The 461,373-nt window shown below is 62.0% G+C and carries 427 protein-coding genes, 5 tRNA genes, 5 pseudogenes and 1 riboswitch (1 of these 438 only partly in view); of the genes and pseudogenes, 210 read left to right on the top strand and 227 right to left on the bottom strand.

Annotation, left to right across the window (positions count from 1 at the left end):
* Positions 1–208 carry the 3' portion of a ribonuclease G gene (gene rng / locus V6657_RS04665; protein WP_048931931.1) on the top strand. It extends 1,262 nt beyond the left edge of the window, so only the last 208 of its 1,470 coding nucleotides appear in the window; its start codon lies beyond the left edge, outside the window; the stop codon is at positions 206–208.
* Positions 209–232: 24 nt separating this feature from the next.
* On the opposite strand, the gene V6657_RS04660 is transcribed toward rng, so the two are convergent.
* From V6657_RS04660 to mdlC, 4 genes are all read right to left on the bottom strand, one after another.
* Positions 233–1,624, bottom strand: a complete 1,392-nt coding sequence (locus V6657_RS04660; RefSeq protein WP_048931930.1) for an MFS transporter — start codon at positions 1,622–1,624, stop codon at positions 233–235.
* Positions 1,625–1,806: 182 nt separating this feature from the next.
* Complete coding sequence (locus tag V6657_RS04655; protein WP_048931998.1) at positions 1,807–2,742, bottom strand: 2-dehydropantoate 2-reductase; 936 nt, start codon at positions 2,740–2,742, stop codon at positions 1,807–1,809.
* Positions 2,743–2,749: 7 nt separating this feature from the next.
* A complete protein-coding gene (locus V6657_RS04650; RefSeq protein WP_048931929.1) occupies positions 2,750–4,234 on the bottom strand; it encodes an aldehyde dehydrogenase in 1,485 nt (494 codons plus the stop codon).
* Positions 4,234–5,823 (bottom strand): benzoylformate decarboxylase, encoded by a 1,590-nt coding sequence (mdlC, locus tag V6657_RS04645; protein ID WP_048931928.1) that lies wholly within the window; start codon positions 5,821–5,823, stop codon positions 4,234–4,236. Before mdlC ends, V6657_RS04650 begins: the two co-directional genes overlap by 1 nt.
* Before the next feature lie 102 nt (positions 5,824–5,925).
* Here mdlC and V6657_RS04640 point away from each other — a divergent pair, with 102 nt between their 5' ends.
* Positions 5,926–6,825, top strand: a complete 900-nt coding sequence (locus tag V6657_RS04640) for a LysR family transcriptional regulator (RefSeq protein WP_048931927.1) — start codon at positions 5,926–5,928, stop codon at positions 6,823–6,825.
* A 13-nt stretch (positions 6,826–6,838) separates the two neighbouring features.
* Here the strand turns inward: V6657_RS04640 and V6657_RS04635 are convergent, their stop codons facing one another.
* Positions 6,839–7,435, bottom strand: a complete 597-nt coding sequence (locus V6657_RS04635) for a peroxidase-related enzyme (protein WP_048931926.1) — start codon at positions 7,433–7,435, stop codon at positions 6,839–6,841.
* 52 nt (positions 7,436–7,487) lie between these two features.
* Positions 7,488–9,257 carry a lipid A export permease/ATP-binding protein MsbA gene (gene msbA / locus V6657_RS04630; RefSeq protein ID WP_048931925.1) on the bottom strand — a complete coding sequence of 590 codons (1,770 nt, stop codon included), beginning with the start codon at positions 9,255–9,257 and terminating at the stop codon, positions 7,488–7,490.
* A gap of 187 nt (positions 9,258–9,444) precedes the next feature.
* On the opposite strand from msbA, the gene V6657_RS04625 reads away from it, so the two are divergent.
* Positions 9,445–10,227: a glycosyltransferase family 25 protein gene (locus tag V6657_RS04625; RefSeq protein WP_048931924.1), complete on the top strand. Its 783-nt coding sequence runs from the start codon at positions 9,445–9,447 to the stop codon at positions 10,225–10,227.
* 16 nt (positions 10,228–10,243) lie between these two features.
* On the opposite strand, the gene V6657_RS04620 is transcribed toward V6657_RS04625, so the two are convergent.
* The 5 genes from V6657_RS04620 to dnaE all read right to left on the bottom strand — a co-directional run bounded on the left by V6657_RS04620 (position 10,244) and on the right by dnaE (position 17,827).
* Positions 10,244–11,086, bottom strand: coding sequence for a glycosyltransferase family 2 protein (locus V6657_RS04620; RefSeq protein WP_048931923.1), 843 nt, complete (start codon positions 11,084–11,086; stop codon positions 10,244–10,246).
* Complete coding sequence (locus V6657_RS04615) at positions 11,073–11,846, bottom strand: glycosyltransferase family 2 protein (RefSeq protein ID WP_048931922.1); 774 nt, start codon at positions 11,844–11,846, stop codon at positions 11,073–11,075. Before V6657_RS04615 ends, V6657_RS04620 begins: the two co-directional genes overlap by 14 nt.
* 12 nt (positions 11,847–11,858) lie before the next feature.
* Positions 11,859–13,139 (bottom strand): O-antigen ligase family protein, encoded by a 1,281-nt coding sequence (locus V6657_RS04610; protein WP_048931921.1) that lies wholly within the window; start codon positions 13,137–13,139, stop codon positions 11,859–11,861.
* The gene (locus V6657_RS04605; RefSeq protein ID WP_048931920.1) at positions 13,139–14,203 is read right to left on the bottom strand and encodes a glycosyltransferase; all 1,065 of its coding nucleotides are present in this window, start codon (positions 14,201–14,203) and stop codon (positions 13,139–13,141) included. Before V6657_RS04605 ends, V6657_RS04610 begins: the two co-directional genes overlap by 1 nt.
* Positions 14,204–14,287: 84 nt before the next feature.
* On the bottom strand, positions 14,288–17,827 hold the full coding sequence (dnaE, locus tag V6657_RS04600; RefSeq protein ID WP_048931919.1) for a DNA polymerase III subunit alpha: 3,540 nt from the start codon (positions 17,825–17,827) through the stop codon (positions 14,288–14,290).
* A gap of 149 nt (positions 17,828–17,976) precedes the next feature.
* On the opposite strand from dnaE, the gene V6657_RS04595 reads away from it, so the two are divergent.
* Positions 17,977–18,828 (top strand): sulfurtransferase, encoded by an 852-nt coding sequence (locus V6657_RS04595; protein WP_048931918.1) that lies wholly within the window; start codon positions 17,977–17,979, stop codon positions 18,826–18,828.
* A 192-nt stretch (positions 18,829–19,020) separates the two neighbouring features.
* Here V6657_RS04595 and V6657_RS04590 read toward each other — a convergent pair whose 3' ends face one another.
* Both V6657_RS04590 and V6657_RS04585 read right to left on the bottom strand, forming a co-directional pair.
* Positions 19,021–19,593: a flavodoxin family protein gene (locus V6657_RS04590; protein WP_048931917.1), complete on the bottom strand. Its 573-nt coding sequence runs from the start codon at positions 19,591–19,593 to the stop codon at positions 19,021–19,023.
* An 80-nt stretch (positions 19,594–19,673) separates the two neighbouring features.
* Positions 19,674–20,372 (bottom strand): pirin family protein, encoded by a 699-nt coding sequence (locus V6657_RS04585; protein ID WP_048931916.1) that lies wholly within the window; start codon positions 20,370–20,372, stop codon positions 19,674–19,676.
* Positions 20,373–20,478: 106 nt separating this feature from the next.
* Between V6657_RS04585 and V6657_RS04580 the strand changes: the two genes are divergently transcribed.
* Complete coding sequence (locus tag V6657_RS04580; protein WP_048931915.1) at positions 20,479–21,381, top strand: LysR family transcriptional regulator; 903 nt, start codon at positions 20,479–20,481, stop codon at positions 21,379–21,381.
* Between the two features lie 66 nt (positions 21,382–21,447).
* Positions 21,448–22,392: a tRNA glutamyl-Q(34) synthetase GluQRS gene (gene gluQRS / locus V6657_RS04575; protein WP_048931914.1), complete on the top strand. Its 945-nt coding sequence runs from the start codon at positions 21,448–21,450 to the stop codon at positions 22,390–22,392.
* Between the two features lie 39 nt (positions 22,393–22,431).
* On the opposite strand, the gene V6657_RS04570 is transcribed toward gluQRS, so the two are convergent.
* A complete protein-coding gene (locus V6657_RS04570) occupies positions 22,432–23,928 on the bottom strand; it encodes a DEAD/DEAH box helicase (RefSeq protein ID WP_048931913.1) in 1,497 nt (498 codons plus the stop codon).
* Between the two features lie 236 nt (positions 23,929–24,164).
* On the opposite strand from V6657_RS04570, the gene V6657_RS04565 reads away from it, so the two are divergent.
* Positions 24,165–24,980 carry an MBL fold metallo-hydrolase gene (locus V6657_RS04565; protein WP_048931912.1) on the top strand — a complete coding sequence of 272 codons (816 nt, stop codon included), beginning with the start codon at positions 24,165–24,167 and terminating at the stop codon, positions 24,978–24,980.
* Here V6657_RS04565 and V6657_RS04560 read toward each other — a convergent pair.
* Positions 24,964–25,683 carry a TetR/AcrR family transcriptional regulator gene (locus tag V6657_RS04560; RefSeq protein ID WP_048931997.1) on the bottom strand — a complete coding sequence of 240 codons (720 nt, stop codon included), beginning with the start codon at positions 25,681–25,683 and terminating at the stop codon, positions 24,964–24,966. The two genes, V6657_RS04565 and V6657_RS04560, sit on opposite strands and share 17 nt — an antisense overlap.
* 201 nt (positions 25,684–25,884) lie before the next feature.
* Here V6657_RS04560 and V6657_RS04555 point away from each other — a divergent pair, with 201 nt between their 5' ends.
* The 3 genes from V6657_RS04555 to V6657_RS04545 are packed head-to-tail and all read left to right on the top strand — an operon-like array spanning position 25,885 to position 32,236.
* A complete protein-coding gene (locus tag V6657_RS04555; RefSeq protein ID WP_048931911.1) occupies positions 25,885–27,588 on the top strand; it encodes an AMP-binding protein in 1,704 nt (567 codons plus the stop codon).
* 14 nt (positions 27,589–27,602) lie between these two features.
* Positions 27,603–30,920, top strand: coding sequence for a carboxyl transferase domain-containing protein (locus V6657_RS04550; protein WP_048931910.1), 3,318 nt, complete (start codon positions 27,603–27,605; stop codon positions 30,918–30,920).
* Positions 30,921–30,958: 38 nt separating this feature from the next.
* Positions 30,959–32,236, top strand: coding sequence for a branched-chain amino acid ABC transporter substrate-binding protein (locus tag V6657_RS04545; RefSeq protein WP_048931909.1), 1,278 nt, complete (start codon positions 30,959–30,961; stop codon positions 32,234–32,236).
* Between the two features lie 4 nt (positions 32,237–32,240).
* On the opposite strand, the gene V6657_RS04540 is transcribed toward V6657_RS04545, so the two are convergent.
* From V6657_RS04540 to rpoD, 7 genes are all read right to left on the bottom strand, one after another.
* A complete protein-coding gene (locus tag V6657_RS04540) occupies positions 32,241–33,233 on the bottom strand; it encodes an MBL fold metallo-hydrolase (protein ID WP_048931908.1) in 993 nt (330 codons plus the stop codon).
* Positions 33,234–33,589: 356 nt separating this feature from the next.
* Complete coding sequence (locus V6657_RS04535) at positions 33,590–34,084, bottom strand: hypothetical protein (protein ID WP_048931906.1); 495 nt, start codon at positions 34,082–34,084, stop codon at positions 33,590–33,592.
* Positions 34,085–34,196: 112 nt separating this feature from the next.
* Complete coding sequence (locus V6657_RS04530) at positions 34,197–35,021, bottom strand: OmpW family outer membrane protein (RefSeq protein WP_048931905.1); 825 nt, start codon at positions 35,019–35,021, stop codon at positions 34,197–34,199.
* Positions 35,022–35,120: 99 nt separating this feature from the next.
* Positions 35,121–36,380 carry a DUF2957 domain-containing protein gene (locus V6657_RS04525; RefSeq protein WP_048931996.1) on the bottom strand — a complete coding sequence of 420 codons (1,260 nt, stop codon included), beginning with the start codon at positions 36,378–36,380 and terminating at the stop codon, positions 35,121–35,123.
* 83 nt (positions 36,381–36,463) lie between these two features.
* Complete coding sequence (locus tag V6657_RS04520; protein WP_048931904.1) at positions 36,464–38,062, bottom strand: DUF2957 domain-containing protein; 1,599 nt, start codon at positions 38,060–38,062, stop codon at positions 36,464–36,466.
* A gap of 695 nt (positions 38,063–38,757) precedes the next feature.
* Positions 38,758–38,836: transfer RNA gene (locus tag V6657_RS04515), tRNA-Ile, on the bottom strand.
* A 133-nt stretch (positions 38,837–38,969) separates the two neighbouring features.
* Positions 38,970–41,456, bottom strand: coding sequence for an RNA polymerase sigma factor RpoD (rpoD, locus tag V6657_RS04510; RefSeq protein WP_048931903.1), 2,487 nt, complete (start codon positions 41,454–41,456; stop codon positions 38,970–38,972).
* A gap of 79 nt (positions 41,457–41,535) precedes the next feature.
* On the opposite strand from rpoD, the gene V6657_RS04505 reads away from it, so the two are divergent.
* Positions 41,536–41,682 (top strand): hypothetical protein, encoded by a 147-nt coding sequence (locus tag V6657_RS04505; RefSeq protein WP_160315272.1) that lies wholly within the window; start codon positions 41,536–41,538, stop codon positions 41,680–41,682.
* Between the two features lie 92 nt (positions 41,683–41,774).
* Here the strand turns inward: V6657_RS04505 and dnaG are convergent, their stop codons facing one another.
* The 3 genes from dnaG to V6657_RS04490 form a co-directional block, all read right to left on the bottom strand.
* Positions 41,775–43,574: a DNA primase gene (gene dnaG, locus V6657_RS04500; RefSeq protein WP_048931902.1), complete on the bottom strand. Its 1,800-nt coding sequence runs from the start codon at positions 43,572–43,574 to the stop codon at positions 41,775–41,777.
* Positions 43,575–43,614: 40 nt separating this feature from the next.
* The gene (locus V6657_RS04495) at positions 43,615–44,064 is read right to left on the bottom strand and encodes a GatB/YqeY domain-containing protein (RefSeq protein ID WP_048931901.1); all 450 of its coding nucleotides are present in this window, start codon (positions 44,062–44,064) and stop codon (positions 43,615–43,617) included.
* A 123-nt stretch (positions 44,065–44,187) separates the two neighbouring features.
* Positions 44,188–45,411 (bottom strand): NAD(P)/FAD-dependent oxidoreductase, encoded by a 1,224-nt coding sequence (locus tag V6657_RS04490; RefSeq protein WP_048931900.1) that lies wholly within the window; start codon positions 45,409–45,411, stop codon positions 44,188–44,190.
* A 94-nt stretch (positions 45,412–45,505) separates the two neighbouring features.
* On the opposite strand from V6657_RS04490, the gene tsaD reads away from it, so the two are divergent.
* On the top strand, positions 45,506–46,549 hold the full coding sequence (gene tsaD / locus V6657_RS04485; RefSeq protein ID WP_048931899.1) for a tRNA (adenosine(37)-N6)-threonylcarbamoyltransferase complex transferase subunit TsaD: 1,044 nt from the start codon (positions 45,506–45,508) through the stop codon (positions 46,547–46,549).
* 45 nt (positions 46,550–46,594) lie between these two features.
* On the opposite strand, the gene folE2 is transcribed toward tsaD, so the two are convergent.
* From folE2 to V6657_RS04465, 4 genes are all read right to left on the bottom strand, one after another.
* The gene (gene folE2 / locus V6657_RS04480) at positions 46,595–47,401 is read right to left on the bottom strand and encodes a GTP cyclohydrolase FolE2 (RefSeq protein WP_048931898.1); all 807 of its coding nucleotides are present in this window, start codon (positions 47,399–47,401) and stop codon (positions 46,595–46,597) included.
* 242 nt (positions 47,402–47,643) lie between these two features.
* Positions 47,644–49,554, bottom strand: a complete 1,911-nt coding sequence (dxs, locus tag V6657_RS04475) for a 1-deoxy-D-xylulose-5-phosphate synthase (RefSeq protein WP_048931897.1) — start codon at positions 49,552–49,554, stop codon at positions 47,644–47,646.
* Between the two features lie 66 nt (positions 49,555–49,620).
* Positions 49,621–50,520, bottom strand: coding sequence for a polyprenyl synthetase family protein (locus tag V6657_RS04470; protein ID WP_048931896.1), 900 nt, complete (start codon positions 50,518–50,520; stop codon positions 49,621–49,623).
* Positions 50,517–50,807, bottom strand: a complete 291-nt coding sequence (locus tag V6657_RS04465) for an exodeoxyribonuclease VII small subunit (protein ID WP_048931895.1) — start codon at positions 50,805–50,807, stop codon at positions 50,517–50,519. The genes V6657_RS04470 and V6657_RS04465 overlap by 4 nt, the downstream gene beginning before the upstream one ends.
* Positions 50,808–51,230: 423 nt before the next feature.
* Between V6657_RS04465 and V6657_RS04460 the strand changes: the two genes are divergently transcribed.
* From V6657_RS04460 to V6657_RS04450, 3 genes are all read left to right on the top strand, one after another.
* Positions 51,231–52,328, top strand: coding sequence for an aromatic ring-hydroxylating dioxygenase subunit alpha (locus V6657_RS04460; protein ID WP_048931894.1), 1,098 nt, complete (start codon positions 51,231–51,233; stop codon positions 52,326–52,328).
* 189 nt (positions 52,329–52,517) lie between these two features.
* Entirely contained in the window at positions 52,518–53,432 is a 915-nt protein-coding gene (locus V6657_RS04455) for a DMT family transporter (RefSeq protein WP_171017968.1), read from the top strand.
* A gap of 29 nt (positions 53,433–53,461) precedes the next feature.
* Positions 53,462–54,349: a sulfurtransferase gene (locus V6657_RS04450; protein ID WP_048931892.1), complete on the top strand. Its 888-nt coding sequence runs from the start codon at positions 53,462–53,464 to the stop codon at positions 54,347–54,349.
* A gap of 69 nt (positions 54,350–54,418) precedes the next feature.
* Here V6657_RS04450 and V6657_RS04445 read toward each other — a convergent pair whose 3' ends face one another.
* The 4 genes from V6657_RS04445 to polA all read right to left on the bottom strand — a co-directional run bounded on the left by V6657_RS04445 (position 54,419) and on the right by polA (position 60,702).
* Positions 54,419–55,225, bottom strand: a complete 807-nt coding sequence (locus V6657_RS04445; protein WP_048931891.1) for a ZIP family metal transporter — start codon at positions 55,223–55,225, stop codon at positions 54,419–54,421.
* Positions 55,226–55,380: 155 nt separating this feature from the next.
* Positions 55,381–56,259: a dienelactone hydrolase family protein gene (locus tag V6657_RS04440; RefSeq protein ID WP_048931890.1), complete on the bottom strand. Its 879-nt coding sequence runs from the start codon at positions 56,257–56,259 to the stop codon at positions 55,381–55,383.
* A 105-nt stretch (positions 56,260–56,364) separates the two neighbouring features.
* A complete protein-coding gene (locus V6657_RS04435; RefSeq protein ID WP_048931889.1) occupies positions 56,365–57,690 on the bottom strand; it encodes an NAD(P)/FAD-dependent oxidoreductase in 1,326 nt (441 codons plus the stop codon).
* A gap of 195 nt (positions 57,691–57,885) precedes the next feature.
* Complete coding sequence (gene polA / locus V6657_RS04430) at positions 57,886–60,702, bottom strand: DNA polymerase I (RefSeq protein WP_048931995.1); 2,817 nt, start codon at positions 60,700–60,702, stop codon at positions 57,886–57,888.
* Between the two features lie 4 nt (positions 60,703–60,706).
* Here polA and V6657_RS04425 point away from each other — a divergent pair, with 4 nt between their 5' ends.
* The 6 genes from V6657_RS04425 (at position 60,707) to cpaB (V6657_RS04400) (ending at position 66,842) form a co-directional block, all read left to right on the top strand.
* Positions 60,707–61,618 carry a TIGR00730 family Rossman fold protein gene (locus tag V6657_RS04425; RefSeq protein ID WP_048931888.1) on the top strand — a complete coding sequence of 304 codons (912 nt, stop codon included), beginning with the start codon at positions 60,707–60,709 and terminating at the stop codon, positions 61,616–61,618.
* An 83-nt stretch (positions 61,619–61,701) separates the two neighbouring features.
* On the top strand, positions 61,702–62,136 hold the full coding sequence (locus tag V6657_RS04420; protein WP_048931887.1) for a hypothetical protein: 435 nt from the start codon (positions 61,702–61,704) through the stop codon (positions 62,134–62,136).
* Between the two features lie 82 nt (positions 62,137–62,218).
* The gene (locus V6657_RS04415) at positions 62,219–63,223 is read left to right on the top strand and encodes a homoserine kinase (RefSeq protein WP_048931886.1); all 1,005 of its coding nucleotides are present in this window, start codon (positions 62,219–62,221) and stop codon (positions 63,221–63,223) included.
* Positions 63,214–64,011 carry a BPSS1780 family membrane protein gene (locus V6657_RS04410; RefSeq protein ID WP_048931885.1) on the top strand — a complete coding sequence of 266 codons (798 nt, stop codon included), beginning with the start codon at positions 63,214–63,216 and terminating at the stop codon, positions 64,009–64,011. The genes V6657_RS04415 and V6657_RS04410 overlap by 10 nt, the downstream gene beginning before the upstream one ends.
* 354 nt (positions 64,012–64,365) lie before the next feature.
* Entirely contained in the window at positions 64,366–66,156 is a 1,791-nt protein-coding gene (gene cpaA / locus V6657_RS04405; protein WP_048931884.1) for a metalloendopeptidase CpaA, read from the top strand.
* A 17-nt stretch (positions 66,157–66,173) separates the two neighbouring features.
* Positions 66,174–66,842, top strand: a complete 669-nt coding sequence (gene cpaB, locus V6657_RS04400; protein ID WP_048931883.1) for a metalloprotease secretion chaperone CpaB — start codon at positions 66,174–66,176, stop codon at positions 66,840–66,842.
* Between the two features lie 35 nt (positions 66,843–66,877).
* Here cpaB (V6657_RS04400) and V6657_RS04395 read toward each other — a convergent pair whose 3' ends face one another.
* Complete coding sequence (locus tag V6657_RS04395) at positions 66,878–69,244, bottom strand: UvrD-helicase domain-containing protein (RefSeq protein WP_048931882.1); 2,367 nt, start codon at positions 69,242–69,244, stop codon at positions 66,878–66,880.
* A gap of 154 nt (positions 69,245–69,398) precedes the next feature.
* On the opposite strand from V6657_RS04395, the gene V6657_RS04390 reads away from it, so the two are divergent.
* Together V6657_RS04390 and galU are read left to right on the top strand one after the other, a co-directional pair.
* Positions 69,399–72,275, top strand: coding sequence for a valine--tRNA ligase (locus tag V6657_RS04390; RefSeq protein ID WP_048931881.1), 2,877 nt, complete (start codon positions 69,399–69,401; stop codon positions 72,273–72,275).
* A 39-nt stretch (positions 72,276–72,314) separates the two neighbouring features.
* On the top strand, positions 72,315–73,187 hold the full coding sequence (gene galU / locus V6657_RS04385; RefSeq protein ID WP_048931880.1) for a UTP--glucose-1-phosphate uridylyltransferase GalU: 873 nt from the start codon (positions 72,315–72,317) through the stop codon (positions 73,185–73,187).
* A 125-nt stretch (positions 73,188–73,312) separates the two neighbouring features.
* Here the strand turns inward: galU and V6657_RS04380 are convergent, their stop codons facing one another.
* The 3 genes from V6657_RS04380 to V6657_RS04370 form a co-directional block, all read right to left on the bottom strand.
* Positions 73,313–74,308, bottom strand: a complete 996-nt coding sequence (locus tag V6657_RS04380; RefSeq protein WP_048931879.1) for a hypothetical protein — start codon at positions 74,306–74,308, stop codon at positions 73,313–73,315.
* 470 nt (positions 74,309–74,778) lie between these two features.
* Positions 74,779–74,997, bottom strand: a complete 219-nt coding sequence (gene infA / locus V6657_RS04375; RefSeq protein WP_004631109.1) for a translation initiation factor IF-1 — start codon at positions 74,995–74,997, stop codon at positions 74,779–74,781.
* A gap of 362 nt (positions 74,998–75,359) precedes the next feature.
* On the bottom strand, positions 75,360–75,653 hold the full coding sequence (locus tag V6657_RS04370) for a hypothetical protein (RefSeq protein WP_048931878.1): 294 nt from the start codon (positions 75,651–75,653) through the stop codon (positions 75,360–75,362).
* Positions 75,654–75,959: 306 nt separating this feature from the next.
* Between V6657_RS04370 and V6657_RS04365 the strand changes: the two genes are divergently transcribed.
* On the top strand, positions 75,960–77,069 hold the full coding sequence (locus tag V6657_RS04365) for an endo alpha-1,4 polygalactosaminidase (protein ID WP_048931877.1): 1,110 nt from the start codon (positions 75,960–75,962) through the stop codon (positions 77,067–77,069).
* Here V6657_RS04365 and pobA read toward each other — a convergent pair.
* Positions 77,047–78,288: a 4-hydroxybenzoate 3-monooxygenase gene (gene pobA, locus V6657_RS04360; RefSeq protein WP_048931876.1), complete on the bottom strand. Its 1,242-nt coding sequence runs from the start codon at positions 78,286–78,288 to the stop codon at positions 77,047–77,049. The two genes, V6657_RS04365 and pobA, sit on opposite strands and share 23 nt — an antisense overlap.
* A 119-nt stretch (positions 78,289–78,407) precedes the next feature.
* Here pobA and V6657_RS04355 point away from each other — a divergent pair, with 119 nt between their 5' ends.
* Positions 78,408–79,385 carry a LysR family transcriptional regulator gene (locus tag V6657_RS04355; RefSeq protein WP_048931875.1) on the top strand — a complete coding sequence of 326 codons (978 nt, stop codon included), beginning with the start codon at positions 78,408–78,410 and terminating at the stop codon, positions 79,383–79,385.
* Between the two features lie 140 nt (positions 79,386–79,525).
* On the top strand, positions 79,526–80,695 hold the full coding sequence (locus V6657_RS04350) for an ABC transporter substrate-binding protein (protein ID WP_048931874.1): 1,170 nt from the start codon (positions 79,526–79,528) through the stop codon (positions 80,693–80,695).
* Between the two features lie 13 nt (positions 80,696–80,708).
* On the opposite strand, the gene V6657_RS04345 is transcribed toward V6657_RS04350, so the two are convergent.
* The 10 genes from V6657_RS04345 to V6657_RS04300 all read right to left on the bottom strand — a co-directional run bounded on the left by V6657_RS04345 (position 80,709) and on the right by V6657_RS04300 (position 89,325).
* Positions 80,709–81,410, bottom strand: coding sequence for an ABC transporter ATP-binding protein (locus V6657_RS04345; protein ID WP_048931873.1), 702 nt, complete (start codon positions 81,408–81,410; stop codon positions 80,709–80,711).
* The gene (locus V6657_RS04340) at positions 81,403–82,176 is read right to left on the bottom strand and encodes an ABC transporter ATP-binding protein (protein ID WP_048931872.1); all 774 of its coding nucleotides are present in this window, start codon (positions 82,174–82,176) and stop codon (positions 81,403–81,405) included. Before V6657_RS04340 ends, V6657_RS04345 begins: the two co-directional genes overlap by 8 nt.
* The gene (locus V6657_RS04335) at positions 82,173–83,207 is read right to left on the bottom strand and encodes a branched-chain amino acid ABC transporter permease (protein WP_048931871.1); all 1,035 of its coding nucleotides are present in this window, start codon (positions 83,205–83,207) and stop codon (positions 82,173–82,175) included. Before V6657_RS04335 ends, V6657_RS04340 begins: the two co-directional genes overlap by 4 nt.
* The gene (locus V6657_RS04330; protein ID WP_048931870.1) at positions 83,204–84,073 is read right to left on the bottom strand and encodes a branched-chain amino acid ABC transporter permease; all 870 of its coding nucleotides are present in this window, start codon (positions 84,071–84,073) and stop codon (positions 83,204–83,206) included. The genes V6657_RS04335 and V6657_RS04330 overlap by 4 nt, the downstream gene beginning before the upstream one ends.
* An 84-nt stretch (positions 84,074–84,157) precedes the next feature.
* Positions 84,158–84,553, bottom strand: coding sequence for a 4-carboxymuconolactone decarboxylase (gene pcaC, locus V6657_RS04325; RefSeq protein WP_048931869.1), 396 nt, complete (start codon positions 84,551–84,553; stop codon positions 84,158–84,160).
* Positions 84,546–85,355 (bottom strand): 3-oxoadipate enol-lactonase, encoded by an 810-nt coding sequence (pcaD, locus tag V6657_RS04320; RefSeq protein WP_048931868.1) that lies wholly within the window; start codon positions 85,353–85,355, stop codon positions 84,546–84,548. Before pcaD ends, pcaC begins: the two co-directional genes overlap by 8 nt.
* A 22-nt stretch (positions 85,356–85,377) precedes the next feature.
* Entirely contained in the window at positions 85,378–86,739 is a 1,362-nt protein-coding gene (locus tag V6657_RS04315; RefSeq protein WP_048931867.1) for a 3-carboxy-cis,cis-muconate cycloisomerase, read from the bottom strand.
* A gap of 7 nt (positions 86,740–86,746) precedes the next feature.
* Positions 86,747–87,949 (bottom strand): 3-oxoadipyl-CoA thiolase, encoded by a 1,203-nt coding sequence (gene pcaF / locus V6657_RS04310; RefSeq protein WP_048931866.1) that lies wholly within the window; start codon positions 87,947–87,949, stop codon positions 86,747–86,749.
* A gap of 27 nt (positions 87,950–87,976) precedes the next feature.
* Positions 87,977–88,639, bottom strand: a complete 663-nt coding sequence (locus V6657_RS04305; protein WP_048931865.1) for a CoA transferase subunit B — start codon at positions 88,637–88,639, stop codon at positions 87,977–87,979.
* Positions 88,636–89,325 (bottom strand): 3-oxoacid CoA-transferase subunit A, encoded by a 690-nt coding sequence (locus V6657_RS04300; RefSeq protein ID WP_048931994.1) that lies wholly within the window; start codon positions 89,323–89,325, stop codon positions 88,636–88,638. Before V6657_RS04300 ends, V6657_RS04305 begins: the two co-directional genes overlap by 4 nt.
* A 314-nt stretch (positions 89,326–89,639) precedes the next feature.
* Between V6657_RS04300 and V6657_RS04295 the strand changes: the two genes are divergently transcribed.
* The 6 genes from V6657_RS04295 (at position 89,640) to V6657_RS04270 (ending at position 94,522) form a co-directional block, all read left to right on the top strand.
* On the top strand, positions 89,640–90,431 hold the full coding sequence (locus V6657_RS04295; protein WP_048931864.1) for an IclR family transcriptional regulator: 792 nt from the start codon (positions 89,640–89,642) through the stop codon (positions 90,429–90,431).
* Positions 90,432–90,521: 90 nt separating this feature from the next.
* The gene (locus tag V6657_RS04290; RefSeq protein ID WP_048931863.1) at positions 90,522–91,124 is read left to right on the top strand and encodes a hypothetical protein; all 603 of its coding nucleotides are present in this window, start codon (positions 90,522–90,524) and stop codon (positions 91,122–91,124) included.
* 357 nt (positions 91,125–91,481) lie between these two features.
* Positions 91,482–92,327 (top strand): ABC transporter substrate-binding protein, encoded by an 846-nt coding sequence (locus V6657_RS04285; RefSeq protein WP_048931862.1) that lies wholly within the window; start codon positions 91,482–91,484, stop codon positions 92,325–92,327.
* 58 nt (positions 92,328–92,385) lie between these two features.
* Positions 92,386–93,081, top strand: a complete 696-nt coding sequence (locus V6657_RS04280; RefSeq protein ID WP_048931861.1) for an amino acid ABC transporter permease — start codon at positions 92,386–92,388, stop codon at positions 93,079–93,081.
* Between the two features lie 2 nt (positions 93,082–93,083).
* Complete coding sequence (locus V6657_RS04275) at positions 93,084–93,776, top strand: amino acid ABC transporter permease (RefSeq protein ID WP_048931860.1); 693 nt, start codon at positions 93,084–93,086, stop codon at positions 93,774–93,776.
* Positions 93,773–94,522 (top strand): amino acid ABC transporter ATP-binding protein, encoded by a 750-nt coding sequence (locus V6657_RS04270; RefSeq protein ID WP_082170093.1) that lies wholly within the window; start codon positions 93,773–93,775, stop codon positions 94,520–94,522. Before V6657_RS04275 ends, V6657_RS04270 begins: the two co-directional genes overlap by 4 nt.
* Positions 94,523–94,593: 71 nt before the next feature.
* On the opposite strand, the gene V6657_RS04265 is transcribed toward V6657_RS04270, so the two are convergent.
* The 6 genes from V6657_RS04265 to V6657_RS04240 form a co-directional block, all read right to left on the bottom strand.
* Positions 94,594–95,529: a glutamate/aspartate ABC transporter substrate-binding protein gene (locus tag V6657_RS04265; protein WP_048931859.1), complete on the bottom strand. Its 936-nt coding sequence runs from the start codon at positions 95,527–95,529 to the stop codon at positions 94,594–94,596.
* A gap of 102 nt (positions 95,530–95,631) precedes the next feature.
* Positions 95,632–96,900 (bottom strand): D-amino acid dehydrogenase, encoded by a 1,269-nt coding sequence (locus V6657_RS04260; RefSeq protein WP_048931858.1) that lies wholly within the window; start codon positions 96,898–96,900, stop codon positions 95,632–95,634.
* Between the two features lie 368 nt (positions 96,901–97,268).
* Entirely contained in the window at positions 97,269–97,976 is a 708-nt protein-coding gene (locus tag V6657_RS04255) for a hypothetical protein (protein ID WP_048931857.1), read from the bottom strand.
* A 23-nt stretch (positions 97,977–97,999) separates the two neighbouring features.
* The gene (locus V6657_RS04250; protein ID WP_048931856.1) at positions 98,000–100,120 is read right to left on the bottom strand and encodes a TonB-dependent siderophore receptor; all 2,121 of its coding nucleotides are present in this window, start codon (positions 100,118–100,120) and stop codon (positions 98,000–98,002) included.
* A 247-nt stretch (positions 100,121–100,367) separates the two neighbouring features.
* Entirely contained in the window at positions 100,368–101,405 is a 1,038-nt protein-coding gene (locus V6657_RS04245; protein ID WP_048931855.1) for a purine nucleoside permease, read from the bottom strand.
* Complete coding sequence (locus V6657_RS04240) at positions 101,402–102,508, bottom strand: purine nucleoside permease (RefSeq protein ID WP_048931854.1); 1,107 nt, start codon at positions 102,506–102,508, stop codon at positions 101,402–101,404. Before V6657_RS04240 ends, V6657_RS04245 begins: the two co-directional genes overlap by 4 nt.
* Positions 102,509–102,915: 407 nt before the next feature.
* Here V6657_RS04240 and V6657_RS04235 point away from each other — a divergent pair, with 407 nt between their 5' ends.
* A complete protein-coding gene (locus V6657_RS04235; protein WP_048931853.1) occupies positions 102,916–104,778 on the top strand; it encodes a glycosyl transferase in 1,863 nt (620 codons plus the stop codon).
* Between the two features lie 76 nt (positions 104,779–104,854).
* Here V6657_RS04235 and alaS read toward each other — a convergent pair whose 3' ends face one another.
* The gene (gene alaS, locus V6657_RS04230; protein WP_048931852.1) at positions 104,855–107,497 is read right to left on the bottom strand and encodes an alanine--tRNA ligase; all 2,643 of its coding nucleotides are present in this window, start codon (positions 107,495–107,497) and stop codon (positions 104,855–104,857) included.
* Positions 107,498–107,681: 184 nt separating this feature from the next.
* Here alaS and V6657_RS04225 point away from each other — a divergent pair, with 184 nt between their 5' ends.
* The 10 genes from V6657_RS04225 to V6657_RS04180 all read left to right on the top strand — a co-directional run bounded on the left by V6657_RS04225 (position 107,682) and on the right by V6657_RS04180 (position 117,066).
* Positions 107,682–108,902, top strand: a complete 1,221-nt coding sequence (locus V6657_RS04225; protein WP_048931851.1) for a CaiB/BaiF CoA-transferase family protein — start codon at positions 107,682–107,684, stop codon at positions 108,900–108,902.
* Positions 108,903–108,954: 52 nt separating this feature from the next.
* Complete coding sequence (locus V6657_RS04220; protein WP_048931850.1) at positions 108,955–109,407, top strand: DUF2214 family protein; 453 nt, start codon at positions 108,955–108,957, stop codon at positions 109,405–109,407.
* Between the two features lie 248 nt (positions 109,408–109,655).
* The gene (locus V6657_RS04215; RefSeq protein ID WP_048931849.1) at positions 109,656–110,141 is read left to right on the top strand and encodes a tripartite tricarboxylate transporter TctB family protein; all 486 of its coding nucleotides are present in this window, start codon (positions 109,656–109,658) and stop codon (positions 110,139–110,141) included.
* A gap of 10 nt (positions 110,142–110,151) precedes the next feature.
* The gene (locus tag V6657_RS04210; protein WP_048931848.1) at positions 110,152–111,654 is read left to right on the top strand and encodes a tripartite tricarboxylate transporter permease; all 1,503 of its coding nucleotides are present in this window, start codon (positions 110,152–110,154) and stop codon (positions 111,652–111,654) included.
* A gap of 185 nt (positions 111,655–111,839) precedes the next feature.
* A complete protein-coding gene (locus tag V6657_RS04205) occupies positions 111,840–112,850 on the top strand; it encodes a triacylglycerol lipase (protein ID WP_048931847.1) in 1,011 nt (336 codons plus the stop codon).
* Between the two features lie 57 nt (positions 112,851–112,907).
* Complete coding sequence (locus tag V6657_RS04200; protein ID WP_048931992.1) at positions 112,908–113,972, top strand: lipase secretion chaperone; 1,065 nt, start codon at positions 112,908–112,910, stop codon at positions 113,970–113,972.
* A 64-nt stretch (positions 113,973–114,036) separates the two neighbouring features.
* Positions 114,037–115,779 (top strand): glutamine--tRNA ligase/YqeY domain fusion protein, encoded by a 1,743-nt coding sequence (locus V6657_RS04195; protein WP_048931846.1) that lies wholly within the window; start codon positions 114,037–114,039, stop codon positions 115,777–115,779.
* Between the two features lie 43 nt (positions 115,780–115,822).
* Positions 115,823–116,386 carry a YceI family protein gene (locus V6657_RS04190; protein ID WP_048931845.1) on the top strand — a complete coding sequence of 188 codons (564 nt, stop codon included), beginning with the start codon at positions 115,823–115,825 and terminating at the stop codon, positions 116,384–116,386.
* Positions 116,387–116,390: 4 nt separating this feature from the next.
* Positions 116,391–116,612: an RNA-binding S4 domain-containing protein gene (locus V6657_RS04185; RefSeq protein WP_048931844.1), complete on the top strand. Its 222-nt coding sequence runs from the start codon at positions 116,391–116,393 to the stop codon at positions 116,610–116,612.
* A gap of 70 nt (positions 116,613–116,682) precedes the next feature.
* Positions 116,683–117,066, top strand: coding sequence for an MAPEG family protein (locus V6657_RS04180; RefSeq protein ID WP_048931843.1), 384 nt, complete (start codon positions 116,683–116,685; stop codon positions 117,064–117,066).
* A 52-nt stretch (positions 117,067–117,118) separates the two neighbouring features.
* On the opposite strand, the gene V6657_RS04175 is transcribed toward V6657_RS04180, so the two are convergent.
* Together V6657_RS04175 and V6657_RS04170 are read right to left on the bottom strand one after the other, a co-directional pair.
* Positions 117,119–118,444, bottom strand: coding sequence for a DUF3999 domain-containing protein (locus tag V6657_RS04175; RefSeq protein WP_048931842.1), 1,326 nt, complete (start codon positions 118,442–118,444; stop codon positions 117,119–117,121).
* The gene (locus V6657_RS04170; RefSeq protein WP_048931841.1) at positions 118,441–121,299 is read right to left on the bottom strand and encodes a DUF2339 domain-containing protein; all 2,859 of its coding nucleotides are present in this window, start codon (positions 121,297–121,299) and stop codon (positions 118,441–118,443) included. Before V6657_RS04170 ends, V6657_RS04175 begins: the two co-directional genes overlap by 4 nt.
* Positions 121,300–121,503: 204 nt before the next feature.
* Between V6657_RS04170 and V6657_RS04165 the strand changes: the two genes are divergently transcribed.
* The 5 genes from V6657_RS04165 to V6657_RS04145 all read left to right on the top strand — a co-directional run bounded on the left by V6657_RS04165 (position 121,504) and on the right by V6657_RS04145 (position 124,249).
* Complete coding sequence (locus V6657_RS04165; RefSeq protein ID WP_048931840.1) at positions 121,504–122,052, top strand: YaeQ family protein; 549 nt, start codon at positions 121,504–121,506, stop codon at positions 122,050–122,052.
* Between the two features lie 38 nt (positions 122,053–122,090).
* Positions 122,091–122,444, top strand: coding sequence for an FKBP-type peptidyl-prolyl cis-trans isomerase (locus tag V6657_RS04160; RefSeq protein WP_048931839.1), 354 nt, complete (start codon positions 122,091–122,093; stop codon positions 122,442–122,444).
* A 64-nt stretch (positions 122,445–122,508) separates the two neighbouring features.
* Positions 122,509–122,584 (top strand) — tRNA-Cys (locus tag V6657_RS04155).
* Between the two features lie 136 nt (positions 122,585–122,720).
* Positions 122,721–123,449, top strand: coding sequence for a gamma-glutamylcyclotransferase (locus V6657_RS04150; RefSeq protein ID WP_048931838.1), 729 nt, complete (start codon positions 122,721–122,723; stop codon positions 123,447–123,449).
* A gap of 11 nt (positions 123,450–123,460) precedes the next feature.
* On the top strand, positions 123,461–124,249 hold the full coding sequence (locus tag V6657_RS04145; RefSeq protein ID WP_053166280.1) for an ankyrin repeat domain-containing protein: 789 nt from the start codon (positions 123,461–123,463) through the stop codon (positions 124,247–124,249).
* Between the two features lie 39 nt (positions 124,250–124,288).
* On the opposite strand, the gene V6657_RS04140 is transcribed toward V6657_RS04145, so the two are convergent.
* A complete protein-coding gene (locus V6657_RS04140; RefSeq protein ID WP_048931837.1) occupies positions 124,289–125,995 on the bottom strand; it encodes a long-chain fatty acid--CoA ligase in 1,707 nt (568 codons plus the stop codon).
* Between the two features lie 198 nt (positions 125,996–126,193).
* On the opposite strand from V6657_RS04140, the gene trxA reads away from it, so the two are divergent.
* The 5 genes from trxA (at position 126,194) to V6657_RS04115 (ending at position 129,120) form a co-directional block, all read left to right on the top strand.
* Positions 126,194–127,039 (top strand): thioredoxin, encoded by an 846-nt coding sequence (trxA, locus tag V6657_RS04135; RefSeq protein ID WP_048931836.1) that lies wholly within the window; start codon positions 126,194–126,196, stop codon positions 127,037–127,039.
* Positions 127,040–127,041: 2 nt separating this feature from the next.
* Positions 127,042–127,707: a DsbA family protein gene (locus tag V6657_RS04130; protein WP_048931835.1), complete on the top strand. Its 666-nt coding sequence runs from the start codon at positions 127,042–127,044 to the stop codon at positions 127,705–127,707.
* Positions 127,708–127,788: 81 nt separating this feature from the next.
* Entirely contained in the window at positions 127,789–128,193 is a 405-nt protein-coding gene (locus V6657_RS04125) for a bacteriohemerythrin (protein ID WP_048931834.1), read from the top strand.
* Positions 128,194–128,276: 83 nt separating this feature from the next.
* Positions 128,277–128,609 (top strand): thioredoxin family protein, encoded by a 333-nt coding sequence (locus tag V6657_RS04120; RefSeq protein WP_048931833.1) that lies wholly within the window; start codon positions 128,277–128,279, stop codon positions 128,607–128,609.
* Positions 128,610–128,796: 187 nt separating this feature from the next.
* Positions 128,797–129,120: a thioredoxin domain-containing protein gene (locus V6657_RS04115; RefSeq protein ID WP_048931832.1), complete on the top strand. Its 324-nt coding sequence runs from the start codon at positions 128,797–128,799 to the stop codon at positions 129,118–129,120.
* A 6-nt stretch (positions 129,121–129,126) separates the two neighbouring features.
* On the opposite strand, the gene tcdA is transcribed toward V6657_RS04115, so the two are convergent.
* Positions 129,127–130,029, bottom strand: a complete 903-nt coding sequence (gene tcdA / locus V6657_RS04110; RefSeq protein WP_048931831.1) for a tRNA cyclic N6-threonylcarbamoyladenosine(37) synthase TcdA — start codon at positions 130,027–130,029, stop codon at positions 129,127–129,129.
* Positions 130,030–130,112: 83 nt separating this feature from the next.
* Here tcdA and V6657_RS04105 point away from each other — a divergent pair, with 83 nt between their 5' ends.
* Positions 130,113–132,368, top strand: a complete 2,256-nt coding sequence (locus V6657_RS04105; protein WP_048931830.1) for an AsmA family protein — start codon at positions 130,113–130,115, stop codon at positions 132,366–132,368.
* Positions 132,369–132,378: 10 nt separating this feature from the next.
* Here the strand turns inward: V6657_RS04105 and V6657_RS04100 are convergent, their stop codons facing one another.
* The 3 genes from V6657_RS04100 to V6657_RS04090 are packed head-to-tail and all read right to left on the bottom strand — an operon-like array spanning position 132,379 to position 135,753.
* Positions 132,379–133,647: a cytochrome c gene (locus V6657_RS04100; protein ID WP_048931829.1), complete on the bottom strand. Its 1,269-nt coding sequence runs from the start codon at positions 133,645–133,647 to the stop codon at positions 132,379–132,381.
* 1 nt (position 133,648) lies between these two features.
* The gene (locus V6657_RS04095) at positions 133,649–135,259 is read right to left on the bottom strand and encodes a GMC family oxidoreductase (RefSeq protein WP_048931828.1); all 1,611 of its coding nucleotides are present in this window, start codon (positions 135,257–135,259) and stop codon (positions 133,649–133,651) included.
* Entirely contained in the window at positions 135,259–135,753 is a 495-nt protein-coding gene (locus V6657_RS04090; protein ID WP_048931990.1) for a sugar dehydrogenase complex small subunit, read from the bottom strand. The genes V6657_RS04095 and V6657_RS04090 overlap by 1 nt, the downstream gene beginning before the upstream one ends.
* 205 nt (positions 135,754–135,958) lie before the next feature.
* Here V6657_RS04090 and pdxH point away from each other — a divergent pair, with 205 nt between their 5' ends.
* From pdxH to V6657_RS04075, 3 genes are all read left to right on the top strand, one after another.
* On the top strand, positions 135,959–136,597 hold the full coding sequence (pdxH, locus tag V6657_RS04085) for a pyridoxamine 5'-phosphate oxidase (protein ID WP_048931827.1): 639 nt from the start codon (positions 135,959–135,961) through the stop codon (positions 136,595–136,597).
* A 221-nt stretch (positions 136,598–136,818) separates the two neighbouring features.
* The gene (locus tag V6657_RS04080; protein ID WP_048931826.1) at positions 136,819–138,039 is read left to right on the top strand and encodes a cyclopropane-fatty-acyl-phospholipid synthase family protein; all 1,221 of its coding nucleotides are present in this window, start codon (positions 136,819–136,821) and stop codon (positions 138,037–138,039) included.
* 4 nt (positions 138,040–138,043) lie between these two features.
* Positions 138,044–139,132 (top strand): DUF72 domain-containing protein, encoded by a 1,089-nt coding sequence (locus V6657_RS04075; RefSeq protein ID WP_048931825.1) that lies wholly within the window; start codon positions 138,044–138,046, stop codon positions 139,130–139,132.
* A gap of 22 nt (positions 139,133–139,154) precedes the next feature.
* Here the strand turns inward: V6657_RS04075 and msrA are convergent, their stop codons facing one another.
* Positions 139,155–139,742, bottom strand: coding sequence for a peptide-methionine (S)-S-oxide reductase MsrA (gene msrA, locus V6657_RS04070; protein ID WP_338754980.1), 588 nt, complete (start codon positions 139,740–139,742; stop codon positions 139,155–139,157).
* A gap of 92 nt (positions 139,743–139,834) precedes the next feature.
* Here msrA and V6657_RS04065 point away from each other — a divergent pair, with 92 nt between their 5' ends.
* The gene (locus V6657_RS04065; RefSeq protein ID WP_077178845.1) at positions 139,835–141,247 is read left to right on the top strand and encodes a site-specific integrase; all 1,413 of its coding nucleotides are present in this window, start codon (positions 139,835–139,837) and stop codon (positions 141,245–141,247) included.
* On the opposite strand, the gene V6657_RS04060 is transcribed toward V6657_RS04065, so the two are convergent.
* The 6 genes from V6657_RS04060 to V6657_RS04035 all read right to left on the bottom strand — a co-directional run bounded on the left by V6657_RS04060 (position 141,193) and on the right by V6657_RS04035 (position 146,485).
* Positions 141,193–141,360: a hypothetical protein gene (locus V6657_RS04060; protein WP_171984385.1), complete on the bottom strand. Its 168-nt coding sequence runs from the start codon at positions 141,358–141,360 to the stop codon at positions 141,193–141,195. The two genes, V6657_RS04065 and V6657_RS04060, sit on opposite strands and share 55 nt — an antisense overlap.
* A 283-nt stretch (positions 141,361–141,643) precedes the next feature.
* On the bottom strand, positions 141,644–141,946 hold the full coding sequence (locus V6657_RS04055) for a hypothetical protein (RefSeq protein WP_338754979.1): 303 nt from the start codon (positions 141,944–141,946) through the stop codon (positions 141,644–141,646).
* Between the two features lies 1 nt (position 141,947).
* Positions 141,948–142,379, bottom strand: coding sequence for a hypothetical protein (locus tag V6657_RS04050; protein WP_143263676.1), 432 nt, complete (start codon positions 142,377–142,379; stop codon positions 141,948–141,950).
* A gap of 123 nt (positions 142,380–142,502) precedes the next feature.
* Positions 142,503–144,002, bottom strand: a complete 1,500-nt coding sequence (gene mobF, locus V6657_RS04045) for a MobF family relaxase (RefSeq protein WP_175843134.1) — start codon at positions 144,000–144,002, stop codon at positions 142,503–142,505.
* Positions 143,999–146,233 carry a type IV secretion system DNA-binding domain-containing protein gene (locus V6657_RS04040; protein WP_338754978.1) on the bottom strand — a complete coding sequence of 745 codons (2,235 nt, stop codon included), beginning with the start codon at positions 146,231–146,233 and terminating at the stop codon, positions 143,999–144,001. Before V6657_RS04040 ends, mobF begins: the two co-directional genes overlap by 4 nt.
* Positions 146,234–146,245: 12 nt before the next feature.
* On the bottom strand, positions 146,246–146,485 hold the full coding sequence (locus V6657_RS04035) for a hypothetical protein (protein WP_143263677.1): 240 nt from the start codon (positions 146,483–146,485) through the stop codon (positions 146,246–146,248).
* Positions 146,486–147,016: 531 nt separating this feature from the next.
* Between V6657_RS04035 and V6657_RS04030 the strand changes: the two genes are divergently transcribed.
* Positions 147,017–147,655: a hypothetical protein gene (locus V6657_RS04030; RefSeq protein ID WP_338754977.1), complete on the top strand. Its 639-nt coding sequence runs from the start codon at positions 147,017–147,019 to the stop codon at positions 147,653–147,655.
* 231 nt (positions 147,656–147,886) lie between these two features.
* Here the strand turns inward: V6657_RS04030 and V6657_RS04025 are convergent, their stop codons facing one another.
* The 4 genes from V6657_RS04025 to V6657_RS04010 all read right to left on the bottom strand — a co-directional run bounded on the left by V6657_RS04025 (position 147,887) and on the right by V6657_RS04010 (position 149,471).
* Positions 147,887–148,261 carry a hypothetical protein gene (locus tag V6657_RS04025; protein ID WP_198107761.1) on the bottom strand — a complete coding sequence of 125 codons (375 nt, stop codon included), beginning with the start codon at positions 148,259–148,261 and terminating at the stop codon, positions 147,887–147,889.
* A 199-nt stretch (positions 148,262–148,460) separates the two neighbouring features.
* Complete coding sequence (locus V6657_RS04020) at positions 148,461–148,778, bottom strand: hypothetical protein (RefSeq protein WP_338754976.1); 318 nt, start codon at positions 148,776–148,778, stop codon at positions 148,461–148,463.
* Between the two features lie 4 nt (positions 148,779–148,782).
* A complete protein-coding gene (locus tag V6657_RS04015; protein WP_338754975.1) occupies positions 148,783–149,289 on the bottom strand; it encodes a hypothetical protein in 507 nt (168 codons plus the stop codon).
* On the bottom strand, positions 149,286–149,471 hold the full coding sequence (locus V6657_RS04010) for a hypothetical protein (RefSeq protein WP_338754974.1): 186 nt from the start codon (positions 149,469–149,471) through the stop codon (positions 149,286–149,288). The genes V6657_RS04015 and V6657_RS04010 overlap by 4 nt, the downstream gene beginning before the upstream one ends.
* A gap of 155 nt (positions 149,472–149,626) precedes the next feature.
* Here V6657_RS04010 and V6657_RS04005 point away from each other — a divergent pair, with 155 nt between their 5' ends.
* Positions 149,627–149,884, top strand: coding sequence for a hypothetical protein (locus V6657_RS04005; RefSeq protein WP_198107758.1), 258 nt, complete (start codon positions 149,627–149,629; stop codon positions 149,882–149,884).
* A 294-nt stretch (positions 149,885–150,178) separates the two neighbouring features.
* Here the strand turns inward: V6657_RS04005 and V6657_RS04000 are convergent, their stop codons facing one another.
* Complete coding sequence (locus V6657_RS04000; protein ID WP_338754973.1) at positions 150,179–150,625, bottom strand: hypothetical protein; 447 nt, start codon at positions 150,623–150,625, stop codon at positions 150,179–150,181.
* A gap of 929 nt (positions 150,626–151,554) precedes the next feature.
* On the opposite strand from V6657_RS04000, the gene V6657_RS03995 reads away from it, so the two are divergent.
* From V6657_RS03995 to V6657_RS03970, 6 genes are all read left to right on the top strand, one after another.
* Positions 151,555–151,719 (top strand): hypothetical protein, encoded by a 165-nt coding sequence (locus V6657_RS03995; protein WP_171984388.1) that lies wholly within the window; start codon positions 151,555–151,557, stop codon positions 151,717–151,719.
* Positions 151,720–151,776: 57 nt separating this feature from the next.
* Positions 151,777–153,453: a primase-helicase family protein gene (locus V6657_RS03990; RefSeq protein ID WP_338754972.1), complete on the top strand. Its 1,677-nt coding sequence runs from the start codon at positions 151,777–151,779 to the stop codon at positions 153,451–153,453.
* Complete coding sequence (locus V6657_RS03985; protein ID WP_338754971.1) at positions 153,450–153,869, top strand: hypothetical protein; 420 nt, start codon at positions 153,450–153,452, stop codon at positions 153,867–153,869. Before V6657_RS03990 ends, V6657_RS03985 begins: the two co-directional genes overlap by 4 nt.
* Positions 153,866–154,108: a hypothetical protein gene (locus tag V6657_RS03980; protein WP_143263687.1), complete on the top strand. Its 243-nt coding sequence runs from the start codon at positions 153,866–153,868 to the stop codon at positions 154,106–154,108. The genes V6657_RS03985 and V6657_RS03980 overlap by 4 nt, the downstream gene beginning before the upstream one ends.
* Positions 154,109–154,303: 195 nt before the next feature.
* The gene (locus V6657_RS03975; RefSeq protein ID WP_171984389.1) at positions 154,304–154,465 is read left to right on the top strand and encodes a hypothetical protein; all 162 of its coding nucleotides are present in this window, start codon (positions 154,304–154,306) and stop codon (positions 154,463–154,465) included.
* A gap of 9 nt (positions 154,466–154,474) precedes the next feature.
* Positions 154,475–157,192 carry a DotA/TraY family protein gene (locus V6657_RS03970; protein ID WP_338754968.1) on the top strand — a complete coding sequence of 906 codons (2,718 nt, stop codon included), beginning with the start codon at positions 154,475–154,477 and terminating at the stop codon, positions 157,190–157,192.
* Between the two features lie 182 nt (positions 157,193–157,374).
* Here V6657_RS03970 and V6657_RS03965 read toward each other — a convergent pair whose 3' ends face one another.
* Together V6657_RS03965 and bla are read right to left on the bottom strand one after the other, a co-directional pair.
* Positions 157,375–157,959, bottom strand: a complete 585-nt coding sequence (locus V6657_RS03965) for a hypothetical protein (protein ID WP_198107753.1) — start codon at positions 157,957–157,959, stop codon at positions 157,375–157,377.
* 585 nt (positions 157,960–158,544) lie between these two features.
* On the bottom strand, positions 158,545–159,516 hold the full coding sequence (bla, locus tag V6657_RS03960) for a class A beta-lactamase (protein ID WP_200900872.1): 972 nt from the start codon (positions 159,514–159,516) through the stop codon (positions 158,545–158,547).
* Positions 159,517–159,694: 178 nt separating this feature from the next.
* On the opposite strand from bla, the gene V6657_RS03955 reads away from it, so the two are divergent.
* Positions 159,695–160,261: a flavin reductase family protein gene (locus V6657_RS03955; protein ID WP_048931822.1), complete on the top strand. Its 567-nt coding sequence runs from the start codon at positions 159,695–159,697 to the stop codon at positions 160,259–160,261.
* Here the strand turns inward: V6657_RS03955 and V6657_RS03950 are convergent.
* A complete protein-coding gene (locus V6657_RS03950) occupies positions 160,258–160,788 on the bottom strand; it encodes an Lrp/AsnC family transcriptional regulator (protein WP_048931821.1) in 531 nt (176 codons plus the stop codon). The genes V6657_RS03955 and V6657_RS03950 overlap by 4 nt on opposite strands.
* 148 nt (positions 160,789–160,936) lie before the next feature.
* On the opposite strand from V6657_RS03950, the gene kynB reads away from it, so the two are divergent.
* Genes kynB through kynA form a run of 3 tightly spaced genes read left to right on the top strand, consistent with a single transcriptional unit; the run spans position 160,937 to position 163,746 of the window.
* A complete protein-coding gene (gene kynB, locus V6657_RS03945) occupies positions 160,937–161,566 on the top strand; it encodes an arylformamidase (protein ID WP_048931820.1) in 630 nt (209 codons plus the stop codon).
* A 40-nt stretch (positions 161,567–161,606) separates the two neighbouring features.
* Positions 161,607–162,860: a kynureninase gene (kynU, locus tag V6657_RS03940; RefSeq protein WP_048931819.1), complete on the top strand. Its 1,254-nt coding sequence runs from the start codon at positions 161,607–161,609 to the stop codon at positions 162,858–162,860.
* 1 nt (position 162,861) lies between these two features.
* Entirely contained in the window at positions 162,862–163,746 is an 885-nt protein-coding gene (gene kynA / locus V6657_RS03935; protein ID WP_048931818.1) for a tryptophan 2,3-dioxygenase, read from the top strand.
* A gap of 284 nt (positions 163,747–164,030) precedes the next feature.
* Here the strand turns inward: kynA and V6657_RS03930 are convergent, their stop codons facing one another.
* Positions 164,031–164,870: an IclR family transcriptional regulator gene (locus V6657_RS03930; protein ID WP_048931817.1), complete on the bottom strand. Its 840-nt coding sequence runs from the start codon at positions 164,868–164,870 to the stop codon at positions 164,031–164,033.
* A 103-nt stretch (positions 164,871–164,973) separates the two neighbouring features.
* On the opposite strand from V6657_RS03930, the gene V6657_RS03925 reads away from it, so the two are divergent.
* Both V6657_RS03925 and V6657_RS03920 read left to right on the top strand, forming a co-directional pair.
* A complete protein-coding gene (locus tag V6657_RS03925) occupies positions 164,974–166,167 on the top strand; it encodes an acyl-CoA dehydrogenase (protein WP_048931816.1) in 1,194 nt (397 codons plus the stop codon).
* 506 nt (positions 166,168–166,673) lie between these two features.
* A pseudogene (locus V6657_RS03920) lies at positions 166,674–167,990 on the top strand (NCS2 family permease); the annotation flags it as partial.
* Between the two features lie 151 nt (positions 167,991–168,141).
* On the opposite strand, the gene V6657_RS03915 reads toward V6657_RS03920, so the two are convergent.
* On the bottom strand, positions 168,142–168,780 hold the full coding sequence (locus tag V6657_RS03915) for a peroxiredoxin (RefSeq protein WP_031329446.1): 639 nt from the start codon (positions 168,778–168,780) through the stop codon (positions 168,142–168,144).
* Positions 168,781–169,060: 280 nt separating this feature from the next.
* On the opposite strand from V6657_RS03915, the gene V6657_RS03910 reads away from it, so the two are divergent.
* The 3 genes from V6657_RS03910 (at position 169,061) to V6657_RS03900 (ending at position 170,439) form a co-directional block, all read left to right on the top strand.
* Entirely contained in the window at positions 169,061–169,387 is a 327-nt protein-coding gene (locus tag V6657_RS03910; protein ID WP_021195215.1) for a DUF883 family protein, read from the top strand.
* A 141-nt stretch (positions 169,388–169,528) separates the two neighbouring features.
* The gene (locus tag V6657_RS03905; protein ID WP_048931814.1) at positions 169,529–169,906 is read left to right on the top strand and encodes a phage holin family protein; all 378 of its coding nucleotides are present in this window, start codon (positions 169,529–169,531) and stop codon (positions 169,904–169,906) included.
* Positions 169,903–170,439 (top strand): DUF3318 domain-containing protein, encoded by a 537-nt coding sequence (locus V6657_RS03900; protein ID WP_048931813.1) that lies wholly within the window; start codon positions 169,903–169,905, stop codon positions 170,437–170,439. The genes V6657_RS03905 and V6657_RS03900 overlap by 4 nt, the downstream gene beginning before the upstream one ends.
* A gap of 65 nt (positions 170,440–170,504) precedes the next feature.
* Here V6657_RS03900 and V6657_RS03895 read toward each other — a convergent pair whose 3' ends face one another.
* Positions 170,505–170,879, bottom strand: a complete 375-nt coding sequence (locus V6657_RS03895; protein WP_048931812.1) for a hypothetical protein — start codon at positions 170,877–170,879, stop codon at positions 170,505–170,507.
* Positions 170,880–171,189: 310 nt separating this feature from the next.
* On the opposite strand from V6657_RS03895, the gene V6657_RS03890 reads away from it, so the two are divergent.
* From V6657_RS03890 to V6657_RS03880, 3 genes are read left to right on the top strand one after another with little or no spacing between them, the layout of a single operon-like run.
* On the top strand, positions 171,190–171,864 hold the full coding sequence (locus tag V6657_RS03890) for an ATP-binding cassette domain-containing protein (protein ID WP_048931811.1): 675 nt from the start codon (positions 171,190–171,192) through the stop codon (positions 171,862–171,864).
* Complete coding sequence (gene fetB / locus V6657_RS03885; RefSeq protein WP_048931810.1) at positions 171,861–172,670, top strand: iron export ABC transporter permease subunit FetB; 810 nt, start codon at positions 171,861–171,863, stop codon at positions 172,668–172,670. The genes V6657_RS03890 and fetB overlap by 4 nt, the downstream gene beginning before the upstream one ends.
* 2 nt (positions 172,671–172,672) lie before the next feature.
* Positions 172,673–173,134, top strand: coding sequence for an NUDIX hydrolase (locus V6657_RS03880; protein ID WP_048931809.1), 462 nt, complete (start codon positions 172,673–172,675; stop codon positions 173,132–173,134).
* Here V6657_RS03880 and V6657_RS03875 read toward each other — a convergent pair.
* The 3 genes from V6657_RS03875 to V6657_RS03865 form a co-directional block, all read right to left on the bottom strand.
* Complete coding sequence (locus tag V6657_RS03875) at positions 173,131–174,045, bottom strand: TauD/TfdA family dioxygenase (RefSeq protein WP_048931808.1); 915 nt, start codon at positions 174,043–174,045, stop codon at positions 173,131–173,133. The two genes, V6657_RS03880 and V6657_RS03875, sit on opposite strands and share 4 nt — an antisense overlap.
* Before the next feature lie 96 nt (positions 174,046–174,141).
* A complete protein-coding gene (locus V6657_RS03870; RefSeq protein ID WP_048931807.1) occupies positions 174,142–175,314 on the bottom strand; it encodes an acyl-CoA dehydrogenase family protein in 1,173 nt (390 codons plus the stop codon).
* A gap of 108 nt (positions 175,315–175,422) precedes the next feature.
* On the bottom strand, positions 175,423–175,914 hold the full coding sequence (locus tag V6657_RS03865) for a nucleoside 2-deoxyribosyltransferase (protein ID WP_048931989.1): 492 nt from the start codon (positions 175,912–175,914) through the stop codon (positions 175,423–175,425).
* A 127-nt stretch (positions 175,915–176,041) separates the two neighbouring features.
* Between V6657_RS03865 and V6657_RS03860 the strand changes: the two genes are divergently transcribed.
* The 7 genes and pseudogenes from V6657_RS03860 to V6657_RS03830 all read left to right on the top strand — a co-directional run bounded on the left by V6657_RS03860 (position 176,042) and on the right by V6657_RS03830 (position 182,241).
* Positions 176,042–177,073 carry a glycosyltransferase gene (locus V6657_RS03860; RefSeq protein ID WP_048931806.1) on the top strand — a complete coding sequence of 344 codons (1,032 nt, stop codon included), beginning with the start codon at positions 176,042–176,044 and terminating at the stop codon, positions 177,071–177,073.
* On the top strand, positions 177,066–178,172 hold the full coding sequence (locus tag V6657_RS03855) for an FAD-dependent oxidoreductase (RefSeq protein ID WP_048931805.1): 1,107 nt from the start codon (positions 177,066–177,068) through the stop codon (positions 178,170–178,172). Before V6657_RS03860 ends, V6657_RS03855 begins: the two co-directional genes overlap by 8 nt.
* Before the next feature lie 19 nt (positions 178,173–178,191).
* On the top strand, positions 178,192–178,986 hold the full coding sequence (locus V6657_RS03850; protein ID WP_048931804.1) for an NAD-dependent epimerase/dehydratase family protein: 795 nt from the start codon (positions 178,192–178,194) through the stop codon (positions 178,984–178,986).
* Between the two features lie 2 nt (positions 178,987–178,988).
* Entirely contained in the window at positions 178,989–179,801 is an 813-nt protein-coding gene (locus V6657_RS03845) for a sugar phosphate isomerase/epimerase (protein WP_048931803.1), read from the top strand.
* Positions 179,798–180,160 (top strand): EamA family transporter, encoded by a 363-nt coding sequence (locus tag V6657_RS03840; RefSeq protein ID WP_048931802.1) that lies wholly within the window; start codon positions 179,798–179,800, stop codon positions 180,158–180,160. Before V6657_RS03845 ends, V6657_RS03840 begins: the two co-directional genes overlap by 4 nt.
* A gap of 8 nt (positions 180,161–180,168) precedes the next feature.
* Positions 180,169–180,975 carry a glycosyltransferase family 2 protein gene (locus V6657_RS03835; protein WP_048931801.1) on the top strand — a complete coding sequence of 269 codons (807 nt, stop codon included), beginning with the start codon at positions 180,169–180,171 and terminating at the stop codon, positions 180,973–180,975.
* Positions 180,976–181,101: 126 nt separating this feature from the next.
* A pseudogene (locus V6657_RS03830) lies at positions 181,102–182,241 on the top strand (IS3 family transposase).
* Positions 182,242–182,492: 251 nt separating this feature from the next.
* On the opposite strand, the gene V6657_RS03825 reads toward V6657_RS03830, so the two are convergent.
* The 11 genes from V6657_RS03825 to ydfG form a co-directional block, all read right to left on the bottom strand.
* Positions 182,493–182,568 (bottom strand) — tRNA-Lys (locus tag V6657_RS03825).
* Positions 182,569–182,620: 52 nt separating this feature from the next.
* Positions 182,621–183,736, bottom strand: a complete 1,116-nt coding sequence (locus V6657_RS03820) for a YeeE/YedE family protein (RefSeq protein ID WP_048935069.1) — start codon at positions 183,734–183,736, stop codon at positions 182,621–182,623.
* Between the two features lie 4 nt (positions 183,737–183,740).
* A complete protein-coding gene (queC, locus tag V6657_RS03815; protein WP_048935070.1) occupies positions 183,741–184,415 on the bottom strand; it encodes a 7-cyano-7-deazaguanine synthase QueC in 675 nt (224 codons plus the stop codon).
* A 166-nt stretch (positions 184,416–184,581) separates the two neighbouring features.
* Positions 184,582–185,367: a tol-pal system protein YbgF gene (gene ybgF, locus V6657_RS03810; RefSeq protein WP_048935071.1), complete on the bottom strand. Its 786-nt coding sequence runs from the start codon at positions 185,365–185,367 to the stop codon at positions 184,582–184,584.
* 338 nt (positions 185,368–185,705) lie between these two features.
* Complete coding sequence (gene pal, locus V6657_RS03805) at positions 185,706–186,224, bottom strand: peptidoglycan-associated lipoprotein Pal (protein WP_021195228.1); 519 nt, start codon at positions 186,222–186,224, stop codon at positions 185,706–185,708.
* Positions 186,225–186,253: 29 nt separating this feature from the next.
* The gene (gene tolB, locus V6657_RS03800; RefSeq protein WP_048935072.1) at positions 186,254–187,561 is read right to left on the bottom strand and encodes a Tol-Pal system beta propeller repeat protein TolB; all 1,308 of its coding nucleotides are present in this window, start codon (positions 187,559–187,561) and stop codon (positions 186,254–186,256) included.
* A 33-nt stretch (positions 187,562–187,594) separates the two neighbouring features.
* Positions 187,595–188,635: a cell envelope integrity protein TolA gene (gene tolA, locus V6657_RS03795; RefSeq protein ID WP_048935073.1), complete on the bottom strand. Its 1,041-nt coding sequence runs from the start codon at positions 188,633–188,635 to the stop codon at positions 187,595–187,597.
* Between the two features lie 41 nt (positions 188,636–188,676).
* Positions 188,677–189,111, bottom strand: coding sequence for a protein TolR (gene tolR / locus V6657_RS03790; protein WP_048935074.1), 435 nt, complete (start codon positions 189,109–189,111; stop codon positions 188,677–188,679).
* A gap of 18 nt (positions 189,112–189,129) precedes the next feature.
* Positions 189,130–189,822 carry a protein TolQ gene (gene tolQ / locus V6657_RS03785; protein ID WP_021195232.1) on the bottom strand — a complete coding sequence of 231 codons (693 nt, stop codon included), beginning with the start codon at positions 189,820–189,822 and terminating at the stop codon, positions 189,130–189,132.
* Positions 189,819–190,223 (bottom strand): tol-pal system-associated acyl-CoA thioesterase, encoded by a 405-nt coding sequence (gene ybgC / locus V6657_RS03780; RefSeq protein ID WP_021195233.1) that lies wholly within the window; start codon positions 190,221–190,223, stop codon positions 189,819–189,821. Before ybgC ends, tolQ begins: the two co-directional genes overlap by 4 nt.
* A gap of 90 nt (positions 190,224–190,313) precedes the next feature.
* Entirely contained in the window at positions 190,314–191,066 is a 753-nt protein-coding gene (gene ydfG / locus V6657_RS03775) for a bifunctional NADP-dependent 3-hydroxy acid dehydrogenase/3-hydroxypropionate dehydrogenase YdfG (protein ID WP_048935075.1), read from the bottom strand.
* A 139-nt stretch (positions 191,067–191,205) separates the two neighbouring features.
* A riboswitch (ZMP/ZTP riboswitch) is annotated at positions 191,206–191,341 on the top strand.
* A 131-nt stretch (positions 191,342–191,472) separates the two neighbouring features.
* Here ydfG and glyA point away from each other — a divergent pair.
* Together glyA and nrdR are read left to right on the top strand one after the other, a co-directional pair.
* On the top strand, positions 191,473–192,720 hold the full coding sequence (glyA, locus tag V6657_RS03770; protein ID WP_048935076.1) for a serine hydroxymethyltransferase: 1,248 nt from the start codon (positions 191,473–191,475) through the stop codon (positions 192,718–192,720).
* Between the two features lie 116 nt (positions 192,721–192,836).
* Complete coding sequence (nrdR, locus tag V6657_RS03765) at positions 192,837–193,301, top strand: transcriptional regulator NrdR (RefSeq protein WP_048935077.1); 465 nt, start codon at positions 192,837–192,839, stop codon at positions 193,299–193,301.
* Between the two features lie 43 nt (positions 193,302–193,344).
* On the opposite strand, the gene V6657_RS03760 is transcribed toward nrdR, so the two are convergent.
* The 7 genes from V6657_RS03760 to V6657_RS03730 are packed head-to-tail and all read right to left on the bottom strand — an operon-like array spanning position 193,345 to position 200,437.
* Entirely contained in the window at positions 193,345–193,779 is a 435-nt protein-coding gene (locus tag V6657_RS03760; RefSeq protein ID WP_048935078.1) for a type IV pilin protein, read from the bottom strand.
* The gene (locus V6657_RS03755; RefSeq protein ID WP_048935079.1) at positions 193,776–194,135 is read right to left on the bottom strand and encodes a hypothetical protein; all 360 of its coding nucleotides are present in this window, start codon (positions 194,133–194,135) and stop codon (positions 193,776–193,778) included. Before V6657_RS03755 ends, V6657_RS03760 begins: the two co-directional genes overlap by 4 nt.
* A gap of 10 nt (positions 194,136–194,145) precedes the next feature.
* On the bottom strand, positions 194,146–197,514 hold the full coding sequence (locus V6657_RS03750) for a PilC/PilY family type IV pilus protein (protein ID WP_048935080.1): 3,369 nt from the start codon (positions 197,512–197,514) through the stop codon (positions 194,146–194,148).
* Between the two features lie 4 nt (positions 197,515–197,518).
* Complete coding sequence (locus tag V6657_RS03745) at positions 197,519–198,037, bottom strand: pilus assembly protein (RefSeq protein ID WP_248694807.1); 519 nt, start codon at positions 198,035–198,037, stop codon at positions 197,519–197,521.
* A 47-nt stretch (positions 198,038–198,084) separates the two neighbouring features.
* Entirely contained in the window at positions 198,085–199,119 is a 1,035-nt protein-coding gene (locus V6657_RS03740; protein ID WP_048935082.1) for a PilW family protein, read from the bottom strand.
* Complete coding sequence (gene pilV, locus V6657_RS03735; RefSeq protein WP_021195242.1) at positions 199,116–199,619, bottom strand: type IV pilus modification protein PilV; 504 nt, start codon at positions 199,617–199,619, stop codon at positions 199,116–199,118. Before pilV ends, V6657_RS03740 begins: the two co-directional genes overlap by 4 nt.
* On the bottom strand, positions 199,616–200,437 hold the full coding sequence (locus V6657_RS03730; protein ID WP_338754966.1) for a GspH/FimT family pseudopilin: 822 nt from the start codon (positions 200,435–200,437) through the stop codon (positions 199,616–199,618). The genes pilV and V6657_RS03730 overlap by 4 nt, the downstream gene beginning before the upstream one ends.
* Before the next feature lie 273 nt (positions 200,438–200,710).
* Here V6657_RS03730 and V6657_RS03725 point away from each other — a divergent pair, with 273 nt between their 5' ends.
* The 11 genes from V6657_RS03725 (at position 200,711) to V6657_RS03675 (ending at position 210,568) form a co-directional block, all read left to right on the top strand.
* The gene (locus tag V6657_RS03725) at positions 200,711–200,905 is read left to right on the top strand and encodes a prepilin-type N-terminal cleavage/methylation domain-containing protein (protein ID WP_048935083.1); all 195 of its coding nucleotides are present in this window, start codon (positions 200,711–200,713) and stop codon (positions 200,903–200,905) included.
* A 1-nt stretch (position 200,906) separates the two neighbouring features.
* The gene (locus V6657_RS03720; RefSeq protein WP_048935084.1) at positions 200,907–201,836 is read left to right on the top strand and encodes a PilW family protein; all 930 of its coding nucleotides are present in this window, start codon (positions 200,907–200,909) and stop codon (positions 201,834–201,836) included.
* Positions 201,830–202,435, top strand: a complete 606-nt coding sequence (locus V6657_RS03715; protein WP_048935085.1) for a hypothetical protein — start codon at positions 201,830–201,832, stop codon at positions 202,433–202,435. Before V6657_RS03720 ends, V6657_RS03715 begins: the two co-directional genes overlap by 7 nt.
* Positions 202,432–204,264, top strand: coding sequence for a PilC/PilY family type IV pilus protein (locus V6657_RS03710; protein WP_053166411.1), 1,833 nt, complete (start codon positions 202,432–202,434; stop codon positions 204,262–204,264). Before V6657_RS03715 ends, V6657_RS03710 begins: the two co-directional genes overlap by 4 nt.
* Before the next feature lie 388 nt (positions 204,265–204,652).
* The gene (locus V6657_RS03705; RefSeq protein WP_048935087.1) at positions 204,653–205,204 is read left to right on the top strand and encodes a GspH/FimT family pseudopilin; all 552 of its coding nucleotides are present in this window, start codon (positions 204,653–204,655) and stop codon (positions 205,202–205,204) included.
* A gap of 23 nt (positions 205,205–205,227) precedes the next feature.
* A complete protein-coding gene (gene ribD, locus V6657_RS03700; RefSeq protein WP_048935088.1) occupies positions 205,228–206,340 on the top strand; it encodes a bifunctional diaminohydroxyphosphoribosylaminopyrimidine deaminase/5-amino-6-(5-phosphoribosylamino)uracil reductase RibD in 1,113 nt (370 codons plus the stop codon).
* Between the two features lie 5 nt (positions 206,341–206,345).
* Entirely contained in the window at positions 206,346–206,981 is a 636-nt protein-coding gene (locus tag V6657_RS03695; RefSeq protein WP_048935089.1) for a riboflavin synthase, read from the top strand.
* Between the two features lie 117 nt (positions 206,982–207,098).
* Entirely contained in the window at positions 207,099–208,241 is a 1,143-nt protein-coding gene (ribBA, locus tag V6657_RS03690; protein WP_048935090.1) for a bifunctional 3,4-dihydroxy-2-butanone-4-phosphate synthase/GTP cyclohydrolase II, read from the top strand.
* 102 nt (positions 208,242–208,343) lie between these two features.
* The gene (gene ribH / locus V6657_RS03685) at positions 208,344–208,838 is read left to right on the top strand and encodes a 6,7-dimethyl-8-ribityllumazine synthase (RefSeq protein ID WP_021195252.1); all 495 of its coding nucleotides are present in this window, start codon (positions 208,344–208,346) and stop codon (positions 208,836–208,838) included.
* A 29-nt stretch (positions 208,839–208,867) separates the two neighbouring features.
* Positions 208,868–209,335 carry a transcription antitermination factor NusB gene (gene nusB / locus V6657_RS03680; RefSeq protein WP_039597640.1) on the top strand — a complete coding sequence of 156 codons (468 nt, stop codon included), beginning with the start codon at positions 208,868–208,870 and terminating at the stop codon, positions 209,333–209,335.
* Positions 209,336–209,383: 48 nt separating this feature from the next.
* Entirely contained in the window at positions 209,384–210,568 is a 1,185-nt protein-coding gene (locus V6657_RS03675) for a pyridoxal phosphate-dependent aminotransferase (RefSeq protein WP_048935091.1), read from the top strand.
* A 95-nt stretch (positions 210,569–210,663) separates the two neighbouring features.
* Here V6657_RS03675 and V6657_RS03670 read toward each other — a convergent pair whose 3' ends face one another.
* Entirely contained in the window at positions 210,664–211,854 is a 1,191-nt protein-coding gene (locus V6657_RS03670; RefSeq protein WP_048935092.1) for a lytic transglycosylase domain-containing protein, read from the bottom strand.
* Between the two features lie 538 nt (positions 211,855–212,392).
* Here V6657_RS03670 and ubiD point away from each other — a divergent pair.
* The 6 genes from ubiD to V6657_RS03640 all read left to right on the top strand — a co-directional run bounded on the left by ubiD (position 212,393) and on the right by V6657_RS03640 (position 220,206).
* Complete coding sequence (ubiD, locus tag V6657_RS03665) at positions 212,393–213,904, top strand: 4-hydroxy-3-polyprenylbenzoate decarboxylase (protein WP_048935093.1); 1,512 nt, start codon at positions 212,393–212,395, stop codon at positions 213,902–213,904.
* 119 nt (positions 213,905–214,023) lie between these two features.
* Positions 214,024–215,529 carry an NAD-dependent succinate-semialdehyde dehydrogenase gene (locus V6657_RS03660; protein WP_048935094.1) on the top strand — a complete coding sequence of 502 codons (1,506 nt, stop codon included), beginning with the start codon at positions 214,024–214,026 and terminating at the stop codon, positions 215,527–215,529.
* Positions 215,530–215,608: 79 nt separating this feature from the next.
* Complete coding sequence (locus V6657_RS03655) at positions 215,609–217,663, top strand: acetoacetate--CoA ligase (protein ID WP_048935095.1); 2,055 nt, start codon at positions 215,609–215,611, stop codon at positions 217,661–217,663.
* A gap of 128 nt (positions 217,664–217,791) precedes the next feature.
* Positions 217,792–218,538 carry a hypothetical protein gene (locus V6657_RS03650; RefSeq protein ID WP_048935096.1) on the top strand — a complete coding sequence of 249 codons (747 nt, stop codon included), beginning with the start codon at positions 217,792–217,794 and terminating at the stop codon, positions 218,536–218,538.
* Positions 218,539–218,618: 80 nt separating this feature from the next.
* Positions 218,619–219,518: a hypothetical protein gene (locus V6657_RS03645; protein ID WP_048935097.1), complete on the top strand. Its 900-nt coding sequence runs from the start codon at positions 218,619–218,621 to the stop codon at positions 219,516–219,518.
* 91 nt (positions 219,519–219,609) lie between these two features.
* Entirely contained in the window at positions 219,610–220,206 is a 597-nt protein-coding gene (locus V6657_RS03640; RefSeq protein WP_048935098.1) for a ParB-like protein, read from the top strand.
* A gap of 59 nt (positions 220,207–220,265) precedes the next feature.
* On the opposite strand, the gene V6657_RS03635 is transcribed toward V6657_RS03640, so the two are convergent.
* The gene (locus tag V6657_RS03635; protein ID WP_048935099.1) at positions 220,266–221,471 is read right to left on the bottom strand and encodes an aromatic amino acid transaminase; all 1,206 of its coding nucleotides are present in this window, start codon (positions 221,469–221,471) and stop codon (positions 220,266–220,268) included.
* Between the two features lie 33 nt (positions 221,472–221,504).
* A complete protein-coding gene (locus V6657_RS03630; RefSeq protein ID WP_082170271.1) occupies positions 221,505–222,431 on the bottom strand; it encodes a DMT family transporter in 927 nt (308 codons plus the stop codon).
* A 125-nt stretch (positions 222,432–222,556) separates the two neighbouring features.
* On the opposite strand from V6657_RS03630, the gene V6657_RS03625 reads away from it, so the two are divergent.
* From V6657_RS03625 to trmB, 4 genes are all read left to right on the top strand, one after another.
* Positions 222,557–223,063 (top strand): Lrp/AsnC family transcriptional regulator, encoded by a 507-nt coding sequence (locus V6657_RS03625; RefSeq protein ID WP_048935100.1) that lies wholly within the window; start codon positions 222,557–222,559, stop codon positions 223,061–223,063.
* Positions 223,064–223,211: 148 nt separating this feature from the next.
* Positions 223,212–223,901, top strand: a complete 690-nt coding sequence (locus V6657_RS03620) for a hypothetical protein (protein ID WP_137884818.1) — start codon at positions 223,212–223,214, stop codon at positions 223,899–223,901.
* 242 nt (positions 223,902–224,143) lie between these two features.
* Positions 224,144–224,217 (top strand) — tRNA-Gly (locus V6657_RS03615).
* A gap of 77 nt (positions 224,218–224,294) precedes the next feature.
* Positions 224,295–225,065, top strand: coding sequence for a tRNA (guanosine(46)-N7)-methyltransferase TrmB (trmB, locus tag V6657_RS03610; RefSeq protein WP_048935102.1), 771 nt, complete (start codon positions 224,295–224,297; stop codon positions 225,063–225,065).
* Positions 225,066–225,083: 18 nt separating this feature from the next.
* Here the strand turns inward: trmB and V6657_RS03605 are convergent, their stop codons facing one another.
* From V6657_RS03605 to V6657_RS03590, 4 genes are all read right to left on the bottom strand, one after another.
* Positions 225,084–226,196, bottom strand: coding sequence for an NADH:flavin oxidoreductase/NADH oxidase (locus V6657_RS03605; protein ID WP_048935103.1), 1,113 nt, complete (start codon positions 226,194–226,196; stop codon positions 225,084–225,086).
* Positions 226,197–226,312: 116 nt separating this feature from the next.
* Complete coding sequence (locus V6657_RS03600; RefSeq protein WP_048935104.1) at positions 226,313–227,194, bottom strand: undecaprenyl-diphosphate phosphatase; 882 nt, start codon at positions 227,192–227,194, stop codon at positions 226,313–226,315.
* A 64-nt stretch (positions 227,195–227,258) separates the two neighbouring features.
* Positions 227,259–227,852, bottom strand: a complete 594-nt coding sequence (locus V6657_RS03595; protein ID WP_048935105.1) for a DUF1439 domain-containing protein — start codon at positions 227,850–227,852, stop codon at positions 227,259–227,261.
* Positions 227,853–227,858: 6 nt separating this feature from the next.
* On the bottom strand, positions 227,859–228,116 hold the full coding sequence (locus tag V6657_RS03590) for a YkgJ family cysteine cluster protein (protein ID WP_048935106.1): 258 nt from the start codon (positions 228,114–228,116) through the stop codon (positions 227,859–227,861).
* Positions 228,117–228,309: 193 nt separating this feature from the next.
* On the opposite strand from V6657_RS03590, the gene V6657_RS03585 reads away from it, so the two are divergent.
* The 4 genes from V6657_RS03585 to V6657_RS03570 all read left to right on the top strand — a co-directional run bounded on the left by V6657_RS03585 (position 228,310) and on the right by V6657_RS03570 (position 231,753).
* Positions 228,310–229,053, top strand: a complete 744-nt coding sequence (locus V6657_RS03585) for a TetR/AcrR family transcriptional regulator (protein ID WP_048935107.1) — start codon at positions 228,310–228,312, stop codon at positions 229,051–229,053.
* 95 nt (positions 229,054–229,148) lie between these two features.
* A complete protein-coding gene (locus V6657_RS03580) occupies positions 229,149–229,799 on the top strand; it encodes a protein-L-isoaspartate O-methyltransferase (RefSeq protein ID WP_048935189.1) in 651 nt (216 codons plus the stop codon).
* A 25-nt stretch (positions 229,800–229,824) separates the two neighbouring features.
* Positions 229,825–230,157, top strand: coding sequence for a rhodanese-like domain-containing protein (locus V6657_RS03575; protein ID WP_048935108.1), 333 nt, complete (start codon positions 229,825–229,827; stop codon positions 230,155–230,157).
* A 117-nt stretch (positions 230,158–230,274) separates the two neighbouring features.
* The gene (locus tag V6657_RS03570) at positions 230,275–231,753 is read left to right on the top strand and encodes a TolC family outer membrane protein (protein WP_048935109.1); all 1,479 of its coding nucleotides are present in this window, start codon (positions 230,275–230,277) and stop codon (positions 231,751–231,753) included.
* Here the strand turns inward: V6657_RS03570 and V6657_RS03565 are convergent, their stop codons facing one another.
* From V6657_RS03565 to V6657_RS03540, 6 genes are all read right to left on the bottom strand, one after another.
* Entirely contained in the window at positions 231,754–232,482 is a 729-nt protein-coding gene (locus V6657_RS03565) for an META domain-containing protein (protein ID WP_048935110.1), read from the bottom strand.
* A gap of 112 nt (positions 232,483–232,594) precedes the next feature.
* Positions 232,595–233,920, bottom strand: coding sequence for a lipid IV(A) 3-deoxy-D-manno-octulosonic acid transferase (gene waaA, locus V6657_RS03560; protein ID WP_048935111.1), 1,326 nt, complete (start codon positions 233,918–233,920; stop codon positions 232,595–232,597).
* Complete coding sequence (gene waaC, locus V6657_RS03555; protein WP_048935112.1) at positions 233,920–234,918, bottom strand: lipopolysaccharide heptosyltransferase I; 999 nt, start codon at positions 234,916–234,918, stop codon at positions 233,920–233,922. The genes waaA and waaC overlap by 1 nt, the downstream gene beginning before the upstream one ends.
* Positions 234,919–234,961: 43 nt before the next feature.
* On the bottom strand, positions 234,962–236,350 hold the full coding sequence (locus V6657_RS03550) for a phosphomannomutase/phosphoglucomutase (protein ID WP_048935113.1): 1,389 nt from the start codon (positions 236,348–236,350) through the stop codon (positions 234,962–234,964).
* 682 nt (positions 236,351–237,032) lie between these two features.
* A complete protein-coding gene (locus tag V6657_RS03545) occupies positions 237,033–237,896 on the bottom strand; it encodes a hypothetical protein (RefSeq protein WP_048935114.1) in 864 nt (287 codons plus the stop codon).
* Positions 237,897–238,180: 284 nt separating this feature from the next.
* The gene (locus tag V6657_RS03540; protein ID WP_137884817.1) at positions 238,181–238,360 is read right to left on the bottom strand and encodes a hypothetical protein; all 180 of its coding nucleotides are present in this window, start codon (positions 238,358–238,360) and stop codon (positions 238,181–238,183) included.
* A gap of 236 nt (positions 238,361–238,596) precedes the next feature.
* On the opposite strand from V6657_RS03540, the gene V6657_RS03535 reads away from it, so the two are divergent.
* The 16 genes from V6657_RS03535 to V6657_RS03460 all read left to right on the top strand — a co-directional run bounded on the left by V6657_RS03535 (position 238,597) and on the right by V6657_RS03460 (position 256,476).
* A complete protein-coding gene (locus tag V6657_RS03535) occupies positions 238,597–239,769 on the top strand; it encodes a glycosyltransferase family 4 protein (protein ID WP_048935115.1) in 1,173 nt (390 codons plus the stop codon).
* Position 239,770: 1 nt separating this feature from the next.
* Entirely contained in the window at positions 239,771–241,102 is a 1,332-nt protein-coding gene (locus V6657_RS03530) for a sugar transferase (RefSeq protein ID WP_048935116.1), read from the top strand.
* Positions 241,103–241,131: 29 nt separating this feature from the next.
* Positions 241,132–242,250, top strand: a complete 1,119-nt coding sequence (locus V6657_RS03525) for a glycosyltransferase (RefSeq protein ID WP_048935117.1) — start codon at positions 241,132–241,134, stop codon at positions 242,248–242,250.
* Positions 242,251–242,276: 26 nt separating this feature from the next.
* Complete coding sequence (locus V6657_RS03520) at positions 242,277–243,494, top strand: oligosaccharide flippase family protein (protein ID WP_248694809.1); 1,218 nt, start codon at positions 242,277–242,279, stop codon at positions 243,492–243,494.
* Positions 243,491–244,576, top strand: coding sequence for a glycosyltransferase family 4 protein (locus tag V6657_RS03515; RefSeq protein ID WP_248694813.1), 1,086 nt, complete (start codon positions 243,491–243,493; stop codon positions 244,574–244,576). Before V6657_RS03520 ends, V6657_RS03515 begins: the two co-directional genes overlap by 4 nt.
* A 234-nt stretch (positions 244,577–244,810) precedes the next feature.
* A complete protein-coding gene (locus tag V6657_RS03510; RefSeq protein ID WP_048935120.1) occupies positions 244,811–245,182 on the top strand; it encodes a MarR family EPS-associated transcriptional regulator in 372 nt (123 codons plus the stop codon).
* Positions 245,183–245,266: 84 nt separating this feature from the next.
* Positions 245,267–246,094, top strand: coding sequence for a GNAT family N-acetyltransferase (locus tag V6657_RS03505; RefSeq protein ID WP_137884816.1), 828 nt, complete (start codon positions 245,267–245,269; stop codon positions 246,092–246,094).
* Positions 246,095–246,105: 11 nt separating this feature from the next.
* Positions 246,106–247,191, top strand: a complete 1,086-nt coding sequence (locus tag V6657_RS03500) for a DegT/DnrJ/EryC1/StrS family aminotransferase (RefSeq protein WP_048935122.1) — start codon at positions 246,106–246,108, stop codon at positions 247,189–247,191.
* Positions 247,192–247,202: 11 nt separating this feature from the next.
* The gene (locus tag V6657_RS03495; protein ID WP_082170273.1) at positions 247,203–248,342 is read left to right on the top strand and encodes a DegT/DnrJ/EryC1/StrS family aminotransferase; all 1,140 of its coding nucleotides are present in this window, start codon (positions 247,203–247,205) and stop codon (positions 248,340–248,342) included.
* Positions 248,343–248,350: 8 nt separating this feature from the next.
* Positions 248,351–249,712 carry a hypothetical protein gene (locus V6657_RS03490; RefSeq protein WP_048935123.1) on the top strand — a complete coding sequence of 454 codons (1,362 nt, stop codon included), beginning with the start codon at positions 248,351–248,353 and terminating at the stop codon, positions 249,710–249,712.
* Between the two features lie 12 nt (positions 249,713–249,724).
* Positions 249,725–250,735, top strand: a complete 1,011-nt coding sequence (locus tag V6657_RS03485; RefSeq protein ID WP_048935124.1) for a polysaccharide biosynthesis protein — start codon at positions 249,725–249,727, stop codon at positions 250,733–250,735.
* Positions 250,735–251,913, top strand: a complete 1,179-nt coding sequence (locus V6657_RS03480; protein WP_048935125.1) for a glycosyltransferase — start codon at positions 250,735–250,737, stop codon at positions 251,911–251,913. The genes V6657_RS03485 and V6657_RS03480 overlap by 1 nt, the downstream gene beginning before the upstream one ends.
* 64 nt (positions 251,914–251,977) lie before the next feature.
* The gene (locus V6657_RS03475; RefSeq protein ID WP_048935126.1) at positions 251,978–253,042 is read left to right on the top strand and encodes an EpsG family protein; all 1,065 of its coding nucleotides are present in this window, start codon (positions 251,978–251,980) and stop codon (positions 253,040–253,042) included.
* A gap of 2 nt (positions 253,043–253,044) precedes the next feature.
* The gene (locus V6657_RS03470; protein WP_048935127.1) at positions 253,045–253,854 is read left to right on the top strand and encodes a glycosyltransferase family 2 protein; all 810 of its coding nucleotides are present in this window, start codon (positions 253,045–253,047) and stop codon (positions 253,852–253,854) included.
* Positions 253,855–253,863: 9 nt separating this feature from the next.
* Entirely contained in the window at positions 253,864–254,985 is a 1,122-nt protein-coding gene (locus tag V6657_RS03465) for a DUF1972 domain-containing protein (protein ID WP_048935128.1), read from the top strand.
* 162 nt (positions 254,986–255,147) lie between these two features.
* A complete protein-coding gene (locus V6657_RS03460) occupies positions 255,148–256,476 on the top strand; it encodes a hypothetical protein (RefSeq protein WP_048935129.1) in 1,329 nt (442 codons plus the stop codon).
* Between the two features lie 98 nt (positions 256,477–256,574).
* On the opposite strand, the gene V6657_RS03455 is transcribed toward V6657_RS03460, so the two are convergent.
* The 6 genes from V6657_RS03455 to rfbB form a co-directional block, all read right to left on the bottom strand.
* Entirely contained in the window at positions 256,575–257,459 is an 885-nt protein-coding gene (locus V6657_RS03455; protein ID WP_048935130.1) for a hypothetical protein, read from the bottom strand.
* A gap of 3 nt (positions 257,460–257,462) precedes the next feature.
* Positions 257,463–258,557 (bottom strand): glycosyltransferase, encoded by a 1,095-nt coding sequence (locus V6657_RS03450; RefSeq protein ID WP_048935191.1) that lies wholly within the window; start codon positions 258,555–258,557, stop codon positions 257,463–257,465.
* A gap of 114 nt (positions 258,558–258,671) precedes the next feature.
* Positions 258,672–259,223: a dTDP-4-dehydrorhamnose 3,5-epimerase gene (gene rfbC / locus V6657_RS03445; protein WP_048935131.1), complete on the bottom strand. Its 552-nt coding sequence runs from the start codon at positions 259,221–259,223 to the stop codon at positions 258,672–258,674.
* Entirely contained in the window at positions 259,220–260,098 is an 879-nt protein-coding gene (gene rfbA, locus V6657_RS03440; RefSeq protein ID WP_048935132.1) for a glucose-1-phosphate thymidylyltransferase RfbA, read from the bottom strand. The genes rfbC and rfbA overlap by 4 nt, the downstream gene beginning before the upstream one ends.
* A 12-nt stretch (positions 260,099–260,110) precedes the next feature.
* On the bottom strand, positions 260,111–261,025 hold the full coding sequence (gene rfbD / locus V6657_RS03435) for a dTDP-4-dehydrorhamnose reductase (protein WP_048935133.1): 915 nt from the start codon (positions 261,023–261,025) through the stop codon (positions 260,111–260,113).
* On the bottom strand, positions 261,015–262,079 hold the full coding sequence (rfbB, locus tag V6657_RS03430) for a dTDP-glucose 4,6-dehydratase (RefSeq protein WP_048935134.1): 1,065 nt from the start codon (positions 262,077–262,079) through the stop codon (positions 261,015–261,017). The genes rfbD and rfbB overlap by 11 nt, the downstream gene beginning before the upstream one ends.
* 219 nt (positions 262,080–262,298) lie before the next feature.
* Between rfbB and V6657_RS03425 the strand changes: the two genes are divergently transcribed.
* Entirely contained in the window at positions 262,299–263,150 is an 852-nt protein-coding gene (locus V6657_RS03425) for a symmetrical bis(5'-nucleosyl)-tetraphosphatase (protein WP_048935135.1), read from the top strand.
* A gap of 9 nt (positions 263,151–263,159) precedes the next feature.
* Here the strand turns inward: V6657_RS03425 and V6657_RS03420 are convergent, their stop codons facing one another.
* The 7 genes from V6657_RS03420 to V6657_RS03390 all read right to left on the bottom strand — a co-directional run bounded on the left by V6657_RS03420 (position 263,160) and on the right by V6657_RS03390 (position 268,617).
* Complete coding sequence (locus V6657_RS03420; RefSeq protein WP_048935136.1) at positions 263,160–263,957, bottom strand: lysophospholipid acyltransferase family protein; 798 nt, start codon at positions 263,955–263,957, stop codon at positions 263,160–263,162.
* The gene (locus tag V6657_RS03415; protein ID WP_048935137.1) at positions 263,944–265,221 is read right to left on the bottom strand and encodes a dihydroorotase; all 1,278 of its coding nucleotides are present in this window, start codon (positions 265,219–265,221) and stop codon (positions 263,944–263,946) included. Before V6657_RS03415 ends, V6657_RS03420 begins: the two co-directional genes overlap by 14 nt.
* A gap of 8 nt (positions 265,222–265,229) precedes the next feature.
* Positions 265,230–266,201 (bottom strand): aspartate carbamoyltransferase catalytic subunit, encoded by a 972-nt coding sequence (locus V6657_RS03410; RefSeq protein WP_027678022.1) that lies wholly within the window; start codon positions 266,199–266,201, stop codon positions 265,230–265,232.
* Positions 266,202–266,266: 65 nt separating this feature from the next.
* A complete protein-coding gene (gene pyrR / locus V6657_RS03405) occupies positions 266,267–266,785 on the bottom strand; it encodes a bifunctional pyr operon transcriptional regulator/uracil phosphoribosyltransferase PyrR (RefSeq protein WP_048935138.1) in 519 nt (172 codons plus the stop codon).
* On the bottom strand, positions 266,782–267,219 hold the full coding sequence (gene ruvX / locus V6657_RS03400) for a Holliday junction resolvase RuvX (RefSeq protein ID WP_048935139.1): 438 nt from the start codon (positions 267,217–267,219) through the stop codon (positions 266,782–266,784). Before ruvX ends, pyrR begins: the two co-directional genes overlap by 4 nt.
* Positions 267,212–267,784, bottom strand: coding sequence for a YqgE/AlgH family protein (locus tag V6657_RS03395; RefSeq protein WP_048935140.1), 573 nt, complete (start codon positions 267,782–267,784; stop codon positions 267,212–267,214). Before V6657_RS03395 ends, ruvX begins: the two co-directional genes overlap by 8 nt.
* Before the next feature lie 83 nt (positions 267,785–267,867).
* Positions 267,868–268,617 (bottom strand): pseudouridine synthase, encoded by a 750-nt coding sequence (locus V6657_RS03390; RefSeq protein ID WP_048935141.1) that lies wholly within the window; start codon positions 268,615–268,617, stop codon positions 267,868–267,870.
* A 109-nt stretch (positions 268,618–268,726) separates the two neighbouring features.
* Here V6657_RS03390 and V6657_RS03385 point away from each other — a divergent pair, with 109 nt between their 5' ends.
* Positions 268,727–270,277 (top strand): deoxyribodipyrimidine photo-lyase, encoded by a 1,551-nt coding sequence (locus tag V6657_RS03385; RefSeq protein ID WP_048935142.1) that lies wholly within the window; start codon positions 268,727–268,729, stop codon positions 270,275–270,277.
* 63 nt (positions 270,278–270,340) lie between these two features.
* On the opposite strand, the gene V6657_RS03380 is transcribed toward V6657_RS03385, so the two are convergent.
* The 6 genes from V6657_RS03380 to V6657_RS03355 all read right to left on the bottom strand — a co-directional run bounded on the left by V6657_RS03380 (position 270,341) and on the right by V6657_RS03355 (position 281,031).
* Positions 270,341–276,415, bottom strand: a complete 6,075-nt coding sequence (locus V6657_RS03380) for an Hpt domain-containing protein (protein ID WP_048935143.1) — start codon at positions 276,413–276,415, stop codon at positions 270,341–270,343.
* A gap of 98 nt (positions 276,416–276,513) precedes the next feature.
* Positions 276,514–278,742, bottom strand: coding sequence for a methyl-accepting chemotaxis protein (locus V6657_RS03375; RefSeq protein ID WP_048935144.1), 2,229 nt, complete (start codon positions 278,740–278,742; stop codon positions 276,514–276,516).
* 269 nt (positions 278,743–279,011) lie between these two features.
* The gene (locus tag V6657_RS03370; protein WP_048935145.1) at positions 279,012–279,557 is read right to left on the bottom strand and encodes a chemotaxis protein CheW; all 546 of its coding nucleotides are present in this window, start codon (positions 279,555–279,557) and stop codon (positions 279,012–279,014) included.
* Between the two features lie 45 nt (positions 279,558–279,602).
* Positions 279,603–279,971 (bottom strand): response regulator, encoded by a 369-nt coding sequence (locus V6657_RS03365; RefSeq protein ID WP_048935146.1) that lies wholly within the window; start codon positions 279,969–279,971, stop codon positions 279,603–279,605.
* Positions 279,972–280,002: 31 nt separating this feature from the next.
* Positions 280,003–280,527 (bottom strand): response regulator, encoded by a 525-nt coding sequence (locus tag V6657_RS03360; protein ID WP_048935147.1) that lies wholly within the window; start codon positions 280,525–280,527, stop codon positions 280,003–280,005.
* Positions 280,528–280,845: 318 nt separating this feature from the next.
* A complete protein-coding gene (locus V6657_RS03355; protein WP_021196743.1) occupies positions 280,846–281,031 on the bottom strand; it encodes a rubredoxin in 186 nt (61 codons plus the stop codon).
* A gap of 214 nt (positions 281,032–281,245) precedes the next feature.
* On the opposite strand from V6657_RS03355, the gene hemL reads away from it, so the two are divergent.
* On the top strand, positions 281,246–282,559 hold the full coding sequence (gene hemL / locus V6657_RS03350) for a glutamate-1-semialdehyde 2,1-aminomutase (RefSeq protein ID WP_048935148.1): 1,314 nt from the start codon (positions 281,246–281,248) through the stop codon (positions 282,557–282,559).
* Positions 282,560–282,574: 15 nt separating this feature from the next.
* On the opposite strand, the gene V6657_RS03345 is transcribed toward hemL, so the two are convergent.
* Together V6657_RS03345 and dapA are read right to left on the bottom strand one after the other, a co-directional pair.
* Positions 282,575–283,120: a hypothetical protein gene (locus tag V6657_RS03345; protein WP_248694810.1), complete on the bottom strand. Its 546-nt coding sequence runs from the start codon at positions 283,118–283,120 to the stop codon at positions 282,575–282,577.
* Positions 283,117–284,025, bottom strand: a complete 909-nt coding sequence (gene dapA / locus V6657_RS03340; RefSeq protein ID WP_048935149.1) for a 4-hydroxy-tetrahydrodipicolinate synthase — start codon at positions 284,023–284,025, stop codon at positions 283,117–283,119. The genes V6657_RS03345 and dapA overlap by 4 nt, the downstream gene beginning before the upstream one ends.
* Before the next feature lie 93 nt (positions 284,026–284,118).
* Between dapA and V6657_RS03335 the strand changes: the two genes are divergently transcribed.
* The 19 genes from V6657_RS03335 (at position 284,119) to V6657_RS03245 (ending at position 302,017) form a co-directional block, all read left to right on the top strand.
* Entirely contained in the window at positions 284,119–284,322 is a 204-nt protein-coding gene (locus V6657_RS03335; RefSeq protein WP_048935192.1) for a hypothetical protein, read from the top strand.
* A gap of 108 nt (positions 284,323–284,430) precedes the next feature.
* Positions 284,431–285,057: a LemA family protein gene (locus tag V6657_RS03330; RefSeq protein WP_048935150.1), complete on the top strand. Its 627-nt coding sequence runs from the start codon at positions 284,431–284,433 to the stop codon at positions 285,055–285,057.
* A 13-nt stretch (positions 285,058–285,070) separates the two neighbouring features.
* Positions 285,071–285,946, top strand: coding sequence for a YgcG family protein (locus V6657_RS03325; RefSeq protein ID WP_048935151.1), 876 nt, complete (start codon positions 285,071–285,073; stop codon positions 285,944–285,946).
* A 14-nt stretch (positions 285,947–285,960) separates the two neighbouring features.
* The gene (locus V6657_RS03320) at positions 285,961–286,485 is read left to right on the top strand and encodes a TPM domain-containing protein (RefSeq protein WP_048935193.1); all 525 of its coding nucleotides are present in this window, start codon (positions 285,961–285,963) and stop codon (positions 286,483–286,485) included.
* 646 nt (positions 286,486–287,131) lie between these two features.
* Complete coding sequence (locus V6657_RS03315; RefSeq protein ID WP_048935194.1) at positions 287,132–287,401, top strand: pilus assembly protein; 270 nt, start codon at positions 287,132–287,134, stop codon at positions 287,399–287,401.
* Positions 287,402–287,912: 511 nt separating this feature from the next.
* The gene (locus V6657_RS03310) at positions 287,913–288,095 is read left to right on the top strand and encodes a Flp family type IVb pilin (protein ID WP_048935152.1); all 183 of its coding nucleotides are present in this window, start codon (positions 287,913–287,915) and stop codon (positions 288,093–288,095) included.
* A 141-nt stretch (positions 288,096–288,236) separates the two neighbouring features.
* The gene (locus V6657_RS03305) at positions 288,237–288,764 is read left to right on the top strand and encodes a prepilin peptidase (RefSeq protein ID WP_048935153.1); all 528 of its coding nucleotides are present in this window, start codon (positions 288,237–288,239) and stop codon (positions 288,762–288,764) included.
* A gap of 364 nt (positions 288,765–289,128) precedes the next feature.
* Entirely contained in the window at positions 289,129–289,983 is an 855-nt protein-coding gene (cpaB, locus tag V6657_RS03300; RefSeq protein ID WP_048935154.1) for a Flp pilus assembly protein CpaB, read from the top strand.
* A 101-nt stretch (positions 289,984–290,084) separates the two neighbouring features.
* Positions 290,085–291,911, top strand: a complete 1,827-nt coding sequence (locus tag V6657_RS03295) for a type II and III secretion system protein family protein (protein WP_048935155.1) — start codon at positions 290,085–290,087, stop codon at positions 291,909–291,911.
* Between the two features lie 27 nt (positions 291,912–291,938).
* On the top strand, positions 291,939–292,247 hold the full coding sequence (locus V6657_RS03290) for a hypothetical protein (RefSeq protein WP_048935156.1): 309 nt from the start codon (positions 291,939–291,941) through the stop codon (positions 292,245–292,247).
* Between the two features lie 54 nt (positions 292,248–292,301).
* Entirely contained in the window at positions 292,302–293,495 is a 1,194-nt protein-coding gene (locus V6657_RS03285; protein WP_048935157.1) for a CpaE family protein, read from the top strand.
* A 36-nt stretch (positions 293,496–293,531) separates the two neighbouring features.
* Entirely contained in the window at positions 293,532–294,896 is a 1,365-nt protein-coding gene (locus V6657_RS03280) for a CpaF family protein (protein ID WP_048935158.1), read from the top strand.
* A 15-nt stretch (positions 294,897–294,911) separates the two neighbouring features.
* Positions 294,912–295,889 carry a type II secretion system F family protein gene (locus V6657_RS03275; RefSeq protein ID WP_048935159.1) on the top strand — a complete coding sequence of 326 codons (978 nt, stop codon included), beginning with the start codon at positions 294,912–294,914 and terminating at the stop codon, positions 295,887–295,889.
* 28 nt (positions 295,890–295,917) lie between these two features.
* On the top strand, positions 295,918–296,859 hold the full coding sequence (locus V6657_RS03270; RefSeq protein ID WP_048935160.1) for a type II secretion system F family protein: 942 nt from the start codon (positions 295,918–295,920) through the stop codon (positions 296,857–296,859).
* Between the two features lie 34 nt (positions 296,860–296,893).
* Positions 296,894–297,361 carry a TadE/TadG family type IV pilus assembly protein gene (locus V6657_RS03265; protein ID WP_048935161.1) on the top strand — a complete coding sequence of 156 codons (468 nt, stop codon included), beginning with the start codon at positions 296,894–296,896 and terminating at the stop codon, positions 297,359–297,361.
* 42 nt (positions 297,362–297,403) lie between these two features.
* Positions 297,404–298,456: a pilus assembly protein TadG-related protein gene (locus V6657_RS03260; protein WP_048935162.1), complete on the top strand. Its 1,053-nt coding sequence runs from the start codon at positions 297,404–297,406 to the stop codon at positions 298,454–298,456.
* Between the two features lie 53 nt (positions 298,457–298,509).
* The gene (locus tag V6657_RS03255; RefSeq protein WP_082170274.1) at positions 298,510–299,898 is read left to right on the top strand and encodes a glycosyltransferase family 87 protein; all 1,389 of its coding nucleotides are present in this window, start codon (positions 298,510–298,512) and stop codon (positions 299,896–299,898) included.
* The gene (locus V6657_RS03250) at positions 299,895–300,959 is read left to right on the top strand and encodes a glycosyltransferase family 2 protein (RefSeq protein WP_048935163.1); all 1,065 of its coding nucleotides are present in this window, start codon (positions 299,895–299,897) and stop codon (positions 300,957–300,959) included. The genes V6657_RS03255 and V6657_RS03250 overlap by 4 nt, the downstream gene beginning before the upstream one ends.
* Positions 300,960–300,985: 26 nt before the next feature.
* Complete coding sequence (locus V6657_RS03245) at positions 300,986–302,017, top strand: phosphatase PAP2 family protein (protein WP_048935164.1); 1,032 nt, start codon at positions 300,986–300,988, stop codon at positions 302,015–302,017.
* A 50-nt stretch (positions 302,018–302,067) separates the two neighbouring features.
* Here the strand turns inward: V6657_RS03245 and V6657_RS03240 are convergent, their stop codons facing one another.
* From V6657_RS03240 to V6657_RS03190, 11 genes are all read right to left on the bottom strand, one after another.
* A complete protein-coding gene (locus V6657_RS03240; RefSeq protein ID WP_048935165.1) occupies positions 302,068–302,763 on the bottom strand; it encodes a class I SAM-dependent methyltransferase in 696 nt (231 codons plus the stop codon).
* 67 nt (positions 302,764–302,830) lie between these two features.
* Complete coding sequence (locus tag V6657_RS03235; RefSeq protein WP_048935166.1) at positions 302,831–304,393, bottom strand: hypothetical protein; 1,563 nt, start codon at positions 304,391–304,393, stop codon at positions 302,831–302,833.
* A 48-nt stretch (positions 304,394–304,441) separates the two neighbouring features.
* Positions 304,442–305,377 carry a glycosyltransferase family 2 protein gene (locus V6657_RS03230; RefSeq protein ID WP_048935167.1) on the bottom strand — a complete coding sequence of 312 codons (936 nt, stop codon included), beginning with the start codon at positions 305,375–305,377 and terminating at the stop codon, positions 304,442–304,444.
* Positions 305,378–305,415: 38 nt separating this feature from the next.
* Entirely contained in the window at positions 305,416–305,862 is a 447-nt protein-coding gene (locus V6657_RS03225; protein ID WP_048935168.1) for a GtrA family protein, read from the bottom strand.
* Between the two features lie 324 nt (positions 305,863–306,186).
* Entirely contained in the window at positions 306,187–307,263 is a 1,077-nt protein-coding gene (locus V6657_RS03220) for a M48 family metallopeptidase (protein ID WP_048935169.1), read from the bottom strand.
* 21 nt (positions 307,264–307,284) lie between these two features.
* The gene (locus V6657_RS03215; protein WP_048935170.1) at positions 307,285–308,361 is read right to left on the bottom strand and encodes a YjgN family protein; all 1,077 of its coding nucleotides are present in this window, start codon (positions 308,359–308,361) and stop codon (positions 307,285–307,287) included.
* 230 nt (positions 308,362–308,591) lie between these two features.
* Entirely contained in the window at positions 308,592–310,235 is a 1,644-nt protein-coding gene (gene groL, locus V6657_RS03210; RefSeq protein WP_021196717.1) for a chaperonin GroEL, read from the bottom strand.
* 109 nt (positions 310,236–310,344) lie between these two features.
* Positions 310,345–310,635, bottom strand: a complete 291-nt coding sequence (gene groES / locus V6657_RS03205) for a co-chaperone GroES (protein ID WP_009238929.1) — start codon at positions 310,633–310,635, stop codon at positions 310,345–310,347.
* 603 nt (positions 310,636–311,238) lie between these two features.
* The gene (locus V6657_RS03200; protein WP_082170275.1) at positions 311,239–312,177 is read right to left on the bottom strand and encodes a VOC family protein; all 939 of its coding nucleotides are present in this window, start codon (positions 312,175–312,177) and stop codon (positions 311,239–311,241) included.
* 33 nt (positions 312,178–312,210) lie between these two features.
* Positions 312,211–313,107 carry a haloalkane dehalogenase gene (locus tag V6657_RS03195; protein ID WP_048935171.1) on the bottom strand — a complete coding sequence of 299 codons (897 nt, stop codon included), beginning with the start codon at positions 313,105–313,107 and terminating at the stop codon, positions 312,211–312,213.
* 203 nt (positions 313,108–313,310) lie between these two features.
* Positions 313,311–313,937, bottom strand: a complete 627-nt coding sequence (locus V6657_RS03190; protein ID WP_048935172.1) for an NAD(P)H-dependent oxidoreductase — start codon at positions 313,935–313,937, stop codon at positions 313,311–313,313.
* Positions 313,938–314,061: 124 nt separating this feature from the next.
* On the opposite strand from V6657_RS03190, the gene V6657_RS03185 reads away from it, so the two are divergent.
* Positions 314,062–314,994 (top strand): LysR family transcriptional regulator, encoded by a 933-nt coding sequence (locus V6657_RS03185; protein ID WP_048935173.1) that lies wholly within the window; start codon positions 314,062–314,064, stop codon positions 314,992–314,994.
* 145 nt (positions 314,995–315,139) lie between these two features.
* Here V6657_RS03185 and V6657_RS03180 read toward each other — a convergent pair whose 3' ends face one another.
* From V6657_RS03180 to V6657_RS03135, 10 genes are all read right to left on the bottom strand, one after another.
* Complete coding sequence (locus V6657_RS03180; protein ID WP_048935174.1) at positions 315,140–316,384, bottom strand: MFS transporter; 1,245 nt, start codon at positions 316,382–316,384, stop codon at positions 315,140–315,142.
* A gap of 156 nt (positions 316,385–316,540) precedes the next feature.
* Positions 316,541–316,966 carry a DoxX family protein gene (locus V6657_RS03175; protein WP_048935175.1) on the bottom strand — a complete coding sequence of 142 codons (426 nt, stop codon included), beginning with the start codon at positions 316,964–316,966 and terminating at the stop codon, positions 316,541–316,543.
* Positions 316,967–317,033: 67 nt separating this feature from the next.
* Positions 317,034–317,885, bottom strand: a complete 852-nt coding sequence (locus tag V6657_RS03170) for a pirin-like C-terminal cupin domain-containing protein (RefSeq protein ID WP_182585155.1) — start codon at positions 317,883–317,885, stop codon at positions 317,034–317,036.
* A gap of 13 nt (positions 317,886–317,898) precedes the next feature.
* A complete protein-coding gene (locus tag V6657_RS03165; protein WP_048935177.1) occupies positions 317,899–318,276 on the bottom strand; it encodes a ferredoxin family protein in 378 nt (125 codons plus the stop codon).
* A 229-nt stretch (positions 318,277–318,505) separates the two neighbouring features.
* Positions 318,506–319,114, bottom strand: a complete 609-nt coding sequence (locus V6657_RS03160) for a TetR family transcriptional regulator (protein WP_338754964.1) — start codon at positions 319,112–319,114, stop codon at positions 318,506–318,508.
* Positions 319,115–319,226: 112 nt separating this feature from the next.
* Positions 319,227–322,292: an efflux RND transporter permease subunit gene (locus V6657_RS03155; RefSeq protein WP_048935179.1), complete on the bottom strand. Its 3,066-nt coding sequence runs from the start codon at positions 322,290–322,292 to the stop codon at positions 319,227–319,229.
* An 8-nt stretch (positions 322,293–322,300) separates the two neighbouring features.
* A complete protein-coding gene (locus tag V6657_RS03150) occupies positions 322,301–323,413 on the bottom strand; it encodes an efflux RND transporter periplasmic adaptor subunit (protein WP_171017995.1) in 1,113 nt (370 codons plus the stop codon).
* Positions 323,414–323,505: 92 nt separating this feature from the next.
* Complete coding sequence (locus V6657_RS03145) at positions 323,506–324,984, bottom strand: efflux transporter outer membrane subunit (RefSeq protein WP_048935197.1); 1,479 nt, start codon at positions 324,982–324,984, stop codon at positions 323,506–323,508.
* Between the two features lie 1,532 nt (positions 324,985–326,516).
* A complete protein-coding gene (locus tag V6657_RS03140; RefSeq protein ID WP_248694811.1) occupies positions 326,517–326,831 on the bottom strand; it encodes a helix-turn-helix domain-containing protein in 315 nt (104 codons plus the stop codon).
* A 263-nt stretch (positions 326,832–327,094) separates the two neighbouring features.
* On the bottom strand, positions 327,095–327,334 hold the full coding sequence (locus V6657_RS03135; protein ID WP_048935182.1) for a hypothetical protein: 240 nt from the start codon (positions 327,332–327,334) through the stop codon (positions 327,095–327,097).
* A 200-nt stretch (positions 327,335–327,534) separates the two neighbouring features.
* Between V6657_RS03135 and V6657_RS03130 the strand changes: the two genes are divergently transcribed.
* The 3 genes from V6657_RS03130 to V6657_RS03120 all read left to right on the top strand — a co-directional run bounded on the left by V6657_RS03130 (position 327,535) and on the right by V6657_RS03120 (position 329,129).
* Positions 327,535–327,951, top strand: a complete 417-nt coding sequence (locus V6657_RS03130) for a helix-turn-helix transcriptional regulator (RefSeq protein ID WP_082170279.1) — start codon at positions 327,535–327,537, stop codon at positions 327,949–327,951.
* A gap of 160 nt (positions 327,952–328,111) precedes the next feature.
* Entirely contained in the window at positions 328,112–328,747 is a 636-nt protein-coding gene (locus V6657_RS03125; protein ID WP_048935184.1) for a TnsA endonuclease N-terminal domain-containing protein, read from the top strand.
* Positions 328,728–329,129 (top strand): hypothetical protein, encoded by a 402-nt coding sequence (locus tag V6657_RS03120; protein ID WP_248694812.1) that lies wholly within the window; start codon positions 328,728–328,730, stop codon positions 329,127–329,129. Before V6657_RS03125 ends, V6657_RS03120 begins: the two co-directional genes overlap by 20 nt.
* Here the strand turns inward: V6657_RS03120 and istB are convergent.
* Together istB and istA are read right to left on the bottom strand one after the other, a co-directional pair.
* Positions 329,126–329,911, bottom strand: coding sequence for an IS21-like element helper ATPase IstB (istB, locus tag V6657_RS03115; RefSeq protein ID WP_004630242.1), 786 nt, complete (start codon positions 329,909–329,911; stop codon positions 329,126–329,128). The two genes, V6657_RS03120 and istB, sit on opposite strands and share 4 nt — an antisense overlap.
* Positions 329,901–331,427 (bottom strand): IS21 family transposase, encoded by a 1,527-nt coding sequence (gene istA, locus V6657_RS03110; RefSeq protein ID WP_012760797.1) that lies wholly within the window; start codon positions 331,425–331,427, stop codon positions 329,901–329,903. Before istA ends, istB begins: the two co-directional genes overlap by 11 nt.
* Before the next feature lie 286 nt (positions 331,428–331,713).
* Between istA and V6657_RS03105 the strand changes: the two genes are divergently transcribed.
* Positions 331,714–332,967, top strand: coding sequence for an Hsp70 family protein (locus V6657_RS03105; RefSeq protein ID WP_048934168.1), 1,254 nt, complete (start codon positions 331,714–331,716; stop codon positions 332,965–332,967).
* A 301-nt stretch (positions 332,968–333,268) separates the two neighbouring features.
* Here the strand turns inward: V6657_RS03105 and V6657_RS03100 are convergent, their stop codons facing one another.
* Genes V6657_RS03100 through V6657_RS03090 form a run of 3 tightly spaced genes read right to left on the bottom strand, consistent with a single transcriptional unit; the run spans position 333,269 to position 334,789 of the window.
* Positions 333,269–333,952 (bottom strand): MIP/aquaporin family protein, encoded by a 684-nt coding sequence (locus V6657_RS03100; protein WP_048934167.1) that lies wholly within the window; start codon positions 333,950–333,952, stop codon positions 333,269–333,271.
* A 5-nt stretch (positions 333,953–333,957) separates the two neighbouring features.
* Complete coding sequence (locus V6657_RS03095; protein WP_048934166.1) at positions 333,958–334,452, bottom strand: arsenate reductase ArsC; 495 nt, start codon at positions 334,450–334,452, stop codon at positions 333,958–333,960.
* 13 nt (positions 334,453–334,465) lie between these two features.
* Positions 334,466–334,789: a metalloregulator ArsR/SmtB family transcription factor gene (locus tag V6657_RS03090; protein ID WP_021196701.1), complete on the bottom strand. Its 324-nt coding sequence runs from the start codon at positions 334,787–334,789 to the stop codon at positions 334,466–334,468.
* A gap of 124 nt (positions 334,790–334,913) precedes the next feature.
* Between V6657_RS03090 and V6657_RS03085 the strand changes: the two genes are divergently transcribed.
* Positions 334,914–335,879, top strand: coding sequence for a chromate resistance protein ChrB domain-containing protein (locus V6657_RS03085; RefSeq protein ID WP_048934165.1), 966 nt, complete (start codon positions 334,914–334,916; stop codon positions 335,877–335,879).
* Positions 335,880–335,923: 44 nt separating this feature from the next.
* Positions 335,924–337,099, top strand: coding sequence for a chromate transporter (locus V6657_RS03080; protein ID WP_048934164.1), 1,176 nt, complete (start codon positions 335,924–335,926; stop codon positions 337,097–337,099).
* Between the two features lie 76 nt (positions 337,100–337,175).
* Here V6657_RS03080 and V6657_RS03075 read toward each other — a convergent pair whose 3' ends face one another.
* Positions 337,176–337,343 carry a helix-turn-helix domain-containing protein gene (locus V6657_RS03075; RefSeq protein WP_274923312.1) on the bottom strand — a complete coding sequence of 56 codons (168 nt, stop codon included), beginning with the start codon at positions 337,341–337,343 and terminating at the stop codon, positions 337,176–337,178.
* Positions 337,344–337,451: 108 nt separating this feature from the next.
* Between V6657_RS03075 and V6657_RS03070 the strand changes: the two genes are divergently transcribed.
* Positions 337,452–337,964 carry a chalcone isomerase family protein gene (locus V6657_RS03070; RefSeq protein WP_048934163.1) on the top strand — a complete coding sequence of 171 codons (513 nt, stop codon included), beginning with the start codon at positions 337,452–337,454 and terminating at the stop codon, positions 337,962–337,964.
* Between the two features lie 11 nt (positions 337,965–337,975).
* On the opposite strand, the gene V6657_RS03065 is transcribed toward V6657_RS03070, so the two are convergent.
* A complete protein-coding gene (locus tag V6657_RS03065; protein WP_171018010.1) occupies positions 337,976–338,608 on the bottom strand; it encodes a lipocalin family protein in 633 nt (210 codons plus the stop codon).
* On the opposite strand from V6657_RS03065, the gene V6657_RS03060 reads away from it, so the two are divergent.
* Positions 338,585–339,127: a DUF2878 domain-containing protein gene (locus V6657_RS03060; protein WP_048934162.1), complete on the top strand. Its 543-nt coding sequence runs from the start codon at positions 338,585–338,587 to the stop codon at positions 339,125–339,127. The two genes, V6657_RS03065 and V6657_RS03060, sit on opposite strands and share 24 nt — an antisense overlap.
* Before the next feature lie 6 nt (positions 339,128–339,133).
* Here V6657_RS03060 and V6657_RS03055 read toward each other — a convergent pair whose 3' ends face one another.
* The 7 genes and pseudogenes from V6657_RS03055 to V6657_RS03025 all read right to left on the bottom strand — a co-directional run.
* Positions 339,134–340,243: a cyclopropane-fatty-acyl-phospholipid synthase family protein gene (locus V6657_RS03055; RefSeq protein ID WP_048934161.1), complete on the bottom strand. Its 1,110-nt coding sequence runs from the start codon at positions 340,241–340,243 to the stop codon at positions 339,134–339,136.
* 24 nt (positions 340,244–340,267) lie between these two features.
* The gene (locus tag V6657_RS03050; RefSeq protein ID WP_048934160.1) at positions 340,268–341,044 is read right to left on the bottom strand and encodes a DUF1295 domain-containing protein; all 777 of its coding nucleotides are present in this window, start codon (positions 341,042–341,044) and stop codon (positions 340,268–340,270) included.
* 2 nt (positions 341,045–341,046) lie between these two features.
* Positions 341,047–342,246: a cyclopropane-fatty-acyl-phospholipid synthase family protein gene (locus tag V6657_RS03045; RefSeq protein WP_048934159.1), complete on the bottom strand. Its 1,200-nt coding sequence runs from the start codon at positions 342,244–342,246 to the stop codon at positions 341,047–341,049.
* Positions 342,243–343,010, bottom strand: coding sequence for a DUF1365 domain-containing protein (locus V6657_RS03040; protein WP_048934193.1), 768 nt, complete (start codon positions 343,008–343,010; stop codon positions 342,243–342,245). The genes V6657_RS03045 and V6657_RS03040 overlap by 4 nt, the downstream gene beginning before the upstream one ends.
* The gene (locus tag V6657_RS03035; protein WP_048934158.1) at positions 343,007–344,293 is read right to left on the bottom strand and encodes an FAD-dependent oxidoreductase; all 1,287 of its coding nucleotides are present in this window, start codon (positions 344,291–344,293) and stop codon (positions 343,007–343,009) included. The genes V6657_RS03040 and V6657_RS03035 overlap by 4 nt, the downstream gene beginning before the upstream one ends.
* A gap of 139 nt (positions 344,294–344,432) precedes the next feature.
* Positions 344,433–345,434: a MerR family transcriptional regulator gene (locus tag V6657_RS03030; RefSeq protein ID WP_048934157.1), complete on the bottom strand. Its 1,002-nt coding sequence runs from the start codon at positions 345,432–345,434 to the stop codon at positions 344,433–344,435.
* Positions 345,435–345,545: 111 nt separating this feature from the next.
* Positions 345,546–345,746: pseudogene (locus V6657_RS03025) on the bottom strand (hypothetical protein); the annotation flags it as partial.
* A 3-nt stretch (positions 345,747–345,749) separates the two neighbouring features.
* Between V6657_RS03025 and V6657_RS03020 the strand changes: the two are divergent.
* Together V6657_RS03020 and V6657_RS03015 are read left to right on the top strand one after the other, a co-directional pair.
* Positions 345,750–345,914: pseudogene (locus V6657_RS03020) on the top strand (acetoacetate decarboxylase); the annotation flags it as partial.
* Between the two features lie 28 nt (positions 345,915–345,942).
* A complete protein-coding gene (locus V6657_RS03015) occupies positions 345,943–347,187 on the top strand; it encodes a saccharopine dehydrogenase NADP-binding domain-containing protein (RefSeq protein WP_048934155.1) in 1,245 nt (414 codons plus the stop codon).
* 97 nt (positions 347,188–347,284) lie between these two features.
* Here the strand turns inward: V6657_RS03015 and V6657_RS03010 are convergent, their stop codons facing one another.
* On the bottom strand, positions 347,285–349,015 hold the full coding sequence (locus V6657_RS03010) for a cation acetate symporter (RefSeq protein ID WP_048934154.1): 1,731 nt from the start codon (positions 349,013–349,015) through the stop codon (positions 347,285–347,287).
* Positions 349,012–349,320: a DUF485 domain-containing protein gene (locus V6657_RS03005; RefSeq protein WP_048934153.1), complete on the bottom strand. Its 309-nt coding sequence runs from the start codon at positions 349,318–349,320 to the stop codon at positions 349,012–349,014. The genes V6657_RS03010 and V6657_RS03005 overlap by 4 nt, the downstream gene beginning before the upstream one ends.
* A 431-nt stretch (positions 349,321–349,751) precedes the next feature.
* Here V6657_RS03005 and V6657_RS03000 point away from each other — a divergent pair, with 431 nt between their 5' ends.
* Genes V6657_RS03000 through V6657_RS02985 form a run of 4 tightly spaced genes read left to right on the top strand, consistent with a single transcriptional unit; the run spans position 349,752 to position 354,724 of the window.
* A complete protein-coding gene (locus V6657_RS03000; protein WP_248694708.1) occupies positions 349,752–350,093 on the top strand; it encodes a hypothetical protein in 342 nt (113 codons plus the stop codon).
* A gap of 46 nt (positions 350,094–350,139) precedes the next feature.
* Complete coding sequence (locus tag V6657_RS02995) at positions 350,140–351,795, top strand: hypothetical protein (protein WP_048934151.1); 1,656 nt, start codon at positions 350,140–350,142, stop codon at positions 351,793–351,795.
* A 58-nt stretch (positions 351,796–351,853) separates the two neighbouring features.
* The gene (locus tag V6657_RS02990) at positions 351,854–353,206 is read left to right on the top strand and encodes a DUF6765 family protein (protein WP_048934150.1); all 1,353 of its coding nucleotides are present in this window, start codon (positions 351,854–351,856) and stop codon (positions 353,204–353,206) included.
* Between the two features lie 30 nt (positions 353,207–353,236).
* Positions 353,237–354,724: a hypothetical protein gene (locus V6657_RS02985; RefSeq protein ID WP_048934149.1), complete on the top strand. Its 1,488-nt coding sequence runs from the start codon at positions 353,237–353,239 to the stop codon at positions 354,722–354,724.
* Here V6657_RS02985 and V6657_RS02980 read toward each other — a convergent pair.
* The 6 genes and pseudogenes from V6657_RS02980 to V6657_RS02955 form a co-directional block, all read right to left on the bottom strand.
* A complete protein-coding gene (locus tag V6657_RS02980; protein WP_248694710.1) occupies positions 354,687–355,505 on the bottom strand; it encodes an AraC family transcriptional regulator in 819 nt (272 codons plus the stop codon). The two genes, V6657_RS02985 and V6657_RS02980, sit on opposite strands and share 38 nt — an antisense overlap.
* A gap of 307 nt (positions 355,506–355,812) precedes the next feature.
* On the bottom strand, positions 355,813–356,100 hold the full coding sequence (locus V6657_RS02975) for a hypothetical protein (protein ID WP_137884653.1): 288 nt from the start codon (positions 356,098–356,100) through the stop codon (positions 355,813–355,815).
* Between the two features lie 163 nt (positions 356,101–356,263).
* The gene (locus tag V6657_RS02970; protein ID WP_048934147.1) at positions 356,264–357,034 is read right to left on the bottom strand and encodes an alpha/beta hydrolase; all 771 of its coding nucleotides are present in this window, start codon (positions 357,032–357,034) and stop codon (positions 356,264–356,266) included.
* 568 nt (positions 357,035–357,602) lie between these two features.
* Positions 357,603–357,752, bottom strand: a pseudogene (locus V6657_RS02965) (voltage-gated chloride channel protein); the annotation flags it as partial.
* A 48-nt stretch (positions 357,753–357,800) separates the two neighbouring features.
* Positions 357,801–358,853, bottom strand: a complete 1,053-nt coding sequence (locus V6657_RS02960; RefSeq protein ID WP_048934145.1) for an AI-2E family transporter — start codon at positions 358,851–358,853, stop codon at positions 357,801–357,803.
* 139 nt (positions 358,854–358,992) lie between these two features.
* Positions 358,993–359,589: a TetR/AcrR family transcriptional regulator gene (locus tag V6657_RS02955; protein WP_048934144.1), complete on the bottom strand. Its 597-nt coding sequence runs from the start codon at positions 359,587–359,589 to the stop codon at positions 358,993–358,995.
* 173 nt (positions 359,590–359,762) lie between these two features.
* On the opposite strand from V6657_RS02955, the gene V6657_RS02950 reads away from it, so the two are divergent.
* The gene (locus V6657_RS02950; RefSeq protein ID WP_048934143.1) at positions 359,763–360,821 is read left to right on the top strand and encodes an MBL fold metallo-hydrolase; all 1,059 of its coding nucleotides are present in this window, start codon (positions 359,763–359,765) and stop codon (positions 360,819–360,821) included.
* A 459-nt stretch (positions 360,822–361,280) separates the two neighbouring features.
* A complete protein-coding gene (locus V6657_RS02945; RefSeq protein WP_048934141.1) occupies positions 361,281–363,038 on the top strand; it encodes a GGDEF domain-containing protein in 1,758 nt (585 codons plus the stop codon).
* A 13-nt stretch (positions 363,039–363,051) separates the two neighbouring features.
* Here V6657_RS02945 and V6657_RS02940 read toward each other — a convergent pair whose 3' ends face one another.
* On the bottom strand, positions 363,052–363,864 hold the full coding sequence (locus V6657_RS02940) for a helix-turn-helix domain-containing protein (RefSeq protein WP_048934192.1): 813 nt from the start codon (positions 363,862–363,864) through the stop codon (positions 363,052–363,054).
* Between the two features lie 128 nt (positions 363,865–363,992).
* Here V6657_RS02940 and V6657_RS02935 point away from each other — a divergent pair, with 128 nt between their 5' ends.
* Positions 363,993–364,661: a glutathione S-transferase family protein gene (locus tag V6657_RS02935; protein WP_048934140.1), complete on the top strand. Its 669-nt coding sequence runs from the start codon at positions 363,993–363,995 to the stop codon at positions 364,659–364,661.
* Between the two features lie 7 nt (positions 364,662–364,668).
* Here V6657_RS02935 and V6657_RS02930 read toward each other — a convergent pair whose 3' ends face one another.
* Positions 364,669–366,471: a methyl-accepting chemotaxis protein gene (locus V6657_RS02930; RefSeq protein WP_048934191.1), complete on the bottom strand. Its 1,803-nt coding sequence runs from the start codon at positions 366,469–366,471 to the stop codon at positions 364,669–364,671.
* A gap of 233 nt (positions 366,472–366,704) precedes the next feature.
* Here V6657_RS02930 and V6657_RS02925 point away from each other — a divergent pair, with 233 nt between their 5' ends.
* From V6657_RS02925 to V6657_RS02900, 6 genes are all read left to right on the top strand, one after another.
* Positions 366,705–367,811, top strand: coding sequence for an S-(hydroxymethyl)glutathione dehydrogenase/class III alcohol dehydrogenase (locus V6657_RS02925; RefSeq protein WP_048934139.1), 1,107 nt, complete (start codon positions 366,705–366,707; stop codon positions 367,809–367,811).
* 18 nt (positions 367,812–367,829) lie between these two features.
* Entirely contained in the window at positions 367,830–368,702 is an 873-nt protein-coding gene (gene fghA, locus V6657_RS02920) for an S-formylglutathione hydrolase (RefSeq protein WP_048934138.1), read from the top strand.
* Between the two features lie 194 nt (positions 368,703–368,896).
* A complete protein-coding gene (locus tag V6657_RS02915; protein ID WP_048934190.1) occupies positions 368,897–369,721 on the top strand; it encodes a paraquat-inducible protein A in 825 nt (274 codons plus the stop codon).
* Positions 369,718–370,425 (top strand): paraquat-inducible protein A, encoded by a 708-nt coding sequence (locus tag V6657_RS02910; protein WP_048934137.1) that lies wholly within the window; start codon positions 369,718–369,720, stop codon positions 370,423–370,425. The genes V6657_RS02915 and V6657_RS02910 overlap by 4 nt, the downstream gene beginning before the upstream one ends.
* A complete protein-coding gene (locus V6657_RS02905; protein ID WP_048934136.1) occupies positions 370,422–372,065 on the top strand; it encodes an MlaD family protein in 1,644 nt (547 codons plus the stop codon). The genes V6657_RS02910 and V6657_RS02905 overlap by 4 nt, the downstream gene beginning before the upstream one ends.
* Positions 372,062–372,703, top strand: a complete 642-nt coding sequence (locus V6657_RS02900; protein ID WP_048934135.1) for an ABC-type transport auxiliary lipoprotein family protein — start codon at positions 372,062–372,064, stop codon at positions 372,701–372,703. Before V6657_RS02905 ends, V6657_RS02900 begins: the two co-directional genes overlap by 4 nt.
* 11 nt (positions 372,704–372,714) lie before the next feature.
* Here V6657_RS02900 and V6657_RS02895 read toward each other — a convergent pair whose 3' ends face one another.
* Entirely contained in the window at positions 372,715–374,178 is a 1,464-nt protein-coding gene (locus V6657_RS02895) for a PLP-dependent aminotransferase family protein (RefSeq protein WP_048934134.1), read from the bottom strand.
* A gap of 194 nt (positions 374,179–374,372) precedes the next feature.
* On the opposite strand from V6657_RS02895, the gene V6657_RS02890 reads away from it, so the two are divergent.
* Positions 374,373–374,741, top strand: a complete 369-nt coding sequence (locus V6657_RS02890) for a hypothetical protein (RefSeq protein ID WP_053166387.1) — start codon at positions 374,373–374,375, stop codon at positions 374,739–374,741.
* On the opposite strand, the gene V6657_RS02885 is transcribed toward V6657_RS02890, so the two are convergent.
* Positions 374,738–374,947: a hypothetical protein gene (locus V6657_RS02885; RefSeq protein ID WP_048934133.1), complete on the bottom strand. Its 210-nt coding sequence runs from the start codon at positions 374,945–374,947 to the stop codon at positions 374,738–374,740. The two genes, V6657_RS02890 and V6657_RS02885, sit on opposite strands and share 4 nt — an antisense overlap.
* A 154-nt stretch (positions 374,948–375,101) precedes the next feature.
* Between V6657_RS02885 and V6657_RS02880 the strand changes: the two genes are divergently transcribed.
* Both V6657_RS02880 and V6657_RS02875 read left to right on the top strand, forming a co-directional pair.
* Entirely contained in the window at positions 375,102–375,296 is a 195-nt protein-coding gene (locus V6657_RS02880) for a hypothetical protein (RefSeq protein WP_048934132.1), read from the top strand.
* 117 nt (positions 375,297–375,413) lie between these two features.
* The gene (locus V6657_RS02875; RefSeq protein ID WP_048934131.1) at positions 375,414–376,049 is read left to right on the top strand and encodes a hypothetical protein; all 636 of its coding nucleotides are present in this window, start codon (positions 375,414–375,416) and stop codon (positions 376,047–376,049) included.
* A 38-nt stretch (positions 376,050–376,087) separates the two neighbouring features.
* Here the strand turns inward: V6657_RS02875 and V6657_RS02870 are convergent, their stop codons facing one another.
* The 4 genes from V6657_RS02870 to V6657_RS02855 form a co-directional block, all read right to left on the bottom strand.
* Positions 376,088–378,292, bottom strand: a complete 2,205-nt coding sequence (locus V6657_RS02870; protein WP_048934130.1) for a TonB-dependent receptor — start codon at positions 378,290–378,292, stop codon at positions 376,088–376,090.
* 90 nt (positions 378,293–378,382) lie between these two features.
* Positions 378,383–378,748 (bottom strand): hypothetical protein, encoded by a 366-nt coding sequence (locus tag V6657_RS02865; protein ID WP_171017959.1) that lies wholly within the window; start codon positions 378,746–378,748, stop codon positions 378,383–378,385.
* A gap of 154 nt (positions 378,749–378,902) precedes the next feature.
* Positions 378,903–379,889, bottom strand: coding sequence for a DUF6685 family protein (locus V6657_RS02860; protein WP_048934129.1), 987 nt, complete (start codon positions 379,887–379,889; stop codon positions 378,903–378,905).
* Positions 379,890–380,101: 212 nt separating this feature from the next.
* Positions 380,102–381,334: an HD-GYP domain-containing protein gene (locus V6657_RS02855; protein WP_048934128.1), complete on the bottom strand. Its 1,233-nt coding sequence runs from the start codon at positions 381,332–381,334 to the stop codon at positions 380,102–380,104.
* 341 nt (positions 381,335–381,675) lie between these two features.
* Between V6657_RS02855 and V6657_RS02850 the strand changes: the two genes are divergently transcribed.
* Positions 381,676–382,017, top strand: a complete 342-nt coding sequence (locus tag V6657_RS02850; protein ID WP_048934127.1) for a hypothetical protein — start codon at positions 381,676–381,678, stop codon at positions 382,015–382,017.
* Between the two features lie 68 nt (positions 382,018–382,085).
* Here V6657_RS02850 and V6657_RS02845 read toward each other — a convergent pair whose 3' ends face one another.
* From V6657_RS02845 to V6657_RS02835, 3 genes are all read right to left on the bottom strand, one after another.
* Entirely contained in the window at positions 382,086–382,598 is a 513-nt protein-coding gene (locus V6657_RS02845) for a MarR family winged helix-turn-helix transcriptional regulator (RefSeq protein WP_048934187.1), read from the bottom strand.
* A 73-nt stretch (positions 382,599–382,671) separates the two neighbouring features.
* Positions 382,672–383,829: an ABC transporter substrate-binding protein gene (locus V6657_RS02840; RefSeq protein WP_048934126.1), complete on the bottom strand. Its 1,158-nt coding sequence runs from the start codon at positions 383,827–383,829 to the stop codon at positions 382,672–382,674.
* 39 nt (positions 383,830–383,868) lie between these two features.
* On the bottom strand, positions 383,869–385,146 hold the full coding sequence (locus tag V6657_RS02835; RefSeq protein ID WP_048934125.1) for a flavin-dependent oxidoreductase: 1,278 nt from the start codon (positions 385,144–385,146) through the stop codon (positions 383,869–383,871).
* A gap of 165 nt (positions 385,147–385,311) precedes the next feature.
* Here V6657_RS02835 and V6657_RS02830 point away from each other — a divergent pair, with 165 nt between their 5' ends.
* The 4 genes from V6657_RS02830 (at position 385,312) to V6657_RS02815 (ending at position 389,594) form a co-directional block, all read left to right on the top strand.
* Positions 385,312–386,019, top strand: coding sequence for a GntR family transcriptional regulator (locus V6657_RS02830; RefSeq protein ID WP_048934124.1), 708 nt, complete (start codon positions 385,312–385,314; stop codon positions 386,017–386,019).
* A gap of 36 nt (positions 386,020–386,055) precedes the next feature.
* Positions 386,056–386,733, top strand: a complete 678-nt coding sequence (locus V6657_RS02825) for a DUF2848 domain-containing protein (protein ID WP_048934123.1) — start codon at positions 386,056–386,058, stop codon at positions 386,731–386,733.
* A gap of 37 nt (positions 386,734–386,770) precedes the next feature.
* The gene (locus V6657_RS02820; protein WP_048934122.1) at positions 386,771–388,117 is read left to right on the top strand and encodes an amidase; all 1,347 of its coding nucleotides are present in this window, start codon (positions 386,771–386,773) and stop codon (positions 388,115–388,117) included.
* A gap of 154 nt (positions 388,118–388,271) precedes the next feature.
* Complete coding sequence (locus V6657_RS02815; protein WP_048934121.1) at positions 388,272–389,594, top strand: MFS transporter; 1,323 nt, start codon at positions 388,272–388,274, stop codon at positions 389,592–389,594.
* 312 nt (positions 389,595–389,906) lie between these two features.
* Here the strand turns inward: V6657_RS02815 and V6657_RS02810 are convergent, their stop codons facing one another.
* Both V6657_RS02810 and V6657_RS02805 read right to left on the bottom strand, forming a co-directional pair.
* A complete protein-coding gene (locus tag V6657_RS02810; RefSeq protein WP_048934120.1) occupies positions 389,907–391,319 on the bottom strand; it encodes a methyl-accepting chemotaxis protein in 1,413 nt (470 codons plus the stop codon).
* A 140-nt stretch (positions 391,320–391,459) separates the two neighbouring features.
* A complete protein-coding gene (locus V6657_RS02805) occupies positions 391,460–394,165 on the bottom strand; it encodes an EAL domain-containing protein (protein WP_048934119.1) in 2,706 nt (901 codons plus the stop codon).
* 198 nt (positions 394,166–394,363) lie between these two features.
* Between V6657_RS02805 and V6657_RS02800 the strand changes: the two genes are divergently transcribed.
* Both V6657_RS02800 and V6657_RS02795 read left to right on the top strand, forming a co-directional pair.
* Positions 394,364–395,539: an alpha-D-ribose 1-methylphosphonate 5-triphosphate diphosphatase gene (locus V6657_RS02800; RefSeq protein WP_048934118.1), complete on the top strand. Its 1,176-nt coding sequence runs from the start codon at positions 394,364–394,366 to the stop codon at positions 395,537–395,539.
* A gap of 14 nt (positions 395,540–395,553) precedes the next feature.
* Positions 395,554–396,306, top strand: a complete 753-nt coding sequence (locus V6657_RS02795; RefSeq protein WP_048934117.1) for a DUF1045 domain-containing protein — start codon at positions 395,554–395,556, stop codon at positions 396,304–396,306.
* 21 nt (positions 396,307–396,327) lie between these two features.
* Here V6657_RS02795 and V6657_RS02790 read toward each other — a convergent pair whose 3' ends face one another.
* The 3 genes from V6657_RS02790 to V6657_RS02780 form a co-directional block, all read right to left on the bottom strand.
* Positions 396,328–397,149, bottom strand: a complete 822-nt coding sequence (locus V6657_RS02790) for a hypothetical protein (RefSeq protein WP_048934116.1) — start codon at positions 397,147–397,149, stop codon at positions 396,328–396,330.
* 4 nt (positions 397,150–397,153) lie between these two features.
* Positions 397,154–397,528: a hypothetical protein gene (locus V6657_RS02785; RefSeq protein WP_048934115.1), complete on the bottom strand. Its 375-nt coding sequence runs from the start codon at positions 397,526–397,528 to the stop codon at positions 397,154–397,156.
* Positions 397,529–397,736: 208 nt separating this feature from the next.
* Positions 397,737–398,945: an MFS transporter gene (locus V6657_RS02780; RefSeq protein WP_048934114.1), complete on the bottom strand. Its 1,209-nt coding sequence runs from the start codon at positions 398,943–398,945 to the stop codon at positions 397,737–397,739.
* A 184-nt stretch (positions 398,946–399,129) separates the two neighbouring features.
* On the opposite strand from V6657_RS02780, the gene V6657_RS02775 reads away from it, so the two are divergent.
* From V6657_RS02775 to mobB, 4 genes are all read left to right on the top strand, one after another.
* Entirely contained in the window at positions 399,130–400,047 is a 918-nt protein-coding gene (locus tag V6657_RS02775; RefSeq protein ID WP_048934113.1) for a Ku protein, read from the top strand.
* Positions 400,048–400,065: 18 nt separating this feature from the next.
* A complete protein-coding gene (gene ligD, locus V6657_RS02770; protein ID WP_048934112.1) occupies positions 400,066–402,666 on the top strand; it encodes a DNA ligase D in 2,601 nt (866 codons plus the stop codon).
* 139 nt (positions 402,667–402,805) lie between these two features.
* Positions 402,806–404,353, top strand: coding sequence for a D-alanyl-D-alanine carboxypeptidase/D-alanyl-D-alanine-endopeptidase (gene dacB / locus V6657_RS02765; protein ID WP_048934111.1), 1,548 nt, complete (start codon positions 402,806–402,808; stop codon positions 404,351–404,353).
* Positions 404,350–404,886 (top strand): molybdopterin-guanine dinucleotide biosynthesis protein B, encoded by a 537-nt coding sequence (gene mobB, locus V6657_RS02760; RefSeq protein ID WP_048934110.1) that lies wholly within the window; start codon positions 404,350–404,352, stop codon positions 404,884–404,886. Before dacB ends, mobB begins: the two co-directional genes overlap by 4 nt.
* Positions 404,887–405,350: 464 nt before the next feature.
* On the opposite strand, the gene V6657_RS02755 is transcribed toward mobB, so the two are convergent.
* The 8 genes from V6657_RS02755 to V6657_RS02720 all read right to left on the bottom strand — a co-directional run bounded on the left by V6657_RS02755 (position 405,351) and on the right by V6657_RS02720 (position 414,274).
* Complete coding sequence (locus V6657_RS02755) at positions 405,351–406,397, bottom strand: SGNH/GDSL hydrolase family protein (RefSeq protein ID WP_048934109.1); 1,047 nt, start codon at positions 406,395–406,397, stop codon at positions 405,351–405,353.
* Positions 406,398–406,556: 159 nt separating this feature from the next.
* Positions 406,557–407,561 carry an L-threonylcarbamoyladenylate synthase gene (locus V6657_RS02750; protein ID WP_048934108.1) on the bottom strand — a complete coding sequence of 335 codons (1,005 nt, stop codon included), beginning with the start codon at positions 407,559–407,561 and terminating at the stop codon, positions 406,557–406,559.
* A 16-nt stretch (positions 407,562–407,577) separates the two neighbouring features.
* Positions 407,578–408,813 (bottom strand): 5-(carboxyamino)imidazole ribonucleotide synthase, encoded by a 1,236-nt coding sequence (locus tag V6657_RS02745; protein WP_048934107.1) that lies wholly within the window; start codon positions 408,811–408,813, stop codon positions 407,578–407,580.
* Positions 408,814–408,833: 20 nt separating this feature from the next.
* Positions 408,834–409,343 (bottom strand): 5-(carboxyamino)imidazole ribonucleotide mutase, encoded by a 510-nt coding sequence (gene purE / locus V6657_RS02740; RefSeq protein WP_048934186.1) that lies wholly within the window; start codon positions 409,341–409,343, stop codon positions 408,834–408,836.
* Positions 409,344–409,358: 15 nt separating this feature from the next.
* Entirely contained in the window at positions 409,359–410,339 is a 981-nt protein-coding gene (locus V6657_RS02735; RefSeq protein ID WP_248694712.1) for a phosphoribosylaminoimidazolesuccinocarboxamide synthase, read from the bottom strand.
* Positions 410,340–410,408: 69 nt separating this feature from the next.
* Positions 410,409–411,473 (bottom strand): class II fructose-bisphosphate aldolase, encoded by a 1,065-nt coding sequence (gene fba, locus V6657_RS02730; protein WP_048934106.1) that lies wholly within the window; start codon positions 411,471–411,473, stop codon positions 410,409–410,411.
* Positions 411,474–411,562: 89 nt separating this feature from the next.
* Positions 411,563–413,002: a pyruvate kinase gene (gene pyk / locus V6657_RS02725; RefSeq protein ID WP_048934105.1), complete on the bottom strand. Its 1,440-nt coding sequence runs from the start codon at positions 413,000–413,002 to the stop codon at positions 411,563–411,565.
* 60 nt (positions 413,003–413,062) lie between these two features.
* Positions 413,063–414,274: a phosphoglycerate kinase gene (locus V6657_RS02720; RefSeq protein ID WP_048934104.1), complete on the bottom strand. Its 1,212-nt coding sequence runs from the start codon at positions 414,272–414,274 to the stop codon at positions 413,063–413,065.
* Positions 414,275–414,453: 179 nt separating this feature from the next.
* Between V6657_RS02720 and V6657_RS02715 the strand changes: the two genes are divergently transcribed.
* The gene (locus tag V6657_RS02715) at positions 414,454–416,349 is read left to right on the top strand and encodes a M66 family metalloprotease (RefSeq protein ID WP_082170213.1); all 1,896 of its coding nucleotides are present in this window, start codon (positions 414,454–414,456) and stop codon (positions 416,347–416,349) included.
* Here the strand turns inward: V6657_RS02715 and rarD are convergent.
* The 3 genes from rarD to V6657_RS02700 are packed head-to-tail and all read right to left on the bottom strand — an operon-like array spanning position 416,335 to position 418,360.
* Positions 416,335–417,249, bottom strand: a complete 915-nt coding sequence (rarD, locus tag V6657_RS02710) for an EamA family transporter RarD (protein WP_048934103.1) — start codon at positions 417,247–417,249, stop codon at positions 416,335–416,337. The two genes, V6657_RS02715 and rarD, sit on opposite strands and share 15 nt — an antisense overlap.
* A complete protein-coding gene (locus V6657_RS02705) occupies positions 417,246–417,569 on the bottom strand; it encodes an AzlD domain-containing protein (RefSeq protein ID WP_048934102.1) in 324 nt (107 codons plus the stop codon). The genes rarD and V6657_RS02705 overlap by 4 nt, the downstream gene beginning before the upstream one ends.
* Complete coding sequence (locus V6657_RS02700; RefSeq protein ID WP_048934101.1) at positions 417,566–418,360, bottom strand: AzlC family ABC transporter permease; 795 nt, start codon at positions 418,358–418,360, stop codon at positions 417,566–417,568. Before V6657_RS02700 ends, V6657_RS02705 begins: the two co-directional genes overlap by 4 nt.
* Before the next feature lie 338 nt (positions 418,361–418,698).
* Between V6657_RS02700 and V6657_RS02695 the strand changes: the two genes are divergently transcribed.
* Genes V6657_RS02695 through V6657_RS02675 form a run of 5 tightly spaced genes read left to right on the top strand, consistent with a single transcriptional unit; the run spans position 418,699 to position 422,168 of the window.
* Positions 418,699–418,896 (top strand): zinc-finger domain-containing protein, encoded by a 198-nt coding sequence (locus V6657_RS02695; protein ID WP_048934100.1) that lies wholly within the window; start codon positions 418,699–418,701, stop codon positions 418,894–418,896.
* A 52-nt stretch (positions 418,897–418,948) separates the two neighbouring features.
* A complete protein-coding gene (gene waaF, locus V6657_RS02690; RefSeq protein ID WP_048934099.1) occupies positions 418,949–419,974 on the top strand; it encodes a lipopolysaccharide heptosyltransferase II in 1,026 nt (341 codons plus the stop codon).
* A 45-nt stretch (positions 419,975–420,019) separates the two neighbouring features.
* On the top strand, positions 420,020–420,460 hold the full coding sequence (locus V6657_RS02685) for a nuclear transport factor 2 family protein (RefSeq protein WP_039600699.1): 441 nt from the start codon (positions 420,020–420,022) through the stop codon (positions 420,458–420,460).
* Between the two features lie 36 nt (positions 420,461–420,496).
* Positions 420,497–421,594: a YheT family hydrolase gene (locus V6657_RS02680; RefSeq protein ID WP_048934098.1), complete on the top strand. Its 1,098-nt coding sequence runs from the start codon at positions 420,497–420,499 to the stop codon at positions 421,592–421,594.
* Positions 421,587–422,168, top strand: a complete 582-nt coding sequence (locus tag V6657_RS02675; protein ID WP_048934097.1) for a DUF2946 family protein — start codon at positions 421,587–421,589, stop codon at positions 422,166–422,168. Before V6657_RS02680 ends, V6657_RS02675 begins: the two co-directional genes overlap by 8 nt.
* Before the next feature lie 27 nt (positions 422,169–422,195).
* Here V6657_RS02675 and V6657_RS02670 read toward each other — a convergent pair whose 3' ends face one another.
* On the bottom strand, positions 422,196–423,899 hold the full coding sequence (locus tag V6657_RS02670; protein WP_048934096.1) for a M48 family metalloprotease: 1,704 nt from the start codon (positions 423,897–423,899) through the stop codon (positions 422,196–422,198).
* Between the two features lie 104 nt (positions 423,900–424,003).
* Between V6657_RS02670 and moaC the strand changes: the two genes are divergently transcribed.
* Positions 424,004–424,480 carry a cyclic pyranopterin monophosphate synthase MoaC gene (moaC, locus tag V6657_RS02665; protein WP_048934183.1) on the top strand — a complete coding sequence of 159 codons (477 nt, stop codon included), beginning with the start codon at positions 424,004–424,006 and terminating at the stop codon, positions 424,478–424,480.
* A gap of 58 nt (positions 424,481–424,538) precedes the next feature.
* Here the strand turns inward: moaC and V6657_RS02660 are convergent, their stop codons facing one another.
* From V6657_RS02660 to recA, 11 genes are all read right to left on the bottom strand, one after another.
* The gene (locus V6657_RS02660) at positions 424,539–425,084 is read right to left on the bottom strand and encodes a pilin (protein ID WP_274923310.1); all 546 of its coding nucleotides are present in this window, start codon (positions 425,082–425,084) and stop codon (positions 424,539–424,541) included.
* Positions 425,085–425,224: 140 nt separating this feature from the next.
* Complete coding sequence (locus V6657_RS02655) at positions 425,225–426,994, bottom strand: O-antigen ligase family protein (protein ID WP_048934094.1); 1,770 nt, start codon at positions 426,992–426,994, stop codon at positions 425,225–425,227.
* Positions 426,995–427,133: 139 nt separating this feature from the next.
* On the bottom strand, positions 427,134–428,906 hold the full coding sequence (locus V6657_RS02650; protein WP_048934093.1) for a Wzy polymerase domain-containing protein: 1,773 nt from the start codon (positions 428,904–428,906) through the stop codon (positions 427,134–427,136).
* Between the two features lie 186 nt (positions 428,907–429,092).
* Complete coding sequence (locus V6657_RS02645) at positions 429,093–429,632, bottom strand: pilin (protein ID WP_048934092.1); 540 nt, start codon at positions 429,630–429,632, stop codon at positions 429,093–429,095.
* Between the two features lie 342 nt (positions 429,633–429,974).
* A complete protein-coding gene (locus V6657_RS02640) occupies positions 429,975–430,487 on the bottom strand; it encodes a pilin (protein ID WP_048934091.1) in 513 nt (170 codons plus the stop codon).
* A 184-nt stretch (positions 430,488–430,671) separates the two neighbouring features.
* The gene (locus V6657_RS02635; protein ID WP_048934090.1) at positions 430,672–431,370 is read right to left on the bottom strand and encodes a TerC family protein; all 699 of its coding nucleotides are present in this window, start codon (positions 431,368–431,370) and stop codon (positions 430,672–430,674) included.
* Between the two features lie 170 nt (positions 431,371–431,540).
* Positions 431,541–432,422: a succinate--CoA ligase subunit alpha gene (gene sucD, locus V6657_RS02630; RefSeq protein WP_021196607.1), complete on the bottom strand. Its 882-nt coding sequence runs from the start codon at positions 432,420–432,422 to the stop codon at positions 431,541–431,543.
* 85 nt (positions 432,423–432,507) lie between these two features.
* Positions 432,508–433,674, bottom strand: coding sequence for an ADP-forming succinate--CoA ligase subunit beta (gene sucC / locus V6657_RS02625; RefSeq protein ID WP_048934089.1), 1,167 nt, complete (start codon positions 433,672–433,674; stop codon positions 432,508–432,510).
* 78 nt (positions 433,675–433,752) lie between these two features.
* A complete protein-coding gene (locus tag V6657_RS02620) occupies positions 433,753–434,379 on the bottom strand; it encodes a DUF2889 domain-containing protein (protein WP_048934182.1) in 627 nt (208 codons plus the stop codon).
* A gap of 287 nt (positions 434,380–434,666) precedes the next feature.
* The gene (recX, locus tag V6657_RS02615; RefSeq protein ID WP_048934088.1) at positions 434,667–435,146 is read right to left on the bottom strand and encodes a recombination regulator RecX; all 480 of its coding nucleotides are present in this window, start codon (positions 435,144–435,146) and stop codon (positions 434,667–434,669) included.
* 96 nt (positions 435,147–435,242) lie between these two features.
* Positions 435,243–436,304, bottom strand: coding sequence for a recombinase RecA (gene recA / locus V6657_RS02610; RefSeq protein WP_048934087.1), 1,062 nt, complete (start codon positions 436,302–436,304; stop codon positions 435,243–435,245).
* Positions 436,305–436,587: 283 nt separating this feature from the next.
* On the opposite strand from recA, the gene V6657_RS02605 reads away from it, so the two are divergent.
* The 5 genes from V6657_RS02605 to V6657_RS02585 all read left to right on the top strand — a co-directional run bounded on the left by V6657_RS02605 (position 436,588) and on the right by V6657_RS02585 (position 441,189).
* Entirely contained in the window at positions 436,588–437,295 is a 708-nt protein-coding gene (locus V6657_RS02605; protein WP_048934086.1) for a response regulator transcription factor, read from the top strand.
* Positions 437,288–438,847: a sensor histidine kinase gene (locus V6657_RS02600; protein ID WP_048934085.1), complete on the top strand. Its 1,560-nt coding sequence runs from the start codon at positions 437,288–437,290 to the stop codon at positions 438,845–438,847. Before V6657_RS02605 ends, V6657_RS02600 begins: the two co-directional genes overlap by 8 nt.
* A complete protein-coding gene (locus V6657_RS02595) occupies positions 438,844–439,149 on the top strand; it encodes a DUF4212 domain-containing protein (RefSeq protein ID WP_048934084.1) in 306 nt (101 codons plus the stop codon). The genes V6657_RS02600 and V6657_RS02595 overlap by 4 nt, the downstream gene beginning before the upstream one ends.
* A gap of 199 nt (positions 439,150–439,348) precedes the next feature.
* Positions 439,349–441,052, top strand: a complete 1,704-nt coding sequence (locus V6657_RS02590) for an MFS transporter (RefSeq protein ID WP_048934083.1) — start codon at positions 439,349–439,351, stop codon at positions 441,050–441,052.
* 60 nt (positions 441,053–441,112) lie between these two features.
* A tRNA-Met gene (locus V6657_RS02585) sits at positions 441,113–441,189 on the top strand.
* 241 nt (positions 441,190–441,430) lie between these two features.
* On the opposite strand, the gene V6657_RS02580 is transcribed toward V6657_RS02585, so the two are convergent.
* From V6657_RS02580 to V6657_RS02565, 4 genes are all read right to left on the bottom strand, one after another.
* Positions 441,431–441,811 carry a cytochrome c gene (locus tag V6657_RS02580; RefSeq protein WP_048934082.1) on the bottom strand — a complete coding sequence of 127 codons (381 nt, stop codon included), beginning with the start codon at positions 441,809–441,811 and terminating at the stop codon, positions 441,431–441,433.
* Between the two features lie 305 nt (positions 441,812–442,116).
* A complete protein-coding gene (locus tag V6657_RS02575; RefSeq protein WP_048934081.1) occupies positions 442,117–443,037 on the bottom strand; it encodes a PilZ domain-containing protein in 921 nt (306 codons plus the stop codon).
* 246 nt (positions 443,038–443,283) lie between these two features.
* A complete protein-coding gene (locus V6657_RS02570; RefSeq protein ID WP_048934080.1) occupies positions 443,284–444,258 on the bottom strand; it encodes an alpha/beta hydrolase in 975 nt (324 codons plus the stop codon).
* 17 nt (positions 444,259–444,275) lie between these two features.
* Positions 444,276–445,826, bottom strand: a complete 1,551-nt coding sequence (locus tag V6657_RS02565) for an NAD(P)/FAD-dependent oxidoreductase (RefSeq protein WP_048934079.1) — start codon at positions 445,824–445,826, stop codon at positions 444,276–444,278.
* Between the two features lie 118 nt (positions 445,827–445,944).
* On the opposite strand from V6657_RS02565, the gene V6657_RS02560 reads away from it, so the two are divergent.
* Complete coding sequence (locus V6657_RS02560; RefSeq protein ID WP_048934078.1) at positions 445,945–446,592, top strand: TetR/AcrR family transcriptional regulator; 648 nt, start codon at positions 445,945–445,947, stop codon at positions 446,590–446,592.
* Positions 446,593–446,628: 36 nt separating this feature from the next.
* Here V6657_RS02560 and V6657_RS02555 read toward each other — a convergent pair whose 3' ends face one another.
* Positions 446,629–446,997, bottom strand: coding sequence for a helix-turn-helix domain-containing protein (locus V6657_RS02555; protein WP_048934077.1), 369 nt, complete (start codon positions 446,995–446,997; stop codon positions 446,629–446,631).
* A gap of 77 nt (positions 446,998–447,074) precedes the next feature.
* Here V6657_RS02555 and V6657_RS02550 point away from each other — a divergent pair, with 77 nt between their 5' ends.
* Positions 447,075–448,298 carry an MFS transporter gene (locus V6657_RS02550; RefSeq protein ID WP_200900880.1) on the top strand — a complete coding sequence of 408 codons (1,224 nt, stop codon included), beginning with the start codon at positions 447,075–447,077 and terminating at the stop codon, positions 448,296–448,298.
* A gap of 6 nt (positions 448,299–448,304) precedes the next feature.
* Here the strand turns inward: V6657_RS02550 and V6657_RS02545 are convergent, their stop codons facing one another.
* The 3 genes from V6657_RS02545 to V6657_RS02535 form a co-directional block, all read right to left on the bottom strand.
* Positions 448,305–449,291: a M14 family metallopeptidase gene (locus V6657_RS02545; protein WP_048934076.1), complete on the bottom strand. Its 987-nt coding sequence runs from the start codon at positions 449,289–449,291 to the stop codon at positions 448,305–448,307.
* A 38-nt stretch (positions 449,292–449,329) separates the two neighbouring features.
* Positions 449,330–450,661 (bottom strand): MFS transporter, encoded by a 1,332-nt coding sequence (locus V6657_RS02540; RefSeq protein ID WP_048934075.1) that lies wholly within the window; start codon positions 450,659–450,661, stop codon positions 449,330–449,332.
* A 146-nt stretch (positions 450,662–450,807) separates the two neighbouring features.
* Entirely contained in the window at positions 450,808–451,719 is a 912-nt protein-coding gene (locus V6657_RS02535) for a LysR family transcriptional regulator (RefSeq protein WP_048934074.1), read from the bottom strand.
* Positions 451,720–451,835: 116 nt separating this feature from the next.
* Here V6657_RS02535 and V6657_RS02530 point away from each other — a divergent pair, with 116 nt between their 5' ends.
* Entirely contained in the window at positions 451,836–453,032 is a 1,197-nt protein-coding gene (locus V6657_RS02530; protein WP_048934073.1) for an NAD(P)/FAD-dependent oxidoreductase, read from the top strand.
* Between the two features lie 20 nt (positions 453,033–453,052).
* Positions 453,053–453,631: a hypothetical protein gene (locus V6657_RS02525; RefSeq protein ID WP_048934180.1), complete on the top strand. Its 579-nt coding sequence runs from the start codon at positions 453,053–453,055 to the stop codon at positions 453,629–453,631.
* Here the strand turns inward: V6657_RS02525 and V6657_RS02520 are convergent.
* Positions 453,615–453,911, bottom strand: coding sequence for a cupin domain-containing protein (locus V6657_RS02520; RefSeq protein ID WP_048934072.1), 297 nt, complete (start codon positions 453,909–453,911; stop codon positions 453,615–453,617). The two genes, V6657_RS02525 and V6657_RS02520, sit on opposite strands and share 17 nt — an antisense overlap.
* Before the next feature lie 161 nt (positions 453,912–454,072).
* On the opposite strand from V6657_RS02520, the gene V6657_RS02515 reads away from it, so the two are divergent.
* Genes V6657_RS02515 through V6657_RS02490 form a run of 6 tightly spaced genes read left to right on the top strand, consistent with a single transcriptional unit; the run spans position 454,073 to position 460,174 of the window.
* Positions 454,073–455,254, top strand: a complete 1,182-nt coding sequence (locus tag V6657_RS02515) for an ABC transporter substrate-binding protein (RefSeq protein ID WP_048934071.1) — start codon at positions 454,073–454,075, stop codon at positions 455,252–455,254.
* Between the two features lie 19 nt (positions 455,255–455,273).
* The gene (locus tag V6657_RS02510; protein ID WP_048934070.1) at positions 455,274–457,112 is read left to right on the top strand and encodes an ABC transporter permease; all 1,839 of its coding nucleotides are present in this window, start codon (positions 455,274–455,276) and stop codon (positions 457,110–457,112) included.
* A gap of 32 nt (positions 457,113–457,144) precedes the next feature.
* Positions 457,145–457,711 (top strand): OsmC family protein, encoded by a 567-nt coding sequence (locus V6657_RS02505; protein WP_048934069.1) that lies wholly within the window; start codon positions 457,145–457,147, stop codon positions 457,709–457,711.
* A complete protein-coding gene (locus tag V6657_RS02500) occupies positions 457,695–458,531 on the top strand; it encodes an ABC transporter ATP-binding protein (protein ID WP_048934068.1) in 837 nt (278 codons plus the stop codon). The genes V6657_RS02505 and V6657_RS02500 overlap by 17 nt, the downstream gene beginning before the upstream one ends.
* Before the next feature lie 7 nt (positions 458,532–458,538).
* Positions 458,539–459,288: an ABC transporter ATP-binding protein gene (locus V6657_RS02495; protein ID WP_048934067.1), complete on the top strand. Its 750-nt coding sequence runs from the start codon at positions 458,539–458,541 to the stop codon at positions 459,286–459,288.
* Between the two features lie 34 nt (positions 459,289–459,322).
* Positions 459,323–460,174 (top strand): VOC family protein, encoded by an 852-nt coding sequence (locus V6657_RS02490; protein ID WP_048934066.1) that lies wholly within the window; start codon positions 459,323–459,325, stop codon positions 460,172–460,174.
* A 5-nt stretch (positions 460,175–460,179) separates the two neighbouring features.
* Here the strand turns inward: V6657_RS02490 and V6657_RS02485 are convergent, their stop codons facing one another.
* Positions 460,180–460,920 (bottom strand): response regulator transcription factor, encoded by a 741-nt coding sequence (locus tag V6657_RS02485; RefSeq protein ID WP_048934179.1) that lies wholly within the window; start codon positions 460,918–460,920, stop codon positions 460,180–460,182.
* Between the last annotated feature and the right edge of the window lie 453 nt (positions 460,921–461,373).

Genomic DNA, 461,373 nt, shown 5'->3' with positions numbered 1-461,373 from the left:
CGACATCCTGCGGGAGATCATGCGCGAGTCCCGGCAGTTCAATCCGCGCGAGTTCCGCATCTTGGCCTCGCAGTCGGTGATCGACTTGTTCCTGGAAGAAGAAAGCCAGCACCTGGCGATGCTGGGCGACTTTATCGGCAAGCCGATTTCGTTGCAGGTGGAGTCATCCGCGGCCAGCCAGGAGCAGTACGACATCATCTTGATGTAACACTGCTCCAAGCGTGCACGGCCGCTACGGTTTGACTGGGCTGCCGTGCGGCACCGGCGCGGCGGCCACCTCATTGGCGGCGCGCGCGGTCAACCGCGGAATCTGCTCCCGCATCACCAGCAACGCACCCAGCACCACCAGCATGGCGATCCCCAGCATCGCCAGGTAAGCACTCGAACCACCTGCCGTGATGACCATGGCGCCAGCAAACGCACTCAGGATCGCGCCCAGTCGCCCGAATGCGACGGCAGAGGCGGTGCCCGTGGCGCGCACCGCTGTCGGATAGACAAACGCACACAGCGCGTACATGGTCGACTGCACCGCGTTGACGAACAGCCCATGCAAGCCCAAACCGACGATCAACAATTGCGTGCTCTGCCGGGTATCCACACCCTGCATAGCGAATGCGCTCAGTGCTGCGCCGATGCAGCACAGTGCCATGGGCCAGCGTGAGCCCCAGCGCGCAATCGCCACGGCACACACCAGCGCGCCGATCACGCCGCCCAGGTTGTAGGCCGTCAAACCCTGCCCCGCCACCGCCACACTCAACCCCTCCGAGGCCAGCATGGTCGGCAGCCAGCTGAATGCTGCGTACACCGCCAGCAGGCACATGAAGAAAGCCGCCCACAACGCCACCGTGTCGCGCGCCTGCCCCGGCGCAAAGAGCGAGCGGAACCCAGCGTGCTGGATGACCTTCTGGCCAGCCAGATCGGTGAAGGTGGCATCAGCCGGCGTGGAGCGCTCCATGCGCGTCAGCAGCCTGGCCAGTTGTGGCCAATGCGACTGGCGACGCGCCAGGAATCGAGGTGACTCCGGCAGTGCCGCAACCAGTACGAACCCAAGCACCAGCGGCAGCGCGCCACCAATCCAGAACAGCCCGCGCCATCCGTAGATCGGCAGCACGTGGCCGGCGAACATCCCCGCCAGCATGCCTCCCAGCGGTACGCACACGATGGTGGCGGTCACCGCCAGCGTGCGGCGCCGGGCCGGCGTGAACTCGGCCGTCATCGTGGTTGAGCTCGGCAGTGCGCCACCAATGCCCAGGCCCGCGATAAAACGCAGCGCGGCAATCGTCGCCACATTGGGTGCAAAACCGATCATGCAGGTGGCCGCACCAAACACGAACACGCTGCCGATCAGCGCCCAGCGCCGCCCGAAGCGATCGGCAAACAAGCCGGCGAGCGCGCTTCCGATGCCCATGCCGATCAAGCCAGCAGCCACCGCCGGCGCAAATGCGTTGCGCGTGATGCCCCACTCCTTGATGAGCACGGGGATGGCGAAGCCGATCAACTGGCCATCAAACCCATCCATGACGATGGCGAATGCCGCGAGCAGCACGGCGGCCTTCTGGGCAAACGAAAACGGCCCATCATCCAAGACACTGCCGATGTCGATGGGGGCACGATCTTGGCTCATACCGGCCTCCGCTGAGAAGTGGAACGGCAAGGTAGTGAACCAGGCGCATACGCCTGTGCAAGCGCGCTAGACGCGCTCGCCAGTCTGAAGCTGCACAGCATGGGGTTGTCTCCATTGGGCTGGCGTCTGCGCGCCATTTATTTAACATGTTAACAATATAGGCGGACCCGCCTCCTGTTCAACTAGGGTGTTTGCGGATGCGCGGATTGCGCCTGCACCAGTCGCACCAACTGCATGAGCGTCTCGGTATGTGGCACACGCACGCCATGCCGATGCGCCGCGACGACCACGGCGCCATTGATCGACTCAATCTCGGTCGGGCGCCCGGCAAGCACGTCCTGCAGCATCGACGGCTTGTGCCCGCGATGCGCGACGATGGCGTGGCGCACGTTGTCGCTTACCTTGGTGGCGTCGACACTGATGCCGCTTGCTCGTGCCACCGCCAGCACTTCTTCGACAATGGTCAGCGCGAGCGCCGGCCCATCCTCCACCACGCCCAGCGCATCGACCGGGCGATTCAGCACCGTACACAGTGGATTGAGGGCGGCATTGAACGCGACCTTCTCCCACACGGCGCCCCATACGTTGGCATCGGCCTGGCAGCGCAGACCCGCGTCGGACAAGACACTGACGACACGCTCCAGCATCGGCCGATCAACACCATCGGCCGTCATCATGCGGATCACACCGGCACCATGCGAGCGCACGTGGCCGGCCCCCGCCAGATCCGCAGGCCACGTCGTCACACCAACGAGGATGCGTTCCTGCGGCACCACCGAAGCCAGCGCCTCTACATTGCCCAGACCGTTCTGCAACGTCAGCACATACGTGGACGGCCCGATCAGCTGACGCACACTCGCCAGTGCGGCACGCGTGTGCATCGACTTCGTGAAGACGATCAGCAGATCCGGCACCTGCGTTGCCTGGCTTGGACGCAGCGCCTGCAGGTTGCGCACGTGGCGGTCACCGGTATCGGTTTCCAGCCGCAAGCCGTGAGCGGCGATCGCACTGAGGTGTGCGTCGTTGATATCGAGCAACGTGACCTGCTCGCCCGTTTCCGCCAGCAACCCGCCGAACAGCGAGCCCATGGCGCCCGCACCCAGAATGGCGATCTTCATGCGCATCTCAGAATGGGTAGTGGCGCGGCGTGGTCTGCACCGTCATCCAGCGCAGCTCGGTAAATTCGGCCACACCCGCGCGGCCGCCAAAGCGCCCGAAGCCGCTCGCCTTGACGCCACCAAACGGCATCTGCGCTTCGTCGTGTACGGTCGGGCCGTTGATGTGGCAGATGCCCGATTCGATGCGGCGCGCGACGTTCATAGCGCGCGCCACGTCACGGCTGAACACGGCAGACGACAATCCATATGCGTTGTCGTTGGCGCACGCGATGGCAGCATCGTCGCCGCGCACACGCACGATGCCCTTGACTGGGCCGAACGACTCCTCCGAGTAGATCAACATGTCCGTCGTGACGTGATCGAGCAGCGTGGCGGGCATCAATGTGCTGGTCGCCTTGCCGCCGCACAGCAGCTTCGCGCCCTTGGCCAACGCGTCGTCGATCAAGTGATTGCAACGTTCGACTGTGCTCATGTCGACCACCGAGCCGAGCACCGCCGGCCCCTTGCGCGGGTCACCCAGCGGCAGCGAAGCGGCCTTGGCGGCCAGCTTCGCAACGAACGTATCGGCGATCGCTTCATCGACGATGATGCGTTCGGTGGACATGCAGATCTGGCCTGAGTTGGCGAACGCACCAAACGCCGCACCATCCACCGCAGCGTCGATGTCCGCATCAGCCAGCACCAGCAGCGGCGCCTTGCCGCCCAGCTCCAGCACAGCGGGTTTCAGATACGTGGCGCAGGTCTGCGCGATGATGCGCCCCACGCGCGTCGAGCCGGTGAAGTTGACGCGTCGCACCGCCGGGTGCGCAATCATCGCCTCCACGATGGCACCGGCATCGGCCGGCGCGTTCGTCACGAAGTTGACGACGCCCTTGGGCAGCCCCGCTTCCTGCAACGCTTCGATGATGAGTCCGTGCGTGGCAGGCGAGATCTCCGAGCCCTTGAGCACCACGGTATTGCCGCACGCCAGCGGTAACGCAATCGCGCGCGCAGCCAGGATGACCGGCGCATTCCACGGTGCGATGCCAAGCACCACGCCAGCAGGCTGACGCACCCCCATGGCGAGGCTGCCCGGCACGTCAGACGGAATGATCTCGCCGGCAATCTGCGTGACCATGGCGGCAGCCTCTTGCAAGCCGCTGGCGGCCAAGTGCACGTTGAAGCCTGCCCACAACGCGGAAGCGCCGGTCTCAGCAGCCATTGCAGCGGCAAAGGCTGCGCCCTTGGCCTCGAGCGCTTGGGCGGCGCGCATCAGCAACGCCCGACGCTCGGTCGGCCCTATGGCAGCCCAGCCTGGAAATGCAGCGGCAGCAGCGTCGACGGCATTGCGTGCGTCCTCCACCGTGGCCGCAGGCGCACGCGTCGCGACAGAACCATCCAGCGGGTTGTGACGCTCGAAGACCGCGCCATTGCTGGCTTGCACGCGCTCGCCATTGATCAGCATCGAGATGGTTTGCGCGCCCTCCAGCGGGGCGACATGCGTATTCGTCATCAGGCAATCTCCACTTCAATCAAAGTTGGTCCGGTGGATTGCAGCGCGGTGTGCAGTGCGGCCTCCAGCGCGTGCGGGTCCGTCACGCGCTCGCCGGTGCAGCCCATGGCACGAGCCAGTCCGACGCAGTCGATGCCGTGCAGGTCCGTGCCTTGCACCGGGTCGGTGGGTGCAAAGCCGAACACCGGCGCGAAATCCTGCAGGGCAGCATAACGGCGGTTGTTCAGGATCACGAACGTCATGGGCAACTTGAGCAGCGATGCGCTCCACAACGCCTGGATGGAATACATGCTCGATCCATCGCCAATCAGGCCGATCACGCGCGTGCCCGGCTTGGCGAGTGCCACGCCCACAGCGGCAGGCATGCCGTAGCCCAATCCCCCGCTATCCATGGTGTAGAACGCCCCAGAGCGACGCATTGGCAGATAGGTCTGCATCACGGAGCGCGCGCTGGGTGCTTCTTCGACGACGATATCTGCGGGGCCGCGCACGGCATCGAGCGTCTGCAAAACAAAGGCGGTGGACATTGGGGACGACGGCTCTGCTCGCGGCGATTTGACGCGGGACGCAGGCAGCGGTCGAGCGGGCGGCGCGGGCCTTGCTAGCAAGTCCTGCACGCCGAGGCGGATGTTGCCGACGGCCGAGATGCCCCCGGGCGTCCACGATGCAGTGGCCGGATCGTCGATCAGCTGTATGAGCTTGGCCCCCACAGGCACGTGCGGCCCATGACCTTCCACGTGATACGTGAACGCGGGTGCGCCAAGCGCAAACACCACGTCGTGACCCTGCAGCAGGGCGACGATCTTCTCGCGCATTGCCGGCAGGAAACCGGCGAACAGGCGGTGGTCTTCCGGAAACGCACCTCGTCCTGCCATGGGCGCGGTAAACACACGGGCGTTGTGCGCTTCGGCAAGCTGCACAACGGCGTCCCACGCACCGGCACGGTCTACCGCTGCCCCCACCACAAACGCTGGCCGTTGCGCCGCATCCAGCGCATCGCCGATGCGCGCGAGCGTCACAGGATCGGGCCGCACTTCATGCGCCACTTCATGTACGGCGACAGGCTCGGTCTGCTGATCCCAGTCATCCACGGGGATCGACACCAGCACGGGCCCGCGCGGCTCCTGCATGGCGATGTGATACGCACGGGCGAGTGCCTGCGGCACGTCCTGCGCGCGCGCCGGCTCGATGCTCCATTTGACGTACGGCTTGGGCAGTTCGGTGGCCTGGTTGGAGGCCAGGAACGGATCGAACGGCAGGATGGACCGCGCCTGCTGCCCGGCCGTGATCACCAGCGGCGTGCGGTTCTTGAACGCCGTGAAGATGTTGCCCATCGCGTTGCCGACACCGGCTGCCGAGTGCAAATTCACCAGCGCGGCGTTGCCGGTTGCTTGCGCATAGCCATCGGCCATGCCGACCACCACGGCCTCCTGCAGACCAAGGATGTAGCGGAAGTCTTCGGGAAAATCCCGGAACATCGGCAGTTCGGTCGAGCCCGGATTGCCGAACACATGGGTCATGCCGAGCCGGCGAAGCAACTCGATCGTGGCGTCGCGCACCGTGACAAGCGCGAGCGAAGTGCGGGTCATGCAGCGTCTCCTTGTATTGCTCTTTGCATTGGCCCGCCCAGTATGGGAGCCCCCCGCCTTGCGCGATATTGAATTTTCTGGCGAAAGTCATTACCTTTTGGCATGCCTTTCGATCTGCGCCAGTTGCGCGCTTTCACCACCATCGTCTCGGCCGGCAGCCTCGGGCGTGCCGCAGAGGTCCTGCACGTCACGCAACCGGCGCTGAGCCGCATCATCAAGCGGCTGGAAGACGAGGTAGGGGCGCCCCTGTTCGAGCGGCACTCCAAGGGGATGCAACTCACCGTCATTGGGCAGGCGCTGCTGCCGCACGCCACGCTGCTGCAGCGCGAAGCCGATTACGCACGTGAAGAGATCGACGCGATGCGCGGGCTTGCCAAGGGCACTATCCGCGTGGGTGCGGTCGGCAGCATCGCGAGCTGCGTCCTGCCGCTGGCGGTCGGCACGGTAGTGGCGCGCTGGCCGAACCTGCGTGTGGAAATACTGGAAGGCGTGTGGGACCGGCTGGCCGAGGGACTCGTCAAGCACGAGATCGACCTTGCGCTGTCGATGGCGATGCCGGATACGGACGAGATCATCGCGATTGCCGATTGCCGCTGGGAAGACGCGAGCTTCGTGGTCGCGTCGCCCGAGCACCCGTTGCGCAAGCGCCCCGCTCTGTCGCTCGCCGACACGATGCCTGCGCCTTGGGCCGTGCCACCGCACGGTACTGGCCCCTACGAGCACATGCGGCAGGTGTTCGAGGCCGCAGGCCTTGGGCTGCCCAATACCGTGGTGGAAACGCGCTCGGTCACGGCGCTCAAGAGCCTGGTGGCGCGCTCAGGCTTCCTGAGCTGGATGGCCGAGCCGATGATCGACGCCGAGCGCCGCGCCGGCGTAATCGAACCGCTGCCGATTCCCGGGCTGGTGGCGCGCCGCACGCTCACCGCGTTCCGGCGCCGCCACGGCATCCTGCCCAGCCCCGCCGTCAAGCTGCTCGAAGCATTGCGCGAGCTGACGGCCTAGACCGACCGGCCGCCTACTTCTTCTCGCGCGGCAGACGCCCCATCAGGAAGAACTCATCGTTCGGCCGCATCGAGATCACGTTCGCCATACGGTTCGACAGGCCGAAGAAGGCCGTGATGCCGGCGATGTCCCAGATGTCCTCGTCGTCGAAACCATGCACGCGCAATGCGTCGTAGTCGGCCTCGTCGACGGTGTGCGAGGCCGTGCAGACCTTCATCGCGAAGTCGAGCATGGCGCGCTGGCGCGAGGTGATGTCAGCCTTGCGATGGTTGACGGCAACCTGATCAGCCACGAGCGGATTCTTCTCGTAAATGCGCAGGATCGCACCGTGCGCCACCACGCAATACAGGCACTGGTTGGCGCCGGAGGTGGCCACCACGATCATCTCCCGCTCGCCCTTGGTCAGGCTGCTGCCTTCGCGCAGCATGAGTGCATCGTGGTAGGCAAAGAAGGCGCGGCACTCATCGGGCCGGTGCGACAGCGCGAGGAAGACGTTCGGCACAAAGCCGGTCTTCTCCTGCACTTCGAGGATGCGTGCGCGAATGTCTTCGGGAATGTCAGCCAGTTCAGGAACGGGGAACCGGCTGATGGGCGGCGTGGTGGTCGTCATGATGTCTCCTTTGGTGTGAGCATCACGAGCACGCCGCCCGGAAGTGAACTGCTTACTGAGTGGCGAACTGGATGCGATGCAGCCCAGCATACAACCCATCGCGGTCGATGAGTTCGCGGTGCGTGCCGGCCTCGGCAATCTTGCCGTGCTCGAGCACGATGATGCGGTCGGCGTTTTCGATGGTCGACAGGCGGTGTGCGATCACCAGCGTCGTGCGGCCTTCCATCAGCCGCTCAAGCGCGGCCTGCACCTGACGCTCGGATTCCGAGTCGAGCGCGGAGGTCGCTTCGTCCAGGATCAGAATCGGCGCATCCTTGTAGATGGCGCGGGCAATCGCCAGGCGCTGGCGCTGGCCGCCGGAGAGCTTCGAACCGTTGTCGCCAACGTTGGTGTCAACGCCTTCCGGCAGGTTGTCCACCATATCCGTCAGGTAAGCGGCTTCCAGTGCACGGCGCACCCGCGCCATGTCGATCTCGGAGGCGTCCCGCGCGCCATACGCCACGTTGGCAGCAATGGTGTCGTTGAACAGCACCACGTCCTGGCTCACGAAGGCGATCTGGCGGCGCAGATCCTGCAGCGACAGGTCAGCCAGCGCATCGCCGTCGAGCGAGATCGTGCCCGAGGTCGGATCAAAGAAGCGCGGCATCAGGTTCACCAGCGTGGTCTTGCCGCTGCCCGAAGGCCCGACCAGGGCGACGATCTCGCCCGGCTTCACATGCAGGTCGACATTGTCGAGCGCCGCCCTGCCATCCGCGCCGTAGCGGAAGGTCACGCGATCGAAGCGGATGTCACCGCGGGCGCGTTCGATATGCTTGCCGCCTTCCTGCGGTTCGATGGGCGTATCAATCAGACCGAAGATGAACTCGGCGGCCGTCAGGCCACGCTGCAGGGGCTGGTTCACATCCGTCAGATGCTTGAGCGGCGAGATCAGCAGCAGCATCGCCATCACAAAACCGGTAAAACCGCCGACCGTGGTCTGGTTGGCCTGTGCCTGCATCATGGCAATCGCCAGGATGACGGACAGCGCGAGCGCCGCCAGGAACTGTGTCACCGGTTGATTCAGGCCTCCGGCCACCGCCACGCGCATGGCATAGCTGCGCAGGCGGTTGGTCATGGCGTTGAAGCGCAGCGATTCGTAAGCCTCGCCGCCATGCAGCTTGACGACCTTGTAACCACCAACGGCCTCTTCCACCACGTAGGCGGCCTGGTTGGTCAGGTTCTGGCTCTCGCGGTTGAGCGAGCGCAGGCGGCGGTTGATACGCGACATCAGCAAACCGATGACCGGCAGAATCACCGCCACCACCAGCGTCAGGCGCCAGTTGGTATAGAAGAGGAAAACCAGCAGCGCCAACACCGTCATCGAGTCGCGCACCATCGTGATGAACACGCCGGTCAGCACCTGCAGCACCTGGTTCACCTCGAAGATCACGGCGTTGATGATCGACGCCGCCGTGTTCTGCTGGTAATACGACGCCGGCGCCTGCAGCAGCCGCTCGAACATCTTCACGCGCAGGTTCAACAGCACCTTGTTCGACACCAGGCTCAGCAGGTAGGTCGACGCAAACTGCGCCACGCCGCGCACCACGGCAATGCCGACCAGCATGGCCGGCACCTGCCACAGCTTGCCGGCGTATTCACCGCCAAAACCCTGGTCCAGCAGGTCCTTCACGACCTTGGGGATGATCCCTTCCGTGGCGGCCACCACGCCCATGGCAACCATGGAGAGAATGAACGCAGTGAGTTCAGGACGCAGGTACGTCCACAGGCGCTTGAGCAACGGCTTGGAGGGGTCTTGATGGTCAGACTTTGCTTGTATACTCACGGCGTTTTCAAATAAGGGTGGGCAGATTGCACCGCATTGCGACGGGCATTGCCGACAACATGTGCATGCTGCACCTGCCATCCGACAGACGGGCGACCCGGCATTTTACGGCAATCACCTGTTTCGGCCCATCCTGGTAGCAGAATCCACAGCCAAGACGCATTGCCGCGTCACCTGATCCTTCCGCATGAGTTCGCGCGTTCCCACGTTCTTCATCAATCTCGAGCACGACGTCGGGCGCCGCAAAGCCCTCGAAGATCAGCTTGATGCACTCGGCCTAGCGCACACGCGTTTTCCTGGCGTGTACGGTAAAGCACTCCCCGCCGATACACTGGCGAGCCACTATGACCACGCCCGTGCCGTTGCCGAAAGCCGCGAACTGACCGTCGGCGAAGTCGGCTGTGCGCTTAGCCACCTGGGCGTCTACCGCGCAATGCTGGAGCAGGATCTGCCCTACGCGCTCATCCTGGAGGATGATGCGAAGCTTGGGGCCGATGTGCCCGCCGTGCTCGATGCGCTGGCGCAGCAAGTCTCACCCGACGAACCCGTGGTAACGCTGCTCACGTATGTCAACCGTTACTACAAACGCAGCGCAAAACCGCTCGATGCCAGCCACAACGTGGTGAAGCTGGCGAACTATCAGTGGCTGGCGCACGGCTATTTCATCACACGCGCCGCGGCCAAACGCATGGTCGAACAGCTCTACCCGGTGTGGCTGGCGGCGGACTACTGGCACAAATTCGAGCGCGAAGGCATCGTACAGATGCGTGCGGTCGTGCCGTACGTGATCAGCGTGCAGGATTTCGATACCGGCTCCAACCTGGAGGCCGATCGCGCCATCAAGAGCCGCGAAGCCGACGAGGAGCGATGGCTCAGCCACCGCCTGCACCTGATCTTCGTGCACAAGTTCCTCTATCAGATCTTCGTGCGGCCGTTCCGCGGCATCGCCAAGCAGAAGAAGACGTGGTGAGCGCCAAGGCGCCAGTTCAGGCGCCTTGCCCGCGCAACTCCGTCAATCCCGCCTCAGCGCGGATGACATCGGTATTGCGGCGCGCCATCATTCGGCGGTAGTTGGGGCTTTCCTGCTCGCGAGATTGCTCGCGATGCCACAGGTGGAAGACCTCGGTCGCGCAGAAGCCGCGCTTGCGGCGCACACCAGCGTTGTACAGACGCACGGCCAGGTCAGCATCTTCATGGCCCCAACCGACAAAGCTCTGGTCAAAGCCATTCACGCGCTCGAAATCGCTGCGCCACACGCCCAAGTTGCAGCTCTTGATGCCACGCAGGCTCGTGTCCTTGAACGTGCGCGGAACAGGCAGGCCCGGTACCAGCAGCGGCAAGAACTTGTTGATGCGGCCAGCACGCCAGGAGCTGAACCAGTAGGCGAGGTCCTTCAAGTGGATGTCGGTCTGCTGCGCGATAACGTCACGCGTCATCTCTTCGCTCAGTAGGATGCGGCTGCCAGACAACAAGCGCCCCGGCTCAGCCAGTGCGCGGTGCCGGGCGACGAAGTCTGGGCGCGGCACGCAATCGCCATCGAGAAAGACCAGATAGTCGGCATCGGTTGCCAGCACGCCGCGATTGCGGATCTCGGCTGCGCGGAAACCGTCGTCGGGGTGCCAAACATGGCGCAATGGATACGATGCCGTCTTGGCGGCGGTTTCCACCGCCAAGCGCGTATCGTCGCGCGAACCATCGTCGGCAACGATCACATCAAACGCTTGATCAGTCTGCGCGCCACAACCGGCCAACACGCGGGCTAGCGCATCCGGGCGGTTGTAGGTCGTGACGATCAGCGCGATGCGACGCGGGCAATCAGCGCTTGCCATGACGATGCAGCATCATCAGCTTGATGTAGCGGTAGTACGTGCCCTCTGCGTTGGACACAGCCAGCATGAAGCCTTCCGCGCCATCCAGGAAACCGCGCTGGATGATGTAGGTGCGAATGAACGCCCACAGCCCGTGGCCGATCGCACTGCCCAACGATGCGCGCTTGCCCTTGGCATAGGCTGCAGCGGCGCCGGCCGTGGAGTAATCGTTGGCCTTGTCGAGTGCGGCCCGCAGGTCGGGAATCGAGTAGTGAATGATCGGCGCGCGAAAATCGCCGACGGTACCTTGGAACACTAGGTGCGAATGCACCGGCGCATCGAAGAAGGTCACCTGCTCGCGCTTGAAGAAGCGGCGGATGCGGTCTGGCCACCAGCCCGAATGCTTCATGAAGCGACCGCAGAAGCTGGAGCTGCGCGGCATGGAATACACCGTATGCGAGCTGCCCGATTCGAGCACCGCGATCATCTCGGCACGCAACTCGGGGCTGATCCGCTCATCGGCGTCCAGCGACAGAACCCAGTCGGTGCGTGCCTCACGCAATGCACGGTTGGACTGTTCGCCGTAGCCCGGCCAGTCCGTTTCGAACACGCGGGCGCCCAGTTCGCGGCAGATGTCTTGCGTACCGTCCGTGCTGCCGGAATCAAAGACGATGACGTCGTCCGCCCAATCGCGCACCGAGCGGATGCAATCGCCGATGTCGGCGGCTTCATTCTTGGCGACGATGATGACGGCGAGCGTGGCTCGGTTGGATGCGGACATGCGAAGACGATCTCAGAGAACAGGATTGGCGCCAAGCTCTTGCCGGCGCCGGTGAATATGCGCGGTGAACACGGCCACCATCACGCTGTAGAACACGACAGTCTGCGCGATGATGAGCATCACCTCGGTCAGCCCAAACAGCATGAAACCGACGCACAGTGTGAGGCCCATGGCCCCGGTGGTCCGGAGGATGCGGTCATCGCACAGCGTGGCGCGCAGGAAGTACGCAGCAGGCACCAGATACAACGCCAGCAATGCACCAATGCCCAGTACGCCAAGCGTGGCGCCATTGTATAGAAACTCGTTGTGGGCATGCTCGAAGGCGGTGGCTTCTTGGGTGATCACACCCTCGGCATGAATCGCCTGCAGGCTGTTATGGAACTCGCCCCGACCGACACCCGCCAGCGGGTGGCGCGTCAACATCAGTGCGGCCGCCTTCCAGAGTTGGAAACGAATGCCGACTGAGGTGTTGGCCTGGCCAGCCTCGTAGGCATGAATGTCGCTAAGTGCTTGATCGAAGCGAGTACGAACCATGCTCGACGAGACACAAACGGCTGCCAGCAGCGCGAAAAATACCAGCAATGCGGTCACCCGCTTCTTCCAGCTCACGTGGCGCAGCGTCGCCACAGCAATCAGCAGCAATACAGGAATCGCAATCCAGCCGCCTCGCGACTGCGACATATACGATGCGTAGAGCCCCGCTGCACCTCCCGTCATGCGCAACACGATGAGCGGCCAACCCTCATTGCGTGCCCAGCCGATGGAGATCAACGAGAACAGCCCCAGCAGCAGCGACACATTGCCGAACGGAATGGTGTTGGAAAAAGCACCCACCATATCCGGCCGATCACCGCGCAGCTCCAAGTACGCCCACACCGCTGAGGTGATGGCGCCGATTACGCAGCCCCACTGCACGTTCTGCAACTGTGCAGGCCGCAATTGCAGCAGGCCAAACAACACAAAGCCAAACAGCCACAGCCGTCCATAAGCAAACGGCACTCCACGCGGCGCAGCAGGGTTCAACAGCGCGCTCACCAGCATGGCCGTCGGCATCGCCACCATGGCCAGGATCAACCAGCGATGCTCACACCACATCGCACGCAGCCGATCATTCAACGCCGAATACCCCACCAGCATCGACAAAAGTGCTGACACCAGCAGCAGCGTGAACGCGAGGAATGCCGCGCCATGCATGGACAGCATGAGTGCCGGCAGGATGACAATCCCCAGCACCGACAGAACCGCCGGCAGGCCGGAAACGGCTGCCCGACCGCGTTGTGCCACACCGCTCATCACAGAGCCCCCGCGCCCGGCGCCAAGGCCAGCAAGGCGTCAATGTGTGCGCAAACGCCCGGGTCATAGCGCAAATGCTCGCGCGGAGTCGCCAGCCTTGCCTGCCCAGCCTGCGCACGCGCTACCGCCGCCTCAATGGTGCGGGCAAGCGTGGCCGGATCGTTCACGTTGAAGGTCGGCGCGCCCTCGTCGGAAATCACCTCGGTACAGGCGATGTTGCTCGCCAGCACGGCGGGCGTACCACACAGCACGGACTCCACCCCGATCAACCCGAACGGCTCGTAGTGCGAGGCGAGGATCGTGTAGTCCGCCGCACGGTAGACGTTCTCGATGTCCTTGCGATAACCGAGGTAGCGGATGTTGGGCGAGGTTGACGATACCGGCCGCCCGATCACGGCCAGCTGTACCGGCAGCGTCGTCTTCGAGAAGAACGCCTCCAGCAGCGGATAGCCCTTACGCTTGTGGCTCGACGACGGAAACACGAAGGTAACGCGGTCGCGGGAGAAGCCCAGCTCATCTCGCAGGCGCTGGCGTTCGGCCTCATCCACCAGCGAAAATTTTTCCTCGCTCACCGGCGGGTACACGGTCTTCACCTTGGCTTCGGGGATGTCGTAATAGTCGAGCACCTCCTGCGCCATCAGTTTCGAGTGCGCGACGATCACGTGCGAGCGCACGTAGTCACGCCGCTCCAGCGCGATCTGCTGGCGGTCCCAGAAGGCAGGGGCCTTGGGAAAGCTTTTCAGATAGCCGATGTGCGTACCACCGCAGATGGCGATGTCCGACGCCCCGGTGCGATTGCAGCCGATCATCAGGTCGATATGCTCGCGCTTGGCCAGATGGCGCACCAGCCAGCCGAAGACGTGGTCATTGAGTTTGCCCGTCAGCTTGCGCGTGGGCAGTGCGATGGCCTTGACCTGGGCGTATTCGGGCAGCGCCTTATCAACCGTTTTGGCAAAGAACACAGGACGGATGGCGCGCTCATGCAGGCCGCGGACCAAATCCATCGCGTAGCGCTCGCTACCGCCGCTGTAACCCAGCGCGTTGCACGAGATTCCGACGTTCATGGATGCTGAGGATGTAATCGTGTGAAGTCTGCTGTGGTGTCGGGCCGGCGCCCGACGAAGGCGCCCCCCGGCACCCTCTTCGAATTAGTCGTACATCGTGAGCACGTTCTCGGCGTCCAGCGCCTGGCGCAGCGCCGCGATCGCCTCCTCGCTAGGCACGATGCGCCAGGCATCGCCCAGCACGGCCTCGCAGCGAGCCTGCTCGCAGATATAGCTGATGCGCACGGACACGCCGTTGCCATCCGTTGCCACGTGTGGCGCCAATAGGTCGCGCAACTTGGCAGATGTCGAATTGCCGTTCATCGACAACCGGATGGCGCGGGCAAACTTGGCGCGCGCCTGCGTCAGGTCCATCACCGACTCGGCCGTCACGCGCACCCCACCGGTGAACATGTCGTGGCGGGCACTGCCCTGCACGATCAGCACTTCGTCTTCCTTGAACAACGCGCGGTTGGCTTCGAAGACTTCGTTGAAGACCGTCACTTCGGTCGCCTCGCTGGCAGAGCCGTCGTCGAGCATGACGATAAGCATCTTGCCGCGCTGGGTCATCTGCGTGCGCTGGCCAACGATGACGCCGGCGACGGTCTTGTTGCGCGCGTCGCGGTTGCCCCCCCAGCCACCACCCGCACCGCCACCGCCGCCGTTGCCCTTGCTCGTCACTTCCTGGGCGAGGTCGGCCAGCGTGGTGCGCGCAAAGCGGCGCACCTCGTCGCGGCATTCGTCGAACAGGTGGCCGGACAGGTAGAAGCCCAGCGCCTGCTTTTCTTCCTGCAGCTTGCGCTTGGTGGTCCAGGCCGGCTCGTCGACGAGTTCAGGGCGGTGCGCTTCGGCATCGTCGCCGCTCATCAGATCGAACAGCGAGACTTGGTTTGCCGCGGCAGCCTTCTGCTCGGCGGCTTCCATGGCCAGGCCGATCGAGGCGAGCAGCTGCGCGCGATTGTCATTGAGGCTGTCGAACGCGCCGGCACGCACCAATGCTTCGATCGTGCGGCGATTGACCTGGCGGCGGTCAACACGCTCGCAGAAATCGAACAGGTCTTTGAACGGACCGTCTTCGCGCGCGCGCAGGATATCTTCGATGGCACCCTGCCCGCTGCCCTTGATGCCACCCAGGCCGTAGCGGATGGTCTTGGCATCGGTCGGCGCAAAGCGGTACTGGCTCGCATTGATGTCGGGCGGCAGCACCTTCAGGCCGTTCTTGCCGACGCAATCGTCATAGAGGACCTTCACCTTATCGGTGTCGTCCATGGCGAGCGACATGTTGGCTGCCATGAATTCGGCCGGGTGATGCGCCTTGAGCCATGCGGTGTAGTACGCCAGCAGCGCATACGCCGCCGCGTGCGACTTGTTGAAGCCGTAGCCCGCGAACTTCTCCATCAAGTCGAAGATTTCGTCGGCCTTTTCGGTGGTCAGGCCATCCTTGGCGGCACCCGCACGGAACAGCGCGCGGTGCTCGGCCATTTCTTCAGCCTTCTTCTTACCCATCGCACGGCGCAGCAAGTCGGCGCCGCCGAGCGAGTAGCCGCCCACGATCTGCGCCATCTGCATCACCTGCTCCTGGTAGACCATGATGCCGTAGGTCTCCTTGAGCACCGGCTCGACGCGCGGGTCGGGGTACTCCACCTTCTCGCGGCCGTGCTTACGGGCGCAGAAGCTGGGGATCAGGTCCATCGGGCCTGGGCGATACAAAGCCACCAGGGCGATGATGTCCTCGAAGCGGTCAGGCTTGGCGTCCTTCAGCATGCCCTGCATGCCGCGGCTTTCCAGCTGGAATACGGCGACCGTGTTGGCCGATTTGAGGATGTCGAACGCCGCCTTGTCGGTCAGCGGAATCTGGCTGCAATTCCAGTCCGCCTTGGACGGGTCGAGCATGCGGATATAGCGCTCGGCCCAGTCTAGGATGGTCAGCGTAGTCAGGCCCAAGAAGTCGAACTTGACCAAGCCCACGGCTTCCACGTCGTCCTTGTCGTACTGGCTGACGACGCCGGCGTCTTCCCCGCCCTGCGTATAGAGCGGGCAGAAATCGGTCAGCTTGCCCGGGGCGATCAGCACACCGCCCGCGTGCATGCCGACGTTACGTGTCATGCCTTCCACGCGCTGGGCAAGTTCCAGCAGCTGTTTGACTTCTTCTTCGTTGGCTTCACGCTCGGCCAGCAGCGGCTCTTCCTTCTTCGCCTCTTCCAGCGTGACGAGCTTGCCCGGCTTGAACGGGATCAGCTTGGCCACGCCATCGACGAAGTTGTAGCCGAGATCAAGCACGCGGCCCACGTCGCGCACCGCGGCCTTGGCGGCCATGGTGCCGAAGGTGGCGATCTGCGAGACGGCGTCCTTGCCGTACTTTTCCTTCACGTACTGGATGACGCGGTCGCGCCCGTGCTGGCAGAAGTCGATGTCGAAGTCAGGCATCGACACACGTTCCGGGTTCAGGAAACGCTCGAACAGGAGGTTGTACTTGAGCGGGTCCAGATCGGTAATGCCCAGCGCATACGCCACCAGCGAGCCAGCACCCGAGCCCCGGCCCGGCCCCACCGGCACGCCGTTGTTCTTGGCCCAGTTGATGAAGTCCGCCACGATCAGGAAGTAGCCCGGGAAGCCCATCTTGATGATGGTGCCGGTCTCGAACTCCAGGCGGGCGTAGTACTCGGGCCGCTTCGATTCGCGTACCGCCTCGTCGGGGAACAGCACTTCCATGCGCTTTTCCAGACCTTCCTTGGCGAGGTGGACGAGGTAGTCGTCCAGCGACATGCCGTCGGGCGTCGGGAACAGCGGCAGCTTGGGCTTGCCCAGCTCCAGCGTGAGGTTGCAACGCTGCGCGATCTGCACCGCGTTGGCCAGCGCGGACGGGATGTCGGCAAACAGCGCGCACATCTCGTCCTGCGTCTTGAAATACTGGTCGGTCGTGAAGCGGCGGGCGCGGCGCGGGTTGGCGAGCAACTCGCCTTCCGAGATGCACGTACGCGCCTCGTGCGCCGTAAAGTCATCCGGCGTCATGAACTGCACCGGATGTGTGGCAACCACTGGCAGTTGCATCGCCGACGCCAGCTTCACCGCCTGCTGGATGTACGCCTCGGTGCCGGCGTGGCCGGCACGCTGCAGCTCGATGTAGAACGCGTTCGGGAAGATGCGCGACCAGTTTGTCGCCAGCTTGCGCGCCAGCGCATCGTTGCCGTTGGCCAACGCCATGCCGATATCACCGGCCATGCCGCCGGACAAGGCCAGCAAGCCGGTCGCAAGCGGCGCATCTTCTACGCCGGGCTCGTCAAACCATTCGGGGGCAATTTCTGCGCGACCGCGATGTTGATTGCTCAGCCAAGCACGTGCCAGCAATTGGCACAGATTGAGATAACCCTGCTTGTTACGCACCAGCAGCAGCAGGCGGCTGGGCTTGTCGCGCTCGTCGTGATTGGTGATCCACACGTCGGCACCGACGATGGGCTTGATGCCCTTGCCGCGCGCTTCCTTGTAGAAGCGCACCAGCCCGAAGGCGTTGGCGAGATCAGTCAGCGCCAGGGCGCCCATGCCATCTTTGGCGGCGGCCTTGACGGCGTCGTCAAGGCGGACGTTGCCATCGACGACGGAATACTCGGAGTGGAGACGGAGGTGGACAAAGCGCGGCGAATTCATCCGCGTATTGTAACGGCTGACACCTTCCGTCAAGCATTCGGCGCCTACCGAATTGACCTGTAGCAACCCGCGCCGCTGCGTGGGCCGTTATAATTTCGGCTTACGAATCAACGGGTTACCCAGGCGCCCCAAAACCGGCGCGGCAGCACATGCAGATCGTCAATATTTCCGCTTACAAATTCGTCACCCTCGAAGACCGCGAGACCCTGCGCCCCGCCCTGCTGGCCGAGTGCCAGGCGCGCGAGCTCAAGGGCACCGTGCTGCTGGCACCCGAGGGCATCAACATCTTCCTGGCGGGCTCGCGTGAGGCGATCGACGGCATCGTCGGCTGGCTGCGCGCCGATCCGCGCTTTGCCGATCTGGCACCGAAGGAAAGCCTGTCCGACCATCAGCCGTTCCGCCGCCTGCTGGTGCGCCTGAAGAAAGAAATCATCACCATGCGCCATCCGCTGATCCGCCCGGAAGATGGCCGTGCTCCATTTGTCACGCCGCCGAACCTGAAGCGCTGGCTCGATCAGGGCCACGACGACGAAGGCCGCCCCGTGGTGATGCTCGACACGCGCAATGACTATGAAGTGGCGGTCGGCACCTTCAAGAACGTCGTCGAATACAACCTCAAGAAGTTCACCGAATTCCCGCCCGCCATTGCCGCGCACAAGGACGACTTTGCCGGCAAGACCGTCGTGTCGTTCTGCACGGGCGGCATCCGCTGCGAAAAGGCGGCCATCCACATGCAGGAGATCGGCGTGGAGCGCGTGTACCAGCTCGAAGGCGGCATCCTCAAGTACTTCGAAGAAGTGGGCGGCGATCACTACGACGGCGACTGCTTTGTCTTCGACCACCGCACGGCGCTCAACCCCGAATTGCTGCCGGCCGGCCCCAAGCAATGCTTCGCCTGCCGCGCCGTGGTCACGCCGGAAGAGCAGCAATCCCCCGACTACATCCCCGGCCAGCGCTGCCCGCATTGCGCGGACAGCCAGAAGACCCGCGCCGCCGCATGAAGCGCCTCGCCGTCACCCTCCTCTGCGTGCTCTGCCTTGCGACATTGGGCGGTTGCTCGACGAGTTGCGCAGGTGGATCGAACCGTGGCGTCTTCTGCGGAGCGGGCACGCGGTTCTGAGCCTACATTCCACATCGCGCACCAATAAAAAACGCCGGACATGCCGGCGTTCTTCTTTGGGCGCTCAACCTTCTTACTGACGGCCGCGCACGAACTGGTTGGTGATGGCGACAACGCGTTCGCCGAACAGCTTGGCGGTTTCCAGATCACCGGGCAGCGGGCCTTCTTCGGGGCTGGCGTCCGACGGCGATTGCGACAACGCACCACCAAACCCACCCAGGTAGTTCACGTCGTTGCGCGTGGCCGCCTTGCTGTTGGCCGGCATCATGCCAGTGCCAACCCAGATCATTCCGTGCTGCTGCGACAGCGTCCATAGGTACTGGATCGACGAGAATTTGTCGCCGTTCATCGACGCCGAGTTCGTGAAGCCCGCGGCGATCTTGTCCTTCCATGCGCCGGTGAACCATGCCTTGGACGAGGCATCGGCAAATTTCTTGAAGTCGCCCGAGACACCGCCCATGTAGGTCGGCGCGCCAAAGATGATGGTGTCGACACCAGCGAGCAGCGTCCAGGTGTCGTCATTGACGTCGGCCACCGAGATCAGGTGAGCTTCGGCGCCGGCGGCTTGCACGCCGGCAAAAACAGCCTCGGCCTGCTTCTTGGTATGGCCATAACCACTGTGATAAACGATCGCAACGTGTGCCATGGGAATCCTCTTGTGGGTTGGGGTACGACAGGAAACAACAGAAAAACGAAAAACGGCGCACCTAGCGTGCGCCGCCAACATTACGGCAAATCGAACACCAGCACTTCGCTGTCTTCGCCGCCGGAGAGCGTCACCGCCGCTTCGCTGGTGAGCTTGGCAGCATCGCCACCGACCAGGGTGCGACCGTTGACGCTCAGCTTGCCACGCACCACGTGCACGTAGACGCGACGGCCCTCGGCGATGGGCAGCGTCGCCGTTTCGGCGCCATCGAATCGGCCAGCGTAGAGCGACATGTCCTGATGCACCGTCACCGAGTCATTGCGTCCGTCATTGCTGGCAATGAGGGCCAGCTTGCCGCGCTTGGCAGCGTCATCAAAGCGGCGCTCTTCGTAGCCGGGCGTGAGGTTCAACTGCGCGGGCAGCACCCAGATCTGCAGGAAATGCGTGGTCTGGTCCTGCGCGTGGTTGAACTCGGAGTGACGTACGCCTGTCCCAGCCGTCATGCGTTGCACGTCGCCGGGGCGCAGTACGCTGCCATTGCCCATGCTGTCCTTGTGCGCCAGCTCACCGTCCAGCACGTAGCTGATGATTTCCATGTCGCGGTGGCCGTGCGTGCCGAAGCCCATGCCGGCGGCAACGCGGTCTTCGTTGATGACGCGTAGCGGCCCGAACTGGACGTGCTCCGGGTCCATGTAATCGGCAAACGAGAAGCTGTGATACGACTTGAGCCAGCCGTGGTCTGCGTAACCGCGGTCTTGAGAGTGGCGGATTTCAATCATTTTGATGAATCTCCTATCCAAATTACTGCGTTGATGTGTGAATGGTACGCAGATTGGCTATAGTTGCGCCGTACGGCTTTGATTCATTCCATCAAAAATTCTGAATATGGCGCTCTCGCTGGAATCCCTGGAAGTCTTGGACGCGATTGAACGCAAGGGTAGCTTTGCCGCCGCCGCGCATGAACTGGGCAAGGTGCCCTCCGCGCTCACGTATGTGGTGCGCAAGCTGGAGGATGATCTGGATGTGTTGCTGTTTGACCGCCGCCGCCACCGCGCAGAACTCACGCCCGCCGGCCGCGCACTGCTCGACGAAGGCCGCCATCTGCTGCAGGCCGCCGACGACCTGGCCCGCCGCGTCAAGCGCCTGGCCACCGGCTGGGAGGCCACGCTGACCATCGTGCTGGACAACCTTGTGTACTTTCGCGCGCTGCTGCCTGTGATCCAGGATTTCTACGCTGAGAACACCGCCACCCGCTTGCGCTTCAGCCGTGAAGTCCTGGGCGGCACGTGGGACGCCCTGCTCTCCGGGCGCGCCGATCTGCTGCTCGGCCCCGCGCACACCGCGCCAGTGCAAGGTGTACAGACGCGCACGCTTGGCGCCATTCCATTCGTCTTTGCGGTGGCGACGCACCACCCGCTTGCGCAGGCACAGGAGCCTGTCCCCGCAGCGGCCATCGCGCGCCATCGCATCGTTGCCGTGGGCGATACGTCACGCAACCTGCCGGCACGCACCATCGGTGTCATGGCTGGCCAGGACACACTGGTGGTGCCGACCATGGATGACAAAATCCAGGCGCAGATCCGTGGCCTGGGCTGCGGTTGGCTGCCGGTACCGCTGGCGCAGCCGTATCTCGATTCCGGTGTGCTGATCGCCAAGGAAACCACCGAAGACCGCCGCCTCGGCACATTCCAGGTGGCGTGGCGCAACAACATGCGCGGCAAGGCATTGCAATGGTGGGTCGACAAGCTGGAAGACCCGCGCCTGGCGCAGGCACTGCTGATGCAGTAACGGCAATTGCAGGGGCACGCAGGCAAAATCGCGCAAAATAGTGGAATCCGTGCCTGGAGTTTTGCGTTGTCCCAAGCCAATCTCGATTTTCCCGATCCTTCTGCCACGCCGGTGCGCGACGCGTACCGTGGCCGCTTCGCGCCCTCGCCCACGGGGCCGCTGCACATCGGTTCACTGGTCACTGCGCTGGCAAGCTGGCTTGATGCCCGCGTGCACGGCGGCACGTGGCTGGTGCGCATTGAAGACATCGACTTCCAGCGCAATGTGCCCGGCGCCGATCGCGACATCCTTGCCGCACTCGAAGCACTTGGCCTGACGCCTGACGAAGCCCCGCAATGGCAGAGCGCGCATCTGCATCGTTTTGAAACGGCGCTGGCACAACTGCAGGCCGTCGACCGGCTCTATCCATGCGGCTGCACGCGCCGCGAGATTGCCGACTCCGTCACCACCATCGACGCGAATGGCCGCCTGCGCCACCAGACACTCATCTATCCCGGCACCTGTCGCAACGGCTTGAATGGGCGCTCGCCGCGCGCATGGCGTGTGCGCGTGCCGGAGGCCGACACCGCCACAATCTGCTTTGAGGACCGCTGGCAAGGCACGCAGTGTCAGAACCTCGCCGAAGCCGTGGGCGATTTCGTGCTCAAGCGCGCCGATGGCATGTGGGCGTATCAGATTGCCGTGGTGGCAGACGATGCCGCACAAGGCATTACCGATGTGGTGCGCGGGGCCGACCTGCTCGACTCGACGCCACGCCAGATCTATCTGCAACAACTGCTTGGGCTACCCCCCGTGCGCTACATGCACGTGCCAGTGGTGGTCAACGCCGACGGTGAAAAGCTGAGCAAGCAGACCGGCGCACGCGCCATCAACCGCAGCCAGCCGCTCGCCGCACTGACCGAAGCGGCGCGGCATCTGGGGCTGGAGATTCGAGCGGAAGATCTGGAGGGGTTCTACCGGGACGCCGTCCCGGCCTGGGCCAATCGCCTTGCACGATTGGCAACTGCGTGACCCCGGCGACATAGTTGTCGCCGTTTTCAACGCAATGACTTAGCGCTTGCGCGGCACGCCACCAAGGAGTGCTGCAATCGGACGCTTGGCGCTGCGCGGATGACCTGCCGGTTGTGCCGGCTTGGCTGTCTCTGCGGTTTCAGCCGGCGCCGTCGATTCGTACGGGCGGTTGAAGAACGGATCGTCGGACGGACGGAACGCCGGGCGCACGATGGTGTGATCCAGCACGCGGGCGCCATTGCGCTCATCACGCTCGCGGGCGCGCCGGACTTCACCGCGCGCACGCTTCTCATCGCGCTCGCGGCGCTCACGGTCGCGGGCCTGCTCGCCGGTCGGGTCGAAGTCGGTCAGTTGCTCGCGCGGCAGGTTGCGCTTGATCAGCTTTTCGATGTCGGCCAGGAAACGCTCGTCACCCGGCGCGAACAGCGACAGTGCATCACCCGAGGCGCCGGCACGACCCGTACGGCCGATGCGGTGCACGTAGTCTTCCGCATTGAACGGCAGGTCAAAGTTGATCACGCATGGCATCTGCGAGATATCGAGACCGCGCGCTGCCACGTCGGTGGCAACCAGCACGTCGACGGTGCCCTGCTTGAACGCTTCGAGCGTTTGCATGCGCTCGGTCTGCGTCTTGTCGCCGTGGATGGCGTTGGCGTTGATGCCTTCGCGCTCCAGCGCACGCGCCAAGCGTGAACAGCCGATCTTGCTGTTGGAGAACACGATGCACTGGCGCGGCAGGCCTTGGTCCGCACGCTGCTTCAACAGGTGCACGAGCGCGGCCTGCTTGTGGTTGTCCGGCACCGTATAGATGATCTGGCGGACGTTCTCTGCCGTGGCGTTGCTGCGTGCCACTTCGATCGTCTGCGGATGACGCAGGTAGCTGGCGGCCAGCTTCTTGATCTCGGGCGAGAACGTGGCCGAGAACAGCAGCGTCTGGCGATGCGCCGGCAGCAGGTTGATGATGCGCTGCAGGTCGGGCAGGAAGCCCATGTCGAGCATGCGGTCCGCTTCGTCCAGCACCAGCATGCGCACTTGCGACAGGTTCACGCTGCGCTGTTGCACATGGTCGAGCAGACGGCCCGGCGTAGCGACGAGGATTTCCACGCCGCGGCGCAGTTGCTCGGTCTGCGGGTTCATGTCGACACCGCCGAACACGACCGCGCTGCGCAGCGCCGTGTACTTCGCGTACTTGGCAACGTTGTCGTACACCTGATCGGCCAGCTCACGCGTGGGCGTGAGGATCAGCGCCCGTACCGGGTGGCGTGCCGGCGACGCGCTCGTGTTGGCGTCAGGCAGCAGGTTGTGGATGATCGGCAGCGAGAAGCCGGCGGTCTTGCCGGTGCCCGTTTGCGCGGCGCCCATGACGTCGCGGCCGGCAGTGACCACCGGAATGGCGGCAGCCTGGATGGGCGTGGGCTTGGTGTAACCGCTTTCGGTCAGCGCGCGGAGGACGTCCGGATGCAGGCCGAAGCTGTCGAATGTCACCGATTCGTTGGCCGGTGCTTCAGACGCTTCAGACATCGTTGCAGTATTCATAGGGGAGATGCAGCATGCCGGTTGGCATGGCGGCGCGACAGACCCAAGCGGAAAACCCGCAAGCGGCTCGCGCAAAGCGTTAAAAATCAAAAGTTTATCACGTGAGGGTCGGCACAGGCCGGATGAACAGCATGCCGGCGCCCGCGTGGGCACCACATCTGCCTTGACACGGATCAATAGGCCCAGGCCCACGCTGCGCGACCATCGGGCATCCCAACCTGCGCCCCTCTCCCTCCATGGTGACCACGCTTTATGAAACGCCCGAGCACGTCTGCCTGATGTTTTCCGACCTGGTGGACGATCACGACGACCTGCCGGTGCAGACCAACCAGTTCCTCATCGTCGATCACGGCCACGGCGCGCTGATCGACCCGGGCGGCCAGATGACATACAACGCGCTCTATCTGGCGATGAACAGCTACTTTCCGCCCAAGCAGCTCGATTACGTACTCGCTTCGCACGCAGACCCGGATATCGTCGCCTCGGCCGGGCGCTGGCTCACGAGTTCCAGTTGCGACATCTTGATCTCGCGCGTGTGGGAGCGCTTTCTGCCGCACTTCTGCAATGTGGGCAAGACCGAAGGCCGCATCGTGCCGATTCCGGATACGGGCATGGCGATTCCGCTGGGGCAATCGCATCTGCTGGCGGTGCCGGCGCATTTCCTGCACTCGGAGGGCAACTTCCAGTTCTACGATCCGGAATCGCGGATTCTCTTTTCGGGCGACCTGGGCGCATCGATGGTGCACGCCAACGTGGCGGCCAAGCCGGTGGAGGACTTTGACGCGCACCTGCCACTGATGGCGCCCTTCCACCGCCGCTACATGAGCGGCAACCGAGTCTGCCGGCTGTGGGCGCAGATGGTGCGCGGGCTGGACATCGAATGGATCGTGCCGCAGCACGGCCAAGCCTTCCGCGGGAAAGCCATGGTCAACCGCTTCATCGATTGGGTGGAAACGCTCGATTGCGGCATCGACCTGATGACGCCGGAGATCTTCCGCCTGCCCGCCATGCCGAAAACACCGGCGGGCGCAACGCTCAAGACGCGGGTTTAACTGCCGGGCTGGGGGCAGCCGGCAGGATGATCTTCATCATGGCGCTCGACAGCTCGTGCGCCAGCACATTGGCGTCGATACGCGATGGGTCGTGCCATGTGTACATGAAGCCCATCACGCCGCCCATCGAGTGCGCCGCGACGCGCGCATCGCCAAAGTCGAACACGCCGGCGCGCTTGCCTTCATCCAGCAGCGCATACAGATCGCGGTAGTAGCCACGCGACATGCCGTGCAGCCACTCCACGGTTTCAGGGCGCAGATATTGGCGGTCGCGGTACGTAAGCGCGGCGGCATAGTGGCAGTCGATGCAGCGGCGCGCCATCTCTAGCAGGCAGGCTTGCAGGCGCTCCCGCACGGGCAGCGTCGGGTCAGCCGTCTCGCGAATCGCCGACAGGCAGATCTGCGCGGCCTCGCGGCACAGGATGTCGAAGATCTCGTACTTGTCGGTGAAGTAGTAGTACACCGCGGGCTTGGTCACGCCCAAGGCGGTGCACAGGTCACTCATCGTCATGCCGGCGTAGCCCTTGGTGAAAAAGAGCTGGGCGGCGGTATCGAGAATCTGCCGGCGGCGCGCCTCCTGGCGCTCGGCGATATGCGGGCGCGTAACGGGCGCAGGGGGCGCAGGGGCCGGAGGCGCCTCAGGAGCCTCGGTTTCAGCAGACGGTTGCACGTCGGAACCAGCAGATTTGCGGACGATGGACATGGTGCGCATTCTCGCATGCCGCCTTTGGATGCGCCGCCGCGTCTGCGCATCTGGGCGGCATCACGCCGCTGAAATGCTTGACGCATCAAACGGCGCTTTCTATATTTCTACCCGTTGGTATAAAAAATTACCTTGAAGTATAGATAGCGCGGCGCCACTTTGCGCACGCACTGCACAATCCAACGGAGACAAGCTTTGGCGATGGACGAGTCCGAGTATCTCGGCCGCGTTCGCGCGCTCTGGGCGCGCGCATGGCCGGTCGATACCCCCCGTGAGCCCCACTACCCGATCGGGCGCGCGCCCCTCACCGACTACCTACGCCACTGGGCGCGCACCACGCCAGACAAGCCGGCCATCCACTTCTACGGGCATGACACGACGTTCGCCCAGCTCGACGATCTCTCTGACCGCTTTGCTGCCCTGCTCGCGCAGCATGGCATTGGCGCGGGCGACCGGGTAGCGGTGTTCCTGTCGAACTGTCCGCAGTTCAATGCGGTGTTCTTCGGCATCCTGAAGCTGGGTGCGGTGTATGTGCCGATCAGCCCGCTGTCGCAGCGCGTCGAGCTGATGCATGCGCTCACCGATGCGACGCCGCGCGCCATCGTTGCGCTGGATCGGCTCATGCCGCTGGTGAGCGACGTGCGGGCCGAAACCTCGCTCGAACACGTCTTCGTCACGCGTTATGCAGATGTGCTCCCCGCACAGCCGACGCTGCCGCTTCCGGCGATGCTCACCGAGCCACCGCTCGACTGCGCAGATGCCATCGACCTGATGCCTGCCCTGGCGAGGACGACGCCGATCTCTTTGCCGCCTGCCTCGCTTGATGCCGCAGCCGCACTCAACTACACGGGCGGCACAACCGGCCTGCCCAAGGGCTGCATCCACACGCAGGGCGACATGGTGGACATGGCCGCCGCATTCTCGGCCGTGTCGCTGCGCGCCGATGCCGACACGGTCATGCTCAGCTTCTATCCGCAGTTCTGGATTGCGGGCGAGAACACCGGGCTGATCTTCCCTGCGTTCCTCGGCGTACCGCTGGTACTGCTTGCGCGCTGGGATGCGGAGGCCTTCATGGCCGGCGTGCAGCGCTACCGAGTAACCAACGGCTCAATGCTGGTCGACAGTGCAGCCGAGGTCATGGCGCATCCGCGTGTGCACGAATACAACCTGCGTTCGCTGCGACACACCGGCGTGTCATCGTTCGTGAAGAAGCTGAACCCAGAATACCGCCGCGCATGGCGCGAACTGACCGGCTCGATGATGGCCGAGAGTGCCTGGGGCATGACCGAAACGCAGACCTGCAACAGCTTCACGGTCGGCATGCAGGACGATGATTTCGATCTGCGCTCGCAGCCGATCTTCGTTGGACTGCCGGTGCCAGGCACCGACTTCAAGATCTGCGATTTCGATACGCACGAACTGTTGCCCATCGGCGCGGAAGGCGAACTGTGCGTGCGCACGCCCACGCTGCTCAAGGGCTACTGGAACAAGCCGGAGGCCACCGCGCAGACCTTGCGCAACGGCTGGTTCCACACCGGCGACATCGGCTGCATTGATGAGTACGGTTACGTCCACTACCTCGGCCGCCGCAAGGAGATGCTCAAGGTCAACGGCATGAGCGTATTCCCGGCCGAGATCGAAGCCATGCTCGGCAAGCACCCCGCCATCCTCGGTTCTGCTGTGGTGGGCCGCGCAGATGAGCAACGCGGTCAGCTCCCCGTCGCCTTCGTGATGTTGCGCCCCGAGGCCGTAGGCACGCTAGACGACGCCACGCTTACCAATTGGTGCCGCGAGAACATGGCCGTCTACAAGGTGCCCATCGTGCGCATCGTCGATGCGCTGCCGCTCACCGCCACCGGCAAGGTGCGCAAGCAGGATCTCGCACCGCTCGCAGAACAGCTCTAACCCACGCTTGCTCCATGACGTTTCGCAAACTGCTGATCGCCAATCGCGGCGAGATCGCCATTCGCATTGCCCGCGCGGCCGCCACCGTGGGCTTGCCCTCGGTCGCCATCTATTCCGAAGACGACCGCGATGCGCTGCACCCGCTGCGCGCCGACGAAGCCGTGCCCTTGCCTGGTACGGGGCCGCGTGCGTATCTCGACGGGGAGGCCATCCTCGCCGCCGCTCGCGCGGTAGGTGCTGACGCCATCCACCCCGGCTACGGCTTCCTGAGCGAGAACGCTGCCTTCGCGCGCGCATGTGCACAGGCCGGCGTGCGGTTCATCGGGCCCTCGCCACAGGTGCTCGACCTCTTCGGCGACAAAGCGCGCGCGCGCGCGCTTGCTCACGAGGCCGGCATTCCGATCGTCAACGGCACGCGCGGCGCGACGTCGCTCGAAGATGCACAAGCGTTCTTCGCCGCGCTGCCGCCCTCGCACGGCATGATGATCAAGGCCGTGGCCGGTGGCGGCGGACGCGGCATGCGTGCCGTGCATGAGGCGCAGGCAATTGCCGAGGCGTATGCGCGCTGCGTGTCCGAAGCCACGGCCGCATTCGGTAGCGGCGATGTCTACGTCGAAGCGCTGGTGCCCACGCCGCGTCATATCGAGATCCAGATCGTCGCCGATGCACAAGGCAATGTCTCGCACCTGGGCGAGCGCGAATGCAGCCTGCAGCGTCGTCACCAGAAGCTGATCGAGATTGCGCCGAGCCCGGCATTGGACGATGGGCTACGCACACGTATTGCCGACGCAGCCGTCACGCTGGCCAAGGCTGCGGGCTACTGCGGCATCGGCACCTTCGAGTTCTTGCTGGAGGGCACCGGCACGCCGCACACCACGTTCTACTTCATGGAAGCCAACCCGCGCGTGCAGGTCGAACACACCGTCACGGAGATGGTGACGGGCATCGATCTGGTGGTGACGCAATTGGCGCTGGCACAAGGTGCGTCGCTCGCGGAGTTGGGGCTCGATCAGCCGATCGTGCCGCGTGGTCACGCCGTGCAGGTGCGCATCAATGCCGAGACGCTCGACGCGTCTGGCCAGCCGCATCCTTCGACCGGCACGCTCACCGCGTTCGAGCCGCCCAACGGCCCCGGCGTGCGCGTCGACACCTGCGGCTACGCCGGCTACCGCCCCAACCCGCGCTTCGATTCGCTGCTGGCCAAGCTGATCGTGCACGCGCCGCGCGGCACGTATGCGCAGACCCTGGCGCAAACCTACCGCGCGCTGTGCGAGTTCCGCATCGAAGGATTGGTGACCAACAAGCGCCTGCTGCAAGACTTGCTGAGCGATGCTCAGGTGCAAACCAACGCTGTGCACACGCAGTTTCTCGACGAGCGTCTGGCCGAGCTGGTGACCGCCAGCGACGGTGCGCATCCCGCACTCCATGCATCGGCGGACGTGGCGGCCGATCGCGAGACCGAGTCGGGCGAGTCGCCGCTTGACGCGTTGCCGGACGATGCCGAACTGCTCACCGCACCGATGGATGGCGCACTGATCCAGATCAACGCCCAACCTGGCGAGACCGTGGCGCGCGGGCAAGTGCTGGCCGTGATCGAAGCGATGAAGATGGAGCACGTGGTACTAGCGCCCGCATCCGGACAGGTGCTGCAGGTGTGCGCGCAATCCGGCGCCACGGTGCGCGAAGGCCAGCCGCTGGTAGCCCTGCTCCTGAGCGACGCAGAACACCACGCCGAGTCCGCCGACACCGAGATCAACCTCGACCACATCCGTCCCGACCTGCAAGCGGTCATCGACCGCCACGCATTCGGCCTCGACGCCAACCGCCCGGATGCCGTTGCGCGACGCCGCAAGACCGGCCAGCGCACCGCGCGTGAAAACATCGCCCACCTGTGCGACGCCGATTCGTTCATCGAATACGGCGCACTGGCCATCGCCGCGCAACGCCAGCGGCGCGCGCTGGATGACCTGATCCGCTCGACGCCGGCCGACGGCATCATCACCGGCATCGGCACCGTCAACGGCACGCACTTCCCCGATCAGGACGCGCGCTGCATGGTGCTCGCCTACGACTACACCGTGCTGGCCGGCACGCAAGGCACCTTCAACCACAAGAAGACCGACCGCGCGCTGGAACTCGCGCAGCAATGGAAGCTGCCCGTCGTGCTGTTTGCCGAGGGTGGCGGCGGCCGGCCGGGCGATACCGAAAAGCGCGGCGTCAGCGGCCTGGACTGCCCGACCTTCATCCACTTCGCGCGCCTGTCGGGGCTGGTGCCGACCGTCGGTATCGTGTCGGGCCGCTGCTTTGCGGGCAACGCCGCGCTGCTGGGTTGCGCCGACGTGATCATCGCCACGCGCGACGCGACCATCGGCATGGGGGGCCCGGCCATGATCGAAGGCGGCGGCCTAGGCGTGTACGCGCCCGAAGAGGTTGGCCCCGTCAGCATGCAGGCGCCCAATGGCGTGATCGACGTGCTGGTCGAAGACGAGGCCGAAGCCGTCGACGCCGCGCGCCGCTACCTGAGCTACTTCCAGGGGCCACTCACCCAATGGGAAGCCGGCGACGCGCGCCACCTTCGCCACGTGATCCCCGAAAACCGCATGCGCAGCTACGACATGCGCGCCGTGATCGAAGCGCTGGCTGACACCGGCTCGGTGCTGGAGCTGCGCCAAGCCTTCGGCGTCGGCATCATCACCGCGCTGATCCGCATCGAGGGCCGCGCGTTCGGCTGCATCGCCAACAATCCGCGCCATCTGGGCGGTGCCATCGATTCGGCGGCGGCCGACAAGGCGTCGCGCTTCATGCAGCTGTGCAATGCGTTTGATCTGCCCATCGTCTCGCTGTGCGACACGCCGGGCTTCATGGTTGGCCCGGAGGCGGAGAAGACGGCCACCGTGCGCCATGTCAGCCGCATGTTCGTGACAGCCGGCAATCTGCGCGTGCCGTTTTTTACCGTTGTGCTGCGCAAGGGCTACGGCCTTGGGGCTATGGCGATGGCGGCCGGCGGCTTCCATGCGCCATTCTTCACGGCGTCGTGGCCGAGCGGAGAATTCGGCGGCATGGGCATCGAAGGTGCTATCCGCCTCGGCTATCGCAAGGAGCTGGAAGCGGTGGAAGACCCCATGGAGCGCGAGGCGCTGTTCCGCAAGATGGTCGATGCAGCTTACGAGGAAGGCCGCGCGCTCAACATCGCCAGCTATCTGGAGATCGACGCCGTGATCGACCCGGCCGATACGCGCCGCTGGCTGCTCCGCGGGCTGCAATCGGCGCCGCCCGCACCGCCGCGCCACACGCGCGACCCCGCCACGCGCCGCTTCATCGATACCTGGTAGACGAGAAGACAGCACGCCCCACACAACAAGGAGAAGACATGCCCGCATCGACCCGCTTGGCCCGTCCGTTGTCCGCATTGGCCTGCGCGATCACCGTACTCTGCGCACCGCTGGCGCACGCTGCAGACCCTGCGCCGATCAAGGTGGCGTTCATCGACCAGTTGAGCGGGCCCCTGTCGAATGTAGGCGAACAGTTCCTCGCCAACCTGAAACTCGGCATCGATGATGCCAACGCGCAGCCGCAAGGCGTGTTGAATGGCGCGCGCTATGAGTTGACGACCTACGACAACAAGCTGTCGGCGCAAGACAGCCTGTCGGCACTGCAAAGCGCCATCGATGCGGGTGCGAAGATCATCTTCACTGGCGGGTCGGGCTCGTCTGTGGTGGCGGCCATGGTGGACGCGGCGACCAAGCACAACGAGCGCAACCCTGACAAGCGCGTGCTGATCATCAACTACGCCTCCATCGACCCCGACCTGACCGGCGCGCACTGCAGTTTCTGGCACTTCGCCACCGAGGCCAACACGGCCATGAAGATGCGGGCGCTGGCCAACTTTGTGAAGACGCAGCCCGACATCCGCAAGGTCTATTCACTGAACCAGGACTACGCGCACGGCCGGTTGTGGGCGTCACTGGGCAAGCAGATGATCTCTGCTGCGCGGCCCGACGTGCAATTCACGGGGGAGACGCTGCACCCGATCGGCAAGGTGAAGGACTTCGCGCCCTACGTCTCGAAGGCCAAGGCGACCGGCGCGGACACGCTGCTCACTGGCAACTGGGGGCAGGATCTGAACCTGCTCATCAAGGCTGACGGCGACATGGGCTATGACGTGCGCTATCTCAACCACAGCGGTGCGGGTGCGCCGGGCACCGTGCTGGCGGTGTCGCAAGCCAAGATCGGCAAGGTGACGTGGGTGTCCGAATGGACGCCCGGCAACGGCAATGCTCAGTTGATGCAGATGGATGCGCGCGTGCGCCAGACACCCGCTGGCGAGCACTTCGCCCCGCGCACCGTGCTCTCCGTTGAACTCGTGACGGATGCCATCCGCAAGGCCAACTCCACCGACCCGCTCAAGATTGCACTGGCCCTGGAAGGCATGCAGAAGCAGAGCTTCCTGGGCGAGGTGACGATGCGCAAGGTCGACCACCAGTTGCTGCTGCCGCAGGTGGTGTCGACCATCGCGCCGGTGGACGGCAAGGCCGTCAAGGTCGGCTACGACGGCACCCAGTGGGGCCACAAGACCGAAAGCACGACCGCCGCCAAAGACCTGGACCTGCCGACCACTTGCAAGATGAAGCGGCCGGCAGGCGCATGACGGCTTAGTCTGTGCGGTCGGTACGCAGCGGGCCGTACTCGATCGGCACCCAGGCAAACGCCTTGCCGTCGCGGCGCACATGGCCCAGGCCCAGGAACGGCAGATGCGCGCCGGCCACCCAGAGCTTGTCCTGCGCCGCTTCGGCAAACAGCTTGCGACGCGATGCCACAGCCTGCTTCTGGTCGACGTCGTATTCAAACGCAACCTCGGCGTGCAGGAACTGCACGGCGTGGCTGTGCACGATGTCGCCCCACACCAGCAAGCTCTTGCCCTTGGAGGCAAACAGGTAGCCGCTATGGCCTGGCGTATGGCCGTTGGCGACCACCGAGCGCACACCCTGCACCACCTCATCGCCCGGTTTGAACTGCTTCAGCTGGCCGGCTGCTGCATACGGCGCGACGGAATCGCGCGCCATCTTGAAGAACGGTTGCATGTCCTTCGGCTTGGAGGCGGCAATCGTTTCGCTTAGCCAGAAGTCGGCTTCCGGCGCAGCCACGTAAACCAGCGCATTGGGGAAAGCGGGTTGCCCTTGCGGCGTCAACAAGCCACAGGCGTGATCCGGGTGCAGGTGGGTCAGCAGCACGGCGTCGATCTGCTCGGGCTGATAGCCCGATGCGCGCACGTTGGCGGCCAAGCCACCCATGGTTGGGCCAAAGCATGTGCCCGAACCCGTATCGACCAGGATGCGCTGGCTGCCCGTATCAATCAGATAGCCGTTCACGGCCGTCTGCATGCCTGGCGTGCTCGACACAAACATCCGCGCCAGCAGGCTCTGCACGAATTGCGCGCTCATGCCCACCAGCGTCTTGGCCGGCAGATCGACATAGCCGTCATAGAGTGCGGTGACAACGTCGTCGCCCAGGGCCATGCGGTAGTAACCGGGCACTTGGGCGCGCTGCTGCGTAGCGGCAGGCGGGGGGGCGGCAGTCTGGGCGTGGGCGAATCCGATGGACGTGGCCAATGTGATGGCCACTGCAGCAGAGGTAAGCAAACGCATGTCTTGGCTCCGGAGGAGAAACCGCTGCCCCGTTGCAGCGGTGGGAGCCTGGATCATGCCACCTCTAGTACACATGCGTTGTCGCGATTGGCGACGGGGGTATTGCTCCACTTCGAAACGCAAAATGGTCGAGCCACGCCCGAACCACAGGCGTTACTGAACGATCAACCCCCAACGCCGGCGTGGCACCCACTATCGACAGCATCAGCGCGAGCGCTGTCGTTACAACCATGCGTATGTTGTTCATCGTGTTCAAAAAATTGGGGAAGATGAAGAAGAAAAGGCCCGACATGCCGGGCCTCTGTCTCATGCCGATCAACCGCGGCTGCGCATCCGCAGGTCGACCAGGAGCGTGTTTACTGCGTCACCTTGAACTTCGGTGACGAGTAGACGGTACCACCCACCGTACAGTCCGGCGCCATCGATGCGTTGGTGAACGTCAACGAAGAAGCGTTGTTGTCCCAGGCGGTCGCCACGCTGCTCGGCCCGCAGCTTCCCAACAGGAGCACATTGACGGCGGCATTGTTGATCGTCAGTTGTGTCGTGCTGTCGGCCTGCCCCGTCCACGGGGTCACGCCGCTGATGAAGCCGCATAGCGTACCGCCCGTAAAGGTGGTCGACGTGATGTTGACGATGCCACTGGGCGTGATGGTTCCATTGAATGTGGCCTGGCATTGCACGTTGGTCACCCCTTTTGAGAGATTGGTCACGCCGGTCACCGAGAACGGCTCGCCGCTCGCGTTCATCGGTTGACCATCAGCGCGCGATACGGTCACGGCAAATGCGGGTGTGGCTGCTACGGTGGCAAGTGCGAGTGCAACTGCAAGAGATACGACTTTACGTGTGCTCATTTATTGCCTCACTAGAACTGACGGTTGAAACCGCCTTAAGAATGCGGCGCAAACCGGTTCCCGCTCGGTTCCCGCCGCGCCAATTAGCCAGGCGCAGACAGCCGACACCCGGCTAAAACTTGTATGACACCCCAATGAACGTGATGATCGGATTGGCCTTGAGCGTGGTCTTGGTGGTGGCCAGCGTAGTGCCGTCCGCCGCCTTGATCACGGTGGCCGCTTCCGTCTTGAGCGGCAGGTACGACACCGTGGCCGTCAACGCCCAACGATCGGTGATGGCATAGCTCGCGCCCAGGTTGAAGATGGCCGACCACGATGCTGACGATTGCCCCTCCACATACGTCGGGCCCGGCTTGCCCGCCCCGGCTGCCAGCACGCTGCCCAGTTCACGGTTGACCGCCGCCGAGAAGTTGGGATTCAGCTCGATGTTGGTGAAGAAGCTGTAGACCACCCCCACGCCCACGAACGGACGGAACTTCGACTGCGCGTGCCCGAAGTACCACTGCAGGATGACCCCGGGGCTCCACTGGCGTGCCTTGCGCACCGCGGGTTGGTTGGACGGGTCATCCAGATCGACGTGGCCGAGTGCACCCGCCGGCCCAGGCGCGCGAATCACGCCATGCCCGGTCAGCTTGAACTCGGGCGGCACGCCGGCAATGGTGGTCAGCGCGATGTTGTCGGTAAAGAAATGCGTGAGCGTGAGGCCCAGCGTATTGGCGTTGCTCACGCGCAGCCCGCTGTTGGGCGACGTGAAGCTACCCGGCAAACGCAGCGGATCGTTGATCGGCGCGTTGATCACGCTGGTGGTCAGGTTGTTGCTCGAGTCCTGCGGCATGATGTGGAACCACCCCACCGTTGCCACGTTGTCACCCGCCTGCTGCGCCATGGCACCTGCGGATGCGCAAGCCGCCACCAATGCGACAGTCAGTTTCTTCATGATGCTTCCTCCTGTTGTTCTGAGCGGGGCGCGGCACGACTGTGGGTCTGACTTTGGGTCAAACAGGGCCACACCCCGTGGCGTGTTATTCCGGAAACGTCACTGCACGAAGGCGCCCACGGTGAAGTACGGGTTCTTCGTATCGCTCATATCCAGGAAGCCGAAGGTCTTGCCGGTAAAGATCAGCTTGCCAGTCGGTGCCGAGCCTGCCGGTGCGCTCGTCTGCGTGGTGCGGATCACGCCCGGTACGGTTTGCGTAAAGTCCAGATTCAGCGGACGCGTCAGCGCAACCTGCGACGCATTGAACGGATCGAGCATCGTGGCCTGTGCACCCACCAGCGCAGTGGCACGGTAGTTGAACGTGCTGTCTACGCCCGTGTACTCACCGTCTTGCGAACCCTGCGCGATGTTGGTGTTCGGCGCCAGGAACGAAATGCCGGACTCGTCGTCTGCCACCGGCGGGCCGGCAGTCAGATTCGAGTTGGCCGCCCCCACCCGGATAAAGATCGGCACGAGCTGGTTGTACAGCTTGCCCACGATCAGCACGCCCCTACCGGCCTTGTTCGGATCAAGCGACGACAGCGTGGCCGGCACCTGCGGCTGGTAGTTCAGCGTGGTGAACGCAGACGAGTCCGCACGCAGCGTCAGCTTCTGGTTGACCGTCGCGCTTGATGTCAGGCACGCGCCGCCGTTCTTCACGCCCAGGTTGTCGCACTCGGTGTAGGTGCCGTCCGCGTTGATGGTGAAACGCGCATCGACCGCCTGCTGCGAGAAGTTCTGCGACGGGACCTGGTGGTAGCCGAGCTGGTTGTAGTTGCCTGCGATCTTGGTCAGGTCCGTCTCGGTGCTCGAGAAGCTGATGAACGGGTAGTACGGGAACGTGGTCTTCGGGATCTTGCCCACGCCGACGATGCCGTCGAACTGGATCGTCGCCCCCGGAATCGTGCCACCCAGCACACCTTGCCCCAGGAAGAAACGCGCCGGCCGGCTTGCATCGAGGCTCGCGTTGTTCAGGCGGAACGCGCATTGATTAAGCTTCTCGGTCGGCAGTGCGGTTTCCTGCGTCAGCGTGCCGGTCTGCACGTTGTTGGGAGCGGTGTCACGTGTGGGCGCCACCGTGCCCGTCGTCACCGGAATCGGCGACGCCAGATACGTGATCTGGTACGTCATCTTGGTCGTGTCGAGCTGCACTTTCACCAACTCGCCTGAACCGGAACCGCCCGTGAAGACGGTGTTGTAGTCGATGGCCTGTGGACACAGGCGCTGGATCACCGGGGCCGGCGGATCGTCTCCGCCACCACCACACGCGGTCACCATCGGTGCGCACGCCAACACGACCAGCCATTTACGCCATTGCATTTGCGTCTCCTCCATGTTGTTGTTCAGCTGCGGCGGCGCGCACACTTCACGCGCCGCCGCATGTGATTTCGTTGCTGCGTGCCTCACTGGACGAACGCGCCGACCGTGAAGAACGGGTTGTACTTGTTGTTGTTCATGAGCATTGCGTACACGTTGCCCACCTTGACTGCGACGCCCGTGTCGCCCGCTTTGAACAACGCGACGTTGCCGCTGGCACCCTGCGCGTTGAAGTCGTTCTGCGCGGTGACCAGCAACTTGCCTGGCGAGGCTTGCGTGTAGTCGAGCGCGAACTGCGCCGTCACCCGCGAGTTGAACGGGTTGATGAAGGCTGCGGTGCCGTTCTGGAACAGTGTTGATGTGTAGTTGGCGGCCAGCGTGGAGACGGCGGTGCCGTCATTGCAACTGCCAGCCCACGCATGGAAGAAGCCGCCGGTAAAGGTGCCGGGGAGCTCTGGATGGGCCACCGTGGGGTTGATACCGTTGACGCCAGAGATGTTCGTGGTCGGACCGTTGGATGTCACCACACCGCACGCAGATGCGCTGGTAGCACCGATATAGCCGCCCATTAGCGCATTGGTCGGGATGGTCGTCATCGGCGTCAGGATCGAGATACCGATCTGATCATCGCCCACGGAGGCCAGCACGTTGGCCGGATCGCTGTGCGAATAGCCGACGCGGATCACCACTGGCACCACCTGCCCATTGAGCTTGCCGGCAATCATGATCCCTTTGGCCTGGCTCGGTGTGAACAGGATGATCGGCGAGACCTGACCGACAAAGGCATAGGGCGAATTGGCACTCACCGGGTTGCTGACAAACACGTTGTCTTGCGAGCCGTCGGCGTTCTTTCGCAGCGTCCACGGCGTGCCGGTCGTATGGCACGAGTAATCGGAGCTGTCGGACGTACACGTTCCGTCGGCATTCAACGTCTGCGTCCAATTGACGGCATCGGGCTCCCAGCCCTGGGGCGTTGTCGTCTGGTTACCCGAGCCCGTTGGCGTTACATGCACGCCCACTTGGTTGTACTTCCCTGCGACTTGCGAGAAATCCGTCACGGTCTGGGAAAAGCCCAGGAACGGATAGAAATCAAACGTGCGAGAAGGCACTACTGCGAGCGGAGGAATGCCCGGCGCCACCGTGATGCCATCGAACTGGATGGTCGCGCCCGGGATGCCGCCGCCCACGATGCCTTGACCAACAAACAGCGTCGGCGGGTCTTGCGGATTGACAGTGATCGCGTAGCTGTTGTCCGCCGTCTTGCCCGACTGCAGCACGAAGGCGCAACGGTTCTGCTCAGGCGTCGGCAAATTGGTCGGATGCACGAACGCGCCATTGATCGTCAGCCCCTTGCGCGTGTTGTTCACCTGCCCCGCCGAGGTCGGCACCGACGATTCGATGAACTGCATCTGGTACGTGTTCTTGCTCGTATCGAACTTGACCTTGATGTACTCACCGCTGCCGGAGCCGCCGGTGTAGGTGGTCGTGTAGTCCAGCGCGGCCGGGCACAGGCTCGTCGGCGTGGTTGGCGTGGTGTTTGGCCCGCTGGGCGGGCAAGAACTACCCGAGCACTGTGCGACGTTCGATGCGCCGGGATCGTCCGCACCGCCGCACCCGCCGATGAACGGCATCGCAACTATGCAACTGGTTGCCATGACAACAAAAAGATGACGTCGACTACCCATGGTTGTCTCCTCACGTTTTGAAACTTGTTGTGTTTTTGCCGGCAAATGTCGGCCAATAGCCCCGCCTGTCGGCGTACGACAGCCGACAGCGCACGACCTGCCTCGGCGGCAGATCAATCCTGCAAATCAACAGAAAAGACGGACGTGTTTTGTCGTGCGCGTTAACTCGCGTAACGCACTAATCGGTTGGGTGCCGATGCCAAAACCAGTCGGGGTGTTGCAGCTAACGCGGGAAACCCGGCGCGCTGCGATGATGACGATGGCGGTGACGCGCGTGGGCACGCGCAGATGCGGAATGTTGGAAAGGCCCGTTTTGAATGCGTAACATCCTGTGTCTCCGAAGGTACGCTACTGGCTATTTACTTGTCGTTATGCATGCCACTATGGTCTGCACAGACTATGAAGTAAATAGAGATTTCATTCAAAACATTGTCTGCAATGCCTCGCGCAAGCAGGCGCGGCGCCATTTGGCAGCATTTCAAACGAAGGAATGAATTCGGTTCGTTTGAAGTGTTTTAAACTCCTCCCCTCGATTGTGGGGGGAATATCGTGCGGTGCGACATATATCGAATTATGTTGAAACGGATATATTTCGCGAGATATATGCACCAGCAAAAATCAGTCCTGATACAGCTCCGCACGGAATAGCAGAAAGCCATTCGACAGAAAGATTTGCGCAAATCAGGGAGAAAGAATGGTGGGCCCCCCGGGAGTCGAACCCGGCACCAACGGATTATGAGTCCGCTGCTCTAACCAAGCATGAGCTAGAGGCCCAAAGAGCGGCGTCCCGAATGAACAACTGAGGACAACCGACAAAAAATTGACCCGGCGGGTTAGGCCGGGCCATGTGTGCGATTTTACTCGAAAGTGGGCAGAAACCCACCTCCGAGCATCAATCCGCTACTGATTAGCTACCTTCCAGGAAGCTCTTCAGCTTGTCCGAACGGCTCGGATGACGCAGCTTGCGCAGCGCCTTCGCTTCGATCTGACGGATACGCTCACGCGTCACGTCGAACTGCTTGCCGACTTCTTCCAGCGTGTGGTCGGTGCTCATCTCGATACCGAAACGCATGCGCAGCACCTTGGCTTCGCGCGGCGTCAGCGAGTCGAGCACGTCCTTCACCACGCCGCGCATGGAGCCATGCAGCGCCGCTTCGGCCGGGGCCAGCGTGTTCGTATCCTCGATGAAGTCGCCCAGATGGGAGTCGTCGTCGTCACCGATCGGCGTTTCCATGGAGATCGGCTCCTTGGCGATCTTCATGATCTTGCGGATCTTGTCTTCCGGCATCTCCATCTTCTCGGCCAGCGTTGCCGGATCCGGCTCATTGCCGGTTTCCTGCAGGATCTGACGCGAGATGCGGTTCATCTTGTTGATCGTCTCGATCATGTGCACCGGAATCCGGATGGTGCGTGCCTGGTCGGCGATCGAACGCGTGATGGCCTGACGGATCCACCACGTGGCGTACGTCGAGAACTTGTAGCCACGACGGTATTCGAACTTGTCCACCGCCTTCATCAGGCCGATGTTGCCTTCCTGGATCAGGTCGAGGAACTGCAGACCGCGGTTCGTGTACTTCTTGGCAATCGAGATCACCAGACGCAGGTTGGCCTCGGTCATCTCGCGCTTGGCTTCACGCGCACGGCGCTCGCCTTCCGACATCTTGCGGTTGACGTCCTTCAACTCCGACAACGGCAGCACCACGCGCGCCTGCAGGTCGATCAGCTTCTGCTGCAGTTCGTGCACGGCCGGCACGTTGCGCTCGACGATGGTGCTGTACGGCTTGCCGTCGGCCACCACGGTCTCGATCCACTTGAGGTTGGTCTCGTTGCCCGGGAAGCGCGATACGAAGTCGCCGCGCGGCATGCCGCACTTGTCGACCACGATGTTCAGGATGGCGCGTTCCAGCTTGCGCACTTCATCCACCTGGCCGCGCAGCGTGTCGCACAGACGCTCGACGTTGCGTGCGGTGAAACGGATGCACATCAGTTCGGCCTGGATGGCCTCCTGCGCCTTCACGTACGACTTGGACTTATAGCCTTCCTTCTCGAACGCGCGGCGCATCTTGTCGAACTGGTCGGCGATCACGCCAAACTTGACCAGCGCAGCCTGCTTGAGCTCTTCGAGTTGACGGGCCGAAGCGGCGGCAGCCCCAGCACCTTCATCGTCCTCGTCTTCCTCTTCGTCGGCTTCCTCTTCGGCCTCTTCTTCCTCGAAGTCCTCTTCTTCCTCGGCTGCAGCGGCAGCATCGGCTTCAGCGTTCGGGTCGATCAGACCGTCGATGTACTCGTCGATCTTGGCTTCGTCGTTGGCGACGCGCTCGCCCATGGCGAGAATTTCTGAAATGGTGACCGGGCAGGCCGAGATGGCCATGACCATGTCCTTCAGGCCCGCTTCGATGCGCTTGGCGATGACGATTTCGCCTTCGCGCGTCAGCAGTTCGACCGTGCCCATTTCGCGCATGTACATACGCACCGGGTCGGTCGTGCGGCCGAATTCGGAGTCAACCGTCGACAGCGCGGCTTCGGCTTCTTCTTCCGCCTCTTCTTCCGTGGTCACGGAAGGCGCGTTGTCGTTCAGGAGCAGCGTTTCGGCGTCCGGCGCCTGCTCGTACACGGCAACGCCGATGTCGTTGAGCGTGGCGACCAACGTTTCCAGCGACTCCACGTCGACCATGTCGTCGGGGAGGTGGTCGTTGATTTCGGCGTAGGTCAGGTAGCCGCGCGATTTGCCCAGCTTGATCAGCGCCTTGAGCTTCTGGCGGCGAGCCTCGAGCTCTTCTTCCGAACCGCCTTGCTGCGAGGCAGCAAATTCCTTGAGCAGGGCTTTTTCCTTGGCCTTGCGGTCGCGGGCCTTCAGCTTTTCGGTTTTCGGTGCCGGAGCGGCGGGGGTGTCAAATTCTTCAGTCACGTCCGTGCTGCTGTCATCGTCTGCCTGCGTTTCTGCCTTGGGCTTGCGGCCGCGCTTTTTGGGCTCGGCTGCTGCTTCGGCGCGGGGCGCAGGAGGAGTTGTGGGGGTGGCCTCTGCCTGGGCGGCGCGCTTGGTGTCTTCCGCGGTTGCCTTGACTGGCTTGGCTGCGGTGCTGGTACGAGCGGTACCCGTTTTGGTTGCGCTTGCGCTGGCAGGGGTCTGCTTGCTCTCGACTTCGGTAGCTTTCGATTTCGCCACGGTGGTTGTCTTGCCCTTGAGTGCGACTGAAGCGGCTGTTTTGCCGCCAGGTCTGGCGCTCGTGCTGATCGACGTCGAGACCTTGTCTGCAGTTGAAGACTGGATTGCACTTTTTGCGCGCGCTGCTGCCTTGACGGGCTTGGCGGCGACGGTAATCTCGGCGGTCTGGCGCGGCTGGGCTTTCCCCGTCTTTGCCGGCACAGTCGCCTTTGTTACCGCTTGCCCCATATGGCTCCGACCATTCGCGACTTTCGCCGTTCCCGTTGAAGTCTTTCCTCCTCCGGCGCCGTGCGCCGATGAGGATCGCGTGGCAGAAACAGAAGCAGGACTGGCCTTGGAACCGGTCTTCGCGGAGGTCTTCACCTTCACCATGGGCACGCTCACTCCCCCAAATTGGGAAAAAGATATTGCAATCCGAACCGGCTATTCTAGCACGCCAGACCAGCCGGTCTAAGTGAAAATCGGGTTTTCGCCTGAAAAATCAAGGGGCTACCCGCAATCGCCCGCCCCAGTTAGGTTTGTACTGGGACGTGCGCGCTACTCGAGCTAGCGGCGGCTGGTCTCACTTAACAGCCAACGCATACGCTCTCGATCGTCATCGCTGGCATGACCGCTTTCCACCTTGCGCAGCAACATCTCAAGCTCGCGCTTGTGCGACGCGAGGAGCATCTTTTGCACAGCGCTGTCGAACTCCATGGTGGCCGGCTCCAGCTCGATATCGTCTTCGAGGACAGTCACGCGCAGTCCAGCGAAGGCCTCGGCATACGGCGTCTGGCCGAGGCGCTCGACAAAGGCGCCAAAGTGCATCTCGGGGCTCGCGGCATCGCATTCGGCCAGCAGCCCTGCCAATACCTCACCTTGGGGCAATTCCGGCGCCGTCAACTGGGCGCGTGCATCTGTGTCGAGCCGGGCGGCCAACGCGGGATACCGCATCAACAGGCGCAGCAGCTTTTGCTCCAGCGCGGTTGGTGCGGTACGCGCCACACGCGGGCGCTTTTGCGTCATGCGGCCAGCTTGGGCGGGGTCGCTGCGCAGGCCGCACAGCGCTTCGATGTCGGCGGGCGTGGTGCCGGTCATGTCGGCCAGGCCACGCACGATCTGCAGGCGCAGGCCACCGGACGGCATGGCGGTCAATAGCGGCTTGGCCTCGTACTGGGCGCGGGCGCGTCCTTCGGGCTGGCGCAGGTCGAGATCTTCGGTCACGGCCTGCAGCAGGAAGCGCGACAGCGGCATGGCGTTGTGCACTTCGCGGGCGAAGGCCTCGGTGCCTTCTTCGCGCACGAAACTGTCCGGATCGTGCTCAGACGGCAGGAACAGGAACTTGATCGTTTTGTTGTCGGTGGCGTGCGGCAGGCAGGCTTCCAGCGCACGACGCGCGGCACGGCGCCCGGCGGAGTCGCCGTCGAACGAGAAGATGACGGTATCGACCTGCCGCAGCAGCTTCTGCACGTGGATGGGCGTGCAGGCCGTGCCCAATGTGGCCACGGCATTGGCAAACCCAAGCTGGGCGAGCGCGACGACGTCCATGTAGCCTTCCACGACCAACACGTAGTCCAATTCGCGGATGGCATTGCGCGCCTCGAACAGGCCGTACAGCTCAGTGCCCTTGCTGAACAGCGGCGTTTCGGGGGAGTTGAGGTATTTCGGCTCGCCCTGCCCCAGCACCCGGCCGCCAAAGCCGATCACCACGCCCTTCGTATTGCGGATGGGGAACATGATGCGATCGCGGAAGCGGTCGTAGCGGCGGTGCGAGCCGTCGGCGCTGGTCTTCTCGCTTTCGATGACGAGGCCGGCCTCGATGAGCGGACCTGCGGTGGCGTCGTCACGGTACGGGCCGAACACGCTTTCGAGCGACTGCCAGTCGTCGGGCGCATAGCCGAGGCCGAAATGCGCGGCGATCTCGCCGGTCAGGCCGCGGCCCTTGAGGTATTGGATGGCGTTGGGGGCACTGCGCAGTTGCTTGCGGTAGTGCTCGCAGGCGCGGGCCATGATGTCGCCGAGTGCAACCGTTTTGGCTTGCTGCTCGGCGCGGGCTGCTGGCGGCAGGCCACCGCGCTCTTCCGGCACCACCATGCCGACGGACTGCGCGAGGTCCTTGATGGCCTCCACATACGACAGCCCGGAAAACTCCATCAGGAAGCCGATCGCCGAGCCGTGCGCGCCGCAGCCAAAGCAGTGATAGAACTGCTTGGTGGGCGACACCGAGAACGACGGCGACTTCTCGTTATGGAACGGGCACAGCCCCATGAAATTGGCGCCGCCCTTCTTCAATTGCACGTAGCGGCCCACCACGTCGACGATATCGACGCGGTTGAGCAGGTCGTCAATGAACGGCTGCGGGATCACGCGGAGTGCGCCCCTTGGGTGTTGCGGGTGGGAAGGGGGATCAGGCGCCGGTCAGGGCAGCCTTCACGCGCGCCGAGACTTGCGTCATGTCAGCGCGGCCAGCCAGGGCCGGCTTGAGGATGCCCATGACCTTGCCCATGTCCTGCGGGCCGGCGGCACCGGCCTTGGCCACGGCGTCGCGCACAGCGGCGTCGACTTCGGCGTCCGACAGTTGCGCCGGCATGTAGACCTGCAGCACGGCAATCTCAGCCGCTTCCTTGGCAGCCAGATCTTCGCGGCTGGCTTGCTGGAACGCGGTGATGGAGTCCTTGCGCTGCTTGATCATCTTGTCGACCACGGCCAGCACGGCGGCATCATCCAGCTCGATGCGCTCATCCACCTCGCGCTGCTTGATGGCGGCCTGCAGCAGGCGGATCGTGCCCAGACGATCCATTTCCTTGGCACGCATGGCGGCCTTCATGTCTTCCGTGATCTGTGCCTTCAAGGACATTCAAAAACTCCGATAAACGGCAAAACCCGCTTGGGCAGCGGCCCAGCGGGTTGCAAACTGAGAAAAGTGGATCACTGATCGTAGCACAGAACCACAACAGTTCTAGGACCGATCGGTGGGGGATCAGCCGACGGACGCCGCCTCGCCAGCCGCGACGGCCGAAGCCCACGCCCACTGGAAGTTGTAGCCGCCGAGCCACCCCGTCACGTCGACCACCTCGCCGATGAAGTACAGGCCAGGTGCAGCTTGCGCCTCCATGGTCGCGGACGACAGCGCACGCGTATCGACGCCCCCGCGCGTGACTTCGGCTTTGCGGTAGCCCTCACTGCCGGAGGGCGTCAGCTCCCAGCGGTTGAGCGCGCCGCCCAGCGTGCGCAGCAGCTTGTCGGACAGCTCCGCAATTGGCGCGTGCGGGTTGGCGCCATGCGTGGCGCACCAGGCCTGCGCGACGCGCTCCGGCAGCCGCTGCGCCAGTACCGTCCCGAGTTGTTTGCGCGAGCCGGATTTCTCGTCGCATAGCCATTGCGCGGCGTCGGTGTCCGGCAGCAGGTCGATGGCGAGCGGCTGACCCGAATTCCAGAAGCTCGAAATCTGCAGAATGGCCGGGCCAGACAGCCCCCGATGCGTCAGCAGCAAATCTTCGCGGAACGTCGTCGCGCCGCCCTTCTTGCCGCCCTTGCTGGCAGGCTGCGCAACCGTCACATCGACCTCCATCGACACACCTGACAGCGCCGAGAACGGCGCCCAATGCTCAGCATTGAACGTGAGCGGCACCAGCGCCGGGTGCGTCTCGACAATCTTCAGCCCGAACTGCCGCGCAATCCGATAGCCAAAATCCGTCGCGCCAATCTTGGGAATGGACAATCCGCCCGTGGCAATCACCAGCTTGTTGGCGACGATCTCGCCGGCGCTGGTCGAGAGGCGATACGCATCGCCATCCTTGCCCACCTCAGCGATCGAGCAGCCGGTGCGCCAAATCACGTTGCCTTTCTCGCACTCCACTTCGAGCATGCGGATGATGTCTTCCGCGCTGTCGTCGCAAAAGAGCTGGCCCTTGTGCTTCTCGTGATACGGAATGCGGTAGCTGGAGACGAGGCCGATGAAATCCTGCGCCGTGTACCGCGCCAGCGCCGAGCGGCAGAAATGCGGGTTGTTCGACAAGTAGTTGGCCGGCGCCGCATTCACGTTGGTGAAGTTGCAGCGCCCGCCGCCCGAGATACGGATCTTCTCGGCCAGCTTCGTCGCGTGGTCGATCAACACCACGCGCGCGCCGCGCTGCCCGGCGACCGCCGCGCACATCATTCCGGCCGCGCCCGCGCCGATCACCGCTACATCGCACCGCATCATGATCGCCGCGCCGCCTCTGTCTATGCTGGAAAACCGTGCATTTTAGCTTGTGCTATCTTCGGCGCCTTCCTACGGATTTCTTCCTTCACACGCCATGCTGGTCCTCGGCATCGAATCCTCCTGTGACGAAACCGGCGTCGCCCTGTACGACACCGATGCCGGCCTGCGCGCGCATGCGCTCTATTCGCAGATCGCCATGCACCGCGAATACGGCGGCGTGGTGCCCGAACTGGCCTCGCGTGACCACATCCGCCGCGTGATTCCGCTGCTGGAAGAAGTGCTCGGCAAGGCTGGCGCTACACGCGCGGACATCGACGCAATCGCCTATACAAAAGGCCCAGGGTTGGCCGGTGCGCTGCTGGTCGGCGCTTCCGTGGCGAATGCGCTGGCGTTTGCACTGGGCAAACCGCTGGTGGGCGTGCATCACCTGGAGGGGCATTTGCTCTCGCCCCTGCTGGAAGCGGATCGGCCCGAGTTTCCGTTCCTGGCGCTGCTCGTCTCTGGCGGCCACACGCAGCTGATGCGCGTGGATGCCGTCGGCCAGTACACGCTGCTCGGCGAGACACTGGACGACGCTGCCGGCGAGGCCTTCGACAAGACGGCCAAGCTCCTCGGCCTCGGCTACCCCGGCGGCCCCGCCGTTTCGCGCCTCGCCGAATTCGGCAACCCGGGTGTGTTCGATCTGCCCCGACCGATGCTGCATTCAGGCAATTTCGATTTCTCGTTTGCGGGCCTGAAGACGGCGGTGCTCACGCAGGTACGCAAGCTCAACCTGACCGACAGCGAGACCTGCCATCAGCCGCGCGCCGACCTGGCCCGCGCGTTTGTCGACGCCATCGTCGAGGTACTCGTCAAGAAGACGCTGCGCGCCGCACGCGAGCATGGTCTCAAGCGCATCGTCGTGGCCGGTGGTGTGGGCGCCAACCGCCAACTGCGCGAGGGCCTGAACGCCGAGGGCAAGAAGCGCGGACTGCGCGTCTATTACCCCGACCTGCAGTTCTGCACCGACAACGGCGCGATGATCGCCTTTGCCGGCGCGATGCGGCTCCAAGCTGATCCCACGCAAGTGCAGGACGGCTACGGCTACGGCGTCACACCACGCTGGGATCTCGAAGACATCCGTATCCAGCAAGCATGAAAAAAGCCGCTCGGTTGAGCGGCTTTTTCGTTGCTGCGACGTCGATTACTTGTCGAGACGCTTGTCGCGCTCGATCAGCGCATAGGCGCTGTGGTTGTGGATCGACTCGAAGTTCTCGGCTTCCAGCGTGTAGGCGACGATGCGGTCATCCTGGTTCAGGCGCATGGCGATATCGCGCACCAGGTCTTCCACGAACTTCGGGTTCTCGTACGCACGCTCGGTCACGAACTTCTCGTCCGGACGCTTGAGCAAGCCCCACAGCTCGCACGACGCCTCTTCTTCCGCCATGCGGATCAGCGATTCGACCGGCGTATCGGCCGCCAGCTCGGCGTCGATCGTGATGTGCGAGCGCTGGTTGTGCGCGCCGTACTGCGAGATCTTCTTCGAGCACGGGCACAGGCTCGTCACCGGCACCAGCGCCTTGACGCGCACCTTGGTGTGGCCGTCGCGCACTTCGCCGATCATCGTCACTTCATAGTCCATCAGCGACTGCACGCCCGACACCGGGGCCGTCTTGCTGACGAAATACGGGAAGTGGACTTCGATGCGGCCGGCGTCGGCTTCGAGCTTTTCCAGCATCTTTTCCAGCAGCAGCTGGAATTGCGCCAGGTTCAGCGGCTCGCGCTCTTCTTCGAGCAGCGCGACGAAGCGCGACATGTGCGTGCCCTTCTGGTCGGCGGGCAGGTGCACATCCAGGTTGTACGTGCCGACGGTGTTCTGCACGCCCGACGGGGTCTGCAGCGACATCGGATAACGCACGCCACGCACGCCCACGCGTTGAATCGGGATCTGGCGGGTGTCGTGGCTGGACTGCACATCCGGCATCGCAAAAGCCGGGTTCATATCGTTCATGATCGGTTTCCTTTACGGTCGCCCGGCCATCGCAGTCGGCCGGAACGCAACGAGTGTGAAACCGCGGAATCTGGCTGACGGTGACCACTCCTCAAGTGGTCTATTCAACCCATCCCGCGACTGCGCACACAATTTACAAATTGGACTGGCGGAGTGTAAGGGAAATTTCCTACCTCTGCAGTCAACTACTCAAACCCGCAAGCGCTATGCGGGTGATTGAATCTGCCTATAACGCAAGAGACTCAAGCGACACGCGGCGCCGCTGCCCGCGGTTGCACGTCAAAGCGCTCGCGGATGGAAGCGAGGATGCCGTTGGCATCCAACCCACATTGCGCCAGCAGCGCGGCGTGGTCTCCGTGATCGACAAAGCGATCGGGCAGGCCCAGTTGCAGCACGGGCGTTGCGACACCGGCGGCAGCCAGAGCTTCCACGCAGGCGCTACCGGCGCCGCCCATCACGCAGCCCTCTTCCACGGTGACCACGTAATCGTGCGTGCGCGCCATTTCCAGCACGCAGGCCACATCGAGCGGTTTGACGAAGCGCATGTTGACGACACTCGCATCCAGACGCTCCGCAGCCGCCGAGGCCGGCGCGACCATCGAACCGAATGCCAGGATCGCGACGCGCTGCCCTGCGGGGGCCGTCGACACGCGGCGGACCTCGGCCTTGCCCAGCGGCAGCGGTTCAAGCGTCTGCTGCACCGCGACACCCGTGCCGGCGCCGCGCGGATAGCGCACTGCCGTCGGGCAATCCTGCGCAAACGCTGTGCTCAGCAATTGGCGGCATTCGTTCTCGTCCGCCGGCGTCATCACCATCATGTTGGGAATGCAACGCAGGAAGGCGATGTCGTAGGCACCGGCATGCGTGGCACCGTCCGCACCGACCAAGCCAGCGCGGTCCAGCGCAAACACCACGGGCAGGTTCTGCAACGCCACGTCGTGGATCAGTTGGTCATAGCCGCGCTGCAGGAACGTCGAATAGATGGCGACGACAGGCTTCAGGCCCTCGCACGCGAGGCCACCGGCAAAGGTGACGGCGTGCTGCTCGGCAATGCCAACGTCGTAGTAACGATCGGGAAAACGCCGCTCAAACTCCACCATGCCGGAACCCTCACGCATGGCAGGCGTGATACCGACGAGGCGCTTGTCAGCGGCGGCCATGTCGCACAGCCAGTTGCCGAACACCTGGGTGTACGTCACCTTGGCCGGGCGCGTGGCGGGCTTGATGCCCTCTTGCGGATTGAACTTGCCCGGGCCGTGATAGAGGATCGGATCGGCCTCAGCCAGCTTGTAGCCCTGACCCTTCTTGGTGACCACATGCAGGAACTGCGGCCCGCCGCCGTCCAGCGCGCGCTGGCGGATGTTCTGCAGCGTCGGCACGAGTGACTCGAGATCGTGCCCGTCGATCGGCCCGATGTAGTTGAAGCCAAACTCCTCGAACATCGTGGCCGGCACGAACATGCCCTTGGTGTGCTCCTCGAAACGCTTGGCGAATTCGAGCACTGGCGGCGCGACTGACAACAACTTCTCCACGCCCTTCTTGGTCGCGGCATAGAACTGACCGCTCATCAAGCGCGCGAGGTAGCGGTTGAACGCCCCCACCGGCGGCGAGATCGACATGTCGTTGTCGTTGAGCACCACCAACAGCGGTAGGTCCTTGTAGACACCGGCATTGTTCATCGCCTCGAAGGCCATACCGGCCGTCATCGCACCGTCGCCAATCACGGCAATGGCGACGCGGTTCTCACCGTTGGTCTTGGCGCCCAGGGCCATACCCAGCGCAGCGGAGATCGACGTGGACGAGTGCGCCGTGCCGAATGTGTCGTACGGGCTCTCGCTGCGACGCGGGAAGCCCGAGATACCGTCCAGCTGGCGCAGCGACCCCATCTGCTCACGGCGGCCGGTCAGGATCTTGTGCGTATAGCTCTGGTGGCCGACATCCCACACGATGCGGTCTTCCGGCGTGTTGAAGACGTAGTGCAGTGCGATGGTCAGCTCGACCGTGCCCAGGTTCGACGACAGGTGGCCGCCCGTCTGCGAAACGGAATCGAGCACGAAGGCGCGCAGCTCGTCGGCCAGGGGCCCAAGCTGGCGGCGGTCCAGGCGGCGCAGGTCGGCCGGATCGTCGATGGTTTTCAGAAGTTCGTACGTCATGTGGGACCGCCGCTCAGGCGCGTTTTTGGCATTGGGCGTTGTGCTCTACCCCCAACGCAATGTTGTTCAGTGGCCACGCCGCACGATCAGGTCGGCCATCTCGGCCAATCGAACAGTACGTGCCTCGCCCAGTTCTCGGGCCAGTTGCGCAACCGCCGCACCCGCTGCGGCGTGCAGCTCATTGGCCAACGCCCGAGCCTTGTCCAACCCGAGGATGGACACATAGGTCGGCTTGTCGTTGGCCTCGTCCTTGCCGGCAGTCTTGCCCAGCGTGGCGGTATCGGCCGTCACGTCGAGGATGTCGTCGACCACCTGGAACGCCAGGCCGACTGCACCCGCGTAGGCATCCACTTGTTCCAACGCAGCGGCATTCACGCCAGCACACAGCGCACCCATGCGCAGGCTTGCTCGCAGCAGTGCGCCGGTCTTCATGCGGTGCATCGCCTCCAGTGCTTCCTGGGACAGTGCAATGCCGACGCTCTGCAGATCGATTGCCTGACCACCCGCCATTCCCAGCGAACCGGACGCACGCGCCAACTCGCCCACCAGTACCGCGCGGGTCTCGGGGTTCACTGCACCCAGTTCGGCCAGCACGATAAAGGCCTGTGTCTGCAGCGCGTCCCCCACCAGCAACGCCGTCGCTTCATCATAGGCGCGATGCACGGTTGGGCGGCCACGGCGCAGGTCGTCGTCGTCCATGCAGGGCATGTCGTCGTGGACCAGCGAATAGGCGTGGATCATCTCCACCGCACAGCTCACGCCATCGAGTGCTTCGGGCGACGCCTCGCCCAGCGCACCGGCAGCATGGGCCAGCAGCGGGCGCACGCGCTTGCCGGCACCCAGCGTGGCGTAGCGCATGGCAGCGTGCAGGCGCTGCGGCGCCACGCTCTCGGCCGGCAAAGCGCGTTCCAGCGCGGTTTCCGTCCGTGCGACCACGGACGTCATCCATTGGGCAAAATCGCTCATGCGCCGCCCTGTTCGTTCGTGTTGCTGTCGTCGGCGAGCGGCTTCAGGGCATCGCCGTCGAGCACGCGAACCTGCTGCTCGACGCGCTCCAGCACCTGCTGGCAATACTTGACCAGTTCGGCCCCGCGGCGATACGCCGCAAGCGAGGCCTCCAGCGGCAGTTCGCCCGATTCCATGCTGGCAACAAGGGTTTCGAGTTCGGCCATGGCCGCTTCATAGGAAGCCGGCGTGGCGGATGATGGGGAGGCGGACGCGTCGCTCGAAGCAACGCTTGGGGCACGGGGCATGCCGGTTGCGAATCAGAAAAGGACAATCTGGCATTTTACGGCAATTCCGCGTGCGTTCTGCGCACATCGCGCAAGGCGCCGGACAGCGGTTGGTGGCCACGCATAGAGTGCTGGTCCGGCTGACAACCGTCTGACTGGCAGCCGAAAGATGTCGAAAATCAGGGACTTATCAAATCCCCTGGGGTACAATCGCCCCCTTCCTCCAAAGGCCGGGCCGGCACATGCCGCTCCGTATGGTGGTTTGGGTCTGTTGGCCCATCAAACGTATGGTCGTTGGCCCAAGCGGGGGCCGACAGCGCTCGTTTCCTATTTCAACAGACCCCGGCTACCTGCCGATGGCGTCCTTTCCCAAATCGAATTTTTCATCGAATTTTTCGATGGTTGGGTTGTTCACTACTTTCACCGTTATTGGGAGTGGGGATAATGTCCAATCTCAGCGCCGCACTGAACCTGGTGCCGTCTGAAACCCAGTTGCCCGTCTCTGCATACTTCGACGAGGCGCTGTATCAAACTGAAATCGAACGTCTGTTCAAGCATGGCCCGGGTTACGTCGGCCATGAGTTGATGGTCCCGGAAGTCGGCGACTATCACACGCTTGCCGCCGAGGCCGAAGGCCGCGTGCTGGTGCGCAATCCGAACGGCGTCGAACTGCTTTCCAACGTGTGCCGGCATCGGCAGGCCATCATGCTCAATGGGCGCGGCAATGCCCAGAACATCGTGTGCCCGCTGCACCGCTGGACGTATGACCTGAAAGGCGACCTGCTGGGCGCGCCGCACTTCGAGAAGCAGCCGTGCGCGCACCTGTCGCGCTCGCCGCTGCAGAACTGGAACGGGCTGCTGTTCGAGGGCAAGCGCGACGTGCGCGAAGACCTCGCCCGCCTGGGCGTGGCGCGCGATCTCGATTTCTCCGGCTACATGCTCGACCACGTTGAGGTGCACGAGTGCAACTACAACTGGAAGACCTTCATCGAGGTGTACCTCGAGGACTACCACGTCGTGCCCTTCCATCCGGGCCTCGGCCAGTTCGTCTCGTGTGACGATCTGGAATGGGAATTCGGTGAGTGGCACAGCGTGCAGACGGTCGGCCTCCATGCCGGTTTGCGCAAACCGGGCACGCCCACGTACCAGAAGTGGCATGACGCCGTGCTGCGCTTCAACAACGGCGAGATGCCCAAGTACGGCGCGGTGTGGCTGACGTACTACCCGAACGTGATGGTCGAGTGGTATCCGAACGTGCTGGTGATCTCAACGCTGCATCCGATGGGCCCGAACAAGACACGCAACGTGGTCGAGTTCTATTACCCGGAAGAGATCGTCCTGTTCGAGCGCGAGTTCGTCGAGGCCGAGCGTGCCGCCTACATGGAAACCTGCATCGAGGACGACGAGATTGCCGAGCGCATGGACGCCGGCCGCGCAGCGCTGATGAAGCGCGGCGTGAGCGAAGTCGGTCCGTATCAGTCACCCATGGAAGACGGCATGCAGCACTTCCATGAGTGGTACCGGCGCGTGATGCGCTACTAACGGCTGGCCGACCGTAGGCATCCGCCGCCTTCCGCGTCACAATACGAACGGTGCAGCCCGCGTGGTCTGCACCGTTTTTTTTCGCCCCGTTGTTTGCAGCACTCCCTCGCCATGTCTGCCGATACCACCACCGAAGTCCACCACACGGCTGCCCAGACGGCCGACAACTCCGCCCGCCAATCGCTGTGGATGATTCTTGCGGCATTTGCCTTCTCAGCGATGGGCGTGTGCGTGAAGCTTGCCTCGGCGCACTACAGCACGGGCGAGATCGTCTTCTACCGCAGCATCATCGGCGTCGTGCTGATGGGCGCGATCCTGCAGCGCTCAGGGCAAGGCGTGCGCACGCCGTATTTCCTGTCGCATATCAAGCGCAGCGTGTTCGGGGTGACTTCGCTGCTGCTGTGGTTCACCTCCATCAGCCTGCTGCCGCTGGCCACCGCCATGACGCTGAATTACATGTCGCCGGTGTGGATTGCGCTCATCATCGGCGCGGGTGCGGCGTTGGCGGGTAAACCAGGCGGGGCAGATCGGCGCATGGTAGTAGCCATCGTCATGTCATTCGTGGGGGTGGTCTGCCTGCTGCAACCGAGCATGGGCGGGTCGCAGCTTGCACTGGCCGGCGGCATGATCGGTCTCGTCTCTGGGGTGTTTACGGCGCTGGCGTATGTGGAGGTGCGCCAACTCGGTGACCTGGGTGAGAACGAAGCGCGCATCGTGTTCTATTTCTCGCTGTTGAGCGCAATTGCCGGTGGCGCATGGATGCTCATCGGAGGTGCGCAACCGCACACGTGGTCGGGTGCCGGTCTGCTGCTGGCGGTGGGCCTTCTGGCCACCCTCGGCCAGACGTCGATGACGCGCGCCTACAAGCGCGGCAACACACTACTGACTGCGAACCTGCAATACACCGGCATCGTCTTTGCGAGCGGTTGGGGTATGTTGCTGTGGAATGATCACCTGAACGCGTTGTCGTGGCTGGGCATGGCCCTCATCATCGGCAGCGGTATCGTTACCACCGTCATGCGCGCCCGCCAGTCGGGCGCCGAGCATCCGACCCCGCAGACCGCCGTGTCCGGGCCGGAAGCCGAGGTTCATCCGGAAGTTTGATTGCTAGTCGCCCCCTGGAGATTGCTGATATGAGCGAACGCGCTCGCTACGCCACACTGATGACCGCGCCGCAACTGGCCGCCCTGCAGCAAAGCGCGCCGGACAGCCTGGTCATCGTCGATTGCAGCTTTGACCTCGCCAACCCGGCGGCCGGGCGCGATGCGTACCACGCCAGCCATATTCCGGGCGCGTTCTACCTGCACCTGGACAATGAACTGTCCGGCCCGAAGACCGGCACCAACGGCCGCCACCCGCTGCCCGACGCCGATGCATTGGTCGCGCGCCTGCGTGCGCTGGGCGTGAACGACGACACACAGGTTGTCGCCTACGACCGGCAGGGCAGCATGTATGCCGCGCGCCTTTGGTGGCTGCTGCGCTGGGTCGGCCACGCCGATGTGGCCGTGCTTGATGGCGGCCTGCAAGCGTGGGAAGCCGCGCACTACCCCGTCGACAAGATCGTGCCGGAAGAGCCGCAACTGAACGCAACGCCGGGCAATCTGACGCGTAAGCCGTCGCTCGCGCCGCTGGTGACCGCCGACATCGTGCAGAAATACCTCGGCCATGCCGACAAGCCTGTCATCGATGCCCGCGCCCCCGACCGCTATCGCGGCGAGAACGAAACACTGGACCCGGTCGGTGGCCACATCCCCGGCGCGCGCAACCGCTTCTTCCGCGACAACCTGCAAGCCGACGGCACCTTCAAGCCGGCCGAACAACTGCGTGCTGACTTTGCTGCCGTGCTGGCCGGCGCCAAGCCCGCCGATACGATGCTGCAATGCGGCTCGGGCGTAACTGCCTGCCATAACGCGCTGGCCATGGAGATCGCCGGCCTGACCGGCGCCGCCCTCTATGCGGGCTCGTGGAGCGAATGGTGCAGCGATCCGGCACGCCCGGTGGCAACAGGGCCGAACCCATAATCGGCGCCTCACGCACGCAGCAAAAAGCCCGGCATCAACCGGGCTTTTTTGTTAGACGAAAGCGATGCCTCAGTGCGCATGGCCGTGCAGGCCATTGGTCAGCAGGAAAATCATCACGACACCTGCTGCGATCAGCGCAACCTGGATCGCCGATTCCTGCTTGCGCGGCCGGCGCTTCATCTGCGGCATCAAATCGCAGACGGCGATATAGATGAAGCTGCTGGAGGCCACCACCAGCACGTACGGAATCCACGAGGTCAGGCGATCCAGCAGGTAGTAGCCGAGCACCGCCCCCACCAGCGCGCAGACGCTGCAGATCAGGTTGTAGACAAAGGCGCGCGTCTTCGAGAAACCGGCGTTGAGCAGCACCATGAAGTCCCCGATCTCCTGCGGAATCTCGTGCGCGGCAATCGCCAGTGCGGTCACGATACCCACTCTGGTGTCGGCGAGGAACGCGGCGGCAATGACGATGCCATCGGAGAAATTGTGCAGGCCGTCGCCCACCAGGATCATCATGCCGCTGCGGCCGGCTTCCTGCCGATCATGCCCGTGGTGATGGCCATGCCCGTCACCCTCATGATGATGCGAGTGACGCAGCAGTGAGACTTTTTCCAGCAGGAAGAAGCCCAGCAGCCCGGCCAGCAGCGTGGCGAACAGTGCATGCGTGTTCGGCTCGATGCCGTTGTGTGCCTCAAAAGCCTCGGGCAACGAGTGCAATAGCGACGTCGCCAGCAGCACCCCGACGGAGAAACTCACCATGCGGTCGACCACCCGCGACAGCACGGTGAGCGACAGCACAGCAGCGCCCGCCATGCTGCCGATGCCGGACAGCGCAGTCGCCAGAAGAATGCCTAACAGAGTGGTATCGAGGGTCATGCCGGGGGTGGCGCAGCAGGTGACGCTATCCGCGCCAACAAACGCAACAGAGTTGCAAGAAGAGGCGCATTGTATGCCCCTTTGTGAAGCTTTGCCAGCACAGCCCAAAAAGAGAAGGCCCACGTGGGGCCTTTCTTGCTGGAAGGACGAAGCGCCTACTCGACGCCGTGGTCCTTGAACCAGGCAATGCACTTCTTCCAGCCGTCTTCCGCATCGGCCTTCACATAGCTGGGCCGGTAGTCAGCATGGAATGCGTGCCCCGAATTCGGGTAGACGATGATGCGCGACGCATGCGCCTTGGGGTTTTTGGATGCCTCCAACGCTGTCTTCAGGGCGCTGACGGAATCCTGCGTGATACCTGTGTCCTTGGCACCGTACATGCCCAGTACAGGCGCCTTGAGCTCGCCCACCTTGTCGATCGGGAACACCGGCTGCAGCGGTGTCGGATTGCCTCTCGGCTGGCCGTACCACACCACTGCGGCGCGGATGTCGGCGCTGTGTTCGGCAAACAGCCAGGTTTGGCGTCCACCCCAGCAGAACCCGGTGATGCCAATGCGCGCCGGATCGCCGCCGTTCTGTTTGACCCAAGCAACCGTTGCATCCAGATCACCACTGACCTGCGCGTCGGGCACCTTGGAGATGATCTTCTCCTGCAGCTCGCTGATCGTTGCAATCGACTGCGGATCGCCCTGCCGTATGAAGAGTTCAGGGGCGATGGCCAGATAGCCGAGCTTGGCAAAACGCCGGCAGATGTCGGCGATGTACTCATGCACGCCAAAGATCTCGCTGACGACGATCACCACCGGCAGCTTGGTCTTGCCCTCGGGCTGGGCTCGGTAGGCCGGCATCTTGAAGTCGCCGACGGGCACGGTCACCTCGCCCGCCGTCAGCCCGTTGAAGTCCGTCTTGATGGCCTGCGCCGACACGGGCAGCACCGCCGCCGCAAATGCCGAACCCAGCGCCGTCTTCATGAAGCCGCGGCGGTCAAAGTTGCGGCCCGGCACCAGACTTTCCACTTCTGCATCCAGCTGCATCGCACTCTCCTAGCGCCCGAAGGCGGTGACGGTGAACGAAGCGGCTAGTCTACCGAAGCAAGGCAATCGGCGCCGAGTGAAGTGCTGTGTAATGCTGCGCGGTGATCAGTGCAGCTTGACGCGCGGATTGGTCTTGCTGCGCAGCCAGTGGGTGACCGTATCGAGCACCATGCGCACCCAGCCGTGCAGTGCCAGCACGTGCATGCGATACAGCGACGTGTACATCAGCCGCGCCATCAGCCCTTCAATGAACATCGAGCCGCCGATCAGCCCGCCCATCAGGCTGCCGACCGCGCTGAAGTGGCCGAGCGACACCAGCGAACCCAGATCCTTGAACGCGAACTGCCCAACCGGCTTGCCGTCCAGGCGGCTGCGCAGCGCGTTGTACAGATACGTTGCCTGCTGGTGCGCAGCCTGCGCGCGCGGCGGCACGCTGGTCGACGCCTCGGGCCACGGGCAGCTTGCGCAATCACCAAAGGCGTAGATCGAATCCTCGCCTTCCACCTGCAGCGTGCGCGACACGACCACCTGCCCCAGCTTGTTGACCGGCAGCCCCAACTCGCCCAACACCGAAGGCGCGCGGATGCCTGCCGCCCACACCGTCAGATCTGCCGGGATGGACTTGCCGCTGGCGGTGTTGACGGCATTGGCCGTCACCTCGGTCACGCGCTCGCTGGTGATGACATCCACGTCGAGCTTGTGCAGCAGTTCGGTGGTCGCAGCGGAAATGCGCTCCTTGAGCACCGGCAGAATGCGTGGCCCGCCCTCGATCAGGTGGATGCGGATGTCGTGGCGTGGGTCCATCTTGTGCAGGCCATAGGCGGCCAGCACGTGCGCCGTGTTGCGCAGCTCGGCCGACAGCTCTACACCCGTGGCACCCGCACCGACGATGGCGATGTCCACCTGCGGCCGGGCATCGCCCACGCCGTTCTGCGCGCGCATGCACGCGGAAATGAGCTTGCGGCGAAAGCGTTCGGCCTGCCATGCGGTATCCAGCGCAATGGCGTGCTCAGCCGTGCCCGGCACACCAAAAAAATGCGTCACGCTGCCGATGGACAGCACGAGCACGTCATAGGTAATGGCGCGCTCAGGCAGCACCTCGGTGCCGTCGGCGTCCAGGCAACCGGAAACGGTGATGGTCTTGGCGGTACGGTCGAGCCCTTTCAGCTCACCCTGCTGGAACTCGAAGCCGTGCCAGCGCGCCTGTGCAGCGTATTCAAGCTGGTGGGTGTTCGGGTCCATGCTGCCGGCGGCGACTTCATGCAGCAGCGGCTTCCAGATATGGGTCGGGTTGCGGTCAACCAGCACAACTTGCGCACCACCGCGCTTGCCAAGCTTGTCGCCCAGGCGCGTTGCCAGCTCCAATCCGCCAGCGCCACCGCCAACCACTACGATGCGCGGTCCGCCCGCGCCATCCGTCTGCCCTGCCATATCGTTCTCCTGAAGCCTTTGAATCTTTGCGATCACATCCTCTTTCAGATGCAGTCTGCTGCATTGCAAAACTCGCCGCAACCCCAGGCAGGCAGATATGACAGATCATTAAATGCGCATGCTACGGCCATCCGCAGCCTGCCTTGGCAAGGAAAGCCGCGCCACGCCTGATGGCGCGGCCAGGCGGTCACGGCATCAGTGCGCTTCTTCCCAGTTGGCGCCCACCCCCACCTCGGCCACCAGCGGCACGCGCAGCGACGCAACGCCGCACATTAGTTCAGGCAGGCGCTCGCGCACCACGGCCAGTTCGGCCTGTGGCACCTCGAGCACCAGTTCATCGTGCACCTGCATAACCAGGCGTGAGCGCATCGCTTCGGCTTCCAGCCAGCCTTGTACAGCCAGCATGGAAAGCTTGATGAGGTCTGCTGCCGTGCCCTGCATGGGCGCGTTGATGGCGGCGCGCTCGGCGGCTTGGCGGCGCGGGCCGTTGCCACCGTTGATATCGGGCAACCACAGGCGGCGGCCGAAGACGGTTTCCACGTAGCCGCGTTCGCGCGCGGTCTGGCGCATCTCGTCCATGTAACGCGCGGCGCCCGGGTAGCGGGCGAAGTAGCGGTCGATGTAGAGCTTGGCGGCATCGCGGCCGATGCCCAGGTTGCTGGCCAGCCCGAACGCGCTCATGCCGTAGATCAGGCCGAAGTTGATGACCTTGGCCACGCGGCGCTGGTCAGCCGTGACCTCCAACGGCGTCACGCTGAACACTTCGGCGGCCGTGGCGCGGTGCACGTCCTGGCCTTCCTGGAAGGCACGCATCAGGCCTTCATCCTGCGACAGATGGGCCATGATGCGTAGCTCGATCTGCGAATAGTCGGCCGAGACGATCACGCTGCCTTCCGGCGCGATGAACGCTTCGCGAATGCGGCGGCCCTCTTCCGTGCGCACTGGAATGTTCTGCAGGTTCGGATCGGTTGACGCAAGGCGCCCGGTGACAGCCGTGGCCTGCCCGTAAGTCGTGTGAACCCGACCGGTGTTCGGGTTGACCATCTTCGGCAGCTTGTCGGTGTAGGTGGACTTGAGCTTGGCCAGGCCCCGGTAGTCGAGCAGCAGCTTGGGCAGCGGGTAATCCTCCGCCAGCTTCTGCAGCACCTCTTCGTCGGTCGATGGCGCGCCGCTGGCGGTCTTCTTGACGATCGGCAGCTTCATCTGATTGAAGAAGATCTCGCCGATCTGCTTGGGAGAGCTCAGGTTGAACGGTTGGCCCGCCAGCGCGTGCGCCTCCGTCTCAAGCGCCAGCAGACGCTGGCCGATTTCAGTGCTCTGCTTGGCGAGGCGCTCGCCGTCGATCAGCACACCGTTGCGCTCCATCTTCTGCAGCACGATGGAGGTCGGCATTTCGATCTGCTCGTAGACGTAGTCCAGCTTGTCGTCAGCCGCCACCTTCGGGAACAGCGCGCGGTGCAGGCGCAGCGTGATGTCGGCATCCTCGGCGGCGTATTCGGTCGCGCGGTCGAGCGGCACTTCGTCAAAGCCGATCTGCGAGGCCCCCTTGCCACACACCTCTTCGTAGGTGATGGTCTTCAGTTGCAGCACGCGATCTGCCAGTGCATCCATGCCGTGATTGCGGTGGGACTCAAGCACGTACGACTGCAGCATCGTGTCGTGCTGGATGCCACGCAGCGCAATGCCGTGGTTGGCAAACACGTGCGCGTCGTACTTCAAATGCTGGCCAACCTTCTTGGACGCGTCGTCCTCCAACCAGATTTTCATGCGGGCGAGCACGGTGTCGCGCGAGAGTTGCGCCGCTGCATCCAGCCCCACCACATCCGGCCCACGATGGGCGACCGGGATGTAGCACGCCTGCCCCGGAGTGACCGACAGCGAAATGCCGACCAGTTGCGCCAGCATCGGATCAATCGAGGTCGTCTCGGTGTCGATGCAGACGAGGTCGGCCTCATCGAGCAGTTGCATCCACGATTCAAGCTGCGCTTCGGTGGTGACGGTCTCGTACTTGACCGCTTCCGGCGGCGCTTCGACGTCGAACAGGCTAGCCTGGGCTTGTTGCTGGGCAAACGCCTCGCCAGCGTAGTTCTTGGTGGGTGTGGCCGCTTTGCGGGCAGCACCCACGCTGCGCGTATCAGGCAGTGCCTCGCCGGACGCCTCGCGCAACCAGGTCTTGAAGCCGTAGCGGGAGAAGAAGTCGACCAGCTCGCTCTTGTCTTCGCCGCCGTCAATCAGTGCATCGAAGTTCGGCACCTCTTTCGACAGATCGCAATCGAGCTTCACCGTCAGCAGTTCGCGGCCCTTGGGCAACCATTCGAGCGTGTTGCGCAGGTTCTCGCCGACCACGCCCTTGATCTCGCCCGCGCGGGCCATGACGTTGTCGAGCGTGCCGAATTCGGTCAACCACTTCACAGCAGTCTTCGGGCCCACCTTGGGCACGCCCGGCACGTTGTCGACCGTGTCGCCAATCAGTGAAAGATAGTCGACGATGCGCTCGGGCGGCACGCCAAATTTCGCTTGCACCCCCGGCGGATCGAGCGTTTCGTTGGTCATCGTGTTGACCAGCGTGACGTGATCGTTCACCAGTTGCGCAAGATCCTTGTCGCCGGTGGAGACGATGGTTCGAACGCCTTCCCGCGTCGCCCGTTCGGCCAGGGTGCCGATCACGTCATCGGCCTCTACGCCCTCCACCACCAGGATGGGCCAGCCCAGCGCGCGTACGGCTTCGTGGATCGGTTCGATCTGCGCGCGCAGGTCGTCCGGCATGGGCGCACGATGCTCTTTGTAAGCGGGATACAGGTCGTCGCGAAAGGTCTTGCCTTTAGCGTCGAAAATGCAGGCGCTATACTTGGCCGGGTAGTCGCTGCGCAGTTTGCGCAGCATGTTCACGATGCCGTAGATGGCCCCCGTAGGAAACCCTTCTCCGTTACGCAAGTCGGGCAGTGCGTGATAAGCACGGTACAGATAACTCGAGCCATCGACGAGCAACAGCGTTTCTTGACTTTCCGACATTCCCATGGACTCTAATGTGACTGGAACGCCCGAAGGCGTTTCCAACAATGGCGGCGCCACTTCCGGCGACGTGGCGAAGCAGGCTGCTGGTGCATCCACGGCTGACATGGACGTCAACGTGACGGTGGGTGCAGACCGTACCGTGGAGATTGCCTCCACCAAATCCGACGCTGCACAAGGCCGCACCGACCGCAAGATGATCCCCAGCCTGCGGGCACTTGCCGACGAAGAGCGCGCTACCGCAAAGAAAGCGCGCGCCTCCTGGCAGATGTTCACGATTATGGCAGAGTTCATCGAGGCGACGGAGTACCTCTCGGAGATCCGCCCGGCCGTCTCGATCTACGGCAGCGCGCGCCTGCGCGAGGATTCGCCGTACTACGAACGCACCATCGAAATCGCCCGGCTGTTCTCGGATGCGGGCTTCGCTGTGATCTCCGGCGGTGGCCCTGGCATCATGGAAGCGGCCAACAAGGGCGCGCACGCGGGCAAGTCGGCCAGCGTCGGCCTGAACATCGAGCTGCCGCACGAACAGCAGGGCAATCCGTATCAGGATATCTCGATGCGCTTCCGCCATTTCTTCACGCGCAAGGTCACCTTCGTGAAAAACTCGGACGCGTTCATCGTCATGCCCGGCGGCTTTGGCACGCTCGATGAACTGGCCGAAGTGCTCACGCTCGTGCAGACGGGCAAGTCGCGCAGCGTGCCAGTGGTCATGTTCGGCAGCCACTTCTGGAAGGGCCTGCTGGACTGGTTCCGCTTTACGTTGCTGCCGATGGGCCTGATTGCCGAGCACGACCTCGACATCATGCGCATCGTCGATGAACCGAAAGACGCGCTCGACGCCGTCTACGAATTCTACGAAAAGCGCGAAGGCACCTCGCCGATTCCGCCGAAGGAAGAGATGTTCTACCTGTGACATCCAGCACCATCCGGATGGACGATGGTGGGATGGCCGGACTGCTAGAATGTCAGGTCTCGGATCACTCGCTGGAGTCCATCATGGATTCGCTGTTTCACCCGCCTGCCGCCCGCCGTTTTGCCGCCGCTGCGCGCCTGATGCGCCGCTCGGTGCAACATGTGGGGCTGGCCGTAGGTGCCGCCCTCTGCCTGGCCCTGCCCGTGCACGCTGAAGTGACGCAGGACAGCGCCGGCCTGGACCTGCCGGACGTCAAGGCCATCAACAATCAGCCGCTGTCCAAGCCGACCCACGGCTCGATCCATCACGAAACGGTCAAACCGAGCTTCGAATATCGCGACAACGACGGTACGCAGGTCGAGGAATACCGTTTCCAGAAAGGCCAGGCACCGGACATCCATGTCAAATCGGGCATGGGCACGTCCTACAACCTAAGCAAACCTGAAGACAGTTCGCCGCGCATCCGCGAGCGCGGTGACATTGACCGCGTGCCCTCGGTCAACGTCCTGAAGTTCTGAATTCCAGCGCCACGACGCGCATCGGCGCGGCGGTACCCAGTTGCCGCGCCGACTCCTTTCACCCGTTTCCCATTTCTGAAGCATGGCTGTTTTCACCCCGGTCTCCGACGCCGAGCTCGCTCTCTGGCTGGATCAATACGATGTGGGCGCCGTGCGCGCATTTCGCGGCATCCCCTCCGGGATCGAAAACTCCAACTTCTTTCTGACCACCGAGAAAGACGGGCAAACGCACGAATTTGTGGTCACACTGTTCGAGCGCCTCACGTTCGAGCAACTGCCGTTCTACCTTTATCTGATGCAGCATCTCGCGCAGCACAGCATCAGCGTGCCGGCACCGATTCCCGGGCGCGACGGCGAGATCCTGCGCACGCTCAACGGCAAGCCGGCCACCATCGTGACGCGCCTGGCCGGTCGCTCCAACCTGGCGCCGACGGTGTCCGAGTGCGCCATCGTGGGCGACATGCTCGCGCGCATGCACCTAGCCGGGCGCGACTACCCACGCCATCAGCCGAACCTGCGCAGTCTGCCGTGGTGGAATGAAGTGGTGCCCGATGTCGTGCCATTCGTGCACAGCGATACGCGCGCACTGCTGGAGAGCGAGCTCGCTCACCAGCAACGCTTCTTCGCCAGTGCCGATTACGCCGCGCTGCCCGAAGGCCCGTGCCATTGCGACCTGTTCCGCGACAACGTGCTGTTCGAGCCGGCAGCCGACGGCCACCCGGAGCGCCTCGGCGGCTTCTTCGATTTCTACTTTGCCGGCGTCGACAAGTGGCTGTTCGACGTGGCGGTGACCGTCAACGACTGGTGTATCGATCTCGCCACCGGTGTGCTGGATACTGAGCGGGCGCGTGCCATGCTGCATGCCTATCACGCGGTGCGCCCTTTCACCGATGCCGAAACGCGGCACTGGCAAGACATGCTGCGCGCCGCCGCCTATCGTTTCTGGGTATCACGCTTGTGGGATTTCTATCTGCCGCGTGATGCCGAACTGCTCAAGCCGCACGACCCGACCCACTTCGAACGCGTGCTGCACGAGCGCGTGCACGCGGCTGGGCTGACTCTGGACATTCCCGAACAATGCAACTGATCGAAGTCTCCGGCAAGCAAGGCTACGTCTGGCTGCGCCAGGGTGCGTGGCTGTTCCGCAAGAACCCGATCGGGTTTTTGCTGCTGCTGTTCATCTATCTGTTTGCCGTCAACCTGCTGATGCTGGTGGCGGCACCCATTGGCGTGTTCGCCATCCTGCTGGTCAATCCGGCCATCTTCGTGGGCTTCATGTCCGCTTGCCGCGATACGGTGGCGGGCAAGCGCGTCGGCCCAGCATCGCTCATCGCCGGTTTCCGGTCGTACGGCAAGGATGCGATGCGCGGTCTGCTGAAACTCGGCGGCATCTATGGTGCGCTGGTGCTGGTCGTCAGCGGCATCCTGATGACGATGGTGGATACCGACACGCTCATGGCGGTGTTCAGTGACAAACCGCCCACCACCGAAGCCATCCGCGAGCTCTACCTGACGATGGTGATGGGCGCGGTGCTGTATATCCCGGTGGCGGTGCTGTTTTGGTTTGCGCCGCTGCTGGTAGCGTGGCACGGCATTCCGGTGGGCAAGGCGCTGTTCTTCAGCTGGATGGCCGTCTGGCGCAATCGCGCGGCGTTCATCCTGTATGGCGCACTGGTCGGGATCCTGCTGATCGCGATCCCGCTGTTTATCGATGCGGCGTTTGCCTCAAGCGACGCCAACAACATCGCCCCGATCATCGCTACGCCGTACCGGATCCTGGTGATGGCGGTGCTGTACTGCTCGTTCTACGCCACCTACCGCGGCTGCTTCAACGTGACGCAAGCCGCCGGCCAGACCACCGACACAACGGCCTGAGCCGCTCGCGCTCAACCCTCCGTCACCGTCTCCTCTTTTTTGATTGCCGACAAACCGGCCTTGCGCACCCACAGCGCAAGGCCGGTGGCCGCCTACGCAGGGCGCAGCCCTCCCGCGGAGTTCACATTCGAACTCACAGCACGCTGTTGTCACTTCATGCAACAGGGCCCGCAAAAAGCGCTCACATTCGTCCCAGTCTGATAGATGGCTCGATGCGGGTCGCACACAATTCACCGCTGCCGTCAGTCGAGTTGGCGTGCATGACCTGTTTCGGGCACCGACCTCTGTTCTCCGTTGTTCTTCCTCGCATCGGCTGCGAGCAGACACGTGCCACCACCCGAAAAACGCAGAAGAATGGCAAACACCTCACTCAAATTGATGATTATCGCAAGCCTTGCTTGCGCGTCAGCGGCGTCCTATGCCTTGGATCTTTCACCCAACCAGAATGGTGGTTCGGGTGCCATCCCAGGCAACCAGCAACAAATCAATTTTTACCTCGGAGATGGCAATTACGCGCCGCGGGTCACGCTGCCCGCTTCCGGCCTGAGTGGCGCAACCATCAAGATTGCCAGCAACGCGACCTACAGCACGGAAGTTGCGCTGAACAACACCAGTATCCCGATCCCATCGGTCACGCTCAATACGGGTGAATCGATGTCGTTTGCCTTCGATGCGAGCAAGAAGCGATGGATGTACCAACCTGTTCTCGGGGTGCAGAGCCCCAATCGGCAGGGTGCACAAGTCAAGATCATGGACAACGAGAAAGTGGCGCTCTATCGCATCGGAAACGGCGACTGGACGAGCGCGGTGCGACTGCCCGTCTCGGCCAAGGACGGATCGCTTGCTATGGTGGAATCTCTTGCCGCCTGGACATCCAGCATCGACCGCGCCAACGTGCTGTTCGGCAGCACGATGAACCTTCGTACCGCGGACAGTTACGTGTTCACGTATCGCGCCGACTTGCGTAAGTGGGTTCCAATCGGCACCCCCTCGACAACGCTGGTGGCAAATAACGATTTCGGAACGTGGCAACTGTCGGCACCCGTAACACCGAGAACCCGGGTTGAGTTCCATAACGGTGCACACCGCCCCGCGGTCTCCTTGCCTGCGACGGCAGGCGACCGGGATCGCGTCACGTTATATTCCGCCGCCAGCTGGGGCGTCACCATTGACCCCCGCTACACGCAATACAAGGGCTCGATGGTGATCAGCACGGGGCAGACCTACGAATTCATGTTCGTGAAAGAGCTGAATGCGTGGGTCACGCTGCGCGCGCCGACGCTCACGTACAGCGCCCCTGCCCCGTCCCCCACTTCGTTCTCGCTCCCGGCACAACTCACGCCCGTCATGCGCTATACGTCGCGTGATGGCGTTTGGGCCGGGCAGGTTGTATTGCCTGGATCGGCCAAAGTGGGCGACCAGGTCGTCGTGGAAAGTACGGCCACGTATGGGTTCAACGTTGTTGCAAACGACCGGGTCTTGAACACGGTCAACAAGGGGGATCTTGTCCGCTACGTCTACGGTGCAGGCGGCTGGACCCCTGCAACGCGGGCGATCACCATGCTGATGGTGTACAGCGATCAGGCAGCCCAGCTGCTGGGTGAGGCCGGCGCACAGTTGCGCCTCACGGAAGGGCTGCGCCTGACCAACGAAGCGCTCGAAAACTCCAATGCCAACTTCTATGTCAAGTCGGTGGGCTTCTTGAAGCGTAAGGTGCCGGGCTCGACTCTGGACGACGCTGTTAGCCTTGGCCGAACCGACACGGCAATTCAGACAGCGCGTCAGCAACGCGGCGCCAACGCTGTGTACTACGAGGGTACGGAAGACGGCTGTGGCCTTGCCTGGGTCAATGCGAGTGCATCCTACATGATCGCCACCGGCTCGCTCAATTGCGGCACGACCGTGATGCGTCATGAATTCGGCCACAACATGGGTCTGGGACACTGCCCCGGAGACTACGGTAGCGCAACCTACGCGCACGGGCAGGCCGAGACCCGCGATGCGATGTGCGGCAATGCGATCCCCTATTTCTCCACGCCCAAGCTGTACGACAGCGAGACCGGACTGGCCCTGGGCAAGGAGAACATCACCGACGGGGTGCGAGCCATGAATGAGCGCTCCGCTACGGTCAGCACGTTCCGCTAATCCGCCCCACCCAAGCCATGAAGACATCTCTCAAGAAGCTCAATGGTCCTGCCGGGTGGATGCTCGGCACCGCAGCCGTCGCCACGACGGCTGCGTGTGCCGTTCTTTTTCTGGAACGGCCAGCATCCATCGCAGACGACGAACCGCAAGGTGTCACGCAGCAAGCCCGCGTGACGCAACTGGCTGAGCCCTCGACAGAAGCGCCTCGCCCCCCCCAGGAAGACGAGCAGGACGGTGAGAGAGCGCTCCATGCGGTGCCGCTGCTCTCCTACGTCGGTGCGGAGGAGGCTGCCTCACATCTCAGCTTTCTCAAGCCGGAACAGCTCAACGATGGGCGGGTGCTGATCCGCTACGCGTCGAACACCGTGACTTCGCTCAGAGAAGGCGACGCAGTCGACATCCTGTTACCAGAAACCGGCATCGCCATGCGGGGACACATCGACACTGTGAATCAGCACGGCGAAGCCACGCGTTGGTATGGCTCCTGGTCGGATGCCGCTGGCCCCGGGCGCTTCGTCATTTCGCAAACGGCGGACGGGCAATATGCCCACGCCGTCTACGAGACGGCAATGGGCACCTATTCCATGGAAGCCATCCAGGGCTATGGCTGGATTCAGGACCAGGCTAGCAGTGCAAAGCTCCTCGCCAATGGCCAGGATTTCATGATGGAAACGTCAGCCCACTGACGGGGACTGCCGGTCATGATGCGCTCACGGGCGCATCAATTGATCGGGTCCAGCTTGGCGATGCCAAGCGCCAGCACCTTCACCCCGTGGCGATTGAACTTGATGCTGGCGCGCGCCTCGGCGCCCTCGCCTTCCAGCGTCGTGATGACGCCTTCCCCGAACTTGTTGTGGAACACCGATTGGCCAACACGGAAGCCGGTTGCCTCCGCACGCTTGGCATCGGCGTAGTTCTTGCCGGTGTCCATGCCGCCGGTGGGGCGCGTGCCGGTGTAGGCATCTTCGTCACCGCGCTCAGGGCGCTTGAACCAATCCTTGCCCCAGGCGCCGCTTTCGCCTTGCGCACGGCGCGTGGCTTGATAGCCCGAGTGCTGCGGCGTGAGCCACTTCAGCGTGTCTTCGGGCAGCTCATCAAAGAAGCGTGAGCGAATGTGGTAACGGATCTGGCCGTGCAGCACGCGGCTTTGCGCGAACGACAGATACAGCCGCTCGCGCGCCCGGGTGATGGCCACGTACATCAGGCGGCGCTCTTCCTCTAGGCCGTCCTTCTCCATCTGGCTGTTTTCGTGCGGGAACAGCCCTTCTTCCAGCCCGGTGATGAAGACCACGTGGAACTCCAGCCCCTTGGCGGCATGCACGGTCATCATCTGCACAGCGTCCTGGCCAGCTTGGGCCTGGTTGTCGCCCGCTTCCAGCGAGGCGTGCGTGAGGAAGGCGACCAGCGGCGTCATCTCCGCGGGCGTTTCGTCGGTGACGAGTTCGGAGACGGTATCCGTCTCGCCGCCCTCGATGCGGATCATCGCGTCATGGCGTACCGGTAGCGCGGTCGCAATCGCGTCCACGCCGTAGCCCTCTTCGGCCACGAACGCCTGCGCGGCGGTCACCAATTCCTGCAAGTTCTCGATGCGGTCCTGACCTTCCTTCTCGCCCTGGTAGTGCGTGATCAGGCCGCTGGCGTGAATGACGTGCTGAACAATCTCAGGCAGCGTCATCTGGCGCGTATCGGCGCGCATCTGCTCAATCAGACGCACAAAGGCAGAGAGCTTGGTGCCAGCTGCGCCCGTCAGATATGGCACCGAGGCCGCCAGCGAAATGCCATACAGCTTGGCGGCGTCCTGCAGCAACTCCAGCGAGCGCGCCCCGACGCCACGCGCCGGGAAGTTCACTACGCGGCCGAACGCTGCATCGTTGTCCGGGTTCTCCAGCAACTGGATGTACGCCAGCGCGTGCTTGATTTCCGCCCGCTCGAAGAAGCGCAGGCCGCCGTACACCTTGTACGGAATCCCCGCCGAGAACAGCGCGTGCTCAATCACCCGCGACTGCGCGTTGCTCCGGTACAGGATGGCGATTTCCGAACGTGACATGCCGCTGGCAATGCGATCACGGATCTCATCGACGATCCAGCCAGCCTCCTGACCATCCGTGGCGGCCTGGTAGACGCGCACCAGCTCGCCATGGCCGGCATCCGTGCGCAGGTTCTTGCCCAGGCGGCGCGAGTTGTGCGAGATGAGATGGTTGGCCGTATCCAGAATGTTGCCGTGCGAACGGTAGTTCTGCTCCAGCTTGATGCGGTGCTCGACGCGGAATTCGCGCTCGAAGTCGACCATGTTGCCGACGTTGGCACCACGAAACGCGTAGATGCTCTGGTCGTCATCACCCACGGCAAAGATGGCGTTGGGCTGGACACCCGGCTCACCGAGGCCGGCGAGCACTTTCAGCCAGGCGTATTGCAGCTTGTTCGTATCCTGGAACTCATCGACCAGGATGTGCTTGAAGCGACGCTGGTAGTGCGCGCGGATGGCATCGTTGTAGCGCAGCAGCTCATAGCAGCGCAGCAGCAGTTCGGCAAAGTCGACCACGCCTTCGCGCTGGCATTGCGCGTCGTAAGCGGCGTACAGGTCGGCCATGTGGCGGTCGTATTCATTGGCGATTTCCAGATCGCCCGCGCGCAAGCCCTGCTCCTTGGCACCGTTGATGAAGTACTGGACGTTCTTGGGCGGGAATTTCTCGTCGTCGATATTGAGCGACTTGAGCAGGCGCTTGACGGCGGACAGCTGGTCTTGCGTATCGAGAATCTGGAACGTCTGCGGCAGGCCGGCATCACGATAGTGCGCACGCAGCAGGCGATTGCACAGCCCGTGGAACGTGCCGATCCACATGGCGCGCGTGTTGATCGGCAGCATGGCCTGCAGACGGGCCGTCATTTCCTTGGCCGCCTTGTTCGTAAACGTGACGGCAAGCACACCCGAGGGCGACACCCGCGCACTCTGGATCAGCCAGGCGATACGCGTGGTCAGCACACGCGTCTTGCCGCTGCCCGCCCCCGCCAGGATCAGCGCCGATTCATCGGGAAGCGTGATGGCAGCGCGTTGTTCGGGGTTCAGATTGGCGAGCAGGTCGGACATGCGGGAGGAGCCTTGGCGGAATCCGCAAATTATACCGGCCCCCTCAGCCGCCTCGCCCGTGGCGGACACGCACAAGTCGTATAATTCCAAGCTTTCGCCCAGCATTTTTCTTGGGCCAAACGTCTTTTTGCGCGGATTTGCGCCCCCTGTCAGCATGACCGATCAAAACCAGTCCCTCGCCAAGAGTTTCGAACCCGCCACCATCGAGCAGAAGTGGAGCGCAGCGTGGGAAGCAATGGGCGTATCCCGCGCGACGCTTGAAGCCGGCAAGCCGGACTTCTGTATCCAGCTCCCGCCGCCGAACGTGACGGGCACGCTGCACATGGGCCACGCGTTCAACCAGACCATCATGGACGGCCTGACGCGCCACGCGCGCATGTCGGGCGCCAACACGCTGTGGGTGCCGGGCACCGACCACGCCGGCATCGCCACGCAGATCGTCGTGGAGCGCCAACTGGATGCACAAGGCGTGTCGCGCCACGACATGGGCCGCGAGAAGTTCGTCGAGAAGGTGTGGGAGTGGAAGGAGCAATCGGGCTCGACCATCACGCGCCAGGTGCGCCGCATGGGCGCCTCGATCGACTGGGAACGCGAATACTTCACGATGGACCCGAAGATGTCGCGCGCCGTCAGCGACGTGTTCGTGCGTCTGTACGAGCAGGGCCTGATCTACCGCGGCAAGCGCCTGGTCAACTGGGACCCGGTGCTCGGCACCGCCGTGTCCGACCTGGAAGTGGTCAGCGAAGAGGAAGAAGGCTCGCTGTGGCACATCCGCTATCCGCTGGCTGAGCCGGATGCCGTGCGCGGCCTGACGCATCTGACGGTGGCCACCACCCGCCCCGAGACGATGCTCGGCGACACGGCCGTGATGGTGCATCCGGAAGACGAGCGCTACGCCCACCTGATTGGCAAGTTCGTGCACCTGCCGCTGACCGATCGCCAGATCCCGGTGATTGCCGACGAATACGTCGACCGCGAATTCGGCACCGGCGTGGTCAAGGTGACCCCGGGCCACGACTTCAACGACTACGCGGTGGGCCAGCGCCACAAGCTGCCGCAGTTGTCGATCCTGACGCTCGACGCGAAGATCGTTGCCGATGCGCCGGCCGCCTATGCCGGCATGGACCGCTTCGATGCGCGCAAGAAGATCGTCGAGGACCTCGAAGCGCAAGGCCTGCTGGCCGAGGTGAAGAAGCACACGCTGATGGTGCCGCGCGGCGACCGTACCGGCGTCGTGATCGAGCCGATGCTGACCGACCAGTGGTTTGTCGCCATGAGCAAGCCGGCGCCGGAAGGCACGCGCTTCCCGGGCCGCTCCATCGCCGAAGTGGCGCTGGACGCGGTGGAGGGCGGCAAGATCAAGCTGGTGCCCGAGCAGTGGGTCAACACGTACAACCAGTGGCTGAACAACATCCAGGATTGGTGCATCTCGCGCCAGCTGTGGTGGGGCCACCAGATTCCGGCGTGGTACGACGAAGCCGGCAACGTCTACGTGGGTCGCAACGAAGAGGAAGCCAAGGCACAGGCTGCCGCCAAGGGCTATACCGGCGCACTCAAGCGTGACGACGACGTGCTCGACACGTGGTTCTCGTCGGCGCTGGTGCCGTTCTCGTCGCTGGGCTGGCCGGCCGATACGCCGGAACTGAAGCACTTCCTGCCCTCCACCGTGCTGGTGACGGGCTACGACATCATCTTCTTCTGGGTGGCGCGCATGGTCATGATGACCCTGCACTTCACCGGCGAAGTGCCCTTCCACACTGTCTACGTGCACGGCCTCGTGCGCGATTCGGAAGGCAAGAAGATGAGCAAGTCCGAGGGCAACACGCTCGACCCGGTGGACTTGATCGACGGCATCGCGTTGGAGCCGCTGCTAGCCAAGCGCACGACAGGCCTTCGCCGCCCGAAGGATGCGCCCAAGGTCGAAAAGCGCACGCGCAAGGAATTCCCGGAAGGCATTCCGGCCTTCGGCGCCGACGCGCTGCGCTTCACCTTCGCCTCGCTCGCCACACTGGGCCGCAGCATCAACTTCGACCCGGGCCGTTGCGAGGGCTACCGCAACTTCTGCAACAAGCTGTGGAACGCCACGCGCTTCGTGCTGATGAACACCGAAGGCCAGGACTGCGGCATGCAGGAATGCGTCGGTGATTGCGGCCCCGAAGGCTACTTGGACTTCTCGCAGGCCGACCGCTGGATCGTCTCGCTGCTGCAGCGCGTGGAAACCGAAGTGGAGAAAGGCTTTGCCGACTACCGCTTCGACAACATCGCCAACGCCATCTACAAGTTCGTGTGGGACGAGTACTGCGACTGGTACCTGGAACTGGCGAAGGTGCAGATCCAGACCGGCACGCCGGCCCAGCAACGCGCCACGCGCCGCACGCTGCTGCGTGTGCTGGAAACCGTGCTGCGCCTGGCGCACCCGATCATCCCGTTCATTACGGAAGAGCTCTGGCAAAAGGTCGCGCCGATGGCCGGCCGCGCCAAGGGCGACGGCACGGAAAGCCTCGCGCTGCAGGCATACCCGCGCGCCGTGCTCACCAAGATCGACGAGCAGGCCGAACAATGGGTCCAGCAGCTCAAGGCCCTGGTGGATTCCTGCCGCAACCTGCGCGGCGAGATGAACATCTCCCCCGCGCAACGCGTACCGCTGTACGCCAACGGCGAAGCAGAATTCCTGCAAGCCGCTGCACCGTATGTGCAAGCGCTGGGCAAGCTGTCGGAGGTGAAGGTCTACACCGATGCTGCCGCCATGGAGCAGGACGGTGCCGGCGCCCCGGTCGCCATCGTCGGCGAGAACAAGCTGCTGCTGAAGGTCGAGATTGACGTGGCTGCTGAACACGCACGCCTGAGCAAGGAAGTCGACCGTCTGCGCGGTGAGATCGCCAAGGCCGAAGGCAAGCTCGGCAACGAATCGTTCGTTGCCCGCGCACCGGCTGCGGTGGTGGAACAAGAACAGAAGCGCCTGGCAGATTTCAAAGCCACGCTCACCAAGCTGGAAGCCCAGATCGCCCGCCTGCCGGTGCAGACCGCCTGAGCGCCCCAGCGAATACCTATCGATACGAAGGAAACCACGATGCAACGCGTTACCAAAGCCGTCTTCCCGGTCGCGGGTCTGGGAACCCGCTTTCTGCCGGCCACCAAGGCCAGCCCGAAGGAAATGCTGCCGGTGGTGGACAAGCCGCTGATCCAGTACGCCGTGGAAGAAGCCATGGCTGCCGGCATTACCGAGATGATCTTCGTGACGGGCCGCAGCAAGCGCGCCATTGAAGACCACTTCGACAAGGCCTACGAACTGGAAGCTGAACTCGAAGCCAAGCAAAAGACTGCGTTGCTGGAAGTCGTACGCTCGATCAAGCCGTCGCATGTGGATTGTTTCTACGTGCGCCAGCCCGAAGCGCTGGGCCTGGGCCATGCCGTGGCATGCGCAGAAAAGCTGGTCGGCGATGCGCCCTTCGCTGTCATCCTGGCGGATGACTTGCTGGATGGCACCCCGCCCGTCATGAAGCAGATGGTCGACTTGTACGACCACTACAACTGCTCGGTAATCGGCGTGGAAGAAATCGACCGCGAGCAGAGCCGTTCGTACGGTGTGGTCGATGGCCGCCCGTGGGAAGAGGACGGCAGCGTGATCAAGATGTCGGGCATCATCGAGAAGCCGGCGCCGGAAAACGCGCCGTCCAACCTGGGCGTGGTGGGGCGCTACATTCTCACGCCGCGTATTTTTGACCACATCCGCAACCTGAAGCCGGGTGCGGGCGGTGAGCTGCAACTGACGGATGCGATCCAGTCGCTGCTGTCGGCCGAGCAGGTGCTGGCCTACCGCTACAAGGGTGTGCGCTACGACTGCGGCAGCAAGCTGGGCTATCTGAAAGCCACCGTGGAGCTGGCACTCAAGCACAAGGAAGTCGCAGACGAATTCCGCGCCTACCTCGCTGCGCGCGGCTAAGTTTCATCCGCCCATAGAAAAACCCGCGCAGCGCGAGCTGACGCGGGTTTTTTTTGTGGGTCGGGTGGCAAAAAGCCCGACCCCGACCCGGTACGCCCCCCTTTCAGGCGTCAATGCTGCAGCCCTTATTGCGGTGCCTTCAGCGGAGAGATGGTCTGCTTGAGCAGGTTCCAGTACGAGCTGGTGCTGTACGGCACCATCTGCTCGGCGTAATTCCACCAAAAGTAGCCGCCGATAAAGCGCGGGTCAGCCGCCATCTTCGTGTTGGCCATCGGGTAGTACGACTTGATCAGGTTCTGTTGCACAGAGGTCGGCGCCGACGTGCTCGACGTGCCGATCTCACCAAAACCGACCTTCGCCACCGGGAAGATGGACTCCAGCAGCTTGAAGTCGGCAGTCCAGTTCGGGCTCAGGCCCGGGCAATCCTGGTACGGGTAGTAGCTGAACAGCGCATAGTCAGCACCCTGACGCACGCGCGCCGGCAGATAGGTCTGTGCCCAGCTCTGCCATGCATCCATCGGCAGCTGCCAGCAGTTGTTGCCCTTGCGGTCATCGTTGTAGTACATCGTCACGGAGGTCAGACCACCGTTGGCCTTCACGATGTCGTACGCCGCCGCCACCATGTTGCCGATGTCCGTCTCTTCCTGCGCCGCCACAGCGTCCGGGCCGTTCGAATCGACGCGCAGCCATTCGCCGTTGATCTCGTTGGCGATCTCCCACACGTCCACCACGTTCTTCAGGGTGCCCACCAGCTCGTTGGTACGTGCCGTGTAGGTTTGCAGATCGCTCGGGAAGTAGTACGAGTCCATGATCCCGCCCATCACATAGGCAACAGCGTGGAGCTTGACGAGCGCCGGGTAGTACTGTGCAGCAGTCGTGCCCGGATCGAACACCACACGCACGGTCGGCTTGTACGGCAGGTGCGTGAGCGATGCCACGATCGCGTTGATGTTGCTGACGTCGTCCAGCGTGACGCCGTAGATGGGTGCCTTCGGGCGCGTGGCCTGCGCCGAGGCGGTTTGCATACCCAGACCCGTCAGCGCTGCTGCCGCCATCAGGCCCATCATGACGCGCCGGCTCGCGCGTGCCACGCTCTGTGCTGCTTTTGTGGTTTCCAACATTGTGATTTCTATTCCCTCGGACGCAAAAAGTTACGCCCAAATTTCGATGGACAAGCGCCGTCCTACCTGTGCGGTATCTCGATGTGGTGTGACTCGTTTGACACACTGAACACCGAACGGGTACGAGCGTCAGATGACGCCCCGGTCGGCAGATTGAATGCGCGATTGGAAGCCTCAGCCGAGGTTATCGGCGGGCCGTGCGCTTATTTGAGGACTGGTACAGCTGGCGCGCGCTCACCCAAAATTGCGAGGGAGAGGCGTGGCTTGACGAGAGGAAAAGCCCTGCACTTCAGTTGATCGCTGACTGTGTTTCCCCCCGTCAGCGATCAATGGGGATCATACCCCATCCAGGTGACACGCCAATGAATATTACCGATCGCTAACGATTGGCGAAAGAAAAAAACCGCGGGCCATGCGTGCTCGCGGTCTCTTATGTGTCTTGCTGGGCGCTTTAGTGCTGTGTTGCTGCGTTACTTGTGTCGATAGTTGATGCGACCCTTGGTGAGGTCGTACGGCGACATTTCCAGCTTCACGCGGTCACCCGCCAGGATGCGGATGCGGTGCTTCTGCATCTTGCCCGACGCATATGCCCAGATTTCCACGCCGTTTTCCAGTTGCACGCGAAAACGATTGTCGGGCAGTGCTTCGGAGACCACCCCTTCAAATTCAATCAGTTCTTCCTTAGCCAAACTCGTTCCTTTGTATGCAGCACACGGCTGCGTCAATGGTTGCAATAAGTGTGATGACCCACCCGAACCACGCCGCACGCCTTGTGTAGTGGGCATGCAGCGGCATCGCCGCGATCATCGGCCCGCACAGCGGGCTTGGGGGGTACCGAGTTGCACCCAACGCAGGTTGCGCCCGCCAATGGCGCGCGCCTCGTTTCGTACGTTTAGTGCAAGCGAGGAATGGGTGGCGGTCGCAGAGTGCGCGCCGCCCGGCTCGACGCGGGGGGAACCCCGGTTGCTGGACTCGGCTGCACGGGCCATAACGGGCCCGGCGGCAAGCCGGATTCGCCCGCTATTCTATCACGGACAGGAGCCGTGCCGCTTCAGACCTTGTCAACTGCCAGCGACAGGTCCGGCACGTCGCCGTCGATGATGCTCTCAGCAAAGCGCAAGGCTGCCACACGCGCATCCCCCACGTTGCCGAACTGTTGCTCCCCTGACAGGCGAAATACCTGGGTCTGCCCTGGCTCGGGCGACTCCCCTGCTCTGCAGATCATCACGGCGGCGTTGTAGCTGCGGTCCTCTCTGGCCTCGGGCCAGCGTGCCGTGCGCTCGTGCTGGAAAGCCAACGGATAGATGTCGAAGCCTTTGTATTGGCCCGCCGGCGAATTGTCCATCGCAAATGCCCCCTTCTTGAAGGTCGAGTGCTGTCCGACTATACACCCGTGCACTTTGCGTGGCGATGAAAGCGCCGCCAACCTTTGATTTACCTCCGCTGGGGGCTTGAGCGGTTGCCTGAGCAGATCGGGCAAGCAGATCGAAACCCGTTCTTAAGAACTTTCAGTAGGCCTCCCCCTCTTTCGCAGGGAGGCCTGTGCTAGCGTGCTCGCCGTGCGCTACTGCAGACGTTTCACGCCTACCACAGCGCGCACATGCAGGACCGCAGCATTTCACTAGGTCATCCCACTCTCTCAAGACCAATCATGCGCCTGTCCAACCCCGCTCTCGCACTCGCCTGCTCTGCCCTCATGCTCTCCGCCTGCGGAGGCAATGATGGTGACATCTCTATGCCCGTCCAATCCGTCATGGCTGCCACCACAACCACCTCAACCAACGCCAAGGCGCCAGCATCAGCCACGGCCGTTGCCCTGTGCGGTGCGAACAGCACATCGCCGCTCGCGGGCGTGCAGACGTGGATGTATCAATTGCAGAACCTGCAAACGGATGCGCAGATCAATGCGCTCGATGCCCAGCCGTACGACATGGTCGTTGTCGAGGCGGGCAACACGGTCAAAGGCCAAGAGGCATTCAACACGGCCGGCATGGTGACGCGACTGCAGACCAAGGCCGACGGCTCGCCGCGCAAGGTCATCGCCTACATCGACATCGGGCAGGCGGAAGACTTCCGCACGTACTGGACCACCGACTGGGAGCCACCGACCTCCACGGGGCCCGGTGTCCCCAACTTCATCCTGACCGTCGACCCGGACGGTTGGGCGGGCGACTATCCGGTGGCCTATTGGGACCAGCGTTGGCAAGACCTGTGGCTGGGCCCCAACGGTGCAGTGGCGCAACTCGCCCGCGAAGGCTTTGACGGCGTCTACCTGGATTGGGTGGAGGGCTACACCAACGCGACAGTGGTTGCCGCCGCAAAGAAAGCCGGTGTGGATCCGGCCAAGGCCATGGTCGATTTCATTGCGAAGATCCGTGCCACGGGCCGCGCCATCAACCCACAGTTTGCGGTGATCCAGCAGAACGCGCCGGAACTCATCGATGCCGTGGGCGCGGCACAGCTGCTACCCAACCTCGATGCCATCTCGCAGGAAGACACGTGGTTTGGCGGCGACGCGGGTGTCGCCTGGAGCGACCCGGCCGGCGGTGATCAAGCGCCACCTGCCGCAGACACCAAGTGGACCATTGATCAGTTGCAGAAGCACTGTGCGGGCGGCCTGCCGGTCTTCACGATCGACTACGCCCTGAAAACCGCCAACGCGCAGAAGGTCTACACCACCTCTCGCAGCCTGGGCTTCCGTCCGCTGGTGTCACGCATCGCACTGTCCAAGCCGACGACTACGCCGCCCTGGAACTACTGACGTTACCCCCTGCGTTCAACGCCCTCGCTGGCGCGTCGGCCAATGATGCAAATGGCAGGCCGACGTAGTTCTCGGCCAGCACGCGCGCCGCTGCCGGCGAGGTCGTCACGTATTCCAGCTCGGCGCGCTGCAGCCGCTGCATGAACGGCGTGTGGTCGTCAAAGCGATGCAGCATCGACGTCATCCACCACGAGAAATGCTCCGCACGCCAGACGCGCTGCAGGCAACGCTCTGAATAGCCGGCCAACTGCGTCGTATCGTTTTGCCGGTAACGCGCAGTGAGCGCCTGCGCCAGCACGCGCACGTCGGCCACGGCCAGGTTCATGCCCTTGGCGCCAGTGGGCGGCACGATATGCGCTGCGTCACCCGCCAGGAACAGACGGCCGTACTGCATCGTCTCGCACACAAAGCTGCGCATCGGGGTCACGCTCTTCTGCAGGATCGCGCCCTCCTTGAGGTGCCAGCCGTCGTTGTTTTCCAGGCGCGTGTGGAGTTCATCCCAGATGCGTGCGTCGGACCATTCGGCGAGGTTTTCGTCAGGCTTGCATTGCAGATAAAGCCGCGTGATCTTGGGCGAACGCATGCTGAACAGCGCGAAACCGCGGTCATGGCTTGCGTAGATCAGCTCTTCGGCTGCGGGCGCGGCCTCGGCCAGAATGCCCAGCCACGCAAACGGATAGACGCGCTCGAACACGGCCTGGCGCTGTGCTGGGATTGCTGGCCGGCAGATGCCGTGGAAGCCATCACAGCCGGCGATGTAATCGCATTGCAGCGTCTGCGGCATGCCGTCATGCACAAACTGCACCGAGGGCGTGGCCGATTCGATGTCGTGCACCGATACGTCGCTCACGTCGAAGAGCAGCGGCGCGCCCTGCTCCACGCGTGCGGCAATCAGATCCTTCACCACCTCGTGCTGCCCATACACGGTGATGGAGCGCCCGCCTGACATCGTCGTCAGGTCCACACGATGCCGCTTGCCGCCGAACAGCAGATCGATGCCGTGGTGCACCAGCCCTTCGCGGCGCATGCGTTCACCCACACCGGCTTCGTTGAGCACGTCGACCGTGCCCTGCTCCAGCACGCCGGCGCGGATGCGCTCTTCCACATACGTGCGGCTCTTGGTTTCGAGGATGACGGCATCGATGCCGTTGCGGTGCAGAAGCTGCCCGAGCAGCAGGCCCGCGGGGCCCGCGCCGATGATGGCGACCTGGGTGCGCATGGTGGTTGTCTCCAGACGGATGGGAATCGTTCTGGCAAGCATTGTTGGCCCGCACCTTGATATCGCACAATGCAATATCGGCGATAAACTTTATCGCCCATTCAGATAGTGCGATTGCCATGTCCACGCTGCCCGACTTTGACCTGAACCTGCTGCCCATCCTGCTGGCCTTGCACGACGCACGCAGCGTGAGCATGGCCGCACAGCAGCTCGGTATGAGCCAGCCTGGCGTGAGCACGGCGCTGGCCAAGCTGCGCACGGCGTTCGATGACCCGTTGTTCGTGCGCACCTCGCACGGCATGGAACCGACGCCGCGTGCGCTGGCCCTCATTCCCGCCGCGCGTGATGTGCTGGCGCGCGTACAGCAGGGGATTCTGGAGACGGGTGCCTTCGACCCGGCCACCACCACGCACCTGTTTTCGATTGCCCTGTCGGACGTGGGCGAGATGGTGTTCCTGCCCCGCATCATTGAGGCGATGGCGCGAGAGGCACCGGGGGCATCGGTGCAGTCCGTGTCGCTGCCGCCGGCGCAGATCGAGCGTGCGCTGGAGACCGGCGCGCTCGATCTGGCCGTCGGCTACTTTCCCGACCTGAAGAAGAACAACTTCTTCCAGCAGCGGCTCTTCACGCATTACTTCACGTGCATCGTGCGGGCGGACCACCCAGTCACGCGTGGCGGCAACACCAAGCTGTCGATGGCGCAGTTCCTGGAGTACGGCCATGCCGTGGTGCGTGCGGAAGGACGCAGCCAGGAGTTGTACGAACGCTTTCTGGAGCGCAAGCGCATTCGCCGTACACCCGCTCTGCTCACGCCGCACTTCATGAGCATTCCGTTCATCCTCGCGCGCACGGACTTGATTGCCACAGTGCCGCATGCGGTGGGTCTGTCGTTCATGCAATCGCACGCCAACATCCGCGTCATGGAGCCGCCGCTGGAACTGCCCAGCTTCGACCTCAAGCAGCACTGGCACCGCAAGTTCCATAACGATGCGCGCAGCCAGTGGTTCCGCGCACTGGTGGCATCGCTGTTTAACGACGAGGCCGACGAATGGCGCGAGCCCGGTCATGCACCGGCCAAGCGCAAACACACCAAGTAGCGACCTTACGACGCTCGTTCACTATACGAACACTCGGTTGCAATGCGAACACGAAGCCTTTAGGATCGTCGCCACGCGCAGGCGACGCCACTGCCCTGAGTTTCCGGCCCACGCTTGCCGATCAACCTTTGGAGACCTTCATGAAACGTCGTGTGCTGCTGCTGACTGCCGTTGCTGGTGCGTTGATGACCGCGTTGCCCGCCTTTGCGGATGAGCCAATCAAGATCGGCCTGATTGCGCCCTTCTCCGGTCCCTTCGCCGACTACGGCAAGCAGATGGAAGACGGCATCAAGGCGTATCAGAAGCTGCATGGCACAACCGCCGGTGGGCGTCAGGTGCAGATCATCATGAAGGACACGACGGGCCCGGTGCCGGATGTCGCCAAACGGCTCGCACAGGAATTGGTCGTACGTGACAAGGTCGACTTTCTGGCCGGCTTCGGCCTCACGCCGGAAGCGCTGGCTGTGACGCCCATCGCGCAGCAGGCCAAGAAGCCGATGGTGATCTTCAACGCTGCGTCGTCGTCCATCACCACCAAGTCGGATTACGTCACGCGCGTGTCGATGGCGTTGCCGCAAATCTCCGCGCCGATCGCCTCTTGGGCACTGAAGAACGGCATCAAGCAAATCGCCACCGTGGTGGCCGATTACGCGCCCGGCATCGACGCGGAAAACGCCTTCAAACAGACCTTCACCGCAGGCGGCGGCCAGGTGGTGGAAGCCGTGCGCGTACCGCTGCGCAACCCGGAATTCGCACCGTTCATCCAGCGCGTGAAAGACACCAAGCCGCAAGCCGTGTTCGTCTTCCTGCCGGCCGGCGAGCAAGGCGTGGCGTTCATGAAGGGCTTCCGTGAGCGCGGGCTGGCGCAGGCCGGCATCAAGGTCATCGCCACGGGTGACCTGACGGATGACCACGTGCTGCCGGCGATGGGGGACTCGACGCTGGGCGTGATCACGTCGTTCCACTACTCGGCGGCGCACGACTCGCCGCAGAACAAGACGTTCCTGAAAGCCTTTGCTGAGGCCAACCCTGGTGCAGGCCGCCCCAACTTCATGGCGGTGGCCGCGTATGACGGCATTGGCGCGATCTACGACGTGATCAACAAGCTCGGCGGCAAGATCGATGGAGAGAAGGCGATGGCCGCCTTCAAGGGTATGAAGATCGACAGCCCGCGTGGACCGATCACCATCGACCCCGCTACGCGCGATGTGGTGCAGACGGTCTATATCCGCAAGGTGGAAAAGGTCGGCAACGAGCTGTACAATGTCGAGTTCGACAAATTTGCCGACGTGAAGGACCCGGGCAAGTAAGCCGTCTTCCGCCTCAGGCGACTGCCACAAGCCGCTGCAGCAGCGGTTTGTCGGCAAGCAGATCGGCGCTGCTCGATGCGTGGACGATACGCCCGCGATCGAGCACCAGCGCACGCTGCGTCAACTCCAGCGCCAGGCGCGCGTGCTGCTCCACCACGATCACCGCCATGCCGCCCTCGTCCACCAGCGCACGGATGGCGCGGCCGAGCTCCTGCACGATGATCGGCGCGAGACCTTCCATCGGCTCATCCAGCAACAGCAGTGCAGGATTCGTCATCAACGCGCGGGCGATGGCCACCATCTGCTGCTCACCGCCCGACAGCTGATTGCCGAGATTGCGGCGCCGCTCCTGCAGGCGCGGGAACGTCTTGTAAACGCGCGCGACATCCCAGGCGCCGGGCCGTGCGACGGCGGTCAGATGTTCTTCCACCGTCAGCGACGGAAACATCCACCGCTCCTGCGGCACCCAGCCCAGCCCTGCCCGCGCACGCTTGTGCGGCGCCACCTTGGCGATGTCCGCGCCTTGCCAGCGGATGCGGCCGCCATGCAGCCGCGTGAAGCCCATCAGCGTGCTTAGCAGCGTCGTCTTTCCGACGCCATTGCGGCCCAACAGCGCAAGGCTGCCACCCGCTTCCAGCGTGAACGACACATCATCGAGCACGATGGCGTTGCCATAGCCGGCGGTCACGTTTTCAAACGCGAGCAACTCAGGCATGTTCAGCCTCCCCGAGGTAGACCTCACGCACGCGTGGGTCGGCAGCAATCTCCTGCGGCGAGCCTTCGGTCAGCACGCGGCCGGCCACCAGCACGCTGATCCGCTCGGCAAAGCGGAAGACGAGGTTCATGTCGTGCTCGATGAAGAGGATGGTGATGTCGCGCGGCAGGCTGGCGATCACCTCGAACAACTCGGCGCTCTCTCCGGCGGGAATGCCGGCGGCGGGCTCGTCAAGCAATAGGATGCGCGGCTGCGTGGCCAGCGCGAGCGCAATCTCCACCAGCCGCTGTTTGCCATACGGCAACGCATGCGTTTGTGCCAACGCATCGGCGCCGAGTTGCAGGCGGCACAGCAGCGCCATGGCTTCGTCACGCACCTCATTTTGCTTGGCGACCGTGCGATGCCATTGCCATGCAACGCCCATGCGCTCGAAGATGGCGAGCATCACGGACTCCAATACCGTCAGCCCCGGGAACAACGTGTTGATCTGGAACGTGCGCGTGATGCCGCGCTTGACGCGCCGATGCGCGGGCAGGCGCGTGATGTCTTCGTCGCCGAGCAATACCTGGCCAGAGGTGGGCGCAAACGCACCGGTCAGCAGATTGATGAAGGTCGTCTTGCCCGCACCGTTGGGGCCGATCAGCGCATGGCGCGCACCTGGCGCGAATGACAGCGAGATATCGGAGTTGGCATGAAAGCCGCCCCAGCGCTTGGACAAACCGCGTGTGCTGAGCGTCGGCGTGGGATGCATCGTCGGCGCGTTCATGCGGCACCGCCTTTGCGGGCACGCCAGGCCTTGATGGCGGAAACCGCCGCCTCCAGCCCACCCAGCAGGCCGCCACGCGCAAACAGCACGATCACCATCAACAGCAAGCCGATCCAGAACTGCCAGTAGACCGGGTTGATACCGGAGAGCACGTCCTGCGCCACCATGAACACCGCCGCGCCGATCAGCGCGCCGTACAACCGACCCGCACCGCCCAGCACCAACATGATCAGCAGCTCGGCCGAGCGCGAGAAGCCCAGCGAATCCAGTCCGACAAACTGCGTGGTCTGCGCGAGCAACCCGCCGGCAACTCCGGCAATTGCCGCGCTTACCGTAAACGCCGCCACCAGGCGCATGCGCACATTGGCACCAATCGCCGGCATCCGTTTCGGCCCCTGCTGAATGCCGCGCAGCGACAACCCGAATGGCGAGCGCACCAGCCGGCGCAGCAGCACAAACACCACAAACAGCACGACCAGGCTGTAGACGTAGGCCGTGCGACCGGCCAGATCGAATTCAAAGGTGCCGAGCAGGTTGCTCATGGTCACGCCCGAGAGGCCGTCGACGCCGCCCGTCAGGAACGCCATCTTGTTGGCCGCCTCATACAGCATCAGGCCGATACCGAGCGTGACCATCAATCGCGTCAGATCCTGCCCACGCACCACGAGAAAGCTCACGCAGAAGCCCCCCAGCGCAGCGACAATCGCGGCGGCGGCCAGCCCCGTCAACGGTTCACCCCAACCGTGCGCCGCCAGCAGCCCTGCCGTATAGGCGCCCAACCCGAAGAAGCCCGCATGCCCCAGCGACACAATGCCCGCGTAGCCGAGCACCAGGTCAAGCGACAGTGCAAACAGCCCCACGATCAGCACCTGGCTGCCGAAGACCAGGTAGTCCGGAAAGAGAAAGAACACCGCGATCGGCACGCACCAGAACGCCATCTCCAGCGCCGACCAGCGCGCATCGGGCAAGCCGTGCACCCGTGTGGACTCTGCGGGCTGTGACGCACGCATCAACTGCTGCAGCATGCTCATGCGCGCCTCCCCAGCAGGCCGCTCGGAAATAGCACGAGCAGCACCACCATCAATCCGTAGATGACAAACGCGCCGATCTCCGGCACGTAGTACTTACCGGCCACGTCGAACACGCCCAGCACCAGCGCTGCCAGCAGCGTCCCCTTGATGGAGCCCGCGCCACCCACCGCGACCACGAGCAGGAAGTACACCATGTACTTGATCGGGAACGACGGATCGAGCCCGAGCACGTCGATACCCAGCCCACCACCCAACCCCGCCAGCCCAGAGCCCAGTGCAAACGTGACGGAAAACACCAGGCTCACGTTGATGCCCAGCCCGGCCGATGCCTGCTGGTTGTCCACCGACGCCCGCACCTGCGCGCCAAAGCGCGTGCGGTCGATCAGCCACGCCAGCAGCGCTGTCAGTACGACCACCACGCCGATCAGGAAGAGCCGGTAGCGCCCAACCTCCAACGCACTGCCGAATACGCTCAGTTGCCCGCGCAGCACCTCTGGCAACTCAACCGGCTGCTGCGCCGGCCCCCACACGTAGGTCGCCCCTGCCATCGCCATGAAAACGAGTGCGATGGAGAACAGCACCTGATCCAGCGGACTCGCACGATAGAGCCGCCGGTACAGCGTGCGCTCCAGCACAAACCCGATGGCCGCGGTGACAAGGAAAGCAATGGGTAGCGTCGCCAGGAACGGCACGCCAAGACGGTTCATCAACACCACGCACACGTAGCCGCCCGCCATGGCGAACGCGCCGTGTGCAAGGTTGATGAAGTTCATCAGGCCCATCGTGACCGACAGGCCGATGCTGATCAGGAACAACAGGCTGCCGTAGGCCAGCCCGTCAAACAACACACCCAGCGCACTGAGCATGGGTCTCCTCCTTGGGTCTGTTCTGGCTCGGCGGCCAGTTTGCCCGGTCTGTGTTGCGTGGTGTCTCCCCCGAGACGAACTGTCCTACTTACCAGCGGCCTCCGCATCCATCTCAGCAAACACGGTCTGCGCGAGGTGGAAGGCATGGTTGGCGGCCGGCACGCCGCAGTAGATGGCGGTCTGCAACAGCGTCTCCTGAATCTCGTCGCGCGTCACGCCGTTGTTGGAGGCCGCGCGCAGGTGCAGACGCAGCTCGCCGTCGCGGCCCAGCGCCACCATCATCGCGATCGTCAACAGGCTGCGCGTGTGGCGCGGTAGGCCGGGGCGCGTCCAGATCTCGCCCCAGGCGTAGCGCGTGATGAGGTCCTGGAACGGCGCGGTGAGTTCGGTCTGTGCGGCGTTGGCACGATCAACATGCGCGTCGCCCAGCACGGCGCGCCGCACCTGCATGCCGGCGGCGTGGCGTTCGCGATCATCCATGAGCGACCTCGCGTGCGACACCAGTGGTCAGGAAGCTGACCAACGCTTCGGTATAGCCGTCACTGTCTTCCCAGTTGGAGAGGTGGCCGGCCGGGAGCTCCACGTACTGCGCGCCCGGCACGTCATCGGCGATGCCCTTGGTCTGCGCGGCAGGCGTGGAGATATCGTGCGTGCCGCCAATCACCAGCATCGGCACGCGGATGTTCGGCAGTTGCGCACGCAGGTCCGCATCGCGGATCGCGGCGCAGCAACCGTTGTAGCCCGCGGTGGGCGTGGAAAGAAACACCTTCATGAAGCCTTCGATCTGGGTCGGATTGGCCTCGGGATAACGCGGTGAAAACCAGCTCAGCAGCTTGTCGGTAATGGCCGTCATGCCGCCGCGCTCCACCAGCGCGATACGGTCGTTCCAGCCTTGCTGTGTACCGATGAGCGGGGCGGTGTTTGTCACCACCATGCGCGGGAAGCGTTCGCCGTGATACGCCGCCAGCCACAGGCCGGTCAGCCCCCCCATCGACAGGCCGCAGAACAGCGCGAGGTCAATGTCATAGTGATCGAGCAGCGCGAGCACGTCGCCGCCGAGCTGCGCCACGCCGAACGGCGCATCCGGCACGCTCGACTGGCCGTGGCCGCGCTGGTCATAGCGCAGCAGGCGGAAGTGCTGGCGCAGCGCATCCAGCTGCGGCGCCCACATACCGAGATCCGTGCCCAGCGAGTTGGACAGCACCAACACCGGCTTGCCCGCCTCGTGTGTGTCGTCGAATTCGTGATACAGGCGCACGTTGTCGTGTTCGAGCCAGGGCATGGTGTCTCCGGGGATGTCGTGTTCAGGCGTGGCGGCGGGCGTGTTCCGCAAGGACGCGGTCAACGGCGGCGCCCGCGTCGCCAAGGTAGTGGTTGGGGTCGAGCAGCGCATCGAGCCGTTGCGGCGTGGCGCTGCCCCAGATGCGCAGGACGTCGGCGTCTTGGGCCAGCACGTCGTGCAGTGTTCGGTTGTCTTGTACGGCCTTGCGGCTGGCGGCTTCCACCACGTGGTGTGCTTGCAGGCGGCCAAGATCTGCACCCAGTGCCAACATCACAGCCTCACCGAGGATCAGGCCATGTGTGAGATCGAGATTGGCCCGCATGCGTGCCGTATCGACATGCAAGCCTTCAGCGACCTCGCGCATGCGGTCCAGCGCGCCTGCAGCCAGGCACACCATCTCTCTTAGCGTTGCCCACTGCGCCTGCCAGCCACCGAGCGCACGTTCGTGTTCCTGCGGCAGCGCAGACAACAACGTGCTCGCCAGTCCGGGCATGCGTGTGGCCGCCGCCAATACTGTCGCGCACCCAACCGGATTGCGCTTGTGCGGCATGGTGGAAGAACCGCCCTTCCCCGCACCCGATGGCTCCGTAACTTCGCCCACCTCGGTCTGCATCATCAGCGAGAGATCGCGCGCGAAATGTCCCAGCGTGCCAGTCAGCAGCGCGAGCGTCGCGCCAATGTCGGCCACACGATCCTGCTCGCCATGCCACGACAGCGTGGGCAGTGGCAGATCGAGTTCATGCGCCAGCGCCTGCGCCACAGCACGGCCGTGCTCACCCAGGCTGGCAAGCGTGCCCGCTGCGCCACCGAACTGCAGCACCGGCACATGCGTACGCAGCGCGGCAAAGCGATCCTGCGCGCGGTGCACCGCTTCCAGCCAACCGGCGACCTTGCGCCCAAACGTCGTCGGCAAAGCCTGCTGCAACCATGTGCGCGCCACCATCGGCGTGTTGCGATGGCGCTGCGCCAACGCGGCCAGCGCATCGGCCAGATTCTGCAGATCCGCTTCGATCAGCGCGGCCGATTGCTTCCATTGCAGCATCAGGCCGGTGTCGATGATGTCCTGGCTGGTGGCGCCCCAATGCACGTAGCGTGCAGCATTTTCGTCGTGCTGCGCCACGGCAGCGGTCAGTTGCTTGACCAGCGGGATCGCCAGATTGCCCGCGCTCGCAGCGGCATTGCCGAGTGCCTCCAGATCAAGTGTCGCTTTAGCGCACACCGCGCGGATCGGCGCGACGGCTTCCGCCGGAATCACGCCGACTGCACCTTCGGCCTGCGCAAGCGCCGCCTCTACGTCGAGCATCGCGCGCACGGTGGCCCCGTCAGACCACACCGCCAGCATGGCCGGCGTGGAGAACGCGCGATCGAACAATCCGCTGGTCATGGCGATATCAAACGCGTTCGATCACCAGCGCAATGCCCTGGCCTACGCCGATGCACATCGTGCACAGCGCATAGCGGCCACCGGTGCGATGCAGCTGATACATCGCCGTCGTCACCAGGCGCGCACCGCTCATGCCGAGCGGGTGACCCAGCGCGATGGCGCCGCCGTTCGGGTTGACGCGCGGGTCGTCATCCCGCAAGCCGAGCTGGCGTGTGACCGCCAAGCCTTGCGCGGCAAATGCCTCGTTCAGCTCGATCACGTCCATTTGATCGATCGTCAAGCCCAGCTGCTTGAGCAGCTTCTGCGAGGCCGGCGCCGGGCCGATACCCATCACGCGCGGCGGCACACCAGCGGTCGCCATGCCGACAATGCGCGCACGCGGCGTCAGGCCAAAGCGTTTTGCCGATGCCTCGTTGGCGAGCAGCAGTGCGCAAGCGCCATCGTTCACCCCCGAGGCATTGCCGGCGGTGACCGTGCCGTCCGGGCGCACCACGCCCTTGAGCTTGGCCAGCGCTTCCATGGTGGTTGCACGCGGATGCTCGTCGCGGCTCACGACAATGGCGTCGCCCTTCTTCTGCGGAATCGTCACCGCGGTGATTTCCTGCGCGAGCGTGCCGTCTTCCTGCGCACGCGCCGCGTTGGCCTGGCTGCGCAGCGCAAAGCGGTCCTGGTCTTCGCGGTTGACGTTGTAATCGGTGGCGACGTTCTCAGCGGTTTCGGGCATCGAGTCGACGCCGTACTGCGCCTTCATCAGCGGGTTGATGAAGCGCCAGCCGATGGTCGTGTCATAAATGGCGGCATCGCGTGAGAAGGCGCTGGCGGCCTTGCCCATGACGAACGGCGCGCGGCTCATGCTCTCCACGCCGCCGGCGATCATCAGCGAGGTCTCTCCGGCGCGGATGGCGCGCGCGGCCGTGCCGGTGGCATCCATGCCCGAGCCGCACAGGCGGTTGATGGTCGAACCCGGCACGCCCTCGGGCAACCCGGCCAGCAGCGACGACATGCGCGCCACATTGCGGTTGTCTTCACCAGCCTGGTTGGCGCAGCCGAAAATCACGTCGTCGATGGCCGACCAGTCGACCTGCGGATTGCGCGCCATCAGCGCCTTGAGCGGCACCGCGCCCAGGTCATCCGCGCGCACGGCGGACAGGCTGCCGCCGTAGCGGCCGATGGGGGTGCGGATGGCGTCGCAGATAAAGGCTTCGGTCATGGTGGTTTGTCTCCAGCAATGTATGCGTTATGAGCGACGCAGCGGCGCGGCCGTCAGCGTCTGCAGCGACTCGAAATCGAGGCCCTCAGCCATCTCGCGCACCACCAGCCCCTCGGGGGTGATGTCGATCACGGCAAGGTCGGTGTAGATGGTATCGACACAGCCGACGCCCGTCAGCGGATACGTGCACGACTGCACGATCTTGCTGTCGCCCTGCTTGGTCTGGTGCTCCATCATCACAAAGACCCGCTTGGCCCCGATGGCCAGATCCATTGCCCCGCCCACGGCCGGAATCGCATCCGGTGCGCCGGTGTGCCAGTTGGCCAGATCACCCGTGGCCGACACCTGGAAGCCGCCGAGCACGCAGTAGTCGAGATGGCCGCCTCGCATCATGGCAAACGAGTCGGCGTGATGGAAGAACGACGCGCCAGGCTTGATGGTGACGGGCTGCTTGCCTGCATTGATGAGGTCTTCATCCTCGTCACCAGGTGCGGGTGCCGGGCCCATGCCGAGCAAGCCGTTTTCGGTGTGCAGGATGATTTCGCGGTCAGCAGGCAACTGGTTGGCCACCAGCGTCGGCAGGCCGATACCGAGGTTGACGATGGAGCCGTCAGGAATATCGCGCGCCACGCGGGTGGCGATCTGGTCGCGCGTCCAGCGCTTGAATTGGGTGGTTGCTTCGGCACTCATGCGGCCTCCTTGGCTTGTACAGCGCTGCCGAGTTGGACGACACGCTTGACGAAGATGCCGGGCGTGACGATGTGCTCCGGGTCCAACGCGCCCAGCTCCACCGTCTCGCTAACCTGCGCGATGGTGCATTTGGCCGCCATGGCCATCACCGGGCCGAAGTTGCGCGCGGTCTTGCGGTAGACGAGGTTGCCCCAGCGGTCCGCCTGCAGCGCCTTGATGAGCGCGTAGTCGGCGGTCAGCGGCAGCTCGAACACGTACGGTTTGCCGTCAATGATGCGCGTCTCCTTGCCCTCCGCCAGTTGCGTGCCGTATGCGGTCGGGCAGAAGAAGCCGCCGATGCCGGCGCCCGCAGCGCGGATGCGCTCGGCCAGATTGCCTTGCGGCACCAGTTCCAGCTCGATCTCGCCGGCGCGGTAGAGCGCGTCGAACACGTAGGAATCGGCCTGGCGCGGGAACGAGCAGATGATCTTGCGCACACGGCGTGCCTTGAGCAGCGCGGCAAGGCCTGTCTCGCCGTTGCCGGCGTTGTTGTTGATGATGGTGAGCCCACGTGCGCCGTGGGCGATGAGCCCGTCGATCAGCGCAGCAGGCATGCCAGCGGTACCGAACCCGCCGATCATGATGGTGGCACCGTCAGGGATATCGGCCAGCGCGGCCTCCACAGTCGGACAAATCTTGTTGATCACGTGCATTCTCCGGCAGGGGCGCCACGCATGTTGATCGCCTGGCGCCGCTCGGAGCATCGCGGGGCCGGAAATGGCCGGGCCGCGAACGCGCGGCCTGCGAGTCTCCTGATTAACGACTGGATCGACACAGGCCTTTGCTGTCCGGCCCACGCTCCCTTTTGTTCGACGTACGAACTCACGTTCGATCCAAGAACTAATCTACGCCCGGGCTCCCACCCATGTCAAGGCGTACGCATGGCGATCAGGCGTTCGAGTAGCGAAATCTGTGGAATGTCAGTAGTCTTGAGGTCAGTACTCCGCTTTCGCTTCCCTGCATGTCCACCGCCGAACTTCCCGCCGAAAAACCCAGCGATTCCTACGTGCAATCCTTCGCACGCGGGTTGTCCGTCATCCGCGCATTCAATGCGGAGCGGCCTGAGCAAACGCTCTCCGAAGTTGCCGAAGCAGCCGGCCTCACACGTGCGGGCGCCCGCCGCATCCTGCTCACGCTGGTGAGCCTGGGCTACGTCAGCTTCGAAGGGCGCCTGTTCCGGCTCACGCCCAAGATTCTCGACCTGGGTTTCGCCTATCTCACCTCGATGCCGTTCTGGAACCTCGCCGAGCCGGTGATGGAAGAACTGGTGCAGACGGTCCATGAGAGCTGCTCCGCCTCGGTGCTCGACGGCACGGAAATCGTCTACGTGCTGCGCGTACCCACGCAGAAGATCATCGCGCTGAATCTGGCGGTAGGCAGCCGCCTGCCGGCGTTCTGTACGTCAATGGGGCGCGTGCTGCTGTCCGGCCTGCCGGAAGATCGGCTTGACATCGTGCTGCGCGAATCCGACCGCCGCGCGCGCACGCAGCGCACCGTCACCGAAGTCGATGCATTGAAGGCGGTCATTGCCGGCGTGCGCCAGCAGGGCTGGGCGCTGGTTGACCAGGAGTTGGAGGAAGGGCTGATCTCGCTGTCAGCGCCGATCCGCAATCGGGCGGGCGATATCATCGCCGCCATGAACATCAGCGGGCAGGCCAACCGTACGTCAGCCAAGCAGATGACCAAGCAGTTTCTCGGGCCATTGCAGGAAGCGGCCGAGCGCATCTCGGCCATGGTGCGTGTGCGGACCTGATCGCAAGCAAGTTGCGTGCGATTGGGTGCATTAGGCGCCTCGCATCCCGGCGTTTTTTTCAATAAAATTGTGGCTTCGTGGGCAAAGAGGATGTCTGTGACTCAACACGCCGCCATTCGGATCGGTCTGGATGTGAAAGGCCGCCTGCGTTGCCGTCAGACGAGTGGTCGGGCAAGCGCTGCGCGCGCCCTGGCGATTGCCCTGCCGTTGCTGGCCTGCCCCCTGTGGGCACAATCGCAGTCCTTGGCTGGAGCTTCTGCCCTGCAGGAGCTGACTCCGCTGGCACGCATGCTGGTCGGTGCCGCCACCGGCCGCAGCACCGCCGCAGCCGGCGTGCCTGCCCTCACCGGCCCCGCCCGCAATACCGACCGCGCGCTCGCCCAGGCTTGCACGGAAATCAACCGTTTCACCCCCATCCCGCTCGACCGGGAGACCGCGCTTGTGCAATGCACGCTGGCGCAGAAGAAGAACCTCGTCTTCCTTATCACGCTGACCAACTACGCGGCGCACTCGGCGGCGTCGCAGGGTTTCCGGCTGAACTTCGTGCCGATCCTGCAGAAGAACATCTGCAACAACGGCGACGTACGCATCCTGACGCGTCTGGGCCTGAGTCTGGTCTACCGCTATCGCGGCAACGACCATGAGATGGTCGGCGACGTGCCCATCAACGAAACCATCTGCGGTGCCCTGTAAGACAAGCGCACGGCACCGGGAATCCCCCGATGGAGCCGGTTCGGTTGCCATGTCATTAATGGCAGCCCATGTCTTCTTTCCATAACAAGCACGCCGTGCCTCAATCCTGCCGCGCCTGCATTTGAGCCACCGCAGCCAGCGCTCCAGACAACCCGCAAAACCGCCCGTGCAATTCGCCCCAACCCATTTGCCAGCCTGCGTTTGTGCCAGTCGGCATGGTCTATAGTTGGGCGACTTGCGCTGCCGTCATATGGTTATCCGGATAGCGAGCAGCCAAGCCCATCGCACGCCTGTATGCTCGCGGTCGATCTTGATTCACGCACTGCCAACCACCCAAGTCGTCAAGGAGGAAACCCAATGAAAACAAGCCGACGTCTGACACAAGTTGCCGGCGCTGCCGTCCTGGCCGCTGCCACCCTGGTCGCCACCACCGCCCATGCCGACCAGCTCGCCGACATCAAGAAGAAAGGTGAACTCGTCTGCGGCGTGCTCGGCACCGACGAGCCGTTCAGCTTCCTGAAAGACCCAATGAGCCGCGAGATCGTCGGCTACGACGTCGATATGTGCGACGCCGTGGCCAAGAGCATCGGCGTGAAGCCCGTGCTCAAGCAACTTGCCGTGGCCGCACGCCTGCCCGAGCTGCAGCAAGGCCGCGTGGATCTGCTGGCCGCCTCGCTCACGCACAACAAGGAGCGCGAGGCGCAGATCGACTTCTCGGTGTCGACCTTCATCACCGGTCAGAAGGCCATGGTCAAGAAGGACAGCGGCATCACGTCGCTTGCCCAGCTCGACGGCAAGAAGCTCCTGACGGTCAAGGGCTCCACCATGGAAGCCAACATCGCCAAGACCATCAAGAACGCCGATGTCGTCTCGTTCGACAACAGCCCGCAGGCGCTGCTGGCCCTGCAACAAGGCAAGGGCGTCGCCTACGTGAACGACGAGACCACGCTGATCGGCAACATGGCCAAGATGGGCCCGCTGGCGAAGGACTACGCGCTCCTGCCGCAGAACCTGTCGACCGAGCACCTCGCGCTGGGCATCCGCAAGGGTGAGCCGGCCTTCAAGAAGCAGGTTGACGACGTGCTGCTGGGCATGGAAAAGAGCGGCGAGGCGCAGAAGCTGTTCGACAAGTGGTTCGGCCCGACCACGAAGATGGCCTTCCCGCAGCGCACCTTCAAGATTTCCACCGACAAGATCGACTAATTACACGTCGGGCCGCCCGGACCAGGGTTTCAACCTCGGCCGGGCGGTATGAATCTCCATGCCCCAATTCAATTTGTCGATGCTGCTCTCGGGGCAGTATCACCAGTGGCTTGTCAGCGGTTTCTTCCTGTCGATCAAGCTGTCGCTGCTGGCCTTCGTGCTGGCGTTGCCGCTTGCCATCGTGGTGGCGCTGCTGCGCCTGGCGCCGGCCGCGCCGTTGCGCGCCATCGGCCAGACCTACGTTGAAGCCATCCGCAATGTGCCGCTGCTTGCGCACATGCTGTTCTGGTATTTCGGCGCGCCGCAGATCCTGCCGCAGTTCATCAAGGACTGGCTCTATAGTCTGAACTACGAGGCCGCGAGCGCCGTCATCGCACTCGTGCTCTACACGGCCGCCTATATGGCAGAGGACATCCGCAGCGGCATCCGCTCAATCCCGAAGGAGCAGTTGGAAGCCAGCCGCGCACTCGGCCTTTCTTTCCTTCAGGCGATGCGGCTCGTGGTGCTGCCGCAATCGCTGCGCGTGACCGTGCCACCGTTGGTCAGCCAAACGTTGAGCCTGTGGAAGAATTCCAGCATCGCCATGGTGATCGGTGTGGCCGAGTTGATGTACCAGGCACAGCAGGTGGAGTCCGCCACCTTCCGCGGCTTTGAGGCGTTTGCGTTTGCCACTGCAGCCTATCTGACCATTTCGATTGCGATCACGGTGTTCTCCGCCTGGTATCAGCATCGCTATCCTGTGCGGACGCTGTAGCCATGCTTGACCTCATTCAAACCTACGGCGTTTACTACCTGATCGGCCAGTATCCGAACGGCCCGCTGGGCGGTCTGGCGCTGACGTTCCTGCTGGCATCGGCCGGCTTGATTCTGGCGTTGCCGGTGGGCATCGTGCTGGGCCTGTGCCGCGTGAGCCCGTTTGCCGTGCTGCGCTGGCCGGCGACGGCGCTCGTCTACGTGGTGCGCGGCACACCGCTGCTCATGGTGATCTTCTGGGCGTACTTCCTGCTGCCCACCATCACCGGCCAGCGTACGGACCAGTTCAGCACCATGCTGACCGCGCTGGTGATCTTTGACGGTGCTTATCTGGCGGAGATCGTGCGCGCCGGCATCCAGGCTCTGCCTCGTGGGCAAATGGAATCCGCCCGCTCGCTCGGTCTGTCCTATATGCAGGCAATGCAGCGCGTGATCCTGCCGCAGGCGCTGCGCAACATGCTGCCGTCGCTGGTCAACCAGCTCGTTTCCACCATTAAAGAAACCTCGCTCGGCTACATCATCAGCCTGCCCGAAGTGTCGTTCGTGGCGGGGCAGATCAGCACGGCCGTGATGGTCAAATCTGCCGAGGTCTACGGCCTACTGGCGATCAGCTATTTCGTGATGTGCTTCAGCCTGACCCGCGTGGCGTTCTTCCTGGAACGGCGCCTTGCCGCACACGCTCCATCCAAACCATGAACATGATTACGATCGAACACGTCGACAAATGGTATGGCGAGTACCACGCCCTCGTCGACGTCAATGAGACTGTCGCCCAGGGCGAAGTCGTGGTGGTGTGCGGGCCGTCAGGCTCGGGCAAGTCAACGCTGATCCGCACACTGAACCGGCTGGAGGCGATCCAGAAAGGCCGCATCATCGTCAACGGGCAGGACGTGCACGCCCACGGCGTCAACGTGAACGTTCTGCGCAGCGGCATCGGCTTCGTGTTCCAGCAGTTCAACCTGTTCCCGCACCTGACGGTCATGCAGAACTGCACGCTGGCACCGGTGCAGCTCAAACGCATGCTGCCGCAGGAAGCGCGCGACTTTGCGATGAGTCTGCTGGAACGCGTGGGTCTGCCGCACAAGGCCAATGCTTTCCCCGGCGAACTGTCAGGCGGGCAGCAACAACGCGTGGCGATTGCCCGTGCGCTGGCAATGAAACCGCCGGTGATGCTGTTCGACGAGCCGACCTCCGCGCTGGACCCGGAGATGGTGAACGAAGTGCTGCTGGTGATGAAGGACCTCGCCCGCGATGGCATGACCATGGTCTGCGTCACGCACGAAATGGGCTTCGCACGCGAAGTGGCCGACCGCGTGATCTTCATGGACCAGGGCCAGGTGCTGGAGCGCGCCAAACCCGAAGACTTCTTCCTGCGCCCACAGCATCCGCGTGCGCAGCGATTCCTTGCAGACATCCGCTCGCCGTGGGCCCAACCAGCCTGAACGCAGGCGTCGCACAATAAAAAACGGGGGACGATGATGTCCCCCGTTTTTCGTTTGTGCTGCTAGCGCTCTTATTGAATCGCCTTGTCGTTCGGGTGAGCGTACAACTCCTTCATCCCCGTCGTCATCGGGTAGTTCAGGTTCAGGCCCTTCGGCGGAATCGGCGATAGGAACCACTTCTTGTACAGGTCATTGGCCTTGCCCGACTTCATCAGGTCGGCAATCACGTCGTCGGCCACCTTCTTGAACGCCGGATCGTCCTTACGCATCATGCATGCGTAGGTTTCGGTCTGCAGCGGCGTGCCGACCACCACCCAGTCGTTTTGGTTCTTGGCCTTGGTGCGCTCGCCGTACAGCAGCGGCTCATCCATCACGAAGGCGACGGCACGGCCCGACTCCAGCGTCAGAAATGCCTGGCCGTGATCCTTGGCGAGGATCAGGTTCATCTTGTCGGCGTCCTTCGCTTCGCCGTTCATCTTCTGCAGGATGCGGTCTTCAGTGGTGCCAGCGGTGGTCACCACGGTCTTGCCCTTCAGGTCCGGGAAGTCCTTGATGCCCGAATCCTTCTTCACCAGCATCAGCATGCCGTAGATGAAGATGTTGTTCGAGAACGCGACCTGCTTCTGGCGATCAAGGTTGTTGGTGGTCGAGCCGCACTCGAAATCGATCGTGCCGTTCTGCAGCAGCGAGATGCGGTTCTGCGAAGTGATCGGCGTGAGCTTGACCTGCAGGTTGGCCAGGCCCAGCTTCTTCTTCACGCCATCGACGATCATGTTGGAGATTTCTTGCGAGTAACCGGTGATGGTGTTCGCATCGGCCTGGTACGAGAACGGAATCGACGACTCACGGTAGCCGACGGAAATCACGCCCGATTGCTTGATCTTCGCCAGCGTGTCGTTCGACTGTGCCTGCGCGCCGGTGGACAGCGCCGCCAGGGCACCGGCCGCAGCCAGCGTCAGTCCGCACAGGATGCGTTTGGTCGAGTTGATCGGATGCAGCGTCTTCATGCTTCCCCTCCTTTGGGTGTGTTCGCTCCAGACTTCTTTGGTTACCAATTGGCGCAGGCCATCAGCTTGCACGTTCGGTCTTTTGAATCTCTTGTACTTGGATCACGCAGCCAGCGCATACGGTACTGGAGAAATCGCGGGCTTGCGCCCCGCAATCATGTCGGCCAGCAGGCCGGCGCTGCCCAGCGCCAGCGTAAAGCCCAACGCTCCGTGGCCAACATTCAGCCACAGCCCGTCTACCGGTGATGCACCAACCACCGGCACGCCGGTCGGCGTTGCCGGGCGCATGCCCGCCCACGGCGCGGCATCGGCACCCGCGTCATTGGCACGCATGGCGCCGGGAAACAGCGCGCGGGTTTCGTCGTACAAGGTCTGCACGCGGCGGGTGTCGAGCGTGGTCGACCAGCCGACCAGATCAGCCATGCCGGCCACACGCAGCGTCTGTCCGATGCGGGCATAGACGATCTTGCGCGCGGCGTCTGTCACGCTGATGCGCGGTGCAACATCGCCTTCATCCAGCGGCAGGCTGATGCTGTAGCCCTTGAGCGGATACAGGCCGGGATCGATTCCGAGTGGGCCGAGCAGCTTGGCGCTGGTCACGCCTGCCGCCATTACCACGGCATCCGCCGCGAACTGCTCGCCATCGGCCAGCTTCACGCCGCGCACGCGACGCCCTTCCGTCCACAGCGCGTTGACCCCGGTGCTGAAGCGCAGCGTCACGTTGGGCATCTCGCGCAGCCGGTTGAACAGACCCACGCAGAGCTGGTGGCAATCGGCCACGTCTTCATCGGACGTATAGATCGCACCGACGATCTGGTCGCGCACACCGTCGAGCGCAGGTTCGTGGGCAATGGCCTCATCGGCGGACAGCGCATGCTGCTCGCACCCGAGCGTGGCCTGGTAGCCGACCTGGGCGCGGGCGGACTCGAAGGCTGTCGCATCGCGGTGCACCACCAGCTTGCCGCGGCGGGCAAAGCTGAAGGCCAGTTCGGGCGATGCCTCGCGCAGGGCTTCCATGCGGGTGCGGCTGTAGAACGACAGCGCAAGCAGTTCGCGCGTGGTGCGGTCGGCGCGCTCGCGGTTGCATGCCGCGATAAAACGCAGCCCCCAGCGCAGCAGCGCCGGGTCCAGCGAGGGTTTCAGGCGCAGAGGGGAGTCGCTGCGCAGCAGCCAGCCGGGTACGTGCGAGAGCACACCGGGGCCGGCCAGCGGCGCCACATAGCTGTAGCTGAGCTGGCCGCCGTTGGCGTAGCTGGTGCCTTCGCCCGGGCCCGGGTGGCGTTCGATCAGGGTGACCTGATGGCCTTCCTGGGCCAGCGCGATTGCTGTGCTGATGCCGATGATGCCGGCGCCGACTACTGCGATTTGCATGAGGAAGCTGCGACTTGGAGAAATGTTGTCGGCAGCTTAAGGAGGTGGGGGGTTGTTGCGCAAATGCGGAGTTGTTGGGGGGGATGTTGTGGGGCTATAGGCCTTTTTGGACCGGGGTGGTCCATCCCTTGTTTCATCCCCTGCCGGGGCTGACTCACTTTCTTTGTCTTGCCAAAGAAAGGCGCGCCCGATGCGGCGAAAGACTCCTTGAATTTATGTCGCAAGGAGGGAGGGGAGGCAAACTCGCTGCGCTCAGACAGCCTCCCCTCTTTTTCCTCCTTGCAACAGAAATTCAAGGCGCCGCATAGGGCAAGGTACGGCCAAACCGTCTGGGCTCATGTGTAAGCGCTGCGGCGTGTTGGCTTGGTCTACTTTCCTCCCGCGGCTGCCCAGTCGATGGCGGCATCGAACAGTTTGCGACCTGTCGGCGTGAGGTTCGGGAAGGTTTCGTTGTCTAGGAAAAAGAACACGCGGCGGGCGGGGGCGAGCGTTTCATAGTCCATCGTCGCGCCCTTCTCATAGCCGAAGATGGTGGCCTTGCTCGGGTCGCCCGCCACGCTGGCGATGATGCTTGCGCCCAGGCCCGGCTTGCCCCAGCCCATCGGGGCATCCTTGGCGTAGCCCACGGCCACGCCGGCCGGCACACCGCCCGAGAGGGGGTGCGGGGCGTTGACCATCCACAGGTAGTGCTCTTTTTCAGCCATACCGAAATCGGTGCCGAGGCGCTTGCCGGTCATCGCCAGGTCGTCGAGCAGGTCGTTCTCCCACGTCATCAGCGGGACGGGCACGTTACGGTAGGCACCCAGCAGGTCGCGCGAGCGCACGGTTGACGACAGCACGACGAGGTCGAAATCCTTCGCGCGCTCTGCCGGCTGATACTGGTCGTACAGCGTGACGGCGTAACCGCGCGCTTCGAGATGCGCGACGATCTGCTTGTCGATCGGCAGGCTCTTGCCTTGCATGCGGACGACCATCAGGACGGTCTTGCCGGTGCCCGGCTGGGTATCTGCGGTGGCGGGCTGGGTGAAGGCGAATGCCATCAACGCGATGGCAAGAAAACGAAGCAGCGATTGCATGGGTTGCACTCCTGAAAACATCATCACAGATCGATCTTCATGCCGAGCTTGAACAGGCGCGGTGCGCCCATCGACAGGCGGTTGTTGCCAGCACCGCCCCAGTAGCGCTTGTCGGTCAGGTTGTCGACGTTGAACTGCAGCGTGGTGCGCTTGCCCGAGATGCGCGTGACGTAGCGCACGCCGGCGCTGAACAGCGTGGTGCCGCCGAGCTCCGCCTGGTTGGCGTCGTTCACGGGGCGCGGGCCGAGGTAGTACGCACCGGCGTTGAACGACACCGAGCGCAGCATCGGCAGCGTGTACTCCGCAAACACGCTGGCGGTGCTGCGCGGCGTGTTCTCGGGCGTGTTGCCGTTCAGGCCGTTGCCGACGCCTCGGAACTTGGCATCGGTCCAGCCAGCGGAGGCCAGCAGCGACAGGTCTTTCGTAACGCGGCCCTGCGCGGTCAGTTCGATACCTCGAATGCGCTCGCGCCCGTCTTGCACAAAGACGTTCGCGTTATTGGTGTAGGCAGCGGCGCGGTCGATGTCGTACACGGCTGCGGCGAGCTGCGTGCCGGCCGGCGTTTCATAGCGCACGCCCACTTCCTTCTGCTCGCTCAACGCAGGCGGCATCGCCACGTTGGCATTGGCAGCGGTATTCGGCGCGCGCTGGCCGGCTTCCAACCCCTGCGCGTACGACGCATACGCCGACAGCGTGGGCGTGAACTTGTAGATGACGGCGCCCAGTGGCGTGGTCTTGCTGGCCTCGTAGCGGTTGGGGGCCTGCGTGCTGGTGTAGCTCGTATAGCGCAGGCCGGCGATCACCTGCCAGTGCTCCGACAGCGTCATGCGGTCCATCGCGTAGACACCCGTGTCCACGGCGCGCTGCGCAGGCGTGGTGCTGTTGCCCTGCGTCGGCAACCAGCCGAGGTCGATCGGGTTATACAGGTTCTGTGCACCGCTGAAGCGGTCGGAGTACACCGCTGCCTGGCGGAAGTCCGAACGCGCCACGCCAAAGGTCAGGTCATGCGTGATCCAGCCCGTCTTCTCCGTGCCGTTGATGTCTGCGCGCACGTGGCTCGTGTGCCACAGCCCGCTCTGGCGGTTACCGGAGATGGTGCCCGCGCCGGTGATCGGATTGGTCAGGCGGAATTCCGTAAAGGCGCGCGTGCGTGCCGTTTCCGACATGCCGCCCTCCACGGTCAACAGCCATGCATCACTGAGCGCATAGTCGGCACGCACCAGCGCATTGGTGGTGTTGCCGTTGAAGTCTGCCCAGCCCGGCGCCAGTCGCTTGGTCGGATCCGGCATGGCGGGCAGCATGATCACGCCGTTCTTGGCCGCCGGCAGCGTCACTACGGATTGCTCGGTGATGATCTTGCGTGAGTACTCCACGTCCGCCTTCAGGCTCAGGCGGCTGTTGACCTTCCAGTCGAACGCCACGGCCCCGAGCTGGCGCGTGCCATCGATCCCGCTGGTAGGCGATTGCAGCGAACCGCCCGCAGCGTTGAAGCGGATGCCGTACTGGTTGTCTTCACCAAAGCGGCGGGCCACGTCCAGCGTGCTGACGATCGAGCCATTGCTATCGAACTGCACACCCAGCGTGGTGACCGGCGTGTTGCCCGCGCGCTTGGTGACGAGGTTCACCACACCGCCCGGCGTGGTGTAGCCGTAGTACAGCGCCGACACGCCCTTGAGCACTTCCACGCGCTCCTTGTTTTCCAGCGGAATGGCCGCGAGCGCTGCAATCGGCAACGAACCGTTGAAGCGGAAGTTGGTGCGGTTCTCCATCGTCACGCCGCGGATGGCGAGGTTGTCGAAGGTCTCACCGGAGAGCTGCTGACGCGTCACGCTTGCCGTGTTGCGCAGCGCATCGAACAGCGACGTGTCCTGCTGCGCATCCAGCGCCTCGCGCGTGACCACGTTCACCGTGGCAGGAATATCGCGCAATGCCATCCCACGGAACGCGCCCACCTCTGCCGTGCTGGCTGCAAAGCCACGCTGGCTGCGCGCGGTGACGGTGGTTTCATCAAGGTCTACCTTGGCGTGATTGCCGGCGGCGGGTTGGGTGTCGTCAGCACGCGCGGGCGTGGCGGTGAGCAAAGCGGCAAGAGGAATGGCGGCAAGCGCGCACGGTAGTGTGCGGGCCGTAAGACGGCGGGTCATCGCAGGCAAAGGTTCGATCAGGATTGGTCAAACCGAGCGCGCCCCGACATGCATGTCATGCACTGGGGAAGAAGAAAAAACGCGCCGCAGAAACATCACGCGGCGCGTCGATCCGTTGGCTTGCAGGTGAAGACCCGCTGGCTCGCCCGGCAGAAGCGATGGCCAGCGATCAGGCAAGGTGCCCGCTGCCGCCCATCAAATGAGAATGATTCGCATTATATATTTTGAAATGTGATGTAAGCAACCATTAATTCGGCACCCCCTGCTGCCACTGCGGCCAGTGGTCAACGATGTCGTCCAGCAGCGGCTTGGCCGCATTGACGAGGTTGTGCGTGGCCGGCACGAAACCGCCCTGCTGCGCGTAGTTGATCAGGCCGTCCGTTGCCGTCTGGCCGTCGTACGGGCGGTCAAAGTCGGAGCCCGCACGCAGCAGCGCCACGCGGCTGAAATCGACCTTGCCGGCACGGGCACCGCGTGTGAGCACTTCCAGCGTGGCGTTGTCCTCCTGTGCAGTGGTGCAGTAGGTGCCCTTGTTGTCGGTCATCGTCTTCACCCAATCACGCGCGCGCTGGCCCAGGTTGCGGCCCGCCCACCACGTGTCGGCAGAGGCCACATCGCACTGGATGACCGATGGCGGCTGATTGGCCGGCGCAAACGCGTAATTCTTGCGGAAGGCGATGGCCTCTGGGCTGTCTTCCAGCGTGGCCGATTTCGACAGGGTGAACGCCTTCTGCAACAGCGTTTCGTTCAACTGGAACACCTCGGTGCGGTAGTCCAGCGGCGGCTTCTGCCCGGGGCCCTTGGTGCCGATGCCGAAGTAGCCGTAAGGCCAGCCGGCAGGCATTTCGCGCGCATCAATCTCGTGCGACAGGCCGTAGTCCACCGCATAGCGCGCCCACGCCGCCGAGCCCACCGTACCCTGCCCCGGATCAATACCCGCAATACCGGCGATCACGAAATAGGTGTGCGTCAGGTCCAGCTTGCTGCGATAGAGCAGTGCTGAGATGGTCGACGCCGCATTCGCGTAGCCCATGCCGGTGGTCACCTGGCAGACGCCGTCGTAGTTGCACAGCATGTTGGGCGCGTCGGGCGACAGGCCGGAGATATAGACCTTCTCCTTCAGGTCATAGCGGTCGATGAAGGGCTGGGCTTCGCCCTGGAACATGTTGATGACGATGACCTTGACGCCGTCATACGCACAGCTGTTCAAGGTCAGCGCGGCCGCGCCCACGGCGAGCAGCTTGGTGATCGTACGCATGGGGGTTGTGCTCTTGGATTCGATCATGGCGAGGGCACTCCGTGTTTCCACACGCTCCAGCGCGTGACGATCTCGTTGACCAGCGGACCGCCCGCCAGATAGAGGTTGTTGAGCGACGGCACGAACCCGCCCGAGTTGCTGTTGACCAGCGAGTCATACGGCGTCTGCCCCGGATACGGCCGGTCGAAGTTGGATGCGGTACGCAGCACGGCCACGCGTTGCAGATCGAGCAGACCCGCCTTCGACCCGCGCGTGAGCGCTTCGAACGTGGCGTTGTCTTCCTGCTGCGTGGTGCAGTAGGTGCCCTGCCCATCCGTCAGCAGCTTGACCCACGCGGCTTCGCGCTCGCCCATCTTGGCGCCGTGCCAGTAGGTGTTGCCGGCGGCGGTGTCGCACTGCACGACAGCAGGCGGCTGGTTGGCCGGTGCGCTGGGGTAATTGGCGCGATACGCGCGTGCAGTGGCATTGTCGTCAAGCGCCGCACCCTTGGAGAGCGCCAGCGCCTTCTGTAGCAATGCCTCGTTCACGCGAAACACTTCCGTCTTGTAGTCCAGCGGCGGCCTCTGCCCCGGGCCCTGCGTGTTGATACCGATGAAGCCACTGGGCCAGTTGGTGGGCACTTCGCGCGCGTCGATCTCCCACGCGATGTCGCTGTCGACCAGGAAACGCGCCCATGCAGCGCTGCCCAGCGTGCCTTGCGACGGATCAATCCCAGCAATGCCTGCCACCAGGAAGTACGTGCGCTGCAGGTCAAATTTGCCGCTGTAGATCAGCGCCGACACCGATGACGCGGCATTCGCCTTGCCCATGCCGGTGGTGAGCTGACACACATCGTTGGCGTTGCAGTGGACGTTCGGATAGTCGATCGACAGACCGGGCACGGGCACATCCTGCGTGAGGCCCAGCTTGTCGATCCACGGCTGCGCCTCGGGCGCAAACATGCTGATGATCAGCACCTTGACCTTGCGCGCGTGCGATTCCGGCGCGAGTTGCGCAACCGGCTGGGTCGATGCGCCGATGCCGGCCGCCACCAGCACGCCGGCTGCGACCGCCCGTAGCAATCGTTTGCTGCGCCGCGCAGCCAAAGGCTCTGGCGGCACAGCGTCGACCTTGTCAGATAGGACGCTCATGGTTCTCCTCGGATTTTGGGGTAAGGGGTACGACGGGCACTGCGGGGGACAACGGGCTCGGCCAATGCAAATTGCCTGCCAGGCAGCCTGCAACCCGCAGCGTCTGACCGGTATAGGCGATGGCGTGGCCTGTCTCCAGCATTGGAGGCATCGGCCAACTTGTTTGCGTTGCGTAGACAAGACGCCACCCCAGTGCCGGATGCCCCAAAAGGCGCATCCAGCCAGCCACGTGCACCGGCTGAAATCGATTGCTCAGATTCCGGCGCAGGCGCTCAGGGTCTCCGTAAGACGAGCGTGATGTACTCCAGGCCGCCTCGGCACACCTTGCCGGGCATCTTGTTTGTCACGCATAAGCCGATCGGCCGGGTTCTCCGGACCGCATCCGGCAAACTGGAAACCCTTTCGTCATGCTGGAACCGACACGCCCTGAACGGCGGAGCGTCAACGCGCCCGCCGCGACCGCTCACGCGCGTGACCTCGCTTCGAACACTGCTGCGCTGTCTTCACCCGGCGCGGTCATGGCATCTGCGGCACATGCGGCGCACGCTTGGCCGTGGCAGGCGTTGCGCAAATGGAGCACGTGGATCTTCGCGGTGCTCATCGCCTGCGCCTACCTGCTGCCAGGCACGCTCGGCCACGACCCCTGGAAGCAGGATGAGACCTACACGTTCGGCATCATCCAGCACATGCTGGAAACCGGCGACCTGATCGTACCGACCAGTGCAGGGCAACCCTTTGTAGAGAAGCCGCCGCTGTATGCGTGGGTCGCCAGCGGCCTGGCCTGGCTGCTATGGGATGAACTGCCAGCGCACGACGCCGCACGGCTCGCCAGCGCGTTGTTTGCTGGCCTGGCCTTCGCCTTCACCGCGCGCCTGGCACGCGCCGCCACCAACGCACCTTCGTGGGCGGACCCGCGTGTGCTCGGCACATTGGCGCTGTGCGCGGGCTCACTGATCGTGGTCAAACACACGCACGACATGATCACCGACGTGGCCCTGCTGGCCGGCACCGCCATCGGCTTCTGCGGGCTGTTCGAATGCGTGCAGGCAGCCGTGCAGCCCACGGCGCGCAGGCGCAGCTCCGCAGTTTGGCTTGGCGTGGGCATGGGGATCGCACTGTTGGCGAAAGGCATATTCATTCCGCTGGTGTTCTGCATCACGCTGGTCGGGGCCTGCGTGCCGTTTCCAGCCTGCCGCAGCCGCGCGTTCCTGCGCCAGTTGGGTACCGCCGCGCTGGTGTTCCTGCCCTTCGCCACGATCTGGCCAACGTTGTTCTACCTGCGTGCACCAGACCTGTTTCACGTCTGGTTCTGGGACAACAACATCGGCCGCTTCCTGGGCTTTTCCGTGCCGGTGCTGGGCGCAGAGAACGACGACCCGTTCTACGTCTGGCACTCGCTGCTGACCATCGGCTTTCCCGCGGGCCCGCTTGCATTGCTGGCACTGGCCTGCGGCGCGTGGCGCGAGTGGCGGACGCCGCGCGTCGCCCTACCGGCCCTCTTCGCGGGTGTGGGGCTGCTCGCGCTACAGGTCTCTGCAACAGCGCGCCCGCTCTATCTGCTGCCTTTCATGGTGCCGCTGGCGCTGCTCGGCCAGCAGGCAATCGCGCGACTGCCGATGCGTCTGCATGTCGGATGGGATTACCTCAGCCGGGTGCTGTTTGGCGGCATGGCGGTACTGGCGTGGCTGCTCTGGGCGGTCATGACAGAGAACACCTCGCGGGCGAGCGTGCGCTGGCTTGAACGCTGGTTGCCAGTCGATTGGACCATGCCGATCGAACCCTGGCTGGTAGGCGCCGCATTGGTGCTCACGGTGGGATGGTTGCGCCTGCTGCCACATCTGCGGCGGGCAGGGGTGTGGCGCGGCGCGCTGTCCTGGGCGGCCGGCGCCCTGGTGGGCTGGGGGTTGGTCGCCACCCTGCTGCTGCCCTGGCTGGACGAGGCCAAGAGCTATCGCTCGGTGTTCAACAACCTCAGCAGCAAGTTGGCCCCGGCATGGCACGCAGACGACTGCATGGCGAGTCTGCATCTGGGCGAGTCCGAGGCGCCCATGCTGCACTACTTCACCGGCATCCTGCACCGCCCGCTGGCGCAGTCGTCGACCCATACCTGCCGATGGCTGATCCTCCAGGACAGCCACACGCACGCACGAACGCCCGGCCGCGAATGGCAGCCGTTCTGGTCCGGCGCCCGCCCCGGTGACAGGAACGAGCGACTGCGGGTCTTTATGCGGGTGCCCCCAGTCTTGCTCACACAGTCCATCCGGCATTGACCAGCCAAAATAAAACGGCGCGCGCCCCGTTGCCGGGAACGCGCGCCGTTCAGCGCATCAGGTTCAAGGTGCTACATCACACCTTCTGCTGCACCCATGCGGCTACACCGGCCAGCGCCTGCGGCAGTTTCTCGGGCTCGGTACCGCCAGCTTGCGCCATGTCCGGGCGGCCACCGCCCTTGCCGCCGACCTGCTGAGCGACAAAGTTGACCAGCTCGCCAGCCTTGACCTTGGCGGTGGCATCAGCCGTCACGCCAGCAATCAGTGCCACCTTGCCGTCGCTCACGCTGCCCAGCACGATGGCGGCGGTCTGCAGCTTGTCCTTGAGCTTGTCCATGGTCTCGCGCAGCGTCTTGGCGTCGGCGCCATCGAGCTTGGCGGCCAGCACCTTGATGCCGGCCACGTCCACGGCCTGGCTCACTAGCTCGTCGCCCTGGCTGGCGGCCAGCTTCGACTTCAGGCGCTCCAGTTCCTTCTCCAGCGTCTTGACCTGGTCCTGCACCTGGCCGATACGCTGCGTCAGTTCCGACGGTTGCGCACGCAGTGCGGCAGCCGCTTCGTTGATGCGCGTGTCGAGCGTCTGCAAGTAGTGCAGCACGTTGTCGCCCGTGATGGCTTCCACACGGCGGATGCCTGCGGCCACGCCCGATTCGCCAACGATCTTGAACAGGCCGATGTCACCGGTGCGCGCCACGTGGGTGCCGCCGCACAGTTCCTTCGACGTGCCGATCGACAGCACGCGCACTTCGTCGCCGTACTTCTCGCCGAAGAGAGCCATGGCGCCGTTCTTGACCGCATCGTCAAAGCCCATGATCTGGGCGCTGGTGGCGGCGTTGGCGAAAATTTCTGCGTTGACGCGTGCTTCCACTTCACGAATCTGCAGCGGCGTCATCGGTGCGTTATGCGAGAAGTCGAAGCGCGTCTTGTCGGCATCCACCAGCGAGCCCTTCTGCTGCACGTGGCTGCCCAGCACTTCGCGCAGGGCCTTGTGCATCAGGTGGGTGGCCGAGTGGTTGCGCATGGTGCGCGCACGGCGCACGGCGTCCACTTCCGCGGCCACGGCATCGCCGACCTTCAGCACGCCGGTGCGCAGCTCGCCGTGATGGCCGAAGACTTCCGGCTGCACCTTGAGCGTGTCGGCCACGTCAAACCAAACGGTCGCGGCCTTGAGCGTGCCCTGGTCACCCACCTGGCCGCCGGATTCGGCATAGAACGGCGTGTGGTCGAGCACCACCACGCCGGTTTGGCCCGGGTGCATTTCCTGCACCGACGCGCCGTCGACGAACAGCGCCGTCACGCGCGCGGTTTCGCGCACGAGCTGGTCGTAGCCGTGGAAGGTGGTCTTGTCGCCGGTGTAGTCCAGCGTGCCGGCGGTCAGCTTGAACTTGCCGGCGGCGCGTGCCTGTTCGCGCTGGCGGTTCATGGCGGCGTCAAAGGCGGCTTCGTCGACGATCACGTCGTTCTCGCGGCAGACGTCTTGCGTCAGGTCCAGCGGGAAACCGTAGGTGTCGTGCAGCTTGAAGGCGAGTTCGCCGTCGAGCATCTTGGCGCCCGACGCCTTCAGCTCACCCAGCGCGCCGTCGAGAATCGACATGCCGTGCTCGATGGTCTCGAAGAAGCGCGCTTCTTCCGTGCGCAGCACCTCGACCACGCGGTCGCGCGCCTCGCGCAGTTCCGGATAAGCCTCGCCCATCTGCGCAACGAGATCGTCCACCAGCTTGTGGAAGAACGCGGCGCGGCAGCCCAGCTTGTAGCCATGGCGGATGGCGCGGCGGATGATCCGGCGCAGCACGTAGCCGCGGCCTTCATTGCCCGGAATCACGCCGTCGACGATCAGGAACGAGCACGCGCGGATGTGGTCGGCAATCACGCGCAGCGAGTTGTTCGACAGATCCTTGGTGTTGGTCTCGCGCGAAGCGGCCGCGATGAGCGCCTGGAACAGGTCGATCTCGTAGTTGCTGTGCACGTGCTGCAGGATGGCAGCCAGACGCTCCATGCCCATGCCGGTGTCCACGCACGGCGCGGGCAGCGGGGTCAGCGTGTATTCGCCGGTCGCCGGGTCGAGCTGGCGATCGAACTGCATGAACACGTTGTTCCAGATTTCGATATAGCGGTCGCCGTCGGCTTCCGGGCTTCCCGGGGGGCCGCCCCACACATCCGGGCCGTGGTCGTAGAAGATTTCCGAGCACGGGCCGCACGGGCCGGTTTCGGCCATCTGCCAGAAGTTGTCGGAGGCGTACGGTGCGCCCTTGTTGTCGCCGATGCGCACGACGCGCTCGGGCGGCAGGCCGATGACCTTGGTCCAGATGTCGTAGGCCTCGTCGTCGGTCTGGTAGACCGTGGCCCACAGTTTGTCGGCCGGCAGCTTGTATTCCTGCGTCAGCAGTTCCCACGCCCACACGAGTGCGTCGCGCTTGAAGTAGTCGCCGAACGACCAGTTGCCGAGCATCTCGAAGAAGGTGTGGTGACGCGCGGTATAGCCGACGTTTTCCAGGTCGTTGTGCTTGCCGCCGGCGCGCAGGCAGCGCTGCACGGAGGCCGCGCGCACGTACGGGCGCTTGTCGGTGCCGAGGAAGACGTCCTTGAACTGCACCATGCCGGAGTTGGTGAACAGCAGCGTCGGGTCATTGCCCGGCACCAGCGGCGAGGAGCGCACCACGGTGTGGTTCTTCGACTCGAAGAACGTCAGGAATTTTTGGCGGATATCGGAGGCTTTCATGTCGCGAGGTGCCGGAGTCAGCATTGCGCCTGGGAGCATCCCGCTCCTGAGCGCCTTAGATTAGTGCAAACCGTTGATTATACGGGGTTCGCGTCGCATTTTCCCCGGTTCGTCGCATGGGCCTGCAGGACCGCCGGGGCGTGGTGTAGAGTGCACCCGTTCCGATTGTGCAGATTCGTTATCCATGGGCGCTCTGAGCCATCTCCGTGTTCTTGACCTGACCCGCGTACTTGCCGGCCCGTGGTGCGCGCAAAACCTCGCCGATTTTGGCGCCGACGTCATCAAGGTGGAGCGCCCAGGCGCCGGCGATGACACCCGCACCTGGGGCCCGCCCTGGCTGAAGGACGAGGCCGGCGAGGACACCGCCGAGGCCGCGTACTACCTGGCCGCCAACCGCAACAAGCGCTCGATCACCGTCGACATCAGCACGCCCGAGGGCCAGGACATCGTCCGCAAGCTCGCCGCGCATGCGGATGTGGTGCTGGAGAACTACAAGGTCGGCCAGCTCAAGAAGTACGGGCTCGACTATGAGTCGCTCAAGGCCATCAAGCCAGACCTGATCTACTGCTCCATCACCGGTTTCGGCCAGACCGGCCCGTATGCCGCGCGCGCCGGCTACGACTTCATCGTGCAGGGCATGGGCGGCTTCATGAGCCTGACGGGCGAGCGCGACGACCTGCCCGGCGGCGGCCCGCAGAAGGCCGGCGTGGCCATCTCCGATTTGATGACCGGCATGTATTCCACCGTCGCCGTTTTGGCCGCGCTCGCGCACCGGGACCGCACCGGCGAAGGCCAGTACATCGACATGGCGCTGCTCGACGTGCAGGTGGCGATGCTGGCCAACATGAACACCAACTACTTGGCCAGCGGCCAGGCGCCCAAGCGCTGGGGCAACGCGCATCCAAACATCGTGCCGTACCAGACCTTCCAGGCATCGAACGGCTGGATCATCGTCGCAGTCGGCAACGATGGGCAGTTCCGCCGCTTTGTCGACGCCGGCGGCATGCCCGAACTGGCCGACGACCCGCGCTTTGCCACCAACCCGCAGCGCGTGGCCAACCGAGATGTGCTGGTGCCGATCCTGGCTGAGATGGTCAAACGCTTCGGCAAGGGGGAGTGGATCGACAAGCTCGAAGCCGCCGGCGTGCCCTGCGGCCCGATCAACAACCTCGACGAAGTGTTCGACAACGAGCAGGTACAGGCGCGCGGCCTGCGTGTCGACTTGCCCCACCCGAGCGCCGGCACCGTCAAGCTGGTCGGCAGCCCCGTCAAGATGAGCGTTACGCCACCCAAGGCCGCGAGCCACCCACCGCTGCTCGGCGAACACACCGAGGCGGTGCTGCGCGACGTGCTCGACCTGAGTGCCGATCAGATCGAGGCTCTGCGCACGCGTGGAGTCATTTAGCGCACGCCCCGATCATTTTTTACCCCGGTTTCCCCACCCTCACGAGGTCACCATGTGGCTCGATGCGTTGCTGGCTTACCTGCATTACATCTCGATCTTCACGCTGATCGTGTTTCTGACCGCCGAGGCCGTAGTGCTGCGGCCGGACATGACGCCCGAAATCCGCAAACGCCTGGCACGCTATGACGCCGTCTTCGGCTTCGCAGCGCTGGCGGTGCTGATTACCGGCGCGTTGCGCGTGATCTACGGCGCCAAGGGCTATGCGTTCTATGTCCACAACCCGGTGTTCCACGTCAAGATCGGGTTGTTCATCCTGGTGGGGCTGCTGTCGATCATCCCGACCGTCACCATCCTGCGCTGGAACAAGCAAGGCAAGACGCTGCCCGACTTCGTGCCACCGCCGTCGGAGATTGCCAAGACGCGCCGCTGGGTCATGATCGAATCGCACCTGATCATCTTCATTCCGCTGGCGGCTGTGCTGATGGCGCGCGGCATCGGCATGTAGTTCGCAATGGCAATGGGCCGCGACAGCGTTGCGCGGCCCGCTCTCTTCCTCGCTCTCCCGCCCTTCCGCGGTTAGGGACAAACCCTGAACCGTTTGCCCATGCGCCCCACCGGGCCACCGCACGACCTGCTTCCCCCTGCGAGGTGCTTGAAAGCCGCTCTGCTTAGCGTGCACACTTGGTCGGCGCTTTGCCGCCATTCGGCCACCTGCAAAGCGATGCGCCGCATGCCCACAGGAGGAACCCCATCTTGCAGAACGATCCACAAAGCCGCCCGGTGATCCGTAGTCACCAGGACTTTGCGTCGGGCATCCTGTTCATCGTTGCGGGCGCGGCATTCGCGTTCCTGGCGCGCGGCTACCGCATGGGCACAGCCTCCTCCATGGGCCCCGGCTACTTCCCGTTCTGGCTGGGGATGGTGCTGGTACTGCTGGGTGTGGTGGTGGTCGTGCAATCGCTGTCGCGCAAGGGCGTGGCAGACCGCATCCCGCGCTGGGACATCAAGACGCTCCTGTGGATTCTCGGCTCGGTGGTGCTGTTCGGGTTGCTGCTGCAGGCGCTGGGGCTGGTGCTCTCGCTGGTGGGGCTGGTGCTCGTCTCCAGCATGGCCAGCCACGAGTTCACATGGAGGGGCGCGGTCGGCACCGCCATCGTGATGGTGCTGGTGAGCCTGGCGGCCTTCGTCTATGGGCTCAAGCTGCAGTTCCCGGTGTGGCCGGCGTTCATCAGCAACTGAGGCACGCGACATGGACCTCTTCGCCAATCTCGCGCTCGGCTTCTCCACTGCGCTGTCGCTCCAGAATTTGATCTACGCCTTCATCGGCTGCGTGCTCGGTACGTTGATCGGCGTGCTGCCGGGGCTCGGCCCCATCGCCACGATTGCGATGCTGCTGCCGGCCACCTATGCGCTGCCGCCCGTGGCCGCGCTCATCATGCTGGCGGGCATCTATTACGGCGCGCAGTACGGCGGTTCCACCACCGCCATCCTCGTCAACCTGCCGGGCGAATCGTCGTCGGTGGTGACCACCATTGACGGCTACCAGATGGCACGGCGCGGGCGGGCCGGCGTTGCGCTGGCCACGGCCGGCCTCGGTTCGTTCTTTGCCGGCTGCGTGGCCACGCTGGTGCTGGCCGCATTTGCCACGCCGCTGTCGGAGTTCGCCTTCAACTTCGGCCCGGCGGAATACTTCTCGCTGATGGTGCTGGGGCTGATCGGCGCCGTGGTGCTGGCCTCAGGCTCGCTCATCAAGGCCCTCGCGATGATCGTGCTGGGCCTGCTGCTTGGGCTGGTGGGCACGGACGTGAACTCCGGCACCGCGCGCTATTCGTTCGATGTGCCGGAGCTGGCCGACGGGTTGAACTTCGTCTCGGTGGCGATGGGCGTGTTCGGCTTCTCCGAGATCATCGCCAACCTGGAGCAGAGAGAGCACCGCGAGACCTTTGTCGACCACGTGCGCAACCTGTGGCCCAGCCGCGAGGATTTCAAGCGCATGATCCCGGCCGTGCTGCGCGGCACAGCGCTGGGCTCGGTGCTCGGCATCCTGCCCGGCGGCGGTGCGACGCTGGCATCGTTCGCGTCGTACTCGCTGGAGAAAAAGGCCTCGAAGTATTCGCACGAGTTCGGCAAGGGCGCCATCGAGGGCGTTGCGGGCCCGGAATCGGCCAACAACGCGGCGGCGCAGACCTCGTTCATCCCGCTGCTCACGCTGGGCATTCCGCCCAACGCGGTGATGGCGCTGATGGTGGGTGCGATGACCATCCACAACATCCAGCCCGGCCCGCAGGTGATGACCAGCAACCCCGCGCTGTTCTGGGGTCTGATCGCCTCGATGTGGATCGGCAACCTGATGCTGATCGTGCTGAACCTGCCGATGATCGGTGTGTGGGTGCGCCTGTTGAAAGTGCCCTACCGCTTCCTGTACCCGGCCATTCTGGTGTTCTGCTGCATTGGCGTGTACTCGGTCTCGAACACCACGTTCGACATCTTCCAGACAGCGGTCTTCGGGCTGATCGGCTACCTGCTCCTGAAGCTGCGTTGCGAGCCCGCGCCCATGCTGCTCGGCTTCGTGCTCGGGCCGATGATGGAAGAGAACTTCCGGCGCGCGCTGTTGCTCTCGCGTGGCGATTTCTCCACCTTCGTCACCAAGCCGCTGTCGCTGGCCCTGCTGATTGCTTCGGCGGCCCTGGTGCTGCTGGTGGTGTTGCCCGTCATCCGCCGCAAACGCGAGGAAGCGTTTCAAGAAGAGTAGCCGCGTTGCTGCATCGCATCCTAAAGAACCGGAGGCTCGCCCTCCGGTTTTTGTTTGCGCACGCGGCGGCGCAGCATTAGAGCCAATCTTCCAATTCGGTTGACGCTGGAATGCGCACTTCGGATAACGGAGGGCGATCGACCCGCAGAGGTCGACCACCCATCCATCATTCAGGAGACAATCGAATGTCACAGACGCCCCAGCTCCAAGCTGTGTACAACTCGGTGCGCGGTTTTCTGCGCACGCACGCTGCAGCTGCCGCCTTGGCCACAACCTTGGCCGCATCCGCCCTCACCCTCACCGCCGCAGCACCGGCCCAGGCCGCCAGCACCTACGCCGCCACCCAATACCCGATCGTGCTGGTGCATGGCCTCTCGGGCACCAGCAAATTCCTGGGCGTAGTGGACTACTGGTACCAGATCCCCGAAGACCTGCGCGCCAACGGTGCCAACGTCTACGTGGCCGATGTCTCCGCCTTCAACGATGAAACCGTGCGCGGCGAGCAACTACTCAGCCAGATCCGCACCGTGCTGGCCACCACCGGCGCGGCCAAGGTCAACCTCATCGGCCATAGCCAGGGCGGCCTGACCTCGCGCTATGCGGCCGCTGTGGCGCCCAACCTGGTGGCGTCTGTCACCACCATTGGCACACCACACAAGGGCTCGGAATTCGCAGACTTTGTCGAAAGCACGCCGGCACCTTTCAAGGCGCTGGTGAACCTGGGTGCAGACGTGTTCGGCTCGGTGCTCGGCTGGTTCAACGGCAACAGCAATCCGCAGAATGGTTTTGCAGCGCTGCATATCCTCTCGACGGCGGGCGCGGCGGATTTCAACAAGACCTTCCCGAGCGCGGGCCTGGCCAGCGGCTGCAACACCGGCAGTGCGACCGATGTGCGCAACGGCAACGTGCAGAAACTGTATTCGTGGACGGGACGCTCGACGGCCACCAACATCCTCGATCTGTTCGACCCGGTGCTGGTCTTCAGCGGCGGGGTCATGCAGGCGCGCGGCTCAGGCACGAACGACGGGCTGGTCTCGATCTGCAGCGCCAAGTTCGGACAGGTGCTGTCGACCGACTATGCTTGGAATCACCTTGACGAGGTCAACCAGCTGCTCGGCCTGATCGGCTGGGGTGCGGCGGACCCGGTTGCAGTGATCCGCACGCAGGCCAATCGGTTGAAGACGGCCGGGCTGTAATCCGTCGCCACGCATCGCCACCTGTTGCCATCGGTCGCCACCAACGCGCACATCGTCATGAAGGGCAAATCACAACCCGTGCAATCCATGCAGCCCACGACGTTCATCGGGGCAGTGTTGGTGGCAATCATCGTTGCCGGAGGCGTCTATTGGTGGCATGCCACCGGTGATGCCCCCCGGGCTGCCGAACAGCCCCAGCAGGCGCCGCGATCCGGCGCCTATATCGGCAGCATCCAGAGCGATGGCACGGCCGCCACGGCAACCCCTACCGAGCTGGCCGACACACAGGCGCCCGACGGCCTGCGTGTCGATGCAAGCGGCCACCTCATCCTCGAACCCGCCAACCGCGCGGTGTTCGACTACTTTCTCGACGTGCCTGCCTCGATGCCTGAAGCACAGCGTGTGGCGATGGCCGAGGCGCACATGCGCGCCAAGCTGGTCAGCCCCGCGCTGTCGGAGGCGCAATCGCTGCTGCAGCGTTATCTCGCCTATCGCAAGGCGCTGGCGACGCAAGGCGATACCAGCCGCAGCAAGCCGAGCCTTGAGCAGGTCCAGCAGCATCCTGAGGTCCTCGCCACGCTGCGGCAGAGAATCGGTGCCCGTGCCGCGCTGCGCCGCCAATACCTTGGGGCGGATGTCGCCCAGGCCTGGTACGGCGACGAAGATGCGCTGGACACGGCCGCCCTCGACCGCCTGGCCGTGATGGCCGACCCCTCGCTCACCCCTGAGCAACGCGCCACCAAGCTCGCAGCCATCGAGGCCAACCTGCCAGCCGCCTTGCGAGAGGCCCGCCGCAATGCCTCCGCGCCGGTCAAGCTCGCGAACGACATGGATTCCTGGACCAAGGATGGCCTGAGCGAGGCGCAGATCCGCCAGCGTCTGGCCGCCCAGAGCATCGACGGCATCGTGGCGGATCGCCTGGTGCAGGCCAGTCGCGAAGAAGCCGTCTGGCGCGGCCGCTACGACGCCTACGCCCAGCAGCGCGACCGCATCAACAGCTTCCCCGGCCTGTCAGACGCCGATCGCGCTGCACAGCTCACGCAACTGCGCCAACAGACGTTTCCCGTCCCGTATGAGGCGTTGCGCGCACAAGCGTTGGATGGCGTCGCGCAACGGAAATAAGGGACAACCCGGCAGAGCGCCCCGGGCACGGTAAAATCACGGGATTGCCGAATCACGCATTCCCATGAGCCAAGACAACGCCAACGGGGCAACCGCCGCCCCCACGTCCAACTTCCTACGCCAAATCATTGATGGCGACCTGACGCAAGGCACCTATGCCGGCCGCAAGGACGCCAAGGGCCAGGCCCTTCCGCCGGTCATTACGCGTTTTCCGCCGGAGCCCAACGGCTACCTGCACATCGGTCACGCCAAGAGCATCTGGGTGAACTTCGGCCTGGCCAAGGATTACCAAGGCCGCTGCCACCTGCGCTTTGACGACACCAACCCGGTCAAGGAAGACACCGAATACGTCGACTCCATCATCGACGCGGTGCACTGGCTCGGCTACTCGTGGGACAACGGCACCGGCACGCACCTGTACTACGCCAGCGACTACTTCGAGCAGCTCTACGGCTTTGCCGAAGTGCTGATCCAGCGCGGCGCCGCCTACGTCGACAGCCAAAGCGCTGAGCAGATCGCCGCCAACCGTGGCGACTTCACCCGCCCGGGCACGCCGTCGCCGTTCCGTGACCGCTCGGTGGACGAGAACCTCGCACTGTTCCGCGACATGCGCGCCGGCAAGTACAAGGACGGCGAACTGGTGCTGCGCGCCAAGATCGACATGGCCGCGCCGAACATCGTGATGCGCGATCCGGTGCTGTACCGCATCCGCCATGCGCATCACCACCGCACCGGCGACGCATGGTGCATCTACCCGATGTACGACTTCACGCATTGCATTTCCGATGCGCTGGAGAACATCACGCACTCCCTGTGCACGCTGGAGTTCGAGAACAACCGCCCGCTGTACGACTGGGTGCTCGACCACCTGCGCGACGCCGGTGCCCTGCCCGCGCCGTTGCCGCATCAGTACGAATTCGCGCGTCTGCACCTGACCTACGCCATCACCAGCAAGCGCAAGCTGCTGCAACTGGTGAACGAAAAGCGCGTCGACGGCTGGGACGACCCGCGCATGCCGACGCTGGTGGGCATCCGCCGCCGCGGCTATACGCCGGAATCGATCCAGCTGTTCTGCGAACGCGTGGGCGTATCCAAGGCCGATAGCTGGATCGACATGAGCATCCTGGAAGGCGCCGTGCGCGACGACCTCGATGCGCGTGCGCCGCGCTCGGTGGGCGTGCTGGACCCGGTCAAGCTCGTGCTCGACAACGTGCCGGCCGATTTCAACGAGCCGTGCTCGGCGCCCGTGCACCCGAAGCAGCCTGAACTCGGCCGCCGCGAATTCCCGCTCACGCGTGAGCTGTGGATCGAGCGCGAAGACTTTACCGAGACGCCGCCCAAGGGCTACTTCCGCCTGTTCCCGGGCAACAAGGTGCGCCTGCGCTATGGCTACGTGATCGAATGCACCGGCTGCGACAAGGACGCCGACGGCAACGTCACCGCCGTGCACGCCAACATCATCCCGGACACGAAGAGTGGCACGCCGGGTGCTGACAGCGTGAAGGTGAAGGGCAACATCCACTGGGTGAGCGCCGCGCACGCACTCGAAGCCGAAGTGCGCCTGTACGACCGCCTGTTCAGCGACCCGCAGCCGGACTCGGGCGACAAGAACTTCCTGGATGCGCTCAATCCGAACTCCAAGCAGACCGTCACGGCCTACCTGGAACCGACGCTGGCAACCGCCAAGCCGGAAGACCGCTTCCAGTTCGAGCGCCACGGCTACTTCGTGGCCGACCGCATCGACTCGCAACCGGGCAAGCCCGTGTTCAACCGCGTGGTCGGCCTGAAGGACAGCTGGGGCAAGTAAGCGCAGGCCCATGCATGCGTGGGCCTCTGCGCAAGGAGGCAACATGCGTGCATGGTTTCTGATGCTGACAGGGGTGCTATGCACCTCTGCCTTTGCCGCGCCGTTCACGCCAGACCTGGCGCATACGTCGGTGGTCTTCGGCACCTCGCACTTCGATCGGTCTACGGTGCGCGGCCGCTTCGACAAGATCGACGGCGCCGTCGACTTTGATGAGGCGACCAGCCAAGGCGGTATCGATTTCACCATCGACGCCGCCTCCGTCAATACGCGTCTGCCGGTGCTGGATGGTGTGCTGAAATCCGAGCAGTTTCTGGATGCCGCGCAGTTTCCGATCATCCGCCTGCGTAGCGATCGCTTTGTCGTACAAGACGGCAAGCTCGTCGCCATCGAAGGCAAGCTGACGCTGCATGGCGTGACCCAACCGGTGCGGTTGGAAGTGCGCCGCTTCAACTGCGGCGACGTGAAGATGCCTGGCACCACGCGCCACGTGTGCGGCGGTGATTTCCACCTCGCCATCCAACGCAGCGCCTTCGGCATGACGCGTTTTCTGCCCGACGTGGGTGACCGCGTCGATGTGGATATCAGCGTGGAAGCTTCACCTCAATAAATCTATGCCCAATATCGATTTCGAGCTCAACACCGACTACATCGAGCTGCACAAGCTGCTCAAACTCACAGGCGTGGTCGACAGCGGCGGCGCAGGCAAAGCCGTCGTCGCCGACGGTGGCGTGACCGTCGACGGTCAGCCGGAGTCGCGCAAGACCGCCAAGATCCGCGCGGGCCAGGTGGTCATGCTGGGCGACATCCGCATCGCCGTGCACGAAGCCGACTAACGCTCCTAGTGTTTGAAAACGCCGCCTGTGCTACGGTGCGGCACCTTCACAACTGTCCAGGAGACTGACCATGCCGATCGCCCTCTGGTGCGTTCTGGTGGCGGCGCTGTTGCCGATCGTGTGCGTTGGCATTGCCAAAGTCAGCGGCCCGCGTTATGACCACCACAACCCGCGCGCTTGGCTGGCGCAGCAAACCGGTGTGGCAGGCCGCGCCGGTGCCGCGCAGCAGAACCACTTTGAAGCGTTTCCGTTCTTTGCGGTGGCCGTGCTGGTGGCCATCCTGGGCGGCGGCATGATCGACCGCGTCAACCTGCTCGCCATCGCATTCGTCGTGGCGCGTGTGCTGTACACGGTCTGTTACCTGGCCGACTGGGCAGTGCTGCGTTCGCTGATGTGGGTTACGGGCGTTGGCCTGTGCGTTGCGCTGTTTGTGCAACCGGCCTTCGCGCACTGACGCGGCTCACTTGCACGCAATAAAAAACGGCGCCCCAGTGGCGCCGTTTTGCTTACGGCTGCGATGAGCCCGGAGGCGTCGCCGACGTGCGGAACAAGCGCCACGCCATGCCACCCAGCACAACCACCGCCGCAACGAGCGCACCCCACAGCACCCACTGACGCGTCCTGCCACCAGGTGGCTCAACCGTCATCGCGTCGGACGGCGAATCACTCATCGCCCCCAGCTGTGCAGGTGCAATTGCAGGCGACGCACCCGCCAGCAGATCCGCCCGTGCGATCGGGTTACCGCGCGCCACCTCCCCTACCGCAAGCACAAACGGCACGTTGCCGCGCGCTGCATAGGTGATGGTGGCCGGACGCCAGCCAATCGCCAGTTGCGGTGCGCCCGAACCCAAGCCGCCGCTACGCGTGTCGACCTGCAGGCGCCAGTAACGCTCGCCGGTGGCAGGCACACTGATCGGCGCGTTCTCCTGTTCGCTCTGCCCGCCAGCACCCGCCAGACGGAACAGCCGCGTCGACGTGACCTGCCGCCACTGCGCCTGCGCATTCGCACGCGCATACAGCGTGGCCTGCGCAACGGTGTTGGCCTGCGGCAGGTGAATCTTCACGCGCTCCACTGGGAACGCGCCGCCGGTATCAAACTGGTAATCGCCGGCCGCGGGCGTCTGCACCGGCATCAACCCTGAGCGCCACAGAATGGCGCTGTCGGCCGGCAACGGTGGTGAACCGGCTGCCAGTTCTGCGCGCACGCTGTCGGGCACGGGTGGCTTGCCCTGCCACGTCAGCCGCAGGTATTTCACGCGCAGCCCGGTGAACTCAATGCGATCCTGCACCAGCGTGCTGCCCTGATTGGACAGGCGGAACAGCGTGGCCTGGGCGACCGGGTTCCAGTGCTGCAGGTCGTCGCTGGCCTGCACGGTCACGCCGCTCTGGAATTCGGCGGCGGGCAAACCCACTACCAGCGCCGTCAGCGTGTCGTGTAACTGGCTCACGTCGACCAGCCACGCGCGCGCCGACTCCTGTGCGGCAAGCGTGCCGGTGGCGCGCAGCACGCCGTCGGCACCGAGCACGACACCGGCAGTGCCCGGCTTCTGCGCTTCGTCGATCGGCGTGGCAAACCAGCGCACGTCCTGTAGCGTGCGCGCCTGCGGGGCCGGATCGCGTGGGATCTCGATGGTGAACGGCACAGGCTCGCCGTCGCCGTTGAGGATGCGCAAATCCCCCAGACCGGTGTCGCGCGCGTGGGCATACACGTCTTCGCTGAGCGTGACGGCGTAGTACGGCGCGCCGGGCGTGCCGGTCAATGCAAAGCGCTCGGCCCAGGCCGGCGCAGACAGCAGCGATGCCACGGCGATCGCAAGAACAACCTTCTTCACACAACCTCCTTGGTCTCGGCGTCACCCAGCGTTTTGCCCTTGGGCGGCAGCGGCGACAGATAGCCGATCAACAGCAGCAGCACGCCAATGCCGATGAACGAAACGATCCGCTCCACCCCGGTCACGCGCGACAGGTCGAACAGGAACAGCTTGATCACCGTGACGCCCAGCAGCGCAGCGCCCGTGAACCACAGCGCGCGGCTCACGCGTCGCGTAGCAAACACCATCACGCCCAGCGCCAGGACCGTCCAGAACATCGACAACGACGCCTGCACCAGCATCGAGTCACCCAAGTCGTCCAACGTGTACGGAATATGCGCCCAGTGGTGCAGCGTGCGCAGCAATACCGCATTGGCCCAGATGAACAGCGTGGCGCCGACCGCGTAGCCGATCACCAGCGGCTCGGGCACGAGCTTCTGCAATGCCACGCGGCGCATCCACAGCGTGATGGCCAGGAAAACCAGCAACTGCGCCACGTCCAGCGGATTAAGGAGGGGCAGGTAGAACAGCGGCGCGGCATCGCCATTGCTGGCGGCACTGACCAGGCTCCACAGCCACAACAGGGCGGCCAGCGGCGCGGCGCCCCACAGCAGGTAAGCACGCTCGAAGCGGGCGATCGGCCAGCGGATGCGCCAGCCTGCACCCGCCAGCAGTGCGAGCAACGCGCCATAACCGTAGGCCCAGGCGGCAAAGCTCCATGTGCCTTCCGGCACGTAGGCGTCCAGGCGCCAGTAGCCCTCGGTAGCCAGCAAGCCGCAGATCAGCCAGAACAGCACCGTATGCAGCGGCGCGAGGATGGTGTCGCCCCGCTTTTGCTCCATCGTGCGCTGCTGACGGCGCAGCAGCACGAAGGCCAACACGATCGATGCGATCCACACCGCTCCACCCCACCCGGCCAGCGGTGATGGTGCCCAGTGCTCGATGGCCAGCAGCGCAATCAGGGCAAGCGCCGGCGACAACGCCAGCGCAGGCCACTCCGCCAGCGCCCAGTCGAGCTTGCGGCGCAGGCCGTGCGCACCCCATGCGGTCAGCACGGCAAAGGCGGCGTAGAGCGGAATGTCCGGCCGATCGACCGCCTTGGTGCCAAGGCGCCAGGCATAGCGGTCGATCTCATCGCCGCCGCTGCCAAGCCACCACAGCAAGCCCCACACCGAGGCCGCCATGCCGAGCGCAGGTGCCACCTTCAGCCAATCGCGTGCCTCGGCCTTGCCGTGCAGGCGCCAGCCGCTGAAGATGCCCGCCGCCGCAATCAGCACCCCGCCGATGTAGTGGCTGTTGAGCACCGGCCATTGCAACGACGCCGACCACACAAGCAGTACGCCCAACGCAAAGGCCACGCCCGCCCCCAACTGCAGCAGCAGGCCGGCTGCCAGTGCCAGGCGACGCTTCTGGCGCACGCTGGCCCACACCACAGCCGCGCCTTCCACCGCCCAGATTGCACTCGTCGTGCGTCCGTCGAAGGCCAGCGGAATCGCCAGCGTGATGAAGATCACGCCCAGCGCAAACATCGATTCAAACAGCAGCCCCAGACGCGCACGCTTGCCCGCCAGCCACGCGGCAATGCCCAGGTAGAACGCCGCCAGCGCTGCGGCACTCCACGCCATCGCAAACGGAATGTGGTGCACCAGTGCGGCCTGCAGGCCCATCGCCACCAGCGGTGTGCCGAACACCAGCGTGCCGTCTACGTAATGCTTGAGGCTGACCTGGCGGCGCAGCGCGTACAGCAGCGCAATGCCCACATACATCAGGAAGAACAGGATCAGGAACGGCTCGGTGCTCTTGAGCAGTGACGGTTCATAGCGCAGCGCGCCCCAAGCCGTGGCAATGCCGAAGGTGAACACGAAGCCCAGCAGATTCAGCGCGCGCCATGCACGGAACCACGCAATGGCGAAGATGCCCGCGTTAAGCAGCGCGTAGTAGCTGAACAGCGCCACATGGCTGCCCTGCCCGGTCGAGATCAGGATCGGAGCCAGAAACCCGCCTGCGCTGCCGGTAAAGGCCAACGCCGACGCGTTCTGCTTGACGGCCAACCCCGCTGCCAATGCACAGATCAGCACCAGCAGCGGAAACGCCATCCCCGGCGGCAGCAACGGCACCATGCGTGTCGCCGCAAAGACAGTCAGGTACAGCACCCCGACCCCACCGCCCTGCAACACCAGCGCATAGCCGGGGCGCTTGTCGCGCAGGCGCCAGCCAATGCCCAGCAGCACGATCGCCCCAACTGCCACACCCGCAAGGCGGAACTCAACCGGCAGCAGGCTGTTGTCGGCCGCGTACTTGAGCAGAAAGGCCACGCCAAAGAACAGGATCAGGATGCCGACCCGCACCACGCTGTTGCCGCCCAGCAGCCAATCGCGTGCTGCGCCGACGGCGCGTTCCACCCAATCGGGTTCGTGGGGGATCAGCGTGGGTTGGGCAACCGGCGGCGCAACAGGCACCGGCTGCGACACCGCAGGCACCTCCACGGGCGGCAACGACTCGGCCACGATGGGCTCCGTCACCGCTTCAGGCACAGGCGCCACCGTGGGCTCGACGACCCCCGGCACTTCTGGCACTTCCGGCACCGGCGTTGCGAACGACTGCCCCTTCATCTCCGCGATCTGGCGGCGCAGCAGTGCCACCTCGTGCTCCAGCCGCGTCACGCGCTCATTGATCGGCACGGCCACCGGCACCTGCGCGGGTGCATTGCCCTGGGCGACATCCGGCGTCTTGGCCCATTGCGAACTGGCCCGCTTGTCCATGACCAGGATCAGCGAAGCCAGCCCGACGCCGATCAACGCCCCAAAGAACGCGCCGACCACACCCCCTGAGAAGGCCCCGAACACCAGGCCCACGATTCCGAAAATCCAACGCATCGTTCTGATTGTCCTGTTGGTATTGGAAAATGCGCGCGCATTCCCTGCGCCCTGGGCAACCCGACACCTGCCCAAGATGCACGCACCGCTTGCGTATACCGCAATCCAGCCCCGAATGGAATCGACCAAGACGCAGAACGCTATGAGGATCGTGTCATCAGGCCATGCGACAATGCGCGCTTTGCTGAAAAACCCGCTGTCCGAATGGCCCTCAAATCCACGATCTACAAGGTCGATCTACAGATCGCCGACATGGATCGCCACTACTACGGCAACCACGCGCTGACCGTCGCCCGCCACCCGAGCGAGAACGACGAGCGCATGATGGTGCGCGTGCTCGCCTTTGCGCGCCACGCCAGTGAAACGCTCGCCTTCACGCGTGGCCTGTCCGAACCCGACGAGCCCGAACTCTGGCAACGTGACCTGACCGACGCCATCGAACTCTGGATCGACCTGGGCAACCCCGACGACACCCGTGTGCGCAAGGCCAGCAACCGTGCCGAGCAGGTCGCTGTGTATACGTATAGCGGCAATGCCAGCCGTGTGTGGTGGCAGCAGATCGAGACCAAGGTAGCGCGCTTTGCCAACCTGTCGGTCTACGAAGTGGCACCCGACACCGTGGCGGCACTGGCCGGCATGGTGGAACGCACCATGCGTCTGCAAGTCACCATCCAGGATGGCGACATCTGGATCGCCAACGACGCGGACAACGTCCACGTCCAGCTTGAAACGCTCAAGGCCGCGCAAGCCTGAGTTTGTCTCCCACCCCGTCATTACCCACGAGGCTCACCATGACCATCGAAACCACTGCAAGCGGTCTGCAATATGAAGACGTCGTCGTCGGCGACGGCGCTGAGGCCACCGCCGGCAAGTACGTCACCGTGCACTACACGGGCTGGCTGTACGACAACGGCCAGGCTGGCAAGAAGTTCGACTCCAGCAAGGACCGCAACGACCCGTTCGCCTTCCCGCTGGGCGCCGGCCACGTCATCAAGGGCTGGGACGAAGGCGTGCAGGGCATGAAGGTTGGCGGCACGCGCAAGCTGATCATCCCGGCAGCCCTCGGCTACGGCGCACGCGGCGCGGGCGGCGTGATCCCCCCGAACGCAACATTGCTTTTCGAAGTCGATCTGCTGGAAGTCTGATCCTGCGCTAGAATCGCGCCCGGCCTGCGATACGTCATCCGACACATCGCAGGCTCCCTCCCCCGGCGGGGTGGCAGAGTGGTCAATGCTGCGGCTTGCAAAGCCGTATAAGACGGTTCAATTCCGTTCCCCCGCCTCCAGTTTCCCGGCCCCAACCTGTTTACCGTTGCGGCCGCGCCATAGCCAAACGCTTCCCGCCCCGCACAACGCACCATTTCTGGGGCATCGGCCGTCCGCCCGCGTGACCACTCGTAACGATTGCTCTATGCTTGCGACATGGCCGTCACCCGAGAGGATCTCGAACAGAACCGGTTGCGCGCCGCCCTGGGTGATTCACCCGTCGCGTCGTCGTTGCTAACCGAGGCTGCGCTGGAAGCGTCGCTTGCATCGACGCTCGCGCGGTTGTCGAGTGCGCCCTGCGAATGTCAGGACGCGTGGGTGTTCGGATACGGCTCCCTCATCTGGAACCCGATGATCTTCCACACCGAGGCGGCTGCCGCCACGGTGCATGGATACCACCGTGGCTTCTACCTCTATTCCCGCATCAACCGTGGCACCTGGGATAACCCAGGGCTGGTGCTCGGCCTGGACCGCGGCGGCAGTTGCCGGGGCGTGGCCTTCCGCGTACCGCGCGCCCATGCCGAACACGAATTCCGCGTGCTGTGGCGCCGCGAGATGCTCACCGGCGCCTACCAGCCGCGCTGGCTGCCCACCGAGATCAATGGCAAACGCGTCTTCGCACTCGCCTTTGTCATGAACCGTGCGCATGAAGCCTATGCCGGCCGCCTGCCCGATGAGCGCGTGGTCGGCTGCCTGCGCGATGCGGTTGGCCTGTATGGGCCGGCACGCGAATATTTGCAACGCACGCTGATCGGCCTGGCCAGCAACGGGCTGCACGATCCGTATCTGGATCGGCTGTGGACACGCCTGCAAGCAACGGATGCCGCCAACGCACCTGCCACTGCCGAGCCTGCAGAGCAGCCCGACCCTTACCTCAGCGCCTGAGCCCTCCTGTCATGCTCCTCGCCCGCCATCCCGCGCTCAACCAGCTGATTGGCGTCATGCTGGGTCTCGCGCTGGCAGTGGGCGACATGGCCAACGCCTGGCAGGAGCAGCATCTGCCGACGCTGCGCGTGGCTGCCAGTACGAGCACCAAAGCCACGCCCGGTGCCGCGCCTGCCACGCGCCCAACCCATCGCAGCGACCCTGCCACGCGTGACCGCGACCTGATTGCCGCCGCCCAAACCGGCAACACGATGGCCATCCAGACGCTGCTGGCCGACGGCGCCAGCCTCAAGGCACGCGACGCCGACGGCCGCACCGCGCTTATCGCCGCCGTGTCTGCACACATGGGGGCGGCGGCGCGCCTGCTCATCCAGGCTGGAGCCGACGTCAACCTGCAGGACAACGCCCAGAACAGCGCCTTCCTGCTCGCCGCAAGCCAGGGCGATGCGGAAACCGTACGTCTGGCGCTCTCGCACGGTGCCAACCTGCGCGCCACCAACGCCGAGGGCGACACCGCGCTGATCCCGGCTGCACGCCGCGGTTACGTGGAAGTGGTGAATGAACTGGCGAAAGCCGGCGTACCGCCCGATGCCACCAACAACCTGGGCCTGACGGCGCTGATCGAAGCCGTGGCCATGGGTGACGGCAGCGACAAGTACGAAAAGATCGTGCAGCTCCTGCTCGACGCCGGCGCCGATCCGAACATGCCCGACCGGGCCGGTGTCACGCCGATGCGGCATGCGCGTCAGCGTGGATTCCACGGTATCGGCGCGTTGCTCTTCAAGGCACGCGGGCATTGAAAAAGGGGCCACTCGGGCCCCTTTTTCCGCGTCTTCGACTCAGGCTACCGCCGGTTTCTCGGCCGCCTCGTTCTTCGCGTTTTCCTGCTCCTGCAGCGTGCGCCACATCACCTTGCCCGTGCCGGACTTGGGCAGCGCATCAACAAACTCCACCACGCGCGGATACTTGTACGCGGCCATGTTGTCGCGTGCCCAGTTGATGATGTCGTCTTCCGTGGTCTTGCCCTTGGCATGCGCCTTGAGTACGACCACCGCCTTGACCGACTCGCCGCGATACGCATCCCGCGTACCGATGATGCAGGCCTCTTGCACATCCGGATGCTTGTACAGCAGGCTTTCCACCTCGGCCGGCCAGACCTTGAAACCCGAGGCGTTGATCATGCGTTTCAAGCGGTCGGTGAGGAAGAAATAGCCGTCTTCATCCATCTTGCCGAGGTCGCCCGTGCGGAAGAATGTCTTGCCCTCGAACTCGATGAAGACTTCGGCAGTGGCCTGGGGCTTGCCCCAGTAGCCCAGGAACACCTGCGGGCCGCTGACGATGATCTCGCCCACCTCGCCAATCGGCAGCTCCTGCAGCGTCTGCGGATCGACGATGCGTGCGTCGGTGTTGAACACAGGAATGCCCAGGCACTGCTGCTTGGCCCGGTCGGCCGGGTTGCTGTGCGTCGGCGCGATGGTTTCCGACAGGCCGTAGCCTTCCTGATACGCCAGGTTGAAATCCTTCAGCAGGCGCTCGGCCACGGCCTGGGGCATCGCCGCACCGCCGCCGCCGATGTAGGCGAGGCTCGACAGATCGAACTCCGCCAGTTGGGGGCTCGCCAGGAAGTCGATCACCATGGTCGGGATGTTCGTCCAGTGCGTGATCTTGTAGCGCGAGATCAACCGCCCCGCCACTTCGCGATCCCAGCGCGGCAGCATCACCACCGTGGAGCCCATGTAGATCGGCGCGTTCATGCCGTACTGCATGCCCGTCACGTGGAACAGCGGGATGATCGACAGGCTCACGCCCTCCTTCGTCCCATTCGACCACATTGAACCGCCGACGATGTTGTGCATGACCGTGCGGTGCGGGTGCATGCAGCCCTTCGGGAAGCCTGTGGTGCCCGACGTGTACGGCATCACGGCAAGGTCGTCCGGCCCGGCGGTGTGCGGGCCCGGCACGAGGCGCTTGGCGATCACGTCGCTCCAGGCAACAGCGCCGGGCTGCGCCGGATGCTCGGCCGTGATCCACGCAGGCGGCGCATCTTCAGGGTATTCGTATGTAGCCGGCAGCGCGTCGGCGTAGGACGTGACCAACAGATGCTTCGTGCGTTGCGCTTCCGGCAGCTCAGCGTTGGACGTCGTTACGTTGACGGCCAGATCGGCGCTGCAGATGACCGTGCTGGCGCCCGCGTCGGTGATGTAGTGCTTGAACTCTTCCGGCCGGTTCATCGGGTTGACCGGCACGACCACCGCGTCGGCACGTAGGATGCCGTAGTACGCGGCCATGAACTGCGGACAGTTCTGCATGTACAGCAGCACACGATCGCCCTTCTGCACGCCGGCCACCTGCTGCAGCCAGCCGGCCACGGCCACCGCGTCGTCGTGCAGTTCGCGGAAGGTGGTGTGGCGACCGTAGAAGATGATCGCGTCCTTGTCCGGATAGCGTCGGGCAGACACTTCCAGGTTGTACCAAAGGCTCGTTTGCGGCGAGCTGATGTTGTGCGGCAGGCGCCGGGGCCAGAACTGGAAGTGCGGTCGTGTCATATCGTGTCTCCGTGAATCTGTCTGTTGTTTTTACCGGATGGTATCCGAACGATCGTTCTATTTTCAACCGTTGTCAGGACAGCCATTTTTAAGAACGCAAAAACAGGCTGGAAGCGGCCTCAGGCACCCCCAAGTAGAATGCTCGACACACCGCCGGCAAACACGGCCGGCTGCACTTTTCCCAGGAGAATCCCGCCGATGAGCGACGTCACCTCGCAGAGTTTCGCGCAGGAAGTGATCGAAACATCTCGCCAAGTCCCGGTACTGGTCGATTTCTGGGCACCGTGGTGCGGGCCCTGCCGCACGCTGGGCCCGATGTTGGAAAAGCTCGAAGCCGAATACGCCGGCAAGTGGAAGCTCGCCAAGGTCAATTCGGATGAAAACCCCGAGTTGTCGGCGCACTTCAACGTGCGCAGCATTCCGTACGTGGTCGCCTTTGTGGATGGCAAGCCAGTCGACCAGTTTGTCGGCGTGCTGCCCGAGGGCCAGTTGCGCGGGTTTCTTGACCGCGTGATCCCGCAGCCGGCCGACGTGGCCTACCGCGAAGGGCTGGCCGCGCGCCAGGCCGGCGAGATCGCCCATGCACGCGAGGCGTTCCAGAATGCGCTGGCGTTCGACCCCGGCTTCGATGCGGCACGCTTCGAACTGGTCAGCCTGCTGCTGGACGGCGGCGACGTGCGCGCAGCGCAGGGAGAGTTCGAGTTGCTCTCGCCCAAGGCGCCGCAGGACGAGCGCTACGGCCCGCTGCAAACGCGCCTGAAAGCCACGCAACGCGCCGATGCGCTGCCCGATGCCAACGCACTGCGCCTGCGCATCGAGAGCGAACCGGACAACCTGCAGGCCCGCCTGGACCTGGCCGAGCAGTACATCGCGCAGCAGAACTACGAAGCCGCGCTTGAACAGCTGATTGCCATCGTCGAGCGCGACCGCACCTTCCGCGACGACATTGCGCGCAAGACCATGGTGTCGGTGTTCGACATGATGCGCGATGCGCCGCAGGTGGTGTCGCACTGGCGCCGCCAACTGGCCTCCAAACTGAACTGACCATGCGCCTCATCTACGTTGCTGACCCGATGTGTTCGTGGTGCTACGGCTTCGGCCCGCAGCTGGCCGATCTGCGCAAGCGGCTGGGCGAGCTGCTCGGCGCGCCGGTGCCTGTCACGCTCATCACCGGTGGACTACGCCCCGGCCAGCGCGAACCCATGGCGGCTGACAAGCGCAACGAGATCCTCCACCACTGGCACGCCGTGGCCGAGCGCAGCGGCATGCCGTTCGACCAGTCGCCCGAGGTGGCCATGCGTCGCGACGGTTTCGTCTACGACACCGAGCCAGCCTGCCGCGTTGCGGTGCTGGCACGCGAGCATTGGGGCGAAGATGACGAGCGCGTGCTCACGCTCTTCCACGCGGTTCAGCACGCCTTCTATGCCGAGGGCCGTAACACGACGCAGGCTGACGTACTACGCGAAGTCGCTATCGCCAATGGCATCGACGCCGCACATTTCGATGCCGTGTTCGATACCGACGCGCTACGTGAAGAAACACGCGAAGACTTCCGCCTCTCGCGCCGCTGGGGCATCAACGGCTTCCCGAGCCTGCTGGTCGAACAGAACGGCACGCTGTACCAGATCGGCCGCGGCTATGCGCCATCGGTGGCGCTGTATGCGCGGGCGGTGGAAGTGATGCAGCAGCATCCTGCAGCAGACGCTGAGTAAGCGATTTGCCCGGCGTCAAACCAGACCACAAAGGCCGTCGCGTAAGCTGACGGCCTTGCCCATCCTGCCTATCCGCCCATCATGCCTGTGATCGAATGGTCTGAGGCGCTCCAACTTGGAGACGCTGCCACCGACGCCAACCACGCCGAGTTCTGCGCACTGCTCAACACCGTGGCCGACGCGTCGGACGCCGACTTCATCGCCGCACTCGATGCCTTCATTGCGCATACCGAAATCCACTTCGGCGAAGAAAACACGTGGATGGACGCGGCGGAGTTTCCTCCGCGCCATTGCCATCGTGGCGAGCACGACAACGTGCTGGCGTTGTGCCGTGAAGTGCGCAAGCGTGCCGCTGCGGGCGAGATGGAACTGGGGCGCCGTCTGGTGGCTGAACTGCCCGAGTGGTTTGCCCAGCACGTGGATGTGATGGACCGGATGATGACGACGTACTTAACTCAAATGGGTAAAAGTGCTGCTGTGGTTTGAGCCCGGATTTTTCCCCGCCTAGAGTCAGAGCAGCCTGCGCGGCAGTCTTCGCGCAGGCTCCCAACTTCTAGCGAGGAGCCCGTATGGAAACGATTGACGATGACGCCGTCTTTCAAACCCAGGTCATCAAAGCCCCCAAAGGCCAACCTGTGCTCGTGTCCTTCATGGCGACATGGTGCGGCCCGTGGAGAGCGATCAAGCCCAAGCTCGACGAGCTCGAAGCAAGTTACAAGAACCGCGTCACATTTGTAGCGGTTGACGTCGACGGAGCTGAACAAACCGCTGCCAGCGTGGACATTAACAGCCTACCAACGTTCATGATGTTCATCGACGGCAAGGAGCAGAAGGGGACTTTTTCTGGGGCGAATAGCGACAAGCTTGTTAGTGAGCTACTGAAGCCGTATGCGCTAGGGTAAATCTCGCAGGCCATTCATTAGGCCATCGTCACGGACCGCATGACGATGGCGCCCCTGACTCCGATGGGCAATATCATGCACGTCGATTGCGTTCGGGTTGTTGATCTTCGCTGACCTGCCTACAGTCAGAGTGGCCCTGCCCGCAGGCCTTCATTGCGCGGGCGTCCACTTCGCCCAAGGAGCGCCCATGAAGATCGTCAACGATGCTTCGTTTCAGTCAGACGTGATCGACGCCTCGCAAAGCAAGCCCGTGGTCGTGTGCTTTGCCGCCGAGTGGAGCCACCCCAGCCAGTGTGCGGTGGCGAGCCTGGAGAAGATGGAGTCGAGCTACGCCGGGCGCGCCACGTTCGTCACCATGGACTTTGACGAGAACGAAGGCACTGCTGCCAAATACGGCGTATCGGTCATGCCGGCGTTCGTGCTGTTCGCCAACAGTCAGCCGCGCAGCGAATGGTCGGGGCGCTACGCAGACCAGATCCAGGAAAAGCTGGAGCAGCTCCTGCCCCACTAGCCCCAGTCAGACAGCGGCGATCGCACGCAGCGCCGTCGACGCCGCCACCATCCCAAACACCGCCGTCACGCACACCGACGAGCCGAAGCCCGCACAAGCCAACCCTTGCGGGCCTTGCGACGGCTGCGGTGCGGGCGGGGCGTTGACGACTTCGATTTCCCCAGCCGCGGCCAGATCGTCAATGCCGGCGTGGCTCGATTCGACCGGCAGCTCGATCGCACAAGCCTGCTGCTCCGGCTCCGGATAGCGCAGCGGCTCATCCGAGAACACCGCATCGATGCCGAACTTCGTCTTGGGGTTCTTCGCAAAGCCATGCTGGCGGCGCAGGTTGCCGCGCACCTTGGCGAGCAACGGGTCTTGAATGGTGCGCGTGAGGTCGGTCACGCGAATGCGCGTCGGGTCCAGTTGCCCGCCTGCCGCGCCACAGGTCACCACACGCTTGCCGGTGCGCTTGCAGAACGCGAGGATGGCGGTCTTCACCTTCACCGCATCAATGGCGTCGATCACATAGTCAAACGGGTGGCCGAGCAAGGCCTCGACGTTTTCCACGGTGACGAAATCGTCGATGCGGCTGATCTCCGCACGCGGGTTGATCTGCAGGACGCGCTCAGCCATGGCGTCGACCTTGGCCATGCCGTAGGCATCGCCCAACGCGTGAATCTGGCGGTTGGTGTTGGAGACGGCAATGTGGTCGAGATCGATCAACGTGAGCTTGCCGACACCGCATCGCGCCAACGCTTCCGCCACCCATGAACCCACGCCGCCGATGCCGATCACGCACACGTGTGCAGCCGCAAAGCGCTCCAGCGCATTGGGGCCATACAGGCGCGCGACACCGCCAAAGCGGCGTGCATATTCGTCATCCAGGATGGGCGGGTGCGCGGGCGCGCTGATTGCTACTTGGCTCATGACACAATTGAATCGGGACTGCGCCGAACTATATATCAATGCGGCGAGTCGGATTTTTACGTGCCAAACCCATAACAAGACCCATGCGAACCTCCGGCAAACTTGCCCTCGGACTGGTCATCTCGCCCGTTGTCATCGTGGCAGCGGCGGTCATCTTTGTGCTGACGTTCGACTGGAACCGCGCCAAGCCGTACCTGAACGACCACGTCTCGCAAGCGATCGGCCGTGCGTTCGCCATCAACGGCGACCTGATGCTGACGTGGAAGAAGCCCGAAGGCGAAACCGGTTGGCGTGCCTATGTGCCCTGGCCACGCCTGATCGCCAATGACATCACCGTCGGCAATCCGGATTGGACCAAGCAGCCGCATGTGGCGACGATCCACCAACTCACCTTCGTGCTGGAAGCACTGCCGCTGCTGGCGCACCGCATCGTCATCCCGAGTGTCACGCTGGATACGCCGGCCATTGCACTGGAGCGCGACAAGCAGAACCGTAACAACTGGACGTTCGACCTCGCCGGCGGCAACGACAACAAGCCCTCCGACTGGAAGCTGGAACTGCGCGAAATCGCCTTCAGCAAGGGCGCGCTGGCGCTGGATGACGACATGAAGCGCATCCATCTGGCAGCCACCATCGATACGGTCGACAACCAAGTGCTGTACACCGCCGCCAATGGCACGACCATCAAGAGCGACGAGCAACCGGCCCAGGTGCCTACCGCTTCCGGCCCCACAGCCTCCGATGCCGCCGCCAAGGCGCCGGTCGCGCCTGACCCGCAGCAACCTTACGGCATCGCCTGGACGGTCAAGGGCACCTACAACAACGCCGCCATCAGCGGCAGTGGCAAGGCTGGTGGCGTGCTGCGCTTGCAGGACGCCGGCCGCCCCTACCCGTTGCAGGCCGATGTGACGGTCGGCAAGACACGCATCGACTTGGCGGGCACGCTCACCAACCCGGCTAGCCTGACCGCGCTGGACCTGCGCCTGCACCTTTCCGGCGCGAGTATGGCGCACCTGTATCCGCTGACCGGCGTGGTGCTGCCCGATACGCCGCCCTTCGACACACGCGGCCACCTCATCGGCGAGCTGCGCAAACAGGGCTCAACTTGGCGCTACGAGAAGTTCACTGGCCGCGTGGGCGGTTCCGACCTGAGCGGCTCGCTCACCTTCGCGATGCGCGAGCCACGCCCGCTGTTGACCGGCGAGCTGGTCTCGCACCAACTGCTGTTTGCCGACCTCGCGCCGATCATCGGTGCTGACTCCAACGCCAGCAAGGCCAAACGCGCTGACCCCGGTGCCGAAGCCAGCGAAAAGACCGTGCGCCAGCCGGCCGACAAGGTGCTGCCAGTCGAGCCCTTCCGCACCGACCGCTGGAACGCCATCGACGCCGACGTGAAATTCACCGGCGAGCGCATCATCCACAGCACCGACCTGCCGATCGACCACCTCGTCACGCACGTCAAGCTGCAGGACGCGGTGCTTACGCTCGATCCGCTCAACTTCGGCATTGCGGGCGGCACGCTCACCTCCAACATCCAGCTCGATGGCCATGCCACGCCGATGCAGGCACGCGCGGCATTGGCAGCGCGGCATTTCAAGATCAAGCAGTTGTTCCCGAAGATCGAATCGATGCGCGCCAGTGTGGGCGAGATCAACGGCGACGCACGCCTGTCCGCCACCGGCAACTCGGTTGCCACGCTGCTCGGCTCGTCCAACGGCGAGATGAAGGTGCTCGTGGAGCAAGGCACCATCAGCAAGTTCATCCTCGAAGCGATGGGGTTGAACGTCGGGAACGTGATCCTCACCAAGCTCTTTGGCGACAAGCAGGTCACCATCAACTGCGCGGCCGGCGACTTTGCGGTGAGCAACGGTTTGGCGCAGGCGCGCACCTTTGTGGTGGACACGCAGGATGCCGTGATCGACGTGACCGGTGCGACGAGCTTCAAGCAGGAGGCGCTGGACTTCACCATCCATCCGGATTCGAAGGGGCTGCGCGTGCTCTCGCTGCGCACGCCGCTGTATGTGAAGGGCACGTACAAGCATCCGGATGTGTCGATCAACCCGGCCGTGGTGGCGCTGCGCGCAGGCGGTGCGGTGGCGCTCGCCTTTGCCGCGCCGGTGGCGGCGGTGCTGCCGGTGCTGGAACTCAAACCCTCCCCGGACAGCCCCTGCGTCAAGCTGCTGGCAGACGTGCGCCAGCGTCCCACTGCCCCGCCGCCAGGCAAGACCTATCGCAGCAATAACCCGGGGCGCACACCCGAGGGCGATTTGAAATCGGCGCAGCCCGCCCCGCACACAAGCACGCCGCCCGCGCGCGATCCGCTGACGAGCGGCGGCTAAGGCTGATGATTCAGCGCTGCTTCGCAATCCCCTCTGCCGTCATCTGCGGCGTGGCCGGATCACCAAACTGCCGTGTCACATAGTTTGTCAGCGCTGCGAGTTGCGCGTCTGACAGCGCGCGCCCGAACGCGGGCATGCCGATGTGCCGATCCCCGGCCTTGCGCTCGATGCCATGCAGGATCACCTGCACCAGGTTGCCCGTGTCCCGCGCCCCCACCGTGGAGTTGTGCAGCAACGGCGGGTAGTAGCCATCGGGGGTGCCGCGTCCATCGGCCTGATGGCAGGTGGCGCAGTTGCCGAGATACAGGCGTGCTGCGTCGATGGTGGTTTCGATCGGTTTGCCGCGCAGCGCGATCACGTCGGTGGCGGGCTTGCCCCAGTCCTGCCGCGCGCGCTCCAGGTTATTGCTGACGGCGGGCACGGTGCGCAGGTACTCCGCCATCGCCAGGATGTCGCGTTCAGTCATGCGCGAGAAGCTGTGCTGCACCGCCTCGCCCATCGGCCCGGCTGCCTGTGCCACGCCCGGCACGCTGCCGGTGCGCAGGTACTGCACAACCTGCTCGGGTTTCCACGCGCCGATGCCGCTGATGGGGTCAGACGTAATGTTGAACGCTGTCCAGCCCGCCAGCGTCGATCCCGACAAATAGCCCTTGCCACGCTCGTCCATCGCCTTCTCCTGCATGGCAAAGCCGCGCGGCGTGTGGCACGTGCCGCAGTGCGCGAGGCCCTGCATCAGGTAGGCACCGCGATTCCAAGTCGGCGTCTTGTCGCCCCTGGGGATGTACGGCTCGCTCTTGAGGAAGACCAGGTTCCACAGCTTGAGCGGCCAGCGCACGTTCAACGGCCAGCGGATCGTGCTGGGCGGCGGATCGTTCTGCACGGCCGGCACGCCGTAGCGGAAATACGCGTAGAGATCGCGCATGTCCGCGTCGTTGATCTTCGCGTACGAGGGATACGGCATGGCCGGATACAGGTTGTCGCCATCGTCGTCCACGCCCTTGCGCACAGCCCGCTCGAAATCTTCGTAGCTCCATTTGCCGATCCCGGTCTTCTCATCGGGCGTGATGTTGCTGGTGTAGATCGTGCCGAGCATCGGAATCGGCATCGGCAAGCCACCCGCAAAAGCCTTGCCGCCCGGCGCCGTGTGGCAGGCTGCGCAATCGGCAGCAATGGCGAGATATTCGCCGCGCTTGATCTGCGCAGTGTCGGCCGGTGCGTCCTTGGCGGAAGCGACAGTCGCCACGCCGGCAAGCAACAGGAAAAAGGCGATCGCTTTCATCTCACGCCTCCTTCTTCAGTTGATCGGCAATGCGCAACGCCAGCGCTGCGATGGTCAGCGTCACGTTGACAGTGCCCACCGTGGGCATGGTGGAACTGCTGCTGATGAACAGGTTCGGGTGGTCGAACGTGCGGCAGTCCTTGTCGACCACAGAATCCTTCGGGTCCGCACCCATGATGGTTGCGCCGGTGATGTGGTTGTTGGGCGCGAAGTCATCGTTGAACTGCACATCGGTGCCGCCCAGCACCTTGGCGGCCGTGGCGTAGACCTCACGCGTGTGCACGGCGCTGCGTTTGACGTAGTCGTCGATGTGGTAGGTGATCTCGGGGCGAGGAATGCCGATCGCGTCGACCTCGGTCGCGCTCGGCACGATGCGGTTCTCGGGCAGCGGCAGGATCTCGTGAAAGCTGTCGAACTCCACATAGCGTGCGGCCTGATCGCGAATGCGCGCATCCAGTTCGGCGGGCTTAATGAGCTTGCCCTCCTTGAAGATGCGCTGCGTCTCCTGCTCAATGCGCGAGATGTTCGACAGGTGCAGCTTCTTGCCCGCCTGCGTGGCGCGGAACGGCCCGTCGCGAAAGCCGATCAGCGAGGTCATCTCCTGTGGCCCGCGCCCCGGCCACAGCTTGCGGTCGGCATAGAAGCTCACGCCGGTGCCGGGGTGGTCCATCAGGTTGCGGCCCACCATGTCTGAGCTGTTGCCCACGCCCTTGGGAAAGTCCTGGCTGGTGGACATCAACATCAGTTTGGGCGTCTCGATACCGTTGGCAGCCAGCACGAACCACTTGCCTTCCACGCGGTGTTCGACGCCCTTCGCATCCTTGTAGCGTGCGGCCACGATGCGCTTGTTGGCGCCGACTTCCAGCCTGAAGACCACCGCGTTTTCGATCAGGCGTGCACCGGCCTGCTCAGCCTTCTCCACATGGAAGATGCCGTTGTACATCGCCCCAATCGGGCAGATCGGCATGCAATTGTTGTTGCCGCAGCAGGTCGGTCGGCCATCGTAGGGGCGGCTGTTGCGCGCCACCGGCTCGGTCACCACGTGGAAGTCCGGGTCGTACCCGTTGAGCGCTTCCTTGATGGTGCGCTCGTTGAACGATAGCGGCAGCGGGGTCATCGGATACGGCTGGCTGCGCGGGGAGCCAAGCTCCTCATCATTCGGGCCCCACACACCGAGCGCTTCTTCTGCGCGGCCGTAGTAGCGCTCCAGATCGCTGTACTGCAAGGGCCAGTCGCGCGCGATGCCGTACACGCTGCGCAGCTTGAAATCGTTCGGCAGAAAGCGCCAGGTGGATGCCGCCCAGTGCCACGTCGTGCCGCCCACCGCGCGGATGTACTGCGAGTTGAATTTGTGCTCGCCCTTGAGGATCAGGTAGTTGTTGGGCGGGCCGTACTCCGGATGCGGCGCCCACGGCGTGGACGGATACGGCGCCATGAAATCCATCTTGTCGGCCTGATTGCGGAAGCGCTCGACGATCTCCCAGCGCGGCAGGCGCGGGCCCGCTTCGAGCATCAGTACCGACTTGCCTGCGCGGGCCAGTTCGTACGCCACGAGCGCGCCGGCCACGCCGGAGCCGACCACAACGATATCGGCTTGTTGGGTATCGGGCATCAGGCTTGCCTCTCGACGGGGGGCTCGGCCCAGAAGCCGGGCTGGTTGGGGCAATACGTGCGGATGACCAGCGTATCGGACACCACGCTGTACATCAGCGCCTGTTCGTACGTGACAACGTTGCCGTCGACCACGCCCAGGTACCACGCCTCCAGAATGCGCAGCGCGGTCTTCTGCTGCGCCTCGGAGAGCGTGCCGGCCGCCAGCGATTGCGCCAGCGGCCGCAACTGCGCGACAAAGTCGCTGCCCGGCTTGCCGAGCGCCGCCAGCAAGCGCGTGCCGACGGCACGGTCCAGCGTCGGCCGGGCCGTCAACGCCTGTGACAAGGCCATGAACGCTTCGAGCGGCTCACCTGGGGCCTGCGCCACCGCGCGCAGCACCTGCGAGCCGACCAGCCCGGCAGCCGCAACGGCCAGCGTGCCCTGCAACCACTGGCGGCGCGTCAACCCGAAAGGCGCCTCTGCGGGTTCAGGGGAAGGAGAAGGGGTGGCCATTTCGACATCCTCTTGCAACTTTTGCGGGGGATCGGGCGAGCGTGCTGCCGCGCGGCCCGAATTGCCAATATAGGCGGCGTTCCGCAGATCGCCAGAACCCCGGCACAAGCGCGAACCGTGCCAGGCAACCCTTGCGTATGCGCAAATGGCGGTCGGCCGCGTTTGTCTATACTCGGCCCGTTCGCATGTCGCTTCCTCTTGCACCATGACCTCCATCGCCGATATCCGCACTGAATACGCCCGCGCCTCGCTCGACATTGCCGACGTCGACGCCAACCCGTTGCGCCAGTTCCGCCGCTGGTTTGACGAAGCGCTCAAGGCCGAAGTGGCCGAGGTCAACGCCATGTCGCTCGCCACGGTCGACGCGCACGGCCAGCCGTCGGCCCGCATCGTCCTGCTCAAGAACCTGGACGAGCGCGGTTTCACCTTCTTCACCAACTACGCCAGCCACAAGGGCGAGGAACTGGCCGCCAACCCGCACGCGGCATTGCTGTTCCACTGGATTGGGCTGGAGCGCCAGGTGCGCATCCAGGGCATCGTCGAGAAAGTGTCGGAAGCCGAGAGCGATGCCTACTACCACTCGCGTCCGCTGGGCTCACGCCTGGGTGCTTGGGCATCGGAGCAAAGCAGCGAAGTGCCCGACCGCGCCACGCTGGAGGCTCGCGAAGCCGAATACAAGCAGCGTTTTGGCGACACCCCGCCCCGCCCGCCGCATTGGGGGGGCTACCGGTTGCTGCCCGAGTGCCTGGAGTTCTGGCAAGGCCGCCCGTCGCGCCTGCACGATCGGCTGGAATATCGCAAGCAAGCCGACGGCACCTGGAAGATCGCCCGCCTGGCCCCCTGATCGGGTGTGGCCCGAATGTCGCTTCGGGCGCAATGATTTATTGCGCATTGCGTCATCCCGGCATGGCGCTTGCTGCCATATGGAGAGGGCCTCGCGCCGCCCGTAAGACCCGCACAGCAGCATGGAAAAGTTTGTCGTAAGCTAATGTGATGCGTTGTGATCCGTTCGGGCGGCAATCCGAAGGCTCGTCCCGATAATCTGCACATCAGGGAGGCGTTGACATGCTTTTCCATCAGGCGATTGACCGCAAACTCGAGCACTGGATCAAGGAGATCCGCGAGTCCGCCAACCTCCCGATCCGTCTGCGTCTATGGAACGGTGACCAGTACGAACTGGGCCGTTTCGACCAACCGCGCGTCACGCTCACCGTGCGCGAAGCCAGCGCCCTGCCGCTGCTGCTGTCCCCCACACTCAACAACCTCGGCGAGGCTTACGTTCAGGAAAAGATCGACCTGGACGGCAAGCTGGCTGACATCATCAACGTCGCCTACGGTTTAGCCACCTCGGCCGCCACCACCAGCGGAAATGCGCTGGCCCGCGTGGTGCGCCACTTCGCCCACACGAAGGAAGGCGACAAGGAATCGATCCAGTACCACTACGACGTCTCCAACGACTTCTACAAGCTGTGGCTGGACCAGAACATGATCTATTCCTGCGCCTACTTCGAGAACGGCGACGAAACGCTCGACGAAGCGCAGTTGAAGAAGATCGACCACATCCTCACCAAGATCCGCCTGCAGCCTGGGCAGACATTGCTCGACATCGGCTGCGGCTGGGGTGCGCTGGTACTGCGCGCGGCGCAGAAGTACGGCGCGCGCTGTCTGGGCGTGACGCTGTCGCAAAACCAGTACGACCTCGCCACGGAACGCGTGCGCGCCGCAGGCCTGCAAGACCAGATCGAAATCCGCATCCAGGACTATCGAGACCTCACGGGCCAGTTTGACCGCATCACCAGCGTCGGCATGTTCGAGCACGTCGGGCGCAAGAACCTGCCGGGGTATTTCCGCCGCATGCACGACCTGCTGGCCGATGGCGGTATCGCCATGAACCACGGCATCACCTCCACCGACCCGGACGGCGGCGAAGCCTCGATGGGTGGCGGCGATTTCATCGACCGCTACGTCTTCCCGCAGGGCGAACTGCCGCATATCTCGCTCGCGCTCTCTGCCGCGCAGGATGGCGGCCTGGAGGCGCTTGACGTTGAAAGCCTGCGCCGCCACTATGCGCGCACGCTCGAGCACTGGGCCGAGCGCTTCGAGACCAACGGCGACACCATCCGCGCAATGGTCGGCGAGAAGAAATACCGCATCTGGCGGGTCTACCTGGCTGGCTGCGCACACGCCTTTGACGCCGACGAGATCTCGATCTTTCAGACCGTGCTGCAGAAGGCCGGCCAGTCGGCGGCATCGATCCCGTGGTCGCGCCGCTTTATCTACACGTGACCGTTTGACCGCCAACGCCCCCCTCGACGATCTGTTCGGCACGCCGCAAGACAACGCTGCGGCGGCCGAATCAGCCAAACCCGCTTCCAAACCCAAGCGCCCTCCTACCCGACAGGGCGTGCAGCCAGCCGCGGTTGCGCCCGACGTGGCGGCGCTCGCGCAGCGTCTGCTGCGCGGGCTGCATGGGTTACGCATTGGCACGTCGTCGTGGTCGTATCCGGGGTGGGATGGGCTGGTGTATGCGGGCGAGTATTCCGATTCGATGCTCGCGCGCAAGGGGTTGGCGGCGTACGCCCAACACCCGCTGCTGCGCACGGTCAGCATCGACCGTGGCTTCTATGCGCCGATTCCATTGGCGGATTACGTAGCCTACGCAGCCAGCGTGCCGGAGGATTTCCGCTTTGCGGTAAAGGCACCCGCCGCTGTGTGCGATGCGTGGATTCGCGAGCTGGACGGCCGCGGCCGCATGGCCAACCCAGCCTTCCTGAATGCCGAGTTCGCGATCCGCGATTTTGTCGATCCGGCCACGCGCGGGCTCGGCACGCAGTGCGGGCCGCTGGTGTTCCAGCTCTCGCCACTGGGCGCGCTGGCTGAAGATGCCACTGGCTTTGTGGAACGGCTCGAAGCGTTCCTGGCCGCGCTGCCGCCGCTCGATCCGCAACTCAATCCCGATGCCGTTTATGCGGTGGAACTGCGCGACGCCACGCTGCTCACGCCACGCTTCATCAAGATGCTGCGCGCGGCAGGCGTGCGCTACTGCGTTGGCCTGCATGAGCGGATGCCGGCGGTCGACCGGCAAGCCGCGGCCGTTGCGCTATTGGATGAAGGTGCGGGCGGCCCGCTCGTGGTGCGCTGGAACCTGAACAGCCGCTACCGCTACGCGCAGGCCGAAGCGGCGTACAAACCGTTCGACAAGCTCGTCGATGAAGATCCGTTCTCGCGCGAGACGCTGGCCGACATGGCGGTGGCCGCGCTGGCTGCCGGGCGCAAGGTGACGATCCTGGTCAGCAACAAGGCCGAGGGATCTTCCCCGCTGTCGTGCATCAAGCTGGCCGAGGCCATCGCCGCGCGCCTGCCGGCAGACGCAGCATAGCCCTGGCCCTGCCCTTCACTTCTTAGCCCTGCAAGCGGTGTGCGAACTGCTTGCGGAATTTCGCCACCTTGGGCGAGATGACGAATGCGCAGTAGCCCTGCGCCGGGTGATCGCGGAAGTAGTTCTGGTGCTCGTCTTCCGCACGCCAGAAGGTCACCTTGCCGTCGCTGGCATCCACCAGCTCCGTCACGATGGGCGCTTCGAAGATGTCGCTGGCGCCAAGTTCATCGATGGCCTTACGCGCTGTCGCCAACTGCTCGGGCGATTGCGCAAAGATGGCCGAGCGGTACTGCGGCCCGACATCGTTGCCCTGGCGATCCGGCGTGGTCGGGTCGTGGATGGCGAAGAAGATGTCGAGGATCTCGCGGTAGGGGATCACCGCCGGGTCGAATTCCACCTTCACGACTTCAGCATGGCCGGTGTCGCCATTACAGACGGCGCGATAGCTGGGGTGGTCAACATGGCCACCTTCGTATCCGGACACCACGCTGCGCACGCCTTGCACTTGCTGGAACACGGCTTCCAGGCACCAAAAACATCCCGCTCCTAACACTGCTATTTCAAGGTTTTTTGGGGTGTCCACACCACTGCTAACCTGTTGATTTTCCATAATAATCACCCTTATAGACTGTTTCGGGGGGTGGATACAACCTGCTGAATTGATGCTACCATTCAGCAGATTCAGCAGACGGAGAACCCCCTATGTCCAAGCTCCCCCGTGGTATCAGACTTGCTCAATGGTTGAACAAGGATGGTTCTACAACTACAAAGTATAGAGTAGAAATCACTAGAAAAGATTGGAAGGGAAAACGAAACAATCTTTTTGATACTCTTAATGAAGCAAAAGCATTTCTTATCATGTCAAAAGATAAGAAAGGTCAAGCATTCATTTATCAGATTGATGATGAAGAAGAAGAATTGAAACGGAAGGAAAGAGAGAAATTAGAACAAACTGAATACAATAGTTCCGATTACTCTTTTGGATATTTTGCTAAAAAATATCTTGATAATTATGTTTTTAATGAAGTGGCTGATACAGAACTAAAACGAAGAAATCAAGCCATGAAAAAAGCATTTATCACAAAAATCTGTTCTATCTCAATTGAAGATAGACACATTACCAAAGAAGAAAAAGAAAGGGATGGCATTGAACATGTTGAAACCGTTTATCGTTATTTCAAAGCCCTTGATGTTAGAACAGAAATAGACCATATTGATATAAATAACTATATCAAGGTTAGATTGAAAGGCGATAAGAAAAACAGAGCTATTAAGCCTGTTTCTGTTGTTCGTGAACTCACATTTATTTCAAATGTATTCAACAAACTGATTCACTTTGATACGAAATTAAAAGATGTTAGAAATCCAATCAAAGACTATGATAAATCATTACTTCGTAATGTTATCAATGTGAGAAAGAGAATTCTAAATGAAGAAGAAGAACTGAAATTCTTTGAAGTCATCAATGGATATTCAAATCCACAACTTGCTAATATTTGTAAATTATCTTTACTTACTTCTATGCGAAGAAGTGAGATTGTCTATTTGAGAAAAGACCAAATCAAAGATAATTACACATACCTTCATTTGCCAATTACAAAATCTGGAAAATTTCGTGATGTGTATTTAGATGAAACAGCAAAGCAATTTTTGAAGAACCTTGAACCAGCAAAAAAAGCGAAAGATGGTCGCTTCTTCACATATTCAATTATGGGTTTTGGAAAGGTATTTGCTGAACTCATGGAAAAGAATGGATTAAAAGATACCCATTTCCATGATTTGAGAAGAACCAAGATTTCCCGTATGTTGTCGATTGGTGGTGATTCCAATACTATCTTGATTGCTAAAATTCTTGGCTTCCAATCAGTTAGGAAGTTTGAAGAAATCCACCTTACAGATAAACATAAGGGGTTAAATTCTCAATCTGGCATGTTGTCCAGCTTCGGACATGGAAACATAGATACAAACTTCAAACACTACTTCAATCTACATTTGGATGGAGTAAAGAAATTGAATAGATTGAAGATTTTGAAAGAAAAGAAACAAAACAATATTATCAATCAAGAAGAAGAAAGTGAACTGTTATCATTGTTGCTTGAATTGACTTCATCTTGATTTTCCTTTTCCATTTCAGAGAAAAATTCTTCTGCTGGTTGAAACCTACCTTCTTCAATTTCTTTTTCACCAAGTTCAAGAATTTTTAATAATGCTTCTGTTTGTTGTTCCATGATGACCGTTCCTTAATGATTAGACTTATCCATATTATCCATAGACAAAATCGAAGATTTTGCCGAATTCTGCCCTAGTCTACTACATGGGCTGAGAAATTCGGGAATCTGTGGGTAATGTGGATAAGTCGGTGTTTGCTACGGAGTGAATACCTTTCAATATAGCAGAAAAGCCAGCTAAATGCTGGCTTTTATCTTTTTGAGAGAACATGAATTTACACCTTCATTCTCTTTAACGATTCTTTATCTTTCAAATCATTAGAAAGTTTTTTCTTCAAAATAGCTATTCATTGTTTTTCTCCTTCATTCTTTTGGAAATCCATTTATCACAAATCATCAAGGTAAAGTAAGCATCAAACATCGTTGCTACCCTTTCTAATTCTTCTTCATCTTTTACCTTGCTTCTATCAATCCAAAGTTTATGAAACTCATGAACCTTATGAATAGCATTAGGTAAATTCTCAAAGCTACTTTCTCTTTCAATAATATCACTTAAAGTAGCAACAATCCCTTCATTCCTTGGATTTGAATTTCTTTCCTTGAATGTTGTTTTGTCTGCATAAACTTCTAATAATGTCTTTTTCATATTAGTTCCCCTTTGAAACTTCGATAAGCTGGTCATAGGGAACTTCCTTCAAAATGTCCAGTAGGAAGCTGGCGAACATTGAAGGAAAAAATACAAAAGGAATTTGAGCAGGAATTAACCCATCAACCCTAAAATCTGGATTGTTGTGTTTCTTACTTCTGATAATGTAAGAAAATGTGAATTTCTGGTGCTGTTCTGAATACCCAAAAGAAAGATGAAGTAATTTCAAATCCATGTTTTTCATGGATTTCTTGAAATCATCAAACTCTTTTCTAGCTAATGAAGATAATTCTTCACTATGGCTTTCAGAAAGAAACTGATTCAATAACAGATAGTTATTGAAAATGATATTCAAACCTTTGTTTTGTGTTGCTTGGTTTGAAAAGAACTCTTTACAGAGTTGTGAACTCTTTGTTTTGCCTAAAACTAACATAGCGACTCTCCTTAAAGTAAATAGTTGAACCCCAATGGGCGGGGTGGTCGCTATAAATTTAAGGTTTGGTCGCTATTCAGAAAGAACTATAACATAGTATTTCAAAAAGGTCCACAATTATTTTTATATTTCTATGGATTGTTTGTTTTCTTGTTGTAGTGCTTCTCTATAAGCATCCATCAACTGTGAATGTTGTTGTTGGTAGTTAGATATTTCTTTCGCTATTGCTTGTCCTTCTGTTCCTGGCTTACCTTCTGTTTGAGAAAGTATCTGAACCATTCTTAAAGCATGAGAAGAAGCAAGTTCATTTAGCTGGCTCAAAATCTTGTCTGACTGCTTACCAGAAACGGCTTTTGTATCCTTGGCAAGCTTCGATTGTGAAGGTGCTGGTGTGCTATCTGCCACTCTATTATTGGTTGGTTTCTGAACTCCTTTACTATGATTGGCTTGTTTCTGAATAGGAATATTTCTATTCTTCAAAGACTTGACAAATTCAATCTTTTTGTGTTGCCTGTATTGATTGCCAAGTTTTTCCATAGACTTGTTAGATTTATGGAGATAAAACCCCTTCTTCAATTGTTGTAGTTTTTCACTTCCTTTAAATTCATCTAATTTCTCTTGATATGTTTTTGTAGAAAATTTAGATTCACTTAAAGCCATGAGTTTTAGCTGTTTTTCAGTAATGAATTTATATCCTTTGAATGCTTCTTCAAAAGATTTATCTAAATTGACTTGCTTTCCCTTCATTGACTGAACAGAAGAAATATCAAAATTTCTATCCTTCATTCTTTCATGCCATTGCTCACGAAGAACAGACAAATCATTTTCAGATTTTGAATTTCTCTGCTGTAAAGATAGCTTTTTCAATTCAGAATAATCAGCCCCTTCCTTTGCCATTTCCTTAATAGATTCTGTTCTTTGTGAAAATTCTTTTCTCAAATCGTCTGAAATACCATCAATTCTAAAACTATCTTTTACACCACGGCTAACCGTATAACCCATTTCATTTGTTAGGAATTTAGCTAAACTATGCTGAAATACTTGGTCAAGATATTTTAATGTTGTTTGTTTATTACCTTGTCCATCTTTCTCGTTTATCAAATCATAAAGAGTATGAGAATACATTTTCCCATCTCTTCCTAGAACTTTTGGAAACACAATAATATGTCCATGTTCATGACAATCAACGGCTTTATCTTTCACACTTCTTGAAGTATGGTGTTGAAAGATTGCCATTGATACACCACGGGCTAAAACATATTCTTCTTTTCCATTCTCTGTTTTTCTATAATAGGTATTTTCTTCAATAGCTTTTGCTGTTTCAATCAAAGCTTCCTTGAAAGCTTTATCCATCTTTTCTCTATCTTCATCAGAAACACGGTTATAGAGAATTGACCAATCCTTTGGTGCTCCAGGGTCAATCTCTACACCTTGATTATCTTTACCACCTAAACCTACAAGATATTCAAATTGTTTTTGTGAAACTTCCTTGCCTTCCGATTTCATATATCTACTTCCAGAGCCAGTGAAAAAACCTTTTTCATTGTCGCCTTCTGTGTAATATTCATGTTTTGAATGCTCAAACAAATATTTTGGATTAGTTATTTTGGCGATGTTTATCATAATTCTAAATCTCCATCATGTGTTATTTCCGCTTTACGAAGTGAAGCAAGTTTCTTCAAACTATCAACATTTCTATTTATCTTGTTCTCTATTCTCTGTTCTAATGTTGTTTCATTTGACTGGATTATATTTCCACTTCCTGAATGGGTGGTTGTTAAAGCATCTAATAATTCACCAGTTTGAACAGCAATAGATAAAGCTTCTCCACCTATCGCATGTGCTCCAATTTCTACCATTGCTGAACTCATTGGATTTTCTTCTTCATGCCCTACTGTTGGTGGGTCAAGGTGTAGAACATCAATATCATGTATGACTTCATTTTGTATTGTGATTTCTTCCTTATCATCTTCTGAATGAGTATTTGCTTTTTTATTCACATTGCTTCCAGAAGATGAAACAATAATATTTCTTCGTTCCTTTTTATCAAACTTAACTGCTGGAAGTAAAACCACTCCTACCCTTGGATTATTTGTGAATTTGAATAGAACGCGAACACCAATGAATTTATCTGTTGCTACTGGTCCTAAAATATTTTGAAGCTCATTCACATTGGCAACATCAACTTTTGATTTCTGTTGTTTACTGTTTATGCTCTTTCCTTGGCTACCATTTCCATAGTTAGCTGTTGCTATTGTTTCGGCTATATCTCTTTTTCCTAATTCTCTTTCTATATTAGGAAAGTCATCTGATGCCATACGAGCCCAAATTTTATTTTGGAAAGCACCAGCAAAACTATCTCCATCCATATTGAAAGATGATTTTATTTGTGAAGTTCTCTGTAATGCGACTCTGACACGAATTCCTTTACCTCGACCAACATCTGGCAATTTCAAGAATTTTTGTAAATCTATTGCTGTAAGTTGTGGGAATTCATCAAGAATAAAATGAAGTTGATGTTTTACCTTGTAGCTTTCTTCAATGACTTCATCAACAATCAAATTGATAAATGCTGAAATATAGCAATTTGCCACATCACCAAATTGGTTTGAATTAACTAGAATAATTACCTTTCTATCTTTCTTTGGTTCTGTTTTTAACCATTTTCTTATATTCAAAGTTTTTCTATCTTTCCAGAAATCAGAAAGAACTTCAAATCTTCTTATGGTTTCAGCACATGAAGCCAGAACACATAGAGAAGTTTTCGCATTTTGTGGGTCTACATAAACAGTGGCTGGTCTATTCCATTGAACCAAAAAATCCTTGATAAGTTGAAGTTGCTGATTATTTTTATCTACTTCTTTTTTCACTGCCTTTTCGTCTGAAAGGTCTATATTTTCATCAACTGGATTAACTTGAAACTGATTCCACAACTTAACTATATTTCCAAGGTTAGCCAGAACAACACCATTTTCTTTTGATTCTGACACAACACATCTAACCAATCCTTCTAATACTGCTATTGAACCTTTATTAAAAAAATCGGCTTTTCCTTCTTTTGCTTGTGTAAAGCTTTCCACAAAAGTTCTAATTCTAGCCTTCTCTACTGCTTCTGAATTACTCACAAGCATGTTCAGAAAATCAAGGGCATATCCTTTCGATTCCCAAGGTTGTATTAAATAAAAATCACAATAGCCACTCAACATGTCTATTTCATCACCTTTAACAGAATGAAGAATAACCTTGTGCTTATTATCAATCGCTTCCTTGATGTATCTATTCAATACAACAGATTTACCAGAGCCAGCTTCACCACGAACAATAGTTGAAAGTTCTAGGATATTTGGTGGAAGATAAACAGTCCTTTTTACTGGCACACCATCAGCATAATTTGGGAACTGTTTTCCACATAAATTAAAATCAATTTCATTAGAACGAATAAAAGCAATATCTTTTTTATCTTCTGGTGTCTTGAAATCTGTTTCGTAGTTCTTGATAACTTGTGCTGAATCATCCAAAAAATTTCCAGCCAAATGAGTTTGTCTTGTGATTGGTGGTGTAATCAGTCCAGTTAAAAACCATGAAGCCAAACCAGAAGGAAAGAATACAAAAAAACATTTTCCATAAAAAATAGACATGTTGAAGTAAGACAAATATTCAGAATCATGATGGATTATTGCCAATAATATCTTGAAAAATGGAATGTTTTTGAAGAAGAACATTCCCAAAGAAAACGAGAAAACGACGAATAAAAAACAAAGCCATCCTAGAATTTGGTTGTAATACCTTCTTGGAGTGTCAGGGGTTAACATGTCGTCCATGTTTGAACTTGATAAGTAGCGAACTTTTTTCATAGCCATTCTCCATTATTTTTTTTCTTCGATTATCTCGGCTAACATTCCAGCTACTTGCGAAATATAGTCCTTTACTTCTTCTTGACCCTTCAAAACTTCTTGAATTGTTCTGCTGTTTTCTTGTTTAGAAACTGCCTCTTCCAGAAACTTAACGACAGCTTCATTGAAAGAACACTTCTTCTCTTTTGATATATCTTCAAAAAAGAAAAGCATTGAAGGTGAAAAATAGATAGATTTTTGAACTGGTTTCATTGTTATTCTCCTTATTAGAAACTCACATTAAAACCATACACTATTTTTATCTACTGTCAACAATCTAATGTATAGATTAGATTTATTGCTATTATTCCCATATCTTAATTGAAAAAAGACACATTACAATCAAAGAAGTAATCTAAAACACAATGTAAAGAGTAATGTATAAAATCCCCCCATTTAGTTAGTCCTGAAAGGACAACTGGCATAACAACACATTACATGTGGTGTAAATGTCTAAAAAAATTGTTCTTCAATTTTTTGGGGGGGACTACCTTCCTAGATGTTGGGGTTTTGTTCTTGTTATAGAGATATGTATTAGCTCATTTATCGTTCTTGTTGTTATCTATGGTTAGATTTGAAGATAGGTTTGATTTGTTGTTATCGTTTTGTTATGGGTATGGTTATGAGTTTAAGGTAGACATAAAGATTAGTTTTGTTTTATGTTTGATTTACATAATAGGTTTGACAATTACCTTATTCGAGTTATATTTATATTGTAGTTGTATTTATTTAAAGGAAACTATTATGGAAAACAAACAATTAGATTTAGAGTTAGTAGCATCGTTTTATAGAAAGAGAAAGATAGCATCTATTCCAGGGTATCGTTATTATGAACATTTACCTGTAATTTTAGCTATGAGAGAGTTAGGGATAAAACATAGAATAATTGCCGATTATTTGAATGTTGTAGTTGTCAATTCGCCTAACAAAATAACTAATACTGTGTTATGTGCTTACATATCAAAATGGAAGCAACATGGTTTGATTAACATTCATAAAAGAGATGTGAAAGAGTTAGCAGATAAAATAGTTGCTACTGAACTTGGGGCAAAAGTTTTACCTAGTGTTGCTGAAATTGTTATAGAAAAAAAGACAAATGAGATTAACAAATTGTCTGATAGTCAGTTTGAAGAAACACAAAAATTTGACGATCCTTTTGCTATCACATTGGTTAATAATGTTGGAGAAGACGATAATAAAGTAGAAAAGGTTAATATCCTTGAATTCATGAAGTTAGTTTCAAAAGGGTTCGATAGAGAATTGACCGACCATGAAAAAAGTGTTGTAAAGTCCTACTATCAGCAAAATTCAGATTTGTTAGCCAAGGATCAATTGATAAGTTCTTGTATTGATACAATTAGAGGAAATCATGAACAAAATTGATAACATACTTTCACTTATCCTATTACTTCAATTATGTCTTGTTTATAATTTTGCTTGCCGTGAAAATAAAATGTTTACAGAACTGGGCAACAAGGTTTGTAGGGCAACTTGTTTAGGTGGAATAATCATGTTGATAATTGAGCAATATTTAATATTCAAAGGGTATCAATGAACTTTCCAGCCAATAGAAAAGCCAGCTATAAGCTGGCTTTTATCTTTTGAAAAGAACTATCAAAGTTCGATTTTTTTCTTCTTGGATGCTGGTTTAAGTGGAACAACAGATTCATTCTCATAGAATTCAACACCTTCAATTCCTTCTTGTTTTAGTATGTTCAAAATCTTCAACTTGGCACTACGGCATTTAGAATTCTCTTCATTTAAAACTTCTTCGCTGAATGTTTTTATTGTTGAGTAATCAAATCCCTTTTGTCTTGAAATATAAACATACAAAAATGGTTTTCCTTCGAAGTCAATAAAGTATGTTGAAAATGCTTTATCAAGGTTCAAATAAATTCGCTCTTGTTTTACCTTGTCAGTATCAACCTTGACGAATTTAACATCAAAATCTTTCTCTACTAATTTTGTTTCTAGGTCTTTTAATTTCATATTGTTTCTCCTTATAGTTATTATGAAATGTATTTACTGCTATCTCTGTTAATTCCTTACAAGTAAAGCCAACAAAAATCCAATTGTAAGAACCAAACAGATTGAACCCCCACACAACAGATAGATAGCTTGCTTCATGTCCTTTCTTGACTGTTTGAATTCTTCGTAAACTTCGCGGGTTTGTTTTGCTGACATTGTTTCAATGCTTCTTTTCATAATAATTCTCCTTTGTTAATGTATTTTTCGATATCCGTTCTCCTTGTTGTAAATTTCTGTGTATATAACTAACTGATTCAGATTCACTCAAAATAAGAGAAAAGTAATCCAGTATTTCATCTATCATTTCTATTGCTTTATCTCCTTCATACTTGATAAAAGTTAATTTATCATCAAAAGAGTAAGCAATAAAAATCTGTTTCCCATAATTGAAGGCTACTGATTCCTTCTTTTTGTTGCTCCATATAGTCGTATTTTTCAATAAGAAAATGGAGTCGTTTAGGTTTGGAAAATAGCTCATTTTCTTATCTCCTATATGTTGGTATCCAGTTTGCTCTATCATTCATGAATTTTGAGAATGAGCATAATTCCCTTATTTTCATTCTATAAGCCCTGAATGAGTAATTAACTGTATTAGCAAAGTGAATACATGAGAATGATAAGAACATTAAGCCAGACATGATATTTTTGTCTATCAAGTTCAATATTCCCAATATCACAAAAAAGTTTAAGAACCCAAAACACATATATGCCATGTAAAAAGCCATACGGTAATTCTTATCAATGTCTGATTCAGAAACACCAAGTCTATATTTAGCTTGCTCATAGGTTTCAACTCTGGCATTTGCTTTTATTTTCTTGACACTTCTAGGGTCAACAAGTTGAAGCAATGGTTTTATTCTGGTTGCTGACTCATGAACTTGATTAACCACTGGCATATAAACAGGTTTAGCAGTCCAGTTTAAAAATTTCAAAGGCGATAGGGCAACTTTCTTTAACATCCCTTCTTTTTTATTATTATCGTTATTCATTTTATTTCTCCAAAAATTCTATTTTCCATATACTGCCTAAAACTATCATTTCTTTCCGTGAATTCAAGCAATAGAACAAGATAGCTATTTGCTGTAAAACCATGCTCCCTAGCTTCTGAAATTAGATGCTCTCTTTGCTCACGGGTTAATTTCAACTTAAATTCTACTGTTTCGTTTTTCATTTTTTTCTCTCCAACTATCAATAAGATTGCTCAAAGATAAAGCCAATGTATCTAGCACCTTACTGAAATTGTAGAATGAATAGACACCCAACATAGCAATCAAAATAAACACAAATAAAGTAATCATGTTGTTTCTCCTTAATCAAATTTATTAAATGGATAAGATTATTAAACATCGTTTTTTCTATTTGTCAACACAAAATATGACTTTTTTTGTTGAAATTGACAAAGAAGCAAAAACATTTATTCTTGTAGTGAATCGACTTCTCCTGTTAACAAATAAAAATCCTTGTCGATTCATTTTCCTTTGTGAGAACGAAGATGACCAATTGGGAGATTGGTCTTTTTTGTTTTCTTCTATTCATGAAATATGTTTTGTGAACCTGATTCATGAATACGATGAAGAAGAATAATCAATAGCTCCAAAATAGCTCCCCGTAATCGCTCTATACGGCGATGAAAATGTGTTGGGCAGGGGTAAGTTAGTCCAGTGGTAGAAAATGGCTAGAAAGTGCCTTAAAACGGCTCTATGACGATTTGCCTATTTTTTGAGCAAATCGGGACGCAAAAAAACCCCATGAAGGGGCTGTTTTGGTGGGGTGGTGCTGTTCCAGGTTGTGCCAGGTGTAGGGCTACAAGCTCGTTCTGGTGGGTTCTAGCTCACAACAGACACTTCCTGAATACGATGTTTCTGTTGCTGACTGTATTTAGATTTTTCCTCTTCCTTTGGTTGTTTGCTTGGTTTCCAAGCTGTGTTCTAGCTTGAACTTACTTACAAAACTCAAGATGTTTCCATAATACTCCTGATTTCTTTCTTCTAGTATTCTAAATTCCTCTTCGTATTCTTCTTTTGAAACATGCGTTGATGAAAGCCAACCCATAAATCTATCCCCCAAAGAAGTTGATGTATGGCGAAAAGTCATGTCGTCATCAAATAGCTTGTATATTTGAACCGCTACTTTAGGTTGCCACTCGCCCCACCGATCTTTTTCATAGCAAAGTATTGCCAAGCCATCGGCATCACCTAATCTGAAGCCATCAATCATATTTGCATTATCTATGTTCCAGTCCCAATTATGCATATCGTCATAGCAATCACCTTTCTTGTTGACTGCTCCAAACATTTCTATAAATTGCGTTCTTAACGTTTTCATAAGTTCTCCACCTTTGTTTTTATTATTTTAACAAAACAAATTGAATTGTCAACACAAAATAAGATATTTTTTCTACACAATTACCAAGTTCCAACTTATTTGAAACTGATTTTCTACTGATTCACACCGATGGCAAACTTAATTGAACTAATGTCTACTGATTTGAACCGATGTTTATTCAAATTTCTGCTAAAAGTAATTTACAAGAACCTATTGTACCTAAGTGGAAGTTCATTATTTTTCGATAGAAGATCTTTTATTCATAAGGCTTTTATAGAGAAATCATATCATATTATCTAACAACAAATGTAAAGCACTTGATTTTTGTCTATTTTCCGTTAGGATAATCTCATAAAAAGTAGAAAATGTAGATAAATGCTAGTGTTTATATGGGTTTCAGAGAAAAACACGAAAAACCGATGTATTACTTAAACATAGTCTTGTTTAACCATGTTCTTTCAATAAAAAAGCCAGCTTCATGCTGGCTTTCTTTTTTGTCTGGTGTGATAGATAGATTTTCAAGAGAGAAAAATTTTCAATATTAGAAACTTGGCTGTTAGCCAAGTTTAAAATCAAGAAGAATATGCGAACTTTTATAAATTCCCACCTTTACCCCACCTTTACCCCACCTTATTTATTTTTAATATAAATAATAATAAATATAGTATTTATAAGCTTCTTCTTCTATGTTGCCCCACCTTTCCCACCTTTCCCACCTTATAAAATCAAATATAAAAAGTTCGTTTTTCATATCGTCGTTTTTTTACGATGGGGGGGATATTCAAAAACCAATGAAGAACCAAGATTATCAATATTCTTCTTCCCCCACCTATTCACTTCAAAAAGGGTGGGGTAAAAAAAATACCTGTACAACTATTGACAAATTAAATAAGAGATGTAATTTAATAATATAGTTCAGGAGAAATTAAATGAAAAAAGAAAACAAAGATTGTAATTTCATGATTCCAGTAGGAAAAACGATGCTGGAACAAATGAGAAATGTTCGAGAACAAGATGATTTCAATTGGTGTGCTTATATACGAAAGTGTATAGAAGAAAAATTGAGAGAGCGAAAGATTGAACAAGTAAAATAAAATGGCAACCCCGTCAAGATTGCCAAATCAAACCAAAATAACTAAAAAGGCACTACTATGAATAATAATAACAACAAATATAATAATGTCAATGTTGAAGCTATATTGAATACGGAAGGAAATAAAGCGAACTATCTTTATGCTAGTTGTCATACTTCAATAGACAAAGATTTAATGTTGAAATTTGCAAAACAGTATTTTAATGAGTATTTCTTCGTTGAAGATTTCGCTGGTGAACCTGTTGTATTGCGACCATTCCATTCAACAAGAATAATTGAAGGAAACGATGGAAGAAAGAGAACATACACAACATTGAAATATAAGAAATATACTCACGAAAAATTTATCAAACAAAGAAGGAAAGAGATATTTGAAGTTAGAGTTGAAAATCAAAGAACCAACAAAATGGAAGTTAAAGAAATTCGTTATGTTGACTTCTGGTTAGACACAATGACTGATTTATGTAAGGTATATAAAGAAACCGTTTTTGACCCATCACCTTACTTTGATAATCCAGATGTATTGAATATGTGGACTGGATTTGTTGAGCCAAAAAAGGGAGATATAAGCATATTTCTAGATTATATTGAAAATCTTGTTGGAAATAAAATAAATGCTGAATATATCGTTAAATTGCTTGCTTATACAGTTAGATTTCCACATAGAAATACTGGAACATCAATTGTCCTTGTCGGTCCACATGGTTGTGGAAAATCCACATTATCAGAAACTATAAGAGCAATCTGCCCAAATCATTCAAATACAGTTGAGAATTTAAAAAAGGACTTATTGGAAGGGTTCAATGAAGAATACACATATACAAAATATTTTCTTCATGAAGAAAGCTTCTTTTCTGGTGACAAAGAATCATCAAATCACTTAAAAACTCTTATTACTGGCGAAACAAGAAAGACAAAAACAAAATTCTTCGCTAATGATGGTGTTGATAACTATGCTTTTCATGTTTTTACAAGCAATCATGAAGTTCCTGTTAATTTAGAAATAGGCGACAGAAGATATAATTTATTCAAATGTAAAAAGACTGATTTTAATTATGACGAATATTATGATTGGTTGAAAGGTGAAGGCAAACATTCATTAGTTAATTATTTCATGAATGAAGTTGATTTAGAAGGATTTAATCCAAGGAAAATACTTAAAACAAAAGAACACGATGAAGCTACTTTGAGTTGCCTTCCACCAATTGAAAATTACTTGAACCAATTACTACATCTTGAATGTGAGTGGCTAGAAGTTTTTGATGATGAATCATTGATTTCTGAAAAATGGATTTCCGAAGAAATAAAAGTAAATAGACAAAAGGTTTATGATGGATTTGTCAAGTATTGTAAAGACCATGATTTACATAAAACTCTTCGTGATAATCCACCAGCAGTGTTCACAAAAAAACTAGCTGAATTGTTTGATTTTCCAAAAAACCATAAAGATAACTGGAAAGATGCGAAGATTGGTAGATACTACAAAATCCCACAACTTAATAACGCAAGAGAAATGTTTTGTGAAGCTATTAAAGTTGATATTTGTGTTTTCTATCAAGAGAAATACGAAGAAAAGATAGAAGCCCAAATCAAAAAATTAGAATATGAAGCTAATTTGAAGTCTGGAAAATTTGACCATGCCAAAAAAGAATTTCCAGAAGAAGTGAAGGTTGAAATTCCCAAATACATGCCAAAGTTTGGAAAACAAGAAGCATATTATGGAGAAGAAAAATGATGTTTAGTAAATCAGATATTTTAGAAGCATTAAATACAAATGGCAGTCGCCTAAATTTGGAGCATTCAAGGTGTGTATCCTTTGAAAATAAATGTTTTATTGATTATTGCCTTGAATACAATGAAACATACAAAATGATTGATAATATTGTTGGTCAAAGAAAATCAGTTGAATGGTCTTATAATAGTGTTCCACAAGGTGGATGGTTTCTCCCTGGCTTCATAGAATCACACAGAGAAGATAAATACAAAATCTATTATGTGAATGAAAATGGTAGAAAAATCCACAAGGAAAAAATGTTTGCTTATTTTTGGGTTAATGTGTTTATTCCTGAAATGAGAAAATTTTGCTTGAAAAATAAACTAGAAAGAGAGTTGAAATCAAATAACAATAAAACTAAGAGAACCAAGATATGAAACGAACAGCAGAAGAAACCAGAAAAATTGAATCACTTTATTTCATGAAGCATATTGATGATTACATGTTGCTATTTCCTGAACATGAAGGAACTGTAAAGCATACTGATTTACATAGATTTAGAAAGGCATTAGAGAATGATTCTGAATTGAATGATAAATTGGAGATAATAAAAGAAGTTCGCTCTGTATGTATGGAAAATAAACTATTTCCACGGTTGAAGAAACAATCATCATGAAATCATGTAGGCGAAGCCAAAAAACAGCGAAGCTTTCCCGAAAAAGAAAAAGCCCCATTTATTGGGGCTTTTCTATTATCTAAATCCATATTCTTGAAAATCTATTTATGTTGAAAATATCTCTTATTCTATGTTGACAATATGGCTATTTTTGTTATGGTTTATATGAACAACTAAAATTCAAGGAGAACAAAAATGAATGATATTCAGAAATTTAACAAAACAATACATGTAAAGGTATCAAATGAGTTAAGGGAAGATATGAAGGTTTCAGCAAAGAAATTAGGAATGTCTGTTAGTTCATATCTTCGTTCACTTCACTTGTTTTCAAAACAAAATAAAAACAACAACAAATAAGGTGAAATCATGAAAGCGATAATAAAAATTCTAATGGTGCTTTCTCTTGTTCTAATTCCATCCTTGTCTTTTGCTGGTGATTTGGGGCTAACTCCAATGACAACAGACAAGATGATGATGGTTATGAACTCTATATTTGGGAAACTCGGTGTATTTGGTGGTGAATCATCTGACTCAATGGCTGGTTTAATTGAAATCGTTAATATATCAGCATTATTTTGTGCTGGAATATTGTTTGTTTATTATGTGATTTTCGCCACTGTTGGAACAGCACATGATGGCGAATTTATGGGAAAGAAATTCTCCGGTGTTTATCTTCCAATCAGACTAGCTCTTGTTCCTGCTCTTTTACTTCCCATCAATAACGGATATAACAGCATTCAATATTTGACTGGAAAAGTTATTACTGCTGGAATTTCTTTTGCTGATGCTGGTGCTTCAAAATTCATGAGCAATCAAAATCTTATACAAGTTGCCCAAACTGGATTGATTAAGCCAGAAGTTAATAGCTTGGCTTACAATCTTTTTGCTTCTTATGCTTGTATGAATGTGATGAAGCAATTTCAACAAAATTATAATCAAGCTAAATTATTATTTCCAAATATGACCGTTGGAATAACAAAAGAAGATGGAATGAATAATATCATCTATAAATTTGGTGATAAAAATGGTCAAGTTGATGCTTGTGGAACATTAACCGTTTCTAAATGGCAAGCTCCTGCCGTTGATACTAGCCAATCTTTACAGAATGTCGCTACTGGTCCATTAGGTGCTATTACTAACTTGGTTCAAGCTTCTGATGCTGTTAGTAGGATGCAGGCTATTTCTCAAAAGAACCAAGAAGAAACAGCAAATCTTATGAACAAGATGGATACTTTATCTGCTCAATTAGTTTCTTCTGGTGCTCCTATTGATCCCAAATTGATTGCTGATGCTGTTGGTCAATATAGAGAGAATATGAATTCATTTGCTTCACAACAAATTCTTTCATTAGACCAGTTTAGTGAATTGAAGAAAAGTGTTGACCAAGATGGATTTATTTTCTTGGGTGCTTACTATCAAAAAATCAGTAAATTGATGGATTTAACTAATTCAGCTATTGCCAATGTTCCTGTTGCTTCTGGTGTATCTCATTTTGACAGATACCCATTACATGATGAATGGAGTAAAGCATTAAATAATATCGGTAAAGTTGTTGATTTATCTAGTGCTGGTGTTGTGAATTATGGTGTTGGTGATGAAACAGGTGGTTCTAATGAAAGTTGGTGGGACACCATAAAACATTCAGTCAAAGAAGGATTTTCACCAGTTCCAATAATCAAAAAGCTTTTTACTTCTGCTGGAACAATGACATTCGATAAGAATGAAAATGCTGTATTGAAAGTAGAAAGAATTGGTGGGTGGTCTGGTGCTGTTGCTAGTGCTGTATATGTTGGTATCGGTGCTCTTTCTTCTTCAATTGGTAATGCTCCTGGAATTGGAATGTTCTTGAATGTCACACTAATAACATTCATTCCACCAATCATGATATTTGCTTTTTGGGCTCTTTACATTGTCCCAATGCTTCCATTCTTTATTTGGATTGGCTGTATCATGGCTTTGTTAATTTCTTATGCTGAAACTATTATTGGTTCAACATTATGGCTAGTAGCAATACTTTTTGAAGGTCATGAAATTATCGGGCAAGGTTCTAACGGATTTAAACAACTCCTATCAATATTATTCAAACCTTTATTGATGGTTGCTGGATTTGCTCTATCCGTTTCAATTGTTCAAATAATTGGCTCATTGATAACATCTATCTTTCCTGATGTTTGGAATTTGGCTCAAAGTGATAGTGGATTGTTGACTTATGTATTAGGTATGTTTGCTATGCCTGTTGTTTATGTAGGGATGATGACTTATCTAATCAAGAAATGTTTTGATATTGTCCATGTTCTTCCTGACCAAGTAATCAATTGGATTGGTGGATTAGGTGTTTCAATGAGTGGTCATGGTAAAGAAGCTTCTGGTGCTGGTGCGATTGCTGGTGCTGGTGCTGTTGCTATGGCTTCACAAGGTGCTTCAAAAGCTCTCAACAACAAAATTAACCAAGATAGAATAAACAATGAAAAGAAAATGGCTGATTTTGATAGAAGAACAGATAATCCAGAAACAAGAGAAGAAAGAACTAGAAATAGCAATAAAGCTGAATCTTCAATATTGGATAATCTTGAATACTCTGGAAATACATTGAAAGGGGCACAAGCTCAATCAATGTTGAATAAAGCTGTTAATATGGTTGGTGGTAAAGATTCTGTTGAAGGAAATGAATTCATGAACCAGATGAAGGACTCAATTGAAAGAAATCCTGATTCTAATTTTGAACAACAATTGAATTCAGCAATGAACAAACACCTAATTGATAAATATGGCTCTGGTTCTGGTCGTGTTGTTGCTATGGCTGGTGGTGGTTATTTTACTGATTCAGCAAAAGAAACAATGGGAGTATTTAAATCTGCTCAATCTAGCCTAGATAAAACTGGAATGTCTGATATTGAAGTAAAAGACACTATTTCAACAGCAAATTCTAATGCCATGAATTCATTTGAAACTGACAAGCAATCAGTTAAAAAAGGTGGAAATATGGGATTAGGTGATTACTTCGTGAAGGAAATTAACAAATCACTTCCACAAGATTTAAAAATAGAAGAAAGAAATGTTGAAATGAAACCAACTGTCTATTGACAAATGAAGTAAAGTAGTTAATATCATTTATGAAGTATAGATAATAATGAAGTTCTCCGAAGAAATAAATGGTTCAAGAAAAACTCCTAGAAATAGGGGTTTTCTTGTTTGGTGGATATATTTTCAACAGATAAAGAAAAAGCCCCTTTATGGGGCTTTTTGCTTTCTTTGGAAGGGCAGTATCATGCCTTGATACCCAATGCTTGCTTGAATTTTTCAACATCAAATTCAAGTCGCTTTGCTTGTTCATTGATATGCTTGTAAACCTTCTTGTTAGCCATGATGCCAACAGTGGGAGTAGAAACATGGTCAATAAAGTAAGCTTTGTCCGTAATCAATTCAACGAACTTCGCAACACCCATCTTCTTGATGGCTTCTTTTGCTCCCTTCGAAATTCGCTCACCAGTTTTGATAGCTTCTTCAACTTCCTTACCATCCTTGTCCTTAAACTTGATGGTGGCATATTGGCGAACTTCGGTATTAGCACCACGGGGGAACTTTTCCGAATAATACTTCTTGATTTCTTCATTCGAGTATCCACCAGCCGTAATAATTTCAGCGATGGTGTAAACCTTACCATTCAGGAAGGAAAGGTTTTTCGCCTTATCTCGTTGGGCGATTTTTTCACGAACCGAGTTTTTCAGTTCAAGAAGGTTTTTTTCTTCATCGGGTGTTGCTTCAAAATCGGACGATTTGGTTTGAAGCTCTTGAAGTTTGGTGAATTCTTCTTCGGTCAGAACTTCCTTGGCATTATCAAGAAACGACATTTTAGCTTCCTTCAAGTTTGGTTGAATTCAGCCAACCCCGTTAGCTGATGACTACATCATACCACAAGAAGAAAACCCATCAATAAAATTTTTATAATCGAAGAAATTTATTCAATTGATTGAGCACATTAGAACCTTCAACTACATGAAACTTCTTTGATGAACTTCATTATTTTTATTTATGATTGATGAAAGTTCTTCCCACTGCCAAACCCACATAGGAAGGTTTTGGGGCTGTTTTCTGGTGTGATGGGGTGTCTACCTACTGCGAACCACTCGGACTGCTCTACGGGGCTAGAAATGGCTCTGGTGAAGGTTTCCCCTTGCTGACCTATGGCGAAGCCATGCCCAACAAGGTTCTTTGAGAAATTCAGCAGATGAACCAGCAGAAAAAATCCAGCAAAAATTAAGTGTATGATTTTATGGAGAAAAACATAACTAGGCTGTTAGGTTGCACCAGAAGCAGCCTCCGCCCAGGACGGCGGTTTCGAGTTGACGGTTTTGTTGGTTTTCCAAGGTTTTTCTCCTGACACAGCTTCCAGTTTTTGGGCAGAAAGATCTGCCACAAGGGTCGGCCTGTTTGACTTACTGCATGCTCTTGAACAGAACGGCACCCATTCGCGCGATAGCCGCATTGCTTTCGCCAAGGGTTGCTTTCGTGTTTGTGATGTAGATGGAGACCAGCAACGGCTTTTTCCCTTCAGGGTAGACAACCGCGACGATGGAGCGAGATCCGTATCCCCCTGCCCCAGTCTTGTCGGCAATGCGCCAAGTGGGAGGGAGGGATTTCCTCAACAAGTCATTGGCAACCTTGTCATTGACCATCCAATGCGTCAGTTCGGCCTTCGCGTTTCGAGACAGTCCATCGCTAAAGAAAATCTGGTTCAAGCTGTTGGCAGCGGCGATCGGCGTCGTGGTGTCCCGACGGTCACCCGGGGTGCCTTCATTGAGCTCGGGCTCATTCCGATCCAGGCGGGTTTTATGGTCGCCGATGGATCGCATGAACGCATTGAAGCCCTGGGTACCACCAATGTTCTCAAGCACCTTGTTGGCCGCCGTGTTGTCGCTGTAGCTCACGGCGGCTTCGCACAGCTGCGCATTGGTGGCCGACTGCAGTTTCTCCGTAATCGGGGAGTAGGTCACCAGGTCGCTCTTGGAAATTGCGGTGATATCACTGAGCGCCAGCTTCCTTTGATCGACCTTCTCAAGCAGCGCGGCACACAGGTAGGCCTTATGCGTGCTGTTGATCGGGAACGCCTCATCGCCCCGATAGCTCCAGGTGTAACCAGACTCCTTGTCGATCACCGCGATACCAATTCTGGCCTTGAGACCGGCCTCTTCGGACTTGGCCGCCTGCAGTAACCACTGCGCGTTGAATGCATGCGCATTGACACTCGCGGCCAGCATGCCCGCCATCAGGGTGAAGAACTTACTTGTCTTAGCAATCATCAGTGCAACGATTCGAAATCCATTGAGAAGCGGCTGTGCGTGCCGGACGACGACCGTTGCCGTTTGACACCGGGCTTGCCGAAGCGCTGCGTCAAAAATGTAACGCATGGATATCAGAGCCGCTTTTCTTTGGGAGCACACGATGCCATTGGTCGGCGGAGCACGCGTTTCCTGACATGTGCGCTTGGCGTCATGCAAACCCCTACCTTGCGGCGGCCTATCGGGCGTCCGTTACAATTGAGCCTTACTTTCGGTAGTTTGCATGGACCATCACGGAGCCATTCCCATGGATGTGCGCGATAGGGAGCTGTCCGCGCGCAAGCCGTCGGCGCATGGCAGCGCCACCCCGCCTGACTTTGATGCCGCACATTTCCGGCATGCGCTGTCCCAGTTCGCCACGGGTGTGACGGTTGTCACCACGCGCTCTGAGGGCGGCCCTGGCAAGCCGGCGTTCGTCGGCGTGACGGCCAGCTCGTTCAATTCGGTGTCGCTGGACCCGCCGCTGGTGCTGTGGAGCCTTGGCATGCAGGCGAATTCATTCCCGCTGTTCCACGCCGGCTCGCACTACGTCATCAATATCCTGTCGGCGGATCAGTTGGACTTGTGCAAGCGCTTCGCCACCCTTAAGGGCGACCGCTTTGCCAACATCGATTACGCCCTCAGCCCGACCGGCCTGCCGATCCTCACGCAATCTCTGGCGTGGTTCGAGTGCCATAACCGCAGCCGCTATGACGAGGGCGACCACGTTATCTTCGTCGGCGAGGTGGAGCGCTGCGGCGTGGTCGATCCAGACGGCGCCCCGCTGGTATTCCATCGCGGCGCGTTTTCATCGCTCACGGCGATCGGCGGCTAGCCACCCTTCGGGCGCTTGCTGGCGCCCGCCCCACTCTCCAGCGGCCGCACACCGCGCGATTCCATCAGCAACGCCAGCCCGCCTTCCCGGTCCTTGATCGTGCGCAGGACGATGTTCGAGCGGATGTCCATCACGCCCGGCGTCTTGTACAGCCGCTCGATGATGAATTCTGAGTAATGCTGCAGCGTGGGCGCCTGCACGCGCAGGATGTAGTTGCAATCCCCGGTGATGATGTAGGCGGCCACGATCTCGGGCCAGCTCTGCACGGCGGCCATGAAGGTCTCGTGCCAGCCGGTCACGTCCTGCCGCATCGACACCTGCACGATGGCCTCCAGCTCCAGCCCCAGCGCCGCCCGGCCGAGTTGCGCCCGGTAACCGGTGATGGCGCCGCCCTCCTCCAGCATCCGCACACGCCGCAGGCACGCCGACGGCGACAGCGCCACGCGCTCAGCCAAGTCCTGGTTGCTGATACGGCCATCCTCCTGCAGAACCTGGAGAATGCGCAGATCGGTGGTATCGAGTTGCATCTGTCGTTGTTCTTTGCGTGATCTCTTCAATACGTTGAATTTTATGCGAATTCAACCGGATCGCACGCACGAATATGCAAACCCATTGCGCGTAGATTTCCCTATCATTTCGGCACGGATTCACCGAGTTTTCTGCCCTGGAGCCGCCTTGGAACGCACTTTGTGGGACATCAGCCCCGCCCTCTCGACCGCCACGCCTACCTGGCCCGGCGACACGCCGTTTTCGCAGGAAATTGCGTGGAAGCTCGAAGGTGACTGCCCGGTCAACGTCGGACGCATCACGCTGTCGCCGCACACCGGCGCGCATGCCGATGCGCCGCTGCACTATCACTCAGATGGCGCGGCCATCGGGCAAGTGCCGCTGGACGCCTACCTTGGCCCCTGCCGCGTCATTCACTGTGTAGGCGTGGCGCGCGTTGAGCCGGAACACGTGCGTGATGCGCTCACTGATACGCCACCGCGCGTGCTGCTGCGCACGTACACGCAAATGCCGCAGACCACGTGGGACGACAACTTTGCCGCCGTCGCGCCCGAGACCATCGAGTTGCTGGCCAGGCACGGCGTCAAGCTGATCGGCGTCGACACCGCCTCGCTCGACCCGCAGACCTCCAAGACCATGGACGCGCACCATGCCGTCGGCAAACACGGCCTGGCCATTCTCGAAGGGCTGGTGCTCGACGAGGTGCCCGCCGGTGATTACGAGCTGATTGCCCTGCCGCTCAAGTTCGCCACGCTCGACGCGAGCCCCGTGCGCGCCGTGCTGCGCAGCCTGCCCTGATCCCACAGAACACCAACGCTTTCATCGCCCCAACATCACCATGACTTTGACCCGCAACTCCTGCCTCGAACGCGACGCGGCCGACCCGATCGCCCCGCTGCGCGATGCCTTTGCGCTGCCCGACGGCGTGATCTACCTGGACGGTAATTCGCTCGGCGCCCGCCCGAAAGCCGCGCTGGCCCGCGCACAGGAAGTCGTCGCCAGTGAATGGGGTGACGGCCTGATCCGCAGCTGGAACCAGGCCGGCTGGTTCGAACTGCCGCGCCGCCTGGGCAACAAGCTCGCCCCGCTGATCGGCGCACGTGAAGACGAAGTCGTCGTCACCGACACCACGTCGATCAATCTGTTCAAAGTGCTGGCCGCCGCAATCCGCGTGCAGCGTGAAGACGCGCCGAATCGCAAGATCATCGTCTCGGAAACGCACAACTTCCCGACCGACCTGTACATCGCCGAAGGTCTGGCCGATCTGCTGCGCGATGGCTACAAGCTGCGCTTGATCGATTCGCCCGACGAGCTGGAAGGTGCGCTGGGTGACGACGTGGCCATCACCATGCTCACGCACGTGAACTACAAGAGCGGCCACATGTACGACATGGCGGCCGTCTCTGCGCTGGCGCACAAGCATGGCGCGCTGGCGATCTGGGATCTGGCGCATTCGGCCGGCGCCGTGCCGGTGGACCTGCACGCCGGCGGCGCGGATTACGCCATCGGCTGCACCTACAAATATCTGAACGGCGGCCCGGGTTCGCCTGCCTTTGTGTGGGTCGCACCGGCGCTGCGTGATCGCTTCTGGCAGCCGCTGTCGGGCTGGTGGGGCCATGCGCGGCCGTTCGCGATGGAATCGCGCTACGACGCGGATGCCGGCATCGGCCGCTTCCTGTGCGGCACGCAGCCGATCACGTCGATGGCGATGGTCGAATGCGGGCTCGACATTTTTGCGCAGACGTCGATGGCCGCGCTGCGCGCCAAATCGCTCGCGCTGACCGACCTCTTCATCACGCTGGTGGAAACGCGTTGCGCGGGGTTCCCGCTCACGCTCGCCACGCCGCGTGACCACGCTGTGCGCGGCAGCCACGTCAGCTATGAACACCCGAACGGCTACGCCGTGGTGCAGGCGCTGATCGCGCGCGGCGTGATCGGCGATTACCGCGAGCCGCAGATCATGCGCTTCGGCTTCACGCCGCTGTACACAAGCTTTGCCGATGTGTGGGACGCCGTGGAAATCCTGCGCGACGTGCTGGAAACCGGCGCGTGGCAATCGGCCCAATTCAACGAACGTACGCTGGTGACCTGAGATGTCGAATCCGAATCAACCTGCAGCATCGGGCTGCCCCATGCATGCCGCACAAGGCAACGAAGGCGAAGGCTGGCACAACGCGCAGCTCGATTTCTCGAAGTCGATGAGCTATGGGGACTACCTCGCGCTCGACCAGATCCTGAACGCGCAGCACCCACGTTCACCGGATCACAACGAGATGCTCTTCATCGTGCAGCACCAGACCACCGAGCTGTGGATGAAGCTGATGCTGCATGAGCTGCGCGCGGCGCGTGATTGCGTGCGCAACGACAACCTGCCGCCGGCGTTCAAGATGCTGGCGCGCGTGTCGCGCATCATGGATCAGCTCGTACAGGCGTGGAATGTGCTCGCCACGATGACGCCGCCGGAGTACTCGGCCATGCGGCCGCACCTGGGGCAGTCGTCAGGCTTCCAGTCGTATCAGTATCGCGAGATCGAGTTCATTCTCGGCAACAAGAACGCGGCGATGTTGAAGCCGCATGCGCATCGTCCGGAGCATTACGAGCAGGTGAAGGCTGCGCTGGAGACGCCGTCACTGTATGACGAGGCCGTGCGCTACATGGCGCGTCATGGCTTTGCGTTCGATGCGGATTGTGTGGAGCGGGATTGGTCGCGCCCCGTTACCTACAACGCTTCAGTGGAAGCGGCTTGGCTTGAGGTCTATCGCGATCCGACGCACCACTGGGAGCTGTACGAACTGGCCGAGAAGTTTGTTGATCTGGAAGATGCGTTCCGGCAATGGCGCTTCCGCCATGTCACTACGGTGGAACGTGTGATCGGGTTCAAGCGCGGCACCGGCGGCACTGAAGGTGTGGGCTATCTGCGCAAGATGTTGGACGTGGTGCTGTTTCCGGAGCTTTGGAAGTTGCGGACGGATTTGTGATTTTTGCTGTTGGTCCATCCCCGGTTTCATCCCCTGCCGGGGCTGACTCACTTTCTTTGTCTTGCCAAAGAAAGTAAGCAAAGAAAGGCGCGCCCGAGATGGCGAAAGACTCCTTGAATTTCTGTCGCAAGGAGGGAGGGGAGGCAAACTCGCTTCGCTCAGACAAGCCTCCCCTCTTTTTCCTCCGTGCAACAGAAATTCAAGGCGCCATCTAGGGCATCAACGGCCAAACCGTTGGACTGCTTGTGCTGTCGTTGGAGCGATCTCTCGTCGTTCGCTGGGGGCTACATCGCTGGTTCTACCACTTGGCCGAGTCGCGCTGCGAACTCTCGCAGCGCGGGCGCAAGCTCGTCGCGAATGCGCTCTGCATCAGCCGATGCGTACGGCGCGCTGCAGCTCACCACATACGGTTCACGCTGACTCGGCACGAAGAACGCCACCGCACACGCGTGAATGGCCGGATGCCAGTCGCGCAGCGATACGGCATAGCCGTCGCGCATGCCGGCCTTCACTGCATCGTCTGCTGCCGCACCTTCTGCCGCCCATTGCGCTGGCTGTTGCGTGCGCAGTGCCTCGTACAGGCGCTCACGCTTTGCCGCAGGCAACGACGCCAGATACGCCCGTCCCATCGAACTCGACAGCAACGACAGCCGCGAGCCCACGCCCAGCCCTGCCGAACCGCTCATCGATGGGCTGTCGTGGCGGATCGTTTCCAGATAGACCATGTCCAGCTTGTCACGCTTGCCGAGCGAAATCGACACGCCGTGCTTCTGTGCAAACGCGCTCATATGCGGCCGCGCGAGCTGAATCACGTCGCTCGACGCAAGGTAAGCAAACCCCAACGCCAATACGCCTGCATCCAGCCCGTACTTGCCAAGCGCCTCGTCATAACGCAGGTAGCCCAGCGAGACCAGCGTACCTGCCAGTCGGCTGACGGTCGCCTTGGGAAAGCCCGTACGGCGCACGAATTCCTGGTTGCCGAGCAGCGTGTCACCGGGGCGGAACGCGCGCAGCAGTTCCAGCCCGCGGGCGAGTGCCGTCACAAAGTTCGGATCGCCTTCGCGGCTGCTATCGCTAATACCGCTGGCATCGAATTCGGGATCGGGGAGACGGGTTGTGCTCATGGCAAAAAAGGCCTGGAAATTGTCTTCGGTTGCGCTATCATAGCTCTAAATTTCGAAACTGTGTTCCGTATCCCGGAACAACAAAGACTCGGAGACTACTGCTGTGACTGCTCGCAACGCCTTCAACTGGGCCGACCCCCTGCTGCTCGACCAACAACTGACCGACGACGAGCGCATGGTGCGCGACGCCGCCGCCTCGTACTGCCAGGACAAGCTGCTGCCGCGCGTGCTGGAATCGTTCCGGCATGAGAAGACCGATGCGTCGATCTTCCGTGAGATGGGTGAACTCGGCCTGCTGGGCCCGACGATTCCCGAGCAGTACGGCGGCCCGGGCCTGAACTACGTCAGCTACGGCCTGATCGCGCGTGAGGTGGAGCGCGTGGACTCGGGCTACCGCTCGATGATGAGCGTGCAGTCGTCGCTGGTGATGGTGCCGATCTACGAATTCGGTAGCGAAGCGCAAAAGCAGAAGTACCTGCCCAAGCTGGCTACTGGCGAGTGGATCGGCTGCTTCGGCCTGACCGAGCCCAACCACGGCTCTGATCCGGCCTCGATGATCACGCGTGCCAAGAAGGTCGACGGCGGCTACTCGCTGTCGGGCGCGAAGATGTGGATCACCAACTCGCCCATCGCCGATGTGTTTGTCGTGTGGGGCAAGCTGCCGAACGACAACGGCGAGGACGAGATCCGCGGCTTCATCCTTGAGAAGGGCTGGAAGGGCCTGAGCGCACCCGCCATTCACGGCAAGGTGGGCCTGCGCACGTCGATCACCGGCGAGATCGTGCTGGACGAAGTGTTCGTGCCGGAAGAAAACCTGATGCCCGGCGTGCGCGGCCTGAAGGGCCCGTTCACGTGCCTGAACTCGGCGCGCTACGGTATCGCCTGGGGTGCCCTGGGCGCGGCGGAAGACTGCTGGCACCGCGCGCGCCAGTACGTGCTGGACCGCAAGCAGTTCGGCCGCCCGCTCGCTGCCAACCAGCTTGTGCAGAAGAAGCTGGCCGACATGCAGACCGAAATCACGCTCGGCCTGCAAGGCTGCCTGCGCCTGGGCCGCATGAAGGATGAAGGCACGGCCGCCGTGGAAATCACCTCGATCATGAAGCGCAATTCGTGCGGCAAGTCGCTCGACATCGCCCGCGTGGCGCGCGACATGCTCGGCGGCAACGGCATCTCCGATGAATTCGGTGTGATCCGCCACGTGGTCAACCTGGAAGTGGTGAATACGTACGAAGGCACGCACGACATCCATGCGCTGATCCTGGGTCGCGCACAAACGGGGATTCAAGCGTTCTTCTGATCGGGTTTACCTCCGATTGCGCTTTGCGTTTTTCGGCGGGTTGGTGCACACTCGTGCATTACCCGCCGCATCCTCTCGCCCGTCCTGGGCACTGTCGTTCTCTCCCCCCGTGGTCTCCCCAGCGTTATACAAATTTGCAAATGATCGGGATACGTCTCGCCGCATGAATCGGCCGTGGGCCCCCGTCTATGCTTCGCTCCAAGTGCCAGCGGATCGAATCACTGGCGCCGCCCTCACACCGATAAAACGTGCGCGCGATCCATTCGTAGATTGCAGCGCCACGCGACAAAACCAATCGCGAGACAACGGTCTGGAGAATGCCAGCGCGCGTACGCAGGCACCCGAGCCGAACCAAAACCAGAACAGGGCGCCTCACGTTGTCGGTTCCGCAAAACCGATCAGCGCGGAGCTCTGCCAGGAGACAACCCACCATGGCTGAACAGTCCATTCCGTCGACGACGGAACTTGGCGCCGCTGGCATCGCGGATGCGCCTACCCACGATCAGGTTGATCGTTATTTCCAGATTTCTGCACGCGGCAGCACCCAGAAGCGCGAGGTCGTGGCTGGTATCACCACCTTCATGGCAATGGTCTACGCCGTGTTTGTCGTGCCCGGCATGCTCGGCAAGGCAGGCTTTGACACCAGCGCCGTGTTCGTTGCGGTGTGCCTGACCACCGCCTTCGGCTCGCTGCTGATGGGCCTGTGGGCCAAGCTGCCGATCGCCATCGGCTGCGCGATTTCGCTCACCGCCTTCATGGCCTTCGGCCTGGTGCTGGGCCAGAAGCTCACGCCGGAAGTGGCGCTGGGCGCGGTCTTCCTCATGGGGGTTGTCTTCACTGCCATCTCCGCCACCGGTGTGCGCTCGTGGATTCTGCGCAACCTGCCCTCGGGCGTGGCGCACGGCACCGGTATCGGTATCGGCCTGTTCCTGCTGCTGATCGCGTCCAACGACGTGGGTCTGGTGGTCAAGAACGCTGGTGCTGGCCTGCCCGTTGCACTGGGTCATGTCACCGCTTTCCCGGTGATGATGTCGGTGCTGGGCCTGGCAGCCATCTTTGGCATGGAGCGTCGTCGCGTGCCGGGCGGCATCCTGATCGTGATCATCGCCATCTCGGCGCTGGGCCTGATCTTTGATCCGGCTGTGAAGTTCACGGGTGTGTTCGCCCTGCCCTCACTCAGCTCGCCGGGCCACGCCTCGCTGATTGGCGCGATGGATATTCGCGGTGCGCTTTCTGCAGCCGTGCTGCCCGCGGTGCTGGCACTGGTGATGACCGCGGTGTTCGATGCCACCGGCACGATCCGCGCGGTGGCCGGCCAAGCTGGCCTGCTCAACGACAAGGGCCAGATCATCAACGGTGGTCGCGCCCTGACGGCAGATTCGATCAGCTCGATCTTCTCGGCGTTCTTCGGCGGTGCCCCGGCTGCGGCCTACATCGAGTCGACGGTTGGCGTGGCTGCCGGCGGCAAGACGGGCTTGACGGCTGTCGTGGTCGGCGTGCTGTTCCTTGCGGTGATGTTCTTCTCGCCGCTGGCTGGCCTGGTGCCGTCGTACGCAACGGCGCCTGCGCTGATGTACGTCGGTCTGCTGATGCTCTCAAGCGTGAGCAAGCTGCACATGGACGACATGGTCGATGCACTGGCTGGCCTGGTCTGCGCCGTGTTCATCGTGCTGACCTGCAATATCGTCACCGGCATCATGCTCGGCTTCGCAACGCTGGTGATTGGCCGTCTGGTGGCCGGCGAATGGCGCAAGCTGAACGTCGGCACCGTGGGCATCGCTGTGGCGCTGGTCGCGTTCTACGCCGGCGGCTGGGCGATCTGATCGCGCGCTGAAGCGTCTTCCGCAAAAGACAAACCGGCCAGACCCGCAAGGGCTGGCCGGTTCTGTTTTGGGCTCGCGCGTGATCGTTTGCACAAACGCAAAAAACGCCCGGCACGAAGGCCGGGCGGCAATCACACTACCAAGGAGCCGGTTACTTATTGGGCTGCGGCGTCAGACGCAGGTACGGACGCAACGCTTTGTAGCCCTTCGGGAATTTCTGCTTGATGACCTCTTCATCCTTGAGCGACGGCACGATGACAACGTCATCCCCGTCCTGCCAGTTACCCGGCGTGGCCACGCTGTGATACTCGGTCAGCTGCAGCGAGTCGATCACGCGCAGCACCTCGTTGAAGTTGCGCCCCGTCGACGCCGGATACGTAATCGTCAGGCGAACCTTCTTGTTCGGATCGATCACGAACAGCGAACGCACGGTAAAGGTTTCGCTCGCATTCGGGTGAATCATGTCGTAAAGCTGCGAAACCTTGCGATCCGGGTCAGCAATGATCGGGAAGTTGACCGTGGTGTTCTGCGTCTCGTTGATGTCGTTGATCCAGCCCTTGTGCGACTCGACCGAATCCACCGACAGCGCGATCGCCTTGACATTGCGCTTGGCAAATTCTTCCTTGAGCTTGGCGGTCAGACCCAGCTCCGTGGTGCACACCGGCGTGTAATCGGCCGGATGCGAGAACAGCACGCCCCAGCTGTTACCCAGCCATTCATGAAACTTGATGCGGCCTTCGCTCGAATCCTGCTCGAAATCGGGGGCGATATCGCCCAAACGTAAAGACATCGTGTCCTCCATGCACTGGTTGGGAACCACTATAGCCAGATTGCCATCCAACCAAAACGACTATAAATTCACAACAACATCACTTTTCGTCATTAGGCGCGGCATTTGCTGGTTAGAGGGTGGAAGGTACGCGCACATTGCCGGACAATGGCCAAGGCCTTGATCCATCGCAGCGTGCGCGACATGAGCGCTTGAAGTTTCGCAACGCCCACACATATGCTAGCGAATAAGCGCGTCGACAGATTGACGATTGAACCACCCCAATACCAAGGACCCGACCATGACGAACACCTCCCCCAACCTGGCCGAATCCGTCAATAAGGAGAAACTGATGACCGACGTGAAGACCGTTCTGTCCGACGCCGAAACCCTGCTCAAACAAGCAGCTTCCTCCAGCGGCGAAAAAGCCGCTGAGCTGCGCGAGCGCGGCATGGGCATGCTGCGCCAAGCCAAGGAAAAGGCGCAGGACCTGCAAGATGCCGTGGTCCACAAGAGCAAGGCGGCCGCACGCGCCACCGATGACTACGTTCACGATCATCCGTGGCAAGCCGTGGGCGTGGCGGCGGGCGTGGGCCTGCTGATCGGTCTGCTGCTCAACCGCAAGTAATCCGAAGCCCTCTTCCTGGCCGATGGCGCGCTCTTGAGTGGATCGCGCCATCGGCCAGTTGCATTCTGGCGGTCCCGCCATGGGCATGGCACGTGCTGCAATGGCAGTTACGCGCTTCGCCTCGTACCCTCCGGAACCTTCATGACCGACGACACCAGCCCGAAGCTGTTCGCCTCCCTGAAGAAACTGGCCGGCACGGTCGTCTCGATGCTGCAAACGCGGCTCGAACTGGCGAGCGTCGAACTGGCCGAAGAAAAAGACCGGCTGCTTGGTGCAGCCTTCCTCGGCATGCTGGCAGTGAGCTTGATTGCACTGTCCATCATGACGCTCACGGCGCTCATCGCCATCCTGTTCTGGGATACCTACCGCTGGCAAGCGCTGGCCGTCATGGCCATGCTCTACGCGCTGGGCGCGGCAGGCTGCCTGTGGAAGGTGCGCACGTCGCTGCGCAATGCGCCGCCGCTGTTCGAGGCCACGCTGGCCGAACTCGACAAAGACCGGGAGATCCTGCGCCGATGACCGATCCGACCCAACCGACGCCATCGTCCAGCCCGGCCCCCGAACACGAACCCGCTCACAGCGCGCGGCACCATGTGCGGCCATCGCGCCGTGGCGCCGAAGGCCGTTTGCCGCTGGCCGTGCGCAAGGAACTGCTGCTCACGCGCGCTGCGCTGGAGCGCTATGACTACGCGCAAGCTCGCAACGACGTGAGCCGCGCCACCAGCCGCACGTTCAGCCTGGGTGGCTTTGGCGCGCTGCTGCCGAGCCTGATCCGCCCATTGGCCCGACCGAACGGCCTGATGCGCGCGCTGGGCATTGCACGCGAGTACCCGCTGGTCGGTACGGCACTCTCGCTGGCCTATGCCGGGCTGCGCCGTACCGTGATTGGCCGCATGACACGCCGGCTCGGCAAGGTGGGGCTGGTGGCCGGGGCAGCATGGTGGGGCTATCGCAAGTGGCAGGAAGCGCAAGGCGAACAACCCGGCGATGCCGCTACCGTTGCCACACCCGGCGACGAGGCAAACGAGATCATCCCAGGCAGCACCTCCTGACGATGCCCAACAAAAAGGCCGGATTGCTCCGGCCTTTTTTCTTTGCGACAGATCGGTGTCAGTGGTCAGTGCAACGGGATCGGATGCCGCATGCGTTCCCAGCGACGGGCCATGCTTTGACGCAGCCCGGCCAGACCATGCGGATGCGCCACACGCTCCGATACGGAAGCCGCTTCTGCCGCAGTTTGTGCCGTCACATCGGCGTCACGCGCGACGTGCCGCCGGCCATGCCACATCAGCGCGCCGCTGGCCGTCCAGCCGATCACGAATAGCGTATCGCCCACATGCGCGAGCGAGTCGGGCGACGTGCCCGCATGAAAAATTTCGCCCAGCATGTCGGCAGGCAGTTGGGCACAGATCCACAGGAAAATCGCCGGGGCCGATGCAAAGACCCCAGGCTGCCACCACGGATGCGCCACCTGAATCTTTTCGGTCTCCATGGCGCCCTCCCATCGCTTCTTGTGATGATTCGATCCTATGCCCGGCGTGCGTAAATGGCGACCCTCCCGTCACTGAATGCGATGTCGGATTCGTCCGACATCCACCGTGCGTCAGAGCCTGCAACACCGTCCGTTCAGGTTAGGTGTCGCCCCGCATGGCACGCGAATCGCGCAGTGGCGCGGCAACCGCAGATCGTGTGTGCAAGCGATTGAGGGATTTCGACGGAGGATCGCCCCACCCGCTCATATGCATAATGCATAAAAGCCCTGCATTGATGCCGTACCGTACGCAACACGCCCTGCCGACACCATGCTGACCGCCACTGACCTGCACCGCCGCGACGCACGCACCGGTGCCACGCTACTGCACCCGACTTCGCTTGCCGTACGGCCGGGCGAACGCATTGCGCTCACCGGCCCGTCGGGCGCCGGCAAGAGTGTGTTGCTGCGTGCGTTGGCCCTGCTGGACCCCGTCGATGACGGTCATGTGACATGGCGCGGTGAGACGATTGCCGCGCGCGCCGTCCCGGCCTATCGCTGTCAGGTCGCCTACATGCGCCAGCGCCCCGCGCTGCTGCCGGGTACGGTGGAAGACAACCTCCGCCTGCCTTATCAACTGCATGCACGTCAGGGGCACGCATCGTTTGACCGCGACGCCGCCATCACCATGCTGGCCCGTGCCGAGCGCGATGCGAGCTTTCTCGACAAGACCGCCACCGACCTTTCCGGCGGCGAGGCGCAGATTGCCGCGCTCGTCCGCACCCTGCAAACCGATCCCGCCGTGCTGCTGCTCGACGAGCCGACCGCTGCCCTGGACCCCGCCTCCGCGCGTGCCATTGAAGCACTGCTGCAGCATTGGATTGCCCGGGCACCCGACCGGTGCGCCTGGGTGTGGATCACGCACGATCCGGAGCAGGCCGCGCGCATCGGCCAACAGCACTGGCGCATGGAAGCCGGCCGACTGCGTACCGGGGCGACACAATGAACGGGCAAGAACTGACGCTCTCTGCCTGGCAGGTCGGCATCGCGGCGGCGCTGATCCTCGTGAACGGCGCGCTGTCGATCGGGTTGGGTCTCGGGCTGGAGCGACGCCTCGCATGGGCTGCCGTGCGTACCGTCGTGCAATTGCTGGCCATCGGGTTCGTGCTCGAATGGGTGTTCGCCCATGCGTACTGGATGGTGGTGCTGGGCGTGGTTACCGTCATGACGCTGATTGCGGGGCACGCCACTGGCAGCCGCGGCGCGCGTGGCTATGCGGGGCTGCGAATCGACGGGACGCTGTCCGTGTTCGGCAGCACGTGGCTGATCGGCGCGATCGGGTTGATCGTCGTGCTGCATGCGCGGCCGTGGTACGAACCGCAGTACGCGATTCCGATCATGGGGATGATTCTCGGCAACACGCTCACGGGCGTCGGCCTGGCGCTGGAGCGTATGACCGGCGAGCTGATCGCGACACGTGACCAGGTGGAGACAGTGCTTGCACTGGGCGGCACGCGCTGGGAGGCGGCACGCAACGCCGCACGAACCGCCGTGCGCGCCGGCTTGACGCCGATCATCAACCAGATGTCTGTCGTGGGTGTGGTGAGCCTGCCGGGCATGATGACCGGCCAGGTGCTCGCCGGGCAGTCGCCACTGGAGGCCGTGCGCTACCAGATCGTCATCATGTTTTTGCTGGCGGCGTCCTCCGGGCTTGGCACGGTGGCGGCAGTGCTGCTCGCCTACCGGCGCCTGTTCAGCCGTGATCACCAGTTGCTGACCGCGCACATCGTGCAGCGCGGTGGGGGCAAGTAGCCATGCCGATCGCCCTGTCCTGTGGCCTCGTGCTGCTCAACGAAGACGCCGAGGTCCTGCTCGCCCATGCCACGGAAACGCGCCACTGGGACATCCCCAAGGGGGCCCCTGAACCGGGCGAAAGCTACCGCGATACCGCATTACGCGAGACGCGTGAAGAAACCGGCCTCGACCTCGATGGCCACGCGCTGGTCGAACTCGGCCGCGTTCCGTTCCGGCGTGACAAGGAGTTGCATCTGTTTGCCACACGCCTGCGCCGCGCCGATGTCACGCTCGACACGCTGACCTGCACCTCGATGTTCAACAGCTATCACACGGGGCGCATGATCCCAGAGATGGACGCGTACCGCTGGGCCACCGCAGAGGTGGTCTCACAGCACGCCAGCCAATCCCTCGCACGGCTCTTCGCACAGACGCTCACGCTCGCCAGCATTGATGCGCGGCTGCGCGAGGCCGGGCTTTAGACAGGAACATCGCCCTCGATCGTCGTGCGATGCAGCGTGCGGCGATAGGTGTCGGGGCAGCCGGGCGCGAAATGGATGGTCGAGCGGTTGTCCCAGAACAGCATGTCACCCGCGCGCCATTGGTGCGTGTAGACGTTGTCTGCGCGAACGCTGTGGGCGAAGAGCTGCTCCAGCACGCTGGTGCTTTCGTCTTCCGGAAGACCAAGGATGTGCGAGGTAAAGCCTTCGTTGACGAAGAGCGCGCGCTTGCCCGTCTCCGGGTGCGTGCGCACGACCGGATGATCGACCGGTGGCACAGCATCAATCTGCGCCTGCGACAGCGGTGGACGCCAGGTCGATAGCACACGCAAGCGCTCGTAGCGGTACACGTACGAATGCACCGCGCGGCGGCCCTCGATCACGCGCTTGAGTTCGGCCGGCAGCGTCTCGAAGGCGCGGACCATGTTGGCAAACAGCGTATCGCCACCCTCCTCCGGCAGTTCACGCGTCAGCAGCAGCGAGCCCAGGCTCGGCAGCGGCTTGTACGAGAGATCCGAGTGCCAGTCGCGCCCTGCATCTCCCAGGCCGATCGGCTTGCCGTTCTCCACCACGTTGGAGACCACCAGGATTTCCGGGTGCCCCGCCAGATGAAACTGGTTGAGCACGTGCACCTGCAACGGACCAAAACGGCGGCTGAATTCGACTTGCGACTGCGGTGTGAGCTGCACGTCGCGGAAGACGAGCAAACCATCGTGCGCAAGCCACGCCTGGCGGATGGCGGCGATGTCGGCATCGGACAGGTTGGCCGCATCGGCAAGCCCCAGAATCTCGGCGCCGAGCGGCGCATCAGGCAGACGACGGACGTGGAAACGGGTGGTATGAACGGCAGGCGCCTCAGGGGCAGCCGGGGTGGCGAGGGCAACGTCAGACATGATGTAAGTAGACAGTTCACGGCAGCGAACGAATTCCACATTACACCGCCCGCGCTGGCCATGTGCCAACGAAGGAAAGCGCAGATCGATACGCGCTCAGCCGTAGACCGTGGCATCCGGCAGGATGCCTTCCAGCGCGTAGCGGCCAATGGCGCGCAGCTTGTAGTCGAGCGGATCGTGCAGCGTATGCGTGCGTGCGTTGCGCCAGAAGCGGTCCAGCGCGAGTGCGGCCTTGGTAGAGCGCGCGCCCGTTGCCTCGAACATTTCCTGGCTGATGAACAGCGCCGCACGATGTGCCGCCACCTTGGCTTCGGCCGTGAAGAGCGAGACCTCGGCGCGCTCGTCAGCGGTGAGCGCAGCCCCCTTGCGCCACGCGCGGTCCAGCCGCTGGATGGCACGATCGGCCAAGGCTTCAGCGGCGAGCCATTGCACGCGCATCTCGCCAAAGCGCTGGATCTGATAAGGGTCGTCCGCCGCGCGCTCCACGCCGGAAGTGAGCCACGGCCGCGACGCATGCAGCGTGACCTTGCGCGCCTCATCCAGCGCGCCCGCGGCAATGCCGGTGTAGAGATTGACCAGCACGTTCTGCGCAACACACGAGCGCAAGGTCTGATACGGCGTGAAGACGTTGTCGGGCCCGGCCAGCACTTCGTCTTCGCTCACCTGCACATGGCGAAACTGCACGGTGGCGCTATCGGTCTGGCGCTGGCCGATGGGATGCCAGTCGTCGCGCACCGTGATGCCGTAGCGCGCCGTCGGCACCACAGCGACTACGGTCTTGCCACTCGCCTCATCATGGGCTGACACCACCATCATGTTTGAGCCCAGCGTGCCCGAACAGAAGCCCTTTTCCCCATCAAGCACCCAGCCACTGCCGGAGCGCTGCGCGCGCAGCCGATGGTCGAGCGGGTTGACGGCGTTGCCCCACCACCAGCCCAGCTCCGCAGTCGGGCGTAGAAAGCGTTCGCGCTGCGCGTCAGAGCCATACAGATACACCGTGGTGGTCTGCAGGTACTGGAAGGCCAGCAGATGCCCGAGGGAGCTGTCGACCGCAGCGATGGCACGCACGGCGGCGAAGGCATCGGCCCAGCCTGCACCTGCCCCGCCGTACTGGGTGGGGATGACCAACGGCAGTAAACCTGCGCGTGCAATTGCTGCCTTCTCATGCGCAGCATGACCGCCTTGCTGATCGCGTTGCGCAGCGGTGGAGGCCAGTTCGGCCAACAGGTGTGTGAGATCAGGGAGTTGATGCAGGTCGTCGAGCTTCATGCGGTGCCTCTTCCGGCGGGTTATCCGGTGCAGGCACTATACGGACAGCCCCTGCCGCCCTGAAGGAAGCAATCCGCATACGCATATCGGCCGCGCGACTATGCGCAACTACACACCCGCGTAATGGGCGTGCATCCGCTCCAGGCATGCACGCGCATCACCCACCACCAGGCGGCTGCTGCACGCGATCATCAGGTTGCGCGGCAAACCGAAGTCCTCCACGGTCCAGCCGTCGGCGTCACTGCCTTGGGTGTTCGGTACCTGCGTGAGGAGTGGCGCGGCGGGCACGTTGTAGCACCACACGTCTTTGCCGCGCGCAATGGCATAGCCAATCTCGAAGCACGTGCCGGAGTCCGGCTCATAGCCGCGGAAGTCCGCCACATTGGCGATCACGGCGTCCGCCGAATCGATCAGTGCGATGTTTTGTCGGTAGATCTCGGCGGCGGTCGCCGGACCATTGGCTTGTGGGGCGATTGCGTTGTCGAGCGGGTATAGGCCGATGAAGTCGAATGCCGCGCACAGCGCCTTGAGCACTTCGCCATGCGCCGCAGGTTGCAGACGGAAGACATCGGGGCCGGCGAGATAGAGGCGCATGAGGATGGGCGTCTTGGACGGCAAAAATACGTCTCAATTCAGAAGGCTTCGCACGTACATGCGACAATTGTTATTGACACTTACGGTATCACAGCGACACTTGGTTGGACCGTGTCCTAAGACTCGCCTCTCTATGGTCGAATATCCCTTATTTCTTTCCGTCGTCATCGTTGCCCGAAATGACGCCGCGTTGCTTCGGAATACGCTCACAACGCTTATCGCAACACTGAAGGACAGTGTGAGCGACTACGAACTCCTCGTCGTCGACAATGCCTCGGATGACGACTCACTACTCGCGCTCAAGGCTGCTCTGGCGGACGATGCCTTGCCAAACGTTCAGGTATTTGCCCTCACTAAGCAAGTCTCCTTCGAAACAGCTGCGTGGGCGGGGAGCGAACACGCCCTCGGCGATTTCGTTGCCGTAATCGATCCGCTGTGCGACGACGTGCAGTTGCTCATGCCCATGCTGGCGAAAGCCACCGCCGGACACGAGGTGGTGTTCGTGCAGAATCAAGACGAAAGTGCCGAGGGCTGGTTGTACCGCCTGGGCTCGAACATCTTTGATCGGTTGTACGAAAACATGCACGGAGTGCGACTGTCCATGGAGGCGCCTCACTTCCGCCTGATCAGCCGCAACGTCATCAACTTCATTCAGCGCCACGGGACGCCGGAACTCGCCTACCGGCATTTGCCCGCCACGGCCGGCTTCAGCAAGACCAGCATCACAGGTCGCTGGACACCCCACGGGCACCGTCAACGCTCCCTGCTGGACGGCGTGGATCGTGCCCTACAGCTCATGGTGTCATCGACGTCGCGACCCATGCGGATGGTGACGGCGCTGGCACTGTTCGGAGCCCTCGGGAATATCCTGTATTCCTTGTATGTCGTGATTATCGCGCTCGTCAAGCCCCATGTCGCGGAGGGGTGGGTTACGCTGTCGCTTCAGCAATCAGCGATGTTTTTCCTGCTCTCAATGGTGTTACTGGTGCTTGGCGAATACGTCACTCATATGCGGTCGGTCAATTCAAAAGAACCGGCCTACCATATTGGGCAAGAATTCGGCAGCAGCATTGTCAGCCGGCGCCAAAGACTCAATGTCGAGGACACGGCGGATGCCATCCCCGTATCGGCAGTCTCTCAATCATCGCCGGCGCCGCATGCGTGACGCCATTGTCGTGGGTGGCGGTTTTTATGGCGTCGCCATTGCGGACTATCTGAAGCGCCGGCGCCGCTTTGGCAAGGTCGCGATCATCGAGCGCGAAACGGAACTGCTCACACGCGCTTCTCTATGCAACCAAGCACGCGTCCATAATGGATATCACTACCCGCGCAGCTTTGTCACCGCATTCCGAAGTCGGGCCAACCTGCCGCACTTCGTCAGAGATTTTCCGTTCGCTGTCGTCGATCAGTTCACCAAGATCTATGCGATTGCGCGAGACTCCAAGGTGTCGCCTCGACAGTTCGAGCGCTTCTGCCAGGAAATTGGCGCAAAGCTACAACCCGCGCCGCCAGCCCTGAGAACCCTTTTCACCTCGCGCCATGTCGACGCGGTCTACGTTGTGCAAGAGTACGCATTCAATGCAGTCTCCCTGCGGCGTTGGGCCCATGAAACAATTGCGCAGACCGGCATCGACCTCATGCTTGGTCATACCGTACGGGATATTCTGCCCATAGACAACGGTATCCAGGTTGAGTTGGTTGAGCCAGACGGCTCTTCGCGCTTCGAGCGATCCCGCTATCTGTTCAACTGTACATACAGCGGTCTGCGAACCGTTTTCTCCTCGGAGGGCCGTGTGCAGGCCTCGCTCAAGCACGAGATCACGGAGATGGCGTTGATCGAGCCGCCCGCGGAGCTCAGGAATATCGGTGTCACCGTCATGGATGGCCCGTTCTTTTCCTGCATGCCGTTTCCCAGTCGCGGCCTTCACACCCTCTCGCACGTGCGCTACACCCCTCACATGCAGTGGCATGAACAAGGAACGGCTGACCCGAACACGATACTGCAGCAGTACCACAAGCAATCCCATGCAGATCGCATGATCCGCGACGCCGCTCGGCTGATGCCTTCGTTGCAACGAGCAGTTGTGCGCGACTCGCTCTTCGAGGTCAAGACCGTGCTGGCGCGCAACGAGATCGATGACGGGCGCCCTATCTACTATGAGCCGGTGCCGGGTATCGCGGGCGCCTACAACATCCTGGGCGGCAAGATCGACAACGTGTACGACATCCTGGCCAAGCTCGATGACGAAGCTTTGCCCCATTGAATGTAGAGAGAATCACTCCATGGCAGGAACTGCACTGATTGGGTTCAGTGGCTTTGTCGGCAGCACCCTGCTGCGCCAATGCCCCACCGAGCGTCGTTTTCGCTCCTCCAACATTGATGAGATCCAAGGCGGAAGTTATGACTTGGTTCTGTGCGCGGGCGCGCCCGGTCAGAAATGGCTTGCGAACCAGCAACCCGAAGCCGATCGCGCCAGCATTGACCGGCTAGTCAGCGCATTGCGCGGCGTCCAGGCAAAAACGTTCGTGCTGCTTAGTACTGTTGACGTGTTCCACAACCCCGTTGGCGTCAACGAGGAAACCACGGTCGATACCAGCCGCCTGCAACCGTATGGATTGCATCGATATGCGCTCGAGTCGTTCGTGCGTGAACAGTTTGGGCAGCACTTGATCGTTCGCCTGCCTGGGTTGGTCGGTCCGGGTTTGCGCAAGAACGTGATCTACGACATGGCGCATGAAAACAATGTGGCGCAAATCGATCCGCGAGGCGTGTTCCAGTTCTACCCGATGGTGAACCTGTGGAACGATATCCAATTGGCGCTCAAGCAATCCTTGTCGCTAGTACACCTGACGGCGGAACCCTTGAGGGTAGAAGAGATTGCAGTATCGGTATTCGGACGCCACCTGGAAGTGCCGCCCGAGGTCGCGCAGCGGCCGGCGCCAATATATGACCTGCAGAGCCTGCACGCTGGCATGTTCGGCGCCGACTCGCCACGCTACCAATACAGCAAGCGTGAAAGCCTCTTGGCGATTCGCGCCTATGCGCAGCACCATCGACTTCTGACCGAGGCCGCCTAAGCATGAAGATTTCCATTTCAAACATCGCCTGGGAGCCAACAGACGACGAAGCGGTAGCGGCCCTGCTCAATCGTTACAGGATCGACGCAATCGACATTGCCCCCGGAAAGTATTTCCCGGATGTCGCGTCCGCAACGCAGGAAGATGTCGCTTTTGTGCGAGCGGTTTGGGAGGGGCGCGGCGTTTCCCTGCTGGGCATGCAGTCACTGTTTTTCGGTCGTACCGGCCTCAATCTGTTTGACAAGGACACGCAGCCTGCGATGCTGGATCATTTGACCCATGTGTGCCGCGTGGCTGGGGGTCTGGGCATCGGCCCGCTGGTGTTTGGGTCTCCGAAATGCCGCGACCGCGGACATTTGGATCCGGTCACCGTTGACGCCGTGGCTACCGAGTTCTTCCGTCGCGCGGGAGATATTGCTGCAAAGAACGGAACGACGTTGTGTCTTGAAGCGAATCCGGCCCGGTATGGCTGCAACTTCATGACCTCGACGCTGGAAGCCGCCGATGTCGTGGCGCGAGTCAATCACCCAGCAGTCCGGTTGCATCTCGACACCGGCACGATGACGATCAATCAGGAATCCCCTTCCGAGACAGTGCGTCAGTGCGCGGACCTAGTTGGATACGTGCATGCAAGCGAGCCGGATCTCGCACCACTTGGTTCAGTCGCCACCGACCACGCAACCATTGCAACTGCACTGCACGCTGCCCGACTGCCCAACATCTCCATCGAGATGCTCACGAAGCCCGAGCAACGGCTCACTTCGATCGAGAACGCCCTGCAAGTCGCAGTGCAAACTTACCGAACCGACGCATGAACTGGATCAATGTTGCTATCGTCGTCGCCGGCATTCTGTCGAATGCGTCTGCCAGCGTGCTGATCAAGGTTGCGATGCGCACGGCGCCCACCTCGCCGGCCATGCTGTTGCAGCTAGCCACGAACCGAGTTCTGCTCCTTGGCATCTTCCTTTACGGTTGCGCGTTCGTGCTCTATGCCGCAGCTCTTTCCAGGCTCCCGTTAAATGTCGCTCACCCCATCCTGACGGCGGGTGCCATCGGCGCAGTCGCCTGCGCCTCAGCCTTCCTGCTTGGCGAGACCTTCCGGTGGAACACCATTGTCGGCCTGATCTTGGTGACCACTGGCGTCGTATTCATCAGCCTCAACACATCACACTGAAATACCCTATGACCGTCGCATCGCAAATCGACGCGCAGTGGCACGTCCCCGCATATGAAGTGCGACTGGAGTGCCCGAAGACGTCCGATACCGCAATCGTCATTCCTGTCATCAACGAAGGCCGTCGGATCCAAAACCTGCTGACGAGAATGATGTCTTGCGGCATCGCCGACCAGGCCGACATTGTCATCGTGGACGGAGGCAGCACGGACGGATCGCTCGAGACCACGATGCTGGATGCGAATCGCGTACGCACCCTGCTCGAGAAAACGGCGCCGGGCCGGCTCAGCGCACAGTTACGGTGTGCCTATGCCTACTGCCTGAAAGAAGGTTACCGCTCAATCGTCACGATTGATGGTAATGACAAAGATGACCCGGAAGCCATCTCGCGCTTCATTGCCGCCTTGGATGACGGCTACGACTTTGTCCAGGCTTCGCGCTTCGTTCGAGGTGGACAAGAAGAAAACACGCCGTTGAGCCGATCGCTGGCTATACGACTGATCCACGCCCCCCTGCTATCACTCGCATCGGGTTTTCACTGGACCGATACGACTCAGGGGTTCCGCGGTTACAGCGCCCGTCTGCTGCTGGACCCGAAGGTCAACATCTTCCGCACGGACTTCGCCGACTACGAATTGCTGGCCTATCTTTCCTATCGCGCGCCGAAATTGGGCTACCGCTGTGTGGAACTCGCGACACGACGCTCCTACCCGAGTGATGGTCCGGTGCCAACCAAGATCGGTGGCATGCGGGGAAACTGGAAGCTCATGCGCACGCTGGTTGCAGCGTGCCTTGGGAAATACAACCCCAAATAACGCGGCCATGTCATCCAGATTTTTGCGGTGGGTGTTCATTGTGACCTGACCCTACACCAAGAAACAGTACAGCTGAGAAGTAGAGAATCCGGCATGATTTTCATGATTTGAAATGGAAGACATGCCATGAAGACGAGCAAGTTCACTGAGGCGCAGATAGCGTTCGCGCTCAAGCAAGCGGAACTGGGTACGAAGGTCGAGGAGGTGTGTCGCAAGCTGGGCATCAGCGAGGCGACCTTCTACAACTGGAAGAAGAAGTACGGGGGCGTCGGCCCTTCGGAGCTGCGCCGGATGCGGCAGCTCGAGGAGGAGAATGCGAAGCTCAAGCGGCTGGTGGCGGACCTGAGCCTGGATAAGGCCATGCTGCAGGACGTGCTCTCAAAAAGCTCTGAAGCCTTCCCGCAAGCGCACGCTGATTGACGAGTTGCGTGACCGCTATCGTGTGAGCCTGACTAAGGCTTGCGCGTTGTTCCACATGTCACGCTCGCTGTATGGGTATCGGTCGGTTGCTCGGGACTCGTCGGCATTGCTTGCACGCATCAAAGAGATAGCGGCCACACGCGTGCACTACGGCTATCGCCGGGTGCACGTGATGCTGCAGCGGGAAGGCTGGAAAGACAATCACAAACGTGTTTATCGCTTGTACCGGGCCGAAGGTCTGTCGCTGCGGCATAAGCGTCCCAAGCGCAACAAGTCGGCGCGGCTACGCCAGCCCAAGAGCATCGTCACGGCTATCAACGAAATCTGGAGCATGGACTTTGTATCCGATGCCTTGTTTGATGGTCGGCGCCTGCGCGCGTTGACCGTGGTGGACAACTACACCAGAGAAAGCTTGGCCATCGAAGTCGGCCAAAGCCTGAAGGGGAAGACGTTGTGCGAGTGCTTGACGAAGTGGTTGCCGAGCGCGGCGCGCCTCAGACCATCAAGGTGGACAATGGCAGCGAATTCATCTCGAAGGCGATGGACCGGTGGGCATACGAGCACGGCGTGGAACTCGACTTCAGCCGGCCAGGCACGCCGACCGACAATGCCAAGGTGGAAAGCTTCAACGGGCGGTTCCGGCAGGAATGCCTGAACGAGCACTGGTTCTTGTCCTTGGACGATGCTCGGAGCAAAATCGCCGACTGGCGGAGGTACTACAACGAGAGCCGTCCCCACTCCGCACTGCAGTGGGCGACACCCGCCGAATTCGCCCGTCAGGCAAGGAAAAACACCTCGGCGGACGAATCAACGACGCCGGAAATTTCCACTTCTGGACGGTACTAATTCCGGTGTAGGGTCACGCACCACCCCCACCCATTAATAATCGGAGGTGAATGATCCTGCAGCAATTTCACCGCGGCCCCAACACCACAGCCCCCTTCGACCCTGGTGGCGCTTGAGGACGAGGCACGGGACTTTAAGTGCGTAGTGCCCACAAGCAGCACGCAGGAGGCCCGCCCACCACGGCCTAGCCCCGGCATAACCCCGAGAAAACGCAAAAGGCCCGGCAATTTCCTGCCGGGCCCTCTGAAATTTGGTGGGTCCTGCGGGATTCGAACCCGCGACCAATAGATTAAAAGTCTACTGCTCTACCGACTGAGCTAAAGACCCCAAAGACCGCGATTATAGGAAGATTTCTGCGACTCTGTCAACGCCCCTCAACTCAAACCAGGCGTTCCATCCGCCACACCTGGTAGCGGAATGCGAGCACCGCGCCAATCAGGATACCCGCCACGGCGATGAACGAACCGATCGCCAGTGTCGACACGCCCGACAAGCCCTGCCCGATCGTGCAACCCAGCGCCGTCACACCGCCTGCACCCATCAGGATGCCGCCGATGATGTGATTGCCGGTGTCTTCGGCATTGGCAAAACCTTCCCAGCGGAACGTGCGCGTGGCCAGCGCCACCACGGCCGAGCCAGCAATCACACCCAGCACACTCACGATGCCCACCGTCAGCACGCGCGACGTATCGCTGAAGAACATCAACCACTCGAGCGTGTACGACACGGGGGCGACGAAGCTCAGCGCCTCCATGCGGCCGCTGTTGGTGGCGACGAACGCCTCCTGCAGCGTGTTCGGATCTTCCTGCACATAGCCGAGGTGGCCCGACACGTACCACATGGCCACGATGATGAGCCCGACGCCAATACCGCCGAGCAGATTGTCGACCGTACGGAAGTCACGCCCGAGCAGCGCCCACAGCGACAGCGCCCCGCCAATCACCAGCGCGAGTGCCAGACGCAGCGTACGCACATCGACCGACAGCGCATGGCCCAGCACGCTCGGCAAGTCCTGCGGGGTCGGCAGCATCATCGCCACGTTGTCGACGGTCGCCACGCGCACCACGCCAAACACGCCCTTGAGCGTCATGTACGCCGACAACCCGAGGAATACGAACACCACCACCGACTTGAGATTGCCGCCGCCGATGCGCACCAGCGTCTTGCTGCCGCAACCCGATCCCAGCACCATCCCGAAGCCGAACAGCAACCCACCCACCAGCGACGACAGCCACAGCAGCTTGTTGGCTGTGTAGAGGGTCTTGCTTGTATCGATCAGGCCCAGCCAGCTCAGCACACCCGTGCCGATCATGGCCACGCCAATGGCGAGCACCCACATGCGCACGCGGCTCCAGTCACCGATGTTGATGGCGTCGGACACCGCACCCATCGTGCAGAAGTGCGTGCGCTGCAGAAGCGCGCCAAACACAAAGGTGAGCGCAAAGGTCGCCCACAGCACCGTGTGGGAGAGCGCGTTGATATCGAGTTCGGGCATGGCGTCAGACGTAGCGCGTCGGGTCGGGTACGCCGGCCGCCTCAAAGCCCGCCTTGCGGATACGACACGAATCGCATACGCCGCAGGCACGGCCTTCTTCGTCAGCCTTGTAGCACGACACCGTCATGCCATAGTCGACGCCCAGTCGCGCGCCGGCCTGGATGATCTCCGCCTTGGTCATGGCGATGATGGGCGCGTTTACGCGGATGTGCTCGCCTTCCACGCCGGCCTTGGTGGCTAGGTTGGCCAGCGTCTCATACGCAGCAACGTATTCGGGGCGGCAGTCCGGGTAGCCGGAGTAGTCGACCGCATTGGCGCCGAAAAACAGGTCACGCGCACCGACGGCCTCGGCCCAGCCAAGCGCCAGCGACAGCATGATGGTGTTGCGCGCCGGCACATAGGTGATGGGAATGCCGTCGTGGGCACCCTCGGTTGGCACGTCGAGCGTGTCGTCAGTCAGCGCGGAGCCACCGAACTTGCGCAGATCCAGATCGACGATCTCGTGGCGCACGGCACCGAGCGCAGCCGCCACCTTCTTGGCCGCTTCCAGCTCAGACGAATGGCGCTGGCCGTAGCGCATCGACAGCGCGTAGGTCTCAAAGCCATCGGCATTGGCCATGGCGAGCACGGTAGCGGAGTCCAGCCCGCCGGACAGCAGGACAATGGCGCGTTTTTTCATGGGCGAAGTCTTGTGGAGCACATCAGGAGAAGGTCCGCATTTTAGCGCGCCGCCACGCTGGCCGCGCTCCTTGCCGCACATACCGCTCATCGGCGCGCTGCCATGAAAAACGCCCGCCAGTGCAGTCACGGGCGGGCGTCAATCCATCACAGAAGCGATTCAGCGATCAGCGCATCGTCTTCAGGCGGCTTTCCGCAGTCTTGGCCTGCTCGCTGCCCGGGTACTGGGCAACCACTGCTTCCAGCGTCTTGCGTGCGGCGGCCTTCTGGCCCGATTCACCCTGGTTGGTTGCCACTTGCAACAGTGCATCGGCCGCTTTCGGGTGCTGCGGGTTGGCGCGTGCCATGCTCTCCAGCACGTAGCTCGACCCCTTGTAGTCACGCTGCGCATACAGCGCGTTGCCCAGCCAGAAGTGCGCCAGCGGCAGATACGGGCTCTGCGGATACTTCTTCACGAAGGCCGAGAACTGGTTGCCCGCCCCCTTGAAATCACCGCCCTGGAACCGCTTGAGCGCGGCGTCATACTCATCCTTCTCGCCGGGCTGGACTGTGCCTTCGCGGCCTTCCACCGTGGCCTGTTGCGGCTCGAATTTCTTCAGACGCGCGTCGAGGTCGGCGTAGTAATCCTTCTGCTGCTTGGTCAGCGTGTCGACAGAATTCTGCAGCACCTCGTTCTGGCCACGCAGGCGCGCCACTTCGGACTTGAGCGTCTCGATCTGGTTCTGCGCGTCGATCAGGTTACGGCTGTTCTGGTCGATACGCTGCGCCGCGCTCGACTGGAAGGTGTTGAACTTCTCGCGCATGTCGATGATGGCGCGACGCGCCTCATCGTCGTCAAACACCCCTGCTGCCGCCGGGCCAGCCATGGTCAGGGCGCTACCCGCGACAAGCGTCGCCATCAGGATGGCCCGACGCATGGTGTCATACGCGCGCTGTTTCATCATCGTAGTCATGGGTCTGTTGGTACCAAAAACGTGCGCACGTTGGCCCGAGCGGGGGCCAGATGCGCGAAGGATGCCGCCGCAAAGGGTCATTCCCTTTGCAAGGCACGCCGACAAAGCAGATGGCCCCCGCTCGAGCCAACCCGAAGGGCAAGGGACAGATGAGCCGCATGGCGTCGTTGTGGCCAGCTTGCTTGGAATAACCAAGCGGCGCTGTCCACGCCTAGCCCTGCGGCTCATCTGTCCCTTGCGTGCGTACGTTTTTGGTACCAACAGACCCATATGATTGCCAACGTAAGAACGCCGGCCGCAGCATCGCAGCCGGCGCGTCCAACTTCAAACCATGCCGATCAGTAAACGATGTCGGCGCGGCGGTTCTGCGCCCACGACTCTTCGTCGTGACCGGTGGCCTGCGGCTTTTCCTTGCCCAAGCTCACGGCTTCCATCTGGCTATCAGGCACGCCCATCGACGACAGCGCACGACGCACGGCCTCGGCACGCTTCTGGCCCAGGGCCAGGTTGTACTCGCTGGTGCCGCGCTCGTCGGTGTTGCCCTGGATCAGGACCTTGCGCTGGTTGTGCGACTGCAGGTAGCGCGAGTGCTGGCCCAGCAGACCTTGGTATTCCGACTTGACCGAGTAGCTGTCGAAATCGAAATAGATGCTGCGCTTGGCCAGCGGGCTGTTCGGGTCGGTCAGTTCGTCACGGCCCACGTCCACCGGGGTGACCGTGCGGGTGTCGGCGCCCGTGCCTGCACCGCCCGTGCCGTTCTTGGCGGTGTCATCCAGCTTGACGCCCGAGCTGCAAGCGCCCAGGGCCAGCAGCGTGGCAATGGCTGCGAGTTTGATCATGGTTTGGGACTTCGACATGTCCGATTTCTCCTAGAGGAACTGCTTCGTTACTGCATGAAAGGACCCCACGCCGGCTCACGAACTTCGCCGGCCTGGAGGGAAAGAATCTGACGCGTACGGCCATCGGTGGACACGGCTGCCAGCACCGTCTTGCCGCCCACGCGCGTGGAATACAGGATGAACTTGCCATTGGCGGCAAAGCTCGGGGACTCATCGTAGGAGGTGTCCGTCAGCGCGTTCACGTCGCCGTTGGTGAGATCCTGCGTGTACAGGCGGAAGGCACCGCCCACGCGCGAGATGTAGGCCAGCAGCTTGCCGTCCGGCGACACGCGCGGGCTTGTGTTGTAACCGCCCTTGAAGGTCACGCGCTGCGCGCCGCCCGCCTCTTCGCCATCGGCAGACATGCGATAGATCTGCGGTGCGCCGCCACGGTCGCTGGTGAAATAGATCGAACGGCCATCCGGCGAGAACGACGGCTCGGTGTCGATCGCGCTGCTACGGGTCAGACGGCGCAGGCCCGAGCCATCGGCGTTGACCACGTAGACCTGCGTATTGCCGTCACGCGAGAGCGCCACCGCCACGCGGCGGCCATCCGGCGACCACGACGGCGCCGAGTTGTTGCCCTTCTGGTTCGAGATCACCGTGCGGCGACCGGCCACCAGATCGTGCACGTATACCACCGGCTTCTTGAGCTCGAACGACACGTACGCGACCTTGGTGCCGTCCGGCGACCACGCCGGCGAGATGATCGGCTCGTTGCTCGTCAACGCAACCTGCGGGTTGGCGCCATCCGAATCGGAAATTTGCAGCTGATAGCGACGGCCCACCTTCGACACATACGACAGGCGCGTCGCAAACACGCCGCGCTCACCGATCAGCTTCTGGTAGATGTAGTCGGCAATTTCATGCGCAGCCAGACGCAATTGCCCAGGGCCGCGCGTGAGCGACAGACCGCCCAGGCTCTCACCCTTGGCGGTGTCGTACAGGCGGAAGCGGATTTCGTAGCGGTCGCCATTGCGGGTCACTGTGCCGCCCACGAAGGCAGCGGCACCGCGGGTTTTCCAGGCACCCAGGTCCGGGGCCGGATTGTCCGGCACCACGGCGCCGGCGACATCCACGTTGGAGAAGCGCCCGCTGTGTGCAAGGTCAGCGCGGACGATGGCTGACAGGTTTTGCGGGATACCCGCCTCTCCTTGGAAATTGGCGATGGCGATCGGGTACTGGCTGGAGCCCGCCCCCGTGATCTCGACATACAGTTGGGCGCGAGCCACTCCTATGCTCAATGCCATCAGCAAGCCGACCTGCACAGCTTGACGAAGTCTTGAAATCCAAAATTTCCGCATCACGATCCTCATAGCTCGTTCAGGACATGTTCTGCCCTAAGGCGTCTATCCCTTCTTCGGTTTGAAGCCAACAATCACGCTCGACGGCGCCTTGCCGTTTGTGTCGCGCGGCAATGGACTGGAAGCGTCCACCGCGCGCAGCACAGCTTCGTCCAACGCCGGATATCCGCTTGTTTTCTTCACCGAGCGCGACAAGACAGTGCCATCGGGTGCCATTTCTACAAGAACCGTCACAATCGGGGTGCCCGTCGTGTCGTCGTAGAAATGGATATTCGGCTGCACCTTCGCACGCACGCGTTCGGCATACCCTGCCGATGACGTACCGCCCGTGCCCATTGCGTTGCCAACGCCGCCGCCAGAACCGGCCACGGTGCCAGTCGCGCCGGCAGCACCGGCCATCGCACGCAGGCGATCCAGTTGCTCCTTGCGCTGTGCGTTGGCACGCGATTCATTGGCCTTGCGCTCGGCATCCGCCTTGGCCTTAGCATCTGCGGCAGCCTTGGCTTTCAGCTCCTTCTGCTTCGCTTCGGCATCTGCCTTGGCCTTGGCCTCCGCCTGGGCTTGCAGTTGCGCATTCTTGCGGGCCTGCGCCTCAGCAGCGGCCGCCTTTTCCTTGGCCTGCTGTTCGGCCTGGGCCTTGCGTTGAAGTTCCGCCTGGCGGGCCTGCTGTTCTTTCTGCGCTTTCAGCTGCGCCTGGCGCTGGGCTTCAGCGCGGTCCTCGGCGGCCCGGCGGGCGAGTTCAGCCTCGCGCGCGGCAGCTGCTGCGGCTTCCCGCTCGCGCTTGCGCTTCTGCTCCAGCGCGATGTCGGCTTCCTCTTCCACCTTGGTTGGCGGCGCCTTGATAACGGGCTCCGGTTTCACCTCGGGCGGAGGAGGCGCCGTCTGTACGGCCTGCTGAACCGCAGCCTCATCCCACAACTCGGCTTCTTCGCCGCGCGGCGTGCTGCTCTGCCATTGCACGCCAAAATACAGGAAAGCGATCAGCAACAGATGCGTGAGGACTGCCAGCCCGAACGCGCGCAGCGTGCCGCGCTCGCGGACAGGCTCGTAACGATGCAACGCGGGGCTCACTGACCTTGTAGCCATGACGCTCACTCAGGTTGCCTCGCCCGGAAACAGCTTCGCGTTCATTGCGACTTCACCATCAGGCCGACACGCTTGACGCCGTCGCCCTTCAACACGCTCATCACCGTCAGCACGCGGTCGTACTGCACGGCCTTGTCGGCGGCAATCACGACCGGCTGATCGGGGTTCTCATCGGTACGCTGCTTGACGAAGGCACGCAGCTCATTGTTATTGGCGAGCTTCTGTTCGGTGGCACCCGAGCCCGTCTTGATGCGAGCAAGGATCGTGCCGTCGCCCTTGATAGTCACGACGATGGGCGGCTGGGTCTGTTGCGGTGTGGCGTTGGCCACCGACGGCAGGTTGACCACACCGGGGTTCACCACGGGCGCCGCCACCATGAAGATGACCAGCAGCACCAGCATCACGTCGATGTACGGAACGACGTTGATGTCGGCCTTGGCCCGTCGGGCGCGGCGCGTTCTCTGGATGGTAGCCATGACGATGCTCCTTAGCGCTTAACGTGTTTGGCGCTGGAGGATGTTCGAAAACTCTTCCATGAAGCTCTCGAACCGGTTGGCCAGACGGTCCAACTCGGTGGCGTAGCGGTTGTAGGCGATCACCGCCGGAATGGCCGCGAACAGGCCGATGGCCGTGGCCACCAGCGCTTCGGCAATACCGGGCGCCACAGCCGACAGCGTGGCCTGCTGCACGTTGGACAGGCCACGGAACGCGTTCATGATCCCCCACACCGTGCCGAACAGGCCGATGTACGGGCTGACCGAGCCGACCGACGCCAGGAACGGCAGGTGCGATTCAAGCGAATCCATCTCGCGCTGGTAGGCGGCGCGCATGGCGCGGCGGGCGGCGTCGAGGATGGCGCTTGGGTCGCCACCGCCGCGCTGCTGCTCGCGCGTTTTGAGGTATTCGCGCATGCCGGCTTCGAAAATGCGCTCCAGCGCGCCCGTCTTGTGGCGGTTGTTGGCAGCGCTCTGGTACAGCGCCTGCAAATCACCGCCGGCCCAGAAATCGCGTTCGAACGTTTCGGTCTGGCTGCGTGCAGCGCGCAGTGCAAAGGCTTTGCGGAAGATGTACGTCCAGGAGAACAGCGACATCACCAGCAGCAGGCCCATGACAAACTGGACCAAGAGACTGGCGTGCAGCACCAGCGATACGATCGACAGATCTTGTGTGACCTCGACGGGATTCATGCGGCAGCTTTGATGGTTGCGAGTACGGGAGCGGGGATCGGGGTCGGCCGGAATGTGAGCCGGTCGACACATCCAACACGAATCGTGCCTGAGGCGAGTAGAACGTCACCGCGCCAGCCTTCCTGGGCGAATTGGACTGACGCCGGGCCAACCCGTTCCATACGCGAACGGATCTGGACCAGATCATCCAGGCGGGCAGGTGCGCGGTAGTCCACAGCGGTGCTGCGCACCACAAAAATGGCCCCAGTCGTGTCGGCCAGCGCCTGCTGGTCGACCCCGAGCGCGCGCAGCCATTCGGTGCGGGCGCGCTCAAAGAATTTCAGATAGTTGGCGTAGAACACCACGCCGCCTGCGTCGGTATCTTCCCAATACACGCGCAGGTTCCAGTCAAAAGAAGACATCCGGCAATTTTACCAAGGCTCAAATGACAGCCAGCCATCCACCGGCCGGCCGAGGGCTTGCATGGAAGCGCAAACCCTGCATGACACGGCTTAAGCCATGCCCCGCGTCACGCTGGTGGCCGAGAATGACTGGCAAACGGGCATCAGCTCGATTGCGTTGACATTGAAGTGCGGTGGCAGCGCTGCCATCCAGTAGACGGCTTCGGCGATGTCGTCAGCAGTGAGGGCCTCCGTGCCTTCGTAGACCTTGTCCACGCGGGCATCGTCGCCCTTGAAACGGACGTTGGAGAACTCAGTGCCGGAGCACAGGCCCGGCTCGATGTTCGATACGCGCACGCGGGTGCCGGTCAGATCAGCGCGCAGGTTCAGCGAGAACTGGCGCACGAACGCCTTGGTCGCGCCATACACGTTGCCGCCCGGGTACGGGTACGTCCCGGCAATCGAACCGATGTTGATGACATGGCCACGATTGCGCTCGACCATGGCCGGAAGCAACGCGCGCGTCATATGGACCAGGCCGGAGCAGTTGGTGCCGATCATGCGGTCCCAGTCAGTCAGGTCGGCACGCTGGGCGGGCTCCAGACCGAGCGCCAGGCCGGCGTTGTTGACCAGCACGTCGACCTCGCGCCAGCCTTCCGGCAGCGAGCCCGGCAGCGCGGCAACAGCGGTGGCATCCAGCACATCCAGCACGACTGGCAGAAGCGCGTCGCCCAGTTCGGCCTTGAGCGCATCCAGACGATCCTGACGGCGGCCGCCCGCGATCACGCGATGGCCTTCCCGCACGAAACGTCGGGCGATAGCTGCACCGAAGCCGGCGGTTGCGCCGGTCACGAATACGATCATGGAGTGTCTCCAAGCCTGAAAAAATGCGAAAAACAGAGTTTACCTGAAGCATTGCCGCCTGTTGCGCCGCAATGTGCTTGGGCAAGCGCCCCGCGCCTTGCGGCAGTCAAGGGCCTGTCGTACACTCGCGGGCAACCATTCCACCTTGCGCGACTGGCGAATCCCGGGGCTGCAGCAACACACCGCAGACCTCGGCAGTGGGCACCGACCACGAGGAAGCGCAAGGTTTCTGGCGTCATGCACAACGACGCCTGCCGCTCGCCTGGGCAGCGAATGGGAAGCAAAGGGTGACTTGGGCACCCGCTGCAATCGGCCAACACCGGGAGCAGCGTCCAAGCCGCGCGCGTTTCCCCCGCCTCGCCCGACCATCGCCTTTTTCCGTTTCGATTCAGACCAGACACTCGCCATGTTCGAACGCAGCCGCTATACGATCGACCAGATCGATCCCGAAATCTTCGCCGCCATCCAGAAGGAAAATCAGCGTCAAGAAGACCATATCGAGCTGATTGCCTCCGAGAACTACACCTCGCCGGCCGTGATGGCCGCGCAAGGTTCGCAACTGACCAACAAGTACGCTGAGGGCTACCCCGGCAAGCGCTACTACGGCGGTTGCGAATATGTGGACGTGGTTGAGCAACTCGCCATCGACCGCGTGAAGCAACTGTTTGGCGCCGAAGCCGCCAACGTGCAGCCGAACTCGGGCTCGCAGGCCAACCAGGGCGTGTTCTTCGCCGTGCTCAAGCCGGGCGACACGATCATGGGCATGAGCCTGGCCGAAGGCGGCCACCTGACGCACGGCATGGCGCTGAACATGAGCGGCAAGTGGTTCAACGTGGTCAGCTACGGCCTGAACGCCAAGGAAGACATCGACTACGACGCACTCGAAGCCCTGGCGCAAGAGAAGAAGCCGAAGCTGATCATCGCTGGCGCATCGGCATTCGCCCTGCGCATCGATTTCGAGCGCATCGGCAAGATCGCCAAATCGATCGGCGCGTACTTCATGGTCGACATGGCCCACTACGCTGGCCTGATCGCCGCGGGCGTGTACCCGAACCCGGTGCCGCACGCTGACTTCGTGACCACGACCACCCACAAGAGCCTGCGCGGCCCGCGCGGTGGCGTGATCCTGATGAAGGCCGAGCACGAGAAGGCCATCAACTCGGCGATCTTCCCGGGCATCCAGGGTGGCCCGCTGATGCACGTGATCGCCGGCAAGGCGGTGGCGTTCAAGGAAGCGCTGTCGCCGGAGTTCAAGGCTTACCAGGAACAAGTGGTGAAGAACGCCCGCGCCATGGCCGAAACGCTGATGGCCCGTGGCCTGCGTATCGTGTCGGGCCGCACCGAGAGCCACGTGATGCTGGTGGACCTGCGTGCCAAGAACATCACCGGCAAGGAAGCCGAGAAGGTGCTGGGCGACGCGCACATCACCGTCAACAAGAACGCCATCCCGAACGATCCGGAAAAGCCGTTCGTGACCTCGGGCGTGCGCCTGGGCTCGCCGGCCATGACCACGCGCGGCTTCAAGGAAGCTGAGGCCGTGAAGGTCGCGCACCTGATCGCCGACGTGCTGGACAACCCGCACGATGAAGCGAACATCGCTGCCGTGCGCGCCAAAGTGGCTGAGTTGACCAAGCAGTTCCCGGTCTACGCCTAAGCACTTGACCATGGCCGGGCAACTGGCCACGTAGTACTCTGCCGCGATGGGCCACCCCGGCCATCGCGGCGTTGTTCTTTTAGCGCTGTGCGTTTGAGGTTTCCGAGGAGAGCGGCATGAAATGCCCCTTTTGCGGCCACGCGGCCACCCAGGTGATTGAGACCCGTATGTCGGAGGAAGGCGACACCGTGCGCCGCCGCCGCCGCTGCGAGTCCTGCGACCGCCGCTTCACGACCTACGAACGCATCGAGCTGTTCTTCCCGGCCGTCGTCAAAAAGAACGGCAGCCGCGTCGATTACGACCGCAGCAAGGTCAAGGACTCCATGCGCCTAGCGCTGCGCAAGCGCCCTGTCTCCGCCGAGGCCATCGACGAGGCCATCGCTCGCATTGAAGAAAAACTGCTCAGCCACGGCGAGAAGGAAATCGGCAGCGACCGCGTGGGCGAGCTGGTGATGCGCGAACTCAAGCGGCTGGACAAGATTGGGTATATCCGGTTTGCGTCGGTGTACCGGAGTTTTGAGGATCTGGCGGAGTTTCGCGATGTGCTGGATGAGGTTGCGGCGACGAGTGTGCGCAAATAGCACGCACGCGAACGGTTTGTATCGCTGCACGATCCCCCGACGACTACCAACAGCTCGACGCCGTAAGCGTGCCCCCGGACACCATTTTATTCCCCGCCTGATCGTAGCTGAAGGTACCGCACGCATCCGCTGCCTGACCGGCCTGCGGAACGGCTTGAACCGTATAGACCGTCTGCGTAGGCGCGACGGAGAAACTCAGAGCGTAGTAGCCGTTGTCTGACTTGGTATTGGCGTAGACACCGCTGGCGCCCAATGTCGCGCCCGCATAGGTGTTGCCCAATGAGCGGTATTGCTCCATTTTCTGAGCCACCGCGAGCAATGCCGTTTTGGCATCCGCACGCCTGGACTTCTGTATGTAGCCGTTGAGCGACGGATAGGCCACGACGGCGAGGATGCCCACAATAGCGACCGTGATCATCAGCTCAATCAATGTGAAGCCGCGGGGCAAACGCCGAGAGCGAGAGAGTCCTGTGTTCATTGGAGGTAGATAACTGAAATCGTCCGTTCAGAGGCGTCCTTCGGATCCAGCAGGAAACGAATCTCCTGCCCCTGACGCAACGACGAGAGGCGGCCCTCATCCCCAGCAGGGCCAAATACGCGCACCGCACGACCGACCTGAAGGCGGTTACCGTGCACGTCAATCTCACCTTTATCCAGATTGAGCGCGGTGACCACGCCACGTAGCATGCGAGGTGCTTCACTCGCATGGGGCTGCGCCCGACTCGACGCCGGGCTGAGCGTCACGCCACCAGGCTCGCCACCTCCCAGCGCCAGCGCACCATATGCTGCATTGCCTGCCAGCACAAAGGTGGCAATCACACATAGCTTCTTCATACCTGCCCCCTCAGTTCAATTGCCGCCATGCAACACGGCCACGGGAACCCTTACCTGCCGTTTCACCAATCACTTGAATGGCACCCGCCGAAGTATTGACGTATTTGTTTTCAAATGGCGAGGCGCCCGGTGCTTGAATGGGCTGCAAAAAGCCCGGAGCAGCGGGAATTGAGCCGACTTGTCGACCACTCGTATTGGCGGGCGAACCGCCATATTGGAGTAGATCCGAGTTGTTGATGACTCCATCGCCATTGGTATCGAAGGTCGGACTATCCAAACGGTTGCCCGTAAAGACATCCAACTCCATCACCCAGCCGGTACCACCGGCGCTGCATTGGGCGGTGGACGGGATGACAGTGTTAAAAATCACACGACCAGAACGAATGGTCGCATCTGTCACAGCACGCTCTCCGGTAGTCGGCAAGTTGATATACCAACCGAGCTTCGAGCTGTTGTAGGACCCAAGCGAAATTGCATTGTCGCCGGACCGAAGCGCGTCCAAGGTTGGCGCTCCTACCGCGTGTGTCGTGATGCGATACGTGTTGCCGTCGGGACCCGTTGTTGTACCCAACACCGACTGCTGCTGAAGATTAGACAGGCCGCTGATCGTGGCGCCCTTGTCGATGATGCCGTAGAAGGTCTGTCCAGCCGTCGACGCTGTATCGGTCGTTGTGAAGTACTGCCCCGTGCCGAAGACCAGGAGGTAGTTACCTTGCAAATTTCGAGTCACGTCCGGGCGTACCGTGATCGGCTGCCCCCCCGTACTGAACAACGGCTGTGGACTGCCGGAGGTTCCAAATGCAACACCCCAATTGCTGACTGCGCTGCTCGACAGGTCGAACTTCCACATGTTGCCCGCCAGATCGCCGGCATAAACCACGTCGGCAATGCCATCCCCGTTGGTATCAACGGCGATAGGTCCTGACAGGCCATTTGGCGCAGCGGTCGTGCCAGCGTTCGTATCAATCTTTGCAGTGACCGCTCCGGTTTCTGCATCCAACACAAACAGCACTGCGTGGCCGGTCGTGCTCGCCGCACCATCAGACTGCGTGCTGTTGTAACCATTGGCCACAATAACGGACCACCTTCCGTTGTTTGTTTTGACGATCAACGGTTGGCCAAAGCTATAGCCCATGTCTGCGTCATTCGCGTCGGTGAATTCCCAGCGCGCGACCTGGCTCGCGGTCGACTCAGTGAACTTCGACGGATCGGTGACGTCGAGCGCGAAAATGCCCTGTCCTCCACCGGCCAGCGCACCTGACAGCAACGTATGCCACCCGCTCTTATAGAAGGTGTCCCCCACCGTGACGGAGCCGTCCGCGAAGTACTGGTGTGTGTAGGTCGGAGCGGTCAGCATACTGAGGTTGCTGTAGATGACCGCCGGAACATAGGCCATTGACTCTTTCCCCGTAGACGCATTGATCCCGTGCAGCATGCCATCATTGGCTCCGACGTAAATCATCGGCGTCCGATTGCGCCAGGTCGATACGAATGCGGAGTAAGGGGCGCTCTCCATGTTGTCTGGATAGTTGAACGCAGGCGCGCCGACGTAGTTGGGCGATGAGTGAATGATGTCGCCCAGCTTGCTCGTCGGACGATTGCGAAACGACGGTGTGCAGGATCCACACGTATTGGCTTCGTTGGCATTGTTGCCACGCAGATAGGACACACGCTGCGAGCCATAGCCGTCGTTGGTGGTCTGACTGGCGTTGTAGTTCAGCTTGGTCGATTGCGCCGCATCCATCTCGGTCGCCTTCGGCGAACCCGGCGATGCAGGCCATCGGAACGGAATACCGCGAGCGCCAAGAGCCGCAGACGGCTTGTACGTCAGGATCTGGCGCCCGGTATCCCAGTTCTGTGAATTGATCTGCTGGCCGGCATCCCAGAGTTGGCTGCCGATCGAACCGTCCGAGTTAATGGCATATGCAAGCAACTGCCCCGACCAGTCCGCGCTGCTGAACTTGGCCTGATACAAGGCAGTGCCTGACCCCCAGGAACCCGCGTTCAGGGAAACGGCCGAAGCCGCTGCCACCTTGGTGGTAATGTCCGCCGCGATGCTCTGGAACTGCTGCTGCAGCGTTGCGGGATCCGAGCTCAGGTAAGCATTGCCCGTCCCCCCGAGCTTCGCCATTTGGTTGAGCACAGCTACCGAAGCCGGGTTGGACACCGTGCTACCCATCCCGACCACGTAGGTCTGAATGTCAAAGGGACTCGTATAACCCTTAACGCTCGTACTGCGTAACGCCGTGATTTGACTGAACACATCGTTCGCGGCGTTGGAGAATGTCCACTGTCCAGTGCTCGAGTTATAGGTGCTTTGCTGATCGGAAAGCGCCCACATCGAACCATCGGTCTTGCCGGTGGGGTTGCCGTCGGTCGCTAGCAGCACAAAGTTCTTCTGGCAACTTTGAGTCACAGGCGTCGAATAGCCAGTCTGCGAGCCCGCGAAGTAACTCTTCGCCGTTTGCAGACTGCCAGAGAGAGGCGTAGCCACCGCCCCGTTCTTGATTTCGAGCTTGCTGTGGCCGCTCGCTGCTGAACTTGAATTTGTCTCCGGCGCCAGATAATCGATCAGATTCTGGTAGTGCGAGGTCGAATCCGCCTGCACAGCTTCCATCATTTTTCCGGACCCGCTTATGTTGGCGTAGTAGCCCCACGCGCGCGAAAGCCAGATCATTCGTGAGTAAGGAGGATTGCCCGGCAGAAACCCGGCGTCGGTCGGGGTAAAGCCAACTTGCTGGCAACCCGAGAAGTCACCGGAATTCCAGGTCGACACGTTGGCGTGGTTCTGGCACCCGTTGTAATTGGTATTGGGATTGCTGGTCGTCCCCCCCGATAAGCCAATAGCCCACGGATACGGCCACGTACCGTTGTAGTACAAGACGTCATTGATGGCAGGATCATCGCCACTGAGCTCGTAAGTCAGATACGAATACGAGGCACCCGATTGCGGGTTCGGGACGCAGCGCAGGCCGCCGTTCGATGCGGAAATGCCGTTGACACAGTCATTTGTGAACACCATGGTGCTGGCGCTCCCAAAGAAGTAGGCATACGTGTTGTACAGGCTGGGCCCCGGGGCATCGAACGTCGCTAGGCCCCAGTTGAATTGGGTGCGATAGTTCGAGATGGTCGACGTAATCACCGAGCGCGCAATGTTGCCACGTGTGGTTGGATCGTTGCCCGCGATCAACTTGCCCGCCATCGTCCCGTCCATGGACTGCGAGTTGTCATAGACCACCAGAATATTGGGCGTCGCTGTGTTGCTCGACAGAAACAGCGGATATTGCGCGATGGTTAGCAGCGCCGCGTTAGTCGTCAGCGGCAGCAGCGAGCTGATCAACAGCGCGAGCGCCTTGACTAAGAAAGATTGTGTCTTCATGGCCTCAGCGCTTCACGTAAATGGATTCGAGAACAACGTGGGTTTCGGGGCGTGCGCCGGTCGAGTAGACCGTGATCCGGTAAGCCGTCCCTCCTGCTGGCGGCTTCACACCAATCCCAATACTCTCGCCTGCCGGCACGGACAGTCCGGAGAGCTTTTCAATGACGTACAGCGGCTGGGAAGCAACATTGGGCAACGCAACTGCTCCCGTATAAGCACCGTAGGTACGCGTGTTCGCGCTGTTCGTCCAATCAATCAGCGTAGAGATCGACGCCGACTTTGGCGTCGACCAGGATGATGGCGGCGTGCACAAGCCACTCGTGCACCCCTGTACAAACGCCGTTGTCGCCGTGATGTTCTGGGCAACGTCCAATTCAGCATCGCGAAGGGCCGTTTCCGCTGCTTGAAACGCTAGCTTGGTGTCCTTGCTGTTGCCGAACATCATTTCCTGCATCACAGAGCCATTGACGAGCGCCAACCCCAGAAGCGTAAGGAGCACCAAGAACACCAACGCAACAGGCAAGGCAACGCCTCTTTGTGCACTACGTCGCCAAATCAAGTTCACTAGCATCACATCACCCGGTTGCGCAGCGTAATGACGCTCGTGAAGACCGAGCGTATGCGTCTGTCGGCAGATGTCGCCGAGGCACCATTAAAGTTGTAGGTCTGCGCAATAGGCGATACGCCGTTCTGAACCGACGCCATCAAGAGTTGCACTCGCACGCTGACGACGTTGTTCCAGTTACCAACGTTGTCGGCGGTGACGTAGCGGTTCGCAGCCTGGTCGCTGTCAGTGTCTTCCCCAAAGAGAAGCACCAGGTTATCGACACCCTCGACCATCTCCTGAGGCTGGCCAGCGCCCGTGTAGTCGGGCACGCTGTAAGACCATAGAGACTTCACCGCGCGATTTCTGGCGCTCTGGGCAACGTAGTAAGTTTTGGTCACGACACGGTAGGCCGAGGCATCCGTGTTGAACACATGCGTGAGATCAGCGCTGGCATTGCCTGGCGTCGGCACGGTGGCAGCGGCGTGGGAAAGTGTCCCCGCAGTTGGCGTGGTGGTGACTTGCGTCGCCTGAAACACCGCTTGCGCCTCGCAGTCGGAAACCAGCACGTAGTCGCCCTGGGCAAACGGCGCACTGGCATCCACCGTCACAGCCCCCGTCGTCCCCGCCATCTGCGCAGTCAGCGCGGCCCCATTGTCATAGGGGCGCTTGATGGCAATGACGTCCGTCCCGGCAATCGGTGGCTGCGCTAGGCTACTAATACTCGTGTCCAGTGCGGGCGACCATGTCGTCCCGCTGCCGTGGTAGCCAAAGAGTGTCTGGTCGAATCGATTGTTGAAAGAACCCGAAGAATTCAGCGTATTGAGCGGCGAATTCGCCACACCGTTACAACCACGGAAGCCGGTCATGCGGATGTCCTGCTCAATCGTTTCAACCGCAAAGCGAGCACTTTCCTCCAAGCGACCCACCGTATCGACCACGCGCGATGTTTGACGACCAGATAGATAAATTGAAACGGCAACGCCAACGAGCAGCATGCCCAGAGTCAATCCGACCATGAGTTCAACTAGCGAGATACCGGTTTGTCGACGGTTCATCATGGCTTGAAGCGTTGGGAGAGCATCTGTTGTTGACCGTTTTCCGTCCACCAGACCATGACGGCGTAAACACTCCCACCACCGTCACAACCAGGTGCGGCAGGCGTTGCGGTCGAAGATATCGTGCTGGTCAGGCAAACCACACCTGCGCCCTGCGGAAGCTGCGTGGCAAGTTCGTTCGACCACTCGTAGTAGTCGTTCTGGGCAATCTGCGCCGCTGAGCAACCCGTCGACGCCGACACGCAACCGGGGTTGCTGGCAGTACCCGACAGGTTGCTGTAGGCCCCCGCGGAATAGCCCGAAAGGTTGGCGCGTATTCTGTCGCTGATCTCGTACGCCAAGTAGACGGCTTTGCTTCGTTGCGTGGAGATGTTGGAACTCGACATCCCAACCAACTGCAGACGTGAAAACCCAATCAGGCCGACGGAAATAACCAGAAGCGCAATCAGCGCCTCCAGCAACGCATAACCTCGCGAAGTCGATTTCAATAGGCTGGCATTCATGGGCACGTTGCACTGGCGGAATCGACCAGCCCGTTCGGTTGAATCGTGATCTGATATCCCGACGTGCCGCTGGTGGCGGAACACACTTTCAACTGACGCAGCAGGGCCGGCGACAGATAGCCATGGGAATCAAACTTGATGACGCCACTATTTGGCACACTCAGCTTCAATCCGGATGACAGGGCTTCGTGGGCGCGCAAAACCTCTCCGCTATCAACGACGCCATTCGCATTTGAATCAACCCAAACGGACCAGCCCGCGCCCCATTCGTTGCCGACTACGCCAGGCGTGGTCGACGAAACCACGCTCACCGGCATGCCACGTTTGGCAGCCTCGCTTCGCGCCAAGGCGAGCGAGGACATCACCTCGGTCTGGACGGCAAAAAGCCGGTTGCTGCTCAGCATCGGTGCGAACGACGGAATCGCAACTGCCAACAAAATGGCGAGAATGGTCACTACCGCCAAAAGCTCGATCAGCGTGAAGCCTCGAGTTGCCGGAAGTGCCTTGGCACGATTACCCAATGGGCCGCACGCCCCATACGGGACGGCGCAACGCGCGCGCCGTGCCGCCGGACTCGAGCTGTCCTGTGTGATTTTGCGAAACCAAAGGGCAGGGAGAGAATCGCGAACCAATGCGCGCATCTCAGCCCTCAGCCGGAATGCCGTTGCCTGACCGTATGCCAGCATCGCCCAATAGGCGAAGTCCCGTTGTGCATATTTACCCCCGACATTTTGTTTTGCGGCAGTCACGGCGATATCGTTATCGCTCGCGCTGCTGATTTCTGAACTTCCCGAGTTCTTCTGTTGCGTCGCACTCAACCCCCGTTGAACGCGACGATCTGCCGGCAAAAAAGCGTAGGCAGACGCACCCCCCGAAATAGTGGGGAATTAGTCAAAAAGTGTCAACAACCCCCTCCTTCAACAGCAAGGCTAAGCAAGGTCGGTTTTGACAAAAAACCAACGATCTTTAGCGAAACTCAGTCAGGGTGTCGCTCTAAGCTTGACGACCAGAGAGGGTATTGACCAGATATGACACTTATACGGCCAAATTCACACTAACTTGAGGCGGTTTTGCTAAGCACCGGCCGCCCCATGACCTCCCGCCCCCATCGCCCGTACCAACGCGGCGCCATCCTGATCGAGTCCCTCATCGCCCTGGCCATCCTCTCGCTAGGTGCGGCCGCCATGTTCCGCGCGTTTGACTTTCTGGAAGCGGCCAATCATGAGGCAACTCGGCTAGACCAGGGCGCGCGGGCGCGACTGGACACCACTGAAATGAACCGCTGATATGCGGCATGCGCTCATCCGACCCGCGCGCGGCGTCTCACTGATCGAGTTACTGGTCGGCATGGTCATCGCCTTGATGGTGCTGGGAATCGCGCTGCAAATGATGCTGATCGCACGAGCACGCTACCAACGTCTGGCCGATGAAGCACTCATCGAAGACCGTGCCATGCAAGCGCTCGAACTGATTGGCCACGCCGTGCGCCAAGCAGGGTGGATCACGGATACGCCAGCGGCCTCTCCGGTGCGTCGCTGGCCGGATACGGACAAGGACGCGCCGCCATCACTTGAGGGCAGCGACAACTGCGGCCGCCTCGACACACCGCCGCAACTCGTGCCGCAATTCAACTGCGGAGGCGGCAACGTGAGGCGCAGCGACGCCCTTTTGGTCCGCTTCGCCGGGCGCGGTTCCAACGGCGACGGCGCTACACTGGACTGCCGCGGCCTCGGCGTGCCTGAGCGCGCCGACAGCAAAGACCCTCGCGGGGGCTACATCTTGTTGTTTTCCGGCGCGAACACCACGGACAGGGAGCTAGAACTCAGGTGCAGATCCCTCAGCCGCACCGATCCCAACAGCGCGGATGACAGCCAAAGTTTGGTCCGTGGTGTCGAAACGCTGCAACTGCTCTATACACTTGCCCCCAGCTCGACGTCTGCGGCCGAAACCGTACCTGCACGCGAGATCGGCAAGCAAGACTGGCGTCGCGTACAGCAAGTCCACGTTGCAATCGTGGTACGTGGTGACCGATACAGGACCCTGCCCCCCATCTCGGACAAGGTCATGCTGTTCTCACGCACAGAACTTGGCCCGCTACCAAAGGCTAGAACAGAAGATCTGGAGTACCAACCTCAAGATCCGCGCCGCAATCACGCCGTCTTCACCGCCACCTTTGCCGTTCGCAACCCCTTGATCTGCGAGGCAGACGCATGTTGATCACGCAAGCCCAAGCGCGTGGCTTCTCCATCATCGTGGTGACTGGCGCGCTGGCCATGATCGGCTTGGTGACGATGGCCGCGTGGCCGCTGGTGCAGGACCACAGCCGACGCGCGGCGCTGTCTGCGGATCGCGCTCTCGCGCTGAGCGAAGCCGAACGTGCGTTGGACGCAGCTGAGTGTGAGATTGCGATCGCCACTGGCACACCACCGCGCAGAGGCTGCGCTGGCGTGCGGGATGCGGCCCGCGCGGCTGCACTGAACCCCATAACGTTGGCGGGCTTCCGTCCGGGCCAATGCGGAGACGCATTGTGCTCGCCACTGACGGGGCAAACCGCTCAAGGGCTTTCCGATCTGTTGACTACGGCAGACAAGGCCAGAGCAGTTCCCGCAGCCCTGGCTGAGACTTGGAGGGAGCCCGCTCAACCAGCACGCTACGTCATCGAGCCGATCCCTGACGCACTACCCGGCGAATGGGCGCAGGCGGGCACAGCGCGGGCTCCGTCGCTCTTTCGTATCACGGCCGTAGGTTTTGGCCTGACCGAAAAAGTCACCGTGATGTTGCAGTCCGTCTACCGGCCACAAGCGGACGAACCATGAAGGCACGACACCTCTGCGCAACGCTCGTGGTCGCGCTAGCCAGTTTGACCGCAGCAAACGGCAGCGACTCGCCCGCCGGAAACTTGCCCTCGCACATCGTCGCCGTACGCGGCGATGACGCTTGGAGCGGCCGGTTGCGCGCCCTCCAATTTCTGCCGCCGCTTGGCGCGCTCGACGCACCAACACCGCAGGACCTCTGGGAAGCCGCGAGTGCACTCGACGAGAGACCACCCACCGAGCGTCAGTTGTGGACGTTCCATCGCGACGACACGGGCAGCCGTACCCCGGTGGGGCTGCATTGGCTCAATCTTTCGCCCACACAACAAGCGCAACTCGATGGCGACGACAAACTCGGAGCAATGCGCATCGACTACTTGCGGGGCCTGCGTATGCCCGAGCGCGATGGTTCTGGCTTCAGGTCGCGCAAGTCCATCTTGGGCGCCATGCGCGGTGCACACGTAAAGTTACTGGGGCCGCCGGGCTTCGTGCTGGAAGCGAGCCATACCAGCTTCCGTCAGAGCCATGCGCGGCGGCCGTGGATGGTCTATATCGGTGCCAACGATGGCATGCTGCACGGCTTCGATGCGCTCACGGGTATCGAGCGCTTCGCGATCATGCCCGACGCCGTCCTTCCGACTGCGGCGCGCAACGCTTCACCCGCACAGCCGGTACCTCGCCCTCTCTGTGCCCGCCCCTTTGCCACCGACGCGTTGATTGGCACGCAATGGCATTCGATCCTCTCATGCGCCAACGGCACCATGGGCTCCGGCTTGTTTCTGGTCGACGTGACCAATCCGGAGTCAGCAACGCCTCCGCCGATGCTCGCCTACGACGCCAGCGACGACGCCACTGTCGGTCAGGTGGAAGGCCCGATCCCCATTGTGTCGCTCGCCAATGGTGGTAGCGGAGGCCCGCGCTGGTTCGCGATCAGCGGCAACGGAACAGGACGCGCGGACGTAGGAAATCGTCTGCTGTTGCTGGCGCTGGATCAGCCGCGCACGTCGCCATGGCAATCGAATACGGCACATGCAATCACGGTGCCATCTGGCGCAGACCGCCGCGGTGGCCTGGGGGCACCTGCTGTGGCGCTGGGGCCGCGGGGCACCGCCACGTTGGCCTATGCGCCAGACAACCGTGGGCAGATCTGGCGCTTCGACTTACGCGATGCACCGCCCTGGCCGAATGCATTGGGTACGAACGATGCACAGCGCAGCACGCCCTTCTTCAAGGCGAAGTCACGTACGGGGAGAGCTCAACGCATCGTCAGCCCCATCTTGCTGGCAGCCACGGCCGGCGGTCAGATGCTCGTCTTCGTCGCTGTCGACGAGGCCAGCGGCAATACGACCCTGTATGGCGTTGCAGACACCGGCGCACGCGGCCTGTTGCGTGACAACCTGGCTGACCTCAGTGTCACGGACGACGGCGATGGCTCGATCATCCGCTTCGAAGGCGGCGCCATCGCCAACGGATGGCACATCGACCTGCCCGCAGGCCAACTGCCCGATGACCTCACTACAGCCGGCGCAAATAGCCTGCTGCTCACAACACGCGACGCCGACCGCCGCCAACGCGCCTACTTGCTCGATGCTCACACTGGCCTACCGACCAACAAAGAGCGCCGAACCGGGCACGTACTGATTGGTACACCAATGATTACCACGCAGACAGCGGCTCCTGCCCCGACACCCGGCGGCTCCGTTACGCAAGCAACGCAAACCGGCCTGTGGCAGCTCGCTGGCGAACGCATTCGTCAACTGGAATCGCGCATCTATACGCGCCAGCTCGGTCGATTGAGCTGGCGCGAAATGACTGAAGAAGGTGCGCGCTGATGCATCGGCCACGCGGGTTCACCCTGGTGGAACTGATGGCCGTGCTCGTCATCACGGGCGTACTGGCCTTTGTCGCCACCTCAAGCTGGCCCGCTTACATGCAGCGCACACGTCGCGCTGCTGCAGGCGCCGCGTTGGTCGCGACCCTATCGCAGTTGGAGCTCCGGCACGCGCGCACGGGAACTTACGAGGGCGAAGATCCCAAGACCGAGGCGGATGGATACTTCGTCACTGTAGGACCTTGCCAAAGCTTGAACGGAGAGCTGCCGCGCAACGAGTGTATAGAACTGAACGCATATCCGACGCCATCACAAACAGACAAGGTCTGTCCGTACCTCATGCTGCGCAGCACAGGCGAACGACGTCCCAGCAATCCGGCGTGTTGGCCATGACCAACCCCAACCGACCGGCCCTGCAAGCAGGCGTGACGCTAGTCGAATTGGTCATCGTGCTTGCCATTATCGCCACGCTGGCCGTCATGGCGATTCCACCCGTCCTCGATCGCTGGGAACGCGAAACCGTCACGCTCTTCTCAGAGCGCGTGGTCAGCGCCATTAACTTGGCGCAAGTGACAGCACAACATCGGCATACCTGGACGTACTTCAGCCCACAAGCTCCCATGCGAAACCCGAACGCTCAATGGGCGGTCATCTTGTCGCGACCCCACACAACCACCGCAACGCAACAGGTGCCGTTGCTGTCCATCTCCGTACCGGCATTTCCCGCAGTACAAGTGAGCTCCAATTTGCCCGAGGACACGCTGTCCTACGCACCTGTGGGATACTCACGCAAAAGCGACGGCACACTGCTCGATGGCACGATTACCATCACCTGCGGTCGACATACACGCCGAATCCGGATCAGCGCTGTTGGCCGCGCTCGAATATGCGACCCCGAGGTGGACCGTAACAACTGCCCCGCCTCCGGCAGCGATCCTTAACTCCACCTGCCTCTCACAACACCATGTTCTCCGACTTCGACCACGCCATGATGCAGCGCGCCCTGGCGCTGGCCGAGAAGGGACTCTTCACGACCACGCCCAACCCACGCGTAGGCTGCGTGCTCGTGCACGGCGACACCGTCATCGGCGAAGGCTATACGCAGCCCGCCGGCCAGGACCATGCCGAAATCCAAGCCATCAAGGATGCCCAGTCGCGCGGTCAGGACGTGCGCGGTGCGACGGCCTATGTGACGCTGGAGCCGTGCAGCCACTTCGGCCGCACGCCGCCCTGCGCAGACCGCTTGGTTGAGGCTGGCATCACCCGCGTGGTGGCGGCCATGGAAGACCCGAATCCTGCCGTTTCCGGACGCGGCCTGCAGAAACTGCGCGATGCCGGCGTCGACGTGCGCTGCGGCTTGCTGGAACGCGAAGCACGCGAACTGAACATCGGCTTTGTTTCGCGCATGACACGCGGCAGGCCCTGGGTACGTGTGAAGGTAGGCGCATCGCTGGATGGCCGCACTGCGCTGGACAATGGCATCAGCCAATGGATTACCGAAACCGAAGCGCGTAACGACGGCCATCGCTGGCGCGCGCGGGCCTGCGCCATCCTCACCGGCATCGGCACGGTGCGTGAAGACAACCCGCGCCTGACCGTACGCGCCATTCCCACGCCGCGCCAGCCGCGTCGCGTGCTGATCGACTCGGCGCTGGACGTACCGCTCGACGCGCACATCCTCACCGCGGACGGCCACCACGAGCCGACGCTGATCTTTGCCGCGCAACCCGAAGCCGGCCGCATGCGCGCCCTAGCCGAACGTGGCGCGGAAGTCGTCCTCATGCCCAATGCCGCCGGCAAGGTCGATCTAGCCGCCGTGCTGCGCGAACTGGGCCGCCGCGAAATCAACGAGCTGCACGTCGAGGCTGGCTTCAAGCTCAACGGTTCGCTGCTGCGCGAAGGGCTGGTCGATGAGATCCTCGTCTACCTGGCGCCCAAGGTGCTCGGCTCGGGCCAGGGCATGTTCAATATGGGGCCGCTGCAGACGCTGGAAGGCGCGGCCGAGTTCTTCTTTCACGATATCTCGCGCATCGGGGGCGATCTCCGCATCCTGGCGCGCCGCAACCCGACAGACTGATCACTATGTTTACCGGAATCGTCGCCGCAGTTGGCCGTATTGAAACCGTGACGCCGCTTGGCACCAACGCAGATGCGGGCGTACGCCTGTCCATCGACTCGGGCGGCCTGCCGCTGGCCGACGTTGCACTGGGCGATTCGATCGCCATCCAGGGCGCATGCATGACGGTCGTGGCCAAGACCGACACCCAGTTCGATGTGGATGTCTCCCGCGAATCGCTGTCGAAAACCGTCGGCCTGGAACACCCGGGCGAGGTGAATCTGGAGAAAGCGCTGCGCCTGGCCGACCACATCGGTGGACACCTCGTGTCGGGCCATGTGGACGGTCTGGGTACCGTCACACATTTCGCACCCGTCAACGAATCGCACGAGCTGCGCGTACGTGCCGCGCCGGCGCTGGGCAAGTATCTGGCCTACAAGGGCTCGGTGGTGGTCAATGGCGTATCGCTCACCGTCAACAGCGTGCGCGACGATGCCGATGGCTGCGAGTTCTCGATCAACCTGATCCCGCACACGGTGGCCGTAACCACGCTCAAGCACTTGAAGGCCGGCAGCCAGGTCAATCTGGAAATCGACCTGATTGCCCGGTATGTGGAGCGCATGCTGAGCCACACCACACTCGTCCAGCCCGCCACCGTTTGAACCCCGAGGGCCGAGGATCGCCTCGGCCACCTTGGCGTACAATAGCGGGCTTCCCATTTACGCAGTCGCAGGGTCACCAAACGGGGGTGACCGGCGGCGCGCTTCCCCTGCTACGCCATGTCGATCGCCACAGTCGAAGAAATCATTGCCGAAATCCGCGCCGGCCGGATGGTCATCCTGGTCGACGAGGAAGACCGTGAGAACGAAGGCGACCTGATTCTGGCGGCCGATTTCGTCACACCGGAAGCCATCAACTTCATGGTCACGCACGCGCGTGGCCTGGTGTGCCTGACGCTCACAGAAGAGCACTGTGATCAGTTGGACTTGCCGATGATGGCGAGCCGCAACGGTACGCAGTTCGGCACGAACTTCACCGTGTCGATCGAAGCGGCCGAGGGCGTGACCACCGGCATTTCCGCCGCCGACCGCGCACGCACCATCCAGGTGGCCGCAGCCAAGAACGCCAAGCCGGCAGACTTGGTGAATCCGGGCCACATCTTCCCGCTGCGTGCCCGCAAGGGCGGCGTGCTGATGCGCGCCGGTCACACCGAAGCCGGTTGCGACCTGACCGCCATGGCTGGCCTGACACCGGCCGGCGTGATCTGCGAGATTCTGAAAGACGACGGCACCATGGCGCGCCTGCCGGATCTGGTGGAGTTTGCCAAGAAGCACGGCCTGAAGATCGGCACGATTGCCGACCTGATCCAATACCGCAGCCGTACCGAAAGCATTGTCGAGCGCGTGGGCGAACGTGCAATGGAAACCCAGTTCGGCACCTTCCGCGCCGTCGCATTCCGCGACCGCGCCGCCGGCCATGCCCACTTGGCGCTGGTGAAAGGCGACCCGACACCGGGTACTGAGACGCTAGTGCGCGTGCACGAGCCCCTGTCGGTGCTGGATTTGCTCGAATGCCAGCGCACCACACACTCGTGGAGCGTGCCGGCCGCCTTGCGCGCCGTGCAGGCCGCCCCGACCGGCGTGGTCGTGCTGCTCAATTGCGGCGATTCGCCGGACCGCCTGTTCACCCAGTTCACCGCGTTGGATGCCCCGCACGAGCGCCCACGCAGCAAACCCGATCCGCGCATCTACGGTATTGGCGCGCAGATCCTCAAGGATGTGGGTGTCGGCAAGATGCGTGTGCTGGCTTCGCCACTCAAGCTGCCGAGCATGACCGGCTACGATCTGGAAGTGACGGCTTATCAGTCGATGGCTGAGTCGCCCGAAACCCTGCCAGATGCAACGAAGGCGGCCGCACACTGACGCTTTTCTGCGGCAGCTCCGGCTGCCGCGCTGGTTTTCTCCTTTTCGCTTTCTTCTCGATTTCTGACGTTGCCTGACTGGCAACCCCAACCGGAACACACCATGGAACACGGCTTCTACCCGACCAATCTCGACGGCGAAGGTCTGCGCATCGGCATCGTTCAGGCACGCTTCAACGAACCCGTGTGCGAAGCGCTGCGCGAAGCCTGCGTCGCTGAACTCGAACAACTCGGCGTGGCCGGCGAAGACGTGCTGCTGGTGACCGTGCCGGGCGCGCTGGAAGCCCCGCTGGCACTGCAAAAGATGGCCGAATCGGGCCAGTTCGACGCACTGATCGCACTGGGTGCCGTGATCCGCGGCGAGACGTACCACTTCGAGCTGGTGTCCAACGAATCCGCTGCGGGCATCACGCGCGTCGGCCTGGACTTCAATATCGCCATCGCCAACGGCATCCTGACCACCGACACCGACGCACAAGCCCACGCCCGCACCCGCGAAAAGGGCCGCGACTGCGCCCGTGCCGCCGTTGAAATGGCCAATCTGACCAGCGACCTCGACGGTCTGCAGGATCACGGCCAAGACGAAGAGAACGAATAAGCGCGGCTGTTCGCGCAAAGGCTTTTCCCATGACGCAAGACAATTCCCAGGCCAAGACCAAGGCCCCCGCCAAGAGCGCGCGCCGCCGTGCGCGCGAGCTGGCGCTGCAGGGCCTGTACCAATGGCTGCTCAACCGCAACGACCCGGGTGTGGTCGAAGCGCACCTGCAGGACGCTCAAGGCTTCAACAAGGCCGACCGTGCGCATTTCGATGCCCTGCTGCACGGTGCGATCCGTGAAGAAACCACGCTGACGGAAAGCTTCACGCCGTTCCTCGACCGCCCGGTTGCGGAGCTGTCGCCGGTTGAGCGTGCTGCTCTGCTGGTCGGCGCGTACGAACTCGTGCACTGCGTCGACATTCCGTACAAGGTCGTGATTAACGAGGCTGTGGAACTGACCAAGACCTTTGGCGGTGTGGAAGGCTACAAGTACGTCAACGGCGTGCTGGACAAGCTGGCCGCCCAGGTGCGTGCTGTTGAGGTTGCTGCCCGCCGGTAAGCCCCGCGTTTGCTGTTCGCTGTACCCCTTTAGCTTCTTCGCTTCAAGATGGACGCCCACCGCCTGCAGACAGCCGCCCGGCTGGCCAATATCCGCGCCTTTCACGTGATGGAGCTGGCCAAGCAGGCCCGCGAGCTGGAGCTGGCGGGACGCAGCATCATCCACATGGGCATCGGCGAGCCGGACTTCACCGCCGCCGAACCCATCGTGCAGGCCGCCGCCGATGCCATGCGGCGCGGTGTGACGCAGTACACCGGCGCATTGGGTATCCGCCCGCTGCGCGAGGCCATCGCCCGCTACTATCAGACCACGTACGGCCTCGACATTGCGCCCGAGCGCATCATCGTCACGGCCGGCGCGTCGGCAGCGCTGCTGCTGGCGTGTGCGGTGCTGGTGGAAATTGGCGGCGAGGTGCTGATGCCCGACCCGAGCTACCCCTGCAACCGGCACTTTGTCGCAGCCTTTGATGGCGTGGCAAAGCTGATTCCATCGGGACCGGAGCAGCGCTTCCAATTGACGACCGAACAGGTCGAAGCCAATTGGGGAGCGCGCACGCAGGGTGTGCTGCTGGCATCTCCTTCTAACCCGACTGGCACATCGATCCTGCCGGACGAGCTGCAACGCATCGTGCAGGCGGTGCGAGCACGCGGCGGTTTCTCGATCGTCGACGAAATCTACCAAGGCTTATCGTACGACCAGGCACCGGTCTCTGCGCTGTCGTTCGGCGACGATGTCGTCACGATCAATAGCTTTTCGAAGTATTTCAACATGACTGGCTGGCGACTCGGCTGGCTGGTGGCGCCCGCCGAGCTGGTGCCCGAGTTCGAGAAGGTCGCGCAGAACCTGTTCATCTGTGCGTCGGCCGTGGCACAGCACGCGGCGCTGGCATGCTTTGAACCTGAAGCGCTGGCCATCTACGACAGCCGCAAGGCCGAATTCCGTCGCCGTCGCGATTTCATCGTGCCGGCACTGGAGTCGCTGGGCTTCAAGGTGCCGGTCAAGCCGGACGGCGCGTTCTATGTCTACGCTGACTGCCGTGGCGTGAACCATCCGCATGCGGCGGATGCGGACGCCCTCACCCAATCGATGCTGCAAGATGCAGGCGTGGTGCTCGTACCGGGACTGGATTTCGGGCCGTACACGGCGCACCACTACATCCGCCTGTCCTACGCCACGGCGATGGACCATCTTGAGGAAGCGGTCACGCGGCTTGGCAAGCTGTTCGGGCGCTGAGCTGGCTGTTTCTCGCGTCACCCAAACAAAAAGGCCGCCCCGAAGGACGGCCTTTTTTGTTGCCCTCTATATATAGAGGGCGGAGCGTCAGCCCATCAGGCTTGGCCCTGCAACTTGTTGTCCAGACGCGCCTCTTCCTGCTGACCGGTGACCGGTTGCTTTTCAGCCGGCTTTGCAGCCTGCGTCTTCGCATCGGCCTGGGCCACTGGCGTGGCGGCCGCGACCGGCTTGGCCGACTCACGCTCGGACGCCATGGTCACCGGCGACTTGTGGCCCGTCGCCACCATGCGCAGACGCGAACGTTCTGCCAGCACCTTGCTACCGTAGCCGCCATCACCTTGCGTCACAGCGCCGACGTACAGCTTCAGGCCGCCTTCGATCGAACCACCGCGAGCGATGCAATCCTTTAGCACCAGCGCACCGACCTTGATGTTGGCGTACGGGTTGAGCGCGGCGTTGACGCCACCCATCACCTCATACTTGTCCTGGTGGACCTTGGTCATCACCTGCATCAGGCCCTGCGCACCCATGCCACTCTCGGCAAACGGGTTGAAGCTGGACTCGATGGCCATCACGCCCAGGATCAGCAGCGGGTCGATACCAACTTCTTTGCCAGTCTGGTAGGCCGCCTTCACCAACTGGCCGGTGGCGGTGGCCGCCACGCGGTACTTGCGGGCGATGTACTCGGCCACGGCAGCCTGCTCGCGCGGCGTACCGGCGGTCGCCGACTCACGCGCGTCGCGAACGACCTGCGTATTCGGAATCTGCGCAGCCAGTTCAGCCACGGAAGGCACCTTGGACAACGAATCCCAGCCCGCGGCTGCCACCGTGCCACCCGCTTGGGTAGGCGCAGCAGACGCCACAGCCTGGGCGGCGCCCATGCCGGCCGACGGTGCGGTCGGTGCAAATGCAACCGGCTCAACACCAACCGAGACGGCGGGCGGCGTAGCCGAAGCCACGTTGGTGTCCGCACCTGGCGTGAAATGCAGCACGCGTTGAGCGACCATGGCACGCCACTCGCCGTTGAGCGAGAGCGCGACCGCAGCCACCACCGCAAGCACGCCGATGCTGTTGAGCACGACGTGCCCGCTGCGGAATGCCAGCAGGACACCAGGATGCAGGGCATTGCGGGACGCGGCTGCGCCCCCTGCGTTCAATTCCATGCGCAGCTTACGAGGCAGCGCAATTTGACCAGCACGCGCGAGGCGGCGGCCGACCGGGGTGACGAGCCGGCGTTGCAGCGCCGAACCGATCCCGGAAGAATGAAGGGTTTTCCAACCGTTCATACTTACCTCCGTCCGCTGCGCTGATTCGGTAGGCGCCTTTCTTTTGCATGGCGCCGTGCGTTTCGAATCGCAACGGTTTTTAGTAAGGATGCCGCGCTGTTGCAGTCAGCCGGCATCTGTTGGGGGCACTCCCCGTGTGCCCAGACAAAAGCGGGGCGTGTCCTTGGGGAGGTCACGTCCCGCAGCGATGCTGTGAAGCTCTGGTGTCGCCCCTCATACGAATGAGAGCAGGGCGAAGGCAATAGCCGAAAACATGTTGCGACGCAACAATTACCAGATCGGATTGGATTGTAGGAAGCGCGTTATGCCAAGTCAATCATAAAGAAAGTATTTTTCATATCCAAAAGTTATGATTCAACCCACGTTGTTGGGACTGGCTGACCTGCGGTGCGTTCTGTCATCAGGGTGCCGCGAAGTTTTGGCCGTACAATCGCGGCCACCCCGCCTACACCAAAAAAATCGTGCCGGGACGGCCATTTGACCGTCCCGCGATGTGCACGATAGGTGTCTTACCCCTTACCTTTGGTTACAAAAATCCATGCAATACAGGGACTTACGTGACTTCCTCGCCCAACTGGAGCGCGCCGGTGAGCTGCGCCGGGTGCGCCAACCGGTTTCGCCGCGGCTGGAAATGACCGAAGTCTGTGACCGCCTGCTGCGTGCCGAGGGCCCAGCGGTCGTGTTCGAACAGCCCGTGGATGGCGCGCATCAGTACGACATGCCGGTGCTAGCCAACCTGTTTGGCACAACGCGCCGCGTGGCGCTGGGCATGGGTGCCGAGTCGCTCGACGAACTGCGTGACGTGGGCCGCCTGCTCTCTGCATTGAAAGAGCCCGAGCCGCCGCGCGGCCTGCGTGAAGCCGGCAAGCTGTGGACGATGGCCAAGGCCGTGTGGGACATGGCGCCGCGCAAGGTGTCGTCGCCGGCATGCCAGGAGATCGTGTGGGAAGGCGATGATGTCGATCTCTCGCGCATTCCTGTGCAGACATGCTGGCCGGGCGATGCGGCTCCGCTCGTCACGTGGGGGCTGGTCATCACGCGCGGACCACACAAGAAGCGGCAGAACCTGGGCATCTACCGCCAGCAGGTGATCAGCCGCAACCAGGTCATCATGCGCTGGCTGGCACACCGGGGCGGCGCGCTGGACTTCCGCGAGCACGCCATCGCCAATCCAGGCCAGCCGTTTCCTATTGCGGTGGCGCTGGGAGCGGACCCTGCCACCATTCTCGGTGCGGTGACGCCGGTGCCGGATACGCTGTCTGAATACCAGTTCGCCGGCTTGCTGCGCGGCAGCAGGACCGAACTGGCGACGTGCCTGACGCCCTCGCTTGCGCAGGCGCAACTACAGGTACCGGCGGGAGCCGAGATCGTTCTCGAGGGCCACATCCAGCCCGACCCGACGCACCCGAGCGGCTATCAGCACGCGCTCGAAGGTCCGTTTGGCGATCACACAGGCTATTACAACGAGCAGGACTGGTTCCCGGTCTTCACGGTCGAGCGCATCACCATGCGGCGCGACCCGCTCTATCACTCCACATATACAGGCAAGCCGCCCGATGAGCCGGCCGTGCTGGGCGTGGCGCTCAACGAAGTGTTCGTGCCGCTACTGCAGAAGCAGTTTCCGGAGATTGCGGATTTCTATCTGCCGCCCGAAGGCTGCAGCTACCGCATGGCGCTGGTCAGCATGAAGAAGCAGTACGCCGGCCACGCCAAGCGCGTGATGTTTGGCGTGTGGAGCTTCCTGCGGCAGTTCATGTATACGAAGTTCATCGTGGTCGTGGACGACGATGTGAACCTGCGCGACTGGAAGGAAGTGATCTGGGCGATCACCACCCGCGTGGACCCGGCGCGCGATACGGTGATGGTTGAAAACACCCCGATCGACTACCTCGACTTCGCCTCGCCGGTGTCGGGCCTGGGCTCCAAGATGGGCATCGACGCCACCAATAAGTGGCCCGGCGAAACCACGCGCGAATGGGGTCAGCCTATCGTCATGGATGCCGCCGTCAAGGCCAAGGTCGATACCATGTGGGACACGCTCTTCCAATAGCCACAGGCTTGGCGGCTCAGTCTGCGAGCGAACGGTCGTTCGGTTATTCTTAGTGAGTTAAGCGACTGCTGCATCTAAAAGGCGGGCCTTTCGGTCCGCCTTCCTTTATGGAGACCGCCATGGCCGAAGCACACGACTCCCGCACCGCCAACGCACTGGAGCGCATCAAAGACCGCTCCCTCATCAAGACGCAGTCCTACGTGGATGGCGCCTGGGTGGGCGCCACAGACGGCGCAACCTTTGCCGTTCACGACCCCGCCACCAACGCGCACCTGGCTGACGTCGCCAACCTCGGCCACGCAGAAACGCTGCGCGCCATCGACGCCGCCAACGCCGCATGGCCGGCCTGGCGCGAGTTGACCGGCAAAGACCGGGCGATCATCCTGCGCCGTTGGTTCGACCTGCTCATCGCCAACGCCGACGACCTCGCCGCGCTGATGACCGCCGAGCAAGGCAAGCCGCTAGCCGAAGCCAAGGGCGAGATCGTCTACGGCGCGTCCTTCATCGAGTGGTTTGCCGAAGAGGCCAAGCGCGTTTCGGGCGACGTCATGGCCAGCACCTGGCGCGACAAGCGCATGGTGGTGCTCAAGCAGCCGGTGGGCGTGTGTGCGTCCATCACACCTTGGAACTTCCCGCTGGCGATGATCACCCGCAAAGTCGCGCCGGCATTGGCCGCGGGCTGCACGATCGTCATCAAGCCAGCCGAGCAGACGCCGCTGTCCGCGCTGGCGATGGCCGAACTGGCGCACCGCGCGGGCATCCCCAAGGGCGTAGTCAACGTGGTGACGGGCGACGCCGATCGCTCGATCGCCATCGGTAAAGCGCTGTGCGAATCGCCGATCGTGCGGCACCTGTCATTCACGGGTTCGACGCCGGTGGGCCGCATCCTGATGCAGCAATGCTCGCCGACGGTGAAGAAGGTCGCGCTGGAGCTGGGCGGCCACGCGCCGTTCATCGTGTTCGACGATGCGGACATCGATGCTGCCGTGGAAGGCGCGGTGCAATCGAAGTACCGCAACGCGGGCCAGACCTGCGTGTGTACGAACCGCTTCTATGTGCATGCGTCGGTGTACGACGCGTTTGTCGAGAAACTCTCGGCCAAGGTCAAGGGCATCAAGGTCGGCAACGGCTTCGACACGGGCGTGGTGCAGGGCCCGCTGATCGACGATCAGGCCGTGGAGAAGGTGCAGCGCCACATCGACGACGCGACGCAAAAGGGCGCGCGCCTGACCGCCGGCGGCAAGCTGATGCAGGGCTTCGGCTCACAGCGCTTTGTCGAGCCCACCGTGCTGGCCGACGCCACGCCCGACATGCTGATCGCGCGCGAAGAAACCTTTGGCCCCGTCTCCGCCATCTTCAAGTTCCAGGACGAAGCGGAAGTCGTACGCCTGGCCAACGACACGGAATTCGGCCTCGCCTCGTACTTCTTCAGCCGCGACATCGGCCGCATCTGGCGCGTGGCCGAGCAGCTCGAATACGGCATGGTTGGCATCAACACCGGGCTGATCTCCAACGAGGTCGCTCCGTTTGGCGGCATCAAGCAATCGGGCCTGGGCCGTGAAGGTTCGGTCTACGGCATCGACGAATATCTGGAACTGAAGTACCTGTGCATGGGCGGCATCTAAGGCGCCACACCCACCCCAACGGCCGACCTGCCACATAGAGCGGGCGGCCTTCCCCCTTGCCTAGCGGCGGAGGAGACACATGAGCACCATCCAGGAAGGCGCCCTGCTGTGGGCGCCATCGGCTGATTTCATCGCGCGTTCGCGCTTGACGCACTACCTCGACTGGCTTGCGCGCGAGCGCGGCCTGCGCTTCTCGGCCACCACGCCTGAGGGCTATGCGCAACTCTGGGACTGGTCCACCACCGAACTCGAAGCGTTCTGGACGTCCGTGTGGGACTACCTCGACCTGCGCGCCTCGACGCCCTTCACGCAGATGCTGGGCGACCGCACCATGCCCGGTGCGCGATGGCTCGTCGGCGCCAAGCTCAACTACGTTGACCAGGTGATGCGTCACGTGGAGGAAGGCGGCAGCCCAGACCGCACCGCCATCCGCTACGCGAGCGAGACCAAGCCGCTGGCTGATCTCTCATGGCGCAAACTGCGCCAGCGCGTTGCCTCGCTGGCCGATGCGTTGCGCAAGATGGGCGTGGAGCCAGGCGACCGCGTTGCCGCGTATCTGTCGAACACGCCGGACGCGATCGTGGCGTTTCTCGCCACGGCCAGCGTCGGGGCGATCTGGTCGGTCTGCGCCCCGGACATGGGCCAAGTGGCCGTCACTGATCGCTTCCGCCAGATCGAACCGAAGGTGCTGATCGCGGTGGATGGCTATCACTACGGCGGCCGTTCCTTTGATCGCACCGACGTGGTCGCAGAGATGGTCGCTGCGCTGCCGACGGTCGAACACCTCGTGCTCGTGCCGCAACTGCTCGGCGACATCAACCGTGCGCGCTTCCCGCAAGCCCAGGATTGGCGCGACCTCACGGCCAACGATGTGCCACTCGTAATCACGCCGGTGGCGGCCGATCACCCGCTGTGGATTCTGTATTCGTCCGGCACCACTGGCATGCCCAAGCCCATCGTGCATGGGCACGGTGGGCTGCTGCTGGTGCAGACGATGATGGGCGCGCTGCACCTCGACCTCGGCCCCAATGACGTCTACCACTGGTACAGCAGCACCGGCTGGGTCATGTGGAATTCGCAGGCGAGCGGCTTGCTCGGCGGCGTCACGCTGGCCATCTATGACGGCAACCCCGGCACGCCCGATCTCAATACGCTGTGGCGCTTCGCGCAGGATGCGGGCGTGACGTTCTTCGGCGCGGGTGCGGCGTTCTTCGCCAACTGCCTGAAAGCCGGCATCGAACCTGGGCGGGATTTCGATCTGTCGAAATTGCGCGCCATCGGCTCCACCGGCTCGCCGCTCTCGGCTGAGGCGTACGACTGGATCTACCGCCACGTCAAAGCCGACGTCTGGCTCAACCCGATTTCCGGCGGCACCGACTTTGCCGGCTGCTTCGTCGGCGGCGTGGCCACCTTGCCCGTCTACGCTGGCGAGATGCAGTGCCGCAACCTCGGCTCCCGCGTGGAAGCGCTGGACGAAGCCGGCAAACCCCTCATCGATGCCGTGGGCGAGCTGGTCTGCACCGCGCCCATCCCGTCGATGCCGCTCTTCTTCTGGGGCGACACCGACGGCAGCCGCTACCGCGACAGCTATTTCGACATGTACCCCGGCCAGTGGCGCCACGGCGACTGGATCAAGATCACCCCGCGCGGCGGCGCGATCATCTACGGCCGCTCGGATGCGACCATCAACCGCCACGGCATCCGCATGGGCACGGCCGAGCTGTACCGCGTGGTGGAGGATCTGCCCGAAGTGCTCGACAGCCTGGTCGTTGATCTGGAGTTTCTCGGGCGCGAGTCGTTCATGCCGCTGTTCGTCGTTTTGCGCGAAGGCGCCGTGCTCGACGACACGCTGCGCAACACGATCAACGCGCGCATCAAGGCAGGGCTGTCGGCGCGGCATGTGCCCAACGTCATCGTGCAGGCGCCGGGCGTGCCGCGCACGCTGTCGGGCAAGAAGATGGAGGTGCCGATCAAGAAGCTATTGCTGGGCGCCCCACCCGAGCGCATCGCTAACCCCGATGCGATGGCCAATCCGGACGTGCTGGCGTGGTACGTGAGCTACGCCCGCGCACTGGCCGGACAAAACAGCACCCCTGGAGAAGCCGTACCAGCGCTGGAATCCTGGCGGAGCTAAACCAATCGTTCGCCTCGGGTTTAACAATCTCCGCCAATCGTACGATGGCATCGCTCGAAAGTGCTGACTAACGTACAGCTTGCACCGGCACACAAGAGGCCGGGCTTGCTGCTTAACGGGGAGTCATCATGCTTGCTACGACGAGCGTCCTGATCAAAACGGAGGACGGGCGCGAGGCCCTGGCCGCGCACCGCCATGACATGCAGATGCGTCAGCGCCATCTGCTCATCCTCATCGACGGCGCCCGGACGGTTGGGCAACTGCACCAGTTGCTGGGCGACTGGTCCGATCTGGACGAATTGCTTGCGGGGCTGCAACTGGCTGGGATGGTCGACGTACTGCCCGGCATCGCGCGGGAAGACGTGCCCGCCCCGGCGGTACCCGTCGACGCGTTCGACCCCATCGCCTACTTCAACCGCCCGCTGCTGGACGACGACGCCGAACACGGGCACGGTGCCCTGTCGTCCATATCGCCCATCTACGACGAACTACCGCCGCTGACCGGCATGACGCTCGGCCTGCAAGCCGTAGCCGCACCCGTTGACGTGCCAGCGGCCAACGAGCCGCGTCTCGCACCCGTTGAGCCCCCCAAGGCGCTGCCCTCGCCCGCGCCAACGGTTCAGACGCCCATTTCGCCCGAGTTGGCCGATGTGCTGCCCAACGTGGTCAAGGTGGAGCTGATGCGCCTGGCGGTCATCCACTTCGGCTCGGCCGCCGGGGCTGCCATGCCGCTGCTGCGCGCCTGCCGGGAAGACACGGAATCGCTGTGCCACGTGATTGCCGACTGCGCCAAGGCCGCCGCACCCATGGCTGGCGAACTTGCTGCGGCAAGGTTCGTCGATGCGGCCATGCAGGCGATGGCGCGACGGCAGTAGCCTTCCTCACAACGGAGGATCGCCGCCCAAAACGGCCAGCGCTACGATCCGCAAGGTCTGGACGCGCACAGGAGGCCGCCATGCGTCGACGCCAGTTTCTTGTACTCGGGTGGGCAGCAGGCTTGATCGTGGCCGGGCCCACCGTCGCGACCGACCTGATCGGCGATGCGCTCAATGGCTATTGGCTGGTCACCGTCATCGGTGAAGCCAAGGAGCGGTTGTTGGTGCTCGACGGCGCTGCATTGCAGGACGGCAAGCTCGTGGTCGGCAAGATGCGCTACGGGCTTGTAGAGGCAGCAGCCCTGTCTGACGTGCATGACGTTTCTGGCTTTGTGGAGGGCGACCATCTGCAGTTGGAGTTTTCATCCATCGTGAACTCCAGAATCCGTGTGGTGCTGACCGCCGGCGACACGTCATTGCTGGGCGAGCTTCGCTATCCGAACGGCCGCACGGTCAATGTGCGCATGACGCGCATCACCGCGGACGAAGCTGCCGCAACACAGGCCGCCGCACGAAAGATGCTCCAGGACGGCGCACAAGGCGTCCTCGGCAAAGGCAGCGTAGGCAGCTTCAGTGCCGGTGGAAAGCTGCAGGCGCGTGCCAACTCACGCATCACGCTGGTCTATGCGGGTGCGATCAATTGCCCTGCCTGCCGGGGCTACCAAGCCGAATACTTCGGCCGCATGGCAAAGATGAAGACTGCGCTGCCCGAGTTGGATCAGATCGACTATGTGCAGTTGAAGCTGGGTGGCTTCACGGCGAGAATCCGGCCCGAAGATTTGCCACCCTACCTTGCATGGGCCGGCGGCGAGCGCCCGGATGGGCGCCGGATTCTGCTCAATCACGGCGTTCCGTTCTTCTTTGCAGCGATCGACGAACAGATCTGGGGGCAGGCGCACGCGGTTTCCGGGCTCGAGGGCATCGTCTTGCCGCAGATCAGGCTCGCCCTCCAGGAGCGGGCTCGCGCACGCGCCGCGTGAACGCGCGATGCACACCACATGCGCCCTCCCTTGCTATGCTGCTGTGGGATGACCGGTGTCCAGCGCCGGCAGCAACCATAGAGGAAACACCATGCCCAAGATCCACGAATCGCCCATCCACGACCTGCGCCCCACGCAACTCACCGTGGGCATGATCGAAGTCCAGGACAAGAAGAAGCATCTCCAGTCGCTCGCACCCAAAGACCAGCAGGCCTTCATGCAGGCCCATCCGATTCCCGCTGTGCTCGGGCCGGGCAGCAAGTTGTACATCACGGATCACCACCACCTCGGGCGCGCTGCGCTGGAAGCCGGCGTAAGCGTCGGCTACTTCGAGGTCGAAGCCGATCTGTCTGATCACGCCATCGAGGATTTCTGGAAAGCAATGGACAAGAGCTGCTGGGTCCACCCTCTCGATGAGCATGGCGTGCGGCACTACTACGCGTCCGTTCCTGACAGCCTGGTGAAGCTGATCGACGATCCTTACCGGTCGCTCGCCGGATACGTGCGCAATGCAGGCGGCTATGACAAGACACCCACCGCGTTCGCAGAATTCGTATGGGCCGACTTCTTCCGCCGCAGCATTCCGGTTGAAGATCTGCAAGGCAATTTCCTGACCGCTGTGCAGAACGCGGTCACGCTGGCGCATAGCAAACTGGCGAGCGGTTTGCCGGGGTTCAAGGCGAAGTAAGGGGGACTACGCAACGCAACAGGGGCCGCGTCGATCGCTGCCCCTGCCTTTGATGCTGGTCAGGCAGGCGTGCCGACCGTTTCAGAGGCCACGGCCACCAACGCATCGGCCACCCGGCCGATCTGCTCCGGCGCCAACCCCGCGATGTTGATGCGACCACCCTGGGTGCCATAGATGGCGTGATCCACACGCAAGCGCTCCATGGCATCGGCATCCAGCGGCAGCATGGAAAACATGCCCTTGTGTCGCGACAGGTTCTGCAGCGCGGCGGGCGCTCCCAGGCTGGCCAGTGCGTCGTCAAGCCGACGCCGGTTGCCGACGATGCGCTGACGCATGTGCTCCAGTTCGTCGCGCCAGCGGGCCGTCAGCGTGGCATCGGCAAGGATGGCAGCGACGATGGCAGCGCCGTGGTCAGGCGGCATCGAATAGTTGCTGCGCGTGATGCGCTCCAGAACACCGCCTACCGGTTGCAGCGTGGCCATGTTCTTGCCGATCACCATCGCAGCGCCAGTGCGCTCGCAATACAGTCCCATGCTCTTCGAGCAACTCGCTGCCACCAGCACCGTGTCCAGCGCATCGACGAGTTGCCGCAAGCCCTGCGTGTCCGGCTCCAGGCCTTCAGCAAGCCCGAGATAGGCCATGTCGACCAGTGGCACCAGACCCTGCTTCGCGCAGCGTTCCGCCACGGCCTGCCAGACCCCGAGCCCCATGTCGATGCCGGTCGGGTTGTGGCAGCAGCCATGCAGCAGCACGATATCGCCGGCACGTGCGGCGGCAAGATCCGCGAGAACAGCATCCGCGTCGAGCACACCACCGTCGGCCTGCCAGCGGTAACGTTCGACCGTCAGCCCTGCCGCCCGCATGATGGGCACGTGATTGACATAGCCAGGGTCGGACACCCACACGCGGGCACCGGGCGATGCTACGGCGATGAAGTCAGCCAGCAATCGCAGCGCACCGGTCCCGCCTACGGTCTGCATCGTGGTCTGGCGCGCCAGGCGCCCCGCGTCATGTCCGAGCAGCAGGGCTGCCAGACTGGCGTTGAACTCGGTATTGCCGGCCAATCCGCGGTAGGCCTTGGAGGCCCCGACAGCGGCCAAGCGCTCCTCTGCCGTCTTCACGGCGGCCATGACCGGCGTCCGCCCGGTTTCATCGCGGTAGACGCCCACCACGAGATCGACCTTGTTGGGCCGTGGGTCAGCACGGAAAGCGGCAGTCAGCCCCCACAGCGGGTCTGGGGTGACGGTGGCAAGCGTCGTGAGCATGGGTGTGGTCTCCGGAAGAACGATGCGATGGGCTTAAGCGCGGTTTGCGAGGATCACGCCTGCGGTGATCGCAGCAATGCCGCACACAACGGTCAGGGTCAGCGATTCACCGAGCAGGGGCACGGCCCCAAGGCACGCCAGCGCAGGAGCCATCGAGCCAATCGCGGAACAGCGCGGCGTATCCAGATGACGGATCGCGAGCGCATAAGACACGCTGGAAATCACGCCCACCCCCAGCCCCTGGGCCAGCAGGAACGGCATGGCGCTGGTCATGGAGAACTGTCCGATGTGGCTGTCGACCACGCCCAGGCTCACCAGCAACACGAGCAGCAGGAAAGAAGGCACGCTCAGCAGCAGCGCACAGCCGATGGCGTCGAGCCCGGCGCGACGCAACCCCAGCGTGTAGCTGCCCCAGAGCAGGCTGGCCAGCAACAGCAGTGCAGCCCCGCCGACGAACGCACCATTCGACGCATGCGCTTGCGACACCAGCAACAGCACCACGCCCGCGAGGATGATCGCGATGGCCCGCCCGCGCGCCGCGCCGATGCGCTGGCCATCCAGCGCGTAGGCGATCAGCGCTACCGACAGCGGCGTGGTGCCCGCAATCAGCGCAGCCACGTGAGCGGCGGATGTCACCTTGCCGCCGGCAGACGCCATGAAGAAGAACGGCAGGCCACCGCCCACCAGAACCATCAGCGCGCTAAGCGGCTTCACACGCCGCAGCATCGGCCAGCGTGACGGCAGAAACGGCAGCAGCAACAAGGTCGGCAGACCGAATCGGATGAGCGCCACATCGGCCGGTGCCAGCGGTGACGCACCAATGGCCCGAATCGACAGTGCAAACCCAGCCCAGATCAGCACCGTCAGCACCATCGCCGCATACCCGATCAGCGGACTGGTCTGGGTGGCGTCCCGTCCAGCCAGACCACCCGTTCCCGCCGTCAATGTCGAACCGCGCATGTCGTCATCCTCGATTTCTGAATGACGACAGAATGCCCCAGCATAAAAAGTAGTATCTTGTTATTTCAGCCAATACTTCGGCTCGAATTGGCAGAGTCTGCCAATCCAGAATCCAGGAGAATCGCGTGGACAAGAAGGATAGGCAGATCATCGCCGCCCTCCAGAAGGAAGGCCGTTTGACCAATCAGGAGTTGTCGGAGCGGGTCAACCTGTCGCCCTCCCCCTGCCTGCGACGGCTGCGGCTGCTGGAAGAGGCAGGCGTGATCCGCGGCTATACCGCCATCGTCGATGAAGAAGCGTACGGTCTGCCGGTCACGGCATTCGTCCATATTCGTCTGCAGCAGCACACGCGGGAGGTGGTCGCGACATTCGAGAACCGCATCCGCGCCATCGATGCGATCCTCGACTGCTACGTGCTGACCGGCGAAGCGGACTACCTGCTGCGCGTGCTGGTGGAGAGCCTGCAGGACTACGAGCAATTCGTGCGCAGCCAACTGCATGCCATTCCGGGCATCGCCGCCATCGACACGAGCTTTGCCTATGGTGTGGTCAAGCGCTCGACGGTGTTTCCAGCGTGGGATGAAAACCGGAGGAGCGCTGGGCGCCGTCGTGAAAAATCGCCGGGCCAATAGCTTGGGCGGGGTATGCTGCGATGCGGTAGCAGCAACCCGCCGTACCAACAATCTGTCCCCTGATCCAACACCTGTGAGTCTGCTCCTGTAGCGGCTCAATGATCTGGAAAGCCGTATAAAGATTGCTCAGATTACCTGCGGAGACCCAATGGCAGATACAAACAAAGAGGCAGTAGGTGGTCCTGGGAAAAAACCAGCGAAGAGCTTTGCTAAGCGGCTTCTATGGGCAGTTTCTTTTGTTGCAGCATTTGCAATCACGCGTGTTGTGACGCAGTGGTACTTCGATGGGCAGAGGCTCCAGAACGAGGCCAATTCCAGCAGCCAGATGTTCAACACGCTACGAGCGAAAGCCATCGCGGAACACCCAAACCAGCCTGCACCGTACGCCCTTGCTGAGGAAGCCGTTAAGGCATCGGGTGAACGCCTGTCAGGAGCTTCCGGCGAGTCAAAAGCGCAGGAAGCAGCGGGGCAGTTCTTAGGTTTCTATCTCGTGAACGTACGAGCCCGCCGGGAGTATTGCCAGCGGCTCGGCGTCGACATCACCCCATTCGTCAAAGCGTTCAGCGCTGAACACAAAGACCTGTATGAAAAGAGCCGCAAAATTATTGCGCGTGGCCCATATTCACCGAATCAAGTCGAGGAAAAGTTGTACAACATGATGCAGCCGACCATCCAAACCACCGTTGGAGACGCCATGCGGACAATGGGAAGTGAGGTCCATGCAAGCGAGCAACAGGTTTGTGCTGCGTTCAATGCAAATGGGGCGAAGGTTGCGAACGCGTTTCAGCTTTCCACACTCAACCCTGCTTTGTATCGGGTCATGCTTGAGGTGAAGTAGATCATTGGGATGTCTGCAGGGCGACCCACGCTAAGACCATAGGCACCCCACCCGCATGAGCGCTGCTGCACACGGCTGCGGTCACAAGTAGTCCCGTCCTGTGAACCGAAGGAAGGAATTGACTTAGCAGCGAAGTTCGAGCGAATGCAGCGAACGGAGTGCCGGTGGTGACACTTTTCACGTCACCGTCCATCCTCCCCGCTTGCCCAACCCTTGCAACCCCGCATAGAATATGGGGCTACGCGGGCGTCGTATAATGGTAATACCCTAGCTTCCCAAGCTAGAGCCGTGGGTTCGATTCCCATCGCCCGCTCCACCGAACACAGTCTGAAGCCGCCCTCGGCGGCTTTTTTGTTGCCCGCCGCCCAGTGCGGCACACGGCACGGGATCTTCATGCAGCCCATCGAACAGCCGGGCACCGGCCCCGCCGACACCACGCCGGAATCGCAAGACATCAACGCCGCCGAAGACGCTGAAAGCGGCACGGAAACCGGCCACCCACGCCGCATCCGCTCTTACGTGCGCCGCGCCGGTCGTACGTCTACCGGCCAGCAGCGCGCCATCGACGAACTCGGCCCGCGCTTCCAACTCCCCTACGCCGCCGAGCCGCTCGACTGGGAAGCTGCCTTCGGGCGCACCGGCGCGAAGCGCATCTTCGAGATCGGCTTCGGCATGGGCGAAACCACGGCCCACATCGCACAACTGCGTCCGGACGATGATTTCCTGGGCGTGGAAGTGCACGAGCCGGGCGTGGGTGCGCTGCTCAAGCTGATCGGCGAACGCGAGATCGGCAACATCCGCATCTGCTCGCACGATGCGGTGGAAGTGCTGGCGCACATGATTCCGGAAGGCACGCTGGATGGCATCCACGTGTTCTTCCCGGACCCGTGGCACAAGAAGCGCCACAACAAGCGGCGCCTGATCCAGAGCCCGTTCGTGGCGCGCCTGGCCGCCCACTTGAAGCCGGGCGGCTATCTGCACTGCGCGACGGACTGGGAGGAATACGCCCACCAGATGCTGGAGGTGCTGTCCGCCGAGCCGACGCTTGAGAACACCGCCGACGGCTTCGCGCCGCGCCCCGACTATCGCCCCGTCACCAAGTTCGAGAAGCGAGGCCTACGCCTCGGACACGGCGTGTGGGACGTGGTCTTCCGCAAGCGCTGACCACAGCCCACGCGCGTATCATCGCGCGCCGAAATGCGTCTCGCCGAAGAGGTTCTTGGCGTGACGCGGGAAGGCGCGCCAATACTGCGGCGGCGCCTTGACGGTGGCGCCCAGTTCCGCCGCCGCAGCCCAGGCCCAGTGCGGGTTGTAGAGGAAGGCGCGACCAACCGCGACCAGGTCCGCACGTCCCTCCGCCACAATGGCCTCGGCCTCGTGCGCCTCGTTGATGAGGCCGACAGCAATGGTCGGGATGTCCGCTTCGTTGCGGATCTTCTCGGCAAACGGCACCTGATAGCCGGTTGAGAGCGGAATCTGCTGCAGCGGCGATACGCCGCCTGAAGACGCATCGATCCAGTCGCAACCGCGCGCGCGCAACGCCTGCGCAAACACCACCGAATCCTCCGGCGTCCAGCCGCCCTCCACCCAGTCTGTGGCCGACACGCGCACGCCCACCGGAATGTTGTCCGGCACCACGGCGCGCACGGCATCGAAAATCTCTAGCGGATAACGCATGCGGTTCTCGCGTGAGCCGCCATAGGCATCGGTGCGCTGATTGGCAATCGGCGAGAGGAATTCGTGCAGCAGATAGCCGTGCGCAGCGTGCAGCTCGATGGCCGCCAACCCCAGGCGCACAGCGCGGCGCGCGGTGGCGACAAACGCATCACGTACGCGGGCAAGGTCGGCGTCCGTCATTTCGCGCGGCGCACGCTCTTCAGGGCGTTGCGATAGCGCGGACGGGCCCATCGTTTCCCAACCGCCGGCGTCGAGCGGCAGCAGCGCGCCGCCTTCCCACGGGCGCGCACTCGATGCCTTGCGGCCGGCGTGCGCAATCTGCATGCCGATCGGCACGAGCGCATTCTGGCGAATGGCCGCGAGCGTGCGCGCCAACGCGGCTTCCGTCGCGTCGTCCCACAAACCCAGGCAGCCATTGGTGATGCGCCCTTCCGGCGATACGGCGGTCGCCTCGATCATCAGCAAGCCTGCACCCGAAAGCGACAGGCTACCTAGGTGCGTGTGATGCCACGCAGTCGCCTGGCCGTTGTCGGCCGAGTACTGGCACATCGGCGAGATGACGATGCGGTTCTCAAGCGTGAGACCGCGTAGGGAAAAAGGCTGGAAGAGTGCACTCATGATCGGGAGATCCGGTTGTCAGCGGCTGACGGAAACAAGCCGCCAGTGTGTCCGAATCTGCCCGATCGTGCAGACGGCGCGAAGACCCGCGCCGAGAGAGGGAAATGCTGACTGGTTTAGGCTTGCCAGGCGATGAGATGCGTGTAAGCCGTCACCAGCACGATCACGCCGAAGATGATCCGATACCACGCAAAGCCGCGGAAATCGTGCGTGGCAATGAACTTCAGCAGCCAGCGCACGCAGAAGAATGCGGAGATGAACGCGGCCACGAAACCCACCGCGAAGATCGACAGATCATCCGCCGACAGCAGCGCGCGCGACTTGTACAGCTCGTACACCGTTGCCCCAAAGATCACGGGGATGGCGAGGAAGAACGAGAACTCCGTTGCCACCTTGCGCGAGAGGCCGAACAGCAGACCACCGATGATGGTTGAGCCCGAGCGCGACGTGCCCGGAATCAGCGCAAAGCACTGTGCGAAGCCGACCTTGATGGCGTCGGAGATGCGCAGGTCGTCGAGCGTTTCAATGCGCGGCGCGCCGGCCTTGGCGGCTTCGAGCAGCGCATTGGCGCGCGGGTCGTGCGTCTCGCCGCGATGGCGCTCGCGCCATTCGGCCCACAGAATCACGAATCCGCCAATGATGAAGGCAGATGCCACCACGATGGGGTTGAACAGATGCGCCTTGATCGACTTGCCGAAGATCAGCGCGAGCGTGATCGCAGGAATCGTCGCCACGATCACGTTGATGGCGAAGCGCTGCTGGCGCGGGTCGCTGGGCAAGCCCTTTACGACCTCGATGATCTTGTGGCGGAACTCCCAGCACACCGCCAGGATGGCGCCGAACTGGATCACGATTTCAAAGATCTTGCCCTTCTCGTCATTGAAGTCGAGCAACTGGCCGGCCAGGATCAGGTGGCCCGTGCTGGAGATAGGAAGAAACTCGGTCAGACCTTCGACGATGCCGAGAATCAGCGCTTTGATGACAAGTGCAATGTCCATGCAGTAAGCAGGGGAGGAGAAGGAAGACGAGGCGCCGGGCGTGCTGCGTACAACAGCAAATGCTTCAAGGCCGCTTGGCCTGAACGTGTACGCCTTCGGGCAAAACCGTGATTGTACCGGGCTCTACAGCGATACCGGCCACTTTCAACTGCTCCGGCTTGAACGTGTAGACCGCGTAATCATTGAGCAACTGGCCTGCGATCAACGAGCCAATCCCGCTGATCTGCTGACCCAATCCGCCGGGCACGTTCTGCAGATCAAAGCGGTCGACGCTGGGTTGGTCTAGGCGGATCGAACGCGTGGGCGAGTCGTAGTGCAAGCCGCTGGAGATGGCCAGCGGCCCGGTCAGCGGTTGGCGCAGCAGGCCGCTTTCCACGCTCGCATCCGCCTGGATGGCGATACGGTTGCGTGCTGGGTCCAGCGAAATCTGCGGGTTGGTCAACGTGACATCGAAGAAGCCGAGAAAGCGCCGCTGAAACGGAAACTTGCGCGCCAGTGCTTCCTGCATCTGGCCGCGCGAGAAGGTGTAGCCGTTGCCCGTCCAGCCGGTCGGCATGCAGGCCACCAGCACGACGGCAACGGTCGCCGCGACAGCAGCCGCACCGGCCCACCAGCGGAAACGGTTCGAGCGAGTGGCAGGTTTCGTGGAGTCGGTCATGAACGATCAATGCGCCGCAGTGGCAATTTCGAGTTGGGTCAGGAACTGCATGGCGTGCACCGCCGTGGCGCCACACATGTCGGGTTCGGGCTGCAGACTGCCGCACACCGCCGGGCGCTCCGGGTGGCCGAAGATGCGGCAGCGGTTGGCGTCATCCAGCTGCGCACAGCGCACGCCGGCCGGCTTGCCGTCGGGCATACCGGGAATCGGGCTGGAGATGGAAGGCGCGATGCAACACGCGCCACAGTGGGGTCGGCAGTCCATGGCCGTCCTGATCAACGAATTGGCTTGGAAAGCCGCTATTGTGCACCAGCACATTCGAGGCCCAATCTGATTGACCGCGCCGATGTTACTTGACCCACCCTCGCGCCATGCGTACATTAATGACCGGAAAGTAAGTTATCCGTGAGTCAGTGGCCAAAGTGCGCTGGCTGACACCACTTTTGCAGTTGCTGCCGTGACCGATCGAGAACCCGAGTCTTCCGCCAAACGCTGGACCCGCCGCAAGGAAGCCCGCCCACAGGAGTTGGTGGCGGCGGCGCTCAGCCTGTTCGTGGCGCGCGGCTACGCGGCTACGCGGCTGGAAGACGTGGCCTCGGCGGCCGGCGTGTCCAAGGGCACCGTCTACCTGTACTTCGCCAATAAGGAAGAGCTGTTCAAGGCCGTGGTGCAGGAAAACCTGCTGCCCGCGCTGGCCGAGGGCGAAGCTCTGATCGACACGTTTGAAGGCACGACCGAAGCGCTTCTGCATGAAATCCTGATGGGCTGGTGGGAGCTGATTGGCGAATCGCCGGCCTCGGGCCTGACCAAGCTGCTGATGGCCGAGTCGGGCAACTTTCCCGATCTGGCGCAGTACTACAACGAAGAAGTCATCGAACGCTGCGATCGCCTGTTCGCGCGCATCCTGGCGCGCGGCGTGGCCCAGGGCGAGTTCCGCGAAACCGACGTGGACCTGACCACGCTGGCGCTGACCGCCCCGATGCTCTTCCTGATGATGTGGAAGCACTCGTTCGGCCCGTGCGCCTCCAAGGTGCTGGAGCCGAAAGCGTTCATCACGCATGTGGTGGCGCTGGTGCTGCATGGCCTGTTGCGCAATCCGGTGCCCGGCGCTGTGATTCCGCCGCCACCTCCGCTCACGGCGCAGCCCTGGCGCACCCAGTCCGACGTCGATGGTGATGCCAACGGGGGCACCAAGTCGTGAGGTTCTCTGCCGGAATGTCCTCTGGACTTGCTAAAATGCCGGGTTTGTCGTCAAACCCTCATCCGCATTACGCGCTCCACATGGAAGGCATGCCCATGGACATCGAAAAATCCCGGTTCAACATGATCGAGCAGCAAATCCGTCCGTGGGACGTGCTCGACACCGACGTGCTCGACCTGCTGGCCGTCGTCAAACGCGAACACTACGTGCCCGAGGCTTATCGCGCACTGGCCTTCGTTGACATGGAAATCCCGCTGGCCGGCGGCCAGAACATGCTGGCCCCGCGCGTGGAAGCCCGCGTGCTGCAAGAGTTGGCCGTGCGCAAGCATGAAGACGTGCTGGAAATCGGCGCGGGCTCCGGCTACATGGCTGCCCTGCTAGCCCACCGCGGCCGCCAGGTCACCACGCTGGACATCGTGCCCGAGCTGATCGCCTTTGCCCGCGACAACCTCACGCGCAACGGCGTGACCAATGTCGACGTGGTCGAAGCCAGCGGCGCGCAAGGCTGGGGCCATGACCTGTATGACGTGATCTGCGTCTCGGGCTCTGTGCCGGCCGTGCCGGAAGCCCTGCTCAAGCAACTCAAGGTGGGTGGCCGCCTCTCGATCTTCGTGGGAGGCGCGCCGGTCATGGAAGCGCAGCTCATCACGCGCATCTCCAACACCGAATACCAGACGCGCAATCTGTTCGAGACCTACGTGACGCCGCTGGTGGGCGTGTCCGCACCCTCGCAGTTCCGCTTCTGATCCACTTCGGCTTACCCCAATCAACATGCAACAGCTCGCTCCCTCCGCCCTCGCTCAATGGCTCGCCGACGCATCGCGCGCGAAGCCCGTCCTGCTCGACGTGCGCTGGGCTGAAGAGGTGGAGATCTGCGCCCTGCCTGGCATCACACACATTCCGATGAATGAGATCCAGGTACGTGCCGGCGAGCTGCAAGCTGACCAAGACATCGTCTGCATCTGCCACCACGGCGGACGCAGCGCGCAGGTTGCGCAGTATCTGATCGTGCATGCCGGCTTTGATCCGGCCCGCGTCTACAACCTGCAAGGCGGCGTCCATGCCTGGGCCAACCAGGTGGACCCGCAGATGGCGACGTACTGATTGGGGAAGCCGCCGCCGGGCAAGAGAATCAACTGAGTTTGCTCACGCGCCGACTCGCGTGAACAGGTTCTGACGCGCCCGCGCTGCCTTCCGACGTTTTCCTCGTCCGGGGGCTTTATGAGTGTTGCTCGCAGTCACCGCGCGCGGTTTGCCGTGCGCGGTTCGCTTGTTGTGCTGTTCTGGTCGATGACGCCGCTGCTGGCGTGGGCGCAAACGCCTGCGCCTGAAGTACCGGCCGCGACCGACCTTCTCTCCGCTTACCGCGCCGCGCTGGCCAACGATCCGCAATTCGCATCGGCCCGCGCGCAATCGCTCGCGCAGCGCGAAAAGCTCACGCAGGGCCGTGCCGGGCTGTTGCCCCAGATTGGCGGTGCATGGAGCTCGACGCGCATCATCTTCGACCAGAACGCGCCGGTCGATTTCAACAAGACCTTCTCGTCGACGGGCTGGACGCTGTCGCTCTCGCAACCGCTGTTCCGCTGGGATCGCTGGGAGACTTACAAGCAAGGCGAGATTGCCGCGCAAGCGGCTGAGGCCTCGCTCGCGCAGGCGCAACTCGATCTGATCGCGCGCACGGCGCAGGCCTACTTCGACGTGCTCAATGCGCAAGACACGCTGCAGCTGGCCACCGCGCAGCGCGACGCGATCCAGCAGCAGTACGAGCAGGCGCGCCGCAACTTCGACGTCGGTAACGCCAACATCACCGATGCCAACGATGCGCAAGCGCGGCGCGATTCCATCGATGCAACGGTCATTGCCGCGCGCAGTGACCTTGAAGTCAAACAGTCAGCACTCAAGCAGATCGTCGGCGAGCCGGTCGGCACGTTGGCGGGTGTACGCACCGGCGTGGCGCTGCCGCAGCCGGAACCGGCAACCCCCGGTCCCTGGGTCGACCAGGCACGCAGCGGCAACCTGCAGGTGGCGTTGGCCCAGTACAACCTGCAGAGCGCTGAACGCGACGTGAAGAAGGCCAACGCCGGCCATCTGCCCTCCGTCGACCTCGTCGCGCAGACGGGTCATACCAACGCGAGCGGCAACCAGTACATTCCGTCGCTGCCAGGCGGCGCGCGCTTTGAGAGTTCGCAGATCGGCGTGCAGGTATCGATCCCGATCTTCGCGGGCGGTGCAATCCAGTCGCGCGTGCGCGAGAACATCGCGCTGGAGACCAAGGCCGCGAGCGATCTGGAGTACGCCCGCCGCGCCGCCGAACAAGGCGCACGGCAAGCGTATATCGGCGTGATTGCAGGGCTGGCGCAGGTGAAGGCGCTGGAAGCGGCCGAACTGTCGGCGCGTACGGCGTATGACTCCAACCAGCTCGCCTATGGCGTGGGCGTGCGCATCGGCACCGACGTGCTGAATGCGCAAGCGCAACTGTTCCAGGCGCGGCGCGACCTGGCCCGCGCGCGCTACGACACCATCGTCAATGGCTTGCGTCTGAAATCTGCCGCCGGCTCGCTCAACGAGGCGGATGTGATTCAGGTGAACACGCTGCTCACGGCGAACGGCTCAAGCGACATCACCGCCCTGCCGCCGCGCGCTGCCAAGCCGGCATTGGCAAAATCGACGCCTACCGCTGCCAAACCCGCCAAGCGCTGATCAGTGGTTCTGGCCGCTCGGTGACGACGCCGGCCCCGGTGCTGGCGTCGTCAGCGGCCGCTCCGCAAACTGCAGCAGTGCGCCGCTGGCAGTCTTCCAGATCACCTGACGCCCCTGTCGCCCCGAAGCCGACGGCTGCATGCCGACAGTCGCCAGCGGCGATTTCAACGCTTCCAGGAAAGCCGTTTCCAACTCCATGCGCGCCGGGTCACATGCCATGCGTGTCGTTGCGAGGCTACCGAAGCGCATGCCCGAGACGAGCTTCTCGTACGGACCGGTAAAGCGGTTGCAACCCGAGTAACCCGATGCAACGCCGTTGGCAGCTTCCAGGCCTGCGCTGAATTCAATGGCGATCGGCTGTGCAGTCGGATCGCCCCCCTCCTCCTCCGCCGACGGCAGTTCCTTGGGCGCCGCTCCCGGCTCTTGCCAGCGCACCAGCACAAAGCGTGAGCGACCTTCGCCTTGCGCCTGGGTCAAGGTGGCCTGACCGGGGTTGGGTAGGGCGCTGGCGGGAGCCGGCTTCGCTTCAGGCGTCGATGCGGTTTGCGCGACAGGGGCGGAAGCCGCGGTGCTTGTCGCTACGGTAGCGGGCTTGCCAGTGGGTGCGGGCGTCATGCAGCCGGCGCCGATGATGGTGGCTGCGGTCAGCACGGCCAAGGCCGCTGCTGTCAGTACCACGCGGCGCGGCGTCTGCAGCAGGCTTGGCTTGGGACGATTCGATTGAGACATGAACGGGTCGTGAACAGTGACGAATGCAAACTACAGCAAACTGCGCAAAGAGCCGTTAGTCTGCGCCGCGTGGATTGAGTTCGCAGTTTTCGTGCCGAACGTGGCTTGCGTGTTACAGCGTCGGCAATACAAGCGATGCCACCGCCTCCACCGTACGTGCCGTCGCCCCGCCATGCGTGGCAGCAAAGGCCAGCGCGGCGCGTGATGCGGTCTCGCGCGCATCGGCGTCGGACAGCCACCTGTCAATCACGCGCATCACCGCCGCCGCATCATCCACCTGCACGCAGGCACCTGCGGCCACAGCATCGCGCGTGGCCTGCGCAAAGTTGAACGTGTGCGGGCCGATGACCACCGGCGTGCCAACGGCACATGCCTCGATCAAGTTCTGACCACCCAGCGGCAACAGGCTGCCGCCAATGAATGCGGCTTCGGCGGCGGCGTAGTACAGCGCCATCTCGCCCATCGAATCGCCAAGCAGGACATCCGCTTCGCCCAAACCGGCGTCATCCGCCATGCCAGCGGCCGAGACCGTCATCGCGCTGCGACGCGCAACACGCAAGCCCGCGCGCTCGGCAAGCTGTGCCACCTCATCAAAGCGTTGCGGATGGCGCGGCACGAGAATCAATAGCGGATGCCGACGCCCGACATGCTGTGCACGGTGGGCCTGCCAAGCATCCAGCAGCAACGCCTCTTCCCCTTCACGCGTGCTGGCGGCCGCCCAGGCCACACGCCCATACCGCGCGTGCAGGGCTTCGCGCAGTACGCGGCCCGCCATGATCTGGTCGACGTGCGGTGTGATGTCGAACTTCAGGTTGCCCGTCACGCGCACACGCGGCACACCGAGCGAGCGATAGCGATCGGCATCATCCGGCGTCTGCGCCAGCACGGCGGCCAACTGTGCATACGTCTCGCGTGCGGCATCGCCCAGGCGCGCTGTACGCCGATGACTGCGCGCCGACAGACGCCCGTTGACGAGCACCATCGGCACGCCGGCGGCGTAGGCACGCTCGATCAACACCGGCCAGATCTCCGTCTCCATCAACAAGCCGAGACGCGGCTGGAAGTGGCGCAGGAACCGGTCGACGGCACCCGTCAGGTCATACGGCAGATACGCCTGGATGACGCGGCCATTGCGCTGCGCGGCAAACTCGGCGCCCGTGCGGCGGCCGGTCGGCGTCATGTGCGTGAGCAGCACGGCATGGTGCGGAAAGCGCGCGAGCAGCGCATCGATGAGCGGCTGCGCGGCACGCGTCTCACCAACAGACACGGCATGCACCCACAGCAGCGGGCGATCTGGATTTGCGCGCGAGGGGTAGAACCCGAGCCGCTCGCCAACGTGCTGGCGATAGCCGGGCTCCTTGCGACCACGCCACCACAAGCGCAGCAATGCGACAGGCAGCGCAATGCGCCACAGCAGGCGATACAGGAAGCGCAGCATCAGAGCACACCCAGCGCGCGCAGCGCATCGAGCGCTTGGGCGCTGGTGGGATGGGCCTCGGCGCTGCCGAGGTCATGCACGTTGGGCGTCCAGTACCCGCCCGTGCGCCACGAGGTCGTGAAGTTGTAGAGCGCCACCGTCGGCTTGCACAGCGCGGCGGCAATATGCACGAGCCCAGTGTCCACGCCCACCACGGCCGTCGCTTGATTGAGGAACGCCGTCACATCCGGCAGCGACATGCGCGGCGGAATCACCACCCGCCCCACCGTGCCTGGCACCGCGGCAATGATGGCCTCACGGATGGCCTCGCTGGTGCGGCGCTCGGTTTCGCTGCCCCACGGCAGAGCAATCGCGTAGTCACGTGCGAGCAGCTCGCGCGCAACGTCCACCCAGGCTGCCTGCGGCCAGCCCTTGTCAGCGCGCGAGGTCGCATGCACCAGTGCAACGTACGGGCGCGGCATCGCAAACGGCAACTCTGCGGACGGCTGCAGACCAAAATCGATCGACGCGGGCAGCGTGTAGCCAAGCGCCTCAGCCACCATGCGGCGCGAGCGTTCGACCACGTGCACGCGCGGTTCCATCACGATCTTGCGCTGATAGAACAGCTTGGCTAGCGGCTCATAGCCTGCGCCTTCGGTGCGGTTGCCGAAACCGGCCACGAAACCGCCCGGGGTCAGCCGGGCTTGGGCCGAAACCAGCGCAGTCTTGATGAGACCTTGCGTATCGAGCACCGCGTCGTACGACTTGGCGCGCAGCGCGCGGCGAAAGGCTGCCACCTCGCCCCATGTCTTCCCGGAACCCAGCGACTTGCGCCAGCGCCGCAGCGCAAACGGCATCACGCCCCGCACACCGCGCACGATGCGCACGATGCCCGCAAAACCTTCTTCGACCACCCAGTCGATCTCGGCATCCGGATACGCGCGCAGAATATCGGCCACGACCGGCGTGCAATGCACCACATCGCCAAGCGACGATACCTTGACGATCAGCACACGCATGCCGTCACCCTTTCCCCAAACTTCATGAGTGCGAGCGGTGCGATCAGAACGGCAGTTGCGCGTCCGGCTTCTCGGCCAGGATCGCGCTGCGGAACTGCGCCTGGATACGCGCCATGGCCGCATCGTTGTCGGCCTCGAAGCGCATCACCACAACCGGCGTGGTGTTGGACGGGCGGGCCAGACCAAAGCCGTCTTCGTATTCCACGCGCACGCCATCGATGCGATTGACTTCCTTCGCACCCGCAAACGTGGCATTCGCCTTGATCTTGTCGAGCAGCGTGAAGGCTTCGCCCTCGGCGCATTTCAGTTGCAGCTCCGGCGTGCAATGCGAGTTCGGCAACGCGTTGAGCGTGGCGCTGGGATCCGCCAGGCGCGAGACGATCTCCAGTAGGCGCGCGCCCGTGTACAGACCGTCGTCAAAACCGTACCAGCGATCCTTGAAGAAGATGTGGCCGCTCATTTCACCAGCCAGCGGTGCGCCGGTTTCCTTCAGCTTAGCCTTCACCAGCGAATGGCCCGTCTTCCACATCGTCGCCTTGCCGCCATGCTCGCGGATGAACGGTGCCAGCTTGCCCGTGCACTTCACATCAAAGATGATCTCGCCGCCCGAGTTGCGCGACAGCACTTCCTGCGCGAACAGCATCAGTTGGCGATCAGGGAAGATCACCTGGCCATCCTTGGTGACCACGCCCAGGCGATCGCCATCGCCGTCAAACGCGAGGCCCAGTTCGCAGTCGGTGGCCTGCAGCGTGCGCACGAGGTCTTGCAGGTTTTCGACGTGCGCCGGGTCCGGATGGTGATTCGGGAAGTGCCCATCCACCTCGCAGAACAGCTCCGTCACCTCGCAGCCCATCGCGCGGAACAACTCCGGCGCAAAGGCACCAGCCACACCGTTGCCGCAGTCCACGGCAATCTTCATCGGACGGGTCAGCTTGACGTCCGACACGATGCGGTCGATGTACTGTTGGCGGATATCCACCTGGATGTAGCTGCCGGCGCCCTCGGAGAAGTCGCCTTGCTCGATGCGCGTGCGCAGCGCTTGAATCTGTTCACCGTAGATGGCCTGGCCTGCCAGCACCATCTTGAAGCCGTTGTAGGCGGGTGGGTTGTGGCTGCCGGTGACCATCACGCCTGAGGTCGCACGACGGCCTGCCAGTTCGATATTGGTGCCGAAGTAGACCATTGGCGTGGCAACCAGGCCCAGGTCGATCACGTCGACACCGCTTGCGCGCAGGCCGTCTGCCAGCGCTTGCAATAGTTCGGGCCCCGACAGGCGGCCGTCGCGACCGATCACCACGGCGGATTCGCCCTTGGCGCGCGCTGCGGAGCCGAAGGCACGGCCGATCAGGCGGGCGGTTTCGGCATCGACGGTTTTTCCGACGATGCCGCGGATGTCGTAGGCTTTGAAGATGGTGGGGTTGATGCTATACATGAGGGGGTGTATGCAGAAAATGAGATAAGCGCCATTGTAAATGGTTGACATCTCTCGCCGTAGCGCCACACAGCGACCCAAGGGGCGTAGGCTCGTCCCCTGCCCGTCGTGTCGCCCATGGCGGCCGGCCACGCGATGTCGCTCATCGAGTTGGTACACCGTCGCCTCAACTCCCTCCAGCGCCTCCCCCTTCTTGCGGAAGAGTATGAAGAGATATGATCTTCTTGCAAGCCTCGCCGCACGTCCACGATCGGCGGCGAGATTTCTTGCTATCCAGTTCCAGAAGATTGCGAGCAGTCAGCAGGCGAATCTCGCTAGTGTCGAGGCCTACATCACAAAACCAAGCTGGCAATTGACCAGAAGAACACAGTCACGATCAAAGCGACGATGCAGCAAAGAAATCCAAGGCGGGTACCGGCAACATACGCATAGCGTGTATCCACGGATACTCTGCTTCGGTTCTACATGGACCAGGGCCCACTTCGTCATCCCGATCCTGAGCAACGAGCGTCCGCAGATCAGACAGCCGACCACTCCTCCAGTAACGTGGATGGCTGCCGACGCCATGCTCTGGTTGCGTGTTTCTTTCGCGGCATGCAAGCCGCCCACCCTGCGTTCCAAGCGTCAACCGGAGATAACCTCTCTCCTTGCGCAGTCCGCAGCCGCGAACAATGTGCCAGTGTCAGGAGTAAAAGCGCGCCTTGTTGCCAGCCAGCGCCTTGAGCACACCGCGCTCAGCCCTTGTCATAGCTTTGATGTAGCGCTTGTCCTCTACACAGCAAAGCGTGGTTTTCGGATGGCGTGAGGCAGTCGCCTTATTGAAGTCGGCCGCGAATTTGTAGAACGTCACTTTCTCGACGTCATCCCAATGCACGGTGATTGCGTCACCGTCATGAGTTATGGAAGGAGCATCGATTGCAGGCGCGCCGGTAATCTGCTCCAACCACTTCGCGAGCATCTCGAACTTCTCATCGAGCGTCACAGACTTATAGAAGCTCAGCCCTTCCTTGACCTTCGCGGGTGAGCCGGCAAGCACAACCTCTGCCGGTGCGTCCTTCGTAAGGTTGGAGCCGATCAGAGCCACCGAGCGGCGACCAATGCGTACGCCTGACGCCACAATGCACGAGCCCACCAGCCATACGTCCGACTCGACATGGATTGGGCGCTCGCCATACAGGGTGCAGCCCTCGATCTGCTCACCAGCCGCCACATGCGACCAGAGCTGTGAGTACATGCCCACGCGCACGCCGTTTTCAACAGTCAACCCGCCGGTACCGTCGAGCACCGTGTTCTGGCCGAACCAACAATGCTGACCAATGCTAACGCCCGTCTTTGACAGCACCAGCGTGTCAGCATGCAATGTAGTCCAGTCCCCGATTGTGATGTTGCCACCGTCGACGATCATCTTTACACCGTCGCCCAGAACCACATAGTCACCCAGCTTTACAACGGCTGGCTTGGCGAAGATAACCTGCACGTTATCGCCGATTGAGCAGCTTTGGCCCACTTCGATAACTCCATCGCCCACCTTCTTAATATCTGCCATAGTTACCTCTTTCCCAGTCGTTTTTGTGTGGGCAGCCGATTTTACTATGGCCGTCGACCATTCGAGTTGCCGGCCTCGAAGACAAGCTCGGGTTCGCAGTCAGTGGCCTGCCGCGCGCACGACGTCTTGCTTGCTGGCCCTAGGTGTAAACAGGAGGGAAAATGGTAGTTTCGGAATTGGCCATGCACCTCGCAGAACAGTTCCGTCACGTCGCAACCCATCGTGTGGAACGGCGCCGGCGCAAACGCAACACGCCGCGCCGATGCCGCACGCAACGTCGATCTTCATGGGACGGGCGTGGCGCCCGACACCGTCTGGTCGATGCGCTGTTGACGGATATCCACTAGGCATAGCAGCCAGCCGTGAAGGCGACCGTCACGACCGATGGCCACGGTCGATTCGCCGTTGCCGCGTAGTGCCAAGCCGAAGGCGCGACCGATCGGGCAAGCCGTCTCCTCGTCCACGGCGTCTACGATGCTCGGATGTCGCGAGTCTTGAAGCTCGCAGTATCAATTTGCATATAGCTTCCCACAACGAAGCTCACGGTGCGGTACCGCTCATAGACAGCAGGGCGCTACAAATCGCATTTCCAGATTACGGAATCTGGCACGAGCTTATAATCACCCGCCCGTCCTGATTCGAACGATTCGCGCACTACAACACGGCTCGGCAAGGCGCGTTTCAGCCAGGTTAAGGGGGGGTGCCTCTACCTCACCACCAATTTTTTCCCGCGCTCGTGCAGAACTTGCCCCCCTCTCGGCCCCGCGTCGCGTATGTCATTACCAGTTCTGAGATTGGCGGAGCCCAATCACACCTAGCAGACCTGCTGCATGCGTTGCGTGGTCGGATTGATGCGGTGGTGCTTGCCGGTGGGAACGGCCCCCTGCTCACAGCGGCAAAGGCCGCCGGTGCCAAAACAGTACGACTGCCACTGCTCGACAACGCCCTATCGCCGTTGAAGGCACTTGCTACGCTACGCCAGTTGAAAGCCGCGTTGCACAGCGCCGCACCAGACCTTATTCATGTGCACAGTGCCAAGGCAGGCGCATTGGGGCGCGTGGCCGCCTGGATGCTCGGCATTCCCGTGATCTACACCGTACATGGCTTTGCTTTCAAACCGGCAGCACCGCTGGTCCGGCGCCTTGCGTCCCGTGTTGTGGAATGGTGCCTGGCGCCGTTGACCACACATATGATCTGTGTGGCCAATGCCGAATACGAGCTGGCTGCCAGCCTGCCAGTACCGGCGAGTCGCGTCAGCGTCATTCACAACGGCATTCCAGACACTCATGCACACCCTGAACCTGGGGGGCAGTTGCGCCGCATCGTCATGGTGGCGCGCTTCGCAGCGCCCAAACGACCCGACATCGTTATTCGGGCATTTGCGCGCGCAGCGCTTGACCGTTGCGAGCTAGTCATCGCAGGAGACGGTCCTACACGTAACGCCATGCACGCGTTGGCCGATAAGCTAGCCCCCGGCCGCGTCAGCTTTCCCGGCAATGTGAACGACGTCGCTGGTCTTTTAGCCTCGGCACAGTTGTTCGTGCTGGCTTCGGACCATGAGGGATTACCGCTGTCAGTGCTCGAAGCGATGCGAGCCGGGCTGCCAGTGGTGGCATCGGACCTGCCCGGCATTCGCGAGCAATTCGGCACCACACCCGCCGCACTGGTTGTCGGCAACGATGAAGCCGTCATGGCGGACATACTAGTGGCGCTGGCGACCGACCCAGCCCGCCGCAAAGCCATGGGCCAAGCGGCGCGAAAGCGCTGGGAGCAAGCTTTCGGCATCGCGCCAATGGCCGAAGCGACCTGGCAAATCTATCAAGGTACGCTCGGCTTGCCTCCAACAACCCCGCAGCCGACAAAAGACACGTGACATGAGCAGCGACAAACAAGAAGCTCGCCTGGGCACTGCACAGCGCACCATGGCAGCAAACGTCCACGGCTCCGAGACCGTACGCCGCGCCAGCCGAATGCTGTCCTGGGCCTTGCTTGGACTGATATTGTTCGGAATCAACATCGCGCTGGCGGAATACCTCTATCACGCCGGCATCGTGACTTACGTTTTCACACGTACGCTACTCTGGACGGTCATCCCATGCCTGTGCACGTTTGTGCTACTGCACCGTTCACTCCATCTGCCGGCCCTCGAAGGCAACAGCCTGATCGGAGTGTCTGCCACACTTCCTTACAGCTTGCTTCTCATCGTCTTCGCCGCATTTCATGTTGAGTACTCGCGTGGCGCCCTACTGCTCGGCTACATCACAACGCTTGCCTGGAGCGGCATCGGCTACCGCCGTTTCGTCCAGAACTACGTGCCGGTGTTCGGCTATATCGATCCGGGTACGCTGAAGCAACTTGACGCGATCCTTGCCATGCCGGGCGCCACGCCCCCTTCCCCGACCCGCCTCGAGTTCATCCATTCGATCGAGAACGCCGTGTACTGCGATGGATTGATGCTCGATCGCTCGGCCACTGCCGACCCCGAGCGTACGCGTTCGCTGGCGCAGCTCAAGCTAAGTCACGTGCGGATGTACTCAGTGGACCGTGTTGGTGAGATGCTGACAGGGCGTGTTGGCCTCGAGCATATCGACGAGAATTTCTTCGACGACTATGCGCGCCACTATTTCTATGGTTTCGTAAAACGCACCCTCGATATCACTACCGTGGTTTGCCTGGCGCCGCTGGCGTTGCCGCTGTCGATCATGACCGCGCTAGCGATCAGGTTGGAATCGGGTGGCCCGATGCTGTTTTGCCAAGAGCGTGTAGGACGGTTTGGTGAACCGTTCACGATGCTCAAGTTCCGAAGCATGAGTGTGCAGCAGGGCGCCCCGGCACAGTTCGCACAGCAACATGATCCGCGCGTGACACGCGTGGGCCGAGTGATCCGCAAATATCGGCTCGACGAACTGCCGCAACTCTGGAACGTGCTGGTTGGCGACATGAGCTTGATCGGACCACGTCCAGAGCAGGTGCCAATGGCCAACATGTTTGCCGATACGATCTCCTATTACCCATACCGGCACCTGGTGCGACCGGGGCTGTCGGGATGGGCGCAAGTGCAACAAGGCTATGTCGGCACGCATGCGGAAACCGTCACGAAACTCAGCTACGACCTCTACTACGTCAAACACTGCTCGTTCGCACTCGATCTTCTGATCGGCGTCAAGACCCTGCGCACGATCCTGACTGGATACGGAGCGCGTTGATGGCGTGTACCGCACTCGCTGGGGCGCCAATGCGAATTCTGCTGGTCACGACCGGCTTGAAGATGGGAGGGGCTGAACATCAAGTGGTGGCTCTCACTCAAGCGTTTCTGGCTCGCGGACATGCAGTCACCATCATCAGCCTCTCGCCCGGCCAGGAAATCGACATCCCCGCCGCGGCGAACGTTGTCGATCTTGCCATGCGCAAAACCCCCTTGGGGATGGCACGGGCGCTTTGGCAAGCCCGCGATCTGATCAAATCATGGCAGCCCGACGTTATCCATGCCCACATGATCCACGCCAACGTGTTCGCGCGGGCACTGACACGGATCGTGCGCTGCCCTCCGCTGGTCAGCACAGCACACAGTTTTCGTGAAGGTGGCTGGTTGCGCATGCTGGGCTATCGGCTGACTGATCGGTGGAGCACGCTGACCACTCACGTCAGCGATGATGGCCGCAACGGCATGATTGCGGTCGGAGCAGTGCCGGCCAATCGCATTACGGTCGTGCCCAACGGTATCGATATTGACCGCTTTCAAACAAACGCAGCGTTAGGTGAAGCCACGCGCGCGCGCCTGGGTATCCATGCGGGTACAAGGCTGGCGCTAAACGTCGGGCGGCTGGTTCCGGAAAAGGCACAAGACCTGCTGCTACGCGCATTCGCGCAAATCGATGACGCCCTGCCGGTTCACCTTCTGATTGCCGGCGGCGGTCCTCTTCAGCAAGCGCTAAACGACCAGATTGCCGCATTGGGCTTGACGTCTCGCGTCACGTTGCTGGGCGCACGCAGCGATGTGCCGGCACTGCTCAACGCGGCCGATACATTCGTGCTGTCATCGAATATCGAAGGGCTTCCCATGGTGCTGGTGGAGGCGCTGGCCTGCGGCTGTCCGGTGGTTGCCACCGATGCACCGGGCGTTAAAGAGGTGCTGTGCAACCAGGGCGTGGTGGTGCCACGAGGAGATGCCGAGGCACTGGCTGCGGCGTTGACCGTCGCCCTGCATGAAGGCAGAGGGTCGGCTCTGCAGCAAGCCCAGCGACACACACTAATCGCGGCTAGGTTTTCGATCGATGCCGTAGCACAACGCTGGTTGGATATTTACCGGAGCCTTGGCACCACCACGGCCATTCCGCACACGGAGGCGACCTGATGCGAGTGGCAAGCAACCTGCTCTGGATGCTGGCCGAGCGGGGCCTTCAGGTTGGCGGTGGCATCGCCATCGTGGCCATGCTGGCGCGAGCGCTCGGCCCCTCAGGTTTCGCGCATTTCCAGTACGCGCAATCGATCGTGCTGATCGCCGGGTCCTTCGCGTTTGTCTGCGGAGCCGAGGTGGTGGTGCCCCGCCTCGTAGCGGCTCCAGGGGCGGCAACCCAGCACAGATTGCTCGCACACGCCTTTTTGCTGCGCCTGGCTGGAGGTGTTGCCGGTTACTTGTTGATGTGCGTTTATCTGGGCGTGACGTCGCCTGGAACGGACGTCTGGCATGCTGCGCTATGGCTAGGCATTGCGATCTTGCTGCGGGAACCATTTGGCGTGGTGATCGCCTGGATGCAGGCGCATACCAACAATCGACCAAACACGCTGTTCAGTCTTACTGCGTTGGTGGTCAAGGCGATCCTCGTCGGTAGCCTGTTCGCTGCGGGCATCCACGAGATCACAGGCTACGTAGCCGCGTTTGCGCTCGAGGCCATTGTTTCGGCAGTGCTGCTCACCAGCTACTACTTCATTCGCGTACCCGACCGCGACTTCGCCTGGCACCCGCCCCAGGCACGCGAACTGGTTGGAGCCGGCATGCTGTTCTGGGGCAGCTTCATTCTGATGATGTGCGCGCGCCGGGTAGACCAACTGGTGCTTCAGCCGTCCGTTTCTGCAGTGGATTTCGGCGCCTATGCCGCCTGCATGCAGATCCTGGACAACTTCACAATGGTTGCTACCATCTTGGTCGCGGGCATTGCGCCAAGCTACATCTACGCGCGCACAACCTTTGCCGATGCGCACGCAAGAATCGGCCGTGTTGCGTTTGGCATCGGCGCACTCGGATTGGTCGGCGGGTTGGCCATTGCTGCATGCGCTCCCTGGATCGTGCACCTGCTCTATGGCAGCGCATTCGGCACCACAGTGACGCTGCTGCGCATAGCGGCAGCGGCTTCGGCACTAGTATTCGCCGACGTGGCGCTCACGCTGTTGGCGGTCCATCTGCGCCGACCGCGCTGGGTGACCATGAAATGGGCCCTGGTGTTGGTCACAACGCTGGTCTTCGATTTGCTCACCATTCCACACCTTGGCGTCTGGGGTGCCATCGCGGGTTATGCTCTTGGCAACGGCATGGCGGTCATGGTCGGTATGGCGCTATGGTGGCGCCATCGCCCAACACCGGGGATGGCATCGGCGTGACTCAGCTTCCAACCATCTGCTTCCTCACCGGCACACTGAACGCCTTCGCAGGTGCGGAGCGCATGACCGCAGTGATCGCCAATGCGCTGGCCGCACGCGGCTACCGGGTGCTCATATTGAGTCTCTGGGATCAAGTATGCGTTTTTCCGTTGCACCCAGCGGTCGAGCACTGCGCGCTGTTCGCGCATCGCCCATCGTTCAAGCGTCAGTACGCTTCGACCGTCCTCGGCATCCGTCGCTTTGTGCGTGAGCATGGCGTCGAAGTGCTGGTCGAAGTCGATACGATGCTGACGCTGTTCACGCTGCCGGCCACGCTTGGCCGAAAGGTGCGCAGGATTTCGTGGGAGCATTGCCATTTCGACGAAGATCTGGGGAGACCGGTCCGCAAGATGGCCCGCTTCCTCGCCGCTCGAACTTGTACGGATGTCGTGGTGCTCACCAAGCGTGATCGCATGCGCTGGATGGAGGCTTTGCGACCTCCTTGCAACATTGTGCACATCCCAAATCCTCTGCCGTTTCCATTACCGCACGCGCGAACATCGCGCGATACACGGACGGTCTTGGCAGTGGGACGCCTGACCAGGGCCAAAGGCTTTGATGTATTGCTGAAGGCTTGGCAGCAAGTGGCCCAACATGCCCCGGACTGGAAACTGTTGATCGTCGGCGAAGGCGAGGAGCGAGGACAACTGGAGGCACTATGTCATCAACTCGGTCTCGAACAGTGCGTTTCACTACCCGGAGTGCACACCGAGATCGCCCGAACATACGCACAAAGCACGATCTTCTGCCTCAGTTCACGCTACGAAGGCTTTGGGCTGGTCTTGATCGAAGCCATGGCATTCGGCTTGCCCATCGTCTCGACCAATTGCGACCAGGGGCCTCGGGAATTGCTGGCAGATCACGAAGATGCGCTGATGGTACCCGTTGAGGACGAGACCGCACTTGCCGATGCGGTGCTCACACTGATCGAGGACCCCGCCATCGCTGAACGCCTGGCGATCCAGGGGAAAGCAAAAGCGAGTCATTTTGCGATCGAGTCCATTGCTGATCAATGGACTGCCATCCTAGGCGCGACACCCTAAGGTAGCACTCAAGTACACGATGGATCACGCCAGCGTAAAACGCTCGCGTTCAGGCAAGTCCCTGCACAACGGTGGACCATGCCACCGGATCCAAGTAAAATTGTTCAACTTCAAACAAACGTACACGATAGAGCACTTTTTACTCTTACCGATAGACGCGAGCGTATTTGTCGAGGCTCTCAGCAATGCCTTGCTTGCCACTGAAAACAGACACATGAGCATTGGGTCCATTCCATGACGAGTCGCCAAGCCAAGATACAAGAGGACACGTACTTTCGGATCATGCGCATATTGCAAGAGAATCCGGACCTCACTCAGCGCGAGCTTGCAGAAAGACTGGGCGTCAGCGTTGGAGGTCTGAACTACTGCATCAAAGCTCTGACGGAAAAGGGTTGGATCAAGGTCCAGAACTTCAGCCAATCCAAAAATAAATTCGGCTATATCTACATTCTCACTCCGCGCGGCATTGCAGAAAAAGCGGCCCTGACCAGCCAGTTTCTGAAACGCAAGATGGAAGAGTACGAGTTCTTGAGATCGGAGATCGAAGCTTTGCGGGCAGAGGTTCGGAGTGACGACTACAGCGGAGTCAAACAGGGAGAGGTCTAGCACGATGTGTGCTGGAACGCTTTCTTGATCGCACATCCGCTACCAGGATATTTCCCAGCCAAGACTCGATGGACGAGGCGGAACTTGAACACGCCATTACTGCAACACTCGATACATCACGGTGTGCCACCGGCCGCTCGAGCGCTCATCTGGAAGGTGTTTTTTAGCTCCAGAGGGCGAGGAGTCGACCTGCCCACGCATTACCCGTGGATTGGCGACAGTACTCGGGTCACGTCCATTCTGATCAGCAAGGATGGCTCGAACGACGAACGCGTGACGGCAGCAACGCTCGTCATCAAAGAGGAAACGCTGCCCGACGTAGGGACCGTTGGCCTCGTCGGACTGGTGTGTGTTGACGACGCATTCCGAGGCAGCGGACTCAGTCACCAATTGCTTTCGGCCGCAACGGACCTCGGCAAAGAAAAGCCGTATGACGGCCTGGTCCTCTGGACAAACAAGCCGAATGTGTATGTCAAACACGGCTTCACCGTTGACAGCCACGACAGGTATGGGACCGTTCGCAAACGCGCAGCGACTGGCAGGGTCGGCCTTTTATGCCATGGCTTGGCCGGCATCACGGTGGAAGACAGATCCAGCCAAGGCGTTCCAGCATTCGCGCAAAGCGTGATGGCTTTCAGCAATCACACCGCCTCTATCACCGTGCTCCGGACCCAACAGGGATGCACACTGATTGAGTGGACGGGCAATTGGGATGCAATTTTTCAGCTTATTGATCGAGCCCTCCCCGATGAGTGGAACCTGAATGCGCCGGAGGACTCGGGAATTTACGTCGAGTTGATCAATCGCGGTTATAGCTCGAATCTGCAAATGAGCTCACAGCGAATGGTCAGCAATCTTTCAGGAAAAGATTTTTCGAACTTTCCATACATCTCACTGCTTAACCGAATTTAATTGACACTAATATGATCCCGATCGTCAAAGTCGCCATGCCCGCCAAGTCGGTTCTCATGCCCGCTCTGGAAGAGGTCCTGTACAGCGGCATGATCGCCGAGGGCGAGTCCGTCTATCGATTCGAGTCAGAGTTCAATCAGAAATTCGGGCTGGAACGCTCGCTCGCGATGAGCAGCGGAACGGGTGCCCTTCATGCGGCGCTGACGTTGGCCGGCGTGGGCCCTGGCGATGAAGTGATTTCCACGCCGATGACCGCTGAGCCAACCAATACGTCGATCCTCTATACCGGCGCAAAAGTGGTTTGGGCCGACGTCGATCCGGTATCGGGCAACATGTGCCCCGAATCGGTCCGTAGCTGCATCACAAGCAGAACCAAGGCGATTCTTTGCGTTCACTATGCGGGTTACCCGGTTCGTCTTGCTGAACTGAAGCAGCTTGCCGACGAGCATGGGATCGCCCTCATTGAGGATTGTGCCCATGCGCTGGGGGCTCGCTACCAAGATCAGCCGATCGGAACGATCGGCCATTACGGAATCTATTCCTTCCAGGCAATCAAACATATGACCACCGTCGACGGTGGTCTGCTGACGTTCAGCGACGACTCGCAGATGGAAGCGGCAAAGAAATTCCGGTGGTTCGGCATGCTGAAGGGCGTTCCACGCACCGAGATCGATATCACCAGCGTTGGGTACAAGTACAACATGAGCAACGTCACCGCGGCGATCGGGCGAGTTCAGTTGCAGGGCGTCTCAGCCGTTCTGGACCGACACATCCAGAATGGCAAGTTCTACGACGCTCAACTGGACTCCGTCAGCGGGGTCGATTTTGCTCGCTGCGATGCAGTTGCCGAGCCGAGCTACTGGATCTACACCCTGCTGTGCGATGACAGCGCCAGCCTGGAAAAGGCACTCAATGCCGCGGGGATCGCCGCCTCAAAGCTGCATCGCCCCAACAACCTCCACAGCATCTTCGCAGCGTCCAGCCGAGAGTTGCCGGGGCTGGACACGTTCTACAAGAGGCTGCTGCACATCCCGTGCGGCTGGTGGGTCAGCGATGAAGATCGCGAGCGCATCGTTGATGTCATCCGGAAAGGTTAAGGAGACACCAGGTGAAGCAGATACCGCTGTTTGGAGTACCGCGTCTCCCTGAAATGGAGGCAGCCACACTGGAGGTCCTACGCTCGGGCCAGATCGCCAGTGGCAAGTATGTGCAGATGTTCGAACAGGGCATTGGCAATCTTGTTGGTCAGTCTCACGTGGTTTCCACCCACGACATGACGAGTGCGCTGTTTCTGGCTCTGCATCTGGCAGGGGTGCGCCCTGGGGATGAAGTCCTGACCACAGCTTTTTCCTGCATGTCCACCAACTCCGCGATTGCGCATTGTGGCGCCGTACCAGTATGGGTTGACGTATGCCCCAGTTCGGTTGAGATGGATGTCGCCGATGCCGCGCAAAAGCTCAGCGACAAGACAAAGGCCGTGGTCATGTATCACGTCGCGGGATACCCCGGCCCGGCGCGCGAAATGGCCGCGTTGTGCAAGGCCCGAGGTATTGCATTTATTGAAGACTGCAACAACGCGCTGTTTGCCCTGCAGGATGGCGCACACGTCGGCGGGCTTGCGGATTTCTCGATCTACTCCTTCTACCCCAATCGGCAGATCAACTGCATCGACGGGGGTGCCTTGGTTTGCAAATCGGCGGAGATGGCCACGAAGGCACGTCAACTCCGGCGTTTCGGCATTGACGGCACGACATTCCGTACAGCGGACGGCGAAATTAATCCTGCCGCGGACATTCCTGAGATCGGATGGACGTACACGATGAGCAATGTGAGTGCTGCGCTCGGGTGCGCCCAACTGGACACGGCCCAGGGCCGAGTCGAGCAGGCGCGCACCAACGTAGCCAAGCTTGCAACGCGGCTCGCGGGCATCAAGGGCATCACCACGATGAATGCTGCAAGTGGCGCAGATGCCGCGTACTGGGTCATGCTCTGCTTGGCCGAGCACCGAGACGCGCTACTTCAACGATTGAAGAGCCAAGGCGTTTCTGCATCCATCCTTCATCACCGCAATGACACCTACAGCGGTTTCCACGCAATTGGGCCGGCCCCGCTACCGCACACAACCGATCTGCAGAGCCGCATCATTGCCCTTCCCTGCGGCTGGTGGCTGAGCGAGGCAGACGTCGATACCATCGGCGAGATCTGCGCGCATGCAGTTGCAGACTTGCAGAATCACGTTCAGAGCTAAAGGTACCGATGAAATTGCTGCGTACCACTGCGCTCGATATGGTGATGCTGTATGCCGGCAGAGTGTCGGCAGTGCTTGTGGGATTCATCTTCCTGCCGTTCTATCGACATCACCTCGGTCCGGAGCAATTCGGCGTGGTCGCCGTGATTCTGTCGCTTCAGAATCTCTTGATCATGCTGGATCTGGGCATGTCAACGCTGATCGGCCGTGACGTCGCGATTGCCCACTCCTCTCCAGCGGAGCTGCTTACACTCACGCGTACCGCAGAGATCAGCCTGACAGGGTTCTATTTTCTGCTGATACCAGTCACTGTCTGCCTTAAGGTTCTGGGTGCTTTCTCCAGTATCGGATGGGGCACCATCATGGGCGCCATCGCGCTCTTTTGGGTGCTGGTACTCCAGAACATGTACTACGCAACCATGCTCGCCCGTCGTGAGTATTCGGCGGCGAGCACAATTCAGGTCGTGGGTGTAGCAGCTAGAGCCTGCGCTACGGCCTACGTCCTGGCGGCCATTTCCAACACGATGATGGCGTTCATCGTCACGCAACTCGTGTTTTCCGCTGGTCAGGCATTGGTCACGCGCTATCGTTGTTTCACATACTGGATCGATGCCTCGAGACAGTCAGTTCTAGAGCGACCCGGAATCCGTGATGCATTCGAGCTGATAAAGAAGGGGCGTGCGCTGGTACTCTTCTCCGCGGCGGGTGCAGCCGTTACTCAGTTGGACAAGCCCTTGGTCTCCGGCTTGATTTCTGCCAACAGTGTGTCACCCTATTTTCTGGCGACGACTGTTTGCATGGTTCCGCTCTCACTGCTAGCCGGCCCCATCAGCCAGTACTTTCAGCCTCGTGTGCTGAATCAGAATCTCGAGGGTGACACCTTTCCCAATGTCACGATCCAGAGATTCGTACTTTGCACAATTCTGATCACATCTCTGCCATGCCTGGCTTTCTGGCTGGCGCGAGATCCTCTCATTAGTTTCTGGGTTGGCCATAATCATGACGACAAGATCATTTCCCACTATGTAGGAATACTCCTGCCCGGTTTTGTCGTGGGCGCATTTGGCTATATCCCCTACACGCTATTGCTTTACGCAAAAGATTTCCGCTTCCAAGCTGTAGCATCCATGGCCCTCAGTGCTGCCACATTGGCGCTGGCCGCCTTTGCCGCCTACAAGCAGAGCGTCCAAAGCGTATGCTTTGTATACGCCGCCTATCAAGCATCATCGACCCTCATCAGTTGGGCCAGAGCATTCAATTTGGAGAAAGTGCATGCTGCAGCAAAGTATTCAGCCGCATTAACATTAAAACTCATCACGCCACTCATAGCTATTGCATTGGTCGCCCAATTTCTGATTCGGAATTTTTGAGAGATATTTATAATGTTTGACAATAAAGTCCTGATGATCACCGGCGGAACAGGCTCGTTCGGCAATACGGTTCTGAATCGTTTTCTGCACTCGTCGGTGAAAGAGATCATTGTTTTTAGCCGTGACGAGAAGAAACAGGAAGACATGCGAATTGCCATCAACAATCGCAAAGTCAAATTTCATATCGGTGATGTTCGCAACTACGAAAGCGTCGCACGCGCGATGGACGGTGTCGACTACGTCTTTCATGCGGCGGCCCTCAAGCAGGTGCCTTCCTGCGAGTTCTACCCAATGGAGGCGACGCTCACCAATGTCGTCGGCACCGAGAACGTCCTGAACGCCGCCATCGCCAACAACGTCAAGCGGGTTGTCGTGCTAAGCACCGATAAGGCGGTGTATCCGATCAATGCGATGGGTATCTCCAAAGCCATGGCCGAGAAAATCATGGTTGCAAAGTCGCGCACCGTTCGCGAAGGTGGCACGGTACTTTGCGCCACCCGCTATGGCAACGTGATGGCCTCGCGCGGCTCGGTCATTCCGCTCTTCATCGACAAGATCAAGGCAGGAAAACCGTTGACCGTGACTGACCCCAAGATGACCCGCTTCCTGATGTCGCTGGAAGACTCAGTCGACCTCGTACTGCATGCTTTCCAGCACGGCACCCAAGGGGATATCTTTGTCCAGAAGGCTCCGGCCTCCACGATCGCGGACCTCGGACAGGCGCTGAAGGAACTCCTCAATAGTGATGCCCCCGTCGAGATTATCGGTACTCGCCACGGCGAAAAACTCTACGAGACGCTGGTATCACGTGAAGAAATGGCCAAGGCGGAAGATATGGGCCGCTACTACCGAATCATCGCGGACAATCGCGACCTGAACTACGACAAGTTCATTCTGGAAGGCCAACCCGACGCCAACGACGTTGATGACTACACCTCGCACAACACCGAGCGATTGAGCGTGGAGCGCATCAAGCAGCTTCTGCTCACGCTGCCCTATGTTCGTAAACAGGTGAAGAAGTAATGCGCCCACTGGTATCAGTCATCATCCCCACTCACGGACGCCCTGAATGCGCGGTTTCCACGATCCGTGCGGTGCTGGCGGCCTCCGACGAACTGGAAGTCGTTGTCAGCGACACCACCAATGAAGACAGAATCAGCCCCGAATTTGCTGGCGAGGACAGTTCGCGCCTAAAGCTTCTTCGGCCCGGCGAACCGCTCAGCGTAGTTGACAACTTCAATCTCGCGCTGAGTCATGCAACGGGTGAGTACCTAGCATTCATTGGGGATGATGATCTGGTATCCACGCAGATCACGGAGGTTGCGCGTTGGGGGATCGCCAACCATGTTGACGCCTTCAGCTTCACCTTCCCCATGTTGTACTACTGGCCGACCTTCTCAAGCACGACACGATGGAAGGCCGAAGGGAGCACGCTCGTTATCAGCGACTTTGATGGACGAGTGACTCCCTTCGACGCAAAGGCAGAGTTGTCGATCGCGCTGCGTAATATGGGGGGCGGCGTGCTCGGCATGCCCCGTGCCTATGCCGGAATGATCTCCCGCCAACTGGTCGAGCGTATCGTTGCGAGGCATGGTGAACTTTTTGGAGGGGTCAGCCCAGACATCTACAGTGCGGCGCTGATATCGCTTGAAAGTCAAAAAAGCTATCAGGTTGATTTTCCTATTGTCATCCCAGGTGCATGTGCTGGCAGCACTTCCGGAAAAAGTGCACAGGGTCGCCACGTAGGTGGACTTCGCGATAACGCACACATTGGTGCGTTCAAGAATCTAGTGTGGGACGCGCGCGTACCGGAGTACTACAGCGTCCCCACTGTGTGGGGATACTCACTGCTGAAAGGTATCGAAGACAAGCCGCAGTGGCTCCAGAAGGCGAACTTCTCGATGCTCTATCTGCGCTGCTTGATCAGTGATCCGCAATACAAGGGGATGGTGATGCAGTGCATGTTGCAGCATGCTCGCGAAGCCGGTTATGTGGCAACGGCATTTGAGTTCCTAGGCGCAATGGCACGCGAAGCTACGCGCATCGGACGCTCGATTGTCCAGCGTCAATTGAAGCGCTTTCACCCCGATAACACGATTGTTCTGCGCGATGTGCTGAACACCGAGCAGGCATTCAGTGTCGCGTCGCTGCATATCCAAAAGATGGGCAAGAAACTGGAATTGACAAAGAGCAATCGATAAGACGCTCTCTACTGGCACCAGTCGCGTTTGTCGTGAACACGTTGCCAACCGGACGCACCATCCTATGTTTCTGACTGACATTGTCTTGATAGCCGTTGTGCTATCGCTGTCCTCAGGCGTCAGCGCCCGCCTGCTGAACGTCCGACATCCCGCACCGCATCTCATCGGCGGTGCTACAGCGGTCATCATCATCATCACGATGATGTGTTTTCGCAGCCTCGACTTTGGAGTTGACACGGTTACCTACGCGGGAATATTTACCGATTTCTGCAAAGGAGGGCTGATAGAGGATCGTGAATCCAGCTTCCAGATCGCAACTGAGGCGCTGAACTTTGCCATGTTCGGCAGCTGCGATACCAATTTTCTGCCCGCCGCATGGATTTTCCTGATTGTGCTACCCGTGCTTTTTTTCCGTGCTCCGTGGCGTGTCCGCCTATGCTATTTGTCGGCGTTCCTGCTATCGCTCATCGGGATTGAACTGTCCACCAATGCATTGAGACAAGGCTTATCGGTAGGATTGATGGTGCTTGGCATATCTCTCGCACCTGTCAACTTGCTGCTCACATTGTTGCTGGGCGCATTTTCAATGGCCTTTCATACAAGCGCCGGCCTGGTATTGCTCGGGTACTTTCTGGCGCGACAGAACTGGAAGGTCTTCCTGCCGTTAATGGCAGGGCTGATTCTGCTCACCGTCCACTCTCTGCACAGCTCCATTGAGCTGCCTTTTGTTTCACGCTTTCTGTACGAGATCAACAAGTACACGATGCACGAAAGCAGCGAGCTTTGGATTCGCATCCTTTCCTTTTCCTGCGTTGTTTCCGCATTGCTGGCTCCGATCCTGTTTCGCCGAAACGGAGTAAGAACCAGCAATATCTTGTCTGACAAGACTTATGTCATTTCGCTTCGGCTAGCCATTATCTGCGTGCCGTTTCTCACGTTGCCTTATTTTGGGTATCGCTTCATTTACGGTATGTACCCAGTCATCTTGTTTTTAACGCTCAGCCCGTCGCTCACCCCCTACACGAACTCGGGGAGTCAATTCATTGCCCTATCGGCTATGAACGTTGTCATCCTCCTCACCTGGGCAGCCGGATCAACCTACATGCGTGAGCTCCCGTTCTTCAACTGATCATGCAATTCAATTCTTCTGTGAGGCCGACTGGTCTATCAGTGGTCATTCCTACGCTCAATCGCGTGGAGATGGTGTCGCGAGCGTGTCAGTCGGTTGCCTCGGCACAACCTGATCGCGTCGAGATCATCGTTATCGATGACGGATCCACGGAAGACCTGCGTCCACTGCTTCCCGCAAACAACAACCACAACATCCCGATCCGCTGCTATCGGTTCGAGCGCAATCGCGGGCCGCAGGCAGCCCGAAATCTGGGCATCAGAAGAGCGCGGTTCAGCCACATCGCGTTCCTTGACTCCGACGACAGCTTCACGCAGGACAAGATCGATCTGGTACTTCAGCAGCTCGACAGCACTCCAGTTGATCTGCTGTTTCATGATGTTCAGGGGATGCCCAAGTATGGTAAGTTAGCGCGCCTTTGGGCGCACTCGCTGAGCCGCTGGATCCCATTCAGCTGGTGGATTGCGCTCCTGAATCCGGTGATCACACCCGCGCTGGTTGTCCGACGGGAACGGCGGCTCGGGTTGGTGCGACTTCGATACTGCGAAGACTGGTGCTTCCTTCTTCACTACGTTCAATCTGATACGCGAATCCGCTTTCTCGAGCGGGAGTTGTCTATCGTCTACCGTCCCGCTGGCACTAGCGGGGGATTATCTGGCGCCATCTGGAGGATGCGTAAAGGTGAATTCACCGCGCGTCGGGTGCTCCTGAAATCCTCGTGGCCCTCCGGCTTTCTGCGCTATTGCCTCGGCGGCATGGCAGGTCTTCTTCGAATCCTGAGTGACGTCCTGCGCGGGCGCTACCTACACTAAGTCTGGACTATGGCAAATGTTTATCTGATCGGCGTACGCGGCATTCCGAACCGCTACGGCGGATTCGAGAGATTGGTTGAGGTGCTTGCTCCCCACCTGGTTAGCCAGGGGCACAACGTGACCGTGTTCTGCAATCAGGACCCCACCGTTAATAAAGACAACGTTGATGAGGATCTTTGGATGGGGGTTCGACGCCGATTTATCTCGGTTCGCAGCAGCGGCCCTCTCGGCACCATTGAGTATGACTGGCGGTCGTTCAAAGAGGTGCCAGAGAACGCCGTGGCATTGATCTTCGGCTACGGGACCGGTGTGTTCCAGCGTTACCTGAAACAACGATCCATTCCGCACGCCGTCAACATGGATGGTATTGAGTGGCGACGAGAGAAATGGGGACGACTTGCGCGCATCTGGCTGCGCATGAATGAGCGGTCAGCCGCCCGTCAGGCAGATATTCTTATCGCCGATCACCCAGAAATCCAACGTTACTTGCAAGAGGAGCTTGGTAAGGAATCCACCATGATTGCATATGGTGTGGATGACGACGCGCTGCAACCCGGGAACAGAGACGATCTGTCCCACCCGCTACTCACGCAGTATCCGAGTCAGAGCTTCTCCCTAGTGGTGGCGCGTCCAGAGCCAGAGAACCAGATTCATGTGATTCTCGAGGCATTTGAACGCAGCGAGAAGAAGAAGCCCATGGTTGTTCTGGGTAACTTCGAGATCAATGACTACGGTCGACAACTTCGCGCCAAACACACAGATGTCCATTTCGCCGGCGGTGTTTACAACACTAGCGTACTGAACGAACTACGGCGTCGTAGCAACCTGTACATTCATGGCCATTCGGTAGGGGGTACCAACCCATCCTTGATCGAAGCTATGGCCGCTGGCGCATTGCTTCTGGCCCACGACAATCCGTTCAATCGGTGGGTTCTAGGTGGTGATGCGTCCGGACTGTTCTTCAAGGCAGCGGTCGACCTGACCACCCATCTGGACAATCCTCCCGACCTCGCGGCGCGTACCAGGATGATTAATGCGGCGCAGCAGCGCTGTGTGGAACAATTCCTATGGAGAAAAATCCTGGACGAATACGATGACGTTTTGGCTCGCTTGCAGCAGGCGACTCACTAAATTTGCCAGGTTCATGCCGATTTAACATGACAAGAAGTCATTCCGCCAAGATCGCAGTCGTAATACCGGCATACAAAGTGCGGCACCAGATCATAGACGTCAACGTCGAACGCCTAACGGCCTTATGCCATTAACATTAAAAGTGGCTCAAGCATCATTGCGATGAACAGCAAATACGGCAAGTTATTGACCGGCGCGACAACCGCCCTGCTTATTCTGACAATCTGGACATGCTTTGCCCCAGGCTTTATGTCCCATGACTCTATCACTCAATATCAGAGTGCGCTGAATCAAAGCTATTCGGACAGCCACCCGGCAATCATGTCTTATGTGTGGCATCTGAGCCTGATGCTGGTTTCCGGCCCCCAGAGTTTGCTCGTCTTGCATCTAGTGCTATTGGTGATTGGAATATTCATCTGGCAGATAAATATCTCCAACCCCTACCTGAAAGTACTCGTTCCAAGCATCTTCTTCCTACCCTGGATTCTGAATTTCTCCGGCGTGCTCTGGAAGGACGTTGGAATGGCATTTTCACTGCTGGTGGCAACAGGGCTGCTGTTTAACCAAAAGAACAGCAGAAAGCTAGCATTGCTGAGTTTACCGTTCCTATTTTATGCATTTGCGGTACGGCACAACGCGATTCTTGCCACTGCACCCCTTATTTTTTTCGCCTCGCTGCGTTACTTGTGCCCCAGGAAAGTACTCTCGGGACTCCTGATTACTGCAACTGTCTCCGTTGCGTTCTGGCTTGCTGTGTCCGCGATTACTTATGGCCTCCTGAAGGCCGAGCGGAAGCACTATGAGACTCTGCTCATGGGCGATGAGATCGCAAAAATTTCCGCTCAAACTGGAGAGAATTTACTCCCTTGGGTAAAGCGAGACGACCTCATGGCGTGCACCAAGCAACCCATTCTGTATGAGCGCGCGCTGTGCTTTATTAGCCGCGGCTATGATGTAAGCGGCAGCCTTATGACCGGGACACCGTATGAAGAGACTCATCGGCTTTGGAAGAATACGGTACTCGCACATCCCCTGTTATCGCTGAAGATGCGCTGGGATGCTTTCCTCTATTTTCTGCGCTCTCCGAGTCTTGCACCGGCCTATGTATGGCAGCCGGGAATCATGCGGAATGATTTGAATATAGTTCTGTCTCGCCCCGATCAGGCCCAGCTAATGGAAGACTATGTCGCGAAGAGCCAGAACAGTGTTCTAAGCGAACTGTTCAAACCATACACGTGGCTAATTCTCTCGATCGTCATGCTCGCATTGGGCACAAGAATTCAATCGCCTGTTGAGAGGATGCAGATATTTGCGTTAAATCTTTCGGCGCTGGGCTGCTATTTCAGTTTGCTGGCAGCCGTTCCATCGGTTGATTTTCGCTATGCGTACTGGTGCGTCATTGCAACCAACTTGTCAATCGTTATTTTTCTGGCTGCGAGCCGGCGCGGTAATGCATGCTTGAATCTGTCTTTGGAAACTGCCAGCACCTAGATGGGCACCCCTTAGGCGACACCTTGCACAGCGGTTCTGGTCATCCAGTTCCGATATCGAAAATAACCGCTGTGCGACTTGAGTCAGAGGTTGCACCGTTACAGCTGCTGCATTCGGCGTTTCACTTCAATCGCAGTGCCGAGCAACAGACTTAGAAGCAACCCAATCGCCAAACCAGCTGCCCCAAAGGGGCCCAGACGCGGATATATGTTGCGCCCATCCACCTCGACCGGCGCAAGCAGATGGGTGTTAAACGTACGCGCCTCGGTCAAGAGCTCCTGAAGTGCGTTCTTCCGAAGCCGCAGAAGACGAAGCGCTTTATCGTTCTCGGCAAGCATCTCATTGAGGAGAACGTTCTCGGAAAACTTTCCAGCGACCCCCGTTTGGCCTCGAGTCTTCACTAGTTCGCTGAGTGAATCACGTCGCTTGCCCTCTGTGATCAGCCCCTGTTCCACCTCTGCCAGATCCGCATCGAGCTTATCCAGGGACGGGCGCATCAACCCCGCGTGAATGCGAGTCAGCTCGTCTGCGACCGCTTGCGCCGCACGTCGCGCCTCTTCAGGCGAATGGCCACGTACCGCAAACTGAATGAGCCCCGGATCACTTAGCGGCGTCGACTTCAACGAACGGCGAACCAAGACTGAAACCGCGCTTCCGTCAGCTCCACTCGGCTCGCCAAGGAGCTTCAAGACGTTGTTCGTGAATTGCGGTGTTCTCACACGCTCCAGTGCTCGCGCAGCGGGCTCGATCGAGATTGGCGAAGCCGGTGTCGTTTCATTCGCGACCTGGCCAACCTGCAGAATCCCCGTCGCCTCCCATTGTTTGGGAATGAAATATGTTAGGCAGACGCCAATGGCCGCCCCCGCCAGACTCAATCCCAAGATCATCCCGGCGTAACGTCTGAAAAAACGCAATACGTCGTCAACCCTGATGACTACACCATCATCATCGGCATGCTGGACAGTAACTGGTTTCGCTTCCATAGCCTACCTCTTGATAATCATCCATCGCGGCGATCGGAATCGAACAATTTTCCAATATAGCCAAACGTACAAAATAATAAACAGCCCAATAAAAATCAGCAAAACTACGCGATTATTCCAAAATAGCGTCGCCGGCAATACCGCAAGAAGACTCAAAAGCCAGAGATACGGAGACGTCATTGAATTTCTCCGTACGATATGTCGCTCGTCCTTGCTACCTACCGCCCACCGCATCAGACGCTGATAGATCAGCGTATGGAGATGCACGCCATCTGGGTAACCCGCGGGCACGCCTTTCAAAACGCGTCGCCGATAGATAGAGAATAGCGTTTCAAAAATTGGATAGATCAGCATCAGTACTGGATACCATGCCGACACCTGCGGATTTCGCAAAACAAGCAGAATGCCGCACTCCGCTAGTATGAATCCAATCAGATAGGCTCCGCCATCCCCAAGAAAAATATGGCCAGCCGGGAAGTTCCAAATGAAGAATCCAAGAATCGCGCCAATCATAGCGAAGGCCGCTGTAATAATTAGCGGATCCCCCACCTGAAAAGCAACGTACGCGAGCGAAACAAACATCATCATCGCAACCATCGAGGCAAGCCCATTGAAGCCATCGATGATATTGATCGCATTGGCGACACCTGCGACCGCCAACACTGTAATCGCCCCTGAAATCAGCGGGACAGCAAGTACGCTATCCAGAAAATGCAGATCAATTCGGACGATTCGCGCACCAAGCAAGTATGCAGCAAGCACCGCAGCGATCATTGTTGCCAATAACCGCTCCCTAGGACTCACGCGCTTAGTCAAGTCCTCGATGAACCCTGCCACGAACGCAGGGGCTGCGCAGGCTAGCAATAGCGCAAAAGGAGTGCCAATGATCTTTGAATCGCGGAAAAATACGGCAATACCGACACCCATCAACGCGAGAACAATACCGAGCCCACCAACCCGCGGAACCGGTTTAGCGTGAAATTTCTGCACCCCGTTCAGATCCCAATCCGCCGTAATATGAGCGTGCATGCTCGAATAGCGTATCACCATCAAAGTGGCGAGAAATGAGATCGCAAAAGCAATTGAGAATGTCTGCATGGGAAGAAGCTTTATACCGCCACCAAAACCGCACGTGACCAACATTCACCATGTGGTACGGAATAGCGGCATAGCTTTGTAGCCTATATTATGGAATCGCCAGCGCAATGGTTATTAGTCGAACAAATCTGCCTCACTAAGCCGTTTTCCATCCGCATCCTTGGCAGCCAGTACCGGCTCCCCGCCGATCGGCCACTCAATGCCGACATCAGGATCGTTCCAGATCAAACTACGTTCATGCGCTGGGCTCCAGTAGTCGGTCACTTTATATACAAATTCTGCCGTTTCCGAAGTCACAACAAAACCATGAGCAAAACCTTCTGGAATCCACAGTTGCCGCTTGTTTTCGGAAGATAGGGTAACGCCAACCCATTTCCCGAAATTCGGTGAACTGCGGCGCATGTCGACTGCAACATCGAATACTTCACCAGCGACAACACGGACCAGTTTTCCCTGAGAATTTTGAATCTGGTAGTGCAAGCCCCGCAGCACATTTTGCGCTGAACGCGAATGATTATCCTGAACAAACGTACGCTTCTGCCCGGTCGCGCGTTCGAACTCCTTGAGATTGAAGCTCTCGTAGAAAAAGCCACGACTATCGCCAAAAACTTGTGGCTCCAGAATAAGTACCTCTGGCAAGGCAGTTGGAATAACGTTGAAACTCACCTGATTGACTCCGAAACGATCTGCCTCAAATATTTGCCGTAGCCATTCTTGGCCAACGGCTCCGCCAGCGCCTCAACCTGGTCTGCATCAATCCACTTGCTTCGGTAGGCGATCTCTTCGGGGCAAGCCACCATCAATCCTTGTCGCTTTTGCAGCGTCGCTATGAAGCTAGCTGCTTCAAGCAGGGAATCATGAGTGCCGGTATCCAGCCACGCATATCCGCGCCCCATGATCTCTACATTCAATGCTCCCAATGCGAGATAGCGCTTGTTGATATCGGTAATTTCAAGCTCACCGCGCTCCGACGGCTTGATGTCGGCAGCGATATCGCAAACCCTGTTGTCGTAGAAATAGAGCCCAGTCACCGCATAGTTGGAACGCGGAGTTTTCGGCTTTTCTTCTAGAGACAGTGCACGGAAGTGTTCGTCGAATTCAATGACCCCGTATCGTTCCGGATCATGCACGTGATACGCAAAAACCGTGGCACCATTCTCTTCTTTCGCTGCGCTGTGGAGCTGGCGCACCAAGTCATGTCCGTGGAAGATGTTGTCTCCAAGGATCAGCGTCGCGGGATCGTTATCGATAAATTGGCGCCCAATGATGAAGGCCTGGGCCAAACCGTCCGGAGAGGGTTGAACGGCGTACTGAAGATTAATCCCCCATTTACTGCCGTCACCGAGCATTTCAGTAAAGCGCGGCGTGTCTTCGGGTGTGGAAATAATCAAGATATCACGAATCCCCGCCAACATCAGCGTGGATAGCGGATAGTAAATCATCGGCTTATCATAAACCGGCAGCAATTGCTTGGAAACCGATCGGGTAATCGGATATAGACGCGTGCCGGACCCGCCGGCAAGGATGATCCCTTTACGCATAGTGGCAAAACTTCAAAGAATTTGGTCGAGCAGGAAATGGATGCCTTGACGCCAATCGGGCAGATGAATGCCGAACGTCTCGCGCAACTTGCTGGTATCGAGACGCGAATTGGCCGGCCGCGGAGCCGGCAACGGATAGTCTGTCGCAGGAATGGCGGCGATCGCTTCCGGATTGGCCCTGAACTCAACGCCGTGTGCAGTTGCGTATCGCAGTACCTCGGTGGCATAGCCATGCCAGGTTGTCTCGCCACCCGCTGCCAAGTGATAGATGCCGCCGGGAAAGACGGAGCGGTCCGCTGCCAACCACGAGCGCGCAATGACCTGTGCCGTCACATCGGCGATCAGCGCAGCGGTCGTGGGCGCGCCGAACTGATCGGCAATTACGCGTAAGCTCTCTCGCTCGCACCCCAGCTTCAGCATAGTCTTGGCAAAGTTGTCACCATGCGCTCCGGCCACCCAGCAGGTGCGTAGCACCAACGCGGAGGCACCAGATGCCACAATCGCTTGTTCACCAACAAGCTTGCTCTTGCCGTAGACAGACTGCGGGTTGACCGTGTCAGTCTCGATATAGGGAGTCGCCTTGGTACCGTCAAACACATAGTCGGTACTGTAGTGCACGAGGAGGCTACCCAGCGCGTGCGCTTCTTCGGCCAGCACGCCGACCGCGGTGCCGTTGACGGCAAAAGCGGTATCAGCATCGGCCTCCGCTTTGTCCACCGCCGTGTAGGCAGCGGAGTTGACGATAACGTCAGGACGAAATTCTCGTACCAATTGGCGCAACGCATCCGGTTGGGTCAAGTCGCAGGCAGCCCTGTCCAGCGCCACGACTTCGCCCAGCGGAGCGAGACTGCGGCGCAACTCAAAACCGACTTGACCGTGGCTCCCCGTGACAAGAAGCTTGGGAGCGGCGCGCGAATTACGCTGCATATTGCTTCGCCACCCAGTTCCGATACTCACCGGACATCACGTCCTGCACCCAAGCTTGGTTGTCCAAATACCACTGCACCGTCTTGCGCAATCCAGTCTCGAAGGTCTCAGCGGGCCTCCAGCCCAACTCGCGCTCCAGTTTGCGCGCATCGATCGCGTACCGGCGATCGTGACCCGGGCGATCATTCACGAACGTGATCTGATCCCGATACGATCCGACAGCCTTCGGTTTGAGTTCGTCGAGCAAGCCGCACAGCGCATGCACGACGTCAAGATTGGTCTTCTCGTTCCAGCCGCCAACATTGTAGGTCTCCCCTAGGCGTCCACGCGCAAGCACCTCACGGATTGCAGCACAATGGTCCCCCACGTACAGCCAATCACGGACGTTTTGGCCATCGCCGTATACGGGCAACGGCTTTCCGCCGAGCGCATTCGCGATCATCAGCGGAATCAGTTTTTCCGGAAAGTGGTACGGCCCGTAGTTGTTGGAGCAGTTGGTCGTCAGGACAGGCAAGCCGTACGTATGGTGGTACGCACGCACAAGGTGGTCCGATGCTGCCTTCGAAGCCGAATACGGGCTGTTGGGTGCGTAAGGTGTCGTCTCGGAGAATTGCGGGTCGCCGGGCGCAAGCGAGCCAAACACCTCATCGGTCGAGACGTGAAGGAATCGGAACGTCGCCCTGGCATCGACATCCAACTCACCCCAATAAGCACGCGTCGCTTCTAGTAGGGTGAAGGTACCGACGATATTGGTCTGGATGAATTCACCCGGGCCGTGAATAGAGCGGTCCACATGGCTTTCCGCCGCAAAATGAAGAACTGCGCGCGGCTTGTACTTGGCAAACAGGCTGTCGAGCGCCGTGCGGTCGCAGATATCCGTCTGGGAGAAAACGTGACGCGGATCGTTCTCGACCGACGCCAGCGTCTTGCGATTGCCGGCATAGGTCAACTTGTCGACGTTGACGATGCCACCAGCACCAGGATTAGCCAGCCAATTTAGAACGAAATTGCCGCCGATGAAGCCGGCACCACCGGTTACAAGAATGTAGGGCAAACTCTGTGCTCCTTGCTGCGGGCCCAGCCACGCACATTAGGGTCCGCGCAATACCCCCCATGGGAGGGCAGCGGAATATTTCACATGATTAGAAGTGTCGTATTCTATCCGACCCCATGGTCAGCCCTGCCAATGGGCGTCATCTTTTTGTAGCATGCTGTAACACAACTGAAATATTGCGATTTCGGTTGGTCTTGAGCATCGCTCGTCTCATTTCACATGACTATCACGTCGAGCCCTCCCCACGCCATCGGCGACCTCCAAGGCTGCTGCGCCCCCCTCCAGTCCCTCCTGACCGCGCTACCCGCCAACACCCCCCTGCGCTTCGTCGGCGACCTCATCAACCGCGGCCCAGACTCTCTCGCCACGCTGCGGCACGTGATCGCGCTATGCGAAGCGGGCCGCGCGCGCACGGTGCTGGGCAACCACGACATCCACCTACTAGCGGTCGCCGCCGGTGTGCGCAAACTAGGCAAACGCGACACCATTACCGAAATCCTAGCTGCTCCCGATAGCGACCAACTCATCACATGGCTGCGCCACCAGCCGTTGGCCATCTTCGAAAATGGCTTTCTGATGGTGCACGCCGGCGTGCTGCCTCAATGGACGACCGGTGACGTATTGGAACTGGCTGGCGCGGTGGAACGCGAACTGCGTAGCGCCCATTGGAAAACCTTCCTGGCCAATGCTTTCGGCAACCACCCGGACAAGTGGAGCAACGATCTCGTCGGCATGGACCGCCTGCGGCTGACGATCAACGCCCTCACCCGCCTGCGTTTCTGTACGCCCGACGGCGCAATGGAGTTCGAGACGACGGATGCGAAAGGCGCTCCGGATGGCCACATGCCGTGGTTCGATGTGCCGGGCCGGCGCACACGCGGCACGCCGATCGTCTTCGGGCATTGGTCCACGCGCGGGCTGGTGATGCGCGATGACGTGATGGGGCTGGATACGGGCTGCGTCTGGGGCGGCAAGCTGACGGCGGCGAAGCTGTCGCTGGCGCCGGCCGGGCGGGACGTGATTCAGGTGGCGTGCGAGCAGGCGCAGGACCCGCTCGCGCACAAGAAGTAACCGCTTGGCCTAGCCCGCGCGGGCGATCAGGGCCGCGACGGCTTCCTGGCTGTGCGCGGCCAGCGCGCGGCGGTCCATCTCGGGGGCCACGGCGGGGCCGACGAACACTTCCACCACCAGCGGCGGCCCGTTCAGGATGGCGTTGATCGTATCCATCATCGACAGATCGCCGATATAGGCGGGAATGGTCGTCAGCTCGCCGGTCGCGGCAATGCGATAGCGCAATGCCACAGGCCGGATCGGCGCCCCGGCGCTCACCGGTGCCTGGAACAGGTTCGCGTGGAACGGCAGCAGCTGCAGACCATCGGAAGTCGTCCCCTCGGGAAACACGCAAATGGCATCCCCTGCACGCATCGCGTCGGCGATGGCGTGCATGATGCGGTGCGCATCGCGCTTGCGGGCGCGCTCGACGAACAGCACGCCGGTCTGCGCGCACAGCCAGCCGATCACCGGCCAGCTACGGATTTCCGATTTGGCGACAAAACGCGGCGGGTACCAACTGTTGATCGCGTAGATGTCGATCCACGACACGTGGTTGGACACCAGCATCGAACCCGCCAGGTCCTTGCCCTCGACCGGCTCGCCATGCACGACAAGCGAGACGCGGAACAGCGCCAGCAGCTTGCGCGACCAGCGTTGAATCAGCGCCTGCTTGGTGTGCGGCTTGATCCACCAGAACAGCAACGCGCACGTGGTCAAGCCCTCGACCAGATGCACGAGCAACCGCAACTTGCGCAGCAGATGCTTCCGCTGCGGCGTGCCGGTCTCGCCGGGTGCGCTTGCCACGGGTTGGTCAATGCCCGTCATAGGCAAGGTGGCCGGCAACCAGCGTGGCGCGCACGCGGCCAGCCAGTTCAAAGCCCAGGTACGGCGAGTTCTTGCCCTGGCTGCGCAGGCTGCGCGGCTCGACCTTCCAGGTGGCGTTCGGATCGAACACGCACACGTCGGCCATCGCACCGACCTCCAACGAGCCCGCTTGCAGACCCAGCACGCGCGCCGGCTCGCTGGTGATGCGGGCAAGCGCCTTCGGCAACTCGACCTTGTGCTCGGCGGCCCAGCGCAGCGTCAGCGGCAGCAAGGTTTCGAGGCCAGTCGCACCGGGCGTGGCCTCGGCAAACGGCAGTAGCTTTTCGTCGTCGTCCACGGGGGTGTGGTCGGAGCAGATCGCGTCGATGGTGCCGTCGGCCAGCGCGCGCACAATGCCGTCGCGGTCGCGGCCCGAGCGCAGCGGCGGCACAAAGCGCATCTGCGAATTGAAGTAGCCGATGTCGACGTCGGTCAGCGAGATGTGGTGGACGTTCACGTCGCACGTGACCGGTAGGCCTTCTGCCTTGGCAGCGCGCACGAGTTCGAGACCGGCGGCCGACGACAGGCGGCACAAATGCACGCGCGCGCCAGTGCTGCGCATCAGTTCGAAGATGGTGTGCAGGCGCACGGTCTCAGCAATCACGGGCACGCCGGAGAGGCCCATGCGAGACGCCAGCGGGCCGCTTGCCGCCACGCCGCCCTTGCCCAGGTAGGGATCTTCGGGACGCAGCCAGACGGTAAAGCCGAAAGTGCGCGCGTACTGCAGCGCGCGCATCAGCACTTGCGTATCGGCCATCGGCGCATCGGTCTGCGAGAAGCCGACGCAGCCTGATTCGGTCAGCTCGGCCATCTCGGTCAGCACCGCGCCCTTCAGGCCAACGGTGAGCGCGCCCAGCGGATACACGTGCGCCTGATTCAGGTTGCGCGCGCGGAACTTGAGCATCTCGACCAAGCCGGGCTCATCCAGCACGGGGTCGGTATCCGGCGGGCACACCAGCGAAGTCACGCCACCGGCCATGGCGGCAGCCATTTCCGACTCGAGCGTCGCCTTGTATTCGAAACCGGGCTCGCGCAGACGGGCAGACAGGTCGATAAAGCCCGGGCTGACGATCAGGCCCGTCGCGTCGACCGTCTTGTTGGCATGGAAATCCGCCGGCGCGTGGCCGACACCGACCACCTTGCCCGCAGCGATGTACAGATCCTGTTGCGCGTCGATGCCGTTGGCCGGGTCGATCAGGCGGCCGCCTTTGATATGCAGTTTCATCGGTCTTCTTAGTCGTTATTGCCGGCAACAATGCCCATCACGGCCATACGCACGGCGATGCCGAACGTCACCTGGTTCAGGATCACCGATTGCACGCCATCGGCCACGGCGGAGTCGATCTCCACGCCGCGGTTCATCGGGCCCGGGTGCATGACGATGGCGTCGGGCTTGGCCAGCGCCAGGCGCTCCTGCGTGAGGCCGTAGGCCTTGAAGTATTCCTGCGCGGACGGCAGCAGCGCGCCGCTCATGCGCTCGTTCTGCAGGCGCAGCATGATGACGACGTCCACGCCCTTGAGGCCCTCTTCCATGTTGTGGAAGACGCGCACACCCATGTGCTCCAGGCCACCGGGCAGCAGAGTGCGCGGGCCAATGGCGCGCACTTCGGCGCAGCCCAGCGTCGTCAGCGCATGGATGTCGGAACGCGCCACGCGCGAGTGCAGGATGTCACCGACGATTGCCACCGTCAGGTTGGAGAAATCCTTCTTGTAGTGGCGAATGGTGAACATGTCGAGCAGCCCCTGCGTGGGGTGCGCATGGCGGCCATCGCCCGCGTTGATCACGTGCACGTGCGGTGCGACGTGCTCGGCGATCAGGTACGGCGCGCCCGAGCTCGCGTGCCGCACGACAAACATGTCCGCCTGCATGGCCGACAGGTTGTTGATCGTGTCGAGCAGCGACTCACCCTTGCTGGTGGACGACGCATTGATGTTCAGGTTGATCACGTCCGCCGACAGCCGCTTGGCCGCGATCTCGAACGTGGTGCGCGTGCGCGTGGAGTTCTCGAAGAACAAGTTGAACACGCTCTTGCCGCGCAGCAGCGGCACTTTCTTCACCTCACGGTCGGAATCCGACACGGAGACGAACTGCTGCGCGGTGTCCAGCACGTGCGTGAGGATGTCGCGCGACAGCCCCTCGATCGACAGCAGGTGCTTGAGCTCGCCGTTTTTCGTGAGCTGCGGGTTGGCGAAAGTCTTGGGCATGAGAGACGAAAGGCGACGAGGTCAGTACAAATCAGGTCAAAGCAGATGCGACGCGACGCGCGAACTCAAGCACCCTTGGGCTCGCGCGTGAAGGTGAAGCGTGCGGAGGCACCCTCACCGGATTCGCTCAGCACGAGCGACTCATTGGCGGGCAGCGTGACGCGTTCACCGATGTAATCCGGGGCGACGGGCAACTGACGTTCGCCGCGGTCGACCAGCACGGCCAGCTCCACCGCAGCCGGGCGGCCATAGTCGAACAGCTCGTTGATGGCCGCGCGGATAGTGCGGCCGCTGGCCAGCACGTCATCCACCAGCAAAATGCGGCGCTCGTTCACGTCGAACGGCAGTGTGGTCGGCTGGGCCTGGGCGTGCAGGCCCTTCTTAGCGTAATCGTCGCGGTGCAGGGCGACGTTGACGACGCCGTATTCCGGCAAGCCCAGGTCATGCGCCAGGCGCTTGGCAATCCAGGCGCCGCCGCTGACGATTCCAGCGACTGACCAGGCATGGCCGTCGGCCATCCGCGTGCGCAGCTGTGCAACGAGGCTCTGGTAGAGGGCCTCGGCATCGATCTGTTGCGATGTCATGATTCGTCGAAGAACTGTTGGAGGATGATGCGCGCGGCTTCCGCGTCGAGCACATCGTCGGAGGCGCCGGCATCCTGGGCGGCGATCGACGAGTAGCGTTCGTCTACCCAGGTGACCGGCAGGCCATAGCGGCCATGCAACTGATTGCCGAAGCGTTTGGCGAGCTTGATCATCGGCTGCACCTCGCCATTGGGGCCATCGGGGTGCACAGGCATACCGACGACGAAGCCGACTGGCTGCCACTCCTTGATCAAGCGCGTGATCTGTTCGAAGCGAAAATCGACCGAACGGTTGGGAATGGTTTCCAGCGCCCGTGCCGAGCGTGAAATCGTATTGCCCAGCGCCACGCCGATGCGTTTTTCGCCGTAATCGAATGCCAGCAAGGTGCCTTCTAAGGGCACGGGGGCGATGGCCGGATGCACCGGCTCAGGCATGCCCTGCCTCGCCTGACAACATGGCGGGGTTGATACCGAGCAGGTTCAGCGCAGCGGCAAACCGCGCTTCGGCAGGCACACTGAAAATGATCTCGGGATCAGCCTGGACGGTCAGCCAGCCGTTGCGGCTGAGTTCGTCTTCCAACTGGCCGGCGCTCCAGCCGGCATACCCGAGGGTCAGGATGAAGCGCTGCGGCCCGCCGCCCTGGGCGACGGCTTCCAGCACATCCTTGGAGGTGGTCATTTCCAGCCCCCCCGGCACGGCCAGCGACGACGAATACGCGCCGGTGGCGTCATGCAGCACGAAGCCGCGCTCGGTCTGGACCGGGCCGCCGTAATACACGGGCTGTTCTGCGAGGGGGTGGATTTCGAGCTTGAGATCGATCTTGTCGAACAGTGTCGCCAAGTCGATATCAATGGGGCGATTGATCACGAGCCCGAGCGCGCCGCGCTCGTTGTGCTCGCACATGTACACGACCGCGCCCGAAAACGTGGAGTCCGCCATGCCAGGCATAGCGATCAGGAACTGATTCGTGAGATTGATAGGTGCGTCCGGCAGGGCCATACGATTAGTTTACCAAAAGCCCCCGGCCGTCGCCCCTTTCATTTGGAGGAAACGGCTTCGGCGGCAAGATTTTTTGTGCTGACTCAGGCACCCGAGCCGGTCGCGTGCGGCGGCGTAGCATTCAGCGCTTCCAAGTCAGCCGCTTCGAGCCAGCGCCATTCGCCCGGCGCGAGATCCCCCAGCGACAGCCCGCCAATCGTGCTGCGATGCAACCCGGCCACGTGGTTGCCCACCGCAGCCACCATGCGTTTCACCTGGTGGTATTTACCTTGCGTGAGCGCCATGCGCAGGTGGTGCGTGTCGACACGCTCGGCCCAGGCGGCGCTCACGTTTTCATTCTCGTCGGCCAGCAGCACCCCGGCACAGAGCTGCGCGACCTGGGCGTCAGTCACCGGTTCGGCAGTGGTGATTTCATACACCTTGGGCACTTGGTGACGCGGGCTGGTGAGTGTGTGGACGAATTGGCCATCGTCAGTGAGCAACAGCAGGCCGGTGGTGTCCTGATCGAGCCGCCCAACGCACTGCACGCCGCGCTCGCGCAGCGGTACCGGCAATAGCGTGTACACGCTCGGATGGTGCTTCGGCTTCTGCGAGCACTCCACCCCGGCCGGCTTGTTAATCATCAAGTAGGCGCGTGCGTGGTAGGTCCAGCGTTCACCGTCCACGTCGAGCACCAGGCCGGCGGTATCGACCAGCGCGTCCGGGTCCTCCATCTCGACGTCGTTGATGAACACCAGCCCCGCGAGCACGAGGTCCTTGCAATAGCGGCGCGTGCCGAAACCCTGGGATTGCAGAATGCGATACAGCGGAAGACGGGCAGAAGAAGCAGTCATGACAACAACGTGAAGAGGGAATGCGGCGTGGTTTGCCGGATTTTGCCGGGTTTCACCGGGCATATTTACGATACGCTCGGCCAATCTTCAAAACAGCCGACCTCGCCCGATGCCACCCATCACCGGAAAACGCCAGCCCTATGCCATCGGAACGCATTTTCAGCGCGGTCTGGTGTGGTTCCGGCGTGATCTGCGGCACTTTGACCACGCGGCGCTGCATTATGCCCTGCGCCACTGCCGCGAGGTCTATTGCGTGTTCGTGTTCGACCGCGACATCCTCGATGCGCTGCTGGCGCGCGGGCTGAAGACAGACCGTCGGATCGAGTTCATCCGCGCGTCCATCGAGGAGCTACGCGGCGCGCTGCGCGAAGCCGGCGGCGACCTCACCGTCGTGCACGATCACCCCCGCCACGCGATTCCCGATCTGGCGCGCAAGCTGAACGTCGACGCCGTCTTCGCCAACCACGACGAAGAACCCGACGCACAGGCACGCGACGAAGCCGTGCGCAAAGCGCTGGAGCAGCAGCCGTGCGCGTGGTTCGACTTCAAGGACCAGGTAATTTTCGAGCGCGACGAAATCCTGAACGGCCAGGGCAAACCGTATGGCGTCTTCACGCCTTACAAGAACGCCTGGCTGGCCGCGCTCACGCCGTTTGACCTGCGCGCCTATCCGACAGAGCCGCACTTCGGCGCGCTGGCCAAGGTGTCGCAGGCGCTGACGCACGCGACACCCTCGCTGGACGCGCTGGGATTCGCCCCTTCCAACCTATCGGAGATCGCCCTGCCGACCGGCATGGCCGGCGCCGAAGCGCTGCTCGATGACTTTGAAGTGCGGATGGACGACTACCATGCACGCCGCGACTTTCCCGCCGTGCGCGGCCCCAGCTACCTGTCGACACATCTGCGCTTCGGCACCGTGTCGATCCGCACCTTGGCCGCCCGTGCGCACGCAGCCATGCTGCGCGGCAGCCAGGGCGCGGCAACCTGGCTATCGGAACTGATCTGGCGCGACTTCTATTTCATGATCCTGCACCACCGACCGGACCTGGCGGACGGTGCCTCATTCCACCCGGAATTCGACCGCATCCGCTGGGTCGACGGCGAGACCGGTGACACGCGCTTCGCGGCATGGAAGGCCGCGCGCACAGGCTATCCGCTGGTAGACGCCGCCATGCTGCAAATCCACCAGAGCGGCTACATGCACAACCGCCTGCGCATGGTGGCCGCCAGCTTCCTCATCAAGGACCTGGGCATCGACTGGCGTCGCGGGGAGCAGTACTTTGCCGACGTGCTCAACGATTTCGATTTCGCGGCCAACAACGGTGGCTGGCAGTGGGCCGCTTCCAGTGGGTGCGATGCGCAACCATGGTTCCGCATCTTCAACCCGGTCACGCAGTCGGAGAAGTTCGACCCGCAGGGCCGTTTCATCCGCAAGTACCTTCCGCAATTGGCGAGGCTGCCCGACAAGTACCTCCACGCACCGTGGACAGCACCGGCCAGTGTGTTAAAGGAAGCCGGCGTGGTATTGGGTGAAACGTACCCGCATCCGATCGTCGATCACGCAGCCGCACGCGCGGCCACGTTGGACCGCTACGCCGTCACAAAAGCCAATCGCACTTCAGGCGCGGAAGCCGCCGCGCTGAGCAAAAGCGACGCCTAATAACGCACCAAAGACAACGGGCCGGTATGCACCGGCCCGTCATCCTTTCTGCCTCAAGTGGCGTCAGCCCGCGTTGGCCGCCGGCGCGCGTTCGCCGATCAGGTTGCGCAGGTGCTGCAGCAGCTCCTCTTCGTTGTACGGCTTGCCGAGGTAGACGTTCACGCCGATCTCCGCGGCGTAGCGGCGGTGCTTATCCGCCGTACGCGAGGTGATCATGATGATCGGCGTGGCGCCGATGCGCTCGTCGGCACGCACGTTGCGCGTCAGGTCGAAACCGTCCATGTGCGGCATCTCGATGTCGACCAGCATGGCGTCCGGCGTGATCTCCTGCAGCTGACGCAGTGCATCCACACCATCACGCGCAAGCACGGCCTGATAGCCCGAACGCGTCAGTAGGCGCTGCGTGACCTTACGCACCGTCAGCGAATCGTCGACCACCATGACGATCGGCTGCGTGGCCAAGCCCGGCACGGCGTCGGTGTTGCCGCTGCGCGAGAGCTCTGCCACGGCGCCCGTGGTTTCCTGATCGGCCTGCGGCAAGCCCAGCGCGGCAGCTTCGCGCTCGAAGCGCTGCGTGAGCACGACCGGGTTATAGATCAGCACGATCTCGCCGTCACCCAGCGTGGTCGCACCAGCAATACCTTCCAGACGCGCGAGGTGCGGGCCGATGTGCTTGACCACCACTTCGCGGTTGCCGATCACTTCATCGACATGCACGGCGGCACGGTCTGCACCGCTGCGCACCACCACGGCCGGCGAGTACTTGCGACCGCCCGTGACAGGCTGCGCTTCTTCAAGCAGCGCGCCGAAGTAATGGAACGGCACCGGACCGGTCGGCAGTTGCATCGCTGCAGCGTTGTACGCCTCGGCCAGTGCCTGCGGACGCAGTTGCTGCACGTGGTCGATCATGCCCGACGGGATCGCGTACACACGCTCGCCCACGCGCACCAGCAGCACCTGCGTGATAGCGGTGGTCAGCGGCAGGTGGATGGTGAAGCGCGTGCCGACATCCGGCGTGGTCTGCAGCGAGATGCGGCCACCCAGGGCCACGGTCTCAGCACGCACCACGTCCATGCCCACACCGCGGCCAGCCAGCTCCGAAACTTGGTCAGCGGTGGAGAAGCCCGGCGTAAAGATCATCTCGGTGAGGCGCGCGTCGCTGGCTTCTTCGTCGGGGGCCAGCAGTTGACGCTCCAGTGCGCGGGCACGGATGCGGTCGAGGTTCAGGCCGCCACCGTCATCGACGAAGTTCAGCACGACTTCGTTGCCTTCCTGCTGCACTTCCAGCGTCAGTTCACCCGCAGGCGATTTGCCCTTGGCGCGGCGCTCGTCGGCGGATTCAATGCCGTGTGCAACAGCGTTACGGATCATGTGCTCGAGCGGGCCGCCCATGCGGTCCAGCACGCTGCGATCCAGTTCCACCGTACCGCCCTTGATGAACAGGCGGACTTCCTTGCCGGTTTCCGACGCAGCCTGGCGGGCTACGCGATACAGCCGGTCGGCCACGGTATCGAACTGCACCATGCGCGCGCGCATCAGGCTGCGCTGCAGGCCACGCGTAAGGCGCGCCTGCGTTTCCAGATCGAGCGAGGCCTGGTCGAAACCGCGGAACAAGTTCTGCTGCACGGTTGCCACGTCGTTGACGGACTCAGCCATCATCCGCGTGAGTTCCTGCAGGCGCGTGAAACGGTCGAACTCCAGCGGGTCGAAGGCTTCGGCGTGCGCTTGCGCGTCGGCAATGCGCGATTCCATCTGCGTTTCGGCCTGGATTTCGATCTCGCGCACCTGCGAGCGCAAACGCGCCACGTTGTCGTTCAACTCCGACAGGTAGGTCTTAAGCGCATCGACTTCAGATTCCAGACGCGCACGCGCGGCACCGACTTCACCGGCATCGTTGATGAGCGAGTCGAGCGCACGCGCCTGCACACGCACCATGGCGCGCTGGCGTTCGGCCACTTCCAGGGCCTCGGCTTCTGCGCTGCGCGTGCCGGTCAGGTCAACGTTGGTGGTGGCGGCCACGGCCGGCAGCATCGACGTGCCGGGTGCGACCTGCGTTTCATCCTGCGTCTGCGGTGCCTCTGCCGCTTCTGCCAAGCCGGCATCCAGCGACAGCACCTTGCCCGACCCCAGCGCATCGACGTGTGCCTGGATACGGTCGAACCACATGTAGAGCTTGCGGAACAGCGCGTCGTCCACGCGGTTCTGGCGCAGGCCGCTCTCGATAGCGCTTTCCATTTCGTGCGCAGCCTGGCCCAGTGTCATGGCGCCGGCCATACGGGCACTGCCCTTCACGGTGTGCAGGTTGCGCAGCAACAGACCGGAGGCAGCGCGGTCCTGCGGCGCGGCTTCCCAGGCGCGCAGGTGCTGACCGAGTTCGGGCAGGGCAACGTGCGCTTCTTCCAGGAAGATTTCCAGCAACGCCGGATCCAGCGCGTCAGCCGGCGCCTGGCGGACCAGTTCACCAACAGCCGGTTCGGCCACGGGCGCCTGATAGGCCGGTGCCAGCTGCACCAAATCTGCGGGCTGCTGGAGCTGCGTGAAAACGGGCACTTCCGCCAAGCCAGCGGTTTCGTCCCCAGCCTGTGCGATCTCGACAAAGGCTTGCGGGGCCGGCTCCATTGGCAGACGCGGGCGCACCAGCACGCGCTCGCACAGTTCCTCCAGACCGCGGCGCAGCGGCTCGTCGGCTTCCGGCCAGACACTGGCGGCAAACTGGTGCAGCATGCCGCGCATGCGCTCGACCGCCTGGTCGAGCAGGCGGAAGTCGCCCGGGTGCATCGCCACCGGACGGCTGTTCAGGTTCAGCAGCACCTGCTCCAACGCGTCGGCCAACTGGCGCACGGGCTCCAGTTCGACCACGGCGGAGCTGCCTTGCAGCGTGTGCGCGGCGCGCAGGGCCAGCTCGCTCGGCGGCGTGCGGCCTTCGTGACGCCATTCCGAGAAATCCACGCCCAGGCGGCGGATCAGATCGTCGGCTTCCTGCAGGTAGACGTTGTACAGCGCCACGCTCACGCGCACCGGGCCGATGACCTTCACGCCATCGTCGTGCGGCGCTTCTTCCGCCGCACCGGTCTGCGCGAACGGGAACGGGATCACCTTGGCGTCGCCTTCTGCGGCAACCGGCTCAACAGCAGGCGCTGTCGGCTCGACCAGTTCGGCGGCAAGTTCCGCAACCGGCTCGATAACGGGCTCCGAGACCAGCGGTGCGGTCGCCTCCGGCATCGGTGCGTCAACCTCCGGCAGCGTGGGCTCGTCATCCCACGTGAGCGTGATCGCATTGTGCGATTCAGCAACCGGTTCGACCGGTGCGGCAGGCGTTTCTACCGGCTCCACCAACCCCACAGGCTCGGCGGCCAGATCGAGCGATGCAGCCGCTTCCACTGCCGGCACCGGCGGTGCTGCGTGCTCGGCGGGTTCGTGCGTTTCCGGCACCGTCTCCAGCCAGACGAACGGACCACCGTGGCGCACGCGCTCGGCAGCGGCGACCAGCGGCTCGATCGGGTGATCGGCCTGCGGCGATTGCGCAATGGCGGCCGCCCATGTCGACAGTTCGGATTCCGCGCGGGTGAGCAGCGCAGCCAGATCATGCGAGGGCACGCGGCTCTCGGCCAGCCACACGTTCATCACCTGCTCGATGGCCCAGGCGGCCTCGCCGTAGCGGGTGAGGCCAACCATGCGGCCCGAACCCTTGAGCGTGTGGAACGCGCGGCGCAGTTGCGTCAGCAGGTCGAGGTCGGAGCCAGCGGCCAAGCCACCGGTGCCTGCCTCGGCCGCGGCGTTCAGCGCGTGCAGATCGGTGCGCACACCGGCCAGCACTTCTTCGGCTTCGGACAGGAAGATGTCGAGCAGCTCGGCATCGATGGATTGCGTATCGCGCGCAGCGGTGGCCGGTGCGGGTGCAGCTTCGGCCGGTGCAGCAACCGGTGCGGCCAGCGCAGCCTGCAGGCGCTCCAGCGAGCCGGCACTGCCGACCTGCCATGCGTCGAACTGTGCGAGCGCCTCTTCCAGACGGCGGCGGCGTGCCGGATCATCGTCAATGGCGGCAGCGTCGCGCGCTTCCTGCAGCGCGGTGCGCAACTCGGCGGCCAGCGGGTCGGTCGGGTCGACCGGATGCTTGGCGAGCAAGCGGTCGAGCAGCGATTGCAGCGGCGATGCAACGTCGGCCGTAGCCGCGTGCTCGGCGGCGTGTGCATCGGCCTGCGTCTCGCGGCGGGCCAGCATGCCGGATTCCGCATCGAAGGCAAATTCGTGCCAGGCGGTTTCGCGCTCGGTTGGCGTGAGCGTGCCTGCGATGACGATCTCGTCGATCTGTGTGCTGGTCAACTCGGTACCGGCCGACAGCGCATCGAGAAAACCCTGCAGGCCGCTGGCGTTGGCAGCCAGTGCACCCAGATAGCGTTCGCGATCGGCTCCTGCGCCCTCGCCTGCCGCTTCCAGCGCGGCGATGGTCGATTGGGCGGCTTCGGTGGCGTGCACGGCCTCGTAGGCATCAATGGCAGCAAAGGCGCCCTGCATCTCGCCGAACAGGCGGCTGGCTTCCTGCAGGCCACCGCTTTGCTCGCCCTCTCGCTCGAAGGCGTCAAGGTGCGTTTCGGCCGAGGCTAGTTGCGTCTGCAGCGCGCGCACCTGCTCTGCGCGCGCGCGGCGATGCGCGGTTTCTTCGGCCAGCAGGGACAGCCATGCCGGTGCGGGCACCGTGTCACCTGCCTGCGTGGCGCGAGCGTGTTCGGCCAACTCATTGCAGCGGGCGGCAAACCACGCGCTGCGCAAATCGCCGGATTCGCCATGCAGCGCCCAGGGGCGGGCCAGCATGCGCGAGAGGAATTGCAGCGTGGGCGCGACATCGTGGCCGTGCGCTTGCGCCAGGCGTTGCGACAGATCTTGCAGCGCGGGCTGGCCCAGTGCCTCGGTATGCAGCGCGAGCGTCTGCAGCGCGGCATCGGCTTCTTCGGCGTCGGGCGCGGATTGTTGGCTCAGTGTTTCCAGCGTGCGGCCCACGCGTTGCAGCGTGTCGGTGGCATCCGCCGGCAGCAGCGCGTAGTACTGGCGCGTGTGCAGCGCACCGGCCGGCGCGTGCGTGGGCGGAATCGCAAAGGCTTGCACGCAGGCAACGATATCCGGGCCCAGCGTGTCGTCACCCACCGGCGTGGCGGGCGCGTTGCTGTAGGCCATGCCAGCCAGCAGATACAGCGCGTCGGTCAGCAGGCCTTGCGGCAGGTGGACGTTGTTGTGCGAGTACTGACGCAGCAGCAGGTTGACGCGCGCAGCCAGGCGCTTGGCAGTCATGTCGGCCGGCACCAGCCCGGCCCGCAGCGCGCCGAACGTCAGCGCCAACACGAGCCACAGATCGCGCTGCAGATCATCGCCAGCGCGGCGCGGTTCGCGTTCAAGTGCGCGAATGCCGTGCAGCAGTTCTTCCAGCGGCGCGTAAGCGGCGGCAGCGGCAGCCGGATCGGCCTGGGCGCTGTCTGCGTTGGATGTCGGCGCACGCAGCGCAGTCAGCAATGCGAGTTCGAATTTGCGGCGCAGACGCGCCAGCCCCGGCAGATCGCGCGAGGGCAACAGCAGCGCCGGCAGGTGGCGCAGCTCGTCGGCCCACAGGTCCGCCGGGTGGATGCGTTCTTCGCCCAGGCGGGCGAGCACGGCTTGATACGGTTGGAACAGGCGCAGCGGCTCTTCAGCCATGCCGGCCATCAGGTCGGCCACGTATTCCTGCAGCGCCTGCACGGCGCGCGAGAACACGTCCAGCGTGTGTGCATCGGCCTGCACGGTGCCGGCATCGACGGCTTCGAGCAAGCGCTTGGCGGCCTGGCAATACACGTCGATGCCGCGCAGGCCGACGATCAGCAGCGCGCCGGCGGCCTGGTGCAGGTACTGACCGGCCAGGCGCAGCGAGGTGGTATCACGCGCGCCGATGACTTCCGGGTTGGCAATGACATCGGCCGCATATTCGCCGAACTCGCGCACGGCATCGTCCAGCGCGGCGCGCATGTTGGGCGCAACCCAAGCCAGCGCGGAGAGATCGCGCGCCGGCGCAACAGGCTTCGGACCGAATGTCTGACCCCCGGCTGAGGCTCCGGCCGCCTCAAGCGAGGCGCGCTCGGATGCTTCGGGCTGGGCGGAAGATTGATGACGCATGTGTGCTTCCAAAAAGCGTGTGGCGGTTGCCGCGGTTGCCCAGGGTTGACCCCTTCGGCGTTCCCGCCCGAAATCCAGTAACGACGGTGTCAGGCCAATTACGCGATACGGAACCGAGCCACCGAGTCACGCAGCTCTTCTGCAAGTTGCGTGAGCTGGCGCACCGACTGCGCGGTCTGGCGCGTACCCGTCGACGTCTGTTCCGTGATGTGCAGAATCTGTTCGATGTTCTGCGCCACGTCAGATGCCAGCGTGGCTTCGTGCGACGTCGTCTGCGAAATGCTTTCAATCAGTTCGGCAAGCTGGCGCGACACACGGCCGATCTCCACCAGTGCGGCACCGGCGTTATCGGACAGCTTCGCCCCTTCCACCACCCCTGCCGTGCTGCGCTCCATCGCGTGCACCGCGTCTTGCGTATCGGTCTGAATCGTGCGGATCAGCGCACCGATCTGCTTGGCTGCCTCGGCAGAGCGTTCTGCCAGGCGCTGCACTTCCTCTGCCACCACCGAGAAGCCGCGGCCGGCTTCACCAGCCGATGCGGCCTGGATGGCTGCGTTCAGTGCCAGCACGTTGGTCTGCTCGGTAATGTCCGAGATCAGCTCCACGATTTCACCGATCTCCTGCGACGATTCGCCCAGGCGCTTGATCCGCTTCGAGGTTTCCTGAATCTGATCACGGATGTCGTTCATGCCCGTGATGGCGTTCTGCACCGCCTGCTGACCTTGCTCGGCTGCCGCCAGCGACGCGCGTGCAACGTTGGCCGATTCAGCTGCGCCGCGCGAGACCTGCGTAATGCGGTCGGCCATCTCCACCACCGACTGGCCGGTCTGGCGAATCTGGCGGGACTGTTCTTCCGATGCGGTCACCAGGCTTTCCGACGTGGTCTGCACTGCCGACGATGCCTGCGTCACCTGCTCGGCCGTCTTCTGCACCCGGCCGACCAGCTCGCGCAGTTCTTCCACGGTGTAGTTCACCGAGTCGGCAATAGCGCCGGTAATGTCTTCTGACACGGTGGCCTGCTTGGTCAAGTCACCGTCTGCGATGTCCTGCAGTTCGTTCATCAGACGCAGAATTGCGGCCTGAGTGGAATCGTTGTTGCGCTTTTCCACCATCCGGCGTTCTTCCGCTTCACGCTGACGGGCTTCTGCTTCCATCGTACGCACACGCGAATCACGCAGGTACAGGGCGGCCAGGCCGGCCAGGCAGACCACGGTCAGGATGGCCGACAGCACCACCGCACCCAGGGTCAGCGGACGGCTGCGTACGCTGTTCGCATACGCCGACTGCAGATCCGACAGTTCGCCACGCAGCTTTTCGTTGTCGTTGAAGATCTGCTGCTGGGCGCGCTTGGCAGCGATCAGGCCCGGCAGGTTTTCCAGAATGATCTGCGTGGTCTTCTGCACATTGTCGAAACGGGTCGACAGCTCTTGCAGGTAGCCCTTGGTCTCAGGGTCGGTCGCGGGCGACAGGCGCAGCGCTTCGGAGCCGTTGAGCAGGCCGTTCAGGGTTTCGCGGAAGGTGTTGGTGTCCTTGCCGAGCAGGAACGCCGTTTCCGGGTTCACGCCTTCGCCGGCCAGGAACTCGTTCATGTTCTTACCGAGACGCTGCGTCAACATCACGAGCTGCGACGAGGCGGCCACTTCACGGGCCGGCGCGTTGGTCTGCAGCTTCATCGACGAGATCTGCTCGGCTTCTTCCAGCAGTTCGGGGTTGGACGCGTTGAACACGTTCAGCGTCTTACCCACGGCCACCAGGGTCTTCTCTTGCGACAGCACGGCCTGGGCGCTCTTGTCACTGCGCTTCCATTCGTCGATGGCCTTGTCGAGTAGCGCTTCGGTATCGGCGCTCGAGCTGGCGCGCACGCCGCGATCGGAGTTGCCGTTCTTCAGGGCTTCGAGGTTTTCCTGCAGACGCGCACGGCTCTCCTTGAGCTGCGCGAAGGCGTTGGCGTTACCGAGCAATGCCACCGGAACCGCCTTGGCCAGACGCTGCGAGTGCATCAGCGTGTCGCCCGCAATTTCAATCTGCACCGAGCCGTTGTTGGCCTGGCGGTTATCCAGGTACACCGAGATCAGCAGTGCCAGCAGGCCAAGCACGAGGCCGATCGTGAACACCCGCTGCTGCGCGGCAAACGGCACGCGCTCCATCCAGCCGACCACGGCGTCGATGGGCGTGCGGCCCAGCTGCGTGGGTGCGCCAGCGGGATTGTCATCATCCACGTGGGGGTTATCCAACTGCATGGGGGCGGCTGATGCGCCCTCCGCTGCAACCTCCGGCGCCCCCGCCTTACCGGCACGGCGACCTGCGTTGAACCACTTGAACCCCATAGGACCCTCTTGTTTTGTCGATGCGGCCGTCCCGTTTTCCCGAGATCAGCAGCATGGATTTCCCGTCCGCGGCCTCGCCTTGTCTTGCCCGGCGTGGTCCGCACCTTCTGCAGTGCATATCGGCACAAAATGGCGCGTCCTGTTGCCGCACCACGCACCGCATCTTGCCCCTTTGCGCGCACCCGCTCCCGTTGCGGATGTGCCCAATCTTTTCTTATTCGTTGCCCAGCCCATCCTGCAGCCGGGTCTTGCTACGGTTGCAGCACGCCTTACGCGCGGGTGCGGCCCACCTGCAGGAACGCCGGATCTGCCAGCAGGCGGCGCACATCCATTTCGCGCCACAGCGTGCCCTGTGCATCGCGCCAGGCGCGGCCTTGCCACGGTCGGCTCTCATCCTGCTCGGCCTCGACCGGCTGCAGATCGCTCAGGCTGCGCAGCCCCGCCACGCGCGGCACGATGATCGCGCACGCACGCTGCGGGTCCTTCGACAGCACCACGATCTTGGCGCCAGCACCGCCCGCCGTCGCCGCTTCGCCGCAGAACAGGCTGAAATCGATCACGCCCAGCAAGTTGCCCCGCGCATTCACGAGGCCCAGGTACCACGGCTGCGTGAGCGGCACGCGTGCGGGCGGCTGGTAGTCCAGCACCTCGCCCGTGTCCGACAGCGACAGCAGCCAGTGCTGGTCGCCGATCTGCACGCCTAGAAAGCCTTCCGTCGATGACTTGGCGCGCGCCTCTTGCAGGCGCCGTGCCAGCATCGCCTGGTATTCATGCAGGCGCTGGCGGGAGGTCAGGTTGGTGCGCGGTTCGTTCACGTCTGGCTCATGTCCGTGGTGTTCCGGGTCGGCGGCTGGCTTGGCTTACTGCGGCAGCTTGGCGATTTTTTCCAGCAGCTCTTCGGCCTTGACCGGCTTGACGATGTAGTCCGATGCGCCCTGGCGCATGCCCCACACGCGGTCGGTTTCCAGTCCCTTGGTGGTGCACATGATCACGGGGATGTCCTGGAAACGCTCGTCCTTCTTGATTGCACGGGTCGCCTGGTAGCCGTTCTGGCCGGGCATTACCACGTCCATCAGGATCAGGTCGAAGGCTTCGGCTTCGAGCTTGGTCATGGCCTGGTCGCTATCGGCCGCAACCGTCACCTTGAAACCGCCCTTGCCGAGGATCTCCGACAGGTGCAGCGCTTCGGTCGGGGAATCATCAACCACCAACACTTTCTTGATTGCCATACAAACAGTCCTTCGTATTAGAGAGGTGCCTTCATTGCGTGGCGCCACGAGATTCGCTCGCCGCCGGCAGATGGGTCTGGACCGCCTCCAGCAGCGCTTCCTTGGAGAAAGGCTTGGCGAGATGGTCCACCGCCCCGACCGACCGGCCGCGCGCGCGGTCAAAGATACCGTCGCGCGAAGACAGCATGATCACAGGCGTGGCATGAAACTTCGGGCTTTTCTTGATGAGCGCGCAGGTCTGATAGCCGTCCACGTTCGGCATCAGGATGTCGCAGAACACGAGATCGGGCTTCAAATCACCGACCTTGGCCAGGGCGTCGAAACCGTCCTCGGCCAGCACGACCTGGCAACCGGCCTGGGTCAGGAAAATCTGCGCAGTACGGCGGATGGTGCTGGAGTCATCGATGACCAGCACTTTGCAGCCCGAAAGGGATGAAGGGGAATTCGCCAGCGGGGAATTCGCCAGCGGTTGGGATTCGGTCAGTTGTTCCACCCGCGCGGATTGCATCATGTTCTCGCCATACGCAACTACGGCGACCACGGGTCGCCACGCCATTCTGACCGGATGGATCGCGGCAAATCGACGCGCGGCGTGCCCCAAAAAGTGCTGCAAGGGCCCACGCTGGCGACGACTTCAAAACTACGCCCCCCGGCCCGCTTATGAAGTGTAAAGCTCAGAATTTGACGAAGTGTGACAAGTCACCCATCTGCCGTCAATGATGCCGTTAATGGCGCCGCCCCTTAGCCGGGCGCCTGTGGCATGGAAGCGACGAGCCCGCTTTATTTGATTCGATCGAACCGTCACTTCCTGATATTTGGCTGTCGGCAAGAGGGCAACCGCTCACTTGCCGACGAGAGACAGGTCAGATCCGGCTCAGATCTGCACCATTTCGAAGTCTTCCTTGCGCGCGCCGCACTCGGGGCACGTCCAGTTGATGGGCACGTCTTCCCACTTCGTGCCGGGCGCGATGCCGTCATCCGGCGCGCCTTGTTCTTCGTCGTAGATCCAGCCGCAAATCAGGCACATCCACGTCTTGAGTTCGGTATTGGTATCGCTCATAGGGTAAAGCTTCGGTGGGTTCCGTCTATTAAAATGGCAGGCCAGATGGTACCGAATCACGCCCGTGCGCGCCAGAACAGGCGCGGGGCACGCAGCGTGTTTGACTGTATCCAACCTGGATCTGCGTCAAACCACCGCATAATCGCCGCAAACATGTCTTTAAACCGTGCCGCAGCATCGTTCTGCGCGGCGCCTCTCTCCTCCAACTGCATCCATGTCGACTCCTTCATTGGCCACTCCTTGCAGCGCCGCCCTGTTTGAACGTGCCCAGAAGACCATCCCCGGCGGGGTGAACTCGCCGGTGCGCGCCTTCCGCTCGGTGGGCGGCACGCCGCGCTTCATTGCCAAGGCAGCCGGCCCGTACCTGTGGGATGCCGACGGCGCCCGCTATATCGACTACGTCGGCTCGTGGGGCCCGATGATCGTCGGCCACGCGCATCCTGACGTCGTGCGCGCCGTGCAGGAAGTGGCGGCCGACAGCTTCTCGTTCGGCGCCCCGACCGAGGCGGAAGTTGTCATGGCCGAGGAAATCTGCAAGCTCGTGCCATCGATCGAGCAGGTGCGACTGGTCTCGTCGGGTACCGAGGCGACCATGAGCGCGCTGCGCCTGGCGCGCGGTTTTACCGGCCGCGACCTGATCGTCAAGTTCGAGGGCTGCTACCACGGCCACGCCGACAGCCTGCTGGTCAAGGCCGGCTCGGGCCTGCTGACCTTTGCCGACACCACGCAGAACGCGCCATCCTCCGCCGGCGTGCCGGAAGACGTGGTCAAGCACACAATGGTGCTGCCCTACAACGATGTCGACGCACTGCGTGAGGCGTTTGCGCGCCATGGCAAGGAAATCGCCGCGGTGATCGTCGAACCGGTGGCCGGCAACATGAACCTGGTGCGAGGCAGCACCGCGTTCCATCAGGCCATGCGCTCGCTGTGTACTGAGAACGGCGCCGTGCTGATTTTCGACGAGGTGATGACGGGCTTCCGTGTGGCGCTGGGTTGTGCGCAGTCGCTGTACGGCATCACGCCGGACCTGACGTGCCTGGGCAAAGTCATCGGTGGCGGCATGCCGGCCGCGGCCTTTGGCGGCCGCCGCGACATCATGGGCTTCCTCGCGCCACTGGGCAGCGTGTATCAGGCAGGGACGTTGTCGGGTAACCCGCTGGCGGTGGCTGCCGGGCTGACCACGTTGCGCCTGATTGCTGCGGATGGCTTCCATGATCGGCTGGCTGCGCAGACGCGCAAGCTGGTGGATGGGCTGTCCGACATTGCCCGCGAAGCTGGTGTGCCGTTTGCCGCAGACAGCGTTGGTGGCATGTTCGGGATCTACTTCCGTGAAGGTGTGCCGACCAGCTTTGCTGAAGTGACCAAGAGCGATGTTGGGCGCTTCAATGCGTTCTTCCATGCCATGTTGGCTGAGGGCGTTTATCTGGCGCCGTCTGCGTTTGAGGCTGGATTTGTTTCGGCTACGCACGATGATGCGATTCTGGATGCGACTTTTGCCGCGGCTCGGAAGGCGTTTAAGGCTGTCTGATTGTTTCTTGATGGATCAGCGTTGGTGGTTCACCCCTGTTTCATCCCCTGCCGGGGCTGACTCACTTTCTTTGTCTTGCCAAAGAAAGTAAGCAAAGAAAGGCGCGCCCGATGCGGCGAAAGACTCCTTGAATTTCCGTGACCGGGCGGGGAAGGAGGCAAACTCGCTGCGCTCAAACAGCCTCCTTCCTTTTTCCGCCCGCTCACAAAAATTCAAGGCGCCGCATAGGGCAGGGAAAGTCAAAGGCAAAGAGCCAAACCATCTGGATGCCAGCCAGAATGACAAAGGCCTACCTCGCGAGGGGTTGGCCTTTTTCTTTTGACGTTCCTGCCCTTGATGGCGCCTTGGATTTTTGTAAGCGGGCGGAAAAAAGATGGGGAACTGTCTGAGCGAAGCGAGTTTTCCCCATCTCCGCCCGGTTACAAAAATCCAAGGGGAAGTCGCCATCTCGGGCGCGCCTTTCTTTTGCTTACTTTTCTTTGGCAAGACAAAGAAAAGTGAGTCGGCCCCGGCAGGGGACGATACCGGGGATGGACCAACAACAAAAAGCAGAAAACTCAAACCCGCCCAACCGCCTCCACCAACGCCTGCCCCAGTGCCTCAGAAGCTGCCGCCATCGGCGCCCGCAGCACATTCTTCACCTGCCCTTCAGCAGCCAGCCAAGCCTTCAACGGCCCAGGATTGGTCTGCGCAAACAACAACCGAATCACCGGCGCCAGCGCATGATGCAACTGCCGCGCATCATTCAACCGCTGCTCCTGCACCGCCCGCACCATCTCCACAAACAGCTCTGTGCGGACATGCGCGGCCGCGATGATGGCCCCCACCCCGCCCGCGCACAGCGTGCCGAACACCTGCGCATCTTCCCCTGCCAGCACCTGCAACCGCCCATCGGCAATCACGCGCTGCGTCTTGTCAGCATCGCCACCGCAATCCTTGATGCCATGGATGTTGGGATGCGCAGCCAGCGCAAGCAGCGTTTCGGCATCGATGCTCGCCCCCGTGCGATACGGAATGTCGTACAGCAGCACCGGCACGGGCGAAGCATCAGCCAGCGCCGTGAAGTACTCGACGATCCCGTCCTGCGACGGGCGGATGTAGGAAGGCGCCGGTATCAGGAACGCGGCGGGTCGGTGCTCGGCGAGCCTGAGCATGCGCTCAAGCACGGGCGCCAGCGCGCTGCCAGAGACGCCCATCACGACAGGCAACCCATCGGCCGCAGCACGTACCGTATCGAGCACGTCGGCCTGCTCCTGATCGGTGAGCGCGGCAGCCTCACCCGTACTGCCACAAGCCACAAAACCAGCGACACCCTGCGTGCGATATCGCGCCACTAATGTATACAGCGCACCGTAGTCGACCGACCGCGTCGCATCATCGGCAAACGGCGTGACGATGGGCACCCAGATGCCTGCATACGACGGACGCGCGCCGGTGGAAAGAGGGGTGGATGGGTTTTCAAGCACGACAAAACTCCTGGACGAATCAACGACCGATCAAGAACCATCAGGAGAGCATCGGGAATGCAGGGCCCGCGAGATGCGGGTAAGAGGTCAACCGTGTCTAACTTGGCGGTCAGCCGCTGTTCCGTCGCCCATCTGACGGAACAGCGCTCCGGTCAGACGAGCGGCTGTTTGGAGGCTTTTTTGGCGTGCGCACGCGTCGACGCGACCGACTGGCTGAAGGCCGGTGCGATGCAAATCGACGAAGCAGGGGAAATCGCGCGCATGGAAATTGTCAAAAAAGTCCCCATACCGTACTGATGTGCGACTGAGGCGTCAAGCGCATACGCTAGAGTTCGCTGGAACACCAGGAGACGATGTCGGTCTCATGCCACATTGTTTGTCTGACTGTCTGATCACGAGGTACTCATGACCGCTGCCCTGTCCGTTCGTTCGACGCGTTTTTCGGTGCTGCGCTGGTTGGCGCTGTCGCTGGCCGTGCTGGTCGCGCCATTCCTGTCCGCCTGCGGCTATAACGATTTCCAGGCCAAGGACGAAGCCACCAAGGCTGCCTGGGCCGAGGTCGTCAACCAATACCAACGCCGTGCTGACCTGATCCCGAACCTGGTGAATACGGTCAAGGGCTACGCCTCGCACGAGAAAGACACGCTCGAAGCCGTGACCAAGGCCCGCGCCGCAGCCACCAGCTTCCAGATCACGCCCGAGGTGCTCAACGATCCGGCGGCGTTCCAGAAATTCCAGGAACTGCAAGGGCAGCTTTCCAGCGCACTGTCGCGCCTGATGGCGGTGTCGGAAAACTATCCGCAACTCAAGGCCGATCAGTCGTTCCGCGATCTGCAGTCGCAGCTGGAAGGCACCGAGAACCGCATCACCGTGGCGCGCCAGCGTTACATCAAGTCGGTGCAGGACTACAACGTGCTGGCCCGCAGCTTCCCGACCAACCTGACGGCCAAGGTGATGGGCTACCAGGTCAAGCCGAACTTCACGGTCGAGAACGAGAAGGGCATCTCCACCGCCCCGGCGGTGAAGTTCTGACGAGCTGACGATCATGTCGATGCGCGCGCGTGCTTTCTTCGCCTTCCTGCTGACAGCGGCCCTTTGGCTGGCCACCGCGTTGCCTGCGCGCGCGCAGAGCGACATGGTGGCTGTGCCGCCGCTGGCTGCGCGCGTGACCGACCTGACGGGCACGCTGTCTGCCCAGCAGCGCAGCGCGCTCGAACAGGTACTGGCCGACTACGAGCAGCAGCACGGCAGCCAGATCTTCGTGCTGATGGTGCCGTCCACGGCGCCGGAACCCATCGAGGCCTACGGCATTCGCGTGGCGGATGCCTGGAAGGCCGGCCGCAAGGGCGTGGACGATGGCGCCATCATCCTCATCGCCAAAGACAACCCGGCATCGCTGCGCAAGATGCGCATCGAGGTCGGGCGCGGGCTGGAGGGCGCGCTGACCGACGCGCAATCGAAACGCGTGCTGCAGGATGTGATGGCGCCGCACTTCCGCCAGGGCGATTTTTACGGCGGCTTGTCGGCGGGCATCTCGGCCATCCAGACCATCGTTGCACAAGAGAACCTGCCGCCGGCTGAGCGCGCCAAGCACCAGCAAGCCAGCGGCGGCATCGGCGATTGGCTGCCGGTGCTGTTTCCGCTGGCGATCATCGTGTTCTTCGTGCTGAGCGCGGCCATGCGCTCGGGCGGGCGCGTTACGGGCAGCCTGCCCGGCGGCCGGCCCGGTACGCGCGTGGTGATGGGCAACCGAGGCTGGGGCCCGGGCACCATCGGCGGGCTTGGCGGTGGCATCGGTGGCGGCCTGGGCGGCGGCTGGGGGCGCGGCGGCGGTGGTTTCGGTGGCGGCGATTCCGGCGGCGGCTTCGGTGGAGGCGGCGGGGGCGATTTCGGCGGCGGCGGTGCCTCCGGCAACTGGTGAGCGCAATCACGACCATGGCATCTCAAACCCGACACCATCGCGGCGCACGCCGTGCTATCACCCACCTGCTGACGACCTCGTCGCACGCCAAGCGCGCCTTTCCTCCGGCCGAGCTGCAAAAGCTGGAAGCCGCTGTACGCGAAGGCGAACAACGCCATCGCGGCGAGGTGCGCGTCGTCATTGAAAGCTCGCTGCCGGTGCGCGATGCGTGGGCGGGTGTTACGCCGCGCCATCGCGCACGCACACTGTTCGGCCTGCTGGAGGTGTGGAACACACGCGAGCACGTGGGCGTGCTGCTCTACATCAACCTGGCCGACCATGCGGTCGAGATCCTGGCCGATCACGGTATCGCCGCGAAAGTCGATGCGCATGCATGGCGCACGGCCTGCGAAACCATCACGCGCGGCTTTGCGCAGCGCGTGACGATGGCACCAGTGCTGGAAGCGCTGGCGCAGATCAACGACATCCTCGCCACCCACGTCCCCACGGATGGCACCCCACGTGCCAATGAGCTGAGCGACCGTCCGCTGGTGCTGTAGCAGTTCTCATTTGCAGCAGCAGCGATGCCCATTCAGGTATCGCTTTTCCCTCGTTTTCCGGGCCATGTTTCAAGACTGAAACGGTTTTGATGCCCCTGCCTGCGCCAGCCCTGTCGGCTGTCTGCCTAATCCTTCCGTACGACGCTGCAGCGGCCCGGCCATCGGGCGTCGAGATCAGGCGGCCGTTCCGCTGTAGGCCGCCTCTCCGATAAAGCGCTCCTCTCTTCCTGCAAGACGGGTGGCAAGTCACGTTGCGCTCACACCGCGCCAGACAACTGCGGTGCGCTGCATCTTGTTCCAACAAGGTCCCCCGTGTTTCAGCAATGCACAAACAACCGCCGTTGGCACGGCAGCGGGGTTTCCCCTGCCTTTTTTGCATTGCACAAATCGCATACGCCACTTTTACGTTTGCTATTTGCGCAAACAAGATGTGCAGCATCGTTTGCTGTGTCGTGTGCGGCACAAAGTGTCCGTAACGCGAGGGATACAAGCGCGGGCCGATTGCCTGGGCTGGGGGCTGGCATGCCTGCCCAGCCTAGGAAAATCAAGGACTTAGCGGCAATGGCACGGTCGTCGCTCATATGTCCACGCCGACATAGCAACAGGCTGTTCTGGAATGCAGGTGCCAAGCTCCATGGGAGTCAACGTGAAGACCAAGACTGTGGGAAGCAAGCGCAAAAGCGTTGGAGCTGCCGGCATCGAGTACATGCTGCTGCTGATGATGGTGGCCCTGGTGATGGCGGGCTTCCTCCTGAGCGTCAAGACCTCTACCGGCAAGATGTGGAATAACGCGGCGACGCAGCTGTCGTCTGTTTTCGACTCGGGATCAGGCGGCGATGGCGGCAACGGCAACGGCAACGGCGGCAATGGCAATGGCGGTAACGGCAACGGCCACCACCATGGCGGCGGTGGCTAAGGCATCCAAACAGCGTTGCATGCGGTACGCGGTCCTGACGGGCTGACGCGTCGATTCACCGCAACAAGAACACGGCGCCAGATGCGGCGTCTTGGGGAAGTTCAGAACAGGGCCAGTGCCATCGAACACGAGCCCAACGCGGGTCGCCGGCGCAGTTGCCGGACCACCGCAAGCAGTGGTTTAGCAGTACGCCCGGGCGCGAAACGGTTCCTGAAGGTCCTATGGATCGATTCGTGGCACCCATGGCGCAGCCGTCGCAACCGCGGCGATGCGTCCGGCGAGGCAGCGTTGGTGGCCAGCCCATCCGCGCGGCTCCCGGGCAACGGTGAAGTCGGGGGAGTCGTCTATCACGTTGCGCGTCTGGAACGTGCCGGTCTCGGTCGGCATGGCGCCGGCACGCGTTCGCGAAATCCCGCCCCCCTGATTCGACCCTAGTCGGCTTGCCCGGCTAAAACGCGCCCGATCTTCAGCGGTGCGCTTTTCCTTGAACCACGACGTAAGGAGAAGGGACATGAAAACCCTGTTCGAAGGCATCAAGCAATTCGCACGTGAAGAAGACGCAGCAGCCGGCGTGGAATACGCCCTGCTGCTGGCCATGGTGGCACTGGTCATGGCGGCGTCATACAGCGCGGTCTCGACCGCTGTCGGCAAGATCTGGACTGCCATCTCCGCCGATCTGACAGCCGCAGCATGACAGCAGTGGGTTGAGCCACCCACGCGGCCAGACCGGGCCGGTCTACACCGGCTTGGTCTCTGGTCCGCACAGGGTGCAGCGCTGCGGCCGGCATCTCGGCCAGCACAACCCGACCAGGACCATCGAACAAGGAGCCATTCCATGACCACCGCCCTGCACCTGACCAATCTGAGCGTTGCTGCCCTGGTCATGACGGCTGCGGTATGGGATGTGCGCACTCGCCGCGTCCCGAACTGGCTGGTGATCAGCGGGCTGGCATTCGCACTGCTCACGCAGTGCCTCGAACACGGCGTGCTGGCCGGAAGCTGGACATGGCTCCTGGGCACCGCCACCGGCCTGGGGTTGTTCCTCGGCATCTATCTGCTGGGCGGCATGGGCGCCGGCGACGTGAAGCTGATGGGCGCCGTGGGAGCGTTCATGGCGCCCACCGGCGTGCTGCATGTCACCCTCGTCAGTTTCATCGTGGGCGGCGCGCTGGCGCTGACCATGATGCTGATCCGGGGCAATGCGCATCGCATGTTTGCCAATGTCTCGGCGTTGCTGCTCTCGCTGCCTTTCGGCGGCAAGACAACGGCGGCAGGACACGACAAGAAAGACAAGACAACCCAGTTGCCGTACGCCGTGGCCATTGCCATCGGCACGCTGCTGGTGATGGAGGGCGTGCTCTAGGGCGCAGGCACCACGCCGCGATACACCTGGAGCACGTACGACGAATGGAGGCTCCGCCAACCACACCCGTTGCCAACACGCGACGAGGCTGTGGACGGAAGCCTTGAGGGGGAGCGGAGGGCCAGACATCACCGGCTCTCGCCAGGGGGAGTGAGATGCGCCAATGCAGTCGTACCACCGGGCAAGCCAGGACCGCCGCGGTACCGCATCGCCATATGTGCGGACCGCGTGCGGCCTGGCACCCGCCACCGCCATCCGGCGCACGCGTTGCCGACCGGCGCATCGGTCGGGCCTGCATCCCCGTCGCATGCATTCGCACGCATTACTGGAAACGGGGTTTCTGACAGAGATAACGAGGTTGGAAATGAAAAACCTACGCATCTTTTCCATGTTGCTGATTGCCGCCATTGCGGGTTTGGCAGCCGTGATGTTCGCCTCGCGCTGGCTCATGCAGCAAAGCAGCAGCGGCATCACCAAGGTGGCCGTCGCTTCGGCCGACGTTGAACTCGGCCAGCGTCTGTCGCCGGAGATGGTCAAGCTCGTGGACTGGCCGGCTGCCAGCCTGCCGCCGGGCGTCATGACCGACGTACACGCCCTCGACGGCCGTGTCGTGAAAGCCAGCCTCACCCGCGGCGAGCCGGTGCTGGAATCCAAGCTCACGCCAGTGGGTACTGCGGGCGGACTTTCGGCAGTCATTGCCGATGGCAAACGCGCCATTACCGTACGTGTGAACGATGTGGTGGGCGTGGCGGGCTTTGCGCTGCCGGGCAGCTATGTGGACGTCATCGTCAACACGATGGAAGACGAAAAGGCACCCAAGACCGCCGGCAATGACCAGAAGGAGCACTCGATCTCGAAGATCGTGCTCGAGAAGATTCTGGTGCTGGCGGTCGCTCAGGAAGTCAGCCGCGACGACACCAAGCCAAAGGTCGTCAACGCTGTGACGCTGGAAGTCACGCCCGACCAGGCCGAGAAGCTGGACCTGGCACGCAGCGTGGGCACGCTTTCGCTGGTGCTGCGCAATCAGGCCGACCCGCGCGCGGCGGATACCACCGGCGCCACCAAGAGCACGCTCCTGAAGGAACCCGCCATCCAGGCCGCCGTGGCCGTGCCGGTGGTCAAGACCGTGCAGGTCGTACGTCGTGTGGCCGAACACAGGCCGAGCGGCACCTGCGTGGGCGTGATCAGCGGCATCCAACGTGATCGGGAGTGCTTCTGAAGCGTTGAGCAGAACAAGAAACAGTAGATGACAGGCTCCGGGAAGAGAGCCGGCACGACATCCGACCTTGTCAAGCAGAACAACCAATCTGGGGGGCCGACATGGACCGAATCTACAAACATCGCGGCGCAGTTCGCCGCATGGTGCCGCACCTGAAGGCCACCGCAGTAGCGGTGACCCTGCTGGGAGTGTGTGGGCTCGGCACCGCCGACATCGCATACGGGCAAGTTGGCGTCGAGAGCGCCATCGTCAACAGCGGTGCGGCCACACCGGCCAAGCCGCTGAAGATGTCGGGCTCCGGGCCGATCCAGGTCACCATCGGCAGCCCGGCCACAGCAGAGGCCAGCCGTGACACCTCAATCAAAGGCCCGAACTGCGTCGGCGCCATGCGCGCGCACAGCGAAGTGACCGTGCCAGTGGGCAAATCGACCATGGTGCAATTGCCGGAACCGGTGCGCAACCGCACCGTCGGCAACCCGAACGTCGTGCAGGCAATGCTGGTGTCGCCGCAGACGCTCTACCTATTGGGCCAGGAAGTCGGCACCACCAACATGATCGTGCAGGGCCGCAGCGGCTCGTGCAGTGTCATCGACGTTGCCGTGGGTGCCGACCCGGGAGGCCTGCTGGCCACCCTCCATGAACTGGTGCCCGACGCCAAGAATGTGCGCGTCTCGGCCGCAGCCGACAGCCTCGTGCTCGGCGGCAGCGTGAGCGACTCGGTCCAGGCACAGAAGGTGGTGGACATTGCCAACGCTTTCGTTACGCGGCAGACGCCCAGCCCCTCGCAACATGATCAGGGCGGTAGCCAAGGTGCCAGCAGCGCCACGCAAGGCGCACCCACTGCGCCGGGCGCGCCACTGCGCAGCCCGCGCATCATCAACATGATGGCGGTCGAGGCCCCGCAGCAGGTGATGCTGGAAGTGAAAGTGGCAGAAGTCTCCAAGACCCTGATCGACCAGATGGGTTCGGCCTTCAACCTGAACGGCGCGTTCGGCAGTTGGTCCTTCGGCGCTATCGCCAACTTCCTGTCGAGCTCGCAAGACCTGGTCAGCTTCAGCAAGGCGAACCACCTGCCGCTGAAATTCGCACTCGATGCGCAGCGCGGCGACGGCCTGGTCAAGGTGCTGGCCGAGCCGAGCCTGATGGCCATCAGCGGACAAGAGGCCAGCTTCCTGGCGGGCGGCAAAGTGTTCATTCCGGTGCCGCAGAGCACCAATGGCATCTCGTCCACCATCGTGCTGCAGGAAGAAACCTTTGGCGTGGGTCTGCGCTTCACCCCCACGGTGATGGAGAACGGCCGCATCAATCTGAAGGTGGCGCCGGAAGTGTCGGAACTGTCGCCCACCGGCGTGGCCGTCAGCGCGGCGAACACCAATGGCACCACGATCCTGCCGCTCATCACGACACGACGTGCTTCGACCACGCTACAAGTGCGCGACGGTCAGAGCTTTGCAATCGGCGGGCTGATCAAGAGCAACATCACCGGCAGCCTGAAAGCCCTCCCCGGCATCGGCGAGTTGCCCGTGATCGGCTCCCTGGCCCGTAGCACGAGCTTCCAGCAAGACCAGACCGAGCTGCTGTTCGTCGTGACGCCGCGACTGGTCAAGCCGCTACCCGCGCAGTATCCGTTGCCGACCGACAGCTTCGGCCCGGTCAACCGCGGCGAGCTGTACCTGAACGGCAACATGGAAGGCCACCCGGTCAAGCCTGCAGCGGCACCTGCCGCAGCTGCTACACCGACAGCAGCACCCGCACCGGCGGCAGGTGCGCCTACCCCGGCTGTAGCACCGTCCAGCGACGCCACACCGCCCGCGGAACCAACGACGCCAGCAGCACCGGCACAGTCCACCCCGTCGGCTGTCTCGGCAGCACCGGAGCTCAACACCTGGCACTTCGTTGCGACCGGCGATGCGCCGTTGCGCGACTGACCCGTCGTGCCCCTCAAGGAGACCATCATGAAAATCACTTCGATGCTGGCACGCGCGGGACTCTGCGGTTCAGTTGCTCTCACCTTGGCTGGTTGCATGGCTTCAACCCCCGCTTACGACGCGCACTTTGGTGACGCCGTGCGGACAGTGCGGGCCATGCAGACACTCAACCCCAATGCATCCATGAACACCGACCCGGTCACGGGCGTGGACGGCCGCGCAGCCACCTCCGCCATGGACCGCTACAACGGCCAGTTCCGCACCCCGCAGAGCGACTTGAGCGCGTTCAAGGTCGGCGTCGGAGCGGGCAACAGCCTCGACTCGATGGGCAAGTAACCGCTGGCACGCGTTGCGCAAGGCGCGCAGCGCGCGGCTCACAGGAGCACTGCAATGGCCAAGATCGCTCTCGTATCTGCCGACGATTCGCATCTGCAGTACCTAGCAGGGCTGATCGCGCAGGCTGCGAACCATGTCGTGCAGCAGGTTCGCGCCGAACCGGCCCAGGCGCTTGCCCAACCCGGGCTCGCACAGGGCTATGACCTGCTGATCGTCGACGCCGGCAACTTCGGTCCGGACCAGCTCGGTCAACTGCGCAGGCTCTCCACCGAGCACCCGGAAACGCAGTGCATGCTGGTTGCGGAAAACCCAAGCGCCGAGCTGCTAATGCGTGCCATGCGCGCCGGTGTGCAATGCGTGCTGCCTTGGCCGCCCGACGCGCCCGAGTTTCGCGACGAGCTTCAGCGCTGCACCAGCCATGCGCTCTCCAGTGGACGCGGCGAGGGCCAGGTGCTGTCGTTCCTGTCCTGCAAGGGTGGTACCGGCACGACGTTCACGGCAGCCAATCTCGCCCACATGCTCAGTGCCCGGTACGGCAAGCGCGTGCTGCTGATCGACCTCTGCCAGCAGTACGGCGATGCAGCCTTCCTGCTGACTGACCAGACACCGCCGGCCACGCTGCTGACGGTCTGCCAGCAGATCGACCGCATGGACGCAGCCCTGTTTGACACCTGCCTCACGCACGTCGCACACGACTTCGACGTGCTGGCCGGCGCGGGCGACCCGGTCAAGGCGGGCGAGATCAAGGCGACTCACCTCGAGCGCATCGTTTCTCTGGCTGCATCACTGTACGACGTCGTGGTGTTCGACATCGGGCAGGACATCAACCCGGCATCGATCGTGGTGCTGGACCACAGCAAGCTGATCTTTCCGGTGCTGCAGATGAACTTGACGTATCTGCGTGCCGGCCGCCGGCTGATGGAGCTGTGCCAATCATTGGGCTATCACGCAGACCGCCTGCGCCTGGTGATCAGCCAGCATGACAAGCACGCACCCATCGACCGGCACACGATGGAAAACGCCTTTGGCATGGCCATCGCGCATGTGCTGCCGTACGACCCAGTCCCCGTGCGCGATGCCAGCAACCAGGGCGTTCCGCTGCTGCAACTGGCCGAGAACAGCCCGATCGCGCGTGCCTTGTACGACATGGCCCGCCAGCTTTATCCCGATTCCCGCCCGCAGCGTGACGGCCTGCTGCGCAAACTATTCGGGCAGCCCAGTCAGGTACCCGCGCCCGTGCGCGCCTGACCCTGAGCCCAATCACCCATTTGCATGGAGTGCGCCATGTCCCTCCGAGAACAACTCTTCCAGCAGGCCGGTGAAGCGATGCCGCAGCGCGTCTCGCAGGCCAATGGCGCGGGCGCCCGGACCAGCGCGGCCTATCAGCAACTGACCATGGACATCCACCAGATCATCATCGATCGCGTGGAGCTGACCCGGCTGCAACAACTGTCCCCCGAACAGGTCAAGCGCGAACTGGCGCAACTGGTGGAACGCATCATCGAAGAGGGCAACCATCAGATCAACGAGGTGGAGCGCCGCCGCCTGGTCTCCGACATCCAGGACGAGATGCTCGGCTACGGCCCGCTGGAGCCGCTGCTGGCCGACCCGACCATCTCCGACATTCTGGTCAACACTTCCAAGTGCGTGTACGTGGAACGCCGCGGCAAGCTCGAGCTGACCGACGTCACGTTCCTGGACGATGCACACCTGATGCGCGTGATCGAAAAAATGGTCTCGCGCGTGGGTCGGCGCATCGATGAGTCCAGCCCGATGGTGGATGCGCGGCTACCCGATGGATCGCGCGTCAACGCCATCATCCCGCCCTCGGCCATCGACGGGCCGCTGCTATCGATCCGGCGCTTTGCGGTGAACCCGCTCCAGATGAAGGATCTGATTGAGCTCCAGACCCTCACGCCCGAAATGGCGCAACTGTTCGAGGCGATGGTACGGGCCAAGCTCAACGTGCTGATCTCGGGCGGCACAGGCGGCGGCAAGACCACGCTGCTCAACATCCTCTCAGGCTATATCCCGGCAGACGAGCGCATCGTCACCATTGAAGACGCGGCCGAGCTGCAGCTCATGCAGAACCACGTCCTGCGCCTGGAGACGCGCCCCGCCAACATCGAAGGCCGCGGCGAGATCACGCAGCGCTCACTGGTGAAGAACGCGCTGCGCATGCGCCCCGATCGCATCATCGTGGGCGAAGTACGCGGGGCGGAGGCGCTGGACATGCTGCACGCCATGAACACCGGCCACGAGGGCTCGCTGGCCACCATTCACGCCAACACGCCGCGCGATGCGCTGACACGGCTCGAGAACATGGTCAGCATGGCCGGCCTGTCGCTGCCACCCAAGACCATGCGCCAGCAGATCACTTCGGCACTGTCGGTGGTGGTGCAGGTTTCGCGCCTGACCGATGGCCGCCGCAAGCTCATCAGCGTGCAGGAGATCACCGGTATGGAGGGCGAGGTCGTCAACATGCAGGAGATCTTCTCGTTCCGCCGCAAGGGGGTGGACAAAGAAGGACGGGTCCACGGGCACTTCTGCGCCACCGGCGTTCGTCCCAAGTTCTGGGAGCGTCTGCATGCCTACGGCATCCACCTGCCCGACACACTGTTCGACCCGAACGTGTTCTACGAAATCTAGGTCAAGGAGAGCGCCATGAACGCCCCGCTCGTCGGCTTTGCCGCATCGCTCTTCATCGCCGTGGTGCTGGGTGCGATCGGCCTCTACCAGTGGTGGAACAGTCGCCACAGCCCGGCCGCCAAGCGGCTAAGCCAGCGGCTGGAAATGGCGCTGTTCAGCCTCTCCGGCAAGGATGCGCAAACCAACATCCTGAAGCAACGGGTGCTCGCTGAGTCCACCGATGTCGCGCACCTGCTGCAGCGGCTTCCACACGTGGACTCCCTCGACCTGATCCTGCTGCAGTCGGGGCTGGATTGGTCTGTCGGCCGCTTCCTGACGCTCACACTGGCGTTGCCTGTGGTGGTGGCTGCCGTGGCCGCGCTGTTCGCCCCGCCGCTGGTCGCGCTGCTCGTGTTGGCCGTGCTGGCCGGTGCGTTGCCCACGCTGTACCTGATGCGCTGCCGCTCGCGGCGCCTGCGCAAGCTCGAAGCCCAGTTGCCCGAAGCCACCGACCTGCTCGCCCGCGCCCTGCGCGCCGGGCACTCGTTCCCCAGCGCGCTCGACATGGCAGGCAGCGAGCTTCCGGCCCCCATCGCCAGCGAGTTCGCGCTGGTTTTCAGCGAGATCAACTATGGCGTTCCGATGGGCGACGCGCTGGCCGCGTTCAGCCGCCGCGTGCCAATCGAAGACCTGCGCTTCCTGGTGATCGCAGTGCTGATCCAGCGTGAATCGGGCGGCAACCTGGCGGAGATCCTGGACAACATCGGCACGCTCATCCGCAAGCGCTTGCAGTTGCTGGACAAGATCCGCGTGCTCTCGGCCGAAGGCCGGTTGAGCGGCTGGATCCTGACCTTGATGCCGCCAGCGCTGGGCGTGCTCATGTACGTCCTGAATCCCACCCTGGTATCGGGCTTGTGGACGCACCCGCTCGGCATCCAGATGCTGTGGGGCGCGATCATCATGACTTGCGTCGGCATGCTTTGGATTCGGCACCTCGTGCGCATCCACGTTTGAATCGGAGGCGGGATCTTCCCGTAAGACCATGCAAATTGCACACGTCGTATTGCTGGCAGGCGCCTTCTCCATCGCGTTCTGCGCCATCCTCGCAGTCCTGGTAGTGATGCGCCCGCGCACCCTGCAGCGCCGCCTCGGCCAGATCGACCGCGAGACACCGCAACTCCGCCCGCAGATCGAAGAGCATCACTGGCTGCATACCGCCGAGCGCCTGGCCAAGCCGCTCGCGCGGGCATCCGTGCCGAAGGAAGGCTGGGAAGATTCTTCGCTGCATACCCGGTTCGTTCATGCCGGCTGGCGCGCGCCCGAGGCGATCCCGATCTACTTCGGCGTGAAGACGGCTCTGGCGGTCGGCCTGCCCCTGCTGCTGTTCGCACCAATGGTCGGCCTATTCGACGCGAGCCAGCGTCTGCAATTTCTGACCATCCTTTTTGTGGCCGCCGTCATCGGGTTCTACCTGCCCAATCTGGTCCTGGCCATGAAGATCAAGTACCGCCAGCGCGAGATCTTCGAGTCGTTTCCCGACAGCCTGGATCTCATCATGGTGTGTGTGGAGGCTGGCCTCGGGCTCGATGCGGCGATCCTGCGGGTGGTCGATGAAATGCGGGCGGCCCGCCCGGTGATGGCACAGGAATACGAACTACTTACGCTGGAACTGCGTGCCGGTCTGTCACGCGAGAAGGCGCTGCGCAACTTCGCCGCCCGCACCGGTGTGGATGACGTGAGCTTGCTGGTGGCCATGTTGATCCAGGCCGACCGCTTCGGCACCAGCATCGCGGCATCCCTGCGCGTGCACTCCGACATGCTGCGCACCAAGCGCCAGATGCTGGCCGAGGAGCGCGCGGCCAAGATCGGCACCAAGGTCCTCTTCCCGCTGATCTTCTGCATCTTCCCGTCGATCTATGTCGTGCTGCTCGGTTCGGCACTGATCCGGATCGTCGACGCCCTGCGGATGGTTGCCGATCACTAGCCATCGGCGCCCACACTGACTCGAGGAGACCATCATGCGAACGCCACTCCATTGCAACGCAGCACCGCCGTGTGCCGCACGGCGCAGGATGGCCGGCGCCGCGGGCGTTGAGTTCACGCTGCTGTTCCCGCTGATTCTGCTGCTTGTGTTTGGCGTGATCGAGTTCGGCGCCGCGCTCTATGACAAAGCCATTTTGACCAATGCCAGCCGGGAGGCAGCGCGATCCGGGGTGGCATTCTGTACGTCGAGCTCGTCCTGCTCCTCATCGTCGTACCCCACTGCATCGTCAATCCAGAGCGTGGCAACAAACTATTGCCAGAGCAGGCTGGTGACCTTCGCCAATGGCGGGGCGCAGTGCACGTTTCCCAAGGCAATCACGCCCTGCACGTCGACCGGCGCAGACCTGTCAGTCCAGGTGTCATACACCTTTACGGGCCTGCTCATCGCGCAGTTGGTTGGCGGATTGACCATCAATGCGATCACCACCATGGTGTGCGAATAGGCAACACCGGGCTTGGTCCCGTTCCACAAGGTGAGGTGTGCCATGCGAGCCAGAACGACCTCCACGCACAAGCGCATTCAACGCGGTGCCGTCGGCGTCATGATGCCGTTCCTGATCATCATCATGACCGCGTTTGGCGCGCTGGCCGTCGATATCGGTTACCTGATGGTCGTGCGTAACGAGCTGCAGAATGCTGCAGACGCTGCCGCGCTGGCCGGCGCCGCAGGTCTATCCAAGCCTACAGCCCCCAACTGGTCCAACGGTGTTTCCGTGGGGCAGGCCGCCATCGGGAAGAACTATTCCGGCGGCCAGCAACTGAGCGATGGCAACGTTCAAGCGGGGTATTGGGACATTTCCAGGGGCTGGGCCTCCACGCAAAGCTCGCCGCCGGCGTTGTCGCAGAGCACCCCGCCCAACCTCACCAGCTACGTGCCTGCCGTGCAAGTCACCATCGGCCGCAGTTCGGGCAACAACGGCGGCCCGGTCAGCACGTGGTTTGCCTCGATCGTCAATGGCACGCCGGCCAGCATCCAGGCCACAGCGGTTGCCGTGATCGCCGCGCCAGGTACAGCCAACCCAGGGGCACTCTTCCCTGTGGCCATCAACCAATGCCTGCTCACGCTGTATTGGGATTCGAAGACCGGCAAGCCGGTCAATGATCCGTCTACCGGTCAACCCCAAGTCATCGACATCGAGACGTCCTACCCGTCCAAAAGCACGACTTGCTTTAGCGGCGAGTGGACTGGTTTTTTTGGCAGCACCAATGCCAGCACAGAGAAGAGCCTGGTGCAAAACGGCAACCCGACCGCCGTCAGTATTGGAGACAGCATCAACATCTCCAATGGTGTCAAGGCAAGCGTCTACAAGGTCATCAACTATCCGAGCACGGTCGTGATGCCGGTTGTCTCCTCGGTCACACCCGGGTCAAGCTCGCCGGTCGTCGGCTTCGTGGGTTTTCAGATCACCAACGTGTATCAGAACGGGTCGCACTCCTACATCGAGGGAAATTTCGTTGGTGGGGTCAAGCTTGCAACAGGTGGCGGCGGTACCGGCCCCTACTATGGTGCGTACGTTCCACCGCGTCTGGTCTGGTAGTCGTCCCGCACATCGTATCGAGCCACAAGAACAGAAAACGGGGGAGAACAGGCATGGACCACCACACTGCACAACCGGACATCGCACCCGCGACCGTGTCGCCGCCGCAAGCCGCCCAGCCGTGGCTCACCGTCGACCGGGTGAAGTCATGCAGCGCGATCATGCTGATTCTGTTCTGCACGTTCTTGCTGCTGGGCGCGATCGCTAGCCACGGCTTCACGAACAAGAACATGACTGGCCCCGGCGTGGATTTCTCGGTGTTCTGGGGGGCATCGCACATCTCGCTGCAACACGGCCCGCTCCACGCCTATGACCCCGCACAGATGATGCAAGCGATCCGCGAGCACGGCACGCTGGACTCGGGCAGCAAGATCGTCATGCCCTGGCTTTACCCCCCAACGTTCCTGCTGCTGATCATCCCGCTTGCGCTGCTGCCGTTCTGGCCCAGCTATGTGCTGTTCGTGCTGGCCACCGGCACCTTCTACGTGAAGGCGGCCGGCTGGCTGCTGGGTGTCCGCTCGGTCTGGCGCCAGGGGGTGTGGCTGCCCATCGTGGCATCGCCGGCGGTGTTTGTGTCGGGGCTGCTGGGGCAGAACTCGCTGCTCACGGCAGCGCTGGCCGGCACGGGCGTCTACCTGCTCAAAAAACGACCGGTGCTGGCTGGCGTGGCGATCGGCCTGCTGGTCATCAAGCCGCAGTTGGCGATCCTGTTTCCGCTCGCGCTGCTGGCGGCACGTGCGTGGAAGGCACTCGCCAGCGTGGCATTGACGGCCATGTCGCTCACGGCCATCAGCGTGGCTGTATGCGGGTGGGAGACGATCCCCGCCTTCCTGCAAAACGCGCGCTGGGCGCAATCTCACCTGCTCGACAACGGCGGTGTCGCCTGGCAGGTCATGCCGACGGTGTTGGCCGCGGCGCGGTCCCTTGGCCTGAGCGTCACCCTTGCCTATGCCCTGCACCTGATCGTCGCAGGCCTGGCCGTGATCGCACTCCTCTACGTGTGGCTGCGCACCACCGACACCGGCTTGCGCGTCGCCATGTTGGCGATGGCCACCATGCTGACGTCGCCCTACCTGCGTGTATACGAGCTGACATGGCTGGGCCTCGCCATCGCAGGCTACGTTGGCGCGGGTATCCACCATGGCCTCTCGCGCAGCGAACGCATCGTACTGGCGACAGCCTGGTTGCTGGCACTGTTTGAATTCATCAATCCGCTGCTCCATTTGCCGCAGATCGGCCCGATCGTCTTGCTGGCCGTGGCATTCATGATCGTGCGGCGCGTGGTCCGTCTGTCGCGAAGGCAAACCGCCGCTTCGGCAGATCCGAAAACTGCGGCACCTGATGGAGCACGCCAACCGTCTCCCTCGTATCCAGGTCACGCCGACACACAGACAAGAGGCCCGCACCAATGGCAGGCCCATGCAACGGGGAAATCATCATGAAACCGAGCCATGACGAAACGCCACTGCTCTCGCTGGTCGTACCGTTCTACAACGAGGGCGATGCATTGCATCTGTTCTTCGCGCGCGTGGTGCCGATCCTGGAGTCGATCAACACCGTGCACTTCGAGATCGTGTGCGTGAACGACGGCAGCGCAGACGACACGCTCGCCAAGCTGGTCGCCGTCTCGCACGCCGACCCGCGTGTGCGCGTGGTGGACCTGACGCGCAACTTCGGCAAGGAAGCCGCGCTGACCGCAGGGCTGGACGAAGCTCAGGGCGATGCCGTGATCCCCATCGATGCCGACCTGCAGGACCCGCCGGAGTTGATCCCCACGCTCGTCGCGCACTGGCGCAAAGGCGCGGAGGTGGTGCTGGCCCAGCGCGCCAGCCGCGTGTGCGATTCGTTTCTCAAGCGCGTGACTGCCGCCGCCTATTACCGCATCCACAACCGACTCTCCGATCTGAAGCTGCCCGAGAACGTGGGCGACTTCCGGCTGATGGACCGCGCGGTGGTCAACGCGCTCAAGCAACTGCCCGAGCGGCACCGCTTCATGAAGGGCCTGTTCGCGTGGGTGGGCTTCACCACGGTGATCGTGCAATACGAACGCGAGAAGCGCAGCGCTGGCCACTCCAAATTCTCCGGCTGGCGGCTGTGGAACTTCGCGCTGGAAGGCATCACGAGCTTCAGCACGCTGCCGCTGCGCTGCTGGACGTACCTGGGTGCGTTCGTGGCAGCGCTGGCCTTTCTCTACGGGGCATTCATCATCGCGCGCACATTGATTTTCGGCATCGTGCTGCCAGGCTATGCATCGGAGCTGTCCCTGCTGCTGTTCTTCGGGGGGCTGCAACTGGTCGGTCTGGGCGTAGTCGGCGAGTACATCGGTCGCATCTATGACGAAGCGAAAGGCCGACCGATCTACCTGATCAAGCGGCGCTACCAGAATCAGCGCCCGCGCAGCCGCCTGCCGGGCAACGGCTCTCGGCAAGTCATCTCTATTGCCAGCGCGCGCACGCGCCGCACGCAGGGCGAAGGCCTGCGCGGTCACGCCGCGCGCCGCTAGCGCATGCGCACAGCACCGGGGCTGACATGATGCTTGCCGCAACCGCCCACGACGAAATGCCTGCAGCGGAGCCTGCCCTCTGGACCAAGGGGGACACCGCACGATGGATCATCGCCTGGCTCATCGTTGTGCTGGATGCGGTGTGGCTGGCTGTAACCGGTCGCAGCATCGCGGTGGAGGATGTGCAGCAATGTCTTGCGGTCGTCGCTCAGCTGGGCTGCGTGATGGCAGGGCTTGCGCTCATGCTCCACGGCCCGATCGCAAAACGCGGCCCCCAGTACAGGAAGCTGGCAAAGCGATGCCGTGCCGGTGAGCTGGCCATTCTGATTCAAGCGCTGGCGTGGCTGATCCTGTTTTCCACGGGGATCAGCGTCCTGTCCTATCTGGTCGTCTCGCTTGCCCCGCCCCTTGTCGATACCAAACTCGCCGCCATGGATACCGCGCTCGGCCTGGATTGGATGGCCTGGTATCGGTGGGTGAAAGCGCATCCGCAGGTCGACGAGGTGCTGCGCTGGGCCTATATGAGCGGCCAGGGCCAGTTGGTGCTGATTGCCATACTGATCAGCCTGGCTGGTCCCATACCGATGCTGCGCGAACTGCTGTCCAACCTGCTGATCGCGTTGCTGCTGCTTTTTCTCATTGCTGCGCCTTTTCCGGCGGCAGGCGCATTTCACTACCATGCAAGCGGCGGAGAGATCAGCCAAGCTGACCTGGCATCGTTCTCGCACTTCTTCCCGGTTCGCGACGGCACACTCAGGGCTTTTACCATCAACACCATGCAGGGGTTGGTTTCAATGCCGTCGTTTCATACCGCGACAGCGCTGTTCTATATCCAGGCCACCCGCTGGTCTCGGCTTGCATTGGCCATCTCCGTGCCACTCAACGTGATCATGATCTGCTCGACGCCAACCGTCGGTGGACATTACTTCGTCGATGTCCTGGGCGGCATCGTGCTATGGGGAGTCACCGCATTTGTACTGCGATGGATGACCAAGGCGACGTGGCGCAGCGCAGCTTCCCGACCATTGCCGTCGAGCACCGCTTCACAGCCGGGGTGATGGCCGGTTGCGCCAAGCGAGCGCAACTGGCTGGTCTACCCATACGGTGCTCAGCCTTTTCGAGCGAAGATCGAATACTGCGCCCCAAGCGGAAACCCCGTCATGTATTTCTCGAGTCGGCGCAGCCCCGCAAGCGCCCGTGGAAAGAAGATCCGATATCGCACGTCCACCTGCGTGAACCCGGCTGCCACGCAGGCGGCTTTCATTTGGCGAGCAGCAATCAACTTGGCATTGACGTCGAACTCACACGTGTTGACTGCCTGAACCGTGAGCGGGTTGTACGGATTGTGTTCGAAGATGGCAAGCGTGCCGATTGGAGTCAGCACACGTGCGAGCTCGCGCAGCAGCCGAACATGTTCCGCATGATCAATATGGTGGAACACACACATGGCATAGGCGAGATCAAACTCCGCAGTGTTGAACGGCAGCGTCTGTCCATCAACGTGTACGAAGCGCGCGCTGCCGGGAAACCGGTTGGCCGCCACCCGCAACGAACGCTCGGACACGTCAACGCAAGTCATCTGCGCCGCGGGCAGATACTTCCTCATCCACGGAATGGAGTTGCCAACGCCCGAGCCGAAATCCAACACGCGCTCGGGCACCCTGCGCCTAGCCTTCAGTTCCGCTGCGATATCGCGGACTTTGTACTCCGCAAAAAAGTCCGGGCTCTCTCCCGAGGCCGCAATATTCTTGGCGTGCAGCTGAAGATATTCATCAGCAAATCGGTCGAACTCCGACTTGTCCATGGTTTCCCCTCACGTACTCTGCCGCGCCGTCACCAAGCCACGGCCATCACAACGTCGCTCTTGTGGCTTACCTACAAGTCCGGTTCTCAAAAACCGACCAATTTCCTGCCGTCGCCAACAGGGCAACCTGACACTCGCCATTCTTGAACAGGTCGGGCCGGATTGGCGCCGTATGACGGACAAAGAAGTAACGATAAGCCCGCGCGCGGCTTCGTTCCCAATTGAATGTCTCGTAGAACATTCGTTGCTCGACGATATCGGAAGGACCGACGGCGGGTAACTGGTCGAGGCGGTATCGCAGGATCTGCGGCGGGTACCAGGCGAAATTGAAGTCCACAAACCCGCGATGTTCGGCTTGGTACCACAGGGCGTGATGATCGTACTGGTTCGGCACGCCCGATGCCGGGCTCCCGCTATCTGCGTTGATGGCGAGCGCGCGCTGCGCGGGCTCCACCGTTGCCATGATCCGATCGAAGTCCGCGCTTTCTGCTGCAAATTCCAGAGTGCGATTCGCCTTGCTGCCAAGGAAGAGTACGCAGGCCAGCGCGAGCACGGTCTGGTAGAGCACTGCGCGCCTCGCGCTGTCTGAGCGTGTGGCATTCGCGCAGTCCGCAGACGCAAACATCAGCGCATAGAACGGCAGGATGAAGAGCGCGAACCGCTCGCACAGAAGCCCGGTATTGGCTGCGTAGGACGGCACGCAGAGCCAGACCGCCACGGTCAACGCAAACGGCGCCAGCGAGGCAGGTTCACGCCGAATTCGCAACCCCATCAGCCAAGGGGCAACCATCATAAGCATGCCGGCTGGCATGAAAACCAAGGCATTCGCCGAGAATCCCCATGGTGCGGAAAAGAACAGGAACCAACGCGCCCCCCATAACCACCGCACACCAATCGGCAGATAGCTGGAGGAAAAATTGGCGTGCGCCTGGACCAGAACATAGATTGCGCACAGCATGCCAGGCAGCGCATATGGCATGAGCAGGAGCGACGTTCGGGCCAGCGTTCGACGCCTGAAGACGATGAATGCCACCCCAATCGCACTGGCGAACAGAAATAGCAGCCCATGCGAGAAGAACAGGGCGACATCTGCGATCACCAGGACGATCCCTCTTCTGATGGAAGGCAGCTCAGCATACTGTCGCGCCAGCAGCACGAACAACAGCGCGAGCGGCGCGGCGACCAGAAACGTGAAGAGTCCAAAGTCGTAGGCGAAACCGAAGAAGCTGGGAACAAACAGCCAGTCGATCCGCGCATCCCCGGCAAATTGCTTGCGCAGTTGGATGCAAGCCGAAACAAAGCCGTAGTAGACCAGTGTCAGCAAGACCTTGATCGCCACGGTCACCGGCATCACAAATGACAGAGCCAGTGCCAGGCCGTAGCCGGTCAGGTAGGGCGTGAACAGATTGATGCGCAGCAAAGACGCCCACGGCGACGCGCCCAGCAGCACATCGTGCAGCGTGGCGACCTGCGCCGCGTGCTGCGGAAGATCGACCATCGGCGGATGCGGTGCAAGCCAGAAGATCGTGCCGCCCAGCGCCACGACCAGCACGAAAAGCGCGCGCAGCACCCGCTCGGATGACGCAATGTCGCGCTCCTCCCCCTGGCGCTTCGCCGTGATTGCTTGCATATCCCCTCCACGACGCGACTCAAGCGTGCGTGCTGCGCACAGGACCGACTACAGCTTCTCTTCGACAATGAATCGTGGCCGCTGTTTGGTCTCGGAATAGATCTTCGCCACATAGCCGCCGATGACACCGAGGAACAGCATTTGCAGGCCGCCCAGAAAGTACATCGGCACCACGGTCGAAGCCCATCCTGGCACCGTCATATTGGTAAACAGTCGGGCACAGAGCGCCCACACCCCAATGGCGAGAGAAAACAGAGACAGCCCTGCGCCCACGTAGGCGCTCCACTGCAGCGGCTTGGAGGAGAACGACGCGATCCCATCGAGCGCGAGCGCCATCATCTTGGTCAAGGGGTACTTGCTCTGGCCGGCGAAGCGGGCATGGCGTTCGTATTCAACGACGGCCGTACGAAAACCGAGCAACGGAATGATCCCGCGAAGGAACAGATTGATCTCGCGGAAATCCCGCAATGCCTCCAACGCGCGCCGGCTCATCAGCCGGTAGTCGGCATGATCCTGCAGCACTTTCACGCCAAACTGCCGGAGCAGCCGATAGTAGGTTTGTGCTGTGAAACGCTTGAAGAACGTATCGCAACTTCGGCAGCATCGCACACCGAATACGATGTCCGCACCATTGCGATGCGCTTCGATCATGCGAGGAATCGCCTCGAGATCATCCTGCAAATCTGCATCCAGACTGATCAGGATGTCCCCGGGCACCGTTAGCAGGCCTGCCAGCAACGCGTTCTGATGCCCATGGTTGCGAGAGAGCTTGATGCCCCGAATGCGCGAATCCGCCAAATGGAAGGCTTCGATCAGCGCCCAAGTCCGATCATGCGAACCATCATCAATGAACGTGACTTCGCTTTGACGATCGATGAGTCCGTCGCCGGCCAACCTGTCCAGCATCGCGAGTACCCGCTTTGCCGTCTCTGGCAACACGTCTTCCTCGTTGAAGCATGGAATCACCAAGTTCAGTGTAGCCATGGCCCCCTCCCCCGCATGACCACCGGCGCGCCAACGCGTTACTTAAACGTCCACGCCCGATGCAGCACGAACGTGATCGGCGGCACGATCAACAAAATCCAGGCAAGCCCGACCCAATAGTTTCCCCCTAGCCGCTGGGCCGCCCACGAGATGGTGAGCGTGAGCATGAGCCCGAACATCGCCACACAAAGAAAGCGCAGAAAGTTGTCGCGGCCCGGCCGCGCGGAAAAGCTCCACAGCGCGTTCATGAGGTAGGAAAACACGGTCGCACAGACAAACGCGATACCGTTGGCCAACACAGGCGATGCAGAGAACCCGACCACCAATGCAGTGGCAATGGCCACGTGCACGCAGGTGGCCGTCACCCCCGAGATGCCGAACCGGAACAGCCGGACGAGTGTGAGGCGATTGGGAATCAGACGCGCCGCCGCTTCCTGGACAGCGCCAACGCATGCGGTCCTGGCGCCTTGCTCCGCTTGCCGCATGGTCTCTCCCCCGCATTGCATTCAAACCGTAGGCAGGCGTGCGGCCTACCCGACGGATTCGCACGGAACGTCACGACGTCGCGCAACGTGGTGAAGCGACTGATGCGACAGCTCTTTGCGGCGTCGGCTGGCCCCACCGTGCGATCACTCAGGAACGCCCACTTGCGGCGCACCTGCCCCTTTATTCTCTGAAACCATTCTTGTCGCCCCGAAGGGAGAGAGAAATCCGTCAAATGGATGACGGACCGTCCCATCTATCGCCGAGTCGGCGTACCGGTAAGCGGGGCTGCGTCCAGGAACGGCCCCCCCGGCAGGCAAGGGGAGTCAGTCAGCGTCGCTGCCGCCGTGGGTGCGATCGAAACGGCGCAGCGTATCGATACGCTCGCGCGTAAGCGGGTGTGACGAGAAGAACGCCGAGGCGTCGTCATCGCTGGCGGTGTCGGACTTCTTCGCATCGTCAGCCTTGCGCGTGCCGCCGTGCGTGTCCTCCAGCGCTTGCAGCACATCCGCAAATGCACCGACAGACAAGCCGTTGTCCTGCAGCAGCCGTGCAGCGTAGTGGTCTGCATCGCGCTCGTAGTCACGCGAATAGCGCAGCGTGAGCATCGCGGCCGGCACGCCTGACAGGATGGTCGACACATCGCCAAAGAGCAGCGCTGCCGTCGCCCCAATGGCGGAGGACTGAATCAACTGGCGCAGCCCGTGTCGATACTCGACGTGCCCGGCCTCGTGCGCCAGCACACCTGTCAGACCATCGCCCTCGCCCACCAGCTTGACCAGCGCATCGGTCACGATGATGTCGCCGCCGGGCAGCGCGAATGCGTTGGCGCCCAAGGAGCCCGCATCCCGAAAGACAATGTTGTAGGTGTGCGTGGCCTGCGGTGCACGCAGAGCCGCAAAGCGTGCACGAATGCGCGCCTGCTGGGCCTCCGGCAGCTTGCTGGGCTTGAGCCAACGCTCGTCCAGCGCGCGCAGCGTACCGCGCCCGAGCTGCAGCTCCACGCGCTGCGGCACCATGTTTGCCACCACTTTGGCGCCCCACGGCAGGCCATAGCGATACCCAATCACCAGCACCAGTACCGTCACGATCAACGCGCCGAGCGCCAGCTTCCAGCTGTTCTGCGCGCGCACCACCAGACCCTCCTGGTGGCCAGTGCGCTGGAGCAGCGCGTTGAGCGCCGCCTGCTCCGCCGGGTCGGCAATCTCGCAGAAGGCGCCGTCGTCGAACGTGATCAGGCGCGGCGCATGCTTGACGCGCTCTGACACGCGCAGCGTCGGCAGTGCGGCACGGCGCAACAGCGTGCCGTCGGTGTCGAACAGCACCGCCTCGCCCGCCTCGACGGCAAGACGCACGGGCTGCGCGCGCGAAGTCCGGCCGTCGAAGTAGGTGGCGAGAATCATGGGCGTAACCTTCCGGCGTGCTTACAGCGCAATGTCGATGTCATACCAATCCACCGCGGCGTCGCCCAGGGCGCCCACCTTGGTGGTCTCGCCCGCCACGAACGTGTCGAGCGAGCCGGATGCAAACAGCGTCACCGAGTCGATCTTGTAGCGCAGCGTACGCACGCGAGCAAACGGCGTGAACAGGCCGATGGTGATGGCAATCAGCACCGCGTTCGACACGTAGATCCAGAACAGATTGCCAGCCGCCACTTGGCTCTGGAAGCGATGCGGGCCGAGCGTGGTGTGGTTCCACACGACGTTCTGCAGACGCGACATGAAGTACGGCGCAAGGAACAGCATCGCCAAGTACATCAGCACCACCGCAATGGCGATGCCGATGGCCGCGCTAGCGTTGTTAGCACCCTTGCCGAACGAAACACCGGTCAGAAGAATCAATGCACCCGCTGCAACGACAGCCAGCAGTGCCAACCCAAACGTGCGCAGGTACACGCCATAGAAGTTGCCCGGCGTGCCCGAGAAATCGAACGGCGTGGTGCCAAAGCGCGTGTTGCGATGCTGATAACGCTTGAAGCGCTGATGCGCCAACGGCGCCAGCAGGTACGCGGTAAAGACACTCAGGATCGGCCAGACCAGAAACACCATGTAGCCTTCTGCGTCCTTGCCCGTGAAGGCGAAGCGCAGGCCACGGTAGCTGGAGTTGGCCATGCGGAAGCGCAACGAGCGTACCAGCAGCCATGGAAACGCCGCGGCCAGCAGTGCCAGGAACACCAGCGACAGCGCCGGCGATGAATGGCTCAGCAGGTTGAACGCCAGCGCCAGCACGAAGATGATCGCGCGGCCCTTGAGAATGGCGGTCGGGCTGCCGTGATAGTCGAAGCTCGATCCGGCCAACTGCGTGTTGCGGTAGAAATACTGCATCGTGCGCACCTTCGCCCAGGCCGAGTAGATACCCAGCGTGACGATGGTCAGCAGCAGGTTGACGATCCAGATACGGAAGTATTCCGAGCCGCTGCCGATAAAGCGCATCCGCAAGGGTTGCGGGGCAGCTGGAGCGGGGGCGCCGCCCAGGACGGGCTCGCGTGCGATGTCGTTCATCTGTTTTCCCTTCCCTGTGTTGTTGTCGTGCCCGCTCAGAAACGGAGGCTCGCGGGTGGGCCGATTGTAGCGAAGCCCGCCGCAATGCAGCGTTAACGGCGCGTTAACAAATCAGCGGGAGAACGTGCGTGCATATAACAAAAACCCCCGCGGGCTCGCACCCGCGGGGGTTTTGTTTGGAACAGCCTCCGGAGGAACCGGCGGCCGGGCCAGGTTGCCAGACGGGCAAATTACATCATGCCGTCCATGCCGCCCATGCCACCCATGCCGCCCGGCATTGCCGGCGCTGCATCGTCCTTCGGCAGTTCTGCAACGGCGCAATCCGTCGTCAGCATCAGCGAAGCGACCGAAGCGGCGTTTTGCAGCGCGGTGCGGGTCACCTTGGTCGGGTCCAGCACGCCCATTTCCACCAGGTCACCGTACTCGCCGGTGGCGGCGTTGTAGCCGTAGTTGCCGCTTCCTTCGATCACCTTCGACACCACAACCGAAGCCTCGTCGCCAGCGTTGGTGACGATCTGGCGCAGCGGCTCTTCCATGGCGCGCAGCACGATCTTGATACCGGCGTCTTGGTCAGCGTTGGCACCCTTCAGGCCGGAGATCAGTGCACGGGCACGCAGCAGTGCAACACCACCGCCAGCCACGATGCCTTCTTCCACGGCAGCGCGCGTTGCGTGCAGTGCGTCTTCCACGCGGGCCTTCTTTTCCTTCATTTCGACTTCGGTGGCAGCGCCAACCTTGATCACGGCAACACCGCCGGCCAGCTTGGCCACGCGCTCTTGCAGCTTTTCACGGTCGTAGTCCGAGGTCGCTTCTTCGATCTGGGCACGCACTTGCTTCACGCGCGCTTCGATGTTGTGGGCATCGCCTGCGCCATCGATGATCGTGGTGTTTTCCTTGCCGATTTCAACGCGCTTGGCTTGGCCCAGGTCGTTCAGGGTTGCCTTTTCCAGCGTCAGGCCGACTTCTTCAGCAATGACCTGGCCGCCCGTCAGGATGGCGATGTCTTCCAGCATGGCCTTGCGGCGGTCGCCGAAGCCCGGCGCCTTCACAGCAGCCGTCTTCAGGATGCCGCGGATGTTGTTGACCACCAGCGTTGCCAGGGCTTCGCCTTCGACGTCTTCAGCGATGATCAGCAGCGGACGGCCAGCCTTGGCCACTTGCTCCAGCACCGGCAGCAGGTCGCGGATGTTGCTGATCTTCTTGTCGAACAGCAGCACGAACGGGTTGTCCAGCTGGACAACTTGCTTTTCCGGGTTGTTGATGAAGTACGGCGACAGGTAGCCGCGGTCGAACTGCATGCCTTCCACGACGTCCAGCTCGTCGGCCAGCGACTTGCCGTCTTCCACCGTGATCACGCCTTCCTTGCCGACCTTGTCCATGGCTTCAGCGATGCGCTGGCCGATGGATTCGTCGCTGTTGGCCGAGATGGCGCCAACTTGAGCGATTTCCTTGCTGGTGGTGGTCGGCTTGCTGATCTTCTTCAGCTCTTCAACAGCGGCCGTCACAGCCTTGTCGATGCCGCGCTTCAGGTCCATCGGGTTCATGCCGGCGGCAACGTACTTCATGCCTTCGCGCACGATCGACTGGGCCAGCACCGTTGCGGTGGTGGTGCCGTCACCGGCGTTGTCGCTGGTCTTGGAAGCCACTTCCTTGACCATTTGCGCGCCCATGTTCTGCAGCTTGTCCTTCAGCTCGATTTCCTTGGCGACCGACACACCGTCCTTGGTCACGGTCGGGCCACCGAAGCTGCGCTCCAGCACCACGTTGCGGCCCTTCGGGCCCAGGGTCACCTTCACTGCGTTGGCGAGAATGTTCACGCCTTCGACCATCTTGGCACGTGCGGCGTCGCCGAACACTACGTCTTTAGCTGCCATCTTGAGAATCTCCGAGATCTTTGGATGTTGCCCGCGCGCCCTTAAGCTGCGCCGGCAATGAGGATTGGGTTACTGGTAAGCGTTGCGAACGTTATGAACGAGCGCGTGCTTACTTTTGCACCACAGCCATGATGTCTTCTTCGCGCATGACCAGGACTTCCTGACCATCCACCTTGACGCCCTGGCCGGCGTACTTGCCGAACAGCACGCGGTCGCCGACCTTGACGTCCAGCGCGATCGCATTGCCCTTGTCGTCTTTCTTGCCCGGGCCGACGGCCAGCACTTCGCCTTGATCCGGCTTTTCAGCGGCGGCGTCAGGGATGACGATGCCCGAAGCGGTCTTGGTTTCGTTGTCCAGGCGCTTCACGATCACGCGGTCGTGCAAAGGACGCAGGTTCATACACAACTCCTCAATGCAAAGTGAGTGTTTATTCACAAAACGCGCCGCAAGACGCGGCGCATCGGGAAAGCATCGGGGGTCGGAGGCGTTGTTAGCACTCCTGCCCGGCGAGTGCTAATTATAGGGACGGGGTATTACGATTTCAAGAATGGAAACTTGCTGTCGAGATTATTGTCGAGATTCACTCAATCTGGAACTTTGGTCACTCAATTTGGAACTGCTCGAGGCAGCCGCGTCGGCTTTTGAACAATAATCCCTTATAAATCAATTGCTTACGATGCATCAGATGATCACTACCCTGGCCGGGCGTCCGCTTGGCACGACGCTCTTGACCCACAAACCATACCGGGTTACCCCAAAAAAAAGGCCCGCGAACGCGAGCCCTACCGAATAGACACGGAACAACCAGCGTAGCGGGACACAACCTCACACCATGCCGCCTATAGCCGCCCGGTGATCTCTCCGTCACCCAGATCACTTCTGTTCAATCTGACGCTCCCCCGGGTAGCGACCTCCTGCTGTATCAGCTCATCGTGAAGGAGCCAAAGAACGTTCAGTGCAGCAACTCCAACCCATATGGGCTGGCCGCACACCGCCGCAAACTCAGTTTGACACCGCAGACTGGACAATCGCCTCACGCGGTCGGGCGCCGTCTTCCAAGTTCCGCAGCCCAGCGTGCCCCCATGACATCCCCGGACGCAAGACGTAGCTCTCCACCGTCAGGTTTTGCGGATCAACGGTCCGAAGATCCCAACCGTATTCAATGAACCAGCGGGACGGGTTGCGGAAGTAGAAGGATACCGACTGATCATTGGGGTGGCGACCGATGCCGGTGGCAGCAATCTCGCGCTGCTGGCACAGGTCGTACGTGGTTCCGATGTCGTCGAGCGAATTGGTTTCGAAGAAAACATGTTGAATCTTCCGGGGCGCCGGAGGATAGAAGATCAGCGCCATGGAATGATGTCGTGCGTTGCAATGGAGGAACACGGCCAACGGCACGCCCTCTGGGCTCACCACCCAATCGGAAATCCCAAAACCTAGTGTGCGCACATAGAAATCTGCCACGGCTTTGATATCCGAGGTGACATACAACACGACGTGACCAAGCCCGAGGTCGGCTGTCTTGAAGCCGGTCAGGGCCCGCGTCGGCATAAAGCGCGGATTAAAGACCACCTCGTTCCCGACGGTCAGCTCCATGCGCACACCGGTGTGAGGACAGGTGAAATGCGCGAGTTCAAGCACACGCCGCTCCGCTAGCTCTGACGGCGTACCTGGCAAGACTTTGACGCCGGCTCGGTCAAGATTGGCGGCCACCACCTCCAGCGCCTCGTGGTTCGCCACTTCCCAGCCGATGTACGCAATATCATCCGATTCCCCTGGATGAATGCTTAGCCGGTGATGGCGCTCGTCGGCACGCAGATAAATCAAGTTGTCGGAACTCTCGCGGCCGAGCTCCATCCCGAGGACCTCGGGTCCGTACTTGCGCCACGAATCCATGTCAGATGCGTGCGCCCCCACGTAGGCTAATTTGGAAACCTTCATTGCAGAACTCCTCGCGTCTCTGAATGGGTGCGTTCAGATCCTGTTGTCAGAGCGAACACGTTTGACGAACGCGGCGATTGCCGCGCCGATTTCGTCCGGGCTGTCTTCTTGCAAAATCTTGCGGCCCTTGACGGTGACTTCGGTCTGGTTCTTCCAGCCGCGAACTTCGTCGCGGATGCGGCCGGTCATGATGGCGCCTGGGTCACCATTGATCAGCAGCTTGGGCACTGCATCGCTGGCAATCCATGGGCCGTAGCCCGCCATTGCTCGGTGCACATCCGTGAGGTCGGCATCCAGCGGCAAGCTGCGCGGCCAGGACAAGGTAGGCCGGCGATCCTCCCCTGCGTGCAGGAACGGGCGCCGATAGACGGTCATCTCGTCTTCTGTCAGGGGACGCATGATGGCGGCCGGCAAACGCTGCTCAATGAACAGGTTCTGCTGGAGGACAAGCTCCTCACCAGCAGCCGAGCGCAGTGCCCTGAAAAGGGGTTGTCCGGGCTCCGGAATATCGGCCCAACTCATGGGCACCGCAACGGCTTCCATATGGACAATCCCCTTGACGCGGTCGCGATTGCGGTTGGCCCAGTCAAAGCCGAGGGTGGCACCCCAGTCGTCCAGCACTAGGATGATGTCGTCGCCTAGGTCAAGCGCATCCCAGAGAGCGAACAGATGTTCTCTGTGCTGCGCGTAGCTGTAGTTGCTGGGGTCGGCTGGTTCAACTTTCTGCGAAGCGCCCATCCCGATCAGGTCGGCAGCAACGAGCCGCCCGAGCCCTTCAAGATGAGGCATGACATTGCGCCACACATACGAAGACGTAGGCTGTCCGTGCTGAAAGACAATGGCGGAGCCGCGGCCTTCGTCGAGATAGGCCATCTTGCGACCTTGAATCTCACGAAACTTAGGCTCGGCGTAGGGTTGTGTTCCGATCATTTTTGGTTAGGGCTCGTAATGAAATGGAGGACACGGAGCGAAGCGCCAATGAAGACGACAGCCTTCAAGAACCGCATCGGAGCGACACCCGCTTAATCTCGGCCAGTTGACCAAAACGGAAACGCAAGGCTGTCATCACGCTCATCAATGGATCGCGATACATTTGCTCGCCGGCATCGGCCTCCGCAGCACCAACCGCAGATTCATACCGCCGCAAAGTCTTCAACGTAGTTCTGGATCTGTGCCTGCGCATCGGCAATTGAACGCGTGGCCATGTCCGGGCCCATCGCAAGACCTTCTGCATAAACGAAGCGCACGTCCGTCATGCCGAGGAAACCAAGCGTGACTTTCAGATAGGGCGCAATCACGTCGGTAGGCTGATCTCGATGCACGCCACCGCGCGAGAGAACCGCGTACACGGTCTTGTTCCGAAGCAGCCCCACGGGGCCCTGCGCGCCGTAGCTGAAGGTCACGCCGGCACGGCAGATGGCATCGATCCATGCCTTCAGTTGGGCAGGAATGCTGAAGTTGTACATCGGCACGCCGAGTACGATGACATCGGCCGCGAGCACTTCCGCAATCAACGCATCGTCTGCAGCGACGCGATCACGCTGCTCTGGTGAGCGATGTTCGGCCGGCGTGTGCAGCGCCTGCAGTGCCGCGCCGTCCACCAGAGGAGGCGGGGTCTGGCCTAGATCGCGAACTACCACCACCGCTCCGGGGCTGGCCTCTTCAAGGCCTCGCACAAGCTCAGTGGCAAGACGGGTGGATTGCGAACCCTCTCCGTTGGCGTACGGACGGGCACTCGAGTTGATTTGCAGGATATTCATGGCGGCTCCAATAGCGCGTTGACATTCACGTTTTGGAGTCTATAAACTGCAATACAGCAACGGTAGATCGAAAATTGCACATCTTCGTTGCTCAGATGGAACGAAGAATTGAGAACTTCTCTCTATGATCGACCTCGACGCAAACGACCTCCTGCTGTTTGCTCGCGTCGCTGAAGTCGGCAGCTTCAGCCGCGCAGCTGACCGCTTGCGACTGCCCAAATCCACTGTGTCGCGGCGTATTGCGGCCTTGGAGAAGCGACTGGGGGAGCGGCTCGTCAACCGTAGCTCGCGCAAGCTGACGATCACCGATTTCGGCGTACATGTGCTTGAGCACGCTCGCGCGGTGGCGACTGAAGTGGATGGTGCACTTGCTTTGGCGCAACACCGGCAGGCCAAGCCTAGTGGGCGGTTGCGTGTCTCGCTGCTTGCCGATTTGGCTGCAAGCGCGCTACCTGAGATGCTGGCCAATTTCGTGCGCGAGCATCCAGCAATCGTGCTCGAGATGGACTTGTCGTCCCGACGAGTGGACCTGATTGGCGAGAATTACGATTTGGCGGTCCGCGTGGGAGAGTCGCTGGAGGATAGCGATCTCAGTGCGCGCAAGTTGGCCGAACTTAACGTTGGCCTCTATGCATCGCCGGACTATCTACGTCGCGCGGGTAAGCCCGAAGTCCCGGACGACCTGCTCCGCCTACACGGCTTGCTGTTGCAAACGCGAACCGGTGATCCACGCGGGTGGACGCTCGAGCGCGGCCAAGACCCGGACAAAGAGCGCTGGAGCGGAACGCCGCAGCAATACAGCATTGCAAACTCCCCCGCCGTGCTGATGCGTATGGCTCAGGCGGACTTCGGTGTCGTCAGCGTGCCGGAGTACTACGCTCGCGAAGCGGTGCAGCAAGGGTTGCTTACGCAGCTACTGCCGGAATGGCACATGCCGGCGGGGAAAATCTGGGCCGTCTTTCCTGGGCGGCGGCTTATGCCCGCCAGGACCAGAGCGTTCCTGGATGCGTTGGTGGCAACGCTCGGAGACGACTCCGACACACAGGCGAGGACATGACCCCGGCTGGCACCATGCCACTTCTGCTCGGAAGAATTGCACAGCGCATCTGTTGGTCTGTTCAAGACGATCGAACGAAGTTCTCCAGCTTGGCCCCTCTACCGTTCCAAGCGGGATTCACGCTGAGAACGCCGTCCTCGGGCCCTCAGGCGGGGCTGCGTTGCAGTGGCTCTTGTGCCTCGGCTAGATGGCGATGGCTTGGCCATTTCTTGCTACGAGCCAGCACAAAAACAGTGATACCGCCTGCGGCCATGAGGCACGCGATGGCCACGGACCAGCCAAGGTAAAGGCCATGCTGTATCAGGGTACCGGCAGCCAATGGTCCAACGATGTTAGAGATTGCCATTAAGGCGCTGCTCAATCCCATGAGCGCCCCCTGTTGTTGCGGCGACGAAGTCATAGACAAGGCTGCCATCAGACTTGGCCTGCTCATTGCCGTGCCGACGCTCGCCAGCAGTAACCCCACGGCAAGCGCTGCCAGCCCCGGAAATATGCTCAGGACTCCTAGGCCTGCGCAGAACAGCAGCAAACTGAACGCGCAGAGCACGCTATCTGGGAAGAGACGCTCGAGCTTTTTCATCCCAGCCGCCTGAACGATGATGTTGACGAACCCCGACGCCGTAAAGATATAGCCGACTTCTCGCGGCCCGAAGGCATGACCATTCCAGGCGTAGTGCGCCTGCAGAAACAGCGCAAACTGCGAAACGTACATCGCAAAGCCAACATAGAAGAGCCCCAGGACAATCAGCACCGGTAGGGTTCCCGGCATCCGAAGGGTCTGTCGCAGCGATAAGGTCTTAGGCCTCGCATCGCCCGTGCGGTGCTTTTCAGCGTTCGGCAAGAAAATCAGATTCACGACCAAGCTCAACGCCGACAGCAGCGCAGCCCCCCAGATCGGGGCGGTCATTGATATATGGGACAGGCCAGCAGCGAGCGAGGGACCGACCATCATCCCCACGCCCACACCTGCACTGATCATCCCGATTGCTTGGCGGCGATTCTTTGGCGTGCTGTGATCGATTGCATAGGCGCTGGCGACGGAGAGATTGCCGGATGTGACACCGTCGACGATGCGCGCGAGGAAGACAACCAGCAGGTTGCCCGCACTGGCGAGAAGCACCAGGCTAGCAAAGGTGCCGAGTTGACTACCCACCAGCACGATTTTCCGCCCCAGACGATCTGAGAGCTTGCCAAGCGTTGGCGCCGCAATGATCTGGCCGAGCGAGAACACTGCCACGAGCGCGCCGATGGCGAACGGACTCGCACCGAAATGCTGCGAGTAGAACGGCAGTAACGGAAGGATGACCCCCATGCCGATTGCATCAATAGCGACGACGCAAAACAGGGGAATCATTACCCGCATCGGCAGGCGATCGATAACAGCGGACATGGTGAGTCGGCTCCAAGCATGGGGCGGTAATCGCGGGCTACCCGTCGTTGCGACGCAGGTTGCGTAGCCCTTCTAGCAGAGACGTCCCGGCGGCAAGCTAGACACCGGGATGCGCCTCATGTTTAGAAGGCCAGCTTTCGCATTCGCAAATGCCGATTACGCGACGGAGGCCCGTTGCACTGCCTTTGCTCGGCGCTGATCAATGCTCAGTGCGCCGGCGCCGAATGCGACTACCTGCAGCAACCCACCGATGATCGCGAGATTTTTCATCGCATGGATCATCTGGTTGGGATCGGCCATGTTGCTATGGAACAGCGCTGCTGCTGCGGCCGTAAATGCAGCTAGAAACAGGGCCGCAATGCGTGCGCGATACCCAGCCAGCAGCATCAAACCGCCGCCCACTTCAACCACGACGGCCACCAGGTAGGCAGCGAGCGGCATCGCTACTCCAACCGAAGCGATATAGCCTTGCGTGGCCGCCGGCGTCGCAAGCTTGTTAAAGCCACTCCCCAGAAAGAGCAGCGCAAGCAGGATGCGCCCAACAAGGGCAAATGTGGCGGTAGGTTTCGATACGTCTTTCATGATGACTTCCTTTAAATGGCTAGAGACAAGGGAGCAAGTTGATGTAGGAAAGCGGGCTCAGGTGTGTTCAAGCGCTTTCGTAGGGCGCGAGTTCGCCCATCTCACCACGCCGATAGCGCTCAATGGCGTCACGGACTTGCTCGGTGGTGTTCATGACAAAGGGACCGTTGACGACAGTCGGCTCTTGAATATCCGCACCCGATAGCAGCAGGAACTGGCTTGGCCGCCATGCGTGGAATGTCAGCGTTGAACCGTCACCGGCAAGCGCCAGACCATGCCCGTGGGCGACCCGCTGCTCGCGCCGGTCAGAGCGAATCAGGACCTCGCCTGAGAAGACATACAGGAAAGCGTTGTGAGCGCTCGCCAAAGAAAACGCGATGTCGCGCTTCAGTTCGACGTCGAGCAACGTAAAAGGCTCGACCGGCGCCAACGGAGACGAAACGTCTTCGAACGTCCCAACGACCACGCGTACACGATCTCCACTGCCATTGGTCCACTCAGGCACGTCAGGGCCGTCCAGGCTGTGCACGGCTGGCGTCTTGAGCTTGTTGGATGCATGCAGGTTGACGAAGAATTGCAGACCGTGCAGCTCGAGACTGAGTTCAGCCGGCAGTTCCTCATGCATCATGCCGCGGCCTGCTTCAGACCAGACGATGCCTCCGGGCCCGACAACAATGTCGTTTCCCAGCGAATCGCGGCTACGCAAGCGGCCTGCCGAGTCCTGAAAGACATAGGTAACGGCAGAGAAGCCGGCGTGCGGATGCGGTGCAAATGGCTGACCGCGTACACGGAAATCGTCAAGCACAAAGACGGGCGATGCCCGGTTGCCGAGCGGCGTCAGATCGAGGCTGTCAACCTGGAAGGATTTGCGATCGCCTCGTCTGCTGGTTGTCAAAATTGGGGAAAACTGTACTGACACGATGAACTCCGAACTATGTTGCACTGCTTAACGAGCCGGCCATACCCGCACGGTCATGCTCGTGCCGCACCAACTTGATGGCTTTCTCCGGACAAGCGCTCACACACAAGCCACACGCCCTGCAGGCGTCGGCGTTAGGCGTGTATGCCGTCTTCTTGCCATGGGCCCACAGCTTGAACTTCACGCGCAGCGGCATCGCGCTGAAGACATCGTCCGCCAAGCGGCCGATCTCAAATACGTTGTAAGGACATACCGCGACACACGCCGCCTTGCCTTCGCAACGTTGGGCGTCGACCACTGGACGAATGGTGCCGGCTGGCGCCTTGCACTTCGCTTCGTTAATCGGCGCCTGCGCTCGATCAGAAGCGCTTCTTCCAAACTTCTTTCTCATGGGTTCAACTCCAGATACCGGGGCAGCGACTAACCTTGCGAAACGGCCCGGCTTCAACACACGGGCCACTATATGCAACGCAAATTAGCAACGGAAGATAGTGAAATGCACAAATACGTTCCATGAGCGGAACGATAAGAGCGCAATCGCTGTGCCCAGGCTTTTACATTGACGAAAGTGTGTTCGGCGCTTGACCGTTACAGATCGCGCGCCCGCCGACCGCTCTCAGCTAAAGCACGTCCGCCTTCGGGGGCTGGCCCGCCTCCGATGGAGACAATCCATGCGTCAGCAGAGAAAGCACATGGCGATCAATGGTGGCGTTGTCGAGAGGCGGACTAGAGCTGAGGCGTCCGCGGATCGTCGCAGCCGCATGGGGCACCATCAGCAGTGCCATCAGCGAGATGAAGAGCAGATCTGGAGAAAGCTGGGGATTGATTTCTCCGCTGCGCTGCGCCTCCGCTACGATGTTTCTGAAGACCATGCTTTTCCGGTCCGGAATGCGCTGCATAACCCGCTCCCTCAGCATGCCACCCTCTTGGATGATCTCGCGCAACCACAGCGGAGGCAGCCAGGGAGCGTGATCAATGATCGACAGTACACGCCGGGCAATGCCTTGAATGACCTCGAGTACAGACTCGCGAGCGAAATCGGCAGGCTCCCATATCTCGCGAATCTGCGGAGCCAAGCGTTCCTCCACAATGGCGTCCAGCAGCTTGTCACGACTCTCGAATCTGTAGTGGACCATGGCGGATGTCACCTCGGCCGCTTCGGCAATCTGAGCGAGCGTGGTATTGGCGATGCCGCGCTCGGCGAACAATTTCAACGCTTCATCCAGCAATCGCTCTCTGCTGTGCGAATCGGAGGGGCCCGGCCGACGGCCGGGCGTGGAGCGCCGATTGGAGGATCCCTGAGCGGTCATGAATTCGGTTCGTGGAGAATGACTAGGCTCTTCAGACCGCTGGGCTGGGCACCGAATCCGCTTGGCTCGCGACCTCCGACCGATGCGTTGTGCCAATGAACATGTACATCGCGGGCACCAGGAAGAGGGTCAACATGGTTCCGATCCCTAGCCCAGCGAAGATGACCAGCCCCATGTCATGGCGCCCTGCGGCACCCGCACCCGAGGCCCAGACGAGCGGGACGACGCCCAGCACCATTGCAGCCGTTGTCATCAGAATCGGACGCAAGCGCACAGCCGCTGCCTCTTCGATCGCCTCACGCTTGCTACGTCCAGCACGTTGGAGTTCATTGGCAAACTGAACAATGAGAATCCCATGCTTGGTAATCAATCCCAGCAGGGTCACAAGACCCACCTGCGTATAGACGTTGATGGACGCGAAACCGGTGGTGATGAATGCCAGAGCACCAAAAAGTGCAGGCGGCACGGAGAACAAGATCACGATCGGATCGCGGTAGCTCTCAAACTGGAAGGCCAATGCAAGGTACACAATCAGGATCGAGAACAGCAGCAGGCCAACGAAGCCCCCAGACTCCTGCATGAACTGACGCGACTCGCCCGAGTAGTCCGCCGAGTATCCCTTCGGCGCTACCTTGGTGAGAATCGTGCGCATCTTTTCAAGCAACTCGCCTTGAGAAAGTCCGCTCACCCCAGAGATCGTCGCGGAGTTCAACTGCTGGAAGTGGTTGATCGACTCGGGCTGCACAGATGTTTCGATATGGGCAACCGTTCGAGCGGGGATCATCGATCCGGAAGGGGTACGGATGTAGTAGTCCAGGATTTGATCCGGATTCAGGCGATCTACCTGCAACGTCTGAGGAATCACCTTGTATGACCGCCCGGCGATGGAGAAGTAGTTCACATAGTTGCCGCCCAATGCCGCAGATAGCGCCGCACCGACATCCGCCTCCGTCATCCCGAGCGCGGCAATCTTCTCGCGATCGACGACGAGTTTGGCCTGCGGCTTGTCGAGCTTGAGATCAAGATCCGCAAACCAGAACAATTGCTGTTTCTGGGCCTCAGCCATGACCGCCTGTGCGACCTCGTTCAGGTTGTCGATGGGCTCCGTTGTGGTGATAACAAACTGCACCGGCAGACCCTGCGCCCCCGGCAGAGACGGAAGCGGGAAGGCGGCAATCTGGGCACCCGCGACCTCGCTCCACTTGCGTTGTAGATCTCGGACCAGATCAGCCTGCGAACGGTCGCGCTGGTTCCACGGCTTCAGAAGAACACCACCTAGGCCCTGATTGAGCGCGGGAACGCCCGTCAGTTGGAACATCTGGTCGTACTCCGGCTCCTTCTTCGCGATCTGATAAGCATGGTCTGCGAGCATCTGCATCTGCTGCGGCGAAGCATTTGGAGCCCCTCGAAGTTGCATGAAGACAAGGCCTTGGTCTTCTGTCGGTGAAAGCTCACTTCGTGCCGTAAAACCAGCCGCCGCAACCAAGGCAAACAGAATGAACCCGAAGGTCACGAGAACAGGCCAAATGTTGATGCCCTTTGTGAGCAGGCGGTGGTAAGCGCCGCGCAGGCGATCAAAATAATGGTCCAGCAGGCGGGCAAAGCGGCCTTCTTCCTGACCAGATTTAAACAGCCGCGAAGTCATCATCGGCGAGAGCGTCAGCGCCACGATGCCAGACACGGTGACAGCTCCAGCCAAGGAGAAACAGAACTCCTTGAACAATGCCCCAGTGAGGCCACTGCGCAAGCCAATGGGCACGTAAGCGGCGACCAGCACCACCGTCATGGCCAGGATCGGGCCGCCAAGTTCTCGGGCTGCGATGAGCGCCGCTTCCATGACGCTCTTTCCCTCTTCCTTGATGTGCCGATCAACGTTCTCCACCACGATGATGGCGTCATCCACCACCAGCCCGATTGCAAGAACCAACGCCAACAAAGTCAGCAGGTTGATCGAGTATCCGAGCAGGAACATGATGAAGAAGGTTCCTACTAGTGACAGCGGAATGGCCACCAGCGGCACGATGACTGCGCGAAACGCTCCAAGGAACAGATAAATGACGATCGTGACGATGAGAAGCGCCTCAGCCAGCGTCTTGATGACCTCATCGATCGACGTGTTGATGAACTCCGTCGAGTCGTAAACAATGTCGCCGCGCACTCCGGCGGGCAACTGCGACTTCAGCTCCGGAAATGCTTGGCGCACCTTCTCGGCCACGGTCAAGATGTTGGCGTTGGGCGCCACCTTGATACCGATGAACACCGAACGCTTGCCCGAGAAGGCAACGCTGGTGTCATAGTTTTCCGCGCCCAGCGTGACATTGGCCACGTCTTCCAGGTGAACCAGTGCGTCGCCGTTCTGCTTGATCACAAGACGCTTGAACTCGTCTACGTTGTGCAGATCCGTACCGGCGGTAAGGTCGACCTTCACCATCTGTCCCTTGGTTGAACCAACAGCGGACAGATAATTGTTGTTTGACAGTGCAGCGTAGACGTCCTGAGCCGAGACGTTGTGCGCAGCCAGCTTGGCCGGATCAAGCCATGCTCGCAGGGCAAACTGCCGCCCGCCCAATATCTCCGCCGTCTGCACGCCCTCAATGGCATCGAGCTTAGGCTTGACGACACGGGCCAGGTAGTCGGTGATGTTGTTGGTGGCCAGAACATCGCTGTAGAACCCAAGGTACATGGCGTCCGTTGTCTGTCCCACCGCCACCGATAGCACGGGCTGCTGTGCTTGCGCGGGCAGTTGGTTCTTCACCGAGTTGATCTGCGTGTTGATCTCGGTGAGCGCCTTGCTCGAATCGTAGTTCAGCCGAAGCGTCGCGGTAATTGTGGAGACACCGGTGATGCTCGAGGACGACAGGTAATCGATCCCTTGCGCTTGCGCGATGGCTGACTCCATCGGCTGCGTGATGAACCCCGCCACAGTGGCCGCGTCTGCCCCGTAGTAGTTCGTGGTGATCGTAACCACGGTGTTCTCGGTACGCGGCCATTGATTGACCGGCAGGCCGAAGATCGAGCGCAGGCCCAGAATCAGAATCAGTAGAGAGATGACGACCGCCCACACAGGCCGCTTGATGAAGATGTCGGTGAATTTCATGTTGGACCTCACTGCTCCTGCGGCGTCGGCGCGATGGCATTCGTCGGCGCAATGCTGTTGTCGATCCTCACGGGCGAACCGTTCTTGAGCTTCATTTGGCCGCTCGTAATGACCTGGTCGCCCTCCTTGATGCCCGTCAGAATGGCAACTTGATCTCCGCGGGTCGGCCCAGGTTTGACGAAGGTCTGCTGAGCTGTCAGCACCTCTTGCCCTTGCTCGTTCTTGCCCTTCGCAGCAATGAATACGGTTGTGCCGTACGGGTTGTACGTCACTGCGGTCTGCGGGACCGTCAGATAACGCTGCGTGGCGCCTGAAGCAACGGCCGCACGTGCAAACATGCCCGGCAGAAGTAGTTGCTTCGGATTCGGAACGGTTGCTTCAACAATGACATTGCGCGTTGTTTGGTCCACCTTTGTGTCGATGGCGGTGACCTTGCCGGCAAATGCCTGCCCGGGCAGGCCGTCGGTGGTCACGGAGACCGTCTGCCCCAGCGCAATGGCCGAGAGCTGCCCCTGCGGCACATTGAAGTCGATGTAGATAGGATCGACGGTTTGCAGCGTTGCCACCTTGTCGCCGGGGTTCAGGTACTGACCGGGGTTGACACTTGTCACACCGATTCGCCCAGCAAACGGTGCACGGATCGTCTTCTTCTCCACAAGGGCACGCTGCTGTTCTGCAGCGGCACGCTTGGACTTCAGGTCAGCCTCATCCGCATCCACTTGGGCCTGCGACACTGCGTTGACCGCGAGCTGCGCCTTGTCGCGCTTGAGCACGGTGGCTGCCAAATCGGCCGTGGCTTGCAGCGAGTGCAGCTGAGCGACGTCGGCATCCGCGTTGAGCTGCACAAGAAGTGCTCCTGCCGATACGTCTTGGCCAGGCTTGAAGGCAATCGTCCGGACGATCCCCCCCGCCTCTGTAGTGACATCAACGCCGCGGAATGCCTTCATTGATCCCACGGCAGCGACATTCGGTTGCCACTCAGCCAACTGCGCTTTTGTTGCTGTTACGACGGCAGGCGGTTGCGGCTGCTTTGCTTGAGCGATGAGGTTGGATATCTGAACAAACTTGGTACCTCCAATAATCGCGACAATGAGCAGCACGATCGCGCCCATGATGAGCATCGGTCGAAGCAGACGTCGCTTTTGGGGGCCGCGCGGCTCCGCAAGAGATGCTGATGAAGGAAGGGTGGTGTTGGTATCGGCCATGGTCGTCCTCACGGATTCTGTTGTTCAACTTGGCCAGACCATGCCGACGGCGACGGTACCTCAGCCAAAGATTCAGTACGGTTCCACCAGCCTCCACCAAGGGCCTGGAACAACGTTGCGGTATCGGTAAAGCGAGTGGCTTGAGCTTGGATGAGCGTCACGTGCGCTTGGTAGTACTGACGCTGCGCATCGAGCAGGGTCAGATAGCTCACGGCCCCCAGCTTGTATTGGGCGGCCGCTAGATCCAGCGTTTCCCGTGCGAGGCTGTCAGCCTCGACATCGGCGGCCAAAGTCCGGGCGTCGGTTTCGAGCGCGACGAGCGTGTCGGCGACGTTTTGCACGCCTTGCAGAACCGTACTGCGGTATTGCTGCCAGGCGGCGTCGTAAGCGGCGATGGCGGCGCGACGTTCTGCCGTCAATTGCCCGCCCTTGAAGATGGGCTGGGTCAAGCCGCCCGCCAGTGACCAAAGAACGTTTGCCGGATTGAAGAGATTTGCCAGCCGGGAGCCTTGGTAACCGTAGTCGCCGGTAATGCTGAACTGAGGAAGCATCGCGGCAGTGGCAACACCAATTTGAGCGCTGGCTTGGTGGAGCTGAGCCTCGCTCGCCCTAATGTCCGGGCGTTGCCGCACGAGAGACGAGGGCAGACTGACTGGCAATTCGGTCGGCAGTGTCAGATTCTCGAGCTTGATGACGGGCAACTCGGCGGCCGATGGCGCCTTGCCTATGAGTACCGCGAGCTGGTCGCGTGTTTGACCGAGCTGCTTTTCCAATCCGGGAATGCTTGCGCGAGTCGTGGCAAGCTGAGTCTGCTGCTGTAGAACCGTCGAGCGCGGTACTGCGCCTACCGAAAACTGTTGCTGCACAAGACGGAGTTGCTGTGCTTGCGCTTCAGCGATTTCCTCCGTGGCTCGCAATTGGGCGCGCAAAGAGGCTTCGCGCAACGCGGTGGTGACGACGTTTGCCGTCAGCGTCAGATAGGTGGCCTCAAGCTGAAACCGTGACGCATCCACTTGCGCTTCGACCCCCTCGATCTGCCGCCGGGCGCTACCGAAGACGTCAACGTTGTACGAGACGCTCACCGTTGCATTGAGCGTGTTCAATTCGGCAGCGCCAAACGATGTGCCGGTCGCGCCGCCAGAGGTCCGCTGACGTGACCCCTGCGTTTGCGCCGTTACGCTGGGCAGAAGAAGTCCGCCCTGGTTAGCCCTCAGCGTTTCGCGGGCTTGTCGAAGGGTCGCCTGCGCGGCACCCAACGTCGGACTGTTGGTCAGCGCCTCCTTGATCAGCGCGTCGATTTCGGCCGAATGGAACAGCGTCCACCACTGTGCCGATATATCGCCACCGGGCGCAAAACGCTGCGACGCACCGCCCAATCCGGGTGCACTGGCGGTAGCCGCAGGTAATGGCTGCTCGGTGTAAGAGGTTTCCTTCGGAGCCGCAGGTAACTTGAAGTCCGGGCCGACAGCACAACCGCCAAGCAACATGGCGGCCGCCAACGCTGCTATACCAAGCCGCTTTTCCAAGTGGTGGCCCAGAGGCTGCCGACTGTCCGCTCCGCCCATGTCCACAGAATATTCGCGCATGATTACAAACTATTAATTGACGTGTTAATTAATTAACAAGATGGGATCAGCGCGGGAGAATCCGTCTTTGAGCGCGTGCCACGGCGTAGACGTCCGCTGTGGGTCACAAGACGGCCTCAAGGCCCTCCACGTACTCTGTTGGCTGAGAGAGGCGAGGACCGACGCCAGGGGACCACCGAGTTGGAGGCAATATTAATTCTTGCTTTAGTTAATTTTTAGGAGAATTTGGGCGCACTCATGCATCACAGCGTTCCACTGGTGCAACGCGAGCAATGGCCTGCCAGTGGTATGGCGGCGGCACCGTACCGGATCAGAACGAGAGTTCGGAAAGCTTGAAGTTCGGGAATGACAGCAGCGAGCCGTCGTGCGTGATATTGGCGCTCGACCATGTCGACGGTGCTTGCCGGGGTGGGTAGCCTCTGCGATCTAATGCGTATCACCCGATGTCGCCGCGTGTGCTGAATGCCCCGCGGCAAGGAGCAGGTGATACGACATGATCCAAGTAACAGAAGCCGGTTTCTATCCAACTACCTTTACTGGTGGACACAGCCCATCTGGCACGACCGCACCAGCCCCCGCAAGGGCATCCCCCACACACCTATCCCCACCACGCACCCAGGTCCGCTGCGGGGGCGTCGCCAACACATGCCGCAACGCCTGCAAAGCCGAGCAGACCCGCAACCACGGGTGTGCATGAAAGCCGGTGATTGGGCAACAACACCGGCGTGAGGAGGATGATTAGGAGCGGCCAGAGGTAGTGCAGGAGATTGGCTGCAACTGGCTCAGCCAATTTGAGGCTCAGGAAATACAGCCCGTGATAGCCGAACATCGCCGCGGCACCGACTAGGACTGCAGACGGAGGCAGCTCTCGCCAACGGACCCATGGGAGGCCACATGCACCACCAATCACCAAAGCAACACCTGTAGAGAAAGGTGCAGGAATTCCGCTCAACGCAACCGCGGAAGCGGCTAGCGAGCTCCAGATCAGTAGCGCGAGGATTGCAAGTAATTCGGGCACAAGCTTTCTCTGCTTTGCGTGCCTTAACCGGCACAGTTATACGCAACAGCCGAACAACTACGGCGATGCACTGTTAGCTTAGAGAAAGGTCCCCCCCCCCTCTTGAACTTCGCCCCAGGGGATGGAATGCCAGATGACGCTCTCCTACAAAAAGTAGGAATGAAGAATAGTTATCGGCCGTTGCCTAGGATTCGGAAATTCTGGGCGGCTTGCAGCATGTATTAACCTAAGCGATATCGCCGCGCCGGGATACCTGTGGTGGGATGAATACGGGAGTGGAATCATCAGCCACGCCAATGTGGCTGCCATACCGCGGGCACTCGCGAGGGGCGATGTAGTAGTTCTCCACATTGGCGGCTGGCTGCGCGAGACCCATGGCGTCGAGAACCTTGGCGCAGGCGGCGCTGCACCCGGCTCAAGTGGAACGACGCAGACGCGAATGGGAGGCGCGCAGCCGGGGCTGGGCCTCACGAGTGAGAGTCAACGGATTGGTGGTGTCAACCGGCGCAACGGTGTTGAGCCAATCCTGCCGCCCCAAAGCACGGAGCACGCAGACCAGGGTCTTGACCGTCGAGCCATGGCCTCCCTCGAGGTTACGCAATGCCCTGACGCTTACGCCAGCCGTTTCAGCCAGCGTCTTCTGCTCGAGATTCCTGAGCAGGCGAAGCGACCTGAGCTTTTCACCCAGTTCCGCCTCCATCTCTTCCGGCGTCAGATCTATTCCCGCCATGATTCCACGCAAACGAAACCGTCTACCGTAAGCGCCCTTTTTGCGCCTCTAGTGCCATGGATATGCGAATAAACACCCATTTCTTTCTGCGCCCAAAACCGGAGGATAAACGCCCCTTTTTTGCCTATTAAATCGTTCTACCAAAATCCCGTGATACTGGTTCTTTTCGAATTCACACTGACCGTCTCTTCAATAGAAGCCAATTCCCACAGCCTCATTTGCACCGTTAGGGGACCCAATCAGCGCTCTCGGCCACGCAACGCTCACGTGAGGTCGTCTTCTTGACCAGCAAGATCGCTTGTTTTTGTCGAAAAGTCATGCTGATTCAGGGTGAAAACATAAATTTCGTCCGGGAAGTGGAAATGGCGGACCCACCCCAGATCACACAATCCCAAACCGCTGGGGGCTATATCGCTCTCAGCAACGCCGAGCAACTGATCTATGAAGAAAACAGTCCCCGTCTGTTCGTCACCCCACCAACACCCGCCCCCGATGCCGCGCAATCATGCTCCTGGCCCCAATCCATCTCGCACCAGATTGGTTATTACCATGATTACAAGCATATAAGCCTATCTAGCGTAAGCGCCCCATCTACGCCTTTTATATCGCTCAAAGTAATTATCCATCTCCATGCGAGATAAAATTCTTGAAAGGGTCTCAACGATTTCTTACTCTTAGCACCAAAGAATTTCTCGACTCTCCAATGAGCCCATTTTCGATAGTTCTAAGGATGCTACGTGCGAGGTTCGAACTGGCACAGGGGGAGTTCGCGGCGCGGTTGGGCTATCGTCAGTCCTACATCTCGGCGCTCGAATGCGGCTCTAAGCTTCCCAAGGAAGCGGAGCTCGTCGAACGAATCGTCCGCGTCTTAGATCTAGGTGGCGCTGACGAAGCTAGCCTGCGTGAGGCTTTCGAGGTATCGCGCCACTTCAGCCTGCCTCAGCGCGGTGCGCCGGCTGCGGCGTACCACCTGTGCGCTCAGTTTTCCGAGTTGCTCCCAACCCTGTCTCCAGCGGACGCCAAAGCCTTGTCCGCAATGCTGGAGGTATTCCGACGCAGCGATCGGGGGGCCACTTGCACAAGCCGTACGCTGAAACGCGTAGAGGAGACACCTATGTAGAAAATAAAAACGCCACCTAACCCCGGAGGACTAGGCGGCGTGGAGATACCTTTCGATACCTCTGTTGGCGCAGTCAGTATCGAACGCACTATCCCACCTGTCAAGTCCTCTTCAAGCCTTCCCTTCGGGGAGACGGATCCCCTTTGCTTGGAGAGACCTCATGCAAGCCGCCAGAAAGGTCGTAACCCGCTCGCCGCACCGACGAGTGGGGCTTATCGCCTGCCCGTGGTTCCAGTCCACCCCCATCGAATACGAGAGTCTGCTTGAACGCGATTTTGTGCGCCTTGCGCTTCTGGACCTCGAGATTTCTTCGATAGCTCACCAACCTTTTTCGCTGGATCTCGGAGAACTGGGCACATATTTCCCCGACTTCCTCTTGGTCGGACCCGACAAGAAAGTCGTGGTCGAGGTGAAGCCTGACAAGCGAGCGCGCGACGATAGGAACAAGCCGCGATTGGCATGTGCCGAGCAACGTCTGCAAGAGAAGGGCTTCCAGTTCGTCGTAGCCACGGAAAAACAAATTCACCACGGCAAACGCCACGAGCGCGCCTCAGTTCTACTTCGGCACGCACGTAGCCATATTTCCAAAGTGGTAACGGAGCGAATCATCGCTGTCGCCTGCCATTGTCCCAATGGCATCAAAATCCGCGATGTAGCGTGTGAGGCATCCACCTCCGTTGAGACGGTTCTGCATTTAGTCGGGCGTAGACGCCTTCGGATCAACGAGGCGTTCGACTTCGATGAGGATCAGTTGGTCTACCCGGTCGGAGGCATCGATGTCGATCTACACGCTTGATACGGATCTAGTCTTGCAGAGCGGCGACGCTCAGTGGCAGGTCCAACGTGTCCTGGACGACCAGTACGTTCAACTGGAGAACCTATCTACCGGCCGCATCCGCCGCGAACGCATCGGAAAGCTCGCCAGCGACATCACATCTCAGAAACTGACTGTCGTAAGGGATAGCGGATCGGTCCCATTCGGAGAAAAGCGCGCCCCGACTCAGATGGTCGTGTGTACCGCAACGCTCCCCCCTAAACACAAGAAGAAATTTGAGCGCGCCTACGACTACGTCAAGCAAATGCGTAAGCGCGGCATCACCAAAGGTCAGCGTGTTGATTTGCACCGAATCCTGACCCAGGATTTGCATCGAAAACTGACCCACCCCAAAGGCTGTTAGGTGTCGCTTTGTGCGGGTTGTTTGGCGGTGCGTTTCTCCTTCTTGGGCTGGGTGGTGCTGTGCTTGAAACGATAGCTATCGTTGCCGGTTTCAACAATGTGGCAGTGGTGCGTGAGGCGATCCAATAGCGCGGTGGTCATCTTGGCGTCCCCGAAGACGCTGGACCATTCGCCGAAGCTCAGGTTGGTGGTGATGACGAGGCTGGTGCGCTCGTAGAGCTTGCTGATCAGGTGGAACAGCAATGCGCCGCCGGTCTGGCTGAACGGCAGATAGCCCAGCTCATCGAGGATCACCAGGTCGGCATACATGAGTCGCGTGGCCAGGTGTCCCGGCTTGCCTGAGACCTTCTCCAGTTCCAACGCGTTGACGAGCTCCACGGTCGAGAAGAAGCGCACTCGACGGTGATGGTGCTCCACGGCCTGCACGCCGATGGCGGTGCCGAGATGGGTCTTGCCCGTACCTGGGCCGCCGACCAGCACGATGTTGTGCGCCGACTCGAGGAACTCGCAGCGGTGAAGCTGCCGCACCAGTGCTTCGTTGGCCTCGCTGCAACTGAAGTCGAAGCCGGTCAGGTCTCGGTAGGCTGGGAAGCGCGCCACCTTCATCTGATAGGCCAGCGAGCGCACCTCGCGCTCGGTGAGCTCGGCCTTGAGCAGACGCGACAGGATGGCCACGGCCGACTGGTAGGCCGGCGAGTCCTGCGCCGCCAGGTCGCCCAGCGCTTGTGCCATGCCGTGCAGCTTCAACGACTTGAGCATCTCCAACATGACTTCATGCTGCATGATGCACCTCCCGATCTCGCAAGCTGTCGTAGCGGCCGACGTTGGCCTGCGGTTCGACGTGCAGCGCCAGTGCCTGTGGTGAGGTGATCGGTGCCACGGGCTCGCCTTCCAGGAGGCGGCTGAGGATGTTCAGGATGGTTTGCTTGGACGGGGCACCCGCCTCCAGTGCGAGCTCCACCGCAGTGAGCACGGCCTGTTCGTCGTGCAACAGCACCAGCGCCAGGATCTCGACCATCTCGCGATCGCCACCAGGGCGTTTGAGCAGTGTGGATTGCAGGCGTCGGAAGCCCTCTGGCAGTTCGGCGAACGGTGCGCCGTTACGCAGCGCACCGGGCTTACGCTGCAGCACCGCGAGGTAGTGGTGCCAGTCATAGATTGTGCGCCCCGGAAGATGGCTACGGTCGATGTGCCGCACGTGCTCGGCAATCACCTGGCCTTCGGCCACGAACACGAGCCGATTGGCATAGACGCGCAGACTGATGGGCCGGTTGGCAAACGACGCCGGTACGCTGTAGCGGTTGCGCTCGAAGGTCACCAGGCAGGTTGGTGAGACGCGCTTGGTGTGCTCCACAAAGCCATCGAACGGCTGCCCCACGGGCATCAGGTGTGGCCGCTCCAGCGACCAGGCCTCCCAGAGGGTCATGTCCAGCTCAGGATGGCGGGTCTGCTGCCACAGCCGTACGCACTGGTCGGCCAGCCAGTCATTAAGTGCCGCCAGAGAGCCGAATGCAGGGATGCGTTGCCAGATGCGGTGACGGCTGTCCTGCACGTTCTTCTCTATCTGCCCCTTCTCCCAGCCCGAGGCCGGGTTACAGAACTCGGCGTCGAACAGGTAGTGGCTGACCATGGTGCTGAAGCGCAAGTTGACGTCACGCAACTTGCCCAGGCGCACGCGATCCACGGCGGTCTTCATGTTGTCGTAGATGCCGCGACGCGGGATACCGCCCCAGGCCACAAAGGCGTGGTGATGGGCATCGAACAGCATCTCGTGGGTCTGCAGCAGATACGCGCGCAGGAAGAATGCGCGGCTGTGGCTGAGCTTGAACTGAGCCACTTGCAGCTTGGTGCGCTCGCCGGCGATGACCGCCCAGTCCTCGCTCCAGTCGAACTGGAAGGCCTCACCCTCTGCGAAGCGCAGTGGGATAAAGGTGCCTCGCCCCGACGTGCGGGCTTGCTCCTGTTGCTCCTGGCGCCAGCGGCGAGCGAATGCGGCAACGCGATCGTAGGAGCCGGTGAAGCCCAAGGCACACAGATCAGTGTGGATCTGCTTGAGTGTGCGCCGTTGCTTGCGTGGCTTGTTGGCCTCGGTCTTGAGCCAAGCGGAGAGCTTGGCGGCATGGCCGTCGAGCTTGCTCGGACTCTGCCGTGCAGGATAGGCCGGTGCCGTGGTGTCAGCGCGCAGATAGCGCCTGACCGTGTTCCTGGAGATGCCCAGGCGTCTGGCGATCTCGCGCAGCGGGATCTGGTCGCGAAGATGCCAGCGTCGAATGATGCTCAGTATGGCCACGTCGATCACTCCGATCTCCCGCTCGTTGCCGAGCGGGACAGTGTTCTATACGTGGGTCAACATTCGATGCAAAAACCTACCTCGGGTGGGTCAGGATTCCGTGCAAATCAACACGCGTTGGCACCATAGGCCGGATCGCGCCATGCAGGAAGATAGTGGACCTGGATATAGCCTCGCTCAATCCGCGGATCCGTCGCACAAAGCCACTACAATAGCGCCCCTTCGCCGGTGGCGCCCGCTCCTGATATCCCGTGCAGGCGCATGCCTCCCGCTGCACTCAAGAAGCCCCACTCCTATGATGTCAAACGCTTGCGGCGTCGATTTCGGCACGTCCAACTCCACCGTCGGCTGGCTGCGCTCGGACGCACCCACCCTGCTGCCGCTCGAAGACGGCAAGGCTACACTGCCTTCCGTCATCTTCTTTCACGCCGAAGACCCGCTGGTCAGCTACGGCCGTGCCGCGCTGACCGACTATCTTGCCGGCTACGAGGGCCGCCTGATGCGCTCGCTCAAGAGCCTGCTCGGCACGTCGATGATGGACGACAGCACCGAGGTCATGGGCCAGGCCATGCCCTTCCGCAAGCTGCTGGCGCATTTCATCGGCGAACTCAAGAGCCGCGCCGAGCGCGCCGCCGGCCATGAATTCCGCCGCGCCGTGCTGGGCCGCCCGGTGTTCTTCATCGACGAAGATCCCAAGGCCGACCAGCTCGCCGAAGACACGCTGGCGGAAATCGCGCGCGACGCCGGCTTCGACGAGATCGCCTTCCAGTACGAGCCCATCGCCGCCGCGTTCGACTACGAGGCCGGCATCAGCGGTGAAGAACTTGTGCTGGTGGCGGACATTGGCGGCGGTACGTCGGACTTCTCGCTGGTGCGCCTGTCGCCCGACCGCGCGAAACGCCTTGACCGCCGCGAGGACATCCTCGCCAACGGCGGCGTTCACATCGGTGGCACCGACTTCGACCGCGCCCTGAGCCTAGCCAGCGTGATGCCGCTACTGGGCCTGAACAGCACGCTGCGCAACGGCAAGGCGATGCCGTCCGGCCAGTATTTCGACCTGGCGAGCTGGCACACCATCAACCACGTGTACACGCGCAAGGCGTGGGCGATGGTAATGGACAATTACCGAGATGTTGCCGACACCGAAAAACTCGACCGCCTGATCCGCCTGATCCGCGAGCGCGCCGGCCACTGGCTGGCCATCCAGGTGGAAGCCGCGAAGATCGCGCTGTCGGACGTCCCGGTGGCGGAGATCGACCTGCACCGCATCGCGCCCGAGTTGAAGCAGCCCGTCACGCGCGAGGACTTCGACCAGTCGATTGGGAAGCTGGTCGGCAAGACGGTCTCGACGGTGCAGGCGATGCTGAAGACGGCGGGCGTCGCAGCGGAAGCGGTCGATACCATTCTCTTCGCCGGCGGCTCCAGCGGGGTGCCGCTGCTGCGCGAGCAACTGGCGCAAGTGCTGCCGTCGGCGCGGCGCGTCGAGGGCGACCTGTTCGGCGGAATCGGTTCTGGCCTGGCGCGCGATGCGGCGCGCAAGTTTGGCTGACGGGCTGAAAGGCTGAGAGGCGGCGAGACGTTTCGAGCGTATCGAACCATCCGGGCTGGGATATTGCTGTCGTCGGAGACGAGGACCACGCCATGCTAGAGGCGATCCAACTCAAAGCGACGGACTCATTTCGCAGGCTAAGCTCAATGCCGTCGCCAGACGGCTCAACGAACGTCCGCACACAACTCTAAACTTCGATACGCCAGCCTCCTCCCAACTGCTGTTTCCCACCCATAGCGGAAATGCGTCGCTTACCTGAACGGGGCGGTCGCCAATGTTGGCAGCACTCAAGGCGCTTCAACTACTGCTCGACTCCTTTTGAATCGCCACATTGCGATAGCCGTGGCCCGAGCAAACGATGCAGCATAAGCCCGAGCGCTGCTCCAACGCACTCGGCGGCGATGAAGCCGGACACGCTCGACGGCGCGATGCCTGCAAAGCTGTTGCTGAACATGCGCCCGAACGCCGCCGCCGGATTGGCGAACGACGTGGAAGCCGTGAACCAGTAAGCTGCGCCGATGTAGGCAGCCACCATGGCAGACGCCTTACCCTGCGGCGCGCGCAGGATGACCAGCAGCAAACCAGCTGTCGCCACAGCTTCGGCAATCCATTGGCCGAGTCCGCTGCGCAGCTTGGTCGAGAACTGGATGAGCGACAGGTCGAACATCGCGTGCGCCAGCCATGCGCCCAGCACGGCGCCAACGAGTTGCGCGATCACGTAGGGCATCAGGTCAGCCCAGGGCAACTCGCCCTGCGCCACCATCACTGCGCTGACTGCGGGGTTGAAATGCGCGCCGCTCGTCGGGCCGAACACCTCGATCAACATATACAGGCCGCCCACCGTGGCAGCCGTGTTGGCCAGCAACGCAATCGCCGCGTTCCCGCCAGCCAGCCGCTCGGCCATGATGCCCGAGCCGATCACGGTGGCCAGCAGCAGCGCCGTTCCCAATGCTTCGGCAAGAAGGCGGGTTCGCAGGTCAGCCATGGCGCTCAGCTTTGCGAGATGCGCTCAAGCTTGGCCTGCAGCTCGGTGTTGCTCAGCGTGTCGAGCGGCAACATCAGCAGTTGCAGCACACGGTAGCCGATGGCTTGGCGCGTGATCTCGAAGGCGTGGCGCTTGCCTGCGTCACCGCCCGGTGCGTTGGATGGGTCTGCATAACCCCAGTGCACCTTGACCGGGCTGCCAGGCCAGTACGGGCATGGCTCGGCAGCCGCGCTGTCGCACACGGTAATGACCACGCGCATCTGTGGCGCACCGTCGGCCACGAACGCATCCCAGCTTTTGCTGTGGTAACCCTTGGTGTCCATGCCCGCATTGGCGAGCGCTTCCAGCGCGAACGGGTTGATGCGGCCGCTCGGCGCACTGCCTGCGCTGTAGGCGCGGACATCCTTGTTGAGCATCTGCGCCCAGTGGTTGAGCATGCCCTCGCTCAGCACGCTGCGCGCGGAGTTGTGGGTGCAGAGAAACAGTACGTTGGTGGTCATTGGTACACAGGTCTCAGCACTGACAAGCCGTGGAACTGACATCGAGACATGGCTCGCCCTTGCAGCAGTTCTCACTCAGAAAGCCAAGCAGCGCGCTCATGTGAGCGAATTCGGCGCGGTAGATGAGGTTCCGGCCATCACGCTCCTGCGTCACGAGTTGCGCATGCATCAACTCCTTCAGATGGAACGACAGCGTGGCGCCCGGCACATCGAGTTGCTCGGCAATGGCGCCGGGCGTCAGGCCCGCAGGCCCCGCGACCACGAGCATGCGGAACACCCGCAGGCGCAGGTTGTGCGCGAGGGCAGCCAGGGAGCGGATGGCGATGTCTTCTTCCATATTTCCAATTTACTGGAAATATGGAAGAAATAAAAGAGCCACCGCTGGAGTTGATCTCGACGGCCAGATATGTAGCGATATCTACGGCATTGCTGCGATTCATACACCCACCTATTCTGCTGTCATGACACTTCTTTCAGACTCTTGGCTCTTGCTAATCGTCAGCTTGCCGACCTCCAGCGCGACCGTGCGCATGCGAGTGTGGCGCGCCGTCAAAGCGCTTGGCTGTGTCGCCCTGCGCGACGGGGCTTACCTGCTGCCCGCGCATGCGGAGCAGGCTTCCCAGCTCAATGCACTTGCGGACGAGGCCGCGCAGGAGAACGGGCAAGCCTGGCTGCTGCGCGTCCAAGCTCAGGGGGCCGACGAGACAGCCGCCTACCAGGCACTGTTCGATCGCACGCCTGATTACACGGATTGGCTCGCTGAATTGGCCGAGGCCCGCAAAACGCTGCCTGACTTGGCAGCGGCCGACCTCAATCGACTGCGTCGCAGGCACGCCCGCGCATACGAGGCCATTCACAGGATCGACTTCTTTCCCAATGAAGCCTCCATCCGCGCACAAGCGCAGTGGCGAGATTTTGCGGGCGCGATTGAGGCGATGCAGTCGACCGGTGAGCCACGCGCGGCGGCCGGCAGCATCGCGCGACGCGACCCTACGCAGTATCAAGGGCGTGTGTGGGCCACGCGCCAACACCTCTGGGTGGACCGTGTCGCCAGCGCCTGGCTGATCCAGCGTTTCATCGATCCGCATGCGCGCTTCCTTTGGTTAGAAAGCCCAACCGATTGCCCCGCCGACGCACTGGGCTTCGACTTTGACGGTGCGACCTTCACCCACGTTGGCGACAAGGTGTCGTTCGAGGTGCTGCTCGCGAGCTTCGGTCTGGACGACAACGCAGGGCTTGCCCGCATTGGTGCCGTGGTGCACGCGCTTGATGTGGGCGGAACCACCGCCCCCGAAGCCAGTGGCTTCGAGGCCATCCTGGCCGGCGCTCGCAAGCGGTTGGCCAATGACGATGTCCTTCTTACGGAAATCAGCGTCGTTCTGGACTCCCTATATGCCCACTTCTCGGGCAACCGCAAACCAAGCTAGCCCCCCAAAAAGCGATGACAAACGCGCCCCGCACCATTGCACCAATGCCACCATCCATCCACGACCGCCCAAGGTACTCGCTCCGGCAACTGGTGCTGTACTTCCTTCGACTCGGCACCTTTGGCTTTGGCGGTCCCGTTGCGCTTGCTGGCTACATGCGCCGTGATCTGGTGGAAGCGCGCCAATGGATTACGGAGGCCGACTACAAAGAGGGCCTCGCATTGGCGCAGCTCGCGCCCGGGCCGCTGGCCGCACAGTTGGCAATCTACTTGGGCTACGTTCACTACCGCATTCTCGGGGCGACCCTGGTTGGCATCGCCTTCGTGATTCCGTCGTTCCTGATGGTTGTGGCGTTGGGTTGGGCCTACGTGCGCTTTGGCGGGCTAACGTGGATGCAGTCGGTGTTCTACGGTGTCGGCGCGGCGGTGATTGGCATCATCGCTATCAGTGCCTACAAACTCACGACAAAGAGCGTCGGCAAGGACAAGCTACTGTGGCTCATCTATCTGGTTCTGGCGGCGGTGACAGTCGCCACGGAGTCGGAGGTGGCTTGGCTGTTCCTTGCGGGCGGCATACTCGTCTGGTTTTGGCGCGCGCCGCCCAAGTGGATACGCCAAGGCAAGGTGAATGCGTTTGCCGCGACACCCATCGCCGCAGGCAGCGGCATTCTGAGCATGATCGACTGGCCGCTGCTGTCGCAGATTGGTGTGTTCTTCGCCAAGGCTGGCGCTTTCGTGTTCGGCTCGGGGTTGGCCATCGTGCCATTTCTGTATGGCGGCGTCGTCACCGACCACCACTGGCTCAGCGAGAAGCAGTTTGTCGATGCAGTGGCCGTGGCCATGATCACACCCGGGCCGGTCGTGATCACCGTTGGCTTTATCGGCTATCTCATCGCGGGCTTGCCGGGTGCCTGCGTAGCAGCGGCTGGCACGTTTCTGCCGTGCTACCTGTTCACCATCCTGCCGGCACCGTACTTCAAGAAATACGGCAAGCTGCCGGCCATCCTGGCATTCGTGGATGGCGTGACCGCAGCGGCCGTAGGCGCCATCACCGGTGCAGTGATCGTGCTAGCCAAGCGCTCCATCGTTGACGCGCCGACCGCGCTGCTGGCGCTGGTCACGGTGGCGTTGCTGCTCAGGTTCAAGAAGCTGTCGGAGCCAGTCATCGTTGCCGGTGCAGCCTTGATCGGCCTGGCCGCCTATCCGCTGCTCCATCATTGAGCTGGCGGCTGTCGTGCAATGGATCACCGACCCTGCACCGGACCACGAATGGCAATGCCAACGGATTCTGCCGTGCTCAATGCTGCTTGGCATCGAGCATGTAGCCTTCGCCGCGAATCGTGCGAATCAGCTTGGGCTCCTTGATGTCTTCTCTCAGCTTGTGACACAAGCGCGAGATCTGCACGTCGATGCTGCGATCAAATGGCGGCCAATGAGGTTCAGACGCCAGTTCGCGAACGGGCACGCTTCCTGGGTATCGGCATGCAACAGAGGCCTGGTGGCGCAGTCTTGCTCCTGACCAAGGGAGGCGGCAAACTCAAGCCACTTCCCTGGCCGATCCTGGAGGTTCGCCATGCGTGTGCTGATCATCCTGCTTGCCGCGATACTCAACACCTCCGCATGGGCGGATTGCCGAAACCAGTTGGACCACGCCCAGCTGTCAGGCAAAGGCGCACTGTGCCTTCTGGGCTTCTGCCTCTACGACGCGCAGCTCTGGAGCACGCAGACACCGCCCAGCTACGACACACCGTTTGCTCTGCAGATCACATACCGGCGTGCCATCACCCGCGCACGGCTCATCGAAACGGCGGTCGATGAAATCCGCCGCCTGAACGTGCCCCCGCCGCCCGATTCAATCTTGACGCAATGGCAGGCAGCCATGACGCCAGCCTTCATCGACGTAAAGCCCGGTGACACACTGTGCGGCGTCTACCTGCCGGGGCGCGGCGCGCGCTTCTATGCCAATGGGCAACTGACCACCGAGGTGGACGACCCCGCCTTCGCGCACGCGTTTTTCGATATCTGGCTGGCACCGGGCACCCGTGCTCCCGCATTGCGGCGCCATCTTCTGGGGGAATCGCGGTGATATGTGTACGGCTAGTGCGCATCCCCCGGCGACTGAAACCCAGGCTGACCCACCTGGCTTGGAAACTGCGGCACACGCTTGAAGCGCGTGATGTCGTAGCCCATCGCCTCAAACCGGTCGAGCGCTGCGCGGTAGTCGGCATCACTCATGTCGGGGTCCCGGGAGAACACCCAACCGAGACTCTTGTCCGGGTAGCCAAGCAGCGTGACGCGGTAGTCGGCATCCACATACAGCGTGAGCTGCGACACGTAGATCGGCCAGAACAACCGCACACGCCACGCGCCTCCGCCGCTGCCTGCCACCACCGAATCGACAAACTGCATGCGCTTGAATGGTGCGGCAAAGCCGCCGGGCCGATAGACGTAGGCATCGTCGATGCGGCCGTCGGGGCGCAGCGCCCATTCGGCGTAGCTGCCGACGTTGTCGCGCTCGCCAACATACGGGATGTTTGCGATCACGTACCAGCGCCCCATATAGCGGGGCAGATCCACCGGCACGGTCTGCAAGGGCACCGCGGCGCGGGGGTTGGTGTTGGGCGGCGGGCCCGAGCAGCCAACCGCGATCAACGCGAGGGCGGCGGCGGCCAGCGCGTGTGTCCACCGTAGGCGGGTCCATCTGTCATGCCGTGGTCGATCGTCAAACATCGCGCCCTCCTCTATGCCGTGGCTGGGCAACTTGGGTGGTTCGTCTGTGTGTTGAGCGCCGCGCACGATGTCGCCTGGGTGGGCATCGGCTGCGTGGTCATTCTGCTGGTGCTACATCTACGCTACGCCGCGCAGCCAGTGCGCGAGTTGCGGCTGGCTGCGCTGATCGTGCTGTGCGCGGCGCCGTGGGAAACCGCACTCGTCCGCACTGGGCTGGTCGTGTACTCGCATGGCGTGCTGTGGCCCGGCGTGGTGCCGCCGTGGCTGCTGGGTCTGTGGGGCTTGTTCGCGATCCAGTTGAACGTCCTCTTCCGTTGGCTGCGCAGCCGCCCGTGGCTGGCGGTGGCGTTGGGAGCGATGGCCGGGCCGCTGTCGTTCCGTGCCGGCGTCGCGCTGGGCGCGGCGAGCTTTCCTGACACGGCAATGGCCCTGCTTGCATTGGCGGCGGGCTGGGCGCTCTGGATGCCGCTGCTGGTGTGGCTTGCACAACGCCATGACGGCATCCGTACGCGTGGCTGAGCAGACCTAGCGCTTTTCAAACCGGTAGTGCACCACGCCCCATTCATTGCCGCGTGCATAGCCAAACAGTTCCGACACCGCCAGATAGAACATGCGCCAGCGCTGAAACCACACCGCCGCATCGCGCTCGCCATAGGTCTGCACGAACACAGGCATCAGCCTGTGGCGCGCAGCGTCCAGGTTGGCAAGCCAATGATTGGCCGTGCGCGCGTAGTGCGTGCCATTGACCCACCATTGGCGCGTCACGCGCAGATCATCCTGAAACTGCAGCAGCAGGTTTTCTGAGGGCATCGTGCCGCCGGTAAAGAAATACTTCGACATCCAATCCGTGCCGTCCTGCACCTGAAAGTGATACGCCAGCGTGCGGTGCGCGAAGAGGTGCACAAACAGCACGGCATCGGGCCGCATCCAGCGCGCGATCTTGCTGAGCAGCAGGCCGTAGTTCTTCATGTGCTCGAACATCTCGATCGACACCACGCGATCGAAACACCCGTGCGCCGGCACGTCGGCAAACTCAAAGTCGGCAATATTGCCGGTGTGCACCGTCAAGTTTGCAATGCCGCGCTCTGCCGCTCGCGCGCGAATCCACGCGCGTTGGCTGTGCGAATTGGACAGCGCCACAATGCGCGCCTTCGGATACTGCGCCGCCATCCATAACGACAGCGAACCCCAACCACAACCCAGATCGAGAATGCACTGCCCATCGGCCAGGCCTGCGCGCTCTGCATAACACGCGAACATCGCCTCTTCGGCCTGCGCGAGCGTCTCATTTCCGGTTGGGTACAGCGCGCACGAATACTTCAGGCGTGGGCCGAGATGCGCCTCAAAGAAGGCTGGCGGCAACTCGTAGTGCTGCGCGTTAGCCTTGTCCGTCTCGATGGCGATGGGGCTGGTGCGCAGTTCATCTAGCAATGCGTTGAAGCGCCGTGTGCGCAGCTCCCCGTTGTGAATCCCCTCGTCTTGCAAACGCTGCCGAAGCAACGCGCGCATGCCCATGCGGATGAGCGTGTCGGGCAGCCAGCCCCGCTCACAGCATTGGATCAGCCAACCATTGTGCGGCTCCTGGGTGGCCTGGGTGGGTGTGGACGGCGTTGACGGCGTGCTCAGCGTGGTCATGCAGGTCTCCTCGCGATTGGCAGATCAGCGGCGCGGCGGCCAGGGGATCAGAACACTGGTGGTGCGCGCGTAGTCGGCGTAGTCCGCGCGCGTGGCGTGCATGTGCGCTTCGAGCATGGGAATGCCCGACACCTTGAGCAGCAGCCACGCCATCAGCACCGGCGGCAGCAACGTCAGCCACGCCCACGGCGCACCCACCGCCAGCGGCACGTAGGCTAGCCAGTGCACGCACTCAAAGAAATAGTTCGGATGCCGTGAATACCGCCACAGACCGGCGCGGCAGGTCTGACCATGGTGAGCCGGGTCCGCCGCAAACGTACGCAGTTGCCGATCGGCCAACGCCTCCCCGGCCACCGAGATCAGCCACAGCACAACGGCGGCCAGCATGGCCGCCATGCCCGGTGCATCTGCCCGGTAGCTCGGCACTGCAAAGGCCACTGCCAACAGCATCGACACCGCTGCCTGCAACTGGAAGAACCCGAACATCTTGCGCGGCGTGGCCGTGCCCCATTGCTCGCGCAGCTTTCGGTAACGCGCATCCTCCGGCTTGCCGGCATTGCGCCGCCACAGGTGCCAACCAAGACGACACCCCCAGAGCGCACCACCCACCCCAACCAACACCCGCGCCGGTGTGGAGCCCGTTCCCAGCCACGCATACAGCAACGCCACCACGCCCAGCGAGAACGCCCACACGGGGTCGACCATGCCGGCGTTCTGCGTCCACAACTGCCACGCCCACATGGCGCTGAACACAGCCACCAGCAGCAACAGCACAACGAGCGCGGCGCCTAACGGTGACATGCTCACACCCGCTCCAGCAGGAACTGCGACACACCGATCCGGCCTTCATCGAAGCCCGCTTCGCAATACGCAAAGTACAAGCGCCAGATGCGGATGAAGGCGTCATCAAACCCGAGCGCACGCACCGCGTCGAGCTGGGCTTCAAAGCGCTGGCTCCAGCGGCGCAAGGTCTCTGCGTAATCGGTGCCGAAATCCAGACGGTCGAGCACGCGCATGCCATGTTGTTCTGCCAAGCGGATGAAGCGCTCGCGGCTCGGCAGCATGCCGCCTGGAAAGATGAACTGCTGGATGAAGTCGGTGCCGGCGCGATAGCGCTCGAACTGCGCCTCATCGATGGTGATGCTCTGCACGAGCGCGCGGCCGCCATGGCGCAGGCAGCGCGCCAGCGTCTGAAAATAGGTTGACCAGTACGCCTCACCAACGGCCTCGAACATCTCGATGGAGACCACGGCGTCGTAGGCACCATCGATGTCACGGTAGTCGCACAGTTCAACGCGGGCGCGTGGTTCGTCCGCCAACCGCTGTGCGGTGTAGCCGCGCTGGGCTTCCGATAGCGTGATGCCATGCACATGCGCGCCGCGTGCACAGGCTATTTCCATCAGGCCGCCCCAGCCACAGCCGATCTCCAGCACGTCCATGCCTGGCCCCAGCCTGAGCTGGTCGCACACGCGCTGGTACTTGGCCGTTTGCGCATCGGCCAGTGCCTGTTGCGGGCGGCCGTTGAACCAGGCGGCCGAGTACGTCATCCCCGCGTCCAGCCACAGGCGGTAGAAGTCGTTGCCCAGGTCGTAATGCAGGTGGATATTGCGGCGACTGCCTTTGCGGGTGTTCCGGCGCAGCAGGTGGCGTACACGCAACCAGGTCCGCGCAACGGCATGCCCGAAGATGGCCTGCTCCAGCGTGGCAGCGTTGACGATGGCCAACCGCAACAGGTTGGTCAGGTTGCTCGTGTCGACCCAGCCATCGCGGTAGGCCTCGGCAAAGCCCACGTCGCCGCTGCGCAGAATACGGGCACAGGCGCGCCAGTCGTGGATGCGCAGATCGGCATGCAACGGCGATGCCGCGTCGCCAACCTGCACTTCGCCATCGGGCGTGGCGAGATGGAGAAAGCCGTGGCGCAGGCGCCCGGCCAGCGCCAATAGCAAACGCCCGGCGGCGGGAACATGGGACGGCACCCAGGCGAGAGAATGCGTGGCGGTCATTGGGTGTTCTCCAGAGAAGAAGCCTCATGCGCAGTGCGGCCGAAAAACGGCACGCCCTTGAACCACAGCCGCAGCGCCTGCCAGTGAATACGCCCGATCACCTGCAGCGCCAGCAACGGCTGGCGCAGGAGTGCACGGCGCAGGTGCGCCGCATCGAACGGCTGCAGTCGCCCGCCGATGGCGGTGTGCAGCAGCAGGCCGTCGTCGTCGTGATAGTCAATGCGCGCGAGTGCCGTGGTTGCCGTCTCAGCAAAGCGGAACTGATAGCCGCCCTCGACCCGGCAGAACGGGGACACATGTAGCTGCTTGCGGCAACTCAGCACCGTGTGCGCACCAATGGCACTGCCATCCGCCGCACACAGCAGGTAGCGGTGGTGCTGGCCAAACGTGTTGTTGACCTCGGCCAGCACCGCGCGCAGCTGGCCAGCCGCATCGTGGCAGTACCAGAACGACACGGGGTTGAACATCCAGCCCGCAATGCGCGGAAATGTCTGTAGCCAGACCTCGCCATCGGCGGTTAAGCCAGCGTCACGCAGCACACCGCGCATCCACACGAGCAGGTCAGAGCCGTCGCGCGGGCCGTAGTCACGCGTGCGCAGCGACAGCGGCCGCCAGCAGTTCACGCCAAACCACGTGCCCGTCAGCCGCTCCAGCGCAGAGAGCTTCACGCGCACCGCAAACACCGGGTAGACGAAGCGATGGGCCACCGGCCGCAAGCGGCGATGCATGACCTGGCCGACGAGGAGCTGTGCGTCTTCATTCATGGCGCCACCTGCGCCCAGGCGGGTGCGCAACCAAAATCGGCAGCCACGCGCAGGGCAGATTTCAAGCCGTCTTCATGAAAGCCGTAGCCCGTCCACGCACCGGCAAACCATGTGCGGCGCTGCCCCTGCAGCGCGGGCAAGCGGGCCTGCGCATCGATGGCCGGCTGGTCGAACACCGGGTGCTCATACGCGAAGCGCTGGTACTCCAGTTCGGGCGCGGGCGGCGCCGGCGGGTTGAGCGTGACCACGACCGGAGTCGATACCGGCAGCGGCTGCAGTTGGTTGAGCAGATAGCTCACGCAGGGCGCGCTACCAGCCGCCCCGGCCTGCGGTGCGTCGATGTAGTTCCAGGCCGACCAGACCCGCCGCCGACGCGGCAGCAGGCGGGTATCGCGGTGCAGAAAGGCGGTGTTGGGCTGATAGCGGAATGCCCCGAGCACAGCACGCTCGTCATCTGTTGCATCGTCGAGCATGCGCAACGTCTGGGGCGCATGCGTGGCCAGCACCACGGCGTCATAACGCTCGGTACCGGCATCGGTCAGCACATCAACATGGGTGGCTGCCCGGCGAATGCCGCGCACGGGTGTGGCAACGCGCACGTCGGCCAACCGGCTGGCGATGGCGTGCACATAGCTGCGCGCGCCGCCTTTGACCGTGCGCCAGCGTGGCCGGTCGAAGATCTGCAGCAAGCCGTGGTTGAGGCAGAAACGCAGAAATGTCTCGGCGGGAAACGAAAGGATGTCGCGGCTGGGGGTAGACCAGATGGCCGCCGCCATCGGGAGCAGATAGTGCGCGCAGAAGGGCTCACCATAGCGGCCTGCGGCCAGCAACGCGCCAAGACTGTGGCGGGCCCTGCGCGCGGCCGCCAGGTTGGCGTGCGCCTGCCGGTTGAAGCGCAGGATGTCGCCCAGCATCGACAGAAACGCGGCGGACACCAAGTTGCGCGGCTGTGCAAACACCGTGCGCAGACTCGTGCCCGCCCACTCCAGCGCGCCATCGCCCACCGATACGCTGAACGACATGTCGCTCTCGCAATGCGCCACGCCCAGCGCATCAAACAGAGCAATCAGGTTCGGATAGGTGCGCGCGTTGAATACCAGGAAGCCCGTGTCCACCCCAAACACGTGCCCGCTGTCTTCAATGTCGACCGTGTTGGTGTGCCCACCCAATCTGGGCGCCGCTTCAAACAGCGTGACGGCATGGCGCCGCGCAAGACAATGCGCCGCAGCCAAGCCTGAGATGCCCGAGCCCACCACCGCAATGCGTTGGCCGGACGCCGGCATAACCGCAGGCCGTACGCCGTCAGCCGCCCCGGTATTGCCGGGTGGATCCAAGGACCATTCCATTGAGATTGCCTCCAAATGCGGGCGATGCGCGCATCACCCCTGCCGCTTCATGTGACGCTTACTGGCATATACGCGGCTAAGGCTCCGGTGGATGCAGCGTTTCAACGCGGATGGCGTATTCCATCGCGTCTTCAAGCATCAGGCGGGCACGGTTGGTGACGTCGCCCAGGTGCCGGTGCAGTTGTTCATCTGCCGGGGAGCGCACCGCGCAGGCATCGCTGAAGCGCTCGAACGCATCGAGCTGCCGGATCAGGTCGACCAGGTGTCGGGGGCACTCGCACGCAATCGTCTGCGAGGCATTGGCAAAGAGATCGAGTTGCCGGTCGGTGAAACGGCGGGCGTTACGTTGCAAGGGCAGCAACTGGCCGTACATCGCATCCACCCGGACAAGCCGCACCAGTTCTTGGAGGACTTGATCCAGCTCGCCGTGTGCGTTGGGCTCGCGGTACAGGCGCACGCCGGCTGCGCGCAGCATGTCGGTGGCGCGCACCGTGCCGAAACCGTAGACCACGCCCACGGCGCTGGCGCCCAAGCAACGGCTGGCTGCCAAGATGGCTTCCGCGTCGTCCGGCTGCAGAGAGACCGCTTCCACCAGTAGCGCATGCGTACGCTGGGCATCGTCGCCCAGCGCGTCTGCGTCGATGGCGGCCAGCTCGACAACCGATTCGATGCCAAGCGAAGCCAGCGCGCCTTTTCTGCGCCGAACACGCTCGGCAAGCAGCGGGCCGTACAACGTCAACGCGATGCTGGACTGGGGCAGCATGCGGTTGGCACCCCTGGCCGTCTCCGACGTTTCAAGCAAGCGTTCAAGCTCGGCGTGGTTGGCATGCGCGATCGTGCCGATGGCGTGCCCCTGGCTGACCAGCAACCGGAGCAACGTCAGGCGCTGGACGTCCTCACCCGAGTACAGCCGCTGCCCCGACTCGGATTTGGCGGGCGATATCAGGCCGTAGCGCTGCTCCCAGACGCGCAACGTGGAAACAGGCATCTTGGCCATCCGCGCGGCCGCTCCGCTGCGGTATCGAGGTGCATCGCGTTGTGCATCACGCGGCGCATCGTTGTCCTGTCCCACGAGCATCCCCTTGAGTCATTGATTGACTCTAATGAAATGCCAGCGAACCGATAACGTCAACGAAATGACGCGGAAAATGGGGGGCAGCCTGGTGCATGCATCGCAATTGAGTTGAGTTCACGCACGAATCCCGTGCAGTGAGCCCAAACCCGACTTGCCCGCCCACTCCCGCTGAATCTGCTCCAGCCTCGCCCGATACGCCATCACCTTGAACTCGGGAAACCGGCACTTGAACTGGGTGGAGTCAAACAGGTTGTCCTGCTCGTACCGCGGCAGCAGTTCGCGGGTCTCGCGCACGGGCTTGGAGAACAGCCCCGCAGCCTGTTTCCGCGCCATGTCAAGCTGGTGCGCCACGGCGGTCCGCTGGGCCAGTTGCTTGATGGGCTGGGCGCGTCCACCATGCTCAGGTTGTATGTTGTGAAAGACGCCCAACTGGTGCTGAATCTGCCAACACCGCTGAAGGCGTTTGACCACGCTGGACGGTGACTCCATCCGCCCCGAAAAGGAAGACCCCATGACTGCCCCGGACCATGACCTCGTCGTGTTTGGCGCCACCAGTTTTGTCGGCCAGATCCTGACCCGCTACCTGGCTGAGCAGTTCTCGGGCCAGGCGGAAACCCTGCGCTGGGCCATTGCGGGCCGATCTGAAGCGAAGCTCAACGAGCTCAAGCGCTCACTGGGTGCAGCGGGTGCCGCCCTGCCCATCATCGTCGCGGATGCGGCCAACGAAGCCCAGTTGCGCGCGTTATGTGCGCAGACCCGGGTGGTGGTGTCCACGGTGGGTCCTTACGCGCTCTATGGCGAGCCCTTGGTCAAGGTCTGCGCGGAAAGCGGCACCGACTATTGCGACCTCACTGGCGAGACCCAGTGGATCAAACGGATGATCGAGAAGTACGAGGCGACCGCGCAGCAATCGGGCGCACGCATCGTCCATTGCTGTGGCTTCGACTCGGTACCGTCGGACATGGGTGTCTACTTCCTGCAGCAACAGGCGATGCAGCAATGGGGCACGCCGGCCACCCACGTAAAGATGCGCGTCAAGACGCTCAAGGGCGGCGCATCGGGCGGCACCGTGGCCAGCCTGATCAACGTGGTGCAGGAGGCTGCCGCCGACCCCGCCTTGCGCAGGGAGCTGGCCAACCCGTATGCCCTCTGCCCCAACGGACATGGCTTCACGGCACGCCAGCACTCCGCGAGGGGCGCGGCATTCGATACCGATTTCGATGCGTGGATCGCGCCCTTTGTCATGGCGGCCATCAACGAGCGTGTGGTGCACCGCTCCAATGCGTTGTCCGGCAACGCCTATGGCAACCAGTTCACGTATGACGAAGCGGTGATCACCGGCAGCGGCCTGCAAGGCCGCCTGCGAGCCGTGACGATGGTCGCCGGCCTGGGGGCGTTCATGGTGGGCATCGTCATCAAGCCCACACGACTCTTGATGGAGCGCTTCCTGCTGCCCAAACCCGGCGAAGGCCCCAGCCCAGCGGCCCAATTGGCGGGCCGCTACGACCTCCGCTTCTTTGCGCGCACCGACGACGGCAAGACCTTGCGCGTGAAAGTGACGGGGGATCGCGATCCGGGCTACGGCTCCACCGGCAAGATGCTGGGCCAGGCGGCAGCCAGCCTCGCGCTGGACCATGTCAAGGACGGCATCAAGACCGGGCGGCCCGGCGGCTTCTGGACACCGGCCACGATGTTCGATGACCGCTTCATCGCGCGCCTGACCCGCAACGCAGGCTTGCGCTTCGAGCGGCTATGAAGCGCGCTGTAGAAGCGATGTAGAAGATAGAAGAGACAACACTGGAAGGCAGGCGACGCAGCAGCACACCACCCGCTTCCAGTGTGTGGCGCAACGCTTAGTGGCTCGAAGCGCCCGCGGCACCAAGGCCTGTTTCCGAACGCACTTGCTGCGCATCGAAGGAGGCCTTTTCAGCCTTGGCACGCGCGCTGGTATCCAGCACCGAGAACAGCCACACGCCCACAAAACCGATCGTCATCGAGAACAGCGCCGGCGAGGTGTACGGGAACCACGCCGAGCCCTTCGGATACCCCAGCGTGGCTTCCCACACCGACGGCGACACAATCGTCAGCCCCACCGACGAGATCAGCCCCAGGAACCCGCCGATGACCGCGCCACGCGTGGTGCAGCCCTTCCACAGCATCGACAGGAACAACACCGGGAAGTTGGCCGACGCCGCCACCGCAAAGGCCAGCGACACCATGAATGCGATGTTCTGCTTCTCGAAGGCGATGCCCAGCAGCACGGCAATCACACCCAGCACCAGCGTGGTGATGCGCGACACCTTCAGCTCGTCCGCACTGTTGGCCTTGCCGTTCTTGAAGACGGTAGCGTAGAGATCGTGCGACACCGCCGAGGCGCCAGACAGCGTGAGCCCCGCCACCACCGCAAGGATCGTTGCAAAGGCCACGGCCGAGATGAAGCCGTAGAACACATCACCGCCCACCGTCTTGGCGACCAGAACCGCAGCCATGTTGGCCGTACCTGCACCGCCCTTGATCACACCCTTGGCGATATCGGAGAGCTCCGGATTGGTCAGCACCAGCGTGATCGCACCAAAACCGATGATGAAGATCAGGACGTAGAAGTAGCCGATCCAGGTGGTGGCCCAGAACACCGATTTGCGTGCTTCCTTGGCGTCCGGCACTGTGAAGAAGCGCATCAGGATGTGCGGCAGCCCAGCGGTGCCGAACATCAACGCCATGCCGAACGAGATGGCCGAGATTGGATCTTTGATGAAGCCGCCCGGCGACATCACCGACAGGCCGATCTTGGTGGCATCGTCCGGCGACTTGCCGGCATTGGTGGCGATGGCAGTCTTCACTTCGACAGCCTTGGCGAACAGCGCTTCGGGGCTGAAGCCGTACTGCGCCAACACCATGATGGCCATGAACGTCACGCCGGCCAGCAGCAGGCACGCCTTGATGATCTGCACCCAGGTCGTTGCAGTCATGCCGCCAAACAGCACGTAGACCATCATCAGCGCACCAACGATGACCACCGCCACCCAGTAGTCCAGACCGAACAGCAGCTTGATGAGCTGCCCGGCGCCCACCATCTGTGCGATCAGGTAGAAAGCCACTACCACCAGCGTGCCAATGGCGGCAAAGCTGCGGATCGGGCCCTGTTCAAAGCGGTAGCCCGCCACATCGGCAAAAGTGAATTTGCCCAGATTGCGCAGTCGCTCGGCCATCAGGAACGTGATGATCGGCCAGCCGACCAGGAAGCCGATGGAGTAGATCAGGCCGTCGTAACCGGAGGTCATCACGGCAGCAGAAATCCCCAGGAAGGACGCGGCCGACATGTAGTCGCCCGAGATCGCCAGGCCGTTCTGAAAACCGGTGATGCCGCCGCCGGCATTGTAGAAATCCGCCGCAGAGCGCGTGCGCGAGGCCGCCCACTTGGTGATCCACAGCGTGCCGGCCACGAACAGCGCAAACAGCACGATGGCCGTGGTGTTGGTTGCCTGCTTGGCCGTCTCGCCAACATCACCGCCCGCTGCGATGGTGACACCGCAGGCACCGGCGGCCAGCAGCGCCACCAGCATCATGGAAAGCGTCTTCTTCATTTGGCGACGTCCTGCAGGATGTCCTGCGTCAGTTGATCGTATTCGTTGTTTGCGCGGCGCACGTAGAGGCCGGTGATGACGACGGTGAAAGCAATCACCGCCATGCCGACCGGCACGCCGACACTCATCACACCCGCGCTCACGGGCTTGGCGAGGAACGGCTTGTTGAATGCGATCAGCGCGATGTAGCCGTAGTACACGACCAGCATCGCCACCGTCAGAAAGAGGCCGAGCGCATTGCGCCGGCGCTTGAGCTGCGCATATTTCGGATGCGCCGCAATTTTTGCTACCAAACCATCCTGCATCGCCTGTCTCCTGAATTGCTCTTGAATGAGTGCGGCGATTCTGGATAGCGAAACTGACTGAACTCTTACTCGGCCCCTCGTGAGCGGTGCGGCAGACACTATGGTTTTCCCTAGCGAAGCGCAGCCCGTTGTTGCTCTGGCATGAGAGAGGCGCTGTCTTCATCTCATCGATCGTGCTCAGGTGCTTTGACGCGCTGGCCACGCTTTTTCTGCAGCGACTGGGGTTAGTCAGTACGCAATTTCTCGACAGTCCGCAATAAGCCGATATCTCGGCGTCACGTCGCTCACTAACATCCATCGCATCGATGCCCGACCCAGCGGCCGGTCGAGTACTGGATGTGAGAGCCATGGAATGCCACGCACGCACCGAGCAGAGGAAGCCGAGACAATGGGGCCGGTACCTCGCATTGATCGTCACCACGACAGCGCTGATGCTCGCCTACGGCATTGCACGGCATCTGTCGTGGGCAGACGCAACGCCTCCTAATCCTCGGCAATTCACCGTCGATGTCGATCGTGACAAGGCGCCCTGGGATCGGCCTGTGATCACGCTTCGCGAAGGCGTGCCTGCGCATATCAATGTGCATTCGCAAGTGCCCGGCGTCTTGATGGTCCATGAAATCCCCGGCGCCTTCGCTGCATGCGAATCGGGAAATGCACAGTCACTGGACATCTTGCCCGTCGGCATCACGGGGCGCTTCTCGCTGCATTTCCATACCCGCACGGGTGAACAGCTCGAAGTCGCCACGCTCGAGATCTATCCGGAGTCATGACCCCAACACGAGCCCATCCATTCAAACATTATTAGAGGAGACAACAATGCAACGACTGAATCGCGTCGCGATAGCGATATCGCTCAGCACGTTCGTACTCACCGGCTGCGGAGGAGGTTCGGACGATACCGCAGCCACCACCACGCCCGCAGCGCCCGCAGCGCCCGCCGTATCTGTAGCCGACTATGTCGTTCCCAAGGTGCAAAGCTGCGCCCCGACCGATACGCCCGAGACGGCGCTGCAAGGCCAAGTGCCAGCGGCGCTCCGGCAGGCTGGATTTAATGGCTTCAACTGCAACCTGAAACTCGTCAGCCAGGTGCAGGGGGAAGGGGCTTCGTGGTCCGCCGCGACCTACACCGACAAGAAGGGGCAAACGTGCTTCTATCACTCCACAATGGGCCCGAGCGCGCTATTCACCAACCCGGCCGCGCCGCCGCGCATGAACCCCGGCGTACCGGTCATCAACATCACCAACCCGGCGCAACCCGTGCGGGTGAGTTCGTTGACGTCCACCGCGATGATCGATCCCTGGGAATCGCTGCGCGTGAACGTCGCGCGCGGCATCCTGGCGGCGGATAACGGGCTGAATGGTGGCGGTGGCCCCGAGATCGATCTGTACGACGTGTCCACCGACTGCACCCAGCCGCAACTGCTTGCCAGCGTTCCCGTCGGTACTGGCGCGGACGGCGGCATCATTCCGGCAAAAGCGCCCATCGGTCACGAAGGTGGTTTCTCGCCGGATGGCTTCACGTACTACATTGGCGGAGCGCTGTCCAAGGCCTACTACGCGGTCGATTTGACCGTACCCACACACCCGAAGCTGATCTCTGCAATCACCTTGTCGGACCTCGGATTCGGCGCCTCTCCCCACGGCTTGTCCGTGAGCCAGAACGGGACACGCGCGTACTTCACCGCGGTCGGAAACATGGGCACCGCGTACGGATCGGGCAACCCGCCGCTCAACAATGCAAACGCCACCGGAGACAATGGATTCTTCGTCATTGATACCAGCGAGGTGCAAAGCCGGCGCCCCAATGCACAGATGCACCGCATCACGACGGTGCCGGTGCGCAATGGCAGCGCCGCACAACATACGATCTCATTCGCCGTGGCGGGCAAACCGTATGTGATCGAAGTGGATGAAGGCGGATCAGCGGGCATACAGGACCCCAACGCGGCGGGTGTCAAAGCGGCGTGCAATGCCAGCATGACGCCATTCCCGCTGGGGCATATCTACGACATGTCGGACGAAACCGCACCCAAGCTTGTCTCTGAACTTCGGCTGGAAACGCACGCTGTCCAGAACTGCGACAAGGTCATGCCCGACATTGCGGGGCTGACCTGGTTCACTTACGGCAGTCACTACTGCAGCGTGGACAACCGGGAGAACGCTACGGCGCTCGCTTGCAGCTACTTCAACTCGGGGGTGCGCGTGTTCGATATCCGGGATCCGTCCAAGCCCAAGGAAATCGCCTACTACAACCCGGCTTCCGCGAAGTCTCCTGGCGCCGGGTCCGCGCAACTCATGTTTGGGCAATATCGCGCTGGCGGTCCGGACTGGTGTGCATCGCGTCTCGATTTCGACTTCGACCGCCACCTGCTGACCACGGCGTGCCAGGACAACGGCCTGCTCGTCATGGCGTTCGAGAACGGCGCGTGGCCATTCCCCGAAAGCACGAAGGCGATTGAGATCGGCAACTGAAACGCAGCAGCAGCCCCCTCGTGTCACAGCCCGAGGGGGCACAACCAAGATAGCCACCATGCAGCCCCACGCATCACGACTCCTGAAACTCTCCACGTTGTCATTGCTCGCCGCACTTGCCGTTCCGCTGACATGCAATGCCTTCGAGTCCGACGTGCACTTCGGGCTGACGTACTGGCTAGCAAAGAAAGCGGGGTTCGCAGCTGGCGAAGCGGAGGCGATTGCGATTGCGAATCAGCGCCTCGATGCAGGGTCGATCGAATACATGACGTCCCCGTTGCAGTTTGCGTGCCTGTCGCGCTACGCGCCCGACGCTGTGGACAGCCAGGCTCGGCACTATCCAAGCGCAAGCAAAACGCCGGCGCCCGCGCAGGCCCGGCCGGTGGCGGCAGGAGGCTCCGCCTCGCAATCCACGGTGGACGCAGCGCTCAAGCGCGCCGACGGAGACAAGGCCGCATTCATGCTCGGCGAGTTCGGGCGCTCACTCCATGCGCTGCAGGATTCGTGGGCACATCAGGGCACGCCTTCCGTGCCAGATTGGAGCCGCCACGGCATCGCGTGCGACGCCAATCTCGCCATGGCCGCGCCGCTTGATCGTGGCGCGCCGCAGAGTCACGATGCAGACTTGACCTGGCGTTGGCCCGCCGACGTGGAAGCGATGGCGAAGGCCACGTACGCGCAGATGCTGAAGTACCCGAGCATCAATGGAGTACGCAGAACCGCGTTGACCTGGGAGCAGGTCAAACCCGCGCTCGCAGGCTTCACCAGTGCACGAACGAAGCGTGCCAAGTCTGAGTGGTTCGCCGCGAACGAGGTTGCAGATACATCGTTTCTCGACGGAACCAGCCTGCCGGACGGCCCCCAGTGGGAGGCACGCCGTTGGAAAGGCCGGCGCGATGTTCCAACACCCATGGCGCCGACAGCGCAATTCGGTGTGGACAAGGCGCTCATCGATTTCTACTCAAGCTTCTTCAGCGATTGGGTCACCACGTCACCGGTCGACAAGCGCTGGTTGTCCGCACTCGCCACCGGGCGCAACCATCAGCCCGACGACACGCTGGTCGATCAACTGATCGGATGGCGGCTACGGGATCACGGAAGCTACCTTGCCTTCGAAGCGCAGTCGCAACCGGCACGCGGTGCGTCGTCACCGCTTCGCCAGCGCGCCGCGTTCGAGGTATTCAAGTCATTGAACAGCGCCGTGCTGCCGCTCATCTTGGAAGGGGATAAGCCGTCGCCGATCCTGCCCTTCCTTGTGTTTGCGCTGCCAGATTCGGCTGACGGGAAAAAACAAGCCGTAGCACTGATCAAGCTGCTCGATGCGCCCTACGACACCATTGGCGTGCTCGCCGAGAAGCGCAGTGGATCTGACTGGAAGATCACAGGGTTGATCTCATCGGCGGACTACTGAGCCGGAAGACAGAAGACGGAAGGCACTTAAATGTCAGTTGATATCGAACACGGCTTGCGGCAAGCACCGGGGCGCCGAGCCGTCTGGACTGCACTGGCCGTTGCATGCATGCCGACCGTGGCCGAGGCTCATGCCTGGAACGTTCCGTACTACCTGCCGGTTCCGCTGTGGCTGTATGCGTACGCGGCCACGAGCACGCTCATCATCTCCTTCATGATCCTCGCGTTCGCATCCAACGCCCGGATGCCTCATGTCGGCTCGTGGTCGGCTCAGCGGCGGAAAGCGCTGCGCATACCGGCTGCAGTGCTCAAGGCTGGACAAGTCGCCAGCACATTGTTCCTCACGCTGTTGGTCGTCGCCGGGTTGGCCGGAACCCAGAATCCGTTTCAGAACATCAGCATGTCGGGCTTCTGGATCTGGTTCTATCTGGGGTCGGTCTATGTGAGCGCCGTGCTTGGAGACGTCTACGCTTTCGCCAATCCGGTGGCCTGGCTATTGCGAATCGCGGCACGGCATTTCCCGGCGCTCGAAACAGGGCGGTATCGCTATTCCCGATCCCTCGCCGCCTATCCGGCATTGGTCTCGTACATCGCGCTCATCGCACTCGAGTTATTCGGCGCCGGAAAACCGAGAGACGTCAGCGTGTTTCTCCTGGCATACGTCGCGTATGCACTGGCAGGGTCGCTCTGCTTCGGCCGAGACGTGTGGCTTACGCACTTTGACACGCTGGGGATCCTGTATCGGTTGTGCGCCAAGCTCTCACCGCTCGGATGGCGTTCGCTATCCAACGGTGACGCTGCCATCCAACTGAGAAATCCGATTGCCGATATCTCAAGTGAGCCGCCCTCACACATGAGCATCGTGGCCTTCCTCTCGTTCATGCTTGCGTCGACGGCTTACGATGGCTTGCGAGACACAGCCGCCTGGAATCGATTCTTCTGGGGCGGCATCTACCCGCACGTCGTGCACCATGTTCCGGCGCTCGGCAATAACTACGCGCTATCCGCCGAAGTGCTTCTGGTCTGGCAGTGGCTGACGTTCGCTGCCATCGGCGTGGCGTACTGCGTTCTGTTTCGGCTGTTCTGTGCGCTTCAGGCGATGAGCGCAAGTGCGCCGCTGAATGGAAAAACGATCACGCAGCAGTTTTGCCTCGCACTGCTCCCCATTGCCCTGTTCTATAACGTCTGCCATTACTTCACGCTATTTTTGGGACAGTGGCGGCAAGTGCTCGCGCTCGTCTCCGATCCACTTGGGCGCGGTTGGCATCTGCTGCCGGCGCTGCCTACGTTCAGCGAGACCACGCCAGCGCAATCGCTCATCAACATGGGCTATATCTGGCACGCTCAGGTGCTGCTGATTCTCGTCGGGCACCTCCTGAGCGTGTACATCACCCACGCGATCTCCGTGAGGCACCGCAGTACCGCCAGAACCACCGTCGTCAGCGAGCTTCCGCTGCTTGTACTGACGATCGTGCTGACAATCAGCGGTCTGTGGATTCTCTCGCTTCCGCTCGCGTGAGGATCGCAGGGCCCGGCTTGAGCTCGGAAGGAGACACACCCCACCGCTTGCGGAACGTCGCAGAGAAGTGGCTGGCGGTCGAGAAGCCGCAGGTGAACGCGGCCTCGGTCACATCGCATTGCCCGCTGGTGATCAGGGTGCGCGCGGCCTGCAGGCGGCTCTCGATAATGTATTGATGCGGCGTCAGGCCGTGGGCTTTCTTGAAGCTTCGGATGAACGAATAGAGATCGCCCGGATAGTCCACTGCATTGGCAACCATCTGGAGCGTCAATTCATCTCGGAACTTGTCCTGGATGTACTCAACGGCTTTTTGCATCATCGGCGCGTGCGCGTATTCCCTCGGCCGCGGGCGCGATTCCAGATACGTCATGCGGCGCAGGGCAGCGGCTCCCAGCGCTTCCGCATACATCGGCCCCAGCGGCATTCCCGCGAGCGCGTCTTCATGAATCGATCGGACGATCTGCATGAGTAGCGCATCGCTCAGGTCATACCGGAGCGCAGCATCGCCAGCCTTCCCATTCGTCTGCAGACCTGACTGGGCCAGCCATGACGGATCAAAGTGGATGTTCACCCACTCGATGGGCATTGATATTCGGCCAGCAAAGTAGAACCCCGGTGCGACAAACGCCAGCGGCGTTCGAAGGTGCATCGTGCTCCACCCTCGCCCCTCCATTCGAACTTCCGTTTTGACCCGTGGCGTCAGATAGAGAGTGAATATCTCCCCGGTGGTCACCATGTCCAGGAGTTCGACGTCGCCAGTGGCGATGTAGTGGTCGACCATGACCGGCGATAGCGAGGGCGAAATGGACCTCCGCTTCCACATCGCGGGCGTCTCGCAACTCGCCAAGCTGCCATCGGGAGCGACCCGGCTGAGATCTCGCATCATCGTCTGGTGGGCCACGCGTCCTCCCTGCGTTCGATCGACGTTTTCGGGAAAAGCGACCTGATGCCGCTTCAGTGCATCGGTCGACTGTAGGTGCGCATTCTTACTCGAGTCTTACCCGCTTTCTGATAAGCATCCAAGCCACAATTTGCATTGCCGAATAACCCGCTGGATTCCGCAGCGGTGATGGATGGAGCGCGCGGGTTCAGCTCAGCCCAACAACCTGGCGTGCTGTCCGGCGGAAGGTGGTCGTCACCGCATCGCCGTCGAGGTAGACACCAACAAGGGCGGCATCGCGCAGCAGGACCAAGGCAGCGGCGGCTTGGTTTGCGTTCGGGATGCCTGCCGCCTTGCACACGGCACCGAGCCTCTGGCGGAACCATGCACAATGCCTGTCGATGACCTCGCGAATCTCGCCATCAGGGTATTCGGCTGCGGCATTGATGAACGGACAACCACGCCGGTGATAACGGCGAGCGTCATCTGTCGACAAAAGCTGATGCCCACGCGTCGTGAGGAAAGGTGGGCGATCTAACCGCTGCCACAGAATCAGCGAAGCAACCCCGTATGCGAATCTGTTGAAGCAGCACAGTTCAAATCGATGTCCGCCCCGCCTCGGACCAGCACACCGGTCTGAGGCGGGGCGTCGCGTTGCTTCAGTTTTTGATGGATTGCTTTGCGGCCTGCTCAATGAGCTTCGCCACTTCAGCCGGATGCGAGATGTAGGCGACGTGGCTGGCGTTCTTGATCTCGATCGTCTTGCTGCCGGCGCGTGAGGTCATGAAGCGCTCCAGGTCAGGATTGATCGCACGGTCCGCAGTGGCCACGAGCGCCCAGCTCGGCTTCGTCCTCCAGGCAGCCTGCTTGATCGGCACGCCAAACGACTGCGCAGCCGGTGTCACCTGCGAGATCGCCATGAACTTGGCTTCAGCGGCGGGCACGTCGGCGGCAAAGTCCGCGGGGAAGGCCGCCGGGTCAAAGTACAGATAGCCATCGGGCGTCGGCTTGATGGCCTGGGTGGCGGGCGGCATCTTCTTGGTCAGGTCGAGCGGGCTTTCGCCGGTGTCGGGCTGGAACGCGGCTACATAGACCAGACCCGCCACCTTCTCATGGTTGCCGGCCTCCGTGATGACGGCGCCACCGTAGCTATGGCCGACCAGAATGCTGGGGCCGTCCTGCGCCTCAACCACGCGGGTGGTGGCCTTCACGTCTTCATCGAACGACGTCTCGGGTTGCTGCACGACGGAGACCTGGTAGCCATCGCGCATGAGAATCTTGGCCACGGCCTGCCAGCCTGACCCATCGGCAAAGTAACCGTGCACCAGCACGATGTTCTTGACGGGCGCGGCGGCCGCGGCGTTCGAGCTAAGCGCCACTGCTGAGAAGGCGACTGCGGCGGCGCGGATTGCGTATGAGAGGGCTTTCATGGTGACACTCCTTGGGGCTGTGTGGACAAAGGCACATCGTCTGAAGGCGAAGCGGCAGAACGAGCGGTTGATCGGGGGAAGAACAGCCGCGCATCAACACATCGCCGGATATCCGTCTTGCCCACCATTTGTTCTACCTATGAACAGCTGTGCGCATAGCGGATGTGATCTGAATCCTAGGAATGCCACTAAAATTACGCAAATACATAGCGCCGATATCGACTATCCGAATTTCAGATAGTGGTGAGGGGCCTGTTCAGCAACGGCCCGCCCATGTCGCGCCCATCGCGCCAACGCCTTACGCGCCGGAAAACTCGATGACTGGCTCGCAGCGGACGGGAAAATTGACGGAGTTCGCCACGTAACACTGCGCACGCTCGACGACCATCGCGCATCTCAATTCAGCCAAAGCCATCGTGATGGAACGCGTCGAAAGCGATTGAGGATGGAGATCGCGCGTGGCCTGACCCGCAGATCCGCGTTGCGGGCGTTCAGTGGAGACTGCGGATGCCTGCCCGATCGCCTGCGCGGCAGACAGGCCAGCCTCGTCTGGCTCGGACGGGCGCACCGCATGACTGATGCGCTGCGCGTGATAGATGCCGGCGTGACCTGAGAAGCGGTAGCTCACCACGCAGGCAATGCCAGCAAACGAGCCAACCTCGGGCCCGAAGGGCGCCATCGCCATCAGGGTCGATGTAATGGGCGTATTGGCTGCGCCCCTAACGCCGTGGGCATGGGCGTGACGCCCATCACGGCGCGGCCTGTGTCACTCGGCCTGCCCGGCGCGCGCAAAGATGTCCCAGCTCGCCATGAACAGCGCGGCGACGAGTGGCCCGATCACGAAGCCGTTGATGCCGAATAGCGCCATCCCGCCCAGTGTTGAGATCAGCACGACCCAGTCGGGCATCTTCGTGTCCTTGCCGACGAGGATCGGGCGCAGCAGGTTGTCCACGAGCCCGATCACGCCCACGCAGAACACCACGAGGATCGCGCATTTCCCCAGTTCGCCCGTCGCCAGGAAGTACAGCGCGGCCGGCACCCAGACAATGCTCGCGCCAATCGCGGGCAGCAGCGACAGAAATGCCATCAGTGCACCCCACAGCACGACGCCCTGGATACCCACGACCGAGAAGATGAAGCCGCCCAGTGCACCCTGCACGAGCGCCACTGCGATGTTGCCCTTCACGGTGGCGCGCACGACCGTCGTGAACTTGGCCAGCAACAGGTTCTTATGCGCTTCATCAAGCGGCAGCGCGCGGCGCACGCGACGGCCGATCTCGCCGCCGTCGCGCAGCAGGAAGAACACCATGTACAGCATCACGCCAAAGCTGACGACAAACTGGAACGTGTTCTGGCCGATGCTGAGCGCCTGGGTGGCCGCAAACTGGCTGATCTGCGCGGCACCGTCGCTAAGCTTGCGCTGGAGCGCGGGCAAGTTGGCCAGACCGTACTTGGCAAGCAACTGTTGGATCGACGTCGGCAGTACATGGATGGCGTCCTGGAAGTACTGCGAATAGTTGGGCTGCGCGTTCTTGATTTCCTGATAGACGTAGGCCACTTCCTGCACGAGCGTGATCGCCACGAACAAGAGCGGCAGGATCACGATCAGGATGATGAGCGTGAGCGTGACAAACGCGGCCAGATTGCGTCGCTTATTGAACCGGGCGACCAGCCAGCGCTGCACGGGCTGGAACAGGATCGCCAGGATGCCGCCCCAGAACACCGCCCCAAAAAAAGGCGAGAGTATCCAGCAAAGCCCGACGGTGACGGCGAACAGCAGAAGGTAGAAAAAGTACTGGCGGTCGTGTCCGCTATCCATGGTGCGCCTTCGCGTGCAGGTGAAATCTGAAGGCTCCGGGCAAGGCCGGAGCCACGAGAGTTGAACCGGAGTATGCCCGCGACGATGCTGTTGTCATAGCGGTTTGCACACGCAGCCGCCAGCGCACGCAAAGGTGGCGTTACACGGGCATCGGGTTGCGCAATCCAGAGACCATCAGCCCAACCAGGCGCTTCGCACCGGCCTCCCAATCGGTGTCGACGCCGAACGTGGCCACACCGGCGATGGCACACAGCAGTTCAAGCGGTTCGATCGGCTGATGGATGTCACCCGCCTCTCTTGCACGCTGCATCAGCAAGGTCAGTGCCTCGACGATCGCGTCGGCAGACAGGGTGCACAGCGTGTCGCTGCCCTCGTCATCCTGGCCGCTGATTAGGCAGTTGAGCACGTCGGCGTGAATCTGCTTGTTGGCCAGATAGCCGATGAACAGGAGTAGCCACGCCTGAATGGCATCCAAGGGCGCGAGCTCAGCGGACAGCTGATGTGCAGCCTCAACGAGCCGGTTGCCTTCATCCCGGTAGATCTCGTCGATCAGCGCCTCGCGCGTCGGAAAGTGCCGGTACAGCGTGCCGATCCCCAGGCCCGCCTCGCGCGCAATCTCTTCAAGGCTGGCGGAAACCCCCTTCTGCGCAAACGCCACCTTGGCCACGTCCAGCAGACGTTGGCGGTTGCGTTCGGCATCGGCTCGGGGTTTTCGGCTTGTGATCTTCTCGGCCACTGAATCAGGTCTCGCTTGACAAACGGAGGATGCCTCCGCATATTAAGCGGAGGCCGCCTCATGTTATGTCCTCCCATCCGGCGGCGCAAGGCATCATCACAGCGGAGGACGCATCAGCCGGGGCTCACTGCCTTGCCTGATCCGCTAATCCGTTGCTGTTGGAGTTCCCCCTCATGTCCGCTTCGCCCTCACCGTCTGCCGCCCCGAACACACCGGCCGTCTCCGGCACAGATCGCGCTTTCCACAACGCAGCCCGCCGACCCAAGACCGGTTTCTGGGCTGGGCTGCGTCTGTTGTGGGCCTTCATCAACAAGCCGGCAGGTACGGTGCCGGACCAACCGGTGCCAACCCAGGCGTTGACGCGTGAAGCCCTGCTCGCCGCGCCGGACCGCTCACTGTTCCGTCTCGGCCACTCGACCGTGCTGCTCAAACTGCGCGGGGTCTTCTGGCTGACCGATCCGGTCTTTGCGGAGCGTGCCTCGCCGGTGCAGTGGCTCGGCCCCAAGCGGTTCCACGCGCCGCCCATCGCACTGGCAGACCTGCCGGAGATCGAGGCGGTCATCCTCTCGCATGACCACTACGACCATCTGGACCGCGCGACCGTCCGCACGCTGGCGCCCAAGGTGAAGCACTTCCTCACGCCATTGGGCGTGGGCGATCGGCTGATCGATTGGGGCATCGCCGCCGACAAGGTGCGGCAGCTCAACTGGTGGGAATCGACCACGGTGGGCGGCCTGCAGTTCACCGCCACGCCGGCGCAGCACTTCTCGGGCCGCGCGCCGTTTGACAACAATCGCACGCTATGGGCGTCGTGGGTCATGATCGATGACGACCTGCGGCTCTTCTTCAGCGGCGACACCGGCTACTTCCCCGGCTTCAAGACCATCGGCGAACGCTTCGGGCCATTCGACCTGACCCTCATGGAAACCGGTGCCTACGACCCGCGCTGGGCGTACGTGCACATGCTGCCGGAGCAGACCGTTCAGGCGCATCTGGATTTGCGCGGGCGCCGGCTCGTGCCGATCCACAACGGCACGTTCGATCTGGCGTTCCACGCCTGGCAGGATCCGTTCGAACGCATTGCCGCAGCGGCGCGTGCTCACTCGGTGGAGGTGCTGACGCCAACCATCGGTGCGCGGCTCGACATGGTGCAGCCGGGCCTCACACCAGCCTGGTGGCGCGCCCGGCCCGAAGCATCGCCGCTGGCTGCCGAGCCTTCCACGGCAACCTGAGCTGCCCCACGCTACAAGTTCACCGGTCAATCATCGGCAGGACTGGCTCCCGCCCGATCGCCATGATGTGCGATCGCTGTCGGCAGGTCGCCCATGCCCCCGCTTTGTCGTAGGTCACTTCGCACACGAACCTGCTCGCACGAAATCACGGGCAACGGGTTCGCTGACAGCGCCAGTACTGCTGCCACGGCAGAAGTCTGTGACGCCATACCCCAACGTTCCGCTCCAGGCACGCCATCGGGAATCCGCTGCGCTCGCTAAAGGATCCACAAGTATCCTTTTTCATTTGTTTGCAGTCTGGGGGCCGCGCGCGCGTTCAATGGCGGCGTAAAGATGCCCTCCGTCTTGCCGTTAGGCTGGATGAGCATCGCGCACATCCGCTGCGCCGCCACCTTCGCCGATTTGTCCGCTAGGGCCGCCACGACGCCACTGCTCCCGCTCATGTCCTCAGAAACGTCGATGGACAGGCGCTTCGGCGCCAGTGTCGCCATCGTCCTCATCCCGGTGCTCTCGCTCTCATGCTGGCTGCTCGGCTATGCATGGCTTGCCTATGGCCGGGCGGATGACGCCGCGCGCAGCTTCCAGGCGCTGCGCGCCGTACTGTTGACGATGGAGAAGGTCTCGGCCGAGCGCGGCCCCACCAACGGTGTGCTGGGCGAAGACCTGCCGCTGCCGGCCGAACGTACCGCCGCACTGCAACGCATGCGCGCCGCCAGCGATGAACGCCTCGCCGCGCTGCTCAACGCACTGCAACCCGATCACTGCCCCGACTGCATTGCCGACGCCAATGCCGCGCGCCAGGCGCAGGCCGACCTGTCCCGCGCGCGCCAGAACGTCGACAACCTCGTCGCCCTGCCCCTGCCGTCGCGCAGCAATGGTGCGCTGGCGGATGCGGTGGACCGCATGATCGGGGTGATTCCCGAATTCATGCCGATCATCAACGCACGCACGGCCAACATCACGCGCGGCGACCCCGACGTGCTCAACTGCCTGACACTGGCCCGGCTGGCCGCCGACCTGCGCGAGTACGCCGGCCAGCTCGGCTCGCGCTTCACCAGCGCGCTGGCCATGCGCCGCAAGCTGACGCAGCGTGAACAGCTCGCCATCGAGCGCACGCATGGCCGCATCGACCAGCTGCGCGCCATGATCGAGACGCGCATCGTGCGCGGGTCCGCGCTGGACCAGCAGGCCATGGACACGCTGAATGCACAGTACTTTGGCGACGGCCTACGCTATCTCGAAGCCGTGCGTGCCGCCACCAGCCAACCCGGCGGGGCGAACGTCACCACTGGCCAGTTCGCCGAGCGCTACGTGCCGACCATGCGCGCCATCACCGATTTCCGCGACAACGTGCTGCGCCTGGCCGAAGACGACATCCGCGCGCACCGGGGCGCCATGCTCTGGGTGCTGCTGGGCTCGGCGGCGGCCGTGCTGTCGGTGCTGGGGGCGCTGGCGTGGATGATCGTCTCGTTCCGCCGTGACGTGGTGCGGCCGTTCGTCAACGCCACGCGCCTGATCGATGCCATCGCAAGCGGCAACCTGAGCCTGCATATCCCGACCAGCTTCACGCGGCGCGAAATCCGCGCGATGTTCGAGGCGATCCGCGTACTGCGCATCAACAGCATCGAGCGGCGCCGGCTTGAACTGGAGCGCGCGCACCTGATGCAGGAACTCGCGCGCATGGCCGAGACCGACCCGCTCACCCAACTGCTGAACCGCCGCGCCTTTGAAGATCAGTCGATTGCGATGTGCAAGGCGCCCACACCCAAGGCGCCGCTCATCGCGCTGGTGATGTTTGACGTTGACCACTTCAAGCGCATCAACGACACCTACGGCCACGCCGTCGGTGACGAGGCACTGCGCACCGTCGCGCGCCTGTGCCGCACCGATGGCCCTGCAGCCGACCTGGTGGCACGCATTGGCGGCGAGGAATTCGCGGTGATGGTGTGGGCAGACAGCCTGGAGCAAGCACGCAGCGTGGCCGAGCGCCTACGCAGGGGCATTGCCGAGGTAACCGTACCGACCGGCACCGACGTGCCCTGCCGCATGACAGCCAGCTTTGGCGTGGCCGTGGCGCAGGCGGTGGACCACCCGACGCTGGAATCGCTGCTCAAACGTGCGGACCGCCTGCTGTATGAAGCCAAGCTGGCCGGACGCAACCGTGTGATGAGCGATCCGCCATCGCCTACGCACGACCTGTCGGCAGCGGCCGACTGAGGCGCATGGCGCGTCAGGGTTGATTGGTGCGCCGGTACTCTGCCGGCGCCTTGCCAACAAGACGACGGAAATCGCGCGTGAAGTGCGCCTGGTCGAAATAACCCAGCGCATGCGCAAGTTCGGCCAGATCGACGGCCGCGCCGTTGGCAAGTTGATCGGCCGCTTCATGCAGGCGGTAACGGCGAATCACCCACTTGGGCGTCACGCCCACGTACTCCGAGAACATTTGCTGCAGCGTGCGCTCGCTCAGGGCCGCGCGTTCGGCCAGATCGCGCACCTGGGTCAAACTCGCGTCCTGCTGCAGCATCTGCAGGATGGTGTGGATGCGCTCGACCTGCGGGTCGGGCGGCGGCAGCACGCGCAACAGCAAGGTTTCTGCCGCAGCCACCATGCCCGCGTCATCCTGTGCGCTCAGCACGATCTCTTCGGCCTGCACATCGTCGCAATCAAGCAGCGTGGAGACTGGCAGAACCTTGTCGGTCAGCAATTGCAAGGGCTTGCCGAAGAACGCACGAAAGGCGCCGGGCCGAAAGCGCAGGCCGATCACGCGACCCGCCTCGGCCAGCGTGGTCTCGAAGGCGCCTGACACCACGCCAAAGATGCCGGTCTGCCGCCGGTCGAACACCACATTCACGCACGGATACGGCAGCGTGCGCTGCGTAAACGGCGGCTGGCCATGCAGATCCCATTCAACGATCCAGTGGTGATCCAGCACGCCGGCCAGCGCGGCACTCGGCTGGTAGCGGTTCAAGCGAACGCGCTGGCGAAAGGCCAGCGGATCGACCACGCCCTTGGGGCGCTCGGCAACATCATGCAGATCGGTCATGGAAACGGCATCGGGAGCGATGTCGCGATGATGCACCGCCGCAGCGGGTTTTTCCAAGACGCGAGGGGAATCGTCAGCCTACAGTGACAGTCTCTGATTCACGCATCCACCGCACACCGGAGACCACGATGTCGCAAGACCGCCACCTGATCCTCTACCACTCACCGCGCAGCCGCTCGCGCGGCGTGCGCATGCTGCTCGAAGAACTGGGCGCCGACTATGAACTGCACCCCTTCGACCTGAGCACGGGCGAGCACAAGGCGCCGGCGTTCCTGGCCCTCAACCCGCTGGGCAAAGTACCGACGCTACGCCACGGTGACGAGGTGGTGACCGAGCAGGCCGCCATCTACATGTATGCGGCAGAGCTGTATCCGGAGGCGGGTCTGTCACCGGCAGTGGGAGATCCGCTGCGTGGTGCCTACCTGCGCTGGATGGCGTTCTATGGCGCGTGCTTTGAGCCGGCCGTGGTGGACCGCTCGATGAAGCGCGAGCCAGCCGCCTATTCGCTGTCGCCATATGGCGACTTCGACACCGTGGTCAACACGATCAACGCGCAGCTCGCCAAGGGGCCTTACCTGCTGGGTGAACGCTTCACGGCGGCAGACGTGCTCTGGGGTGCCGCGTTGGATTGGATCACGAAGTTCAAGCTGATGCCGGAAACACCCGTGGTGCGCGCCTACATTGACCGCGTCATGGCACGCCCGGCCATGCAACGTGCGCAAGCAGCCGATCTGGCGCTGGCGGCACAACAGGACGAAGCCAAGGCGGCCGCCAGCGCAGCCGCCCCGGGAGCCTGAGTCAGGCTCAATGCGACAGACGGAACTGCCCCACGGCCTCGTTGAGGTTGTGGGCCTGTTCCTCGAGCGATTCCGCCGCAGCGGCAGCTTGCTCGACGAGCGCCGCATTCTGCTGGGTCACCTGGTCCATCTGGTTGACGGCCTGGTTGACCTGCTCGATGCCGCTGCTCTGCTCTTCCGACGCGGACGAGATCTCGCCCATGATGTCGGTCACGCGCTTCACCGCGTCGACGATCTCGGCCATCGTCACACCGGCCTGATCGACCAGCGCCGTGCCGTTGGAAACACGATCCACCGAGTCGCTGATCAGCGCCTTGATCTCCTTGGCCGCACCGGCTGAGCGCTGCGCGAGACTGCGCACTTCGCTGGCCACCACGGCAAAGCCGCGGCCTTGTTCACCCGCGCGGGCGGCTTCCACCGCAGCGTTCAACGCCAGGATGTTGGTCTGGAACGCGATGCTTTCGATCACGCCGATGATGTCGGCAATCTTCTTGCTGCTCTCGTTGATGCCGCCCATGGTCTGCACGACCTGGCCGACCACATTGCCGCCGCGCGTGGCAACGTCCGACGCCGTCACGGCGAGTTGGCTCGCTTGACGTGCATTGTCGGCGTTTTGCTTCACGATGCTCGTGAGCTCTTCCATGCTCGATGCGGTTTCTTCCAGCGAGCTGGCCTGCTCTTCCGTGCGCTGCGACAGGTCGGCATTGCCGGCAGCAATCTCCTGCGCGGCGGAGCGCACCGAATCGCTGCCCAGGCGGATCTGCTGCATCACTGCCGTGAGCTTGTCGGCAAAGGTGTTGAACGAGCGGGCGATCTGCGCGACTTCATCTTCGCCGTCCGACGGCAGGCGCTTGGTGAGGTCACCACTGCCCGAGCCGATGTCGTCCATTGCGTCACGGATCAACGAGAGGCGGCGGAACGCACGCGCAGTCATTGCGCCGACGATCAGCGCGGCCACCACGGCCACAGCCACCAGCGCGCCAATCGAGGTCATGACCAGCGAGCGCATGCCGGCCGTGGCATCGGACTTGTCCAGTGCCACCACCAGGCCCCAGTCGGTGCCTTTCACGCCTTGGCGGTAGAGCAGCTTGGTCGCGCCGTTCACATCCACTTCCACCGGCTTGGTGGCTTGCGCCAGGAGGCCAAGCGTGGCTTCGTTCAGGCCGGCCGACAGGTCGGTCGCGGGCTTGAGCGTGAGCTTGTCATCGGGGTGCGCAACGATCTTGCCGGCTGCGTTGACGAGGAAGCCGAAGCTGGCCTGCGTCGGGTGGATCGCCTTGACGTTGGCGATCACGCTGTCCATGGCCACGTCGCCGCCAATCACGCCCTTGAGGCCGCCATCGCGCAGGATGGGCACCGCGAACGTCACCACCAGCTGGCCGGTGCTTGCGCTCACGTACGGCGGCGTCACCACCGGCTTGCCTGCGTCGGCGGCCTGCTTGTACCAGGGGCGCGCGGTCGGGTCGTAGGTGGGCGGAATGCCTTCGGGGTTCGAGAACTTGTACGTCTTGTCGGGGTAGCCGACATACACGTTGATGAAGCCGCCGGCCTGATGCACGGCCTTGAATACGGTAATCGGGTCTGCCGACAGCGCCACGTCCTGCAGCGACGACATCATCTGCGTTTTGGCAGCAATCCAGTCGTCAATGCCGGCGATATGGCCACGGGCCACGGATTGCAGGTTCTGGCGGATCGACTCGTCGTTGTACGAGCGGGTGACGAGATAGTTGAGGCCACCAGCGAAAGTCAGTGCGCCGACCACGATGGCAACGCAGGTCAGCAAAATGCGGGTACGAATGGAAGCAAGCACGGTATGGTTTCCTACGAAGCCCATGGCGGCGGTTCCGCCATGTAAGGCAAGCAGCACATGGCCCTGTCAGCCGTGCCGTCGCTCAAGAAACGGCCGTCGAAAGGAAATCTGAAGCCTGATCTGACGCCTGTTATGCACCTGACACATTGCCGCGGCAGGCAACGCTCTACAATCGCGCGTCTTGCATCAAGCCGGGTTGCCGAGCCGCACGCCCACTACCAAAAGGAGTCCACATGAAAACCAAAGCCGCCATCGCCTGGAAAGCCGGTGCCCCGCTCACCGTGGAAGAAGTCGACCTGCAGGGCCCGCGCGCCGGCGAGGTGCTGGTCGAGATCAAGGCCACCGGCATCTGCCATACCGATTACTACACGCTCTCGGGTGCCGATCCGGAAGGCATCTTCCCGGCCATCCTCGGCCATGAAGGCGCGGGCGTGGTGCTGGAGGTGGGCGCAGGCGTGACGTCGCTGAAGGCGGGTGACCATGTGATTCCGCTCTACACGCCCGAATGCCGCCAATGCAAGTTCTGCCTGTCGCGCAAGACCAACCTGTGCCAGGCGATTCGCGCCACGCAGGGCAAAGGGCTGATGCCGGACGGCACGTCGCGCTTCTCGCTCGACGGCAAGCCGCTGTTCCATTACATGGGCACGTCCACGTTTGCCAACCACATCGTGGTGCCGGAGATTGCACTGGCCAAAATCCGCCCGGACGCGCCGTTCGACAAGGTCTGCTACATCGGCTGCGGCGTCACCACGGGCGTGGGCGCGGTGGTCTACACGGCCAAGGTGGAAGCCGGCGCCAACGTGGTGGTGTTCGGCCTGGGCGGCATCGGGCTGAACGTGATCCAGGGCGCCAAGATGGTCGGCGCGGACAAGATCATCGGTGTGGACCTGAACCCCGGGCGTGAAGCGATGGCGCGCAAATTCGGCATGACGCACTTCATCAACCCGAAGGACGTCGACAACGTGGTCGACCACATCATCCAGCTCACCGATGGCGGTGCGGACTACTCGTTCGAATGCATCGGCAACACGCAGGTCATGCGTCAGGCGCTGGAGTGCACGCACAAGGGCTGGGGCCAGTCGATCATCATCGGCGTGGCGGAAGCCGGCGCGGAAATCAGCACGCGCCCGTTCCAGCTCGTCACCGGCCGTGAGTGGAAGGGCTCGGCCTTTGGCGGCGCACGCGGCCGCACGGATGTGCCGAAGATCGTCGACTGGTACATGGAGGGCAAGCTCAACATCGACGACCTGATCACGCACACGCTGCCGCTGGAGCGCATCAATGAGGGCTTCGACCTGATGAAGCGCGGCGAGTCGATCCGGTCTGTCGTTCTGTACTGAGGATTGGAGAGCCACGCGATGACCCTCCCCGTGCCCGCACTTGAGTTGATCTCCGAGCACGCCTGCTTTGGTGGCGTGCAGCGTTTCTATCGGCATGCCTCGACGGCGATTGGGCTGCCGATGCGCTTTTCGGTCTACCTGCCGCCGCAGGCGCTGGCCGGCGAGAAATGCCCCGCGCTGTTCTTCCTGGCGGGCCTGACCTGCACGGAAGAGACCTTCGCCATCAAGGCCGGTGCACAGCGCGTGGCGGCGCGCGAGGGCCTTATCCTGATCGCGCCCGACACCAGCCCACGCGGCGCCAACGTGCCCGGCGAAACGGACAGCTGGGATTTCGGCGTCGGTGCCGGCTTCTACCTGGACGCTACCCAGGCGCCCTGGCGCGAGCACTACCGCATGGAGAGCTACATCGCCGAGGAGCTGCATCACATCGCGCGGGTGGCGTTTCCGGTGGCCGCTGGGCGCCTCGGTATCTTCGGGCACTCGATGGGCGGCCACGGCGCGCTGACGCTGGCGTTACGACATCGGGAGCGCTTCGCCTCGGTCTCGGCGTTCGCGCCGATTGCGCATCCATCTGTGTGCCCGTGGGGCATCAAGGCATTCACTGGGTATCTCGGCGATGACCACGCCGCGTGGGCCGCGCACGACGCCACGTTGCTGATGCGGCAGGCGCAGTGCCCGTTCCCTGGCGGCATCCTTATCGATCAGGGCGAAGCCGACAAATTCCTCGCCGAGCAGCTCTATCCCGACGACTTTGCCGCCGCGTGCGCCGCCGCCGGACAACCGCTGCAACTACGCCGCCACCCCGGCTACGACCACGGCTACTACTTCATCGCATCTCTGATCGAAGACCACCTGGCGCATCACGCAGCCCAACTGGGCGCCGGCGCTTAATCAAGAAGACAACCTTCAAACAATGTGGATGGCGGGATTCTTGCACTGTTTCCACCGTCAAAATGCGAACCCAAGGTGCGGGGGCTTATACATTCAAGCCTGTATGTATAATCACCCCCAACCTGATCCGGCATACGGCTGCGCTTTATTATGTGGCGCATACGTTGCATAACGGCCTGCTCGCCGGCCAGACGATGGAGTTGTTCGACGTGAAATTCCCCTTCCCGCTGCCGCAGTCGTGGCGCGCAGCCCTGCCCGGGCTGACGCCGGACGACGCATCGGGCGCCCCTTCCACCACATCTGCCGCCCAGGTCGCACAGCCGCTGCCCGGGGATCCCGACGCGTGGATCGCCTGCGAGCACTGCGACACGCTGCATCGCCACGAGGTGATCGCGCTGGATGAAGAGGCGCGCTGCACGCGCTGCGGCGTCAAGCTGTATCGCAATCAGAGCGAGCGGCTCTCTGTACTGCTGCCGTTGATCGTGACGGGGCTGATCGTCTACTTCGTCGCCAACAGCTTCCCGATTGCCGAGCTCAACGGCGGCGGCAACCGCAACACCACCACGCTGTGGGGCGCCGTTGAAGCGCTGTACAACTACAACATGGTGTTTGCGGCTGTACTGGTAGGCCTGACCACGCTGCTGTTCCCGCTGCTGTACATGGCCGTGCTGGCACCGCTGCTGATTGCACGACTGCGCGGGCGGCAACATCCGGCTGCGGCGCTGGCGCTGCGCGCGGCGGCGTTGATCCGGCCCTGGGCCATGATCGAGATCTTCATGCTGGGCGTGGTGGTGGCGCTCATCAAGGTGGCGCACATGGTGTCGCTGCAGGCCGATGCAGGCCTGTGGGCGTTTGGTGCGCTGACGGTATTCATGACGATTGCGCTGTCGATCGACCTACGCCCGTTCTGGCGCGAGATCGGCATGACGCTCCAGCCGGGCACGCAGGTCGATGCGCCCACCGGCATGGATGCGGCTGCCCGCCCCGGTGAAGCAACCGACGGCGAGGGACACGCATGAGCACCACCACTCCCGCTCGCCCAATCCGGGCTGCGGCACACGGCCTCGCCACGTGCGAGCGTTGTGGCTTGCTCGCACGCATGCCCGGCGCACAAACCGCCGCCCACGCTGCGCTCACGCACGACGACGCGCCCGAGCACGCTGCCGCGCCGGTCTGCCCGCGCTGCCTGTCACCCATGCACGCACGCAAACCCGACAGCCTGATGCGCTGCTGGGCGCTGTTGATTGCCGCCATGGCCATGTACCTGCCGGCCAATATGCTGCCCGTGATGATTACCGACACGCTGGTCGGCACGCAGCAGGACACCATCATGAGCGGCATCGTCTATCTGTGGATGTCGGGCTCGTGGCACCTGGCCATCATCGTGTTCATCGCCAGCTTTTTCGTGCCGCTGGCCAAGCTGGGCATCCTGGCGGTGCTGTGCCTGTCGGTGCAGCAGCGCTGGCGCTGGAACCCGCGCTTTCGCACGCGCCTGTATGTGATTGTCGAAGCGGTTGGCCGCTGGTCGATGCTCGACGTATTCGTGGTGGCGTTGCTGGCAGGGCTGGTGCACCTGTCCACGCTGGCCGTCATCAAGCCTGGGCCCGGTGTCGGGCCATTCGCCGCCGTGGTGGTGCTGACCATGTTCGCCGCCCGCTGTTTTGACCCCCGCCTGATCTGGGACGCCGTCGACGAGCCCGATCCCGACGAGACCGATGCATGACCGACCCTATTGATAAAGACAACGTCCCCCCGCCGCGCCGTATGAAACGCAAGCGCTGGCTGCCGTCGCTGATCTGGCTGGTGCCCATCGTTGCACTCGTGGTGGGCGGCACGCTCATGGCGCGCGTGATCCTGGCGCGCGGTGCGCAGATCACGGTCACGTTCAGTTCGGCCGAGGGTATCGAAGCGGGCAAGACGCGCGTGAAATACAAGAGCGTCGACATTGGCGTCGTGAAGTCCATCGGGCTGACGGACGATCGCTCCGGCGCCGTTGCCCTGATCGAACTCACTCATGACGGCAAGGCCTTCGCTGTCTCCGACGCGCGCTTCTGGGTCGTACGCCCACGTGTTGCGGCCGGCAGCGTCTCGGGGCTGGGCACGCTGCTCTCAGGCGCCTATATCGGCGTGGACGGCGGGCGCTCCCACAACAGGAAATCCGCGTTCAAGGGGCTGGACACGCCGCCCGCCATCTACGCCGACACCCCTGGCAAGCAATTCACGCTGCATGCGCCAGATCTCGGCTCGCTCGATATCGGTTCGCCGGTGTACTTCCGCCGCGTGCGTGTAGGACAGGTCACCAGCTACGACATCGATATCGACGGCAAGGGCGTGACGCTACATGTCTTCGTGAATGCGCCGTTCGATAAGTTCGTCACACGTGGCACACGTTTCTGGAACGCCAGCGGGATCGACCTCAAACTCGACGCCAACGGTCTGAAGCTCGACACGCAATCCTTGCTGACCGTCGCGCTGGGCGGCATTGCCTTCCAGACACCGGAAGAGGCCGACCATGAGCCGGCCACGCCCAACACCGAGTATCAGCTCGTGCGCAACGAAGCCACGGCGCTCAAGGATCCGGAGCACATTTCACAAACGGTGGTGATGTACTTCCACCGCTCTCTGCGCGGGCTGACAGTGGGCGCACCGGTGGAGTTCAAGGGCATCAACGTGGGCGAGATCAAATCGATCGGCATCCACTACAGCAAGAAGCGCCATGATTTCGTGCTGCCCGTCACTGCCACGCTGTACCCGACGCGCTTTGGCATGGACATTCGCGACGACAACCCGCAACACGCGGTCGAGGATGTGCGCACACAGTTCGACGTACTCATCAAGAACGGCATGCGCGCGCAGTTGAAAAACGCCAGCTTGCTGACCGGCCAGCAATTTGTGCAACTCGACTTTGTCGACCCGGGCGATCGCGAAAAGACGCCGCCGCGCTTCGGCATGCGCGATCGCGATGGCGCCTACGTCTTCCCGACCGCCGACAACCCGACCGACGACATCGAGGCACAACTCGCCGGCATCGCCAAGAAGCTCAACAAGGTGCCGTTCGAGCAGATCGGCCAGGACATGCATCGCGCGCTAGGCACGCTGGACGCCACGCTCAAGCAGACCGAGCAACTGGCCAAGACCGTCAACAGCGACCTGGCTCCGCAGATGAAGGAAACGCTGGCCGAGGCACGCCGCACGCTGGAAACCGCACGGCAGACCTTCTCTGACGATGCGCCGCTGCAACGCAACGCGCGCGACACGCTGGATCAGGTTGCCAAAGCCGCCGCCTCGGTGCGCGTACTGACCGATTACCTGCAAACCCACCCCGAAGCGCTGATCCGGGGCAAGGCAAAGGATGCGCAATGATGCAAACGTCGATGCTGTCGTCTTCTCTTCGATTGGCCGGCGCGGTTGTCGCTGCCGCACTGGTGGCGGCGTGCGCCTCGCCCGAGCCGACGTTGCATACGCTGTCGCCGCGCAACGAGGCCCCCGCGCCTGATGCACGCTTCCTGCGCGCCTTCCGCCTGTCGGGCGTGCGCGTGCCGGATCGTCTGGACAAGCCACAGATCGTGCTGCGCACGTCTGACAGCGAGGTGCAGGCGCTGGAGCAGCAACGCTGGGCGGCGCCGTTCGGCTCGGAACTGCGTGATGCGCTGTCGGCCAATCTGGCCGGCGCGCTGTCGGCGGTGGATGCGGGGGGCGGCGTAGCGCCTGCGGGCGTGCCGCTCTATCGCATTGCTGCAGACATGCGCAGCTACGATGCGCGCCCCGGCCAGAACGTAGCCGCGCTGGTGACCTGGCGCGTGACGCGCGATGCGGCAACGCAGGCGCAGAGCTCCGCCACTGCCCTCACCTGCCAGAACACGTTGACGGTGCCGGCCAGCGCGGGTGTCGATGCCGTGGTGGCATCGACCCAGCAGTTGGTGCAGCAGTGGTCGCAACAGATCGCACAGAGCGTGCAGGGTCTGGAGTCGCACGCAGCCATGCCGGCCTGGTGCCGGTAGTTGCGCCTCGACTACGCTTCGGTGAGTTGCCGCGTCAGCTCGCCCAGCGTGGCCAACGCAGTCTCCAGGTTGGCCGAGGGCTCCAGCCCAAAGCAGATGCGGAAGAAATGATCGAAGCGGTTCAGGTTCGAGAACATCGTCCCCGGTGCAATGCGGATGCTGTGCTTGAGCGCTGCATCAAACAAGGCCACTGACGAAACGTTGGTCGGCAACTCCACCCACATCGCCAGCCCGCCCGACGGCACCGACAACCGCGTGCCGGCCGGGAAACACTCGGCAATCGACTCCGCCATGCGCTCGCGCTGCTCGCGCAAGGTCTGACGCAGCGTGCGGATATGGCGGTCATACGCCCCCGAGGCGATAAAGCGCCCGGCCACCACCTGCATCAACGAATCGTTCGGCCGCGACTGCGCAAACTTCAGCATCTGCACGCGCTCCTGCCAACGCCCAGCGGTCATCCAGCCCAGACGCAGGCCGGGTGCCACCGTCTTGCTCAATGAGGCGCAGTAGATCACGTTGCCCGTGCGGTCCCACGCCTTGATTGCCTTGAGCGGCGTGTTGCTGTCGGCCAGCGGGGTATAGGTGTCGTCTTCAATCAGGGCGATGTTGTGCTGCTCGCAGAAGGCCACCATGCGGCGCTTGGCCGCGTCGGGCATGATGCTGCCCAGCGGATTCTGCAGGTTGGGTACCACCACCACCGCGCGGATGTTGTCGTACGCCTGCACCGCCATCTCCAGCGCTTCGAGCGACATGCCAGTGCGCGGGCTGGTGGGAATCTCCACCGCGCGCATGCCCAGGCTCTCCAGCACTTGCAGCAAACCGTAGTACGTGGGCGACTCCACCGCCACCGTGTCACCTGGCTGCGCCACCGCGCGCAACGCGAGGTTCACCGCTTCGATGCAGCCGTGCGTGACAACCACATCGTCCGGTGCAATCTGCATCCCCATGTCGAGCGCGCGGCGCGCCACGGCGATCTGCAGTTCCGGGTGCCCATTGGGCATGACGGCCTGCGTGAGCAGGAACGGATGCCTGCGCAGCACCTGCGTGGCGATCCGGTTGAGTGCGGCCGACGGATACAGCGCCGGTGCCCCACTCGCCCCCGACAGATCGACGCGCGCATTGGCCTGCTGGCCACGCGCCACGATGGCCGACACGCGCGCGTGCACGCCCACGTAGGCAGCCGGGTCAGGCGTGGCCACCTCCGGCTCCTTCACCGGCGCCAGCAAGGCGCGACGCGGTTGCCGCACGAAATAGCCCGAGCGCTCGCGCGCTTCCAGCCAGCCCTCGGCTTCGAGGTGCCGACACACCTGCAGCGCCGTTGACAGGCTCACCCCATGTGTACGCATGAGCGTGCGCACCGACGGCATGCGTTCGCCCGGCATCAGCACCCCGCTGCGAATCGCGCCCAGGTAATGATCAGCCAGCATCCGGTAGAGAGGCTGCGCAGGCGAAGAGGTCAACTCGGTGACGGTCATGACAGGCGGACGACGGTGAGAGTCTCCCGCAGATCATGCAGGCAAGGACGTCACCGCAACAGATACAGACAACGCAAAACTGTACCGTAACAGATGGGCACAACGCCGGTGCTGTTGTGGTGCAAGCAGCGCTTTCTGTGTCTGTTACGGCCTGGGGCGCATGCTTAGTCTGCAGTCATGTACAGGAGATCGACATGACTGCCAGCACCCCCGACACCCCGCTCCACACCGAATGGCCTGCGTTACTACGCGGTGAATCCCGCCTCGAATGGTTGCCCGCCGGCACCATCGTAGTGGTCCTGGCGGGCAGCATCACGTTGGAATACCCGCCGCGCTGGCTGGCCGGCGAGGCGTACCGGATCCGCCAGACTTTCACGGAGGGCCACGCATATGCGCTGGAGGCTTCCGGCTGGTGGGGCTTGTATGCGGACCGGCCAGGCGGCGCACAACTGCGCGTGCTCGTGCCGGCCGCAACACCTTATCGGCGGGCACTGCTCGCACCACTGCACCGCTGGCTGGCGCTGCTCGGCGGGCGACAGCAGACACGGCGCGGACGCGCCTAGCGCTCACGCGACGGTGCGGGGTCGGGGTTGCGATGGCCGTCATCCCGGCGGATGGATGCGTTCTCGAAATCTCCCGGGTCTTCCTCACCGACCGCGCTCTCGCTGGGCAAAACGGGGCGATTCGGTTTGACTCGGTCGTCGCGGTCGTCGCGCGACTGACGCTCGGCGCCGGGCTTGGGTTGCGAAGGGTGCTTCTGCTGCTTCATCGTCGGACTCCTGCTGGCATGGCATGCCGCTCCACCACAGCGACGCAACCGGCGTACCACGCAGGCACGGCACGAACCGCCTTGCCGTGCAGGCATCCGCCTTGCTGCACCGTGGATATCGCGCCGCCAGCGCGGCATGCAGCGGAGACTCAAGATGGCACACCCCAACCACGACAACCACGCAGATCAGCACCCCACCGATCCCAGCAACACGCCCGTACACGCGTCACATGGCGAGCGCCACGTGCCATTGCGCTCGCCCACCGGCGGCACCGACTGGTCAGAGAACATGCGTCGCAGCCGCCCGACCAATAAGGGCAAGGGCGTCCCTGGACAACGGCGCGGCTAGCCGGCTAATCATCTGTAATCAAGTGCCGCCAGCGCATGCGCCGGCTGCGCCCTACACTGGCGCTCGGACTCGCGTCCATCCCCGCCCACGCTTAGGGCTCCTCCACTGGAAACCGCCATGCCACGCCTGTCTCCCGCAGCCGGCACCTTCGCCGCACTGGCCATCGCCGCCGCCTCGCTCTTCACGCAAACCGCCTTCGCCGCCGACAGCGCACCGCCCACCCGTGTGCGCGCAACCATCATCGCCACGCACGGCAACATGATCGACGTGACCGACAAAACGGGGAACCAAGCCACCGTCACCCTGCCCGCTGAAGTGACCGTCACGGAAGTCGCGCCGATCGAGCCGTCTGCCATCAAGGCCGGCAGCTATATCGGCACGGCCGCCGTGAAGCAACCCGACGGCACCTTGCGTGCGCTGGAGGTGCACGTGTTTCCCGAAGCCATGCGCGGCACGGGTGATGGCCACCGCCCATATGACCTGGGCCCGAACAGCTCCATGACCAACGGCACGGTCGAACAGGCCGGCGCCATGACAGGCGCGCAGGGCCGCACGCTGTCGGTCAAGTACAAGGATGGGGAGCAGCGCATCGTGGTGCCGCCCGAGGTGCCGATCGTCACCTTCGAACCGGGCCGGCCTGATGAGCTGACAGCCGGTGCGCACGTGGTGTTGTTCGTGCGTGCTGATGCGCAAGGCGCGTTGACCGCGCAACGCGTGCTGGTTGGCAAGGACGGAATGGTCCCGCCGATGTGATGAAGAAAGGGCCGGCGCTGATGCCCGGCCCTTTTTGCTTAGAACGGCTTGCTGACCGACAGCAGGAACGTGCGGCGCGGCGCAAACTGCGGCGCGCCCACGCCAATCCCCGTGCCGTCGCGCAACTGGTAGCTGCGGTCGAAGATGTTCAGCACCGTCAGGCGCGTCTTGAACTTGCCGAGCGTCGGCAAGCTGAAGTCGCGCGCCGCGCCCAGGTTCATCTGCCAGTAGGCCGGCAGGTGGTCGGAGTTGACAAAGCCTCGACGCAGGCCGGTGCCAAACAGCGCATCCGCCATGTAGGTTGTGCCGGCGTACTTGTACGACACGCCGGCGGAAGCCGCCACACGCTGGTCGTGGTCCAGGTTGACCCAATGGCTGTTGATGTAGGCGAGTTCGTCAGCGCCAAAGTTGAACTGGCCCGTCTCAATACCCTTGCCCTGCGCGCGCGAGATACCCACGTTCAGATACGCGCCGAAGTTGCCCTCGCGGTAGTTGGCGCTACCCTCCAACCCATAGATGCGACCGCGCTCGTAGTTGAACGCGGAGAACAGCAGCGCATTGCCGAACTGGCCTTCATCCTGCAGATGGCGCACATCGCGGTAGTACGCATCCAGACCCACCGTGAGGTGCGGCGTCAGCTGATGCGAGACACCCAGGTCAAAGTAGTTCGAGCGTTCCGACTTGACGGCCGTGTTGGCGTCCGAGGGCAGCGCATTAGTCGTACCGAGGAAGCTCGCCACCGAGGTGCTATCAAACTTCTCGGTCGGCGGCGGCGTGAAGTAGCGCGCGTAACCGGCATGCACGCGGGTGCGCGGCGTCAGGTCATAGGTCAGGCCCAGGCGCGGGCTCAACTGCTGCTCGCTGACGATGGTGTTGACGTGGTCGTAGCGCGCGCCGTAGTTGACGGTGAGCTTGTCGGTCGGCTTCCACTCGTCCTGCAGGTAGACGCCCATCGTCGTGCCGGTGCCGCTGTGGTTGTCGACGATGGTGAACGGCGTGCCGCTGGTCTGCGCGCCGGTGTCGTCCGCAGGAAACACGCTGGAGGTGTTGTCGGTGCCAAAGCGCTCTCGCTGCACGAACACGCCGGCACGCAGCGTGTGCTTGTCATTGAGCTTGTAGCTGGCGTCGCCCTGCAGGCCGTAGGCATCGTTGCGGCGCGTGATATCGGCCGCCACGCCTTTGTAGACGAGATCCCCGATCGGATCGGGCGTGTAGTCGATCCGGCTGGAGCGGCGGAACACCGACACCTGGTAGTCCAGCTTGGGCGACACCTTCTGCTGATACGTCAGGATCTGGAAGTCGGTCTTCTCGCGCTGATTGGCGTTGAGCGCTTCCGAAGCCGGCGGCACGGCGCCGTCGAGCGTGAACTGTGGCGTCAGCCCCGGGCGCGTCGGAATCTGGAAACGTCCGTTGGACGTGCCGAACATGAAGCTCACGCGGCTGTCGTTGTCGAGCAGGTACGAGAGCATGCCGAACGACTTGTTCTGCGTGGTGTGGTCGTGCGTGGCGTTGCGGTTGCCGGTGGGGTTCTCGATGCCGAGGTTGTTCTCGGCAAACACGCCGCTCAGGTAATAGCTGAAGCGGTCTTTCTGGCCCTGGATCTGGGCGTTGACCTCGTGCGTGGCATTGCTGCCGAGCACGGTGCCGATCTCCCCGCTGAAGGCCTTGGGCTCGCCGTCTTCGTCGCTGGCGGCGCCCTTCGTGGTGATGTCGACCACGCCTGCGGTGCGATAGCCGTACTGCGCCGGCAGCGCGCCGGTCAGCACGTTGATCTGGTTGGCGAAACGCGTGTCGAGCATCTGCCCAAACCCGCTGATCGGCTCGGGGATGATCACCCCGTTGATGCGGTATTGCAGGTTGGAGTGGTCCCCCCGCACGTGCAGTTGGCCGAACGAATCCTGCACCACGCCCGGCGCCTGCAGCAGCACTTGGTTCAGCGGGGTGGCATCGCCCAGGGGCAGGCGGGCGATGTCGTCGGTATCAAACTTGTAGACGGAGCTGCCGGTATCCGGCGACAGCGCATTGCGTGCCGCATCCAGGCGCTTGGCGGTGACGCGGGTTTCGCTGAGATCGCGCACGTTGGCGGCAGGTGCCGCTGACGTGGCAGGCGCGGCGTTGGTGGCGGGGCTCTTGGCCGGAGGTGTTTGTGTCGTGGCTTCTTGAGCCAGAGCGGAAACGGAGGCGAAGGATGGCAGCACGGCGGCAAGCGCCACCACCAGCTTGGCAGGCTGGAACGGAATCATGGAAAGACCTTTGAATCGAGCGAATGCGTCAAACAGCGGCCCGCGCATGCATCAACACAATAGCGCGCAGGCCGACAGGCAAATCGGGAATCAAAGGCAGAACGGTGGATCGCGCGAACAGACGGCCACCGGAAACACCGGCGCCGCGGCGCGAAAGCCAACATGCGGGAAGTGCCAGCGCCGCGTGCTGCGCAAGCGCAATAGCAGCAGGGCCGGCAACGCCGCAGCAAGCGCAGCAAAGGCGGCGCACTGCAGACAGGCAGCGTGTTCCTGCGCGGGCTGGTTGCTGCGCTCGGCACCGGCCGAGTTGGCCGTGACGCTCAGCTCAAGCGGTGTCTCTTCACCCCAGTGCGAAAGCGCATGCCGCAGCGCGCCCTGCTGACCAAACAGCAGCAGCGCAGCCAGCAGGCAAGCCAGCCAGCGCAAATGCGAGAAGGAGGAGCGGAAAGCGCGCACGGTTTGAGGAGCAGATGCAGGCGCGCAATCTTTCAGGTGACTGAACGCCCAATGCAACTAAGTTGCGAATTCTGACACCGGCCGCCCGATTCGGCAATCCGTCGGGTGGAGGGAGGCGGCAGGGAAAACCGCCCGCCACCCTACCGCCTTCGTATTACAGCCGCGTGTGCGCGAAACCTGGCCCGAAGCCCGTCTGCACGCCCAGGCTCGGCACGGGCACACGCTTCCAGTTCGGGCGGGCCTTGCGGGCGACCTCGGCACGCTGGGCCGGCGCGCCCACTTCCGTGGCATCGTGCAAGTTGGCCAGCCAGGCACCGTAGTCAAACCAGCCGTCTCGCACGAGCTGCTCACCCACGCAGTTGGCAAAGCGGTCGGACTTGGGCAGGAAGCACAGTTCAAAGCCCTCGGTCTCACGGCGGCCATGCATCCAGCGATGCGGCACCTGATGACTGGTGAGCGCTTCCGACAAGCGCGTGCCATAACGCTGCTGCCCCTGGCGGCGGGCGGCAATCACGTGGAAGCCATCCAGCAGCCGACGCAGCCCCAGCGCAGAGCGCGCATGGCGTACCTCGGCATCCACCAGCAACACGCGATTCTGCGTGCGTGCCTGCAGCGCCAACGCAGCAAAATGGTGTGCGCCCCACTCGTTCATGAAGAAGAGTTCGCCGCCCGCAAAGTCATAGGCGCGGAACACGTTGGTCTGGTCTGCATAACGGAACACATGGCGCTGGTTCGCGGCAAAGTCCGCATCGGTGCTGTGCGGAATGCGGCGGCAATGCTGGTGCGCAAACACCAGCATGCTCGGGAATGAGTGCACCGAGCACGGCGACTGTGCCAACCCCGTCACCGCACGGATGTCGATCTGGCAATGCTCACGGCGCACGCCCACCAACTGACTCAGATGGTGGTGGAGATCGTCCACCCAATCGGCATGTGCCAGATGCCTGGGAAACAGCTGATGCGCGGGCTCGGCCAAGCCACCCTCGAACAGGAACGGCACGCTCTTGTGCCAGATATCGAGCTTCCAGTGCGACAGTGCATCGCTCTCGGTACGATGGTGCGCAACCGATTGTGTGACATTGAAGGCTCGCGACCGGATTGCCCAGTCCGAGACCGCATGCAGCATGTTGGAAACGTTCATGTCACCCCCCGGAAGACCGAATCGTTTATTTGAGAGGTTGCTGCCGTTGCTCTTGATGGCAATCAGTCAACAACGTAAAAATCAACGACTCAACGGTACCCCACTTTAGAGGGGTATGACATGAAGTTTATTGAAGTCCGTGTTAAGAAAAAGACACAAAAATTGAAGGGGCTTGCCAAATGAACAGCGCCGCACATCGGCGGCGCTTGCGTTCAAACCAGGCACATGTCGGAGACTTCCTCGTCCGACAAACCCCAGGTGGCAGCGTCTTCCACGGTCACGATGGAATCGTCCGACTTGCCCAGGCTGATGCGCTCGGGGCGCACGCGGGTTTTGGTATTGCCGGAATAGAACACCACGATGTCTGGCTTGAGGGCCGACGCGTCGTTCTGGTTGACCACCACGCCCAAGCGATTGGTGCGCAGCTTGACCAGCGTACCGACCGGATAGATGCCCACGCTGCGCGTGAAGGCCTGGAACACGGTGCGATCGAACTGTGTGTCGGTGCGGGCCATCATGTACTTGAGCGCCTGCGCCGGCGACCACGCATGGTGGTACGGGCTGCTCGATGTCAGCGTGTCATACACGTCGCAGATGGCGCCCATCTTGGCCCACAGGCTGATCCCTTCGGCTTTCTGAGCATCGGGATAGCCGCTGCCGTCAATGCGCTCGTGATGGTGCAGGCAGATTTCACGCGCGATCTCGCTGAACTGGCCCGTGCCCTGCAGCAGGTGATGGCCGCCCACTGCGTGGGTCTGCAGCAGTGCCAGTTCATCCTTGGTGAGCGCGGTGCTCTTGTCGAGCAGCGTACGCGGCATGGCCGATTTGCCGATGTCGTGCACCAGCCCGCCCAGGCCGCATTCGCGGATCTCGTCTTCCGGCAAGCCCAGCGTGCGGGCCAGCGCCACCATCAGCGCGCAGACCGCAAACGAGTGCAGGTACGTGTAGTCGTCCTTGTTCTTCAGGCGCGCCAGCGCAATCAGCGCATAGGAGTTGCGCGCCAGCGAGTTGGACACATCGTCCACCAGCAGCAGCGCCTTCTCGGTCTCAAGCGCCCTGCCCATGCGGGCTTCGGCAAACATGTGGCCGAGCGTCGCCTTGCCGTTCTGCATCAGCTTCTGGGCGTGCTGCCACTCTTCCTTAAGCGACGTAGGCGTGATCGGCGGGCGAGCGGCCACGGTCTCGCGCGTAAGCGGTTCGGGCTCGGGCGCCGAAGTGGACACCCCAGCAGGTGCCGGCTTGGGCATCAGGCCCTGCGCAACAACGTCCTCGCCGCGCTCTGGGTCGATCCAGATCTCGGTGATACCCGCCTTCAGGATGTCGTCGATCTGACCCTGGTGCGACAACTGGAACTGCGTACGCCAGAACGGATGTTTCAGCCAGGACCCGCCCAGCTTCATCACAAACATACCGACACGCAATTGGTTCGCATCGATTCGCTTCATACCCTGCCCGCCTCGGCTCGAAGTCCGGTTTTGATTGAAATAGGGGTGCGGCACGTCAGCCGACACTGACGCCGTTTTGGCCATTCGGGTCTAAGACCCAGGTGGATGCTCGGGGCCACCAATGAACCAAACCGCGCTTGGCTTATCGGCAGCCCTGTACAAAACTTGAGGGTAGAAGTGGATCAGGCGGCGCGTAGCGCGCCTTGAACCGGGAACACCCGGGGGAACGTCGGCGGCCGCAGCGGTCGAATCAAACAGGTGGTGCGTCAAGACCCACGCCCGTCGGGCTGCCGACCGGGTCGACGGCGGCGTACACTAAGCCCCATGGAAGTGCATCCGACATGACTCACGATCCCACGTCCCATCGCAAAGAAGCAAAACCCGATGACTTCGCGCTCAACCGCGATGCCATCCGCTGGCTTGCATCCTTGCCGGAAGATGTCCGGCCGATCGAGCTCGGCCGCAAATTCCCGCGCATCATCAACACCATCGCCGCCAAATGGGTCGACTTCATCGGCTGCCGGCGCTACCTCGACAGCCTGCAGATTGATGACCGCGGTGGTCGCCAGGGCTTTCCGTTCGAAATCGTGCAGGAGATCTGCACGCTGCGCGAACACTTCGATTCGCTCTACCCGCCCGACAAAGACCTCTGGCAAAAGGCCATCGACGCGGACAAGCGCTAAGCCAACCCAAAGACGATGTTGCGGCCCGGAGTCGGTTCAAACCCCGGGCCGTTTTCATTCAAGCGCGTTCAATCGCTGTCCGGCCCCGATGCCAACTTGTTGAGCAATGCCAGCAGGCGCTGCTTCTCCTCACCGGACAGATGGGCGGTCACGCGGGCATCGTGTGCGGTGACCGCACGCGTGATCTCGTCGAGCGTGGTGGCGCCCTTGGCCGTCAGCACCAGCCGGAAAGCGCGCCGGTCCGTCGGCGAAGGCTGCCGCTCGACCAAGCCCATGTCTTCCAGCGTGTCGACCAGCAGCACCGCTCCGGAGCGCGCCACGCCCAGGATATTGGCCAGCTCGGTCAGCTTGAGGTTGGGGTTGTGCGCGATCACGGTCATGGCCGAGAAGCGCGGCGGCGTGATGTTCCACGCCTGCAGCGAGCGCACAAAATCTTCGTAGATATGCAGCTGCGCACGCCGCACCGCGTAGCCGATCAGCCCGTCGAGCGCGCCGTACTCTACGTCCGCGATATGCGGATTGAAGTGACCGGATTCAGCAACGGCGGGGTACAAGTCGTCGGCTTTGGGGTGGCGCGGCATGGTGGCGTCAGGCATAAGGAATCCGTCGATTATCGTCGGCCGCGTGCCCGTCAGCCATGAACTGAGAAGAACTTCAGTTCTTCACGACAACTTGATCGGCGGGCAGCAGCTTCCACTTGCCGTGATCCACGGTCAGCAGCACGCGGCCGCGCGCGTCAAAGCCAAAATGGTCAGCCGCCGTGTAGTTCAGCACGCCGTGCGAGACGACGATGTCGTGCTCAGTCTCCAGCGCATGCTTGAGCGCGCGACGGAACTCCGGCGTGCCCGGTTTGGCCGTCTTGAGCGCCACCGGCACGATGCGCTGAAGCACCTGCAGCGCATCCCACGTGTGGGCACCGAACTGCGTGCGTGAATCGGGCCCGTAGGTCTTTTCGTAGCGCGTCACATACTCGAGCGCAGTCTTCTTGCTCGGATGGCTGTCAGGCAACTGCTCGGCCACAATCACCGGGCCGGCCGGCAGAATGGCCCCGTCGACGGCCTTGCCGCCGATGCGGATCAGGTCCTTGGTGGCCGCGCCATGCGTCTGGTAGATCGGCCCGGCATAACCACGATCGCGCAGCGAGGTGTGCGGCAACGCGGCGCCCGTGCCTGCCCCCGCCACGAGAACGGCGTCGGGCTTGAAGCTGATCAGCTTGGCGACCTGCCCCGTCACGTTGGTATCGGCGCGCGCGTAGCGCTCCACATCCACCACCTTCAGGCCGCGCGGCGTGGCAGCGGCCGTGAAATCCTTCAGCCAGCTCTCGCCGTACGCATCGGCAAAACCGATGAAGCCGACGGTCTTGACGCCGCTCGACGCCATGCGCGCGGCAATCGCCTCGGCCATCAGCGAAATCGGCTGCGCCAGGCGATAGGTCCAGTCGCCCTTGCCGGGCTTCAGCTCCACGGGGGCGAGCGACAACTGCGGCGTCTGGGATTCGGTGGCGACTTCGGCAATCGCAATCGACGGCGCCACGGCGGACGACCCGACAATCAGGTCCACGTGGTCTTCCGTCACCAGCTTGCGCGCCATGCGTGCGCCAGTGCTCGGGTCGGAGGCGTCATCCACCAGCACCAAGCGCAGCTTCTCGCCACCGATGGTGTCCGGATAGAACGTCAACGAGTTCTTCTGCGTGATGCCGAGCGACGCCGACGGCCCGGTGGTCGACAGGCTCACGCCAACAACGATCTCGGCATGGGCGGCAGTCACGAGCAAGAGCGCGGCAGCGGCGCAGATGGTGTGGCGGATGATCATGGGTCTCCTCTCCTCTTCTGGTTTTCCGGCGGTAGTGGTTCAGGCGGGTACGCGCGTGCGTTCCGGCATCGGCGGTTGGTCACGCAGCGATTGCGGATCGAAGCCGGCCAGCTTTTTATAGCGCATCGCAATCCCTTCCAGTTCGGCGCGCGGAATCACGCCATCGATATCGGCGAAGCCTTGCGGTGCGCGTTCGTGCGCGAGCTGCATGACCTGCTCGGGGCCGTTGAGCCGATTGCGCAGCACGATACCAGCGGTGCGCGGCAGGCGGTCGGCCTCGTACTCACGCAGGGCGATGCCGGTGTCGCGCGTGGCGAGCAGGCAATCGACCAGTGCACGCGCATCGAGAATCGCCTGCGCACTGCCGTTCGAGCCGATCGGATACATCGGATGCGCGGCATCGCCCAGCAGCGTGACACGACCGAAGGTCCAGCGCGGCAGCGGGTCCTTGTCAACCAGCGGAAATTCATACACCGCCTGCGCGCCGTCGATGAGTGCGGGAATGTCGATCCAATCCCATTTCCAGTCGGCAAAGGCGCTGCGGAAGATGGCGCGATCGACCTCGCGGTTCCAGTCACTGCGCGGCGGCGCTTCGTCGGGCACGCGCAGCTCGGCAATCCAGTTGATGAGCGAGCGGCCCTGCTGCCGCAGCGGCTCAGAGATCGGGTAGGCGACGAATTTCTGGTCCTGATGACCGGCCATGAACATGGTGCGGCCGTCGAGATACGGCGTGGCTTCCGTGATGGCACGCCAGAGCATGCGGCCCGCAAAGCGCGGCGCATCGCCGCTCGAATAGAACTGACGGCGTACGGCGGAGTGGATGCCGTCCGCACCGATCAGCACGTCGGCAGACGATTCGACGAGCGCGTCGTTGGCGCGGTCACGCAGCGTGAAGCGCACGGGGCCACCACCCTCGCCCGTCGATTGGATGGCATCAAAGCTGTGACCCAGCCGGATGCAATCGGGTCCGAGCCGTTCGGCCACGGCATCGGCCAGTGCCATCTGAAACTCGCCGCGATGGATGGAGAACTGCGGCCAGTCGTAACCCGCCGCCAGCCCACGCGGCTCGTGCCAGATCGGCTGACCGTAGCGGTTGTAGTAAGCCAGCGCGGAGGTGCGGATCGCCAACGCACTCAGCGTGTCCTCAAGCCCCAGTTCACACAACTGGCGCGCTGCGTGCGGCAGCAGGTTGATGCCTACGCCCAGCGGACGCAGCGTCTGCACCGCCTCCCACACCTCGACCTCGAAGCCCTGGCGCTCGGCCATCAACGCGAGCGTGAGCCCGCCGATGCCCGCGCCGATGATGGCGATCTTCATGGCTGTCTCCGTGAAATTTGTTGCAGTCTATAACGAATATCGAAGACAACCAGAGCGCGCCGGATCAGGGCAATCCCTAGGCCCAATGTGGCGTGTGGATGCCTTGACGCTCAGTGATATATCACAATACCATCACTCGACTTTTACGAAACACAAGACCGTCTCATGTCGCGTCCGATCAAGCTTGTTACCGCTGAAGCGCCCGTGCCGTTCGCCGCCGAACCCGCCACGCACGCCCCCAAGGGCGCTGCCCTGCGCGAGCTTGCCTACGGCGAGATCAAGCGCCGCATCATGGCGTGCGAATTCCGCCCCGGCGAGCCGCTCAACGAAGCGCAGTTGGGCGTGCTGCTGGGTCTGGGCCGCACCCCGATCCACCAGGCCCTGCATCGCCTGGAAGTGGAAGGCCTGGTGCAGATCCTGCCGCGCAAGGGCGTGCTGGTGACCCCGCTGTCGCTCAACGACGTGCTCGACATGATCGAGGTGCGCGCCACCAACGAGATCCTCTGCGTGACGCTGGCCGCCGAGCGCGCCCACCCAGCCGACTTCGAAGCCATGCGCGCCATCGTCGATGCGTCGCCCGCGCTGATCGAGCACCGCGACATTGCCGCGCTGGCCGCGCTGGATCTCAAGTTCCACCTCGCCATCTCCGCCGCCTCGCGCAACCGCGTGCTGGCCGAACTGCTGCGCGGCCTGCACGAGAAGCAGGCGCGCTTCTGGTTCCTCTCGCTGTCGGAGCCGCAACACCTGCAGAACGTGTACGACGAGCACCTCGCCGTGCTCGATGCGCTGGAACGCCGCGACGTGCCCGCCGCGCGCGAGGCCATCCGCGAGCATATCGACGAGTTCCGCCGCACGATCATCCGCACGCTTTGAACGCCCTCCCCCCTGTCGCTTTTTCCCGTATACCGCATGACCACCCTGCACCTGAACCTGATCGGCCACGGCCCCATCGACGTGACCGTCGACCACCTCGTCATTGCCGGCTGGACCGGCCGCGATGCTGACGCTGTTGAACACCACATCGCCGAACTCGAAGCGATTGGCGTGGCGCGCCCGGCGCGTGTGCCGTGCTTCTATCGCGTGTCGCATTCGCTGCTGACCACCGATGCGCGCGTGGAAATTCCCGGTGCCGATTCGTCGGGCGAAGCGGAGTTCGTGCTGTATTCCACGCCGATGGGCTTGCTGGTCGGCATCGGCTCGGACCACACAGACCGCAAGGTCGAAGCCTATGGCGTGACCGTCTCCAAGCAGATGTGCGCCAAGCCCGTGAGCCGCGACGTGTGGCGCTTTGAAACGCTGGCTGACCACTGGGACAGCCTGCAGATGAAGACCTGGCGCACCCGCAACGGCCAGACCGCGCTGTATCAGGAGGGCAGCGTCACGCGCATGCTCGACCCGCGCGACTTGATCCGCCGCTACACCGGCGTGGACACGCTACCGGTAGGCACCGCCATGTTCTGCGGCACGCAGCCCATCATCGGCGAACTCGGTTTTGGCGAAGCGTTCGATATGGCCCTGATCGACCCGGTGTCGGGCAGCGAGCTGCGTCATCGCTATGCTGTCGACACGCTGCCTGTTGAAGGCTGAAGCGCCCCACCTCATCGGAACCATCGGAGACCTCTGCATGATGACGCCTCGCCCCAACATGATCCGCACCCTGGCTGCCGAACTCGCCAGCGGCCGCACCACTAGCATCGCGCTCACGGAAGCCGCCCTGGAGCACGCCAAAGCGCATCGCGCGGCCGGTGGTGCCGCCTATGTGAGCATCGATGTGCAAGCCGCGCTGGCCATGGCACGTGCCGCCGATGCCGCACGCGCGGCAGGCAATGTGCCGTCGCTGCTGGCGGGGCTGCCGGTATCGATCAAGGATCTGTTTGACGTGGCGGGCCAAGTCACGGCCGCGGGCTCGCGCGCGCTGGCCCACCAACCCGCAGCCACTGCGGATGCTGCAGCCGTGGCACGCCTGCGTGCAGCCGGCGCGGTACTGCTCGGCCGCACCAACATGAGCGAATTCGCGTTCTCGGGCCTGGGCCTGAACCCGCACTACGGCACGCCACGTACGCCGGCAGACGGCACGCGTGCAGCGGGTGGCTCCACCTCCGGTGGCGCCGTCACGGTGGCAGGCGGCATGGCCGTGGCGGCCCTGGGCACCGACACAGGCGGCTCGATCCGTATTCCGTCCGCCTTCTGCAACCTGACCGGCTTCAAACCCACCGCGCGCCGCGTACCGATGACGGGCGGCGTGCCGCTGTCCACCTCGCTCGATTCGGGTGGGCCGCTGGCCAACTCGGTGGATTGCTGCGCGATCGTCGACGCCATTCTCAGTGGTGAATCGCTCGACACTGACGCAGTACCGCTGGCCGGCCTGCGCTTTGGCATCACGCAGGACTACGTGGGTGCGGATCTCGACGACGTCGTCGCCAACGCATTCAACCGCGCCGTAGAACGCCTCGAACGTGCAGGCGCGCATATCGTGCGTTTCGACTTTCCCGAACTGCTGCAACTGCCAGAGATCAACGGCGGTGGCGGCCTCACGGCGGCTGAAGCCTGGGCATGGCATCGCCCGGTACTGGCACGTGCCGAGGCGCAGTACGACCAGCGCGTCGCCGCACGCATCCGCCGTGGTGAGCAGATGGGCGCCGCCGCCTACATCGACGTGCTGGACGCACGCGCCCGCATGATCGCCATGGCACGCAAGCGCTTGGGCAACTTCGACGCTTGGCTGATGCCGACGGTGGCCATCGTGCCGCCGGAAGTGGCACCGCTCGAAGCCGATGACGCCCAGTTCTTCCGCACCAATGCACTGACGCTGCGCAACCCGAGCGTCATCAACTTCCTGGACGGCTGCGCACTGACGCTGCCCATCCACGCCTCCGGCGAACTGCCGGTCGGCCTGTCGCTGTGCGGTCTCGCCAATGACGATGCACGCATCCTGCGCGTCAGCCGGGCGGTGGAGGCTGCGCTGCGTTGATCGACTAGACGGAACATTCCCCGCCAGCGTCCGGGCCACGCGGGCGGTTCTCTAAGCCACGAAGACAAGGCGCGCTACAGACGCGTCCGGCCCCACTCATGCCTGCGTTTTGACAACGAAGCGCAGACGCCCTTGCACGCTATTGGAGGAAACCATGTCGCAAACCCAAGCCCTGCCGGCTGACCGCACGGACCCGGCCAGCAGCCCACCCCACGGCACCGCGCTGGACGCCACATATCGCCGCATCACATGGCGACTGGTGCCGTTCCTGGTCTTCCTGTTCATCCTCGCTTGGATCGACCGGGTGAATGTCGGCTTTGCCAAGCTGTCGATGCTGCAAGACCTGCAGTTCAGCGAAGCGGTGTACGGCCTGGGTGCCGGCATCTTCTTCATCGGCTACTTCCTGTTTGAAGTGCCGAGCAACCTGTTGCTCGAGAAGATCGGCGCACGCAAAACGCTGGCGCGCATCACCATCCTCTGGGGCCTGGCCTCGATGGCGATGATCTATGTGAAAACACCGGCCTCGTTCTATGCGCTGCGCTTCCTGCTGGGCATTTTTGAAGCCGGCTTCTTCCCGGGCGTGGTGCTGTATCTGACGTACTGGTTTCCGTCGGCCTACCGTGCGCGCATCAACGGCCTGTTCATGACTTCGTTTGCGATTGCGGGCGTGGTGGGCGGCCCGGTTGCTGGCTTCATCATGAGCACCATGGAAGGCGTGGGCCACCTCGCCAACTGGCAGTGGTTGTTCCTGCTGGAAGGCATTCCTTCGGTGCTGGCTGGCTTTGCCGTACTGGCCTGGCTGCCGGAGACGCCGCGCCAGGCCAAGTGGCTTTCCGCTGCGGAGCAGGAAGCCGTCGTCCGCTCCATCGACGCAGAAAACCGCGATCCGGCCAAGCACGTGTCGTTTGGCGCGGCACTGTCCAACGCCCGTGTGTGGATCTGCGCGGCAATCTACTTCTGCGTGGTCAGCGGCAACGCCACCATCGCGTTCTGGACGCCGTCGATCATCAAGGAGCTGGGTGTACAGGGCAACTTCCACATCGGGCTGATCAGCGCCATTCCATTCATCGCCGGCACGATCGCGATGGTGTGGAACGGCATGCATTCAGACCGCACAGGTGAACGCCGCATGCATTGCGCCATCGCCGCCATCATCGCCAGCGCAGGCCTGATCGCGACGGGCGCAACGCTGGGTACACCGGTGCTGGCGCTGGTTGCGCTCACCGTGGCAGCCATCGGCATCCTGGCGGCATTCCCGGTGTTCTGGTCGATTCCGGCCGTGTTCCTGGCCGGCACCGCAGCCGCAGGCGGCATCGCACTCATCAACTCGATCGGCAACCTGGCCGGCTTCGTCGCCCCGTACATGATCGGCTGGCTGAAGACGAGCACAGGCCACCTGTCGGCTGGCCTGTACTTCGTAGCCGTGCTGGAGCTAGGCGCCGCAGTGCTGGTCATCGTAGGCACGCGCAAACACTGAGCAAACCGCCAGGGAAACCATCGTGGCGCCAACCCATGCGCCGCGATGGTTTGGCCTTTGACGTTCCTGCCCTTGATGGCGCCTTGAATTTTCGTAAGCGGGCGGAAAAAGGGCGGGGAACTGTCTGAGCGAAGCGAGTTTTCCCCGCCTCCGCCCGGTTACGGAAATTCAAGGGATGGGTCGCCATCTCGGGCGCGCCTCTCTTTGCTTACTTTCTCTGGCAAGACAGAGAAAGTGAGTCGGCCCCGGCAGGGGACGAAACGCAGGATGCACCACCAGCATCAATCGCCAGCGAATCGCAGCACAAGCCCGCTACCCCGCCACCTTGTACCCAATCCTCAACCCACCCCAGTGCCGCCCGTTCACATAGATCGGCGCCGACACATCCTTCATCATCACAAACGCGCCGTTCCCCATATCGCGCCGATACGTCTGCAATAAGAACGCCTCTGTATTGCGTGCCGCCCCCAACCCCGTGCGATCGGCAAACACCCGCCGGTTACGGCTGTTGGCCGCGTTCCACACTGGATCACTGCCCTGCGGCTGCGAGAACTTCAGGTTGTGCGTCGGCAGATAGCCGTTAGCGTCCACCGCCGCGCAAAACACCACCCGCGGGTCGAGCCCCAGCAGCGGCTCCTGCAGCGCAGGCAACACGCGATCCGTAAACGCCGTGAAGCGCGTCAGATGCTGCGGCGGGTCGGTATTGGCGACGGGCTGATACGCGTGGTCGAACAAATCGCCCTCACTGATGTCGCCACGCGCGACGGCCGACTCGAACAGCGCACCGACCTTGCGCGCCGTCGCCTGCACGGCATCAATAAACGGCGTATCGGCACTCTGCACACCGGTGGCGGCCGTGTGGCGGATCAACGTTTCCGATACCGCCAGCAGGCCGGAAAGCTGCTGCCGCGCGTTGTCGATGTTCTGGCTCGATTGCCGGACACCCTCGGCCATGGCCTCCACCTCGTGGGCAAGCGAAGCGCACTCGTCTTCAATGGCGGCGGTGGAATCGGCAATGCTGGTGGCCTCAGCATCAAAACGTGCGATGGCCTCGCCAGCAACACCGATCACCGCACCAATGGCCTGCGTGCCGGCATCCACACGCTGTGCACGTGCCACGTTGGTGCTGCTGTCACCGATCAGCTTGTCGGTCTGGCCGGACAAATCCGCCAGCGTGGTCTCGATACGTTGCGTGGCCTCTGCCGTCTGGCCGGCCAGCTGCTTGACTGCGCCTGCCACCACGGCAAAGCTGCGACCGGATTCCCCTGCACGCGCCGCCTCGATGGCGGCATTGATGGCCAGCAGGTTCGTCTGCTTGGCAATCTGCGAAATCTGTTCAGACGCCTGCGCCACCTGCACCAGCGCGTCGCGCAGCGCAGCAATCTGCTGCTCCATGCTGGCCACGCCGATCGCCAGTTCGCGGATATCGCGCAACGAGGCATCCACCGTGGCGCGTGAATCACGCACCTCTTCGCTGGCGTGCGACGCCACTTCACGTGCGTGGCGCGCGGCCACGGCAATGTCGTGGTTGCCGCGCATGGCGGCGTCGGCAGCGCTGCGCAGTTGATCGAACACATCGGCCTGGCGACGCAGGCGCCCAGCCACGTCCTCCACGTTGCCGGACACCTCGCAGATGCCCATGCCCACGCGGCCGGCCTCTTCGGCAATGCGGGCAATCAGTTCGGAAGAGGCTTTGGGGCCGCGGCCCCAGGCGAATGGCTTCACGTGCGGTGGTCTCCAAGTGTCGTTGTTTTGTGCGCCCTCGCAACGGTGGCGGAGCAACCCTCTATGGGGCATATCGGCGCGGGCGGATGCGCGCTTGAGAAACGCTACTCGCCCAGACTTACGCCGGCATTACGGCTGGATCATGCCTGCGCAGCACGGCTGCGGCGCAGGCGCGCCTCGTAGGCAGCCGCCGTCATGGGCGGGCCAAACAGGAAGCCCTGCAGCTTGTCGCAGCCGGCGGCTTGCAGGAACTCGGCCTGCTCCAGCGTCTCGACGCCCTCGGCGGTGACGGTCATGTCCAGCGACGCCGCCATCGCCACGATGGCGCGCGAAATCACCACCGAATCGCGGTGGCGCGGAATGCCCGAGACGAACGAGCGGTCCACCTTCAGGTTATCGATCGGGAAGCGCTGCAGATACGACAGCGAGGAATACCCCGTGCCGAAATCGTCGATCGAGATGCGGATGCCCAGCGCCGTGAGCGCATCGAGCACAGGCATCACGGCGGCGGTGTCGCGCATGAGCAAACCTTCGGTGATCTCCATCTCCAGTGCACACGCGGGCAGGCCGGCTTCGGTCAGGCACCGCGAGATGGTCGGCACCAGCCCCTCGCCAAACTGGCGCGGCGACAGGTTCACGGCCACGAAGAAATTCGGCATGCAGGTGGCCCGCCAGTGCGCGGCCTGGTGGCATGCCTGCGCCAGCACCCACTCGCCAATCACACCGATGAGCCCAGCGTCCTCGGCCACGGGAATGAACTCGGCAGGCGACACCTCGCCCAACTCCGTGCTGTGCCAGCGCAACAGCACTTCTGCGCCGACGATCTCCATCGACGTTGCATCGACGATGGGCTGGAAACGCAGCGACAACTCTTCAGCCGCCAGTGCGCGGCGCAGGTGGTACTCAAGCTGAAAGCGCCGCTGCGCCCGCTGCGACAGCCGCGCGGTGTACACGCGATGCTGGTTGCGCCCATTCTGCTTGGCGTTGTACATGGCGGCATCGGCGCAGCGCAGCAGCGTGGCGGCATCGCTGCCATGCTCGGGATACACCGCAATGCCGATCGACGCGCCCAGGTAGTACTCCGTGCCGCTGGTGGAGAACGGCTGCGCGATGGCCTCGACGATGCGCTGGGCCAGCCGCTCCGCCTCGCCCAGCGAGCGCACGTTGTCGAGCAGCACGACAAACTCGTCGCCCCCCAGGCGCGCCAGCGTATCGCTCTGGCGCACGCAGCCCGACAACCGCTGCGCGACGATGCGCAGCAGGTGGTCGCCCGCTTCGTGGCCGGCGGTGTCGTTGACCTTCTTGAAGCCGTCCAGATCCAGAAACAACACAGCCACCTGACGGCCATCGCTGGCCGCCTCGTCCAGCACGGCCTGCATGCGCTGCGAAAAATAGGCGCGGTTGTACAGGCCGGTGAGCGCATCACTCTGCGCCAGGAATTTGAGTTGTTGCTGAGCCTGACGTGCCGGGCCGATGTCGTTGAACGAGATAAGCACGGCGGTGGGTGCATCGTCGCCGGGGCGTGCGATGGGCAGCACGTTTTCATGCACCCACACCACATCGCCGTCCACCAGTTCCAGGCCAATGGTCAGGCCCAGCAGCGGGCGGCCGGTGCTCAGCACCACGTGCGTGGGCCGTTCGTTGAGGGGGATCTCGCTGCCGTCTTCGCGCAAGGACCGGCGCATCAGCGCAAGGTGGCTGGTGCCGACCGGCGACACATTGCCCGCCCGCAGGATGCGCCGCGCGCTCGGGTTGCACGCAAGGATGGTGCCGTCGGCCGCCTGTACGACGATGCCTTCGGTCAGGTTATCGACGGCCAGGCGGTAGCGCTCTTCGCTTTCCTGCAACTCACGCGCGATATGCGCCTTCTGGATCGCCACGCCGACGATGTCGGTAATGCCGTCGAGCAAACCCATCGCGTCGTGCGTGGGCGCGCGCGGCGTGTCGTAGTAGATGCCCATCGCGCCGATCATCTGCGCGTTGTCGCCGCGGATGGGGGTGGACCAGCAGGCGCGCAATCCGAGCGGCTGGACGATGTCGCGGTACTCATCCCACAGCGGGTCGGTGTCGATGTCTTCCACCACCACGCGCTTGTTGAGGAACATGGCCGTGCCGCACGAACCGTGCGCGGGCCCGATCGCCAGCCCGATCAGCACTTGCGAGAGCATGAACGGCAGCGACGGCGCCACGGCCTGCGTGACATGTTCGCCGTCGCCACTCAGCAGGACAGAACACATCGCACCGTCGTCGAGCAACGCCTCCACCAGCCGACATACCTCGGCCAGCAGGTCAGGCAGCGGCACGTTGCGCGAACTCAGTTCGAGCACGGTCTTTTCGCAGCGCAACAATTCCTTGGCACGCGCCGTCTCTGCGGCCAGGGCGCGGTAGTTGGCTTCGGAGTCACGCAGAGCCTGTTCGGCCTGCTTGCGCTGGGTGATGTCTCGCGCGACCACCTGGATGGCGGTGCGCCAGCCAAGTTGCACGGGTGCGGACAACACCTCCACGTCAACGGGCGTGCCATCGCAGCGCAGCAAAGTCTGCTCCACCGGCGGCAGGCCCGCGCCGTGCACCACCATCCACTCGCGGCGCTGGCGGGCAAGGTGCACCGAGTCCCCATGCACGAACTCGTCCAGCTCCCGGCCGACGATGTCGCGGGCATGCTGCGCGCCAAACAGCCGAACCCCCGCCTCGTTGATGAAAACGATGATGTCGTCCGCCACGATGTACAGCGCATCCGGCATCTGCCGGACGAGCGCCTCGTAACGGTCGTCAGCAAGCGGTAGCGGTCGCGCCCCGATCGTGTCCGGTTCGGGACGGTCGGGCCGCTCTGCGGAAGTGGCGTCCATAGGGGCTGGGGGGCCTGTTTCTCTTGCTATCGACCATCGTGTCGGGAAAGTTAAGGTGTTTGGATGGTCCTCCCCACTTCAGAGTGGTGCAAATGACCGATGTCAGGTCGCGTGGCACATGAGTTGCGGCACAATGCCTGCACAACTTCGATGCGCGTGAGCACGGCAAACGCGCACACTTTCTCTCAGGCACGGGCCATGCAATCGTTTTCGTCCTCTGTCGGTCACTTGGCCGGCCTCGTTTCGCGCCGCACGCTCCTGGCCGATGGGCTGGTGGAAGCTGCCGTCCAGTTTCGTGACGGCCGCATCACTGCGTGTGATGCCAACCCCGCGCGTGGCATGCTCGACTGCGGTGACCTGCTGGTCCTGCCCGGCATCGTCGACCTGCATGGCGATGCCTTCGAGCGCGCAGTCATGCCGCGCCCGGGCGTGGCCTTCCCGTACGACACCGCGCTGGCCGATGTGGACGGCCAGTTGCTCGCCAACGGCATCACCACCGAATTCCACGGCGTGACGTACTCCTGGGAAGGCGGTCTGCGCGGCCACGCCTATGCGCTGCGCATGCTCGATACGCTCGAAGCCATGCGCCCGCACCTGGGTGCCGAACACTTGATGCACCTGCGCTTTGAGTTGCACCACGCGGACGGCGTGGCCGATGCACTGGCCTGGATGGCGGCGGGCCGCGTGCACTTCCTCTCGTTCAACGACCACCTGCCGATGATGCGCGACAAGCTGGGCGACGCGCGCAAGCTCGCGCAATACGCCGACCGCGCCGAGTGCGACGTCGACACCTTCCGCACGCGTCTGGACACCGCCGCCGTCAACGTGCACAAGCTCGACGAGGTGCTCGGCGTGCTGGCACGGGCAGCGCAGCAGCACGGCATCCGCATGGCCTCGCACGACGAACCGGACGTGGCCACGCGCAACACCTTCCACGCACAGGGCTGTACCGTCACCGAATTCCCGCTGACCGAGGAGGTGGCCCGCGCGGCGCGTGCGCACGGTGGGCACATCGTCTTTGGCGCCCCCAACGTGGTACGCGGCGGCAGCCACAACGGCGCGCCCAACGCCGCAGCCATGGTGGCGGCCGGGCTGGGCACGGTGCTGGCATCTGACTACTACTACCCGGCCCTGCTGGCTGCGCCGTTCAAGCTGGCCGAGCGCGGCGTCGCACCGTTGGCGCGGGCATGGGATCTGGTGGCCGCCAACCCGGCTGAAGCGGCTGGGCTGACCGACCGCGGCCGATTCGCCGCCGGCCTGCGCGCCGATGCCATCGTGGTCGACGACCGCCGCCCCGGCCTGCCGCGCGTGGTGGCTGCCGTGGTGGGTGGGCGCCTGCGCCACGCCACCGGGCATCTGCCGCTCATCGCCTGAGAGCTTTGTTGCCGATGGACGCACCGCTGCAACCGTTGCCTGCTCTCCCCAACGCCTGGCGATACGCGCTCTACCTGCTGCCGCCCGAGCCCTGGTACACGCTGGGCACCCGCTGGCTCGGCCGCTGCGCGCTGAACGGCGAGCCGATCGACGCCGATGCGCGCCAACCGCTGGCCCGCGACGCTCGTGTTGACCTCACCACGCTCGACCGCTGGACCGCAGACCCACGCCACTACGGCCTGCACGCGACCTTCAAGCCGCCATTCCGCCTGGCAGAGACATGCACCGTGGATGACCTGGATGCGGCGCTGCGCCGGTTCGCGCCGGCGCAAACCCCATTCATGATCGAACCAGCGTTGCAAACGCTACGCGGGTTCTTGGCCTGGCGCCTGCGCCACGGCGATCCCGCCCGCGATGCGCTCCACCAGTTCGCCGATGCCTGCGTGCGTGAGTTCGACGCCTTCCGCGCCCCGGCCCCGGCCACCGAGCTTGCGCGGCGGCGCCAGGCCGGGCTGTCGGACGCGCAGGAGCGCCACCTGCAGCGCTGGGGCTATCCGTACGTGTTCGATACGTTCACCTTCCACATCACGCTGACCGGTCGGTTGGGCCATGCCGAACAGCTGGCCTGCTACCGCGCCTTGGAAGCCGGCAGCGTGGTCCTGCCGCCCACCATGTCCGTCGACAACATCGCGCTGTTCACGCAGCCAGAACCCGAGGCGCCCTTTACCGTGGCGCGCGTGTATCGCTTTGACGGCAGCGTTGAATGATGTCGCGACAGGTAACAATGCTCAGCGTTTGAGATCGACCACGTCGATCACCTGCGTCTGGCCGTGCTGTTCGACCTCCTGACGCATCACCACGCCGGCTTCCGGGCAGAACCAATCGGTCAGATGGGCGACGGTCGGCTCGGGTTCGAGCGATTCATTGCCCAGCTTCAGTACGCCTAGTGTGGCCGTGCGCGTGTAGCGAATCGGCCGGCACTGCAACACGCCCACCACCGTGTTCATCGGCTGCGGCGGGCCCACCTCGCGCTCGGACACTTCCACCTTGGCGTGCTCGGCACGCATGTGGCCCACTGAAATCCCCAGACGGGGCGATACCACATCAAAGTCGAAACTCGATTCGTACGTATCGCCCGGTAGCATCTCGGCCTCGGGCGCCAGACCCGCGCCGTACAGGAACATGCCGGAGATGGCCGTGCTGACGGTGCCAACCAGGTCAGCATGCTCGCTTTGCGCAAACACACGCCCGTTGATGCTGACCACGCGCGTGACGACGCCGGCCTCGTCCACCAGCAGCTGATGCTCCTGCTCCGTCTCAATGGGTCGACCGCCGAGTGCCACAAGGCCAGACTTGGCGTAGATGTGCAGGCCGATCTCGCAGCCGTCCTGGATGTCGCGGTTGACGTCGTGCAGCGTGAACTCAACGATCATCGGCGTCTTGCCATTGCCGTCCAGTCGCAGACGGCTACCGTCATGCACCCAGGACGCGGTACACAGGCCAGCAGCGTGCGCGGGCAGCACGGCACAGGCCGCCATGGCAGCAACCCATAAAGAAAAACGCCGATGCATCTGACGATGCATCAGCGTCTTCATGAACCCAATGTGCATGGGCCTACTGCTTGGCGTTCGGATCCTTCGAGTACGGGCTGGTAGCATCGCCTTGGCGAGCACCCTGGCTGTACGGATCGAACTTATCGCCAGCCTTGGCGCCCTGCGTGTACGTATCGTATTTGCCCTTCTCGACGTTGGCCGGCTGGGCACCCGGGTTGAGTGCGCTGGCGGTGCTGTCGTCCTTGTTGGCGCCCTGCGAATACGGGTCGAATTTGTCGCCGGCTTTCGCGCCCTGCGAATAGGGGTCGAACTTGTCGCCGGCCTTGGCGCCTTGGCTATAGGGATCGAACTTCTTGTCGGTCTGTGCGTGGGCCAAGCCAGCGGTGGCTGCCACGACAGCAACCGCTGCCACGAGGGTGAGACGTTTGTACGGCATCTGAAGCTCCTTTCCTATGGGTCGTTTGGGCTGATCACATGGTGCAGCCTCATTTTGAACGTATCCCGATACCGTCATCACAATGGGGCCGTGACAAGGTGTCGGGGAACCCCCTCTCCTTCTCGTAAGCTATGGCAAGCGCATGCGAAAGTCAACGCACAGGAAGTGCCTATTTTTTTGGCGATTTGCGCAAAGTCAGCGTTACCCCTTAAGCCCCATTCTGCGCTTCTTGCCCTTTCTGGCCTTTCTGCCGAATTGCCCCCGGCCCCGCCACGGCAATCAGCGCCATCGTCAGCGCCACCACCGACAGCCCCCAACGCAAATCTGAGCGGTGGGCAATCAACCCGATGATGACCGGGCCGATCAGCAAGCCCACATAGGCAAAACGCGCCACCGCCGCAATGCCCTCGGCAGCTGGCACGCCCGGCAGGCGCGACGCCGTAATGAAAAAGATGGGCACCATGTTGGCTGCACCCACCCCCATCAACGCAAAGCCGGCCAGCACAGCCGCCGGGTCTGGCCACAGCAGCGCCAGCAGGATGCCGCCCGTGGCCAGCACGCCGCTGGCGCCCAGCACGCGCATGTTGCCCCAGCGCCCGCGCGCGAAATCACCGCCGAAACGCGCCAGTGCCATACCGCCTGAGAACGCTGCATACCCGGCGCTGGCAACGGCCTCGGGCGATTGTGCAATCTCGCGCATGTAGACGGTCGTCCAGTCGTACATCGCGCCTTCACCCAGCAGCCCGAAGAAGGCCAGGAGACCCAGCACGAACAGCGTGCGTCCGGTGGTCGGGTGTGCGGGCTCGCCTTCCGCATGCACGTGATCGGGCAACATGAACGGCCCGGCGCACAGCGCGGTCGCCATCAAGACGATCGCCATACCGCCACAGTGCACGGCCGGCGGCACGCCCAGCTCCAACAGCACGCCGCCCACCGCTGCGCCCGCCATGCCGCCCAGGCTGAACATGCCGTGCAAAGATGAAATGATTGGCTTGTGATGGTTGGCTTCCACCGTGGTGGCCTGTGCATTGATAGCCACGTCGAACCCCACGGTGCTGATGCCAAACAGAAAGAGCGCCACCAGCAGCGCCGGGTAGCTGGGCATCAGCATGATCAACGCGAGCATCGCGCTGAACGCGATGCCGCCCCGCACGCTGGCATGCTGCGTGCCAACGCGCGCCACCCAGCGGCCCACAAATTTGATAGAGAGGATGGCGCCAAAGGCGACCATGAACATCGCCAATGACAACGACGCCTCGGACAAGCCAAAGCGCGCCTTCACCGTGGGGATGTGGATCCCCCAGGTCGCAAACGTTGCACCGTTGACGAAAAAGAGCGCCATCGTCGCCGCGCGGGCCGACAGGGGAAGCCGGCGTGGCTGCAAGACGCCGATGGATTGAACGGTTTCGGAAGACATGAAGGACTGCGGAGAACGCCACGCGATGCGAACGTGTCGCACCGCAAAGGCGACATGCTACCGCGCCCGCCTGACAGGCGTCTGCGTCAACCCAAACGCGGCGCACGCATCACGCAAGGTCACGGAGATGCAGGTATGCCGCTTGCGTCACCACACGGGCATCCACCGCATCGGGAGACCCGCCATGCCTCGCGTGATCTGGAAAGGCGCCGTGAGCTTCGGCCTCGTCCACATTCCGGTTGCACTGTATCCGGCCACCCGCAGCGACGACCTGGACTTCGACTGGCTCGACCGCCGCACCATGGACCGCGTCGGCTACAAGCGCATCAACAAGACCACCGGCAAGGAAGTGCCGCGCGAGCAGATCGTGCGCGGCTACGCCTATGAGAAAGACCGCTACGTGGTGCTGACCGACGAGGACATCCGCGCCGCCAACCCTGTCTCCACGCAAACGGTGGATCTGCTGACCTTCGTGGACGCGGCGCAGATTCCGTTTCTCTACCTCGATACGCCCTACTTTCTGGCGCCCGATCGGCGCGGCGAAAAGGTCTATGCGCTACTGCGCGAGGCGCTGGTACGTTCGCAGAAAATCGGCGTGGCCAACGTCGTGCTGCATACCAAGCAACATCTAGCCGCATTGATTCCGCTGGGGCCGGTGCTGGTGCTGCATACCCTGCGGTGGTCCAATGAGGTGCGCGACTGGTCCGAACTCGACGTGCCCGCCGAAGGCGCGAAGGCCGCCAAGCTCACGGCCAAGGAGATCGACATGGCGGAAAAACTCATCGACGACATGAGCGGCACGTGGGACCCGGCGGAGTACCACGACACCTTCCGCGACGACATCCTCGCGCTGGTCGATCGCAAGGTGCGCGAAGGTCGCACGGAGTCGGTCGAGCCCATGGACGCCGAACGCGCAGCACCACGCGCCGATAACGTGATCGACCTGACCGACCTGCTGCGCCAGAGCCTCGCGCGACGCGGCAAGGGCTCGAGCGCGTCGAACGACGCAGTGGAAGCCGCCCCCGCCCCTCGCAAGCGCGCACCACGGAAGCCAGCCGCCGCCAAATCCGCGCGCAAGACGGCCACGAGCAAACGGACCTAGCGCGACGGAGCCGACGCCATGCCACGCCATCTCGCCGACTACCGCCGCAAGCGCGATTTCACACAGACGCAGGAACCCGCCGGCGCGCGCCACAAAGCCGACGAGCGCAGCGCCGACGGCGCCCTGCACTTCGTGATCCAGAAGCACGACGCCACGCGGCTGCACTACGACTTCCGGCTCGAGCTGGACGGCACGCTCAAGAGCTGGGCCATCCCGAAGGGCCCAAGCCTGGACCCGGCCGACAAGCGCCTCGCCGTGCATGTAGAAGACCATCCGCTGGACTATGCCGATTTCGAGGGCCATATCCCGGAAGGCCAGTACGGTGGCGGCGACGTGATCGTGTGGGACCGCGGCACGTGGCACCCGCATGGCGATCCGCGCAAGGCCTACCGCGACGGCAAGCTCAAGTTCGACCTCAATGGCGAAAAGCTGCACGGCGCGTGGGCGCTGGTCCGCACACACCTGCCTGGCAGCGGCAGGCGCCCGAAGGAGCAGTGGCTGCTGATCAAGGAGCGCGACGATCAGGTGCGCGCCTCGGGCGACTACGACGTGACACAGGCGCTGCCCGCCAGCGTGATCAGCGGGGAAAACGTCGGTGTGCAAGCCACGGAAAACCGCAAGACAGACCGCACCGAGCGAGCGCCAGTCCAGCCACCGGACGGTGCCGAGCCTTCGCCTTTGCCCAAGACACTGGAGCCCCAACTCGCCACGCTGGTCGATGCGCCACCCGTGCACGGCGAGTGGGACTACGAAGTCAAGTTCGACGGCTACCGCATCCTCGCGCGCCTCGATGGCGATGCCCCCCGCCTGTTCAGCCGCAACGGCCGCGACTGGACGGCCAAGCTGCCACGGCAGGCGCGCACACTGCACGCGCTCGGCCTGCGTGAAGCGTGGCTCGACGGCGAAGTCGTGGTGATGGGCGAGCACGGCGCGCCCGACTTCCAAGCGCTGCAGAATGCCTTCGAGACCGCGCACGCCGAACGCATCGTCTACTTCCTCTTCGACCTGCCCTTCTGCAACGGCATGGACCTGCGCGGCGTACCGCTGCGCGAACGGCGGGCGCTCCTGCAGCGCATTCTCGACGCGGCGCCGGGTGATCTGGATCGCGACGCGGTCCAGTTCTCCGCCACGTTCAACGCAGCGCCGGAGGACTTACTTGCATCGGCGTGCCACATGTCGCTTGAGGGCGTGATCGGCAAGCGTGCCGATGCCCCGTACCGTGCCGGCCGCAGCCCCGCGTGGATCAAGCTCAAATGCGGGCAGCGGCAGGAGTTCGTGATCGGTGGCTACAGTGCCCCCAAGGGCAGCCGCAGCAACTTTGGCGCACTGCTTCTCGGCGTGTATGACGACGCGGGCGCGCTGCCTGGCGAACAGAAGCTGCGCTATGCGGGCCGCGTCGGCACGGGCTTCAACGAGACGAGCCTGCGCGCACTGCATCACGAGCTCAGCGGGCTGACGGTCGACGCACCACCGTTTTCCAACCCACCCATGGGCGCCGACGCGCGCGACGTGCAATGGGTCAAACCCGAGCGCGTCGCAGAGATCGCGTTTGCCGAATGGACACGCGAAGGCATCGTGCGGCAAGCCGTGTTCCAGGGCTTGCGCGACGACAAGCCCGCACGCAGCATCGTGCGAGAAACCGCCAAGCCGCCGAACGCCACCAAGCGCAAGGAGCACCGTGTCGTGAATGCTGCCGAACGCAAGGTCCGCCCGGGCGCGGAACGCATCGCAGGTGTGGACGTCACGCACCCGGATCGCGTCATCGAAAAGGCCAGCGGCACCACCAAGGCTGATCTTGCGCGCTACTACGCGCACGTGGCCGACTGGATGCTGCCGCATCTGTACAACCGGCCAGTGGCGCTGGTGCGCGCGCCGGACGGCATCGACGGCGAGCATTTTTTCCAGAAGCATGCGGCGGCGCTCAAGCTACCGGACATCACGCAGCTCAACCCAGCACTGGACCCGGGGCACGCGTCACTTTTGGCAATCGGCTCGGCGCAAGCGCTGGTCGGCGCGGTGCAGATGGGCACGGTGGAATTCCACACCTGGAATGCGCTGGCTGACCGCATCGAACAACCTGACCGCGTCGTCTTCGATATCGACCCTGACCCTGCGCTGCCCTTCGCGCGGGTGATCGAGGCCACGCAACTGACGCTCGCCCTGCTCGATGAACTGGGCCTGAAGGCGTTCCTGAAAACCAGCGGCGGGCGCGGCATGCACGTGGTGGTGCCCCTCACACGCCGCGAAGCTGCCGGTTGGGGTGCACTCAAGGACTTCGCACAGGCCGTGGTGCAGCACATGGCGGCCACCTTCCCCGACCGTTTCGTCGCCAAGATGGGCCCACAGAACCGCGTGGGAAAGATCTTCATCGACTACCTGCGCAATAACCGCGGCGCAAGCACGGTGGCGGCATATTCGGTGCGCGCAAGAACGGGGCTGCCGGTGTCGGTACCGATCCGTCATGACGAGCTGACGGGGCTGCTGTCTTCCGCACAGTGGACGTTGCGCACGTTGCCGGACCGGCTGGCAAAGCTCGACGGCGATCCATGGGGCGATTACGCGGGCACGCGCCAATCCGTCACGTCCGACATGCGCAAGCGCATCGGCGCCGATGACTGAACCGTCACACGGTGGTCCTGCGCAAAGAATTGGGCGGTGAACCCGCGATTGCTTGTCGGCCGAAGTGTTGGGTCACTGCGTTAACATGCCTGCGTCCGCACTTGGCGCACGCACGTGTGCCCCACTCTGCCCCCGCCCGATGGCCCGAATTCGCTCGACCCGTTTGCCGTACCTGTCGCGCTGTGCGCTTGCCTGCGCGACCCTCCTCGCCCTCACGGCTGCGCCCATCGCGCAGGCCAAGAAACCCAAAACCCAGGTGGCTCATGCCACATCGGCCGCCACCGCAGTTCAGAAGCGTCAGGCCGCACGCAATCCCGCCGGGTTGCCCGCCAATGTGGCGCTGGCATTTGCCCGTGCGCATATCCCGCTCGATGCGGTAAGCGTGTTCGTGATTCGCACCGGCACCGCCAACCCCATCCTGCAGTGGAACGCCGATGCGGGCATGAACCCAGCGTCGACCATGAAGCTGCTGACCACCTTTGCCGGGTTGGATCTGCTGGGCCCCAACTTCCGCTGGAAGACCACGGCCTATGCCGACAACCAGCCCATCAACGGCACGCTCAACGGCAACCTCTACCTGCGCGGCCAGGGCGATCCGAAGCTGATTCCCGAAGAGCTGGTCAAGCTGGTGAGCGACGTGCGCCGCGCCGGCGTGGATGAACTCGCTGGCAACATCGTGCTGGACCGCACGTATTTCGAGAACGGCCTGTCTGAAGCGCCACCGCTCGACGGCGACAGCGGACGTGCCTACAACGTGGCGCCCGATGCGCTGCTGTATTCGTTCAAAACGCTCACCTTCACGCTCACGCCGGACGCCGGCAACGGCGCGGTCAACATCGATGTGTCGCCGCCGCTGGCGCAGTTGCAGATCGACAACCAGCTGCGCACCACGCGCGGCGGCTGCGGCGACTGGAAGACGGCCTCCGGCGCCAACATCACCACGCAGACAGACGGCCATGTGCTCGCCAGCTTCGACGGCCGCTATGCCGCCGCGTGTGGAGAACGCGTCTACAACATCGCCGCGCTCACGCATGCGGACTTCATCTGGGGCGGCTTCCTGGCGCTGTGGCAGCAGGCGGGCGGCACGACACGCTTCACGCCCGGCCTGCGTGAGGGCAAGGTGCCGCGCCAGGCCGTGCTGCTGGCCACGCACTACGGCCCCACGCTGGCAGAAGTCGTGCACGACATCGACAAGTATTCGAACAACGTGATGGCGCGCCAGCTCTTCCTCACCATTGGTGCGGAGATCGGCCGCAAGCCTGCCTCGGTGCCGCAATCGACCGAGGTCATCAACCGCTGGCTGGCCAAGCAGAACCTGACGATGCCGGAACTGGTGCTGGAGAACGGCTCGGGCCTGTCGCGCACGGAACGCATCAGTGCGCGCAACATGGGGCGCCTGCTGCAACAGGCCGATGCCAACCCGAACGGCGGCATCCTGCGCGACGCGCTGCCCGTGGTGGGTGTGGACGGCACCATGCGCAACCGCCTCACGCGCGCCGGCGTGGCCGGCAATGCCGAGATCAAGACCGGTACGCTCAACGACGTGCGCGCCATCGCCGGTTATGTGGAAGGCGAAAACGGCGAGCGCTTCGTGGTCGTCAGCATGATCAACCACCCGAACGCCGGCGCCGGTCAGGCTGCACACGACGCCCTGCTGCAATGGATCTACCAGGGCGCACCGCGATGACCCAGCCGACCACGCACACGGCACTGCTCGGCATTACGGGCACCTCGGGCAGCGGCAAGACCACGCTCATCGAGCAGCTCATCGCGCGCTTCGTGCGCGATGGGCGCCGCGTGGCCGCCGTCAAGCACACGCATCACGGTTTCGATCTCGACACGCCGGGCAAGGATTCACACCGCATGCGCTCGGCCGGTAGCGCCGAGGTGGTGCTGGTGGGCGGTGAGCGCCTCGTGCTGATGCGCGAGTTTGCCCCCGCACAAGAACCGGAGCTGGCCGACGTGCTGGCACTGCTGTCTCCCGAGACCGACGTGGTGATCGTGGAGGGCTACAAGCGCAGTGACTTCCCCAAGATTGAGATCTTCCGCCCTTCGCTAGGTCGCGCGCCGCTGTGGCCGGAGATCGGTGGTGTGGTGGCGGTTGCCACGGATGCAGTGGATGCGGTTCAGGTACCAGAAGGCGTGACCGTGCTCAACCTGAACGATGTCGACGCGGTGTACCGATTTGCCGTGCAGCAGATTGCAAAAGCATCCACATGAAGCACTCTTAACATCTGGGCGAAGCAGCTTGGCTATGATGGGGCGTTGAATTTTTTCGCCAGCCCCCCTCCCAACAACATGCTTTCCCGTCTGTCTGCCGCGCTTCTTGCGCGGCATTTTTTTGCGCTGCCCTACCTGCTGCCGCGCGCGATTGGATCGCCCCGACAGCCACGCTCGGCCGCAGCGCACAGGTCCACCAGTTCGTGCTGATCGATCCTTCGACCGGCAAACCGATGCCCAACGCGCGCTAACGCCTGTTCCTGCCGGACCACACCATCGTCGGCAAACCGCCCAAGGCCGGCGAAAACGATAGCGTGATCTTCGGCACCACCGATGGCGTGGGGCGCACGGTCAAAGTCCGCCTGCCCAAGCGCTACCCGGCCGCGCGCTGCGTGCTCAACCCGGTCATCGAATAGAAAACGCCCGCTTGCGCGGGCGTCTTGCTTACGTCGGGACTAGCCGGATCAGTGCATCAGGCTGTCCGCCAACAGGCGTTGCAGCACGTTGCTGGCGATCAGGCGATGGCCACCCGTGGTCGGGTGCACACCGTCGGCAAACAGGTAGGACTGATCCGCCCCCGCTGCCACCAGCGTGTTGGCCGAGCAGAACAGCGAGCTGCCGCCAGCGCTCGGCACCAGTGCGTTGATCTTGGTCGCATCGCAAGCCGGCGTGCTGGTGTTGCTGAAGCCAAACTGCGTGCCGTTCTGGATCACGGCGGTCAGTTGCGAGTTGAAGTCGATCACGCGAGCAGTGGTGCCCGCCAGGCCGGTTTGCAGCGTGGTATTGAACACGCCCACCAGTGCATGCAGCAGTGCCTGGCCTTGCGGGCCGCCCGATACACCCTGTGGCGTCAGGCTGCTGTCCGGCAGGTTGAACACGTAGAGCTGCGTCGCGTTCTTGCTGATCATGTCCTTGACGTAGCTGACCAGATCGGTCGCGGCCTGCTGCACCTGTGCGGTGGCGATGGCCGGCGTCACACCCGAACCCGGCGTGGCCACAGCAGCAGCCCAGTAGAAGATGTCGTTGTTGCCGCCGAACACGAACACCACGTCGCCGCTACCGTTGAACGTGTTGTTGCTGGCCGCGTAGAAGTTGGCGAGCTGTTGCTTGACCGGATAGGTCAGCGCGCCTGTGCCGCCGTTGTGGCCGATCCCATTCACATCGGTCACGCGCGAACCGCCTTGCGCATAGTCGAAGCAACCGGGTTTCGGGCAGGTCTGCACCTGGTTTGCGTAACCCATCACCGCCGGCGTGAGTGCCACGCCCAGTTGCGATGCCACGGTTTCCGCCCACACCGGACCAGGGTTGGTGGTGAATTTGCCGCCGCCCACAGGGGCTGCCGCCGGCGTGTAGGTACCGGCGTCGCTCAGGCTGTCGCCGAACACCACCATGCGCTGAACCTTGGGGTTGCCGCTATTGCTGCTACCGCTCTGATCGGATTCGCCGCCGCAAGCGGTCAGGCCCAAGGCGAGGGCTGCCGATGCGACGCCCATCCATTGACGCAACTTCATGGTCTGTCTCCCGTACGGAATTTTTATGGTCTGTGGTGCCGCGGTACGTGACCGCGGCGCGCGTTTGAAGCACGCCGAACGACACAACGACCAAGTGTAGCGACGTAGACGCCCGTTCGACGAACGCGCGCGCCGGAAGAATTAGAGGGCCGACTCAAACTAAGCCGCGAATGCAGCGGCCGCGCGACGCAGGCGATCGTTGACGGCTGCCCAGGCGGGCGTGTCGGCTAGGGTTTCTACCCAGATCGCGTCATAACCGCCGCGATCGAGCTCGCGCAGCAGCGCATATAGCGCGTTGGCGTAGGCCGCAGGGGTGGCGGGTGCAGCCTGCTGGTCGCAGCCGGCCGGCAATGCCACGGGGGCGCCCAGCCAGACGATGCGCTTGCCGGGTTGCAACGCTGCCAGACGTGCGGGCACTTCGGCAGCAGCAAGCAGATACAGCGGCGTGCGCGGCGCGTAGTGCGCCTTCAGCGTACCGGAAGCGCGCGGCGCGGCAGCATCGGGCAGTGCGGGCATCTCGCCGGTCACGCGCTCGATGTCTTCGGGGGTGATGGCACCGGGGCGCAGCAGCACCGGGCCGATGCCCTGGTCCAGACGCGATAGATCGACGATGGTGGATTCAATGCCCACGTCAACGCCGTCACCTTCGAGCACGAACACGGCATCGCCGAATTCATCACGCACATGCTGTGCGGTGGTGGGGCTGACCTGGCCGAACTTGTTGGCCGAGGGTGCCGCAATGCCACCGCGTCCGCGCTTGAACCGCGAGAGCAGGGCCTGCGCCACCGGATGCGACGGGCAACGCAGCCCGATGCTGTCCTGCCCGCCTGCTACTGCAGCCGGAATGTGCGGCGCGCGTTTCAGAATGAGCGTGAGTGGCCCCGGCCAGAAGGCTTCGATGAGTTGAAGCGCGATGCCGGGTACATCGTCAGACCAGTAGGAGATGTCCGCACCATCGACCACATGCACGATCACCGGATGGTTGGATGGCCGACCCTTGGCCGCGTAGATCTTGGCGATGGCCTGCGGGTTTTCGGCATCGGCGCCGAGGCCGTAAACGGTCTCGGTCGGAAAGGCGACCAGCTCGCCCGCCTCCAGCTTGCGCGCGGCTTCATCCAGGCGCTCGCGCGAAGGCATGACGTAGGGCGTGGTCGACTTGTGCATGGTGATACGTGCTCGCTTAATCCGGCTGCAGGCCGAGCACATGCGCGGCGTGGCGGAAGGCTTCGTCCACCACTTCAGGCGACGTGCCGACGCAGTTGACGTGGCCCATCTTGCGGCCCGGGCGCGCATCGGCCTTGCCGTACAGGTGGACCTTGGCGCCGCTGTGGCCCATGACCTCGTGCCACGCAGGCGTGCGCTCCAGGCCGTACTCGAACCACACGTCGCCCAGCACGTTCAGCATGCGCCCCGGCGAGTGCTGACGCGTGCTGCCCAGCGGCAGGCGGGCCATGGCGCGCACTTGCTGCTCGAACTGGCTGGTCTCGCACACATCCATGGTGATGTGGCCAGAATTGTGCGGGCGCGGCGCCATTTCGTTGGCGATCAGCGAGCCGTCCTGCAGCACGAAGAACTCGATGCACAGCACGCCGACGTAGCCCATCTCTTCCGCGATCATCGCGGCGGCGGCACGCGTGCGCGTGGCGATGTCGTCCGACACGCTGCGCGACGGCATGATGGTCGAGAACAAGATGCCGTCGCGGTGCTCGTTCTCGGCCAGCGGCCAGGTGGCGGTGGTGCCGTCAGCGCCGCGGGCGGCCAGCACGGACACTTCGTACGCCAGCGGCAGCATCTTTTCCAGTACGCACGGCACGTGCTGCATGGCGCTCCAGGCAGCGCGCAGCTCGTCGATGGTGGACACGCGCGCCTGGCCCTTGCCGTCATAGCCCATGCGGGCAATCTTCAGGATGCCGGGCAGGATGTCGGCGGGCAGTTGCTCGATATCGGCTTCGTGCTCGATCACCCAGCTCGGAGCCGGGTGGATGCCAGTGCGGGCGGCGCACAGCGCGAAGAATTTCTTTTCGGCGATGCGGTTCTGCGCGATCGACACGCAGTTGGCGCGCGGCGCAACGAATGCGCCAAGTTGCTCAAGCTTGTCCAGCGCTTGCGCCGGCACGTTCTCGAATTCGGTGGTGACGGCCGGGCACAGCGCGGCCATTTCGGCCAGCGCGGCTTCATCGGTGTAACCGGCGCACAGGTGACGCTCGGCGATGGTGCCGGCGGGGCTGCTCGGATCCGGGTCCAACACGCACACCTTGTAGCCCATCGCCTGCGCGGCGTGCGCGAACATGCGGCCGAGCTGGCCGCCACCGAGCATGCCCAGCCAGGCATCGGGCAGGATCGCGTTGGGAACGTTCAGCGCGCGGGATTCCGCGGTGTGGGCTTGCGCCAGGCGCGGGTTCAGGTCGTCGGCCATGAATCGGTATCAGGAGTTGCTTAGGCGCCGTGCACAGGCAGCGTCATGCCGCGTGCCACTTCGGTTTGTTGCGCGCGGAAGGCTTCGAGCTTGTCGGCCAGTGCCGAATCGGTCGTGGCGATGGTGGCGATGGCCGCGAGCGCCGCATTGGCCGCACCCGCTTCGCCGATGGCAAACGTCGACACCGGAATGCCCTTGGGCATCTGCACGATGGAGAGCAGCGAATCTTCGCCGCGCAGGTACTTGGACGGCACCGGCACGCCGAACACCGGCACGATGGTCTTGGCGGCGATCATGCCCGGCAAGTGCGCCGCCCCGCCGGCACCGGCGATGATGGCGCGCAAACCCCGGCCGCGTGCGGCTTCAGCGTAGCGGAACATGTCGTCCGGCATGCGGTGCGCCGAGACGACCTGCGCCTCAAACGGAATGCCGAACTGGGTGAGCATGTCGACGGCGTGGCGCATGATTTCCCAGTCGGAGCTGGAGCCCATCACCACGCCAACGAGCGGAGCGGATTGCTGTACGGTCATCGTCATCGCTCCGGTTTAACGCAGCGACTCGCCGGTCAGGCGGGTCAGTGCTTCACGGTACTTGCTGGCGGTCTTTTCGATCACGTCGGCGGGCAATTGCGGCGCCGGTGCAGTCTTCGGCCACGGCTGGCCGTCGATGCGCACGGCTTCGAGCCAGTCGCGCACGAATTGCTTGTCGAACGACGGCGGGTTGGTGCCCACTTGGTACGAATCGGCCGGCCAGAAGCGCGACGAATCGGCGGTGAGCGCCTCGTCCATCAGCGTGAGGGTGCCGTTCTCGTCCAGGCCGAACTCAAACTTGGTGTCAGCAATGATGATGCCGCGCGTGGCGGCAAAGTCGGAGGCTTCCTTGTACAGACGGATGCTCACGTCGCGGATCTGCGCGGCGAGGGCCGGGCCGATGCGGCGCTCGACTTCATCGAAGGAGATGTTCTCGTCATGCTCACCCATCTCGGCCTTGGCGGCGGGGGTGAAGATCGGCTCGGGCAGCTTCTGCGCGTTCTGCAGGCCGGGGGCCAACTGCACACCGCACACAGCGCCGGTGGCCTGGTAGTCCTTCCAGCCGCTGCCGGCCAGGTAGCCGCGCACCACGGCTTCCACCAGGATCGGTTTGAGGCGCTTGACTACGATGGCGCGGCCGCGCACCTGGTCGACTTCATTCGGGGCCACCACGGTTTCCGGTGCGATGCCCGTTTCGTGCGTCGGCACGATGTGGCGCAGCTTGTTGAACCAGAAGTCCGACATCTGCGCGAGCACCTTGCCCTTGTCCGGAATCGGTTGGCCGAGGATCACGTCAAACGCCGACAGGCGGTCGGTGGTGACCATCAGCAGCTTGTCGTCGCCGACAGCGTAGTTCTCGCGCACCTTGCCGCGGCCGAGCAACGGCAGGCTGGTGATCGACGATTCATAAAGGGCGGAGGATGCGGCGGCGGGGTTATTAACGGCGGCGGACACGGCGGAACCCAGTGGAAGGTGAAAAACGTGGAAGGCCGACATTATACGTGCCGGCCCCATGCAAAACGGCTGGCGCAGAGCCAGCCGTTTGCTCATTGTGACGCGAAATGCTTATTGCACCACTTGCGCCAGCTTGCCGTTTGCGTAGTCGGTTGCCATCACCGACAGGCCGATCGGCTTGATCTTGCCGGCCTGGCCTTCGCAGCCGAACTGGATGTAGCGTGCCTTGCAGACCTGCTTGGCAGCTTCGCGCGCGGGCTTGAGCCACTCGCGGGCATCGAACTTGTCCGGGTTTTCAGCCAGGAACTTGCGCACCGCGCCGGTCATTGCCAGGCGGATGTCGGTGTCGATGTTGATCTTGCGCACGCCGTACTTGATGGCTTCCTGGATCTCTTCGACCGGCACGCCGTAGGTTTCCTTCATCTTGCCGCCGTACTGGTTGATGATGGCCAGCAGCTCTTGCGGCACGGAGGACGAGCCGTGCATCACCAGGTGGGTGTTCGGGATGCGCGCGTGGATTTCCTTCACGCGGCTGATCGCCAGGATGTCGCCCGTGGGCTTGCGCGAGAACTTGTACGCGCCGTGGCTCGTGCCGATGGCGATGGCCAGGGCGTCGAGCTGGGTCGCCTTGACGAACTGGGCAGCCTCTTCCGGATCGGTCAGCAGCGACGAGTGGTCGAGCACGCCTTCAGCGCCAATGCCGTCTTCCTCGCCAGCCATGCCGGTTTCCAGCGAGCCCAGGCAGCCGAGTTCGCCTTCCACCGTCACGCCAACCTTGTGGGCCATTTCCACCACGCGGCGCGTCACGTCGACGTTGTAGTCGAAGTCGGCCGGGGTCTTGCCGTCTTCACGCAGCGAGCCGTCCATCATGACCGAGCCGAAGCCCAGGTCGATGGCGCCTTGGCAGATCGCCGGGCTTTGGCCGTGATCCTGGTGCATCACCAGCGGGATCTCCGGATAGGCTTCAACGGCGGCCTGGATCAGGTGCTTGATGAAGGACTCGCCGGCGTACTTGCGAGCGCCTGCGCTGGCTTGCAGGATCACCGGCGCGCCGGTTTCCTTGGCGGCTTCCATCACGGCCTGGACTTGCTCCAGGTTGTTCACGTTGAATGCCGGCAGGCCGTAGCCGTTTTCAGCGGCGTGGTCCAGCAGTTGGCGCATGGAAACGAGTGGCATGGTTTTCTCCTATGGGTCGATCTGTATTCGGTTCTCAGGAACGTATCTTGTTTGGCTAGCAATCTACGTTCCGTCGTGGGCGTCAGGCCTCAGTGCATGCCGACGCGGACAATCTTGAGTGTGTTGGTGCCGCCCGCCTGCCCCATCGGCTCGCCGACGGTCAGGACGATGAAGTCGCCGCGCTGCACGACGCCGCGCGCAACCAGCAGCTCTTCCGCCTGATGCAGCGCCTCGTCGCGGTCGGAGCTGGTGGCCATCGACAACGCCTGCACGTTGCGGTACAGCGCCATCTTGCGTTGCGAGCCCACATTGGGCGTCATCGCATAGATCGGCACGTTGATACCGTGACGGCTCATCCACAACGCGGTGGCGCCGGAATCGGTCAGTGCGGCAATCGCCTTCACCTGTAAATGGTAGGCCGTGAACAGCGCCCCCATGGCGATCGATTGGTCGATACGGCTGAACGTCTGTTCGAGGAAGTCCGTGTCCAGGTGCACCGGTTGCGACTTCTCGGCTTCCACGCAGATGGCTGCCATGGCTTCGATGGTCTCTACGGGATAGCGGCCTGCGGCGGTCTCGGCGGAGAGCATCACGGCATCGGTGCCATCGAGCACGGCGTTGGCGACGTCCGACACCTCGGCGCGCGTCGGCACCGGGTTGACGATCATCGATTCCATCATCTGCGTGGCGGTGATGGTGAGCTTGTTGGCTTCGCGCGCGAGCTTGATCATGCGCTTCTGCAGCGCCGGCACCGCCGCGTTGCCCACTTCCACCGCCAAGTCACCACGGGCGACCATGATGCCGTCGGACGCGGCCAGGATCTCTTCGAGCACACCCGGGCGGATGGCCTCGGCGCGCTCGATCTTGGCGATCATGCGCGGCTTGTGGTTGTGCGGCGCACCGGCCACCACGGCCAGTTGGCGCGCCATTTCCATGTCAGTGGCGTTCTTTGGGAAGCTGACCGCGACGTAATCGGCGCCCAGCGCCATCGCGGTCTTGATGTCTTCCATGTCCTTGGCCGTCAGCGCGGGTGCCGACAGCCCGCCGCCCTGGCGGTTGATGCCCTTGTTGTTGGACAGCTCGCCGCCGATCTTGACGATGGTTTCGATCTCTTCGCCCACCACGCGCTCGACCTGCAGCACGATCAGGCCGTCGTTGAGCAGCAACAAGTCACCGGGGCCGACGTCGCGCGGCAGTTCCTTGTAGTCGAGGCCGGCGCGCTCCTGGTTGCCCAGTTCGCAACGCGCATCCAGCGTAAAGCGGTCGCCCGGGTTCAGCGTGATCTTGCCGTTCTCGAACTTGCCGACGCGGATTTTCGGGCCCTGCAGGTCGGCCATGATGGCCACTTCGCGACCCACCGAGCGCGCCACCTCACGCACGAGCTGTGCGCGGTCGATGTGATCCTGCGCGGTGCCGTGCGAGAAGTTCAGCCGCACCACGTCCACCCCCGCCGAGATCATGCGGGTCAGGACTTCCTGCGTGCTGGACGCGGGGCCGAGCGTGGCGACGATCTTGGTGGCGCGGGTCATGGGCGGTGTCTCGTTGGTGTTATTGGGCAATGCGAGCCGATGTGGAGTCAAGCCGCGCAATCAGGCCGTGGTTGCCTGGTTCTGTGCGCGCTGCTCGAGGATCTCCACGGCCGGCAACGTCTTGCCTTCCAGGAACTCCAGGAACGCACCGCCGCCGGTGGAGATATAGCCCACCTTGTCGGCGATGTTGTACTTGGCGATGGCAGCCAGCGTGTCGCCGCCGCCTGCAATCGAGAAGCCCGACGAGGCAGCAATCGCCTCGGCCAGCACCTTGGTGCCGTTGCCGAACTGGTCGAACTCGAACACGCCGACCGGGCCGTTCCACACGATGGTGCCGGCAGCCTTCAACTGATCAGCCAGTTGCGCGGCGGTCTTCGGGCCGATGTCGAGAATCATGTCGTCGTCTGCCACGTCCTTTGCGTCCTTGACGGTGGCAGCCGCGGTTGCGCTGAATTCCTTGGCGCAAACCACATCAACGGGAATGGGCACCGAGGCGCCGCGGGCGGCCATCGCTTCGATGATGGCTTTGGCATCGCCCACCAGATCGGCTTCGGCCAGCGACTTGCCGATCTTCAGGCCGGCAGCCAGCATGAACGTGTTGGCGATGCCGCCGCCGACGATCAGGTTGTCCACCTTGTCGGCCAGCGATTTGAGGATGGTCAGCTTGGTCGACACCTTGGAGCCAGCCACGATAGCGACCAGCGGGCGTGCCGGCTGGCCCAGTGCCTTGCCCAGCGCGTCCAGTTCAGCGGCCAGCAGCGGACCAGCACAGGCCACCGGGGCGAACTTGGCGATACCGTGGGTGGTAGCTTCCGCGCGGTGGGCGGTACCAAAGGCATCGTTGACGTAGACGTCGCACAGCTTGGCCATCTTCTGGGCCAGTTCGTCGCTGTTCTTCTTCTCGCCCTTGTTCACGCGGCAGTTTTCCAGCAGCACGACCTGGCCGGGCGCCACTTCCACACCATCAACCCAGTTCTGCACCAGCTTCACATCACGGCCCAGCAGCTCAGCCAAGCGCTTGGCCACCGGCGCCAGCGAATCTTCCGGCTTGAATTCGCCCTCGGTCGGGCGGCCCAGGTGCGACGTGACCATCACGGCAGCACCGGCGCCCAGCGCAGCCTCGATGGCCGGCACGGAAGCGCGGATGCGGGTGTCTTCGGTGATGTTGCCGGCGTCGTCTTGCGGCACGTTGAGGTCGGCGCGGATAAACACGCGCTTGCCGGCAAGTTTGCCTTCGGAGATGAGATCGGACAGACGCAGGACGTGAGGCATGGCAGCAACAGTAGGAATCGCGGAAAACGACGATTTTACCTGATCACCCTTGCACCCTCGCCGTAAAACGGACGAACGAAACCCCGAATCCCCTGACTAGGGGAGCGCGCCTAGCTTCACAATCCTCCACAAAGCTAGAATGTGCGCACCAATAAACATAAATACGTCGGGAGTTTTCCATGAGCCAAGCGCCAATCCTGGGCCGCGCCGCGCTGGCGGCCGCCTTGACCACCCTATTGCTGACCGCTTGCGGCGGCGGCGATGGTGGCGCCACCAGCACCACATCGAGCACCCAACCGGACGGCGGATCGACCGGCACTCCCAGTTCGCCCACCACGCCGGCCGCCGGCCCACTCGCGCTGAACAAGCTGGAGTTTGCGCAGACGCATGTGCTGCCTGAGGGCGGCATCACCTGGACGCTGCCGAACACCACCGGCACGCTGCAGCTCACCGGCAATCGCGGAGCACTGGCGCTGGTGTCGATCGGTCAGGCAGACGTGCAGCAACCGAAGCTGGAAGCCTGGCGCAACGGCGCGCTGGTCGGCAGCCTGGCGCTGAATGCGCCAGCCTCCCTGCCGCCCACGGAATCTGCCGGCCGCCCGTACGCAACCGACCGCTGGAGCGTGACCGTACCTGCCACGTGGATGGTGCCCGGCACGGCGTTCCGCGTATCGGCAGCCAACTACACCGCCAGCACCAGCCACACGCCCAGCTTCGGCACCAACGCCGACATCACGCTGCGTGTACTGCCGTTCTACCTCTTTGGCGCGAACGATTCGAATACGACGCCGCTGTCGACCGTCAAGGCGCCGGACGCCGTGACGCAGCAGGAGATCTTCGCCAAGTGGCCGGTCTCGGCACTGACGGCAGCCAATCACCCGATCGGGCGCGTGTCGTGGCCCAGCATGGTGATCGCGCCGCGTGCAGACAGCGCCAACGTAGCGCAGCCGGCCTACGTGGTCACGGCCATGAGCCAGCAGAAGGAAGGCTACGCGGTGATGAGTTCGGTGCTCAGCCTGATCCAGAGCCTGCGCAACGCCAACGGCGAAGGCCCGACCAACAACCAGTACTACGCGCCGATCCTGCCGGTCGACCCGGTGACGAACAAGCCGGTGTCCCTCGGCGGCGGCCTCGGCGGTGGCAATGCGGGCGTGGGCGACCAAAACTACACCGGCATCTTCATCCACGAGCAGGGCCATGCGTTCGGCTTGCCGCATGCGGGCGATGCCTATACCGCCGGCACGTATCCGTACGCGGGCGGCAGCCTGACCGGTTCGGTATGGGGCTACGACCCGAACAAGAACCAGTTCCTCGACATCCGCGTGCCGACCACGGCCAGCAGCTACGCCAACTGTGCGACTGGCCACCAGACCGATTCCGCCAACCGGTGCATCAAGCAAGACCCGATGCAGGGCGGCGCGGGCGATCAATCGCCGGGCTACAAGTTCGCGACGTTCTCGGATTTCAATACGGGAAAAATGCAGGCTTGGCTGCAGAACCGCATCCTGGTCGACGCGGCTTCGCCCACCGGTTACAGCCAGTGGAATACGACCACCCAGGCCCGCGTGGCCTACACGCCCACGACCACCAGCAACGGCCTGTACGGCATCAACCAGAACCTGCCGACGCAGACCAACGTACCGGTCTACGCCATCGCCATCACGTTGAGCCGCGCGGGCACGGCGGGTGTCTCGCAGATCTATCCGCCGCTGCCGTTCACGGGCAACCTGATCCAGACGTTTGACCCGGCCAGCGCTGCCGACCGCGCTGCCATCGTGCCCAACACCGGCACGTATGCGTGGTACTGCCACGCCAGCGGCTGCGACTACACCGTGCGCGTGACCTACGCCGATGGCTCGCAGATCACGCGTGTGCTGCAAGGCGGCTTCCGCCCGTGGTTCAGCCCGACCGGCACACCCGCCGCCAGCACAACGGACCCGACCAGCGGCGACAGCTTCAAGCTGTGGACCATCAACGTGCCTGGCGACAAGGCCATCACCAAGGTGGAACTGCTGGATACACCGATGGCGTGGAACGGCGTGCCCGCCACGCCGACGGTGCTACTTAGCCGGTGACACCTGGGGGCGACGCTGCAGACGCAGCGCGCTCTCGGCACTGTAGACCGCCAGGCCGATCCAGATCAGCACATAGCCCGCCACCTTCGGCCCGGCAAACGGCTCGTTGTAGAGCCACACGCCCAGCAGCAGCTGCAGTGTGGGGCTCACGTACTGCAGCAGCCCCAGCAGCGACAGCGGAATGCGCCGCGCCCCAGCGCCGAACAGCAGCAACGGCAACGCCGTCAGCGGACCGGCCAGCGCCAGCAGCAACTGCATGCCGGGCGACGCAGCCAGGAAAGCGTTCTGCTGCTGCGCAGCCAGCCAGCCCAGATAAGCCAGCGCCAGCGGAAACAGCAGCAGCGTCTCCAGCGTCAGCCCCTCCAGTGCGCCCAGCGGCGAAGTCTTGCGCAGCAAGCCATAGAACCCGAACGAAAACGCCAGCGCCAGCGCGATCCACGGCAGCGTGCCGGCCTGCCACGTGAGCCATGCCACGCCGGCCGCCGCCAACGCCACCGATACCCACTGCACCGGCCGCAACCGCTCGCCCAGCACCAGCGCAGCCAACATCACCACCACCAGCGGGTTGATGAAGTAGCCCAGGCTCGCGTCGAGCACGTGGTCATGGTTGACCGCCCAGATGTAGGTCAGCCAGTTGGCCGCCAGCAGTGCAGTGCTGGCCGCGTAGCGCCCCACCACGCGCGGCTGCGTGCGCAGCGCCCACAGCCACGCCCAGTGGCGCTTGACGAGCAGGATCACCACCATCACCGCCAATGACCAGATCACCCGGTGCGACAGGATCTCCACTGGCGACACAGCCTTGAGCAGCTTGAAGTACAGAGGAAACAGGCCCCACATCGTGTAGGCCAGGAAGGCGAAGATCACGCCATTGCGCGTGGAAGCGGAGCCCGACACAGTCATCCCCAGAGACGCAGCACGGTGAACACCCCCATGCCGACAAAGATCATGCCCAGCATGCGCCGCGTCGCCACATAGAACGCGGTGGCCGCAACACCGGCCATCAACCTCGGGTTGGTCCAGGTCGCATCGAAGTGACCCTGATTCCAGAGCAGGTCAGGCAGCACGATGGCGATGAGCGCTGCGGCTGGCGCAAAGCGCAGCGCGTGCTGCAGGCGCATCGGCAGCGCAACCTTGTCGCCCACGATCAGGAACAGCGAACGCGTGACGATCGTCACCACCGTCATCCCCGCGATGACCAGCCAGATCTCCAGCGCGCTCATGCGTCCTCCTCCTCGGCCACCGGCTGTGCCGCACGGCGGCGCTGCCATTGCAGGCGCGCGGCGGCCTCATCAGCGGCCAGGCCTGCAGCCATGGCGCCGGTGACGGCAATCACCAGGCTCAATCGATACGGCAGCTTGAAGGCAACCAGCGCCAGCACCGCCGCCACGGCCACCGCCATGAGAGTGGCACGGCTACGAATGGTCGACACCATGACAGGGATCAGCGCGAGCGTCCCAGCCAGCGCCAGGCCCCACGCGTCAGGAAACAGGCTCGCCGCGACGATGCCCAGGATGGACGACACCTGCCAAGCCACGAAGCTCAGCAGGACCATGCCCCAGTAGTACCCTTCCTTGCCTGCCTCCGGCGCCGCGGAGGGATATTTCTGGGTGAACAGCACAAACGGCAGATCGCCGTTGAACACGCCCAGGACCACCCGCCGCACAAACGGCAGGTGCCCGAAATGCTGCGCGAGCCCCGCGCTGAAGATGATGAAGCGCACGTTGACGATGAACGCCGTCAGCAGCACCGTCCAGATCGGCAGCCCCGCTGCCAGCAGCGGCAGCACGGCCAACTGCGACGACCCCGCATAGACGAAGATCGTCATGCCGATCGCCTGCGGAATGGTCAGCACCGACTTGCTCATCGCCACGCCTGTCACCACGCCCCAGGTGAACACCGGCGGCAGCGACGGTGCGTAAGCGCGGATGCCGGCAAAGAAGCCGGCGCGCTCGGCGGGGTCGATGGCCTGCCAGCGGCGTTGCAGCGCTGCGCCCCAGCGGACTAGCGGCATGACACCCCCTTAAGCGGCGCATTCGTCTCTTTTTTTGGGTCCGGACAAAGGCTGCCGGCAGCGCGCGGGCGCGGATGCGTCGGGGGCGACATGGGTGGCTCGTAGGAAACGGATGATTATACTTTTGATGTTAAGCGTCCGCTTAACGTCAATGAGCATGCGCCTTGTCCGGTACAACGATTCGTGCCGGGCGCCACGCAGTGCAACAATCGGCGTTGGCGCGCCCGCGCCCACCCCTTACAATTTCGCCTCTTCGTCGAAATTTTCGGCATTTGAATTTGCGGCCCAGACCAAGGCGCGGCTGACCTGCTTAGACCGCACCGGCACTCCACCTCATCATGACCACGCAAACCGCACCCACAATCGAAATCGGCGCAGACGACCTGCCGCTGCACTGCCCGACCGCCAAGACCCCGGCCTGGAACTACCACCCGCGCGTGTTCCTCGACATCGCCGACACCGGCGAGGTCAAGTGCCCGTATTGCGGCACCGTCTACAAGCTGGCTCCCGGCGTTGAACTGAAGGGCCACCATTGAGCCGTCTTCACATGCCGTACGACGCCGGTCGCAACGTACGCCCGGCGAGTCGATGATGCGCAAGATCCTCGTCGTCGCCCCCAACTGGATCGGTGATGCGCTGATGGCGCAACCGCTGTTTGCGCAGATCAAGGCGCGGCACCCCCGCGCGCAGATCCACGCCATCGCGCCCAAGTGGGTCGCGCCGGTGCTCGCACGCATGCCCGAGATTGCCCGCGTGCTGCCGACCGACCTCGCGCACGGCAAGCTGCAGCTCGGTAGCCGCACGATGTTCGCCCAGCAGCTCAAGAACGAGACGTTCGACGCGGCCTACGTGCTGCCGAACTCGTTCAAGAGCGCGCTGATTCCGTGGCTGGCCGGCATTCCGCTGCGCATCGGTTACAAGGGCGAGTCGCGCCTGGGCGTGCTGAACGTGCGCTACCCGAATCCGCCCAAGAACGCGCGTCCGCCGATGGTGCAGCACTATGCCGCGCTGGCCTTCAAGCCCGGTGCCAAGCTGCCCGACGCCCTGCCCGACCCGAAGCTGAACGTTGACGTACAGCGCGTGGCCGCCACCTCGGCCAAGTTCGAGATTCCCGGTAATGCGCGCCTGGTCGCCTTCTGCCCTGGCGCCGAATACGGCCCCGCCAAGCGCTGGCCCGCCGAGCACTTCGCCGAGCTTGCTCAGATGCTGCGCCGCTCGTTCCCGTATGCGCAGATCGTCGCGCTCGGTTCGGGCAAGGACCGTGAGATGGCCAACGCCATCGTCGAGCGCGCGCCCTTCGTGCGCAACCTGTGCGGTGAGACCTCGCTGGACGAGGCCATCGAACTGCTTGCACGATCCGAAGCCGCCATCTGCAACGACTCGGGCCTGATGCACGTGACGGCCGCCCTGGGGCGCCCGCAGGTTGCCGTGTTCGGCTCCAGCGACCCGCGCCATACGCCGCCCCTGTCGCCCGCTGCGAGTATCATGTGGCTCCATCTGGAGTGCAGTCCGTGCTTTGCGCGCGAATGCCCACTGGGCCACTTGCGCTGCCTGCGCGACATCGGCCCCGAGATGGTGTTTCATGAGTTGCGCCGGCTGTTGCAGCCGGCATAGATTCGTAACGCTTGTCCGCAGTCCTTCCCTGAACGTCCAGCCGCCATGCCACGATTTGCCCGCCTGTTCGAAGCCGCCGAGGACATCCTCGAAGCCTATCGCGATGCGCTCAAGCGCCGCGATGCCGATGGCGCGCTCCGGCTGTGGCTGGACGAGGATTCTGTGAGCTTCATCCTGCCCGACGGCCAGCGCCTGCACGGCCACGAGCAACTGCGCGGCTGCCTGGATGCGCTGGTCGAGAAGAACCCGGTGTGGATCGAGTGCCTCTCTCAACAGGTGCACTCCTCACTGGGCGTGTCGATTTTCGAGGCGACTGAAGCGCTGCGCTTCTCTGCCACCGCCACCGAAGCGGATCTGTACGTGCACACGACCTACGTGCTGATGCAGAACCACGAAGGCTGGCGCATCGCCCACGTGCATTCCAGCCAGGCGGCAGAAGAACGCGTGGCGGCCTCCATCTCCAGCGCCACACACTCCCTGCACTAAACCGGCCGCGCTGGGCGTGGCTGATGCATTCGTCCGATGACCCGCTCGTTCCGCCAAGCTGCCCCCGTTGAACTGAACCTCGGCGCCATGCTGGCGGGGCCGTTCGAGCCGCACGCGTTCCGCTCGCCGTGGTGGCTGATCGGCGGCAATGCGCAGACGATTGTGCCGGCGCGCCTCTGGCGCTTTCCGCGCATCACCTACCGGCGCGAACGCTGGGACACGCCCGACCAGGACTTCATCGATCTCGACTGGACCACACATGACACCGATGCGCACGCGCCGCTCGTCGTCATGTTCCACGGCCTGGAGGGCGATTCGCGCAGCCACTACGCGAGCCTGCTGATGGATGCGCTACGCGCGCGCCGCTGGCCTGGCGTGATCCCACACTTCCGTGGCTGCTCCGGCGAGATGAACCGCGCACCCCGCATGTACCACTGCGGCGACGGTGCTGAAATCGCGTGGATTCTTGAGCGGCTATATCGAACGGTCTGCGAGCCCCAGGGCCGCAAGTTGCTTGCCGTGGGCATCTCGCTGGGCGGCAATGCGCTGCTGCGCTATCTGGGTGAGCACGGTACCGACGCACGCCACCTGAGCGCTGCGGCAACGGTCTCTGCGCCACTCGACATGCGTGCTGGCGGCGCTGCGCTGTCGCGTGGCTTCAACATGGTGTACACGCGCATGTTCCTGCGCACGCTCAAGGAAAAAGCCAGCGCGAAGCTCGACCAGCACCCCGGTCTGTACGACCGGGCCGCCATGCTGGCCTCGCGCAACCTGAGCGAATTCGACAACCTCGTCACTGCGCCGCTGCACGGTTATCACGACGTGCTGGACTACTGGACGCGTGCGTCGTCCAAGCCGATCCTGCGCGACGTGCGCGTGCCGGCGCTGGTGCTCAACGCGCGCAATGATCCCTTCCTGCCCGGCCAGCATCTGCCCGGTCCAGCCGACGTCTCATCGGACGTCGTACTGGACCAGCCGCAACATGGCGGCCACGTCGGCTTCCTGCTGCGCCACGACAGCGGCCTGCGCAACATGGCCGGCCGCATCGACTGGATGCCCGCACGCGTGCTGCGTTTCTTTGATGACGTACTCGGTCGCCCGGTGCAGACCGGAGACGCAGATTCCCATGGATGACATCGTCCGTCAGGCGATGGCCAAGTGGCCAAACGTGCCGAACTGCTTCGGCTGGCTGGCACTGGACCGCCGGGGCCAATGGCGCATGCGCAACGAGTTTGCGCAGGCCAACAAGCTGTCAGGCGATCCGATCCGCCACCCATCGCTCATCGATTTCATCGTCCGCAACTACGCGCACGATGATGCGGGGCGGTGGTTCTTTCAGAACGGGCCGCAACGCGTGTTTGTGGAGTTGGATTACACGCCGTGGATTGTCCGGTTGGTGGCGGATGGCGCAGTCCCCAGCTTCACCACCACAACAGGGTCGGCCTTCGCGCCCAACGGCTGTTTTGCCGACGAACAAGGCAACGTGCTGCTGTCTGGCCGAGTGGCGGGTTGGGATACAGAAGACACCATCGCCGTGCTGCACGACCACGACCTGGAGCCGTTCTCGTCGCTCGCGCAATGGCACGGAGACGCATGCGGCGCCGCACTCGGCACGCTCACCATCGGCGATCGCACCTTCGACATCGAGCCGATTCATCGCGCAGAAGTCGCTCGGCGCTACGGATTCGTGCCGCATCCCACGGCGTAGCAATGAGTGGCGGCTGCGCGTGCCGCCCTACTTCGGTAGCGCCTTATCCTCGGCCTTCTCTTCCTTGTACTGCCGCTCCATCTGATGCAATCGCGCATCAACTTCAGACAGCGTGTAGAAATCCGCATCGCCCGCTTCGCGCGCCAGCTTGAGTTGCTCGACCGCTGAACCCCATGCACCGTCACGCGCGTACTTCTCGGCCAGCGCGCGGTGCTGCTCCAGGCGCTTGCCCTTATCGGCATAGGCCCGCGCGAGCATGTCCCACCAGATCGATTGCGCGGTGTCTTCGCGGGTCTTGTCCTTCAGATACGGAATGGCGTCATCGATCCGGCCGGCTGCCAGCAGCGTCTGCGCATAGATCTGGCCAACTGCGCGTGATAGCGGATACGCGACAAGTGCCGCACGCGCCAAGGTCAGCGCCTCAGGCATGCGGTTGCGGGCACGCGCCAGTTCAATGGCCGTCACGTCCAGATCCACGCTGCCTGACGTGATACCGGGGATGTTGCCGTATAGGCGCCGCGCTTCCAGCAGCGCCTGCTCGGCCTCGTCCAGCCGGCCAGCCATCTGGTTGGCCACCGCAATGCCGTACCACAGCGCCGCACGCTTCTCGACCGGCGCATCCGGCGCCGACGACAGCTGCGACTGCATGGCATTGCGCACGTCGACGTAAGAGCTGGTCGACGTTTCCTGCAGCACGCGTGCACGCGCCTTGGCAAAGCCGAACTCCGGCCGGCGCGGTTGACGCGGATGCGGCAGGCCGCGCGCGCGGTCTGCCATGTCGGCGATACGCTCACCGGTCAGCGGGTGCGTGCGCGCATAACCGGGAACCACACCGGTATCCGCAATGTTGGTGACCCGTTGCATGCGGCGAAAGAAATCCGGCATGCCCTCCGGGTCATAGCCGGCACCGGTGAGCAGCGTAAAACCGACACGATCCGCCTCACGCTCCGCACTGCGCGAGAACGACAGCTGATTCGACACCGCTGCTGCTTGCCCGCCGATGGCCAGCGCCTGCGCAGCATCGCCGCTCTTCGTGGCCGCCAGGCCGGCCAGCAGAATCGACGCCAACGCAATCCACATCGACTCGCCCGACTTGTCGATGCCGCGCGCGATATGCCGCTGCAACACGTGGCCGATTTCGTGGCCGAGCACGGAGGCCAGCTCCGATTCGCTCTCGGTCGCCACCAACGTGCCCGTGTTCACGCCGATATAGCCACCTGGCAGCGCAAACGCATTGATGGCCGGGTCCCGCACCGCAAACAATTCGAAGCTCGACGACGACGTGCTGCCCGCCACGTGCTGCCGGCGCGCCGCCTCGATCAGCTTGAAGCCGATGGTGTTCAGGTAATCACCGAGCAGCGGATCGGACACGTAATCCGGATCACGGCGAATCTCACGCATCACACGGTCGCCCAACCGGCGCTCCATGTCCGGCGACAGCGCCGCTGTGGACGGATCGCCCATGTCGGGCAACTCGTACGTTGGCGCGTCAATGACCGTCGGGTCTTTCTGCAGATACGGCGACTGGCGGCCGATCTGCACGCTGCGGTTCAGGTTGCTCTGCACCTGGTCCGCCTGCGCAGCGGAACCCAGACCCAGATTGGCCGAGGCCGCCGGCGCAGAAGCCGGCACCTGCGCCAGCACAGGCAGCGGCAATGGCACCAACCACGTCGACAACAACACAGCAGCCGTCAGCTTGCGGGCACGCGGCCGGAAGAGGAAATGCGTCATACGGAAAGCGCAGTGTGCAGGATCAGCCCGGCAGCATCGGGAACTGCCGGGCGCTTGCTATCATAAAACGCTTCGTCTTCTGCCCCGCAATCCTGCGGTTACTTATGTCGCAACTCACCCACTTCGATTCCGCCGGACAAGCCCATATGGTCGACGTCGGCGACAAGGCTGTCACGCACCGCGTGGCGGTGGCTACCGGCACGATCCGCATGCTGCCTGACACATTTGCGCTGGTGCGCGACGGCACGGCTAAGAAAGGCGATGTGCTGGGGATTGCACGCATTGCGGCGATTCAGGGGTCGAAGCGGACGTCGGATTTGATTCCGCTGTGTCATCCGCTGGCGTTGACCAAGGTGGCTGTTGAGTTTGATCTGGATGAAGCGGCTCACACTGTCCGTTGCACTGTTCGCGCTGAGACGCGTGGGCAGACTGGCGTGGAGATGGAGGCACTAACCGCGGTGCAGGTGGGGCTGCTGACGATCTACGACATGTGCAAGGCCGTGGATCGGGGGATGGTGATTGGGGATGTGCGGTTGATGGAGAAGCACGGGGGGAAGTCGGGGGATTGGGTGGCGAAGTAGCACGGTACCTTCGCCACCAAAATTGAAGCGCCTTCGCGCATTCATGCTTTTCGCCGATTTAGCGACACTCGCTTGGGGCAATATCAACCGAAAGTGTTGCGACATCGTTCGGCGGCGCAGGAATTTTATCGCGAGCGGCAGCGCCCGCAGCGTAACAATCCCAACGAATGGGGCCCACTGGCCGCTCCTTCGCCTTGAGTTCGACTCCATTTGCGGAAGGTTTCAGCACAAGAACATTTGCCCCCTCTTTCGCGACATTGCCTGCGTACGCAATGGTAATTTCGCCATTGTTTTCGTTGATCTTGATGCCGTCCGCCAAGACGTTACGGGTTGCGGTGTTTGCGCTATATCCCAGCTTAAGCGAATCGGCGCCGGCGATGGCATTCTCCGCCACAATCGTCTTGGCATGGGCGGCAAGCGCCAAACCCTCGGTCACACGTGACCGTGCCACATGATCCTGATATGCCGGGATAGCGATTGCCGCCAGAATGCCGATGATGGCAACGACGATCATGAGCTCAATCAGGGTGAAACCGGTCTGGTTTGGTTTTTTGGAATAACGCCTCAGATTCATTAATTTCTCCTTTATCACTTCTTCGGACACTCAATCGCCAAGCCCAATTGGCCTTTGAGATGGAGAAGACTAAGCGAACGCGATTAACTCAAGCAGAATCGCAACTCTTTTTTATATTCTGGATAAGAATCGAATCATCAATAAGAAAGCGCCCAATTGGGCGCTTTCGATTATTGCGATGCAGTCAATGAATCTCCGTCGGATGATCTATCTATTGTCACCAGCAATTTCTCCGACCTGAGGCGCGCGCAGAACGTCTTCAACACCTCTTCGTGATCCTGTCCGCATGCTTGCGTGAGCAGCCGGGATTGGTTGGCGTAGTCGGTCCAATATTGACTGCGCAACCGGCGGACTTGAACGACGGCTTCCTCCGTCTTCCCCAAATAGGCAAGTGCCAACGCGTATCGCTGGACGGTGTTGGGACCGGGATAGAACTGCACGGCCCGGCGTTCCAGCGGCATGAGCGATTCAGCCGTCTCAGGGCTGACCTTCCATTGGCTTGCCTTTGCCAAGCTCTCATACGGCAACAGCAAAGTCGGGCCGTGTTCGTGATACCCAGCCGGCTGCCTTGGCTGGCTCGCGAAACCGTATTGAAGGCGTTCCGCCGACACGTAGTTCCCCCAGAGCTGCACCAACAGCACGACCGCGCATAACGACACAACGCCCACAGAGGCCCAGGCCATGCGGCCGGTAGGAAAACGCAGCGTGCGCATATCCAAGTAGCCCAGCGAGAATGCCAGGGGCAGCAGGAAGAACAGGTAATGCAGCGGATACTCAAGCATAGAGTGCGCGCCCAATACCAGGATGATGGAGAGCAGAAATGACCAAGCGGGCGTCATTGGCTGCTTTCGCAGACGCCATACGAAACCGACGGACGGCAGCGCCACAGCAAGCAAGCCAAGCAGGCCAACCTTGGCCAACAGGTCCAGCACAATGTTGTGCGCATTCAACGACATCTCGACGTTGCCAAGCAGATCGGTCTGCACGTACTGGTTCCAGGCGTAGTCGCCCCAGCCACCACCTAGCCAAGGATGCGCAAGGAAGATGTGCCAGGCATGCCGCCAAAGCAACACGCGCTCACCGGCACCTTCCTGCATGCGCTGTCCGAGCGAGCCGGGCAGATCGAGATGCCAAAGCACGTTGGCGTACGAAACGAACCAGTTGCAAACCTGGTATGCAGCAACCAGCAGCAGCGCCGGCGCAGCGGCAGCCAGCCACCTGGCGGCGCCGCGCACTCGGGTCGACCATGCCGGCCCCGCCAGCACGCTGACCACGACCACATGCAGCCACGTAACCCGGGAAATGGTCAGCGCCATACCCAGCAAGAAGCTCAGTGCGATCATGGCCAGAACAATGCGCCAACGCCGAAACCTCTGCGCAAGAAATAGGCAGGCTGCAAGTCCGAATGCCAGGTACGAGGCGACGTGGTTCGGCTGGTTCAGGTTGCCCCACATCCGGCGAGCAGTCCCGGCCGGCGTTATCGAAAAGAACTCGCTGGGGAGCCCCGGCACCCGGAATAGGTGCAGCAGCTCCACCGAGACTGTCAGCACACCCCCCACGATTACGCCTACCGCCAGCGCCTCCAGTACCCCAGGCACGTCCCGGCAACGCGCCCCCAGCCATGTGGCAGCAACCGCCGCCAATAGGAAGGCCACCGCTGCAAACGAGAAGAACGTATTGATCGGCGGTGCCACTAAAAGCTGCAGGATCAGCACGCCAATCAAGGCCAGCGGTGCCAGCGCGATGGCAGGCAAGCCAGCTCTGCCTCGCCATCCTTGACCAACGACAGCGAGCGTCAGCGCGGTCCAGCAGATCGCTGCGGCAAACTCGCTGTAGAACGTGGGAATTGGGTACGTGTGCGGCGCAATCAGGAATGGAACAGACCAGCACGCAGCAGTCACTAGCCAGATCGGCAGCGATGGAACGAGAGAACGGGACATCAGCAGGTTGCCTGGGGACGATTCAATGGCAAGAGCGCCCGAAGGCGCTCTTGCAACGCGTGCGCGAGTTTAGCTTACGGAAATTTCCCTGGCGTCACGGCGCATCGATATTTGCTGGGGCGCTGCGAAGCGCCTTCCCTCATTGAGAGGCAGATGCTGGTTTTGGCTCCGCTGCTGCGCCTTCTACAAGAAGCTTTTCGGATTTCAGGCGGGCGCAGAACGTGTTGAGGGCATCGACCTTCCGGTCGCAGTGTTCCTTGACCAGCCAGATTTGAGGCGCGTAATCCGGCTGAATCCAATACTCGTCGAACAGACGTCGCATCTGGAGAACGGCTTTGTCAGTCTTGCCCAGGTATGCAAGTGCAAGTGCATAGCGCTGGACGGTGGGCCCACCGGGATAGAGCTGCGCCGCCTGAAATTCGAGCTCCGCCAATGATGCCGCCGCCTCCGGCACAACCCTCACGTTGACTGCGATCGCGAGCTGCTCATACGGCTTCCATAAGTTCGGACCATGTTTCTGGTACCGGGCCCATTCCTTCTGCAACCCCTCGGGGGCGTAATAGAGGCGCTCGACTGCACTGTAGTCCCCCCAAAGACGCGGCATCAATGCAATCGCCCCTACGGTGATCACCGCAGTTGACGCCCATGTCATGCCACTGGACGGTTTGGGCAAGATCCGTTCATCGGCATAACCCAACGCAAATGCGAGCGGCAGCAGGAAGTACAGGTAGTGCAAGGGAAACTCGAGCATAGAGTGCCCCCCCATCACGAGGATGACGGCGAGCAGGAATGCCAGTTCCGGCGTGATGCGACGTTTGCGCAGGCTCCACGCAAAGCCCAGGAACGGCAACGCGATGGCCAACAGACCGAGCACCCCAACCTTGGCCAGTTGGTCCAGCACAATGTTGTGCGCGTTCACAGCCAGCGCGGCACGACCGAGTTCGTCCGTCTGCAAGTACTGGTTCCAGGCGTAATCGCCCCAACCGCCGCCGAACCATGGATGCGCGAGAAACATGTGCCAGGCGTGCGTCCAAATGATGGCACGCGAGCCGACTCCTTCTTGCATCCGCTCACCGAGTGATGTCGGCAAGTCCAAATGCCAGCGGATGTTGGCGTAGGCCACCAGCCAATTGCAGAGTTGGTAAGCGACCAGCAATGCCACCATCGGCATCGCTGCTCGTGCCCAGCGTTGGCGGCCGTGCTGCTCAACGGTCCAGGCAAGCCCAATCAGCCCACCTACCACCGCAAGGTGCACCCAGGTCATCCGAGAGAATGTCAGCGAGATGCCGACCAGAAGAAGCAACGTGATCACCGCCAGCGGAATCCGCGCGCGCCTCCACCGATATGCAAGGAATGCACAGGCTGCTACCCCAAATGCGAGATACGAGGCCACGTGGTTTGGCTGATTCAGATTGCCCCACATGCGTCGATCCGTTTCCGGGCTGTCCATCGCCGAGAAGATCATCTGCGGCAGTCCCGCAACGCGAAACGCCTGCAACAATTCGATCGCCACTGTCAACAGCCCGCCCAGGATCAGGCCAATGGCGAGCGCCTCCAGCACACCCGGCAAGTTCCGACAACGCGCACCCAACCCACAGACCACCGCTGCTGCCAGCAGAAAAATTACGGCCACCAGTGACAGGAAAGAATTCAGCGGCGGCGCAGCCCGCAACTGCACAAACAGCACGATGATCAGGGCAAGCGGTGCCAATGCAATCCTGGGCAGTCCCATCCGATTGCGCCATGTCAGCGCAAGTACCGCAACTGCGAGAGCAACCCAGCAAATGCCGGCCGCAAATTCAGCGTAAAACGACGAAATCGGATAGGTATGCAGCGCCGCCAGAAACGGGATCGATGCGCACGCGGCCACAGCCAGCCAGAGCAACATCAATAAAGCACGGGATTGAAGCATCTGGGAAAAGGCAAGATGGTAATAAGGGCGCCTGACGGCGCCCAGCGGAAGCGCGCAAGTTTAGCCGACCGGGGATCTGGGGGCCTCTACGCCCATGGAATTTCCCGGTCTTCTCGGGCCAAACCAAACGCCATAAAAAGAGGGCGCCCGAAGGCGCCCTCCTTGGTACCCATCCCAATCAGGATGTTAGTTTTGGCACGCTTGCGGCAGGTACGGATACAGCGACTTCGACACGCCGGTGCCGGAGGCCACCGCAGCGCCCGGGACCGAGGTGCCGAACGTAGCGCACTGCCACTTGACGGATCCGTCAGCTTGGTTGCCGGTGCCGATCAGGCCAATAAACTGACCGTCAACGTTATTGTTATTGGTGCCCTGCAGCTTGACAGTCACGTTGGCCAGGTTTGAGCCGGCGCCTGCAGCGATATAGTCCATACGGGCCACGTACGTCGAGTTCTGAAACGGCGGGTTGCCAGTGTTGGAACCGGCGACCGGGCTATTTGCGCTCGTCGGGAACACGCCGTTGTTGGATGAATAGGCTTCCGCAATAGCGGACTTAGCGGCATCCAGATCGCTCGTCGCTTCCACCAGCTTCGACTTGATCATGTAGTTGTTGTAGGCCGGCAGCGCGATGGCAGCCAGGATACCGACGATCGCGACCACGATCATCAGTTCGATCAGCGTGAAACCCTTCTGGACACGCTTGTTGATACGACGCATCGACTTCATAAATTCCCCCGGAATGTGTGGTTGAAGATGTTGCGGGTTCTATAGAGCAGGGACCGTGCCAGCCCCAAAATCGCATCCCAACCTAGGAAACACGTCCAAATTGGACAAGTGCAGGCAATATCCGATGACAATTCTTGACACCACGTGACAGAAGTCGTTAGTTTTGTGACTTTTGGTGCACAATTATGGCGTTGGTTTGTTAAGCCCGTGAACGGTCCAAGATTTCCGGCCAAAAAAACAAGTGTCAGATCCCCCTGACCCAAAAACGAAGCGGGCAACGAGTGACCTCGCTGCCCGCTCAAACACACCTGTGAACCCGTGCCAACCTTGCTTGTTGGTATTTCAGTTCTGGCAGGTCGCCGGCAAATACGGATACATGGATTGCACCGCAGCCCCCGAAGCGTAGTCATTCGCCGTTTTCGCGGTGCCGCAGGTCCAGACCACCGTTCCATCTGCCTGACCGGTACCGAACATTCCCAGGTAATGACCATCGATCTGGGGGTTACCTGTCTTGCCCAGCGTCACAACCACGCCAACACTGGAAGCCGTTCCTGGGTTGTTGTATTTGATGCCAGTGACATATTGAGCGTTGCCTGGCACAGCCTGAGTAATGATGGGCGGCGAACTTGAACTCGGGAAGATTCCGTTACCAGACGAATACGCTTCGTTGACCGCAACCCGCGCCGCATCCAGCGTCGTCGTCGCTTCGGTCAGCTTGGACTTGACCATGTAGTTGTTGTAAGCCGGCAGCGCAATCGCTGCCAGAATGCCGACGATGGCCACCACGATCATTAGTTCGATCAGCGTGAAGCCGCGCGCGCGACGCCTTGTTCCCGTGCTGTGCCTGAAGCCCATGACCTCTCCCCAAAAGGCATTTTGTTGTGGGAGGCCACAGTGCAGGGACTATGCCAAGGCACACACTGTGTTAACAGGCGGAAACTGGCGCACTTTGACGGGAATTCGGGCGCAAATCTGACCGTTCTTGACAGAATTCTGGACAGATCGCGTCATCACCTACTTTCGGGGGGGGTCTTTCGGATTAGGCCTGCCGCAGCGTCCGGCGGCTGAGCCACCAGCCCGCGGCCACCACGAGCAGCGCGCCTGCACAGCCGATCACGATGTCCGCATAGGGCACTGAATGCGCAAACCAAGCCGCATCCACCGGATCGCTGACGAGCATGTCGCCGGCCAAGTAGCCAAGCAACGCGGCGCCCAGCGTGACGATGATCGGAAACCGCGCCATCACCCCCACCAGCAGCGTGCTGCCAAAGATGATGAATGGAATCGACAGCCCGAGGCCGAGCACGAGCAGCAGGAAGGCGGTCCCCGGCGGCCCCTTTTCTGCGGCCGCGGCCACGGCGACCACGTTATCGAGCGACATCACCAGATCAGCAATCAAGATCGTCTGGATAGCAGGCCACAAGCCATCGCGCTGCTTGCGCCCACTCGCGCCACCTTCATCCGCTTCAGCCAGCAGCTTGATACCGATATAGACCAGCAGCACCGCGCCGATCGTCTTCAGATACGGCAACGCCAGCAGCTTGACGGCCAAGATGGTCAGCACGATGCGCAGCGCGATGGCGCCGGCGCTGCCCCAGAAAATCGCTTGCTTCTGCTGCCGCTGCGGCAGATTGCGCGCCGCCAGAGCGATAACGACCGCGTTGTCGCCCGACAGCACGATATTGGTCAAGATGATGGAACCAAGCGCGAACCAGAACGCGCTGGACGTCAGCACCATGAATGTTCCCGAGGATCTTTTTGTTGGAGAGGGATAACAGGCAAGAGACCACGTCTTTGCTTATACACAGGTCGTGCACGGGGCGCATGTTGCATCGCTCGCAAACCGTCGCGCCCAAACAAAAACGGGAGCCGAAGCCCCCGTTCTCGCACAACCTCAAACGTTGCCGATTACAGCATCGCCTTGAGCAGACGGGCCATTTCCGACGGGTTCTTGGTGGTCTTGATGCCGCACTCTTCCATGATGTCGAGCTTGGCTTGCGCAGTGTCGGCACCGCCCGAGATCAGCGCGCCGGCGTGGCCCATGCGCTTGCCCGGAGGCGCGGTCACGCCAGCGATGAAGCCAACCACCGGCTTCTTCATGTTGTCCTTGATCCAGTAAGCCGCATTGGCTTCGTCCGGACCACCGATCTCACCGATCATGACCACGGCGTCCGTTTCCGGATCGTCGTTGAACATCTTCATCACGTCGATGTGCTTCAGACCGTTGATCGGGTCGCCGCCGATACCGACAGCCGACGACTGGCCCAGGCCCAGCGCGGTCAGCTGGCCCACGGCTTCGTACGTCAGCGTGCCCGAGCGCGACACCACGCCGATGCGGCCCTTGCGGTGGATGTGACCCGGCATGATGCCGATCTTGATTTCGTCCGGCGTGATCAGGCCCGGGCAGTTCGGGCCCAGCAGCAGCGTCTTGCTGCCGGCCTTACGCATCTTGTCCTTGACCATCATCATGTCGCGCACAGGGATGCCTTCGGTGATGCAAACCACCAGATCCAGTTCGGCTTCAACGGCTTCCCAGATCGCGTCAGCGGCGCCTGCGGGCGGCACGTAGATCACCGACACGGTTGCGCCGGTTTGGGCCTTGGCGTCCTTGACGGTTGCGTAGATGGGGATGCCTTCGAAGTCTTCGCCGGCCTTCTTCGGGTTCACGCCGGCCACGAAGGCGGCCTTGCCGTTGGCGTAGTCGCGGCAGCCGCGGGTGTGGAACTGGCCGGTCTTGCCGGTGATCCCCTGGGTGATGACCTTGGTGTCTTTGTTGATCAGAATCGACATGCTGTAATCCTTTTATGCAGCGAGCCGCGCCGTCCTATTCAACGGGCGCCGCTCGCGTTCGCGTATGGTTGGGTCAGCGGGCGGCTTACTTGCCGGCGGCTGCGGCCACGACCTTCTCGGCGGCCTCTGCCATCGTGTCAGCGGCGATGATGGGCAGACCCGAGTCAGCCAGCATCTTCTTGCCGAGGTCTTCGTTGGTGCCCTTCATGCGCACAACCAGCGGCACCGACAGCGACACAGCCTTAGCCGCTGCGATCACGCCTTCAGCGATCACGTCGCAACGCATGATGCCGCCGAAGATGTTGACCAGAATGGCCTTCACGTCCGGGTTCTTCAGCATCAGCTTGAAGGCTTCGGTCACCTTCTCTGTGGTGGCACCGCCGCCCACGTCGAGGAAGTTGGCCGGCTCGCCGCCGAACAGCTTGATGGTGTCCATCGTGGCCATGGCCAGACCGGCGCCGTTCACCAGGCAGCCAATGTTGCCGTCGAGCGAGATGTAGGCCAGGTCGAACTTCGAGGCTTCGATTTCGGCCGGATCTTCTTCATCCAGATCGCGGTACGCAACGATTTCCGGGTGACGGAACAGCGCGTTCGAGTCGAAGTTGAACTTGGCGTCCAGCGCGATGACCTTGCCGTCGCCGGTCAGGATCAGCGGGTTGATTTCCGCTTGCGAAGCGTCGGTTTCCCAGAATGCCTTGTACAGGCCTTGCAGGGCTTGGCGGGCTTGCGCGATCGAAGCGTCCGGCACGCCGATCTTGCGGGCGATGTCGTCAGCGTCAGCGTCGGTCAGGCCGGTCGACGGTTCGATGATCAGTGTGTGGATCTTTTCCGGGTGCGATTCGGCAACTTCTTCGATGTCCATGCCGCCTTCGCTCGAAGCCATCAGCGCGACCTTCTGCGACACACGGTCCACCACCAGCGACACGTACAGTTCCTTCTTGATGTCCGCGCCTTCTTCGATCAGCAGGCGCTTGACCAGCTTGCCTTCCGGACCGGTCTGGTGCGTCACCAGCGTCATGCCCAGGATGCTGCTGGCGTATTCCTTGACCTGGTCGATGCTCTTGGCAACCTTCACGCCGCCGCCCTTGCCACGGCCACCCGCATGAATCTGTGCCTTCACGACCCACACCGGGCCGCCCAGGGTTTCAGCAGCCTTGATGGCCTCGTCGACCGAGAAGGCCGGAATGCCGCGCGGAACCGGCACATTGTATTTGCGCAGGATTTCCTTGCCTTGGTACTCATGGATATTCATGCGTGTTTCCTTTGCTAGGCAGAGTGAGTGTGATGAATGTTAAGGATCGAAAAAAGCGCGCGAGCAGCGCGACGCCCTTCAGGACGAGGGCTCTGGCGACAGCTCGGTGCGTGGCGGTTGGGTCTTGGTTTCGGGCTGGTAGGCATACCAGCGCGGATAGTGCTTGCGGACCACCTCGCCCTCGAGATGCAGGGCATGGCAGCCGTGGAGTTGGTAAGGCGGCTTTTCGCCGGGCTCGATCGGTCGGAGGTCGTTGGAGTTGTCGCGCACCGGAAAGACGTCGCCCGCAAAGGCCTGAATGGCGGCGGTCGGCAGCACGCCGCACAGCTCGGTCAGGTGCGTACAGCCCACCACGCCGCCAAGTCTCTCACGCGAGGCCTTTCGAAAACCCTTCATCAGGTTCAGGCCGATGAGCTTGCGGTAGGCCGGGCCAATCGTGTCGCAGTGTGTGGGGTACGGCACCCAGTCGGAGCACGCTTCGGCGTCGACGACGTTCATGCGGGTATCGATGGTCACGCGCAGCCACAGGTCATGCAGCGGCTGGCCTTCGGGGCGGACACCGCCGCTGGCCAGCGGGATATCGCGGGGCTTGGTGTCGGTCAGGCGCGCTTCGATGTCCCACAGGCCGTCTTCCCGCAAATAGGCCTCCACCGTGATGGCACGGCGGTGGCGCATGACGCGCGGGACGGGAGCAGACAGAGGCATGGACCAGACAGACCGATAGGACCGATGGAGGCGGCGCACGCGGATCTCGCGCATCGCCTACGGGACGTCTGCAGCAGCGCATCAGCCGCCACACACGAACACAACCGCCCTGCAACCGAAGTAGAGGACGGTATCAAAGCCGTGGATTTTAACACGTCGTTACGACTGTACTGCGTCGTATGCTGCAATGCGGTGCTGGAAGGGTTGCAACGACCGCCCGAGGTGCAACCCCTTGGATCGGCACGCAAACGAATTGTCCGCGCAAATTGTCGAGAGATCGCCGACGTTTAGTCGGATTCGTCACCTTCGCCCAGCCATTCATCTGCGCCCAAGATGATGCGCGAGACCACCGAACGAGAGAATCCGCGCGCCATCATGTAGCGGACTTGCTTGGCGCGCTCGGCCAGATCGGCCGGTGGGCGGCCGAAGCGCTTATCCCAGAGTGCCTTGGCCCGCGCCACCTCGGTACTCTGCAGTTGGGCCTTCACCTCGCCCAGCGTTTCTTCGCCGAGCTGGTGGGTTTTCAGTTCCTGCATCAGCCGGGCGGTACCGTAACGGCCCGCACGGCGGTGCACCACGCTTTCAGCGAAGCGTGCATTGGACAGCCAGTTCTCACCCTCTAGCCAATCCAGCAGCGCGTCCACCTCCTCTGCAGATTCGGCGTGCGGTGCCAGTTTGCGGCGCAGTTCAGCACGGCTATGCTCGCGCCGGGACAAATAACCCAGCGCGCGCGCCTTGAGTGACAGCGGTTGACGCGGCAACGGCATGTGGCTTCACGCCCCAAAGAAAAACGCCCGCCGTTGGGGGACGGCAGGCGTATGAAGCTCGATAGAGCCGCCGATCTGCGCCGACGGCCAACCCAATTACTCTTCCTCGACCTCGACTGCGGCCGCCACGACAGCACCCATCGGCGTCACGCCCAGTGCCTCGCGAACCTTGTTCTCGATGTCGCGGGCCAGGTCAGGGTTCTCACGCAGGTATTCGCGGCAGTTGTCACGGCCTTGGCCGATACGCTCGCCACCGTAGCTGTACCAGGCGCCGGACTTCTCAACGATCTTGGCTTCGACGCCCAGGTCGATGATTTCGCCCTCGCGCGAGACGCCCTGACCATAGAGGATGTCGAAGATGGCTTCGCGGAACGGCGGTGCCACCTTGTTCTTGACGACCTTGACCTTGGTTTCGTTGCCGACCACGTCATCGCCCTTCTTGATCGAGCCAATGCGACGGATATCCAGGCGCACCGAGGCGTAGAACTTGAGCGCGTTACCGCCCGTGGTGGTTTCCGGCGAGCCGAACATCACCCCAATCTTCATGCGGATCTGGTTGATGAAGATGACCATACAGTTGGTCTTCTTGATGGTGCCGGTCAGCTTGCGCAGCGCCTGGCTCATCAGTCGGGCTTGCAGGCCGGGCAGCGCGTCGCCCATTTCGCCTTCGATTTCCGCCTTCGGCACCAGGGCGGCCACCGAGTCGATCACGATCAGGTCGACCGAGCCCGAACGCACCAGCGCGTCGGCAATTTCCAGAGCCTGTTCACCGGTGTCCGGCTGGGAGATCAGCAGGTCCGGCACGCTCACGCCGATCTTGTCTGCGTAAGTGACGTCCAGCGCATGTTCTGCATCAATGAACGCGCAGGTACCGCCCAGCTTCTGCATCTCGGCCACCACCTGCAGCGTCAGCGTGGTCTTACCGGACGATTCCGGACCGTAGATTTCAATCACGCGGCCGCGCGGCAGACCACCAACGCCCAGCGCCACGTCCAGCCCCAGCGAGCCCGTGGACACGACCTGGACCGGCTCCACCTCGGCATCGCCCATCTTCATGATGGAGCCCTTGCCGAACTGCTTTTCGATCTGCGCGAGCGCGGCAGCCAGCGCCTTCTGCTTTTCTGCGCTCATCGTGGCTGCCTTCTTGCCGTCTTCCATGGTCGTCCTTCGTGCGATTTGGTGTATAAATGGGCCGCAAGGGCCGATGATTCCTGCGTTTGTTCGCAACAGCAGATCAGCTGCACGGCCTGACGCTGGAACCAATCTTGAATACTTTAGCGCCGCCAAGACTACAGCACCGCGAGTTCGGAGTACTGTATAAAAAACCAGTGGTTTTGACAAGCCTCCAGCGCAGCGATTGCGCAACAACACGCGTGAAAACAATGTAGCGGGCGGAATGGGCCGGTCAGACACCACGCCCGAGCATCGCGGGGAGACACGCATGCGCATCCTGATTGCCGAAGACGACGCCACCCTGGCCGACGGTTTGACCCGTTCGCTGCGCCAGGCAGGCTACGCCGTTGACCGGGCCGAAGATGGGGCCGCCGCCGATGCGGCGCTTGCCACGCAAACGGCCCAGACCTATGACCTGCTGATCCTCGACGTGGGGTTGCCGCGCCTGTCGGGGCTGGAGGTGCTCCGTCGCCTGCGTTCACGCGGGGCCATGCTGCCGGTGCTGATCCTGACCGCCGCAGACAGCGTGGAAGACCGCGTCAAGGGCCTGGACCTGGGCGCCGACGACTACATGGCCAAGCCCTTCGCCCTGTCCGAACTGGAGGCACGCGTGCGCGCCCTGGTGCGGCGGGGTACCGGTGGCGGCGCCACGCTCGTCCGGCACGGCCCGCTGGCGTTCGACCAAGTTGGCCGCATCGCCTATATCCATGACCAGATGATCGACCTGTCGGCGCGTGAGATCGGGCTGCTGGAGATCCTGCTGGCGCGCGTGGGCCGGCTGGTGTCGAAGGAGCAACTGGTCGACCATCTGTGCGGCTGGGGCGAAGAAGTCAGCAACAACGCCATCGAGGTGTACGTCCACCGCTTGCGCAAGAAGATTGAGGTGGATGGCATCCGCATTGCCACCGTGCGCGGGTTGGGCTATTGCCTGGAGCGCGCTGCCGCCCCCGCCAACCCTGCCACTGCCCATGGCTGATCGGCTGGCCTGGCCGTGGCGTCGCCACCGGATCCCGCGCGCACCGCGCCCCGGCGTTGCACCCCAGGCTGACGACCGCGACCTCGCCGATACCCTCCCCCATCTCGAAGACGCCACCACCGGGCCCGTCGCCCGATCGCTGTTCGGCGAGATTCTCGACTGGATGCTCGCGCCGCTGTTGCTGCTCTGGCCGATGAGCATTGCGGTGACGTACCTTGTGGCCAAGTCGATCGCGAATGCACCGTACGACCGCGCGCTGGAATCGAGCGCCATCGTGCTCAGCCAGCAGCTGCGCGAGGTGAACGGGCGCGTGACGCTGCAGTTGCCGATCTCCGCGCGCGAGATCCTGCGTGCCGATGAGACCGACAACATCTATTACCAGGTGCTCGGCGAGAGTGGCGAGTTCGTCTCGGGCGATCGCGACCTGCCGCTCCCCCCGGAAGAAGACGCCAATGCCGGCAGCCTCGTGCAATTGCGCGACGACCGTATCCATGGCACAGAGATCCGCGTGGCGTATACGTTTGTGCAGCGCCCCGGCATGACCGGCGGCAAACCCGCGCTGGTGCAGGTGGCGGAAACGCTCGACAAGCGTGCGCAACTGGCCAACGAAATCATCAAGGGCGTGATCCTGCCGCAGTTCGTGATCCTGCCGCTGGCGGTGATTCTGGTGTGGTTCGGACTCACGCGCGGGCTGGCGCCGCTCAATGCGATTCAGGAGCGCATCCGCGCGCGCAACCCGGGCGACACCAGCCCGATCGACGAAGGCGCCGCGCCGCAGGAGCTGACACCGCTGGTGGCATCGTTCAATGACCTGCTCGGGCGGTTGGAGCAATCTGTGCAGACGCAGAAGCGTTTCATTGCCGATGCCGCGCACCAGATGAAGACGCCGCTAGCCGGCCTGCGCATGCAGGCGGAACTGGCGCAGCGTGAACAGTCGCCCGACGAGCTGCGCCGCACGCTCGCCCACATCGCCGACAGCTCGGACCGCACGGCGCACCTCGTCAAGCAACTGCTCTCGCTGGCGCGCATGGAGAACATGGGCGCGACCGACGGCATGGTGCCGCTTGATATCTGCGCGCTGTCGCGGCAGGTGGTGGCCGACTGGCTGCAGAAGGCATGGACCAAGCAGATCGACCTCGGCTTCGAAGAGCCCGGCCCGCCGGTCATGACGTCCGGCAACGCGACGATGCTGGCCGAGATGCTCAACAACCTGCTCGACAACGCCATCCGCTACACGCCTGACGGCGGTCACGTGACAGTGCGCGTGACGACTGCGCCGTTCGAGCCGTTCGTGTTCATCGACGTGGACGACACCGGCCCCGGCATCCCCGTGGCGGAGCGTGAACGCGTGATGCAGCGCTTCTATCGCATTCTCGGCACGCAAGCCGAGGGCAGCGGGTTGGGCCTGGCCATCGTGCGTGAGATCGTGCAGCAGCACGGCGGCGATATCGAGGTGCTCGACAACGTCTACCAGGCATCGCCACGCGTGGCGGGCGCGCGCTTTCGCATCACGCTGCATCGCTGCGCACCGGACGGGGAAACCACCGCATGAGCATCACGCCCGGAACGCCCGCACGCCGACGCTGGATCGCCAACATGCGCTGGATCACCGCGCTGTTGGGGGTGTGGTTTGTCGTCACCTATGTGGTGGCGTTCTTCGCGCGCGATCTGTCGATGCGCTTCTTCGGTTGGCCGTTCGCTTACTGGGTGGCGGGCCAGGGCGCGCCCATCGTCTATGTGCTGATTACCGTGCTGTATGCGTGGCGCACTAACCGCGCTGCGGATGCTGCATCGCAGGATGACGAGACATCGCAGCACGACGCCACTGACCCCACTCCCCCGCCCTCCATTTGATGCGCTGAAGCAGCAACTTGCGCCGCAACGCAACGCGCACATCTTCGTGTATACCCCGACGAAAATGCCCCGTTGGCGGGGCGTTCGTGTCAGAACGCAGTAAGTTTCGCTTTCCACAATCGTTCACAATTCCGCGGGCGATTGCGTTGCGTTGTCATGTCCATGCCCAGCGGGACGACCTACGAAAACAGGAGACAACATGGCAACCGTGCAAAGTGCACCGAACGCGCCCGCCGGGCGTGTCCAGCCTGCGCCCATGACGAGGGAGGAGAAGAAGGTCATCTTCGCTTCGTCGCTCGGGACGGTGTTCGAGTGGTACGACTTCTATCTCTACGGCTCGCTGGCGGCGATCATCGCCAAGCAGTTCTTCTCGGGCCTGGATCCAACGGCGGGTTTCATCTTTGCACTGCTGGCCTTTGCCGCCGGCTTCCTGGTGCGCCCGTTCGGCGCGCTGGTGTTCGGCCGCCTCGGCGACATGATCGGCCGCAAGTACACGTTCCTGGTCACCATCGTGATCATGGGTACGTCAACGTTCATCGTCGGCCTGCTGCCCTCTTACGGCACGATTGGCGTGGCTGCGCCGATCATCCTGATCGCGCTGCGCATGCTGCAGGGCCTGGCACTAGGCGGTGAGTACGGTGGTGCCGCCACCTACGTGGCCGAGCACGCGCCGCACGGCCGCCGCGGTGCTTACACGTCGTGGATCCAGACCACGGCCACGCTGGGCCTGTTCCTGTCGCTGGTTGTTATCCTGGTGGTGCGCGAGCTGACCGGCAAGTCGTTCGACGATTGGGGCTGGCGTATCCCGTTCCTGGTCTCGATTCTGCTGCTGGCAACGTCGGTGTACATCCGCCTGTCGATGAGCGAATCGCCGGCGTTCCAGAAGATGAAGGCCGAGGGCAAGACCTCCAAGGCCCCGCTGACGGAAGCCTTCGGCCAATGGCGCAACCTGAAGATCGTGATCCTGGCGCTGATCGGTCTGACCGCCGGCCAAGCCGTGGTCTGGTACACGGGCCAGTTCTACGCGCTGTTCTTCCTCACGCAGGTGCTGAAGGTCGACGCGTTCACAGCCAATGTGCTGATTGCGGTGGCGCTGGCCATCGGCACACCGTTCTTCGTGTTCTTCGGCTCGCTGTCGGACCGCATCGGCCGCAAGAAGATCATCCTGGCCGGTTGCCTGCTGGCGGTGCTGACGTACTTCCCGCTGTTCAAGGCGCTGACGCACTACGCCAACCCGGCGCTGGAGCGTGCCCAGCATACTGCGCAGATCACCATCACGGTCGACCCGAAGGAGTGCTCGTTCCAGGGCAGCCCGATCGCCCGCGAGGTGGACTTCCGCTCGTCGTGCGACATTGCCAAGCGTACGCTGGCGCAATCGTCGGCAAGCTACGAGACATTGGAAGGCCCGGCCGGCACGGTCGCCTCGGTCACGATCGCTGGCAAGCAGATCGCCTCGCTCAACGCCACCCGCACGCCAGATGGCCAGAGCTTCGACGCCGAGAGCAAGACGAAGATCGCCGACTTCAAGAAGCAGGTGAGCGAGTCGCTCAAGGCCGCCAACTACCCGACCAAGGCCGATCCGGCGCAGATGAACACGGTCATGGTGCTGGTGATCCTGGTGATCCTGGTGATCTACGTGACCATGGTCTACGGCCCGATCGCGGCGATGCTGGTGGAAATGTTCCCCACACGCATCCGCTACTCGTCGATGTCGTTGCCGTATCACATCGGTAACGGCTGGTTCGGGGGGCTGCTGCCAACCATCTCGTTCGCCCTGGTGGCCCAGAACGGCAATATCTATCACGGGCTGTGGTACCCGATCTGGATCGCGGCCATCACCTTCGTGGTCGGCATGCTGTTCGTACGGGAAACCAAGGACGTGGACATCTACAAGAACGACTGAGCAACTTGACGAACAAGGGGCTTGACAGATTCGCCGAAGGCTGTAGAATCTCGTTTCTTCGGCGAATTAGCTCAGTCGGTTAGAGCGACGGAATCATAATCCGCAGGTCCGGGGTTCGAGTCCCTGATTCGCCACCATCTTCAAGAAGGCTCTGCAATCAACCGGTTGCAGAGCCTTTTTCTCGTCCGGCGAGTCACTTGGTGGGGCATTCCCACGCGCAACTGCCGGCCGCACAAGTCACGCCACGGCGCGCACGACTCGAGCATCATTCGCATCCATTTGATGGCATTAAAAAAGCACCCCTTGAGATGCTTTTTTGACGCTGCCTTCTGCCCCGCATCTTTTTGGATGATCTCGAAAAGTTGCGTAGCGACGCGGTCAATTCGTTTTTGAAATGACACCCGTCATATATTCATTCAGATCGCGAAAATCTTTAACCGTCCACGTGAATGGCGCCAGCTTGACGCCATTCTCCCGCAATGTCTTCGGAATTAGATCCCCGTTTGGACGGAGTATGACGGACGATACAATGACACCCGGATAATCGATTAGGCGTTTCTTGAATGCACGCGCTGTGAGATCCGGCGTGGGAGGGACGCTTTTATTGGCCAGAGGTCCTGTGCCTTTGATATCGACTCCGTGACACATCGCGCATCGCTTCAAGAAGATCCGCTCCCCATTGATAGCATCCGCAAAGGACGTCGCTGGCGCTAGAAGTAGCAGCATCAACGCGGTGATGAAACTTTCTTTGGCTTTCATACGTTCCGTATTCCCAATGGGATCAACTCAGACCCGCGCTTCGTGTTGTGAGAATGGCTGCAGCATCCCCATAATTTTCGACTTCAAGCTTTTGCAGGTGGACTGTCAGCTTTTGGCGAATGCGAGACGCAATTTTCGCCTCCTTTTTATAAATCGGCTGACATTTTTTGGACCGAATTGTTGATGAAAAATGGGGATTTTGTCAAACCAGGAAACATCCCAGATTCGCTGCTGGATGTAAGAAAGGCCGCTACTCCTTGCGTAATAGCGGCCTTTTGTTTGTCTGCGCACCAGCGCAGCACTCCTTACTCCAGCGCCAGACTCTCCAGCACGAAGTCCTTGATATCGCGCCGCGTCTCCTCGGGCATCCGCGAGAACTCCAGACCATAGACGAAGCGCTCGCCGTCCTGCCGGCGGTTGCGAACCTCGACGAATACGGTGATGGGCCGCACACGGTGCTCAATGGCCAAGTTCACCCGGAGCCTCGCGACCTTCCCTACAAGCAGGAAATCTTCCTTGGCGGAAACGCCCGCCCCCGTGGCGCTGACGTTCTCGACCACCACGTCGACGGCGGCCCGCTGATACTCGCCTGACGACAACTCCCCCGAAAACGCGGTAGTCACGCGCTGCTGCTTGCGAACAAGCGCCTGCGCAACGGCCTCTGGATAGCGCAGGAAATAGCAACCGAACGGGCCCACCGCTTCCGGCAGCAACTCCGTCAAAAACTTGAACAAACGCGACCCGGTAAAAAGTCTGGCCTGGTAGGTCACACCCGTCGTCAATGTCGACACGCCTTCATCGGCCACGCATTGCACGATCAGCGCCTGCCCGGGGATCACGCCCACCAATTCGACGGGCGGCGGCGCGTCCTTGCCATCGTCTGTTGTCAGGTGGAAGAACTCCACCTTTTGCGTCAGGTTCGGTAGCGTGGAAGACTTGCCGAGTGGCGGGTCGACTTGATTGCCTGATGCAACCGCTTCGGCATCCTCCGCACCTTCTGCCGCTGACACATGCTTCTCGGCAGCCGGCGCATGCACCGGCTTCAGCCCAAACCTTCCAGCATGTGTCGTGTTGCGCCGATAGCCGAGGCGGTACAGCCGCTGCAGCAGAACGTCGGACGTGACCACCTGCCCCTTCTGGAGAAGGAGCGTGCCGTCGGCGTTGTAGATGGCGAAGTCGATGGGCCTTTCAAGCCGGAGATCGCCGGAAGCGAGCTTGATGAGCATGGTGGTTCTTGGCGAGGGTTGCGCGCAGCTGCGTGGCCGCGAGGAGTGTGCCGCGCACATCGTCCGGGGGCGATACCCCTTGCGCAGGGGACGCGATCACAGGCCGCATGGAATGAGCGGGCTCCCGCGTTTAACGGCACATCCGGGCCGAACTTTGACGAGTGAAGCTGGCGGCACTCATTGTGGTGGCGACAAAAACAACAAAGCCCCGCATCAGAGGGGGCTTTTGCCGTGTCGACTGCGCGTCTACCCCGCCAGCGCGGTGGCTTGCGCGGGCGCCAATGCCGATGCCGCAACCCCCAGCACCCAATCCGTCGTCAACGCAGGTTGCGTGACGGGCAGCATGTGGCCGCCGGCCACGATACGCAGGTTCACACGGTCAAGCTTCTGCTTGAGTGCTTCGCCCTGACGTTTGTAGTGGAGGATGCGATCGCCCTTGCCGTACAGCACATCCACCGGCACCGTCATCGACGCATAGCGACGCTCCATGTCCGGCAGATCCCGCGGCGCGCAGACCAAGTCAGACGACGCCGCATAGAACACGTGCGGACGCAGCCCCAGCAGGCCACCGCCCTTGAAGGGGAAACTCTGCGGCATGGCTTCGGGCGCGAACACCGCCTCGACCGCCTTGCGTGAATTGATGATCGACATGGGAATCGCCAGCGTCCACGAGACCAGCCGGCGCACCAGCGGTGACGGCAGCACCAAGCCTTTGAATGCGCCCGGCGGCGTACTCTCCGCATGCGTGAGCGGCGCAATCAAGGCGAGCCGACGAATCACCTGCGGGTGGTTGAGCCCGACCGCCAGCGCAATCGCACCGCCCAGTGAATGCCCCACCAGCACAGGCTTGTCCAGGCTCAGCTTTTCAATGCACCGCGCGATCGTGCGCGCCTGCGCATAGACGTTGGCCGAAGACGCATCACCACGCAATGAGCGCCCCGACCCCGGCCGGTCGATCAGGATCACGCGGTGCGATTGCGTCAGCCGCTCCAGATCCAGATAGGCGAAGTTGCGCAGGTTGCCACACAGGCCATGCACGAACACGATGGCTGGGCCGCTGCCCTGATCAACGTAGTGCACGCGGTCACCATCGACATCGATGAACTTGCCTTCCGGCGGAAACCCCTTGGTCACGCGGCGCGCGGTAAAAAACGTGAACGCCACCAGTACGGCGATCACCGCAATCAGGATGGCGACGACAGTCAGGATGGTGCTGGTCACAGTGCCCCCGGAGTGGTTTAGGCGGTTTGCCGAGCGCTGACCGGCTGGCCGCGGCGCTCGAACTGCATCGCATGATCAGCAAGCGCCCCGAACTTGAGCATCATCAGGTCGCGTGCGTAGTTCTGATACGACTTCCACGGCTGCTTGGTGCCCTGCTTGGGCAGGATACTCGCCGCACGCTGGATGTAGCCCGACGTCAGGTCGACAGCGGGCTCGCGGCCCATCGCCTCATCGTCGAGCCGGGGCACGCAGACGTCGTAGCCGTTGGCCTGCATGTGGTTGAGCAGCCGGCACACATACTGCGCGATCAGTTCGGCCTTGAGCGTCCACGAGGCATTCGTATAGCCGAACGACGATGCGAGGTTCGGAATGCCGCTGTACATCATGCCTTTATACGACACCGTCTGCGACAGGTCGACAGGGCGCCCGTCGACAGCCACGGCCGCACCGCCCAGCACCTTGAGCTTGAGCCCGGTGGCGGTGACAACCACGTCGGCGTCAAGATGCTCACCACCCTTGAGCTGCAGGCCGGTCGGCGTGAAATGTTCGATCTCGTCGGTGGCGATGGAGGCGCGGCCCGAGCGGATCGTCTTGAACAGATCGCCATCGGGCACCAGGCACAGGCGCTGGTCCCACGGGTTGTAGCGCGGCGTGAGGTGCTGGCGCACATCGAAATCGGGCCCGATCTGCTTACCGGCCATGCGGATGATGAAGTCCTTGACCGCCTTAGGCTTGCGACGCGCAAGGCCGTAGAAGTACATCGTCAGCAGCACGTTCTTGGTACGCACGAGCCGGTGCGCAAGCCCCGCCGGCAACCAGCGGCGCAGCGTATTGGCCACGGCGTCCTGCTCGGGGCGCGACACGATGTACGTGGGCGAGCGTTGCAGCATCGTCACGTGCTGCGCGGTATCGGCCATCGCGGGCACCAGCGTGACGGCGGTCGCGCCGCTGCCAATCACCACCACGCGCTTGCCGGCGTAGTCCAGGTCTTCTGGCCAATGCTGCGGATGGACGATGCGCCCCTGGAACTGCTCCATCTGCGCCCAAGCGGGTGCGTGGCCTTCTTCGTAGTCGTAGTAGCCGCTGCACATGTAGAGGAACTTGCATGTGTAGTGCAGCTCTTCCTGCCGATCGCCGTTGGTGCGTTGCATGCGCACCGTCCAACGCGCAGCGGCCGAATCCCAACTGGCACCCGTGACCTTGTGCTGGTAGCGGATCGTCTTGTCGATGCCGAACACGCGCGCCGTGTCCTGGATGTAATCGAGGATGGTCTGGCCGTCGGAGATGGCCTTGTCGCTATGCCACGGGCGAAAGCTGTAGCCAAGCGTGAACATGTCGGAGTCCGAGCGGATGCCAGGGTAGCGGAACAGATCCCACGTGCCGCCCATCGTCGCGCGGCCCTCCAGGATTGCGAAACGGGCCGACGGACAACGCTCGCGCAGGTGGTAAGCCGCGCCCACGCCAGACAGGCCTGCACCGACGATCAGCACATCGAACTCCGTATCCGATGCCGTGGCACGGCTTCGGGGCGGTTGCGCGGCGGCGGCCCTTTCGATCGTCGTCTTCATGTGCCCTCCTTGTTCTTGGCTGTCCGGCGGCTTGGCGACGGGCTTGGCAAACCCGCCTTAAATGTGGTGTAGGTCGTCACCACTTTAATTTTCCCGCGTCCTGACGTCAAATAGCGAAATGGAGAAAACACTTGAAACGGCCAAGAAGGGCCGCCCCTACGGCGGAGTGGCGCCAGAAGCACGCGCAGCAGAGCGCCGTGAAGCGCTGATCCGCGCCGGCACGTGCGTCTTCGGCACGGTGGGCTTCCGCAAAGCAACGGTGCGGGCGATCTGCCAGGAGGCCAAGCTGAACGATCGCTACTTCTATGCAGCGTTCGACAGCACCGAGGCGCTGCTGCGGGCGACCTACCAGCAACATGCCGAAGACCTGCGCGCGCAGGTGTCACAAGCCACAGCCGCCGTGGACGGCACGCTAGAAGCGCGCGTCGACGCGGGCCTGCACGCGTTCTTCACCTTCTTGCGTGACCCGTGCGCAGCGCGCGTGCTACTGCTGGAAGTGATGGGCGTGAGCCCGGAGACAGACGCGACCTACCAGCGCAACCTGCTGGAGTTCGGCAAACAGATCATGGCGAATGCGCAGCCGCCCGGCGCCGACGATGCTGACCTGCGCGCCGACCACCGCATCCTCGGCCTGGCGCTCGTGGGCGCCATGACCAATGTGGGTGCGGCGTGGCTACTGACCGGGTATCGGGACCCGGAAGAGAAGATGGTGCGCAACTGCCGGCAGGTACTGCTCGGCACGTTGCAGGCAATGGCGGCACGCTAGCGGCCCCGCCTCAAGCACCCCACCGCAGCCGTCCACCTATGCGTCGGACGGCTCCCACGCAAGTACCAGTTGCAGCAGGCCGGGAAACCTCGCGTCGAGATCCTCGGTGCGCACGCGGCTGCGTCGCTCCAGCCCGTACTGCCGCTGGCGCAGCACGCCGGCTTCTCGCAGCGCCTTGAAATGGTGGGTCAGCGACGATTTCGGCCGATCGAAGCCGAACCAGCCGCACGGGTGGTCGTACGCCTCGGACTCCAACATCAGCTTGCGCACGATGGTCAGGCGCAATGGGTCCGCCAGCGCGCCAAAGATGGCGTCCAACTGCAAATCCGCCACGGCCGGTTCCGGCAGCGGCTCGGGAAGGTCAGCCGACTCAGCGGCCGCCTTGGGCAAAGAGGTGCGTTTCATCCGTGTCACTGTATCACTTGTACGAATTTTCTCGAACTAATATATAGTTCGAGAAAATTCGTACAAGGACCCATATCGTGTCGTCTCCCTCCATCGCCGCTCCTTCCTGCGGCACACCCGCCCGCATCACCACCGACATGTGGCGTGCAGCCGGGATGGTCACCGCCGTCTTCATGCTGTCCAACTCGCCAACGCCGCTCTATGTGGTCTGGCAGCGTGCGCTGGGCTTTTCGTCGGGCACGCTGACCGTCATCTTTGCGCTGTACATCGCCGGGCTGCTGGGCACGCTGCTGGTGGCCGGCCAGTTATCCGACCGCTTTGGGCGCAAGCCGGTACTGCTACCCGGTATTGCGGCTGCGCTGATCGCGTGCGGGTTGTTTGCCTGCGCCTCGTCCACCGCCATGCTTGTGGTGGCCCGGTTGCTGACCGGCATTGCGGTGGGCGTCATCGTGTCGGCGGGGATGGCGTCGGTGGCAGACCTGGGCGGCAGCGCACGCAAGCGTGATGCCGCGCTACTGGCTTCGGTGGCAATGGTGCTCGGCGCTGGCCTCGGCCCGCTGCTGGCCGGCGGCGCCGGCCAAGTGCTCACGCATCCGATCATGACCGTGTTCGGCTTCGAGGCCGTGGTACTGCTCAGCGTCTTTGTGATCGTGTGGCGGTTGCCGCTGGCCCGGCCAGCCATGCCGCATGGCAGTGAAGCTGCAGCGCTACATCTGCCGTCGGTGCCCGCGCAGAATCGCCGCCATGTCGCCAGCGGCATCGGTGTCTTCGGCCCCGGTATTACAGCGACGTCGTTCGTGCTGGCGCTGGGGCCATCCCTGCTGGCGCGCCTGCTCGAGGTGCGCAGCCCGCTGGTGGCCGGCGGCATGGCATGCGCGATGTTTCTGACCGCAACCGGCGTCCAGTTTGCCGCGCGGCGCCATTCGGTGCGGACATTGTTCCTGGCAGGCACGGCTGCGACCACGCTGTCGATGGGGGCACTGTGTGCAGCGGTGCATGCGTCATCGGCGCCCTTTCTGGTGATCGCTGCGCTGTTGGCGGGGGCGGGGCAAGGTCTCGGCCAACTCGGCGGATTGACGCTCATCAGCCTGCACGTGCCGGACACACGCCGGGCCGAAGCCAATGCCGTCATGAACCTCGGCGGCTATTTGCCTGCGGGGTTGCTGCCCGTGATGACCGGCTATGCAATCGATGCGTTTGGTCTGGCGACCGGTGCCACTGCCTTTGCCGTGACGCTGGCGCTCATCGCGCTCGGCTCAGGCAGTCTGGTCTTCCGATCGCTGGCACGCAGTGGCAACTGAGTCGATTCAGGCGGCGCCCTCCGGGCGCCCTAGCCGCACCACGGTCACGCCAGGTGCTAGGTGCCGCAACGATGGCTGCAGCAGCACGCAGTTGTCGTAGGGCGTGACGAACTGCAACTCCCCATCGGTGGCGATGACCGTGCCGGCGCTGGCGATGGTCTCCATGCCGCGATAGTCGTCCGCAAACCGGAAGGCGGTGGACTTGGCGACCACCGGGTCCGTCACGCGGATGCATCGCACCTCCAGCGCAGGTGCTATCCCAAACCATTGCGACACGACCGATGCGTCGACCGTGCCCAGCGCCACCAGAAACCGCGCACACGCATCCAGCGCCACATCGCGGCTCACGCGCTCGAAGTGCTGGCCGCATTCGATGAGCAGCGCGTTCTTCGGGCTGGCGGCGTCGCCAAAGCCGGCGTAGTCGCGCAGGCGGCGGCCGGCGGCATGGCCTGCATCGATCATCAGGTGCGATGGCGCACCTACCTGGCGACCGAGGGCGACGCCCTTCTCCAGCGGCCCCGTCAGCATCAGCGGCTCGGCCTTCTCGTGCATCGAGTGGATGTCGAGCAGGTAATCCACCGTGTCGATCACGGGACGCAGCTCGCGTGCGCGGCGCAGTTCGAGCGTGTTGCCAGGGCCGTCGAGCTTGTCGGCGGACCACACACGGTTCAGATCCTCATCGATAAAGCGCGTGGCGTCGGGATCGTTGATGTCGAAGCGCTCGTACGCCTCCACATTGGCAAACGACAGCGTGAGTTGCCCGCGTGCCGGACGCACACCGGCGGCCAGCAGCGCATCCACCGCAATCGCGCCGCACAACTCGTTGCCGTGCGTAAGCGCGTTGATCATGACGTGCGGGCCCGGCACACCGCTGTCGAACGTGTGCACGTAGTCCACGCCATGCGTGCCGGTCTTCCACCAGCGAATGTCCGGCTTCTGCAGCTCGATTGGGTACACCGGCAGCGTGGCGCGCAGCGCCTCCAGGGTCATCATGCGAAATCCTTGGGGTAAGACGAGAGGTCAGTTCGGGTTCAGTGCGCGCGCGCACGGCCGCGCAGCATCCACAGCGAGGCCAGGCTGATGAGCGTGGTCGCAAACACATAGAAGCTCGGCGATGTCTTGATGTGCGTGACACCAATCAGCCAGGTGACGATGAGCGGCGAGAACCCGCCGAAGATCGTCACCGACAAGTTATAGCTCAAGGCCAGGCCCGTGCCACGGTTGCGCGTCGGGAAGATGTCGGCCAGCAACGCGGGCAGCGGCGCCAGGATGGCCGCCAGCAGCACACCCACGATCGCCTGCATGACCAGCAGCGTCCAGAACGTCGGCTGCGCAACCACCGTGGCGAACATCGGATACGTCGACAGTGCAATCACCACCATCGCAATCGACACCACGCGGATGCTGCCAAAACGATCCGCCAGCAAGCCGAACGCGGGCGCCATCACCATCAGCATCGCGCCGGTGATCATCGTGCAGACCAGCGACGCGCTGGTCGCGATATGCAGTTGATTGATGGCATAGGTCGGCATGTAGACCTTCTGCACGTAGTTGAACGCGGTGACGGCCACCACCACGCCAGCGCCCAGCAGCAGCCCGGGCAGGCCCTGCGTGAGCGTGTCGCGCAGCGGCGAGCGCTCCTGCAGCGCGGCGGGCGCTTCGGCCTGCATGGCAACAAACTCCGGCGTCTCGGGCGTATGGCGGCGGATGTAGACGCCGATGGGGCCGATCAGCAGGCCGAACAGGAAGGCCACGCGCCAGCCCCACGATTCCACCTGCGCAGTGGTCAACGCATACGTGAGCCATGCGCTCAACCCTGCTGCCAGCAACGTTGCGAGGCCCTGCGTGGCCGCCTGCCAGCTCGCGTTGTAGCCCATGCGCTTGCCGTTGGCATGCTCGATCATGAAGGCCGTGGCAGAGCCAAACTCGCCACCGGCCGAGAAGCCTTGCAGCAGCCGCGCCACTATCACGATGGCGGGTGACCACAGCCCGATCGACGCATACGTGGGCGCAAACGCGATCATCGCGGTGCCCAGCATCATCAGCAGGATCGACCACGTGAGCGCCGCCTTGCGGCCGACGCGATCGGCATAGCTACCGAGCACCATCGAGCCCAGCGGCCGCATGATGAACGACACGCCAAACGTGCCGACGGAGAGCATCAACGAGCTCCACGCATCGCCCGTCGGGAAGAACAGCTTGCCGATGGTGATGGCGAAGTAGCCGTAGATCAGCAGGTCGTAGTATTCGAGCGCGTTGCCGACACTGGCGGCCAGCACGGCGCGCCAGGGTGCGGGGTGTCGATGTGTGTCGGTTGCCGCGTGCGCGGGTGCGCCGCTCGCGTTGAGGGTATGGGCTGGCAAGGTTGTCTCCCCGTGGTCTGTGCCGATCCGCCTGTTGGCTGGTTGAACAGCCTCGGCGGGTGAAGGTTGCGGGGGAGTCTAGGCGGCACGCCTGGGGCCCTTGTGCCGTTTCGGCACAAGGTTGGGCTTTTTACGGTGACGTGGCCTCAGGCTGCCGCTGCCTGCGCGTTAGCAACAGCCAGTTGCCACACTTCGTCGAGCAGCGCGCTCTGGTTGCTGCGCACACGCATCATGCGGATGTCGACTTGGATGTGCCAGGCGTCGTCGCCGGCGGGGCGCAGTTCGCCGGCGTTCAGGTGCGGTTTGGCCAGGCGATACGGCAACCACGCCATGCCGAAGCCACGCAGCGCCATCTCCTCCACTGCCTCGTAGAAATCGGCCTGAAACACGGGCTGCAGATGCGCCTTGCGGTCTGCCGCCGCCAGATGGCTGTCGAGCATCTGCCGCAATGTCAGCCCACGTGCGAAGGCCAGCCACGGCAGCGGCGCAGCGGCGGTGCCGGGCAGCGTGAAGCGCGCACGGCCACGCTTATCGGGAGCACTCACGGGCACCAGCGTCTCGCTGCCGAGCAGGCAGTTGTCGTACTTGCGCGGGTCGAGCAGCGCATCGGCCTGCGGGCTGGCATAGGCGATCAGCAAGTCGACCGTGCCATCGGCCAGCGCCAGCACCCCTTCCTGCGTGCCGCCGGTCGTCACCGTCAGCGGAAACACGCCGCGCTGACGCGCCAGCGTTTCATACCAGCCGGGGACGAAGGTGCGTGCCAGCGTGCGCCCGGTGCCGATCTTCAGCGCCACGGTCAGTTGTGCCTCGCGCAGCAGCAGGCGCGCATCGTTCAAGCCATCGACCGCATTGGCTGCCGCATCCAGAAACAACCGCCCGGCGGGCGTGAGCGTGACGGGGTGCTCGCTGCGCTCCACCAGCGCGGTGCCCACCCATTCCTCCAGCGCCTTGATGCGCCGCCCGAACGCGGGGTGCGTGACGTTGCGGTTCTCGGCAGCGCGGCTGAAGCTGCGCGTTTTCGCCAGTTCCTTGAAATCTTCCAGCCATTTGATCTGCATGGCGCATCCAGTGGGGCCAATCGAGGTGTGCGCATTATCTGGCAAGACCCACGCGAACAGCCTTAACCTGCGTGCCGTATCGTTATCATCCTAGAGAAACGATCCGCCACGCATTCATGACCGCAACCCGCCCGCTGTCCATTGGCATTGCCGGCGCCGGCAACGCCGGCCTGGCTGCCGCCATCGCGTTTGCCCGCCAGGGGCATGACGTCCACGTCTACGAAAAGCATCCGCAACTGACCACCATGGGCGCGGGGCTGCTGATCCAGCCGCAGGGCATTCGTGCGCTGGAGGCGCTCGGCATGGGCCGTGAGCTGGAAGGCATCGGCGCGCCGATCAACCGGCTGATCGGTCTGAGCCATCGTGGCTGGCATTTGCTCGACATCGATTACGCCGATGCGCCAGGCCGCGCAGTCACGCGCCACGCGCTCTCTTCCATGCTGTACGAGGCAGCCCTGCGTGCCGGTGCCGCCTTCCATTTCGACTGCGGCATCCAACAACTGCACCGGAATGGGACACAGGCACGCGTAACCCACGCGCAAGGTGAATCGACCTTCGACCTCTTCGTGATCGCGGACGGCGCGGCCTCCGCATTGCGCGAGCCTGCGGGCCTGGCAGGCCCATCGAGCACCTACCGCTGGGGCACGCTGTGGTTCCAGGCCTGGGTCGACAACTGGGATGCGCGCGTGCTGCACCAGCGCTTTCGCGGCACGCGCGAAATGATGGGCCTGCTGCCCACCGATGTGGATGGCGCACGCACACGCCTGTCGATGTTCTGGAGCCTGCCCAGCGATAGCGTCGACGCCTGGCGCCAGAGCGATATCGCACAGTGGAAAGCCCATGTACTGAGCCTGTGGCCGCAAGCCGCACCCGTGGTCGAACAGATCCGCTCGCACGACGACCTGCCCTTTGCCGTGTATCGCCACACGTGGCCGCGCGCGCTGGCCAAGCCGCCCTACTGCGTCATCGGCGACGCGGCCCACGCGATGAGCCCGCAGCTCGGCCTGGGGACCACGCTGGCCGCGCAAGATGCGCTGGCGCTAGCCTCCGCCGTGCAGGAACACGGCCCCGTCGACGGTGCCCTCGCCTATCACGCGCGCCGGTTGCGTACCGTGCAGGCTTACCAAACCCTCAGCCGCGCGCTCACGCCGTGCTTTCAGGCGCAATACGGCGGCTGGGCGCGCGACCTGGTGTTCACCACCGGCCTGCGCATTCCCGGCGTGGCATGGCTCATGAAACGCAGCCTGGCCGAGCCGCCCGCGCGCAATGCTGCCCACGCCGCCACACCCGCAAGTGAAGAGACGCAAGCATGAACCTGACCTCATCCATCGACATGCCGTTGCTGCGCAGCCTGTTGCCTGAACACCAGTTCAGCGAGCAGCATCAGATCCGCATCGATGCCGCACCCGGGCGCGTGCTCGACATGGTGTCTCGACTGGAGGTCAGCGATTTCCCGCTGGCGCAGTTGTTCCTGCATCTGCGCGCAGTGCCGGCACGCCTTGTCGCGCTAGCGGGCAAACATAGCGAGCGCCGCGTTGACGCAGGGTTCGGGTTGCATGACTTCATCAAGCTCGGCCGCGATGACGATCGTGAACTCGCGCTGGGTCTGGTCGGCAAGTTCTGGGAGCCCGACGGTGGGCTCGTTGATGTGCAGGCAAGCGAATTCCGCAAGTTTTCTGCAACCGGCGTGCTCAAGCTGGTGATGACGTTCGTGACCCAGCCCGACGGCGCAGGCGGCACACTGCTCACCACCCGCACCTGTGTGCATTGCCCTGACGACGCCTCGCGCCGCCGCTTCACACCCTACTGGCTGCTGATCCGCATCCCGAGCGGGTTGATCCGCCGCATGATGCTCAAGCGCATCAAGCAGCTGGCCGAAGCAGAAGACGTGTCGCTTACACGTCCAGAATGACCAGTGTGCCGGCACTGCCGGCGTCCACGCTGTGGGGCACACCCGCCGGCACCACATAGACCTCACCGCGCGAGACCGTCACCGCCTCGCCATGAATTCGCAGGCGCAGCTCACCGTCGATCACCAGCAGGCCCTCGGCATAGTCGTGCACCTCGTCGGGATACGGCGTGCCATCCATGCGCAGCACCTTGAAGTTGCCGCCGCCAAAACGCTCCAGCACACGAGACGACCAAGCCTTGGGAAGCGCTTGCGCAAACGCATTCAGATTGACCAGTGACACAGAAAGCTCGGCTGGGAGGAAGGGACGCCGAGCATAGCATCGCCGATTCGCACACGCATGGCGCGCATGCTTGCCCGCGCGAATATGCATGCTCCAAACCGTTCGTTGGCGCACACGCACGGCCAGCCCATAGTGATTGCTTCCCTGTCTTTTCCTGAGCGATGGAGCAAACGATGGCTGTACTGCGTGGATGGCGCCGTTGGTGGAGCGGTGCAGTGTGGGTGGTGGCTGCCGCTGCCGGTGGGCACGCCCTGGCGGCGCCCGCCTCCGGCGAGCCGCTGTACTTTGGCGTCTCGGGCCCGTTGACCGGGCAGAACGCGCAGTACGGCGCGCAGTGGAAGGCCGGCTTCGACCTGGCGCTGGAGCAGATCAACGCGGCCGGCGGTATCCACGGACGCCCGCTGCAATACGTCTTCGAAGACAGCCAGAGCGACCCACGCCAGGCAGTCGCCATTGCGCAAAAGTTCGTGGCCGACCGCCGCATCCTCATCGAGCTGGGGGATTTCTCCAGCCCCGCCTCGATGGCCGCTTCGCCGATCTATCAGCGCGCGGGACTGGTGCAGTTGGGCTTCACCAACTCGCACCCGGATTTCACCAAGGGCGGTGATTTCATCTGGAGCCCATCGGTCAGCCAGGCCGATGCGCAGCCGCTGCTGGCCGATCTGGCCGTCAAGACCGAAGGCTTCAAGCGCGTGGCCGTGCTGTACCTGAACACCGATTGGGGCCGCACCAGCAAGGATGTGTTCGCGGCAGCAGTCAAACAGCGCGGCGCGCAAGTGGTGGCCGCCGAGGGCTATCAGCCTGACGAGAAGGATTTCCGCTCCACGCTCGTGCGTGTGCGGGATGCCAAGCCTGACGGCATCGTCCTGATCTCGTATTACGCAGACGGTGCCCTCATTGCCGGCCAGTTGCGCGCCACCGGCATCCAGTTGCCGATCGTGGCCGCCAGCTCGGTGTACTCGCCCAAGTTCCTGGAGCTTGGGGCGGCGGCCGTCAATGGCGTGGCGACCAACACCACGTTCTTCCCCGACGAGCCGCGCCCGGAGGTGCAGACCTTCGTCAAACAGTTCCGCACCAAGTACCAGCGCGACCCCGATGCCTTCAACGCCTTCGCCTACGACGCCGTCATCCTGGCCGCCGAAGCACTGAAGGCCGGCGGCACCGACCGCCGCGCCATCCGCGACGCGCTGCCCAAGCTGCGCGACGTGCCTAGCGTGGTCTTTGGCCGCGCCACGTTCGACCCCAACACGCGCCGCGTACTGGGCGTGCGCAGCGTCAACGTGGTGGTCAAGGACGGCAAGTGGGCGCTGCTTGAGCGCAAGTCCACGGTGGCATCGCAATAGCACGACGGGTGGTTTGACGATGGAATCGCTGTGGCATGGAGCGTGGCTGGATTACACGGTCAACGGGCTCGTCGTGGGCAACATCTATGCGTTGCTGGCGGTGGGGCTGGCGTTGATCTTCGGCGTCTCGCACCTGATCAACTTTGCGCATGGCTCGGTCTATACCGTGGGTGCGTTCCTGGGCTGGTTTGCCATCACGCATTTGCACGCGCCGCTGTGGGTGACGATCCTGCTGGTGATTGTCGGTTCAGCGCTGCTGGGCATGGGCATCGAGCGCGTGGGGCTGCGTCCGCTGGCAAACGCGCCGCGCATTGCGCCGCTGCTGGCCACCATCGGTTTGAGCTATGTGATCGACCAGGCCGTGCAGTTGCTCGCCGGGCCCGACCCGCGTGCGCTGCCAAGCCCGCTGCCCGATTGGCGCCTGACGCTCGGCGGCGGCAGCATCGGCGCGCTGGATGTGCTGATCGCGGGGCTGGGCCTGGCCAGTGCTGCCGTGCTGTTCGTCTTCCTGCGCTACACGCGCCTGGGCTGGGCGGTACGCGCCACCGCACAAGACCGCGACGCCGCGCGCCAGATGGGCGTAAGCACCCATGCCGTCAACCAGGCGGTGTTTGCGATTGCCTCGGCGCTGGGGGGCTTGAGCGGCCTGCTGGTCGGTATGTACTACAACAACATCAGCCCGGCGATGAGCTTTCAGGCCACGCTCAAGGGCGTGGTGGCGGTGGTGATCGGCGGCGGGGGCAACGTACCCGGTGCGATTGCCGGCAGCTTGCTGCTGGGCCTGACGGAAAGCTACGGCGTGGCGCTGTTCGGCACCCCCTATCGCAACCTGTTCGCCTTCCTGTTGCTGCTGGGCGTGCTGGCGTGGCGGCCCAATGGGTTGTTCGCACGCAAGCCGGCATTGCCGCCCGAACCGATGACCGGCACCTTCATCGCACCAAGCCGGCCGATCCAAGTGCCGCGCTGGGTGTGGCCCGTGGCAGTCGCGGTGCTGGCGGTGATTCCGCTTACCGGCATCTCGCCGTACGTCGTGCAGGTGCTGACCAATGCCTGGCTCTATGCGCTGCTCGCGCTGTCGCTTTCGCTGGTGGCCGGCACGGCGGGGCAGATCTCGCTCGGGCACGCTGGCCTGCTGGCAATCGGTGCCTATGCATCGGCGCTGCTGGCGATCGACGCCCATCTGCCGGTGCTGCTGGCCGTGCTGCTGGCAGGCATCGTCACGGCCGGGCTGGGCACGCTGCTGGTGCTGCCGGCGTTTCGCCTGCGTGGGCACTACGTGTCGATTGCCACGCTCGGCATCGGCGAGATCATCGCGCTGGTCATCCTCAACTGGGAAAGCGTGACGCGCGGGCCGATCGGGGTGGCGGGTATTCCGCCGCTGGCGGTGGGCAGCCTGGCACTCGATTCCGCGGCGGCGTTCTACTGGGTGGGGCTCGGCGCGGCGGTTGCGCTGGCGCTGCTGCAGCGCCGCCTGCTCGGTACGCACCTGGGCCGCAGCTTGCGCGCCATCCGTGATGACGACGTCGCGGCCCGCGCCTATGGCATTTCGCCGGCGCGCTACAAGGCGCTGGCGTTCGGTGTGGGCGGCTTTGCGGCGGGCATTGCCGGCGCGTTGACGGCACATCAATACAGCTACATCAACCACGAGACCTTCGGCTCACCGATCTCCATCCTGGCGCTGACCATGGTGATCCTCGGTGGCCTGGGCAATGTGGCGGGGGCGGTGATCGGCGCGGTGGCACTGGTCGGCCTGCCCGAGCTGTTTCGCGTGACGGCCGAGTACCGCGTCCTGATCGTCGGCCTCACGCTTCTGCTGCTGGTCCGCTTCCGCCCGCAGGGGCTGCTGGGAACGGTCTGAGCAGTCCAACGCATGACTCCCAAGAGGGCCCCATGAGCACACTCAACGACTACCTGATCGAAAAACGCGCGGCCGTACTGGCCCGCGATGCACGCATCGCCGCCGGCACCTTCGAGCCGGTGCGGCTTGCCGCCAGCGTGAGCGCCGAGGGGCGCAGCGGTGTGCGCCGCGTGCGCATCCGCGAGCACCAGATCATCAGCGACAGCCCGCCCGACTTTGCCGGCTACAACCTTGGGGCCAGTTCTCCGGAGCAGCAGTTGGGCGTGCTTGGGTCCTGCGTCACGCATATCTTCCTGATCCAGGCCGCACAGCATCAGGTGCCCATCGATTCGCTGGAGGTGGAGGTGACGGGCCAGATCGATGCTCGCGCCGGCCACCCCGGCTTTGAGCACGTTCCCGTCTATCCGCACGACATCGGCTACACGGTGCACATCGCATCACCGGCACCACGCGAGCAGCTCGATACGCTGTTCGAGGCAGTCGAGCGCACCTGCCCGATCCTGAACCTGCTCAAGCATCCGCAGAGTATTCGCGCCACGCTGCAACACACGCGCACGGGCGCCGCGCAAACGCAGGCCAGCGATGCCGTCCCGGCTTGAACTGCGTGGGGTCACGCGTCGCTTCGGCGGGCTGACGGCCGTTGACGGCATCAGCCTGGACGTGGCCGACGGCGAAGTCGTCAGCCTGATCGGCCCGAACGGTGCGGGCAAGACCACGCTGTTCAACCTCATCACCGGCGTCGACACACCGGATGCCGGCACGGTGCGCGTGGATGGCATCGACACGACCGGCAGGCGCGCCGAGCAGCTTGCTGCCGCCGGCTTGGCACGCACGTTCCAGCACGGCCGCGTGTTCGGCAACCTGAGCGTGCTCGACAATGTACTGATTGGCGCGCATGCCCAGCTGCGCGCGGTGCGGCCTGCGTGGCCCGTGATCGGCCCGCTTGCCGAACTGGCGCTCGCGCTGTGGCGCCCGGCGCGCGTACGCGACGAAGAAGCCGCGCTGCACGCGCAAGCGCTCGACATCCTCGCGCTCTTTGGCGAGCGCCTGCTGCCCCGCCTGCATCAGCCCACCTACACGCTGTCGTATGCAAACCGCCGCCGCGTGGAGATCGCCCGCGCGCTCGCCGCCCGCCCTCGCCTGCTGCTGCTTGATGAGCCCACCGCTGGCATGAACGAGAGCGAAACCGCCGAGATGCAGCAGATCATCGCCACGCTCAAGGCGCGCGGCCAGACCATTCTCCTGATCGAGCACAAGCTGGAACTGGTGATGCAGCTGTCTGACCGCGTGATCGCCATGGATGACGGCCGCAAGATCGCCGAGGGCCCGCCCGATGCGGTACGCAACGATCCCGCCGTCGTCGAAGCCTATCTTGGCCACCGCGCCGTGGGCGAAGCGCCCGACGCCCTGGCTGCCTGAACCCCACATGACCACGCTCGCCCCTTCCGCTCCGCTGCTGCGCCTGAGCCACATCAACACGCACTATGGTCCGGCGCAAGTGCACTTTGACGTGAACCTGGACGTGCAGCACGGCCAGATCGTCAGCCTGCTGGGCGGCAATGCCAGCGGCAAGTCGACGTCGATGAAACTGATCCTCGGGTTGCACAAGCCGACCTCCGGCGATGTGCAGATCGATGGTGCCTCCACCCTCAAGCTGTCGACGCCGCAGATCATCCGCCTGGGCGTGGCGTCGGTGCCCGAAGCGCGGCGATTGTTCGGCGCCATGACAGTGCGCGAGAACCTGCTGATGGGCGCCTTCACGCGCAACCCGCACCGCGAGCGCGCCGCCATTGCAGAAGACTACGAACGCATGCTTGCCCTGTTCCCTCGTGTAAAAGAGCGCCTGCACGCGCTGGCCGGCACGCTCTCGGGCGGTGAACAGCAGATGGTGGCCATGGCCCGCGCGCTGATGGGCCGCCCGCGCCTGATCTGCATGGACGAGCCGACCATGGGCCTCTCCCCACGCTATGTCGACCACGTACTGGATCTCATCGCCCAGGTGAACGCGACGGGCGTGTCGGTCTTCATGGTCGAACAGAATGCCAGCCTCGCCCTGCGCATCGCCCACCATGGCTACGTGCTGCAGAACGGCCGTATCGTGCTGTCGGGCCCGGCGCGCGAATTGCTGCACGACCCGCGCATCCGCCATGCCTATCTTGGCGGTGAAGCCGCCTGACGCTGCCGCATTCCCCCACCCAACCGGAACCCCCATGAGCCTGACCCTGGACCACGTCGTCATCCGCGTGAACGATCTCGAGCGCGTCATTGCCGACTACACCGCACTCGGCTTTACCGTACAGCGTGGCGGCACCCATGCCGACGGCGTCACACACAACGCCCTGGTGGGTTTTGCCGATGGCAGCTATCTGGAGTTGATCGCCTTCCTCCAGCCCGCACCCGAGCGCCGCTGGTGGACGCTCGGCGAGCAGCATGGCGCCGGCTATGTCGACTTTGCCCTGCTGCCGCACAACGTGGGTGCGGTGGTCGGTGCGGCGCGCGCACGCGGGCTCGACTACGAGGGCCCGCTACCCGGCGGCCGCCTGCGCCCCGATGGCGAACAACTGCGTTGGGAACTTGGCCGCCCGACCACCTCCGATCTACCCTTTCTGTGCGGCGACATCACGCCGCGCCACCTGCGCGTGCGCGAAGGCGACGTGCGCGAGCACGCCAATGGCGTGCGCGGCATCGCATCGGTAACGGTGGTGGTACTGGATATCGAAGCGAGCCTGGCGCGCTATCGCGCGCTGCTCGGATTGACGCAGGAACCTGCGCCAGTGGCGTTGTCCGGTATCGGGATCGCCACGGTCGTATTGCCGGTGGGCAGTGCGTCCGTGGTGCTGGTCAGCCCGCAGCCGGGCAGCGCCCTGCCGGCAGCCGCAGACTTGGAACACAGACTCAGCACGCGTGGAGAAGGCGTGCTTGGCCTGACGCTGGCCGGTGCGCATAGAGCAGCCGCCTCATTGCCCACCGCACAGACGCACGGCGCGTGGATCACCCTGCAACCGGGCCATCCTGCGCCACACGTGCCGGACAATGCGCTGGCTGAAACCGTGCTCACCTGAGCCCGTCACACCTCATACGGCACAGCCTCGTCACCCACCAGCGAGCCTGCCTCATCCGCAGGCCTCAGGTGGTCCAGTCGATAGCCGTGCTTGTAGACGGCCACTAGGCGCACCTCATTCACCGGCTCGATGTTCAGTTTCATGCGGATGCGTGAGACATGGCTGTCGATCGTGCGCGTGTACTCCGACGAGTTGCGCCCCCACACCTGCCCGAAGATGTGGTCACGCGAGAGCGTGCGACCCACGTTCGAAAACAGCAGCAGCGCGAGCTGGAACTCGATGCCCGTCAGCGTGACGGGCTCACCGTGCAGCGTGACCTGCTGACGCTGCGGATTGAAGTGGAACGGGCCCACGTCAAACGGCAGACGGCCGTACGGAATCGGATACGCACGACGCAGCAGCGCATCAACGCGCGCGCGCAGCTCGGGAATGCGGAACGGCTTGGTGATGTAGTCATCGGCACCCTGCGTGAGTGCGCGTACCAGGCCCTTCTCGCTCTCTTCGGCCGTCACGAACAGGATCGGCAGGACATCCTTGTGGCGGCTGCGCACAACGCTCAGCACATCGATACCGAGCATGCCCGGCGTGTGCCAGTCGAGGATCAGCATGTCGTACGAGGAGCGGCCCAGCATGCGCAGCAGCGTTGCGCCGTCAGTGTAGGTGACCACATCGTGGCCGGACTGGGACAGGATCTGGACGATGACTTCGCTTTGGAAAGGATCGTCTTCAAGCAAGGCGATACGCATGTTCGGTTCCATGAAAGATGCGCACATGCGTGCCGGAATGGCGTGGGCTCCGACAGCAGCCCAATCGGCCGCACTCCCGTGCGATCCGTTGCATGTGTTATTTCCATGCAATTTTGTTGGCAAGGTGTGCCACAAACCATGAGAAGAGTCCTAATTTGTAAAGACTCTTCCAAGCGCCCACGGACATGGGCTGACCGAGAACGCGGGCATCGCGAAAAAAAAAAGCCCGGACAAACGAGGTCCGGGCGGCGGTGTTTCTCACAACGTGACGGGATCAGAAACACCCAAGGGTCGCGTATGCCGGACACGCTGCAGCACACCGGGGGGACGCGCTGCAACGCTTCACGGGGGTGACGTCAAGGAGGTTGACGTAGTTGTCCGGCAAACGTGGAGCGGATGATGCCGCGCCACATGCGTGCCTGGATCATTCGTCACAACATTTAACGGACCACC

It is taken from the genome of Ralstonia sp. RRA, from assembly GCF_037023145.1.
GTDB lineage: Bacteria > Pseudomonadota > Gammaproteobacteria > Burkholderiales > Burkholderiaceae > Ralstonia.
This window is presented reverse-complemented; position numbering and strand designations above follow the sequence as displayed.

Coding starts and splice junctions, on each gene's coding strand:
- V6657_RS03200 (WP_082170275.1), bottom strand. CDS start 312,177: ATGAAGGTTTCCAAATTAGCCTACGTGGGGGCGCACGCATCTGACATG.
- V6657_RS03525 (WP_048935117.1), top strand. CDS start 241,132: ATGCGAATTCTGCTGGTCACGACCGGCTTGAAGATGGGAGGGGCTGAA.
- V6657_RS03010 (WP_048934154.1), bottom strand. CDS start 349,015: ATGAAGAAGACGCTTTCCATGATGCTGGTGGCGCTGCTGGCCGCCGGT.
- bla (WP_200900872.1), bottom strand. CDS start 159,516: ATGCGTTACATTTTTGACGCAGCGCTTCGGCAAGCCCGGTGTCAAACG.
- V6657_RS02940 (WP_048934192.1), bottom strand. CDS start 363,864: ATGACCGATCTGCATGATGTTGCCGAGCGCCCCAAGGGCGTGGTCGAT.
- kynU (WP_048931819.1), top strand. CDS start 161,607: ATGACTTTGACCCGCAACTCCTGCCTCGAACGCGACGCGGCCGACCCG.
- V6657_RS02525 (WP_048934180.1), top strand. CDS start 453,053: ATGCCGTTGCTGCGCAGCCTGTTGCCTGAACACCAGTTCAGCGAGCAG.
- V6657_RS04315 (WP_048931867.1), bottom strand. CDS start 86,739: ATGACCAGCGGATTGTTCGATCGCGCGTTCTCCACGCCGGCCATGCTG.
- V6657_RS02980 (WP_248694710.1), bottom strand. CDS start 355,505: ATGGTCGACCACTACATCGCCACTGGCGACGTCGAACTCCTGGACATG.
- V6657_RS03040 (WP_048934193.1), bottom strand. CDS start 343,010: ATGAATGAAGACGCACAGCTCCTCGTCGGCCAGGTCATGCATCGCCGC.
- V6657_RS02985 (WP_048934149.1), top strand. CDS start 353,237: ATGTCAGTTGATATCGAACACGGCTTGCGGCAAGCACCGGGGCGCCGA.
- V6657_RS03290 (WP_048935156.1), top strand. CDS start 291,939: ATGAAAATCACTTCGATGCTGGCACGCGCGGGACTCTGCGGTTCAGTT.
- V6657_RS02800 (WP_048934118.1), top strand. CDS start 394,364: ATGCAATCGTTTTCGTCCTCTGTCGGTCACTTGGCCGGCCTCGTTTCG.
- V6657_RS04005 (WP_198107758.1), top strand. CDS start 149,627: ATGGATAAGATTATTAAACATCGTTTTTTCTATTTGTCAACACAAAAT.
- V6657_RS02790 (WP_048934116.1), bottom strand. CDS start 397,149: ATGCACATTGGGTTCATGAAGACGCTGATGCATCGTCAGATGCATCGG.
- V6657_RS02835 (WP_048934125.1), bottom strand. CDS start 385,146: ATGAAGATCGCCATCATCGGCGCGGGCATCGGCGGGCTCACGCTCGCG.
- V6657_RS03295 (WP_048935155.1), top strand. CDS start 290,085: ATGGACCGAATCTACAAACATCGCGGCGCAGTTCGCCGCATGGTGCCG.
- V6657_RS04260 (WP_048931858.1), bottom strand. CDS start 96,900: ATGCAAATCGCAGTAGTCGGCGCCGGCATCATCGGCATCAGCACAGCA.
- V6657_RS03875 (WP_048931808.1), bottom strand. CDS start 174,045: ATGTCTGACGTTGCCCTCGCCACCCCGGCTGCCCCTGAGGCGCCTGCC.
- V6657_RS03850 (WP_048931804.1), top strand. CDS start 178,192: ATGGCAGGAACTGCACTGATTGGGTTCAGTGGCTTTGTCGGCAGCACC.
- waaF (WP_048934099.1), top strand. CDS start 418,949: ATGATGCGCAAGATCCTCGTCGTCGCCCCCAACTGGATCGGTGATGCG.
- V6657_RS03100 (WP_048934167.1), bottom strand. CDS start 333,952: ATGGCTGACCTGCGAACCCGCCTTCTTGCCGAAGCATTGGGAACGGCG.
- V6657_RS04455 (WP_171017968.1), top strand. CDS start 52,518: ATGATTCTTGCGGCATTTGCCTTCTCAGCGATGGGCGTGTGCGTGAAG.
- V6657_RS03055 (WP_048934161.1), bottom strand. CDS start 340,243: ATGACCACGCTGAGCACGCCGTCAACGCCGTCCACACCCACCCAGGCC.
- V6657_RS04235 (WP_048931853.1), top strand. CDS start 102,916: ATGCTGGAACCGACACGCCCTGAACGGCGGAGCGTCAACGCGCCCGCC.
- ribH (WP_021195252.1), top strand. CDS start 208,344: ATGGAACACGGCTTCTACCCGACCAATCTCGACGGCGAAGGTCTGCGC.
- V6657_RS03190 (WP_048935172.1), bottom strand. CDS start 313,937: ATGAATATCCTGCAAATCAACTCGAGTGCCCGTCCGTACGCCAACGGA.
- V6657_RS02645 (WP_048934092.1), bottom strand. CDS start 429,632: ATGAAGTCGATGCGTCGTATCAACAAGCGTGTCCAGAAGGGTTTCACG.
- V6657_RS02970 (WP_048934147.1), bottom strand. CDS start 357,034: ATGAAAGCCCTCTCATACGCAATCCGCGCCGCCGCAGTCGCCTTCTCA.
- V6657_RS04530 (WP_048931905.1), bottom strand. CDS start 35,021: ATGAAGAAACTGACTGTCGCATTGGTGGCGGCTTGCGCATCCGCAGGT.
- V6657_RS04440 (WP_048931890.1), bottom strand. CDS start 56,259: ATGCAGCTGGATGCAGAAGTGGAAAGTCTGGTGCCGGGCCGCAACTTT.
- V6657_RS04150 (WP_048931838.1), top strand. CDS start 122,721: ATGGCCGTCACCCGAGAGGATCTCGAACAGAACCGGTTGCGCGCCGCC.
- V6657_RS03650 (WP_048935096.1), top strand. CDS start 217,792: ATGCTTGCTACGACGAGCGTCCTGATCAAAACGGAGGACGGGCGCGAG.
- V6657_RS03095 (WP_048934166.1), bottom strand. CDS start 334,452: ATGACCACCAACGTACTGTTTCTCTGCACCCACAACTCCGCGCGCAGC.
- V6657_RS02915 (WP_048934190.1), top strand. CDS start 368,897: ATGGAGTTGTTCGACGTGAAATTCCCCTTCCCGCTGCCGCAGTCGTGG.
- V6657_RS03520 (WP_248694809.1), top strand. CDS start 242,277: ATGCTGGCCGAGCGGGGCCTTCAGGTTGGCGGTGGCATCGCCATCGTG.
- V6657_RS04190 (WP_048931845.1), top strand. CDS start 115,823: ATGCGTGCATGGTTTCTGATGCTGACAGGGGTGCTATGCACCTCTGCC.
- V6657_RS03725 (WP_048935083.1), top strand. CDS start 200,711: ATGACCTCCCGCCCCCATCGCCCGTACCAACGCGGCGCCATCCTGATC.
- V6657_RS04560 (WP_048931997.1), bottom strand. CDS start 25,683: ATGTCCATCGTCCGCAAATCTGCTGGTTCCGACGTGCAACCGTCTGCT.
- V6657_RS03470 (WP_048935127.1), top strand. CDS start 253,045: ATGCAATTCAATTCTTCTGTGAGGCCGACTGGTCTATCAGTGGTCATT.
- waaC (WP_048935112.1), bottom strand. CDS start 234,918: ATGCGTGTGCTGATCGTCAAGGTATCGTCGCTTGGCGATGTGGTGCAT.
- V6657_RS03475 (WP_048935126.1), top strand. CDS start 251,978: ATGTTTCTGACTGACATTGTCTTGATAGCCGTTGTGCTATCGCTGTCC.
- pyrR (WP_048935138.1), bottom strand. CDS start 266,785: ATGACATCGCAACAGATCGATGCCGAGGCCCTCTACCAGAGCCTCGTT.
- V6657_RS03280 (WP_048935158.1), top strand. CDS start 293,532: ATGTCCCTCCGAGAACAACTCTTCCAGCAGGCCGGTGAAGCGATGCCG.
- V6657_RS04100 (WP_048931829.1), bottom strand. CDS start 133,647: ATGAAAGCGATCGCCTTTTTCCTGTTGCTTGCCGGCGTGGCGACTGTC.
- V6657_RS02890 (WP_053166387.1), top strand. CDS start 374,373: ATGACTGCCAGCACCCCCGACACCCCGCTCCACACCGAATGGCCTGCG.
- V6657_RS04620 (WP_048931923.1), bottom strand. CDS start 11,086: ATGGCAAGCGCTGATTGCCCGCGTCGCATCGCGCTGATCGTCACGACC.
- groL (WP_021196717.1), bottom strand. CDS start 310,235: ATGGCAGCTAAAGACGTAGTGTTCGGCGACGCCGCACGTGCCAAGATG.
- V6657_RS04625 (WP_048931924.1), top strand. CDS start 9,445: ATGAGTTCGCGCGTTCCCACGTTCTTCATCAATCTCGAGCACGACGTC.
- msrA (WP_338754980.1), bottom strand. CDS start 139,742: ATGGAAAATCAACAGGTTAGCAGTGGTGTGGACACCCCAAAAAACCTT.
- fetB (WP_048931810.1), top strand. CDS start 171,861: ATGAACGGGCAAGAACTGACGCTCTCTGCCTGGCAGGTCGGCATCGCG.
- V6657_RS02505 (WP_048934069.1), top strand. CDS start 457,145: ATGAGCACACTCAACGACTACCTGATCGAAAAACGCGCGGCCGTACTG.
- tolB (WP_048935072.1), bottom strand. CDS start 187,561: ATGAGGATCGTGATGCGGAAATTTTGGATTTCAAGACTTCGTCAAGCT.
- V6657_RS04200 (WP_048931992.1), top strand. CDS start 112,908: ATGAAGGGCAAATCACAACCCGTGCAATCCATGCAGCCCACGACGTTC.
- V6657_RS03565 (WP_048935110.1), bottom strand. CDS start 232,482: ATGTCTCAATCGAATCGTCCCAAGCCAAGCCTGCTGCAGACGCCGCGC.
- V6657_RS03485 (WP_048935124.1), top strand. CDS start 249,725: ATGTTTGACAATAAAGTCCTGATGATCACCGGCGGAACAGGCTCGTTC.
- V6657_RS04610 (WP_048931921.1), bottom strand. CDS start 13,139: ATGAGCGGTGTGGCACAACGCGGTCGGGCAGCCGTTTCCGGCCTGCCG.
- V6657_RS03985 (WP_338754971.1), top strand. CDS start 153,450: ATGATGTTTAGTAAATCAGATATTTTAGAAGCATTAAATACAAATGGC.
- V6657_RS04160 (WP_048931839.1), top strand. CDS start 122,091: ATGACCATCGAAACCACTGCAAGCGGTCTGCAATATGAAGACGTCGTC.
- V6657_RS03245 (WP_048935164.1), top strand. CDS start 300,986: ATGATGCTTGCCGCAACCGCCCACGACGAAATGCCTGCAGCGGAGCCT.
- V6657_RS03215 (WP_048935170.1), bottom strand. CDS start 308,361: ATGAACGACATCGCACGCGAGCCCGTCCTGGGCGGCGCCCCCGCTCCA.
- V6657_RS03260 (WP_048935162.1), top strand. CDS start 297,404: ATGCGAGCCAGAACGACCTCCACGCACAAGCGCATTCAACGCGGTGCC.
- V6657_RS02535 (WP_048934074.1), bottom strand. CDS start 451,719: ATGCAGATCAAATGGCTGGAAGATTTCAAGGAACTGGCGAAAACGCGC.
- V6657_RS04270 (WP_082170093.1), top strand. CDS start 93,773: ATGAACATGATTACGATCGAACACGTCGACAAATGGTATGGCGAGTAC.
- ligD (WP_048934112.1), top strand. CDS start 400,066: ATGCCACGCCATCTCGCCGACTACCGCCGCAAGCGCGATTTCACACAG.
- nusB (WP_039597640.1), top strand. CDS start 208,868: ATGACGCAAGACAATTCCCAGGCCAAGACCAAGGCCCCCGCCAAGAGC.
- ydfG (WP_048935075.1), bottom strand. CDS start 191,066: ATGATCGTATTCGTGACCGGCGCAACCGCCGGCTTCGGTGCAGCTATC.
- dacB (WP_048934111.1), top strand. CDS start 402,806: ATGGCCCGAATTCGCTCGACCCGTTTGCCGTACCTGTCGCGCTGTGCG.
- V6657_RS02545 (WP_048934076.1), bottom strand. CDS start 449,291: ATGATGACCCTGGAGGCGCTGCGCGCCACGCTGCCGGTGTACCCAATC.
- V6657_RS04465 (WP_048931895.1), bottom strand. CDS start 50,807: ATGCCCCGTGCCCCAAGCGTTGCTTCGAGCGACGCGTCCGCCTCCCCA.
- V6657_RS02925 (WP_048934139.1), top strand. CDS start 366,705: ATGAAAACCAAAGCCGCCATCGCCTGGAAAGCCGGTGCCCCGCTCACC.
- V6657_RS03145 (WP_048935197.1), bottom strand. CDS start 324,984: ATGTTGCTTGGCGGTTGTGCTGTCGGCCCGGACTTCAAGTTACCTGCG.
- V6657_RS03950 (WP_048931821.1), bottom strand. CDS start 160,788: ATGCAACTCGATACCACCGATCTGCGCATTCTCCAGGTTCTGCAGGAG.
- V6657_RS03860 (WP_048931806.1), top strand. CDS start 176,042: ATGGTCGAATATCCCTTATTTCTTTCCGTCGTCATCGTTGCCCGAAAT.
- V6657_RS02670 (WP_048934096.1), bottom strand. CDS start 423,899: ATGACGCATTTCCTCTTCCGGCCGCGTGCCCGCAAGCTGACGGCTGCT.
- V6657_RS04555 (WP_048931911.1), top strand. CDS start 25,885: ATGGACGAGTCCGAGTATCTCGGCCGCGTTCGCGCGCTCTGGGCGCGC.
- V6657_RS03490 (WP_048935123.1), top strand. CDS start 248,351: ATGAAATTGCTGCGTACCACTGCGCTCGATATGGTGATGCTGTATGCC.
- V6657_RS03390 (WP_048935141.1), bottom strand. CDS start 268,617: ATGACTGCTTCTTCTGCCCGTCTTCCGCTGTATCGCATTCTGCAATCC.
- V6657_RS02755 (WP_048934109.1), bottom strand. CDS start 406,397: ATGAAGTTGCGTCAATGGATGGGCGTCGCATCGGCAGCCCTCGCCTTG.
- V6657_RS02990 (WP_048934150.1), top strand. CDS start 351,854: ATGCAGCCCCACGCATCACGACTCCTGAAACTCTCCACGTTGTCATTG.
- V6657_RS04395 (WP_048931882.1), bottom strand. CDS start 69,244: ATGTCCGACCTGCTCGCCAATCTGAACCCCGAACAACGCGCTGCCATC.
- mobB (WP_048934110.1), top strand. CDS start 404,350: ATGACCCAGCCGACCACGCACACGGCACTGCTCGGCATTACGGGCACC.
- V6657_RS04265 (WP_048931859.1), bottom strand. CDS start 95,529: ATGAAGACGCTGCATCCGATCAACTCGACCAAACGCATCCTGTGCGGA.
- V6657_RS02995 (WP_048934151.1), top strand. CDS start 350,140: ATGCAACGACTGAATCGCGTCGCGATAGCGATATCGCTCAGCACGTTC.
- dxs (WP_048931897.1), bottom strand. CDS start 49,554: ATGACGTACGAACTTCTGAAAACCATCGACGATCCGGCCGACCTGCGC.
- V6657_RS04170 (WP_048931841.1), bottom strand. CDS start 121,299: ATGCGTTGGATTTTCGGAATCGTGGGCCTGGTGTTCGGGGCCTTCTCA.
- pdxH (WP_048931827.1), top strand. CDS start 135,959: ATGACCTCCATCGCCGATATCCGCACTGAATACGCCCGCGCCTCGCTC.
- V6657_RS02795 (WP_048934117.1), top strand. CDS start 395,554: ATGGACGCACCGCTGCAACCGTTGCCTGCTCTCCCCAACGCCTGGCGA.
- V6657_RS02825 (WP_048934123.1), top strand. CDS start 386,056: ATGACCACCCTGCACCTGAACCTGATCGGCCACGGCCCCATCGACGTG.
- V6657_RS03895 (WP_048931812.1), bottom strand. CDS start 170,879: ATGGAGACCGAAAAGATTCAGGTGGCGCATCCGTGGTGGCAGCCTGGG.
- V6657_RS03000 (WP_248694708.1), top strand. CDS start 349,752: ATGCTCGCCTACGGCATTGCACGGCATCTGTCGTGGGCAGACGCAACG.
- V6657_RS04355 (WP_048931875.1), top strand. CDS start 78,408: ATGTCCACGCTGCCCGACTTTGACCTGAACCTGCTGCCCATCCTGCTG.
- V6657_RS02960 (WP_048934145.1), bottom strand. CDS start 358,853: ATGGATAGCGGACACGACCGCCAGTACTTTTTCTACCTTCTGCTGTTC.
- V6657_RS03310 (WP_048935152.1), top strand. CDS start 287,913: ATGAAAACCCTGTTCGAAGGCATCAAGCAATTCGCACGTGAAGAAGAC.
- tcdA (WP_048931831.1), bottom strand. CDS start 130,029: ATGAGCCAAGTAGCAATCAGCGCGCCCGCGCACCCGCCCATCCTGGAT.
- V6657_RS04090 (WP_048931990.1), bottom strand. CDS start 135,753: ATGGCCACCCCTTCTCCTTCCCCTGAACCCGCAGAGGCGCCTTTCGGG.
- ubiD (WP_048935093.1), top strand. CDS start 212,393: ATGCAATACAGGGACTTACGTGACTTCCTCGCCCAACTGGAGCGCGCC.
- V6657_RS03880 (WP_048931809.1), top strand. CDS start 172,673: ATGCCGATCGCCCTGTCCTGTGGCCTCGTGCTGCTCAACGAAGACGCC.
- V6657_RS02720 (WP_048934104.1), bottom strand. CDS start 414,274: ATGCCTCACGTCCTGCGTCTGTCCGATCTCATCTCCGAAGGCAAACTT.
- V6657_RS04335 (WP_048931871.1), bottom strand. CDS start 83,207: ATGAGCATGCTGCAGCAGTTGATGCGTGCGTCACAGCCCGCAGAGTCC.
- V6657_RS04570 (WP_048931913.1), bottom strand. CDS start 23,928: ATGAATACTGCAACGATGTCTGAAGCGTCTGAAGCACCGGCCAACGAA.
- V6657_RS02820 (WP_048934122.1), top strand. CDS start 386,771: ATGATGACGCCTCGCCCCAACATGATCCGCACCCTGGCTGCCGAACTC.
- pal (WP_021195228.1), bottom strand. CDS start 186,224: ATGTCGAAGTCCCAAACCATGATCAAACTCGCAGCCATTGCCACGCTG.
- V6657_RS02910 (WP_048934137.1), top strand. CDS start 369,718: ATGAGCACCACCACTCCCGCTCGCCCAATCCGGGCTGCGGCACACGGC.
- V6657_RS02555 (WP_048934077.1), bottom strand. CDS start 446,997: ATGAAACGCACCTCTTTGCCCAAGGCGGCCGCTGAGTCGGCTGACCTT.
- V6657_RS03645 (WP_048935097.1), top strand. CDS start 218,619: ATGCGTCGACGCCAGTTTCTTGTACTCGGGTGGGCAGCAGGCTTGATC.
- V6657_RS04060 (WP_171984385.1), bottom strand. CDS start 141,360: ATGGAACAACAAACAGAAGCATTATTAAAAATTCTTGAACTTGGTGAA.
- V6657_RS03250 (WP_048935163.1), top strand. CDS start 299,895: ATGAAACCGAGCCATGACGAAACGCCACTGCTCTCGCTGGTCGTACCG.
- V6657_RS03175 (WP_048935175.1), bottom strand. CDS start 316,966: ATGAAAGACGTATCGAAACCTACCGCCACATTTGCCCTTGTTGGGCGC.
- V6657_RS03500 (WP_048935122.1), top strand. CDS start 246,106: ATGATCCCGATCGTCAAAGTCGCCATGCCCGCCAAGTCGGTTCTCATG.
- V6657_RS02885 (WP_048934133.1), bottom strand. CDS start 374,947: ATGAAGCAGCAGAAGCACCCTTCGCAACCCAAGCCCGGCGCCGAGCGT.
- V6657_RS04000 (WP_338754973.1), bottom strand. CDS start 150,625: ATGAAAACGTTAAGAACGCAATTTATAGAAATGTTTGGAGCAGTCAAC.
- V6657_RS04195 (WP_048931846.1), top strand. CDS start 114,037: ATGAGCCAAGACAACGCCAACGGGGCAACCGCCGCCCCCACGTCCAAC.
- V6657_RS04030 (WP_338754977.1), top strand. CDS start 147,017: ATGGAAAACAAACAATTAGATTTAGAGTTAGTAGCATCGTTTTATAGA.
- V6657_RS03225 (WP_048935168.1), bottom strand. CDS start 305,862: ATGCGGCAAGCGGAGCAAGGCGCCAGGACCGCATGCGTTGGCGCTGTC.
- groES (WP_009238929.1), bottom strand. CDS start 310,635: ATGAACCTGCGTCCTTTGCACGACCGCGTGATCGTGAAGCGCCTGGAC.
- pobA (WP_048931876.1), bottom strand. CDS start 78,288: ATGCGCACCCAGGTCGCCATCATCGGCGCGGGCCCCGCGGGCCTGCTG.
- V6657_RS04050 (WP_143263676.1), bottom strand. CDS start 142,379: ATGTTAGTTTTAGGCAAAACAAAGAGTTCACAACTCTGTAAAGAGTTC.
- V6657_RS02485 (WP_048934179.1), bottom strand. CDS start 460,920: ATGCGTATCGCCTTGCTTGAAGACGATCCTTTCCAAAGCGAAGTCATC.
- V6657_RS04605 (WP_048931920.1), bottom strand. CDS start 14,203: ATGAACGTCGGAATCTCGTGCAACGCGCTGGGTTACAGCGGCGGTAGC.
- V6657_RS03510 (WP_048935120.1), top strand. CDS start 244,811: ATGACGAGTCGCCAAGCCAAGATACAAGAGGACACGTACTTTCGGATC.
- V6657_RS03420 (WP_048935136.1), bottom strand. CDS start 263,957: ATGACGGGCATTGACCAACCCGTGGCAAGCGCACCCGGCGAGACCGGC.
- V6657_RS03355 (WP_021196743.1), bottom strand. CDS start 281,031: ATGAGCGATACCAATACCGAACTCAAGACGTGGATGTGCCTGATTTGC.
- kynA (WP_048931818.1), top strand. CDS start 162,862: ATGTCGAATCCGAATCAACCTGCAGCATCGGGCTGCCCCATGCATGCC.
- V6657_RS03220 (WP_048935169.1), bottom strand. CDS start 307,263: ATGATTCTCGCCACCTACTTCGACGGCCGGACTTCGCGCGCGCAGCCC.
- V6657_RS02850 (WP_048934127.1), top strand. CDS start 381,676: ATGACTCACGATCCCACGTCCCATCGCAAAGAAGCAAAACCCGATGAC.
- V6657_RS03655 (WP_048935095.1), top strand. CDS start 215,609: ATGAGCACCATCCAGGAAGGCGCCCTGCTGTGGGCGCCATCGGCTGAT.
- V6657_RS02640 (WP_048934091.1), bottom strand. CDS start 430,487: ATGGGCTTCAGGCACAGCACGGGAACAAGGCGTCGCGCGCGCGGCTTC.
- V6657_RS04470 (WP_048931896.1), bottom strand. CDS start 50,520: ATGAGCGATTTTGCCCAATGGATGACGTCCGTGGTCGCACGGACGGAA.
- V6657_RS03855 (WP_048931805.1), top strand. CDS start 177,066: ATGCGTGACGCCATTGTCGTGGGTGGCGGTTTTTATGGCGTCGCCATT.
- V6657_RS04420 (WP_048931887.1), top strand. CDS start 61,702: ATGGATTCGCTGTTTCACCCGCCTGCCGCCCGCCGTTTTGCCGCCGCT.
- V6657_RS02685 (WP_039600699.1), top strand. CDS start 420,020: ATGCCACGATTTGCCCGCCTGTTCGAAGCCGCCGAGGACATCCTCGAA.
- V6657_RS03140 (WP_248694811.1), bottom strand. CDS start 326,831: ATGGCGGGAATAGATCTGACGCCGGAAGAGATGGAGGCGGAACTGGGT.
- V6657_RS04540 (WP_048931908.1), bottom strand. CDS start 33,233: ATGCGTTTGCTTACCTCTGCTGCAGTGGCCATCACATTGGCCACGTCC.
- V6657_RS04130 (WP_048931835.1), top strand. CDS start 127,042: ATGCGCCTCATCTACGTTGCTGACCCGATGTGTTCGTGGTGCTACGGC.
- sucC (WP_048934089.1), bottom strand. CDS start 433,674: ATGAATATCCATGAGTACCAAGGCAAGGAAATCCTGCGCAAATACAAT.
- V6657_RS02595 (WP_048934084.1), top strand. CDS start 438,844: ATGAGCATCACGCCCGGAACGCCCGCACGCCGACGCTGGATCGCCAAC.
- V6657_RS03415 (WP_048935137.1), bottom strand. CDS start 265,221: ATGAAACTGCATATCAAAGGCGGCCGCCTGATCGACCCGGCCAACGGC.
- V6657_RS04650 (WP_048931929.1), bottom strand. CDS start 4,234: ATGACGAATACGCATGTCGCCCCGCTGGAGGGCGCGCAAACCATCTCG.
- V6657_RS03150 (WP_171017995.1), bottom strand. CDS start 323,413: ATGCTCATCATGGGCGCGATCGTGCTGCTCATTGTCGCGATTATTGGA.
- V6657_RS03065 (WP_171018010.1), bottom strand. CDS start 338,608: ATGTTTGACGATCGACCACGGCATGACAGATGGACCCGCCTACGGTGG.
- galU (WP_048931880.1), top strand. CDS start 72,315: ATGCAACGCGTTACCAAAGCCGTCTTCCCGGTCGCGGGTCTGGGAACC.
- V6657_RS04615 (WP_048931922.1), bottom strand. CDS start 11,846: ATGTCCGCATCCAACCGAGCCACGCTCGCCGTCATCATCGTCGCCAAG.
- V6657_RS02675 (WP_048934097.1), top strand. CDS start 421,587: ATGGATGACATCGTCCGTCAGGCGATGGCCAAGTGGCCAAACGTGCCG.
- V6657_RS02700 (WP_048934101.1), bottom strand. CDS start 418,360: ATGCCGCTAGTCCGCTGGGGCGCAGCGCTGCAACGCCGCTGGCAGGCC.
- purE (WP_048934186.1), bottom strand. CDS start 409,343: ATGACCGTACAGCAATCCGCTCCGCTCGTTGGCGTGGTGATGGGCTCC.
- V6657_RS04545 (WP_048931909.1), top strand. CDS start 30,959: ATGCCCGCATCGACCCGCTTGGCCCGTCCGTTGTCCGCATTGGCCTGC.
- V6657_RS03425 (WP_048935135.1), top strand. CDS start 262,299: ATGACTATCACGTCGAGCCCTCCCCACGCCATCGGCGACCTCCAAGGC.
- V6657_RS02750 (WP_048934108.1), bottom strand. CDS start 407,561: ATGCACAAGTCGACCACGCCCTACGTCATGCCTTCGCGCGAGCGCCTG.
- V6657_RS04250 (WP_048931856.1), bottom strand. CDS start 100,120: ATGACCCGCCGTCTTACGGCCCGCACACTACCGTGCGCGCTTGCCGCC.
- V6657_RS02705 (WP_048934102.1), bottom strand. CDS start 417,569: ATGAGCGCGCTGGAGATCTGGCTGGTCATCGCGGGGATGACGGTGGTG.
- V6657_RS03630 (WP_082170271.1), bottom strand. CDS start 222,431: ATGCGCGGTTCGACATTGACGGCGGGAACGGGTGGTCTGGCTGGACGG.
- V6657_RS02860 (WP_048934129.1), bottom strand. CDS start 379,889: ATGAACGTTTCCAACATGCTGCATGCGGTCTCGGACTGGGCAATCCGG.
- V6657_RS03460 (WP_048935129.1), top strand. CDS start 255,148: ATGAACAGCAAATACGGCAAGTTATTGACCGGCGCGACAACCGCCCTG.
- V6657_RS03660 (WP_048935094.1), top strand. CDS start 214,024: ATGGCCGAAGCACACGACTCCCGCACCGCCAACGCACTGGAGCGCATC.
- pcaC (WP_048931869.1), bottom strand. CDS start 84,553: ATGGATGATCGCGAACGCCACGCCGCCGGCATGCAGGTGCGGCGCGCC.
- rarD (WP_048934103.1), bottom strand. CDS start 417,249: ATGACTGTGTCGGGCTCCGCTTCCACGCGCAATGGCGTGATCTTCGCC.
- V6657_RS03070 (WP_048934163.1), top strand. CDS start 337,452: ATGCGTGTGCTGATCATCCTGCTTGCCGCGATACTCAACACCTCCGCA.
- V6657_RS04410 (WP_048931885.1), top strand. CDS start 63,214: ATGCAACTGATCGAAGTCTCCGGCAAGCAAGGCTACGTCTGGCTGCGC.
- recX (WP_048934088.1), bottom strand. CDS start 435,146: ATGCCGTTGCCGCGTCAACCGCTGTCACTCAAGGCGCGCGCGCTGGGT.
- V6657_RS02515 (WP_048934071.1), top strand. CDS start 454,073: ATGGAGCAAACGATGGCTGTACTGCGTGGATGGCGCCGTTGGTGGAGC.
- V6657_RS02680 (WP_048934098.1), top strand. CDS start 420,497: ATGACCCGCTCGTTCCGCCAAGCTGCCCCCGTTGAACTGAACCTCGGC.
- V6657_RS04490 (WP_048931900.1), bottom strand. CDS start 45,411: ATGATGCGGTGCGATGTAGCGGTGATCGGCGCGGGCGCGGCCGGAATG.
- folE2 (WP_048931898.1), bottom strand. CDS start 47,401: ATGAACGATATGAACCCGGCTTTTGCGATGCCGGATGTGCAGTCCAGC.
- V6657_RS03450 (WP_048935191.1), bottom strand. CDS start 258,557: ATGCAGACATTCTCAATTGCTTTTGCGATCTCATTTCTCGCCACTTTG.
- waaA (WP_048935111.1), bottom strand. CDS start 233,920: ATGCTGCGCTTCCTGTATCGCCTGCTGTGGCGCATTGCGCTGCCTGTC.
- V6657_RS04205 (WP_048931847.1), top strand. CDS start 111,840: ATGTCACAGACGCCCCAGCTCCAAGCTGTGTACAACTCGGTGCGCGGT.
- V6657_RS04350 (WP_048931874.1), top strand. CDS start 79,526: ATGAAACGTCGTGTGCTGCTGCTGACTGCCGTTGCTGGTGCGTTGATG.
- V6657_RS04120 (WP_048931833.1), top strand. CDS start 128,277: ATGGAAACGATTGACGATGACGCCGTCTTTCAAACCCAGGTCATCAAA.
- V6657_RS04340 (WP_048931872.1), bottom strand. CDS start 82,176: ATGAACGCGCCGACGATGCATCCCACGCCGACGCTCAGCACACGCGGT.
- V6657_RS03530 (WP_048935116.1), top strand. CDS start 239,771: ATGAGCAGCGACAAACAAGAAGCTCGCCTGGGCACTGCACAGCGCACC.
- dnaE (WP_048931919.1), bottom strand. CDS start 17,827: ATGAATTCGCCGCGCTTTGTCCACCTCCGTCTCCACTCCGAGTATTCC.
- tolA (WP_048935073.1), bottom strand. CDS start 188,635: ATGGCTACAAGGTCAGTGAGCCCCGCGTTGCATCGTTACGAGCCTGTC.
- V6657_RS02945 (WP_048934141.1), top strand. CDS start 361,281: ATGGACAGGCGCTTCGGCGCCAGTGTCGCCATCGTCCTCATCCCGGTG.
- V6657_RS03605 (WP_048935103.1), bottom strand. CDS start 226,196: ATGAGTGCACTCTTCCAGCCTTTTTCCCTACGCGGTCTCACGCTTGAG.
- V6657_RS03285 (WP_048935157.1), top strand. CDS start 292,302: ATGGCCAAGATCGCTCTCGTATCTGCCGACGATTCGCATCTGCAGTAC.
- V6657_RS03750 (WP_048935080.1), bottom strand. CDS start 197,514: ATGAAGACACAATCTTTCTTAGTCAAGGCGCTCGCGCTGTTGATCAGC.
- mdlC (WP_048931928.1), bottom strand. CDS start 5,823: ATGACCCGCACTTCGCTCGCGCTTGTCACGGTGCGCGACGCCACGATC.
- V6657_RS03180 (WP_048935174.1), bottom strand. CDS start 316,384: ATGTCCGCTGTTATCGATCGCCTGCCGATGCGGGTAATGATTCCCCTG.
- V6657_RS03385 (WP_048935142.1), top strand. CDS start 268,727: ATGCCACCCATCACCGGAAAACGCCAGCCCTATGCCATCGGAACGCAT.
- V6657_RS03185 (WP_048935173.1), top strand. CDS start 314,062: ATGATCGACCTCGACGCAAACGACCTCCTGCTGTTTGCTCGCGTCGCT.
- V6657_RS02785 (WP_048934115.1), bottom strand. CDS start 397,528: ATGCCGTACAAACGTCTCACCCTCGTGGCAGCGGTTGCTGTCGTGGCA.
- trxA (WP_048931836.1), top strand. CDS start 126,194: ATGAGCGACGTCACCTCGCAGAGTTTCGCGCAGGAAGTGATCGAAACA.
- V6657_RS03820 (WP_048935069.1), bottom strand. CDS start 183,736: ATGCCCGAACTCGATATCAACGCGCTCTCCCACACGGTGCTGTGGGCG.
- recA (WP_048934087.1), bottom strand. CDS start 436,304: ATGGAAGACGGCAAGAAGGCAGCCACGATGAGCGCAGAAAAGCAGAAG.
- queC (WP_048935070.1), bottom strand. CDS start 184,415: ATGAAAAAACGCGCCATTGTCCTGCTGTCCGGCGGGCTGGACTCCGCT.
- ruvX (WP_048935139.1), bottom strand. CDS start 267,219: ATGCCTGAGCCGGTGCATCCGGCCATCGCCCCCGTGCCCTTAGAAGGC.
- V6657_RS03480 (WP_048935125.1), top strand. CDS start 250,735: ATGCGCCCACTGGTATCAGTCATCATCCCCACTCACGGACGCCCTGAA.
- V6657_RS03035 (WP_048934158.1), bottom strand. CDS start 344,293: ATGCCGGCGTCCGGCCAACGCATTGCGGTGGTGGGCTCGGGCATCTCA.
- V6657_RS04370 (WP_048931878.1), bottom strand. CDS start 75,653: ATGGACAATTCGCCGGCGGGCCAATACAAAGGCTTCGACATCTATCCG.
- V6657_RS03600 (WP_048935104.1), bottom strand. CDS start 227,194: ATGGACATTGCACTTGTCATCAAAGCGCTGATTCTCGGCATCGTCGAA.
- glyA (WP_048935076.1), top strand. CDS start 191,473: ATGTTCGAACGCAGCCGCTATACGATCGACCAGATCGATCCCGAAATC.
- V6657_RS04095 (WP_048931828.1), bottom strand. CDS start 135,259: ATGCCCGATACCCAACAAGCCGATATCGTTGTGGTCGGCTCCGGCGTG.
- V6657_RS04290 (WP_048931863.1), top strand. CDS start 90,522: ATGTCTGTGACTCAACACGCCGCCATTCGGATCGGTCTGGATGTGAAA.
- ribBA (WP_048935090.1), top strand. CDS start 207,099: ATGTCGATCGCCACAGTCGAAGAAATCATTGCCGAAATCCGCGCCGGC.
- V6657_RS03930 (WP_048931817.1), bottom strand. CDS start 164,870: ATGAGCACAACCCGTCTCCCCGATCCCGAATTCGATGCCAGCGGTATT.
- V6657_RS03455 (WP_048935130.1), bottom strand. CDS start 257,459: ATGGAAGCGAAACCAGTTACTGTCCAGCATGCCGATGATGATGGTGTA.
- V6657_RS03640 (WP_048935098.1), top strand. CDS start 219,610: ATGCCCAAGATCCACGAATCGCCCATCCACGACCTGCGCCCCACGCAA.
- pcaF (WP_048931866.1), bottom strand. CDS start 87,949: ATGACCGAAGCCTTTATCTGCGACGCCATCCGCACCCCCATCGGCCGC.
- V6657_RS03155 (WP_048935179.1), bottom strand. CDS start 322,292: ATGAAATTCACCGACATCTTCATCAAGCGGCCTGTGTGGGCGGTCGTC.
- V6657_RS03305 (WP_048935153.1), top strand. CDS start 288,237: ATGACCACCGCCCTGCACCTGACCAATCTGAGCGTTGCTGCCCTGGTC.
- V6657_RS03080 (WP_048934164.1), top strand. CDS start 335,924: ATGCCACCATCCATCCACGACCGCCCAAGGTACTCGCTCCGGCAACTG.
- fba (WP_048934106.1), bottom strand. CDS start 411,473: ATGCCACTCGTTTCCATGCGCCAACTGCTGGACCACGCCGCTGAAAAC.
- V6657_RS04255 (WP_048931857.1), bottom strand. CDS start 97,976: ATGCAATCGCTGCTTCGTTTTCTTGCCATCGCGTTGATGGCATTCGCC.
- V6657_RS03990 (WP_338754972.1), top strand. CDS start 151,777: ATGAATAATAATAACAACAAATATAATAATGTCAATGTTGAAGCTATA.
- V6657_RS02815 (WP_048934121.1), top strand. CDS start 388,272: ATGTCGCAAACCCAAGCCCTGCCGGCTGACCGCACGGACCCGGCCAGC.
- V6657_RS03760 (WP_048935078.1), bottom strand. CDS start 193,779: ATGAACACAGGACTCTCTCGCTCTCGGCGTTTGCCCCGCGGCTTCACA.
- V6657_RS02780 (WP_048934114.1), bottom strand. CDS start 398,945: ATGTCTTCCGAAACCGTTCAATCCATCGGCGTCTTGCAGCCACGCCGG.
- V6657_RS03570 (WP_048935109.1), top strand. CDS start 230,275: ATGAGTGTTGCTCGCAGTCACCGCGCGCGGTTTGCCGTGCGCGGTTCG.
- V6657_RS03755 (WP_048935079.1), bottom strand. CDS start 194,135: ATGAAGAAGCTATGTGTGATTGCCACCTTTGTGCTGGCAGGCAATGCA.
- V6657_RS04145 (WP_053166280.1), top strand. CDS start 123,461: ATGCTCCTCGCCCGCCATCCCGCGCTCAACCAGCTGATTGGCGTCATG.
- V6657_RS03845 (WP_048931803.1), top strand. CDS start 178,989: ATGAAGATTTCCATTTCAAACATCGCCTGGGAGCCAACAGACGACGAA.
- rfbD (WP_048935133.1), bottom strand. CDS start 261,025: ATGCAGCGTAATTCGCGCGCCGCTCCCAAGCTTCTTGTCACGGGGAGC.
- ribD (WP_048935088.1), top strand. CDS start 205,228: ATGTTCTCCGACTTCGACCACGCCATGATGCAGCGCGCCCTGGCGCTG.
- V6657_RS03840 (WP_048931802.1), top strand. CDS start 179,798: ATGAACTGGATCAATGTTGCTATCGTCGTCGCCGGCATTCTGTCGAAT.
- V6657_RS03325 (WP_048935151.1), top strand. CDS start 285,071: ATGTCGATGCGCGCGCGTGCTTTCTTCGCCTTCCTGCTGACAGCGGCC.
- V6657_RS04275 (WP_048931860.1), top strand. CDS start 93,084: ATGCTTGACCTCATTCAAACCTACGGCGTTTACTACCTGATCGGCCAG.
- V6657_RS03670 (WP_048935092.1), bottom strand. CDS start 211,854: ATGAACGGTTGGAAAACCCTTCATTCTTCCGGGATCGGTTCGGCGCTG.
- V6657_RS04590 (WP_048931917.1), bottom strand. CDS start 19,593: ATGGCACACGTTGCGATCGTTTATCACAGTGGTTATGGCCATACCAAG.
- V6657_RS03015 (WP_048934155.1), top strand. CDS start 345,943: ATGACTGCCCCGGACCATGACCTCGTCGTGTTTGGCGCCACCAGTTTT.
- V6657_RS03715 (WP_048935085.1), top strand. CDS start 201,830: ATGTTGATCACGCAAGCCCAAGCGCGTGGCTTCTCCATCATCGTGGTG.
- V6657_RS02805 (WP_048934119.1), bottom strand. CDS start 394,165: ATGGACGCCACTTCCGCAGAGCGGCCCGACCGTCCCGAACCGGACACG.
- tsaD (WP_048931899.1), top strand. CDS start 45,506: ATGCTGGTCCTCGGCATCGAATCCTCCTGTGACGAAACCGGCGTCGCC.
- V6657_RS04065 (WP_077178845.1), top strand. CDS start 139,835: ATGTCCAAGCTCCCCCGTGGTATCAGACTTGCTCAATGGTTGAACAAG.
- V6657_RS04415 (WP_048931886.1), top strand. CDS start 62,219: ATGGCTGTTTTCACCCCGGTCTCCGACGCCGAGCTCGCTCTCTGGCTG.
- V6657_RS03740 (WP_048935082.1), bottom strand. CDS start 199,119: ATGATGAACCGTCGACAAACCGGTATCTCGCTAGTTGAACTCATGGTC.
- alaS (WP_048931852.1), bottom strand. CDS start 107,497: ATGAAAGCCTCCGATATCCGCCAAAAATTCCTGACGTTCTTCGAGTCG.
- moaC (WP_048934183.1), top strand. CDS start 424,004: ATGTCGCAACTCACCCACTTCGATTCCGCCGGACAAGCCCATATGGTC.
- V6657_RS03050 (WP_048934160.1), bottom strand. CDS start 341,044: ATGTCACCGTTAGGCGCCGCGCTCGTTGTGCTGTTGCTGCTGGTGGCT.
- V6657_RS03975 (WP_171984389.1), top strand. CDS start 154,304: ATGAATGATATTCAGAAATTTAACAAAACAATACATGTAAAGGTATCA.
- V6657_RS04020 (WP_338754976.1), bottom strand. CDS start 148,778: ATGAGCTATTTTCCAAACCTAAACGACTCCATTTTCTTATTGAAAAAT.
- V6657_RS02745 (WP_048934107.1), bottom strand. CDS start 408,813: ATGGCCGACGACCTGAACCCGCGCCTGGCGCAAGCCCACACCGCGGAA.
- V6657_RS03710 (WP_053166411.1), top strand. CDS start 202,432: ATGAAGGCACGACACCTCTGCGCAACGCTCGTGGTCGCGCTAGCCAGT.
- V6657_RS03365 (WP_048935146.1), bottom strand. CDS start 279,971: ATGGCAATCAAGAAAGTGTTGGTGGTTGATGATTCCCCGACCGAAGCG.
- V6657_RS04185 (WP_048931844.1), top strand. CDS start 116,391: ATGCCCAATATCGATTTCGAGCTCAACACCGACTACATCGAGCTGCAC.
- V6657_RS03890 (WP_048931811.1), top strand. CDS start 171,190: ATGCTGACCGCCACTGACCTGCACCGCCGCGACGCACGCACCGGTGCC.
- V6657_RS04450 (WP_048931892.1), top strand. CDS start 53,462: ATGAGCGAACGCGCTCGCTACGCCACACTGATGACCGCGCCGCAACTG.
- V6657_RS03380 (WP_048935143.1), bottom strand. CDS start 276,415: ATGCGTCATCAATCTTCCGCCCAGCCCGAAGCATCCGAGCGCGCCTCG.
- V6657_RS04655 (WP_048931998.1), bottom strand. CDS start 2,742: ATGAAGATCGCCATTCTGGGTGCGGGCGCCATGGGCTCGCTGTTCGGC.
- V6657_RS04535 (WP_048931906.1), bottom strand. CDS start 34,084: ATGAGCACACGTAAAGTCGTATCTCTTGCAGTTGCACTCGCACTTGCC.
- V6657_RS04345 (WP_048931873.1), bottom strand. CDS start 81,410: ATGCCTGAGTTGCTCGCGTTTGAAAACGTGACCGCCGGCTATGGCAAC.
- V6657_RS04010 (WP_338754974.1), bottom strand. CDS start 149,471: ATGAAAAACGAAACAGTAGAATTTAAGTTGAAATTAACCCGTGAGCAA.
- V6657_RS04220 (WP_048931850.1), top strand. CDS start 108,955: ATGTGGCTCGATGCGTTGCTGGCTTACCTGCATTACATCTCGATCTTC.
- V6657_RS02900 (WP_048934135.1), top strand. CDS start 372,062: ATGATGCAAACGTCGATGCTGTCGTCTTCTCTTCGATTGGCCGGCGCG.
- V6657_RS04425 (WP_048931888.1), top strand. CDS start 60,707: ATGGACTCTAATGTGACTGGAACGCCCGAAGGCGTTTCCAACAATGGC.
- V6657_RS03620 (WP_137884818.1), top strand. CDS start 223,212: ATGGCAGATACAAACAAAGAGGCAGTAGGTGGTCCTGGGAAAAAACCA.
- V6657_RS03125 (WP_048935184.1), top strand. CDS start 328,112: ATGCAAGCCGCCAGAAAGGTCGTAACCCGCTCGCCGCACCGACGAGTG.
- V6657_RS03575 (WP_048935108.1), top strand. CDS start 229,825: ATGCAACAGCTCGCTCCCTCCGCCCTCGCTCAATGGCTCGCCGACGCA.
- V6657_RS03580 (WP_048935189.1), top strand. CDS start 229,149: ATGGACATCGAAAAATCCCGGTTCAACATGATCGAGCAGCAAATCCGT.
- V6657_RS02530 (WP_048934073.1), top strand. CDS start 451,836: ATGACCGCAACCCGCCCGCTGTCCATTGGCATTGCCGGCGCCGGCAAC.
- V6657_RS03900 (WP_048931813.1), top strand. CDS start 169,903: ATGACCGATCCGACCCAACCGACGCCATCGTCCAGCCCGGCCCCCGAA.
- V6657_RS04390 (WP_048931881.1), top strand. CDS start 69,399: ATGACCGATCAAAACCAGTCCCTCGCCAAGAGTTTCGAACCCGCCACC.
- cpaB (WP_048935154.1), top strand. CDS start 289,129: ATGAAAAACCTACGCATCTTTTCCATGTTGCTGATTGCCGCCATTGCG.
- V6657_RS02880 (WP_048934132.1), top strand. CDS start 375,102: ATGGCACACCCCAACCACGACAACCACGCAGATCAGCACCCCACCGAT.
- V6657_RS04015 (WP_338754975.1), bottom strand. CDS start 149,289: ATGAATAACGATAATAATAAAAAAGAAGGGATGTTAAAGAAAGTTGCC.
- V6657_RS04445 (WP_048931891.1), bottom strand. CDS start 55,225: ATGACCCTCGATACCACTCTGTTAGGCATTCTTCTGGCGACTGCGCTG.
- tolR (WP_048935074.1), bottom strand. CDS start 189,111: ATGGCTACCATCCAGAGAACGCGCCGCGCCCGACGGGCCAAGGCCGAC.
- V6657_RS03915 (WP_031329446.1), bottom strand. CDS start 168,780: ATGTCTTTACGTTTGGGCGATATCGCCCCCGATTTCGAGCAGGATTCG.
- V6657_RS03965 (WP_198107753.1), bottom strand. CDS start 157,959: ATGTCGTTTCTTGATAATGCCAAGGAAGTTCTGACCGAAGAAGAATTC.
- V6657_RS03675 (WP_048935091.1), top strand. CDS start 209,384: ATGGACGCCCACCGCCTGCAGACAGCCGCCCGGCTGGCCAATATCCGC.
- V6657_RS03705 (WP_048935087.1), top strand. CDS start 204,653: ATGACCAACCCCAACCGACCGGCCCTGCAAGCAGGCGTGACGCTAGTC.
- V6657_RS03635 (WP_048935099.1), bottom strand. CDS start 221,471: ATGCTCACGACGCTTGCCACCGTCACCCCAGACCCGCTGTGGGGGCTG.
- V6657_RS04640 (WP_048931927.1), top strand. CDS start 5,926: ATGCCTTTCGATCTGCGCCAGTTGCGCGCTTTCACCACCATCGTCTCG.
- V6657_RS03980 (WP_143263687.1), top strand. CDS start 153,866: ATGAAACGAACAGCAGAAGAAACCAGAAAAATTGAATCACTTTATTTC.
- rpoD (WP_048931903.1), bottom strand. CDS start 41,456: ATGGGGCAAGCGGTAACAAAGGCGACTGTGCCGGCAAAGACGGGGAAA.
- V6657_RS04035 (WP_143263677.1), bottom strand. CDS start 146,485: ATGAAACCAGTTCAAAAATCTATCTATTTTTCACCTTCAATGCTTTTC.
- V6657_RS04585 (WP_048931916.1), bottom strand. CDS start 20,372: ATGATTGAAATCCGCCACTCTCAAGACCGCGGTTACGCAGACCACGGC.
- V6657_RS04280 (WP_048931861.1), top strand. CDS start 92,386: ATGCCCCAATTCAATTTGTCGATGCTGCTCTCGGGGCAGTATCACCAG.
- V6657_RS03120 (WP_248694812.1), top strand. CDS start 328,728: ATGTCGATCTACACGCTTGATACGGATCTAGTCTTGCAGAGCGGCGAC.
- V6657_RS03590 (WP_048935106.1), bottom strand. CDS start 228,116: ATGGACTGCCGACCCCACTGTGGCGCGTGTTGCATCGCGCCTTCCATC.
- V6657_RS04210 (WP_048931848.1), top strand. CDS start 110,152: ATGGACCTCTTCGCCAATCTCGCGCTCGGCTTCTCCACTGCGCTGTCG.
- V6657_RS03195 (WP_048935171.1), bottom strand. CDS start 313,107: ATGATCGGAACACAACCCTACGCCGAGCCTAAGTTTCGTGAGATTCAA.
- V6657_RS04435 (WP_048931889.1), bottom strand. CDS start 57,690: ATGGCAGGGCAGACGGATGGCGCGGGCGGACCGCGCATCGTAGTGGTT.
- V6657_RS03235 (WP_048935166.1), bottom strand. CDS start 304,393: ATGCAAGCAATCACGGCGAAGCGCCAGGGGGAGGAGCGCGACATTGCG.
- V6657_RS04365 (WP_048931877.1), top strand. CDS start 75,960: ATGCGCCTGTCCAACCCCGCTCTCGCACTCGCCTGCTCTGCCCTCATG.
- V6657_RS03130 (WP_082170279.1), top strand. CDS start 327,535: ATGAGCCCATTTTCGATAGTTCTAAGGATGCTACGTGCGAGGTTCGAA.
- pyk (WP_048934105.1), bottom strand. CDS start 413,002: ATGACCCGCGCCACCAAGATCGTCGCCACGCTCGGCCCCGCGTCCAGC.
- V6657_RS03595 (WP_048935105.1), bottom strand. CDS start 227,852: ATGACCGACTCCACGAAACCTGCCACTCGCTCGAACCGTTTCCGCTGG.
- V6657_RS02735 (WP_248694712.1), bottom strand. CDS start 410,339: ATGTCGGCCTTCCACGTTTTTCACCTTCCACTGGGTTCCGCCGTGTCC.
- sucD (WP_021196607.1), bottom strand. CDS start 432,422: ATGTCGATTCTGATCAACAAAGACACCAAGGTCATCACCCAGGGGATC.
- V6657_RS03330 (WP_048935150.1), top strand. CDS start 284,431: ATGACCGCTGCCCTGTCCGTTCGTTCGACGCGTTTTTCGGTGCTGCGC.
- V6657_RS02715 (WP_082170213.1), top strand. CDS start 414,454: ATGAGCCAAGCGCCAATCCTGGGCCGCGCCGCGCTGGCGGCCGCCTTG.
- V6657_RS02635 (WP_048934090.1), bottom strand. CDS start 431,370: ATGGTGCTGACGTCCAGCGCGTTCTGGTTCGCGCTTGGTTCCATCATC.
- V6657_RS03320 (WP_048935193.1), top strand. CDS start 285,961: ATGGCATCTCAAACCCGACACCATCGCGGCGCACGCCGTGCTATCACC.
- ybgC (WP_021195233.1), bottom strand. CDS start 190,223: ATGTCTTCTTTTGACTGGAACCTGCGCGTGTATTGGGAAGATACCGAC.
- trmB (WP_048935102.1), top strand. CDS start 224,295: ATGCAGCCCATCGAACAGCCGGGCACCGGCCCCGCCGACACCACGCCG.
- V6657_RS04305 (WP_048931865.1), bottom strand. CDS start 88,639: ATGAGTGCCGAAGCAACCACCCAATTCAAGCGCTGGACGCGCGACCAG.
- V6657_RS04580 (WP_048931915.1), top strand. CDS start 20,479: ATGGCGCTCTCGCTGGAATCCCTGGAAGTCTTGGACGCGATTGAACGC.
- V6657_RS03165 (WP_048935177.1), bottom strand. CDS start 318,276: ATGAGAAAGAAGTTTGGAAGAAGCGCTTCTGATCGAGCGCAGGCGCCG.
- V6657_RS03955 (WP_048931822.1), top strand. CDS start 159,695: ATGGATGTGCGCGATAGGGAGCTGTCCGCGCGCAAGCCGTCGGCGCAT.
- V6657_RS02655 (WP_048934094.1), bottom strand. CDS start 426,994: ATGTCCCGTTCTCTCGTTCCATCGCTGCCGATCTGGCTAGTGACTGCT.
- V6657_RS02600 (WP_048934085.1), top strand. CDS start 437,288: ATGGCTGATCGGCTGGCCTGGCCGTGGCGTCGCCACCGGATCCCGCGC.
- hemL (WP_048935148.1), top strand. CDS start 281,246: ATGTCGACTCCTTCATTGGCCACTCCTTGCAGCGCCGCCCTGTTTGAA.
- tolQ (WP_021195232.1), bottom strand. CDS start 189,822: ATGAATCCCGTCGAGGTCACACAAGATCTGTCGATCGTATCGCTGGTG.
- V6657_RS03905 (WP_048931814.1), top strand. CDS start 169,529: ATGACCGACGACACCAGCCCGAAGCTGTTCGCCTCCCTGAAGAAACTG.
- V6657_RS04125 (WP_048931834.1), top strand. CDS start 127,789: ATGCCTGTGATCGAATGGTCTGAGGCGCTCCAACTTGGAGACGCTGCC.
- V6657_RS03085 (WP_048934165.1), top strand. CDS start 334,914: ATGACACTTCTTTCAGACTCTTGGCTCTTGCTAATCGTCAGCTTGCCG.
- ybgF (WP_048935071.1), bottom strand. CDS start 185,367: ATGACTACGATGATGAAACAGCGCGCGTATGACACCATGCGTCGGGCC.
- rfbA (WP_048935132.1), bottom strand. CDS start 260,098: ATGCGTAAAGGGATCATCCTTGCCGGCGGGTCCGGCACGCGTCTATAT.
- V6657_RS04115 (WP_048931832.1), top strand. CDS start 128,797: ATGAAGATCGTCAACGATGCTTCGTTTCAGTCAGACGTGATCGACGCC.
- V6657_RS03910 (WP_021195215.1), top strand. CDS start 169,061: ATGACGAACACCTCCCCCAACCTGGCCGAATCCGTCAATAAGGAGAAA.
- polA (WP_048931995.1), bottom strand. CDS start 60,702: ATGTCGGAAAGTCAAGAAACGCTGTTGCTCGTCGATGGCTCGAGTTAT.
- V6657_RS02830 (WP_048934124.1), top strand. CDS start 385,312: ATGTCGCGTCCGATCAAGCTTGTTACCGCTGAAGCGCCCGTGCCGTTC.
- V6657_RS04180 (WP_048931843.1), top strand. CDS start 116,683: ATGCCGATCGCCCTCTGGTGCGTTCTGGTGGCGGCGCTGTTGCCGATC.
- V6657_RS02490 (WP_048934066.1), top strand. CDS start 459,323: ATGAGCCTGACCCTGGACCACGTCGTCATCCGCGTGAACGATCTCGAG.
- V6657_RS04520 (WP_048931904.1), bottom strand. CDS start 38,062: ATGGGTAGTCGACGTCATCTTTTTGTTGTCATGGCAACCAGTTGCATA.
- V6657_RS04460 (WP_048931894.1), top strand. CDS start 51,231: ATGTCCAATCTCAGCGCCGCACTGAACCTGGTGCCGTCTGAAACCCAG.
- V6657_RS04165 (WP_048931840.1), top strand. CDS start 121,504: ATGGCCCTCAAATCCACGATCTACAAGGTCGATCTACAGATCGCCGAC.
- V6657_RS04550 (WP_048931910.1), top strand. CDS start 27,603: ATGACGTTTCGCAAACTGCTGATCGCCAATCGCGGCGAGATCGCCATT.
- V6657_RS04635 (WP_048931926.1), bottom strand. CDS start 7,435: ATGACGACCACCACGCCGCCCATCAGCCGGTTCCCCGTTCCTGAACTG.
- V6657_RS04380 (WP_048931879.1), bottom strand. CDS start 74,308: ATGTTGGAAACCACAAAAGCAGCACAGAGCGTGGCACGCGCGAGCCGG.
- V6657_RS03005 (WP_048934153.1), bottom strand. CDS start 349,320: ATGCAGGATGGTTTGGTAGCAAAAATTGCGGCGCATCCGAAATATGCG.
- V6657_RS03255 (WP_082170274.1), top strand. CDS start 298,510: ATGGACCACCACACTGCACAACCGGACATCGCACCCGCGACCGTGTCG.
- V6657_RS02950 (WP_048934143.1), top strand. CDS start 359,763: ATGTCCGCTTCGCCCTCACCGTCTGCCGCCCCGAACACACCGGCCGTC.
- V6657_RS02855 (WP_048934128.1), bottom strand. CDS start 381,334: ATGAAGCGAATCGATGCGAACCAATTGCGTGTCGGTATGTTTGTGATG.
- V6657_RS03360 (WP_048935147.1), bottom strand. CDS start 280,527: ATGGCGTGGCGACCCGTGGTCGCCGTAGTTGCGTATGGCGAGAACATG.
- V6657_RS03410 (WP_027678022.1), bottom strand. CDS start 266,201: ATGCCCAAGACTTTCGCCAACCCGCAGCTCACGAAAAACGGCGAGCTC.
- V6657_RS03265 (WP_048935161.1), top strand. CDS start 296,894: ATGCGAACGCCACTCCATTGCAACGCAGCACCGCCGTGTGCCGCACGG.
- V6657_RS03395 (WP_048935140.1), bottom strand. CDS start 267,784: ATGGCCCTGCCGGACGCACCTATCAATCTCACGAATCAGTTCCTGATC.
- V6657_RS02895 (WP_048934134.1), bottom strand. CDS start 374,178: ATGACCGTCACCGAGTTGACCTCTTCGCCTGCGCAGCCTCTCTACCGG.
- V6657_RS02650 (WP_048934093.1), bottom strand. CDS start 428,906: ATGCTTCAATCCCGTGCTTTATTGATGTTGCTCTGGCTGGCTGTGGCC.
- V6657_RS03545 (WP_048935114.1), bottom strand. CDS start 237,896: ATGGCAGATATTAAGAAGGTGGGCGATGGAGTTATCGAAGTGGGCCAA.
- V6657_RS03240 (WP_048935165.1), bottom strand. CDS start 302,763: ATGGACAAGTCGGAGTTCGACCGATTTGCTGATGAATATCTTCAGCTG.
- V6657_RS03465 (WP_048935128.1), top strand. CDS start 253,864: ATGGCAAATGTTTATCTGATCGGCGTACGCGGCATTCCGAACCGCTAC.
- V6657_RS03835 (WP_048931801.1), top strand. CDS start 180,169: ATGACCGTCGCATCGCAAATCGACGCGCAGTGGCACGTCCCCGCATAT.
- V6657_RS02620 (WP_048934182.1), bottom strand. CDS start 434,379: ATGCCTCTGTCTGCTCCCGTCCCGCGCGTCATGCGCCACCGCCGTGCC.
- V6657_RS02510 (WP_048934070.1), top strand. CDS start 455,274: ATGGAATCGCTGTGGCATGGAGCGTGGCTGGATTACACGGTCAACGGG.
- V6657_RS02695 (WP_048934100.1), top strand. CDS start 418,699: ATGACCACGCAAACCGCACCCACAATCGAAATCGGCGCAGACGACCTG.
- V6657_RS02590 (WP_048934083.1), top strand. CDS start 439,349: ATGGCAACCGTGCAAAGTGCACCGAACGCGCCCGCCGGGCGTGTCCAG.
- V6657_RS03060 (WP_048934162.1), top strand. CDS start 338,585: ATGCCGTGGTCGATCGTCAAACATCGCGCCCTCCTCTATGCCGTGGCT.
- V6657_RS02495 (WP_048934067.1), top strand. CDS start 458,539: ATGACCACGCTCGCCCCTTCCGCTCCGCTGCTGCGCCTGAGCCACATC.
- V6657_RS04660 (WP_048931930.1), bottom strand. CDS start 1,624: ATGAGCCAAGATCGTGCCCCCATCGACATCGGCAGTGTCTTGGATGAT.
- V6657_RS03045 (WP_048934159.1), bottom strand. CDS start 342,246: ATGACCGCCACGCATTCTCTCGCCTGGGTGCCGTCCCATGTTCCCGCC.
- V6657_RS03375 (WP_048935144.1), bottom strand. CDS start 278,742: ATGGGGTTCAAGTGGTTCAACGCAGGTCGCCGTGCCGGTAAGGCGGGG.
- V6657_RS03870 (WP_048931807.1), bottom strand. CDS start 175,314: ATGAAGCTCGACGACCTGCATCAACTCCCTGATCTCACACACCTGTTG.
- V6657_RS04225 (WP_048931851.1), top strand. CDS start 107,682: ATGGGCGCTCTGAGCCATCTCCGTGTTCTTGACCTGACCCGCGTACTT.
- V6657_RS04105 (WP_048931830.1), top strand. CDS start 130,113: ATGCGAACCTCCGGCAAACTTGCCCTCGGACTGGTCATCTCGCCCGTT.
- V6657_RS04140 (WP_048931837.1), bottom strand. CDS start 125,995: ATGACACGACCGCACTTCCAGTTCTGGCCCCGGCGCCTGCCGCACAAC.
- fghA (WP_048934138.1), top strand. CDS start 367,830: ATGACCCTCCCCGTGCCCGCACTTGAGTTGATCTCCGAGCACGCCTGC.
- V6657_RS04285 (WP_048931862.1), top strand. CDS start 91,482: ATGAAAACAAGCCGACGTCTGACACAAGTTGCCGGCGCTGCCGTCCTG.
- nrdR (WP_048935077.1), top strand. CDS start 192,837: ATGAAATGCCCCTTTTGCGGCCACGCGGCCACCCAGGTGATTGAGACC.
- pcaD (WP_048931868.1), bottom strand. CDS start 85,355: ATGCCCTGGCTCGAACACGACAACGTGCGCCTGTATCACGAATTCGAC.
- V6657_RS04330 (WP_048931870.1), bottom strand. CDS start 84,073: ATGCTCAGTGCGCTGGGTGTGTTGTTTGACGGGCTGGCCTACGGCAGC.
- V6657_RS04295 (WP_048931864.1), top strand. CDS start 89,640: ATGTCCACCGCCGAACTTCCCGCCGAAAAACCCAGCGATTCCTACGTG.
- V6657_RS03550 (WP_048935113.1), bottom strand. CDS start 236,350: ATGTATAGCATCAACCCCACCATCTTCAAAGCCTACGACATCCGCGGC.
- V6657_RS03970 (WP_338754968.1), top strand. CDS start 154,475: ATGAAAGCGATAATAAAAATTCTAATGGTGCTTTCTCTTGTTCTAATT.
- V6657_RS03720 (WP_048935084.1), top strand. CDS start 200,907: ATGCGGCATGCGCTCATCCGACCCGCGCGCGGCGTCTCACTGATCGAG.
- V6657_RS02935 (WP_048934140.1), top strand. CDS start 363,993: ATGTCGCAAGACCGCCACCTGATCCTCTACCACTCACCGCGCAGCCGC.
- V6657_RS02580 (WP_048934082.1), bottom strand. CDS start 441,811: ATGAAAGCCAAAGAAAGTTTCATCACCGCGTTGATGCTGCTACTTCTA.
- V6657_RS04525 (WP_048931996.1), bottom strand. CDS start 36,380: ATGCAATGGCGTAAATGGCTGGTCGTGTTGGCGTGCGCACCGATGGTG.
- V6657_RS02905 (WP_048934136.1), top strand. CDS start 370,422: ATGACCGACCCTATTGATAAAGACAACGTCCCCCCGCCGCGCCGTATG.
- V6657_RS02840 (WP_048934126.1), bottom strand. CDS start 383,829: ATGATCATCCGCCACACCATCTGCGCCGCTGCCGCGCTCTTGCTCGTG.
- V6657_RS04565 (WP_048931912.1), top strand. CDS start 24,165: ATGGTGACCACGCTTTATGAAACGCCCGAGCACGTCTGCCTGATGTTT.
- V6657_RS02870 (WP_048934130.1), bottom strand. CDS start 378,292: ATGATTCCGTTCCAGCCTGCCAAGCTGGTGGTGGCGCTTGCCGCCGTG.
- V6657_RS02875 (WP_048934131.1), top strand. CDS start 375,414: ATGCCACGCCTGTCTCCCGCAGCCGGCACCTTCGCCGCACTGGCCATC.
- V6657_RS02605 (WP_048934086.1), top strand. CDS start 436,588: ATGCGCATCCTGATTGCCGAAGACGACGCCACCCTGGCCGACGGTTTG.
- V6657_RS02845 (WP_048934187.1), bottom strand. CDS start 382,598: ATGCCGCGCCACCCCAAAGCCGACGACTTGTACCCCGCCGTTGCTGAA.
- V6657_RS03995 (WP_171984388.1), top strand. CDS start 151,555: ATGAAAAAAGAAAACAAAGATTGTAATTTCATGATTCCAGTAGGAAAA.
- cpaA (WP_048931884.1), top strand. CDS start 64,366: ATGGCAAACACCTCACTCAAATTGATGATTATCGCAAGCCTTGCTTGC.
- V6657_RS03270 (WP_048935160.1), top strand. CDS start 295,918: ATGCAAATTGCACACGTCGTATTGCTGGCAGGCGCCTTCTCCATCGCG.
- V6657_RS03275 (WP_048935159.1), top strand. CDS start 294,912: ATGAACGCCCCGCTCGTCGGCTTTGCCGCATCGCTCTTCATCGCCGTG.
- V6657_RS02560 (WP_048934078.1), top strand. CDS start 445,945: ATGGAGAAAACACTTGAAACGGCCAAGAAGGGCCGCCCCTACGGCGGA.
- V6657_RS04055 (WP_338754979.1), bottom strand. CDS start 141,946: ATGAAAAAGACATTATTAGAAGTTTATGCAGACAAAACAACATTCAAG.
- V6657_RS04245 (WP_048931855.1), bottom strand. CDS start 101,405: ATGATCGAATCCAAGAGCACAACCCCCATGCGTACGATCACCAAGCTG.
- V6657_RS04240 (WP_048931854.1), bottom strand. CDS start 102,508: ATGAGCGTCCTATCTGACAAGGTCGACGCTGTGCCGCCAGAGCCTTTG.
- V6657_RS04025 (WP_198107761.1), bottom strand. CDS start 148,261: ATGAAATTAAAAGACCTAGAAACAAAATTAGTAGAGAAAGATTTTGAT.
- pilV (WP_021195242.1), bottom strand. CDS start 199,619: ATGAATGCCAGCCTATTGAAATCGACTTCGCGAGGTTATGCGTTGCTG.
- V6657_RS03695 (WP_048935089.1), top strand. CDS start 206,346: ATGTTTACCGGAATCGTCGCCGCAGTTGGCCGTATTGAAACCGTGACG.
- V6657_RS02500 (WP_048934068.1), top strand. CDS start 457,695: ATGCCGTCCCGGCTTGAACTGCGTGGGGTCACGCGTCGCTTCGGCGGG.
- mobF (WP_175843134.1), bottom strand. CDS start 144,002: ATGATAAACATCGCCAAAATAACTAATCCAAAATATTTGTTTGAGCAT.
- V6657_RS02775 (WP_048934113.1), top strand. CDS start 399,130: ATGCCTCGCGTGATCTGGAAAGGCGCCGTGAGCTTCGGCCTCGTCCAC.
- V6657_RS02565 (WP_048934079.1), bottom strand. CDS start 445,826: ATGAAGACGACGATCGAAAGGGCCGCCGCCGCGCAACCGCCCCGAAGC.
- V6657_RS03090 (WP_021196701.1), bottom strand. CDS start 334,789: ATGGAAGAAGACATCGCCATCCGCTCCCTGGCTGCCCTCGCGCACAAC.
- V6657_RS04495 (WP_048931901.1), bottom strand. CDS start 44,064: ATGTCCTTGAAGGCACAGATCACGGAAGACATGAAGGCCGCCATGCGT.
- V6657_RS02575 (WP_048934081.1), bottom strand. CDS start 443,037: ATGCTCATCAAGCTCGCTTCCGGCGATCTCCGGCTTGAAAGGCCCATC.
- V6657_RS03230 (WP_048935167.1), bottom strand. CDS start 305,377: ATGGCTACACTGAACTTGGTGATTCCATGCTTCAACGAGGAAGACGTG.
- V6657_RS04040 (WP_338754978.1), bottom strand. CDS start 146,233: ATGAAAAAAGTTCGCTACTTATCAAGTTCAAACATGGACGACATGTTA.
- V6657_RS04595 (WP_048931918.1), top strand. CDS start 17,977: ATGCAGATCGTCAATATTTCCGCTTACAAATTCGTCACCCTCGAAGAC.
- V6657_RS03030 (WP_048934157.1), bottom strand. CDS start 345,434: ATGCTCGTGGGACAGGACAACGATGCGCCGCGTGATGCACAACGCGAT.
- istB (WP_004630242.1), bottom strand. CDS start 329,911: ATGCAGCATGAAGTCATGTTGGAGATGCTCAAGTCGTTGAAGCTGCAC.
- cpaB (WP_048931883.1), top strand. CDS start 66,174: ATGAAGACATCTCTCAAGAAGCTCAATGGTCCTGCCGGGTGGATGCTC.
- V6657_RS04080 (WP_048931826.1), top strand. CDS start 136,819: ATGCTTTTCCATCAGGCGATTGACCGCAAACTCGAGCACTGGATCAAG.
- V6657_RS03105 (WP_048934168.1), top strand. CDS start 331,714: ATGATGTCAAACGCTTGCGGCGTCGATTTCGGCACGTCCAACTCCACC.